The following is a 359,903-nucleotide window of genomic DNA, read 5'->3' as shown; positions in this document are numbered from 1 at the left end:
GCCTTCGAAGGCCAGCTGAAAGGCACCGACAGCCGTATCCTGGTCGCCCAGGTGCCGGGCGGCATGCTCACCAACCTCGAAGGCCAGCTGAAGCAGCAGAGCGCCGCCCACCGTCTGGATGAGGTACTGGCGGAAATCCCCCGCGTGCGCGAGGACCTCGGCTTCATCCCGCTGGTCACCCCGACTTCGCAGATTGTCGGCACCCAGGCGGTGCTCAACGTGCTGGGCGGCGAGCGCTACAAAACCATTGCGAAGGAGACCGCCGGTATTCTGAAAGGCGAATACGGCCACACCCCGGCGCCGGTTAACGCCGCCCTGCAGGCGCGGGTGCTCGACGGCGCCGACGCCGTCACCTGCCGCCCGGCCGACCTGCTGAAGCCGGAGCTGGCGGAGCTTGAAGCCGACGTCAAACGCCAGGCGCAGGAGAAGGGCATCACGCTTGCCGAAAACGCCATCGACGACGTGCTCACCGTGGCGCTGTTCCCGCAAATCGGCCTGAAGTTCCTCGAAAACCGCCACAACCCGGCGGCCTTTGAGCCGGTGCCGCAGGTGGAAGAAGCCACCTCTGCCGCGCCGGCAAAAGCCGCCGCCTCCGGTATCTACACCGTCGAAGTGGAAGGCAAAGCCTTCGTGGTCAAGGTCAGCGACGGCGGCGACGTCAGCCAGCTGACGGCGACCACCCCGTCTTCCGCACCGGTTCAGGCTGCCGCCCCGGCCGGCGCCGGCACCCCGGTGACCGCGCCGCTGGCGGGCACCATCTGGAAGGTGCTGGCCAGCGAAGGCCAGGCGGTGGCGGAAGGCGAGGTGCTGCTGATTCTGGAAGCCATGAAGATGGAAACCGAAATCCGCGCCGCGCAGGCCGGTACCGTACGCGGTATCGCAGTGAAATCCGGCGATGCGGTGGCGGTCGGCGACACCCTGCTGCAGCTGGCGTAAGGACGAGGAGCGCAAATGGAAAGTCTGAACGCCCTGATTCAGGGCATGGGGCTGATGCACCTGCAGGCCGGCCAGGCGGCGATGCTGCTGGTCAGCCTGCTGCTGCTGTGGCTGGCGATTGCTAAAAAGTTCGAGCCGTTACTGCTGCTGCCGATTGGCTTCGGCGGCCTGCTCTCCAATATCCCGGAGGCCGGGCTGGCGCTGAGCGCGCTGGAAAACCTGCTGGCCCATCACGACCCGCTCCAGCTGGCGGTGATTGCCGCGAAGCTCAACTGCGCACCGGACGTCCACGCCATCAAGGAAGCGCTGGCGCTGGCCCTGCCGTCGGTACAGGGGCAGATGGAGACGCTGGCGGTGGATATGGGCTACTCCTCCGGAGTGCTGGCCATCTTCTATAAGGTGGCGATTGGCTCGGGTATCGCGCCGCTGGTGATCTTTATGGGCGTCGGGGCGATGACCGATTTCGGCCCGCTGCTGGCCAACCCGCGCACCCTGCTGCTGGGGGCGGCGGCGCAGTTCGGGATCTTCGCCACCGTGCTCGGGGCGCTGACGCTGAACTACTTCGGCTTCATCCACTTCACCCTGCCGCAGGCGGCGGCCATCGGCATCATCGGCGGCGCCGACGGCCCGACGGCCATCTACCTGTCGAGCAAGCTGGCGCCGGAGCTGCTGGGGGCCATCGCGGTGGCCGCCTACTCCTATATGGCGCTGGTGCCGCTGATCCAGCCGCCGATCATGAAGGCGCTGACCAGCGACAAAGAGCGGAAGATCCGCATGGTGCAGCTGCGTACGGTGAGCAAACGCGAGAAGATCCTCTTCCCGGCGGTGCTGTTGCTGCTGGTGGCGCTGCTGCTGCCGGACGCCGCGCCGCTGCTGGGGATGTTCTGCTTCGGCAACCTGATGCGCGAAAGCGGAGTGGTGGATCGGCTGAGCGATACGGTGCAGAACGCGCTGATCAATATCGTCACCATCTTCCTCGGGCTGTCGGTGGGGGCCAAGCTGGTGGCGGACAAGTTCCTGCAGCCGCAGACACTGGGCATCCTGCTGCTGGGGGTGATCGCCTTCTGCGTGGGCACCGCGGCCGGGGTGATCATGGCGAAGCTGATGAATGTCTTCAGTAAACACAAGATCAACCCGCTGATTGGCTCGGCCGGGGTGTCGGCGGTGCCGATGGCAGCAAGGGTGTCCAACAAGGTGGGTCTGGAAGCGGACGGGCAGAACTTCCTGCTGATGCACGCGATGGGCCCGAATGTGGCCGGGGTGATCGGCTCGGCGATCGCCGCCGGGGTGATGCTCAAGTACGTGCTGGCGATGTAAGCCGGCATCCTTCCCGGGTTGCGGCTGGCGCCTTATCCGGGCTACCGGTCCGCTCCGGTTTGTAGCCCCGGTAAGCGCAGCGCCACCGGGGAGAGGTTCCCGGATGGCGGCTTGCGCCTTATCCGGGCTACCGGTCCGCTCCGGTTTGTAGCCCCGGTAAGCGCAGCGCCACCGGGGAGAGGTTCCCGGATGGCGGCTAGCGCCTTATCCGGGCGACCGGTGATCCCGTAGCCCGGCCGGGCGACGCGAGAACCGAGAATTTTCCCTGAGGAGGCTTTGATGAATGAAACGGTAGCATTACGTCCTGCCAGCCGGTCGTCGGCAAAAGAGGGGGTCGTGGATGACGCCCTGGCGTCGCTGGAGGAGCTTGAACAACTGCATCCGGCGCTGAATCTGCTGGCGCACCCGCCGGTCGGCCGTGGCAGCCATGATTTCTTTGTCTGTTGTTATGACGCCGGTGTACAGCATGCGCAGACCGGGGAGGCTGAAACGGTAGCGGCGTTGCTTGATTCGCTGACGCATGAGCGGCAAAGGAGCGGCCTGCTTTGCGCCGCCGCCGGGCATCTGGATGCGCTGCGCCAGCCGCTGACGCATAATCGTTTATGCGATCTCGCCGGGCAGATGTGCGCCAGCGTGGCGCAGGCTGATAGTGAATCACGCAGTGGTTTCTACAGCGTACGCAGTATCTCGCTGCCGGTGTATCGACGATTGTTGCGGGACAACCATTCGCACAGCGTTTGCTTACAACAGTCGCTGCTGCATTTGCTGGCCTGGAAGAGTGAATCGCCGTGGGCGCGGCAGCAGGCGCAACGGCTGCTGTGGCAGGGCGGGGTTCTCGGCGAGAGAGGGGAGTTCGCGTTACTGACGCTGGATGATGAACTGCGGGAGCGGCAGATCTGCTGGCCATCGTTGCGGTCGTTACTGGCGGTGACCGGGTTTCTGGCCAGATTCCCGGCCGGACCGCTGTTTGTTGATTAATCGCGCTCCGATAACGGAGCGCTAATCGTTAATTTGTCGCCGGATATTCTTGTACCGCCACGTGCAGGGTGATTTTCTTATCATCACGCATGATGACCACCGGGATTTCTGAACCCGGGCGAATTTCTGCGACCTGGTCCATGGTTTCCAGCGCCGAAACCGCTGGTTTATCGTTCACCGAGATGATCACATCATTGGCGCGGATCCCGGCCTGCGCCGCTGGGCCGTCAGGTGCGACGTCATTAACGACGATCCCCTGGATCTGATCCATGCCGCCGCTCTGCGCATGCATCGGCGCGATCTCGCGGCCGCTGATCCCGATGTAACCGCGGATCACCCGGCCGTCGCGGATCAGTTTATCCATGATTTTGGTCGCCAGCTGGAACGGGATGGCAAAGCCGATCCCTTCCGGCGTTTCGCCGTCATTGCTCTTATCAAACGACAGGGTGTTAATACCCATCAGTTCACCCAGCGAGTTGACCAGCGCGCCGCCGGAGTTGCCGTGGTTGATAGAGGCGTCGGTTTGCAGGAAATTCTGTCGCCCGGTGGGGTTCAGGCCGATACGACCGGTCGCGCTGATGATACCCTGGGTGATGGTTTGCCCAAGGTTATAAGGGTTGCCTATCGCCAGTACCACATCGCCGATATGTGGAACGCGTTTCGGGTTAATCGGGATAACCGGCAGGCCGCCGCTGGCGTTTATTTTGAGCACTGCCAGGTCAGTCAGGGTATCGGAACCGACCAACAGGGCTTCAAATACCCGTCCATCCTGCAAGGCGATGATTATCTGATCGGCATCGTTGATGACGTGCTTGTTGGTGAGGATATATCCGCGTTGGTCCATGATAACGCCGGAGCCGAGCGTCAGCTGGTTATGGCTGGTGCTGTTCAGCGCGCGGTTATAGACGTTGACCACCGCCGGCGCGGCGCGTCTTACCGCAGCATTATAGCTGGCGGGCGATTCGTCAGCGGTATCGCTCGGCGTCGCCGACGAGAGCTGCCACTGGCGCAGCGAAGGCATCGCCGCCAGCAGGATGCCGCCGACGATTAAACCGATAAGGACTGAACGTAAAAGCTTTCCTGGCATGATGCGAATATCGTTAATTAATGGGCAGGCGCAGCATAGCATGACTTATCCGGACATCGCACGACGCGCGATGTCCGGATGCAGCCGTTAGCGTAGCAGCAGATAAATGCTTTCGTTACCGCGCAGCACATTCAGCGCGATGACGGCCGGTTTGGTTTCCAGCACTTTACGTAGCTCGGCGATGGAACGCACGCGCTGGCGGTTGAGGCCGATAATGAGATCGTCTTTATGCAGGCCAACCTGAGCCGCCGCGCTGCCTTTATCGACGTTATCGATGCTCACGCCCTTAGTGCCGTCTTTTAACTGGCCATCGCTTAGCGCCGCTCCCTGCAGGGCCGGGATAATCAGCTCGGCGCTGGCGGTGGAGGAGGTGCTCTTATCCAGCGTGACCTCGACGTCCAACGGTTTGCCGTCGCGCAGTAGCCCCAGTTTTACTTTTGTGCCAGGGGCGGTAGTGGCGATACGCGAGCGCAGCTCGGCGAAGCTGCTTAGCGGCTTGCCGTTCATGCTGACGATAACATCACCGGATTTAATCCCAGCTTTTGCGGAGCCTGAATTGGCCAGGACTTCGCTTACAAAGGCGCCGCGCTGAGCGTTGATATTCATCGCTTTGGCGATATCCGCGCTCATTTCCATGCCTTTAATGCCCAGCAGGCCGCGTTTGATTTCGCCGTATTGAATAAGCTGATCGGCGAGGGTCTTCGCCATGTTGCTCGGGATGGCGAAGCCGATACCGATGCTGCCGCCGCCCGGCGCCAGAATGGCGGTATTGATGCCGATAAGCTCGCCGTTGAGATTCAGCAGCGCGCCGCCGGAGTTGCCGCGGTTAATTGAGGCATCGGTCTGAATAAAGTTTTCCAGCCCTTCGAGATTAAGGCCGCTACGACCCAGCGCGGAGATGATGCCGGAAGTAGCGGTTTGCCCGAGGCCGAAGGGGTTGCCAACGGCAACGGCGAAATCGCCGACGCGCAGCTTGTCGGAATCCGCGATGGCGATTTGCGTTAAATTGCTGGGTTTTAAAACCTGCAGCAGGGCGATATCGCTCTGTTCGTCGCTGCCGACTAGTTTGGCATCGAACTCGCGGCCATCGTTCAACTGAATGCTGATTTTCTGCGCCTGGCTTATTACGTGGTTGTTGGTCAGCACGTAGCCTTTGGCGGCGTCGATAATCACCCCTGATCCGAGGCCTTCAAACGGCTGCGCCTGCTCTTGCGGCGCGTTGTCGCCAAAGTATTTTTTCAGCTCTTCCGGCATATTCTGCACCGGCGAGGCGGTGCCTTCTACCTGCACGCTGACCACCGCAGGCAATACTTTTTCCAGCATCGGCGCGAGGCTCGGTAGCGCGCCCTGGCCTGGAACCTGGGTCGGCAGTGATGCCGCCGCCGGAGGCAGGACCGACAACGATAATCCAATGCTTAACGCTAACGCACTCAACAGCAAAGTCTGTTTCTTCATTAGATGCTGGCTCTCGTAACCTGAGGTGTATGGAAAAAACGTCCGAATGATTTGATGTTATTGAATTTTCGACCGGCTAACAATGCGGTCCGTGCTTAAATTGTAGCTGGGATGCAGGGGGAAGACGGGCGCGGAAGGCGCGCCCGGTAAATATTTTTACGCAGACAGCGGGATCAGTCGCGTTTCGCACCACCGCGCAGTAGGCCGGATGCGCCTTCAGAATAATCGCGCGGCATCTGTACCGGCGCCTGATCGTTGCTGGCTTCGGACTCCGCCAGGCGATTGCGGAACGGATTGGCGTCCGCCATCGCGTCCGGCAGCAGGCTGCTGGAGCTTTTTGCCATGTGCTGATACAGCTGACGGTAGTCATCCGCCATGTTGTCCAGCAGTTCTGCGCTGCGCGCAAAATGGCTGACCAGCTCTTCGCGATACTCTTCAAGCTCTGCTTTATTCTTTTCCAGTTCGAACTGCAGCGCTTGTTGCTGACGCAATTTGCGGTTACCAAAACGCATGGCGACGGCACCGATGATGATACCGACGACTAATCCAATTAGCGCGTATTCCCAGGTCATGAACATCTCCCGTTGTTTTGTGGTTCCGTAGGGTGGCTGTTAGGCTCTCCGCCTGCGCCCGATAGTGCCACTATAACCGCTAATTCCACAGAAGTGGAATCCTGGCGTATCATCGCGTACTGTAGAACCGCCTTTTTTTCGTCAATCGTGGGCCACGGCGCCACGGTTTTCAAGGAATAACAATAAGATCATGCAAAGCCTGTCCCCAACATCGCGTTACCTTTTAGCTCTCAAAGAGGGCAGCCATCAACCCGACGACGTGCAACAAGAAGCAGTCAGCCGCCTCGATACCATCTATCGTGAACTGCAGGAAAAACCTGTAGCTGCAGCGCCTGCGGGCGGCGGGCTGCGGGCGAAATTCAGCAAGCTGCTTGGCAAACGCGAACCGGCGGCGGAAGCGACCGCCGTACGCGGCCTGTATATGTGGGGCGGCGTTGGGCGCGGCAAAACCTGGCTGATGGATATGTTTTATCAAAGCCTGCCGGGCGAGCGTAAACAGCGCCTGCATTTCCATCGCTTTATGCTGCGCGTACACGAAGAGTTAACTACCTTGCAGGGGCATAGCGACCCGCTGGAAATCGTTGCCGATCGCTTTAAAGCGCAAACCGATGTGTTGTGCTTTGACGAGTTTTTTGTCTCCGACATCACCGATGCCATGCTGCTCGGCGGCTTAATGAAAGCGCTGTTCTCGCGTGGGATTACGCTGGTTGCTACCTCAAACATCCCGCCGGACGAGCTCTACCGCAATGGTCTGCAGCGCGCGCGTTTCCTGCCGGCGATAGACGCCATCAAACAGCATTGCGACATTATGAACGTCGATGCGGGGATTGATTACCGCCTGCGCACGTTAACCCAGGCGCATCTGTGGTTGTCGCCGCTCAATGTCGAGACCAGCCAGCAAATGGATAAACTCTGGCTGGCGCTGGCGGGAGCCAAACGCGAGCAGATGCCGACGCTGGAAATTAACCACCGGCCGCTGCCGACGTTAGGCGTGGAAAACCAGACTTTGGCGGCGTCGTTCGACACGCTGTGCGTGGATGCGCGCAGCCAGCATGATTACATCGCGCTGTCACGCCTGTTCCATACCGTGATGTTGTTCGATGTGCCGGTGATGACGACGCATCTTGAGAGCGAAGCGCGGCGCTTTATCGCGCTGGTGGATGAATTCTACGAACGTCACGTAAAACTGGTGGTTAGCGCGGCGGTGCCGCTGTATGAGATCTATCAGGGCGAACGCTTGAAGTTTGAGTTCCAGCGCTGTTTATCGCGCCTGCAGGAAATGCAAAGCGAAGAATATCTGAAACAACCGCACATGCCCTGAATCCAGCCTTCTTCTCACATTGAGAAAAACCTGCTGCAAATCACATAAAGGGGTCGATCTTTGGCCCCTACTTCTCTATAATCTTGCGACCCCACGTTACGAGAAGGTTTTTTTTCCCGAAATCTTCTATGTGCTGGCATAGGCTATTCGAAGGGGTAGGTTTGCCGGACTTTGTCGTGTGAACCTCAACTGACTAAACGTTTGGGTGTTCACCAACGTGTAACTTATTTATTTGGGTAAGCTTTTAATGAAAACTTTTACAGCTAAACCAGAAACCGTAAAACGCGACTGGTATGTTGTTGACGCGACCGGTAAAACTCTGGGCCGTCTGGCTACTGAACTGGCTCGTCGCCTGCGCGGTAAGCACAAAGCGGAATACACTCCGCACGTTGATACTGGTGATTACATCATCGTTCTGAACGCAGAAAAAGTTGCTGTAACCGGCAACAAGCGCGAAGACAAAATGTACTACCACCACACCGGCCACATCGGTGGTATCAAAGAAGCGACCTTTGAAGAGATGATTGCCCGCCGTCCTGAGCGTGTGATTGAAATCGCGGTTAAAGGCATGCTGCCAAAAGGCCCGCTGGGTCGTGCTATGTACCGTAAACTGAAAGTTTACGCTGGTAACGAGCACAACCACGCGGCACAGCAACCGCAAGTTCTTGACATCTAATCGGGATTATAGGCAATGGCTGAAAATCAATACTACGGCACTGGTCGCCGCAAAAGTTCCGCAGCTCGCGTTTTCATCAAACCGGGCAACGGCAAAATCGTAATCAACCAGCGTTCGCTGGAACAGTACTTCGGTCGTGAAACTGCCCGCATGGTAGTTCGTCAGCCGCTGGAACTGGTCGACATGGTTGAGAAACTGGATCTGTACATCACTGTTAAAGGTGGTGGTATCTCTGGTCAGGCTGGTGCGATCCGTCACGGTATCACCCGCGCTCTGATGGAGTACGACGAGTCCCTGCGTTCTGAACTGCGTAAAGCTGGCTTCGTTACTCGTGACGCTCGTCAGGTTGAACGTAAGAAAGTCGGTCTGCGTAAAGCACGTCGTCGTCCGCAGTTCTCCAAACGTTAATTGTTTTCTGCTCACGCAGAACAATTTGCGAAAAAACCCGCTTCGGCGGGTTTTTTTATGGATAAAACGGCTGTTATCCACAAAGGAATGGTCTGTTCTTACCACTTTTTCAGCATTTCCAGAATACCCTCACCACAACGTCCGCAAAATCTGGTAAACTATCATCCAATTTTCTGCCCAAATGCTGGTGGTTGTTCATTTTTTAGTTAATCAATGAACATATCGTCGCCGTGCGAATGGGGTTTATACATCTGGCTGGCCATGCGTGGTCGGCAGCAGTAAAAATTCTGAATATACCTGGAGGTTTTCATGGCTGTCGCTGCCAACAAACGTTCGGTAATGACGCTGTTTTCTGGTCCTACTGACATCTATAGCCATCAGGTCCGCATCGTGCTGGCCGAAAAAGGTGTCAGTTTTGAGATAGAGCACGTGGAGAAGGATAACCCGCCTCAGGATCTGATTGACCTCAACCCGAATCAAAGCGTCCCGACGCTGGTGGATCGTGAGCTCACTCTGTGGGAATCCCGCATCATTATGGAATACCTGGATGAGCGTTTCCCGCATCCGCCGCTAATGCCGGTTTACCCGGTGGCGCGTGGTGAAAGCCGTCTGTACATGCAACGTATCGAGAAAGACTGGTATTCGCTGATGAATACCATCCAGACCGGTACCGCGGCCCAGGCTGATGCCGCTCGTAAGCAGCTGCGTGAAGAACTGCAGGCGATTGCGCCGGTCTTTACTCAGAAGCCTTACTTCCTGAGCGACGAATTCAGCCTGGTCGATTGCTACCTGGCTCCGCTGCTGTGGCGTTTGCCGGTTCTCGGCGTAGAACTGGTGGGTGCTGGCGCGAAAGAGCTTAAGGGCTATATGACTCGCGTCTTCGAACGTGATTCTTTCCTCGCTTCTTTAACTGAAGCCGAGCGTGAAATGCGCCTCGGCCGGGGCTAAATAATGGATGTATCACAGCTGACGCCGCGTCGCCCGTACCTGCTGCGGGCGTTCTATGAGTGGCTGCTGGATAACCAGCTGACTCCGCACCTGGTCGTCGATGTGACGCTGCCAGGCGTTCTCGTGCCGATGGAGTACGCTCGCGACGGCCAAATCGTTCTGAACATTGCGCCGCGTGCGGTGGGCAATCTGGAACTGGCGAATGACGAAGTGCGCTTTAATGCTCGCTTCGGCGGCGTACCGCGCAACGTTTCCGTGCCGCTAGCTGCGGTACTCGCTATCTATGCCCGTGAGAACGGCGCAGGAACGATGTTTGAACCTGAAGCGGCCTATGACGAAGATGTCAGCAGCCTCAACGATGATGACGTCGTGTCTGAGAGCGAAAACGAAACGGTGATGTCGGTGATTGATGGCGATAAGCCGGATAATCACGATGACGATCCTGACGACACGCCGCCGCCGCCGCGCGGTGGTCGTCCGGCGCTGCGCGTTGTGAAGTAATGCCTGACAGGCCCTCCGGGGCCTGTTTTTTTTGCTCCTGCTTAACCACGATCAAGCATAAAAAAGCCCGATAGCGTTAACCATCGGGCTTTTCTGCGTTGAGACTCAGGGTCTAATCAGACTTCAAGATAGTTGAGGATCCCGTCCGCTGCTTTACGGCCTTCGGCAATCGCCGTTACCACCAGGTCTGAGCCGCGAACGATATCGCCGCCGGCAAAGATTTTCGGGTTGCTGGTCTGGAACGCGTTGTCGCTGCCTTCCGGGGCGATGATGCGGCCCTGAGAATCCAGCTCGACGCTATGTTTCGCCAGCCATTCCATGCTGTGTGGACGGAAACCAAACGCCATCACCACCGCGTCTGCCGGCACCACGTGCTCGGAACCGGCGACGATTTCCGCGCGACGGCGGCCTTTCGCATCCGGCTGGCCCATTTCGGTGCGAGCCATTTTCACGCCGCACACTTTGCCGTTGGCATTCACTTCCACGCCCAGCGGCTGGACGTTGAACTGGAATTCGACACCCTCTTCACGCGCGTTTTTCACTTCGCGTTTGGAACCCGGCATGTTTTCTTCGTCACGACGATAGGCGCAGATAACGTGCGCCGCCCCCTGACGAACCGAGGTCCGCACGCAGTCCATCGCGGTGTCGCCGCCGCCGAGAACCACCACGCGTTTGCCTTCCATACTGACGAACGGTTCGTGCGCCGTTTCGCCAAAGCCCATGATCTGTTTGGTGTTGGCGATAAGGAACGGCAGTGCGTCATACACGCCGTTGGCATCTTCGTTTTCCAGTCCGCCGCGCATGGACTGGTAGGTGCCCACGCCCAGAAATACGGCATCGTACTCTTTCAGCAGATCGTCGAGCTGGACGTCACGGCCCACTTCGGTATTGAGCCGGAACTCAATCCCCATGCCGGTGAAGATCTCACGGCGGCGGGTCATCACCTCTTTTTCCAGCTTAAACGCCGGGATGCCGAAGGTCAGCAGACCGCCGATTTCCGGATGACGATCGAAAACGATCGCCTTTACGCCGTTACGGGTCAGCACATCCGCGCAGGCCAGGCCTGCCGGACCGGCGCCGATAATGGCGACGGTTTTACCGGTTTGCTTCACGCCGGACAAGTCCGGACGCCAGCCCATCTCAAACGCCTTATCGTTGATATAGCGTTCAATGTTGCCGATGGTCACCGCGCCGAACTCATCGTTCAGGGTACAGGAACCTTCGCACAGGCGGTCCTGCGGGCAGACACGTCCGCAGACTTCCGGCAGGGTGTTGGTCTGATGTGACAGTTCGGCCGCTTCAAAAATACGCCCCTCGTTGGCCAGTTTCAGCCAGTTAGGGATGTAGTTGTGCACCGGACATTTCCATTCGCAGTACGGGTTGCCGCAGGAGAGGCAGCGATCTGCCTGCGCCTTGGCCTGGCCTTCTGAAAACGGCTCGTAAATTTCTACAAATTCAATTTTACGGATCTTCAGCGGTTTCTTTGGCGGATCAACGCGCTGCAGGTCGATAAATTGGTATACGTTCTGACTCATCTTAACCCCTTACTGCGCCTGCACCCGCAGCTCAGCTGCGGAACGACTACGGTGACCCAACAGTGCTTTAACATCGCTGGACTTCGGTTTAACCAGCGCAAACTTCGCCGCGAAGGCCGGCCAGTTGGCGAGGATCTCTTCGCCGCGCTGCGAACCGGTAAGCTGGACGTGTTCGGTAATTAAGCCACGCAGGTGCTCCTCATGGATAGCCAGCGTGTCCACGTCCAGAACTTCCACCAGTTCGGGGTTAACGCGTTTACGGAAGTCGCCATCTTCATCCAGGACGTAAGCAAAGCCGCCGGTCATACCTGCGCCGAAGTTCACGCCGGTTTTCCCCAGGATACAGACGATGCCGCCGGTCATGTATTCACAGCCGTTGTCGCCGATGCCTTCCACCACGGTGATGGCGCCGGAGTTACGTACCGCAAAGCGTTCGCCCGCGCGTCCTGCCGCGTACAGACGACCGCCGGTCGCGCCATACAGACAGGTGTTGCCAATGATGCTTGCTTCATGGCTACGGAAGGCGGAGCCGACCGGAGGACGAATCGACAGCAGACCGCCCGCCATGCCTTTACCCACGTAGTCGTTGGCGTCGCCGGTCAGGTGCAGCTCAACGCCGCCGGCGTTCCAGACGCCGAAGCTCTGGCCCGCGGTACCGCTAAAGTGGGCGGTAATCGGGTCGGCGGCCAGCCCCTGGTCGCCGTGAGTCTGGGCGATATAACCGGACAGCGACGCCCCAACGGAACGGTCAGTGTTGCGAATATCGAACCAGAACGTTTTGCTCTGTTTGTTATCCACATACGGCTTCGCCTGCTGCAGCAGCTGCGCGTTGAGCACGCCGTTATCGAACGGCGGGTTGCTCTCGGTGCAGTACAGCGCCTTGCCTGGCAGCGGCTCAGCGGTTTCCAGCAGTTTGCCGAGCTCCAGTTTCTGCTGTTTCGCCGTAAAGCCTTCCAGTTCTTTCAGCAGGTCGGTGCGGCCGATCAGGTCCACCAGACGCTTCACGCCCAGCTGCGCCATCAGCTCGCGGGTTTCGCGGGCGATGAATTCAAAGTAGTTGGTCACTTTGAATGGCAGGCCGTGGTAGTGGTTCTTACGCAGTTTGTCATCCTGGGTCGCCACGCCGGTGGCGCAGTTGTTCAGGTGACAGATACGCAGGTATTTACAGCCCAGCGCGACCATCGGGCCGGTGCCGAAGCCGAAGCTTTCCGCGCCAAGGATCGCCGCTTTGATGATATCGAGGCCGGTTTTCAGGCCGCCGTCTACCTGCAGGCGAATTTTATGACGCAAGCCGTTGGCGACCAGCGCCTGCTGGGTTTCCACCAGGCCAAGTTCCCACGGACAGCCGGCATATTTCACCGATGAAAGCGGGCTCGCCCCGGTACCGCCATCGTAGCCGGCGATAGTGATTAGGTCTGCGTAGGCTTTCGCCACGCCGGTGGCGATGGTGCCGACACCCGGCTCGGAAACCAGTTTGACGGAAATCATCGCCTTCGGATTGACCTGCTTGAGGTCGAAAATCAGCTGCGCCAGATCCTCGATAGAGTAAATATCGTGGTGCGGCGGCGGGGAGATCAGCGTCACGCCCGGTACCGAATAACGCAGTTTGGCGATATAAGGCGTCACTTTGTCACCCGGCAACTGTCCGCCTTCACCGGGTTTCGCGCCCTGGGCGACTTTAATCTGGATCACGTCGGCATTCACCAGGTAGGCTGGGGTAACGCCGAAACGACCTGAAGCCACCTGCTTAATACGCGAGACTTTGTTGGTGCCGTAGCGCGCCGGGTCTTCACCGCCTTCACCGGAGTTGGAGAAGCCGCCGATGCTGTTCATCGCTTCCGCCAGTGATTCGTGCGCTTCCGGGCTCAGCGCGCCGATCGACATGGCCGCGGTATCGAAGCGTTTAAACAGCTCTTTCGCTGATTCCACTTCATTGATGCTTATGGCTTCATCGCCTGGGTTGAGCGCCAGCAGATCGCGCAGCGTGGCTGCCGGACGTTCGTTAACCAGCTTCGCGTATTCCTGATAATCACGGTATTCGCCGCTCTGAACCGCCTGCTGCAGGGTGCGAACGACGTCCGGGTTGTAGGCGTGATATTCGCCGCCGTGGACATATTTCAGCAAACCGCCCTGAGCCAGCGGTTTACGCGCCAGCCATGCGCGTTTCGACAGATTCAGCAGGTCCTGCTGGAAGTCGTCGAAACCGGCGCCGCCAATGCGGCTCACTACGCCCTGGAAGCAGAGGTCGGCCACGTCGCGATGCAGACCGACCGCTTCGAACAGCTTCGAGCAGCGGTAGGAGGCGATGGTCGAGATCCCCATCTTCGACATGATTTTGTACAGGCCTTTGTTGATGCCGTTACGGTAGTTCAGCATCACCGTACGGTATTCTTTATCGATAGCTTTGCTATCCACCAGCTTCGCCAGGGTTTCATAGGCAAGATATGGATAGATAGCCGTCGCGCCAAAGCCCAGCAGCACCGCAAAGTGGTGCGGATCGCGGGCGCTGGCGGTTTCGACGATGATGTTAGCGTCGCAGCGCAGGCTCTTATCGACGAGGCGCGTCTGGATGGCGCCAACGGCCATCGGCGTCGGTACCGGCAGACGGTCTTTCGCGATGTTGCGGTCGGACAGCACCAGCAGTACGGTGCCGTTACGTACCATCTGTTCCGCTTTATCGCACAGCGCTTTTACCGTCTCGGCCAGCGTGGTTTCGTTGGCATCAAAGGTAATATCCAGGGTGTCGGCGCGATAATGCTCCTCTTCCATGGTGGTCAGCTGTTTAAAGTCGGAGTACAGCAGGATCGGCGATTTGAAGCTCAGGCGGTGCGCCTGGCCTTCCGCTTCGCAGAAGACGTTCATTTCACGGCCGATACTGGTAGCCAGCGACATCACGTGCGCTTCACGCAGCGGATCGATCGGCGGGTTTGTCACCTGGGCGAACTGCTGGCGGAAATAATCATAAATGATACGCGGCTGGCTGGAGAGCACGGCGAATGGGGTATCATCGCCCATCGAACCGACCGCTTCCTGGCCGTTTTCCCCAAGGACGCGCAGGACGGAGTCCAGCTCTTCGGCGCTGTAGTTAAACTGTTTCTGGTAGCTGGCGAGCGTGTCATCATCCAACTGACGGCTGCCGACTTCTTCTTCCGGCAGGTCTTCGAACGGCACCAGACGGCGGACGTTTTTCTCCATCCACTCTTTGTACGGATGGCGGCTTTTCAGATCGTTATCGGTTTCCGCCGAGTGCAGAATGCGCCCGCTGCGGGTATCGATGACCATCAGCTCGCCAGGCCCAACGCGGCCTTTTTCCATCACTTCATCCGGCTGATAGTCCCAGATACCGACTTCAGACGCGCAGGTGATGAGTTTGTCTTTGGTGATGACGTAGCGCGCCGGACGCAGACCGTTACGGTCGAGGTTACAGGCGGCGTAGCGACCGTCGGACATGACGATGCCCGCCGGGCCGTCCCACGGCTCCATATGCATGGAGTTAAAATCGAAGAACGCGCGCAATTCCGGATCCATGTCCGGGTTATTCTGCCAGGCTGGCGGTACCAGCAGGCGCATCGCGCGGACGATATCCATCCCGCCTGCCAGCAGCAGTTCCAGCATATTATCCATCGAGCTTGAATCAGAGCCGGTTTCGTTGACGAACGGCGCGGCGTCATGCAGATCGGGGATCAGCGGGGTCTGGAATTTATAGGTACGGGCGCGGGCCCACTGGCGGTTACCGGTGATGGTATTGATTTCACCATTGTGCGCCAGATAGCGGAAAGGCTGCGCCAGCGGCCAGCGCGGCACGGTATTGGTGGAGAAGCGCTGGTGGAACAGGCAGATGGCGGATTCCAGACGCAGGTCCGCGAGGTCCAGGTAGAAGCGCGGCAAATCCGCCGGCATACATAGACCTTTATAGATATTAACCAGGTTCGACAGGCTACAAACGTAGAAATCTTTGTCTTCCTGCAGGCGCTTTTCAATGCGGCGGCGCGCGATGAACAGACGGCGTTCCATATCGCGCGGACGCCAGCCTGCCGGCGCGTTAACAAAAATTTGTTCAATACGAGGCAGCGAGGAGAGGGCGATTTCACCGAGCACGCCTTCATTGGTTGGCACATCGCGCCAGCCAACGATAGACAATGTTTCGCGTTGCAGCTCTTCTTCAACGATACGGCGCGCAGCGCTTGCCAGCTCGGGGTCTTTATTCAGGAACAGCATCCCGACGGCGTAGTTTTTGGCTAAGCGCCAGCCGCGCTCTTCCGCCACAATCCGGAAGAAACGATCGGGTTTTTGTAACAGCAGGCCGCAACCGTCGCCGGTTTTACCATCGGCAAGGATCGCGCCGCGGTGCTGCATTCGGGCCAGTGCGTGTATAGCGGTGCGCACTACCTTGTGGCTAGGTTCGCCTTCTATGTGGGCGATCAGGCCGAAACCACAGTTATCCCGCTCAAGGGATTTGTCGTACAACATATCAGTGAACCTCCCCAGGCTCTACGGGACGCCCCCTTAATCGATTGCGCGCAAGGCACAGCAAGAGCATGGCGACGGGGTAAGGGCATCTTTGCCTACCTCGCATTCGCCCTCTTTAAATCCTTTTCGCATCGGTACACAAGTTTGAGGACTTGCTATTAAGAGGGAATCTCAATTACTGCATAAATATGATGAGCAGAGCGCTCATCCAGAAAGCTTCCAGCGGATTCCCAACTTAGCGAGAATCCACACTTACGTCAAATGGCAATCTTATTTATACAAAAGTGTGCTAAGAGGTGTTTAATTTTTTGATTTTAAAAAGAATTGTTGTTTTTTTAAAGGCATATAAACTCTCAGGGATGCGTAATCTAGTGTGATCTGTCTCACTATATCCGCAGCCTAAGATTACCTTTCTGTGCTGAATTGTATTTTTATGGCGGAATATTTGACTGCTGGTTATCTTAATGGCAGGAAATAAAACTGTTTTTTGCTGCGACAAAGATAATTGAAACTCAGCATTGAAGTATAAGTAAATGTTATTACCGCGAGTGTGAATGAAACCGCGTTTATTTTGATTTAATATGCAATGAGGTAAGCGGCCGCGCTGACGATTGATCCAGGTCATCGCCGTCGGAGGCTAAAAATGGCAGGCTTGGCCCCTTTCTTGAGGCCGGTCTATCAGATTATGCAGTTACAAAAATTAGTCAACATGTTTGGTGGGGATCTTACGCGCCGCTACGGCGAAAAGGTTCATAAACTGACGCTGCATGGTGGATTTAGTTGCCCGAACCGGGATGGCACAATTGGCCGCGGCGGCTGCACATTTTGTAATGTCGCCTCCTTCGCCGACGAGGCCCAGCAGTACCGTTCGATTGCCGATCAGCTGGCGCACCAGGCGCAGTTGGTCAACCGCGCGAAACGTTATCTCGCCTATTTTCAGGCTTATACCAGCACGTTTGCCGAAGTGCAGCTGCTGCGTTCAATGTATCAGCAGGCGGTGAGCCAGGCGAATATCGTGGGGCTGTGCGTCGGCACCCGCCCCGACTGCGTTCCCGATGGGGTGCTGGACCTGCTCAGCGAATATCGGGAGCAGGGCTATGAAATCTGGCTGGAGCTGGGATTGCAGACCGCGCATGATAAAACGCTGCATCGTATCAATCGCGGCCATGACTTTGCCTGCTACCAGCGCACCACCCGACTGGCGCGCGAACGCGGATTAAAAGTCTGCGCGCATCTTATCGTCGGCCTGCCGGGCGAAACCCAGCAGCAGTGCCTGCACACCCTGCAACGGGTGGTCGACACCGGCGTCGATGGTATTAAGCTGCACCCGCTGCATATTGTGACCGGCAGCATCATGGCGAAAGCCTGGCAGGCGGGTCGCCTGAACGGTATTGCGCTGGATGACTATACGGTCACCGCCGGTGAGATGATTCGCCATACCCCGCCGGAGGTGATTTACCATCGCATCTCGGCCAGCGCCCGTCGCCCAACGCTACTGGCACCGCTGTGGTGCGAAAACCGCTGGACCGGTATGGTCGAGCTGGACAAATACCTTAATGCCTATGGCGTTCAGGGGTCGGCATTGGGGACGCCGTGGATCCAGCCTGCCTGATGTTCCACTTCCTTAACGGCTGATTACCGCCGCATTTTTTGCACAACTTACAGCGTAATGTTCAGAATTGGGTATTATTGTGCGGAGTTGGCGATAAGGAATCCCTCATGAAGCAAATTCGTATGCTGGCGCAGTACTATGTCGACCTGATGATGAAGTTAGGTCTGGTGCGCTTTTCAATGCTGTTGGCTCTGGCGCTGGTGGTGCTGGCTATCGTGGTGCAGATGGCCGTCACGATGGTGCTGCATGGACAGGTGGAGAGTATTGATGTCATCCGCTCTATCTTCTTCGGGCTGCTGATTACCCCCTGGGCGGTCTATTTTCTGTCAGTGGTGGTCGAACAGCTGGAAGAGTCGCGTCAGCGCCTCTCGCGGCTGGTGGAAAAGCTGGAAGAGATGCGCGAGCGCGATCTTAAGCTTAACGTACAGCTCAAGGATAATATCGCCCAGTTGAACCAGGAAATTGGCGAACGTGAAAAAGCGGAAGCGGAGCGCGAAACCACGCTGGAACAGCTGAAAATAGAGATGAAAGAGCGCGAAGAGACGCAAATTCAGCTAGAGCAACAATCCTCTTTCCTGCGCTCTTTCCTTGATGCCTCACCGGATCTGGTTTTCTATCGTAACGAAGATAAAGAGTTCTCCGGCTGTAACCGGGCGATGGAATTGTTGACCGGTAAAAGCGAAAAGCAGCTGATTCACCTCAAGCCGCAGGATGTCTATAGCGAAGAAGCCGCGGTGAAAGTGCTGGAGACCGATGAGAAAGTCTTCCGCCATAATGTCTCACTGACCTACGAACAATGGCTCGATTATCCCGATGGGCGTAAAGCCTGCTTTGAGATCCGCAAGGTCCCCTACTATGACCGCGTGGGCAAGCGCCGTGGCCTGATGGGCTTTGGCCGCGATATTACCGAGCGTAAGCGCTATCAGGACGCGTTGGAGCGCGCCAGCCGGGACAAGACCACCTTTATCTCAACCATCAGCCACGAGCTGCGTACGCCGCTCAATGGCATCGTTGGGCTCAGCCGCATCCTGCTGGATACTGAATTGACCAACGAGCAGGAAAAATATCTGAAAACTATCCATGTTTCAGCGGTGACGCTGGGGAATATCTTCAACGATATTATCGATATGGATAAGATGGAGCGGCGCAAAGTTCAGCTTGATAATCAGGAGGTGGATTTTACCAGCTTCCTTGCCGATCTGGAGAACCTCTCAGGCCTGCAGGCGCAGCAGAAAGGTTTGCGCTTTGTGATGGAGCCAACCCAGCCGCTGCCGCATAAGGTGATAACCGATGGCACGCGTCTGCGGCAGATCCTGTGGAACCTGATCAGCAATGCGGTGAAGTTTACCCAACAGGGCAATGTCACCGTGCGCGTCCGCTATGACGAAGGCGATATGCTGCACTTCGAAGTCGAGGACTCCGGTATCGGTATCCCGCAGGCGGAGCAGGACAAAATTTTCGCCATGTATTATCAGGTGAAAGACAGCCACGGCGGTAAACCGGCAACCGGTACCGGTATCGGGCTGGCGGTATCGCGCCGGCTGGCGCGCAATATGGGTGGCGATATCAGCGTGACCAGCCAGCCGGGGCAGGGGGCGACGTTTACCTTGACCGTACACGCGCAGGCGGTAGCTGATGAAGTTGAAGATACGCTGGCCGAAGACGATATGCCGCTGCCGGCGCTGAATGTGCTGCTGGTGGAAGATATCGAACTGAACGTGATTGTCGCCCGTTCGGTGCTGGAAAAATTGGGCAACAGCGTGGACGTGGCGATGACAGGTAAAGCCGCGCTGGAGATGTTCGAACCCGGCGAATACGACCTGGTGCTGCTGGACATTCAGCTACCGGACATGACCGGCCTCGATATCTCGCGACAGCTAAAACAACGCTATGCCGCCGATGAGTTGCCGCCGCTGGTGGCGCTGACCGCCAACGTCCTGAAGGACAAAAAAGAGTACCTTGATGCCGGCATGGATGATGTACTGAGCAAGCCGCTGTCGGTACCGGCGTTAACCGCGATCATCAAGAAATTCTGGGATGCGCCGGAAGACGATGGCCATGAGGCGCCTGCGGTGGATGTGGCGAAATCGGCATCGGTACTGGATACCGACATGCTGGAACAATATATTGAGCTGGTGGGACCGAAGCTGATTACCGACGGGCTGGCGGTGTTCGAGAAGATGATGCCGGGCTACATGTCCGTGCTGGAATCGAATCTCACCGCGCGCGACCAGAAAGGTATCGTCGATGAAGGCCATAAAATTAAGGGCGCGGCGGGGTCGATAGGCTTGCGCCATATCCAGCAATTAGGGCAGCAGATCCAAACGCCAGATTTACCCGCCTGGGAAGACAACGTCGGCGAGTGGGTAGAAGAGATGAAATCCGAGTGGCAAAACGATGTTGCGGTACTGAAGGCCTGGATTGCGGCGGCGGATAAAAAATGACCCCGGATAAACCGGGGTGCGCGAATACTGCGCCAACACCAGGGAACTGGTTGTTGAGCCAGGATTGTTCGAGTGATTTTTTTACACGGCGCAACCTGAGGATTTGGCTTGCTCGCTCATTAAGATAGCAAACCATAAATATTTTGTTACGTGAATCGGTAAAATATGTGAAGCATAGCGAGTAAATCAAAATTATTTACTTGTTTCATAGAGTTGCGCTAAGGGGTTAGCAAGATGAAGAAGATTGGCGTGGTACTAAGCGGCTGTGGTGTTTACGACGGCGCAGAAATCCATGAAGCGGTCATTACCCTGTTGGCCATTGCGCGTCGCGGCGCGCAGGCGGTTTGCTTTGCGCCGGATAAGGCGCAAACCGACGTGATCAACCATCTGACCGGCGAAACGATGGCGGAAAGCCGCAATGTGCTGATTGAAGCGGCGCGCCTGGCGCGCGGCGCTATTCAGCCTTTGGCCAGCGCCCGCGCGGACGAGCTGGATGCGCTGGTTGTGCCAGGCGGCTTTGGCGCGGCGAAAAACCTGAGTAATTTTGCCGCCCAGGGAAGTGAATGCGTTGTTGATCGCGATCTGCAGGCATTAACGCTGGCGATGCACGAAGCGGGTAAGCCGCTGGGCTTTATGTGTATCGCGCCGGCGCTGTTGCCGAAGATTTTCCCGACGCCGCTGCGGATAACCATCGGTACCGATCCGGATACTGCCGAGGTGCTGGAAGAGATGGGCGCGGAGCACGTGCCGTGCCCGGTTGACGACATCGTGGTCGATGAAGACAACAAGGTGGTGACCACGCCTGCTTATATGCTGGCGCAGAATATTGCCGAGGCCGCCAGCGGTATTGAGAAACTGGTCGATCGCGTACTGGTTCTCGCTGAATGAGTAAGCGTGTTGCGCCGCTGGCGATGATTAAGCGCCTGCTGTTACGCCTGCTGCTGGTCTGTGTGGTGTTCTGGGGCGGCGGTATCGCCGTATTCAGCGTCCTGCCGGTGCCGTTCTCAGCGGTGATGCTGGAGCGCCAGGTTAGCGCCTGGTTCTCCGGTGATTTCCATTATGTCGCCCATTCTGATTGGGTTGGCATGGACGAGATTTCCCCCTGGATGGGGCTGGCGGTGATTGCTGCTGAAGATCAGAAATTCCCCGACCACTGGGGTTTTGACGTGCCGGCAATCGAAAAAGCGCTGGCGCACAACGAACGGAATGAAAATCGTATTCGCGGCGCGTCGACGCTCTCTCAGCAGACGGCGAAAAACCTGTTTTTATGGGATGGCCGCAGCTGGTTGCGCAAGGGGCTGGAAGTGGGCTTGACCGTCGGGATCGAAACGGTCTGGAGCAAGAAGCGCATTCTTACCGTGTACTTGAATATTGCCGAGTTTGGCGACGGTATTTTCGGCGTAGAAGCGGCGGCCCAGCGCTATTTTCATAAGCCGGCCAGCCGTTTGACCCCTGCAGAGGCCGCGCTGCTGGCGGCGGTATTACCGAACCCGATTCGTTTTCGCGCCGATGCGCCATCAGGCTATGTTCATAGCCGACAGGCGTGGATCCTGCGCCAGATGCGTCAGTTAGGCGGCGAAGGCTTTATGCAGGCCAATAAGCTGCATTAACCGCGATCCCGCCGGGAGATGATTAGTCTTCATCAAACCCGGCGTTGAACAGCGCAATCACCGCCGCCAGCGCTTCGACTTCCTGCGGGCCGCTGGCCTCAACCTCAATTTGGCGTCCTTTGGCGGAATCCAGCATCAGCAGGGCGATAACGCTGTTGGCTTCCGCTTCGGTGCCTTCGTCGTTGCGTAGCAACACTTCCGCATCGAAATTCTGCATCAGCTCGAAAAGCTTCATTGCCGGGCGCGCGTGCATGCCCAGCTTGTTGGTGATTTCAACGGTTTGCTTGACGGTCATGATTTACGTTTTTCCAGCGTCCGGTGACGAGATTGCACGTTCTTACCGCGCGAACGGAAGTAGTCAGCCAGCTGTTCGGCAATATAGACCGAGCGATGCTTACCGCCGGTACAACCAATGGCTACCGTCAGATAGCTGCGGTTATTGGTTTCCAGCATCGGCAACCATAGCTCCAGATAGCTACGCGTCTGGTAAATAAAGTTATGCACTTCCGTATGGCGATCGAGGAAGGCGGCAACCGGTTTATCGAGGCCGGTCATGGGGCGCAGCTTCGGATCCCAGTGCGGGTTTGGCAGGAAGCGGACGTCAAACACGTAATCGGCATCGATAGGGATACCGTGTTTGAAGCCGAATGATTCAAAGACCATCGTCAATTCACGCTCGCGTTTACCTAACAGGCGGGTACGCAGCATCTCGGCCAGTTCATGCACCGACATTTCGGAAGTATCGACGATCAGATCCGCACGGGAGCGCAGCGGCTCAAGCAGATCGCTCTCTTCGTCGATCGCGCTTTCAAGCGACAGATTCTTGCTGGAGAGCGGATGTAAGCGACGGGTATCGCTGTAGCGGCGGATCAGGGTGTTGCGGTCGGCATCAAGGAACAGCAGCTGCGGGGAGAAGGATTCCGGCAGATTCTGCATCGCTTGTTCAAAGATTTCCGGTGATTCCGGCATATTGCGCACGTCAATGCTGACGGCCGCAGAGATATCGCGGTCGGCCAGCGTTCGCGCCAGCTCAGGCAACAGCACTACCGGCAGGTTATCCACACAGTAGAAGCCCATATCTTCCAGCGCTCGCAGGGCGACGGATTTCCCCGAGCCAGAGCGGCCGCTGACGATCATCAGTACCATGTACCGTTTCTCCTCAGTACGATAAAGGTTAAGACGCGACTCACGTTAAGCGTCATCGCTGCTTCCTGCTTCGGTGATGATCTCATACAACTCTTCATCGCTCACCGCAGCGCGCAGGCGACGGCAGATGGTTTTGTCCGCCAGACGTTTGGCGACCAGCGAGAGCGTATGCAGATGGGTTTTGGTTTGATCGGCCGGCACCAGTAGCGCAAACAGCAGATCGACCGGCTGATTGTCGATCGCATCGAAGGCGATCGGCGTTTCCAACTGCACAAATACGCCAACGGCGCGCAGGGTATCCTCTTCAAGCTTGCCGTGAGGGATCGCAATGCCGTTGCCGATCCCGGTACTGCCCATTTTTTCACGGGTCAGGATCGCTTCAAAGACCACCTGCGGCGGTAAACCTAGCTGCTTCGCCGCCAGTTCGCTGATGATTTCCAGCGCGCGTTTCTTGCTCTGGCAGTGAACCTGGCTACGGGTACAATCCTGGTTAAGGACATTGCTCAGTTGTAGAGCGGAATCGTTGTTCATCATAATTTCACCTGAGCTGCCCTTATCCGCGGGCTGCGGATAAGGGCGATCGCCCGGACAATTAGTGTTGTTTCAGTTTATCTTTATGTTTTGTTAACTGTCTTGCCAGCTTATCGATAAGACCATCGATAGCGGCATACATATCCTGCCCTTCCGCACTGGCATGGATTTCGCCACCGTTGACATGCAAATTGGCGTCCGCGATTTGCGTCACCTTCTCTACTTTTAACACAATATAGACCTGGTTGATCCTATCGAAAAACTGCTCCAGTTTGCTGAACTTCGTAGTGACGAAGTCGCGCATGGCGGGAGTGATCTCGACGTTGTGTCCTGTAATGTTGAGCTGCATAGTGTCTTCCTTATCGGTTGTGTCAGACCAGTTGTTTGCGCTGGTTTGACGGCGGAATGGATAAAGACTCTCGGTACTTAGCAACAGTGCGCCGCGCCACCATAATACCCTGATCGGAGAGCATGGTGGTGAGCTTGCTGTCGCTCAACGGCTTCGCGGGGTTCTCCGCGGCGATTAACTTCTTCACCAGCGCACGAATGGCGGTAGACGAGGCTTCGCCGCCGCCTTCGGTATTGACGTGGCTGGAGAAGAAATACTTCAACTCAAAAATACCGCGTGGACTGTGCAGATATTTTTGCGTGGTAACGCGTGAAATGGTTGATTCATGCATCTCGACGGCCTGGGCGATATCCGCCAGCACCATCGGTTTCATAAATTCTTCACCCTGCTCAAAGAAGGCCTGCTGCTGTTCGACGATGCAGCGGCTGACGCGCAGCAGGGTATCGTTACGGCTCTCAAGGCTCTTAATCAGCCAGCGGGCTTCTTGCAGGTTGCTGCGGATAAACTGGCTGTCGGCGTCGTTGCGCGCATTATTGCCCATCGCCGCGTATTGCTGATTAATCTTCAGCCGCGGAATGCTGTCGGAATTGAGCTCGACGACCCAGCGGCCGTTAACCTTGCGCACCAGTACATCCGGGATCACGTATTCCGGCTCGCTGGTTTGAATGGACTGACCCGGGCGCGGATCCAGCGACTGGATCAGGCAAACCGCCTCTTTCAGAACGTCTTCTTTCAAGCGAGTGACGCGCATCAGGCTACGGAAATCGTGGTTGGCCAGGAGATCAAGATGCTCGCTGATAATCAACCTGGCTTCTTCCAGCCACGGTGTCTCTTTGGCAAATTGTGAAAGCTGGATCAGCAGGCAGTCACGGAGATCCCTGGCGGCGACGCCGACCGGATCGAAACGCTGTACGCGCTTGAGTACCGCTTCAACTTCCTCAAGACCAATTTCATCATCTTCGATACTGTCGACAATGTCCTGAATGGAAATAGTGAGGTAGCCGGTATCGTCAACGGCATCGACGATGGAGGTGGCTATCGCGCGGTCGGTATCGGTGAATGGCGTGAGCTCGACCTGCCACATCAGATAATCCTGCAGGCTTTGGGTGGTCTCACCCTGATAGATCGGCAGTTCATCGTCCTGGTAGTCGACGCCATTACCCGACGGCGTGCCGGCGGTGTAGATTTCATCCCAGCTGGCGTCCAGCGGGAGCTCGTCCGGCATCTCTTTTTGTTCGAGCGCGTCGACGGTATCCAGAGACTCGCGGTCCTCGGCTTCTGTGGTTTCAACCTCTTCGTGAAGATCGGTTTGCTCAAGCAACGGGTTACTCTCCAGCGCCTGCTGGAGTTCTTGCTGGAGTTCTAACGTGGACAGCTGCAACAAGCGGATGGCCTGCTGCAGTTGGGGCGTCATGGCAAGCTGTTGGCTTAGCCTTAATTGCAAACCTTGCTTCATGTTCAGGGTCAATATCTCCGGCTAAAACGTCTATAACCTCTACCCTATCAGAGTCTGAAGTCTTCCCCAAGGTACACGCGTTTAACCTGCTCGTCTTCAAGGATTTGCTGCGGGGTGCCGTGGGCGATGAGATGGCCCTGGCTCACGATATAAGCTCGTTCACAGACCGCCAGCGTCTCCCTGACGTTATGGTCAGTAATGAGTACGCCCAGCCCGCTGTCGCGCAGGTGTTCGATGATGCGTTTAATATCGATAACAGAGATAGGGTCAACCCCGGCGAACGGTTCATCCAGCAGGATGAATTTCGGGTTCGCCGCCAGCGCGCGGGCGATTTCGACGCGGCGGCGTTCACCGCCGGAGAGCGCCTGGCCCAGGCTATCGCGCAGGTGTTCAATGTGGAACTCTTCCATCAGCTCTTTAGCGCGATCTTCACGCTGCTCGCTGCTGAGATCGTCGCGGATCTGTAGCACCGCCATCAGATTATCGTAGACGCTCAGGCGGCGGAAAATAGAGGCTTCCTGCGGCAGGTAACCGATGCCGCGCCGCGCGCGGGCATGTAGCGGCAGCAGGCTGATATCTTCATCGTCAATGATGATGTTGCCGGCGTCGCGCGGCACGATGCCTACCACCATATAAAAGGTGGTGGTCTTACCGGCGCCGTTCGGGCCCAGCAGGCCGACGATTTCACCGGAGTTGACGGTCAGGCTGACGTCTTCCACCACGCGGCGGCCTTTGTAGGCTTTGGCGAGATTTTTTGCAGTTAATGTTGCCATAACGGATTACTTACCTTTCTTCTGCTGATCGCCGCTTTTGTCCTGCAACTGCGAAGGTACCAGCACCGTAGTCACGCGACCGCCTTTGTTGCTGAAGGCCTGCATTTTCTGCTCTTTCACCAGATAGGTGATTTTGTCGCCCTGAATATTGCTATCCAGCTGTTCCAGATGCGCGTTGCCGGTCAGCACCACGAAATCGTTCTGCAGTTCATAATGCATTTTCGACGCGCGGCCTTTCACCGGCTTGCCGTTGTCCTGCATCTGATAGAAGGTGGCCGGATTGCCGAAACCGTCGATCACCTCTTTGCCTTTTTCACCGCCAGGGCGGGTAACCACGACTTTGTCGGCATTGATTTTAATGGTCCCTTGGGTGACGACCACGTTGCCGGTGAAGGTCACGACGTTGCCCTGCATATCCAACGACTGCTGATCGGACTCGATGTGAATCGGCTGATCGGTATCGCCGGTTTTTGCCAGAGCCGGCAGGCTGGCGGCCAGAAGCGCGCTTGCGAGCGCAATGTTAAGGCTGAGTTTGTTTGTTCTGAATTTCATAAGAGGTTCTAACCTTTTCAATCAGCTCGGCATTTTTGCTGCGTAGGTTCCCGCGCATTTTCAGGCCGCTGGAATTAAATGTTGTTCCGTACAACGTCACCATATCGTCAGAGGTTACATCCTGGGTCACCAGGTTTACCTGCGCGTTATCGGTGGTAATTTTGCGCAGTTGAGAGTCGGGGCTCAACGCGTCGACCTCAACATGGCCGTAAAGATACAGCATACGGTCGTTGGTTAACTTGGCTTTATCCGCTCTGATTGACCAGGTCGGAACCTTATTGGTATCAAAGGTGGTCATCACCGGATTGGTGAACCACGATACTTCTTGTTCGGAAAAGTATTCGACATGCTCGGCTATCAGACGATAACTCAGCGCGCCTTCCGGGCTGTACACCACGGTATCGGTATGCTCGCTTTTATACGTCGGATCGTTAGGATTGACCGCGACGGTCGCGGTGTCGTCCGTACTCGCCAGGTTCAGGCCGATCAGGATCAACGCGACCAGCGATAGTAAGATGATAACCCAACGTCTGGTTTTACTCATATTGATTGCCCTTTGGCCTCATCAAGCTTGCCCTGCGCCAATAGTAACAAATCGCAGACTTCGCGTACCGCGCCGCGTCCGCCGTTAATTCGCGTGACGTAATTCGCCCGCGGGAGCAGCAGCGGATGCGCATCGGCGACGGCGACGCTTAAACCGACTTCCGCCATTACCGGCCAGTCGATCAGATCGTCGCCAATATAAGCGACTTCATCCGGGCGAACCGCCAGTTTGCTTAATAATTCACGAAACGCCAACAGCTTATCGGACTGACCTTGATACAGATGCGTAATGCCCAGCGTCTGGCAGCGGTCTTCTACCAGTTTAGCTTTTCGCCCGGTAATAATCGCGACTTCAATACCGGAAGTCAGCGCGCAGCGGATCCCGTAGCCATCGCGGACGTTAAACGCTTTCAGCTCTTCGCCGTTGTTGCCCATATAGATAAGACCATCGGAAAGCACGCCGTCGACGTCGAGGATCAGTAAACGGATCTTCGCCGCCCGGTCGATAAATTCCTGGCTTACCGGCCCGTAGCAGGTGTCGACCTGGGCATCAGCATTATTCATTATTTTATCCTTACTTACACTACGCCAGCGCGCAGCAGATCGTGCATATGTACCACACCTAGCAGCCGGTCGCCATCGGCAACCAGCACGCAGGTGATATGGCGGGACTGCATCAGGTTGAGCGCATCTACCGCCAGCATGCCTGGACGAATGCGGATCCCGCCTGGGGTCATGACTTCAGCGATGCTGGCGTTGCGCATATCGACGCCGGTATCGAAGACGCGGCGCAGGTCGCCATCGGTGAAGATGCCGATGATATTCATCTCGTCATCGCAGATGGCCGTCATGCCCAGATTTTTGCGGGTGATTTCCAGCAGCGCGTCGCGCAGGGTAGCCTGCAGGCCGACGTGGGGGATCTCGTCGCCAGTATGCATAATATCATTGACCCGCAGCAGCAGCTTACGACCGAGTGCGCCGCCGGGGTGCGACAGGGCGAAATCTTCGGCGGTAAAGCCGCGCGCTTCGAGCAGCGCCACGGCGAGGGCGTCACCCATCACCAGCGCGGCGGTGGTGCTGGAGGTCGGCGCCAGCCCTAGCGGACAGGCCTCTTTCGGCACTTTCACACACAGATGAATATCGGCGGCGCGCGCCATGCTGCTATCCGGACGGCTGGTGACGCAGATAAGCGGCACCTGCTGGCGTTTAAGCACCGGAATCAACGCCAGGATTTCATTAGATTCACCGGAATTAGATAACGCGATGACCACATCCTGCGGCGTCACCATCCCCAAATCGCCGTGAGCGGCTTCACCGGGATGGACAAAAAAAGCCGAGGTGCCGGTACTGGCGAAGGTCGCCGCCATTTTGCGCCCGATATGCCCGGATTTGCCCATACCCATCACTACGACCTTACCGCCGCAGCGGAAAATCGTCTCACAGGCGCGGGTGAAATCTTCATTAATATACTGATCGAGCTGGGCCAGACCTTCACGTTCAATTTCCAGAACCTGACGTCCTGCCTGTTGAAAGTCAAAATCCGTTGGCAAATCTATTTGCGACATGATGTTACCCCAATTCATTCAACGAAGTACGGCGCTGAACAGAACAGCACCGCCAACCAAACCATAAAGCCGCCGACCAGCAAGGCGCCCGCTACGCGCCCCGGCTGCCGTTTACGCCGCCAGCACAGCAGCGCGAAGATCGCGCTGACCAGCAGCATCACGCTGTAGTCGCGCGTAAAAGCTTCAGCAGGGAAGGCGCCAGGGGCGATTAACGCCGGCAGCCCGAGCACCAGCACGAGATTAAGGATATTGGCGCCAATGATATTCCCGATGGCGATATCGTCTTCCCCTTTTCGTGCGCCGGCGATAGCGGTAGCCAGTTCCGGCAGGCTGGTGCCGATAGCAATGACCGTTAAGCCCACCGTCAGTTCGCTAATGGCGAAATAGTTCGCCAACACCGTGGCGTTATCTACTACCATACGGGTGGCCATCGGCATGACGATCATCGCCACCCCAAGCCACAGCAGGGCGACGGGTAGCGAACCACCGCGCGGTAGCTCCGCCAGCTGTTCCCGGGTCAGGCTATCGCTACCCTGACGTTCCGCCAGGCGCGCTATTTTTAGGGTAAACACCAGCCACAGTATGGCCAGCGCCAGTAAAAACAGCCCGTCCAGACGCGAGAGCTGGCCATCGTAGAGCACAAATCCCGCCAGTAAACTGACCAGCAACATTAGCGGCAATTCGCGGCGCAGGATATCAGAATGCACGGTAAATGGATGGAGCAGGGCGGCAAGACCGAGAATTAATAGAATATTCGTAATATTGGATCCCAACGCCGTACCGATCGCCAGATCGGTTTGCCCGTGAAGGGAGGCGGCGGTGGAAACGATGATCTCCGGCAGGCTGGTACCGATGCTCACGACCGTCATGCCGATGATGAGCGGCGGGATCCCCATCATGCGACACAGTATTGAAGCGGCGTATACCAGACGATCGGCGCTGTAAACTACCAGCAGTAAACCAATTATTAACAGAGCCGTTGCTAAGAGCATCTAAAGTCCTTTCTTCAGGTATAATCGTCGCCTCGCTGGCCGTCCGTACGCAGCGTAACGAATTCTTAATTTTGACTTTATGTGTGGCAAAAGTAAAACAAATGCCAGCTTTCGCTAACCCGGGCAGGTAAGATTCTGTAAAAATGTTGGGTTTGTGGTGAAAGAAAGCGCCATGCTTAGCCCGAAGGTTTAGTAAGGATGATTTTATGAGCCAAACTCTGGCGAATTTAGTCGAGGTTCGCGGTATTCGTTTCTCTCGGGGCGACCGCGTCATCTTCGATGATATCTCGCTATCGGTGCCTCGCGGCAAGATTACCGCCATTATGGGGCCATCGGGGATCGGCAAGACGACCCTGCTGCGTTTGATCGGCGGCCAGATCCCGCCCGACAGCGGCGAGATCCTGTTTGACGGCGAAAACGTGCCGCAAATGACGCGCTCGCGGCTGTATACCGTGCGTAAACGCATGAGCATGCTGTTTCAGTCCGGCGCGCTATTCACCGATATGAACGTGTTTGATAACGTAGCTTACCCGCTGCGCGAACATACTCAGTTGCCGGATGCGCTACTGCACACCACCGTCATGATGAAGCTGGAGGCGGTTGGGCTACGCGGCGCGGCGAAACTGATGCCTTCGGAACTCTCCGGCGGGATGGCGCGGCGCGCGGCGTTGGCGCGGGCGATTGCCCTTGAGCCGGATCTGATCATGTTTGATGAACCTTTCGTCGGACAGGATCCCATCACCATGGGCGTATTGGTTAAACTTATCTCAGAGCTGAATAGTACCCTGGGAGTGACCTGCATTGTGGTATCGCACGACGTACCGGAAGTGTTGAGCATTGCGGATTACGCCTACATCGTGGCGGATAAGAAAATCGTTGCCCACGGCAGCGCGCAATCGCTGCGTGAAAATAGCGATCCGCGCGTGCGCCAGTTCATTGATGGCATCGCTGACGGCCCGGTGCCGTTCCGCTATCCTGCGGGCGATTACCACCATGATTTATTAGGCAAAGGGAGCTAAACGACTCATGCTATTCAATGCGTTGGCAGCGCTCGGACACCGCGGCATCAAAACCACCGCGACCTTCGGGCGCGCCGGATTAATGCTGTTTAATGCCGTGGTGGGCAAGCCGGAATTTCGCAAACATGCTCCGCTGCTGGTGCGCCAGCTGTATAACGTCGGCGTGTTATCGATGCTGATTATTATCGTCTCGGGGCTGTTCATCGGTATGGTACTGGGGCTGCAGGGCTATCTGGTATTAACGACCTATAGCGCAGAGACCAGCCTGGGTATGCTGGTGGCGCTGTCGCTGCTGCGCGAGCTGGGGCCGGTGGTAGCCGCACTGCTTTTCGCCGGGCGAGCCGGTTCGGCGTTAACCGCCGAGATTGGCCTGATGCGGGCGACCGAGCAGCTCTCCAGCATGGAAATGATGGCGGTGGATCCGCTGCGCCGGGTGATTTCGCCGCGCTTCTGGGCCGGGGTTATTTCGCTACCGCTGTTGACGATCATATTCGTCGCCGTGGGCGTCTGGGGCGGTTCGCTGGTTGGCGTCAGCTGGAAAGGCATCGACGCGGGGTTCTTCTGGACCGCGATGCAAAATGCCGTCGACTGGCGAATGGATCTGGTTAACTGCCTGATTAAAAGTCTGGTTTTTGCCGTTACGGTAACCTGGATTGCGTTATTCAATGGTTATGACGCTATCCCCACTTCCGCTGGAATTAGCCGGGCAACGACGCGCACCGTGGTGCATTCGTCGCTGGCGGTTCTGGGGCTGGATTTTGTGCTGACTGCGCTGATGTTTGGGAATTAAGTTCATGCAAACGAAAAAAAATGAGATCTGGGTAGGTGTGTTCTTACTGGCGGCGCTGCTGGCGGCGCTATTTGTCTGTCTGAAGGCGGCGAACGTCACCTCGTTGCGTACCGAACCGACTTATCGTCTTTATGCGACCTTCGATAACATCGGCGGCCTGAAAGCGCGTTCACCGGTGCGCATCGGCGGTGTGGTGGTCGGTCGCGTCGCGGATATCACCCTCGATCCAAAAACCTATCTGCCGCGCGTTGCCATCGATATCGACGAAAGCTACAACCACATTCCGGATACCAGCTCGCTGGCGATTCGTACTTCTGGTTTGCTCGGGGAGCAGTACCTGGCGCTGAACGTCGGTTTTGAAGACCCGGAACTGGGCACCGCGATTCTTAAAGACGGCGGTACGATTCAGGACACCAAGTCCGCCATGGTGTTGGAAGATCTGATAGGCCAGTTCCTCTATAACAGCAAGGGCAGCGATAATCAGAATTCTGACAATGATAAGGCGGCGGCTGAGGGTCATACTGACGCTACGCCGCAGGCCGGCATGACGCATTAATTTCAGGAGAGACAAGATATGTTTAAACGCTTACTCATGGTCGCCATGCTGGTGATTGCTCCACTAACAGCCGCGCATGCCGCGGATCAAACTAACCCGTATAAGTTGATGGACGAAGCGGCGCAGAAGACCTTCGATCGTCTGAAGAACGAACAGCCGAAGATCAAAGCCAACCCGAACTATCTGCGTGATATCGTCGATCAGGAACTGCTGCCTTACGTGCAGGTGAAATATGCCGGCGCGCTGGTGCTGGGCCGTTACTACAAAGAGGCGACGCCTGCACAACGTGAAGCCTATTTCGCCGCCTTCCGCGAGTATCTGAAACAGGCTTACGGTCAGGCGCTGGCGATGTATCACGGCCAGACTTACCAAATTGCGCCTGAGCAGCCGCTGGGCAGCGCAACCATCGTGCCGATTCGCGTCACCATCCTCGACCCGAATGGCCGTCCTCCGGTACGTCTGGACTTCCAATGGCGTAAAAATACCCAGACCGGCAACTGGCAGGCTTATGACATGATCGCCGAAGGCGTCAGCATGATCACCACCAAACAAAACGAGTGGAGCGACCTGCTGCGCACGAAAGGTGTTGATGGTCTGACCGCGCAGCTGAAAGCTATTTCTGCCCAGCCTATCACTCTGGATCAGAAGAAATAATGAGCGAACAACTGAGCTGGAACCGCGACGGTGAACGCCTGGCGTTGCGCGGCGAACTGGATCAGGAATTTATACTGCCGCTGTGGAATGCACGCGCGCAGGCGACCGACGGCGTATCCACTATCGACCTCAGCGACGTTTCACGGGTCGATAGCGCCGGGGTAGCGTTGCTGGTTCATTTTGTCGCGCTGGTACGTCGGCAGGGCAAAACGGCGCAAGTGGTAGGGAAAAGCGAAAACCTGCAAACGCTGGTTAGTCTTTACAACCTTCCGGCGGACATGATCCCGTAAATTTTTCAGTAGGTTAATGCTGAAGCTATTCTGAAAGCCCCATCAATCTGTTCGATGGGGCTTTTTGCTTGTTTAAGACAGCGCCACTTTCCTCTAAGATGTTGGGCTGTTTTCACACTCAGAAAAATGTGATCCCATGGAAAATCATGAAATTCAGACCGTGCTGATGAACGCACTCTCCCTTCAGGAAGTCCACGTCTCTGGCGATGGCAGCCACTTTCAGGTTATCGCTGTGGGTGAGATGTTTGACGGCATGAGCCGGGTAAAAAAACAGCAGGCAATCTACGCGCCGCTGATGGAATATATTGCCGACAATCGCATTCATGCGCTGTCGATCAAAGCGTTTACCCCGCAAGAATGGGCACGCGATCGCAAACTTAATGGCTTTTAAGCTGTAGGGATGTTCCCTACAGCGTTGATGAATTTTTAACCGAGAACAGAATCAATGGATAAATTCCGTGTTCAGGGGCCGACTCGCCTGCAGGGCGAGGTCACCATTTCCGGCGCTAAAAACGCTGCCCTGCCAATCCTCTTTGCCGCGCTGTTAGCCGAAGAGCCGATTGAAATCCAGAACGTACCGAAGCTGAAAGATATCGATACCACCATGAAGCTGCTGAGCCAGCTGGGCGCGAAGGTCGAGCGCAATGGTTCCGTATGGATCGATGCTGGCCCGGTAAATGTTTTCTGTGCTCCGTACGATTTAGTGAAAACCATGCGCGCTTCCATCTGGGCGCTGGGGCCGCTGGTGGCGCGTTTCGGCCAGGGCCAGGTTTCTCTGCCGGGCGGCTGCGCTATCGGCGCGCGTCCGGTCGACCTGCACATTACCGGCCTGGAACAGCTGGGCGCGGAAATCAAACTGGAAGAAGGCTATGTGAAGGCGTCGGTTAACGGGCGTCTGAAAGGCGCGCATATCGTGATGGATAAGGTCAGCGTAGGCGCGACCGTGACTATCATGAGCGCGGCGACGCTGGCTGAAGGCACGACCGTGATTGAAAACGCCGCGCGCGAGCCGGAAATCGTCGATACCGCTAACTTCCTTAACGCGCTGGGCGCGAAGATTACGGGTCAGGGTTCCGACCGTATCACCATTGAGGGCGTTGCGCGTCTGGGTGGCGGCGTTTATCGCGTGCTGCCGGACCGTATCGAAACCGGTACCTTCCTGGTCGCTGCGGCGATCTCCGGCGGTAAAATTATGTGCCGCCATGCGCAGCCTGATACCCTGGATGCGGTACTGGCTAAGCTGCGTGAAGCTGGCGCGGACATTGAAGTCGGTGAAGACTGGATTAGCCTCGATATGCACGGCAACCGTCCGAAAGCGGTCAACGTGCGTACCGCGCCGCACCCGGGTTTCCCAACCGACATGCAGGCGCAGTTCACCTTGCTGAACCTGGTGGCTGAAGGAACGGGCGTTATCACCGAAACCATCTTCGAGAACCGCTTCATGCACATTCCGGAACTGATCCGTATGGGCGCGCACGCGGAAATCGAAAGTAATACCGCGATTTGCCATGGTGTCGCGAAGCTGTCCGGCGCACAGGTCATGGCGACCGACCTGCGTGCATCTGCAAGCCTGGTGCTGGCGGGTTGTATTGCGGAAGGGACGACCATCGTCGACCGAATCTATCATATCGATCGCGGCTATGAGCGCATCGAAGATAAACTGCAGGCTCTGGGCGCGAATATCGAACGCGTCAAAGGCGAGTAATTCTGCTGCGGTAGCAGCCCTCTGACGTCCGTCCGGGGGCTGTTATCGATCTCTCCCTCACGTTAGGTCTTATGTCTCTTCTGACGCATCATCTGCGTTCTGTCGATGAACTGATGGGTAATGGGGTCGTGGTAACGCGATGGCCAGATAACCCACGGATCGGTTCCCAGCGCGTTCGCAATAATCAATTCGCCTTTAGGCCACGGACGGGTTAGCGCGTTGGCAAGCGTAGAAGAGCTTAATCCGTGACGTCGTGACTCAGCTGCGAGGGACGTCCCCTTTTTGCGAAGGCCGGCAATAATATCCGCTGAATGCCAGTCGATGAACTTATCCATAAATTCTCCCGGTGATAACTGTCTGCGCGTCAATACGGACGGCCGAAATACTATACCCTGGTTCTTATATGGTTTTAACAAGTTCCATTATCGTTCTTGTATATTCAGAATATATTAAGGTTTCTGGCATTATTTGAAGAATATTGGATTTTATTGGAACCCTCCCGCGCGGTGAGCACGGGAGAGAGGAGGGGATTAGTGGTCGCGCTGAACGGCGATATGCGCAAGGCCGATGAGGGCATCGCGCCATGGCGTATCCGGCAGAACCTGCAGTGCGGCGATAGCTTTATCGGCTTCTTCTTCCGCACGTTTCTGCGTCCACTCCAGCGAACCGCAGGCCGCCATGGTTTCAAGTACCGCGTCAAGCAGATGGCGCCCGTTACCCTGCTCGATAGCACCGCGAATCATCGCCGCCTGATCCGCGGTACCGTGATGCATAGCGTGTAGCAGAGGCAGCGTTGGTTTGCCTTCGTTCAGGTCATCACCGACGTTTTTGCCAAGGCGTTCGCCATCGGAACTGTAATCCAGCAGATCGTCAATCAGCTGAAACGCGGTGCCGAGGTAACGGCCATAATCCTGCAGCGCCTGTTCTTCTTCCGCGCTGCAACCAGCCAGGATACCGGAACACTGCGAAGCGGCTTCAAACAGACGGGCGGTCTTACTGTAGATGACCCGCATATAGTTCTCTTCCGTGATATCCGGGTCGTTGACGTTCATCAACTGCAGGACTTCGCCTTCGGCAATGACGTTTACGGCTTCCGACATCACCTCCAGCACCTTCAGCGAACCGAGACGAGTCATCATCTGGAAGGCGCGGGTGTAGATAAAGTCGCCCACCAGTACGCTGGCGGCGTTACCGAACGCGGCGTTGGCCGTCGCTTTGCCGCGGCGCATATCGGACTCGTCGACGACGTCGTCATGCAGTAGGGTCGCGGTATGAATAAATTCGATCAGTGCGGCGATGTTGACGTGCGCATTCCCCTGATAGCCGACCGCGCGAGCTGCAAGCACGGCGATCATCGGACGAATACGTTTTCCGCCTCCGCTGACGATGTAGTAGCCTAACTGATTGATAAGCTGAACATCTGAGTTGAGCTGCTCAAGGATTGCCGCATTGACACCCGCCATATCCTGCGCGGTTAACTCATTGATTTTTTCTAAATTCATCGCAAAAGCCGGGCCAAATGTCCTGTTACCGCGAATCCAGGTGGGATCACAGAAGGATTAAGATAGAATTAAAAGAAGATATGATTGTACTGAAAAATCAGCGCAGATAAACGTTAGCGTGAAAGTTGTGTTTTTTTTCTGCGTTGATCGATGATCGCTCTTGTCAAAGGGTCGCGTTTTGCGTAATATTCGCGCCCTATTGTGAATATTTATAGCGCACTCTGAATCACACGAAGAGGTGCGCGGAAGCGGAGTTTTATATGTACGCGGTTTTCCAAAGTGGTGGTAAACAACACCGAGTAAGCGAAGGTCAGACCGTTCGCCTGGAAAAGCTGGACATCGCAACTGGCGAAGCTGTTGAGTTCGCTGAAGTTCTGATGATCGCAAACGGTGAAGAAATCAAGATCGGCGTTCCTTTCGTTGAGGGCGGCGTAATCAAAGCTGAAGTTGTTGCTCACGGTCGTGGCGAGAAAGTTAAAATCGTTAAGTTTCGTCGTCGTAAACACTATCGTAAGCAAGCAGGCCACCGTCAGTGGTTCACTGATGTGAAAATCACTGGCATCAGCGCCTAAGACTTGAGGGAGTAGATTTAAATGGCACATAAAAAGGCTGGCGGCTCGACTCGTAACGGTCGCGATTCAGAAGCTAAACGTCTGGGCGTAAAACGTTTCGGCGGTGAAGCAGTTCTGGCAGGTAGCATCATCGTTCGTCAACGTGGTACTAAATTCCACGCTGGCACCAACGTTGGTTGCGGCCGTGACCACACTCTGTTCGCTTTGACTGACGGTAAAGTCAAGTTCGAAGTTAAAGGCCCGAAAAACCGTAAATTCATCAGCATCGTTGCTGAATAAGTTTTTCGCGTCCTGGTGACGGATGAAAGCCCCGCAACACGTTGCGGGGCTTTTTACATTAGAATCCCGGAAAAATTTCTGCAGGGAAAACGGGCATCATGAAGCAGCAGGCCGGCATTGGCATTCTTTTGGCGCTAACCACCGCGATGTGTTGGGGAGCACTGCCAATTGCAATGAAGCAGGTTCTTGAAGTGATGGAGCCGCCAACGGTGGTCTTTTATCGCTTTTTGATGGCCAGTATTGGTCTTGGCGCGATCCTTGCCATCAAAGGCAAATTGCCGCCGCTGCGAATTTTTCGCAAGCCGCGCTGGTTGGTTTTATTAGCGATTGCTACCGGCGGTCTGTTCGGTAACTTCATTCTGTTCAGCTCTTCCCTGCAATATCTCAGTCCAACGGCCTCCCAGGTCATCGGCCAGCTATCGCCGGTCGGCATGATGGTGGCAAGCGTTGTGATTCTGAAAGAGCGCATGCGCGGTACCCAGGTTGTGGGGGCGCTGATGTTGCTCAGCGGGCTAGTGATGTTTTTCAACACCAGCCTGATTGAAATCTTTACCCGTCTCACGGACTACACGTGGGGGGTAATTTTTGGTGTCGCAGCGGCAACGGTGTGGGTAAGCTACGGGGTCGCGCAAAAGGTGTTATTGCGGCGCCTGGCATCACAGCAGATACTATTTTTGCTGTACACTTTATGTACTATCGCATTACTGCCACTCGCTAAACCGGGGGTAATATCCCAACTGAGCGACTGGCAACTGGCTTGCCTGATTTTTTGCGGGCTGAATACCCTGGTCGGCTACGGGGCGCTGGCGGAAGCCATGGCGCGCTGGCAGGCGGCGCAGGTCAGCGCGTTAATTACCTTAACGCCACTGTTTACGCTACTGTTTTCTGATTTATTATCAATGGCCTGGCCCGATGTTTTCGCCAGACCGATGTTAAACCTGATTGGTTATCTCGGTGCGTTTGTCGTGGTTGCGGGCGCGATGTATTCCGCCATTGGCCATCGTCTTTGGGGACGCTGGCGCAAGCGAGAAGCGGTTGTACCGCTGCCCCGCTCAGGCGAATGATTTACGGAGAGTAAAATGAAGTTTGTAGATGAAGCAACGATCCTGGTCGTAGCAGGTGACGGCGGCAATGGTTGCGTTAGCTTCCGCCGCGAAAAATATATTCCGCGAGGCGGCCCGGACGGCGGCGATGGCGGTGACGGCGGCGACGTTTGGCTGGAAGCTGACGAGAACCTCAACACCCTGATCGACTATCGATTCGAAAAATCTTTCCGCGCAGAACGCGGACAGAACGGTCAGAGCCGCGACTGCACCGGTAAACGCGGTAAAGATGTCACGGTGAAAGTGCCTGTAGGGACCCGCGTCATCGACCAGGGAACCGGCGAGACCATGGGCGATATGACCAAGCACGGTCAGCGTTTAATGGTCGCGAAAGGCGGCTGGCACGGTCTTGGCAACACGCGCTTCAAATCATCCGTTAACCGTACCCCGCGTCAGAAAACTATGGGTACGCCGGGCGATAAGCGCGATCTGCAGCTCGAACTGATGCTGCTGGCCGACGTGGGGATGCTGGGGATGCCGAATGCCGGTAAATCCACCTTCATTCGCGCGGTCTCCGCGGCGAAGCCGAAAGTGGCCGACTATCCATTTACCACCCTGGTGCCGAGCCTGGGCGTGGTGCGTATGGATAACGAGAAGAGCTTTGTGGTCGCCGATATTCCGGGGCTGATTGAAGGCGCGGCGGAAGGCGCTGGCCTTGGTATTCGCTTCCTTAAGCACCTCGAGCGCTGCCGCGTGCTGCTGCACCTCATCGACATCGAGCCTATCGACGGTTCCGATCCGGTTGAGAATGCGCGCATTATCATCGGCGAACTGGAGAAATACAGCGAGAAGCTGGCCTCTAAACCGCGCTGGTTGGTCTTCAACAAGATTGACCTGATGGACAAAGCGGAGGCTGAAGCCAAAGCGAAGGCCATCGCCGAAGCGCTGGGTTGGGAAGACAAGTTCTACCTGATCTCCGCGGCCAGCCAGCAGGGCGTTAAAGAGCTGTGCTGGGACGTGATGACCTTTATCATCGAAAACCCAATCGTGCAGGCGGAAGAAGAGCAGAAGCCGGAGAAAGTCGAGTTCATGTGGGACGACTATCACCGTCAGCAGCTTGAAGAAGCCGAACTGGAAGAAGATGACGAAGACTGGGATGACGACTGGGACGAAGACGACGAAGAAGGCGTCGAATTCATCTACAAACGTTAATCCTGAGTAAAAAGGGCCGCATCATCCAATGCGGCCCTTTTGTTTTAGTTGTTCTGGTACAAATCTTTATACAGTCGACTTTCGAAGCGCACCAATGGTATGCGGCGGTTGCGCTGGTCGCCCGGCGGCACCGCATAGCCGGAGAGGTACTGTACGAAGGCCATCTTTTGGCCGCTGGCGGTGGTAATGAAACCTGCCAGGTTATATACCCCCTGCAGCGAACCGGTCTTCGCCGAAACCTTACCGTCAACGCCCGCCTGATGAAGACCGGCACGATACTGCAGCGAACCATCGTGCCCGGCAAGCGGCAACATCGAGATAAAGTTGAGTTCATTGTCGTGCTGAGCGATGTACTGCAATACCTGCATCATCGTTGCCGGCGCGATCAGGTTGTGCCGGGACAGGCCTGAGCCATCGGCGATAATCGTGTTACCGAGGTCAATACCCGCCTGCTGGCGCAGGATTTGCCGTACCGCGTCGGAGCCGGCGCGCCAGGTTCCCGGTACGCCCATTCGCGCGTGGCCGATAGTACGGAACACCGTATCAGCAATCATGTTGTCGGATTTCTTCAACATGATGCGCAGAAGATCGTGCAACGGCGCCGATTGAGTCGTCGCCAGCACGGTACCCGGATCGTTGGCCAGCGTCTGGCGCAGAAGAGTACCGCTGTAGGTGATCCCCGCATCGGCGAGCTCGGCTTTCAGGATCGCGCCTGCATAGCCTGCGCCATCCTGAATGGCGAACGCCAGCGGCAGCGGCTCGCTGCGCTGCGGCAGGCAGCCGGTGAGGGTATAGCGGTTGAGATCGCCCGGCACAACGTCCAGCTCGCAGTACTGCGCTTCTGCGGAGCCGCGCGCCAGCGTCCGCACCTGGCTGAACATGGTGACCGGATAGTAAGACGCCACGCGGATGAAGGCCAAATCGCCCGCTTTCTGTGCGCTATAGAGCGAGACGGAGAAACAGTTGCGATCAACGATCGCCGCCGCTGGCGGGGCGCTGAAGCACTGCGTCATATCGTTCCACGGCCAGCCGGGAGCCTTATCGTGGCTGGCGAAAACCGAGGTATCGATAAGCACATTGCCTTCAATACGCTGCACGCCGGCTTTTTTCAGCGACGCCACCATGTTGCGGATATCCTGACGCTTTAGCGTCGGATCGCCGCCGAAGCGGGCAATCAGGTCGCCTTTCAGCACACCGCCGTCAAGGGAGCCTTTGGTTTCCAGCGTCGTGGTGAAGCGGAAATCCGGCCCCAACTGCAGCAACGCGGCCAGCGCGGTGATCACCTTCTGGGTACTGGCAGGCAGCGCCATCTGCTGGCTGTGAAAGTCTATCTCCGGCGTCGGGGAGCCAACCTTCTGCGCCATAAAGGCAAGGTTCGCGCCGGCAGGAAGCTGGCTGATGTACTCGTCAATATTCGCGGCCTGAGCGCTAAGCGCTATACCGGCAGTCAATCCGATGATAAATCTGGGAAATCGCATAATCTCGCGCTAACAACCTGAAACCAAGCCGTCATACTACGGTGCATCACCCTGTAAAGTAAACGATGACCCATAGTGAACTTCAGGGTAAAATGCGTATCAAATTGAAAATTGCTGCTGACCTGGGGAGTGTTTCCCGGGTCGGTTTTCTTTTTGCTTCGGCCATGGCTAAGACGTGACCGATGGCGGAACGACTCCGTCCGTTCCATGAAGGAATGATAAAGAGGTATAACAAATGCAAGCTATTCCGATGACCTTACGTGGCGCAGAAAAACTGCGCGAAGAACTGGATTTCCTGAAGTCCGTACGTCGTCCAGAAATTATTGCTGCTATCGCTGAAGCGCGTGAGCACGGCGATCTGAAAGAGAACGCGGAATACCACGCGGCCCGCGAACAGCAGGGCTTCTGCGAAGGTCGTATCAAGGATATCGAAGCAAAACTGTCGAACGCGCAGGTTATCGATATCACTAAGATGCCGAATAATGGCCGCGTGATTTTTGGCGCCACGGTCAGCGTGCTGAACCTGGATAACGACGAAGAGCAGACTTACCGCATCGTGGGCGATGATGAAGCTGATTTTAAACAGAATCTCATCTCTGTGAATTCACCGATCGCCCGCGGCCTGATCGGCAAAGAGCAGGATGACGTCGTCACTATCCGTACCCCGGGTGGTGAAGTGGAATACGAAATTATCAAGGTTGAATACCTGTAAGGCGTATTTCCCGCTACGATGTTTATAGATTGTAAAGAAAGGAAAAAGGCCGCATAGCGGCCTTTTATCAACGTCAGGAGCATGGCATTTTGCTCGCCTGGCCACAGAAATCCCTCGTTTTCCACAATGTTGTGTCGGGATTCAGGATATTCTTAGCGTGGCAGCGAGATTTTACGCTCTGGCGTTGGGCGGTACAGAACCAGCGTTTTACCGATGACCTGTACGTTACAGGCACCGGTTTCACGCACGATGGCTTCCACGATCAAGGCTTTAGTTTCGCGATCTTCTGAGGCGATCTTCACCTTGATGAGCTCATGGTGCCCTAACGCTTGTTCGATCTCGGCCAGTACCCCTTCGGTCAAACCATTATTGCCAAGCATAACTACCGGCTTGAGCGGATGTGCCAGACCTTTCAGGTGCTGTTTTTGTTTAGTACTCAGATTCATCGTATTTTTTTGCTTACGTTGGGATTGAAAACGGGTCATTCTACCGCCATCTCCCATATATCGCCAAACTACCGCGTCGATTTTTACGCAGTAAAGTACGATGAACCCGAATGGGAATGTTAAATGACAGGTAAAAAGCGTTCTGCCAGCTCAAGCCGCTGGCTTCAGGAACACTTTAGCGATAAATATGTTCAACAGGCACAGAAAAAGGGGTTACGTTCCCGTGCCTGGTTTAAACTTGATGAAATACAGCAAAGTGACAAGATTTTTAAGCCGGGAATGACGATAGTCGATCTCGGCGCTGCTCCCGGTGGCTGGTCGCAGTACGCGGTTACGCAGATCGGAAACAGCGGCCGCATCATCGCTTGCGATCTTTTACCAATGGATCCAATCGTCGGTGTGGACTTCCTTCAGGGCGATTTTCGTGATGAATTAGTCCTGAAAGCGTTACTTGAGCGAGTAGGCGACAGTAAAGTACAAGTTGTCATGTCCGATATGGCGCCGAATATGTGCGGAACACCGGCGGTGGATATTCCCCGGGCCATGTATCTGGTAGAACTGGCGCTTGAAATGTCTCGTGATGTATTAGCGCCAGGTGGTAGTTTTGTAGTGAAGGTGTTCCAGGGCGAAGGCTTCGATGAGTATCTTAGAGAAATTCGCTCCCTGTTTACGAAGGTCAAAGTTCGTAAGCCGGACTCTTCCCGCGCTCGTTCGCGTGAAGTGTATATTGTAGCGACCGGGCGTAAACCATAACCGGTAGATTTCAAACGAAAGTTTGAAAGACGCTGGATATAGAGTATCCTGACGCTGTTTTTAACACAGTTGTAATAAGAGGTTAATCCCTTGAGTGACATGGCGAAAAACCTAATACTCTGGCTGGTCATTGCCGTTGTGCTGATGTCAGTATTCCAGAGCTTTGGGCCCAGCGAGTCGAATGGCCGCAAGGTGGATTATTCTACCTTCCTGCAAGAGGTCAATCAGGACCAGGTTCGCGAAGCGCGTATCAACGGACGTGAGATCAACGTTACCAAGAAAGATAGTAACCGTTACACGACTTACATTCCGGTTAACGATCCGAAGCTGCTCGACAACCTGTTGACTAAAAACGTCAAAGTGGTTGGCGAACCGCCGGAAGAACCGAGCCTGCTGGCTTCCATCTTCATTTCCTGGTTCCCGATGCTGCTACTGATCGGCGTCTGGATATTCTTTATGCGTCAGATGCAGGGCGGCGGCGGAAAGGGCGCGATGTCCTTCGGCAAGAGCAAGGCCCGAATGCTGACCGAAGACCAGATCAAAACCACCTTTGCTGACGTTGCCGGTTGCGACGAAGCGAAAGAGGAAGTGGGCGAGCTGGTTGAATATCTGCGCGAACCGAGCCGTTTCCAGAAGCTGGGCGGTAAAATCCCGAAAGGCGTCCTGATGGTCGGCCCTCCGGGTACCGGTAAAACGCTGCTGGCGAAAGCTATCGCCGGCGAAGCAAAAGTGCCGTTCTTTACTATTTCCGGTTCTGACTTCGTAGAAATGTTCGTCGGTGTCGGCGCGTCTCGTGTACGCGACATGTTCGAACAAGCTAAGAAAGCAGCGCCTTGCATCATCTTTATCGATGAAATCGACGCCGTCGGTCGCCAGCGTGGCGCCGGTCTTGGCGGCGGTCACGATGAGCGTGAGCAGACCCTGAACCAGATGCTGGTTGAGATGGATGGTTTCGAAGGTAACGAAGGTATCATCGTTATCGCCGCGACTAACCGTCCGGACGTTCTGGACCCGGCATTGCTGCGTCCAGGCCGCTTCGACCGTCAGGTTGTCGTTGGTCTGCCGGATGTTCGTGGTCGTGAGCAGATCCTGAAAGTTCATATGCGTCGCGTACCGCTGGCGCCGGATATCGATGCGGCAATCATTGCCCGTGGTACTCCTGGCTTCTCCGGTGCTGACCTCGCGAACCTGGTGAACGAAGCTGCCCTGTTTGCTGCCCGTGGTAACAAACGCGTCGTTTCGATGGTTGAGTTCGAAAAAGCGAAAGACAAAATCATGATGGGTGCGGAACGTCGCTCCATGGTGATGACGGAAGCGCAGAAAGAATCGACCGCGTACCACGAAGCGGGCCACGCGATTATCGGTCGTCTGGTTCCGGAACACGATCCGGTACACAAAGTGACGATTATCCCGCGCGGCCGTGCGCTGGGTGTGACCTTCTTCCTGCCGGAAGGCGATGCTATCAGCGCCAGCCGTCAGAAACTGGAAAGTCAGATCTCCACTCTGTACGGCGGTCGTCTGGCGGAAGAGATTATCTACGGTGCTGAACATGTTTCTACCGGCGCGTCCAACGATATTAAAGTTGCGACTAACCTGGCGCGTAACATGGTCACCCAGTGGGGCTTCTCCGACAAACTCGGCCCGCTGCTGTATGCCGAAGAAGAGGGCGAAGTGTTCCTCGGCCGTAGCGTCGCGAAAGCGAAGCATATGTCTGATGAAACTGCGCGTATTATCGACCAGGAAGTGAAATCACTGATTGAGCGTAACTACGGTCGTGCTCGCCAACTGCTGAACGACAACATGGATATTCTGCACGCGATGAAAGATGCGCTCATGAAATATGAGACCATCGATGCGCCGCAGATTGACGACCTGATGGCTCGTCGCGATGTTCGTCCGCCGGCGGGTTGGGAAGAACCAGGTTCTTCTAACAACTCAGGCAACAATGGCACCCCGACGGCGCCGCGTCCGGTTGATGAGCCGCGTACGCCTAACCCGGGCAATACCATGTCGGAACAGCTGGGCGACAAATAAGTCTCCACGCTTTGCTAAAGCGCTCTGACTAATAAGGGCCGCAGCCTAATCCGCTGCGGCCCTTTTGTTTTTATGCGTCCGTTTGCAGCGGTTGGCTATGAGATCCTCTTTCGGAACATAGCTATGACGATGGCGTGCTATCGTCCATCGCGTAAAATGTTTTCGGGATGGTGGCGGCTTCAACACGCGCGGATGCGCCGTCTGTCTGATAATATTCATTTTTTGAATATTTAAACGCCGGGGCTTCATTATCCTGTTGAGGAATTGAATGATGTCACCGCCAGAATCTCTAAGATGGTGCGGGCCGAGCCCTGTCCGTACTACAACTGTACAAAACCATAGCGGAAAGAAAACATGCAATTACACGCCCAGGGGTCAACGCTCGATCTCTCCCATCCGCATGTGATGGGGATCCTTAACGTCACGCCAGATTCCTTCTCCGATGGCGGCAGTCATAATTCGTTGATAGAGGCGGTTAAGCACGCCAATCTGATGATTAACGCCGGGGCGACTATTATTGATATCGGTGGTGAATCAACCCGTCCTGGGGCGGCGGATGTCAGCGTCGAGGAAGAGCTGGCGCGGGTGATCCCGGTGGTAGAAGCGATTGCACAGCGTTTTGAAGTTTGGATCTCGGTTGATACCTCGAAAGCCGAGGTAATCCGCGAATCCGCGCGCGCTGGCGCGCATATCATTAACGATATTCGCTCATTAACCGAGCCCGGCGCCCTGCAGGCCGCCGCGCAAACCGGGCTACCGGTGTGCCTGATGCATATGCAGGGGCAGCCGAAAACGATGCAGGAAGCGCCGAAGTACGACGATGTTTTTGCCGAGGTTGACCGTTTTTTTGCTGAACACATTGTGCGCTGCGAACAGGCGGGGATCGCAAAAGAAAAATTGTTGCTCGACCCGGGATTCGGATTCGGTAAAAATCTTTCCCATAACTATGAACTGCTTGCCCGACTTGGGGAGTTCCATCATTTTGGCCTCCCGCTGCTGGTGGGGATGTCGCGTAAGTCGATGGTGGGTCAGCTGTTGAACGTGGGGCCGTCGGAACGGCTGAGCGGCAGCTTGTCCTGCGCAGTCATTGCTGCAATGCAGGGCGCGCAGATAATTCGCGTCCATGATGTCAAAGAAACGGTAGAAGCGCTGCGCGTGGTGGAAGCCACCCTGGCCGCTAAGGAAAATAAACGTTATGAGTAACCGCAAATATTTTGGCACCGATGGTATTCGTGGCCGCGTTGGCGACGCACCTATTACGCCTGAGTTCGTGCTGAAACTGGGTTGGGCTGCAGGCAAAGTGCTGGCGCGCCATGGCTCACGTAAAATTATTATCGGTAAAGACACGCGAATTTCTGGCTATATGCTGGAATCCGCGCTGGAAGCTGGCCTGGCGGCTGCGGGCTTGTCCGCCTCGTTTACCGGCCCTATGCCGACGCCGGCAATCGCCTATCTGACCCGCGCCTTCCGCGCTGAAGCGGGAATCGTCATCTCTGCCTCTCATAACCCTTTCTATGACAACGGTATTAAATTCTTCTCTATCGAAGGCACTAAGCTTCCGGATGACGTCGAAGAAGCGATTGAAGCAGAGATGGAAAAAGAGCTGACCTGCGTTGATTCCGCTGAGCTTGGGAAAGCCAGCCGTATCGTCGACGCCGCCGGCCGTTATATTGAGTTTTGCAAAGGCACCTTCCCGAATGAGCTGAGCCTCGGCTCGCTGAAGGTGGTGGTGGATTGCGCCCACGGCGCGACTTACCACATTGCGCCAAATGTATTCCGCGAATTGGGCGCGCAGGTTATCGCGATGGGCTGTGAACCTGATGGGCTGAACATTAACGAAGAGGTCGGCGCAACCGACGTACGCGCGCTGCAGGCTCGCGTGCTGGCGGAAAAAGCCGATCTGGGTATTGCCTATGACGGTGATGGCGATCGCGTCATTATGGTTGACCATGAAGGCAACAAAGTCGATGGCGATCAGATCCTCTATATTATCGCCCGTGAAGGCCTGCGCCAGGGCCAGCTGCGCGGCGGCGCAGTCGGCACGCTGATGAGCAACATGGGGCTTGAGCTGGCGCTGAAGCAGCTTGGCATTCCGTTTACCCGCGCGAAAGTGGGTGACCGTTACGTGCTGGAAAAACTGCAGGAAAAAGGCTGGCGCATTGGCGCGGAAAACTCCGGCCATGTGATTCTGCTGGACAAAACCACCACCGGCGATGGCATTGTCGCCAGCCTGCAGGTCGTGGCGGCGATGGTGCGCAATCATATGAGCCTGCACGATCTGTGCAGCGGAATGAAAATGTTCCCGCAGATTCTGGTCAACGTGCGCTTTACCGAAGGCAGCGGCAATCCGCTGGAGCATGAAAGCGTGAAAGCAGTGACTGCCGAAGTAGAAGCTGCGCTGGGGAACCGTGGACGCGTGCTGCTGCGTAAATCCGGTACTGAACCGCTGATCCGCGTGATGGTTGAAGGCGAGCATGAAGCGCAGGTGAAGGAATTTGCCCACCGTATCGCCGATGCGGTTAAAAGCGTATAACTATCGCAGCTAAGTGATTAAAAAGGCGGCTCTTGCTGCCTTTTTAAGCATATAAAAACGCTTTTTGCTGTTTTTTTCCGCAGTTGATACAATACGCCAAAATTGCCCTTGCGAAGGTTATTCGCTTTGGTTAGTATTCACACCCGCTTCAGTGGGAAATATTAAAACGTCCCGCTTTATTGGTGAAGCACTTGGTATGCGGCGAATCCGCAAGGAACAGGTTGATTATGTACGAAGCTCTTTTAGTAATTTTCCTTATTGTAGCGATTGCCCTTGTTGGCCTGATCATGCTGCAGCAAGGTAAAGGCGCTGACATGGGAGCCTCCTTCGGAGCAGGCGCTTCCGGCACGTTGTTTGGTTCTAGCGGTTCTGGTAACTTCATGACCCGTATGACCGGCATTCTGGCCGCGCTGTTCTTCATCATCAGTCTGGCGCTGGGTAATATCAACAGCAACAAGACCAATAAAGGAAGCGAGTGGGATAATCTGAGTGCGCCGAAGTCTGAGCAGACTCAGCCAACCGCACCGGCTCAGCCGGCCAGCGATATCCCGCACTAAGTATTCTGTACCGAGGTGGTGGAATTGGTAGACACGCTACCTTGAGGTGGTAGTGCCCTAACGGGCTTGTGGGTTCGAGTCCCATCCTCGGTACCAATATTCCAGAGAAAAGACGCTGAAAAGCGTCTTTTTTTGTTTTTGTTCCCTCTATGCGTTGTTTATTTATAAACAACACTCCGCTGGTTTTGATCCCCGAGAAATCGCTAAAGTCGCCCTCATCAATTTTGACGAGGTTCAGTGACGCCATGCGTACTTTAAAAGTAGTTATCATTGCCGGTGTATTGGGCCTGGCCGGATGCAGCAGTCATTCGTCGCCAGAAACAGTAGACACGTTGAATACCCTGCAGGTGCCGGTTATAAATAATTCCGCGGCCGCGCCGGAATCATCAACGGTCGTTAACTATTTTCAGGATAACAGCCTGCTTATCAGCAAGTTAAGCCAGTCGCTCAAAAGCAACTATTTACAGGATGTAGATAAACGGGATGTCTTTGATAAAGATAGCGAGGCGTATCAGGTTTACGGGGCGTTAACCAAACTTGAACAAATGGCTTCGATGAACGACGTCTACCGTAAAGAGAACAATATTGCGGGCTTGCAGGAAATTAATAAACTGCTGAAAACCATACCATCTCTTGCATAAAAAGAGGGATTGCCGGCAGGCAATCCCGTTTGCCGCGCTTAGAAACGGAAATTGAAACCCGCATAGGCGCCATCCGCCAGAACGTTATCGCGGTGGTCATGTTTCCCCGCCATATCAATGTAGCGATACCCCGCTTCGATGCTCATGGATTTGATGATATTGACGCGTAAGCCGGCATTGGCTTCGAGATATTCATCAACGCCGCTGGACATGGAATCCGGGGAATAATAAGCCTCACCGAACAAGGTAAAGAAATCGCCAAGCGGTAGTTGAGCACCGCCGCCGAGGGCAATCGCATAGCCTTCATCGCCATCGTTCGGATTCAGATATACCGCTTTACCGCCGGCCGTCAGCAGGAACGGACCGAGATCAAAGTTATAGCCCATGCCCAAACCCACCGTATCGCCATCGTTATCGCTATGCGCCCAGTTACCGTTAAAGGTCATTCCGGGAGCCTGCGGGTTAAAGCTGGCTGATAAGTTGGTGAATTCTGAACCGGCCTCACCGTGAAGGCTAACGGAAGCGAAGGTGGCGCTGCTGGCGCTCAGGGCGGCGATAAGCAGGATGGATTTCAATCTGAACATGCTCATTATTCATATTCCTTCGGGTAAAAAAATGCCCGATACGAGCGCTCGGGCAAAATTAACGGGTTTCTGGTTTAATAGTTATGTGCAGAATAGAAGCATTTATCGCCCGCCGTTACCGTTTATATGTTTAATTTTAAACAATGGCCGAGGGCGATAAGTTGCTGGTCAAGCGGGGACTAAAACTTCTCAGGCAGGGTGGTGATACTCTGTAAATAACCACCGCGGGCAAACTCGATATAGCCGCCCTTTTTCAACGCTGATAACACATTCAGAATACTGCTGCGCGACAAGTGTGTGCGGTCCTGAATATATTCCAGCATGGATACCCGCGAGCGGGTCTCTTCAGGAAGCAGTAACATTTCCATTAAATGATTACGAATGACCGAATAAGTCCGCTGTTGTAATACTAAATCGTCGCGATACACCAAATAAGAGGTGTGGTAAGCCAGCAGCCGGGTGACCTCTTCCCACATGTTATGCTCACTGAAGAGTTGCATGGCTTTATCGCTGTCAATCCGCAGGATCTCCGTATCGACTTCCGCACGAAGGCCATGGCTACGGCTGGGCTGCAGCATTTCGGCTACGCCAAACAGGTGCGGCTCATAGACGGTAACCATAAGTAATCTGTCCGATGAGCGAAAAATGGAGAGCTCACCTTTCTTAAACAGATAGAGCTGGATTTTGCCTTTATATTCCCAGCTAAGCCTTTTCCTTGCGACCATATTTATTGGCGTGGCATGCGGTTCCAGCAACGACATCAGACGATTGATCGCGTCTTGCGGCCGAACGGGAGGTTTAATATTCATTGCGATCCTCTCGGTATAAGAGTACAGGTATTCGATAAATTATAGATGGTGATTATTAAAAATAGTGATGTCATAAACTATAACGATAAAGCAGAGTTGTTATTTAGGATTTATTGCGGAAATAAAAAAGCCGGCGGGTTAGCGCCGGCTGGAGAGTTTGGCTTCGCGGTTTATTTATCGCGATTTTCCAGGTTTTCAACCTGTGGCAGACCGGTGGCGGAAGACGCGCTGAGTAGCCCGGATTGGGCATAGCCGAATAGCTTCTCACGGGTATCGGTAATGTCCAGGTTGCGCATGGTCAGCTGGCCGATACGATCTTCAGCGGTAAACATGGAATCGCCTTTTTCCATAGTCAGACGCTCTGCTTTATAGGTCAGGTTGTCTGAAACGGTATTCAGGATTGAGTAGTCGTTGCCGCGACGCAGTTCCAGAGTCACTTCGCCGGTGATCTGACTGGCGACCCAACGCTGCAGCGAATCGCGCAGCATCAGCGCCTGGGAATCGAACCAGCGACCCTGATAGAGCAGGCGACCCAACTGGCGGCCATGAGCATGATATTGCTCAATGGTATCTTCGTTGTGGATACCAGTCAGCAGTCGCTCGTAGGCGATATGCAGCAGTGCCATCCCCGGAGCTTCATAGATGCCACGGCTTTTCGCTTCGATGATGCGGTTTTCAATCTGATCGCTCATGCCCAGACCGTGGCGACCGCCGATGCGGTTAGCTTCCAGCATCAGTTCGACGTCATCGCTGAACGTTTTGCCATTCAGCGCAACCGGATGACCCTGTTCAAAACGCACGGTCACTTCTTCAGCGGCGATTTTTACGCTTTCATCCCAGAACTTCACGCCCATAATCGGGTTGACGATTTTCACGCTGGAATTAAGGAATTCGAGATCTTTTGCTTCGTGCGTCGCGCCCAGCATGTTGGAATCGGTGGAATAGGCTTTCTCGACAGACATTTTGTAGTCGAAGCCGCAGGCTATCATAAACTCGGACATTTCATGACGGCCGCCCAGTTCATCAATGAAATCGCTATCCAGCCACGGCTTGTAGATCTGAAGTTCCGCATTGGTCAGCAGGCCGTAGCGATAAAAACGCTCGATATCGTTGCCTTTATAGGTGCTACCGTCGCCCCAGATGTTGACGCCATCTTCTTTCATTGCGGCAACCAGCATGGTGCCGGTCACGGCTCGGCCCAGCGGCGTGGTGTTGAAATAGGTTAAGCCGCCGGTGGTGTTATGGAATGCGCCGCACTGAATCGCCGCGATGCCTTCCGCCACCAGTTGTTTGCGGCAATCAATCAGACGGGCGCCTTCAGCGCCATACTCTTTCGCACGACGCGGAATGGTCTCGTAGTCGTCTTCGTCAGGCTGGCCCAGGTTCGCGGTATATGCATAAGGAACCGCGCCTTTTTTACGCATCCACAGCAGGGCGGCGCTGGTATCCAGCCCACCGGAGAAAGCAATACCAATACGTTGACCAACCGGGAGATGCTTAAGAATCGTCGTCATAAAATAAAACCCTGCTAGATAGACTGTGGTGAGTTCGACTCAACAACAAATTTGCATTTTTATGCACTAATTGTGAGTTTTCATTTAATCATCTTTTGCTGGCGACAGGAAGAGCCTGATGGTGATTTTGCTAAAAAAGCCTGAAATGCCAGCATAAACGGCAAGCGGGTGGTGTAAAATGGATGTTGACAAAATATATGATTTATCGATACAATTCACCACGATTTTATGTCCCGTCCTCGGTACCAAATCCCAGCAGTATTTGCGTCTTTTGCTCAGAAAGAGTAAAATATGCCACGTTTCAGGCGCGGGGTGGAGCAGCCTGGTAGCTCGTCGGGCTCATAACCCGAAGGTCGTCGGTTCAAATCCGGCCCCCGCAACCACTTTCCCATTAAGTACTTTTTCAAATATACTGTGAGGACTAGGTCCTTCGTAGCCGGATTTGAAAGAATTCTTCTGGAAGGTGTTCCAGATCGCAATTGCGGTCTCAGGGTTCAGTTATCTAAAGCCCCGATTTATCGGGGTTTTTTGTTATCTGACTTCAGAATAACTGGGCTATACGCCCTTTTTTTATGTCTTGGGGGTGGGTTTGTCCACATTAGAGCAAAAATTAACAGAGATGCTCACTGCGCCAGTTGAAGCGCTTGGCTTTGAGCTGGTCGGCATCGAATTTATTCGCGGTCGCACATCCACACTGCGCATCTATATTGATAGTGAAGATGGCATCAATGTTGATGATTGTGCTGATGTGAGCCACCAGGTCAGTGCTGTCATGGATGTCGAAGATCCAATCACCGTCGCTTACAACCTGGAAGTCTCTTCGCCTGGTCTCGACCGTCCGATGTTTACTGCTGAACACTATCAACGTTTCACCGGTGAAGAAGTTTCGCTGGTGCTGCGTATGGCGGTACAGAACCGTCGTAAATGGCAGGGCATTATCAAAGCGGTAGACGGTGAGATGATCACGGTAACCGTCGAAGGCAAAGATGAAGTGTTCGCGCTGAGTAACATCCAGAAGGCGAACCTGGTTCCCCACTTTTAACAGTCTGGATTGAGGTGAAAGGCCCCGATGAACAAAGAAATTTTGGCTGTTGTTGAAGCCGTTTCCAACGAAAAAGCGCTGCCGCGCGAGAAGATTTTCGAAGCGTTGGAAAGCGCTCTGGCAACGGCGACCAAGAAAAAATACGAACAAGAGATCGACGTTCGCGTAGAAATCGACCGTAAAAGCGGTGATTTCGACACCTTCCGTCGCTGGCTGGTGGTTGAAGAGGTCACTCAACCGACTCGCGAGATCACGCTGGAAGCCGCGCGTTACGAAGATGAAAGCATGAACGTCGGCGACTACGTTGAAGATCAGATTGAATCTGTCACCTTCGACCGTATCACCACGCAGACCGCTAAACAGGTTATCGTGCAGAAAGTACGTGAAGCTGAGCGCGCGATGGTTGTCGATCAGTTCCGCGAGCACGAAGGCGAGATCATCACCGGCGTGGTGAAAAAAGTAAACCGCGACAACATCACTCTGGATCTGGGCAGCAACGCTGAAGCCGTGATCCTGCGTGAAGATATGCTGCCGCGTGAAAACTTCCGTCCGGGCGACCGTATTCGCGGCGTACTGTACGCCGTTCGTCCGGAAGCGCGCGGCGCGCAGCTGTTCGTGACTCGCTCCAAACCGGAGATGCTGGTCGAACTGTTCCGCATTGAAGTGCCGGAAATTGGCGAAGAAGTGCTGGAAATCAAAGCCGCGGCCCGCGATCCGGGTTCTCGTGCGAAAATCGCCGTGAAAACCAATGACAAGCGTATCGACCCGGTTGGCGCTTGCGTAGGTATGCGCGGCGCGCGCGTTCAGGCGGTTTCTACCGAGCTTGGCGGCGAGCGCATCGATATCGTCCTGTGGGATGATAACCCGGCGCAGTTCGTGATTAACGCCATGGCGCCGGCTGACGTCGCGTCCATCGTGGTGGATGAAGATAAACACACCATGGACATCGCGGTAGAAGCGGGCAACCTGGCGCAGGCGATCGGCCGTAACGGTCAGAACGTCCGCCTGGCATCACAGCTCAGCGGCTGGGAACTCAACGTCATGACCGTTGATGACCTGCAGGCTAAGCACCAGGCTGAAGCCCATGCCGCTATCGATACCTTCACCAAATATCTCGATATTGATGAAGATTTCGCAACCGTACTGGTTGAAGAGGGCTTCTCCTCGCTGGAAGAACTGGCCTATGTGCCGATGAAAGAACTGCTGGAAATCGACGGCCTTGATGAAGCGACCGTTGAAGCACTTCGTGAGCGTGCGAAAAACGCACTGACTACACTGGCGCTGGCTCAGGAAGAAAGCCTGGGAGACAACAAACCTGCCGACGATTTACTGAATCTGGAAGGTTTGGACCGTGCTCTGGCATTTAAGCTGGCTGCCCGTGGTGTTTGTACGCTGGAAGATCTCGCCGAACAGGGCGTTGATGACCTGGCTGATATCGAAGGTATGACCGACGAGAAAGCTGGTGAACTCATCATGGCTGCTCGCAACATTTGTTGGTTCGGCGACGAAGCGTAATAAACTGTAGCAGGAAGGAACAGCATGACAGATGTGACTATTAAAGCGCTGGCCTCAGAAATTCAGACCTCTGTGGATCGCCTGATACAGCAATTTGCTGATGCAGGTATTCGCAAATCGGCTGATGATTCTGTGACCGCGCAAGAGAAGCAAACCTTGTTAACGCACCTGAACCGTGAACACGGCTCGGCGCCTGACAAGCTGACGTTGCAGCGTAAAACGCGCAGCACGTTGAATATTCCAGGTACCGGTGGAAAGAGTAAATCGGTACAAATCGAAGTCCGCAAGAAACGCACCTTTGTGAAACGCGATCCGCAAGAGGCTGAACGCCTGGCCGCGGAAGAGCAGGCGCAGCGTGAAGCGGAAGAGCAAGCCCGTCGTGAAGCTGAAGAAGCAGCTAAGCGCGAGGCGCAATTAAAAGCTGAACGTGAGGCCGCAGAACAAGCTAAACGTGAAGTCGCTGAAAAAGCGAAACGTGAAGCCGCGGAAAAAGACAAAGTGAGCAATCAACATACCGACGAAATGACCAAGACCGCCCAGGCTGAAAAGACCCGCCGTGAGAACGAAGCAGCGGAGCTGAAGCGCAAATCGGAAGAAGAAGCACGCCGCAAACTTGAAGAAGAAGCGCGCCGTGTAGCGGAAGAAGCACGCCGTATGGCTGAAGAAAATGAAAAAAACTGGAGTGAAACTCCGGAAACCCCAGAAGAAACGACCGACTATCACGTAACCACGTCTCAGCATGCGCGTCAGGCTGAAGATGATAACGATCGTGAAGTTGAAGGCGGTCGCGGCCGTGGCCGTAACAGCAAAGCTGCTCGCCCGGCGAAGAAAGGCAACAAACACGCTGAATCGAAAGCTGACCGTGAAGAAGCCCGTGCGGCCGTTCGCGGCGGTAAAGGCGGCAAACATCGCAAAGGTTCTTCTCTGCAGCAGGGCTTCCAGAAGCCGGCTCAGGCCGTTAACCGCGATGTTGTGATCGGCGAAACCATCACCGTTGGCGAGCTGGCCAACAAAATGGCGGTCAAAGGTTCTCAGGTCATCAAAGCGATGATGAAACTGGGCGCGATGGCGACCATCAACCAGGTCATCGACCAGGAAACCGCTCAGCTGGTTGCCGAAGAGATGGGCCATAAAGTTATCCTGCGTCGTGAAAACGAGCTGGAAGAAGCAGTAATGAGCGACCGTGACACCGGCGCTGCGGCTGAACCGCGCGCACCGGTAGTGACCATCATGGGTCACGTTGACCACGGTAAAACCTCTCTGCTGGACTACATTCGTTCTACTAAGGTTGCCTCCGGCGAAGCGGGTGGTATTACCCAGCACATCGGTGCGTACCACGTAGAAACCGACAACGGCATGATCACCTTCCTGGACACCCCGGGCCACGCCGCGTTTACCTCCATGCGTGCTCGTGGTGCGCAGGCGACGGATATCGTGGTTCTGGTAGTGGCGGCAGACGACGGCGTGATGCCGCAGACTGTGGAAGCTATCCAGCACGCCAAAGCGGCGCAGGTGCCGGTAGTGGTTGCAGTGAACAAGATCGATAAGCCGGAAGCGGATATGGATCGCGTGAAGAACGAACTCTCCCAGTACGGCGTGATGCCGGAAGAGTGGGGCGGCGAAGCGCAGTTCATCCCAGTATCGGCGAAAGTTGGTACCGGTATCGACGACCTGCTGAACGCTATCCTGCTGCAGGCTGAAGTTCTCGAACTGAAAGCGGTACGTAACGGTATGGCGAGCGGTGCGGTTATCGAATCCTTCCTGGATAAAGGTCGTGGTCCGGTAGCTACCGTTCTGGTTCGCGAAGGTACTCTGCACAAGGGCGATATCGTACTGTGTGGCTTTGAATATGGCCGCGTACGTGCGATGCGTGACGAACTGGGTCGCGAAGTGCTGGAAGCGGGTCCGTCCATTCCGGTGGAAATCCTCGGTCTGTCCGGCGTTCCGGCTGCGGGTGATGAAGTTACCGTTGTTCGTGACGAGAAAAAAGCGCGTGAAGTTGCGCTGTATCGTCAGGGTAAATTCCGTGAAGTTAAACTGGCTCGCCAGCAGAAATCTAAACTGGAAAACATGTTCGCTAACATGACCGAAGGCGAAGTTCACGAAGTGAACATCGTGCTGAAAGCGGACGTGCAGGGTTCTGTCGAAGCGATTTCCGATTCCTTGCTGAAACTGTCTACCGACGAAGTGAAAGTGAAGATCATCGGTTCCGGTGTAGGTGGTATCACCGAAACCGACGCGACCCTGGCTGCAGCTTCCAACGCGATTCTGGTTGGCTTCAACGTTCGTGCCGATGCTTCCGCACGTAAAGTTATCGAGTCAGAAAGCCTGGATCTGCGTTACTACTCCGTCATCTATAACCTGATCGACGAAGTGAAAGCGGCGATGAGCGGCATGCTGTCTCCGGAACTGAAACAGCAGATCATTGGTCTGGCTGAAGTGCGTGATGTCTTCAAATCGCCGAAATTCGGCGCCATCGCGGGCTGTATGGTTACCGAAGGTACGATTAAACGTCACAACCCAATTCGCGTACTGCGCGACAACGTGGTTATCTATGAAGGCGAGCTGGAATCCCTGCGCCGCTTCAAAGATGACGTTAACGAAGTTCGTAACGGTATGGAATGTGGTATCGGCGTGAAGAACTACAACGACGTTCGCGTTGGCGATATGATCGAAGTGTTCGAAATCATCGAAATCCAGCGTAGCATCGATTAATCGTCAGATAGCTAAGCATAGGCCGGGTAAGCGAAGCGCCACCCGGCAATAATTTTAAAAAGGGGCTTTTGGCCCCTTTTTTGTCTTTATTCTGGAGAATTTATTATGGCGAAAGAATTCGGTCGCCCGCAGCGCGTGGCCCAGGAGATGCAAAAAGAAATTGCCATCATCCTGCAGCGTGAAATCAAAGACCCGCGTCTGGGCATGATGACCACCGTTTCCGGCGTAGAAATGTCCCGTGACCTGGCCTATGCCAAAGTGTATGTCACTTTCCTTAACGACAAAGATGAAGCCGCGGTGAAAGCGGGCATCAAAGCGCTGCAGGAAGCGTCTGGTTTTATCCGCTCTCTGCTGGGCAAAGCGATGCGCCTGCGCATCGTGCCGGAACTGACTTTCTTCTACGACAACTCGCTGGTCGAAGGGATGCGCATGTCCAATCTGGTTACCAGCGTGGTGAAACACGACGATGAGCGTCGTGTGAACCCGGACGACAGCAAGGAGGACTAATGAGTCGTCCTCGTCGTCGCGGCCGCGACGTGCACGGCGTATTGCTGCTGGATAAGCCTCAGGGCGCCTCCAGCAACGATGTGCTGCAGAAAGTAAAACGTATTTATAATGCCAACCGCGCTGGCCATACCGGCGCGCTGGATCCGCTGGCGACCGGTATGCTGCCGGTCTGCCTTGGCGAAGCGACTAAGTTTTCCCAGTATCTGCTGGATTCTGATAAGCGTTATCGCGTGATCGCCAAACTTGGTCAGCGTACGGATACCTCCGACGCCGATGGCCAGGTGGTGGAGGAACGCCCGCTAACCTTTAACGAAGAACAGCTGGCGGCGGCGCTGGATAGCTTCCGCGGCGAGACTCAGCAGGTGCCGTCGATGTACTCGGCGCTGAAATATCAGGGTAAAAAGCTGTACGAATACGCTCGTCAGGGCATTGAGGTTCCGCGTGAAGCCCGGCCGATTACGGTCTATGAGCTGCTGTTTATTCGCCATGAAGGCGATGAACTGGAGCTTGAGATCCACTGTTCGAAAGGTACCTACATCCGTACGATTATCGATGATTTGGGCGAGAAGCTTGGCTGCGGCGCGCACGTGATTTTCCTGCGTCGCCTGGCGGTGAGCAAATACCCGGTCGAGCGGATGGTGACCCTGGAGCAACTGCAGGCGCTGGTCGAACAGGCGGCGGCAGAGGATATTCCCGCCGCTCAACTGCTTGACCCGCTGCTGATGCCGATGGATAGCCCGGCGTCGGATTACCCGCTGGTTCATATTCCGGAAACTTCCGCGGTCTACTTTAAAAACGGCAACCCGGTTCGTCAGTCAGGCGCGCCGCTGAACGGGCTGGTGCGAGTGATGGAAAGCGAGTCCGGTAAGTTCCTCGGTATGGGCGAAATCGACGATGAAGGCCGCGTCGCGCCTCGTCGTCTGGTGGTGGAATACCCACAGTAAGCGCTTTTGTTGCGATAAAAGCCTGCTACGAGTAGAATATCGCCGCTTAACGTCCGCTAAAGTGTTTTAACATTTTCGGGCGTTGCATCAGGGGTTGCTGAATTAGAGATCGGCACCCTTTCTTTACTTATAATTTTGGAGTTTGAAAATGTCTCTAAGCGTTGAAGCTAAAGCACAAATCGTTTCTGAGTTCGGTCGTGGCGCAAACGACAGCGGTTCTACTGAAGTTCAGGTTGCACTGCTGACTGCACAGATCAACCACCTGCAGGGTCACTTTGCAGAGCACAAAAAAGATCACCACAGCCGTCGTGGTCTGCTGCGCATGGTTTCTCAGCGTCGTAAACTGCTCGACTACCTGAAACGTAAAGATGTTGCACGTTACTCTTCGCTGATCGAGCGTCTGGGTCTGCGTCGCTAATTCTGCGAGTTTCAGAAAAAGGGGCCTCACGGCCCCTTTTTTCGACCAGGCGGCAGCAATTCATTAAAAACTCATGTATTGTTGCTATTAATGATCTTCATGCAGAGGTTCGCGCGGCTAATGAGAGGCTTCATCCGCAGGGGCGGGTAAAGGTTGTCATTAGTCGCGAGGATGCAGAGGATCGGGTCATCAGGCGCGATATCGTAGATATGGCGTCATTTTTAGATAAAAGGATAGAATTTTGCTTAATCCGATCGTTCGTAAATTCCAGTACGGCCAGCACACCGTAACCCTGGAAACCGGCATGATGGCGCGCCAGGCAACGGCCGCTGTGATGGTTAGCATGGATGACACCGCGGTATTCGTTACCGTTGTGGGTCAGAAAAAAGCGAAACCGGGCCAGGACTTCTTCCCGCTGACTGTTAACTACCAGGAGCGTACTTACGCTGCCGGTAAAATCCCGGGTGGCTTCTTCCGTCGTGAAGGCCGTCCAAGCGAAGGCGAAACCCTGATCGCGCGTCTGATTGACCGCCCGGTTCGTCCGCTGTTCCCGGAAGGCTTCGTTAACGAAGTTCAGGTTATCGCGACCGTTGTTTCCGTTAACCCGCAGGTTAACCCGGATATCGTCGCGATGATCGGCGCATCCGCCGCGCTGTCGCTGTCCGGTATTCCGTTCAATGGCCCAATCGGCGCCGCTCGCGTGGGTTACATCAACGACCAGTACGTACTGAACCCAACCCAGGAAGAGCTGAAATCCAGCAAACTGGATCTGGTGGTTGCCGGTACCGAAGCGGCCGTACTGATGGTTGAATCCGAAGCTGAACTGCTGAGCGAAGACCAGATGCTGGGCGCGGTGGTCTTTGGCCACGAGCAGCAGCAGGTTGTTATTCAGAACATCAACGACCTGGTGAAAGAAGCCGGTAAACCGCGTTGGGACTGGCAGCCGGAAGTGGTTGACGCCGCCCTGAACGCGCGCGTTGCTGCGCTGGCTGAATCCCGCCTGAGCGATGCTTACCGTATCACCGACAAACAAGAGCGTTACGCTCAGGTTGACGTGATCAAATCTGAAACCATCGCGACGCTGGTTGCCGAAGATGAAACCCTGGACGCCAACGAACTGGGTGAAATCCTGCACGCTATCGAGAAAAACGTCGTCCGTAGCCGCGTACTGGCAGGCGAGCCGCGTATCGATGGCCGCGAAAAAGACATGATCCGTGGTCTGGACGTTCGTACCGGCGTACTGCCGCGTACTCACGGTTCCGCACTGTTTACCCGTGGCGAAACTCAGGCGCTGGTTACCGCGACTCTGGGTACCGCACGCGACGCGCAGAACATCGACGAACTGATGGGCGAGCGCACGGACTCCTTCCTGTTCCACTACAACTTCCCTCCGTACTCCGTAGGCGAAACTGGCATGGTTGGTTCTCCGAAGCGTCGTGAAATCGGTCACGGTCGTCTGGCTAAGCGCGGCGTTCTGGCCGTAATGCCGACAATCGACGAATTCCCGTACACCGTTCGCGTGGTATCTGAAATCACCGAATCCAACGGTTCTTCTTCCATGGCTTCCGTCTGTGGCGCATCTCTGGCGCTGATGGACGCTGGCGTGCCGGTGAAAGCCGCCGTTGCGGGTATCGCAATGGGTCTGGTGAAAGAAGGCGATAACTTCGTCGTACTGTCCGACATTCTGGGTGACGAAGACCACCTTGGCGATATGGACTTCAAAGTTGCGGGTTCTCGCGACGGTATCTCTGCGCTGCAGATGGATATCAAAATTGAAGGTATCACCAAAGAAATCATGCAGGTTGCTCTGAACCAGGCTAAAGGTGCGCGTCTGCACATCCTGGGCGTGATGGAACAGGCGATTAACGCGCCGCGCGGCGATATCTCCGAATTCGCACCGCGTATCCACACCATCAAGATCAACCCGGACAAGATCAAAGACGTTATCGGTAAAGGCGGTTCTGTTATCCGTGCCCTGACCGAAGAAACCGGCACCACCATCGAAATCGAAGATGACGGTACCGTGAAGATCGCAGCGACCGACGGTGACAAAGCGCAGCACGCTATCCGCCGTATCGAAGAGATCACCGCTGAGATCGAAGTTGGCCGTATCTACAATGGTAAAGTGACCCGTATCGTTGACTTTGGCGCATTCGTTGCCATCGGCGGCGGTAAAGAAGGTCTGGTTCACATCTCTCAGATCGCTGACAAGCGCGTTGAGAAAGTGACTGATTACCTGCAGATGGGTCAGGAAGTACCGGTTAAGGTTCTGGAAGTTGACCGTCAGGGCCGCGTACGTCTGAGCATTAAAGAAGCAACTGAGCAGGCTCAGCCAGCTAACGCGCCGGAAGCTCCGGCCGCAGAGCAGGGCGAGTAAGGTTGCCGATTGCCCTCCGCTTCGGCGGAGGGTCTATTCCGGGCAGGATGCCTTTTTGCAGCCGGGGAACTGGACGTTCATCCAATCGTTGTCTTCGGGAGTGGGAAATGAAGCCTTTTCTGCGCTGGTGTTTCGTGGCGACAGCTCTCACGCTGGCAGGATGCAGCAACTCTGCCTGGCGTAAGGACGCCGTCCTCGCGGTACCATTGCAACCGACTTTGCAGCAAGAAGTGATTCTGGCGCGCATGGAACAAATTCTTGCCAGTCGGGCTTTAACCGATGACGAACGCGCACAGCTTTTATATGAGCGCGGAGTGTTGTATGATAGTCTCGGTCTGAGGGCATTAGCGCGAAATGATTTTTCACAAGCGCTGGCAATCCGACCCGATATGCCTGAAGTATTCAATTACTTAGGCATTTATTTAACGCAGGCAGGCAATTTTGATGCTGCCTATGAAGCGTTTGATTCTGTACTTGAGCTTGATCCAACTTACAACTACGCGCACTTAAACCGCGGCATCGCTCTGTATTACGGTGGCCGTGCTAAGTTAGCGCAAGATGATCTGCTGGCGTTTTATCAAGACGATCCCAATGATCCTTTCCGCAGTCTGTGGTTATACCTCGCCGAGCGTAAGCTTGATGAGAAGCAGGCGCTTGAAGCACTGAAACAGCGCTTCAACAAGTCGGACAAAGAGCAATGGGGATGGAACATTGTCGAGTTCTACCTTGGCGACATTAGCGAAAAAGAGCTGATGACCCGTCTGAAGGCAGACGCAACGGATAACACCTCGCTCGCTGAGCATCTCAGTGAAACCAACTTCTATTTAGGTAAGTACTACCTAAGTCTGGGGGACAAGGACAGCGCTACGGCACTGTTCAAACTGGCGGTCGCTAACAACGTTCATAACTACGTTGAGCACCGATACGCATTGTTGGAATTATCGCTCTTGGGCCAGGAGCAAGATGACCTGGCAGAATCGGACCAGCAATAGCTGACGAACACTCATCAGCCCTTTTTTTGATTGCCATCACCTTCGCGGGTGAGGGCGTTGTTGTTCGTTAATACACCTACTTTGAGCCGGTTCACACTTTTCAATGAAAATTACTCTAAATTTTCACGATGAGTTATGTAGACTGGCCGCCATTAATTTTGAGGCACACGTACTACATGGCTGAATTCGAAACCACTTTTGCAGATCTGGGCCTGAAGGCTCCTATCCTTGAAGCGCTTAACGATCTGGGTTACGAAAAACCATCTCCGATCCAGGCTGAGTGCATTCCGCATCTGCTGGACGGCCGCGACGTTCTGGGTATGGCCCAGACCGGTAGTGGTAAGACCGCAGCGTTCTCTTTACCGCTGCTGAACAACATCGATCCTGAGCTGAGAGCACCGCAGATTCTGGTGCTGGCGCCGACCCGCGAACTGGCGGTACAGGTTGCTGAAGCAATGACGGAATTCTCTAAACATATGCGCGGCGTAAACGTGGTTGCCCTGTACGGCGGCCAGCGTTATGACGTGCAGCTGCGCGCCCTGCGTCAGGGGCCGCAGATCGTTGTCGGTACCCCGGGTCGTCTGCTGGACCACCTGAAGCGCGGTACGCTGGATCTCTCTAAACTGAGCGGTCTGGTACTGGACGAAGCAGATGAAATGCTGCGCATGGGCTTTATCGAAGACGTAGAAACTATCATGGCGCAGATCCCGGAAGGTCATCAGACCGCTCTGTTCTCCGCCACGATGCCGGAAGCGATTCGTCGCATTACCCGCCGCTTCATGAAAGAGCCGCAGGAAGTGCGCATTCAGTCCAGCGTCACCACGCGCCCGGACATCAGCCAGAGCTACTGGACTGCTTACGGCATGCGTAAAAACGAAGCGCTGGTGCGTTTCCTGGAAGCGGAAGACTTTGATGCGGCGATTATCTTCGTGCGTACCAAAAACGCGACCCTGGAAGTGGCAGAAGCGCTGGAGCGTAGCGGCTATAACAGCGCCGCGCTGAACGGCGATATGAACCAGGCGCTGCGTGAGCAGACTCTGGAGCGCCTGAAAGACGGTCGTCTGGATATCTTGATCGCCACCGACGTTGCGGCCCGTGGCCTGGACGTTGAGCGTATCAGCCTGGTTGTTAACTATGACATCCCGATGGATTCCGAATCTTACGTTCACCGTATCGGCCGTACCGGTCGTGCGGGTCGTGCGGGTCGCGCGCTGCTGTTCGTTGAGAACCGTGAGCGTCGCCTGCTGCGTAACATCGAACGTACGATGAAGTTGACGATCCCTGAAGTAGAACTGCCGAACGCAGAACTGCTGGGCAAACGTCGTCTGGAGAAATTCGCCGCTAAGGTTCAGCAGCAGCTGGAAAGCAGCGATCTGGACCAGTACCGTGCGCTGCTGGCTAAAATCCAGCCGACCGCGGAAGGCGAAGAGCTGGACGTGGAAACGCTGGCCGCTGCGCTGCTGAAAATGGCCCAGGGCGAACGTTCTCTGATCGTTCCGCCGGATGCGCCGATGCGTCCGCGTCGTGAATTCCGCGATCGTGATGACCGTTTCGAACGTCGTGGCGACCGTAATGACCGCGGCCCGCGCGGCGATCGTGAAGATCGTCCGAAGCGTGAGCGTCGTGACGTGGGTGAAATGGAACTGTACCGCATTGAAGTGGGCCGTGATGACGGCGTTGAAGTTCGTCATATCGTTGGCGCGATCGCTAACGAAGGCGACATCAGCAGCCGCTACATCGGCAACATCAAGCTGTTCGGTTCTCACTCTACCATCGAACTGCCGAAAGGTATGCCGGGCGAAGTGCTGCAGCACTTTACTCGTACCCGCATCCTGAACAAGCCGATGAACATGCAGCTGCTGGGCGATGCGCAGCCGCGCACCGAACGTCGTGGCGGCGGCGAGCGTCGTGAAGGCGGTCGTGGCTTCGGCGGCGAGCGTCGTGAAGGCGGTCGTAGCTTCGGTGGCGAACGTCGTGAAGGCGGTCGTGGTGAAGGTCGTCGTTTCAGCGGCGAACGTCGTGAAGGCGGCCGCGCGCCGCGTCGTGACGATGCTTCCGCGCCGCGCCGTGATGATTCCGCGGGTCGTCGTCGTTTCGGTGGCGATGCGTAATAAGCGCAATCCGTTAGCGTAAAGTAAATAATACAGCCCCGATCGTCATGATTGGGGCTTTTTTTATTTCTTTTGTACTCGTGTACTGGTACAGTGCGTCATGCTCAACGTGAGCGAAGTATTTTCGACTGGAGATTTCGGCAAATGGCGACACTAACCACTACGGCCACCCGACCGTCTTTATTTGGCGGCGTGGTGATTATCGGCGGCACAATTATTGGCGCGGGCATGTTCTCGCTGCCGGTGGTCATGTCCGGCGCGTGGTTTTTCTGGTCGCTGGCGGCGTTGGTTTTTACCTGGTTCTGCATGCTGCACTCCGGTTTGATGATTCTGGAAGCCAACCTTAATTACCGGATTGGCTCCAGTTTCGACACCATTACCAAAGACCTGCTCGGCAAAGGCTGGAACCTGGTGAACGGCGTGTCGATCGCCTTTGTGCTGTATATCCTGACCTACGCCTATATTTCGGCGAGCGGTTCGATCCTGCACCACACCTTCAGTGAAATGTCGCTGAACGTACCGGCGCGCGCGGCGGGCTTCGGCTTTGCACTGCTGGTGGCCTTTATCGTCTGGATGAGCACGAAAGCGGTGAGCCGCATGACGGCTATCGTACTGGGCGCTAAGGTGATTACCTTCTTCCTGACCTTCGGCAGCCTGCTGGGGCACGTTGAGCCGACGACGCTGTTTAACGTCGTGGAGAAGAATGCCTCCTATGCGCCATACCTGCTGATGACGCTGCCGTTCTGCCTGGCCTCGTTTGGCTATCACGGTAACGTGCCGAGCCTGATGAAATATTATGGTAAGGATCCGCGCACCATTACCCGCTGTCTGATTTACGGTACGCTACTGGCGCTGGGTCTGTATGTGGTCTGGTTGCTGGTGACGATGGGGAATATCCCTCGTCCGCAGTTTATCGGTATCGCCCAGAAGGGCGGTAACATTGATGTGCTGGTGCAGGCGCTGAGCGGCGTGCTGAATAGCCGCGGTCTGGATCTGCTGCTGGTGGTGTTCTCCAACTTTGCCGTCGCCAGTTCCTTCCTCGGCGTGACGCTGGGGCTGTTCGATTATCTCGCTGATCTGTTTGGCTTTGACGATAGCGCGATGGGACGCTTTAAAACCGCGCTGTTGACCTTTATCCCGCCGATGATCGGTGGGCTGGTGAAACCAGATGGTTTCCTTTACGCCATCGGCTATGCCGGCCTGGCGGCTACGGTATGGGCGGCGATTGTGCCGGCGCTGCTGGCTCGCGCTTCGCGTAAACGCTTCGGCAGCCCACAGTTCCGCGTTTGGGGCGGAAAACCGATGATTGCGCTGATCCTGTTGTTCGGGCTTGGCAACGCGGTGGTGCATTTCCTGTCGAGCTTTAATCTGTTGCCGGTTTATCAATAACCGCATTGCCCGGTGGCGTGACGCGCACCGGGCTTACCACGTCGCTAACCTAACAATTCCTCTTTCACCTGCCTCGCTAAATCAAACGAATGCAGGCGTGCCTGGTGGTCGAAGATCTGGCCGTTAACCATGATTTCGTCCGCTTCCGTTTCGCGAAGAATCGACGCTAACCCATGGCGAACTTTGGTCTTATCGCCAACCAACGACATGCTCAATGCTTGCTGTACACCATACTGCTCGGACGCTGACCACAGTTGATGCATATTTTCCACCGGCGGCGGCAACTGCCCGGTTTCGCCGCGGCGCAGCTTAACGAAGGCCTGCTGCATCGAGGTAAAGAGGAACTCCGCATCGCGATTACTATCGGCGGCGATAATATTGATACATACCATCGCGTACGGTTTTTCGAGCCGCGCCGAAGGTTTGAAGTTGCTGCGGTACAGATGCAGCGCCTGGAATAGCATGTCCGGCGCGAAGTGAGAGGCGAAGGCAAACGGCAGACCAAGCTGCGCCGCCAGCTGCGCGCTGTATAGGCTTGAGCCCAGCAGCCACACCGGAATTCGTTCGCCATAGCCGGGAACCGGGCGCACCTGCGGATTAGCCTCGCGGGCGTCAAACCAGTCCACCAACTCCGCCACATCGCGCGGGAAATTATCGACATCGCCGCTCATATGGCGACGCAGCGCGCGCATGGTCGGCTGATCGCTGCCCGGCGCGCGGCCAAGGCCGAGATCGATACGTCCGGGATACAGCGTATTCAGGGTGCCGAACTGTTCGGCGATCACCAGCGGCGAGTGGTTTGGCAACATTACGCCTCCGGATCCCAGATGCAGGGTGGTGGTATTGGCGGCAAGATAGCCAATCAACACCGAGGTCGCCGCGCTGGCAATGCCCACCATATTATGATGCTCCGCCAGCCAGTAACGGTGGTAGCCGCGGGATTCCGCCAGTTGGGCGAGAGCAAGAGAATGGGAAAAGGCTTCTTTAGCAGAAGATCCCTGCGGGATCGGCGCCAGATCGAGCACCGAGAACGGAATGGTTTTATCAGTCATAACAGCTCACTTTGTCGACGGTGAATCTTTTAATAGTGCATTAAAAATTAATAACCGTTGTTAACAAAGTGAGCTTTTACGCTTCACCTTACGCCTGCAGCTCCAGCCCGGCCAGCCGTTTCCAGTAGCCGTTGCAATCGCTGTTAGCGGTGAGATCCAGCGGCGCAGCGCCATTTTCGTTGGCGCGGAAGGCGTCGAGCATGGCGAAGGTCTCGCTGCCCATCGGCGACAGGCGCACCATATCCACCAGACCGTGCATCGAGGTTAACTCGTTGCCAAGGTTATAGACGTAGCCGCTCATCGTCTGAATGCCGTTAAGCACAAACACCTGCTGGTTCTCCTGCGACAGCATGCTGCGCCCGGTTGGGTACTTGATGCAGCAGGTTTCGCATTCGTCTTTTGGCCGGTCTTCCGAGCGGGCGGTAAAGCAGCGCGCGGAATAGGCCAGCGGCAGATGGCCGTAGCTCAGCACTTCGACTTCAAACTGGTTGCGAATACCCAGCTCTTCGCACTGAGTCAGTAAATTAGCCAGCCAGTCGCGGGAAAGCTCCACCGGCATGCACCAGCGCACCATGCCCTGCTTCAGCAGCAGGCGCAGGGTGACGGCGTTGTAGCAGTTCAGCGCATGACCGGCGACGAAGGGCAGCTTGCGTTCGGCACAGAGATTGACCACGCCGAGGTCGCTGGCTTCAATCAGGAATTCGCCGTTCTCGACATAGCGCTTCAGCTCGCCCAGTTCGGATGAGGCCTGCACCAGCGCGAGGGTGGAGAGCACCACCTGCTTGCCGCTACCGGCCAACGCTTTCGCCATTTCGATCCAATCGCCGACTTTGGTCGCGCGGCGCTTGCTGCATACCGCTTCGCCCAGATAAATGGTGTCAGCGCTACAGTTTGCCGCCTGCTGGTAAAAATCTGCCAGCGTCTCTTTTGGCCAGTAGTACAGCACCGGCCCTAATGAATATTTCATGTTTCTCACTGCCATTTACGGTGATAGGCGCCAAGGGTGGTTTGCGTTCCTTCGGACATCGAACCAAGGGTTTCCATCCATGCAGATTGCGGCACGAAGTTCTGCGGATCGGCTTTACAGCGATCGATCGCCTGACGCCAGACTTTCGCTACCTGGGTGACGTATGCCGGGCTGCGCTGGCGGCCTTCAATTTTTACCGAAGCGATATTGGCGGCCATCAGTTCTGGCAACAGTTCCAGGGTGTTGAGGCTGGTGGGTTCTTCCAGCGCGTGGTAGCGCTCGCCGTCGACCAGGTAGCGGCCTTTGCACAGCGTCGGATAACCGGCATTCTCGCCATCCTGATAGCGATCGATCAGCACTTCGTTAAGGCGTGACTCCAGCCCCTGCGGCGTTTGCTGCCAGCGGACGAAGCGCGCGGGCGAACAGGCGCCGACGGTATTTGGCGATTCGCCGGTGAGATACGACGAGAGATAGCAGCGGCCTTCCGCCATGATGCATAAGCTACCGAAGGCGAAGACTTCCAGTGGAACCGGCGTGGCGCGCGCTAACTGTTTCACCTGGTGAATGGATAACACCCGCGGTAGTACGACGCGGGCGACGTCAAAGTTGCGGTGATAAAAACGTATCGCCTCTTCGTTAGTGGCGGACGCCTGCACTGAAACGTGACGTTCAATGTGCGGATAGCGTTCCGCAGCGTACTCCAGCATGGCGATATCGGCGAGGATGAGCGCGTCGGCGCCCAATTGCGCGGCCATATCCACAGCACGCTGCCAACGGGCATAACCGTCGGGATGGGCGAAGGTGTTAATCGCGATATGTAGCTTGCGGCGATGCTGGTGCACAAAGCTGACGGCTTCCTGTAATTTCTTTTCGGTGAAATTAAGGCCGGCAAAGTGGCGGGCATTGGTGTCATCTTTCAGCCCGATATAGACGGCATCGGCGCCGTTTTCGATGGCCGCCTTAAGTGCCGGGATGTTACCGGCGGGGCAGAGCAGCTCCATAATTTTTCCTGAAAAACGCGGCCGGTCAGGGACGCAAAATGGTTAACGAGCTGGGATTTTAGTTAACCTTCTGGTGACAATTTTTGATTTGAGGCAGTTAAAAGCGTATTGGTGGGCTCAATAGCTGGCGGCCATCATCGCGATTTTGTTGATTTACGCCGCTATGTCGTTTATTTGATATGGCACAATAGCGAAACTATTGCATGCATGGAGTGAAGCTTGTGTTGGATGAACTGCGTTCCCGGCTGGTCCGTTTTGGCCCGTCTTTAATGAGCGTGCCGGTTAAGCTGGCGCCTTTTGCCCTCAAGCGCCAGGTGCTGGAACAAGTATTGAGCTGGCAATTTCGCCAGGCGCTGGCGGATGGAGAACTGGAGTTTCTCGAAGGTCGCTGGTTAAGTATTAATGTGCGCGATATTGGCCTGCTGTGGTATACCTCGGTAGTCGACGGTCGCCTGGTGGTCAGCCAGCAGGCTGACGCCGACGTCAGCTTTAGCGCCGATGCCAGCGATCTGTTGATGATTGCCGCGCGTAAACAGGATCCGGATACGCTATTCTTCCAGCGTCGTCTGGTGATTGAAGGTGATACCGAGCTGGGTCTATACGTGAAGAACCTGATGGATGCCATCGAGCTGGAGCAGATGCCGAAAGCACTGCGCGTCATGCTGCTGCAGATGGCGGATTTTGTCGAAGCAGGCCTGAAGAGCCCGCAGAAACCTGAACAGACATCGGTAGGTGAGGCATGCTGATTCGAGTGGAAATTGGGATTGATGCGCCGGGTATCGACGCGCTGCTGCGCCGTACGTTCGGCAGCGACGCGGAAGCGAAGCTGGTGCACGATCTGCGTGAAGATGGTTTGATCACGCTGGGCTTAGTCGCCACTGACGATGAAGGCCAGGTAGTTGGCTACGTCGCCTTCAGCCCGGTCACCGTCGAAGGCGAAGAGCTGCAGTGGGTCGGTCTGGCGCCATTGGCGGTAGATGAAAGCTATCGCGGCCAGGGTATTGGCCGACAGCTGGTCTACGAAGGGCTGGATTCATTAAATGAGTTTGGCTACGCCGCGGTGGTCACGCTGGGCGAACCGGCGCTGTATGGCCGTTTGGGCTTTGAACCCGCCGCCGCGTTCGATTTACGCTGCCGTTGGCCGGACACCGCTGAAGCCTTCCAGGTACATCGCCTGGCGGATGACGCGCTGCAGGGCGTACACGGTCTGGTCGAGTACAGCGATCATTTCAATCGCTTCTGAGCCCCTCCAGCAGGGTCTCGAACGAACCATCCCCGGCAACGAGGCGCTCTTTCTGGCGCTTCGTTAGCTGCTTGATGCGATACTCCAGCCGCAGAGCGAGTGAGTGGTCACCAACTTTCTGACTAAACGCCAGCGCCAGTTCGCCTTTGCCGCGCAGCGCTTTCGCTCCTTTGCCTTCCTGATGCTGAAGAAAGCGGCGCGGAACATCGGTGGTAATGCCGGTATACAGGCGGTTATCAGCGGTTCGAATAAGATAGAGAAACCAGCACACGGTAATAACGTCAGTCTGTTAGGGTGTGTGCACCATAGCATAATGGAGAATAAAGATGGATACGCTTGCCGCGATTAGCCGCTGGCTGGGTAAACAGCACGTCATCACCTGGTGCGTCGCGCGTGATGACGAGCTGTGGTGCGCCAATGCGTTTTACGTTTACGACCCGGATAACGTCGCCTTTTATCTGCTGAGCGACGAAAAAACCCGCCACGGCCAGATGACCGGCGAACACGCGAAGGTTGCCGGGACGGTTAACGGCCAGCCAAAGACCGTTGCCTTGATCCGCGGCGTGCAGTTTAAGGGTGAGATCCGCCGCCTTCACGGTGACGAAGAGGCTGAAATGCGCAAGCGCTACGTCAAGCGCTTCCCGGTCGCCCGCATGCTGTCGGCGCCGGTGTGGGAGATCCGTCCCGACGAGCTTAAATTTACCGACAACACGCTGGGTTTTGGCAAAAAGCTATATTGGCTGCGCGACTCAAGCCCCGAGCAGGCGTAGCGCCTCGCGATTGAACGCCGGCAGATCGTCTGGGGTTCGGCTGGTGACTAACTGATCGTTATCAAGCACCACTTCCTGATCGTAAAACTCACCGCCGGCGTTTTTTACGTCGACCACGATAGGTTTAACCGCCGTGAGTTTACGCCCGCGAATGACATCTGCGCTGATGAGTAGCTGCGGGCCGTGGCAGATGGCAAAGACCGGCTTACCGCTATTCACGAAGTCGCGAGTAAAAGTGACGAAGCGCTCATCACCCCGCAACTGGTCCGGTGAATAGCCGCCAGGCAGCAACAACGCGTCAAACTGCGCCGGCGTCACGTCATCTATTGCTTTGTCGATCGCCACTTCAGCCTCGCCTTGTTTCCCTTTTACCGTTTTTCCTGCCTGTTTCTCAATCGTCACGACCTGATGCCCGGCAAGTTTAAAGGCCTCGGCAGGTGAGGTGAATTCAGAATCTTCGAAGTCGTCGGTGATTAGTACGGCAATCTTTTTACTCATTCTTCCTCCGATCTTTTGGCAGTGAATGAGGCATTTCCATGATGATGGTGGATACTTACCTCGTAAGCTATTAAGCCTGGAATATGTGGGGCAAAGTGCAAGGCAGACAATTCTGCAGTCAGGTATTACTAACCGGCGCGACTGGTTTGGTTGGTGGGCACTTACTTCGCCTGCTACAGAATGAGCCGGGCATTAGCGCGATTACTGCGCCAACGCGCCGTCCCCTTGCTGTGGCGGAGGGGGTATTCAATCCACACGATCCGCAGTTGACCGATGCACTGGCGCAGGTGGTTGATCCTGTCGATATCGTTTTCTGCTGCCTGGGCACCACGCGCCGGGAAGCGGGGAGTAAAGAAGCGTTTGTGCATGCTGACTATACGCTGGTGGTAGATACGGCGCTGGTCGGGAAGCGTCTCGGAGCGCAACATATGCTGGTGGTCAGCGCGATGGGCGCTAATGCGCATTCGCCCTTCTTCTATAACCGCGTGAAAGGAGAAATGGAAGAGGCGCTGATGGCGCAGGACTGGCCGCGGCTGACCATTGCCCGTCCTTCGATGTTGCTGGGGGATCGGGAGCATAAACGCGCCAATGAAACGCTCTTTGCACCGCTATTTCGTTTTCTGCCTGGAGACTGGAAAGCTATTCAGGCCCGCGATGTAGCGACTGCCCTGCTCGCGGAGGCGCTGGCGCCGAGCCATGAAGGCGTCCAAATCCTGACCTCGTCTCAGCTACGGGAGCGCGCTGCCCGGCAGGCGGATTAACCATTTTCAAATTTGGACGGCAGGCGTAGTATTCACCTCCTTATTTGTTATCACTTCTCCCTGGGGAATGCTATGGCTGGTCAGTCTTCATCTCAGGCGGCATCACCATTTCAATGGTGGAAACCCGCGCTGTTCTTTCTCGTCGTTATCGTTGGTCTGTGGTACGTCAAATGGCAGCCGTATTACGGTAAAGCCTTTACGGCCGCCGAAACCCACAGTATCGGTAAATCTATTCTCGCGCAGGCTGATGTAAACCCGTTGCAGGCGGCATGGGATTACGCGATGGTTTATTTCCTCGCGGTCTGGAAAGCGGCGGTGCTCGGCGTGCTGCTTGGTTCGCTTATTCAGGTGTTGATCCCACGCGACTGGCTGCAGAGGACGCTTGGGCAATCTCGTTTTCAGGGCACGTTGCTGGGAGCGATTTTTTCGCTGCCGGGGATGATGTGTACCTGCTGCGCCGCGCCGGTCGCCGCCGGTATGCGTAAACAGCAGGTGTCGATGGGCGGAGCGCTGGCGTTCTGGATGGGCAACCCGCTGCTGAACCCGGCAACGCTGGTCTTTATGGGTTTCGTGCTCGGCTGGCAGTTTGCTCTGATCCGGCTGGTGGCCGGGCTGGCGACGGTGCTGGTGGTGGCGACGCTGGTGCAAAAATGGGTAAAAGAGGCGGCGACGCAGCCGGTAGCGGCAGAAGACGTTAGCCAACTGCAGCGCGATGAGGGCAGTTTTATCAGCCGCTGGCTACGCGCGCTGTGGTCGCTGTTCTGGAGTACGATCCCGGTTTACATCCTCGCGGTGCTGGTACTGGGCGCGGCGCGGGTCTGGCTGTTCCCGCACGCCGAGGGCGCGGTCGATAACACGCTGTTCTGGGTGATCGCAATGGCGATAGCCGGTTGCCTGTTCGTTATCCCGACGGCGGCGGAAATCCCGATTGTGCAGACGATGATGCTGGCTGGGATGGGCACCGCGCCGGCGCTGGCGCTGCTGATTACGTTGCCGGCGGTGAGCGTGCCGTCGCTGGTTATGTTGCGTAAGGCGTTTCCGGCTAAAGCGCTGTGGCTAACCGGCGGGCTGGTGGCGTTGTGCGGGGCGATCGTCGGCGCGCTGGCGCTGGTGTAATTTATCCGGAGCGGGGCTGTGGCCCCGGCGCCGGATTTTGTGCCGGGTGGCGGCTACGCCTTACCCGGCCTACGGTCCGTGCGGACTGTCGTTAATTTATACTGCCGGTGTTGGTGGCCTCAAAATCCCCCCGGTGGCGCTGTCGCTTACCGGGGCTACAGCGCTTTGCGATTTGGTAGCCCGGAGAAGGCGCAACGCGCCGCGTCCGGGAAAACCCCTTAAAAAAGTTGCCAACCGATAACAGTATCTACAACGGATACAGGGCGTTTATTTAATATAGGTAAACGCGGTGGTGACGCGGCTCACGCCGCTAACCCGGCTGGCGATATCCGCCGCCGCGCGGCCTTCGCGGTCGGTGACAAGGCCCATCAGGAACACTTCGCTATTTTCGGTCGTCACTTTCACATTGGAAGACTTCACCTGATCGCTGCCCAGCAGTTGGGAACGAACTTTGGTGGTGATCCAGGTATCCGACGACGCGGTGCCTAAGCCAATCGGCTGGCCTTGACGCACTTCATTGAAGACTTCGGTAGTCCCTTCAACCCCCATCGCGATTTGTTTGGCGCGTGAGGAGAGATCGGCGGTCGGCGACTGGCCGGTCAGCAGGACCTTGCCCTGATAAGCGGTGACGTTAATACGCGCTTCTTTCTTAATCTGTTCATCTTTCCCTAAGGCGCTGTTAACGCGTAGCTCCAGGGTGCTGTCATCAACCTGCGTACCGACCGTACGTGGGTCCGTTGCCGCTTTGGTGCCGACGGCTGCCGTACCGACTACCGCTGCGGCGACGCAGCCCTGTAGCAGTAGCGCAGAAAGCAGGATGGCGAGGGGCGAGAGAGCCTTCATGTGTTCTCCTTATTCGTCCTGGTGTGGAAAAAGCGTGTTATCAATCAAATCGCACAGACAATTGACGGTGAGCATGTGCATTTCCTGGATCCGCGCGCTGCGGTGTGAAGGAATGCGGATTTCAACGTCCTGCTGACCTAACAGGCCAGCCAGCTCGCCGCCGTCGTAACCGGTTAACGCCACGATAGTCATATCGCGGGTGACCGCCGCTTCCACGGCTTTCACGATATCCCGGCTATTGCCGCGCGTAGAAATCGCCAGCAGTACGTCGCCGGCGTGTCCCAGCGCGCGCACCTGTTTAGCATAGATTTCATCATGCAGGCGATCGTTGGCGATTGCGGTTAAGACCACATTATCGGTATTTAGTGCAATGGCGGGTAAACCAGGGCGCTCTGTTTCGAAACGATTGATCATGCTGGCAGCAAAATGCTGTGCGTTGGCGGCGGAGGTGCCATTACCACAACAGAGGATTTTGTTGCCGTTAAGCAGCGACTGAACGAGCGTCATAGCCGCGCGCGAGATGGCGTCCGGGAGCGCTTCCGCGGCGGCGATTTGGGTTTGAATGCTTTCGGTAAAGCAGGCTTTAATTCTGTCGAGCACGGGATCCCTTAAATCTGATAATACGCTATTCGCCAAAGGCGTTTTTCAGCCATTGGATGTCGTTGCCGGTGAAGGCTACCACATCGAAACGGCAATCCACAGTATCAAAACTCCCATTCTGTCGGGAGAGCCACAGGCGAGCGGCCTTGAGAAGGCGTTGTTGCTTTTGCGGCGTGACGCTGGCGGCGGCATCGCCGTAGCTGGCGTTGCGCCGGTAGCGCACTTCGACGAACACGATAACCGCGCCGTCGCGCATAATAAGGTCGATCTCGCCGCCGCGCTCGCGGGCGTTGGCGGCGATAAAACGCAGTCCATGCCGTTCTAACCACCGACGCGCCTGGCTTTCCCAGGCGTCGCCGGTCTGTTTACTTAGTTGGCTGCGACGATTTGTCCCTGTTGGTACTTGAGCCATGATAACTTCCTGTTAATCACGCAGTCCGGCGTAGCCGTCAGATCGCCCGTATTGCCGTTCAGCTCGTAACCTGGGCTCTGGCGCATTTGCGCGAAATGATTCGCCAGCGACCAGGCGTCGGCGCCCATTGCGTACAGCCGCGCCAGCGAGTAGTCGTTACGCACCGCGGAGAGCGCCTGCTGCATCAGCGCCGGGTTACTGCCGGCCAGCATCGGGATTTCGCTATATTGCAGGCCTTCCATCTCCAGACGGAAATCCGGGCCGGAGGTGCCCTGGGCGCTACGGGAACTGGCGTACAGGGTGACGTTGCTCTGGCTGCCGTTGCGCATCGCGATCAGCGGCTTGATATAACCAATTTGTTCCGGGGTGGCGACGATATAGGCGGCATCGATGCTGCCGCCGCTGCTGACCGGAACGTCGCTTGGGCTGCCGAGCGAGCTATCTACAGATGAGGGCAGCGTCGATACCGGGCTGCCGGTCAGCGAGATGCCGCCGCCGTTGACGCCGGATTTCAGCTCCGCCGTCGATCCCAGACGTTGCTGCAGCACCGTACCGCCGCCCAGTTTCAGCCACTCGTCGGCGAAAGCGCTGACCACGCGGTCGCCAAGCGCGCCGCGCGGCACCAGTAGTAACGGCGTTTGCTTGCCCTGATCGTGAATATGACGCGCTGCGTCGCGGGCTTCATCTTCCGGGGAGAGCGCGAAGTAGCACAGGTTCGGACGGTTCTCGACTTTGCCCGGCTGGTTAAGGGCGAGCACGTTCAGCGAGGTGTTGCTTTTCATCACCTCTTCGACGTTTTCTTTCAACAGCGGGCCAACCACGATGGTGGCGCCGTCCTGCTGTACCTGCGCCAGAAGCTGGCTCATCGGCTGGCTGGTGGTATCGTAAATTTTCAGCTCAGCAGCAGGATTGGTGGTCGCTACCTCGGGCTGCGGCTGCACGGCTGGCGCGTTCACCGGTTGTGCTGCCGGTTGTGCTGCCGGCGTTGCGGCAACCGGGGCGGGTAGCGGAGCGGCTGCTGGTTTTGCGGCAGGCGCGGCCTGCGTTTCCGCTGGCGCCTGCACCGGATCGGCCTGGCTGCCGGTGGCGGCGAGATCGCCGACTTCCGCCTGCGAAGGGCTCACCACATCATTATTGCCGGCAACATTCGCCGCCTGGGCGACCTGCGCCGGCACTGCGCTGCCCTGGACCGCTGGGGCGCCATTCTTCGCCGCTTCAAAACCCTGCTGGATAGTGCGGCCGAAAATCGCCGCCTGGCCGTTCAGAGGCAGCAGCAGGGCGATTTTATTGGTCGAGGCCGGTTTATAGTTTTGCATATTCACCAGCGCAGTGGGCAGCATCTGCGCCCCCGGGTTCTGCGGATAACGGATTTGCCAGTCTTTGACGCCCGCTTTCAGCATTGCCGGATCGTTACGGTTGTCGAACCACATCCGCTGCAGATCCAACCAGCCCTGCAGCACGTTTTCGTCGGCATTAATCACCAGTGCGTTGGCCTGCTGCGGAGTCATCGCCGTCAGCGCTTTCCACGTGGCGTCGATATTTTGTTGTTTTTGCTTCGCCTGGCTTAGTAGGGGCTGCTGGGCAATCAGCGCGCGCAGCAGGGACAGAGAGGGCTGCCCCTGGCTGGCGTCAATTTGCGCCTGCCAGTAGCGCGGCTGCTGATTTTTTTCAAAACTGAGAGGATCGAGTTTGCTCAGCAATGCCTTCGCGCCCTGGTAATCGCCTTGCGCCAGTTTGACTTCCACCGCCAGCAGCGACTGTTCGCGGGCCTGCGTGCTGTTCAGGTTCGACGGCAGTTGGTTGTACAGGTCGATAGCCTGCTGCTTCTTACCTTCCTGCAGCAGTGCACGAATGGCGAGTAATTGCCAGTTGGTCTTGCTATCATTCGTGCTTTGCTGCATCTGCTGTAGGTAGAAACTGGAGTTGGCCTGCGACGTACCCTGCATAAACGCCGTGCTTTGATCCTGCGTGTGGGTGCCGCAGCCAGCAAAAAGAAGAGTCGCCAGCAATACGGGCAGACAGCGCGCGGGCTTAGAACGAAGAAATGTTGACGGTACCATATGTATCCAGTGATATTTTTTTGGCTCAATGCTCAATATTAAATCGGCAATACGGACGAGACAATGAAACAACACGAATCAGCGGATAATTCTCAGGGGCAACTGTATATTGTGCCCACTCCGATAGGGAATCTGTCTGATATCACGCAGCGCGCACTGGAAGTGTTGCAAGCTGTTGATTTAATTGCTGCTGAGGATACCCGTCATACCGGTTTGCTGCTGCAGCATTTTGCGATTAACGCCCGTTTATTTGCCCTTCACGACCATAACGAGCAGCAAAAGGCCGAAACACTTTTAGCGAAATTAAAAGAGGGGCAGAACATCGCGCTGGTGTCCGATGCCGGCACGCCGCTGATTAACGATCCCGGCTACCATCTGGTGCGCACCTGCCGTGAAGCCAATATCCGCGTCGTGCCGCTGCCGGGTCCTTGTGCAGCGATTGCCGCTCTGAGCGCCGCCGGTTTGCCGTCCGATCGTTTCTGCTATGAAGGTTTCCTGCCGGCGAAATCGAAAGGCCGCCGCGATACCCTGAAGGCGCTGGAAGAAGAACCGCGCACTCTCATCTTCTATGAGTCAACGCACCGCCTGGTGGAGAGCCTGGAAGATATCTGCGCGGTTCTGGGCGAATCCCGCTACGTGGTGTTGGCGCGCGAGCTGACCAAAACCTGGGAGTCTATCCACGGCGCGCCGATTAGCGAGTTGGTGGCATGGGTGAAGGAAGACGAAAATCGCCGCAAAGGCGAGATGGTGCTGATCGTCGAAGGTTTTAAGGCCCAGGAAGAGGCGCTGCCGGCAGCCGCGCTGCGGACTCTGGCGCTGCTGCAGGCGGAACTGCCGCTGAAGAAAGCCGCCGCGCTGGCCGCGGAAATCCACGGCGTGAAAAAGAATGCGCTGTATAAATACGCGCTGGAGCAGCAGGGATAATCACTGCGCCCGGGGGTAACCGGGCGCGGCTGGCTATTTTACCGGCGTCGCTTCGAAAACCAGCGTTTGTAAGGGTTGTAGCGTAACAATAGCCGCTTGCTGATAGTCAGCAGGGAATGTCGCGTTACTGCCGTAAACGCTTTTTAACGTAAAGCGAGACGTCTCTCCCTGCGGTATCTCGAAGGCTTTAGCGAGATCGAGATAAAATTGCTGTGGTTTATCTGATGGGTTACGCAGGCCTAATATCGCCTTATCTTTATTCCATGAGGCCCAGCCGTAAACTTCCAGTGCGGTAGGATCGCCGCCGACCCAATGGGTATCCACCAGCACGTCGGCATTTGCTCTCGACCATTTTGCCGCCTGCGCCAGGGTGTCCCACTTCACTTTGTTAAGTAGCGACGGCGTGATGTACAGCTCCTGTAATTGCGTACCTGTCGCGAAATAGCTCCAGACCTGATCGGCAAAATCGCTATCGGTTTGCGGTTTTTCCAGCCCGTAATAGGCATTTTCAGCACTGACAATACCATGATACATCAGTGAGTTAAGCGGGAAGAGCGGCCCTTTACGCACAATCGAACGATAAGTCTCGGCATCCCGATAGGTCATCCATTGCTGCACCGGCGTCCCCGGCCCGTAAAGATTGATATCGTCGCCCTGGCGCCATATCGCGTCGGCATAAAAAAGCCAGGAAGGACTGGCATTGGTCCCGGTAGTTAAATTAATAAATTGGTCGGGATTGGCGCTGCGCATGTTATGCAGTAAGGCAATCGATGCATCAAAATCGGAAGCAAACTGGCTACCCGGAATATGTGAATTCGCGTTGCCCATACCATCAAGCTTAAAAGAGGTAATATGTTCGTCTTTAATCAGCTTAATAATCTGTTGATTGAAGTTATTGAAATAGTGTCGCCCGGATAGGGCGAATTTGCCATCAACCGTTTCAAAACCATACTCTTTGGCGTGAGAGACGCGGATATCTCTGGGCTTATTATAACCACCCCATGGTGAAAGCCACAGCCCCACTGAACTTTGCATGCTGGCTGCTTTTTCCCGAACCTTACTGAACCCCTGGCTGAAAGCGGGGCCGAAGAGCCATCTGCCAGTACGATCGTCCCAACCATCATCCAGAAGAAAGGCATCTAATGTGACGCCGCGTCCGGTGATAAATTCCTTATTCCACTCATCCATCCGGCGTAGAACATCCTGCTCGCTATAGGTGGTGAAGAAGCCGATATCCATCCAGCTGTTATAGTGCAGATAGGGTTTATAGGGGCGGGGACGCACGGCATTAATAAAGAGGTTTACGCTGCGACGAAGCTGATTGGTTTCTGGAAAGGTGCCGAAGTAGGCCGTATAGCTGAGCGGTGTGGCAGGGTCGATAGCGGTTTTTAATTCTACATTCAGATTCGTGGTTGCCTCATAAGCCCAGGTATTTACGATAGGTTTATCGGGCAGTATAAAAAAGGAATCAGCAACGATCGGTGAACTATTAATAGCGCCATCGACATAGGGTGCCTGAGATTGTTTTTTAGTTGGGAAAAAGGTTATTTTCGCTACGTCTCTCGATTGGCCCACCGCCGCGATAGTGTAATCAATACTCGCGTAGTTTCCCTTTATCAAGTTCATCTTAACCGTGACATTAAAATCCGGGCGGGTGTAGTCGACGACAATAGAATCATTATGTTTCTCGACGTGCTTTATTTTAAAATCAGCGGTGTGGATGATGGTTTCATCAGGTAGTGTGAGAAAAAACAGTTCCTGCGGTGAAAGCTGATGGGCGGATTTTTCATCTTTTACCATCGTTGCTGAGTTCGCATCGTTAAATGAAAGCGCCATCGACGCGTTATTTAATGTGTATTCAGCGGCGGCGGCGCCTTGAGAAATCAGCAGGGCCAGTAACGAAACAGTGAGCGCTTTTTTCATAAGAGAGATCCTTGTTGTCGTTCTATCAGAGGTCAATAACGTTAGCCCTATCGGGCTAACGCGTTTTAATATCGTATGATGTTCAGGCTTCTGCGGCCTGTAATAGTCGGTTAGCGGAACCGCATACGTTAATTTTACTTTTCACGATTTCTTTCATCGCATCCATGCCAACACGCATGTAATAACGCGGATCGTTCCCTTGCGGGTTTTCAGCAAACCATGTTTTCACCGCGGCGGCGAACGCGATTTTGAGTTCTGTGGCGACATTGACCTTGCAAATTCCCAGTGTGATAGCGCGGCGGACATAGTCATCCGGTACATCGCTTGCGCCATGCAGCACCAGGGGGACATCAACCACTTCCCGAATTTCTGCCAGCCGTTGGAAATCGATTTTAGGCGTTTTTTGATATAGCCCATGAGCGGTACCGATCGCCACGGCGAGGCTGTCGATACCGGTCAATTCGACAAAGCGTTCCGCCTCTTGCGGGTCGGTGAGAAATGCGCTTTCCGCATCAACGTTAAGATCGTCTTCCATCCCGCCAAGCCGTCCCAGTTCTGCCTCAACGCTGCAATCCAGCGCGTGGCAATAATCGACGACCGATTTCACCAGCTTCACATTCTCTGCAAACGGAAAATGGCTGCCATCGATCATCGCGCTGCGGACCCCGGCATTAACCTTACGACGAATATCCGCCAGCGATTCATGATGGTCGAGATGTAGCGCAATTGGCATCGCGTAGGTGGCGGAGTAGGCATGGCAGAGCGCGTAAATTTCCTCCAGCGCGATATGCTTAAAGGTTCCCGGCGTGCCGGCAAGGATCACCGGCGATCGCATTTCACTGCATGTTTCAAGGATCGCCTGGATCGTCTCGGCGTTATGAATGTTAAATGCAGGAACCGCATAACCTTTACACTGGGCATCCTGCAGAAGATATTTGGTGGAAATAATGCTCATGGCGCGCTCCTTTTAAGCCTGCCAGGGATGAATAACAACACCTTGTACGACGCGATTAACGGTACCGCTGGCGGAAGGCGTATCCGGGGTGTTACCCACGGCGAGAGATTGGTTAAGCGCGAAGATCTGGGCATACATCAGGAAGCAGAAAGCCAGTTCGACATCGCTGAAACGGCGTGATGGCGGGATGATGATATGCGGGCCTGCCTCGATAACAGGATCGGTTCCTGCGGCGATGGCCACTATCCGCATGGCCTGGCGATCGCGACGCAACTCAGCGAGAAGATCCAGATCGTACTGGCGGGTATAAGGGTGGTTGGAGATAAACATCACCACCAATGTTTCGTTATTCACCAGTGATTTAGGGCCGTGACGGAAGCCGGTAGGCGAGTCATAAAACGCGGTTAGCTTACCTGCCGTGAGCTCAAGTACTTTCAGGGCGGATTCGCGCGCAGCGCCCTGTAGCCCGCCACTACCGAGGTAAACGATCCTTTTCCACGCTTCGTTGCCGAAAACCCCAGCGTTAACATCGAGCAGCGAGTTAAGAATCGTCTGGCAGCAGTCAGCGACATCGCTGAATGTATGGCTATTAATGAGGTTGGGTGCGAACACTGCAAGGCAGCTGGCCATCATGGTGGTAATACTGCTGGTCATCGCAAAGCCGCGATCGTGAGTTTCTGGCGGCATTAATAGCGGCAGAGCGTTGTCGCTATCCAGCGCGGTTTGATACAGGCTACCTGCTTCGTTGCAGGTAATGGGTAAGTGATAACACTCTGTAACAAACTGATTCGCCAATTTCACTGCGGCCACGCTCTCTGGGCTATTACCTGAACGGGCGAATGAGACCAGCAGCAGTGGATGAGCGGGATCCAGATAATCCATCGGATTGGTCACCAGATCGGTAGTTGGAACGGCGCTAAAATTTTTACCGCTATGACGGGATAACCATGGCGCAATGATGTCGCCAATAAATGCTGAAGTTCCAGCGCCGGTAAGGACGATACGGAGATCGTTTTTTCGTAGTAGCGGCGTGAGAAAGCCGTCAATCTCCGCTCGTAAACGATCGATATGCTTTAAAGATTGGATCCAGCTGCCTGGTTGCTGGCGGATCTCTTCTTCGGTCCAGGTACCAGTGGTTGATGGCGCAGGGGTGTATCTTTCTGACATAACGCAATCCTTATGGTGATGATTTCCGCTTTCGGTGTGGGCTAATGCAAGCCTTTCGTTTCGTTTCACTTTGACTTGCTTTTAATGTGTTAAAATTTACACGAAAGAAATCGAAAGCTCAATGATGTGATTAACAATAAAACGAAAATAGCGATGCTTTGGCGTTATTTTTTACGTAATAAATTGAAATTATATGGTTTTTATTTGGATGTGCCGTGAACTAAAAAGAAAGGAAAAGAAAGGTCTGCAGGTAAGCTGCAGACCAGAAGAGATAAGTGGACTTAAAGCGAAAACGCTTCGCCGCGGATCCAAATGTTTTCCACCCGCAGCTCGTTATCAACTGCAATCATGTCGGCCATTTTTCCCGGCTGTAACGATCCTAATTGCCGATCCAGCCCTAATAGACGCGCCGGGTGTAGAGAAGCCATATGTATAGCCCGTTCAGCCGTCATCCCGGGTAATGAACTGATGGTGCGCACGGCGGAATCCAGTGACAGGGTACTCCCCGCCAGGCTACCGCTGAGGGTACGAACGATCCCATCACGCATTTCTACCCTTTCGCCACATAAGGTGTAATTACCGTCAGGCATACCCGCCGCCTGCATAGCGTCGGTTATCAGCACGATACGATCTCCAGCGCAACGGCAACATAGCTGCATTGCCGCAGGATGTACGTGATGACCGTCGGCAATAAGTTCAAGCCAGACGCGGTTATCGGTTAATCCAGCGCCGACCATGCCAGGTTCGCGATGATGTAAACCGCTCATGCCGTTGTAACAATGCACCAGGCCATCTGCACCGGCATCGAAGGCGGAACAGGTTTGTTCCCAGGTTGCCGCACTATGCCCCAGCATCACCCGCACGCCTTGCCGTTTGAGATGACGGATCGCCTGCAGTGCCCCCTCTTTTTCCGGGGCAAGGGCGACGACGCGTAGCGTCTCGCGAGAAACCGCAATCAACCGATCGAATTCGGCAAGATCCAGTTCTCTGAACCATTGTGCCGGATGGGCGCCTTTATGCGGCGGCGTGAAGTAGGGGCCTTCAAGATAGCTGCCAAGAATTTGCGCTCCCGGACCGCCTGCGTGAACGCGTCGCGCAATACGTTCCAGCGCCGCATGGATTTCCGCTAAAGGCGCGGTGACGGTGGTCGGCAACCAGTTGGCGACCCCCTCACGCGCTTTATGTTTCGCAAGGAGGTCTAACGTATCCGGTGCGTCATCCATGACATCTACGCCTGCGCCGCCGTGGACATGAATATCGATATATGCGGGACACAGCAGCTCGGCGTCGCGAGTGAGAACACCCGCGGGGATCGGCTCCAGCGCCACGATAACGTCATTTTCAAACCGTAGCTGATGGTCATCAAGCCAGCCTTGCTCTGTGAGTAAGCGCCTGGCGCGCAGTATGCGGCTCATATACCTTCCTCAACAGCATGATCTTCCCGGCAGCGTCCCAGCTCATCGACCAGACATGTTAACCCGCGATGACCGCATTCCAGTGCCTGAAGACGAAAGGCTTCGCTGGTTAATCCTTCTCGTTCCAGCACCATCTCTAGCAGTAGCTGCAGGTTAGTGCCGGTAATGACTTCTCGTCCGCGTTTTTGCATCGCCAGCGTGGAGGCGACGCGAAATGGCGTGCCGCCAAGTAAATCAGTCAGAAAAACAATATCTTCTTCGCCATCCAGCTCGTTTACCGCCTGCTCCAGCTGTGCGGTCAGCAGGGCGGTCGTGGAGGATTCAGGAAAATCTATCGCAATGAATTGCGACTGTTCGCCAAGGATCTGTTTCATTGCCTTTTCCATGCCGCTGGCAAATCCGCCATGCCCGGTCAAAATGATTCCTAACATCGAAAACCTCTTAGCGTTACAGGAAGTGACAGAATTTACCTACAATGCCCAGCGCGACGGTGATGCCGATAAGGCGGAGCGGGCTCCAGCCGCGGCGCACCAGCCAGAACATCACCAGGGTATAAACCAGCGGTAAAAAGGCGGGCATCAGCTTATCGATGACATCCGTTTGCAGTTTAACCACGGCATCGCCGGCAGTGATTTCAAGCGTTGTGCTTAAACGAACATAAGTCGCTACCAGCGCGCCAATCACCGTCATCCCGACGATAGAGGCGGCATGGCCGACTTTTTTGGTATTGGCTTTAATGAGCGGAATCGCCGCTACCCCCATCCGGTAGGCATAGTGCGCCAGACCGAAGCGCAGGCCGAGATGGACCACATTGAACAGAACGATAAAAACAACCGCGCCGAGAATCGACCCTTGTAGCGCCAGGCTGGCGCCAATGCCGCCGCAAATCGGCAATAGCGTTAACCAGAACATAGCATCGCCGATACCGCCGAGCGGCGCGCCAACGGCGATTTTGGTGTTCTGGATACTGTTAACGTCCTGCTTCGAGCGCTCCATCGCCAGAATTATGCCGATGACAAAGGTCACGAGGAACGGATGGGTATTAAAGAAGCCCATATGTCCTTTCATTGCCCGTGCCAGATCGCGCGGATTAGTGTGGATTTTCTTTAATGCCGGCAATAGTCCGTACAGCCAGCCGGAAGCCTGCATACGTTCGTAGTTGAAGGACGCCTGTAATAGCATTGAACGCCAGGCCACCCGATTAATGTCTTTTCTTGTCAGGTCGGCCCCAATGCTTTGATCTTCATAAACGTTTTCATTAACGCCAGTGAGCAGCGTCGTTTCGCTTTCGGCCACGTTGGGCAGCGTGTGTTGATTAGATGCCATCTTCGAATTCCTCTTTAGGCGCAGCAGGTTGAGTCGGTTCGGGAGATTTGCGTAGCAGGTCGATAAGCGCCATGGCCAGCGCGGCGGCAGCAATGGCTAACACCGGGAGCTTGAGCCAGGCCGCCGCGACGAACCCGATGATGAAATAGGGGATATAGACGTTTTTCATCATGATTTTTAGCAGTACGGCAAAACCGATTGCCGGCATGATGCCGCCAGCGACGCCAAGGCCATCGATTAGGCGCTCAGGGAGCACATCTATTGCGGTTTTGGCGTGTTCTGCGCCGAAGTAGATAGGCAGAAAAGCACAGAGAAAATAAAAGGTACCTAATGCCAGCAACGCCAGGTAATTCACACGCTCAATACCGCGGGTATCGGCATTTGCCGCCATGCGATCGCAGCGCGACATAACCCCTGACATCACTGAGAAAAGGAACGTTATCCCCATCTGAACCGCGACGGCGAAGGGGACCGCAACGCCGACGGCGACGTCGGGTTTAACGCCGGTGGTAATAGCGAAGGTGGTGCCGACAATGGTCCCGATAATGACGTTCGGCGGTTGCGCGCCAGCCAGTGGCGCCAGACCCATCCACACCAGCTCCAGCGTGCCGCCGGTTAATATACCGGTATGAAGATCGCCGAGGATCAGGCCCACTAAGGGGCCAAGGACCACCGGACGATGCATATGGGTTAAACCGTTGAACATATCCAGACCGGCGATAAAGGCAAGGATACCCAATGCAATGGCTTGAAAAAGCGAAATTTCCATGGCGAGCCCCTTAGAGCAGTTTATAAAGATCCATTGCCGGTTCTGTCGGAACTCCTTGAATGAAGCACTCAACGCCGGCGGATTTCAGACCGTTAAAGGCGGCAATATCATTGCCGTCGACAGAGACGGTTTTGGCAATTTGTCGTTTCCCGTCGGCGTAGTGCATATTGCCGACGTTGATGCGCGATACCGGCACCCCGCCGGAAACCAGCGTCAGAAAATCGGCGGGCGATTTACATACCAGCAATATTTTTTGCCGATCGGCGGCGCGATGAATGTTGTCGATGACTTTTTGCAACGACCAGAAGCGCACGGCAATCCCCTCTGCCAGCACCATCTCCATCAGGTTCTGTTGTACGGGATCTTCAGCAACCTCGTCATTAGCAACCAGGACCAGATTCGCCCCCGCGAACCCGACCCACTGCACGCCAACCTGGCCGTGGATTAAACGTTCATCAATGCGACTTAACACAATATTTGGCATCGCCGTTTCCTCTTCGTTGTTATCCGTTATGAGATGTCATGCCCTGACAGGCGTCATGGTATTGCTGCAAGATGTCCTGGACGTGGCTAATGATGAGTTCATGCGGCGTAGCGCTGAGCGCCCCCTCGCGAACTTTTACGTACTGTAAAGGCAGATACTGGCTAATGAGCGGAAGCGGAATGGCTTCATCGGCCAGATTGCGCACCAGATGCGCTAAAGCGGTGTCTATCTGGCTGTCCGGCCAGTAGTAGCGAACGCGATCGGAATAGCTGTAGCCGCGTGCTAACCGCCGTGCGTGGCCATCGCCGTGGTAGTGGCTTTGCCAGTATTCCGGACGATCGAGCATGACGTTTTCCAGTACCATGCGTAATCCCGAACAGGATTTTGCCGGTACGATTTCTTCTTCAATCGCTGCTAAAGCGAAAAGCGCTTCACGCAGCGCGAAAGTCAACGCCGGGCCGACTTTCAAAATCGCGAAATGATCGACTACCAGTTGGCGTAGCGCATGCGGGGTCTGATAATCCGTGGAATGCGCTTCAAAGAGCAATGTGGCATAGTCTTCTACCATAGCGCTGAGGGATTTTGCTTTTTCAGATTCGTAATCAATGACTTGTGCATGATCGAATTCCACGCCAGGCTGTACCACGAGCGCGATAATTCGCGGCCAAATACCCTCAAGCCCCACACTGGTAAAGGCGACCCTGTGTGCATCGAGAGTGGCGCGAGCCGCATCCGGGGTGGTGACTTGTAGGGTGTTGAGGGTTTCGTGAGCGCCACCGGGCACGGGAACCTCAGTGCCGATAACGTAAACGAGATCCGATTTGCCTTTCAGGGCAATACAGGTTTCTTCCGCGATTTTCGCCAGCCTTGCGGCGCGTTCAGCGACAAGGTCATCGGTTAAGGGAATGGGATCGTCTTTGCATGACATACTGCAATCGAGGTGGATTTTTTTAAACCCGGCGGCGACATAGCTTTTAATCAGATCGTCGGCGTGGGCCATGGCTTGTGCGACCGGAAGATGTTGCCAGCGGTTTGGCCCCAGATGATCGCCGCCGAGGATGAGCCCGTCGCGGGGGAACCCCAGTGTATCGGTAAGATGATAGATAAAGCCGCAGAAATCAGCGGGGGTCATACCGGTATAACCGCCAAACTGATCAACCTGATTGGAGGTCGCTTCAACGAGCAGGGGCGTATGGTTTGCCTGGGCAAAACGAATGGCGGACTCCAGTACCAGTGGATGCGCGGAGCACACCGCGTAAATACCATTCGCTTCACCCTGTTTGTGTCGCACCACCAATTGTGTAAGATGTTTCACTTTCCTCTCCAGGTCAGAAATCAACGATTTAATCTTTCGTTTTGTTTCGCTTTATAGTGCTTCAGCGTGCTTTAAAAATAAAACGAAAGATAATAGTTTTCCGATCTGTTTCACAAAAGAAACATAATGAAAGCTTTCAGCACGGTGTGGTTCCTTTTTTGCCGTGCCAATAGCGCTTGCATTCTGCTAAAAGAAAGGCGTTAATAGTCAAAACGAAATGAAACGAAAGATACAGCCAAGGATATTGTTATGAACAGCAGCGAGTCATCTGCCGAAAAGCGCATTGCGGGAACAAGTGAAAGGCGTGAGCAGATCATCCAGCGGTTGCGACAGCAGGGAAGCGTCCAGGTTAATGACCTGGCGGAGGCGTATGGTGTATCGACGGTCACGATACGCAACGATCTGGCGTTTCTGGAAAAACAGGGCATTGCGGTGCGAGCATACGGCGGCGCGCTGATTTGCGATAGTCATACTCCAGGCGTTGAACCTTCAGTTGAAGATAAAAGCGCGCTTAATACGGCCATCAAACGCCAAATTGCCAGCGCCGCCGCTGAGCTGATAAAACCGGGACACCGAATTATTCTCGACTCAGGCACTACCACCTGTGAAATCGCGCGCCAGCTCCGACAGCATAGCGATGTTATCGCGATGACTAATGGAATGAATGTCGCCAACGCGTTGTTAGAAGCTGAAGGCGTAGAATTACTGATGACGGGGGGGCACCTGCGTCGCCAGTCGCAGTCATTCTATGGCGATCAGGCTGAGCAGTCCTTGCAGAACTACCACTTTGATATGCTTTTCCTCGGGGTGGATGCGATAGATCTGGAACGTGGGATCAGCACTCATAATGAGGATGAAGCCCGCCTGAACCGTAAAATGTGCGAAGTCGCGGAGTGTATCGTCGTTGTGACTGATTCCAGTAAATTCAATCGTTCCAGTTTACATAAAATCATCGATACGCAGCGCATTGATATCATTATTGTCGATGACGGGATTCCGCAAGAAAGTCTGGAGGGGTTACGTAAGGGCGGGATTGACGTTATTCTCGTCAAATCATAATTCGGTGTAAGTTGCCAGCCGGGGTATGCTCTATAACCCGACTGGCGATAGACGCTGACTTTTAGGGTCACGTCACCGGCGCCGGGTTAAACACCGCCAGCTGGTTATGCAGACCCCATTGATCGGAGAAGGTTTTCTTACGTCCGCTGGCGACGTCGAGAATGAACTCGAACAGTTTCTGCCCAACCTCCTCAATCGTCTCTTCGCCGGTCGCGATAGTACCGGCATTGATATCCATTAAGTCGTACCAGCGGTTGGCAAGCTCGGTACGGGTCGCCATTTTAATCACCGGTACCGCCATTAGGCCGTAAGGGGTGCCGCGTCCGGTGGTGAATACCTGCACGGTAATGCCGGAAGCCACCTGTTGAGTGCCGCAGACAAAATCGCTGGCCGGCGTCGCCGCATAGATAAGCCCGCGTTTCGTCGGGCGCTGACCCGGCGAAAGGACTTCGACGATGGCGCTTTTACCTGATTTGGCAATTGAACCCAGCGCTTTTTCCACTACGTTGGCCAGACCGCCTTTCTTATTACCCGGTGACGGGTTGGCGCTGCGGTCGGTTTTCCCCAGCTCCAGATAGTTATCGTACCAGGCCATCTCTTCCAGCAGGCGCTTGCCAACTTCTTCGTTGATGGCGCGCGGGGTTAACAGATGGATAGCATCGCGCACTTCGGTCACTTCCGAGAACATCACTGTCGCGCCGCAGCGTACCAGCAGATCTGAGGCATAGCCCACCGCCGGGTTGGCGGTCACGCCGGAGAAGGCGTCGCTGCCGCCGCACTGCATACCGACCACTAAGTCCGAAGCCGGGCAGGTCTCACGCTGACGAGCATTGAGTTTGGCCAGGTGGCGCTCGGCAACCTGCAGAATATCATCGACCATCGATTTAAAGCCGACATGCTGTTCGTCCTGCAAACGCACTACGCTTGCGCTATCGACGGCGATCGGCTGCACGTCTTCGGTTCCCTGCAGCAGACGTTCCGGCTGTAGCTTTTCACAGCCCAGACCAATCACCATCACCTCACCGCCAAAGTTGGGGTTCAGCGCGATATTGTGGATGGTGCGAATCGGTACGATCGCCGCCGGGGCGTTAATCGCCACGCCGCAGCCGTACAGATGGTTTAGACCGACCACTCCGTCGACGTTGGGGTATTTCGGCAGCAGGTCGCGTTCGATGATCTTGACCACATAATCCACTACACCGGCGACGCAGTGCACGCTGGTGCTGATCCCCAGCAAATTCTTAGTTCCCACGCTGCCATCGGCATTGCGATAGCCTTCAAAAGTGTATCCTTCCAGCGGCGGCAGCGGTTCCGGGACTTTGGTCGCCAGCGGTAAGGTGTTCAGCGGCGGCGCGGTCGGCAGCTCAACCAACGACTCATCAATCCAGCTTCCCTTTGGTATATCGCGAACGGCGAAGCCAATCACTTCGCCGTAGCGGATGATTTCACCATGGGCAGGAATATCGACAAGGGCGACTTTATGACCTTGCGGGATATGTTCAATGAGGGTCAGGCCATCCGGAAAACGCGTTCCGGCGGGTAAACCGCGATCGTTAACAATAATCGCCACATTATCGGTAGGGTGCACTTTTATATAAAACGCCGTCGGCGACTGTTGTCGAATCTCAATCTCAGCCATTGTCCAGTGTTCTCCAGAACGGTGCTAATAATAAAAATAAAACGTTAATTCAGCTTGTGCCTATCAGAATGATGAAATACAGAATGTCAGGAGTTATAGCAGCAAAATGTGATCTTGGTCACTGCTTGCGGTGACGGTTGCCAGCATTGAACGGCAATCCTAAGAACTGTGGATTAGCGCCCATAACCTATGGCATTTGCATAACTAAAATGATTATTAAAGCGCTTATATTGTGATTATGCATAGTGCCTGGTCACGGTGGGATGATTATACTGAGTCATGTTTTGCGGTGTTCAATATGAGAATAAATAGTCCGCTTAAAAAATAATAAAAGTATTCTTTTTCAGAAAAATATCTAAATGTTCAAGGGTAAAAGAAAATAGGCATCGGTTCGCTATTTAATTCTGCAAATTATATTTGTGGTTGGCGAGAGTAAACGTATAGAACAGCAGAAGTAAGCAACGATTAACCCAAGGTAAAATCATGGATAACGCAATTTTCCCGAACAAATTTAAGGCCACGCTGGCGGCCCACCAGGTACAAATCGGCTGCTGGTGCGCTCTGGCGAATCCGATTAGCACCGAGGTATTAGGGCTTGCTGGTTTCGACTGGCTGGTGCTTGACGCGGAGCATGCGCCGAATGATGTGACCACACTTATCCCGCAACTGATGGCGTTGAAGGGCAGCCACAGCGCGCCGGTGGTCCGCGTGCCGACCAATGAACCGATTATCATCAAGCGCATGCTGGACATCGGTTTCTACAACTTCCTCGTGCCGTTTGTCGAAACCGCTGAACAGGCGGCGCAGGCGGTAGCATCGACCCGCTATCCGCCGGAAGGCATCCGCGGGGTCTCCGTTTCTCATCGCGGCAATATGTTCGGCACCGTAGCGGACTACTTCACTGAGTCTAATAACAACATCGCCATTTTGGTGCAAATTGAGAGCCAGACCGGGGTGGACAACGTCGATGCGATCGCCGCGACCGAGGGCGTTGATGGCCTTTTCGTGGGGCCGAGCGACCTGGCCGCAGCATTAGGCCATCTGGGCAATGCCGCACATCCTGACGTCCAGCGCGCCATCCAGCATATCTTCGCCAGCGCGAAGAAACACGGTAAGCCGAGCGGCATTCTTGCACCGGTGGAAGCCGATGCGCGCCGCTATCTGGAGTGGGGCGCGACCTTCGTCGCCGTCGGTAGCGATTTAGGCGTCTTCCGTTCAGCAACCCAGAAACTTGCTGATTCTTTTAAAAAATAATCACCAGGATGAAGAGAGAGAACATTATGACAATCAAAGTGGGTTTTATTGGTCTTGGCATCATGGGCAAGCCGATGAGCAAAAATTTGCTGAAGGCGGGTTATTCGCTGGTGGTATCCGACCGTAACCCTGAAGCCATTGCTGACGTGATTGCCGCGGGCGCAGAGACTGCGAGCTCGGCTAAGGCCATTGCTGAGCAGTGCGATGTAATTATCACCATGCTGCCAAACTCTCCGCACGTGAAAGACGTTGCGTTGGGTGAAAACGGCATTATCGAAGGCGCGAAACCGGGCACCGTGGTGATTGATATGAGCTCCATTGCGCCGCTGGCAAGTCGCGAAATCAGCGAAGCGCTGAAGGCCAAAGGCATCGATATGCTGGATGCGCCGGTGAGCGGCGGCGAACCCAAAGCGATCGACGGCACCCTGTCGGTGATGGTTGGCGGCGACAAGGCGATTTTCGATAAATACTACGACCTGATGAAAGCGATGGCGGGATCCGTGGTGCATACCGGCGAGATTGGCGCAGGCAACGTCACCAAGTTGGCCAACCAGGTAATTGTGGCGCTGAACATCGCGGCAATGTCGGAGGCGTTAACTCTGGCCACCAAAGCCGGCGTTAACCCGGAGCTGGTTTATCAGGCGATCCGCGGCGGCCTGGCAGGTAGCACCGTGCTCGATGCTAAAGCGCCGATGGTGATGGATCGCAACTTCAAGCCGGGCTTCCGTATCGATCTGCATATTAAAGATCTGGCCAATGCGCTGGATACGTCTCACGGCGTCGGCGCCCAGCTACCGCTGACGGCGGCGGTGATGGAGATGATGCAGGCGCTGCGCGCGGATGGCCTGGGCACCGCTGACCATAGCGCTCTGGCGTGTTACTACGAAAAACTGGCGAAAGTGGAAGTGACTCGCTAACAAGAAGGGCGTGTTCCCGCGCCCTGTCATTCTTGCCTTGCGCGGCACAGTCAGGCGACATAACTATGAAAATCGTAATTGCCCCAGACTCTTATAAAGAAAGCCTTTCTGCCAGCGAGGTAGCTCAGGCGATAGAAAAAGGATTTCGGGAAATTTTCCCCGATGCGCAATATGTTTCTGTTCCGCTTGCCGATGGCGGCGAGGGAACGGTTGAAGCCATGATTGCCGCCACGCAGGGTACGGCGCATACGGCGCTGGTCACCGGGCCGCTGGGGGAAAAAGTGAATGCCCGCTGGGGCATGTCCGGGGACGGCAAAACCGCCTTTATTGAGATGGCTGCGGCCAGCGGGCTGGCACTGGTGCCGCCTGAAAAACGTAATCCTCTGATCACCACTTCACGCGGAACCGGCGAGCTAATTTTACAGGCGCTGGAGCACGGCGCGACCAGCATTATTATCGGTATTGGCGGCAGCGCGACCAACGACGGCGGCGCCGGAATGATGCAGGCGCTGGGCGCAAAGCTCTGTGATGCCAACGGCAGCGACATCGGTAATGGCGGTGGTTCCCTTAACTGCCTGAATTCAATTGATGTTTCGTCCATGGACCCACGTCTTAAACACTGTGCTATTCGCGTGGCTTGCGACGTGACAAATCCGTTGATTGGCGAACAGGGGGCATCGCGCATTTTTGGCCCGCAAAAAGGGGCGACCGAAGCGCTCATTGACGAGCTTGATAATAATCTTGCCCACTACGCCTCGGTTATCAAAAAATCGCTGCGCGTGGAGGTGAAAGATGTTCCCGGCGCCGGAGCGGCGGGGGGAATGGGGGCCGCGCTAATGGCTTTTCTGGGGGCTGAACTGCGCAGCGGGATTGAGATTGTGACGACGGCGCTTAACCTGGAAGAACATATTCACGACTGCACGCTGGTGGTAACCGGCGAAGGGCGACTCGATAGCCAGAGCATCAACGGCAAAGTACCGGTAGGCGTAGCCAATGTGGCGAAGAAATACCATAAACCGGTGATTGCTATTGCCGGCAGCCTCACCCGCGATGTCGGCGTGGTACATCAATATGGCATCGATGCGGTGTTCAGCGTACTGACCAGCATCGGCTCGCTGGAAGAGGCATTCCGCGGCGCATTCGACAATATTTATCGCGCTTCGCGAAATATTGCCGCGACGCTGGCGATCGGAATGCGTTGTGTGGGGTGACAAAGGCGCGCGAACCCTCTATACTTCGCGCCGAAGCTGACCAGACAGTCGCCGCTTCGTCGTCGTCCTCTTAGGGGGAGACGGGCGGAGGGGAGGAAAGTCCGGGCTCCATAGGGCAAGGTGCCAGGTAACGCCTGGGGGGTGTCACAGCCCACGACCAGTGCAACAGAGAGCAAACCGCCGATGGCCCGCGCAAGCGGGATCAGGTAAGGGTGAAAGGGTGCGGTAAGAGCGCACCGCGCGGCTGGTAACAGTCCGCGGCACGGTAAACTCCACCCGGAGCAAGGCCAAATAGGGGTTCATAAGGTACGGCCCGTACTGAACCCGGGTAGGCTGCTTGAGCCAGTGAGCGATTGCTGGCCTAGATGAATGACTGTCCACGACAGAACCCGGCTTATCGGTCAGCTTCACTCCTTAGAAAACCCCGCCTCGGCGGGGTTTTTGCTATCTGGAGGTTGGAACAAAGATGAATGACTGCCCACGACGCTATACCAGAAAGAAAGCGGCTTATCGGTCAGTTTCACCTCTTTAATGTAAAAACCCCGCTCCGGCGGGGTTTTTGCTATCTGGAGGTTGGAACAAAGATGAATGACTGTCCACGACGCTATACCAGAAAGAAAACGGCTTATCGGTCAGTTTCACCTATTAAATGTAAAAACCCCGCTCCGGCGGGGTTTTTACTATCTGGAACTCAATCTCATTCTTTTTTTGTTTTTCTATTTCAGCCCATTGCAAGTCTGTATTGCCGGATATCCACTTTTAAACAGCTTTCTGGCTGCATTGCAGGCCGCGCTCGTTGATACTGTCACGCTTTGAAAATGTATCTTCTATCCATTAATCTCAATCCCTCATTTGCAGCGGTCATCATTCAGCTTAATGGATAGCAGGTTTTACGTGTTATCCAGACAGGGGCGGTGGACGTGAAAAATGTAGTGTTATTCCCTCAACTCAAAACGGCAATAGCATGGCTGGTTGGTCATGGCGAGACGATTATGCAGTTTGCCTGGAATATCGTGGCGGCGCTGATTATTCTTTTTATCGGGAGAATGCTTGCAAAAGTCCTCGCCAAAACCTTCGAGAAAATTCTGCTGCGACGCAACGTAGATGCGACAATCGTCCACTTCTTCGCCGCGCTGGTGCGCTATATCACCATGGCTTTTGCGATTATCGCCGCGTTAGGCCGGGTAGGGATTGAAACTTCTTCCATCATCGCGGTTATTGGTGCGGCGGGTCTGGCCATTGGCCTGGCGCTGCAGGGCTCGCTGTCAAATTTTGCCGCTGGCGTACTGCTGGTGACTCTGCGTCCATTCAGGGCGGGTAATTTCGTGCAGGTTGGTTCGGTATCAGGGATGGTGCAATCGGTACATGTTTTTTCTACGACGCTGCTTACTGTAGATAATAAAGAAGTCATTATCCCGAACGGTAAAATTATTGCCGATAGCATCGTTAACTACTCCCGCCATCCCTATCGCCGCATCGATCTTACGCTCGGCGTAGCGTGTCATAGCCAAATATCGCACGTTAAACAGGTTATCCAGACGCTCATCGATAATGAAAAGCGCATCGATCATTCTCGCGGTACCACCGTTCGCCTGATTGAGCTGGCGCCCGGTTCGCTTAACTTTACCATTCGCGTATGGGTGAAAAATGCTGAGTATTGGGACACCTATTTCGATTTTCTGGAAAATATCAAAAATGCGCTCGATGAAAATAATATCTTGCTGGCCGCACCGCGCATGGATATTAATTTAACATCAGCGGATTTAGCACGTATTCAATAAGTAAGAAGAATTTTATATTTTATATAATTCATTTGGTGAATATATTATCTGGATATTTACACTGGTGAACATGCTTTTTTACACATCGTCATTATTGTTCAGGGAATAATAGGTCGTCTTATCACTACGTACTTATTCAGGATAACAAGATGAACAAACTTTCTCGGATGGTATTAATGATGGCTGTAGCCGCAGGGTTCTCCATGGCGGCACAGGCCGCTGAGGTTACCGCCGCGCCGGCGCCGGCTCAGGATCCTATCGTTCAGCATTTAAAATTGAGCCAGGATCAGGTCGCAAAAATTAAGAGCCTGCATCAGGAAATGGAAAAGAACGTCCAGCAGATTTCACAGAAAGATATTAAAGATGGCGTGTTATTTGACGTGATCGATTCTGGTAAGTGGAATGAAAAAGCGGTTAAAGATCAGCTGGCGGCCTTTAGCAAGGTTGAGCAACAGGTGCGCTATTATCGCGTGAAGTACTATTTCGGCGTAAATCAGGTACTGACACCGGAACAGCGTACTCAGGTGAAAAAAGATCTCTCTCAGGCATTGAGCGAGTAATAAAGTCGGCCCCGCTATGGGGCCGATTTCTTCAGGCGGCGTTATCTTCGTCCTGCAACCGCGTTTGCGCATCTTCCACGATGGCTTCCAGCTCACTCAGCATCTCTTCATAGCCAAAGCCGATTGGGCTCATGGTTTCCACAGCGACTGGCTGGTCTAACGATTTTGCCTTTTTGCTTTTTTTCTTGCTCACTCACAAACTCCCGGGCTTCCTTGTTACACCGGTAAATCTATCAGCAAAGCGCGCAGCGGCGTATCGGCGACGAGGGTAATGTTAGCTTCGTCACGAATAAACGCGCCATCGCCGCAGGTTAATGCCTGTTTCTCTTCCTTTTTTGCCACGGCATGTACCGTCCCGTGAATCGACTGCAGATAGGCGCGCGGGCCGTGCAGTTGAACGTTGATCTCTTCGCCCTTCGCCAGCTGCAGATGATGGATCCACACCTGCTGACGCAGCTGTAAACTGTCGCCGCTGCCGTCCGGTGAGGCTAATAGCTGAATCGGTGAATCACCAACCATCATTTTCTGTACCAGCGGGTTTTCGCGCTCCGGACAGGCATCGAGCCACAGCTGCATGCGCGTCAACGACTGCTCTTTACTGAGATTATGCTCGCTGTAGCTGACCCCCGGTTGGGTGGAGAGCAGCAGGGCTTCGCCAGCTTTTGCCTGTATGTGGTTGCCGTCGCTATCGCGGTATTCCGCTTCACCTTCCAGAATCAGATTCAGGATATCGACCTTTGGGTAGGTACGTGGCTGAAATGACGCGCCCGGCGCCAGCACTTCTTGATTGAGTACGCGCAATGAGGCGTAACCCAGCAATTTAGGGTCGAAGTAGTGGCCAAAGGAAAAGGTGTAGCGGGCCTGCAGCCAGCCGAAGTCTGCTTGACCGCATTGTTTGGCTGTTCGGGTTGTAATCATTTTCTTGACCTCTCTTTACACTAAATCAATGGTAAAGGTATGGACGCTGTATTGTTAGCCAGATATTCTGCCCGGTATGTTCAAAATTCCTGAATGAGAGCGAAATGGCGAAAGAGAGAGCATTAACGCTGGAAGCGTTACGCGTAATGGATGCAATAGACCGACGCGGGAGCTTTGCCGCTGCGGCTGACGAGCTGGGGCGTGTGCCTTCAGCCCTAAGCTACACCATGCAAAAACTGGAAGAAGAACTGGATGTGGTGTTGTTTGACCGTTCCGGCCATCGCACAAAATTTACGAACGTTGGCCGCATGCTGCTGGAACGCGGCCGCGTGCTGCTGGAAGCGGCGGACAAGCTGACCACCGATGCCGAAGCGCTGTCGCGCGGCTGGGAAACTCACCTGACCATCGTGACCGAAGCCTTGGTTCCGACCACCGATCTGTTTCCGCTGATTGAGAAACTGGCGACTAAATCCAATACCCAGCTGTCGATTATTACCGAAGTGCTGGCCGGTGCCTGGGAACGGCTGGAGCAGGGACGTGCTGATATTGTCGTCGCGCCGGATATGCATTTTCGTTCATCGTCAGAAATTAACTCGCGTAAGCTCTATTCGGTGTTAAGCGTTTATGTTGCCGCGCCGGACCACCCGATTCATCAGGAGCCAGAACCGCTTTCTGAGGTGACGCGGGTGAAATATCGCGGCGTCGCGGTGGCGGATACCGCGCGCGAGCGTCCTGTTCTGACGGTGCAGCTGCTTGATAAGCAGCCGCGTTTAACCGTCAGCACTATTGAAGATAAACGCCAGGCGCTGCTGGCGGGGCTTGGCGTGGCAACCATGCCGTATCCGTTGGTTGAGAAGGATATTGCCGAAGGGCGCTTGCGGGTCGTAAGCCCTGAATATACCAACGAAATCGATATCATTATGGCCTGGCGACGCGACAGCATGGGCGAAGCCAAATCCTGGTGTCTGCGGGAGATCCCGAAACTGTTTACCGGCAGATAACGGGAAGATGCGCTCCTCCGCCGCGAGGAGCGCGTAAATCAGTAGGAGTAGGGTTTTGGATTTGGCCCAAAGCGATTGTTGCCGGGCGTGCCGTTCTGACAATTGAAAATCAAAATCACCAGCCAGCCGATGACCGGGATCAGCAGCAGCAGTAGCCACCACGCCGAGCGGTCGGTGTCATGCAGGCGACGAAACTGCACCGCCCACCAGGGTAAAAAAACCAGCACGCCGTAAATGGTCGTCAGGATGCCTTCACCCCCAGCACGTTGCCAGCCGAGCATCTTATCAATGATGCTTAGCACTGCGGTGAGAATGATGTTGACCAGAATAAACATCCAGTACTCTTTGCGCCGGGCGCGACCGCCAAAGCCAATATAGTTTCGTAATACTTTTAGATACCAGTCCATTTTCTCACGCCTTAGTTAACCATTAATCACTTGTTTTTAAAGCGATCAAAATAATCATAGGCGTGAATATCAAACTGGTAAATATCCGTTATCTGAATAAAAGGCGCCTTTCGGCGCCTTATTGATCAGCGGGAAAAGCGATCCCGCCCGTGCGGTTCGTTGAGATCCTGCTGCGGGCCCACGGAGATGATCCCCGTCGGGTTGATGGTTTTGTGGCTGCGATAATAGTGATTGCGGATATGTGGGAAATTCACCGTTTCCGCAATCCCCGGCATCTGGTAGATATCGCGCAGGAAACCGTACAGGTTGAGATAGTCGCTGATACGGCGCTTATCGCATTTAAAGTGGGTAACATAGACCGGGTCGAAACGGACCAGCGTTGTCCACAGGCGGATATCCGCTTCCGTTAACTGGTTCCCGGTCAGGTAGCGGTGCTGACCGAGGATCTGCTCAAGGCGTTCGAGCGAGGTAAACAGCGCGTCAACGGCTTCGTCGTAGGCCTGCTGGCTGGTGGCGAAACCGGCTTTATATACCCCGTTGTTAACGTTGTCGTAGATCCAGCTATTCAGATCGTCGATCTTTTCTCGCAACGCCGGCGGATAATAGTCGCCCGCACGCGCCCCCAGGCCATCAAACGCGGTATTGAACATGCGGATAATTTCAGCCGACTCATTGCTGACGATGGTCTGTTGTTTTTTATCCCACAGCACCGGAACGGTCACCCGGCCGGTGTAATGCGGATCGGCCTGCAGATAAAGCTGATAGAGGAACTGATGATGATAGAGCTGGTCGCCGGTCGCATCCGGGAAATCGTCGGCGAAGGTCCAGCCGTTTTCCAGCATCAGTGGATTCACCACTGAGACAGATATAAAGGGCTCTAATCCTTTCAACTTGCGCAGAATCAGGGTGCGATGGGCCCACGGACAGGCCAGTGAAACGTACAGATGATAGCGGTCTTTCTCTGCGGCGAAGCCACCTTCGCCCGCAGGGCCTGGCGCGCCATCGGCGGTGAGCCAGTTGCGGAAGGCTGAAACGGAACGCTTGAACCGTCCTCCGGTGGATTTGGTGTCATACCAGGTATCTTGCCAGACGCCGTCGACTAATTGTCCCATTACTTCCTCCTTCAGATAGCAAAAGCGAGGAGATAGCCCCTCGCTTTTTTAGATTTTTACTCAGTATAGTGTGCTTACCACTTTTTATTCAGCACGCGGTCGATGCTGAATGCGCCCGGACCCGTCACGGCCAGCAGCAGATAACCACCAGCGATGGTCAGGTTTTTCATGAACATCAGCGAGTTCACGCCTTCAGCAAAGTTGCTGTGGAACAGGAATGCGGTCAGCAGGGTAAAGCCTGCGGTGAACAGCGCGGTAGTGCGAGTCAGGAAACCGAACAGAATTGCCAGACCGCCGCCAAACTCAAGCAGAATAGTCAGCGGCAGCAGCGCTCCCGGAACACCCATTGCTTCCATATACTGCTGCGTACCTGCATACCCGGTGATTTTTCCCCAACCAGCGGTAATGAACAGAATCGGCATCAGAATACGCGCTACCAGTACACCAACATCTTCTAATTTTTTCATTTCTTACTCCAGAAAACCCAAAGGGCGGCGATTTCGTTTTTTAGAGCAATCCTGCGTGGTTACGCGGGCTTGCTGTCGATGGAGAGGATATTAGCGAGCTTGAGAGGGGATTGTTAGCAAGGAAAACTGTAGTTCTTTTTCAAAGTTTCTGAGCAATTGGTGCGATCGGTGAAAATATTTTCCGAGGCGCCTCGCAGCGTGCGTGGCTATCGGTTGTTTTATCACCAGAGGCATCTTATCCTTGCCCGTTCCGGCCATTTGACCAGCCCTGGCAGATTTTTTCGTCAACTGGCGCAGGGAATGCCTGAACATAAGGAGCAACTGATGACATTAGCAGAATGGTTTGAAGAGCGTGGGCGCACAAAGGGAAGAAAACAGGGTCGTGAAGAAGGTAGAGAAGAAGGCGAACGTCAGGCGACGCGTAAAATAGCTCTTGCGATGCTTCGTAACGGCGTTGATAGCGCGCTGGTCAGTAAAACCACCGGTTTAAGCGAACAAGAGCTCAGCGCGCTGGCGCACTGAGCGAGCAATTAACGCGATGCGGACTGACGCAGAATCCCTTTGACCATCCGCCAGGTGCTCCAGATGCCGAGGCCGCGTTTGCCCCAGCGGATTAAAAAGCGCGGATGGCGTACTGACCAGATAGCCATTACCCCGCTGCCGACCATCGCCCATGAACGCAGGTGTTTCAGCGTTTGCCAGCCGCGATCGATAGGCGAGGTGGCTTCCAGCCAGTGACGATGGCTGGCGGCCAAATCCAGCCGCTGTTGCTGGATTTGGCGCAGCAGCAGCGCTTTTCGCTGGTCGCGTTCCTGTTGGCCGCTCATCGACGATCGTCCTCAAGCAGCGCGCGATCGTTCGCCAGCTCGTCGCGGGTATGACGTAAAAACGTGGAGCGGCGAGCTTTCCTGAGGGTCCAAATTCCCCCTATCAATGAGGCGAGCAACAGGACGCTGGTGGTCGCGATCATCACATGCAGGCGGTACTGCGGATCGACGGCCCAGATGATCAGTACCAGCAGGCTCATCAGCCCAAAAGCGGCGAATAGCAGCGTTAGCCCGAGCATCAGCAACAGCTGGAAGAGGTTCGCTTTCTCCTCTTCCAGCTCCACGACGACCAGGCGCAAACGCGTTTCCACCATTTCGACCAGCAGCGTAATGATCCGCTGGCCGATGCCGAATACGCTCTGTCCCGGGCCCTGCGTGTGTTGAGAGTTTGCCATAATTAACGGCGCGACAGCAGTACGCCGACCACCAGCCCGACAGCTGCGCCAATACCCACGCCGGTCCACGGATTCTCGCGAACGTACTCATCGGCGCGAGCAGCGGTTTCACGCGTCTGCTTAACGATGGCATCGCTGGTGTCGCTGAGACGCACACGGCTGTCTTTCAGCACGCTTTCCGCTTTGCTACGCAGTTTGCCGAGTTCTTCTTTTGATTTATCGGTTGAGGAGTTCAGAACTTCTTCCAGCGTATCAGCCAGATTTTTCAGCTCAGCGCGTAGATCTTCTGCAACGTTATCTTTAGCCATCTTGTTCTCCTGTAGCGTTTACCAATTAATAATCGCGTGACTCAAGCGCTTTCAGTTCCTGCTGCGCTTCATCCAGTTTGCGTTCCCGTTTGCTAATTTTGTCTGCATCGCCTTTCTGCTTCGCCTCGCTCAGATCGCGCTGACGTTCGGCAACTTCGGCCTTCTGTTTAGCGATTTTCTGCTGATGTTCAGCCCTGACCTTACTGTCGCTGCAGTTAGCACGAACTTCCTGCAGCGCTCTGTTCAGGCCGTCAATGCGATGCTGATTATGGTGTTTTTCGGCATAGCTGATCTCCCGTTGGATACTCTGTTCTTTTTCCTGACAAGGAGAGGCTGCGAAGGCGCTGGCGCTAAGTGAGGTCAGTGCCAGTAATAGTGCGATGCGGTATTTCATGGATTCTACCTTCCATTGTGTGAGGGGATATCGGTGATATACCCAATCCAGTCAACAATACGAGCCAGGCGGTTCCCGCAGTCTTAATAATAGACACGAAAGCGGGACATCACCAAACCGTACGAAAAGATTCGGAATTTTTGACGCGTTATCCAAAACGGCGCGGAGCATCGCGCAGGCGGGATAACCAGGCGGTGGCAGAATTTTCTTCATCCACCAGAGCAATAATATAACCGTGAGGCAGAGCCCGGCCCAATACTTCTTTTGCCGCGGCGCCCTGGGCGTTGGAATCGAATTTGATCAGCAGGCCGTCTTTTTGCGGGGTGATGCTCTTAAAACGGATGCCGTTGGCGTCAAGATGATGCCAGACGGAAAAACCGTCCGGCATGGCGACGCCCTGGCTGACGGGACGGATGGCCAGAGTGGACTCATGCTGACTGACGGTCAGCCACAGCCAGACGATGGCGCAAAGCAGCAGTGAGCCGCCCAGCATCCACCGCAGCTGGCGCCAGGAAGGACGTTTGATGACCATGCTCAGCTCCGACTGCTGTGTTTTTTCTTCCACAGTACAACCAGGGAGCCGATCAGACCGAAGACCAGCAGCGCAACCGGCAGCAGCATCAGGCACGACATCAGCTGATCTTCATACTTCAGGAATACCGGTGTTTTACCCAGCAGATAGCCGAGAGAGGTAAGAATCAACACCCACAGCAGACCGCTCATCCAGTTAAAGAACTGGAAACGCGCGTTATTCAGACCGGAGATACCGGCAATCGTTGGCAGTAGGGTACGTACGAAGGCGATAAAGCGGCCAATCAGCAGCGCCGATAATCCGTGCTTGTGGAACAGGTGATGGGCTCGCTGGTGATAATGCGACGGTAAATGCGATAGCCAGTTTTGCACGATCCGCGTATTGCCCAGCCAGCGTCCCTGGATGTAGCTCACCCAGCAGCCGAGGCTGGCCGCCGCCGTCAAAAGCAGTAGCGTTTCCGGGAAGCCCATCGCCCCTTTGGCGATCAAAACGCCGACCAGCACCAGCAGGCTATCACCCGGTAAAAACGCCGCCGGCAGTAAACCGTTCTCAAGGAACAAAATCATAAATAAGACAAAATAGAGCATGCCAATCATGGAGGGATTAGCGAGCGTTTCGTAATCCTGGGCCCATAAGGCATTCAGTAATTGGGTTAGTAGTTCCATTCACGATTCCTGGTACATCGGTTAACGGTACGTCTTATACATAGCGACTAGATTATTTTTTAGAGTATGGCCGCTGTTGAGACGTTCTGATCGGATCCTTGATTAAACAGTAAGTAAACACTTACATGCAGAACGACAAAATGCATCTAATTGTAACAAACTAGCTGAGTTTCCGTCAGAGAAATTGCAGTTTGTTGCTGATTGATTTTGCGGGTTGCGGGGACGAGTAGCGAGAGGATTTACACAGGCTGACACTATATATGCTTTGCTTACCCTGTCGGGTTTGCGGGCAGAAAAAGGGGTTCTGCCCGTGGAGGGGATAATACGTTATTTTGCCCCGTTCGCTGCGGTATCGAGATGAACCACCGGATTTTCGGCAAACAGGTAGCGATCGGCATTGAATTCAAAGTCATCGCTGGTTTCGTTAAACAGCATCAGCTTGGTATTTTCCAGATGCTGCCACATCGCCAGCTTCGCCGCGTGAGGGTCTTTACGAATTAACGCCTTGAGGATTTGGTCATGATCGTCGCACCAGTTGTCGACGGTGCGCAGGTCGATGTGGTCGTGCAGTTTTTTCCAGTACGGGTTGTGTACCCGCTGGGTCCACATTTTTTCAACGATGGCGGCAAGGGCGGTGTTCTGGGTAGCCAGCGCGACCTGGACATGGAACTGCAGGTCCCATTCGGAATCACGGAAGCACTTCTCGTTGCGGGCTTTCTCCTGAATTTCCATTAGCTTCATGATGTCCTGTTTGGTCACCTGAGTCGCGGCGAATTCAGCGATATTGCTCTCAATCAACTGACGGGCCTGGAGTAATTCAAACGGACCATAGTTGGCGAACTCCAGCGATTCATCCACCACCTGTTGGTATTTCGGGTGGTTGGAAATAACGTGGATGCCGGAGCCTTTGCGGACTTCAACATAGCCTTCGACTTCCAGCATGATGATGGCTTCGCGAACCACGGTGCGGCTGACGCTTTTTTCATCGGCGATGAAGCGCTCTGCGGGCAGCTTATCCCCTACAAGGTAGACGCCTTGTTCGATACGCGTCTTTAGCTCAGCGGCAAGCTGCTGATAGAGACGGCGCGGTTCACTGATTTCCATATTCGCTCCCGGAAGATGGCGACAATATTCGATTTGTTATACCACTTTTACGCGCTTTCCACCACTGGAAGGCACAAAAAAAGCCGCCTTAAAAGGCGGCTTAGTCGGTGCAAAATCATCTTGCAGTCTAGCTTTGCGTCACCGGTTTACTGGTATTGAGCGGCGTCGAGTCATCGTCGGCCGATTTGTTTTTCAGCACCGTCCAGATAACCAGCGCGCCCAGCAGGTCAAAGACCGCCAGCACCGCGAACAGCGGGCTGAAGCCGATGGTATCCGCCAGTGCGCCGACGACCAGCGCGAACATGGTGCTCGCCAGCCATGCCGCCATCCCGGTCAGACCGTTGGCGGTCGCCACTTCGTTACGGCCAAATACGTCGGAAGAGAGGGTGATCAGCGCACCGGACAAGGCCTGGTGAGCAAAACCGCCGACGCACAGCAGCGCAATCGCCACATACGGGCTGGTGAACAGGCCAATCATGCCAGGACCAATCATCAGCAGGGCGCCCATCGTCACGACCATTTTACGTGAGACGATAAGATTCACGCCAAACCAACGCTGGAACAGCGGTGGCAGGTAGCCGCCGACGATGCAGCCGAGGTCGGCGAACAGCATTGGCATCCAGGCGAACATAGCAATCTCTTTCAGGTTAAAGCCGTAAACCTTAAACATGAACAGCGGGATCCAGGCGTTGAAGGTACCCCAGGCCGGTTCTGCGAGGAAGCGCGGCAGCGCAATACCCCAGAACTGACGGTTACGCAGGATCTGCCACGGCGACATTTTCTTCGCGTTGTTAGTCTGATGCTGAGATTCCTGGCCGCCGATGATGTAGTCACGTTCTTCATCGGTGAGTTTTTTCTGATCGCGCGGGTGTTTGTAGAAAATCAGCCAGGCCATTGCCCAGGCGAAGCTCAGTACCCCGGAAATAATAAATGCCATCTGCCAGCTATGCATGACAATCGCCCATACCACCAGCGGCGGAGCTATCATCGCGCCGATAGAAGAGCCGACGTTGAAATAGCCGACGGCGATGGAACGCTCTTTCGCCGGGAACCATTCGGAGCTGGCTTTCAGACCGGCAGGGATCATCGCCGCTTCCGCTGCGCCGACCGCGCCTCGGGCCAGCGCCAGGCCGCCCCAGCTGCCTGCCAGCGCCGTTGAACCGCAGAATACCGCCCAGGCGATAGCAAAGAAGGCGTAGCCAATTTTGGTGCCAAGCACATCGAGCACATAGCCGGCAACCGGCTGCATAACGGTATATGCAGCGGAGTAGGCGGCGATGATATAAGAATATTGTTGGGTTGAAATGTGCAACTCTTCCATCAGCGTCGGCGCAGCCGCCGCTACGGTGTTACGAGTCAGATAACCCAGCACGGTGCCCAGCGTCACCAGTGCGATCATATACCAACGTAACCCTTTAATTTTACGCATGTAAAACCTCATCGTTGTTGTCTCTCCGCAGCGTCTGCGGCCATCTTTCGTCCCGCCAGGGAAGGAGGATGGGGAAACGGAGGGTTCAGGACGTGAACTGAACCTTGCCATCAGTGGTTAAAGTGAAACCGGCATCCCTACCGTTTAAGCCGATGTTATTCACACCGGTAATGCATTCCGTCGGTTTATATGTTGCGACGGCAGAAAGATAACTTGTCATACAACTTTAAAAGTTGAGTACTGTCACAAAAGTGGGAAAGTTTGTAGGGACATTAATCGCGTCAATTAAAGCCAGTACTGGCGCGGCTTGCAGCGATGTTTACTCCTTTGGTGGTGCTTTTTTTGTCGACGTTTATTGATCTAACTCACGAAAAATACTTCGGCCTGTAGAAATTGGTGTGATAACTTTGTCAGCATTAGAGTCAATCATCTGATGGGCTCCTTGATGGGGCGAAGAGGACACGACAATGACACCGTTTATGACCGAAGATTTTCTGCTTGATACCGAGTTTGCCCGCCGCCTGTACCACGATTACGCCAAAGATCAGCCGATTTTCGACTACCACTGCCACCTTCCGCCGCAGCAGGTTGCCGAAAATTATCGTTTTAAGAACCTGTATGACATCTGGCTGAAAGGCGACCATTACAAATGGCGCGCGATGCGTACCAACGGCGTGGCGGAGCGCCTGTGTACCGGCGATGCTGCCGATCGCGAGAAATTTGACGCCTGGGCGGCAACCGTTCCTCATACCATCGGTAACCCGCTATACCACTGGACGCATTTAGAGCTGCGCCGTCCTTTTGGTATTACAGGTAAGTTGTTGTCGCCAGCCACGGCGGATGAAATCTGGAACCAGTGTAATGAGTTGCTGGCTCAGGAGTCGTTCTCCGCCCGTGGAATCATGAAGCAGATGAATGTGAAGATGGTGGGGACGACCGACGATCCGATTGATTCACTGGAGCATCATGCGGCGGTCGCCAAAGATAGTACTTTTGATATCAAGGTATTGCCGAGCTGGCGCCCGGATAAAGCGTTCAACATCGAGCAGGCCACTTTTAACGATTACATGAGCAAGCTTGGCGAAGTCTCCGATACCGAAATTCGCCGTTTTGCCGATCTGCAAAGCGCGCTGACTAAGCGTCTGGATCACTTTGCCGCTCACGGCTGTAAAGTTTCCGACCACGCGCTGGATGTGGTGCTGTTCGCTGAAGCGAGCGATAACGAACTGGATAGCATCCTGGCGCGCCGTCTGGCGGGCGAAACGCTCAGCGAGCATGAAGTCGCGCAGTTCAAAACGGCGGTACTGGTGTTCCTCGGTGCGGAATACGCGCGCCGCGGCTGGGTACAGCAGTACCACATCGGCGCGCTGCGTAATAACAACCTGCGTCAGTTCAAACTGTTAGGGCCGGATGTTGGCTTCGACTCCATCAACGACCGTCCGATGGCCGAAGAGTTATCGAAGCTGCTGAGCAAGCAGAACGAAGAAAACCTGCTGCCGAAAACTATTCTGTACTGCCTGAACCCACGCGATAACGAAGTGCTGGGCACTATGATCGGTAACTTCCAGGGCGAAGGCATGCCGGGCAAGATGCAGTTCGGTTCCGGCTGGTGGTTCAACGATCAGAAAGACGGCATGGAACGTCAGATGACCCAACTGGCGCAGCTTGGCCTGTTGAGCCGCTTTGTCGGCATGCTGACCGACAGCCGCAGCTTCCTCTCCTACACCCGCCACGAATACTTCCGCCGTATTCTGTGCCAGATGATCGGCCGCTGGGTGGCTGCTGGCGAAGCGCCTGCGGATATCGCGCTGCTGGGCGAGATGGTGAAAAACATCTGCTTTAACAATGCGCGTGATTACTTCGCCATTGAATTGAACTAAGGCCAGAGGTCGGTTGATATGCAATACATCAAAATCCATTCGCAGGATAACGTCGCGGTGGCGCTGGCGGATATGACGTCAGGCAGCGTGGTGACGATTGATAACGATACCGTCACCCTTAGCCAGGATGTTGTCCGCGGTCATAAGTTCGCGCTGCGGGCCATTGCGAAAGGTGAAAACGTCATTAAGTACGGGTTGCCGATTGGTCATGCGCTGGCGGATATCGCGCCGGGCGAGCATGTTCATGCGCACAATACGCGTACCAATCTGAGCGATCTTGACGCGTATCGCTATCAACCAGACCGGGTTGAACAACCGGCGCAACCTGCGGATCGCGACGTCGAGATTTATCGTCGCGCCAGCGGTGAAGTCGGCGTGCGTAACGAATTATGGATCCTGCCGACCGTGGGCTGTGTTAACGGCATCGCCCGGCAGATCCAGAATCGTTTCCTGAAAGAGACCAACGACGCGGAAGGCACCGACGGCGTCTTCCTTTTCAGCCACACCTACGGCTGCTCGCAGTTGGGAGATGACCATATCAACACCCGTACCATGCTGCAAAACATGGTCCGCCACCCGAATGCCGGGGCGGTGTTGGTGATTGGTCTTGGCTGCGAGAACAACCAGGTTGATGCCTTCCGTGAAACGCTGGGGGATTTTGACCCGGAACGCGTGCACTTCATGATTTGCCAACATCAGGAAGATGAAGTGGAAGCGGGAATTGAGCATCTTCATCAGCTCTATGAAGTGATGCGCCATGATAAACGCGAAGCGGGTAAACTGAGCGAACTGAAGTTTGGCCTTGAGTGTGGCGGCTCGGACGGCCTGTCCGGCATTACCGCTAACCCAATGCTGGGGCGTTTTTCTGACTACCTGATTGCGAACGGCGGCACTACGGTGTTGACCGAAGTGCCGGAAATGTTCGGCGCTGAGCAACTACTGATGAGCCACTGTCGCGACGAAGAGACTTTCGGCAAACTGGTCATCATGGTCAATGATTTTAAACAGTATTTTATCGCCCACGACCAGCCTATCTACGAGAACCCGTCGCCGGGTAACAAAGCGGGCGGTATCACGACGCTGGAAGATAAGTCGCTTGGCTGCACGCAGAAAGCGGGTTCCAGCCAGGTGGTTGACGTTCTGCGCTACGGTGAACGTTTGAAAGTCCACGGGTTGAATCTGTTGAGCGCGCCGGGTAACGACGCGGTGGCGACCAGCGCGCTGGCGGGCGCCGGCTGCCATATGGTGCTGTTCAGTACCGGCCGCGGCACCCCTTATGGCGGTTTCGTTCCGACGGTAAAAATCGCTACCAACAGCGAGCTGGCGGCGAAGAAAAAGCACTGGATTGATTTCGATGCCGGGCAGTTAATTCACGGGAAAGCGATGCCGCAGGTGTTGGAGGAGTTTGTCGATCTGATCGTCGATATCGCCAACGGCAAGCAGACCTGCAACGAACGCAATGATTTCCGCGAACTGGCAATCTTTAAAAGCGGCGTCACGCTGTAACGACGGTGACTACCTCGGTGTTTGAAAGGTCGGATAAGCATAGCGCCATCCGACAACATTAAACTCCCCCCGGTCGCGCTTACGCTTACCGGGGCTACCAACTGAATAGGTCCGTAGATACTGTTATCGATTTGCAACTGTTTTGGTCCGGGAAAAACAGTTGTTTTTTATTATTTCAGAGCAGATTGCGCTCCCGATATTTCTTCTGCGTTATGTCCCTCATGGCGCAGGGAGCGCACAAAGGGCGGCCAGTCGCCGCCGCCCTCTGTACTCCCGGGCTCTGGCCGCCAAAATCGCCACTTCGTGGTACCTTCGACTTATCCCGGAAGGCTTCGGGTCGGGCCGAGGCAGCGTCCGTGCAAGTCACGGCCCTCAGCCCGCATCCATGCGGGCTGCCCCGGCCTTCCGGGAACGTCTCAGCGATTTTGAGGCCACCAACACTGGCAGTTTCAGCCAGCATGGTGAATAAATTAAAGGCAGGCCGCACGTACCGTAGGTCGGATAAGCGTAACGCCATCCGACAATACGCTAACTACGCAGGGCGTTCTTCGCCAGCTGTTCGTCTTCGGCCATACAGGCCGCGGCGGTGAACAGCGCATCGGTTGACGAGTTGAGCGCCGTTTCGCAGGAATCCTGCAGCACGCCGATAATAAAGCCGACGGCGACGACCTGCATGGCGACATCGTTCGGAATACCGAACATGTTACAGGCCAGCGGGATCAGCAGCAGCGAACCGCCTGCCACCCCGGAAGCGCCGCAGGCGCACAGCGAGGCCACTACGCTCAGCAGCAGCGCCGTCGGTAGATCCACCGGAATATTCAACGTATGCACCGCCGCCAGCGTCAGCACGGTGATAGTAATCGCCGCGCCCGCCATATTGATGGTCGCCCCCAGCGGAATAGATACCGAATAGGTATCGCGATCCAGATTCAGCTTCTCGCACAGCGCCATATTCACCGGAATGTTGGCGGCGGAGCTGCGGGTAAAGAAGGCGTAGACGCCGCTTTCACGCAGGCAGGTCAGCACCAGCGGATACGGGTTACGGCGGATTTTCCAGAATACCAGCAGCGGGTTAATCACCAGCGCCACCAGTAGCATGCAGCCGATCAGCACCAGCAGCAACTGGGCGTAGCCCCACAGGGTATCGAAACCGGTCGTCGCCAGCGTTGAGGAGACCAGGCCAAAAATACCCAGCGGCGCAAAGCGGATCACCAGCTTGACGATAAAGGTCACCGCGTGCGAAACGTCGTTAATCAGGTTTTTAGTGCTGTCGTTACCGTGGCGCAGCGCGAAGCCCAGCCCCACCGCCCACACCAGAATACCGATATAGTTGGCGTTCAGCAGCGCGTCGATAGGGTTTGCCACCATGCTCATCAGCAGCCCGCGTAGCACCTCTACAATCCCCGATGGCGGGGTGATGCTGTCCGCCGCGCTGGTCAGATGCAGCGTAGAAGGGAAAACAAAGCTAAACAGCACCGCGGTGAGCGCCGCGCTGAAGGTCCCCAGCAGATAGAGAAACAGAATCGGGCGGATACTGGTTTTTTGTCCGTGCTGATGGTTTGCGATCGACGCCATCACCAGCATTAATACCAGCACAGGCGCGACGGCTTTCAGCGCGCCGACGAACAGCGTTCCCAGCAGCCCGACCGCGATAGCGGCCGGTTTCGAGACCAGCGCCAGTACCACGCCAAGTACCAGTCCCAACAGGATTTGTTTCACCAGACTGCCCTGCGCCAGGCGCTGCAGCAGCCCCGACGGGCGGGTTTGTGTTGTCATAAATCATTCCTTCCAGTGATGTAGCAGTCCATCCCGGCGACGTATTATTTGTTACGTTTATGTCCGGATGTAAATGAATGTTTGCATGGTCGAGTATACGGAAAGAACGCGAGGTAGGAAGCGTATTCTACTGTTTCTTGCACGCCGATCTTATTTTTTAACTATATATTAACGTTTTTGTGACATGGATAAAAATTATGCGCGGGAAAGCTAACGCAGGGCGGCGTATCCCGGCCAGATACGCGATATCTGGCCGGGAACAGGGGGTTATTGCAGCTGTTTCTTCTTATCGTTCTGTTTGTTCACCCAGGCGTTAATCAGCAGCGTCGCCGCCAGGATACCGCCCACCACGCCGAGGGAAACGGCGATCGGAATGTGGTAGAAATCGACGATTAGCATCTTGATACCGATAAACACCAGGATCACCGACAGACCATATTTCAGCATCGAGAAGCGTTCGGCCACGCCCGCCAACAGGAAGTACATCGCACGCAGGCCGAGAATCGCAAACAGGTTAGAGGTCAGCACGATAAACGGGTCGGTGGTCACCGCGAAAATTGCCGGGATGCTATCAACGGCGAAAATCACGTCGCTCAGCTCAACCAGGATCAGCACCAGCAGCAGCGGCGTGGCGAACAGTACGCCATTTTTACGGGTGAAGAAGCGCTCGCTCTCGATTTTATCCGTCATCCGCAGATGGCTGCGGATCCAACGCACCAGCGGCTTATCGCCGATCCCGGAATCATCTTCTTTCGCCAGCGCCATTTTCACCCCGGTAAACAGCAGGAACGCGCCGAACACGTACAGTAGCCATTCGAACTGCGAAATCAGCCAGCTGCCGGTGAAGATCATAATGGTACGCAGGACAATCGCCCCGAGGACGCCATACACCAGTACCCGGCGCTGTAGCGCTGGCGGCACGGCAAAGTAGCTAAAGAGCATTAGCCAGACGAAGACGTTATCGACCGCCAGTGATTTTTCGATCAGATAACCGGTGAGGAAGGCTAACGCCTGCGGATCGGCGACGGCGCGGCCCTGCGTTTGCACCAAATACCACCAGAAAGCGGCGTTAAACAGCAGGGAGAGGGTGACCCACAGGATGGACCAACCGGCGGCCTGCTTCATGGTCATGGTATGCGCACCGCGCCTTCCTTGAAGCAGTAAATCGATCGCCAGCATGATGACCACGACTACAGCGAATCCGCCCCATAACAACGGCGTGCCGACACTATTCATTGCGTTATTCCTTACATAAAAACAAAACGGCTGTCGTCGAAAGACGGCAGCCGCTGCGCTTTTATGCATAGACCTCGCCTTCCGGCAAGGTCTCACTTACAACAAGAGCGGACATGGATCCTTGATCTTGTTGCCCGGCGACCGGATGCGGTTTTGCACGCATCGTAATGACGATCGACCGGCCAGGAAGTTACTCCCCTTTGCACGTAACAAAGTATTACAAGTTATAAAGGGCGTCAATGGAGGTCGAGGGCCCATTTACACTCCTTTACTCCACAGGCTGAGTATCCGCCGGGAAGACCACGCCGGTCTGGCGACGGATTTCGCTAAGCAGTTTTGCCGTAATGCGGCTGACTTCAAGCCCTGGATGAGCGACGTCGTTGGTTTCCACCAGCCGCGCGAACGCTTCCGCTTCATACAGCATAGTATTGATGTGCTGAGGCTGGGTGAGATCCTGCGCTTTTCCGCCGCGTGGAATAAAGGCCACCTTCTGGCATTCGGAGATTTTCTCAATCACCAACGCGCCCTCTTCACCCTGGATTTCGCTAGGGATAGTGGAGTCGCTGACCTTCGAGTGGTGCAGGGTGACATCGAAATCGCCGTAGCTCAGCACCACCGTACCCTGGCCATCAACGCCGCTCGCCAGCAGGCTGGCGCTGGCATGGACCGCTTGCGGTTCGCCCCACAGCGCGACCGCCGAGGCGAGGCAGTAAAAACCGATATCCATAATCGAGCCATTGGAAAAGGCTGGGTTGAAGGTATTTGGATTTTCGCCGTCGAGATAGCGCTGATAACGCGAAGAGTACTGACAGTAGTTGATGAAGGCTTTACGTAATTTGCCCACTTTATCGAGCGCTTCGCGCAGCAGCAGGAAGTTGGGCAGGCTGGCGGTTTTGAAGGCTTCAAACAGCACCACGTTGTTTTCTTTAGCCACGGCAATCGCCGCTTCGACTTCCTGGAGGTTCGATGCCAGCGGCTTTTCGCAAATCACGTGCTTTTTATGGCTCAGGAACAGGCGAGTTTGCGGGAAGTGCAGCGAGTTCGGGCTGGCAATATAGACCGCGTCAACGTCAGGGCTCTGCGCCAGTTCATCGAGCGAGGTAAACAGATGCTCGACCGGGTAGTCATTAGCGAAAGCTTGCGCCTGTTCAAGGCTGCGGGAATAAATCGCGGTGAGTTTAAATTTACCGGTTTCATGGGCGGCATCGACAAACTGCTTAGTAATCCAGTTTGTGCCAACAACTGCGAAACGTATCATAAACGTTGACGAACTCCGTTAAAGGGGACCTTTCGTCACTCTAGCACGCCATGATGACAAAACGAGTGCGCTATCACGCAGAACGGTTTAACGAAAGGTGCGTCAGCCACAGGCGGGTATCGAACTCTAACTGGTGATACTGCGGCTCCATATGACAGCACAGCTGATAGAAGGCTTTGTTGTGATCCTTCTCTTTTAAGTGCGCCAGTTCATGAACCACGATCATGCGCAGAAACGCTTCCGGCGCGTCGCGAAACACCGTCGCTACGCGGATTTCCGCTTTGGCTTTCAGTTTGCCTCCCTGAACGCGGGAAATGGCGGTATGCAGACCAAGCGCGTTCTTCAGCACGTGGATTTTACTGTCGTACATCACCTTATTGATTGGCGCCGCCCCGCGCAGATAGCGGGCCTTCAGATCCTGGGTGTATTGATATAACGCCTTATCACTGTTGACATCATGCCCCTGCGGATAGCGCTTTTGCAGCACCTCGCCGAGACGGTCTTGCTCGATTAAGGTGGTCACCTGCGACAGCAGCGATTCGGGGTAGCCCTGAAGGTAAGGTAGCGTGTTCATGGTGAAAAAAGTTTACTTCTCCGGAGAATTGAGCGATAACACGCGCGAATTTTAGCATTTCGGAGGGGCGATGAGCCAGGTAGAGTTAAACGGTGAGTTATTCACATTAGAGCGGTTCCCACCTAACGCTGAAGAAGAAGCGCTTCAGGCATGGGAAGCGGCGGATGAATATCTGCTGCAACAGGTGAATGACGTCGACGGCCTGACGCTCATCTTCAACGACGGCTTCGGCGCGCTCTCCTGCGCGCTGGCGGAGCGCAACCCGGTCAGCATCAACGATTCCTTTATTTCCGAGCTGGCGACCCGCCACAACCTGCGGATGAACGGTATCGATGAAGAGAGCGTGCGCTTTCAGGATAGCCTGAGCCCGCTGCCGGCCGCGCCGGCGCTGGTGCTGATTAAGGTGCCAAAACAGCTGGCGCTGCTGGAACAGCAACTGCGCGCGCTGCGCGAAGTGGTGACGCCGGAGACCCGCATTATCGCCGCGGCGAAAGCCCGAGATGTGCACAACTCGACGCTGGCGCTGTTTGAAAAAATCCTCGGCACTACCACCACCTCGCTGGCGTGGAAAAAAGCGCGTCTGATCCACTGCGTTTTCACGGCCCCCAAGCTTGCCGATGCGCCGCAAACCTACAGCTGGAAGCTGGACGGTACGCCGTGGACCATCCATAACCACGCCAACGTTTTTGCCCGCAGCGGCCTGGACATCGGCGCGCGTTTCTTCCTTCAGCACTTACCGTCTGATTTAGAAGGCGAGATCGCCGATCTCGGCTGCGGCAATGGGGTGATTGGCCTGCAGGCGCTGGCGCAAAATCCAAACGCCAGCGTGATGTTCACCGATGAGTCGCACATGGCGGTGGCTTCCAGCCGTTTGAACGTCGAGCGCAACCTGCCGGACGATATCGCACGCTGTGAATTCATGGTCAACAATTCGCTTTCCGGCATTGAGCCCGACCGCTTTACGGCGATTCTGTGTAATCCGCCGTTCCATCAGCAACACGCTATTACCGACCATATCGCCTGGCAGATGTTTAACGATGCCCGCCGCAGCCTGAAATATGGCGGCGAACTGTACGTCGTCGGCAACCGCCACCTCGATTACTTCCGTAAGCTGAAGCGCGCTTTTGGTAATTGCACGACGATTGCGACGAACAATAAGTTTGTCATTTTGAAAGCAACGAAGGTGCGTAAGCAGCGCTGATTCTTGTTGTTGTCTCCTGTAGATACTGTTATCGGTTTGCAACGGTTTTGGTCCGGGAAAAACAGTTGTTTTTTATTATTTCAGAGCAGATTGCGCTCCCGATATTTCTTCTGCGTTATGTCTCTCATGGCGCAGGGAGCGCACAGGGGGCGGCCAGTCGCCGCCGCCCCCTGTACCCCCGGGCTCTGGCCGCCAAAATCGCCACTTCGTGGTACCTTCGACTTATCCCTGCAGGCTCCGGGTCGGGCCGAGGCAGCGTCCGTGCAAAACACGGCCCTCAGCCCGCATCCATGCGGGCTGCCCCGGCCTTCCGGGAACGTCTCAGCGATTTTGAGGCCACCAGCACTGGTAGTTTCAGCCAGCGTGGTGAAGACATCAAAGGCAGGTCACAAGGACCGTAGGTCGGGTAAGGCGTTAGCCGCCACCCGACAAAAAAACGACACCGCGGGTAGCCCGGGGAAGGCGCATCGCGCCGCCCCCGGGACACGGCTAAATCGCCAGCGCCAGTTTTGTGCCCTGGGCAATCGCCCGACGCGCATCCAGCTCCGCCGCCACGTCGCAACCGCCGATGAGATGCACCGTTTTCCCCGCCGCGCGCAGCGGATCCGCCAGCTCGCGGCGTGGTTCCTGACCGGCGCAGATCACCACCTGATCGACCGCCAACAGTTGGCGCTCGCCGCCGATAGTGACGTGTAATCCTTCATCATCGATCTTTTCATAGCTGACCGCCGGGATCATTTTCACGCCGCGCGCCAGCAGCGTCGCGCGGTGGATCCAACCGGTGGTCTTGCCGAGCCCTTCGCCCGGTTTGCTGGCTTTGCGCTGTAGCATCACAATCTGTCGCGGGCTTTTACTCAGCTGTGGGCCTTCAGCACTCAGCCCTCCCGCCGTTTGCAGGCTGGTATCGATACCCCATTCGCGGCAGAACTCGCCGATATCCTGGCTGGTGGCCACGCCCGACTGGCTTAAATACATGGCGGTATCGAAGCCGATGCCGCCGCAGCCGATAATCGCCACCTTCGCGCCAACCGGCGCTTTATCACGCAAGACATTAAGGTAGCTCAGCACTTTGGGATGATCGATCCCGTCGATCGCCGGCAGGCGCGGGGCGATACCGGTGGCGAGGATCGTCTCATCGAACGCTAGCAGATCGTCTGTCGTGACGCGGGTGTTCAGGCGTAGATCGACACCATGAAGATCGAGCATGGTGCGGTAGTAACGCAACGTCTCGTGAAACTCCTCTTTGCCGGGGATCTGTTTGGCGATATTAAACTGGCCGCCGATCTCCGGGAGCGCATCGAACAACGTGACATGATGACCGCGGGCGGCGGCGTTAACGGAGAAGGCCAGACCGGCCGGCCCGGCGCCGACCACCGCCAGCCGTTTAGGCGCGTTGGCAGGCAGGACCGGCATCAGGGTTTCATGACAGGCGCGCGGGTTGACCAGACAAGAGGTGACTTTGCCGGCGAAGATCCGATCGAGACACGCCTGGTTGCAACCGATGCAGGTATTGATCTCCCTGGCGCGATCGCGCTGCGCTTTCGACATAAATTCGGCGTCGGCGAGGAACGGGCGGGCCATCGATACCATATCGGCATCGCCGCGGGCGAGAATATCCTCCGCGACCTGCGGATCGTTGATGCGGTTGGTGGTGATCAACGGGATCGACACCGCGCCTTTCAGCTTGCGGGTGACCCAGCTGAAAGCTCCGCGCGGTACCGGCGTGGCGATGGTCGGAATGCGCGCTTCGTGCCAGCCAATCCCGGTGTTGATAATTGTCGCCCCCGCCGCTTCAATCGCTTTGGCCAGTTCGGTGACTTCCGCCAGCGTGCTGCCGTCGTTGACCAGATCGAGCATCGACAGGCGGTAGATGATAATGAAATCGTGGCCGGCGCGCTGGCGTACCGCCTTAACCACCTCTACGGCGAAACGCATGCGCCTGACATAATCGCCGCCCCATTGGTCGTCGCGCTGGTTGGTGCGCGCGGCGAGAAATTCGTTAATCAGATAGCCCTCAGAGCCCATCACTTCGACGCCGTCATATCCCGCTTCACGCGCCAGTTGGGCGCAGTGGGCAAAATCATCGATCAGCGTCAGGATCTCATCGTGGCTCAGTTCATGGGGTGTAAAACGGTTAATCGGCGCCTGTAGCGCCGAAGGGGCCACTAGCGCGGGCTGGTAGCTGTAGCGCCCGGTGTGCAGGATCTGCAGGGCGATTTTGCCGCCTTCCTGATGTACCGCGTCGGTAATATGACGATGGTGCGCCAGATGGCTGGCATCGTTGAGTACCGCGCCGCCGGCCATGGTGACGCCAGAGGGCGCCGGAGCGATGCCGCCGGTGACGATCAGCGCCACGCCGTGACGGGCGCGTTCGGCGTAAAAGGCCGCCAGCCGCTGCGCGCCGTCCGGCAGCTCTTCCAGCCCGCTGTGCATTGAGCCCATCAACACGCGGTTTTTGAGCGTTGTGAAGCCCAGCTCAAGCGGGGCGAAAAGCGACGGATAGCGGCTCATAGTGGCTTCCAATGTAAAATTATTGTTATGTGGTCGGATGAGTTACTAATTTAGCCGTCGCGGAGAAAAAGGGAAAAGGGGAGTGCGGTGATTGTGATGGGATTCAAATAACGGAAATCGTTGTCCCTCACCCCGGCCCTCTCCCAGAGGGAGAGGGGGAAAGGCGGATCGGTACCGGTGGTTAGGGTGACGGGGAAGACGCTACGCGCTGGCGGCGCTCCAGGCCCGGTGCCTGCCACATCGATGTTGTCAGCCCGCTATCGACAAGGCCAAGCTGATCGGCGTACACCGTCTGCCACTTGCTCATCATTTCCTGATACAGCTCGCGATGCTGCGGATTTGGGGTGAACTCGCGGTGCCAGCTCACTAACCGTTCTCCTGTACTGGCCATATCGCCATACAGTCCGGCGCCGGTTCCGGCGGCGATGGCGCAGCCCAGAGCGGTGGCTTCGCGGACCACCGGCACCCGCACCGGCAGGCCGGTGACGTCGCTGAGGATTTGGCTCCACAGCGCGCCTTTAGAGCCGCCGCCGGCAAACACCAGGCTCTCGAATGTCACGCCGGAGAACAGCGAAATCTGCGCCAGGTTGCAGGCGGAGACAATCGCCGCGTTCTCCTCCAGCGCGCGGAACAGGGTCGCTTTGTTGCACTTCTCCGGATCGATGGAGAGGTTAATAAACGACGGCGCGGCGTGGTACCACTGCTTAAAGTGCATAGCGTCGGAAAAAATAGGCATCACGCCATGGGAACCGGCTGGCACGCGGCTGGCCATCTCTTCCAGTAGTGAATAGGCATCAACGCCGAGCCGCTCGGCAATCAGTTTTTCTTCAGCGCAGAAGGCGTCGCGAAACCAGCGCATGGTCAGGCCGGTAAAGAAGCTGATCGATTCCGCCTGCGCCATGCCGGGAATGACATGAGGATTAACACGAATATTCATCTGCGGATCGGTACGCACCTGCGGCAGGTTGACCACCTGCTGCCAGAAGGTGCCGCCGAGTACCGCAGTTTGCCCGGCGCGCACCACCCCAAGGCCCAGGCAGCCGAGCTGGACGTCGCCGCCGCCCATCACCACCGGTGTCCCGGCGCGCAGGCCGCTCTGCTGCGCCGCCGCTTCGGTGACGGCGCCCAGCAGGGTACCGGTCTCTTTGACCGGCGACAGCATATCGGCGCGCAGCCCGGCCATATCCAGCAGCGCCGGACGCCAGTCGCGGCTGAACAGGTCGAGCATGCCGGTGGTGCCGGCGTTTGACGGGTCGACCGCCAGCTCGCCGGATAGCTTCGCCGCCAGCCAGTCGCTGATCATGGTGATGGTTGCCGCTTTGCGGTAGATATCGGGGCGGTGGTGCGCCAGCCACAGCAGGCGCGGCATGGCGCTAAGCGCCAGGGTTTGTCCCGAGACCTCGTATACCTCGGATTCAAAACGATAGTCGTGGATCTCCTTAAGCTCCGCCACTTCGCGGCTGGCGCGGGCATCGACGTTGGCGCAGGCCCAGATGGCCTCGCCGTCGCGGTCATAGAGGACGATCCCTTCGCGCATCGAACAGCAGGCGACGGACTGAATATCGGCGGCAGAGAGCCGGGCGGCATCGAGCGCCTGGCGAATGCACTGGCAGGCCAGCTGCCAGTTGGTGGTAAGGTCGAACTCCATCGAGCCGGGGACGTTATCGACGCTCAGGTGTTTCCATTCGGCCTGGCCTACCGCCAACTGGCGGCCATTAAGATCGAAAATGACCGCCCGAATGCTGCCGGTCCCGGCATCTAACGCTAACAGGTAACTCATGACATGCGCCTCGCTGTTGTCGCGCGGCGCCAGGCCGTCAGGAGGCCAGTGCGAGCACCGCGCGTGCTGTTGTCTCTTCCGTTACCAGGCCATTAATGCGCTTGCCAATCAGAGCGGCATGAATCGCCTGCGCTTTTTGTTCTCCCCCGGCGACGCCGACGATGGTTGGCAGCTGCGCCAGCTCATCAAGGGTTACGCCGAGCAGTTCCCGATGGATCTCCAGTCCTTCTACCGGCCGGCCGTCGGCCTGCAGGAAATAACCTAAAATGTCGCCGACCGCGCCTTTGCGCGCGTACATCAGCTGTTCGCCCTCGCTGATATAGCCGGAGCGTAAAATGGTGGCGTCGCGCCGCTGATCGATGGCGCCAATGCCAACCACCGCCGCGTCCGCCGCCGTCGCCGCCAGCATCACGTCGCGCACGCTCGACTCGCGGCGCAGGATCTCGGCGACCTCCGCCGAAGAGACCCGCAGCGGCGCCGGAATAATGCTGACGCTGCAGGCGGCATCAAGCTGGCCGATGCCGGTCATATAGGGGCCGACGCCGCCGGAGAGGGTCACCAGCCGCACCTGCTGCGAGCCGATAAAGCCGCTGAGATGCTGCAGGCAGCTCATGGTGGCTTCGCCGAAACCGACTGCCAATAATTGCCCCGGTTGCAGAATGCCCATCAGCGACTGCGCCGCGCCGATACCCAGCCGGGTATTCATCGGCGGGGTGTTGAGCGCCGGCAGCACGCGGGCAATCTTGAGGCCAAAACGCTGCTGGAGTTCACTTTCCAGCGCCAGACAGCCCTCATAGCGCGAGTTGATCTGCACGCGGATCACCCCGGACTGGCGGCCTTTCTCCAGCAGGCGAGAAATCTTCAGCCGCGGCAGCCCCAAACGCTCGCCGATGTCATTTTGCGTCAGGCCGTCGTGGTAGTAGCACCACGCCACCCGCGCCACCAGCTCTTCCTCGGCTAACGCCAGCCCGGCGTAGCGGTTCTCTTCCGTAATGCGTTTTTCGCTCATAAATTGAACTCTTATAAAAATTTAGATCATATGTTCGCTATTGCGTGATCGGAAAGTGTGAGCCGACTGGCAAAACGGATCTTTCATCGCTGGCCCATTTTTTCCTGATGATCTAAAGCACCAAAGTGTGATCTTCGCACGGTTGTAAATATAGTTCACCGTCTACGCTTTTGAACATTATTAAATTTAAAAATCATTTGTTCAATCGAGGCGCGATGATGAAGCCACTGCTTGAAGCTCGCCAGATTTGCAAACAGTTCTCCGGCGTTGCGGTGCTCAAGGGCATTGATTTCACGCTAGGCGCGGGCCAGGTGCATGCGCTGATGGGCGGCAACGGCGCGGGTAAATCGACGCTGATGAAGATCATCGCCGGCGTCGAAACGCCGGATAGCGGTGAACTGACGATCGGCGAACGCGCGTTTGCGCGCCTCAATCCAGCGCTGGCTCATCAGTTAGGCATCTATTTGGTGCCGCAGGAGCCGATGCTGTTTCCCAACCTCAGCGTGCGCGAGAACATTCTTTTCCGCCTGCCGAAGCGGGCGGATACCGTCGCGCGGTTGCAGGACAAACTGCAGCAGTTGAACTGCCAGATCAACCTCGACGCCAGCGCCAGCACGCTCGAGGTAGCCGATCAACAGATGGTCGAGATCCTGCGCGGGCTGATGCGCGAGGCCAGGATCCTGATCCTGGATGAACCCACCGCCTCTTTAACGCCGGGTGAAACCGAGAGGCTCTTTAGCCAGATCCGCGCGTTACAGGCGCTGGACGTTGGGATCGTCTTTATCTCACACAAATTGCCCGAAATCCGCCAGCTTGCCAGCCATATTTCGGTGATGCGCGACGGCGCGGTGGTGCTGAGCGGCGAGACCTCGGCATACCGCGATGAGCAACTGATTAACGCGATGACGCCGGTCAGCCGCGATCATGCGCTGAGCGACACGCAAAAGCTGTGGCTCTCGCTACCGGGCAACCGCCGTACTCAACCGCAGGACTTTCCCGTGCTGCGGGTGGAAGATCTTACCGGCGAAGGCTTTATCGATCTCAATCTGGAGATCCGCGCCGGAGAGATCGTCGGTCTGGCCGGGTTGGTGGGATCCGGGCGCACCGAATTTGCTGAAACCTTATACGGCCTGCGTACACCGCGCGCCGGGCGAATCTGGCTGGAGAACCGCGAGATTAGCCGCGACAGCACCCGCGCCAGGTTGGCCAGCGGGCTGGTCTATCTGCCGGAAGACCGCCAGGTCTCGGGGCTGTTTCTCGATGCGCCGGTGCGCTGGAACACGGTGATGTTCAATCAGCCGTCGTGGTGGCAGCAGGGGAAACGGGAGGCGGCGGTGGTTGAACGCTATCACCGGGCACTGGGGATCAAGCTGGCCGATGGCGATCAGCCGGTGTGCACTCTCTCTGGCGGTAACCAGCAGAAGGTGCTGCTGGCGCGCTGTCTGGAAGCTAATCCGTTACTGCTGATTGTCGATGAGCCGACGCGCGGCGTGGATGTCTCCGCCCGCGCCGATATCTATCAACTGCTAAAAAGCGTTGCCGCGCAAAACGTGGCGGTGCTGATGATCTCTTCCGATGTGGATGAGTTCGTCGGCCTTGCCGACCGGGTGCTGGTGATGCATCAGGGCCGCTACAGCGGCGAGCTGGCGCGGCAGGCGGTGACCGTGGATCGCATGATGACCCTGGCCTTCGGAGGACAGGCATGAAAACGTTACTGAAGAATCGCGAACTGAGCGCCTTCTTTGCCATCGTGGCGCTCTTTGTCGTGCTGGTGGCGCTCAATCCAGCCTATTTCAGCCTGCAGACCCTGGCGATGATTTTCGCCAGCTCGCAGATCCTCTGCCTGCTGGCATTGGGCGCGACGCTGGTGATGCTGACCCGCAATATTGACGTGTCGGTAGGTTCGACCGTTGGGCTGTGCGCCATCGCCGTCGGCGTGGCGCTGAACAACGGTTACGGGCTGGCGACGGCTATCGCCTTCGCGCTGGCGATTGGCGCGCTGGCCGGAGCTTTTAACGGCCTGCTGGTAGTGGGACTGCGCATTCCGGCGATCGTCGCGACGCTCGGTACGCTGGGGTTGTATCGCGGGGTGATGTTGCTGTGGACCGGTGGTAAATGGATCGAAGGCTTGCCCGACAGCCTGAAATCGCTCTCGGAGCCCGCGTTTATCGGCGTGTCGCCGCTGGGCTGGCTGGTGCTGGCGCTGCTGCTGGCAGGCGGCTGGCTGCTGTCGCGCACCGCATTCGGTCGTGATTTTTACGCCGTTGGCGATAACCTCGCCGCCGCGCGCCAGCTGGGCGTGGCGGTCAACCGCACGCGGATGCTGGCCTTTACTCTCAACGGTATGCTGGCGGCCTGCGCCGGGATCGTCTTCGCCGCGCAGATTGGTTTTGTGCCTAATCAGACCGGCAGCGGCCTGGAGATGAAAGCCATCGCCGCCTGCGTGCTGGGCGGGATCTCGCTGCTCGGCGGCACCGGCACGCTGCTTGGCGCGTTTCTCGGCGCCTTTTTCCTCACCCAAATTGACACCGTACTGGTGCTGTTCCGCCTTCCCGCCTGGTGGAATGACTTTATCGCCGGCCTGGTGCTGCTCGGTGTGCTGGTGCTCGATGGCCGCCTGCGTCAGGCGCTGGCCCGCCATCAGCGGGCGCTGAAGTACAGCCGTTTTCAGCCAGGTAACAAAGGAAGCAAACAGGTTGCCCGCTTTCCCGAACGCAAAAGCAAAGAGGTGGCTTAAATGAAGCTGAAGCTTAACTGGGAAAGCGCGCTGCTGGCGTTGCTGATCGCGGAAATCCTGCTATTCGGCACCTTGAATCCGCGCATGCTGGATATCAATATGCTGCTCTTTAGCACCAGCGACTTTATCTGCATCGGCATCGTCGCGCTGCCGCTGACGCTGGTGATCATCAGCGGCGGGATCGATATTTCGTTGGGCTCGACCATCGGCCTGTGCGCCATCGCCCTCGGGGTGATGACCCAGGCGGGCTGGCCGCTGTGGCTCGCGGTATCGCTGACGTTGCTCTTGGGGCTGCTGTGCGGGTTATTCAACGCCGCGCTGATTCACTACACCGGCATCAGCCCGCTGGTGATCACGCTTGGTACGCTATATCTGTACGGCGGCGGCGCGCTGTTGCTTTCCGGGATGGCCGGCGCGACCGGTTACGAGGGGATTGGCGGTTTTCCCGATAGCTTCACCGCCTTCGCCAATTTAACCCTCGCCGGACTGCCGCTGCCGCTGGTGCTATTCGCGATTATCACCTTTTTCTTCTGGCTACTGGCCCATCGCGGGCGCTTTGGCCGCCACCTCTTTTTGCTCGGGCAAAACCCGCGCGCCGCGCGCTATGCCGCGCTGTCGGTGAACGGCATCCCGTACGTGCTGTATGGCCTGGTTGGCGTCGCCTCGGCGGTCGCGGCGCTGGTGATGGTCTCCTATTTCGGCTCGGCGCGTTCGGATTTAGGCCGCGACCTGCTGATGCCGGCGCTGACCGCGGCGGTGCTCGGCGGGGCCAATATTTACGGCGGCTCGGGATCGATACTAGGTACCGCGCTGGCGGCATTGCTGGTGGGGTATCTGCAACAGGGTTTACAGATGGTCGGCATCCCCAACCAGGTGTCGAGCGCGCTGTCAGGGGCGCTGTTGGTTGTGGTGGTGATGGGGCGTTCGCTGAGCCTGCACCGTGAATGGGTGCGCGCGACCTGGCGGCGTCTTTTCTCGCATAAAACAATCGGAGCATAAAATGAAATTAAAACTGATCGTGCTGGCGCTGGCGATGAGCGTAGTCACCGCACAGGCGGCGGACCGCATCGCCTTTATTCCTAAGCTGGTCGGCGTCGGCTTCTTTACCAGCGGCGGCAACGGCGCGAAAGAGGCGGGGAAAGCGCTGGGCGTGGATGTCACCTATGACGGTCCCACCGAGCCCAGCGTCTCCGGCCAGGTGCAGCTTATCAACAACTTCGTCAACCAGGGCTACAACGCGATTATCGTCTCCGCCGTCTCGCCGGACGGCCTGTGTCCGGCGCTGAAGCGGGCGATGCAGCGCGGGGTGAAAGTCCTGACCTGGGATTCCGATACCAAGCCGGAGTGCCGCAGCATCTATATCAACCAGGGCACGCCGCAGCAGCTCGGCGGCCTGCTGGTCGAGATGGCGGAAAAGCAGGTCAGCAAACCTGCCGCCAAAGTCGCGTTTTTCTACTCCAGCCCGACGGTGACCGACCAGAACCAGTGGGTGAAGGAAGCCAAAGCCAAAATCGAAAAAGAGCATCCGCAGTGGCAAATCGTCACCACCCAGTTTGGCTATAACGATGCCACCAAATCGCTGCAAACCGCCGAGGGGATCTTAAAAGCGTATCCGGATCTCGACGCCATTATCGCGCCGGATGCCAATGCGCTGCCGGCGGCGGCGCAGGCGGCGGAGAACCTCAAGCGTCAGGGCGTGGCGATCGTCGGCTTTAGTACACCGAACGTGATGCGCCCGTACGTTGAGCGCGGCACGGTGAAAGCGTTCGGCCTGTGGGATGTGGTTCAGCAGGGCAAAATTGCGGTTAACGTCGCCGATCGATTGTTGAAAAAGGGCGATCTTAACGTCGGCGACAGCGTTGAGGTGAAAGATATCGGCTCGCTGAAGGTCGAACCGAATAGCGTGCAGGGCTACCAATATGAAGCGAAGGGCAACGGTATCGTGCTGCTGCCGGAGCGCGTGGTGTTCAGCAAAGAGAATATCAACAACTACGACTTCTGACGGAGGATGAGATGGCTGATTTAGACGACATCAAAGAGGGTAAGGACTTCGGTATCGACCGCCCGCAGCAGAACACGCTGTATACCCTGAAAGGCTGCGGCTCGCTGGATTGGGGCATGCAGTCGCGGCTGGCGCGCATCTTTAATCCGCACAGCAACCGCACGGTGATGCTGGCCTTCGATCACGGCTACTTCCAGGGGCCAACGACCGGGCTTGAGCGTATCGACCTGTCGATTGCGCCGCTGTTTGCCGACACCGATGTGCTGATGTGCACCCGCGGCGTACTGCGCAGCCAGGTACCGGCGGCCACCAATAAGCCGGTGGTGCTGCGCGCCTCCGGCGGCAATTCGATTTTGAGCGAACTCTCTAACGAATGCGTGGCGGTGGCGATGGAAGACGCGCTTCGTCTCAACGTTTGCGCGGTGGCGGCGCAGGTCTATATCGGCAGCGAATACGAACATCAGTCGATCAATAACATCATCAAACTGGTGGATGCCGGCAATCGCTACGGTATGCCGGTACTGGCGGTTACCGGCGTCGGCAAAGAGATGACCCGCGACGCGCGCTACTTCTCGCTGGCCAGCCGGATTGCCGCCGAAATGGGGGCGCAGTTTGTGAAGACCTATTTCGTTGAGGAAGGCTTTGAAAAAGTGACCGCCAGCTGTCCGGTGCCGATCGTCATCGCCGGCGGTAAAAAACTGCCGGAGCATGAGGCGCTGGAGATGTGCTGGCGGGCGATCGACCAGGGGGCGTCCGGGGTGGATATGGGGCGCAATATCTTCCAGTCCAGCGCCCCGCGCGCGATGCTGAAGGCGGTGAAAAAGGTGGTGCATGAGAATCTGAACGCGCGCGAAGCGTATCAGTTCTGGCAGGAAGAGAAACAGGGAGAGCTGAAATGAATGTGACGCTGGTGGAGATCAATATTAAACCCGAGCGGGTGGATGAGTTTCTTGAGGTGTTTCGCGCCAACCACGAAGGCGCGCTGCAGGAGCCGGGCAACCTGCGCTTTGATGTCCTGCAGGATCCCGAGGTGAAAACCCGCTTTTTTATCTACGAAGCCTATAAAGACGATGAGGCGGTGCTGGCGCATAAGAAGACGCCGCACTATTTAGCCTGCGTCGAAAAGCTGGAGGAGATGATGTCGCAGCCGCGGCAGAAGCGCAGCTTTATCGGCCTGTTACCGCAGGTGTGAGGTTCCCTCTCCCCTGTGGGGAGAGGGTTAGGGGAAAACGCTACGGCTTACGGAAAAACTCGTTATACAACATATATAAATGCGCCGCGCTCCACGAGAAGTTGGGCGCCCCCTGCTGGGCGCCGGTCAGCGGATTGTAGTTCTCCTGAATAGGGCCATCGGCGGTTAAGCCTTTGGCGTGCTGGAAGAAGGCGTCCGCCAGCTTCAGCGCCTCATCGCGATGACCGTAGCGCTCCATTCCCTTCAGGCCGAACCAGAACTGATCCACCCACACCCGTCCGCGCCAGTAAATATCGGCGCCAAAGGCCGGGTTGGTCAGCGCGGCGGTACCCAGCGGCACAAAGGTGTTGAACTCTTTCGGGTCGAGCATCACCGAAACCACATCGTCAGCATGTTGCTGCGTCGCCGCACCGTTAAACAGCGGCGACCAGCCTTCCGGCCCTTTGCCGCGCTCGACGATCGGTTTACCGGCGCAGCCGTTGGCCTGCGGTTGTTCTTCGATACGAATGTCGTAATAGAAGCGAGTCTGTGGGTCGAACATGCAGGTATTGATATAATCCGCCAGCTTCGCCGCCAGCGCCTGATAGCGCTTTGCCTCTTCCGCTTTGCCAAGAATGGTCGCCATCTGCGCCAGATAGTGGTTATCGCTGTACATATAGCTGGCCTGATCGACCGATTCCTGGAGCAGCGAATACCCCAGCAGGTTGCCGTCACGGTCGCGGTTTTCGGCGAATTTCACCGTCCAGTCGCTGCGTTTGCCGCCGTTGGCGACGTATTTATCCAGCTGTTCTTTATCGATAAAACCAAATACCGCCGCATCGTCGCGCCCGGACTCCCACGACGCCGCTACCTGCGCCGGAATTTCGAGGCTGTCGTAATCGCCTTTGGCCGTCACCTGTTCGTAGGCGCGAAGGCCGGAAAGTGTCTGCTCGGTTTGCCCTTTTTTCACCGTGAACAGCATGGCACCGTCGGCGGTGTTGTGCGCCTTATCGCGGGTCGCGCCATATTCCGGCACGCCGTTACCGTTATGGTCGCGGTTGCGTAGCCACCAGTCGTGATAGGCCACCAGCTTCGGATACATCTCTTCCAGCCACGCTTTATCTTTGGTGACGTTATACACCTCCATCACCGACCAGGCCGCGAGGCTTGGCTTGGTGTTGCGTTCGTTCCAGTTGCCGCCGTCGCCGCCGCGCTCGGGGCTCAGGTTCCAGGCAATCAGGTCGGGCACAAATCCGGCATCCTGCGGGCGCACCTTATCATTGGCTTTAATCTGCCAGGAGAAGACGGCGCGGATATTCTCTTTGGCGATATCCGGGTTGAAGTGGGCCATGGCGTAGGCCTGTTTCCAGGTATCCCACGGCCAGGTCTGGTTGCCGGAGAACCAGCGGCCGGTCACGGATGGGGTGACGGTATGGTAATGCACCGCGCCGCCCGGCGCGCGCCAGTTGCCGTTGAGCGTCTCAATGGCTTTCACCGCCACGCGGGTTTGTTCTGCGGTAGCGTCGGGGTTGCTGAGCCCCTTTTGCAGATAGCCGTCCCAGCGCTGTTCGGAGGCGGTGAGATAGTAAGCCGGGCGCGCCAGAATATCGCGGATCTGCGCTTTTTCCCGCCGCGCTTGCTCCGCGGTGAGCAGGTGCGAATAGGTGGTGTAGAGGGTGGTGGAGCCGCGGATCTCCGCGCTGCTGGTGAAGCTGTGACCGTCGATACGGGTCTCGGTTGCCAGCGAACGGTGGATCTGATACTGCGATTCGCCGGAGGTCATCAGGTCGGAGGCGGCGCGAACCTTGCCAAAGCTGAGCGTCAGGCCGTCGGGTGTGGCGATCAGACGGCGCTGATAGTCCGGGAAGGCTTCATCAATGGTTTTGTCCGATAGCGCTTTACCCTCTTTGGCGGCCAGTTTTTCCAGCAGTTCGCCATCCCACACCAGCTTCAGCGGAGTGTTGCTGGTGATTTTGGTCTCCAGCAGTGAAGTGTGGGCGCTGGCGAAGCGCAGCGTCATCTCCACCTTCACGCCGGGGGCGGTCAGCGTTTGTTTCAGCGCGCCCGGCAGGCTCCAGGCCTGCAGGGTGAAATCGACCTTTTTGCCGTTCTGATACACCGTCAGGCGATCGAAGTTGGTGGCCATAAAGTTGATGTACTCTTCGGTCAGCAGCGCCGGGCCGGGGAAGCCGCCCATGGTCGCCGGGCCGTCGGGCAGCAGGTGGCCGTGCCACGCCCCGAGGTCGAAAAAGGGGTTGAAGCGCTGGTGGTCATCGGCGTCGAAATCCTGCATATACTGCGGCGCGCCGCTGCGGTCGATGACGTTTTTAAACGCCTGCGCGGTGACGGCATGGGCGGAAAAACTCAGCATCAGCGCGCAGGCCAGCGGCGTCAGCGTAGTGGTGAAGTTCATGGTATCTCGGCTCCTTGTTACCAGTAGAAGTATTGCATCAGGAAAATTTTGTCGCTCGGGTCGCCGCTGGCGTTGCTGGTATAGAAACGGCTGTCGGCGGCGGTGGCGAAACGCCCGCCGCCGTATTCGTACCAGATGCCAAATTGCATAAACGCGGTGGTTTCATCAGCGGCGTGGTCCGGGCGGTGTTTGGCGTAGCTGTATGCGGTGGAGAAGTAGAGCCCGCTTAAGGCTTCATACATGGCGCTGGCCATAAAGCCGGTTTCGCTGCCGGGGACATCCAGCCCTTTGGCGCGGCCGGTATGGTGCCAGGCGCGGAAGGCCAGATTGGGCGACAGAACGCCGGTCAGGAATAGCTGCCCGGTGCCGTCGGTCACTTCAAGGCCGTTCATCCAGGTGACATCTTTGACGATGTCGTACTGCACGTAGCCGTTGATCATCGCCGGATAGGTGTACTTATCGTCATAGCGATCGTATTTGCCGAAGTGCAGCCAGGCCTTGCTTTCATCGTGATGCCCGGCCGGCGTGGCGGTGACGCTATAGCGGAAATCGCCGCTGCGGTTTTGTACCTTCAGCGCGTACATGATGTCGCGGGTATTGGGGATCACGTAACCCAGATCGGGGGTAAAGTCGCCCCACCACTGCAGGTCGTCCAGCGACGAATCCTGGCGCAGGCTGAGCATGATCTCGGTGTTGTTATCGGTTTTATAGCCGCCATAGAGGCGGTTAAGGCCGCCTTCCACGCCGCCCCAGCTGTGGCCCGGCGTCCAGGCATTGCCCTGGCTATCGGCCTGTACCGTCCAGGCTTCGCCGTAGATCAGCCCGAACCAGTGGCCGTTTTTGACCTCCAGCCCGCCCTCGATATAGGTGCCATCGCTGTATTTATGTTTGTCCTCGCCTTCTAAATCCATGTATCCGCCAACCCCCAACTCGCCGTAAAAGCGATAGGAGGTGGTGGTTAATTCCGGCGTTTTGGTATCGTCGTGCTCGGCCGGATGGACAGTCTCAGCGGCCGCCGCAGGGGCGCAAAAAGCCAGGGCAACGAGTGCCCCGTATAAGTAAGAGTTAGTTTTCATTTTTTTAAGGTATTTAAGAGGTATGGGAAGCCGGAGCCGCTTCTATTTGTTGTTGTTCCTGGGTTAATCCTTTGACGTATCTGCTGTATTTCCACCACGCGAAGCCAAGGAAAATCACGATCCCGCCGACGTTGTAGAAAATGATGGTCAGGATGTTGCCACCGGTTGGGAAGGTTGAGGCGACGAAACCGATGGCGAAAATCACAATCAGCATGGATACCACCACGATGCCGGTAGTACGCGAGCCCATGCGGAAATCGCGCGGCAGATGGTCGAGCTTGCGGCGCAGGTTGAGGTAGGCCAGCATGATGAACAGCGGCGGCAGCATGGAAGCGGCGGCGGTCATGTTGATGATGGTGTTCATCAGATCCTGCACGGTGTTGGATCCCAGCGTCGGGATAATCATCAGCGGAATGACGATCAGATACTGGATCCAGGCCGCGCGCGCCGGGACGCCGTTCTCATTGAGCTCGACGGTTTTTTTACCAAAGATGCCGGAAGGGATTTCCGAGAAGAAAATTTTAACCGGGGTGGCGGTCCACATCAGCAGCGAGCCAAACATCGCGGTAAACGAAACGAGGCCGACGAAGCGGTTCATCAGAATTTCCGGCAGGCCAAAGTAAGCCGCCAGGCCGTGGAACACCTGCACCGATCCGCCGGTAAACTTCAGCTCTTTGCTGCTGACGAAGACGTTGATCAGCACGGAGGAGATCGAGTACAGCACGCCGATGAAGATCCCGGCGAGGATGATCACTTTGACGAAGGATTTCGAGCCGCCTTTCACATCGTTGACGTACACCGCCACCGATTCCGCGCCGCCCGCCGCCATAAAGATCCACGTGGTAATACCGAGGAACGCCCAGTTGAAGTTAGGGATCATCGCCTCGACGGTGATCGGATCCGCTGGCTGCACGCCGCCCACCAGCGCGGTACCGGCCAGCAGAATATAAGAGAGCGTCAGCAGCAGCATCAGCGATGAGGTGACGGAGGTGATAGGCCCCAGCATTTTCGCGCCGTTGGTGGAGATCCAGGTGGAGAAAGCGAACAGCGCCATGCTCAACACGGTGGTGGCGAACGGCGTCAGAATGTATTCGTAGCCGAGGAAGGCGTAAGAGGCATAGGCGATCACGCGCGGCAGCAGCGAGGTGAAGAAAAACAGGTTTACGAACCAGTAGGTATAGGCGGTGATAAACGCCCAACGGCCGCCAAGCGAACTCTTCACCCAGGCGTAAACCCCGGCCTCGGAGTTTTTATTCAGCGACACGAACTCGGCGATAATCAGGCAAAACGGAATGAAGTAGAACAGGGTAGCGAGGAAGAACATCGGCGCCGACGCCAGCCCCAGTTCGATATTGTTGTTGATGACGTTATTGAAACTGTAAACGGCGGCAAAGGTCAGCGATAACAGGCCGAACTTGCCGATGGTATTACGTTTAGTATCAGACATAACACATCTCCACACATTGTCCTTCAGAGGGTCGCTGAAGGGGGTTGTGTTGTTTGTAGGGTAGAGGTAGTTAAGAATTAATGTCGATTTTAGTAAAAGTTTTAGTAAATAGAAGTAAAGAAACCGAATAGCTTTAACTCGATCACGAAAAAGGTTGAGTAATACGTAATCAGGCGAGGGATAAAAAAATCCCGCCAGCCGCCGAGGGGCTGACGGGACGACAGGAACGTTATTTACCGGCGGCGGCAGCGTTAACCGGCGCCGCGGCGCGCAGACGTTGCTGCTTTTTTTCAAAGCGGGTGATCCACCACCACGCCAGGCCGGAGAAGACCGCGGTCATAAAGACGTTGATAAAGAAAGCGTTAACCAGATCGACACCCGGCGGGAAGGCGGAAGCGGTCATGCTAACCACGAAAATCACTATCAGCATCGATACCACGCTCATGCCCACTTTCCTCGAGCCCATACGGAAGTCGCGCGGCGTGTCATCGTGTTTCCAGCGGAAGACGAAGTAGGCGGCCATGATGAACAGCGGCGGCAGCATGGCGGTGCCGGCGGTGAGATTAATGGCGGTGTTCATCATCTGCTGCACGCTGGCGGAACCGAAGCCGTTAACAATCAACATCAGGAAGACGAACAGGAACTGCCACCAGGCGGCGCGTACCGGCACGCCGTGGGCGTTCAGCTCGGTGGTTTTCTGGCCGTAGATACCTTTCGGGATTTCCGAGAAGTGGATTTTGACCGGCGCGGCGGTCCACATCATCATGCTGCCGAAGATGGCGATAAACAGAATGATGCCGACGAAGCGGCCCATCAGCGCTTCAGAAATGTGGAAGTAGGCGCCGAGACCGGTAAAGATTTCCACCATTCCGCCGGCGTAGGTCAGGTTTTCACGGGCAACAAAGACGTTAACCAGCAGCGAACCTAAGGCATACATACCGCCAATCAGCACCCCCGCGGTGATGATGACTTTAATAAAGGATTTCTGCCCGCCCTTGGTGTCGTTGAGGTAGGCGGCAACGGTTTCCGCGCCGCCAGCGGCCTGGAAAATCCAGCACATGATACCGAGCGTCGCCCAGTTGATGGTCGGCTCCATCACCGCCAGGGTAATCGGCTGCGCCGGGACGTGACCGGAACCCAGTGCGGTCAGCGCGCCGACGACGTAAATCGCGAACAAAGCGAACACGCCGTAGGCCACGCATTCGGAAATTTTACCCAGCCAGGTCGCCCCCTTGGTGGATATATGGGTGGCCATGGCGAACAGCACGATGGAGCTAAGCGAGGTCACCATCGGCGAGAAGGGGATCGCGTACCCGGTGATCGCGTATGAGGCGTAGGCCACTACGTTCGGCAACAGCGAGAGGAAAAAGAACAGGTTCACAAACCAGTAGAGGAAGGAACCAAGATAGGCGGCGCGGGTACCCAGCGGCTGCTTCAGCCACGCGTACATCCCGGATTCGGAGTGTTTATTGGCCGAGACGAATTCGGCGATGATAAACACGAACGGGATAAAGTAAACGATAGTGGCGAATAAGAAGATAGGCGCGGAACTGAGACCTAACTCGATGTTATTATTGACGATATTTCGCACGTTAAAGACGGCGGTAAAGGCCATCGATAGCAGCGCGAACTTGCCGATTTTGGCACGTACAGACTCGGACATACGTCCTCCAATCATTCATCTACCCGTCTTAGCGGGCTGGAACCGAAAGGCCAACGGGCGTACCCGTTGACCTCCCTTGTCGCTTAACGCGGGTTTACTTATTGAGGAAGTATCCGTCTTCAACCGTGACTCGCAGCACCACTTTTTTTACCGGCGCATCGCAGATAAAGCGGTAGGCTTCGTCGATATCGCAAATCACCATCTGCCCTTCGTGAACCTTCACCGTTTCACCGATCCCTTTCAGGTATTCGCGATCGGTTTCGTCGCGGTAGCAGGCCACGGTTTGCAGATTTTCTTTGGCGGCAAACTCGATTTTCTGCTGACCTTGCAGGTAATAGTGAACCTCAAAGTAGCGGCGGTTGCCGACAAATAGCGCATCGGTCGTACTATCGGTTTCCACCCGATAGGAGAGCGAATCGCCAATGGAATGCGCCACGCCCGGGCGGATGTTGTTGATGTTATTGATGGCTTCCACGCAGCGCTGCCATTTGCGGCCGCTATGATAAACCTGCTTAAACTGTTCTAAATTATCGAGAATTCTCATTGTTCAGCCTCGCTGTGTGCAACGGGGGAAAAGAAACCGGCGCCGAAGCTATGGTTCGCCAGTACCTGCGAGGTGCCGCATCCGCCCTCCAGCGGCAGCAGCGTAAAGCCATAGTTAAAGGTGTTGAGCCAGACGCGCCAGCTATCCAGCACTTCGCTGCCCCAGGAGTTGGAGCCGAGGCCGAGCAGTTGTGCATCGATATTCAGGGTGATGTCATCGCTGCGCTGCAGTTCGTTGCAGTGCTGGGCGGCGTGCAGGTTTTCTGCCGTAAAGTGCCATGCGCTGACGTTGAGCGGATTGCGCGGAACGACCAGCAGACCGCTGCCGTGGCGGTCGCTGAACGATGCCCAGCGCACGTGCTGACGATTAGCGTTGTTCTGCGGGAATGGATAATTGACGAACATATCGTCGACGGTGGTATGCCAGATATCAATGATGTTGCTTTGCTGGCTGTCGGCGTAGTTCTCGCCCGGCCCGCGGCCATAGTAGTTCACCTGGTCGAACTCACCGTTAATGCCCAGCATAAAGCCGATGCACGGGACAATGTGTGGATAGTCGCCGTAGCGCTCGCCGGCCAACTCAACGTTGATGTGGCCCTGCGGGGTAATCTGCCAGCGATAGGTACAGCGCATACCGAAGTCGAACACCGGCGGCGCAATCACGCTGCGGGTGGTGATCACCACCGTTTCGCCCTCTATTTCAGCGCTGAATTCGCGCAGATGCTCCTGCATTATCTGCAGGTGGGCCGGCTGCCACAGTCCTTCGTATTCCTGTTTATGGTTATCAATCATGGGCTTGAAGAAGTTAATCTTCGGCTCGCGGGTTACCTGGTCGACGCCGTTGACCTGCCATTCGCTCAGTTTGCCGCTAACCTTGCTGAACACCACGCGGAAGTTATGGCCGCAGATGGTGTAGCTGAGGTGTTCATCGACAATCTGCAGCGGCGTGGCGCTGGCGTTTAACAGCGGGGTTCGCGCGGCGGTTCGCGCTTTAAGTGGGAACTGATAGACGGCGATATCGTGATTGGCTTCGCTATACGGAGTGCGCGAATCTTTGGTCACCATGATGTTGACGAAAGCTTCACGTTCGTCGAGCTGCGGCAGGACGATTTGCAGGTCGCGGCCGCTGTTCGGCGCCAGGTTTTTCACTTTCAGCAACTGACTCGAGAGCGTTTCGCCTTCGGCGCGCACTTCAACGCGCAGGGTGTAGTCATCGAGAGTGGAGAACCACAGTTTGTTTTCCACCCGCAGTTCGCCGCGGCAGATATCCCGTGCCTGTACTTTCACCGGGGCGATGACCTGCTTGTATTCGCGCAGGCCCGGCCCCGGCGTCTGGTCGGAGAAAATCAGACCATCGAGACAGAAGTTGTAGTTGTTCGGGTAGTCGCCATAATCGCCGCCGAATTTGTACCACACCGCGCCGTTATCGTCGCTGGCCTGAATCCCGTGGTCGCACCATTCCCACACGTAGTGGCCCTGGATGCAGTCATGCTGGTAGAAGACGTTCTGGTATTCGGTTAATCCGCCGGGACCGTTGCCCATCGCATGGGCGTACTCACAGATAATGCGTGGTTTTTCATGCGGATGCTCGCCAAATTCGTTCATCAGCGGCACGCGGGTGTACATGGTGGAGATGATATCCACCACCTCGGCGTCGCGATCCTCTTCGTAGTGCACCAGCCGGGTATCATCCAGCGCTTTGGTGGCGTGGTACATGGCGCGGATGTTGCAGCCATAGCCGGATTCGTTACCCAGCGACCAGATGACGATCGACGGATGGTTTTTCTGCGCGTGCACGTGGCGCACGATGCGCTCAACGTAGATGTGTTCCCAGGCCGGGTCGTCGGTGATGGCGCTGAGGTTGCCGACGTTGGCGAAACCGTGGGATTCCACATCGGTTTCCGCCATCACGAACAATCCGTAGATATCGCACATTTCATAGAAACGCGGGTCGTTCGGATAGTGAGCGGTGCGCACCGAGTTGATGTTGTGCTGCTTCATCAACAGCAGATCTTTTTCCACGCGATCCATGCCGACCGCGCGGCCTTTCAGATGGTCGTTATCGTGGCGGTTCACGCCGTGCAGCATCACGTAGCGGTTATTAATATAAAACAGGCCGTCACGCACTTTGATATCGCGGAAACCGACGCGCTGCGGGATGATTTCCAGCACCTCGCCGGCGGCGTTTTTTAACGTCAGCACCAGATGATAGAGATACGGGCTTTCCGCCGACCACTGCTGCGGCGCGCTCACATCAATTGTGAAGCCGGTGTTTAGCTGCTGGCTGACCTGCAGTTGACCGACGTTGCCCGAATAAAGCGCCTTTTCGCCGTCGAACAGGGTATATTCCAGCGTCGCCGCCGCCGTCTGCGGAGCCAGGTTTTCCAGCGTCAGCTGGCAGGAGAGGGTCGCGTCGATGTAGTCATCGTTAAAATCGGTGCGCACGGTGAAGTCCTGTACGTGCAGCGGATTTTTCCCCACCAGATAGACGTCGCGGAAAATGCCCGCTGACCACCACATGTCCTGATCTTCAATATAGGTGGAGTCCGCCCACTGCATCACGCGCACACACAGCAGGTTGTCGCCGGTTTTCACCGCCGCGCTGATATCGAACTCGGCGGTCAGGCGGCTGCCTTTGCTAAAGCCGATGTACTGGCCGTTAACGTAGACTTCGAAATAGGTTTCGACGCCATCGAATTTAATGATGGTTTGTTTGCCCTGCCAGCCGTCGCCGAGGGTGAACAGGCGCTGGTAGGCGCCGGTTGGGTTATCGGTCGGGACATAGGGCACGTCGATGGGGAAGGGGAAACCTTCGTCGGTGTACTGCAGCTGGCCGTGGCCTTCCATCTGCCACATGCCCGGTACGGTAATCGGCCCCCACTCGTACTGATAGCATGAGGTAAAGCTCTCCGGTACCAGCAACGGGTTGGTGAAGAAGCGAAAGTTCCACTGCCCGCTGAGGGACAGGAAGCGGCTGCTGGTTTCGCGGGCGAAGGTCCGCGCCTGGGCCAGTGAGTCGTAAGAGAAGAAATACGCCCGCGGCGGCAGCCTGTTTTCATGAGTGAGTTGAAGGTTTTCCCAGCGATTCATATCGCCTCCCTGAACGGCTTAATAAGATAAAACTCATTTTAGTAAAACTTTTACTAAATAAAATCGCCAGGGATGATTTACTTTAACTCGATCACAAAATGAACCGCTTTGTGTCGGGTAGCGGCTTCGCCTTACCCGACCTACAGAATGGCGTTCCGGGCAGGACCGGTAGCCCGGCCAAGCGCAGCGCCGCCGGGATGTGGTTGGATTAACGGGTGGTGCCGCGCAGCTTCAACACGCTAGGAACAAAAACGTTAAGCGGCAGGGCGCGGCCATCGCGGGCCTTCTCGATCAGCAGGTTCACCCCCTGGCTGCCCATCATTTCGGAGTGGATCCGCACCGTCGACAGCGGCGGGAAGGTAAAGCGCGCGGTGGGGATATCGTTGACGCTAATCAGCGAAATATCTTCCGGGATCGCCAGCCCGCGTTCGTGGATGGCGCGCAGCACGCCGATGGCGATGGAGTCCGAGGCGACAAACAGCGCCCGCGGAAACTCCGCTTGCGCCAGCATCTGCTTCGCCAGCTCGTAACCGGACGAGCTGGAAAAACCGCCGCGCCAGATATCATCGGCTGAAACTACGCCCTTCAACTGACCGTACTCCACAAACGCCACTTCGCGAATATCGGCCTTGCCGGGCTGGTCCTGGCCGCCGATAAATCCAATGCGCGACGCGCCCTGCTGGATAAAGAAGTCGACCACCTCTTTGGCGATACGTACCAGGTCGATATCCACCGCATCGTACGGACTGCCGGCTTCGTGAAAATCAATAAAGCAGATATTGTCGGTCAGCGCGCTGGCGGTCTCGCGCAGCTCGCGCGTCGGCTGGCCGATAATCAATACGCCGGTGACCTTTTTCAGCTCGGGCAGGGTGTTATTGAGATAGCAGTTGGTGAGCTCGATGGCGAGCTTTTCGCACTGGGTTTCAATACCGTGGCGAATGGCGAGATAGTAAGGGTCGTTAATTTCCAGCTCTTGCTGGTAGCTATACAGCGCCAGGATATGATGATGGCCGACGGGAAGGACCTGCGTTTTACGCGCGCTGCTGCTTTTATATTCAAGCTTCTCCGCAATTTCGAGAATGCGATGCTTGGTCTCTTCTTTCACGTTCAGGGTGGGATCGTCGTTTAACACCCGGGAAACCGTCGCCAGCGAAACACCCGCTTCGGTCGCAATGTCTTTTAGCGTTGCCATCTTTTTCCTTTATCGGACGTTGCCCATGTTTGCCCATCTATTGTAAAGCAAGCGTCGCGTCCTGCACCTTATTTCAGTAAAAAACGCCTGCGCGCGAGGGCTGTTTTCCCCGGTGATAGCGTGACAGAAGTAGCATTATTATCAGCATTATGCAGATGAACAGCAAAAACTTGCTATCTTTTAGTAAAAATTTACTGGAGGTGAGAGATGGATACCGTAGCTTACGCTGATTTTGCCAAACTGGAGATGCGCGTCGGCAAGATTGTCGAGGTGAAGCGCCATGACAATGCTGACAAACTGTACATCGCGCGAATTGATGTCGGCGACCGTACGCTGCAGACGGTCACTAGCCTGGTGCCCTACTACAGCGAAGAGGAGCTGCTGGGAAAAACGGTAGTGGTGCTGTGTAATCTGGCGAAAGCCAAAATGCGTGGTGAAACTTCTGAGTGCATGCTGTTATGCGCGGAAACCGAGGATGAAAGCGAAAGCGTGCTGTTGACGCCGGAGCGCGTCATGCCGGCAGGCGTGCGGGTGGTATAACGTGAAAAGACCCTCTCCCGACGGGAGAGGGTCGGGTGTGAATTATGTCTCTTCGACCGAAATGCGCAGTGCCGCCAGCGCTTTGCGCGCCGCCTTCAGCACCTGTTCGCACTGTTCGAGGGTGAGCGTCAGCGGCGGTTCAACGCGGATCGTCTTGGCGTTGTTTAACGTCCCGGCGACCAGCACCCGCTGTCTGAACATCTCGCTGGCAAAGTTGTAGCCAATCTCGTTATCGACAAACTCAATAGCCATCAACATGCCTTTCCCGCGGACTTCATTCACCAGATCCGGATATTCGCGCGCCAGTTGACGGAAGCCGTCCAGCAACAGATCGCCTTTCTGCTCAGCCTGCGCCGGCAGGTTCTGTGAGAGCAAGACGTTGATCGTCGCCAGCGCCGCCGCGCAGGCCAGCGGGTTGCCGCCGAAGGTGGTGGTGTGCAGGAATGGGTTATCGAACAGCACCGAGAAGACCTCTTCCGTCGCTACCGTTGCACCGATCGGCATTACGCCGCCGCCGAGCGCTTTAGCCAGACACAGAATATCCGGCTGCACGTTTTCATGCTCGCAGGCGAACATCTTGCCGGTGCGGCCCATGCCGGTCTGTACTTCGTCGAGGATCAGCAACGCGCCAAACTCGTCGCACAGTTTACGGACCGCCGGTAAGTAACCCGCCGGCGGCAGGATCACGCCGCCTTCGCCCTGGATAGGCTCAAGGATCACCGCCGCGACGTCATCGCCGGTTTTTTTGCACTCGCTCAGTATGGAACGCATGGCGTTGATATCACCGAACGGCACGTGGCGGAAGCCCGGCAGTAGCGGCATAAACGGTTTGCGGAAGGTCGATTTCGCGGTGGCCGACAGCGCGCCCAGCGATTTACCGTGAAACGCGCCGCTGGTGGCGACGAAGGTAAATTTGCCGCGCGGAGACTGATAGGCTTTTGCCAGCTTCAGCGCCGCTTCCACCGATTCCGTGCCGCTGTTGCAGAAGAAACTGTATTTGAGCTTGCCGGGCGTTAAGGCCGCCAGCGTTTTCGCCAGCATCGCCCGCAGCGGGTCCAGCAGCTCCTGGCTGTGAAGCGGTTGTTTCGCGAGTTGATTTTCGACGGCGGATACCACAACTGGATTACGGTGCCCTACATTGAAGATGCCAAACCCACCAAGGCAGTCGATAAACTCCTGTCCCTGGGTGTCGACAAGCGTATTTAACCCTCCCGCTTGCCACTCTACGGCTCCGTAATCCCCGCCGGCTGTGACCGATTTTCTATACTCCAGAAACCCCGGGTTCACATGTTCTTTAAAGTATTCTCTCACCTCCTGGTTCAGTGCTTTCATTTCGTCATGGGAGAGCGATTGCTTCTCAATGAGATTCAGTGCGTGCGCGCTGCAGGCCAGAGCCGATGCGCTGGAAGGTAACCTGTTCAAAATGTGCTCCTGGGGGGGCGTATCACATGATACTGAATTAAGTATTGCAGGGATTACGCCAGCCTGGCAGCGACGATGAAAATCGGGATAAACGCAAAGTTAAGGCGCAATTGTGCGAAATTTAATCTCATAACTTAAATATTGGCACGTTTTATTCCTGAGGCTGCAAGATAAACTGCCGTTGGGGTGTGAAGCGGTATGACGTGGGGTGGTGCAGGCCGCTGCGTGATGGAGCAGCCTGGGAACCATTGTGGTGCGAGAGGTTAATCGAGTTGGGAGATTTCCATCGCCGCGCGGTCAATCACGCCGATGATCTGTTTCAACTGCGCGTCGCTGATGCTCTGCTGGTTGACCTTCAGGTCCAGGACCGCTTTAAAGTTTTCCAGCGCGCGTTTCATCTGCGGATTTTTGCGCAATTCGCAGCCGATCATGCGTTCCTGCAGGCGCGTCTGAATTTGGCTTAACTGCTCGCCGCTTTCGGCGCACAGGCGGCGTCCCTCTTCAGTGATAGCGATTTTTTTACGCCCATTTTCCTCTTCTACGCTAATCAATCCCTGATCCTGCAGCAGGTCGAGCGTCGGGTAGATAACGCCTGGGCTGGGGCTGTAATTGCCTTGCGTCAGCGCCTCAATCTCTTTAATCAGCTCATAGCCGTGGCTGGCGTTGCGCGAAAGGATATCGAGGATCACCAGGCGCAATTCGCCGTGGCCAAAGAAACGCTGGCGGCGTCCGCCGCCGCGACGGCCCTGTTCGCCGTGGCCTTCTTCATGATGATGTCGCATCAGTTCTCCTGCATATTTTTGATATATCTAATTTATATCTAAATAGTAAAAAAAGACAATGTGTAATTTATAATTGATTGATATTAATTGTTTTATTGTTGTTTTTAGCTTTGATGAAGCTTTCCTGTAATTTATATCAAAAAAAACTTGCCATTTTCATTAATGGCAATCATTATCATTTGCACTGAGTTTAGATATATCTATTTACCCTTCACCAAGGCGATGACGGATGACAATAATCAATCAAACTAAATACCCGCAGCGCGTGCGTAACGAACTACGTTTTCGCGAATTAACCGTGCTGCGCGTTGAGCGTATCGGCCAGGCGTTCCAGCGGATCGTGCTGGGGGGCGAGGCGCTGGATGGCTTTGTTTCACAAGGTTTTGACGACCACACCAAACTGTTTTTCCCGCAGGTGGGCAGCGTATTTACACCGCCGGAAGTGACCGACGAAGGCATTAACTGGGGCGAGGGCGTGCGCCCGGCGACCCGCGACTACACGCCGCTGTACGATGCCGAACGCCACGAGCTGGCTTACGATTTTTATATCCACGATGGCGGTATTGCCAGCCGCTGGGCGCTGGAAGCCAACGTCGGCGATAAGCTGGTGATCGGCGGGCCGCGCGGTTCGCTGGTGGTGCCGGAAGATTACGCCTGGCAGCTTTATGTCTGTGACGAGTCGGGCATGCCGGCGCTACGCCGTCGCCTGCTGGGATTACGTCAGCTGCCGGTGACGCCGCAGGTGACGGCCATCGTCACCGTCGCGGATGCTTCGTATAAAGATTATCTGGCGGATCTCGACGGCTTTAATATCGAATGGGTGGTAGGCCACAACCCGGCGTTCGTCGCCGAGCGGCTGGCTCAGATTAAGGTACCGTCAGAAGATTATTTTATCTGGCTGACCGGAGAAGGCGGCGTGGTGAAATCGCTGCTGGCGCGCTTTGAGGTGCCGAGTATCGATCAGCAACTGGTGCGTTCGCAGGCGTACTGGCATAGCAAATAATCGGCAGTGTGGTAAACCCGGATGGCGGCGCGTTGCGCCTTCTCCGGGCTACCTTTCAATGGTGTTATGTCGCCCCGGTAAGCGCAGCGCCACCGGGTCAGGCTTAGCGTTCCGCCAGCGCCTTAAACACCATCGCCACCGCGTGGGCGCCGGGGTCCATATTGCCGAGCAGGCTCTCGCTATTGAGATAGGAGGCGCGTCCGGCGCCGGCTTTGCTCGACTGGCAGGTGCGATCCGCACCGGCCTGCGCCGCGGCGAAAGCGGCCTGCAGATTATCCGGTTCGGCCAGCAGCGCCGCCAGCGCCGGCTGTAGAGCATCAATCATCGTCCGGTCGCCCTCATCGGCGCCGCCGTAAAATTTCATCTGCCCCAGACCGGCGTTCAGCGCTTCCGCCATGCTGGCGCCTTGCTCCAGCTTCTGCCCGGCGGTGGTGAAGAAAATCGACATCAATACGCCGCTGGAGCCGCCCATCACCACCGTCAGGCGTTCGCCAATTAGCGCGAACAGCGTGGGTAAATCATTGAGCGGCAGTTGCTGGCGTTGCAATAGAGCGGCAATCTCACGCGCGCCGGCGGCGAAAGTGGAGCCGGTATCGCCGTCGCCCACTTTGGCGTCAAGCGCGTTGAGATGGGTTTCGAGGCCGGAGAGGGTGCTGGTCACCTGTGCCACGTAATCGCCCACCTGCGGGTTGGCCGATGGCGTAAAGGCGACGCGTGCGCTGGCGAGCGCGGACGGCATGATATTAACAGCCCTCGGCTGCACCGGCTTCTGCCAACTGGCGGTTTCGACATCCGACAGCAGCGCCTTTTCGATGCTCTCTTCCAGCACGATAGTGGTCAGCGAGAAGCCTTTCATATCCAGCGCCGTTACCAGCGAAGCCGGGCCAATCAACCAGTCAACGCGCGCATGGAGTGGGGTGTTGGCCAGCTCGCGGGTCAGAATCGCCATCTCGGCCACCGACACGCCGCCGAGATTATTGAGCATCACCGCCAGGCGGCCGGTTTCGGGTAGGGCGGCGGTCAGCTTCTCTACCATAATCTGCATGATTTCCGCGCTGTTATGGGTCGCGATCGTCGAAGCTCCCGGCTCGCCGTGGATGCCCATTCCCAGCTCGGCGTGGCCGGGCTGATGGCGCGGCGCGCTTTCCGCTTCCTGCGGCAGGTGACAGCTGGCCAGCGCCACCCCGATGCTGGCGGTATGGTTGGCGGCGTATTGCGCTTCACGCAGGACGGTGGCGAGGTTGAAGCCGCGCTCGGCGAAATAGCCCGCCACTTTATGCACCAGAATGGTCCCGGCGATGCCGCGCGGCTGTTTGTTATCCGGCAGCGAAATATCGTCGCCGACGATCAGCATCTCTACGTTATAGCCAAGACGGCGCGCTTTCTCCGCCGCGAGGCCGAAGTTAAGCCGATCGCCGGTGTAGTTTTTGACGATCAGCAGACAGCCCGCCTCGCCGGTCACCGCCTGAATCGCGGTGAGTACCGCATCGACGCTCGGCGAGGCGAACAGATCGCCGCAGACCGCGGCGGTCAGCATGCCTTTACCAATAAAGCCGACGTGCGCCGGTTCATGGCCGGAGCCGCCGCCGGAAATCACCGCCACGTTGTTTTTATTCAGATCGCGGCGCACCACTACACGGATCGCCGGGTCGCTCTCCAGGCGGGCGAGGTTGTTCCACGGGCTGGCAATAATGGTTCCCTCGATCACGTCGTTAACGAGGCTGGCGCGCTGGTTAAAAAAGAATTGAGACATAGTGGTTCCTGATCAGTAAGCGAAAACTCACCCTCCGGAGGCGGGCCTCCGGAGTGGTAACGGTCAAAGTGGATTTAGCGACGAATAAGACGTTGCTGACGCATATCGAGCATGATGGCTTCGCCAGGCTGAATATCATTCAGCGCTTCGCCCTGCTGGCATAGCCAGGCGATCCCCGCCGCGCGGGCGATAATCGCGCCGTGGGCCTGTTCGCTGCCGTCGCGCAGGCACAGGCCGGTGACCTGGCTGGCATCCAGTTGGAGTACGGTCGAGGGATAAATATTGTCGGCGATAATAATCGTCGGCTCACTGGCGAATGGCAGCGTCTCCTTTATACCCTGCAGATGGCGCAGCGTGCGCTGCAGAATATCGTCGACATCGATATAACGGGCCTGCAGATAGGCGTCATCCAGCTGACGATACTGCTGGCTGAGCTCCATCAGCACCTGATGCCACGCCCATTCCGCCGAGCACTGTTCGGTGAGCAGGCGATCGTTGGCGGCATCAAACAGATCTTCATCGTCGAGCAAGGTGTGATGACCGGCGAAGATCGCCGCGATATCGGCGTTAAATTTGTGTTCCGCCAGCTCGGTGAGCGCATTGAGATCGGCCAGCGTCTGGTCGATCGCCTGGCGCAGGCGCTGCTGCTCGCGAGCAACGTCGGCGGCGGCGGGGAGCGCCGGTTGGATCGGCGCCAGCGGATAAAGCAGCGCCGCGCCTTCAACACGCGCAGGTATGGCGGGTTCCACTGTCGGCTGCGCCTCCGGCGACTCGCCGAAGTTATCGGCGGCCAGCGCCTGAAACGCCGCCAGCGCGGCATCGGCGTCCGGACCGCGGGCCAGCAGGCGCAGCTTATCGTGGCGGCGCACCTGTAGCAGAGCGATTTGATTCAGACTGTCCGGGGTGACGCATTTGCCGTTTTTCTCCAGCACCAGGTCGGCGTTAAAACCCGCCAGCGCGGCGACCAGCTTCGATGCCGGACGCACGTGCAGGCCGTTGTGATTGTTAATAATGACTGAAACCGATTTAGCGTCGCCGTCGTCAGCAAGCGTTGGGGCGGCGGCGTCAGGCGTGTGCGAAGGTAAACCCAGCTGAACCCGCTTGGCTTCCAGGGCGTTCATGGCATCGGCGATAACTTTGTCGATTCCGGCGCCGGAGGCGGCGCTGACGGTGGCCGCCAGCGTCCCTTCGACCAGCGGCGCGGCGCACAGCCGCACTTTTGCCGCCATCGCCGGATCGAGCAGATCGAGTGCGGTTTCGGCGCTGAGCAGGGCGCTGCCGATATCCATCATCACCAGTACATGGTCGGTATCGGCGACGGATTCGATCGCCTCCATGACTTTAATCGGATCGGTGCCGATCGGGTTGTCGGGATCGTCGATCCCGGCGGCGATCGCCAGCTTACAGCCATCGTTCATTAACATCTGCCGGGCCAGTTCTCCGACACCTTCGCCCAGCCGGGCGCTATGAGAAACAATAACCAGGTTTACCATCGCGATTTCCTTACTCTTTGGCCGCGGCAGCCAGCATCTGAACCATAAACAGCACCGAGGTCGCGCCGGGATCCTGATGCCCGATGCTGCGCTCGCCGAGATAGCTGGCGCGGCCTTTACGGGCCTGCATGGTGATGGTGGCGTGGGCGGCGCGCTCGGCCACTTCGCAGGCGGCATCCAGCGCGGCAGGGATAGACAGATGTTGCTCGCTGGAATGACGCAGGGATTCCACCACCGGCAGCCAGACGTCGCACATCGTCTTATCGCCCGGCTCCGCTTTACCACGGTTGACGACGCCGTCCGCGCCTTCGCGGATCATCTGATAAAGCTCGTCGAGGGTCAGGCTCTGATGCGCCTGGGTGACCTGGGCGGCGCGGATAAAGAAGGTGCCGAACAGCGGGCCGCTGGCGCCGCCGACGTTGGAAAGCAGCGTCATCCCGGTATTCTTGAGAATAAAACCGATGTCTTTATCGGCGATCGACGGCAGCTTTTCGACGACTTTGCTGAAGCCGCGATGCATATTGAGGCCGTGGTCGGCGTCGCCGATCTCTTTATCAAGGCCGGTGAGAAAATCGCTCTGTTTGGTGAAAATGTCGCCGCAGCGGTACAGCCAGTCGACGATTTGCGTTCTGTTCAGTGACATGTCGTGCTCCTTATTTTCCCCAGTTCAGCGCCGGGGTATGGACCGGGGCGTCCCATAACGCCAGCGTGTCATCATCCGCTTTCAGCAGGGTGATGGAGAAACCCGCCATATCCAGCGAGGTGCAGTAGCTGCCGATGAGGTTGCGTTCAATCACAATGCCGGACGCTTCGCAGCGCTGGGCGAGGCGGTTATAAACGCCGTACAGTTCGGAAAGCGGCGTGGCGCCGAGGTTATTGACCAGCGCGATAACCCGATCGCCGTTTTGCAGCGCGGTTTTGCTCTGTTTCACTTCCTGCCACGCTCCCTTGACGTTATCCCACTGGCGCAGCGTGCGGCTGTATGCGCCGTTTTCCAGCAGGGTATCGAACATCTCATCGACGGTTTGGTCGAGCGAGCTGAAGCGGCGGCGGTCGATACCCGGCTCGCCATGGATGCCGACGCCGAACTCCATCTCATCATCTTTCAGGGTAAAGGAGGGCTGTCCGGCGGCCGGTACGGTGCAGGCGCCCAGCGCGATGCCAATCGAGTGACCAAGGTTATTTAAACGGCGGCCCAGTTCAGCGCAGGCTTCCAGCGAGTCGCCGCGTTCGGCGGCGGCGCCGACCAGTTTTTCAATCAGCACGGTATTGGCGACGCCGCGGCGTCCGGCGGTGTAGAGGCTGTCTTTTACCGCCACGTCGTCATCCACCACGACGGTGGTGACCTTAACGCCGCTTTCGTGCAGCAGCTCGGTGGCGGTCTCAAAATTCAGGATGTCGCCGGTATAGTTTTTGATAATCAGCAGGACGCCTTCGCCGCCGTCAATCTGCATCGCGCATTCGAACATTTTGTCCGGCGTCGGCGAGGTGAAAATTTCCCCCGGACAGGCGCCGGAGAGCATGCCCTGGCCGATGTAGCCGCAGTGCATCGGTTCGTGTCCGCTGCCGCCGCCGGAGAGCAGCGCCACTTTGCCGGCGACCGGCGCATCGGCGCGGGTGACATAGACCGGGTCCTGGTGCAGCGTCAGTTCAGGATGCGCCTTCGCCAGGCCGATAAGCTGTTCACTCAGTACATCTTCCACACGGTTAATCAGTTTTTTCATTGTTTATGCTCCGTAGGGTAGGGGGAGGTCGCCTGTCTATAAGGGTAGCCCGGCGATGTAGTGATTCTGGCTGAGCGGGCGCAAAATAAAATGCCGTCAAAATGGGTTCCATAACGGAACGTAGAAAAGAGTTTTTGTTCCTTTATGGAACATTAATTGCCGATAAACAGGAGAAATGCGAGCCAGCGCTAATAATTTGTCCGTTTTTTTCTGCTATCAGAAATGGGGCAAGGATGATTTTTTTCGCCATTGTGCCGCATTGAGGCGATTTTCTGCGTTAAAGAGGGGAGACGATAGCGGCTTTTTTGCCAAAATGAGCCGATCGCGATCGCAATCCCATCGCTTTCTCAGTCACATTGTTTCAATATGAAACGCATTATTTTTTTATCCGTTTCAGAACAGAACAAAAAAGGGAAAAATTTTTTTCGCCGCGGCTCGCCCTACAGTGGATGCATCGCTCCGGCAGCGTGGCTGTAAGCGCCATTGATATCAGGCGCCGCGGCATGACGGCCTGGGCTCACGTGTCAACATACGCACTTATTTGAGGGTGAAAGGAATGCTAAAAGTTATTCAATCTCCAGCCAAATATCTCCAGGGACCTGATGCCGCCATGCTGTTTGGCGAATACGCTAAAAACCTGGCCGACAGCTTTTTTGTTATCGCCGATGACTTCGTGATGAAGCTGGCGGGCGACAAAGTATTGAACGGCCTGCATAGCCACAATATTAGCTGCCATGCGGAACGGTTTAACGGCGAGTGCAGCCATGCGGAAATCAACCGCCTGATCGCCATTCTTAAGCAGCACGGCTGCCGCGGCGTGGTGGGAATCGGCGGTGGGAAAACCCTCGATACCGCGAAGGCGATCGGCTATTACCAGAAGCTGCCGGTGGTGGTGATCCCGACAATTGCTTCAACCGATGCGCCGACCAGCGCGCTGTCGGTTATCTACACCGAGGCGGGCGAGTTTGAAGAGTATCTGATCTACCCGAAAAACCCGGATATGGTGGTGATGGACACGGCGATTATCGCCAAAGCGCCGGTACGCTTGCTGGTGGCCGGGATGGGCGATGCGCTCTCCACCTGGTTTGAAGCCAAGGCCTGCTTCGATGCGCGAGCCACCAGCATGGCGGGCGGGCAGTCCACGGCGGCGGCCTTGAGCCTGGCGCGCCTGTGCTATGATACGCTGCTGGCGGAAGGCGAAAAAGCACGCCTGGCGGCTCAGGCTGGAGTGGTGACCGATGCGCTGGAGCGTATTGTCGAAGCCAACACCTATCTGAGCGGTATCGGTTTTGAGAGCAGCGGCCTGGCCGGCGCGCACGCGATTCACAACGGTTTCACCATCCTTGAAGAGTGCCACCATCTGTATCACGGCGAAAAAGTCGCTTTCGGCACCCTGGCGCAGCTGGTACTGCAAAATAGCCCGCTGGAAGAGATCGAAACCGTGATGGGCTTCTGTGAAAAAGTCGGCCTGCCGATCACCCTTGCCCAGATGGGCGTGAAAGAGGGTATCGAAAGCAAAATCCACGCGGTGGCGAAAGCCACCTGCGCGGAAGGCGAAACCATCCACAATATGCCGTTCCCGGTCACCGCGGATAGCGTCTACGCCGCCATCCTTACCGCGGACCTGCTTGGGCAGCAGTGGCTGGCGCGTTAAGTCTTTCACAAGGTTCTATGCCGCGGCGCATTGCGGCATCAACTCCTCCCTCCGGCAGCCGCTGCCGGAGGGTTTTGTCGTTTTAACTGTGTTAACTCCAGCGGAAAAGGGATATGACAGCTCAGACTCAGGGTGCGGAAAATGAAGTTTCAGCCGTTATCAGCCAGTCGTGGCATCGCTGCAGCAAATTTATGCAGCGTGAAACCTGGCAGGCGCCGCATCAGGCGCAGGGGCTGACCTTTGAATCGATCTGCCGTCGCAAAACCGCGCTGCTGACCATCGGCCAGGCGGCGCTGGAAGATGCGTGGGAGTTTATGGCCAACCGTTCCTGCGCGCTGTTCATCCTTGATGAGTCGGCCTGTATTCTGAGCCGCTGTGGTAATCCGCAGACCCTGGAACAGCTGGCGGAACTGGGATTTCGCGACGGCAGCTACTGCGCGGAGAGCATTATCGGCACCTGCGCGCTGTCGCTGGCCTCGATGCTCGGGCAGCCGGTCAACACCGCGGGCGACGAGCACTTTAAGCAGGCGCTGCGGCGCTGGTCGTTCAGTTCGACGCCGGTGTTCGATAACCATGGCCGCCTGTTTGGATCGATTTCGCTATGCTGCCTGCGCGAAGAGTGGGCTCCGGCGGATCTGTCGCTGACCTTGGCCATCGCCCGCGAAGTGGGTAACTCGCTGCTTACCGACAGCCTGCTGGCGGAATCTAACCGCCACCTTAATCAAATGTACGGCCTGCTGGAAAGTATGGACGACGGGGTGATGGCGTGGAACGAGCAGGGAGTGCTGCAGTTTCTCAACGTGCAGGCGGCCACGCTGCTGCATCTCGATACCCAGGCCAGCCAGGGGCGAAATATCAATGAGTTGCTGACCCTGCCGGCGTTGCTGCGCCGCGCGATTAAACAGGCCCGCGGCCTTAATCATGTGGAAGTGACCTTCGAGAGCCAGCATCAGTTTATCGACGCGGTGATTACCCTGAAGCCTATTGTGGAGGAGCAGGGCAATAGCTTCATTTTACTGCTCCACCCGGTGGAGCAGATGCGTCAATTAATGACCAGCCAATTGGGCAAAGTGAGCCATACCTTCGAACAGATGTCGGCGGATGACCCGGAAACCCGCAGGCTGATCCACTTTGGCCGCCAGGCGGCGCGCGGCGCTTTCCCGGTGCTGCTGTGCGGCGAGGAAGGGGTGGGTAAAGAATTACTGAGCCAGGCGATCCATAACGAAAGCGAGCGGGCGCCGGGCCCATATATTTCGGTTAACTGCCAGCTGTACGCCGACAGCGTACTGGGCCAGGATTTTATGGGCAGCGCGCCAACCGACGATGAAAATGGCCGCCTCAGCCGCCTTGAGCTGGCTAACGGCGGCACGCTGTTCCTGGAAAAAATAGAGTATCTGGCCCCCGAGCTGCAGTCAGCGCTGCTGCAGGTGATAAAACAGGGCGTGCTGACGCGTCTTGATGCCCGGCGGCTGATTCCGGTGGATGTGAAAGTGATCGCCACCACCACCGTTGACCTCGCCAACCTGGTGGAGCAGAACCGCTTTAGCCGCCAGCTGTACTATGCGCTACATTCGTTTGAAATAGTCATTCCACCGCTGCGGGCGCGGCGCGGCAGCATTCCTTCGCTGGTGCATAGCCGCCTGCGTCGGCTGGAAAAACGCTTTTCATCGCGGCTGAAGGTCGATGACGACGCGCTGGCGCAACTGACCGCCTACTCGTGGCCGGGCAACGATTTTGAACTCAATAGCATTATTGAGAATATCGCAATGAGTAGCGATAACGGTCATATTCGCCTGAGCAATCTTCCCGAACATCTCTTCTCAACCCGGCCGGGTAGCGAGGCGTCCTCATCGCTACTGCCATCAAGTCTCTCCTTCAGCGCCATCGAGAAAGAGGCGATTATCCAGGCGGCGCGAGTGACCAGCGGCCGGGTACAGGAGATGTCGCAGTTGCTGAATATTGGCCGTACCACGCTGTGGCGCAAGATGAAGCAGTACGATATCGACGCCGGGCAGTTTAAACGCCGGGGGCAGGATAAGAGTTAAGCCAACGGCGTTAATATTTTTCCGGCAGCTCGTTGACAATATCGACGAGCTCGCCGTTTTTCATCGTGATATAGCCGCCGTTTTTCAGATCGGAAAGTACCTGAAACAGATAGCTACGCGACATTTTTGTACGTCGCAGGATAAAGTTCGCCAGGCTCGGGTCGTGTAATACACCCTCATTTTTCTGCTTGAGATAGCGATAAATCATGGAGCGAATGACAAAATAGCGGGTGCCAATAGCTCTTTCGTCATGCGCATCGAGCAAAAACGCCAGCGTGATGGCCATCATGTTCATCAGGAAGGTGAATTTATCGGGCTGAGTAAAATGTTTTTCAAAGTATTCGAGATTACAGCTGAACACTTTGACATTTTTTTTGGCGGTATAGTGCAGCTGAATACCCGGGCCATAACTTTCGACAATACCAAAAAACATTCCTTTGATGCCTTTGCCGACCTGAAACAACTTTTTCGACTGGGTTTTCGCTTTTCCTGGGGCGAGAATAAAGTTGTGCTCCTGCATCTCAACGGCAATAACGCCCTCAAGAACAATAATAATCTCGCCTGTACTCAGGGTGAAAGACGTATCATCGGCAATCTGGCGTATATTACTGCTATGACTTAATGAGTCTATCGCCTTTATATTCTTTGAAATCATCTTATTATATTCATCGATGATGTGGGAATAGGGCGTTTGAATACGACTCATCTTCTCTCCGGGCTTAACTCTACCGCTTTATTACTCTTTGCTATTTTGCAGTGGCGATACTTTATATTTTAATGGCGCGGAATTACGCCTGATACAAAATATCTAAATTTAAAAGCTGGCGCCAGATAGCAGGCATCACTTTTAGAGTCCGTTAACGGACTGATCTATCGCTCTTTTTAAAACACTCACTTAGACTGTTTTAGTGGGTAGTTGGGCTTCTTTTTTTAGTAACTAAGAATCCACTTAAATATTGAATGATAATATTGCTTTTGCGGCGGGTTTCTTTAGCGAAACGGTGATAGTGATTCGCTTTGCATTAATTAAAAAATAAAACCAGAACCTGTGGATTTTTATTGCTTTCTCTACTTCACTTAAGCGGAATCGCCTCAGTAGCGACAACAACATTTGCCGATGTCGCTCATCTCATATTGAGACTTATCTAATCTGACAACGCCTGCCTGATATTAGCCAAATCGTAAGTTAAATCAGGCGCATGCTGAGCAATGAGGTTTGAAGATGAATAAAAAATACAAGGGTATCGGTGTGCTGGCTTTTGCCGCCGGTTCGTTATTACCCGGCGCGACGGCCAATGCCGCCGATCAAAATGCGGCTGGCCCCAGCGATGGTGCGGCAAAGAAGCCCAATATTATCCTGATCGTCTCTGACGATACCGGCTATGGCGACCTCGGCGTCTACGGCGGCGGCGAAGGCCGCGGTATGCCGACGCCAAACCTCGACAGAATGGCCGATGAGGGGATGACCTTTTTCGACTTCTACGGTCAACCGAGCAGTACGCCGGGCCGCGCGGCGATGCAGACCGGGCGCATTCCCAACCGCAGCGGTATGACCACCGTGGCTTTCCAGGGGCAGGGCGGCGGTTTACCGAAAGAAGAGTGGACGCTGGCCTCGGTACTGAAAACCGGCGGCTATAAAACCTTCTTTACCGGTAAGTGGCACCTCGGCGAAGCCGATTACGCGTTACCTAATGCTCAGGGCTACGACGAAATGAAATACGTCGGCCTCTACCACCTGAACGCCTATACCTATGCCGACCCAACCTGGTTCCCGGATATGGATCCGCAACTGCGTGAAATGTTTACCCGTGTCACCCGCGGCGCGCTCTCCGGCAAGGCGGGCGAAGCGCCGAAGGAAGAGTTCAAAATTAACGGCCAGTATGTGAATACCCCGGTCGTTGATGGCAAAGAGGGCGTGGTCGGGATCCCATTCTTCGACCGCTACGTCGAGAAGGCCTCGCTGGACTATCTCGAAGCAAACGCAAAATCTTCCGAACCGTTCTTCATGAGCATCAACTTTATGAAGAACCACCAGCCGAACATGCCGGATCCGGATTACGTCGGCAAGTCGATGTCGAAGAGCAAATACGCCGACTCGATGGTGGAAATGGATGCCCGCGTTGGCCATATCATGGATAAGCTGCGCGAGTTGGGGATCGATAAAAACACCCTTGTGGTATGGACCACCGATAACGGCGCCTGGCAGGACGTCTATCCGGATGCCGGCTATACGCCATTCCGCGGCACCAAAGGCACCGACCGCGAGGGCGGCAGCCGCGTTCCGGCTATCGCCTGGTGGCCGGGCAAGATTAAAGAGCACAGCCGTAACCACGATATCGTTGGCGGCCTCGATCTGATGGCGACCTTTGCTTCGGTGGCCGGGATTAAATTACCCACCAAAGACCGTGCCGGGCAGCCGATTATCTTCGATAGCTACGATATTTCACCGGTACTGTTTGGCACGGGTAAAGATCCGCGTACCTCCTGGTTCTACTTCACTGAAAACGAGTTGACCCCGGGGGCGGCGCGCGTCGGCCACTATAAGGCGGTGTTTAACCTGCGCGGCGATAACGGCGCGAAAACCGGCGGCCTGGCGGTGGATTCCAACCTCGGCTGGAAAGGACCGGAGTCGTATGTCGCAACGGTGCCGCAGATTTTCGACCTCTGGCAGGATCCGCAGGAACGCTACGATATCTTTATGAACAACTATACCGAGCATACCTGGACGCTGGTGACTTTCAATGAAGCCATCACTAAGTTGATGAAAACCTACGTCGAGTATCCGCCGCGTAAGCCGCAGAGCGAAGCCTACAGTGGGCCGATTACCCTGTCGCAGTATCAACGCTTTAGTAATATCCGCGAGCAGTTACAAAAAGAAGGGTTCCAGTTGGCGATGCCGACCGGTAATTAAAATGACGTTGGCCCGGGCGAGATGTCCGGGCCTTTTGCTGTTGTGAGCATTCTAGAGATAGGTTCTGGTCGATGAAAAAAAGCACCACCATTCCATTAACGCCATTACAGAACCAGGGGCGCTATCTGCCCGCCTATAAACGCCGCTATCACATGATGGCGAAACCCAGCGGCTCCACCTGCAACCTGGACTGTCAATACTGTTTTTATCTGCATAAAGAGCAGCTTTTACATCAGCCGCACGACAAAGGAATGAGCGACGAGGTACTGGAGAATTTCATTCGTCAGTACATCCAAAGCCAGGATGGCGAAGAGATTATTTTCTCCTGGCAGGGCGGCGAGCCAACCCTGATGGGACTGGAGTTTTTCGAAAAGGTCGTTGAGCTGCAAAAGAAATATCAGCCGAAGCACCAGCGCATTGAGAACGATCTGCAGACCAATGGCGTGCTGATTAACGATAAGTGGGCCGCCTTCTTGAAGGCGCATAACTTCCTGGTCGGGGTATCGATCGATGGCCCGCGCGAGATCCACGATCGCTTCCGCGTGACGCGCAGCGGCAAGCCGACCTTCGATAAGGTTATGGAAGGGGTCGCGGCGCTGAAGCGCCACGGCGTGCCGTTCAACGCGCTGGCGGTCGTTAACCGGGTGAATGCCCGTTTCCCGCGCGAGGTATACCGCTTTCTTACCCGCGAACTCGGCGCCACCTATATCCAGTTTACGCCCTGCGTAGAGGCCGCCGAGTTTAAAACTACCGCGCCGCAGTTCTGGCGCGAAGAGACGATCCCCATCACCGGCAGCCGCCGGGCGAAACCGGGCGATCTGGATTCGATCGTCACCGACTGGTCGGTGGATCCGGACGATTGGGGACATTTTCTGACTGAAGCTTTTGATGAGTGGGTGACCTACGATCTGGGCCGCGTGCAGGTAAATTTGTTCGAAACCGCCGTGGTACAGACTATGGGGCTTCCATCCCAGTTATGCATCACCGCGCCGTTTTGCGGCAAGGCGCTGGCGATTGAGAAAAACGGCGACGTCTACTCCTGCGATCACTACGTCTACCCGGAATATAAGCTTGGCAATATTAAGGCGCATAAGCTGGCGCATATGGTCTTTTCCGAGCGGCAGAAAGTGTTTGGGATGGGCAAGAAAGAGACGCTGCCCGCCTACTGCAAAAGCTGCCCGCATCTGAATTTATGCTGGGGCGAATGCCCGAAAAACCGCATCGTGCGCGCCCCGGACGGCGAAGAGGGGCTCAATTACTTGTGTCCTGGGTTTCGCCATTTTTACGCGACGGTTAAACCGACGCTTGAGAAGATTGCCGCCATGCTGAAGTAGGTCTGGTTTTTGGCGGTGGAATAAGAAGGAAAAACAATGAAAAAAACAGTACTGCTCAGCATGCTGCTATTGAGCTTCACCAGCGCGGCAGCCACCGATATGCTGCCGGCATGGAAAGATACCCCTGCTAAACAGGCGATTGAGCAATGGGTGCAGGGGGCGACGCGTGAAGGCGGGGCGGACTTTATTCCGTTAGATAAGCGCTACGTGGTTTTTGATAATGACGGCACCCTGTGGCCGGAAGCGCCGCTGACTTTCCAACTGCAGTTCGCGGTGGATGAAGTGAAACGGCTGGCGCCCGAACATCCGGAGTGGAAAAAGGATCCGCTGGTGGCGGCGGTACTGAACAACGATTTGAAAACGGTTGCGGCGGGCGGCGAAAAAGGGTTGCTCAAGCTGCTGGCGTTAACCCACAGCGGTATGACCACCGAGGAGTTCAGCCAGCGGGTCAGCGCATGGTTTGACAGCCATCAGGATAAACGTACCGGCTGTCGCTACGACCAGTTGGGATATCAGCCGATGCGCCAGTTGCTGGACTATCTGCGCGCCAATGGTTTTAAAACGTGGATCGTTTCAGGCGGCGGGATTGATTTTATGCGGGTGGTATCGGAAAAAATGTACGGTATCCCGCCGGAACAGGTTATCGGTTCGTTCGCGCTCAGCGAGTTTAGTCTGACGGACAATGGCACCCAGCTTCGCAAAACGATGAAAGGCGCATTCAATGATGACGCCGCGGCCAAACCGGTGGCGATCCACCTGTTTATGGGCCAGCGCCCGGTTGCGGCTTTCGGCAACAGCGACGGCGATTTGGCGATGCTGCAATACACCGCGGCCAACCCGAACTATAAAACCTTCGAGCTGCTGGTGCACCATACCGATGCGGCGCGGGAGTATGCCTACGGCAGCCATCCTTCCGCCAGCGGCAAGCTGGTGAAAGGATTGACCGAGGCGAAACAGAAGGGCTGGACGGTTGTCGATATGCAGCAGGACTGGAAGACGGTATACGACCCGACGCAGTGTCAGGTGAAATAAAAAAACGCCGCCGGGCAGTCTGGTAGCCCGGATAAGGCGCAACGCGCCGCCTCCGGGAAAATCCCTGGTGGCGACGGGCCGCCCTCTGTGCGCTCCCTGCGCCACGGAAAATTGCCTAAGGGGCCAGCGGCGGCAACGGCTGCGGCTGCCAGAAACGCCGCCAGCATCGACTAATGCCGAGAAGCGTTCGATAACACCAGCGGCGGCCAAACCATCCGCCTCCGACCGCGGCGGCGGCAATCACTATCCACATCAGGCTCCGCCGGGTGACCATTCCCGTGGTACCGCGCAGCGCTTGCTCCGCGCCGCCCTGTCGCGCCGCGGCGACGTTCAACGTTCCTCCCGCCAGCTTCGCCGTTCGCCATTGATGATTAACGGTATCCCACCAGCGCAAGCTAATCGGTGGTAGCGTCAGCGTGCCGCTATGGCTGGGCAGATAACGCAGCCGCTCCACCCGATGAGCGCCGATGACATCGCCGCGCTCGCTTTTTAATGCCTCACTGACCGGCGCCAGACGCTGGCTTTCGCTACCGCTAATGGCGTACAGCAGCGGTGGAATTTGCCCCGGCAGCGCATCCTGCGCCTCGACGGTCACGATACGGTCAACAACATCACCAACCCGCAGCGTGGCGTCTTTCCCCGCGTGGTACTGTTGAATTTGCTGGCTGAGCGTCAGCTGGCTGGCCGGTAAAAAATGGTCCGCCTGAGTGGTATTGGCCGGCCAGTTTACCGGGCGTTCCAGCGCCGGAAGATGCACCGTGACCGGCGCCTGATTGGCGGATGATGCAGTAATGTCGATCGCCGGCAGGCGTAGCACGCCCTGCTGCCAGGCGCTGACCTGACGTTCAAGGCGAATGCCGCTCCAGACGATCCCGTTCTTCTTGCGCGTCACCAGCTGTGAAGGCAACGCGGTATTCAGAAGTTCGCCGTTTTTGACGGCAAACTCGGGCCACTGCGGCGGCGGGTTAAACCAGCTATCGGTCCACCAGGTGATCGCCACCCTAACCGGCTGGCCGGGGACGATCTGCGCCGGCGCTTCCAGTTCACGGGTGATGTCCATCGCCGCATGCGCCGGCAGGGTGGCGGCCAGCAGAAAAAGTAGCGCTTTGTTCATGGCGTGGTATCTCCCGAGCCGTTGCGATACAGGCTTTTCAGTAGCCCCGTTGGCGAAACCTCCAGCGCATCAAACCATTGATTAACCTGCGGACTCTCCCCGGCAATAGCGCCGATTTGCCGCTGATTGATGCCCTGGTTTTTCTGCAGGTCGTGGACCAGCTTATCCGGACCGTCGTCCATCGCATCGCCCTGCGCTTGTTGGCGCTCGCGCTCTTGCTGGCGAATGCCCATCACAATCTGCGAGATTTTATCGCGATTTTGCAGCGCCATGGACCAGTCAGGATGTAGGTAGAGGGCGCGATCGTAGCTGTCGAGCGCCTGCTGCCACTGCTTTTGCTGAGCATAGCTGTTGCCCAGCCACAGCAAGGTTTCCGCGGTTGGCGGCGCGGCGCGAAACGCGCCGGTGGCGGCAGGAAAGTTGCCCGCCCGATACCAGGCGATACCTTGCCATAACGGATCGCGATAATGCCCGGCGGCAGCGGCGTAGTCGCCGCGGCGAAAGGCGTGCTGTCCCTGAATATCGGGGCGAACCCAGGCATCGAGCCAGGCGGCATCGCTGTGCGGCGACCACAGCAGCGCGGGAAATAGTAGCGCTACCATCAGTAACTGGCGTCGCCAGAACAGCAGCAGGAACAGCATCGGCACGATCAGCAGGTAGCCGCTGTTTTTCCAGTGCAGATCCTCGCGGGCGTTATTTTGCTGAGTCACCGATTGTTGAATGTGGCTGGCGATGATCGGCAGATCGTCGCCATCATTGCTGGCCAGCGTCACCGGGATCCCGGCGTCGCGCAGCTGACGGAAACGATCGACGTTTAGTCGGGTATCGATGCCGAGGCTAGCGTACTTATCCGGCAGCGTTCCACCCGTGGCGGTGCCGGGGACCCAAATTTGCAGCGGTAGATTTTGCCCTTTCAGCCAGGTGACATCGGCAGGCGACAGAGTATCGGCAACGAGGATTAGGCTACGCGGGCTGTCTTTGTCTGTAGGCAGATTTTTTAACGCCAGTGCGACGGCCTGCGGCAGGGCGGAACCGCTACCTTCCGGCAGCAAAGAGGGCGACTGAGCGTTGAGAAATAGCTGATAAAACTGCGGATCCTGCGTTAACGGCGTGGTGAGAAAGGCCTGGCTACTGTAGACCACCAGACCGAAATGCGAACCGGGCTGCCGTTGCATCAGCGCGGAGATTTTATGCTGCATGCGCTGATGACGCGAGGGGGGAAGATCCTGGGCATACATCGCCAGATCCTGCTGCAGAATCACCATCACGTTGCTTTGCGGCGTCAGCGCCGCCGGGAGTTCGCGCTGCCAGCTTGGGCCCGCCAGTGCGATGACACCGAGCGCCAGTAGCCACGGCAGCAGCCGGGTTAACCTGCGACGGCGTTGAATAATCAACGCGCGAAAAGGTTTATCCATTAGCGTTGACCATGCGGAAGCGCCATAGCCAGGAAGCCAGGCCACCAGCACACACAGCAGCAGCGCAGTTAAGCGCCACGGATAGAGGAAGTGAAAATCGCTCATGCCATTTTCTCCCTGAGGACACGGCCGCAGGCGGCCAGCAGTAACAGTAACAGCGCGGCGGCGAGCGGCCACGGATAGAGCGCCTGATGCCAGGACCAGCCGAGGCTTTTAACCTGCGCCGGAGTGAGGGCGTCGATTTGTTGCCAGACGCTATCCAGCGCGCTGCCGGAATGCGCGGCGGTCCAGCTCTGGCCGCCGGTGGTTTTCGCGATGCGCTGCAGTAGCGGCAAATCGACTTTGTCTTTACTGGTATCGCTGAGGTCGCCAAAGGCGATGGTATGAACCCGGACATTGTGGTCGGCAGCAAGCTTTGCCGCCAGTTCAGGCGACAGCTGCGAAGCGGTATCATTGCCGTCGGTGAGTAAAATCGCCAGCTTATCGGCCTGCTTATCGGGGCCATTATCCAGCACCTTAACCGCCACGCCCAGCGCATCGCCGATAGCGGTTTGCTGGCCAATCATGTCCGGCGCTAGCTGATTGATGCGCGTTTGCAGCGCCTGTTTATCTTCGCTTATCGGAGCGAAGGGCCAGGCTTTGCTGGCGAAGATGACCATGCCGATGCGGTCGGATTGGCGGGCGGCGACAAACTTGCGCACCGATTGCTGTACCGCCTGCAGGCGCGTATTACCGCCCTGGACGTCATTTTTCGCCATTGACCCGGAGACATCGAGGATCAGCACGATGTCGCGCATCGGCCTGGTAATATATTGTGGCGGCGTCAGGTATTCCGGCCGCGCCAGCGCGCAAACCAGCAGTGACCAGATAAGCCAGAACAGCACGGCGCTGGCCCCATTTCCGCGTTTTGGCCGGGTATCGAGCTGTAGCGCGTCAATGAGTGAGGGTAAAAACGGTACCCGCACGCGCTCGTCGGTGGTTTTTGCCGGTAGCGGGAGAAAACGAGTGAGCAGCGGCAGTGCCAGCAGTAGCGCGGCCCAGGGCCAGGCGAAATCAATGTGGGCGAGCCATTCAGACATGTGGAAGCTCCTTTAGCCACTGCGCCAGCTGAGCGCGAAGCCGCGCCGTCTGCTGGTCGTTCAGGGCGTTGTCGGCCCGGCAGTAGCGGGCGATGAGCTGGTCGCGCAGGTCAGCATCCAGCGTCAACGACACCAGCACGGCTTCCGGCACCAGCGTTTGGCTAACCGTCTGTCGCGGCTGGTGGACCAGCTGCACCTGTTTAATCAGCTGCATCCAGCTATCGACGGTATGCGGATGATTGAGCGCCAGCAGCGCTTCTCGTCGCCAGCGGTTGCGCCGCCAGCGGGCGTAGCGGATAAGCAGGAACAGCGCCGCCAGACCTACGGCAATCGCGAGCAGAATCAGCCAGCCGATTGGTAGCGGAAACCAGCTGGGGGCGGGGGGCAGCGCGGGCGTTAGTAGCTCCGGCACCGCATAGCCTTTCTCAAACATTTAAAGCCCTTTTTGTAACTGGCGCAGCAGGTCCTGAGTTACCGTCAGATGATTAACCTGAATACCCAACTGGTTGAGTTGCTGCTGCTGACGCGCCAGCCGACCGATGATGTGTTGACGAATATCGGCGCTGAGCGCGGAGGTGAGGGTGACGCTGGCGCTGCGCCCGCCGTAGCAGGCGGCCAGCGTGCCGGAGCGCGGCAGGCGAAGATGTAAGTCGTCGAACAGCACAAATGCGCTGACCTCGCAGCGACGGCGCAGATGCGCCAGCATGGCCTGAGCTGGGGCGTCGAGATCGTGAAAATCGCTGAGGATAGCGACCCAGGCGCCGCGTGGAATCGCGCTGGCGGCGCGTTGTAACGCCTGCGCTAGCATCTGCGTGCGCTCAGGTTCGTGAGGATATTGCTGCGCCAGTAGCTGGTTGTAATGCGTCAGATTATCCAGCAGCGCTGGCAGCGTGCGCCGTGGCGCGCTGCATGGTTGCAGCGCCAGCGTGGTATCGTTAAACACCAGGCTGCCGAGACGATCGCCATCATGATGGCTACGCCAGGCCAGTAGCGCGGCGGTTTTGGCCGCGGCGCTGGCTTTAGTTTGCCCGCGGGTGGCGAAATGCATATCTAATCGTTGGTCGACCAGCAAAAAGACCGGGCGCTCGCGCTCTTCATTGTACTGGCGCACCCACGGCGTACGTAGACGGGCGGTCGTCTGCCAGTCGATCATGCGTATGTCGTCGCCGGGTTGATAACGACGCAGGCTGTCGAAGTTGAGCCCACGGCCCTGCTGGCGGGAGGCGCGTTCGCCGGACAGCGCGCCCGGCGGGATCTGCCCCGGCGGGTTAGCCATCAACCGCGCCTGCGGCCCGAGGTCGAGCAGCATCTGGCGATTCACGTAGAGTTCGTTCATTAGATCACCACGGCGTTCAGCAGCATGGTAATCACATCGTCGGCGCTGCAACCATCGGCGCTGGCCTGATAGCTCAGCATCAAGCGGTGGCGCATCACCGCCGGCGCGATAAAGCGCACGTCTTCCGGGCGAACCGCGTCACGTCCCGCGAGCCAGGCCTGCGCGCGGGCGCAGCGCTCCAGCGCTAAGGTGCCGCGTGGGCTCAGGCCGTAAGCCAGATAGCTGGCTAACTGCTCGCTGATATGCTGCGGCTGGCGGGTGGCGTTGACCAGTTCGACTATCCAGGTTTCGATAATCGGCGCAACGTGGATCGCGCTTATCTCCTGCCAGCAGGAGGCGATCTCTTGTTGGCTGAACTGCAGTGATTCCGCTTCTGGCGCGGGGGCGGTTTTTGCCGCTACGCCATATTTCGCCTGTTGCTCGGTGCGAACCAGCTGCATAACCTGCTGCTCATGCTCTTTTGATGGATAGTCGACCTGTACTTTCATCAGAAAGCGGTCGAGCTGGGCTTCCGGTAGCGGCCAGGTGCCTTCCTGGTCGACGGGGTTCTGCGTCGCCAGCACCATAAACACGCCCGGCAGCGGCCAGCTTTTGCCCGCCACGGTGACGTGGCGCTCTTCCATCGCCTCCAGCAGCGCCGACTGCACGCGGGCCGAGGCGCGGTTGATTTCGTCCGCCAGAATCACGTTGCCGAATACCGGCCCTGGGCGAAAACGAAACTGCTCCTCTTCGCGGCTGGCATTTTGCTGATAAATCTCACTGCCGGTGATATCCGAGGGCAGCAGATCCGGAGTGAACTGGATACGGCGAAACTCGCCGGCGATATGTCGCGCCAGCTCGCGGACGGCGCGGGTCTTCGCCAGCCCCGGCAGCCCTTCGAGCAGGATATGCCCATCGCAGAGCAGGGCGATAAGCAGCATGCGAACGACGTTTTCCTGGCCGAGCACCTGCGCATTCATGCGCTGCTCCAGCTGTAGCATTTTCTCGCGAAGATTCATCGGCTAACTCCTTTAAAATCGCGTTTCACCAGCGTGACGATGCCCGCCAGAATCGGCTCGGCATAGTTGAAAAAGGCTTTAATGCCCGGGCAGAGATAGTTCAAACCGGCTTCGCCGTCGGTGGTGAGCACCAGACGGTTTTTCGGGCACTCGCCGTGGCAAAGCTTCAGGTAAGGGCACTGCTTGCACTGCTGGGGCAGCGTGTCGCATTTACCCATACCGAAAGCCTGCTGACGTTCGGAGAAGGCCATTCGCGCCAGGCTGTTATCGGCGATATTGCCGATTTGATACTCCGGATAGACGTAGTGGTCGCAGGAGAAAACATCGCCGTTTTTCTCAACCGCGAGCCCTTTGCCGCAAAACTCCGCGGTGGTGCAAATTTGCGCCGGCATGCCCATCATCTGGGCGACGGCGGTTTCGAACAGATTGACCTGGACGCGGCCAAGGTCGTTGTTCACCCACTCTTCGAAGGTGGCGATCAGGAAGCGTCCCCAATCGTCCGGGTCGACCGACCAGTCGGTGACGATGGAGTCTAAATCGCCGGGGCGCGCGCGGCGGCTGCCGATGGTGGGGATACTGTCATCACGCCAGAAATGAGGCGCGGTCTGGGTAAAGTCCACTGGTTCGACGCAGGGGTTAAACTGCACGTAGGTCGCCCCCAGTTCGCGGGTAACAAAGCGGTAAACCTCTAACGGGAAACGGGCGTTGGTGCGGTTGACGGTGACCAGCGCATTGAATGGAACGCTGTGGCGTTTCAGGGCGTCGACGCCGGCCATCACTTTATCAAATGTCGGTTTGCCGCTGCGGGTGATGCGATAGCGGTCGTGCAACTCTCGCGGGCCGTCAATCGACAGGCCGACAAGGAATTGATTCGCTTTGAGGAATTCAGCCCAGGCATCGTTAATCAGGATACCGTTGGTTTGCAGATCGTTTTCGATCCGCTGGCCGGGCTTTTTATATTGCTGTTGGAATTTCACCACTTTGTGGAAAAACTCCAGTCCCATCAGGGTCGGTTCGCCGCCCTGCCAGGAGAAGACCACCTGTTCGCCATCCTGTCCATCGATGTACTGGCGGATAAAGTTTTCCAGCGTTTCATCGCTCATGTAGCAGCGCTTGTCCTGCTGGAGTAAGTGTTCTTTGTGCAGGTAGAAGCAGTAGCTACAATCGAGATTACAGGCGGAGCCGGTGGGTTTCGCCATCACATGAAAGCGACGTTGGTAGGCGGGGCCGTTACCCGCGTACTTTTCTGCCGAAGGTAATGCGTTAACAGGCACGGTGGTGCTGTGTTTCATAAATAACTCCCGGATTAGTCAGGTCGAGGGTAAGGCGAGAAGAAAACAGGGCGGCGAACCGCCCTGGAGTTGATAACAGGGTTATTTGTGCGCGCCCTGGTCAAGCATCGCGCTGGCATCGGAGACGGTGAAGGAGCCCGGTTTCTGACGCGGCGGGAATTCTTTAAACGTCGCCAGCATTTCTTTTGCCGACTTCTGCGCGCCGCCCATCAGGAACATGCGATCGTAGAACCAGGATTGGTAGCCCATCCCCTGGTCGCCTTTCTCCAGTGGATCGACGGCAAGGTCAAAGATCATCGGCGCACGCAGTTTGGTGAACGGATAGCGCCACAGATCGAGACCGGTGTGTTCCTGGATCATAAAGTGGATCTTCCAGCGGCCCTGACGCATTGCCAGCAGATCGCCGTCATCGCTCCAGTAGAAGAATTCGTTACGCTGGTCTTTCCCTTTGCCCTGCAGGAAGTCGAGCTGGTTATAGCCATCAAGGTGAACCTTGTAGGTGATGGACGGCGTTTTATAACCTTTCAGCATTTCCTGTTTGATGTTGCTGTCGCCGGCAGCGGCAACCAGCGTCGGGAACCAGTCGTAGCTGGCGAACATGTCGCTCACCACGGTGCCCGGTTTGATGTGGCCCGGCCATTTGATCATTGCCGGAACGCGGAAGCCGCCCTCCCAGCCGGTGTTTTTCTCACCGCGGAATGGAGTTTCGCCTGCGTCCGGCCAGGTGGCGGTCATCGGGCCGTTGTCGGTGGTGTAGATAACGATGGTGTTATCTTCGATGCCGAGATCTTTAATTTTCTGCAGCACCTGGCCGACGATTTTATCGTGCTCAACCATGCCATCGGCATAGGTTCCCAGCCCGGTGACGCCAACGCTGTCGTCTTTGAGGTGGGTTTTGTTGTGCATACGAGTGGTGTTGAACCAGGTAAAGAATGGTTTACCGGCTTTCACCTGGCGCGCCATAAAGTCGTTGTTGGCGGCCAGTGTCTCTTCATCCACGGTGCCCATACGCTTCACGGTCAGCGGACCGGTATCTTCGATCTTGCCGTCAGCGGTACTCTTAATTACCCCGCGCGGGCCAAACTGTTTACGGAAGTTCGGATCTTTCGGGTAATCCGGGTTTTCCGGCTCTTCTTCAGCATTCAGGTGATACAGGTTGCCAAGGAATTCATCGAAACCGTGCGCGGTCGGCAGGAATTCATCACGATCGCCCAGGTGGTTTTTACCGAACTGGCCGGTGGCGTAACCCAGTTGTTTGAGGACGTTGGCGATGGTCGGATCTTCCTTCTGCAGACCCTGCGGCGCTCCCGGCATCCCGACTTTACTCATCCCGGTACGGAATGGCATCTGGCCGGTAATGAATGCGGAACGGCCGGCGGTGGAGCTCTGCTCGGCGTAGTAGGAGGTAAACTTCGCGCCCTGCGCGGCGATGCTGTCGATATTTGGCGTCTGGTAGCCCATCAGACCCTGATTGTAGGTGCTGAGGTTCAGGTAGCCGATATCATCGCCAAAGATAACTACGATGTTAGGCTTTTTAGCATCCTGCTTCGGCGCTGCGGCGTCGGCTGCGTGAGCAACGGTCACCGCGCCGGAAGCTAATGTCAGCATACTGGCCAACATTGTTCTCTTAAAGGGAATGTTTTTAAACATAGTTCGCTATCCTTTTATTTTTCCGGGTTTTTAAATGATCTGGAAAAATAGGTTGTTAACGAAGCGTCTAATTTATTTTTAAATTAGCAAGGGTGTTTTTTATTAAAAATAAATTAGACGCTTCAGTGGGCAAGAAAACGTTAAACGGTTCTCGTCGGTGTCGGCATTCTATTAAGCTGAAACTATCGATACGAGGGGGGAGTCTCTAAACGGACTGAAATAAATGGCAGGATGAACTAAAAATGCTACCTTTAATTGACAGGCTTAACTTTGGCAGACTATTTTTCGAGAGGCTTAAATAAATGATAATTAATGAGGCAACATGAAAACAACCTATTCCGACGTTATTGATCAATATAACCATGTTGTCGCCAGCGACCTTGAGTTGATTCAACCGCTGATCTCGGCAAATCAGCCACGAATCATCAAAGACAATGGCGTTTTCAGAATTGAGCCTGGCGAAGTCGTCATTGTAGTTGAAGGCATTATTGCGATAGAAGTGGAATACAATGTGGGTTTTGGCTCCGCGGGTAAACGCGGTGTCCTGAGCAAAACGCGAGATATGCTGCAGGTCGGCAAAGGGATCCGCGGTATGATTTTAGGTATTATTGAAAACTATGGCCCGGCGCTATCGCTAAAATATACGGCAAAGAAAAATGTCAAAATAGTGACCTGCGGTAAGGAAGCGTTTGAACACTATTTTATTCAACGCGATCGGTTTGCTTATCTGATGGAAATCATGGCATTTCAGCTATCGTTGATTATTGATGCACATCACGAAAAGAATTTACCTTCACGCTACGATACGATTAAATCAATGATTTACCGTTACAAAAAACAGCAGGATGCGGGAGTATTACATGATAGAAGCCTGGCTAGCTTTATTCTGAAAAGAACCAAAATGTCGCGCAGCTACCTTTTCAAAATTCTTGCTGAGCTTAAAGAAGGGGGATATATCAAAATGGAGAACGGTGAACTGATCGATATTGCGCACGAACTGCCGGAGAAATTTTAACCTCCTGTGACTGGGCGCGAACGTCATTTCAGTGGCGCAGAGGTCGTCTAACAGATCCTGGGATTACTTTACTCTTTATTACGCTTGCCCGCTGGGCGACGAATCATGTATGCCGAAGCCAGTTGCCGTGCGGAATCTAGCCCGTCGTGTTTCTCTTACCGCGATGAGAATGGGGAGATAGTTGCTCTACAATGACCGTTTGTAGGTTTGCTTTTATTTGTGGTTATATCTAGAATGCAGTTAATTATTCTGTCATAAATTCATCCTGCTAGTGAAATAAACCATTGTTTTTTCGTTTTAAGGGATACGATTTTGCTGAGAAGGGAGGCTTCTTTGTGTTCAATGGTGCAGTGCGCTCTGACGTAAACAATTTCGTTAATATAGAAAAGGGAAGGCGCGGTAGAAAGAGTCAGCCGTTTATCTCTTTCTCCAAAAATGGGGGGCATGTCAGGATCGCGGCTTTCATTGCTCGTCACGGAGAACATGTTGATATTCAAATAGATTATTCCACCAGAACCATCCGGGTTAAGAAGGTGGAACATCACGGCGTGCGTATTAACGTCGGCGGCGTCTTTACCCGTAAGGTACTGGTGAAGCAGTTTCTGTTTGGCGAGAAGAAGACCATCCGCGTCGATCTCACCCAACAGGACGATGGCTGGTTTTATGGCGACTTGCCGGTAGAGTTCACGGCCAATTGCGCATAGTGCGTTATTGCCTGAATTAGCCATTATCCAACTATGTTGATACGGAGATAGCGGATAATGGCTTTTTTATATCAATGAGATATAAATACGAGTCATTATAGTTTCGTATTAAAAATTTATTTTTAAGTAAATAAGTACCATTAAATCCTATTAAATAATAGTTATTTCCAATGATATCTTTGCAATAATTAAGGGAAAATAGAGACTCAAAAAAGGAAACGATAATTAATGGAACATTTACTCAGACATTGTGAACAGGTTGCCGTTGGCCCCTATAGCCGCGATGCCCGGGCGCTGGCGCATGAAGTGATCGATACCATTTCGGCGGGCGTTCCGCCGGAGCAGTTGATTCTCCCCTGGATGTCGGTTAAAGAGGGGCTGCCCGACGCCAATAGCGGGCGCTACGTGTGCGCTTATACACCCGCGAAATCTCAGGACCGCCGCTATCAGCTGGTCTCCGCTGCCATGTTCCGCACCGTTTGTCGGGACGCCACCCACTGGTTTTATATGTGGGAAGCGCTGTGATGGTGGGGGGGGATTTGTAGTGGTTTATGCTTCAATGCATAGATTATTTTGCTAGTACAGTGAATCAAACTTTAACAACGTCAATATAAAAATATTTGGTAGTTAAATCATTCGCACCGCTAAATCCTTATATAATAAATATACTATTGAGATAGTCGTTAGGGAGCAGGATTGGACTGTGGTTTTTTTTATACAAGTTGTTGAGGGGAAGCATGATCGAAATAATAAGTGATAAGAAAATATTAAGAATCTCCGCATTTGAAAGAGAAAATACACCTAATGCACCTGCTTATGATTGGATAAAAACCTACGTCGAATATCACCTCCCTGAATTGAATGTACAATATCAAGCTTCTTTCAACGTTGGTGAACTTTCCGAACTGAAAGATAAACTTATCGCGTTACATACCCACTTAATAAATGAAAATGCCCATACCGATGTTATTTTTGAAAGCACCGAAAATCAGCTAAATCTGGTATTTACACCATCATCTTTTGGCCATGGAGCACTTATGTCGTTAACGTTGAGGCCAGAAAACCCGGCTGAAAGCGTAGTGATCAGTGATTGTTTGGGGCTTGATGAAAGCTATTTTCCCGCGCTCATTGCTGGTCTGGAAGAGATCATCAATTTACAAAGATGATGCATTAGAGTATTGATAAGTCAGATATTTAATTAGAAGCCGCCAGGATGCTACTCTATGAAATCTGCTCTTGCTAATCTATGCCAATCCATCGGGATTCAGTCCGCGAGTCTGCTGGAAGCTATCACAACCTGCCTTTGTTCTGTCGCCGCGCTGGGTAGCCTTTTTGTGCTTGAAGGCTGGGGCATGAAGATGGCTGGTTTTGTCGGGTTTTTGGCGCTGGCTTACGTGGTTGCCTGGATAGTGGATATAGTAAAAGGCGAAAAGTAGAGCCAAACATTTTGATTCATTACTCAGATTCTTGAGATTTGGACGGATTGGACTTATCACTATCAGAGGATCTTTTTTGCCGGAGGGTGTGAGCACATGTAAGAGGGGCAGCCAGATAAAAAATCAGCCATTTGTGCATAGCTCACATTTGAACAATTAAATGGATAAACCTTTTGATACTTAAGCAAAATATAGTCCATATTATAGCCTTGTACCGAACGTGGATATTTTAAGGATAAAAATATGTCAGCAGTAATTGATAAAGCACTGGATTTTATTAATGGCATGAACACGTCATCTTCAGCACCGCACACCATGGATGAAAGTACGGCTAAAGGCATTTTCAAGTATCTTAACGAGTTAGGAGCTCCGGCCAGCGCAGCTGATGTATATGCCCGGGGCACTCAAGAGGGCTGGGATCCTGAATTTACTAAAACGTTAGCGGGATGGGCGGAACGAATTGAGTCCGGCGAGCGTATAGTTATTAAGAATCCTGAGTACTTTTCTTCATACATGCGCGAGGAGCTGCGGGCGCTGGTATAAGGCAGTTCTGCTCAATTTGAGCATCAGCTTTACAGGCGCGTTTGTACTCCGCAGTACTTGCATGCCGTTTCCTGTCGGTATCCTGGAAAAGACTAAGGGCTTACGAGTAATCGTAAGCCCTTGATATTTGGTGGCCCCTGTTGGGTTTGAACCAACGACCAAGCGATTATGAGTCGCCTGCTCTAACCACTGAGCTAAGGGGCCGTGGCGAGGGATTATAATGTAACTGCACGCTGCAATCCAGCGTAAAGCGCTCGGCTGCTGTTTTTATAAACAATGCATTTTCAATCCTTTATAATCAGCTTTTTAGTCATTCAGCCGGAGAAATTATGATTAGTGATATCCTGGCGCCGGGGCTGCGGGTGGTCTTTTGCGGGATCAATCCGGGGAAGTCCTCCGCGCATACGGGGTTCCATTTTGCCCATCCCGGCAATCGTTTCTGGAAGGTCATTCACCAGGCGGGGTTCACTGAGCGGCAGCTGAAGCCGGAAGAGGAGCAGCATCTACTGGATACCGGCTGCGGTATCACCATGCTGGTTGAGCGGCCGACGGTACAGGCCAGCGAGGTTGCCCTGCTGGAGCTGCGTAATGGCGCGCAGGAGCTAATAAGCAAAATCCAGGACTATCAGCCGCAGGTGCTGGCGGTACTCGGCAAGCAGGCCTATGAGCAGGCGTTCAGGGTGCGTGGCGCAAAGTGGGGAAAGCAGGAAGCGACCATCGGTGAAACCGAAATCTGGGTACTGCCCAATCCCAGCGGTTTAAACCGGGCGACGCTGGACAAGCTGGTTGAAGCCTATCGCGAACTGGATGAGGCGCTGGCGGGGCGAGGGCGGTGATGGCGCCCGATAGCAGGCATAAAAAAAGCTCCCCGCGGGGAGCTTTTTACTCTCTTTGCAGCGCGACGATTAATCGTCGAGGAAGCTACGCAGCACTTCAGAACGGCTTGGGTGGCGCAGTTTACGCAGCGCCTTGGCTTCGATCTGACGAATACGTTCGCGGGTAACGTCGAACTGTTTACCTACTTCTTCCAGCGTGTGGTCGGTGTTCATGTCGATACCGAAACGCATACGCAGCACTTTCGCTTCACGAGCGGTGAGGCCCGCCAGCACGTCGTGCGTTGCCGCACGCAGGCTCTCGGTGGTCGCAGAATCCAGCGGCAGCTCGAGGGTGGTATCCTCGATGAAGTCACCCAGATGCGAATCTTCATCGTCGCCGATCGGCGTTTCCATGGAGATAGGCTCTTTGGCGATTTTCAGCACCTTACGGATTTTGTCTTCCGGCATCAGCATGCGCTCAGCCAGTTCTTCCGGCGTCGGCTCGCGGCCCATTTCCTGCAGCATCTGGCGGGAGATACGGTTGAGCTTGTTGATAGTCTCAATCATATGCACCGGAATACGGATGGTGCGCGCCTGATCCGCGATGGAACGGGTGATAGCCTGACGGATCCACCAGGTCGCGTAGGTGGAGAACTTGTAGCCACGACGGTATTCAAACTTATCTACCGCTTTCATCAGGCCGATGTTGCCTTCCTGAATCAGGTCGAGGAACTGCAGACCGCGGTTGGTGTATTTCTTGGCGATAGAAATAACCAGACGTAAGTTCGCTTCAACCATCTCTTTCTTCGCACGACGGGCTTTCGCTTCGCCGATGGACATGCGACGGTTGATATCTTTAACCTGCTCGATGGTCAGACCGGTTTCTTCTTCAATCTGCTGCAGTTTCTGCAGGCCGCGCTGAACGTCTTCTTTAACGTCATGCAGCTTCTCGGACCACGGCTTGTTCATAGCCACGGCGGCGTTGAACCAGGTTTCGCTGGTTTCGTTGCCGGTGAACAGGGTGATGAAGTTTTTCTTCGGCATTTTGCACTGTTCAACGCACAGCTTCATGATGATACGTTCTTGAGTACGAACGCGATCCATCATGCTGCGCATGCTGTTGACCAGGTAATCGAACTGTTTCGGCACCAGGCGGAACTGTTTGAAGACCTCGGACAGCTTGAGGATCTCTTCCTGCGCGGCGGCGTGGCTGCGACCTTTCGCTTTGATGGTGTCGCGAGTCAGCTCGTACTGGGTGCGCAGCTCGGCGAATTTCTCGCGGGCCAGCTCCGGGTCGATGCTGTTATCGTCATCGCTGTTGTCGTCGTCATCATCTTCTTCTTCATCTTCGTCGTCGTCCATCTCTTCCTGAGACAGCTCGGAACCGACGTGAGTGGCGGTCGGCGCCATATCTTCTTCAGCGTTCGGATCGACGAAGCCGGTGATCAGGTCAGACAGGCGAGCTTCTTCAGCTTCGACGCGATCGTACTGTTCCAGCAGATAGGTGATGGCTTCCGGATATTCCGCAACGGAGCACTGGACCTGGTTGATCCCGTCTTCGATGCGTTTAGCGATGTCGATTTCGCCTTCGCGGGTCAGCAGTTCAACGGTACCCATTTCGCGCATGTACATGCGCACCGGGTCGGTCGTACGGCCAATTTCAGATTCAACGCTCGACAGCACCTGGGCCGCCGCTTCTTCTGCGTCTTCATCGGTATTATTGGAGGTTTCAGCAAGCAGCAGATCATCGGCATCCGGTGCTTCTTCCATCACCTGAATACCCATGTCGTTGATCATTTGGATGATGTCTTCGATCTGATCGGAGTCGACGATATCTTCCGGCAGATGGTCATTGACCTCGGCATAGGTCAGATAGCCTTGCTCCTTACCACGTTGGACAAGAAGCTTCAGCTGTGACTGCGGGTTTTGCTCCATAAGACGGTATCCACACTTAATTCGTTTGATTGGTGCAGGCAGACGAACTGCCAACATTTAAAGCGAGGGCGTACTTATATTATTGCCGCTGCGCCTCAGCGCGGCTGTCGGGGGCTTCCCGATCGATATTCGGCACTTAAGCCGTTAAATTCATTTTTTGGCCAGTTCCTGGCTGATAGTCCAGAGTTCCCGGCGCTCCTCACTGCTTAAACCGTGTGTGCGATCGCGAGCTATCAACTCTTCTTGTCGCAGTTCCAGCAGTGAGTCAAACATATGGTTGAGCGAGTCGGTGAAGGTTTGTTCAGCGATATCCTTATCTGCTATATCGTCCCACATCGACAGTTTTTCAAGGGTTGCTGCTTCATTTGTCCCGCGATACTGTTCTAAAAGTTGCCCGGTGGTCAGACCTGGCTGCGCCAGACACGTATTGACCAGTTCGCTGAATAAACCAAGTCCTGGCATCTTCTGCTGATCCAGACCCGTCAAGGGCGGAACCAGCGGCGCCAGATCGGGGTTCTGCACCAGTAACCCTATAAGTATACGCATGGTCGTGCGTTTTAGCTGCGGCGCCGGGCGTTGAGCGCTATTTTCCGCCTGTTTCGGCATTAAACGTTCAAGCTGGGCGTCATCCAGAATACCCAGCTTGTTACCCAGCTCCTGACGCAAATAGATGCGCAGCGTTTCACCCGGCACCTGGGTTATCAGCGGCAGCGCCAGCGTACTCAGCTGCGCGCGCCCATCCGGAGTGCTCAGGTCGACCTGCGGCATCAGGCTATTAAACAAAAACGTGGAGAGCGGCTGTGCCTGCTCCATCCGCGCTTCAAACGCCTCTTTGCCCTCTTTACGCACCAGCGTATCCGGGTCTTCGCCATCAGGTAAAAACATAAAACGCAGCTGGCGGCCATCGGTCATATACGGCAGCGCCGTTTCCAGCGCGCGCCATGCCGCGTCGCGGCCAGCCCGGTCGCCGTCGTAACAGCAGATGACCTGATTGGTCGCCCGGAACAACAGCTGAATGTGGTCGGCGGTCGTCGAGGTGCCCAGCGAGGCCACGGCATAATTAATGCCGTACTGCGCCAGCGCGACGACGTCCATATAGCCTTCGACCACCAGCAGACGCTGAGGTTCGGCGTTATCCTGCTGCGCTTCATACAGGCCGTACAGCTGGCGGCCTTTATGGAAAATATCGGTCTCCGGGGAGTTCAGGTATTTTGGCAGCGCATCGCCCAGCACGCGCCCGCCAAAACCAATCACCCGGCCTCGCTTATCGCGGATCGGGAACATTACCCGTTCGCGGAAGCGGTCGTAACTGCGCCCCTGATCGTTGGTGACCAGCATGCCTGCATCAATAAGCGACTGGCGGTTTTCCTGATTGCCGCCAAAACGTTTTAAAACGTTATCCCAGCCAGGGGGAGCGAAGCCTATTGCGAAGCGGGTAATCACCTCGCTGCTTAAGCCGCGTTTTGCCAGATACTGGCGCGCGGGTTCGGCGGCGGGTTGATTCAGAGACTGTTGGTAAAACGTGTTCAGACCGTCCAGCAGCTGATAGAGATTTTGCCGCTGATGCCGTTCTATCTGGCTCGGTCCATTACCTGCTTCATAGGGCACTTCAAGGTTGTGCATGGCGGCCAGCTCTTCGACGGTTTCGACGAACTCGAGCTTGTCGTAGTTCATCAGAAAGTCGATGGCGTTGCCGTGCGCACCGCAGCCGAAGCAATGGTAAAACTGTTTTTCACCGTTGACGGTGAAGGAGGGGGTTTTTTCGTTATGGAATGGACAACACGCGTGATAATTCTTGCCCTGCTTTTTCAGCTTCACCCGAGCATCGATCAGATCGATGATGTCGGTGCGCGCCAGCAGGTCATTGATAAATACGCGTGGGATTCGTCCAGCCATATGCCCCGTAATCTATACACTGCATCCTGCAAACGGCCTCGATGTATTGCCTGAAGACAGTTTGAACGATCTCGTGTATCTGCTAATGCATAAACGAAAATAAGCCGCGCATTCCTTTCGGAAGCACGGCCTTACAACTACAACTCGGTCTGAATTGAGAGCTTCGCTCTCAACAGATTAGTACAGACGAGTGCGGCGTGCGTTTTCGCGAGCCAGTTTCTTCGCGTGACGTTTCACTGCAGAAGCTTTAGCGCGCTTACGTTCGGTAGTCGGTTTTTCATAGAACTCACGACGACGAACTTCCGCCAGAACACCTGCTTTTTCGCAGGAACGCTTGAAGCGACGCAGAGCTACGTCGAACGGCTCGTTTTCACGTACTTTAATTACCGGCATGTGCCTCTCACCTTTGATTAATTCGGTTTGCCGCTGGCCGCAATGCCAGCTTATTTCAAAATGGTGCGGAATTTTACTGCAACTACTGCTGCTTTGTAAAGCACCGGCGCCTTTTTTGAAAGGGGACTTTTATAAGGGTGAGGAGTATACACGAAGAGAACACCAGGGGTGAGCAAAGTTTTACATCGCCGGTCATTGGTCCTACACTGCGCGGTATTGAAACGAGGTAAAACAACTCATGCGTGTACTGGGAATTGAAACATCCTGCGATGAAACCGGCATCGCTATTTACGACGATAAACAAGGTCTGTTAGCCAACCAACTGTATAGTCAGGTGAAATTACATGCTGACTACGGCGGCGTGGTGCCTGAGCTGGCGTCGCGCGACCACGTACGTAAAACCGTTCCGCTGATTCAGGCGGCGCTCAAAGAAGCGGGCCTGACGGCGAAAGATATTGATGCCGTTGCCTATACGGCAGGCCCTGGCCTGGTGGGCGCGCTGCTGGTCGGCGCGACCGTTGGCCGCTCCCTGGCGTTCGCCTGGAACGTGCCGGCGATCCCGGTACACCATATGGAAGGGCATCTGCTGGCGCCGATGCTGGAAGATAACCCGCCGGCGTTCCCGTTCGTCGCTCTGCTGGTTTCCGGCGGCCACACCCAGCTGATTAGCGTCACCGGCATTGGTCAGTATGAGCTGTTGGGCGAGTCAATCGACGATGCCGCTGGCGAAGCCTTTGATAAGACGGCGAAACTGCTGGGGCTGGATTATCCCGGCGGGCCGATGCTGTCGAAAATGGCGTCCCAGGGCACGGAAGGTCGCTTCGTCTTCCCGCGGCCGATGACCGATCGTCCAGGGCTTGATTTCAGCTTCTCCGGCCTGAAGACCTTCGCCGCCAATACCATTCGTAACAACGGCGACGATGAGCAAACCCGTGCCGATATCGCCCGCGCATTTGAAGACGCGGTTGTCGATACGCTGATGATTAAATGCCGCCGCGCGCTGGAGCAAACCGGCTTTAAGCGTCTGGTGATGGCGGGAGGCGTGAGCGCTAACCGTACGCTGCGCGCGAAGCTGGCGGAAATGATGAGCAAACGCGGCGGCGAAGTATTTTATGCCCGTCCTGAGTTCTGTACCGACAACGGCGCGATGATCGCTTACGCCGGGATGGTCCGCCTGCAGGGCGGTGCTAATGCCGGCCTCGGCGTCACCGTGCGTCCGCGCTGGCCGTTGGCAGAACTGCCGGCCGCCTGATAAGCCTGTTACAAACAAAAGCCGCCCATCGAGGCGGCTTTTTTACGCGTGGATTAAGGCTGCTGATAATCCTCGGCGTCGATGTCGTAGCCCGACGGCTCCCAGCGGATAGCCAACAGCGACAATAGCCCAATCAGCGGCGCCGCGGCGATGATCCAGAAGACGCGGGTATCCAGCGCGGCGACCAGCAGCGGGAAGAGGAATAAAGAAAGCGTTGAGCTGCCGCGCATGAGCGTCTGGTTGAGCCCGACGCCAACGCCGCGCAGCGATGTCGGATAGCTTAACGAGGCGAAGGTCATGGTGTGCGCGCCGGGGCCGAATCCCTGGCCGAAAAGGAACAGTGCCAGCATCGCCACGGCAGCGACGCCTTCACCTGCGCCATCAGGGCGGCCAATCAGCGCCAGGCCGAGCAGCGCCGTCAGCTGGCAGCCATAACCCGCCAGCGACATCCGCCACGCCCCGAAGCGCGGTACCAGGCGTACCGCCAGTATCCCTCCCACGAAAGCGAACAGCAGATTCAGCGCCAGCGAAATCAAAATCGTCGTCAGCATCGATTGCACGAAGAAGCTGGAGATGATCACCGGCAGACCGAACGCGACGGCGTTATAGGCAAATGAGGAAACCACCGATAGCAGGGTAGAGAGCGTCGTGCGGCGCAGGTAGACACCGCGGAACAGGCGCAGATAGTTACTCCATTGGGCGCTACGAACTTTTGGCGCCGGTTTTTCCAGCGCGTCCTGGGCAACGTGCGCATTGATGTTGTACGCCTGGCGTAGAATAGAAGCAGCTTCACGCAGGTTACCCTGGTTGGCGGCCCACACCGGCGATTCGCTCATGTAGCGGCTACGGATAGCGATAATCACCAGCGCCGGGATGGCGCCAAAACCAAGGATAATCCGCCATAGCCAGTCGCTATGGCTTTCCGGCAGGACGGCATAAAAAAAGAGTACCAGCAGATAGGAAATGCTGATCGCCGCGTACCACGTTGGGCACCACATCGCCACGCTGGCCGCCTTGTTGCCGGGACCTTTGAGCCTCGCGAATTCGCTGAGAAACGCCATCGCCACCGGCAGGTCGATCCCGACGCCCAGGCCCATCACGAAGCGTGCGCCGGTAAGGACGTATTCATTCGGCGCCAGCGCGCAGGCGATGGCCGCTACCACGAAGAACAGCATATCCGCCATAAACACACGGTAGCGGCCAATTTTGTCGGTCAGATAACCGCCGAGTAGCGCGCCAACGATAGCGCCGAAGGTGATGGCCGAGGCGACCATCCCGGTACCGGCAGGCGTCAGGTTGAATTCCCGGGTGATATCTTTCAGGCCGAAGGCCAGCGAGCCAAGATCGTAGGCATCAAGGAAAATACCGCCGAGGGCGATTCCCATGACGATACGCGCGTTATTGCGCCCGCTGCTGCCTTCGTTTATGAGGCGCGAGACGTCCGCCGCGCTGCCGATCCATTTTACTTCCCCGCCGGGCGACGCAGAGGTTGCCGCAGGCGTCGCGTTAATTACATCAGTCATGGTGTTGTGCTTTTTTCTCTTATAAAGAGTTTCAGAGTAAACAGCGACGCGGGGGGGAAAAAATCACTTTTGGTTATAACTCATAACTAAGTCATTGTAGTGAAAGGATTATCTTTGGTTTTCTCATTTGCCGCTATGATTGGCTAAAAAAGTGGGAAATAGAATGCGTTTGTGGCGGCAAAACGGCCCGGCCCAGGCGGCCGGGCGCGGAGATTATTTCTGCTCTGGCGTTTTTTTCTTCTTCTTAAAGCGTGACCAGATTTTCGTTTCCTGACGGCGCCACAGACGCTGGATATTGTCGTGATGGCGTAGCAGGATCAGGCAGGAGAGCATGGAGACCGGGAAAGTATACTGCGGTTTGAACCACCAGACGTAGAAAGGGGCTACCAACGCGCTGACGATAGCGCCCAGCGAGGAATACCCGCTGAGCAGAATAGTCAGCAGCCAGGTGCCGGCCATTACGCCGGTGAGATCCCAGCCGATGGGCGCGATAGCGCCAAATGCGGTCGCCACGCCTTTACCGCCGCGGAAATTAAAGAACACCGGCCAGATATGGCCTACGCAGGCGGCGATCGCCACCAGCCCGAGCCAGAACGGCGTCAGACCGAGCGCCCAGGCGCCCCAAACCGGCAGCATCCCTTTCAGGACATCAAAAATTAATACCGTTACGGCTGCTCCCTTGCCGCCAATTCGGAGTACGTTCGTCGCCCCGGGGTTGCCGGAACCGCTATCGCGAGGGTCGGGCAAACCAGCAAGACGGCACACCAGAATGGCGCTGGAAATTGAGCCGCAGAGGTAGGCGAGGATAACTAGTCCAGGCGCGATTGCACTCATCAGCTGTTCCATTTTGAAAACGTCGTTAGAACCCCACCCATTTTCGTGTTAACAGCTTGTTGGCTTTCTCTGCGCGATAGGTTACATAGTGATGCTGCTATGTTCCCGTAATCTTGCTGCGTCGCCGCTGTCAGGGCACGTGAATTCTTTAGGGGATGTCTTTGCATCTGTGGATAATACGCATAATTCGCCGGAAGTGGTATCCGGTTTAGCCAAAAAGCAGGCAGGTCGTGATGGATATTGTATTTATAGAGCAACTTTCGGTAATCACCACTATCGGTGTTTACGACTGGGAACAGACCATCGAACAGAAATTAGTGTTCGATATCGAAATGGCGTGGGATAACCGCAAAGCGGCCGCCAGCGACGATGTGAGCGATTGCCTGAGCTATGCTGATATCAGCGAACTGGTTATCAACCACGTTGAGGGCGGGCGTTTTGCGCTGGTCGAACGGGTGGCGGAAGAGATAGCCGATCTACTGCTGCAAAAATTCAATTCTCCGTGGGTGCGGATTAAAGTCAGCAAGCCTGGTGCGGTGGCCCGTGCGGCCAACGTTGGCGTGATCATTGAACGTGGCAGTAATCTGAAACAAAACGTTTCTCGTCATAATGTTTAAACAAATTTGTTTTATACCGGTCTTAGTGCCTGGATTTTAATTTTACTTTTTATTTTAAGGGTTTATTGAATGGGCGATTTACACTCGCTGCTGATAGCGGCAATTTTGGGTGTGGTTGAAGGGTTGACGGAGTTTTTACCGGTTTCCAGTACGGGACATATGATTATCGTTGGCCATCTCCTTGGTTTTGAAGGGGATACCGCTAATACTTTTGAAGTTGTGATTCAATTAGGATCTATTCTCGCCGTCGTCGTGGTGTTCTGGCGTCGACTGTTTGGCCTGATCGGTATTCATTTTGGCCGTCCTCTGCAGCATGAGGGCGTAAGCCAGGGGCGCTTGTCGCTGATTCATATCCTGTTAGGCATGATCCCGGCGGTGGCGCTGGGGCTGGTGTTCCATGACCTGATTAAATCGCTGTTTAACCCAGTTAACGTCATGTACGCGCTGATTGTCGGCGGCTTCCTGCTGATCGCTGCGGAACTGTTCAAACCGAAAGAGCCGCGCGCGGTGGGCATTGATGATATGACCTATCGTCAGGCGTTTGCCATCGGTTGCTTCCAGTGTCTGGCGCTGTGGCCGGGCTTCTCTCGCTCCGGGGCGACCATTTCCGGGGGCATGCTGATGGGCGTTAGCCGCTATGCGGCATCCGAGTTCTCATTCCTGCTGGCGGTGCCGATGATGATGGGCGCTACCGTGCTGGACGTCTACAAGAGCATCGGCTTCCTTAATACCGGGGATATTCCGATGTTCGCCGTCGGTTTTATCATGGCGTTCATCGTGGCGCTGATTGCGATTAAAACCTTCCTGCAGCTGATTAAACGTATTTCGTTTATTCCGTTTGCAATCTACCGCTTTATCGTCGCGGCAGCCGTCTACGTGGTCTTCTTCTAAGGCCCTGGCCCTCAGCCTTGCGGCTGGGGGCAACGTTGTTCTTTCCACTGCCCCACGGCCGCAATTCTGCGCCGCGTCAGCTCTTCGCGAATCTCCGGTCCTTTGAAACCTTCCGCTACCACCTCTTTAGTGGAGACCGACTGCGCCACTTCCCAGGCCTCAAGCAGCAGGCGCCCCTGCGGATAATCGCAGGATTCAAAACCGGTACGCCCGCGCACGTCGGCCTCGCTGGTGAGGGCGATTTGCTGTACACGCTGCGGCTTGCGCCAGGCATCGATGCTATCAAACAACTTCACGATGGTTTTTGGCTGCAGAATCGGCAGGGTGTGGATCAGATCGTGGAATTCGGCGACCAGTCTGGCCAGATCGCGAATATCTTTCGGCACCCGCAGGCGCTGGCAAATCTGTTCCACCAGCTTCACCCCCGCCGGGCCGTGGCCATGGTGGCGCGGCCAGAACTCTTTGGGCGTTAAGCCCTTGCCAAGATCGTGGCACAGGGTGGCGAAACGGACGTCGATGGCCGGCGATAGCATCGCCGCCATGGTGAGCGTCATCAGGGTGTGAACGCCGGTGTCGATTTCCGGATGCCATTTGGCCGGCGCGGGGACACCGTACAGGGCGTCGATTTCCGGGAACAGAACCTTCAGCGCGTGACAGTCGCGCAGGGTCTGGAAAAAGACCTGCGGATTACGCGTGCCAAGCGCGTTTTCCGTCTCTTTCCATACCCGCTCCGCGGTCAAATGCGCCAGTTCGCCGGCGTCCGCCATCGCGCGCATCAGCGCCATGGTTTCATCGGCAATGCGAAAACCGAGATGGGCATAACGTGCGGCAAAACGCGCGACGCGCAGAACGCGTAGCGGATCCTCGCTAAAGGCCGGGGAGACGTGGCGCAGCAGGCGCTGGCGTAAATCGGCCTGGCCGCCATAGGGATCGTAAATCTGACCGTCAGTGTCCTGAGCCAGCGCGTTAATGGTGAGATCGCGGCGCAGTAGATCTTGCTCAAGGGTGACGTCAGCGGCGGCATAACAGGTGAAACCGGTATAGCCGGAACCGGATTTACGTTCGGTACGCGCGAGGGCGTACTCTTCACGGCTTTGCGGGTGAAGAAACACGGGAAAATCGCGGCCTACCTGCTGGTAGCCCGCGTCGAGCAACTGCTGTGGCGTGGCGCCAACCACCACCCAGTCTCTGTCTTTGACCGGTAGTCCTAATAACGCATCTCGTACCGCACCACCGACCAAATAAATCTTCACGCCTGTTTCTCCCGCATCGACTTTTCGCAAGATGATACGTAAGTCTGGCAGAGAAGACGAATTAGTTCATCCACCGGTCTTTACGCTTGCGGCTCGGTACCAGATGCGGCAGCACCAGACCAAGGATCAGACCGACGCCAAGCACGCCGCCGCCGTACATAAACCACTGCATGATAATGGTGCGCTGTTTATCATCAAGCTGCAGATTCGCCGCGTTCACCTTTTTCTGAGCGACAACCAGCTCGTTTTTCAGCTTTTGGTTCTCTTCTTTCAGGGCATTGATCGCGCCATCGCTACCGGCGACTTTTTTCTGCATGTCGGCGGTACGCTGGTTCCAGGTGGCGTCAATATTGTTCAGCTTGTCGGTCAGCGTTTTGACCTGATTTTCCAGATCCGGCACGCGAATGCGCAGGCTGGGCTCGTTGCTCAGCTCTTTCAGCGGGATCCAGGCGGTACGGCCGTTGCTATCGCGTACCTGCGCGTAATTCGTGCTGTCGTTGGTTTGCAGAACGTCGACGGCTTCGCCGGCGTTAATGGTGCCGACCAGACGATAGTTATCGCCAGGACCGCTGCGAACCCAGGTGCTCAGCTCATCGGAAACGTAGCGCTTTTCTTCTGCGTGAACCGCCGTAGCGGCGCTAAGCGCTAGCAATGTAAAGGTAATAAGGCGTAATTTTGGCATCAGGTCATCGTTTGGTCATAAAAAGTTGAACGATAGTAGTGGCATCGCCAGAGCGACGCAAAGTTTTCCGCCACAATCGGAATCATCCAAATGCAGCTGGCAAATGCGCATTGCATGGCGATTCGCCGCAAAATACTATTTACTGACAAAAAATATCGTCATTAGTTCGCCGCATTTTCCCGGCGACGCTTATCAGGTGGAAGAATTCAGCCATGGCTCAAGAAATCGAACTGAAGTTTATCGTTGCCCACGACGGCGTTGAGGCGCTGCGCCAGCATCTCAATTCGCTGGATGCGCAGCACACGCCGGCAGGCCAACTGCTGAATATTTACTACGAAACCGCCGATAACTGGCTGCGTCGGCACGACATGGGGCTGCGGATCCGCGGCGATCGGGAGCGTTATGAAATGACGCTGAAAATTGCCGGTCGGGTGGTGGGCGGCCTGCATCAGCGTCCGGAATACAATATTCCGCTGGAAAAAGCAGAGCTGGCGCTGGATAAACTGCCGGCAGAAGTCTGGCCGCAGGGGCAGTTGCCGGCAGAACTGGCGCAAAATGTGCAGCCGTTGTTTAGCACTGATTTCCTCCGCGAGAAATGGGTGATGAAAGAGGGCAGCAGCCAGATTGAGATAGCTCTTGACCTTGGCGAAGTGAAAGCCGGTGAGCATCAGGAAGCCATTTGCGAACTGGAGCTTGAGCTGTTGAGCGGCGATACCGCCGACATTCTGGCGCTGGCGCGACGTTTACTGGCAACCGGCGTATTGCGCCAGGGCAGCCTGAGTAAAGCGGCGCGCGGCTATCAGCTGGCGCAGGGCAATGAAGCGCGTCCGGTTAAACCGTTAACGGTAGTGGGCGTGGCGGCGAAAGCCAGCGTCGAGCAGGGGCTGGAAGCGGCGCTGGAAAGCGCGCTGGCGCACTGGCTCTATCATGATGAAGTCTGGAACCGGGGCAACGCGGCAGCTAAACGTGAAATCCAGCAGGCGATGGCTCGCGTTCGCCATGCGCTGGTGCTATTTGGCGGCATTGTGCCGCGAAAAGCCACCGTACAGTTGCGTGAATCGCTCACTGAGGCCGAAGCGGCGCTGGACGGCGCGGAGAAAGCCGAAGCGGCGTTGTTCAACCGCGCCACGGTTGGCGCCAAACTGCTGCTGACCGAATGGCTGGTTACCCGCGGTTGGCGTTCGTTCCTCAACGAGGCGGGGCAAAAGAAAATCGCCGGTTCGTTCAAACGCTTTGCCGATATCCAGCTGTCGCGAGCGGCGGCGGAGCTGAAAAGCAACTTCCAGCAAACGCAGGACGACTACAGCGATCGGCTCACGCGTCTGGCGCGCGAGATCGACAGCATTCAATTGCTTTCCAGCGCCTATGCCGGGGTAGCCGAGGCCTGGCTGGAAAACTGGCAAGAGGTGCGCCGCGCTATCGAGAACAATGACCGCAGCGTCATCGAATATTTCCGTCGTCAGGCGCTGGCCGCGGAACCATTCTGGCTGCATAGTGGAAAACGATAATTTCAGGCCAGGGAGACCCCTATAATGGCGCTTTCTTCGCAGTTACAGCAGCACTGGCAGACGGTTGTTAACCGGCTTCCGGCAGATTTTCCCCTGCAAACGTTAAGTTCGCAGGCGCAGTCGGTGATGACGTTCAGCGAGTTCGTTGAACAGAATCTGGTCGCTCAGCCGCAGTGGCTGGCTGAACTGGAAAGCGCGCCGCCGCAGGCCGACGAATGGCGCCATTACGGCGACTGGCTGGCGGAACAGCTACAAGACGTGACTGACGAGGCCGCGCTGATGCGCGAGCTACGCCAGTTCCGCCGCCGGATGATGGTGCGTATCGCCTGGGCGCAGGCGCTGCTGCTGGTGAGCGAAGAGAGCAGTTTGCAGCAGCTCAGCGCCCTGGCGGAGACCTTAATCGTCGCCGCCCGCGACTGGCTGTACGCCGCCTGCTGCCGGGAGTGGGGGACGCCGTGCAATGCGCAGGGCGAAGCGCAGCCGCTAATGATCCTGGGCATGGGGAAACTGGGCGGCGGAGAGCTTAACTTCTCTTCCGATATCGATCTCATTTTTGCCTGGCCGGAACACGGCGCCACCCAGGGCGGACGCCGCGAGCTGGATAACGGCCAGTTCTTTACCCGTCTGGGCCAGCGATTAATCAAAGTACTCGATCAGCCGACGCAGGATGGCTTCGTCTACCGCGTGGATATGCGTCTGCGACCATTTGGCGACAGCGGCCCGCTGGTGTTGAGCTTTGCGGCGCTGGAAGATTATTACCAGGAGCAGGGGCGCGACTGGGAGCGCTACGCGATGGTAAAGGCGCGGATCATGGGCGATAACGACGGCGTGTACGCCAACGAACTGCGCGCCATGCTGCGCCCGTTCGTCTTCCGCCGCTACATTGATTTCAGCGTCATTCAGTCTCTGCGTAACATGAAAGGGATGATTGCCCGTGAAGTGCGCCGCCGCGGCCTGACAGACAACATCAAGCTCGGCGCGGGCGGCATCCGCGAAATCGAATTTATCGTTCAGGTTTTCCAGCTGATCCGCGGCGGTCGCGAACCGGCCTTGCAGCAGCGCGCGCTGTTGCCGACGCTCACGGCGATTGACGAGCTGCATTTGTTGCCGGAAGGCGATGCCGCCCAGCTGCGCGAAGCCTATCTGTTCCTGCGCCGTCTCGAAAACCTGCTGCAGAGCATTAACGACGAGCAAACCCAAACCCTGCCGCAGGATGAGCTCAACCGCGCGCGTCTGGCGTGGGGGATGCGCGTCGCCGACTGGCAGACGCTAAGCGCACAGCTGGAAGAGCAGATGCGCCGCGTGCGTCGCGTCTTTAACGAACTGATTGGCGACGATGAAGCGCAATCGCCGGATGAACAGCTGGAAGAGTACTGGCGCGAATTGTGGCAGGACGCGCTGGAAGAAGACGACACTACGCCGGCGCTGGCGCACCTTGATGACAACGATCGGCGCAGCGTGCTGGCGCTGATCGCTGATTTTCGCAAAGAGCTCGACCGGCGCACCATTGGCCCGCGCGGGCGGCAGGTACTCGACCAGCTGATGCCGCATCTGCTCAGCGAGGTCTGCTCACGGGCGGATGCGCCGCTGCCGCTGGCGCGAATCACCCCGTTGCTGACCGGAATCGTCACCCGTACCACCTATCTGGAGCTGCTCAGCGAATTCCCCGGCGCGTTAAAACACCTGATTAGCCTGTGCGCCGCTTCGCCGATGGTTGCCAGCCAGCTGGCGCGCCACCCGCTGCTGCTGGACGAACTGCTGGATCCGCACACGCTTTATCAACCGACGGCGACCGATGCGTACCGCGATGAACTGCGCCAGTATTTGCTGCGCGTGCCGGAAGAAGATGAAGAACAGCAGCTGGAAGCGCTGCGTCAGTTTAAACAGGCGCAATTGCTGCATATTGCCGCCGCCGATATTGCCGGCACGCTACCGGTGATGAAAGTGAGCGATCACTTAACCTGGCTGGCGGAGGCGATGATCGACGCGGTGGTGCAGCAGGCGTGGCTTCAGATGATCGCCCGCTACGGTCAGCCGACTCATCTTCGCGACCGCCAGGGGCGCGGTTTTGCGGTAGTGGGTTACGGTAAACTTGGCGGTTGGGAACTGGGTTATAGTTCCGATCTCGATCTGGTCTTCCTCCACGACTGTCCGATGGAGGTGATGACCGACGGCGAGCGGGAAATCGATGGTCGCCAGTTCTATCTGCGCCTTGCCCAGCGAATCATGCATCTTTTCAGCACCCGCACCTCGTCGGGCATCCTGTATGAAGTGGACGCTCGCTTACGTCCATCCGGCGCGGCGGGCATGCTGGTGACCACCGCCGATGCCTTCGCCGATTATCAGCGCAATGAAGCCTGGACCTGGGAGCATCAGGCGCTGGTTCGCGCCCGGGTGGTGTATGGCGACCCGGCGCTGCAGGCGCGCTTTGATGCGATCCGCCGCGATATCCTGACCACGCCGCGTGAAGGCGCAACGCTGCAGACCGAAGTACGTGAGATGCGGGAAAAGATGCGCGCTCATCTCGGCAATAAGCAGCGCGATCGCTTTGATATCAAAGCCGATGCCGGCGGGATCACCGATATTGAATTTATTACCCAATATCTGGTGCTGCGCTACGCGCATGAAAAGCCAAAGCTGACGCGCTGGTCCGATAATGTGCGTATTCTGGAACTGCTGGCGCAGAACGACATCATGGATGAGGACGAGGCGCGGGCGCTTACCCATGCCTACACTACGCTACGCGATGCGTTGCACCATCTGGCGCTGCAGGAGCTGCCGGGCAACGTTGCGCCGGATGCTTTCGACGGTGAACGTCAGCAGGTGAGCGCTAGCTGGCGGAAGTGGTTGATGGCTTAACTAACAAATCGGGTGTGCTATTATCGCGCGCAAAGTTTGCATCTCGCAGGAGAGAGTAATGAAAGTAACGCTGCCAGAGTTTGAACGTGCAGGAGTGTTGGTGGTAGGCGATGTGATGCTGGACCGCTACTGGTACGGCCCCACCAGCCGTATTTCCCCGGAAGCCCCGGTGCCGGTGGTGAAGGTGGAAAATATCGAAGAACGTCCTGGCGGCGCGGCTAACGTGGCGATGAACATTGCGTCGCTCGGCGCGACTTCTCGTCTGGTCGGCCTGACCGGTATCGACGATGCCGCGCGCGCGCTTAGCAAAGCGCTGGCTGACGTAAAAGTGAAGTGTGATTTCGTGTCGGTACCGACGCATCCGACCATCACCAAGTTGCGCGTGCTGTCGCGCAACCAGCAGCTGATCCGCCTCGATTTTGAAGAGGGTTTCTCCGGGGTTGATCCACAGCCGATGCATGAACGTATTCAGCAGGCGCTGGGTTCGATCGGCGCGCTGGTGCTGTCAGACTACGCGAAAGGCGCGCTGGCCAGCGTGCAGACCATGATTAAGCTGGCGCGGGATGCCGGCGTTCCGGTGCTGATTGATCCGAAAGGCACTGAATTTGAACGCTACCGCGGGGCAACGCTGCTGACGCCGAACCTGTCTGAATTCGAAGCGGTCGCCGGAAAGTGTAAAGATGAAGCGGAAATCGTCGAACGCGGGATGAAAATCATCGCCGACTTCGAGCTTTCCGCACTGCTGGTAACGCGCTCCGAGCAGGGTATGACGCTGCTGCAGCCGGGTCGTCCGCCGCTGCATATGCCGACCCAGGCGCAGGAAGTGTATGACGTCACCGGGGCAGGCGACACGGTTATCGGTGTGCTGGCGGCGACGCTGGCGGCGGGTAACACCCTGGAAGAGGCCTGCTATTTCGCTAACGCCGCGGCCGGTGTGGTGGTCGGCAAGCTGGGGACTTCCACCGTTTCGCCAATCGAGCTGGAAAACGCGGTGCGCGGGCGTGCCGATACCGGTTTTGGCGTGATGAGCGAAGAAGAGCTGAAACAGGCGGTCGCCGCGGCGCGTAAGCGTGGCGAAAAAGTGGTGATGACCAATGGCGTCTTCGACATTCTGCACGCGGGTCACGTTTCGTATCTGGCCAATGCGCGCAAGCTGGGCGATCGTCTGATCGTCGCCGTCAACAGCGATGCCTCAACCAAACGTCTGAAAGGCGAAACCCGCCCGGTGAATCCGCTTGAACAGCGGATGATCGTGCTGGGAGCGCTGGAAGCCGTCGATTGGGTCGTGTCGTTTGAAGAAGATACGCCGCAGCGGCTGATTGCCGGGATCCTGCCGGATCTGTTGGTGAAAGGCGGTGATTACAAGCCGGAGCAGATCGCCGGCAGCGAAGAGGTATGGGCCAACGGCGGCGAAGTGCTGGTGCTCAACTTTGAAGATGGCTGCTCGACTACCAATATTATCAAGAAGATTCAGAAAGATAGCGACAAGTAATTAATACGCTTTACCGCTCTGAACGGAGCGGTCTACAACGGCCTGCGGGGATACCTTCGCGGGCCGTTTTTATTTAATCATGCGGAAAATGATTTAGCGCAATAAATAACCCGGTTAAGCGCATTTTTCGTACAAAATACGTTAAGGTAAGCGTAAATACTGAAGTGAGTAAAAGGCATATGACCAATCAGAACGCCAACGGCTGAAGGAGTATGCGGATGAACCATAACGATATGTATTCTATGAAGAACTTCGATTTTCTGGCACGTAGTTTCGCCAGGATGCACGCGCAAGGCCATTCGGTTGATCTTCAGGCTATTGTCGGCAATATGGATGAGGAACATCGTGAATGGTTTTGCCAACGCTATGAGCTTTATTGTCGTCAGGTGAATAGCCCGGCCGAGTTAGAGCACTAAGCCAAATGAAAACGGGCCATTCAGGCCCGTCAGACTACTGACAAAGAAGGAAAAAGCGTGGTTTTTCCTTCTTTGTGGTTATCAGCCGAAAATCAATAAATTGATTTTCCATATTTTTTATCGGTGCAATCTGTAAGTGCAAAGATTGCATGAGGTTTATCATCAATCTCAAACGGGCCATTCAGGCCCGTTTTTTTATTGCTGTTCTTCGCTCTTCGGCGCAGCTGAACGGCTTTCCAGATCGCTAATGCGCTGCTCCAGTAAAGCCAGCTTTTCGCGGGTGCGCAGCAGAACCTGAGTTTGCACATCGAACTCTTCGCGGCTGACCAAATCCAGACGAGTTAACTGCGATTGCAGTACCTGGCGGATTTTCTTTTCTACGTCATCTCCAAGATCGCGAAGGCCTTTCGGCATCGATTCATGGACCTGGCGGGCGATTTGTTCAATTTTTTTCGGGTCAATCATGGCGGATTCCTGCACTGGTCTAGTTAGCGTTCATTGTAGTGCGAACGGGAGCGCCTATAAACCACAAATGTAAGATGTCGAGTGAGTAGCCATTGATGAAGATAGTTAATGGCGTTATAGTTATCTCGCTTATTCTCAGGGCGGGGCGAAATTCCCCACCGGCGGTAAATCAACCTGCGCGTTGAAAGCCCGCGAGCGCTTCCAGTGAAAACGGGAAGGTCAGCAGATCCGGTGTAATTCCGGGGCCGACGGTTAAAGTCCGGATGGGAGAGAGTAACGGCTCAGTCGGGTTACGATCCGCTTGCGTTGACTTTTGCCGCTAAACCGGCACTCCTAAGACTGCCCTGATTCTGGTAACCATAATTTTAATGAGGTTTTTTTACCATGAATCAGACGCTCCTTTCTTCTTTTGGTACCGCTTTTGAACGTGTGGAACACGCTTTAGACGCACTGCGCGAAGGCCGCGGTGTGATGGTGCTTGATGATGAAGACCGTGAAAACGAAGGCGATATGATTTTCGCCGCCGAAACCATGACCGTTGAGCAAATGGCGCTGACCATTCGTCACGGCAGCGGCATTGTCTGCCTGTGCCTGACCGAAGATCGCCGCAAGCAGCTTGACCTGCCGATGATGGTGGAGAACAACACCAGCGCCTACGGCACCGGCTTTACCGTGACCATCGAAGCGGCAGAAGGCGTAACCACCGGCGTATCCGCCGCTGACCGCATCACGACCGTGCGCGCCGCCATTGCCGATGGCGCGAAACCTTCCGATCTCAACCGTCCGGGCCACGTCTTCCCGCTGCGTGCGCAGCCAGGCGGCGTAATGACCCGCGGCGGCCACACTGAAGCGACCATCGACCTGGTGACCCTTGCGGGCTTTAAACCGGCAGGCGTTCTCTGTGAACTGACTAACGACGATGGCACCATGGCGCGCGCGCCGGAGTGCATCAAGTTCGCTCAGCAGCACAACATGGCCGTTGTCACCATTGAAGACCTGGTGGCTTACCGCCGCGAGCACGATCGCAAAGCCAGCTAAGTTACCGCTGTTCTGATGACAAGCCCACTTTACGGTGGGCTTTGTTGTTTCTGGGTCGAGCTAATATGCTTTCTCTGCGGGTACATGGGAGAGATTTTTCACCTTCAAATTTTCTGATGATGATCATCACGCTTATCTGAGTTTATCTGCGGCTAAAAGCGCGTAATGTGAAGGAATCAAATACTCCCTACTGAAGGATACCATCATGTCCCGTACCCGTATGCCAGCGTTGTTTTTAGGCCATGGTAGCCCGATGAACGTGCTGGAAGATAATATCTATACCCGCGCCTGGCGTCATCTCGGCGAAACGCTGCCGCGGCCGAAAGCTATCGTGGTTATTTCCGCGCACTGGTTTACTCGCGGGACGGGCGTGACGGCGATGGAAGCGCCGAAAACCATTCATGATTTTGGCGGTTTCCCGCAGGCCTTATACGATACGCACTACCCTGCGCCGGGATCGCCGGAGCTGGCGCAGCATCTGGTTGAACTGCTGGCGCCGGTGCCCGTCGCCCTCGATAAAGAGGCGTGGGGGTTTGACCACGGTTCGTGGGGAGTGCTGATAAAAATGTACCCTGATGCCGATATTCCCATGGTTCAGTTAAGTATCGATAGCACTAAGCCCGCGGCATGGCATCTGGAGATGGGGCGTAAGCTGGCGTCGCTGCGTGATGAAGGCATTATGCTGGTGGCGAGCGGCAACGTGGTGCATAACCTGCGTACCGCGCGCTGGCATGGCGAAAGCACGCCGTATCCGTGGGCCCAGTCGTTTAACGACTATGTCAAAGCGAATCTGAACTGGAAAGGGCCGGTCGAAGCGCATCCGCTGGTGAATTATTTAAGCCATGAAGGTGGTTCGCTCTCTAACCCAACGGCTGAGCACTTCCTGCCGCTGCTCTATATTCTGGGGGCGTGGGATGGTGAAGAGCCGATAACGATCCCGGTCGAAGGGATGGAAATGGGGTCGCTGAGCATGCTATCGGTGGTGGTAGGCGAGGCGTAACATCACACATGAAAAAACCCCGGCCACTCAGGTTGCCGGGGTTTGCCGTTATTCGACGAAAATGTGCGGATAGAAACGCGAAAGATCCTGGGTGATCAGCGCCCGATCTTCACGGATGCCGATCCCGGCAGGCTGGTCGTTAATAAGCCAGCTGCCAATCAGCGTATAGCTATCGCCAAATTTCGGCAGCGGATAAAACTCCTGCACGATGGTGCCTTCTTCCCCGTAGGGACCTTCCACCGCCTCCACCACTTTGCCATTTTCAACGATCGACACGTTGGCGCCTTCGCGGGAGAAGATCGGCTTAATGACGTACTTCTCAAGCTGCGGATGGTTATCTTCGCTGAAGTAAGCCGCCAACAGGTTAGGGTGGTTGGGGAACATTTCCCACAGCATCGGCAGCAGCGCCTTGTTGGAGATAATGCTCTTCCACGCCGGCTCCAGCCAGCGTACGCCGGCGTCTTCCAGCTTGGTGGAGAACATCTCGCGCAGCATAAATTCCCACGGATAGAGCTTAAAGAGATTGCCGATGACCTGATCCTGTAAATCAGTAAACTGACCTTTCTCGCCAAGACCGATATCTTCGATATACAGGAACTCGGTGGCGATGCCCGCTTCTGCCGCACAGTCCTGCAGATACTGCACGGTGCCGCGGTCTTCAACGGTATCGCGGCAGCAGGCCATATGCAGCAGCTGGAAGCCAAACTGTTCACGCAGCTCGCCGAAGCGTTCAATCAGCTTTTCCTGCAGGCTGTTGAACTGATCGCTGTCGGCAGGCAGATTACCGGCGTTAAGCTGATCTTCCAGCCAGATCCATTGAAAGAACGCTGCTTCATATAGCGAGGTTGGCGTATCCGCGTTGTTTTCCAGCAGCTTCGGTTCGCCCACGCCATCCCAGGCCAGATCCAGACGCGAGTACAGCGACGGCTGGTTGGTTTTCCACGACTGACGCACAAAGCCCCAGGTGTGCTTAGGGATGCGGAATTTGGTCATCAGCTCGTCGCTGGCGATCACTTTCTCAACGACCTGTAGACACATTTGATGCAGCTCGGCGGTGACCGCTTCGAGCTTTTCAACCTGCGCCAGCGTCAGCTTGTAGTAGGCCTCTTCGCTCCAGTACGGCTCGCCGTACATGGTGTGAAAGTTGAAGCCATACTCGGTCGCTTTCTCGCGCCAGTCCGGGCGCTCGGTAATGCTGATTCTTTCCATGCCGCTTAACCGCCCATCGAGCGTGAAGAGGAGCTGGAGCCCGCGGCGCTACGCTGCATCGTCGATTGCTTAGCGACGGATTCGCCGAAACCGCCGCGGGTGACGGTCGTGGTGGTGGCCGGTTTCGGCGCCATCGCGGTTTTCGGCACGTTCATGGTACGGCCCGGTTGCGCCGCGCCATAGCTCTTACCGCTGGCATCGGTGTACTGGCCGTAGGCCGGGCTGGCCGGGTTCTTCGAGCTAAACAGCGGCTGCTGCGCGGCCATGCCGCCGCCCATCAGGCGACCCATCATGTAGCCGGCCATCAGTGGCATCCAGAAGCTGCCGCTGCTTTGCGCCTGCGCCTGGTTTTCCGGGGCGACGCCCGCCTGAGCCGGCGCCTGCTGGCATTGGCCTTCGCCGAACTCGGCGACGCAGTCTTCACGGCTGGCGTATTTCGGCGCGGTGCGCGCGGCTTCTTTCACCGCGTTATTGTAGGCGGTGGTGCACTCTGCGGCTTTGCTTGGGTTAGCCGCGGAGCAGTCATCGGCGTTCTGATACAGAGAAACCGTCTCGTCAGTTTTTTCACAACCGGCGAGCATAAAGACGGCGGTGACGGCAAGGGCGACCGGCGTCAGGTGGCGAGCGCTCCAGCTTTTGCGGAACGACGCATGATTAATATTTTTTGTCCGTTTCATATTTGTCTTCCAGGACCCAGTGGTAGTGCGTTTGTCAACGCTCAGGATAGAGTATGAGTGGTGGAAAATGAAGCGAAAGAGGGGAAAAGCGGGGGTCTTTACGTTGTCTTACGTTTTACGCCCCGCCTGACCCGAAGGCCAGACGAGGCGTCATCGCGTTCAACGATTAGTGGCTAAACGGATTGGAACCGCTGGTCTTCGTCGTACGGGCGGCAGCCGGCTGTGCGGAAGCGGTGTTCGCATAACCGTCAGCGGCGGCGTCCTGCTGCGGATTTTCCGGCGCGACGCTGTCCGGTGAAGTCGGAATCGCTTTACCCAGCGTGTTGTTCAGCGCGATCAGATCCTGCTCGTTCAGCGTGCCGAGAGCGGACTTGATGTTCAGCTCGTTGATCAGGTAGTTATAACGGGCGTTGGAGAGCTGCTGCTTGGCGTTGTACAGCGTGGTGGTCGCATCCAACACGTCAACGATGGTACGCGTACCCACCGAATAACCCGCTTCCATCGCATCCAGGGAGCTCTGCGCAGAGACAACGGCCTGTTTGTAGGCATTGATGCTGCTGATGGAGGCATTCACGTTGTTAAACGACGAACGCACGGTCTGCACGACGCTGCGGTGCGCGCTTTCCAGCTGCTCGCTGGCGCCGACAAAGTTGTATTGCGCCTGTTTCACCTGTGAGTTAACCATCCCGCCCTGATACAGCGGCAGGGTGAAGTTCAGGCCGACTGTGTTTTGCCCGATATCAGCGTCCGGGGAGATGTTTTTGGAACCGCTGTAACGGTTATTAGAGACACTGGTGGAAGCGTTCAAATCAAGAGTAGGTAAATGACCATCCTGCGCCTGGCGAATCTGCTCACGCGCCAGATCCTGATTCAGACGCGCCTGCAGCAGCGACAGGTTACGGTTTTCCGCTTCCTTCAGCAGCGCGTTCACCGCCTGCGGTTTGCTGGTTTTGAAGCCGTTAACGTTCAGCGACGCCAGCTCCGGATAGTAGTTGCCGGTGACCTGACGAAGCTCTTCAACGGCGTTGTCGAGGTCGTTACGCGCGGTCACTTCATTTGCCAGCACGGCGTCGTATTGCGAGCGGGCGTTTTGTACGTCGGTGATGGCAACCAGGCCCACGTTAAAGCGCTGGGTGGTTTGGTCCAACTGACGATAGATAGCCTGTTTCTGGGCTTCGGTATAGGAGAGCGTATCGATAGCGGCCAGAACTTTAAAGTAAGCCGTCGCGGTATTCAGAATCAGCTTTTGCTGGTCGGTCTGATAGGTGACATCCTGAATGCCCGCCGTTTTTTCCTGCAGGGTTAGCGCGCGCCATTTCGACATATCGAACAGGGTTTGCGTTAATTGCAGTGAACCGCTGGTGACGTTGGAGTTCCGGTCTTTGTAATCACGGAATCCGCTGGTATAGGTATAATCCGCGCCCAGACCGAGTTGCGGCAGTAATGGGCTTCGCGCTTCGTTGATCTTTTCGAATGCAGCATCGCGATCGGCTGCCGATTTACGCAGGTCAGGGTTGCTAATACGCGCCTGCTGATAAACCTGCAACAGGTTCTCTGCCTGGCTCATGGCGCTGAAGCCAGTCAGGCCCAGGCCGATAAGGATGGGAAAAAGTTTCTTCATTTGCATTCCTTGTTGTGAAGCATTTAGCGCTACTCAAATTCTAAAAATAATCGCTGATTGTATCGACTCTGTCGCCGTAAAAAGTTGGCGTTACGTGCCATAGGGCGGTAATTTGCACCAATCTAACATACAGGCTGTAAAACGGTAGCCAAACGGCCTATAAATCCCTACTTTCGGATGAGCAGGACACAGACAATGAGCAAACCTAATCAGCAGGGAATTACCTTCTCTAAAAACGATGTAGAAATTATTGCACGGGAAACGCTCTATCGCGGTTTTTTTTCGCTCGATTTATATCGTTTTCGCCATCGCCTGTTTAACGGCGGGATGAGCGGCGAGGTTACCCGCGAAATTTTTGAGCGCGGGCACGCCGCGGTCTTGCTACCCTTTGACCCGGTGCGTGATGAAGTTGTGCTGGTCGAGCAGATCCGTATCGCCGCCTATGATACCAGCGAGAGCCCGTGGCTGCTGGAAATGGTCGCCGGGATGATAGAAGAAGGCGAAACGGTAGAGGATGTCGCCCGCCGCGAAGCGCTGGAAGAGGCCGGGCTTGAAGTTGGGCGCACCAAACCAATATTAAGCTATCTGTCAAGCCCAGGCGGCACCAGCGAGCGGTTATCGATCCTGGTGGGCGAAGTTGATGCATCGACGGCAAAAGGCATTCACGGCCTGGCCGAAGAAAACGAGGATATTCGGGTGCATGTGGTGAGCCGGGAACAGGCTTACCAGTGGGTAGAAGAGGGGAAAATCGACAACGCGGCTTCTGTCATCGCCCTGCAATGGCTGCAGCTGCATTATCACAGCTTACGAAACGAGTGGAAATAATATGAAGCGTTATACACCTGACTTCCCGGAAATGATGCGCCTGTGCGAAACCAATTTCGCCCAGCTGCGCCGCCTGTTGCCTCGCACTGAGGCGGTCGGCGATATGGCGAACTATCAGGTGGGGGCGGCGCAATACCGATTAACGGTGGTCGAATCGACCCGCTACACTACATTAGTGACAATAGAACAGACTATGCCTGCGGTGAGCTACTGGAGCCTGCCGTCAATGACGGTGCGCCTGTATCACGACGCCATGGTGGCTGAAGTGTGTTCAAGTCAGCAGATTTTTCGCTTCAAAGCGAGATATGATTACCCTAATAAAAAGTTGCATCAACGCGACGAAAAGCATCAAATTAATCAGTTTCTGGCCGACTGGCTGCGTTACTGTTTAGCACATGGAGCGATGGCGATTCCGGTTTGTTAGCGTCGTGAAACCTAAGGACACCATTTGGAAAGCCTGTTAAACCTACCTCTGGCTGGTGAGACCAGAGTCAGGATATTACAAATTACTGATACTCACCTGTTTGCTGAAAAACATGAAACGCTGTTGGGTATCAATACCTGGGAAAGTTATCAGGCTGTATTGGATGCGATACATGCCTCACAGCGTGAATGCGACCTGATTGTAGCAACAGGCGATCTGGCGCAAGACCACTCTGCCGCGGCCTATCAGCATTTCGCTGAAGGCATCGCGAGCTTTGCCGCACCCTGCGTCTGGCTGCCGGGAAACCATGATTTCCAACCGGCGATGTACAGCACGCTGCACGATGCCGGCATCTCCCCCGCAAAACGCGTCCTGTTGGGCGATCATTGGCAAATCCTGCTGCTGGACAGCCAGGTCTTTGGCGTGCCTCACGGCGAGCTGAGCGATTTCCAACTGGAGTGGCTTGAGCATCAATTGAATGCGGAACCTGAGCGCTACACGCTGCTGTTACTGCATCATCATCCGCTGCCGGCGGGCTGCAGCTGGCTCGATCAGCATAGCCTGCGCAACGCCGGGGCGTTAGACCACATCCTGAGCAACTATCCGCGGGTTAAGCACCTGCTATGCGGCCATATTCACCAGGAGCTGGATCTCGACTGGAACGGGCGGCGGATGATGGCGACGCCATCGACCTGCGTGCAGTTTAAGCCGCACTGCGCTAATTTCACCCTCGATACCGTCTCTCCTGGCTGGCGCTGGCTTGAACTGCATCCTGATGGCGTGTTGACGACTGAAGTCTGTCGTCTCAGCGGCGCCGAGTTTCACCCGGATATCGCTTCAGAAGGATACTGATGTCTACTCTTCTTTATCTGCACGGATTTAACAGCTCGCCGCGCTCGGCAAAAGCGACGGCGCTGAAAACGTGGCTGGCGCAGTACCACCCGGAAATTAACATGGTGGTGCCGGAACTGCCTGCTTTCCCGGCGCAGGCGGCAGAGATGCTGGAAGCCATCGTGCTGGAGCACGGCGGCGAGCCGTTAGGCGTGGTGGGGTCGTCGTTGGGCGGCTACTACGCCACCTGGCTGTCGCAATGTTTTATGTTGCCGGCGGTGGTGATTAACCCGGCGGTGCGGCCATTTGAACTGCTGAACAATTTTCTTGGCCCCAATGAGAATCCGTACACCGGGCAGCAATATGTGCTAGAGTCTCGCCATATTTACGATCTTAAAGTCATGCATATCGACCCGCTGGAAGCGCCTGACCTTATCTGGTTATTGCAGCAAACGGGCGATGAAGTGCTTGATTACCGCCAGGCTGTTGACTACTTCGCCTCCTGCCGTCAAACGGTCGAGGAGGGCGGTAATCACGCATTTGTTGGCTTTGAAGATCATTTCACCCAGATTATCGATTTTCTGGGCCTGCGCTAAGCGGTTCAGAACGACCTACGAATACACACCATGACGCAATCTTCATATAACGCTGATGCCATTGAGGTACTCACCGGGCTTGAGCCGGTTCGCCGCCGCCCGGGAATGTACACCGACACAACCCGTCCTAACCATCTTGGTCAGGAAGTTATTGATAACAGTGTGGATGAAGCACTGGCCGGCCACGCCAAACGCGTGGAGGTCATCCTCCATGCCGATCAATCGTTGGAGGTTATCGACGACGGGCGCGGGATGCCGGTTGATATCCACCCGGAAGAAGGGGTTCCGGCGGTTGAGCTGATTCTTTGTCGGCTGCACGCGGGCGGGAAGTTTTCTAATAAAAACTACCAGTTCTCCGGCGGCCTGCATGGGGTGGGGATTTCTGTCGTCAACGCCTTGTCTAAGCGCGTGGAAGTCAACGTGCGCCGCGATGGTCAGGTCTACAGCATCGCCTTTGAAAATGGGGAAAAAGTTGAAGACCTGCGCGTCACCGGCACCTGCGGTAAACGCAACACCGGGACCAGCGTCCATTTCTGGCCGGATGAAAGCTTCTTCGATAGCCCGCGTTTCTCCGTCTCGCGGCTAACTCACCTGTTAAAAGCGAAAGCGGTGCTGTGCCCGGGCGTGGAAATTGTTTTCCGCGACCAGGTGAACAACAGCGAGCAGCGCTGGTGCTATGCGGACGGCCTAAATGATTATCTGTGCGAGGCGGTCAACGGCCTGCCGCTGCTGCCGGAAAAACCGTTTGTCGGCAACTTCTCCGGCGAAACGGAAGCGGTGGATTGGGCGCTGCTGTGGCTGCCGGAAGGCGGTGAACTGCTGACCGAAAGCTACGTCAACCTGATCCCGACTATGCAGGGCGGTACGCACGTTAACGGTCTGCGTCAGGGGTTGCTCGACGCGATGCGCGAGTTTTGCGAATACCGCAATATTCTGCCGCGCGGCGTTAAGCTGTCGGCGGAAGATATCTGGGATCGCTGCGCGTACGTACTGTCGGTGAAGATGCAGGATCCGCAGTTCGCCGGGCAGACGAAAGAACGTCTGTCGTCGCGCCAGTGCGCGGCATTCGTCTCCGGGGTGGTTAAAGACGCCTTCAGCCTGTGGCTGAATCAGAACGTACAGGCGGCGGAGCTGCTGGCGGAAATGGCCATTTCCAGCGCCCAGCGTCGCCTGCGCGCCGCCAAGAAAGTGGTGCGCAAAAAGCTCACCAGCGGCCCGGCGCTGCCGGGTAAGCTGGCGGACTGCACCGCGCAGGATCTGAACCGCACCGAACTGTTCCTTGTCGAAGGGGATTCTGCGGGCGGTTCGGCGAAACAGGCGCGCGACCGTGAATATCAGGCGATCATGCCGCTGAAAGGCAAGATCCTGAATACCTGGGAAGTCTCTTCCGATGAAGTGCTGGCTTCGCAAGAGGTGCACGACATTTCGGTGGCGATTGGTATCGACCCGGATAGCGATGATTTAAGCCAGCTGCGTTACGGTAAGATCTGTATTCTCGCCGATGCCGACTCGGATGGTCTGCACATCGCTACCCTGCTGTGCGCGCTGTTCGTGAAGCATTTCCGTACCCTGGTGAAAGAGGGTCACGTGTACGTCGCGCTGCCGCCGCTGTATCGTATCGACCTCGGTAAAGAGGTTTACTACGCGCTGACGGAAGAAGAAAAAGCCGGCGTGCTGGAGCAGTTGAAACGTAAGAAGGGCAAGCCGAACGTACAGCGCTTTAAAGGGCTGGGTGAGATGAACCCGATGCAGCTACGTGAAACCACGCTCGACCCGAACACCCGCCGCCTGGTGCAGCTCATCATCACCGATGAAGACGAGCAGCAAACGACCGCGGTGATGGATATGCTGTTGGCCAAGAAGCGTTCTGAAGACCGCCGCAACTGGCTGCAGGAAAAAGGCGATATGGCGGATCTCGAAGCCTAAGCCGACGTCAGCCGCCAGATGCGAAAAAGGGAGCCTCAGGCTCCCTTTTTACTTCTTACTTCTGTCGGGCTTATACGCCAGCCTGCAAAATGCGGATGCTGGTTTCCAGCACGTCGCCTTTTACCGCTTCGGCGTAAGCCTTCATGTGCGGCGTTTGCAGATGCGCTTCGAGATGCGCGACGCTTTCCCACTGCTCGACCATTACGATCGAATCCGGGGCGGAGGTCTGGAAACTCACGCCGGCGGCGTGGTCAACCAGCGGCGCGTAGCCGTGGCAACCTTCTTCCTGCAGTACCACAGGGACAATTTTAGCGAACTGATCCAGTACCGCCTGACGGTGGTGCTGGCCCGGACGAGTACGAATTTCGGCAATCACTGTTAACATGGTTAACTCAACTCCTTCTGTATGTAGGCTTCTAGTTAACCAAAAATCGCTGCCAGATGCTTGCGATATTCTGCGATGACGTGTGGAACGTCAGGCATTTTAATCACGTCGTTGGCGATAAAGGTCGGCATCGCGCTCATGCCAAGGAACTGATTGGCTTTGTGGAACGGCAGGTAAACGCCATCAACGCCGACGCCGTGGAAGAACTGATCTTTATCGGTGAATGCTTCCATCGGCGCATTCCAGGTTAGCGACAGCATATACTGTTTGCCCTGAATCAACCCGCCGGAGCCATATTTTTTGCTGTCATCGGAGCGGGTACGGCCATCGCTGGCGTACAGAGAACCATGGCCTTCGGTGAAGACGTCATCCATGTACTTTTTCACGGTCCACGGCGCGCCCATCCACCAGCCCGGCATCTGCCAGATAACCACGTCGGCCCACAGGAAATTCTGCACTTCTTCTTTTACATCGTACTCGCTCTCCGCGCGGACGATTTTAACATCATGCCCGACGTCGCGCAGATAACCATCCGCGACCTCGGTCAGGGTGTCGTTCAATTGGCCATTAGAGTGAGCGAATTTTTTCGCCCCGTTGATAATCAGGATGTTGCTCATTTTTTGCCCTCAATCTATTAAATTTGTCGGCAATTTTACCCCGCGAAGCGGGGCAGTAAAATGAGCAAAATGTGCAAAGTCTTTTGCATTTTTGGCAATAATGTTGCTACCAGTAAACGCGCGCCTCGAAGCCGCCGTCGCGCGCGTTAGCAAAATCAACCCGCATGCCGTGCAGCGCGGCGATGCGACGAACGATCGATAAGCCTAATCCGCTGCCGGGGGCATCCTGGCCCGGCGGGCGATAAAAACGCTCGCCAATGCGTGCCAGCGCTTGCGGGCTAATGCCTGGACCATTGTCGCGGACCCGGAATTCGCGGGCGGAAAGGGTGATATCCACCTGGCTACCGCGCGGGCTGTAACGTATGGCATTATCCAGCAGATTGCGTACCAGCAGGCTGAGCAGCAGCGGCTGGCCGGTGCGGACGATATTGCTGGCGTTCAGATGCAGGCGTAACTCAATGGCGGACTGCTGCGCGTGGTGATACATCTCCATTACAGCCGACTGCAACAGGTCGTCGATGGCGACCGGCTGCACGTCATCCAGTTGCGCAAGGGAATCCAGCCGCGACAGCGTAAGTAATTGATCGACCAGCCGAGTGGCGCGGTCGATGCCCTGATGTAGTTGCGCCAACGCTTTATCCCGACCTTCGGGATCGTCCATTGAAAGCTGGGCGACTTCGGTTTGCACCTTCAGCGCCGCCAGCGGGCTGCGCAACTCATGGGCGGCATCAGAGGTAAAGCGACGCTCGCGTAGCATGGTTTCGTGGGTACGGCTGAATAGCTGATTCAGGGCATCGACCAGCGGGCGAACTTCTGAAGGGATTTTGTCGTCCGGCAGACGTTCCGCCGAGTCCGGCGCGCGCTGGCGCAGGGTTCTAGCCAGTTTCTTCAATGGCGCCAGCTCGCGGCTTAATAGCACGATGAGCAGCACGAACATCAGCGGTAGCGCGACCAGCCACGGCGTGAGCTGCGAGGTGACGATATCCATCGCCATTTCTCGGCGATAATCCCACTCCTGGCCGACGGCGATACGATGACGGCCGTCAGCGGTGGTCAGCCACAGAAAACGCCATTCGTCGTCATCGCCACGCAGGTAGCCATCGCTGAAGCCTTCGCGCTGCGAACCCCATTGAATATCTTCGCCGTTTTCGCCATCGTTAAGCACCATTTTTCCGTCGCGGGTGAAAATAGCGAAGGCTAGCGCGTCATCATCAAGATGGCCGTGTTTAACTTTTTTCTTTTCGCGGATCTGCGTCGGTCGCGCCTGCAGCTCATCGACATTCATGGCGCTCAGGCGGCGGGCGAAGAGCAGTTGTTGGGTATCAAACAGCTTATCCAGCTTTTCGCTGGTCTGCTGCCAGGCGATCACGCTGGCAATCCCCCAGGCGGCGCTGGTGAGCAGGACAAACAGCAGCGTCAGGCGCAGGCGCAGGCTCAGACGGGCTAGTCGTTTCATGCGTCACCCAGGGTATAGCCGATGCCGTGCACGGTGCGGATAAAACCGCTGCCGAGTTTGCGACGCAGATGGTGAACGTGAACTTCCACGGCGTTGCTGGAGACCTCGTCGTCCCAGTTATAAAGCTTTTCCTCGATAAGCTTACGCGGCAATACGCGCCCCGCGTTGCGCATAAGCAGTTCCAGCAGGGCGAACTCCTTCGGCTTCAGCGCCAGGCTTTCGCCATCAAGGCTGGCGGTTAAGCGGTTCGGGTCGAGGCTCACCTTGCCGTGGCGCAGCTCGCTGCTGCTCTGGCCGTGAGCGCGGCGGATCAGCGCTTCGAGACGTGCCGCCACCTCAATGAGGGCGAAGGGTTTACACAGATAGTCATCGGCGCCGAGCTGAAGCCCTTCAACCCGCTGGCTAAGCGCGTCGCGGGCGGTGAGGATCAGCACGGGTTCATTACGGCCTTTATCGCGCCATTCGCGCAGAATATCGAGGCCGTCAATGCCGGGGAGAGTCAGGTCAAGTATCGCGGCGTCATAAGGGGCGCTATATAAGGCGTTTTTGCCCTCCTGGCCTGCGGTAAACCAGTCGATGCTGAAGCCCATTTTGCTCAGCCCGGCTTTGATGCCGTCGCCGATCAGTTTGTCATCTTCCACCAATAATATGCGCATGTTTCCCTCCGACGATCCCGTTTCTTTGCGCAGTAAACCGCGTTGATGCAGGGGATGTACAGCATTAAAATTTCTTTTTTCCGCTTAAGAAGTCGTTAAGTTTTGTCAGGCGTAATAGGAGCCATACCAACACATAAGGGAGATTATAAAATGAAAAAAATTGCTGCGATGACCGCGATTATTGCTTTGGTTTCCATGCCGGTACTGGCCGCCGGGCAGGGTGGATTCACCGGACCGTCTACTACCACTACCTCGCAGGCCGGCGGCTTCACCGGGCCGAGCGGCGCGGTGACCACCGTGGCGAACGCCAAGTCGCTGCGCGATGACACCTGGGTGACCCTGCGCGGTAAAATCGTCGAGCGCATCTCTGATGATCTGTATAAATTCCAGGATGCCTCCGGCGTGGTGAACGTCGATATCGACCACAAGCGCTGGAATGGCGTGACCGTCGGCCCGCAGGATACGGTAGAAATTCAGGGTGAAGTCGATAAAGACTGGAACTCGGTAGAGATCGACGTGAAGCAGATCCGTAAAATCACGCCATAATGCCCGCGCCGGAGAGTGCGCAAGATCGGTCAGGAATCGCTATCCTCGCTCTGGCAGAGTGTGTCGCGTGGAGGAGACGATGAACGATATTAAGGCCAGCCCGGCGTACGTCGGGCGTTTTCAGCGAGTCTGTTTGTACATTGAGAACCATCTTGATGAGCCGCTAACGCTGGAGGCGCTGAGCGCGATTGCGTATAGCTCGCCTTACCATTTTCACCGGCAATTTAGTGCGTATACCGGCGTTCCGCTGTACCGGTATATTCAGTGGTTACGCCTGCGGCGCGCCTGTTGGCGCCTGGCCTTCAACCCGCACGAAAAAATCATCGATATTGCCCTTGATGCCGGATTTCAAAATTCGGAGTCGTTCAGTCGCGCCTTCCGTACCGCGTTTGATCAAAGCCCGACTCAGTTCCGTCAGCGACCGGATTGGGCCGAGTGGCATCGACGCGTACCGAAACATACGCTACAGGAGCAAACTTCGATGGACGTCAACATTATTCAATTTCCAGCCACAAGGATCGCCGTATTGCAACATCGCGGGAGCCCGGACCTGGTCAACGCCACCGCCGCGCGTTTTATCGCATGGCGCAAAACGAGCGGGCTGTCGCCAGTCGCCACCAGCGAAACCTGGGGCATTGCCTGGGACGATCCGCAAACAACGCCAGGCGACGCGTTTCGTTTTGATATCTGCGGCACCGTTGAGCGACCGATTCGCGAAAACGCGTTTGGCGTGATTAACGGCGAGATCCCGGCAGGCCGTTGCGCAGTGGCCCGCCATCACGGTTCGCTGGACACGCTGGCGCAAAGCGTTTGGTTTCTCTATCGCGACTGGCTGCCCGCCTCCGGGGAGACGCTAAGGGATTTTCCGGTGTACTTCCGCTACCTCAATTTTGTGCATGAAGTTGGCGAGCATGAACTCCGCACCGATATTTATTTACCGTTAGCCTGATTGATATCCTCATCCTCTTTAACCGATCTCACTTCCTGTGACTCAGGGCGTGAGATCGGGTATTATCGCGGGTAGTTTTGCCGCCGCAATGGCCGCGTCCCAGATTGAGGATCCACGATTAATGAGCGATATGGCAGAGCGCCTCGCGCTACATGAATTCACGGAAAATGCCTACCTGAACTACTCCATGTACGTCATCATGGACAGGGCATTACCGTTTATTGGCGATGGCTTAAAGCCGGTTCAGCGCCGCATTGTCTATGCAATGTCCGAGTTGGGCCTGAACGCCAGCGCCAAGTTCAAAAAATCCGCCCGCACCGTCGGCGACGTGTTGGGTAAATATCACCCGCACGGCGACAGCGCCTGCTATGAAGCGATGGTGCTGATGGCGCAGCCGTTCTCTTACCGCTACCCGCTGGTAGATGGGCAGGGGAACTGGGGCGCGCCGGACGATCCGAAATCCTTCGCGGCGATGCGTTACACCGAATCCCGCCTGTCGAAATACGCCGAACTGCTGCTCAGCGAACTGGGTCAGGGCACCGTCGATTGGGTGCCGAACTTTGACGGTACGCTGCAGGAGCCAAAAATGCTGCCGGCGCGTCTGCCGAACATCCTGCTGAACGGCACCACCGGCATTGCGGTCGGTATGGCTACCGATATTCCGCCGCACAACCTGCGTGAAGTGGCGCAGGCGGCGATTACGCTGCTGGAAAAACCGAAAACCACGCTCGATGAGCTGCTGGATATCGTGCAGGGGCCGGACTACCCGACCGAAGCGGAAATCATTACCCCGCGCGCGGAAATTCGCAAAATCTACCAGAACGGCCGCGGTTCGGTGCGCATGCGCGCCGTGTGGACGAAAGAAGACGGCGCGGTGGTGATTAGCGCGCTGCCGCATCAGGTGTCCGGCGCGCGCGTGCTGGAACAGATCGCCGCGCAGATGCGTAACAAAAAGCTGCCGATGGTTGATGATCTACGTGATGAATCGGATCATGAAAACCCGACCCGTCTGGTGATCGTGCCGCGTTCCAACCGCGTGGATATGGAGCAGGTGATGAACCACCTGTTCGCCACTACCGATCTGGAAAAGAGCTACCGTATCAACCTCAACATGATCGGCCTGGACAATCGTCCGGCGGTGAAAAACCTGCTTGAAATCCTGACGGAGTGGTTGACCTTCCGTCGTGATACCGTGCGTAACCGCCTGAACTACCGTCTGGAAAAAGTCCTCAAGCGCCTGCACATCCTCGAAGGTTTGCTGGTCGCGTTCCTCAACATTGATGAAGTGATTGAGATAATCCGCCACGAAGATGAACCGAAGCCGGCGCTGATTGCCCGCTTCGGCATCAGCGAAACTCAGGCGGAAGCGATTCTGGAATTAAAACTGCGTCATCTCGCCAGGCTGGAAGAGATGAAGATCCGCGGCGAGCAGAGCGAGCTGGAAAAAGAGCGCGATCAGCTGCAGGCGATTCTGGCCTCCGAACGCAAGATGAATAACCTGCTGAAGAAAGAGCTGCAGGCCGATGCCGATACCTTTGGCGACGATCGCCGTTCGCCGCTGCGCGAGCGCGAAGAAGCGAAGGCCATGAGCGAGCACGATATGCTGCCGTCCGAGCCGGTCACTATCGTTCTGTCGCAGATGGGTTGGGTGCGTAGCGCCAAAGGCCACGATATCGATGCGCAGGGACTGAGCTACAAAGCCGGCGATAGCTGGAAAGCGTCGGTGAAAGGCAAGAGCAACCAGCCGGTGGTGTTTATTGATACCACCGGGCGCAGCTACGCCATCGACCCGATTACGCTGCCTTCCGCCCGCGGCCAGGGCGAGCCGGTCACCGGTAAAGTGACGCTGCCGCCGGGCGCCAGCGTAGAACATATGCTGATGGAGTCAGACGATCAGAGGCTGCTGATGGCCTCCGATGCCGGCTACGGTTTCGTCTGTACCTTCAACGACCTGGTGGCGCGCAACCGCGCCGGTAAGGCGCTGATTACGTTGCCGGAGAACGCGCATGTGATGCCGCCGCTGGTCATTGAAGACGATGCCGATATGCTGTTGGCGATTACCCATGCCGGGCGCATGCTGATGTTCCCGGTGAGCGATCTGCCGCAGCTGTCGAAAGGCAAAGGCAACAAGATTATCAACATTCCGTCGGCGGAAGCTGCCTCCGGCCAGGATGGTCTGGCGCACCTGTTTGTCCTGCCGCCGCAGAGCACGTTAACTATCCACGTCGGCAAGCGTAAGATCAAACTGCGTCCGGAAGAGCTGCAAAAAGTCACCGGCGAGCGCGGCCGTCGCGGTTCGCTGATGCGCGGCCTGCAGAAAATCGACCGCGTGGAGATCGACTCCCCGCGCCGCGCCTCAGCTGGCGACAGCGAAGAGTAAGATCCGCATCCTTCACCCGGCTGGAGGATGCGAAAATTTGCCGCAAAATCGTTGTTTATTCAGGCATTGCGATTAACATGTCCTCCAGGGGCGGAGATTTTCCGCCCCGCGTTGAGAGGGCAGCGGTGTCCTGAGCCTGTGATTCAACGGGTATAACGCTAAGCGGTTTGGGTTTCAGAGGAAGCTATGTTATTTATTTTTCGACTAATTTTTGTTGTCATTTATTGCATCGTCGTGTGCATATTTGGCAGTCTTTACTGCTTGTTCAGCCCGCGCAACCCTAAGCACGTCGCGACGTTTGGTCATCTGTTTGGCCGCCTGTCCCCGGTATTTGGCCTGAAAGTCGAACTGCGTAAGCCTGCGGACGCGGAAAGCTACGGCAATGCGATCTACATCGCTAACCACCAGAACAACTATGATATGGTGACAGCGTCGAACATCGTGCAGCCGCCGACGGTTACCGTGGGTAAAAAAAGCCTGTTATGGATACCGTTCTTTGGCCAGCTTTACTGGCTGACGGGCAACCTGCTGATTGACCGCAATAACCGAACCAAAGCGCACGGCACTATTGCCGAAGTGGTGAATGCGTTTAAAAAGCGTAAAATTTCGTTCTGGATGTTCCCGGAAGGGACCCGCAGCCGCGGCCGCGGTCTGCTGCCCTTTAAAACCGGCGCGTTCCACGCGGCCATCGCCGCTGGCGTACCGATTATTCCAGTATGCGTGTCGAATACATCGAACAAAATTAAACTCAATCGCTGGAACAATGGTCTGGTGATTGTCGAGATGCTGCCGCCGGTCGATACCAGCCAGTTTGGTAAAGATAACGTGCGCGCGCTGGCGACACACTGCCGCGAGATGATGTCCGCTAAAATCGCCGAGCTGGATAAAGAAGTGGCCGAGCGCGAAGCGGCTGGAAAGAAATAATACAGGAAACGCCGCGAACGCGAGCGTATTGCTGGCGGGAAACGAATTCCCTTTTTGCATTGTCAGTATTTCATGGAGTTAATATGTCACTCAGTCGGCGTCAGTTTATTAAGGCTTCAGGTGTAGCGCTGTGCGCGGGCGCCGCGCCGCTGAAGGCTCATGCCGCCGGCCAGCAGCCGGTGCTCCCCATTCCGCCTCTGCTGGAATCCCGTCGCGGTCAACCGCTGTTTATGACCCTGCAACGTTCTCACTGGTCATTCACCCAGGGAACGCGCGCGCCGGTATGGGGCATCAATGGCCGCTACCTGGGGCCGACCATCCGCGTCTGGAATGGTGATGACGTCAAACTTATCTACAGTAACCGCCTGACCGAAAATGTCGCCATGACGATTCGCGGCCTGCAGGTGCCGGGGCCGCTGATTGGCGGCGCGGCGCGCATGATGTCGCCGAATGCGGATTGGGCGCCGGTATTGCCGATTCGCCAGAGTGCGGCCACTTTGTGGTATCAGGCGAATACCCCGAACCGGATGGCGAAACAGGTTTACAACGGCCTGGCGGGAATGTGGCTGGTAGAAGACGAGGTCAGCAAAAACCTGCCGATCCCGAACCACTACGGCGTTGATGATTTCCCGGTGATTATTCAGGATAAGCGGCTGGATAACTTCGGCACTCCGGAATATAGCGAACCGGGCAGCGGTGGTTTCGTGGGTGATACCCTGTTGGTCAACGGCGCGCAGGGGCCCTATGTCGAAGTCTCTCGCGGCTGGGTACGACTGCGTCTGCTGAACGCATCTAACTCGCGCCGCTATCAGTTGCAGATGAGCGATGGTCGTCTGCTGCACGTTATCTCAGGCGATCAGGGCTTCCTGCCGGCGCCGGTCTCACTTAAGCAATTGTCGCTGGCCCCCGGCGAGCGGCGTGAAATTCTGGTGGATATGACCAACGGCGATGAAGTGTCGATTACCTGCGGTGAAGCGGCGAGCATTGTCGACCGTATCCGCGGTTTCTTCGAGCCGTCGAGCATTTTGATCTCCACGCTGGTGCTGACGCTGCGTCCGACCGGGCTGCTGCCGCTGGTTACCGACAGCCTGCCGGTGCGCCTGCTGCCGACCGAGCTGCTCTCCGGTACGCCGCTGCGCAGCCGTGATATTACTCTTGGCGACGACCCAGGCATCAATGGCCAACTGTGGGATCCGCAGCGCATTGATATCACCGCTCAGCAGGGAACGTGGGAGCGCTGGACCGTGCGCGCCGACCGCCCACAGTCGTTCCATATTGAAGGCGTGATGTTCCAGATCCGTAACGTCAACGGGACCATGCCGTTCCCGGAAGATCGGGGCTGGAAAGATACGGTGTGGATTGATGGGCAGGTGGAACTGCTGGTGTATTATAACCAGCCTTCCTGGCCGCACTTCCCGTTCCAGTACCTGAGCCAGACGCTGGAGCTCGCCGACCGCGGCTCGATTGGCCAGATCCTGGTGAATCCGGCGCCGTAATATCCGCAACCCTGGCCGCAACCCGGTCAGGGTTTGAGAAAATCCTCCTTCATTTCCACTATCATTCCGGCTTATAATCCACGCCCTTTTGGTTATTTTTTTATCATTTTCCCCGGAAGCAATATGAGCGCAATATCCCTGATCCAGCCGGATCGTGACCTATTTTCCTGGCCGCAATACTGGGCTGCCTGTTTTGGCCCTGCGCCATTTTTACCAATGTCGCGTGAAGAGATGGATCAACTTGGCTGGGATAGCTGCGACATTATTCTGGTGACCGGCGACGCCTACGTCGACCATCCAAGTTTCGGCATGGCTATCTGCGGCCGTATGCTGGAAGCGCAGGGATTCCGCGTAGGGATCATCTCCCAGCCGGACTGGAACAGCAAAGAAGACTTCATGCGCCTGGGTAAGCCGAATCTGTTCTTCGGCGTCACTGCGGGCAATATGGACTCAATGATCAACCGCTATACCGCCGACCGTAAGCTGCGCCATGACGACGCCTATACCGCCGGCAACGTCGCGGGTAAGCGCCCGGACCGCGCGACGCTGGTTTATACCCAGCGCTGTAAAGAGGCGTGGAAAGACGTGCCGGTGATCCTCGGCGGTATTGAAGCCAGCCTGCGCCGTACCGCGCACTACGATTATTGGTCCGATACCGTACGCCGCTCAGTGCTGGTGGATTCGAAAGCCGATATGCTGATGTTCGGCAATGGCGAGCGCCCGCTGGTAGAAGTGGCGCATCGTCTGGCGATGGGCGAGGCCATCGGTGATATTCGCGATGTGCGTAATACCGCGATCATGGTAAAAGAAGCGCTGCCGGGCTGGAGCGGCGTTGACTCCACGCGTCTGGATACGCCGGGCAAAATCGACCCGATTCCGCATCCGTACGGTGAAGACCTACCGTGCGCCGATAACAAACCCGTGCCCCCGAAAAAAGCCGAGGCCAAAGCCGTTGTCGTGCAGCCGCCGCGGCCAAAACCGTGGGAAAAAACCTACGTGTTGCTGCCATCCTTCGAGAAGGTCAAAGGCGACAAAGTGCTCTATGCCCACGCGTCGCGCATTCTGCACCATGAAACCAACCCCGGCTGCGCCCGTGCGCTAATGCAAAAGCACGGCGAGCGTTATATCTGGGTTAACCCGCCGGCGATCCCGCTGTCGACTGAAGAGATGGACAGCGTCTTTGCGTTACCGTACAAGCGTGTGCCGCATCCTTCTTATGGCGATGCGCGTATCCCGGCCTACGAGATGATTCGCTTCTCCATTAACATTATGCGCGGCTGTTTCGGCGGCTGTTCTTTCTGCTCGATCACCGAACACGAAGGGCGCATCATCCAGAGCCGCTCCGAAGATTCGATCATTAATGAAATCGAAGCGATTCGCGACACGGTTCCCGGCTTTACCGGCATTATTTCCGATCTTGGCGGCCCAACCGCCAATATGTATATGCTGCGCTGCAAATCCCCGCGCGCCGAGCAGACCTGCCGCCGTCTCTCCTGCGTCTACCCGGATATCTGCCCGCACATGGACACCAACCATGAGCCGACGATTAATCTGTACCGCCGCGCTCGTGACCTGAAAGGCATTAAGAAAATCCTTATCGCATCGGGTGTGCGTTACGACATCGCCGTAGAGGATCCACGCTATATCAAAGAACTGGCGACCCACCACGTCGGTGGCTATCTGAAGATCGCGCCTGAGCATACCGAAGAGGGGCCGCTGTCGAAGATGATGAAGCCGGGCATGGGCAGCTATGACCGCTTTAAAGAATTGTTTGATACCTATTCGAAGCAGGCGGGTAAAGAACAGTACCTGATCCCGTACTTTATTTCCGCTCACCCAGGGACGCGCGATGAAGATATGGTGAACCTGGCACTGTGGCTGAAGCGTCATCGCTTCCGTCTAGACCAGGTACAGAATTTCTACCCGTCGCCGCTGGCGAACTCAACCACCATGTATTACACCGGCAAGAACCCGCTGGGTAAAATCGGCTATAAGAGTGAAGATGTGGTGGTGCCGAAGGGCGACAAACAGCGCCGTCTGCATAAAGCGCTGCTGCGCTATCACGATCCGGCAAACTGGCCGCTGATCCGTCAGGCGCTGGAAGCGATGGGTAAAAAGCATCTGATTGGTTCACGCCGTGACTGCCTGGTGCCGGCGCCGACGCTGGACGAGATGCGTGAAGCGCGTCGCCAGAACCGTCATACCCGTCCGGCGCTGACGAAGCATACGCCGATTGCGCATCAGCGCCAGACGCCAGCCGCCTCGGGGGCGAAAAAGCGTATCAAGCCGAAGACGGCGTCCCGCTAAGCCGCTTCCCCGGCGGTTCCGATCGCCGGGGGAAAGCCTGTCACATAAGGAGAGAGAACGATAATGACGCCGGTAATCCTGTCACGACAGCAGCTGGATAGGTTGTGGGAGATAGACCGCAGCGAAATTATCGACACCCTTTATAAGCTCGATGATGGCCGGCTTCAGGCGTACCCGCAGTACTATGACGTCCGTGGCTGGGATCCTCACGATCGACAGATTTATACGCCTATTCACGAGGCCTGCTACGATCGCGGCGGTATATTTTTCGCCTTTTTCGAGCAGAATAAAATCATTGCCGCGGCGGCGATGGATACCTTGCCAAGGGGTGAAAAGGGCGATCTGCGCCAACTGTTATTCTTTTATGTGGGCGCGGCGCAGCGCGGCCAGGGATGGGGGCGACGTCTGTTTGACTATGCGCTGCAGCAGCTTCCTGCTCTGGGCGCATCAGGCCTGTATATTTCGTCCATCCCCAACAAAAGCACCGTTGATTTTTATCTCTCACAGGGCTGTCGTTTAATTGATAAGCCCGACCCGGAGCTGTTTGCTCTGGAGCCTGAGGATATTCATTTAATTTGCGAAAGCCTTTAGCGCCGCGCGGCGCTAAAGGCAAAAGTTAAGGGGATTAACCGCCGAACTGATCCGGGTCGGGGCCGAGACGTTTGCCCTGGTCCAGCTTAGCGATTTCACTGAGTTCGTCTTTGTCGAGACGGAAGTCCCAGACGTCAAAGTTTTCCGCGATACGCGATGGCGTGACGGATTTCGGGATCACCACCAGTCCGCTGTCGAGATGCCAGCGAATGACGATTTGCGCTGGCGTTTTGCCGTATTTATCCGCCAGATGGTGAATAATTTTCTGATCGAAGACCCCTTTGCCGCCCTGCGCTAATGGGCTCCAGGATTCGGTCTGGATTTTGTGGGTGGCGTTCCATGCATGCAGTTGACGCTGCTGCATTAACGGGTGCAGCTCAATCTGGTTGATCACCGGAGCGACGCCGGTTTCATCAATCAGCTTTTGCAGATGTGGCACCTGGAAATTACATACCCCAATGCTTTTTGCCAGCCCTTGCTGCTGCAATTCGATCAGCGCCTGCCAGGCTTCGACGTAATGGCCTATCGCTGGCACCGGCCAGTGAATTAAATAGAGATCCACATAGTCCAGTTTCAGCTTGCTCAGGCTCTCTTTTAGCGCTTCATGCGGCCGTTTTTGATCGTCGTTCCACAGTTTGGTAGTGATGAAGAGCTCATCGCGATTGACGCCCGCGCTGCTTAACGCGTTGCCGACGCCAGCCTCATTTTGGTACGCGGCGGCGGTGTCAAAAGAACGATAACCGACTTCCAGCGCCTTATGAATGGCGGAGACGACTTCCTCGTTGCCTGCTTTCCACACGCCGAGACCCAACTGCGGCATCAGGTTGCCGTCGTGTAGTTTTATAACGGTTGGATGTGTCATGCCTTCCTCCTGTTAATGAACTCAGCGTGAAAAATCCGCCGAGGGGTAGCATTAAGTCTGGACGAAATAGCTAAAAACGGTAGTAAAAACACCTCTCCCCGGCGTTTGTTTAACGTAAGGAGAGGTGAATCAGGTGGGGAGAACTTAGCGGGCAGCCTCGTAAATACGACGGCTGACGTCCAGAGTGATATCCTGATTTTCGCCAAGCTTAGTCATGCCGTGCTCTTCCAGTTTCGCCAGCAGTGCCGGGATGGAGCTACCGTCGAGACCGTAATCGGAAAGGCGAGTCGGCACGCCCATCTGCTCGAAGAAACTCCGGGTTGCGGCGATAGCGGCATCGATACGTTGCTCTTCGGAACCTTCGGTAATATTCCACACGCGCTCGGCGTACTGCAGCAGCTTAGCGCGCTTGGTATCGCGTTTCTCATTCCACAGCGCCGGCAGCACGATAGCCAGCGTCTGCGCGTGATCCAGGCCGTGCATCGCCGTCAGTTCGTGGCCGAGCATATGCGTCGCCCAGTCCTGAGGGACGCCTGCGCCAATGAGGCCGTTCAATGCCTGCGTCGCCGCCCACATAATGTTGGCGCGCACGTTGTAGTTCTCCGGCTCCTGCAGCGCTTTCGGGCCATCTTCCACCAGCGTTAGCAGAATGCCCTCGGCGAAACGGTCCTGAATTTTACCATCAACCGGGTAGGTCACGTACTGCTCAACGGTATGGACGAAAGCGTCAACGACGCCGTTAGCGACCTGGCGTGGCGGCAGGGTGTAGGTATAAACAGGATCGAGGATCGCAAAGACCGGCTGAACGTGTTCGGACATAAACGCGCGTTTATCGCCGGTGGTTTTACGCGAGATAACCGCGCCTTTATTTGATTCGGAACCGGTCGCCGGCAGGGTCAATACTGAGCCCATCGGAATAGCGCGGGTAATCTTGCTGCCGTAGGTTTCCAGAATTTCCCACGGATCGATATTCGCGTCATAGTGCGCGGCCGCGGCGATAAACTTGGTGCCGTCGAGCACCGAACCGCCGCCAACCGCCAGCAGGAAAGTCACGTTCTCTTCACGAGCGATTTTCACCGCGTTCATCAGCGTTTCGTAAGACGGGTTTGGCTCAATTCCGCCGAACTCCAGCACGTCAAAGCCAGCCAGCGCGCTCAGTACCTGGTCCAGTACGCCGGTTTTCTTCACGCTACCGCCGCCGTAAGTCACCAGCACGCGAGCGCCGGCTGGGATTTGTTCGCGCAGGTCGGCGATGGCGCCTTTGCCGAACAGAATGCGGGTTGGGGTATGTAAATTGAAGTTATTCATGGCTGGTGCCCTCATAAAGATGAAACTCCCGGCAGAAAGGACGACTCTCTACCCGATGGCGGCTATTGTGTTCCTGCGACCGTTTCCTCTCAATGCACATTCCTGCCATTGTCTTGCCCATTTCTCCATTGGGCTGGAGAAAAAGAAGGAAACTACGCACAATAAGCTTGTAGAAAAGTCGTCGGAGAAGCAGCGAAAATGAACCGTGCCGAGATATGCCAGCTATTAACAGAAAAGGTTAACAAGCTGAAAGATAAGCAAGAAATGCTAAGTGAACTGCTGCCGGATATCCGTCTGCTGTACGGGACGCAGCCGGGCACCCGTACGCCGGTGATGTACCAGCCGGGGATCGTTTTTCTCTTTTCCGGCCATAAAATTGGCTATATCAATGAACGAACCTTCCGTTATGACACCAACGAATACTTACTGTTAACCGTCCCGCTGCCGTTCGAATGCGAAACCTTCGCGACCCCGGAAGTGCCGCTGGCGGGAATGCGGCTGAATGTCGATATTTTGCAGTTGCAGGAGCTGCTGATGGATATCGGCGAAGATGAGCTTTTTCAGCCGTCGGTCGCCTCCAGCGGGATCAACTCGGCGGTGTTATCAGAAGAGATCCTCTGCGCGGCGGAGCGCCTGTTAGACGTGATGGAGCGGCCGCTGGACGCGCGCATTCTCGGCAAACAGATTATCCGCGAGATCCTTTATCACGTCCTGATTGGCCCCTGCGGCGGCGCGCTGCTGGCGCTGGTCAGCCGACAGACGCACTTTAGTCTGATTAGCCGCGTTCTGAAGCGTATTGAAAGCCAGTACACCGAAAACCTTAGCGTTGACCAACTGGCAGCGGAAGCGAATATGAGCGTCTCGGCGTTTCACCATAATTTTAAATCGGTCACCAGCACCTCGCCGCTGCAATATTTGAAGACCTATCGTCTGCATAAGGCCAGAATGCTGATGATCCATGACGGCATGAAAGCCAGCGCGGCGGCGATGCGCGTCGGCTACGAAAGCGCCTCGCAGTTTAGCCGCGAGTTTAAACGCTATTTCGGTATTACGCCGGGTGAAGATGCCGCGCGTATTCGCACGATGCAGGGGATTTGATAAGGATGCGGCGCCTGTAGCCCCGGTAAGCGGTAGCGCTACCGGGGATATTGAGGCCATCCGGGGCGAGTGAATCAGGCGCTGCAGTATTTCTTCTTGATAACCACAATAACCGTACCAACGAGGCCAGTCACCAGCAGGGCGATCGGCAGCACCATCAGGCAGGTCATGACCTGGTCTTCGTGGTTTTTCACGAACGGGATCATGCTCAGCGCATAGCCAAGACCGGTGACGACGCCAACCCACAGCAGGCCGCTTAGCCAGTTAAAGAACTGGAAACGACGATTCGGCAGGCCGGAAATGCCCGCCATGGTTGGCAGCAAAGTGCGGACAAACGCCAAAAAGCGCCCGGCCAGCAGCGCCAGCAGGCCGTGTTTATCAAACATGTTGGTGGCGCGCTGGTGATATTTGTGCGGCAGATGCGACAGCCAGCCTTTCACCATATTGGTATTACCCAGCCAGCGCCCCTGTAAATAGCTCAGCCAGCAGCCGAGGCTGGCGGCAGCGGTTAGGATGGCGAGAGTGGGGACAAAATCCATGACGCCTTTAGCGATTAGCGCGCCAGCGAGCAGCAACAGGCTATCGCCCGGTAAAAACGAAGCCGGCAGCAGCCCGTTTTCCAGAAACAGGGTCGCGAACATGACCAGATATACAAAACCCACAACGTGAGGGTTTGCCAATGCGGCAAAATCATGTTGCCACAGCGCGGCGACAATCTCTTGAATGACAACCATGGACTTTCCTAAGTGGTACCGTTTTTCGACTAGTGTACTCCTGAAGCGGCCCGAGCACCTTGATCTCGGGCGCAACAAAAGCGGCCGCTTTTCTGAAAGCGTCCGCTTTTGTTGCCACTTCCTGTCACTTTACACGATACGCGCGAAGCCTGCCGCTAAATCCGCCAGCAGATCGTCAACATTTTCTAAACCTATGTGCAGTCGAATAAGGGTACCGCTGAAATCCACTTCCGCCTCGGGGCGGATGGCCGCGATATGTTCCGGCTGGTTGGCGAGGATCAGCGATTCGAACCCGCCCCAAGAGTAGGCCATGCTGAACAGACTGAAGTTGTCCAGATAGGCTGCCAGCTCGGCGTCGGTGAGGCGCTTATTGAGAACAAAAGAGAACAGTCCGCTGCTGCCGCTGAAGTCGCGCTTCCAGAATTCATGGCCCTTGCTGCCCGGCAGCGCCGGATGATTGACTCGCGCCACCTGCGGGTGCTGCGCCAGCCATTCGGCGACGCGCAGACTGCTTTCGTGATGTTGGCGCAGGCGGACGCCAAGCGTGCGTAAACCGCGGCTGGTCATATAGGCGGTGTCGGCATCGACCATCTGGCCCATTAGATAGGCGTTTTCACACAGTTGCTCCCAACAGCGGGCGTTGGCCACCGCAGTGCCGATCATTCCGTCGGAGTGGCCAATTAAATATTTCGTTGCCGCCTGGATAGAAATATCGATACCAAAATCGAGCGCTTTAAACAGCACCCCTGCCGCCCAGGTGTTATCGATCATGATAATAGCTTCCGGCGCGACGCGACGCACGGCGGCGACGATGGCCGGCACATCATGCACTTCCATGGTGATCGAGCCGGGGGATTCGAGGAACACCACTTTGGTATTGGGTTGAATCAGGTTGGCGATATCCGCGCCGATGAGCGGATCGAACCAGCCGGTCGTCACCCCGAGCTTCGCAAGGATCTTAGTGCAGAAGTCCTGGCTGGGTTCATAGGCGGTGTTGGTCATTAACACGTGGTTGCCCTGTTCGACGAAGGCCAGAATCGTGTTGGCGACCGCGGCCGCGCCGCAGGGGAAGAGGGCGCAGCCGGCGCCGCTTTCCAGTTCGCACATGGCTTCCTGCAGCGAAAAGTGGGTCAGCGTGCCGCGGCGGCCATAAAACAGCTCGCCTTTGGCGCGGTTACGGGTGGCGTGTTTTTTAGCCTCGACGGTATCGAACACCAGCGATGAGGCGCGCTGGATGACGCTATTCACCGAACCCTGAGTATATTTTTTGCGGCGCCCGGCGTTGACCAGCGCGGTATCAAGATGTTTATCAGCCATGTTCTGCAAACCTGTTTTTATACGTCTGGACGTCTAAACTACCATGAATCCCGGTTTGTGTACCGGGTCGTAAACGATACAGGCAAAAATTTTCCCGAAACCGGCGTCAGCCGCTTTTTTACTGCGTAAGCGCAAAGAAAATAAACGTGATTTGCTGCACAGTGTAAATACTAATGAGAACCACTATCAATTCGATGCCGTTTTGATATTATTATGCTCAGTTTTTGTGATTGATGTCCTGGAGAAACAGTGTGGGTAATAATTTGATGCAGGCGGATCTCTCCGTTTGGGGTATGTATCATCACGCCGATATTGTCGTTAAGGTTGTGATGATTGGCTTGATTCTGGCTTCGGTAGTCACCTGGGCTATCTTCTTCGGCAAGGGCGCCGAAATGTTGTCCAGCAAGCGTCGCCTCAAGCGTGAGCAGCAGCAGCTCAGCGAAGCGCGTTCTCTCGATCAGGCTAACACTATCGCGAATGGATTCCATGCTAAAAGCCTGACCACTCAGCTGATTAACGAAGCCAATAATGAGCTGGAACTGTCGGCAGGCGTGGATGATAACGAAGGTATTAAAGAACGTACCGGTTTCCGCCTTGAGCGTCGTGTGGCGCAGGTTGGCCGCTATATGGGCCGCGGTAACGGTTATCTGGCGACTATCGGCGCTATTTCCCCGTTCGTCGGCCTGTTCGGTACCGTCTGGGGCATCATGAACAGCTTTATCGGTATCGCGCAAACGCAGACGACTAACCTCGCGGTTGTCGCGCCGGGTATCGCGGAAGCGCTGCTGGCAACGGCGATTGGCCTGTTTGCCGCGATTCCGGCGGTGGTTATCTATAACGTCTTCGCCCGCATGATTGCCAGTTACAAAGCGTCTCTTGGCGACGTGGCCGCGCAGATTATGCTGCTGCAAAGCCGCGATCTCGACCTGAACGCCAGTGGTTCTCAGCCGCTGCGTCCGGCGCAGAAATTACGGGTAGGTTGATCCGCTATGGCGATGCATTTTAACGAAAACCTCGATGATAACGGCGAAATGCACGACATTAACGTGACGCCATTTATCGACGTCATGTTGGTGCTGTTGATTATCTTCATGGTGGCGGCGCCGCTGGCTACCGTGGACGTCAAAGTCAATCTGCCTGCTTCATCCAGCCAGCCGCAGCCGCGTCCGGAAAAACCGATTTATCTGTCGGTGAAAGCCGACAAATCGATGTTCCTCGGCAACGATCCGGTGACTGAAGAGAGCGTGATTGCCTCGCTGGATGCGCTGACTCAGGGCAAGAAAGACACCACCGTCTTCTTCCGCGCCGACAAAACCGTCGACTACGAGACGATGATGAAAGTGATGGATACGCTGCATCAGGCCGGTTACCTGAAAATTGGTCTGGTGGGCGAAGAGACCGTCAAAGCGAAGTAATTTTCCCCAGGATATCTCCCGAAAGGCCAACACTGCGTTGGCCTTTTTTATTTCCCCGGCGCCTGCGCATCGTTTTGATATGAGCCAGCTGCGATATAATGGCGGCCATTTTTACAAACTGACAGGACCTTATGGAACGCTTTCTGGAAAACGCTATTTATGCTTCGCGCTGGCTGCTGGCGCCGGTTTATTTCGGCCTCTCGCTGGGCCTTATCGCGCTATCGATAAAATTTTTTCAGGAGATATTCCACATCCTGCCGCATATCTTCAGCGTCAGCGAGTCGGATCTGATTCTGACGCTGCTTTCGCTGGTCGATATGACGCTGGTGGGCGGGCTGCTGGTGATGGTGATGTTTTCCGGTTATGAAAACTTCGTCTCGACGCTGGATATTAACGAAGGCAAAGAGAAGCTCAACTGGCTTGGCAAAATGGATGCGACATCGCTGAAAAACAAGGTGGCGGCGTCGATTGTGGCTATCTCTTCCATTCACCTGCTGCGGGTGTTTATGGATGCGAAGAACGTGCCGGATAATAAGCTGATGTGGTACGTCATTATCCATCTCACCTTTGTGCTGTCCGCCTTTGTGATGGGCTATCTCGATCGCCTGACCAAGGTAAAGCACTGATGTGACAACTTACCCGGCAGCTTCGCGCCGCCGGGTAAAGGCATTACGCCTGACGTTTGTCTTCGGTCTGCGTGTCGAAATCGCGGGCGTCATGGCGCTCGTGCAACTGCTCGTCGAGCGGGCCATTGGTACGGTTAACCATCCGTCCGCGCTTCACAGCCGGGCGATTGCCCACGTCCTGCGCCCAGCGCAGCACGTTAACGTAGCTGCCGGCATCGAGGAATTCTGCGGCGTTATAGACGTTGCCCAGCACCACGTTGCCGTACCACGGCCAGATCGCCATATCGGCAATGGTGTACTCTTCCCCCGCCACAAAGCGGCCGCGCGCCAGTTGCTTATCCAGCACGTCGAGCTGACGTTTCGCTTCCATGGTAAAGCGGTCGATGGCGTACTCGATTTTTACCGGCGCATAGTTATAGAAGTGGCCAAAGCCGCCGCCGAGGAACGGCGCTGCGCCCTGTAGCCAGAACAGCCAGTTTAGCGTTTCGGTGCGTCCGGCCGGGTCTTTCGGCAGGAAGAAACCAAATTTTTCCGCCAGATAGAGCAGGATACTGCCGGATTCAAATACCCGGGTCGGCGGAGTGGTGGAGTGGTCGCTCAGCGCCGGGATCTTCGAGTTCGGGTTAACTTCCACAAAGCCGCTGGAGAACTGGTCGCCTTCGCCGATACGAATCAGCCAGGCGTCATACTCAGCGCCTGCTACACCCAGCGCCAGCAGCTCTTCCAGCATGATCGTCACTTTCTGCCCATTCGGCGTGCCCAGCGAGTAGAGCTGGAGTGGGTGATTGCCAACGGGCAGCACTTTTTCATGCGTGGCGCCGGAAACCGGACGGTTGATATTGGCGAATGCGCCGCCGTTATTCTGTTTCCATTCCCATACTTTCGGTGGTTGGTAGTGATTGTCGGACATACTGACCTGCCTCTTTAGTAAGGTGTACAAAAATAGTGAAGTGTACAAAAAGTCTAGCAGCTAATCTCAGGCCATAATCCGCGCGGCCCACACGCTGACGTCATCGCCGCTGCCGAGATCGGGCTGCACCAGGCCGTTGACCATAAACGTCGGCGACACATGAATGCCGTTCTGGCGGGCGTATTTACTGTGCCATTTGATCTCGTTTTGCAGCTCCGGACGGGCAAACGCCGCCGCCAGCGACACGTGGCTGTAGCGTTCAAGGCGTTCGATAATTTGCTGCGGGGTGGTATTCATGTTCGGCCCGCTGCAGTGGTCGGTGAATTCAAACTCTTCACGATGATCGGCGACCGCCTGCAGGACTTTGTGCGCCTGCTCTCTGCCGTGCGGCAGGGTGGAGGCGGCCAGCACGCAGCGCACTATCACCCCGGAAAACAGATGCCACGGCTGGGACTGCAGGCGAATTTTAATCGTGACGTTCTCGGCGCCCACTTCATCCAGCAATTCATCGAGTTTATTGAAGGCGCGAACGGAAAACGGACAGGTTGGTTCGAGGAATACTTCAAAAGTCCGCGGTCCGTGTCCCCAGACCAGCGGCTGGGCATTGAGATGCGAAGGTGAGCTCATTGTCGACTCCTGATGTAGTGATGTTTTTTGTTATGTGTTGGCTAACAATATCACTTCTGCCAATGGACGCTGGGTTATTTTCTATAAGGGCACGTTTAGCGAATCGAATGAGTGGTATCATCATTTCACCTCTGTCTGGTAAGTGCCTGCGGCAGGATAAGAAGAGGGAGTTTTGTTCCGCCAACTGCCCGGGCTGCATTAATTTGAGGTCAGGCTAAATGAGTAAAGGATCGACCAGTATTGACGCCCCTTTCGGCACGCTTTTAGGCTACGCGCCGGGCGGCGTGGCAATTTATTCTTCGAATTACAGTAGCTTAAATCCACAAGATTACCCGGATGACGCCGCTTTCCGCAGCTATATCGGCAATGAGTATATGGGGCATAAATGGCAATGCGTAGAGTTCGCGCGGCGCTTTTTATTCCTCACCTACGGTTTTGTTTTTACCGATGTCGGTATGGCTTATGAAATCTTCTCGCTGCGCTTTCTGCGCGAAGTGGTGAATGACAACATTCTTCCCCTGCAGGCCTTCGCCAACGGCTCGCGTCGTCCGCCGATCGCCGGTTCGCTGCTAATCTGGCAGAAGGGCGGCGAGTTTAAACATACCGGCCACGTGGCGGTGATTACGCAACTGGTGGGGAATAAGGTCCGTATCGCCGAGCAGAACGTCATCCACGCGCCGCTGCCGCAGGGCCAGCAGTGGACCCGCGAGCTGACGCTGGAAGTGAAAGACGGCGTCTACACCATCAAAGATACCTTTGCCGATACCGAAATTTTAGGCTGGATGATCCAGACCGCCGATACCGAGCACAGCCTGCCGCAGCCGGTGCTGCCCGGCGAGGAGATGAAAATCAGCGGTGCGCGGCTGCCGAATAAAGGCCAGTTCCGCGGTAACTGGCTCAATGAGAAAGACGCGCTGCAAAAGGCCTATGTTGAAGCCAACGGTCATTTCATCAATCAGGATCCTTACCAGTACTTCACCATCAGCGAGAGCGCCGAACAGGAGCTGATTAAAGCGACCAACGAACTGCACCTGATGTATCTGCACGCCACTGATAAGGTGATGAAGGATGACAACCTGCTGGCGCTGTTCGATATTCCGAAAATTCTCTGGCCTCGTCTGCGCCTCTCGTGGCAGCGCCGCCGTCATCATATGATTACCGGGCGCATGGATTTCTGCATGGATGAGCGCGGGCTGAAGGTGTACGAATACAACGCCGACTCTGCCTCTTGCCATACAGAAGGCGGATTGATCCTCGAACAGTGGCTGAAACAGGGCTATCGCGGTACCGGCCATAACCCGGCGGAAAATCTGCTTGAGGAGCTGGCGGGGGCGTGGAAGCACAGCCGCGCGCGGCCGTTTGTGCACATCATGCAGGATAAGGATCTTGAAGAGAACTACCATGCCCAGTTTATTCAGCGTTCGCTAACCGAGGCGGGCTTTGAGAGCAAAATTCTCTTTGGCCTTGATGAGCTGCGCTGGGATGCCGCCGGACAGCTTATCGACGGCGATGGCCGCCTGGTTAACTGCGTGTGGAAGACCTGGGCGTGGGAAACCGCCATCGAGCAGGTGCGGGAAGTCAGCGCCGATGAGTATGCGGCGGTGCCGATTCGTACCGGTCATCCGCAAAATGAGGTGCGCCTGATTGACGTCCTGCTGCGCCCTGAAGTATTGGTATTCGAACCGCTGTGGACGGTTATCCCTGGCAACAAGGCGATTCTGCCGGTGCTGTGGTCGCTGTTCCCGCATCATCGCTATCTGCTGGATACCGATTTTGTGGTCAATGACGAGCTGGCGAAAACCGGTTATGCGGTCAAACCGATCTCCGGGCGCTGCGGTAATAACATCGATCTGATAAGCCCGCACGATGAGGTATTGGATCAGACCAGCGGGCAATTTGTCGATCGCAAAAATATTTACCAGCAGCTGTGGTGTCTGCCGAAGGTTGACGGCAAGTACATCCAGGTGTGCACTTTCACGGTGGGCGGTAACTATGGCGGAACCTGCCTGCGCGGCGATGATTCGCTGGTGGTGAAGAAAGAGAGCGATATTGAGCCGTTAGTCGTGCTAAAAGACGACGAGTAGCGGCCGCAACCGGGCAGCGGCTAGCATCGCAGCCCGGCACCTGCAAAGCTTCAACGTACAACTAACACAACAACAAGACAGAAAAGGAAAAGCATATGCACGATCGGCGCCTCGCCGCCCGCGCGGGTGAACTTAAGCCCTCCGCCGTCCGCGAACTTCTCAAACACAGTAAACTGCCCGGCGTTATTTCGCTTGGCGGTGGTATTCCGGCTCCGGAACTGTTTGATACCGAAGGTCTCAACCTCGCGGTGCAAAAGGTGATGAGCGAACGTTTTAATGATGCGTTCCAGTACGGCCTTACCGAAGGTTATCCGCCGCTGCGTCAGGCGGTGAGCGAAATCTGCCAGTCGCGCGGCGTGGCCTGCTCGGCAAGCCAGGTGTACATCACCTCCGGCTCGCAGCAATCGCTGGATATTGTCGCCCGCACGCTGCTCGATCCGGGCGATGCGGTCGTCGTTGAACGCCCGACCTACCTTGCCGCGCTGCAGGTATTCCAGCTGGCGCAGGCGAACATCCTGAGCGTCGATACCGACAATAACGGCATGCTGGTTGAACAACTGGCCGATCTGCTGGAGACCACTAAGGTTAAAGCGGTCTACCTGGTGCCGACATTTGGCAATCCCGGCGGTAAAACCCTCAGCGACGATCGTCGCCAGCGGCTGGTAGCCTTAGCGAAGCAACATGATTTTGTGATCATCGAAGACGATCCCTACGGCGAAATCAGTTTCACCGATAAAGTGCGTCGTCCGCTGTATCAACATGCGATCGAACAAGGCTGTGAAGATCGGGTGGTGTACACCTCCACGTTCTCCAAGATCCTCGCGCCGGGAATGCGTATTGGCTGGATCGTGATGCCGGAATGGCTGGCGCACCAGGCGGTGATCGTGAAGCAGGCGGCGGATCTGCATACCAATATGCTCTCTCAGGTTATCACCGCTGAGTATCTGGGAATGAATCGCCTGAACGATCAGATCGCCCTGATCCGCGAAGACTACCGTAAGAAGTGCGTGGCGCTGGCCGAGGCGCTGGAAAGCCGTCTTGGCGAGCATCTTGAGTTTAGCCGCCCGGAAGGGGGAATGTTCCTGTGGGCCCGTTTCCGCTATCCGTTCGATACCATGGCGTGGCTGAAAAAGACGCTGGAAAACGGCGTGGTTTACGTACCTGGTGAAGCGTTCTACAACGATAATCCGGATACCCGCACCCTGCGTCTTTCCTATTCGACGGTTTCTGAAGCCGGTCTGCTGACCGCCGTCGAACGTCTGGCGAAATCGCTGTAATCTTTTGTCTCCGCACCGATGACCGGTGCGGAGAGCTTTAAATCGGGGGAGGGGTTACTCCTGCTCGGCGATGCGATCGTCAAGCCAGATAAGCATCAGGGAAGAGAGAAAAGCGACAGCAATAGTGCCAATAAACAACAACATAAAAATTTCCTCAGGGGTTTTATTATTTTTCTAATGTAACCGGTGAGTGGCTATTTTTGTTTGCAATGGTGATTTTAGTGTCACGCTGAGCCGTTGCAAGGGTAAAAAAATCATCAGCGTCAACATCGAAATTCAGGACGATTTCCCGGTATTTTCTGGCGTTAACGAGTTCTTTAGCTTCTTTCATACTACTGGCGATAATAGTAGGCATCAGTTTCATCTCAGTTTGAAAACTAGCAGGCAAAATAAAAGCTTGTTCGTATCAGATCAACATTTTTTTGCTACTTTACACATCACCAGAAAGTCTGTCTTCGCGCAATCGTAACCAGAGTGGGAGCGTATGCAGAAGCGGAGGCCAGATGACCCCGCTCACCGTCTTAAAGCTGATACTGCCAGGAGAACAGGAAGCGCTTTTCGGCTTCATCGAGATAGGTGTTGTTATCCTGAACGTAGGTCATAAATTTCACCGCGTTATGCTCGGTCAGGTTATATCCCACGCCGACCCCGGCGAAATAACCTTTATAGTTATCGCCATCGTCGTTTTTTGAGCCATACGATCCACCGGCGAAACCTAACAGGCGTAGATCGGCGCTCAAAGGTTTCAGAACAAAGGCGCCGAGATAACCGCTGCTGCCGGAGATATTCGTCGATTCAAAACCGTTCTCCGGCGACGGCATGCCGTTAAAACCCGACTGCGAACAGGCGCTATGTTGATCCTTATTACAGGTCATATGGTCGCCGGTATTATAGGTATAACCGGCCATCGGGAATATTTGGAAACCTGCTGGTTCAAAGCCAAAATAACTGAGCGGCAGGAACGTACCGATAGAATAGTTGGTTTGTGAGGAGTCATCGGGATAAACATTTTTCCCAAAGTTAAAGTTAAAAATACCAATGGGAAATAGCCATGAACCGCCGACGCGCCATTCCGTGGCGTCGCTATTAATACGCACATTGAGTTTCCGCGCTTCGTCAAAGGCCAGCGAGCCGGAAAATGCGAGATTGCTGTCGTTCAGATCGTAGTTATCTGACCACGTCACGCCAAATTTGGTGGTCACTTTAGTCGGGTCATCCGCCGATTTCTCGGCGTTGGTTTTAACTTCCCCCGTCTGGGCAAAGAGCGCGCCTGGCAGCAGGCCGATACACAGCGCGCATACCGGGAGATATTTAATAAGCATAAAAAATTCACAAGTTAATAATAAAATCCAACTCATTACTGTACACGACGATATTCATCGCTAATATCGTCGATATATTTAATTTTGCATTTCACCGCCGGCACTAGTTAATTATTCGAAACTTAATAAATAACCCGCACATAGCGGGTTATTTATGAAAGAGGGTACGTAATAATATTTATAGCAGGCCAATCTCTTTCGCGGTGCGGTCCACGGCGCGTTTGGTTTTTTCAACCAGTTCATCGAGTTCGCTATGTCCAGCTATCAGCGCCGGCGCCATGATCATGCGCCCCAGCGTCGAGCGGATAATCACGCCTTCCTCAAAACCGATGGTGCGGCAGCGCCAGGCCAGTTCGTTCTCGTTGGCAAAGCGTTTGCGAGTGGCTTTATCTTCAGCAAACTGCAGGGCGGCCACCAGCCCGGCTCCCTGCACCTCGCCAATAAGCGGATGGTTTTCGAACACCTCGCGCAGCGTTTTTTGCAGATAGGGGCCGCTATCGGTGCGAACTCGGGTGACGTGGTTTTCATCGCGTAAGGCTTTCAGGTTGGCAATCGCCACCGCGGCCGCCACCGGGTGGCCGGAATAGGTCAGGCCGTGTGGGAAAACGCCGCCTTTTTCCACCAGCACGTCGGCCATGCGCTTGCTCAGCACCAGGCCGCCCATCGGTACGTAACCGGAGGTTAGCCCCTTGGCAATCGACAGCGTATCCGGTTCAAAGCCAAAGTACTGATGCGCAAACCATTCACCGGTACGGCCAAAGCCGCCAATCACCTCATCGGCGCACAGCAGCACGTCATATTGCCGGCAGATACGTTGGATCTCCGGCCAGTAGCTTTCCGGCGGGAAGATCATACCGCCCGCGCCCTGGAACGGCTCGGCGATAAAACCGGCGACGTTTTCCGCGCCCAGCTCAAGGATTTTCTCTTCCAGTTGGCGGGCGCAGCGCAGGCCGAACTCCTGCGGCGTCAGGTCGCCGCCGTGCATAAACCAGTAGGGTTCATCGATGTGGGCCACGTCCGGGATCACCCCGCCCATTTCATGCATGAACTTCATGCCGCCGAGCCCGCTTGCCGCCAGCGTGGAGCCGTGATAGCCGTTCCAGCGGCCAATCATCACCTTTTTCTCCGGCTTACCGAGGATCTGCCAGTAACGGCGAACGGTGCGAATCAGCACTTCATTCGATTCCGAACCGGAGTTGGTGTAGATAGCGTGGCTGTAGTGCGGCGGCAGTAGGCTGAACAGTAGCTCGGAAAGCTCAATCACCGCCGGGTGGGTCGTGTGGAAGAACATATTGTAATAGGGCAGTTTGGCAAACTGCGCCGCGGCGGCGTCCGCCAGATCCTGGCGGCTGTAGCCCAACTGGGTACACCACAGGCCGGACATTCCATCGAGGTATTTATTCCCGTCGTTGTCCCACAGGTAAAGTCCTTCGCCGCGTACCATGACGCGCGCCCCTTCGGCGTTCAGCGCTTTTTGATCCAGGAAGGCATGAATATGGTGAGCCGCATCTGAATGTTGGTAATCGGACGTCGAACGGTTCTGATTGCTTGGATTAGTCATTTCGTCTCTCCTGTCTGCTGAAACTGAAACCAGGTGGTTTTGAGGCTGGTGAATTTATCAAAGGCGTGCAGCGACAGATCGCGGCCAAAGCCCGACTGTTTGTTGCCGCCAAAGGGAACGGTGACGTCCAGCGCATCGACGGTATTTACCGAGATCGTTCCGGCGGTCAGCTGCGCGGCGACGCGATGGGCGCGGTGCAGATTGTCGGTCCACAGCGAGGCGGCCAGCGCATAGATATGGTTATTCGCCAGATGGACCGCCTCCTGCTCGCTATCGAAGGCGCAAACCGCCAGCACCGGGCCAAAAATTTCCTCTTTCCACAGCGCCATCTCTTCGTTCACGTCGGTCAGTAGCGTCGGCTGAACGTAGTTGGCGACGCCGTCTATTTCCACCGTACGGCCGCCGGTAAGCAGCGTTGCTCCCTCGTCTTGCGCGCGGCGGATAGCCGCCATCACTTTTTCGGCATGGGCGGCGCTGACCATAGCCCCCATGCGGCTTTGCGGTTCGAGCGGATGCGCCGGAGCCCAGGCCTGCATTTTTTCCTGTAGTTTGGCAATGAAGGCCGCGTAAATCGGGCGCTCAACCAACAGGCGGGAGTTTGCCGAGCAGACTTCGCCCTGATTAAAACAGATACCAAAAGCTGCTTTTTCAGCGGCCAGGTCGAGATCCTGGCAGTCGGCGAAGATGATATTGGCGCTCTTGCCGCCGCACTCCAGCCATACCTGTTTCAGGTTGGACTGGGCCGAATAGGCCATAAAGGCTTTGCCGACGGCGGTTGAGCCGGTGAAGGCGATGACATCGATATCGTGATGCAGTCCCAGCGCGCTTCCGGTTTCGGTTCCCAGTCCGGTCACCACGTTAAGCACGCCTGGCGGAATACCGGCCTCCAGCGCCAGTTCGCCCAGACGCAGGGCGCTAAACGGCGAGTTTTCCGAGGGCTTGAGGATTACGCTATTGCCGGCGGCCAGCGCCGGACCCAACTTCCAGGAGGCGAGGTCGAGCGGGAAGTTCCACGGCACGATGGCGGCAACCACGCCGATGGGCTGGCGGGTAATGGTCGCCAGCGCGCCGGGCCTGGCGGGAGCCACTTCATCGTAGAGTTTATCTACGCTTTCGGCATACCAGCTGAGGATGTGCGCGGCGCCGGGGACATCAATATTCAGCGCATCGTTGACCGGTTTCCCCATGCTGACGCTCTCCAGCAGTGCCAGCTCTTCGCGATGCTGAAGGATCAGCGCCGAGAGGCGCAGCAGCGCGCGTTTACGCTCCTGCGGCGCCAGCCCCGACCAGACGCCGGAAGTAAACGCGCGGCGCGCGGAGGCGACGGCAATATCGATATCTTCCGTCTGCAGCGAGGTGACTTCCGCCAGCAGCGTATTGCTGGCTGGGTTAATGGCGGGACAGGTTTTACGGCTTTTCGCGACGTACGGTTGACCATCGATAATGGCGTGGCTGATAAAGCGCTGCTCCTGCAGCTTGCGCTGCCAAAAGTTTCTATCAGACATGAACCTTCTCCTTCGCATGTTGCGTAATTGTTATTTATTTGTTTCTTTGAGTTCATGATGCAGTAGGCCAATGCGGCGAGAAAGGACTAAAAATCTAGGCAACCTCTATAAAAATCGTTGTTAGCCAGGATTAGCGATTTTCTGTGATCCAGGGCGGGAGGTCGTGCGTTGTGATGGCGTTCAAATATCGGGGAGGTGCAATTTTTCAATAGGCTGTAATGCAAAGAGTTTTTATTTGCGGTCAGTTTTCTGCAACCCCGGAGCCTGCGTGCTTTTGGCGATATTAAATATTCTCAAATTATGGCATTGAGAATATAAATACTAATTAAGGGGAAATGAATAACGGTGAAACGATCGAGTTCATCAGCCTGTTTTCATGAGCGGAAGCACGATTAATACGTTGTAATATAAGGTAGTTATATGCCTTGTTTTTTCTCATCCTGCTTATACTGGCCGAAGTACTATCCTCCGGCGCTCGCAATTTTTTCGCCAGGCATCTGTTAATTTTCTGTAAAAATCTGATCGCTGTCGGATTGTTGATCTTTTTCACGGCAGAGGGTTGCAGGCCAAGGTGTTCATCGTTTAAAGCTAACCAGCCTGCCTCCTTGATGATAAAAAAATAAGGTATCACATGCCCCATTTCACCCTGAAACAGCTCAAATACTTTGTTGCCGTCGTCGAGGCGGAAAGTATTGCTGAAGCCTCACGCCAGCTGCATATCGCGCAGCCGTCAATTTCCATTGCCGTGAAGACGCTGGAAGATATGTTTGAGCAGCAGTTTTTTATTCGCCACCATGCCCAGGGGGTATCAATGACCCCGAGCGGGCAGCGTTTTTATGAAAAAGCCAAAGAACTGCTGCGGCTCTCTTATCAATTTGAACAAAACTCGAAGGCCGATAATGAGCTGGTCTCCGGGATTATTTCCATCGGTTGTTTTGAGACCGCCGCGCCGCTGTATATGCCGTCATTGATGGCCGGGTTTAAGAAAATTTATCCCGAAATCACCATTAAAATTTACGACGGCGAGCAGCACGAGATTGCACACGGTCTGCACCGCGGGCGTTTTGACCTGGCTTTTCTCTACGACCTCGAACTGGATACCTCGATTTATACCGAGAGCCTCAACGCGCCGCAGAAACCCTATGCGTTGTTACCGGCGGACCATCCACTGGCGCAGCGGCACGCCGTACGGCTGTCCGAGCTGAGCAATCTGCCAATGATCCTGTTGGATGTGGTGCCAAGCAAAAACTACTTCATCAGCATTTTCAAAGATAAGGGCTACAACCCGCAGGTGGCCTACAGTTCGCCGTCGATTGAGATGGTGCGCTGCATGGTCGGCCAGGGGCTGGGCTTCTCGGTGCTGGTGACGCGTCCGGTGAATGACATGACCTATGACGGCCAGCAGGTACGCTGTGTGGAAATTCAGGATGAGATGGCGAATTCGGCGCTGGTGATGGCGCACCTGCGCAGTAGTGAACCGACTAAACCGACCAAACTGTTTATGGAATATTGCCGCAATGCGGTGTTGAGCCCGCCGCAGCAAGAAGTGAAAGTCGCCTGAATGAGTAAATTTACCCGCGATTAGCGCGGGTAAACATATTCATGCGGTATTTTCTGCATTTTATTGCCTATAAAAAAACGAGGTTCTGACGATATTTTCATGAGCCTCGAAAGTCATGGTTATTTTTCCTTTCAAAATCTCGTGCCTGAAAAATAAATACTGCGTATTCGCGTGGCGGAAATGGCCTGGCGGCGGGGCGAATCCGCTGCATCATTATTTTATTCTCAGGTACTAAATTTATAATAATTTACCTGTGCATAACGGTTTATTAACCTCGGTGATGAGCAGAACATCATCCGAAGGACACATATATGACCGTAGAAAAAATACAAATTGAGACGCTGGTTGTTGGCGGGGGGCAGGCCGGTATCGCCATGAGCGAGCACCTGAGTAAACAGGGTATTTCGCATCTGGTCGTGGAAAAGAATCGCATTGCCGAAGCCTGGCGTACCGGCCGCTGGGATTCGCTGGTGGCGAACGGCCCGGCATGGCATGACCGTTTTCCGGGCATGGAGTTTAAAGGCGGCGACCCCGATGCCTTTATTGCCAAGGATGATGTTGCGCAATACTTTGTCGATTATGTGCGCGAGTTTAATCTTCCGGTGCGTACCGGCGTGGAAGTCAAAAGTGCGGTGCGTAACCACGGGCGTCCGGGGTTTACCATTGAAACTACCGACGGCGTGATTGAAGCGCTGAATATTGTCGCGGCGACCGGGCCGTTCCAGAAGCCGGTTATCCCGCCGATCGCCCCGCGCGACAGCGCCATCCATCAAATTCATTCGGCGAAATATTACAACCCGCAACAACTGCCGGAAGGCGCGGTGCTGGTGGTGGGCGCGGGCTCGTCCGGTGTGCAAATCGCCGATGAACTGCAGCGCGCGGGCCGCAAGGTTTATCTGTCGGTCGGCGCCCATGACCGCCCGCCGCGCGCCTATCGTAACCGGGATTTCTGCTGGTGGCTGGGGGTGTTAGGCCTGTGGGATGCCCCGGCCAGCGAACCCGGTAAAGAGCACGTTACCATCGCGGTTAGCGGCGCGCACGGCGGCCACACGGTTGATTTCCGTGAGCTGGCGCATCGCGGTATCACGCTGGTTGGTCTCACCGAATCCTTCGCTGGGGGAACCGTCTTCTTTAAAAATAATCTCGTCGAAAACATTCGCCTCGGCGATGAAAACTACCTGGCGCTGCTGGATGCCGCCGATGCTTACATCGCCGCCAATGGCCTGGATTTACCGGAAGAGCCCGCCGCACGGCAATTCTTAGCGGACCCGGACTGCATGACGTCGCCGATCCTGTCGCTCGATCTGGCGCAGGCGGGGATTAACACCATTATCTGGGCCACCGGCTATGCGGTGGACTACAGCTGGCTCAACGTCAACGCTTTCAACGAACAGGGCCGTCCTCAGCATCAGCGCGGCGTCTCCAGCGAACCGGGTGTCTACTTCCTCGGCCTGCCGTGGTTATCGCGCCGGGGATCAACCTTTATCTGGGGCGTCTGGCACGACGCGAAGCATATCGCCGACCATATCGCCACCCGCCGTAAATATAGCCAGTACAAAGACGCCAGCCAGCGTTAATCATGACTTACTGAACAGGATAACCATTATGCCGACCCATACTCGTATTCGGATGTTCAATACCAAAGAGACTTACCCTAATCAGACGCTGGACAATGATTTATGTCAGGCGGTGCGCGCCGGTAATACCGTCTACGTTCGCGGCCAGGTAGGGACGGATTTTGCAGGCAATCTGGTGGGTCTTGGCGACCCGCGGGCGCAGGCGGAACAGGCGATGAAAAACGTCAAACAGCTTCTGGAAGAGGCGGGGAGCGACCTGTCGCATATCGTCAAAACCACCACTTATATTATCGATCCGCGCTATCGCGAACCGGTCTATCAGGAGGTAGGCAAGTGGCTAAAAGGCGTGTTCCCGATCTCCACCGGGCTGGTAATTTCCGCGCTGGCGCAACCGCAGTGGCTAATGGAAATTGATGTAATCGCCGTCATCCCTGATGACGCGGCGAAATAAGGAGGCAGAATGACATTTTCGATTGCCGCACGCTGCCCGGAAAGCGGGCAGTTTGGTATCGCGATCAGCTCTTCAAGCATTGCCGTCGGCGCCCGCTGCCCGTGGCTGCAGGCGGGGGTAGGGGCGGTATCGAGCCAGAACATTACCTTACCGGCGCTGGGGCAACTCACTCTGGCGCAGATGGAGCAGGGGCTGACGGCGGAGAAAGCGATGCGTCGGGCGCTGGCGGAAGACGACTTTAGCCGCTATCGGCAGATTATCGCCATCGACGCCAGCGGCCAGACCGCGTGGTTCAGCGGCGATAAAACGCTGGGGACCTGGCATGTTGTGCAGGGCGATAACTGTATCGCCGGCGGTAATATGCTGGCATCTGAGGCTGTTATTGCCGCGATGGCGGCAACGTTTTCGCAAACCGAAGGCGAGCTGGCGACGCGGCTGGTTGCCGCGCTGCAGGCCGGTGTAGCCGAGGGCGGCGAGGCCGGGCCGGTCCATTCGGCGGCGGTGAAGGTGGTGGATGATTACTCCTGGCCGCTGGTGGATCTGCGCGTCGACTGGAGTGAAATGGACCCGATTGGCGAGCTGGCGGCGCTGTGGCAGGCCTATGAACCGCAAATGCAGGCTTACGTGACGCGCGCGCTCGACCCGCGGGAGGCTCCCAGTTACGGAGTACCCGGCGATGAATAGTCGATTACAGGATATTCTGGCGCGGCTGCTGGCGTTTGACACCACCAGCCGCGAATCGAACCTGGCGATGATCGACGATATTGCCGATTATCTCCACGGCTTCGCAATCGAAACGCAGCTTTTTTATGATGCGGAAGGGCGAAAAGCTAATCTCTATGCACGACTGGGCCCTGCGGGGCCCGGCGGCGTTATGCTCTCCGGCCACACCGACGTGGTGCCGGTTGACAGCCAGCCATGGACGGTTCCCCCTTTTGCCCTCACGCAACGCGATGGCCGCTGCTACGGCCGCGGTAGCGCCGATATGAAAGGCTTCCTCGCCTGCGTACTGGCCGCCATTCCTGATTTTCTCGCCCAACCGCTACGCATGCCGCTGCACCTGGCTTTTTCCTACGATGAAGAGGTGGGATGTCTTGGCGTACGCAGCCTGGTCGCCCATCTGCAGGCGTCGGCAGAGAAACCGGCGATGTGCATCATCGGCGAGCCGACGGAGATGCGCCCGGTCTATGGTCACAAGGGGAAGCTGGCGATGCGCTGCGATGTTCACGGCCACGCTTGCCACTCCGCTTACGCGCCTGATGGCGTGAATGCGATTGCCTGGGCGGCAAAACTGATTGGCCGCCTGGACGAGCTGGGCGAGCAGCTGGCGCTTCGCCAGGATACGCGTTTTGATCCGCCTTGCAGCACCCTACAGGTGGGGGTGATTAAGGGTGGCGCGGCGTTGAATATTGTACCGCAGCACTGTCAGTTCGATTTTGAAATTCGCCATTTACCGGATGTGTCGCTCGATGACACCCTGGCCTCGCTGCAGGCGTATGCCGAAGGCGAACTGCTGCCAAAAATGCGCGCGACGGCGGCGGGATCGGCTATTACCTTTCAACCGCTCAGCCAGTATCCCGGCCTGTTGAGCGACCCGCAGTCGGCGTTCGCCGGCTGGCTGGCTCAGTGGGCCGAATGCGAGGATTTTTCAACGGTCGCTTTTGGCACCGAAGGCGGATTGTTTGATGAGGCCGGCGTGGCCACGCTTGTTTGTGGTCCGGGGAGTATGGAGCAGGGGCATAAGGCGGATGAGTTTGTTAGCGAGGTGCAGTTGGAAAAATGCGCGCAGATGTTGAAAAACCTCTGTCGCTGGATGTCAGCTTAAACGCCGGCGCGCCGCAAAGGCGGCGCGCTTTCTTGTAGGCCTTAAACCTTCTCTTTTGCAAAAGCCATGCTTTTAACACTCTTCGCTTTCGAGAAATAATAATAGACCGGTGAGACCACCAATAAACCTATAATCCAGGAGAGATCCGCGCCGCCGAAGGTGAGGGCGATTGGCCCGGTATAAATTGAGGTCGACATAAACGGTACTTCGACCAGAATACCGAGGATATAGCAGGATATCGCCGTTGCATTAAAGTAGCCGTAAATACCGCCATCGCGTTTAAAGAAGGACTCAACGTGATATTCGCCATGGGCCACTAAATAATAATCGACCAGATTAATCGCCGTCCACGGCACCAGCACATACAGCAGCACGGTAATAAAGTTAGTGTAGATTAACAGGAAATTTTCCTGGCCATAGATGGCGAGGAATATCTCCAGCAGCATGGTCAAAATAGCGGTGATAATGCGTGCCCGCGCCATCGGCGACCAGCCGTCGATAAAGGTCTGGCCGAGCGTCAGGGTACAGAGTACGCCGCAGTACAGCATCATCGAATTGGTGGCGGCGATCCCCAGCGCCAGCACGATAATCACTATCGCCCCCATGCTGCCGGTCAGATCCATAATCCCTTGAATAATATCGTCATTACCGATACAAATCGCCACCAGTACCCCGAGCACCATCGGCAAATAGGAGCCGAGAATGCAGCCAAAATAGCTGGCGTAAAAGACGCTTTTATCGTTGGTGCTGTAGGGCATATAGCGGGAATAATCAGAGACATAGGGCGCATAGGCCAGTTGCCAGAGCGCGGCGATAGACACGGCGCCGAGAAAACCGACGATGTTGAAGCCACCGCGGTCGGCAAAATCGCCCGGCAGGCCATGGATGAAGACTATCCACACGAAGGTTGCCGCCAGTACGATACCGGAAATCCACGACATGATCCGCGCGTAGGAGTGGATGATCTTATAGCCAAAGATGGTGGCGAACAGGCTTAGCGCGCCAACCACGATAATCCCAATGTCCGAGTTCATCGGCTGATAAATCGCGTGCATCGACTGCCCGCCGAGCACCAGACTGGAGGCGGTAAAGCCGATATACATCAGTACGACAATCGAGACCACCAGTACCGAACCATAGGAGCCAAATTGCCCTTTGGTCTGGACCATTTGCGGTACCCCGAGTTTTGGCCCCTGCGCCGAATGCAGCGCCATAAAGAGCCCGCCGACCAGGCTGCCGATAAATAGCGCAATCACTGACCATAAAAAGGAAAGGTGGAAAATCGTCACCGACATCGCGCCGGTGATGACCGTTAACAACATAATGTTGGAGCCAAACCAAATGGTAAAGAGATCGCCTGGTTTGCCGTGACGCATATTTAAGGGGATAGGTCTGATGGTATTACTTTCAAGATTCTCGACATTAACAGATTGATGTTTTGTCATGGTGCTCTCTCATTATTTTGGTCTTCATCAGCGTAAGAGTGATATTTCAATGAGGAGTACAGCTAATCTACTCATCACAACATTTCATTCACCATTTTTACAACTCTGTATCATTTGCGAAATGACAAAAAATATCGGTGCTGGATATAAAAAAACTGCTTTATCTGGCGCTGGAAAAACGCCGCATTTGTGCGTTGCGCGTTTTTTAGAGCTTTATGCTTCGTGCTTAATTTTTTACTGGCAAACCCGCTGATGGTTTTTTATCGGGCAGATAAAACTCTGCCATATTGCGAGGGGATTAGAATGATGAACCGTAGAGAGAAATAACAATTCCCTGTTTTTATTGCGGTCTAATGAGATAGATGTTTGACCCCATAAAATAATGGGGAAATAAAATAATTAGCTGATACATCATGACATTAGAATTGTCGTATTGAGTAACCTAAAGTCATACAGATAATGGGGATAAGGGCGTTATGCGAGGCGCTTCACAATAACCAACAGATAATCAATATAAGGGCAGGAATGCGACATCCTGCCCGAAAATAATTAATAACCGACTTTATAAACCCGTCCGCTTTGGATCCCTTCGACGCTGCGGCGGTAGGCCTGCGCCACCGCTGCGGCCGGTACGCTGGAGAAACCGGGGAAAAAGCCGTCATAGGCTTCGACGGATTCACTGAGCACGGTGGGGCTTATCAGGTTAATGCGGATCCCGCGCGGTAATTCACAGGCGGCGGCGCGAACGAAGCCGGCCAGTCCGGCGTTAACGGTGGTGGCATTCACCCCTTGAGCGATGGGTTCATCGGCGACGATGCCGCTGATCAGGGTGATGGAACCGCCATCGTTAAGATAATGCTGGCCGGTGAGGGCGAGGCGAATCTGCCCCAATAATTTATCCTGCAGTCCCTGGTCAAAATCGCGGTCGGTCATCGTGCTTAGCGGGCCAAAGTATAAGCTGCCGGCTGCTGAGACGATGGCATCGACCGGGCCAATTTTCTCGAACAGCGCCTGCACGCTGTGCTGCGAGGTGATATCAACCTGCTCGTCGCCGTGGGTGCGGCCAACGCGGATAACCTCATGTTGGCGGCTCAGTTCTTCCGCAACCACGCGGCCAACGGTACCGCTGGCGCCAATAACGATAATTTTCATCGCAAACTCCTCAGTGAAGTGAGCCTCTATTCTTTAATTAATCGATTGTCGGATAAACTGGCTAAAAGTTAGATGATTGCTAACCAGGGGTTTGTAATATGGACAAGCTGCGTGGAATGGAGACGTTTGTCGCGGTGGTGGAGTGCGGCAGTTTTACCGGCGCGGCGGCGCGTCTTGAGATGTCGGCGGTGATGGTCGGCAAATATATCGCCTTACTTGAAGGCCAGCTCGGCACCCGCCTGCTGGAGCGAAATACCCGCCGGCAAAGCCTGACCGATGCCGGGCGAGTCTATTTTGACGAGGCGCGGCGTGTGCTCGAGCAGGTGGCGAATGCCGAGCGTTCGGTTGAAAGGCTACGGCTGGCCCCTGCCGGTACGCTACGGGTGAGCGCGCCGGTTTCTTTCGGCGCCAGCATTATCGCGCCGCTGACCGCCTCCTTTCTGCAGGCCTGGCCAGAGGTTCGCGTCGAGCTTGATTTGACGAACCGCATGGTGGACCTGGTGGATGAGGGAATCGATCTGGCGATTCGCATCGGCGATATCCAGCGTACCGACCTGGTGGCGAAGTATCTCGCCCCTTATCGCATGGCGATCTGCGCGGCGCCGGATTATCTGGCGCGCCACGGCACGCCGCAGACGCCCTCTGATTTAGCCGGGCATCAGTGTCTTTCGCATACGGTGTGGACCGCGCGCAACGAGTGGCGGCTACCTGGCGCTGCGGAAGAGGTACGCTGGAAGCGCGATGCGGTGCTGCGCTGCAATGATGGCTACGCGCTGCGTATGGCGGCGGTGGCCGGCGCCGGGCTGTTATTGCAGCCGGAAGTGCTGCTGGCGGAAGATTTAGCCAATGGCCGACTGGTGCGTATTTTACAAAATTACACCCCGGAACCGAGGCCGATACACCTGCTGTGGCGCCAGGATCTGCGCCCGTTACCGAAACTTACCCGCTTCGTCGAACATTTGTTAAAGGAAGTGAACGGTATTTATAAGCTATGATTATCGTGTCTGATGAAAGCATTCATCGTGAAACAGTAATGGAGGTATGGATAGATGGGATTATTAAGTTTTGTGAAAGAAGCGGGCGAGAAGATCTGGGATGCCGTCTCCGGCTCCAGCAAGGAAGATCAGGCTGACAAGCTGAAAAAACATATTGATAGTCTTAACCTGCCTGGTGCCGAAAAGGTCAATATTGCCGTAGCGGACGATGGTACCGCGACGGTAACGGGCGACGTCGGTTCACAGGAAGATAAGGAAAAAATTCTGGTCGCGGTAGGTAACGTAACCGGGATTGGCCAGGTCAACGATAGCGTTACTGTGACGCAGAGCGGAGCGGAAAGTCGTTACTATACGGTTAAATCCGGTGATACCCTCAGCGCCATCTCGAAAGCGATGTATGGCTCCGCCAATGACTATCAGCGTATTTTTGAAGCCAATAAACCGATGCTGAAGCATCCCGATAAGATCTATCCGGGGCAGGTACTGATTATCCCGGCGAAGTAAGCCGTGAATCAGGGATCAATAGCAACGTTTTGATGGAGACTGTAATGGGATTATTAGATCAAATCGGCGGCGTGCTTGGCGGGCAGGCTGGCAAAGCTGAACAACTTCAGGCGATCATGACCTGGATTGAACAGCAGGGCGGTATCCAGGGAATCCTGGAAAAATTCCGCAACGGCGGCTTAGGTGAAATCGTCGAGTCGTGGCTTAGTCAGCAGAGTAATATGTCGGTGAACAGCGATCAGATTACCTCGGTGTTCGGCTCGCCTGCGCTGCAGGATCTCGGCGCCAAACTGGGCGTTGATTCGCAAACCGCCTCATCGCTGATTGCGGAATACCTGCCAAAAATCGTCGATGGCCTGTCGCCGCAGGGCGAAGCGCCGGCCCAGGGCGACCTGGTCTCCGCAGGGCTTAATCTACTGAAAGGTAAGTTATTTAGTTAAACGCTTGCCGTTTGAGTTTTAACTTATCACATAATACGGGCCTGAATAACGGCCCGTATTTTATTATCCGCCATAAATTCACCGCCTCGTGATTATTTATTCTGTATTACTAATTGACAACTTACCGCTGCGTTGAAAATATCATTATTTAATCTTACCGGAACGGTTATGATAAATTTTTATGATATTTATCGGCGTCCTGCCGGGCTAATTAGTTTTTTTATTTTCTGTAGCCATAAACAAAGTAATTTACCCTTTCGCAAAATAATGCGCATTATCTCCAAAACATAAAAACACCTGCACATCACAACCATTATTAATGGTTCCTGACTTTGGAGAATGCTATGCCGACCAAAGAATCATCGCCGCCGCTTATTGAGAAGCACACCATTGGCTATATTCCGCCAGAAGATCGCCACGGTAAAACCCGCGATCTCTTTACCCTGTGGTTTGGCGGCAATATCGCGCCGCTGCCGATCGTTACAGGCGCCCTGGGGGTACAGATCTTTCATCTGAATCTGCTGTGGGGGATCGTTGCGATTTTAGTCGGCCATCTGGTTGGCGGGGCGCTGATGGCGCTGCACTCGGCGCAGGGGCCGCAGATGGGGATCCCGCAGATGATCCAGAGCCGCGCGCAGTTTGGATCTTTTGGTTCGCTGCTGGTGGTGGCGATCGCCGGGGTGATGTACGTCGGTTTCTTTGCCTCGAACATCGTGCTGGCCGGGCAGTCGCTGCACGGCATCGCCCCTGCCGTCCCACTGCCGGTGGGGATCGTGATCGGCGCGGTGGGATCCTGCGTGATTGGCATTATCGGCTACCGATGTATTCACATTCTCAACCGAATCGGCACCTGGGTGCTGGGCATCGGCATTATGGTCGGCTTTGGCTACATCTTCACGCATCTGCATACCGCCGATTTCTTAACCCGCGGCGGCTTTTCCTTCTCGGGCTGGCTGGCCACCGTGTCGCTGGCGGCGTTGTGGCAGATCGCCTTCGCCCCGTATGTTTCTGATTATTCGCGCTACCTGCCGGCGGATGTGCCCGTCGCCGCGACGTTCTGGACCACCTATCTTGGCTCGACGCTCGGTTCCAGTCTGTCGTTTATTTTCGGCGCGGTAGCGGTGCTGGCGACGCCGGTGGGGCTGGAAACCATGGATGCGGTAAAGCTGGCGACCGGCGCGATCGGCCCGTTGATGCTGGTACTCTTCCTGCTGAGCGTCATCAGCCATAACGCGCTTAATCTTTATGGCGCGGTGATGTCGGTGATAACCCTGGTGCAAACCTTCCTGTGGCGCTGGATCCCCGGCAGCCGCAGCCGGGCGCTGCTGTCGGTTATCGTGCTTATTTGCTGTGTGGTGGCGGCGATCTTCGCCTCGGCGGACTTTATCAGCCACTTTATCGATCTCGTTCTGGCTCTGCTGGTGGTGCTGGTGCCGTGGACCGCGATTAACCTGATCGATTTCTACGCCATTCACAAGGGCAACTACGATATTAACTCGATATTTCAGGTGGATGGCGGCATCTATGGCCGTTACAACCCGCACGCGCTGCTGGCCTACGCCATCGGCATCCTGGTGCAGATCCCGTTTATGAATACCCCGCTATACGTTGGCCCGGTCTCGGCGTGGTTTAACGGCGCCGATCTCTCCTGGCTGGTCGGCCTGCTGGTGACCTCGCCGCTGTACTATTGGCTGGCAAGCCGCGATAGCGCCTGGCGTCGCCGTCAGGTTGGCCTCAAGCAGGCGATGGATTAAGTTATAAAGCGGAGCGCCGCTGGCTGGCCTTACGGTACTGCAGCGGCGTCTGGCGCATCATCTTTTTAAAACAGGTAATGAAGTAGGTCACCTCGCCAAATCCCACCGCCAATGCGATGGCATCAATGCTCTCATCGCTATTACGTAGCAGATCGCAACTGCGTTTTATTCGCCGGGTGAGCAAATATTCATGGATATTGCCGCCGGTCTGCTGACGAAAAACCCGCGAGGTATAGCTGCGTGAAAGTCCTAGGTCGCAAGCCAGCTGATCGAGAGAAAACTTGCTGGCATAGTGGGCTTCGATCCAGTTCATAATCCGCGAGGCGACGGTCTGCTGGCGCGGCGGGTAGCGTTGCGGCTGCTCGGGTAGAAACGTCATTAGTTGCATCATCAAAAACGCCACCTCGCAGGCGGTGGTCTGCTCGTTATCCTCCAGACGCTGAAACTGTTCAAGGATCCTTTCGATAAATGCCGCGTGCTCGCTGAGGTCGTAAATTTGCGCCGGCAGATTACTGGCGGCCAGCGCCGCGAACTGGGCCTGATGGCGCGGGAAAGCGCTGAGCGCGCTCTCGACGACCGACTGCTCAATGTGCATGGTGGTGCGGTGATAAGGATTTTTATCGCTATGATCGACCTGCACTTTGTGCAAACGGAAGGGCGGAAAGATAAATAATCGCCCCGGACGGGCGGTGTAGTGCTGGTTATCCACCACCACGATGCCGTAGCCGCTGGATATATAAAGCAATTCGACGCATTGATGCCAGTGGTAGTAAAGCACGCTGGTGGTATACATGCGATTAAACGAAATGGCCTGCCGATCGAGCGTAATACGTTCCAGCAGTTGCGCTTCGCCCATTTTGCCTCCAGGACAATAGATTTAAATTTTTACGCCATCATTTGCAATTTATCCTCCGCGCGGCCGACAAAATCCAGCAAAAATGAAATGGCGGTTTAATTTTGTGAGTCCGCTCACTCAGCGCCGGGAATAAAAGCGGTTACTCTTCATCCAGACGTCGCACACGTGGCTTGATAAAAGCCTAATAACAATAACTTACCTCTATCCTCGTGTTATACGGGAGGACCCTGTGCAACCTGAAAACATTCATCTGGATAACCCACTGACAAGCCGGGAAGAGGTGCTACGGCTGGTCAATGAAATGTTGAACGCGGTGGCGCCTTATTTTAAAAACGACGCCAGCCGCATTGATTTAGCGAACTTCACCGCTCACTACGGCCAGCAGGTCGCGAGCATGGAAACCTTTTCCCGGCTGCTGTGGGGTGTGACGCCGCTGTTGGCTGGCGGCAGCGAGCCGCAGCATTTCTCTTTCTATTTACAGGCGATAAAAAACGGCACCAATCCGCAGCATGCCGATTACTGGGGCGAAGTCGCGCCTTACGATCAACGCATTGTCGAGATGGCGGCTTACGGATTATTGCTGGCGCTGGCGGGCGAAACCGTACTGGCGCACTTCACTGCTGCGGAAAAAGAGAACTTATGGCGCTGGTTAAAGCAGTGCGAGACCCAGGATATCCCGGATAATAACTGGCACTTCTTTCCGATTCTGGTGCAGGTTGGCTTTCATTATTGCGGTATGCCGACCAATCCGCAGGCGCGGGAAGATCATTTCGCCGCCATGGAACGTTACTACCTCGGCGATGGCTGGTACTCGGATGGTCCGGGCCGCCCGCGCGACTATTACATTTCGATGGGCTTCCATTTCTATGGCCTGATTTACGCGAAGCTGATGGCTGATGTCGATCCGCTGCGCTGTGCGGAACTGCGTCAGCGGGCCGCGCGTTTCTCCTCTGACTTCATCCATTTCTTTGCCGATGACGGCGCGGCGATACCGTTCGGCCGTAGTCTGACCTATCGCTTTGCCGAAGCGGCGTTCTGGAGCGCGGCGGCCTTCGCCGGGCTGGAAGTCTTTTCGCCGGGCGTGATGAAAGGCATCGTGTTACGCCACCTGCGCTGGTGGCTGAAGCAGCCGATGTTCGACCGCGACGGCGTACTGAGCGTTGGCTACAGCTACCCAAACCTGGCGATGGCGGAAGATTACAACGCGCCGGGTTCACCGTACTGGGGGCTGAAAACCATGCTGGTGCTGGCGTTAGGCGAGGGCGACGCCTTCTGGCAGGCGGCTGAGTTGCCGCTGCCGCCGCTGCCCGCGCAGCACACAATAGCCCATGCGGATCAGGTGCTGGTACATCAGGCCGATCACCTGTGGATGTTGACTTCCGGCCAGTTGGAGCTGAACAACTTCGTTAATACCGAAGCGAAATACTGCAAATTTGCCTACTCCACCCGCTTTGGTTTCACCATTGAGCGGGGGCGCTACGGGTTGAACCATGCCGCCCCCGATTCGATGCTGCTGCTGGCCGAAAAGGATAATTACTGGCGCGGCCGCCGCGAATGCCAGCAGGTGGTCACCGCTGACGGCATCATTTACAGCCGCTGGCTGCCATGGCGTGACGTGGTGATTGATAGCTGGCTACTGGCGCTGGGCGACTGGCAGCTGCGCGTCCATCGTATAACTACCCACCGCGCGCTGGATTGCGCGGAAGGCGGCTTTAGCCTGGCGAACCGTCCGCTGCCGCAGGCGCAAGAGCGTGACGGCGCCTGCTGCTTACGCAACGCCCGCGATATCTCGGCAATTTTCTGTTTACATCCGCACACCCGCCGTGGCGAGACGGTACTGACGCCGCCGAACAGCAATCTGTTGTTCGCCGAACGCGCGGCGGTGCCGGTGCTGCGCGGCGAGCTTGATGCGGGGACGCATTGCCTGCTAAGCGCGGTATGGGCGGGGAATGCCGCCGACTTCGAACCGCAACACTGCCCACAGGCCTTCATTAGCGATGACGCGGTACGCTTCGTGACGGCACGACAAGAAACGACGCTCGTTCTGGCCCCGGAGGCATCGCTATGAGCACATCATCGTCCGTACGCGCCGCGCAGTACAAAATGAGTACCTTTATTTTTCTCTACTTTTTCACCTGGTCATCCAGCTTTGGCCTGTACGCGCTGTGGCTGAGCCAGAAGGTAGGTCTCGATAGCATTACCATCGGCAGCGTGTTCGCCATTAATGGCGTTTTTGCGGTGGTTCTGAAACCGGTGTACGGCTACATCATGGACAAAATCGGCATGAGCAAGTGGCTGCTCTATTTTGTCTGCGCCATTTCCGCGCTGATGGCGCCGTTCTTCGCGCTGGTGTACCAGCCGCTGCTGCAAAGCCACGCGACGCTGGGGATTATCATCGGCGCGCTGTATTTGAGCCTTGGCTGGTACGCCGGGGTGGCGGCTTCCGAATCTTATGCCGACCGCTTTAGCCGTCTGTACGGGCTGGAGTTTGGCCGTATCAGAATGTGGGGTTCGCTGGGCTGGGCGATGGCGGCTTCGGTCTCCGGACTGCTGTTTAACTTCACGCCGCTGGCTAACTTTTTGCTCAGCAGCGGCACCTCGGTACTGATGCTGCTGGTGCTGATTAGCCTTAAAATCGGTGATGAACAGCTGCGCAATAACAACGTTATTTCCGCGAATAAGATCGTCTTTGCCGATGTGTTGATGCTGCTGAAAAATCGCAAATTCTGGATGTTCAGCCTCTACGTCGCCGGAGTCGCGTGGATGATGTTCATCGCCGAGCAGCAGTTCCCGCGCTATTTCGTCTCGTTCTTTGCCACCAAAGAGCAGGGCAACGCCTGGTACGGCTATCTCAGTACCGTACAGTCGGGGATGGAGTTCGTGATGATGATGTTTATCCCGTGGCTGGTGAACCATTATGGTGCCAAGCGCGGCCTGCTGTTCTGCGGCTGCGTGGTGGGGGCGCGGCTGATTGCCTCCGGCTTGACCAACGACCCGATTGTCATCTCCATCATCAAACCGTTTTACGGCGTCGAGATCGCGCTGCTGCTGATTTCAGTTTTCAAATACATCGCCGAACACTTCCATCGTCGGGTTAACGCCACGATGTACCTGCTGGGTTACCAGGCAATGATTTACGTCGGATCGATTGTGGTCGCGCCGCCGGCGGGTTACCTGTACGACAAAATCGGCTTTGAGCATACCTATCTGCTGATGGGCTGCTGCGCCCTGACGTTTACGCTGATTTCCGCTTTTACGCTATCGCGCTGCCAGTCGAAGCGCGATGCCTCACGACCCTTTACTCCGGCTTTAGATACCGCCTCGGTTGAACCGGCCAAACATTAATTCAGGAGTTGTTATGACCAAATCTGTTATCACCGAAGCGCTGCGGCCGATAGAACTGCATCAGGTCGACCGCCTGGCGTTGAGCCAGAAGCTGGAAGACGCGCTGGCTCGCGTGACGCGCAAGCTGGACAAAAATATCGTTGCCTTCGGCGATAAGTTCCCCGGCGAAGCCTGTGAAAACGGCATCTGGCCGCGTACCGATAACGTAGAGTGGACCACCAGTTTTTGGCCGGGCCAGCTGTGGCTGGCGTGGGAGATGACCGGCAAAGCGCACTACCGCGAAGCCGCCGAGCGCTATTTATCGTCGTTCGCCCGGCGTATTGAGCAGCGTATCGACACCGCGACCCACGACCTCGGCTTCCTTTATTCGCTCTCCTGCATCAGCGCCTGGCGGCTCACCGGCAATGAAGCCGCTCGCCAGTCGGCGCTGCTGGCTGCAGAGCGCCTGATGGAGCGTTTTAACCCGACGGCCAAAATTATCCAGGCGTGGGGCGACTTAAACGATCCGGAGCAGCAGGGGCGAATGATCATCGACTGCAATATGAACCTGCCGCTGCTGTACTGGGCCAGCGAGCAGACCGGCGACCCGCGCTACGCGCAGGCGGCAACGGCGCACGCCGGGCAGGCGGCAAACTATATCGTGCGTGAAGACGCTTCGACTTATCACACCTACTATATGGATGTGCAGACCGGCGAGCCGCGCTTTGGTAACACTCATCAGGGCTACAGCGATACTTCATGCTGGTCGCGCGGCCAGGCGTGGGGCATTTACGGTTTCCTGCTGAGCTATCAGCACACCGGCGATAAGCAGATGGTTGAACTGTCGCGCAGCCTGGCGCACTACTTCCTCAACCGCCTGCCGGAAGATGATGTTTGCCATTGGGATCTGGCGCTGCTCGGCACCGATGCCGTGCGCGACAGTTCGGCCGCGGCGATTGCCGCCTGCGGCCTGCTGGAGCTGGTCAAAGCGCTGCCAACGCTCGACGCCAACCGCGCGTATTACGAAGAGATGGCGCTACGCATTGCGCTATCGCTGACCGACAACTACCTGGCCCACGACGATGACCCTACCGAAGGGTTGCTGCAGCACTCGGTATATCACATGGGCAGCGGCAAGGGCGTCGATCAATGCTGTAGCTGGGGTGACTATTTCTATCTTGAGCTGCTGGCGCGGCTGCGACAGATTTGGTACCCGTACTGGTAACCCTCAAGGAATGGAGAGCGAGATGAAAAGCGTAGCCGTGTTATTAGCCCCCGGATTTGAAGAGGGGGAAGCGATAGTCACTATCGATATCCTGCGCCGTCTGAATATTGCGGTGCAGACAATTGCCTGCGGCGAGAGTCGCGAAGTGGTGAGCTACCACGCTATCCCGATGATAGCGGATAGCACCCTGAAGGCCAGCTTCGATCAAACCTTTGATGCCGTGGTGTTGCCGGGAGGCCCGGAAGGCAGTGTTAATCTGGCGAAAAGCGCGGAGGTCATTGCCTTCGTTCGCCGCCACGATGAAGCGGGTAAATATATCTGCCCGATTTGCTCCGCCGCCGCCCGCGTGCTGGGCGGCAATGGGCTGCTGAAGGGGCGTCGCTATGTCTGTTCCGGCGATCTTTGGCAGCAGGTGAGCGATGGCGTGTACGTGGATGCCGACGTCGTGGAAGACGGCAATCTGCTCAGCGGCCGGGGGTTGGGCAAGGTATTTGATTTTGCTTTCACCCTGGCGGCGCGGTTACAGGGCGATGAAGCGCCGGCGCGCGAACAGGCGGAACATATTTATTATCCGTGGTAGAGGAAAATAGCCAGTGACTGCTAAAGGCGCCTTAGTGGCGCCTTTTACTTTTGTAGCGCCCTCTCATGTCGCCTGGTTATTAGCGCGTCAAGGATTGCCTTAATCTCACTTAAATGATATTAATTATCATTCTCATAATAAAAACATAATAACAATATTAATACCTGGCAAGGATGTGAGCTTAACGAACAACCACTTTAAGTTAGGCATGAATTAGGGAATAGGTATGAGAATTAACAAGATCCTCTGGCCGCTCACCGCGCTTGTGGTAGGGCTGAATAGCCCGCTATCCGCCGCCAAATCTTCCGACGATAGCGATGAAACGCTGGTCGTTGAAGCCACCGCAGAACAAGTACTTAAGCAGCAGCCGGGCGTTTCAATTATTACCAGCGAAGATATTAAAAAGGACCCTCCGGTCAACGACCTCTCCGATATTATTCGCAAAATGCCGGGGGTGAACCTCACCGGCAACAGCGCGTCAGGCACCCGCGGTAATAACCGCCAAATCGATATTCGCGGTATGGGGCCGGAAAACACCTTAATCCTCATTGATGGCGTCCCGGTGACCTCGCGTAACTCCGTACGCTATAGCTGGCGCGGCGAGCGTGATACCCGCGGCGATACTAACTGGGTACCGCCGGAACAGGTTGAACGTATCGAAGTCATTCGCGGCCCGGCGGCGGCGCGCTATGGCTCCGGCGCGGCGGGCGGGGTGGTGAATATCATTACTAAACGCCCAACCAATGACTGGCATGGCTCGCTCTCGTTATACACCAACCAACCTGAAAGCAGCGATGAAGGGGCCACCCGACGCGCCAACTTTAGCCTGAGCGGGCCGCTGGCCGGCGATGCGTTGACGATGCGTTTGTACGGCAACCTGAATAAAACCGATGCCGACAGCTGGGATATTAACTCTTCCGCGGGGACGAAAAACGCCGCCGGCCACGAAGGGGTACGCAACAAAGATATTAACGGTGTCGTCTCCTGGAAAGTGAATCCGCAGCAAATTCTCGATTTTGAAGCCGGATATAGCCGTCAGGGTAATATCTACGCTGGCGATACGCAAAATAGCTCTTCCAGCGCGGTGACCGAAAGCCTGGCGAAATCTGGCGCAGAGACTAACCGCCTGTATCGGCAGAATTACGGTATTACCCATAATGGGGTCTGGGATTGGGGGCAAAGCCGCTTTGGAGTCTATTACGAAAAAACCAATAACACCCGTATGGATGAAGGTTTATCCGGCGGCGGCGAAGGGCGTATTTCGGCGGATGAGAAATTCACCACTAACCGCCTGACCTCCTGGCGCACCAGCGGCGAACTCAATATTCCGCTGGATCTATGGGTCGATCAGACTCTGACCGTTGGCGCGGAGTGGAACCGCGATGAGCTTGACGATCCCTCTTCCACTGGTTTATCGGTAAATGATAATAACATTGGCGGTATTCCCGGTTCAGCGGCGGATCGCAGCAGTAAAAATCATTCACAAATTAGCGCCATCTATTTTGAAGATAATATTGAACCGACGCCCGGAACCAATATTATTCCCGGCCTGCGTTTTGATTATCTTAATGAGTCCGGCGGCAACTTTAGCCCCAGCCTGAACCTGTCGCAGGAATTAGGTGATTACTTCAAAATTAAAGCCGGGATTGCCAGAACCTTTAAAGCGCCAAACCTCTATCAATCCAGCGAAGGCTATCTGCTCTATTCGAAAGGCAACGGTTGCCCTAAAGATATTACTTCAGGTGGCTGCTACCTGATTGGTAATAAAGATCTCGATCCGGAAATCAGCGTGAATAAAGAGATCGGCCTGGAGTTTGCCCTCGACGATTATCATGCCAGCGTGACTTATTTCCGTAACGATTATCAGAATAAGATTGTGGCCGGCGATGATATTATCGGGCAAACCGCTTCCGGCGCTTATATCCTCCAGTGGCAGAACGGCGGTAAAGCGTTAGTGGACGGCATTGAAGCCAGTATGGCGTTCCCGCTGGTGAAGGATCGTCTGAAATGGAATACCAACGCCACTTACATGATTACCTCGGAACAAAAAGATACCGGCAACCCGCTCTCGGTTATTCCAAAATACACCATCAACAACTCCCTGGACTGGACGATTACCCAGGCATTTTCCGCCAGCGTCAACTGGACGCTGTATGGTAGACAAAAACCGCGTACCCATGCGGAGTCGCGCAGCGAAGATACCGGCGGCCTGTCGGGTAAAGAGCTGGGGGCTTATTCGCTGGTTGGTACCAACTTTAATTACGATATTAATAAAAATCTGCGTCTGAACGTGGGGGTCAGCAATATCTTCGATAAACAGATTTATCGTTCATCCGAAGGGGCGAATACCTATAACGAACCCGGCCGGGCCTATTATGCCGGAGTGACGGCGACATTCTGATCGCATCTTCATCAGTATACTGCCCGCAACCGCGCGGGCAGTATCAACGCTGGGTTAAGGACAACTATGCTGGTTGGACGCTTTTTCGCGACTCATATCCAGCAGCGCGCTGTGGAATGAGGCGTTAAACATCGGCCCGTGCCCCAGGCCAGGGAAATCCCAAAAGGCGGCATTAACCCCTTTCTCTTTCAGCGTGGCGAGGGTGGCATGTACTTTAGTTAGCACTTCAGCGGCGTGCGTTGCCCGGTTATCACCCGGCGTCGCCGAACCCTCCATAATGGCCAGGCTTTTGGCGCAATATGATGCAGGCTCGACCGCCGTGATTCGGTTCAGCAGGGCAAAGTTGTCCCGGCCAAGCGAAGGACTGGCGCTGTAATATGAATGGAAGAACGAGGACGAAAGCCAGGAGTCGAGCGTGAACAGGCCGCCGTATGAGTGGCCCCACAGGCCGCGGCGCTGTGGGTTGATTTTCAGCCCTTGCTCCGCCTTAGCGGCTATACGCGTTTCCAGTAATTGACGGAAGTCTTCACTGCCGCCGCTTTTGCGGCCAGCATATGTTTCATTATTCTTTCTGACTGCCGGCGTATAGTCGTAGGCCCGGCCGTTAAGATCGAATGGCAGGTTGGTCTGATAACCGACCGCGACGATCACCGGCGGCGATTGCGCCGCCAGCTGCTTGAGTAGTTCGTCAGACAGGCGATCCATTACCGCATTACCATCAAGCATATATAGCACGGGATAGCCCGTTGGTGGCGCGGCTTTATTCGGTATGGCCGTCCATACCCGATAGTGGCGAGCGCCGTCGGCGGAATCGAACTGATTGACGCTGAAGTGGTAAAACGCTGAACCCTTATCGGCGATATTGGGCCCCAACGGCTGCATATCCGGTTTTGCTAAGCCTGAAGCGCTATAGCTGAGGGTGAGGCAAGAAAGAACGGCAAAAAGCGCCTTGCGCGGGCGCGTAGAGCGAGACTCGCGGGCATACATCTGATGATTATTCCTTTTCCGCAGGTGAAATTTTCGTTATTCAGAAAGCACATACAGTTGCCTGAAAGCGCTTGCTGGTCAAGTCAACCCTGCAGTAAGCCGAGCCCATCAAGCAAGGCGCCGCGCCACCAGGCGTAATCGTGCCCGCCGGTGTAAATGGCGCAATGACTATCAACGCCGGACGCCTGTAGCTGCTGATGAAGCCGCTGGACGTGAGGCACCGTCGAACCTTCCAGTGAGCCCACACACAGGCGGATACGTACAGTACGCGGCGGCGCAGACAACACATGTTCGCTGACCCAAGAAGTATCGGTTGCGCTAAATAAATGGGGGCGACTGCCGCCATCTGGCGTCCACCACATGGAAGGCGAATGGCTGAGCACCAGACCGAAAGTTTCCGGCGCATGGCGGGCGGCCATCAGCGCGCTGACGCCGCCGAGGCTCTGCCCGGCCAGGACAGTGCGTGAGCGATCCGCCCATTTTTGTCGCGGCTGTTCGCGGCGAATGGTCGGCAGGAGATGTTCCGCGACGTCCCGTATCAGTTCGCTGCGCCCGCCGAGTATCGTGGTGCGCTCGCGCTCATCGATATTGTCGATGCCCAGCAGCGCCACGGGAACAATGCGGCGGCTATCGATCGCGGCGTCGATGGCTGCGCACACCCCAAGATGATCGAACCAGGTTTCGCCATCGGGTAGCACCACCAGCCCCAACGGCTGCGACTTATCAACCGCGGGCAGGTACAGGCGCACCTGCCGTGATTGCCCGGCAACGATCCGTTCTGAGGTCAGCAAGGTGCCGGCGTGGCGGCCTCCGCGCCATTCGGATTGAGCGGGGGCGTTATCAAGCGCCAGCACCGACTCCCGCACGCCGTCGCGAATAGCGATCCCCGGCGTCTTATTGAGCGGATCGGCCTGTCCGGCGAGAGCGGCAAAGCGGCTCCCAAGCTGGTTAACAACCTCTTCCGGCGTGCCTGGTGGGATCTCCACCAGTGAATAAGAGCCGCAATAGCTGGCCGGCAGGCGCAGCGTCAGGGTCCAGATATCCGTTGCGGGAACCGGCATCATCAATCCCTGTGACACCTTTTCTTTGTCGGTTACCCGGTTTAATCGCAGATAAACGCCTCTGAGCGGATGGCGGGCGCGCCACAAAAAAGTGACTTCACGTTCATCGGCTGCGCCGTCCACCGTTGTTACTAGCGGTACCGGCAGCGATGCGGCCTGCTGCCAGAAATGAGAAAGATCGGTAATGTTGCCGGTAGCCAACTGGCGGCGCAGGCCGGCGATAGCCGCTGAAACCGGCGGATGTGGATTGATATTGAACATTCTATCTCTTTGAAAAATCATGCTACCAGTAAAAATAGCTAAAGCGGCTGTTCAGCGAACAGCCGCTTTAGGCGTGTTGATTAAGGTCTAACGCTTACCATCACTATCCCACGATTTCTCCCGTTATGTCGTGTTGGTTGCGTGCATCTGCCGGGCCGACGCTATCGCGCCATAAGCGGGCGTAGAGGCCGTTCGCCGCAAGTAATTGCTCGTGTGTACCGTATTCTGCGAGCCGCCCTTTATCGACAACGGCGATCAGATCGCAGCGCTGGGCAGTGGTCAGGCGGTGCGCCACGATTAGCGCCAGGCGTTTTCTGGCACGGGCGACTTCGGTTAACGAAGACATGAGGCGCTCTTCCGCGCGGCGATCCAGGCGCGATGTGGCTTCATCGAGCAGCAGGACGTGGGCATTCGCCAACTGGGCGCGAGCCAGCGCAATCAACTGACGTTGTCCGGCGGATAAATCCGCGCCGCCGTTATTGACTGGCGTGCGGAAACCTTGCGGGAGCTGACGTACCAGCTCAAACAGGCCTGCCTGCCGTGAAGCGATCTCAACTTCGGCATTGCTGCTGGATGGCCGCGAATAACGTATATTCTCCGCAATATCGCCGCTAAAGAGCGCAACATCTTGATCGACCAGCCCGATCTGACGGCGGTAATCGGCAAGGGTTGCCTCCGTCATCTGTCGTTCTCCAATGCCGATGGTCCCGCTGGTGGGCGAATAGAGTCCGGCGATAAGTTTAATCAATGTCGACTTCCCGGCGCCGCTGCGGCCAACGACCGCCACGACATTGCCCGCGGGGATGGTTAGGGTGAGCTTGTCCAGCGCTGGCTCAGCGCTGCCGGGATAACGGTAGGTAACTTCATCAAGCTGTAATGCACCCGTGGCCGGCTGGGTGGAGGAAGGGGTGACGTTTTCCGTCTCTTCGGTCGCCAACAGTTCATCAATATGTTTACCGCTGGCCGTCGCCTGCTGGAAGGAATCCACAATCCCGGATAATTGCTGTACCGGGCCATAAAACTGCCCCAGCAACAGGAAGAATGCCGCCAGCACCCCGGCGGTCATTTCGCCTTCGGCCACCCTCGATGCGCCAACCAGAAGCACGGCGGCATAGGAGGCCTCGGTACAGAAGGTCAGGAAGGGGAAGTAGACCGCAAGATATTTCTGCGCGCGTACACGGGTGGCGCGGAAGCGATCCGATAATGCGCGCAGCCGGGCGGCCTCTTGCTCCTGTTGACCATGGGATTGCACGACGCGCAGGCCGGAGACTTTCTCCTGCAGAGTGCTATTCACCTTGCCGATTTCAAGGCGCGCCTGGGCATAGGCTGGAGAGCTCAGGCGACGATAAACCCAGGTCGCCAGCGCGACTATCGGTACTGCGCTTAAGGCCGTCAGCGCCAGAATGGGGTCGAGCCAGAACATAGCCGCGGCGATGGCGAACATCGTGACCAGGCTGGTGGCCGCGCCGGCAAGGCCGTTTTGCAGAAAGCGGGCGAGGGAGTCGACATCGACGGTCATCCGGGTCAGGCGTGAATCAACGTGCTTTTCATGCCAGGGGAGGGCAAGACGCAGCATATGGCCGAAGCTGCGCAAGCGTACCGTATGTTGAACCGACTCCGCCGCTCTGGCGGCGAAGATGGTTTGTAGTGAATAACAACACCAGCTTATGACCACCAGGCACAGGGCGAGCAGGGCGCAGACGCCGATAGTCGCCATATCGCCTGCGGCAACCCCCGAGTCAATACCGCGCTGCAGCAGTATTAACACGCCGACGCCAGCGGCAGAATCCAGCGCGATCAGCAGGGCGGCGATGATGAACATCCACGCCACCGGCCGCAGCAGCGAGGTCAATCTCCGTCCCTCTCCGGCCAGCGCCTGTTGAACCGCCTGTTCCGGCACGCGGGTCATGCGGGCGACAAAACCGTTGCCGTCAACTTCCGGCAACGCTTGCGGCTCCTCGTTCTGCATCGCTGGCGTTGTTGGCCAAAGATCGCGGCAGCCGCCGGCGCCAGGTTCGAGGAAATCCCCGTTGCCGGTCATCAGCGCGCGGAACGCCGGGCAGCGAGACTCAAGCTCAGCCTGGCTGCCGATGTCCACCACTTGCCCTTTATCCAACACCACAATTCGACTGGCCAACCGCAGCGTTGCCCGGCGGCGGGCAATCACCAGCAGCATGTGCTGGTCATCGGCGTAACGACCCAGCGCGGCATTGATCTCCGCTTCGGTACCGGCATCTACCGCCGATGTGGTGTCATCGAGAATCAACAGTTCCGGTGCGGTAATCAGCGCCCGCGCCAGCGCGATGCGTTGCCGCTGTCCACCGGAGAGGTTAGTGCCGCGCTCGGTTAGGCGGGTATCGAAGCCTTTCGGTAAGGCATTGATAAACTCGCTGGCGCCTGCCGCCGCCGCCGCGCGGCGAATATCTTCCATCGTCGCCTGCGGGTGGCCGTAGGCGATATTTTCCGCGACCGTTCCGGCAAACAGAAAGGCGTCTTCAAATACCACCCCCACCTGACGGCGCAACGCCTCAAGCTTGAGATCGCGAAGGTTCTGCCGACCGGTGCTGGTGTTTAGCCAAATATCGCCAGCGCTGGGATCGTAAAAGCGCGCCAGCAGCATTAGCAGCGTCGATTTACCGGATCCCGACGCGCCGACTACCGCCAGCGTTTCACCCGCCTGTAGGGAGAAGGAAACGTCGCTCAGGATACGGCTGCCGCCGCCATAACCGAAGTTCACTTTTTCTAGCTGCAGGCCAATAACGCGACCATTGAGCGCTTCGCTACCGTCAACCATTTGCGAACGGGTGTCGATCAGAGCGAATACCCGTTCTACGGATGCCTGGGTACGTTGGGCGATCACCAGGAACGACGCCAGCACGCGGGTAGGTCCGGTCAACATGGCGAGGAAACTGGCAAAGGCCACGAAGGTCCCGAGGTCAATTCGCCCGTGCATCACTGACCAGCCGCCGTAGCACAGTAGAACGATTTGCCCGAGTACCGGTAGCGCCAGCATGGTAGCGCCAGGCATCGCCTGCGAAATGGCCGCGCCGATGCGCACGCGCACCATCTGCCGCGACTGACGATCCAGCCAGCGCGTTTCGCGCAGTTCCGCCACGCAGGATTTCACCACCGAGATCTGCGCCAGAACTTCGCGCATGTGCTCGGTCAGATTCGCCAGCCGGTCTGAAGCCAGCCCCGTCTGAGCGAATACCCGACGACGGGCGCGCAGCGCGGTAATGGCAAGACACGCCAGCACGCAGACCACGATTAGCGTCATGGCCGGCGACATCCACAGCATCACGGCAATACCGGCGATGTAGTAGGTAAATACCGCCAGCGGTACCGGAGCCATCTGCAATAGGGTATGCATTTGCTGCAGATCGCTATTGGTCCGTGAAATCACCTGTCCGGTACGCAGCGCATCCTGGCCTGCGCCATCGAGCTTTTGAATACTGTCGAACGCTCGTCCTCGCAGGGTGTGCTGCACCCACAGCGATAGCTCGCCAGCATAGCCGCGTCGTACATAGTTACCGATGAAATCAAAAAAGGCGATCAGTAGCAGCCCGCAGGCCAGCCACGGCAGGCGGGTAGGATTTCCCGCCAGCGCATCATTTACCGCCTGCCGCGTCAGTAGCGGCGTCAGCGCGGCCAGCAGAATGGTCGACACCGACGCCACCACCACGATAGCGCTAAGTTTCTTACGTTCCCAGCACACGCGCGCAAGGCGGATTATCCAGGACCGCGCGGGTGTGGGAGAGTGAGTCGCAGGCATTAAGCCTCCTCCGTCAATTTAAAGATGAAATCCGCCACGGCGGCCATTACCCTTTTTGCGCCATGGCGGCCAGTTCTTTCGCCACCTCGGTTGGGCAGGCCTGCGCCGCCATTTCCGCCGCCACCTCTTCAGAGGCCGTACGTAATGCGCGATCGTCGAGGAAAGCATTGATCATGCTGCTCGACAGACCTCCGTCGCCGGGGATGATCCCGCAGCCGCGATCGACTACCGCGCGGGCGTTTACTGGGCGATCGGCCCCCTGGCCGAAAACGATCTGTGGAATACCCGCGTGCAGCGCCGTCAGGGTGTTGCCAGCGCCGCCGTGATGGATAAAACCATCGGCGCCGTTGAGGAAGGCGCCCATCGGGATCCAGTCAACCAGGCGAACGTTTGACGGCAACGCGCGTAGATCGGAGCGCGCATTGGCTGAGAGATGCAGAATGATCTCGGCATCGACTTCACTGGCGGAATCCATCACCCAGGAGATCAGATCGAGGCCATCGACCATCGGTTTGACGGTGCCCAGGCTGACCAGTAGCCGTTTGCGATCGGGCGTGCGTTCCCACCATTCTTCCCAAACCGCACCGCCGTTATACGGCACGTATTGCATGGGAATGATCGGTTCGCCATCGTTTTGCAGGATGCTCATACTCGGCGGCGTCACGTCGATCCACGCCATATCCTGCGGCGGACCTTCGACGCCGTGGCGGCGGTAGGCGTCAGCGAGCGAGCGCGTCACACCTTTGATATGCCAGGGGGTGTGGCCGAAGCCGACAGTTTGCATGACCACCGGGATATCGTATTTGGCGGCGATCAGCGGCCCGACGACGCCGAGGGGAGGATAGACGATAAGGTCGGGCCGCCAGTGTCCGGCAAACTCCACCAGTTGGTCGGCCATCTCTTCGCTGAAGAACGAGAAGTTGCCCATTTTGGTGCCGATGTTACTTTCCTTCCGCTGCGCCTCGCGGCGGCGATAATCGGCCTCCGAATCGAAGCCGGGCGCGGCATCAAACACCACCAGCCCTGCCTCGGCCGCCTTTTGGGCGAATTTACCGCTACTGGCGATCAGCACTTCGTGACCGTTAACGCGAAATGCCTGCGCCAAAGACAGCACCGGGTATAGCAGCCCATAGAGTGGTGGGCCAACAAACAGAATGCGCATGAGAAAATCCCTCTCCGCTTGACGAACTAATTCAGGAAGTCGACGCAGTCAATATGCCGGCCAGCGCGACGTTAACTATCGTTAACCCGGCTGTGCCTGGCGCTGCGCCATTTTTTAGTTTCGCCAGCGCGACGCACGGCAACGCCGGCGACCCTATCGCAGGCGGTGAATCCGTAGCGCACGCTGACGAATCGGGAATTCCCTGTCCCGACTTCCATTAACGCTTGCGCGTCATTGTCCTGATGAACGGCCTGACGCGCCGCCGCACTGCCACGGCGGCTTGTGAGACCGCATTTGCCGGGTGAGAGGCTGGTCAACGCGCTGGGCGATGTCCGTAATTCCTGAAGACACCGTGTCGCATCATCCTGATAGCGTCGCCTTCGCGGGTCGGTAAGGGACAAAGCGCCGTTGTTCAGGCGATGCTCGTTCCCATACGGCCTCGGTATACCTTGCCAAAGAAATCACCAATGCAAATGCTAATGAGAATAATTACCAATATCATTTGCAAATTGCAATGATAAGTAAAAACTTAATGGAACGGGTAAACGTTTATAGGACAAATCGCAGGTGAGCTTTTCAGGAGGGGCGATGGGTTCCGGTAAGTGATGTTGTTCTGCAGGAACAAAGGCCAATCGGTTATTTTTTTATTGCGGAAAGCGGCTGCTTACCGCTGTTCATTACCCGCGTATGATTTGTGATATGATGAAAAAGCGAAACTTTTTCTCTTTTTTCCAGGTTAAACGATACTTATGAGCGCGTTCGATCACTCGTCAGATGACACCCAGGAAACTATCGGCAACAGCCTGCGCCGACGCCCACTGGCGCGCAAAAAGTTGTCTGAAATGGTGGAAGAAGAGTTGGAGCAGATGATTCGTCGCGGCGAGTTTGGCGAAGGTGGACAGCTTCCTTCGGAACGTGAGCTGATGGCGTTTTTTAACGTCGGGCGCCCGTCGGTACGTGAAGCGCTGGCTGCGCTCAAGCGTAAGGGCCTGGTGCAAATCAACAATGGCGAACGTGCGCGAGTCTCGAGACCGTCGGCGGACACCATCATTTCCGAGCTTTCCGGGCTGGCGAAGGATTTTCTCTCCGCGCCTGGCGGTATCGCGCATTTCGAGCAGTTACGTCTTTTTTTCGAATCAAGCCTGGTGCGCTATGCGGCTGAGAACGCCACGGATGAGCAGATTTCCCTGTTAAGCAAGGCGCTGGAGATTAACGGCCAGTCGCTGGATGATAACGCGCAATTTATTCGCTCAGACGTCGATTTCCACCGCGTGCTGGCGGAGATCCCCGGCAACCCTATCTTTATGGCGACGCATGTTGCTTTGCTTGACTGGCTAATCGCTGCGCGGCCGAAAGTGTCGGAGCAAGAGCTTCATCATCACAATAACGTCAGTTTTCAAGAGCATATCGCCATATTTAACGCCATACGCGATCGCGATCCGGACGAAGCCGATCGTGCGTTGCAAACCCACCTCAAAAGTGTTTCCGCCACCTGGCGTGCCTTAGGTAAATCCAAAAAATCCGCTAAATGATCCCTGCTTCGCGATCGGTTTAGTGAACTCGATCGCACAATAAGCTTTCCCTATTGTACTGCTTTAAAAATGATCTGGTATAACAGGTATAAAGGTACATAGTTAATCCAGTCAAATATCATTACGAGGTATATATGGTTAGCCATTTACGTGGCGTGATGCCCGCGCTTCTGACCCCATTCGACGCACAGCAGAACATCGATCGGGCGAGCCTGCGTCGGTTAGTACGTTTCAATATTGAGCAGGGCGTTGATGGGGTTTACGTCGGCGGATCGACCGGGGAGGCTTTCGTTCAGAGCCTGTCCGAGCGCGAAGAAGTCCTTGAAATCGTAGCGGAAGAGGCGAAAGGGAAAATTACCTTAATTGCGCATGTTGGTTGCGTCAGTACGGCGGAAAGCCAGCAGCTGGCGGCGGCGGCTAAGCGCTATGGTTTTGATGCGGTTTCCGCGGTAACGCCGTTCTACTACCCGTTCAGCTTTGAAGAGCACTGCGATCATTATCGCGCAATCATTGATTCTGCTGATGGGATACCGATGGTGGTCTACAACATTCCGGCGCTGAGTGGGGTAAAACTGACCTTAGAGCAGATTAACCAACTGGTGACATTACCGGGGGTGGGCGCGTTAAAACAAACGTCTGGCGATCTCTATCAAATGGAGCAAATCCGTCGCGCGCATCCGGAACTGGTGCTCTACAACGGCTATGACGAAATTTTCGCTTCCGGCTTGCTGGCGGGCGCTGACGGCGGGATCGGTAGTACCTATAACATTATGGCCTGGCGCTATCTGGGGATCGTGCAGGCGCTGAAAGAGGGCGACACCGCGAAGGCGCAGCAGCTGCAGCATGAGTGTAATAAGGTCATCGATCTGTTAGTCAAAGTGGGCGTATTTCGTGGACTGAAAACGGTGCTGCACTATATGGATGTGCTCTCCGTACCACTTTGCCGTAAACCGTTTGCGCCGGTAGAGGATAAATTCCAGGCCGAATTGAAAGCGCTGGCGCAGCAGCTAATGCAGGAGCGCGGCTGATTTCTCGCCGGAGACGCTCATAAATTGCGCTTTCGATGAGAGATTTAATCAGACATCTGAAGCGGGCGTCATCCGGCAACAACGATATTCAATTCATACCAAAGCGAGTGGGCGCAGCCCATCGCGGGAGACTCACCATGAGTACAACAACCCAGAATATCCCGTGGTATCGTCATCTTAACCGGGCGCAGTGGCGGGCATTTTCCGCTGCCTGGTTAGGGTATTTGCTTGATGGTTTTGATTTTGTCTTAATCGCCCTGGTGCTCACTGAGGTTCAGGGGGAATTCGGTTTAACGACGGTGCAGGCGGCAAGCCTGATTTCCGCCGCTTTTATCTCTCGCTGGTTTGGCGGCTTGATGCTCGGGGCAATGGGGGATCGCTACGGTCGCCGCCTGGCGATGGTGACCAGCATTGTTCTTTTTTCGTTGGGTACGCTGGCCTGTGGTTTTGCCCCTGGTTACACCTCTCTCTTTATTGCCCGGCTGGTTATTGGGATGGGCATGGCGGGAGAATATGGCTCCAGCGCCACCTATGTTATTGAAAGTTGGCCGAAACATTTGCGGAACAAGGCGAGTGGATTTCTGATCTCTGGCTTCTCGGTTGGCGCCGTCGTCGCCGCGCAGGTTTATAGTCTGGTGGTGCCCGTTTGGGGCTGGCGTGCGCTCTTTTTCATCGGTATTGTCCCCATCGTTTTTGCCCTCTGGCTGCGTAAAAACATTCCGGAAGCGGAAGACTGGAAAGAGAAGCACGAAGGTAAAGCGCCGGTACGTACGATGGTCGATATTCTCTATCGCGGCCAGCATCGGGTGCTAAACATCATCATGACCTTTGTGGCAGGCGCGTCGTTATGGTACTGCTTTGCCGGCGAGGCGCGTATCGCCGGGTTGGTTGCGCTGCTGGGCCTGGTATGCGCCATTATCTTCATCAGTTTCATGGTGCAAAGCAGCGGTAAACGCTGGCCGACCGGCGTGATGTTGATGGTGGTGGTGCTCTTCGCTTTCCTCTACTCCTGGCCGATTCAGGCGCTGCTACCTACTTATCTGAAAACTGAACTGGCCTATGATCCACATACTGTTGCTAACGTATTGTTCTTTAGCGGTTTTGGTGCAGCTGTCGGCTGCTGCGTCGGCGGTTTCCTCGGCGACTGGCTGGGGACCCGTAAAGCTTACGTTTGCAGTTTACTGGCTTCGCAACTGCTGATCGTTCCGGTATTTGCGATAGGCGGCACCAATGTCTGGGTACTCGGTTTGTTACTGTTCTTCCAGCAAATGCTGGGTCAAGGAATTTCAGGGATCTTACCGAAGCTGATCGGCGGTTATTTCGAAACCGATCAGCGTGCTGCGGGTCTGGGATTTACTTACAACGTCGGTGCTTTGGGCGGCGCGTTAGCGCCGATTCTCGGGGCGTTAATTGCTCAACGCCTGGATTTAGGCACCGCGCTGGGTTCGCTCTCCTTTAGCCTGACGTTCGTGGTGATCTTACTCATCGGGCTTGATATGCCAACCCGCGTCCAGCGGTGGATCCGCCCGGAAGCCATGCGTACCCATGATGCGATCGATGGCAAACCGTTCAGCGGCGCAGTGCCGTTTGGTCGCGGCAAAAGCACATTAGCGAAAAGTAAAAATTAACCATGGCGCCCGGCCAATCACGAATGTTTGCCTAAGGATATGATGATGTCTCTACTTGAACAGCTTAATCAAAACATTGCGCAATCTGGTGGTTTGATAGTTTCCTGCCAGCCTGTGCCAAATAGCCCGCTGGATAAGCCTGAAATTGTCACTGCGATGGCCCTGGCGGCGGAGCAGGCAGGGGCGGTCGCGCTGCGTATTGAAGGTATTGATAATTTACGCGCCACCCGCGCCGTCGTTTCTATTCCTATCATCGGGATTATGAAACGCGATCTCGACGATTCGCCAGTCCGGATCACCCCGTTCCTTGAAGATGTTGATGCGCTGGCGAAAGGCGGGGCGGATATTATCGCCGTGGATGGTACCGATCGCCTGCGTCCGGTTACCGTTGCGGCACTGCTGGCGCGAATTCATCAGCATGCTTTGCTGGCGATGGCCGACTGTTCAACTTTTGAAGATGGGATGGCTTGCCAGCAGCAGGGGGCCGACATTATCGGGACGACGCTTTCTGGCTACACGACGGTGAAAACGCCGGAAGAACCCGATTTCGCTCTGGTGAAAACACTCAGCGAGGCTGGATGCCGGGTGATTGCGGAGGGGCGCTACAATACCCCGGCGCAGGCGGCAACTGCGATGCGCCAGGGGGCATGGGCCGTGACCGTTGGCTCTGCCATCACTCGTCTTGAGCATATCTGCCAGTGGTATAACTCGGCGTTAAAAAAGGCGGTGTCATGACTACGCTTGCTATTGATATCGGCGGAACCAAACTCGCCGCCGCGCTGGTGGATGATGACCTGAACCTCCTTAAACGCCGTGAGTTGCCGACACCCGCCAGCAAAATGCCGGAAGCGCTATGTTCGGCGCTGCAAGAGCTGATCGTGCCGTTGTTTGCTCGCGCCCAGCGAGTGGCAATTGCCTCTACCGGAATAATTAGCGGCGGCGTGCTGTCGGCCATCAATCCCTATAATCTGGGCGGTTTGCAGCATTTTCCGCTGACGCAGACGCTGGAAAAAATCACCGGCCTACCCACACTGGCGGTTAACGATGCGCAAGCTGCGGCATGGGCGGAATACCATGTTCTGGGGGATGAATGTCGCGACATGGTTTTCATCACGGTATCCACAGGTGTAGGGGGCGGCGTAGTGAGTAATGGTCGGCTAATCACCGGGAATGGCGGTCTCGCCGGCCATCTGGGCCATACGTTAGCGGACCCGAATGGACCGCTATGCGGTTGTGGTCGGCGCGGCTGCGTAGAGGCTGTTGCTTCCGGACGTGGAATGGCGGCCGCCGCTCAGGGAGAACTCAGCGGATGTGATGCGAAAACGATTTTCATCCGTGCCGGGCAGGATGATGAGCAGGCTATTGGGCTTATTCACCGTTCGGCACAGACCTTAGCGAGATTGATCGCTGATGTAAAAGCGACAACGGATTGCCAGCGCGTGGTGGTCGGTGGCAGCATCGGCCTGGCGGAAGGTTATCTGGAGATGGTGAGAGCTTACCTTGCGCAGGAACCATCGGTATATCACGTAATGTTACAACCCGCGCATTACCGACATGACGCGGGATTGCTGGGAGCGGTGTTACTGGCTCGGGAGAATAACTCATGATAGCAGGTGATATTGGAACGCTAACCGCCTCCGGGATACATCCCGTTTTAGCCGAAGCGTTGATGCTGGCGGTAGCCGCTTGTCCACAGGAGAAATCTCCTGGACGTTTCAATCTACGCGGTGACGATATTTTTATGAACGTCATGGTATTTACTACCCAGCCAGCGGAAAGTAAAAAATCGGAACAGCATGCGCAATATATCGATATTCAACTGTTGCTAAGCGGTGAAGAACGTATTCTGTGGGGAATGGTAAATTGTGCACAGCAGTGCGAAGCGATACACGTTGAAGAGGATTATCAGTTGTGTAATGCGATTGAAAATCAGCAGGCCATTACACTACGGCCTGGTAATTTCGTGATATTTATGCCTGGTGAGCCGCATAAACCTGGATGTATTACGACACTGCCGCAGGAGATTAAAAAGGTAGTCGTTAAGGTTAATGTTAGCCTTTTGCAAAACGAATACTGATGCTGAGATTATTCCTGGTTTTGTTTGTGTAATGTGTTCTTCATTTAAATCTGCAAAATTTAAACTAGCTTATTAGGGGGCTCCTTTTCTTAAAACATGCAATATAGGGACTGTTATGGCTATTGATATGTATCTGAAGGTTGATGGGGTAACCGGTGAATCTAACGACTCAAATCATAAAAATTGGATAGATGTTTTGTCATTTAGCTGGGCGGCTGAGCAACCTGGGAATATGAGCGTTGGCGGCGGTGGTGGGGCGGGTAAAGTTAATTTTCAGGACCTTTCGGTACAAGCATTGATAGATAAAGCAACGCCGGCAGTTCTCAAGTTTTGCGCTAGCGGTAAACATGTCGCTAAAGTCGAACTATCAATTTGCAAAGCCGGCGGCTCGCAAATTGAGTATTCGCGTGTTGTCCTTGAAGATGTTCTGGTGACGAAAACCAGTTTTAGCGGTGTGGGTCATACCGACACTATTATGGTGAATTACCTGTTTCAGGCATCTAAAGTTAATCTGCATTATTGGGAGCAGTCTTCTCAAGGGACCAAAGGCGCAGAAACTAAATCGGGTTGGGATATCAAACAGAATAAAGAAATTTAATCGACGCTGGAGCGCCTGCAATGCCAGATATTACCTCCGAGATAAATGCGGTTCTCTCCGATCATTCCCGGTTTGACGCAAAGCAGCTGGATATTATTATTTCATTCGTCAATGAACTGGATAAAGGAACGTTGAGTCAGTTTGAGAACGCTTCGGATCGCACGATTATGGATACCTATGAGCGCTTGCTTGCTGCCAGTAAAGAGCCTGCCAGAAGACAACGTGACGAAGAATACGAACTGGAATCTCTGACGGGGGCCAGTCGTCGTACTGCCACCATGAGCAATCATGCTGCGTTTTTTGATCGCTTCAGAACAACGCCCGCGCATATGTATGGTTACGGCGGCAACGTCTACCGGGATCAGACAAAAAGCTATTACGATGTGGCCGGTAAAATACTGGCAGGCATTGGCGGTCTCGCTTCTTTTGGCGCAGGTACCGCCGCCATCGCCGCCTCGCAGGCGGGTTCGTCGCTTTCGGGTATAGCGGCGCGTTATGCGTTATCTTCTGTCGGCGCGACCGGCCTGGCCGCTGGCGCGATGGCGTTGCTCCGTAATAATTTTTCCGATGTTCAGGTGGCGACGAATAAAGATTTCCTCGAAACCATCAAGTCTATCGCCAAGCTAAGAAACAAACTGAATGATTTCTTCCAGGGCCTCAACAACAAGGTCTATTCGGATAAGACAAAAGCAGAAACGGCGCTCAACAATGAAATGAAGTCACATCCGTTACGTTTTGGCGTCGGTTCAGGAAGTCAGGTAGTACATGCAAACCTGGCCCCGATTCAACGTTTGGTCACTCAGGACTTTGTTACCGTAAACCACGAGATCAGAGCCAAAATTTTGCCGAAGGGTACAAATTCAGCCTGGAGTGTTGCGGTTTCGAGCTCAGAAATGGGTTGGGATGAACGGGTATTGGACCAGGCTAACATGGGTATTCTGCAGCAGGTCGTTCATCAGCTTTAACGCGGTTGTGCTGGCGGCGAATAATCGAACGCAGTTCGATGGAGAGTCCGGCTGCAGAAAAGCAAAAACCCGCCTTTTGGGCGGGTTCTTTAAATAGTGGTGCCCGGACTCGGACTAACGCCGCAGGCGTTGAACAGCGCGCTTGTCGCGCTGGCCCCGAAGGGGTGAGCCGCGTTGCGGCGAATAATCGAACGCAGTTCGATGGAGAGTCCGGCCCGCAGAAAAGCAAAAACCCGCCTTTGGGGCGGGTTCTTTAAATAGTGGTGCCCGGACTCGGAATCGAACCAAGGACACGGGGATTTTCAATCCCCTGCTCTACCGACTGAGCTATCCGGGCAACGGGGCGCATTAAACCTGATTCACCGCGCCTCGTCAACGAAATTTATAAATTTCGCAGCAGACTGCACAATCTATCACCACTTTGCCGTAAAAGCACGCGTCGTCAGGCAAAAAAGGCCGTCCACGCGACCGAAATCGGCATTGCCAGCAGCAGGGCGGGGAGCATATTGACCACCGCGAACATCTTAATCCCACAGATACGCAGGCCGGTCGCCACCAGCAGCATACCGCCGACGGCGCTGAAGTCGGCCATCATCATCGGCGTGGTCAGCGGCATGATAAGCGAGGCGCAAGCCGCCAGACTCAACTGAATCAGCAGCATTGGCACCGAGATTGCCGACACCGCCAGCCCCAGCGTGCAGGCGAAAATCGTGGCGGTGAAAAAGTCGAGAAACGCTTTGGCGATAAGGATACTGGCGTCGCCGGTCATTCCTTCGCGCATGGCGCCAAAAACGCCGGTACCGCTGGCGCAAAACAGCACGATGATCGCCACGTAGCTCTGAATATAAGACTCGTGGGCCGAGGCCTTTTTCCTGCCCTTTGGCGACAATAGCTGCTGGAGTTTGCTTACCAGGGTATTGATGCCTTTCTCCATATTACACACTTCGCCGAGCAGCGCGCCGACCAGCGTCGCCAGCACCATCACCGGCAGGTTGGCGCACTTGATGACCAGTAAAATACCAATCCCCAGTGATGCCAGCCCAAAAATCGAGGTCATCGAGGTGCGGATCCGTTCCGGCAATCGTTGGCTCAGCAGCGCGCCCAGTACGCCGCCGACAAGCACCGCGCTGGCGTTAATAAATGGCCCTATAACCAAAGTAAACTCCTGTTAATTATTCCTGATGTCCGCATTATTATGACGTTGTTTCGCCGCTAAGGCTTGCGGATACGTGGGGATAATGCATATGGATTTCATCTTGCGCCACTTTCGGAAAGGTGCCATGATTGCGCGGATTTTCACCTCTTTACCCTGAGGCCGCCGGGATGACGACATCGCCATTACATCGCCGTTGCCGCTGCGTACTGCTGCGCGGTTTGCCTCGTTCCTTACTCTCCCTGTTCACCATGCGGTGAAGGCCACGTATGCTCACTGTAGGACAACAGTAAGATCGGACGCGTCTGCTTTTACTGATGTCCGGCGGTCGGAGCTGAATTCCGTCAGACCCGGACACCTCGTTGGGCAAGGCTCCACCTTTGCCTGAGATTTTTACACTCCCGATACGGGCATTTGCGCTTATGAAATCTATGCACATTGCCGCCAGCTGCGAGCTGGTCTCCCGTCTGTCCACCCATCGTCAGGTTGTGGCGCTGGACAGCACTGATTTTACCGATGCGGCAGCGGTCGTCATCACCGCGGCGGATAGCCGCAGCGGTATCCTGGCCCTGCTCAAGCGCAGCGGATTCAATCTGCCGGTCTATCTATTTAGCGAAACGCAAACGGATAAACCGGAAGGAGTCGTCGCGGTGATTAGCGGCAAAGAGCAGGAGTGGCTGGAGCTGGAAGCGGCCGCCTGCGGCTATGAAGAGAAACTGCTGCCGCCATTTTTCAATACGCTTAGCCAGTACGTTGAGATGGACAACAGCACTTTCGCCTGTCCCGGCCATCAGCATGGCGCGTTCTTTAAAAAGCATCCCGCGGGCCGCCAGTTCTACAGGTTTTTCGGCGAGAACGTTTTTCGCGCTGACATGTGCAACGCCGACGTCAAGCTCGGCGATCTGCTGATCCATGAAGGTTCGGCGAAGCACGCGCAGAAATTTGCGGCAAAAGTCTTCAATGCCGATAAAACCTACTTCGTGCTTAACGGCACTTCCGCGGCGAACAAGGTCGTGACCAATGCGCTGCTGACCCGCGGCGATCTGGTACTGTTCGATCGCAACAACCATAAATCAAACCACCATGGCGCGCTGATCCAGGCCGGGGCAACGCCGGTCTATCTGGAAGCCGCGCGCAACCCGTTCGGCTTTATCGGCGGCATCGACGACCACTGCTTTGATGAAACCTACCTGCGCGAGCTGATCCGCGAAGCGGCGCCGGAAAAAGCCGACGCGGCGCGCCCGTTCCGCCTGGCGGTGATCCAACTGGGCACCTATGACGGCACGGTGTATAACGCGCGCCAGGTGGTCGATAAAATCGGCCATCTCTGCGATTACATCCTGTTTGACTCGGCGTGGGTCGGTTACGAGCAGTTTATCCCGATGATGGCTGACTGCTCGCCGCTGCTGTTGGATCTCAATGAAAACGATCCGGGCATTTTTGTGACGCAATCGGTGCATAAGCAACAGGCCGGTTTTTCGCAGACCTCGCAAATTCACAAGAAGGATAACCATCTGCGCGGCCAGGCGCGTTTCTGCCCGCATAAGCGGCTGAATAACGCCTTTATGTTGCATGCTTCCACCAGTCCGTTTTATCCGCTGTTCGCCTCGCTCGATGTGAATGCCAAAATCCATGAAGGAGAGAGCGGTCGGCGGCTATGGGCGGAGTGCGTGGAGCTGGGTATCGAAGCGCGTAAAGCGATACTAGCGCAGTGTAAATTATTGCGGCCATTTGTGCCGCCGCTGGTCGGCGGGAAACCGTGGCAGGAGCATTCGACGGCGACTATCGCCAGCGAACGTCGCTTCTTTAGCTTCGAGCCGGGCGCGAACTGGCACGGCTTTAGCGGTTATGCTGACAATCAATACTTTGTCGATCCGTGTAAGCTGCTGCTGACCACGCCGGGCATCGATGCCGATAGCGGCGACTATACCGAGTTTGGCATCCCGGCGACCATCCTGGCGCACTACCTGCGCGAAAACGGCATCGTGCCGGAGAAGTGCGATCTCAACTCGATTTTGTTCCTGCTGACGCCGGCGGAAAGCGCGGAAAAACTGGCGCGACTGGTGGCGATGCTGGCCCAGTTCGAACAGCATATCGAAGCGGATTCGCCGCTCGCCGAGGTACTGCCGACTATTTACAACAAATACCCGGTTCGCTACCGCGATTACACCATTCGCCAGCTGTGTCAGGAAATGCACGATCTGTACGTCAGTTTTGATGTTAAAGACCTGCAAAAGGCGATGTTCCGCAAGCAGAGTTTCCCGCCGGTGGTGATGAGCCCGCAGGACGCCAACCGTGAATTTATCCGCGGTAACGTTGAGTTAGTGCGCCTGAGCGAGGCCGAAGGCCGCATCGCGGCGGAAGGGGCGCTACCGTATCCGCCGGGCGTGCTGTGCGTGGTGCCGGGCGAACTCTGGGGCGGCGCGGTACTACGCTACTTCCTCGCGCTGGAAGAGGGGGGCAATATGCTGCCGGGTTTTTCGCCGGAGCTGCAGGGGGTTTATAGCGAAACGGATGCTGATGGTATTAAGCGGCTGTATGGGTATGTGTTGAAGAAATAAAAAAACGCCCCGCCGAACAGGCGGGGCGTTTTGCTTTTGCCAATCAGGCGTTCTGGCGCGCGGCGGCAGGCTGTCTGACGTGTTGATACTTGAACAGCGCCACGAAAGCGACGGCCAGCACCAGCGAGTAGGCGGCGAAAATCAGCCACACGCTTTGCCAGTTAGTGATCCCCTCAACGGTAAAGTGCTCGACAACTTTGCCGCTCACCATCCCACCAAGGATGCAGCCGAAGCCGTTGGTCATCATCAGGAACATACCCTGGGCGCTGGCGCGGATTTCCGGACGCACCTCTTTCTCAACGAACACTGAACCGGAGATGTTGAAGAAGTCGAAGGCGCAGCCGTAGACGATCATCGACAGCACCAGCAGGACGGTACCGAACGGCGTCGGGTCGCCGAAGGCGAACAGGCCGAAGCGCAGCATCCACGCCACGATACTAATCAGCATCACGTTCTTAATGCCGTAGCGGCTAAGGAAGAACGGGATAGTCAGAATAAACAACGTTTCGGAGATCTGCGAAATCGACATCAATACCGATGCGTGCTCGACGATAAAGCTACCGGAGAACAGCGGGTCTTTATCGAAGCTGTGCAGGAAGGTGTTGCCAAACATATTGGTGATCTGCAGTTCGGCGCCGAGCATCATGGAGAAGATAAAGAAGATTGCCATACGCTTGTTTTTAAACAGCGCAAAGGCGTTCAGGCCGAGCATCTCGGTCCAGCTCTGGTTGCGCTGGGCGTTGGCGACCGGAATATGCGGCAGCGTCAGGGTGAACAGCGCCAGCAAGACCGACAGCGTCGCGCCGATATAAAGCTGCATATGGCTAAGCTCGAAGCCCGAGAAGCTAACGCCCCACATGGCGAGGATAAAGCCGATGGTGCCCCAGATACGAATTGGCGGGAAATCGGTCACGATATCCAGCCCCGCCGACTGCAGGCGGTAGTAGGAGATGGTGTTGATCAAGCCAAGCGTCGGCATATAGGCCAACGAGTTAAGCAAGATCACGAGGAACATCTCGCCTGGCGTAGTGACCTGCGCCGCGAGGTACAGCGTTAACGCGCCGACCAGGTGGCAGATGGCATACACCCATTTGGCGCTGATCCATTTATCGGCGACGATCCCGAGCAGCGTAGGCATCAGAACGGCGGCGATACCGAGCGAGCTATACACCGCGCCGATGGCCGCGCCGTCAAACTTCAGGGTGACGAACATGTACGAGCCGAGCGTGGTTAGCCAACTCCCCCAAAGGCAGAACTGCAGGAACGACAGTATTTTTAACTGCAGCTTAAGATTCATGTATTTATCCTCACGAATGTGGGCTGGTTATGTTTTTTAAATAACATAACCACCGTTATTTTGATGCGATTCTATCATTCAGCGATTGCAAGCTTCTGTTAACTGCCGCAGAAAATCGAAAGATATTACCAAGTATGTCATAAAAAAAGAGAGGCCCGGTGCGATGCCCGGGCCTGTGGGGGAGAAGCGTTACTTACGGCGATAGCTTTTCTGCGCGGTATTCACTTTATACAGATACCGGCGCGATTCTGCCGACGGATGGCGGGTGGTGAGCGTCTGGTAGACGTCGCCTGGCGCCATACTGTTAATGATGTTCGCCGCCTGGACTTTATCGCTGGAGAAGACGCGCAGTACGCTGCCGGCGCCGCCGTTATAGGCGGTGATCACCGCGTAGCGACGCGAGGTGGGGTTATCGATGCCGGCGAGATAAACGTTGTTCAGCATCGCCAGATAGGCGGTACCGGTATCGATGTTATTCGCCGGGTCAAACAGATAGCTGCGGCTCGGCAGGCCGGATTTGCCCTGCGAGCGGAAGACGTCTTTCCCCGCGCTGTGCTGAACGACCTGCATCAGCCCCATGGCATCCGCGTGGCTTACCGCATAGGGGTTAAACGACGACTCTGTCTGCATTATCGCAAGGATCAGCGACTCATCAACGCCGTATTTACGCGAGGCCTGGCGCACCATGCCGAGATATTTATGCGCACGTTTATCGAGGTGGTTAGGCACCAGGTTGATGGTGATGCTATAGACCACGCGCAGGCCATTGCTGCGGCTCTTCAGGCGGGTTTGCAGCAGATAATCGGCATAGCGCGCGGCGCGCCACTCCCAGCGGATGGATTCGCCGGTGTTATCGACGACCTGGCCGTAGAGGAACGGTTCTTTGGAAATCTGAATATCATCGACATCGGAATAGAGGTCGATAGAGTTGGGGTCATCGCCCATCAACAGGGTTTTGATAATCGCCTGGCGTAACCGTCCTTGCGGATCGGTTCCGGCGATGGTCTCGACGGTAATCGTACCGGCATCAAAGTTGATGTGGCTGCGGGTTTGATATTGATCGGTATATTTTACGTAGTCCTTCGGCCCGGCGAGCAGAACTTCGTTATACCCCCAAATGTTCTCGATGTTATGGGCAAACTGGCCCATCAGGATATCGAATCCGTTAGTGTCCTTGACCCAGGCCTCGTTATATTCGGCGCCTTTTTTATTGGAACTGGAACAGGACACGAGCAATGGCGCAATCAGCGCGAGCGCTAAGTATTTTTTCATCATTCCGGGAGTGCGTGTTGTGTTTGTTTGGTAAAGGCCGTGAGGCCCTTACTGTTTTTCCGGCGGCGTGTAGCCTTCGATGTGAACGTCTTTCCCTTCAAACAGGAACTGCACCATCTCCTGTTCCAGCAGCTTGCGGTGCTCCGGGTTCATCATGCTGAGTTTTTTCTCGTTGATCAGCATGGTCTGCTTATGCTGCCACTGCGCCCAGGCCTCTTTGGAAATTTCGTTGTAAATGCGCTTACCGAGCTCGCCCGGATAGAGCTGGAAATCCTGGCCGTCCGCTTCACGCTGCAGGAAAGTACAAAAAATCGTTCTGCTCATAATCAATCCTCTTTTATAGCCGAAAAAACTAGACCGGCGTTCCGGCTTTCAACTGTTGCAACAAGCGCTCCACGGGGGCCGCCAGTCCGACCGATGGCGGCTGCGCTAAGTTATACCAGAGTGCGTTACCTTCATCCATGCATGCGCCAGATGAGTGCACTGTAAGCCACATCGGCACAATATCCAGGTGGAAATGGCTGAAAGTGTGGCGGAAGGCGGTTAATTGCGTCAGATTATCGGCCTTTATCTGACGTTGCGCCAGCCACTCACGCAGCCCGGCTTCATCCTCAAACTGCGGAAAACAGAACAACCCGCCCCATAAACCCACCGGCGGACGTTGGGAAAGAAATACCTCGTCGCCGTGCTGCATCAGCAGGAAGTAGCCGGTGCGTTCCGGGATGGTCTGCTTCGGTTTTTTCCCCGGATATTCCGCCCATGAATGGTTAGCGTAGGCCACGCAGCCGTTACTCAGCGGGCACAGTTCGCACTTCGGCTTCGAGCGGGTACAAACCATGGCGCCGAGATCCATCATCGCCTGGTTGAAGCGTTCTACGCCCTGCGCCGGCGTCACCTCTTCGCTTATTTCCCACAGCCGTTTTTCCACCTCTTTTTTCCCCGGCCAGCCGCTGACAGCATAGCAGCGGGCGAGTACCCGCTTCACGTTGCCGTCGAGAATCGGATAATGCTGACCGAGCGAAAGGGATAAAATAGCCCCCGCCGTCGAGCGCCCGACGCCGGGAAGCGCGGCCACCTCTTCAAAGGTTTGCGGGAACTCGCCGCCGTGTTGCGTGGCGACCTGCTGCGCGGCTTTATGTAAGTTGCGCGCCCGCGCGTAGTAGCCAAGGCCGGTCCACAGATGCAGCACTTCATCCAGCGGCGCGTTGGCTAAATCAACAACCGTTGGGAAACGCGCCATAAAGCGTTCAAAATAGGGAATAACCGTGGTGACCTGGGTTTGTTGCAACATCACTTCGGAGAGCCATACTTTGTAGGGCGTCTTGGCGATTTGCCAGGGCAGGGTTTTACGGCCGTATTTGTCGTACCAGTCCAGGACCTGGGCTGAAAATTGCGCGGCGAGAAAAGTCAAAGCTACGGCTCCGGAATCGCGATTACAGGGTGGCAGATTGCAGCACAAGGGCGAGTGGCTGTAAACCCTTGCATCCGCCGGGTAACTTTGGATAATGCCCGTTTTCCGAACACATTCACAAGCAGACTTAACTTTTATGAAAAACGACGTCATTTCTCCGGAATTCGATGAAAACGGTCGCCCGCTGCGCCGTATTCGTAGCTTCGTCCGTCGCCAGGGCCGCCTGACGAAAGGGCAGCAGCATGCGCTGGATAACATTTGGCCGGTGATGGGCGTTGAATTCAACGATGCGCCGCTCGATTTCGCCGCCCTGTTTGGCCGCGAAGCGCCGGTCACCTTAGAAATTGGTTTCGGCATGGGCGCTTCGCTGGTGGCGATGGCGAAAGCTAAACCGGAGCAAAACTTCCTCGGTATTGAAGTGCACTCGCCGGGCGTCGGCGCATGCCTGGCTTCCGCGGAAGAAGAAGGCGTACAAAACCTGCGCGTAATGTGTCACGATGCGGTCGAAGTGCTGCACACTATGATCCCGGATAACTCGCTGAATATGGTGCAGCTGTTTTTCCCTGACCCGTGGCATAAAGCGCGTCATAATAAACGTCGTATCGTGCAGCCGCCTTTCGCCGAGCTGGTAAAAAGCAAACTGAAGCTGGGCGGCGTCTTCCATATGGCGACCGACTGGGAAGCCTATGCCGAGCATATGCTGGAAGTGATGTCTTCGCTGGAAGGCTATCGTAACCGGTCGGAAAGTAACGATTACGTACCGCGCCCGGAATCGCGCCCGGTAACCAAATTTGAACAACGTGGCCATCGTCTTGGCCACGGCGTATGGGACTTAATGTTCGAGAGGGTGAAATAATGGCCAAGAATCGTAGCCGTCGTCTGCGTAAAAAAATGCATATCGACGAGTTTCAGGAGTTAGGTTTCTCCGTAGCCTGGCGTTTCCCGGAAGGGACCAGCGAAGAGCAGATCGACCAGACGGTCAACGATCTGATCGAAGAGGTCATTGAGCCGAATAAACTGGCCTTTGACGGCAGCGGCTATCTCTCGTGGGAAGGGCTCATCTGCATGCAGGAAATCGGTAAATGTACCGAAGAGCATCAGGCCATCGTTCGTAAGTGGCTGGAAGATCGTAAATTAGCGGATGTGCGCACCAGCGAACTTTTTGACGTCTGGTGGGACTAAGTTTGACAAGGGTCGGCAATTGCCGGCCCGATTTGTCTTAAGGGAGTAAAATGATGCGCAAAACGCTGCTGGCGGTGGCGCTTTCCGTCACCGCTTTGTCTGCCCACGCGGACTACCAGTGTAGCGTCACGCCGCGTGACGATGTGATCCTCAGCCCGCAGCAGGTGCAGGTGAAGGGTGAAAACGGCGATCTGGTGATTAAGCCGGACGGTAATCTGACCTTTAACGGTAAAGCCTATGCCCTTAGCGCCGCCCAGCGCGAACAGGCGCAAGATTATCAGGCCGGTCTGCGCAGCAGTCTGCCGTGGATTGATGATGGCGCGCGTTCGCGGGTCGAAAAGGGCCGCAAGGCGCTGGATAAAATCATCACCGAACAGGTCGGCGCCAGCAGCAGTATGCATAGCCGCCTGACCAAGCTGGACGCGCAGCTGAAAGAACAGATGAACCGCATTATCGAACGTCGCAGCGATGGCCTGACTTTCCACTATAAAGCCATCGACCAGGTTCGCGCCGATGGCCAACAACTGGTGAATCAGGCGATGGGCGGCATTCTGCAGGACAGCATTAACGAGATGGGCGCCAAAGCGGTGCTTAAAGGCGGCGGCAATCCGCTGCAGGGCATTCTCGGCAGTCTTGGCGGCCTGCAAACCGCAATCCAGGATGAGTGGAAAAACCAGGAAGCGGATTTCCAGCAGTTCGGCAAAGATGTTTGCAGCCGGGTGGTCTCGCTGGAAGAGAGCCGCAAAGCGCTGGTTGGTTCGTTAAAGTAAGCAAGATTTCGCGGCCCGCATTTCTTTGGGCCGCGCACTTATCCACTCAGGCGCGGCCGTGCGACACGCGTGAACGGCGAGCCAGAGAATCAATGATTACCGCAATCGCCAGTACCGCGCCGGTAATGATATAGCGCAGCGAAGACGGCAGGTTCAACAGCGTCAGCCCATTTGAAATCGACTGAATCACGATGATCCCCAATAGCGCGGACCAGGCGCTGCCGCGTCCGCCGAACAGGCTGGTGCCGCCGATCACCGCCGCGGCGATGGCGTTGAGGTTGACGTCGCCGGTGCCGGCCTGCTGGCTGGCGGAAGCCAGTCGCGACGCCGCGAGAATGCCGCCGAAGGTCGCAAGCGTGGTACACAGAACAAAAGCGCTCACATAAATCGCCCGCACGTTAATTCCCGAACGGCGCGCCGCTTCACGGTTGCCGCCGACCGCGAACATCGAGCGACCCCATTTTGTCCGTTTCAGCGCGTAGTTGAGGATCATCACGCAGGCGACAAAGAGACCGAAAATCCACGGAATACCGCGCCCCTGATTGAGGTAAAGCACCGTGGCCTCGAAGATAATCGTCAGCGCGATCGCGCGCGCCAGTAGCGAGCTGACTCCCTCGGCGGAAAGATTGGCCGCCAGCCGCCGCGAGCGTTTTTTCAGACCAAAGACAATAATCGCCAGTCCTGGCAGCAATGCCATCAGGTGTGAGAACCAGCCGGGCATCACCAGCAGTTGGCCAAAGCGCACCAGCGGCGAAGTATAGGGCAGGTTGATGCTGCCGCTTGGCCCGAGGATATACAGTTGCATGCCCAGCAGCGCCAGCAGGCCGGCGAGAGTGGCGACGAAACTTGGCATTCCGACGCGGGTATACAGTAGCGCGTAGACCAGCCCGACGGCCACGCCGCAGGCCAGCGCCACGGCGATGGCTCCCGCCAGCGGCCATCCTGCGTTCACCCACAGCACGCCGACGATAGCCGATGCCAGGCCGCTCATGGAGCCGACCGACAGGTCTATCTCGCCAAGCATCAGCACGCAGATGATGCCGAGCGAGATAAACCCGACCGTCGCGCAGTCAAACAGCAGGTTCACCAGGTTATTCGGCGCGATATAGACCGGGTTGAGAAAGGTGAAAACCAGGGAAATCACAATCAGCCCGGCTATCACCGGCGCGGTGCCGAGATCGCCGGTTTTGATGCGGGTTATCTGCGCGCGCAGGGCGCCAAACAGCCCCTCGTCGTGACGAACGCGCTCATCGCTGCGATCCAGCGCGGTGTGGGATGCGGTCTTACTGTTCATAAAATTACATCGCTCCGGAAGTTGTTGGCTGTGATTTACGTTCAACCCGGCGTGAAACGGCGTTTTCCGTCGCGCCGGTGATCGCGGCGACCAGATCCTGATTGGAAGCATCGGGCGTGAAGATCCCTTTGTTGCGCCCGAGACGCAGCACCACGATACGGTCGGCGACGGCGCGAACGTCTTCCATGTTGTGACTGATGATGATGACGCCAAGCCCGCGCTCGCGAACGCGCTCAATCAGGTTGAGCACTTCCGCGGTCTGCGCGACGCCCAGCGCCGCTGTGGGTTCATCGAGCATAATGATTTTAGGGTTCAGCAGCAGCGAACGGGCGATGGCGACGGTCTGCCGCTGGCCGCCGGAAAGCGATGCCACCGGTTCGCGTACCGACGGAATTCGTGCCGCCAGCTCCTGCAGCAGCGTCCAGGCTTTCACTTCCATCGCCACTTCATCGAGCTGGAACGGCGAAATTTCATGACCCAGAAACAGGTTTGCCACCACATCAAGGTTTTCACACAGCGCCAGATCCTGAAACACCGTGGCAATACCGTATTCCAGCGCCTTGCCGGGGCTATCGAGGGTGACGGGGTTGCCGTCAAACTCAATGGTGCCGGAGGTCGGCTGGTGGACGCCGGCGAGGATCTTCACCAGCGTGGATTTGCCCGCGCCGTTGTCGCCGACCAGCGCGACTACCTCGCCGGCGTGGACTTCTAATTCGATATCCGTCAGCGCGGACACCGCGCCAAAATGTTTAGAGACGTTGCGCAGTTGCAGTATTGGCCGCCCGGCGGCGGAGTTGTGTTGTTGTTGCGGCATACAAAACGACCTCAATCATGGCGAAATCGCGCCCGCCGCGGCGGGCGCAGGGGCAAAGGTTACTTGCTGATGCCTAACTTCTGGCAGGCGGCGGCGTACTCGCCGCTACACACCTGATCCCAGGTCTGGATTTTTTTATCGAAGATTTCCGCTTTGATGTTTTTGGCCGTCACCACTTCCGGGGTAAATAGCTGGGAAGGGGTGTTGTACAGGGTGGTGCTGGCCTGCGGTTTTTTGCCCTGAATAAAATCAACCGCCACTTTGGCCGCCGCCGCGGCGACGATCTCCGATGGCTTGGAGATGGTGTTGTACTGGTCGCCGGCGATGATCAGCTGCAGCGCGGCGATAGTGGCGTCATTGCCGGTGACCGGCGGCAGCGGCTGGACCCCGGCAGCCTTAAAGGCGGCAATTGCGCCGCCGCCGGTACCGTCGTTTGCCGCGACCACGCCCTTAATTTTGTCGCCAAAGCGGGTAACCTGCCCGGCGGTCCACTCCTGGGCTTTCGGCGGCGCCCACTCCGGGGTGTCGAATTCGGCCAGCGTTTTGTAACCGGACTCTTTCAATCCGCGATGGATACCGTCGCGGATCAGCCCTGCGGCGGCATCGGTTGGCGAACCGTTAATTTGCAGCACGCCGGCATCCTGCGGCACGCCGCTCGCTTTCAGGTGGTCGGTGAGGGATTTCGCGATGGCGTAGCCAATGCCCTCGTTATCAAACGAAACATAAAAATCGGCCGGTTTGTTTGGCACCGGGCGGTCATAGGCGATGACCTTGACCCCCTGCGCCTGGGCGTTTTCGACCAGCGCGGCGGCGGCGGAAGAATCAACCGGATCCAGGACGATCACTTTCGCTCCCTGGGCGATTACTGAGTTGAACTGCTGCTGCTGGAGCGACGCGTTGGCGTTGGCATTCTGATAGATGACCTTACATTCCGCGCAAAGCTTGCTCATTTCCGCCTTAAAACCGGGGAAGTCGTGCTGCTCATAGCGGGTAGAGGCCTGATCGGGCATTAAAAAGGCCACGGTGGCGGACTCTGCAGACCAGGCTGAAGCCGTGACGGTGCCGGATAGTGCGGCGAGTGTGATAAAAATATTACGGTAATTCATTGTGTTACCCTCTTTTTTATAGGCTTAAGCCCGCCGGGTTGCGCCGACGTTACAGAGACTTTTTTTAATCAGAGTTACCAATAATTCACATGTAGGATACGTCGGTTTTACATTTGCTCAACCGATGAAGCAGGATTACCACTGCGCAAAAAATGAGTCAAGAAAAGGAAAAAAGTCGATCGGATTTTGTGATTCGCTGCAAATAAGTGAACAAAAAAACGCCAGTCTATTTGACCGTGGCGGGAGAGGATGTAAGGGGAAAGATACGGGCGACGACGTGCCGCCCGCAGGGATTACTCTTCGCTGAGGAACAGCTCCAGCAGCGAATTTAAAAACAGTTTACCGTGCTCGGTAATTTGCCAGTTTTGCGCATCTTCCAGCAGATAGCCTTCGGCGATAGCGGCATCGATTTGCGGACGGATAACCTGCTCATTAAGGCCGGTATACAAGCTGAACTCCGCGCGCGGCGCGGCCTCCAGCAGGCGGAAGCGGTTCATAAAGAACTCGAACGGTTTATCCGCCGCGTCCACGTCGTGCTGGCGCTCCAGGTAACGGCCTTCCATGTAGCCGCGCGGGTGACGGGTTTTCGCCGTACGCAGAATTCGGCCATCAGGGAGGGTCACTTTGCCGTGCGCGCCGCAGCCAATACCCAGATAATCGCCAAAGCGCCAGTAGTTGAGATTGTGCTGGCACTGATAGCCTGGTTTGGCGTAAGCGGAGGTCTCGTACTGCTGATAACCTGCGGCGCTCAGCAATTGATGCCCCTGCTCGAAAATATCCCACAGCGCATCGTCATCCGGTAATACCGGCGGGCGCGAACCAAAGAGCGTGTTCGGCTCAATAGTCAACTGATACCACGACAGATGCGGCGGATTGAGCGCGATCGCCTGGCGTAAGTCATCCAGCGCTTCTTCCAGCGACTGGTCCGGCAGGCCATGCATTAAATCGAGGTTAAAGCTACGCAGCCCCAGGCCGCTCGCCAGCCGCGCCGCGCGCTTTGCCTCTTCCGGACCGTGAATACGCCCCAGACGCTGCAATTTGGGCTCGCTAAAGCTCTGTACGCCGATGGAGATACGGTTGACCCCGGCACGCTGATACTCAACAAAGCGATCGGCCTCCACGGTCCCCGGATTGGCTTCCATGGTGATCTCCGCATCTGCCGCCAGCGGCAGGCAGGCGCGCACGCCATCCAGCAGGGTTTGCATCGCCGGGCCGGAAAGCAGGCTTGGCGTACCGCCGCCGATAAAAATAGTCTTAATTTCACGTCCTTGTGCGTATGGCGCATCGTGGCGCAGATCGGCAAGCAGGTGCTGGACGTAGTCGTCGTGCGGCACTTCGCCCTTTAACGCATGCGAATTGAAATCGCAGTACGGGCACTTCTGCACGCACCACGGGATATGAATATAAAGACTCAGAGGCGGCAAATTAGCCATTACGTAATGCTTCCAGTAACAGTTTCAGCGCCTGCCCACGGTGGGAAATGGCGCTTTTCTCTTCACGGCTCAGTTCCGCTGCGGTTTTACCCTCGGACGGAACAAAGAAAATCGGGTCATAGCCAAAGCCGCCGCTACCCGCCGCCTGGCGAGTAATCACGCCCGGCCAGCTGCCGTGGCACACCAGCGGTGTCGGGTCTTCGGCATGGCGCAGATACACCAGCACGCAGTGGAACTGGGCCTGGCGTTGCTCATCGGGCACGTCCTGCAGGGCATCCAGCAGCTTTTCCAGATTCTGCTGGTCGCTGGCGTTTTCACCCGAGTAGCGAGCGGAGTAAATGCCCGGCGCGCCGCCCAGCGCATCCACCGCCAGACCCGAGTCGTCGGCGATGGCCGGCAGGCCGGTGATCTGCGCGGCGTGACGCGCTTTGAGGATCGCGTTTTCGATAAAGGTCAGGCCGGTTTCTTCGGCGGAATCGACGCCAAGCTCGGTCTGGGCGACGACGTCGAGCCCAAAATCTTCCAGCAGTGAGGCCAGCTCGCGAACTTTACCGGCGTTGCCGGTAGCGAGTACAACTTTTTGCATATTCAATCCTGTTTAGTCAGTCAGCGCCGCGACGGCGGGCGGGATCTGCTGCGGGTGAATGATTTTTACCTGTTTGTGACGGCCCAGTTCGCCTTTTTCGATAAGCACCTGGCTTTTCGCGACGCGGAACTGTTTAGCGAGATATTTAACCAGATGGGCATTTGCCTGGCCGTCGACGGGTGGGGCGGTGATGGCGACTTTGAGCTCGTCGCCATGCAGACCAACAAGGCTGTCGCGGCTGGCCTTTGGCTGAATATACAGCCTGAGCACCAGCCCGTCAGCGCAGACTTCAACGGCACTCATAGCGCCATCCACAGCCCCGGAAGCAGGACATTGCCAGTAGCTTGCAGCAGCTCGGCGATACCCATGTTAATCACGTACAGCAGCAGGACCAGCACCATCGGCGAAAAGTCGATGCCGCCCATGGATGGCAGCAGGTTGCGGATCGGGCGCAGCAGCGGGTCGGCCAACTGCATCAGCACGTATTCCACCGGGCTGCGGCCCTGGCTTACCCAGCTCATGATCGCCATCAATAGCAGCACCCAGAAAATCAGCGAACCGATGGTTTTCAGCAGGATCAGCACCGCGGCAATCCAGATAATCGGCTGGAAGGTGACCACCATAAACAGCACGATAGCCTTGATAACGCAGAGCACGAAGGCGACCAGCAGGGAGGCGCTATCCAGCGGCCCCATTGCCGGGATAATCCGGCGCAGCGGCCCGACGATTGGCTGGGTCGCTTTCACGACGAACTGTGAAAACGGATTGTAAAAGTCGCAGCGCGCCCACTGCATCCAGACGCGTAACAACATGACCATTGTGTAGAGCTCAATGACCGTTGAGAGCAGGAAGGTCAACGTCTTCATGGCGTTCCTCAGATTCCTTATTTTTTGCTGTAGTCGCGCGCGCCGAAGATTGCGGTCCCGATGCGCACCATAGTGCTTCCCGCCGCGATAGCGGCTTCCATGTCATCCGACATGCCCAGAGAGAGCGTATCAACCGAAGGGTAGAGCGTTTTCAGTTGCGCGAATGCTACCGCCATTTGTTGGGCGACGGCAAACTGCCTTTCATATTCTGACTCTGGCGCCGGAATGGCCATTAACCCGCGAAGCTGGAGGTTCGGTAAGGCGGCGACACCGGCTGCTAAAGCGTCAAGCTCCGCCAGCGGGATCCCGGATTTACTCTGTTCATCGCTGATGTTGATTTGAATCAGCACGTTCAGCGGCGGTAAATCCGCCGGACGTTGCTCGCTCAGGCGGGTGGCGATTTTCAACCGGTCGACGGTGTGGCACCAGTCAAAATGTTCGGCCACCAGCCGGCTTTTGTTGGACTGCAGCGGGCCGATGAAGTGCCACTGCAGACCGCTGGCGCCCGCCTGCTGGAAATAGCGGATTTTATCCACCCCTTCCTGGACGTAGTTTTCGCCGAATGCCCGCTGTCCTGCGGCCATCGCTTCTTCGATAGCGCTCGCAGGTTTGGTTTTACTCACTGCAAGCAACGTAACTTCTTCTGAAGCGCGGCCGCAGCGGGCGGCGGCGCCTGAGATTTTATCCCGGACCTGTGCCAGGTTATGCGCAATATCGTTCATATTCCGAGGATCAGTTATGGAGCTGGAAGAAATCGTGGCCCTTAGTGTAAAGCATAACGTCTCCGATCTACACCTGTGCAGCGCGTATCCGCCGCGCTGGCGTCGTTTGGGAAAGCTTGAGCCTGCACCGTTTACTTCGCCGGATGTTGAGGAAATCCTCACTCGCTGGCTTAACGACCCACAGTTGGCGCAGTGGCGTGCCGATGGCCAGGTGGACTTTGCCCTGGCCCTCTCAGATGGGCCGCGGCTGCGTGCCAGCGCTTTTGCCCACGCGCGCGGCTTGTCGTTGGCGCTGCGTCTTTTGCCGCAGCGATGCCCGCAGTTGGGTGATTTGGGCGCGCCCGCCGCGCTTAGCGAACTGTTAAATGAAGAGAGTGGTTTGATCCTGGTTACCGGCGCTACCGGTAGCGGCAAGTCGACCACCCTGGCGGCGATGGTGGACTACCTCAATCAACATCGCCATGGTCATATTTTAACCCTTGAGGATCCCGTGGAGTTTATTCACGCCAGCAGGAACTGCCTGATCCAGCAGCGCGAAATCGGCCGCCATTGCTCCTCCTTCGCGGCGGCGCTACGCGTGGCGCTGCGTCAGGACCCGGACGTGATCTTATTAGGTGAGCTACGCGATAGCGAAACCATCCGCCTGGCGCTGACCGCGGCCGAAACCGGGCACCTGGTGATGGCGACGCTGCATACCCGCAGCGCGGCGCAGGCCGTCGAGCGGCTGGTGGATGTGTTTCCGGCGGAAGAAAAAGAGCCGGTTCGCAGTCAGCTGGCGGGGAGTTTATGCGCCGTGGCGGCGCAAAAATTGTTGCCAAATGCTTCCGGCGGCCGGGTTGCGCTATACGAACTTTTAGTGAACACGCCAGCGGTGGCAAATTTGATCCGCGAAGGAAAAACGCATCAGCTACCCGGCGTGATGCAAACCAGTCAACAGGCAGGAATGCAAACCTTTGCGCAGAGTTTTCAACAACGTGCGTTAGCAGGTGAGTTATAGCCCATGCCGTGATGAAACAAAGGTGGTATTCATTAAATTGTTAATTCAGTGTTCAATTAATGTTTTGATTAATGATTTCATAATACAAATAAGTGGTACGACCTAAGCCGAAATAATGAATGTTATGACAGCGGGCTTACATTTACCCCGCTTAACCAGGAAAAAAATGGGATTACCTTTTGACACTTTTGCGGGGTTCGATTTATGCTGTTTACGGGAATAGGAAGATTCTCATGAAATGATGTTTCAATATCCAAACTGTATTTGAAAATATAAATACATTATTGAACGTTTAATTTTCAGTTAATTTAACCGCTAAGATGGCGGGGTACTGCTAAGGAGAGTTTCAAGTGATTAATTTATCGGAGAATTTACTGCATTCGCGTCAGGTGACTTTCATTACTCATCCGTCCATTCAGAGTAATGCATTTGCGACGTGGTTGACTGAGAAGCTATCCGTAAACGTAACTCTGCATAATATCAACAAACCGCTAACTCAACGTCTGGCAAAAGACTCTGTAATATTGTTTGATATTGCCGTCTCTAATAAGAAATTGAATGGCGTGTGGCGAGATATTATTCGCGTACAGGCAGATAATCCGCGTCTGTTGATTATCAATAGCGCGCAAAAGTATGAGCTTTACGAAATGGCGCAATGGCCTGCGTTATATGGCGTATTCCGCCATGACGATGACCAATCGCGCTTAATTGAGGGCGTCAAAGCCGTATTAAATGGCGAGCAGACGGCTGAATTGAGCGTGATGCACCCGGCGCTGTATTCTGCGGATCAGGTCACGGCGCCGACGGAGAACTCACCGTTGACCGAGCGTGAATGTGAGATCCTCAACGAGCTGCGCTGCGGCGCAACGAATATGGATATTGCCCGCGCGCTGTTCATCAGCGAAAACACGGTACGTACTCATCTGTACAATGTGTTCCGCAAGCTGAGCGTGAAGAACCGTACCCAGGCGGTAAGCTGGGCGAATGAACATCTGCGTCACTGATTGCCCGGCGGCGCTACGCTTGCGCGGGCCTACGGGTTATGCCAGCGAGGGGGTTGTAGGCCGGGTAAGGCGAAGCCGCCACCCGGCGCAAAAGCGGCTCCGCATCCGCTGCCATGATTGCCCGGCGGCGCTATGCTTGCGCGGGCCTACGGGTTACTCCAGCGGGGGGTTGTAGGCCGGGTAAGGCGAAGCCGCCACCCGGCGCAAACGCGAATCTATGCTTCGCTTTCATCCCAGAGCTACCGATCAGTATCCCTGTTCGAAATAGCTTTCGAGGATAACCACGGCAGAGGCGGAATCAACGCTGCCTTTATTGAGCGCGCGAAAACCTCCGTGTTCGAACAGCCCTGCGCGGGCTTCGACGGTGCTTAAACGCTCGTCGTGGAGGGTGATTTTCACGCCGAAGCGGCCATGAATTTTATTGGCGAAGTTACGTGCGCGCGCGGTTAGCGGCTGTTCGGTGCCGTCCATGTTCAGCGGCAGGCCGACAATCACCGCTTCCGGCTGCCACTCTTTCAACAGCTTTTCGATGATGTTCCAGTCCGGTTTGCCGTCCTGCGCTTTCAGCGCCGGGAGCGGACGCGCCGTGCCGGTAATGCGCTGCCCAACGGCGACGCCAATGCTTTTAGTGCCAAAATCAAAACTCAGAAAGGTACCGCTCATTATGCATGCCCCGCGTCGGCAGGCATCGTCACGATATCGATACCGATAAGTTTGGCCGCTTCGCGCCAGCGGTCGGCAATCGGCGTTTTAAACAAAATATTCTGATCGGCCGGTGCGGTAAGCCAGGCGTTATCGAGAATTTCCTGTTCCAGTTGCCCTTTTTCCCACGACGCGTAGCCCAACGCCACCAGCACGTTGCTCGGTTGTTTATCGGTACCGAGAGTTTCCAGCACGTCGCGTGAGGTGGTAATCACCGTGTTGTCGGAGATACGGATGCTGGAGGAAAAATCAGACGGCGGCGTGTGCAGAATAAAACCGCGATCCTCCGCCAGCGGGCCGCCGACCATCACCGGCTTATCCAGGCGGATATCCGGGTTGCGCGGTTGCGGCGCGATTTTCAATTTTTCCAGGATCCCTTCCACCTGCAAATTTTCCAGCGGCTTATTGATGATAATGCCCATGGCGCCATCGTCGTTGTACTCGCAGATATAGACGACGGAGCGACGGAAAAGAGGGTCCTGTAGCGCAGGCATGGCAATCAGAAAGTGATGCTGTAAATTCATTGTCAGAGGTTCTGTTCCTGGTTTAAAAAAACAACACCCAGTATGCGGGTAAAGTAGAAACGTGTCGATGCACTTTGTTTTTACTGGCGCCAGAGGGGCGCCTTGCGGGCGGGCGTTTGCCCGCCCCAGTGCTTATTTGTTGATACGTTTTTCGATGGCGTCCATCAGCATGCCGGTAATCGACACATCCGGGAAAGCGGCTTCGATTTCGCGCACGCAGGTCGGGCTGGTAACGTTAATCTCGGTCAGGCGATCGCCGATGATGTCCAGGCCGACGAAGATAAGGCCTTTAGCTTTCAGCGTTGGGCCAACGCGGCGGGCGATTTCCCAGTCGCTTTCGGTCAGCGGACGCGCTTCGCCACGACCGCCGGCAGCCAGGTTGCCGCGCGTTTCACCGCCCTGCGGGATACGCGCCAGGCAGTATGGTACCGGCTCGCCGTCTACCACCAGCACGCGTTTGTCGCCGTCTTTGATGGCCGGCAGATAATTCTGCGCCATGCAGTAGCGGCTACCCAATTCAGTCAGGGTTTCAGAAATGACGCCGAGGTTCGGGTCGCCCGCTTTCACGCGGAAGATTGAGGCGCCGCCCATGCCGTCCAGCGGTTTGAGAATAATATCGCCGTGTTTTTCCCAAAACGCTTTCAACTGGGCTTTATTACGGGTGACCAGCGTTTCCGGGGTTAGATCGGAGAACCAGGCGGTAAACAGCTTCTCGTTACAGTCGCGCAGGCTCTGCGGCTTGTTGACGATAAGCGTACCTTTCTCTTCCGCGCGTTCGAGAATGTAGGTGGCGTAGATAAACTCGGTATCGAACGGCGGGTCCTTACGCATCAGGATAACGTCGAGATCCGCCAGCGGCAGGTCCTGTTCGCCGGTGAACGCGTACCATTTGTCGTAATTCTGCTCGACGCTCAGCGTGCGCGTACGGGCGCGGGATTCGCCGTTGATGAGATACAGGTCGTTCATCTCCATGTAATGGAGTTCATAGCCGCGACGCTGCGCTTCCAGCAACATAGCGAAGCTGGTGTCTTTTTTGATGTTGATGGATGCGATAGGGTCCATCACGATGCCGAGCTTGATCATTCTTTTCTCCATTAGCGCTGTCGTGTTTGCGGAACGTTGCGCCAGATTTTAGCCCAGATCGCCAAAACGCACCTGCAGCGCGGTGATGGCGGTGAGCGCGGTGGTCTCAGTACGCAGAACGCGCGGTCCCAACAGGATATCAGTAAACTGATAGCGAGCGGTCATCGCTATCTCTTCCGCCGACAGACCGCCTTCCGGGCCAATCAGCAGGCGAACACGTTCAACCGGCAGCGGCAGCGTATTGATGCTGGCGCTGGCGCGCGGGTGCAGGTTGAGCTTGAGGCCATTTTCTTCCTCGGCGCACCAGGCTTCCAGCTGCATCGCCGGGCGAATCTCCGGCACGATGTTACGGCCGCTCTGTTCGCAGGCGGCAATAGCGATTTTCTGCCACTGCTGAATCTTCTTCTGCAAGCGTTCGGCATCCAGTTTAACGCCGCAGCGCTCGGAAAACAGTGGCGTTATGAGGCTTACGCCAAGTTCGATCGATTTCTGGATGGTGAATTCCATTTTTTCGCCGCGTGACATCACCTGGCCGAGATGGATGTGCAGCGGTGATTCACGATCGTCGATCTGGCCACGGATAACCTCGACCATGACGTTTTTCTTACCCGCTTCGGTGATGACCGCGTCAAAAACCTGATTGCTGCCGTCAAACAGCTGGATTTCCTGACCTTTGCTCATGCGCAGGACGCGGCCAACGTGGTTTGCCGCGTCTTCGCTGAGGGCAATGTGGCTGCCGGGGGTAATGCGTTCCGGGTGGTGGATGCGAGGAATGCGCATGCTTGATATTCCGTTCTTCGCGCAGATAGCGTCTTCCCCATAGCGGGGAAGACGGCGGCTGCAAATTAACAATTGCCGCTAGTGTAGGTTAGCTCTTTTGCGCCTGGCAAGCCTGCTGGACGTAAGGATTATGGTTGCCCTGTACTTTGGCGATTCGCTCATCGCGCTCGCACTCCCAGGAGGTCACCGGATACTGCTTATCCCAGGCGGTAAATAGCTGGGTTTGCTGGCGGGAAAGAGTCAGCTGATAGCGGTCGCGCATATAGAAGTAGGTGCGAGCGATCGAGCCGCGGGCGCGTACCGGCGGTTCGGCGACTTTATCTTTGAAATCGACCTTCATGGCGCATTGACCATACTGCCCGTCGCCGCCATTCCACTGGCTGTACATAAAGTTGCCGCGATCGCCATTGACCTCGCCGACCGCAGGCTGCAGGTTATGCATATCGCTTTCCATCTTGCGATATTCCGGATCTTTGGCGCAGTTTTTACGTCCACCATCCTGCCAGCATTGGCGCTGGTGGCCGAACTGCCACGCCGGAACCACATGTTCCCATTCGACCCGGCTGGCGCGGTTCTCGTTTTTACGCACTTTGTAGCCGCAAGATTCCAGATCGATAACGCCTTTTTTACCCTGCCAGTCGATTTTACAACCGCAATAAAAGTCGCCGGGAACGTCGGCATTCACTTTTACGCCTGCGGCTTTCGCCTGGGAAAAACTATGAATACCAGCTGCCGCAAGCGGGCCGCTGGCTGCCACGCTGAACAACGCGACGGCAAAAACATACATACGGGACATCGTAAACTCCGTGTCAAAACGAGCCCGCAACGTAGCGAATGAGGGTGTCAGATGCAATCAGTCAGATCAGAAAGTTTCTAATTAATTCCGGTGGTTACTTTTCCGCCACCAGCAGAGCGCCGCAGCGAACGCAGCGGTAGGTGGCTTCACCGCGCACCACGCGGTTATGACGACGAACGGTGAGCTGATGCTGCTGGCACTGGCAGCGATAGGGGAAGGTGTTCTGGCGTACCGAATCAAGCTCAAAGCGATGGGTGCGGCGGGCGGGGACGCCCAGCACGGCCTCCATCATCCATTTCCACTCTTTACCGTGCGGCGCGACGCGGCCAAAGTGTTTCCACACCAGCAGATGCGCCAGTTCGTGCGGCACCACTTCATCGATAAACGCCTGCTGATTTTCCAGCAATAGCACTGGATTAAGGCGGATCTCGTTTTTCTCAAGCCACGCGGTGCCTGCGGAGGTGCCGCGCTGCTGATAAACCAGCGTCGGTTCCGCATAGCGGCGTTCCAGCTTGAGATTGGCGGTGGCAAGGTGCTCCCGCAGGCTACGCATGACGGCCTGCTGGATAGCGATGGGAATACGGGGTGTTTTCATAGCGCCAGAGGATAGTGCGCCGCGCGGGGGAGAGCAAGAAGAAGCTTCCTCCCGAAGGGGAGGAAGCACAGAGGGGATTAATCGCGAGCGCCGATTTCGCGCAGCGGACGTCCCTGCATCAGGTTGCGTTCAATATGTTCCAGCGAGACGTTTTTGGTTTCCGGAATCAGCCAGATAGTCAGCAGGATAAACAGCACGTTTAGACCGCCGTAGACCCAGAAGGTGTTGGCGCTGCCGAGAGAGTTCAGCATGGTCAGGAAGGTGGCGCCGACGATCATATTGGCAATCCAGTTGGTCGCGGTGGAGCAGGTGATACCGAAATCGCGGCCTTTCAGCGGCTGGATTTCCGAACACAGTACCCAAATCAGCGGACCGGCGCTCATCGCGAAGCCGACGATAAACATCAGCAGCATCAGTACCGCGAAGTACTGTGCGGTAGCAGAATGAATACCGATATGCATCATGCTGCCCAGTACGCCCATACCGGCGGCCATCACGATAAAGCCGAGGATCAGCGTCGGTTTGCGGCCCCAGCGGTCGACCAGGCCGATAGCGATAAAGGTGGCCAGTACGTTGGTCAGGCCGACGATCACGGTGCCCCACATTTGCTCAGTGGTATTGGCATAGCCCGCCAGTTCAAAAATCTTCGGCGCATAGTACATGATGACGTTCATCCCGGTGAACTGTTGCATGATCTGCAGCAGGACGCCGAGGAACACCGCGCGGCGGAAGTTGCTGTTCTCTTTGAACAGCGCCCAGCCGGACTGTTTGACTTTCAGGCTTTCGCGGATTTCATCGAGCTCGCGTTTGGCTTCGGCGCTGGTATCTCGCAGGCGCAGCAGGACGCGCTCGGCATCGACGAAACGGCGTTTAGCGGCAAACCAGCGCGGGCTATCCGGCAGGAAGATAACGCCGATCAGCAGCAGGACTGCCGGGATGATAATCACGCCGAGCATCCAGCGCCACGCGCCGCTATAGCTGAAGGCGGTATCGGAAAGATAGGCGCCGAGAATACCGATGGTAATCATCAACTGGTACATCGAAATCATACTGCCGCGGATTTTCTCCGGCGCGATTTCCGACAAGTATAGCGGCGCGGTGTAAGAGGCGACGCCAACCGCCAGCCCCAGCAATACGCGGGAAATCAGCAGGATTTCGACGTTCGGCGCGGCGGCGGAAAATAGTGAACCAGCCACAAACAGGATCGCGCCGATCATCAGGCTTTTTTTACGCCCAAGTTTGAAAGAGAGCCAGCCGCTGCCCACTGCGCCGACGGCGGCGCCGAACATCATGGAGCTGACCACCCACTCCTGGGTGTGTGCGCTGATTTGGAATTCATTGGCAATGAACGGTAAGGCGCCGGCAATAACGCCGATATCAAGGCCGAACAGTAAGCCGGCCAGCGCGGCGAGGAAACAGACAAAGAACGTCATCGTCTTGTTTGAACGCCCTTGTTTTTTATTGTCAGGCATAACGCCCTCCAGTTGAGTTATTGATTCTGTCGATGCTTAGAGTAGGGGAGTGCAGGACAAAAAAACGTGATTACAATCACGACTGTGTAATCGGTTACACTAAGGTAAAGATATGTAATCAGCAAAAACATATTCAAATCATAGATATAAAAGGCAATTATCGCCAATAAGATTGCGCTGAAACGGTGAGATTCGACATGGTATGTAACATTGTGAAAAGAATTGGCGTCAACAGAAAGCTCAGTTACGCCAGGCTCTATAACAGATATGTAATCGCTTCCATTATCTATGGCCTGCATGACAAAAAAAGGGCAGGAAGCGTTAGATGTGGGGAATGAGGGGCAACAAAAAGGCCAGCGCGGGGCTGGCCTTAAGTCGTCAAGCGGGGTGGCTTATTTCAGGCCAGCCGCTTCGCGCAGCAGGGCTGCTTTGTCGGTTTTTTCCCATGGGAAATGTTCGCGACCAAAGTGACCGTAAGCCGCGGTCTCTTTGTAGATCGGGTGCAGCAGATCCAGCATCTGAATCAGGCCGTATGGACGCAGGTCGAAGAACTCGCGTACCAGCAGGGTCAGCTGTTCAGAAGGCACTTTTTCGGTGCCGAAAGTTTCTACCATGATCGAAGTCGGTTCAGCGACGCCGATGGCGTAGGAAACCTGAATCTCACAACGATCGGCAAGGCCTGCGGCAACGATGTTTTTCGCTACATAGCGCGCCGCGTAGGCTGCGGAACGGTCAACTTTAGATGGATCTTTACCGGAGAACGCGCCGCCGCCGTGGCGAGCCATGCCGCCGTAGGTATCAACGATGATCTTACGACCGGTCAGACCGCAGTCACCCATCGGGCCGCCGATAACGAAACGGCCGGTCGGGTTGATGAAGAACTTGGTCGAAGCGTTCAGCCATTCGGTCGGCAGAATCGGCTTGATGATCTCTTCCATCACTGCTTCCTGCAGGGATTTCTGATCGATATCTTCAGCGTGCTGAGTAGACAGAACTACCGCATCGATGCCGACGATTTTGCCGTCGTCATACTGGAAAGTGACCTGGCTTTTCGCGTCCGGACGCAGCCACGGCAGGGTGCCGTTTTTGCGGACTTCAGCCTGGCGCTGTACCAGACGGTGAGCATAGGTCACCGGAGCCGGCATCAGCACGTCAGTTTCGTTAGTGGCATAACCAAACATCAGGCCCTGGTCGCCCGCGCCCTGTTCCAGCGGGTCGGCACGGTCAACACCCTGGTTGATGTCCGGGGACTGTTTACCAATGGCGCTCAGGACGGCGCAAGAGTTGGCGTCAAAGCCCATATCGGAATGCACGTAGCCAATTTCACGCACCGTGTTACGGGTGATCTCTTCGATATCAACCCATGCGCTAGTGGTGATTTCACCGCCAACCAGAACCATGCCGGTTTTAACGTAGGTTTCGCAGGCTACGCGCGCTTTCGGATCCTGTTCGAGGATCGCGTCCAGCACGGCATCGGAGATTTGGTCAGCAATTTTGTCTGGATGCCCTTCTGATACAGACTCGGACGTAAAGAGGTGTTTTGCCATGTTTTATTTTACCTGTGAGTATTCGTGTAGCTCATACTGTTGTGTAGAGAGGCTTTGATAGATGACCCTACCAAGGCTTGCAGGTAGTGACACGAGCAGTCTGAGTGTTAATCAGTATAGATGGATTAACTTCTGGATGGCTATTTTAGGTCAGAACTTCATCGCATTTCCACATTTTTTTGACATCACCCGCATTAATGGAAAAAGCGTGGTGGAAATTTTTCCTGACAACCCCGGCAAGGCGCGTATTTTTATTTTGCATTTTACCCCGCTTCTCGGTATAAAACGCCGCGCGCGGCTCATTAAAAAAGCGCACGAAGCCCCATCTCGTGACGCCACTTCCAGCCGGGTTAAGCACTCTGTTACACAGCGGCGGTTTCGCCGGCTGTTCGATATGTATAGCTTTGGCTTGTCGCTGGCCTGTTTCGGGGCAGTGTGGAGGTGATACCAGATAATGAACCAACGTTTTTCGCCTGATTCGTCGCGTCGTTCTGTCGCGCAATTCTATCCCGCAATCTGCATCTCTTTCGTGCAAACCTGCCGATGTTCTACCCATCTCGGCGCTTCTCAGGATTCCAGGGCCTCCAGGCTTTTTGAAAACTGAACAAGGGCGCTCTTGCGTGAGCAAGGGTTTTCTCGTGGTTTCTCCGGGCTGTCACACCAGCTTCGGGTACGTGTTTTACTATATATGAATAAGAAACCGGTCGCGCAGCTGCAGTGCCAGCACTATCTGCTGGGATTAAAGGCTGTTCATGGGTTGTTATCGCGTCTGTCGACTGCGATAGTAGTTAATATTACAAGTTGAGGTTCGCTATGTCTGACGACATGTCTTTGGGTTCGCTTTCGTCAGCAGGCGAACACGGTGTACTACGTTCCATGCAGGAGGTTGCGATGAGCTCCCAGGAAGCCAGCAAAATGCTACGTACCTACAATATTGCCTGGTGGGGTAATAACTATTACGACGTTAACGAACTGGGCCATATCAGCGTTTGCCCGGATCCTGACGTCCCGGAAGCGCGCGTCGACCTGGCCGAGCTGGTCAAAGCGCGCGAAGCCCAGGGACAACGCCTGCCGGCGCTGTTCTGCTTCCCGCAGATCCTGCAACATCGTCTGCGCTCGATTAACGCCGCCTTCAAGCGCGCGCGTGAATCCTACGGTTATAACGGCGACTATTTCCTTGTCTACCCGATCAAGGTTAACCAGCACCGTCGCGTGATTGAATCCTTGATCCACTCCGGCGAACCGCTGGGGCTGGAGGCCGGTTCGAAGGCTGAGCTGATGGCGGTGCTGGCGCACGCGGGGATGACCCGTAGCGTGATCGTCTGCAACGGTTATAAAGATCGCGAATACATCCGTCTGGCGCTGGTGGGTGAAAAGATGGGCCATAAGGTCTATCTGGTCATCGAGAAGATGTCGGAAATCGCCATCGTGCTGGAAGAGGCCGCCCGTCTGAACGTAGTGCCGCGCCTTGGCGTGCGTGCGCGTCTGGCTTCGCAGGGCTCCGGTAAATGGCAGTCCTCCGGCGGTGAGAAATCCAAATTTGGCCTCGCGGCGACGCAGGTGCTGCAACTGGTCGAAATTCTGCGCGAGGCAGGCCATCTAGAGAGCCTGCAACTGCTGCACTTCCACCTCGGCTCGCAGATGGCCAACATTCGCGATATCGCCACCGGCGTGCGCGAATCGGCGCGTTTCTACGTCGAGCTGCATAAGCTGGGCGTTAATATTCAGTGTTTCGATGTCGGCGGCGGTCTGGGCGTGGACTATGAAGGGACCCGCTCGCAGTCCGACTGTTCGGTGAACTACGGCCTGAATGAGTACGCCAACAATATCATCTGGGCGATCGGCGATGCCTGTGAAGAGAACGGCCTGCCGCACCCGACGGTGATTACTGAGTCCGGCCGCGCGGTGACCGCGCACCACACCGTACTGGTTTCCAACATTATCGGCGTCGAGCGCAACGAATACACCGAGGCGACCCCGCCGGCGGAAGACGCCGCGCGTCCGCTGCAGAGCATGTGGGAAACCTGGCTGGAGATGCACGAAACCGGCAACCGCCGCTCGCTGCGTGAATGGCTGCATGACAGCCAAATGGATCTGCACGATATCCACATCGGCTACTCCTCTGGCACCTTCAACCTGCAGGAGCGCGCGTGGGCGGAACAGCTGTATCTGAACATGTGCCATGAGGTGCAAAAACAGCTCGATCCAAGCAACCGCGCCCATCGCCCGATTATCGATGAGCTGCAGGAACGTATGGCGGATAAAATCTACGTCAACTTCTCGCTGTTCCAGTCGATGCCGGATGCCTGGGGTATCGATCAGCTGTTCCCGGTGATGCCGCTGGAAGGGCTGAACAAGTCGCCGGAACGCCGCGCGGTGCTGCTGGATATAACCTGCGACTCCGATGGCGCCATCGATCACTATGTTGACGGCGACGGGATCGCCACTACCATGCCGATGCCGGAATACGACCCGGAGAACCCGCCAATGCTGGGCTTCTTTATGGTTGGCGCTTATCAGGAGATCCTCGGCAACATGCACAACCTGTTCGGCGACACCGAAGCGGTAGACGTCTTCGTCTTCCCGGACGGTAGCGTTGAGGTTGAGCTCTCCGATGAGGGCGATACGGTGGCGGATATGCTGCAGTATGTTCAACTGGATCCGAATACGTTGCTGACCCAGTTCCGCGATCAGGTGAAAAATACCGGACTCGACGCCGAGCTGCAGCAGCAGTTCCTCGAAGAGTTCGAAGCGGGGCTGTACGGGTATACTTATCTTGAAGATGAGTAACTAAGAGTTATCCGCTGGCGGGCCGGTTTATATTCCTGAACCGGCCCTTTTTTATAAATGAAATCTGAAACATCATGGTAGCTGCTTTTTAAAATGACAAAGGTCCGTACACTGCCGCAGGGAATTAACATTCAGTGAAACAGGGACGGAATATGAAAAGCATACCGCGTTACGGTCTTATTATCGGTTTATTATTTTTAAGCGGCTGCGCAAAACAGCCGGAGTACAATACCCGCACGGCACTCTCCACTGAGGTTGCCACCCGCTGGGGCAGCGACGTTCATTCAACGGTTAAAGGCGTGTCTGCAGAACGCGTAGATTCCCATCCTGATGAGATCGTACTAATTAATTATTCCGGTCAATATCAAACCGGGTTTGACCAGCGCTATAGCATTCGTAATAGCGATCTGGAATATGCGGTGCGCGATGCTAATTTTAACTCTCTCCCTATTACTCGCAGCTATAATAATTCCACGGGAAAATGGCAATACGCCATTGCGGCCCGCGTTGGTACTCAGTATCAATTATATGTCCGTAATTATAGCCACAGCGTGGATTATGAAATTGTCGCCACGGTGGATGGTCTCGATGTCCTGAGCGGTAAGGCCGGTTCGCTTAACAACAATGGCTACATTGTGCCTGCTGGTGGCTCGTTAGCGATCAAAGGCTTTCGTAAAAACAGCCGTATCGAGGCGGCATTCGAATTTTCAAACGTCGCGCAATCTTATGCCGCCCATTCCGTACAGGGCGACACGCGTAACGTTGGAGTCATTGGTTTTGCGGCCTTCGCTTTACGTGGAAAAGAGCAAGCGTCGCTACCGCCGTGCGCGAGCCAGGCCTTCCCGGCGGACGGTTTCGCCCCGGCGCCTTGTCAAAAATAAACGTCCCGCTTGCTGCCGGGCGTTTTTCGGGCGATAATTTATGCCCATAAGCAGTAACCCAATTCAAACCCTTCCTCGTCGGGCCTAACGACGCGGAGGGGTTTTTTTATACTTATTTTTTACGTACCACGACTGCGAAAAGAGGTCATATCCATGAGCACTTTAGGTCATCAATACGATAACTCCCTGGTATCCAACGCCTTTGGTTTCCTGCGTCTGCCGATGAACTTTATGCCGTATGAAAGCGATGCGGATTGGGTCATCACCGGCGTGCCGTTTGATATGGCGACCTCCGGGCGCGCGGGCGGCCGTCATGGCCCGGCGGCGATCCGTCAGGTGTCAACCAACCTTGCCTGGGAGCACAACCGTTTCCCATGGAACTTCGACATGCGCGAACGCCTGAACGTCGTGGACTGCGGCGATCTGGTCTACGCCTTCGGCGACGCCCGCGAAATGAGCGAGAAACTGCAGGCGCACGCGGAGAAACTGCTGGCGGCCGGTAAACGCATGCTCTCCTTCGGCGGCGACCATTTCGTCACCCTGCCGCTGCTGCGCGCCCACGCCAAGCATTTCGGTAAAATGGCGCTGGTACACTTCGATGCCCACACCGATACCTACGCCAACGGCTGTGAATTCGACCACGGCACCATGTTCTACACCGCGCCGAACGAAGGGCTTATCGATCCGAACCACTCCGTGCAGATCGGTATTCGTACCGAATTCGATAAAGATAACGGTTTTACCGTGCTTGATGCGGGCCAGGTTAACGACCGCAGCGTCGATGACATCATCGCTCAGGTGAAGCAGATCGTCGGCGATATGCCGGTGTACCTGACCTTCGATATCGACTGCCTGGATCCGGCATTTGCGCCAGGTACCGGTACGCCGGTGATCGGTGGACTCACCTCCGACCGTGCGATCAAACTGGTGCGCGGCCTGAAGGATCTGAACATCGTCGGGATGGACGTGGTTGAAGTCGCCCCGGCCTATGACCAGTCCGAAATCACCGCCCTGGCGGCGGCGACTCTGGCGCTGGAGATGCTTTATATTCAGGCGGCGAAGAAAGGCGACTAAGCCTATCCCCGTCATACTTCAAGTTGCATGTGCGTTGGCTTTCCTCGCTCACCCCAGTCACTTACTTGAGTAAGCTCCTGGGGATTCTCTGCGTCGCCGCCTTCCTGCAACTCGAATTATTTAGGGGATAGAGGTATTTACTGCTGCTGCGCGACGCATGCGCAGCAGCAGTACGCCGCCGGCGCACAGCGTGATCAGCTGCGATGCCACCAGAACGGAAAAACCTGAACTGACCGATCCCACCGATTTCATCACCACTCCCATCAGCAGCGGAATAAACGCCGCGCAAATATTGCCAATGCCGTTAATGATCCCATAGGCGCTGCCCACCGCTTCGCGCGGGGCGTGATGCTGAACCACCGCGGGGATCGCCGCCCCCTGTAATCCCCAGAAAACGTTCGCCGCCAGCATAAACAATGCCAGCATCGCCGGCTGCTGGCTGAGCATCAGCGCCAGCACAGAACCGGCGGTGAGTAGGCCGCCGATAATAAACAGCAGCGGCGCCTGCTCCGGGCGCATTTTGTCGAGGAGCACGCCGCCAAGAAACTTTGAGCCGAGGCTTAACAGAAAGGGGACAGCCGCCAGCAGGCCTGTAGCCTGTAGCGAGAAGTGGTGCTCGTCTCGCAGCCAGGCGGGCAACCAGGCGCTACTCCCCCACAGATAGCTGAGTGTGGCGATTTCTACCAGCAGGATCCAGCCAAGCAGCGGCGTACGCCAGGCGAGGGCGAAAGTCTGCCTGAAACCCGGCTTCGCGCGCTGTGAGGTTACTTGTGGCGCGGGGAGAAACCGCCAGATTAATCCGCCGCCGAGTAGCAGGTTAAGCAGCGCCAGCGCGTAGAAGGAGCCGATCCAGCCAACGTGCGCCATCAGCCAGGTGACCAGCGGGAAGCCTACCGCCAGCCCCAACGATACGCCAAGGGCGGTCAGCGCATTCGGCTTGCCTATTTCATCGGCGGCGAAGTTGTCGTTGATAAAGCGCGTTTTCAGTGAGAACAGCGGCCCCTCCGCCACGCCAAGAACAATGCGCGCGATTAACATTCCCATTAGTGAACCGAGTAACGGGGAAATGGCGCACACCAGCGCCCATATCGCAATGCTGCTTAACAGTCCCTGACGATAATGCCATCTACTTTCTATAACTGGTGTTAATAATAATGCCGAAAACCCATAACCCAGAAGAAAGCATGTCATTAGCATGCCTTGTAACATTCTGTTTTCATTTAACTGAAAATGGGCAGCGAATTCCGGGTTAAGGATCATCACCGAGATATTTACCCGATCGACGTAGGAAATAATTATTAACAAAAGTAATGCTATTACCCCTTGCCATCTTGCCGCCATTCGTTGTCTCCACGCTTAATTTAATGATTGCCAGTTATTATTTTTTAACGCCAGAAATAGTTACATGAGTAAAATGGTTCACCTGTGAAACTCATTGTTTTTAAATGATTAAATAAAGAGTTGTTTCATGGGTGAAACACCATGGTTTCCGCTATTGCCCATTTTTAATGATCGATTTGAAAAGAAGTCAATAGTCGTATGTGAAATTTAAATCGGCATTTTTATTTATAATGGATCACCGCTTTAAATATCATCATTTCATCTGAATGCAGTTTTTCGTGATCAATTGCACACTTAGCTAATTTAAAAGCCATTCATTAACAAGTTCGTCACATTAATGCTTGACGAAACATTCACCGCTTTTATATTGACCGTATTAAATAAGAAACAGAGTTTCATATATGAAACAAAAGCCTGGAGGATTGCGATGAGCTGGATAGGCGTATGTGACGCGGAGCAAGTACAGGAAGATTTCCCATATAGCGGCAATATCGACGGTAAGGAAATCGGTATTTATCTGATTGATGGCGAATATTACGCGCTGGAAGACGTTTGCCCTCATGCCTATGCGCTCCTGAGCCAGGGCTTTGTCGAAGATGGCAAGGTGGAATGCCCGCTGCATGAGGCGGTATTCGACGTCAAAACCGGCCAGTGCCTGCATGGCCCCGGCGGTCGCAACCTTAATCGTTACCCGGTGCGGGTATACGACAATCAGATCCAGATTACCTTTATCGAGGAGAACGTGGCATGAGCGAATCCCTGGACTTCAACCCGGCGCTACCGGAAAGCCGCCAGTTTACGCCACCGGCGGAAGGCGGAAACGGCAATATCCATAAGCCTGGCGACTATCACAATCTGATTTGGCAAACCCGCAGCCGGGTGCCGGAAAACTGGGAACTGCAGCTTATCGCCACCCTGGAAACGTTGTTCGAGCAGGGCGCGGAAAGTCTCGGTGAACTGGTGAACGGCCTCAATGGCGTCAGGATGCATGACCAACAGGGCGAACCGTGGAGCGAAAGCAGCTTCCAGGCATTTTTACAGGTTAACGGCTACTGAGGACACAGCGATGACGACAACGGTACAAAACTATCTTGATAAAGGACTGCGCGGCCTGTGGTATCCGGTGCTGGCGAGCTGGGAAGTGCAGTCTGCGCCGGTAGGCATTACCCGTCTCGGCGAGCAGATCGTGGTCTGGCGGAATAAAGACGGTCAGGTGCAGGCGCTGGAAGACCGCTGCCCGCATCGCGGCGCGCGTCTGTCGATGGGCTGGAACTTAGGCGATCGTATCGCCTGCTGGTATCACGGCGTGGAAGTCGCCGGCAACGGCGAAGTTAAAGACGTCCCGGCGGTTGACCGCTGCCCGCTGGTCGGCCAGCAGTGCGTGCGCAGCTACAACGTGCAGGAAGCGCACGGGGCAATCTTCCTGTGGTTCGGCGTCACCGCCGACCAGCAGCCTGATGAACTGAGCTTCCCGGAGGAACTGGCCGACCACGAAAAATACAGTAACTTCCTGTGCACCGCGGCGTGGAAATGCAACTACCAGTACGCGCTGGAAAACGTGATGGACCCGATGCACGGTACCTATCTGCACTCGTCATCGCATTCGATGGCGGAAGGCGATCGCAAAGCCGATATGGTGCTGCAGCCGACGAAAACCGGCTTTATCTTCGAGAAAAAAGGGCAGAGCGGCGTCAACTTTGACTGGGTTGAACTGGGCAACAGCGGCGCCTACTGGATGCGCCTGTCTATTCCGTACAAAAAGCGTTTCGGGCCGGGCGGCCACTTCTGGATCGTCGGCATGGTGGTTCCGGAAGATAACGACAACTGCCGCGTCTTCTTCTGGCGCATCCGCGGCGTTCAAGGCTGGCAGCGCGATCTGTGGCGCTTTATGTACCGCAACCGTCTGGAAAAACTGCACTGGGAGGTACTGGAACAGGATCGCGTGGTGCTGGAAAGCCTGGCGCCGAACGCCCGCGATCATGAATATCTCTATCAACATGACGTCGGTTTGTCCCGCCTGCGCCGCATGATGCAGAAAGCGGCGAAAGAGCAGTTAGCGCTTCGCGAAGCGCAGCAGGGTGCCGCCTGATGAACGGCCTGCTGAACGGTAAACGTATTGTCGTCACCGGCGCGGCGCGCGGCCTCGGTTACCACTTTGCCGAAGCCTGCGCCGCGCAGGGCGCGACGGTGGTGATGTGCGACATCCTGCAGGGGGAGCTGGCGGAAAGCGCTCATCGCCTGCAGCAGAAGGGCTATCAGATCGAATCCCACGCCATCGATCTTGCCAGCCAAGCGTCGATCGAGCAGGTCTTCAGCGCCATCGGCGCGCAGGGGCCTATCGATGGCTTAGTCAATAACGCGGCGATGGCCACCGGCGTCGGCGGTAAAAATATGATCGATTACGATCCGGACCTGTGGGATCGGGTGATGACGGTCAATGTCAAAGGCACCTGGCTGGTGACCCGCGAGGCGGTACCGCTGCTGCGCGCAGGGTCGGCGATCGTCAACGTCGCTTCGGATACCGCGCTGTGGGGCGCGCCGCGGCTGATGGCCTATGTCGCCAGTAAGGGCGCGGTGATTGCGATGACCCGCTCCATGGCCCGCGAGTTGGGTGAAAAGCGGATCCGTATCAACGCCATCGCGCCGGGACTGACCCGCGTTGAGGCCACGGAATACGTTCCCGCCGAGCGTCATCATCTGTATGAGAACGGCCGCGCGCTCAGCGGCGCGCAGCAGCCGGAAGATGTCACCGGCAGCGTGGTCTGGCTGCTGAGCGATCTTTCGCGCTTTATCACCGGCCAACTGATCCCGGTCAACGGCGGTTTTGTCTTTAACTAACAAGTGAGGCGGTATGGCGAACGATCAGGAAGTGAAGTACCTGGTACCGGGTCTGGAGCGCGGTTTACAACTGCTGCTGGCGTTTGGCGAACAGCATCGCGATCTGACCTTTGCCGAGCTGCATCGGCTGGTGGATATGCCGAAAGCGACCGCCTATCGCGTGGTGCAGACGCTGGAATATATGGGCTTTCTCGAGCGCAATGCCCGCACCAATACCTTTTCGCTGGGCATGAACGTTCTGCGTCTGGGCTTTGAATATATCGCCTCACTGGATGTCGCTCAGGTGGGTCAGCCGGTCATCGAGCAACTACGCGATATCAGCCAGTGCAGCAGCCATCTGGCGATCCGCGACGGCCGCGACATTATCTACATCGCCCGCGTCAGCGCCGCCGGTTCGCGTATCAATCAGGTCAGCGTCGGAACGCGGCTACCGGTGCACTGCACCTCGCTTGGCCGCATGCTGCTGACCGATGTTTCCCGCAGCGAGTTTGAACAATTGTTCCCGAATGAACGTCTGCCGGGCAATACGCCGGGCCAGCTGTACGACCGCGAAGCGCTGTGGCAGATGGTGCAGCAGGATAAAGCCCGCGGCTACGTGATTGGCGAATCGTTCTATCGCCACGGCATCTCATCGATTGTCTATCCGGTCTTTGACCGCAGCGGCCGGGTGGCGGCGGTCGTCAGCATTCTGGTGCCGTCGGACGAGATCCCGCAAAGCGATCGCGAACGGTTGCAGAACGACGTCAGTATGGCAGCGGACAAAATTTCCGGCTTCCTCGGATATTTGTCACAGGCAAGTTAAATCAACAACTTAACAGCAGGCGCTTGATTGCGTCGGGCATGTTTTACGCCCAAATTCGGGCGACTGAACGGTAAAGAGGCGACGAATAATGAGTATTACCGGAATTGAAAAGCTGGAATTTGGCGTAGACGACCTGAACCACAGCGCCAAATTTATGCGCGATTTTGGCCTGACCGGCGACGCCAGCGGCCGCGCGTTTACCACCCTCAGCGGCGCGCGGGTCGAACTTAACCCGACCGATGCCGCCGACCTGCCGCCAGCCTTTGAGGCCGGCAACACCCTGCGTCGCATGACCTGGGGCGTGGCGGATCGGGCGGCGCTGGATGCGCTGCGCCCGAAGATGGAACGTCAGCCCGCTTTCCGTGAAATCGACGGCGCGCTGGAGTGCCGCGACCCTAACGGTATGACGCTGCGGGTGCAGGTTAGCCAGCAAACGGCGGTTGAACTGAACGTTGAACCGATCAACCAGTGGGGCGATGTGCGTCGCATCGACACCCCGAGCCCGGTGTACGACCGCGCGCAGCCGATTAATGTCGGCCACGTGGTGTTCTTCGTGGAAGAACTGGCGGCGGTGGAAAGTTTCTATCGCGAAGTACTCGGCTTTCAGGTGTCAGACCGCTACATCAATCGCGCGGTGTTCCTGCGCTGCGGCGTGCGCGGCGGACACCATAACCTCTTCTTATTGCAGTTGCCCAACCGCAAGCGCGGGCTAAACCACGTCGCGTTTACCGTACGGGATATTCATGAAGTGATCGGCGGCGGCATTGCGATGAATAAAAACGCGTGGAGCACGTTTATCGGTCCCGGCCGCCATCCGGTCTCCTCGGCCTACTTCTGGTATGTCAACAGCCCGACCGGCGGCGCTTTTGAGTACTACACCAACGATGACTATCTGACGGAAAACTGGCAGCCGCGCGAGCTGGAGCATTCACTCGTGTCCTTTACCGAATGGGCGGTGGAAGGCGGTATCGATCACGATACCCGTCGCCAGCAGAAAAAACCGGAGGCGGTATGACGGCGCGGATAGTCATTATCGGCGGCGGCCAGGCTGGCGGCTGGGCAGCGAAAACGCTGCGTGATGAAGGGTTTAGCGGCGAGATTTGCGTGGTTGCCGAAGAGCAATGGGATTTTTACGAGCGCCCGCCGCTGTCGAAAGCGGCATTGCTGGAGGCCGAACCGGCGCTGCCGCGGTTATTCAGCGCCGAGGCGCAACAGGCGCTGGATCTGCGCTGGTACCGCCCGCTGCGCGCGGAATCGATCGACCGGCAAAATAAAACCCTGGCGCTGAGCAACGGCGAAACGCTGGCGTACGACCAACTGCTGATCGCCACCGGCGGCCGCGCGCGGCTGCCGTCCGAGGCCTGGGCGCAGCATCCGCAGGTCTATACCCTGCGCCACTGGCAGGACGCGCAGCGTCTGAAGCAGCGGCTGGCATCGGCAACGCGGCTGGCGATCGTCGGGGGCGGCTGGATTGGCCTCGAAATCGCCGCCTCGGCGCGCAAAAGCGGCGTAGCCGTGACCCTTTATGAACAGCAGCCGGCGCTGTGCATGCGCTCGGTCAGTATGGAGGTCTCGCAGGCGCTGGATGAGTTGCATCGCGGGCAGGGCGTTGATATTCGCCGCGGCTGCGGCGCGCTGGAGCTGGAAGATGATAACGGCCTGCCGACGCTGCACTGCGATGGCCAGCGGGAAACCTTCGACGCGGTGGTGGTGGGGATCGGCGTCGATCTGAATCTCGAACTGGCGCGCGATGCCGGGCTCACTGTCGAGCGCGGAATTGTCGTCGATGCCCAGGGGCGCAGCAGCGATCCGGCGATTTTCGCCGCCGGCGATGTCGCCCAGCACCATCAGTACGGCCTGTGCATTCAGTCGTGGGCCTTTGCGCAAAATCAGGCGATCGCTACGGCGAAAGCGATGCTCGATCCGCAGGCCAGCGGCTACGACGAGGCGCCGTGGCTGTGGTCGGATCAATACGATCGCAATATCCAGATCCTGGGGATCCCGCAGGCTGGCAGCCGCACCATCGTGCGTGACGAGCCGCAGGGCGCGCTCTACTTCTCGCTGAATGCCGATGGACGTTTAACGCAACTGGTGGCCTTCAATAATGCACGTACCGTGAAGCTGGCGAAGCGCTGGATGGCGGCGGGGAGGGATCTCTCTGACGTCCCGCTCGCTGACCCGACTTTCTCGCTGATGTCATTGCGATAATTAACGCGAACCCTTAAGGGGGAGAAATGACCACATTAGAGACTAACGCCGCGCCTGCTGAGGCGAGCGGCGAGGGCGTCCGCACGCCTGAAAAGGCGGTTCGTTGGGCCATTCCGCTGTCGCTGCTGGCCTGCGTACTGTTGGCGTTTTTCGACAAAATCAGCATCGCCGCGCTGTTTTCCGATAGCCATTTCCAGCAGGCGATGGGGATCGATTTCGATACCACCCGGCTGGGCATTTTGATGAGCGCCTTTCTGTTGAGCTACGGCTTCTCGTCAGTGTTGTTAAGCGGTCTTGGCGACAGGATTGCGCCGCTGCGCTTGCTAACTGGAATGATGGTGGTGTGGTGCATCCTGATGGTGATCATGGGCTTCACCCACAACTACGCGCTGATGGTGACGCTGCGCATCCTGTTGGGTATTGCTGAAGGGCCGCTGTTCCCGTTGGCGTTCGCCGTGGTGCGCCACACTTTCCCGCAGCGGCTACAGGCTCGCGCCACCATGCTGTGGCTGCTTGGCACGCCGGTTGGCGCGGCGCTGGGTTTCCCGCTGTCAATTTGGCTACTCAATACCTTCGGCTGGCAGAGCACCTTTTTCGTGATGGCGATGCTGACGGTACCGGTGCTGATTTTTGTGCGCATCGGGCTGCGCGGCGTGCAGCTGGAGGCGAAAGTCGGCAGCGATAAAACGTCGCAGGAAGCACGCCGCAGCGCGCGTCGCGAGCTCTTCGTGAGTCCGCATTTCTGGATGATCTGCATTTTCAACATCGCCTTTCTCGCCTATCTGTGGGGGATCAACGGCTGGCTGCCGGGCTACCTGATTAAAGGCAAAGGCATTCATCTGGAACACGCCGGCTGGCTGTCGTCGATGCCGTTTATCGCCATGCTGCTGGGCGAAATTATCGGCGCCTGGCTGTCCGACCGCGTCGATAAGCGCGCCGCCGCCTGCTTTATTTCCCTGGCGGGCGCCGGAATCGGGCTGGCGGCGGTGATGCATTTTAGCGCGCCGTTGCCGGTGATCGCGGCGATGAGTTTTAGCACCTTTATGTGGGGCACCGGCGCGCCAAACATTTTCGCGCTGCTGGCTAAAGCGACCCATCCACGGGTCAGCGCCACGGCGGGTGGAATTTTCAACGGGCTGGGAAACTTTGCCGGGGCGCTATCGCCGGCGGTGATGGGCGCGCTTATCGCCTTCACCCATAGCATGGATTCCGGGCTGATTTTTCTGGCGGTGATGGCGGCGGTGGGCTGCGCCCTGTTACTGCCGCTGCTGAGACGTTACTGAGGATAAAACGATGACTGATTCAACCGTAACTGCAAAACAGAGTTTGAAACCTGACCATCTGACGATGGAAGAGTGGGTGGAGTCGCGTATCGCGCGCTTTGAAGGCCGTAAATACGACTGGAATGCGCTGAAATTCCAGGCCGATTTCGATCCGAAATATCGCCGCGCGCAGATGCGCTACATCGGCACCGGCGCCACCGGCGTCGCCAGTGATACCAACACCGTTCCGGCCGAGCACTTCACCTTCTCCACCATGGTGTTGCCGTCCAAATGTGAAGGCCCGCTGCACCTGCATGATGACGTAGAAGAGGTGTTCTTCATGCTCAAAGGGCAGATCACCCTGATGATTCAGGACGGCGACAACTATACCGAAACCGTGCTGCGCGAACGCGATCTGATCTCGGTGCCGCCTGGAATTTACCGCGGTTTGTTTAACCACGGCGAAGAAGAGGCGCTGATGTGCGTGATGCTTGGCACCCATAAGCCGCATATTCCGACCTACCCGGAAGATCACCCGCTGGCAAAAGTAAAACGTAACTAAGGGGCAATGATGACGGGTTTTCGTGAACAAGGAAGCGGTATTCCGCTGACGCTGTTGCACGGCATCAGTTCCGGCGCGGCCTCCTGGCATAAACAGATGACGCTGCCCGGCTACCGCGTGCTGGCCTGGGATATGCCCGGTTATGGCGAGAGCCCGATGCTGGCGGCAACGCCGGCGGTTGCCGGTGATTACGCCGACGCCCTGGCGCGAATGCTGGACCGCGCTGGAGTAGAGCAAACCATACTGGTCGGCCATTCGCTGGGCGCGCTGGTGGCGGCCGCCTTCGCCGCGAAATACCCGCAGCGGGTGCTTTACCTGGTGCTCGCCGACGTCGCGCAGGGCTACGGCCAGGCGGAAGCCGCACAGCGGGAAAAAGTCTGGCAGGGACGTCAACAGCAGATGGCGCTGGGCGGTGAGGCGATGGCGCAGGGGCGGGCGGCAAAACTGCTGCGCCCCGGCGCGCGCGAAGCCGATGTGGCGACGGTGGCGGCAGGTATGCGCAGGCTGCGTAGCGAAGGCTATCTCGCCGCCGCCTGGATGCTGGCGCATGACGACATCCACCGCTGGCTTGCCGACTATCGCGGTCGTCTCTCGGTGTGGTGCGGCGAGCAGGATGCCATTACCCAACCGGAGCTGGTGCAGGGAGTGGCGCTGCGTTACGGCGCTCCTTACATCGCCATCCCGCAGGCTGGACATGCCAGCTATCTCGATAACGAAACCTTTTTTAATCAACTGCTTTTACGCATAGGGGAAGAGGTGCGCGATGAATGCACAAATTGAAGGACGCGTCGCGGTAGTCACCGGCGGCTCGTCAGGGATCGGCTTTGAAACGCTGCGCCTGCTGCTGGGCGAAGGGGCGAAGGTCGCGTTTTGTGGCCGCAACCCGGATCGGCTGGCCAGCGCCCATGCGGCGTTGCAAAACGAATATCCAGAAGGCGAGGTGTTCTCCTGGCGCTGCGACGTACTGAATGAAGCGGAAGTTCAGGCCTTCGCTGATGCGGTCGCCGCGCGTTTCGGCGGCGCCGACATGCTGATTAATAACGCCGGGCAGGGCTATGTCGCCCACTTCGCCGATACGCCGCGCGAGGCCTGGCTGCACGAAGCCGAACTGAAACTGTTCGGCGTGATTAACCCGGTAAAGGCCTTCCAGCCGCAGCTTGAACAGTCGGATATCGCCTCGATTACCTGTGTGAACTCGCTGCTGGCTCTGCAGCCGGAAGAGCACATGATTGCCACCTCTGCTGCCCGCGCCGCGCTGCTCAATATGACGCTGACCCTGTCGAAAGAGCTGGTGGAGAAAGGCATCCGCGTGAATTCCATCCTGCTGGGAATGGTCGAATCCGGGCAGTGGCAGCGCCGTTTCGAAAACCGCAGCGATAAGAGCCAGAGCTGGCCGCAGTGGACCGCTGATATCGCCCGCAAACGCGGGATCCCGATGGCGCGCCTCGGCAAACCGCAGGAACCGGCACAGGCGTTGCTATTCCTCGCTTCGCCGCTGGCCTCCTTTACCACCGGCGCGGCGCTGGACGTTTCCGGCGGTTTCTGCCGCCATCTGTAAGGAAAGATGATGAAAAAGGTCATGTTAATCGGCTATGGCGCGATGGCGCAGGCGGTGATTGAACGCCTGCCGCCGCAGGTGACGTTGGGTTGGATCGTCGCCCGCGAATCGCATCATGCGGCGATCCGCCAGCAGTTCGGCCACACGGTGACGCCGCTTACCGATCCGCTGCAGTGCGAAGAGACGCCGGATCTGGTGCTGGAATGCGCCAGCCAGCAGGCGGTCGCGCAGTACGGCGAAGCGGTGCTGGCGCGCGGCTGGCATCTGGCGGTGATCTCGACCGGCGCGCTGGCGGACAGCGAACTGGAACAGCGTTTACGTCAGGCGGGCGGCAAGTTGACGCTGCTGGCTGGCGCAGTAGCCGGGATTGACGGCCTGGCGGCGGCCAAAGAGGGGGGGCTTGAACGAGTGACCTATCAGTCGCGTAAAAGCCCGGCCAGCTGGCGCGGCAGCTATGCCGAACAGCTTATCGACCTCAGCGCGGTCAATGAAGCGCAAATTTTCTTCGAAGGCAGCGCCCGCGAGGCGGCGCGGCTATTCCCGGCAAATGCCAACGTGGCGGCAACCATCGCGCTGGGCGGTATCGGCCTTGACGCGACCCGAGTACAGCTGATGGTCGATCCGGCGACGCAACGCAACACCCATACGCTACACGCCGAAGGATTGTTCGGCGAGTTTCACCTGGAGCTGAGCGGCCTGCCGCTCGCCAGCAATCCGAAAACATCGACCCTCGCGGCACTGAGCGCGGTACGCGCCTGCCGTGAACTGGCATAACGCAGAGAGGCTGAGATGGACGAATTAGACATTTTTATCGGCGGCCAGTGGCGTCGCGGCGGCGGCAATTTGATGCACAGCCAGTTTCCGGCGGATGGCGCTATTAACGCGGCGCTGTATGCGGCAAGCCTCGATGATTTACAGGAGGCGATCGACTGCGCCGATCGCGCCTGGCGGGAGCCAACGTGGCGGGCGATGCTGCCGCATCAGCGGGCGAAGATCCTGCATAAAGTCGCCGATCTGATTGAAGCACAGCTTGATGCGCTCACCCAAAAGCAGAGCCGCGATAACGGTAAACCGCTGGCGGAAGCGCGAGGGCTGGTGATGAGCGCGGCGGGGACGGCGCGCTATTTTGCCGCCGCCTGCGAACTACTGGAAGGGGAATTGCCGACGCCGCGGCAGACGGATCTATTGACTCTGAGCCGCTATGAGCCGTTGGGCGTGGTGGCGGCGATCACCCCGTGGAACTCGCCGATCGCCAGCGAAATGCAGAAGGTGGCCCCGGCGATCGCCGCCGGAAATGCGGTGATCCTCAAACCGGCGGAAGCCACGCCGCTCATGGCGCTGGAGCTGGCGAAGATCTTTGAGCAGGCCGGTTTACCCGCCGGACTGCTGAGCGTGCTGCCGGGTAAAGGATCGATTATCGGCGATGCGCTGGCCCGCCATCCTAAGGTGCGCAAAATTTCCTTTACCGGCGGCACCACCACCGGACGTCACCTGGCGCACGTGGCGGCGGAAAAGCTGATCCCGGCGTCGCTGGAGCTGGGCGGCAAATCGCCGACCATCGTGCTGGAAGATGCCGATATCGAACAGGCGGCGCGGGGCATCTGCTACGGCATTTTCAGCTCCGGCGGTCAGGCCTGCATTGCCGGCTCGCGGCTGTTTGTCCATGACAAAGTGTATCCGCAATTAATGGCCCGCCTGCTGGAGTTAACCCAAGGGCTGCGGGTTGGTCATCCGTTCAGCGCTGGCACCCACGTCGGGCCGCTGATCAACGATAAACACCGCCAGAGCGTGCTGGAGTACGTCGAGCTGGCGAAACGCGAAGGCGGCAGCGTGCTATGCGGCGGCGAGATCCCGGCGGATCCGGCGCTGGCGGCGGGGAGCTACTTCCTGCCGACCATCATTGAAGGGTTGAACAATCAGGCCCGCGTTTGCCAGGAAGAGATCTTCGGGCCGGTGCTGGTGGCAATGCGTTTTCACGATGAAGCGGCGTTGATCCGCGAGGCCAATGATTCGGTCTTCGGACTGGCGGCGGGGATCTGGACGCGCGATACCGGCCGCGCGCTGCGTCTGAGCGAGCAACTGGAAGCCGGTACGGTGTGGATCAACACCTACAAAGTTTTCTCCATTTCGACCCCGTTTGGGGGCTTTAAAGAGAGCGGTCTGGGCCGCGAAAAAGGGATCCAGGGGCTGAAAGCCTGGATGCAACAAAAGAGCATTTATCTGGCGACGGGTAATAGCGTCAACCACTGGTGCGACTGAGAAAGGGTGAGCAATGAGCGAAATGATAACCGTCGGCGATGCCATCGCCAGAACGCTGGAGCAGTATCACGTTGAAGCCATTTATGGCGTCATTTCTATCCATAACCTGCCGATCGCCGACGCCGTCGGCCAGCGGGAAAAAATCCGCTTTGTTCCGGCGCGCGGTGAAGCGGGCTCGGTGACCATGGCTGACGCCCACGGCCGTTTTTCCGGGCTCGGCGTGGCGCTGACCAGTACCGGCGCGGGCGCGGGTAATGCGGTTGGCGCGCTGGTTGAGGCGATGAACGCCGGTACGCCGCTGCTGCACCTGACCGGACAGGTCGAAAAAGCCTGGCTGGACGCCGACACCGGTTTTATTCATGAAACCCGCGATCAGTTGACCTTCCTTAAAGCCAGTTCGAAGCGCGCTTACCGCATTAGCAACGCCAACCAGGCGGTGGCTATCCTGCATAAGGCGATTCAGGAGGCGCAGACGCCGCCGTGCGGCCCGGTCTCGGTGGAAATTCCCATCGATATTCAGAGCGCCAAAATTCCGCTTTCACTGCTGACCGCGCCGTTGAAACGCGCTCCGGCGGTTGAGCCAGAAGCGTCGCTGGTCGATGCGCTGTGGGCGCAGCTTAAGCAGGCGAAGCAGCCGCTGCTGTGGCTTGGCGGCGGCGCGTTAGAGAGCGGCGAGGCGGTGAAGACGCTGGCGGATGCCGGGGTGACGGTGATTTCCAGTACCCACGGCCGCGGCATTCTGGCGGACAGCCATCGCGCCAGCCTACGCGCGTTTCATAATTCTCCCTCGGTTGAAGCGCTGATTTCACAATGTGATTTCACACTTGTGGCCGGTTCCCGGCTACGCAGTAACGAAACGCGCTCGTGGACGTTGGAACTGCCCACGCCGCGGGTGCAGATTGATATCGACCCGGCGGCGGCCAGCCGTAACTACCTGATGGACAACACGCTGGTGGCGGACTGCCGCGCTTTATTAGACGCGCTGGCGACGCGAGTACAGGGCCGGATGTGGGGCGATGCGCGTTGGGATAGCCAGCTTAAAGCGGCGGTAGAGGCGGCGGAGCAGGGGCTGCGCGACCAGTGCGGCGCTTACGCTAAATTGAATGACGCGATTGCGCAGGCGCTGCCCGATGACGGCATCCTGGTGCGCGATATTACCGTTTCCGGCAGCCTGTGGGGCAGCCGCCTGTTCCGCGCTCACGGCCCGTTGATGAATATCCATTCTCTGGCCGGCGCCATCGGTATGGGGCTACCGATGGCGGTGGGTACCGCGATTGCCAATCCGCAACGGAAAGTGGTCGGCCTGGTCGGCGACGGCGGCCTGAGCCTCAACCTTGGCGAACTGGCGACTCTGGCGCAGGAGAAGGCCAACGTGACGCTGTTGATTATGAACGATGGCGGCTACGGCGTGATGCGCGGTATTCAGGATAAGTACTTTGGCGGCCGCCAGTATTACAACGAGCTGCACACGCCGGACTTTACCCTGTTGGCGCAGGCGATTGGCCTGCAGGCGTGGAGCGTGGAACGCGCTGAGGATTTCCAGGCGGTGATGACCGAGGCGCTGGCGATGCCGGGGCCATCGGTGGTGGAAGTGAAAATGGGCCAGATTGGCGCACTGCGCTTTGCCGGCCCGCCGCAGAAGACGCTGTATTAATGATAACCCAGTGACCCCAACCCTCTCCCTTCCGGGGAGAGGGTACCGCACGGCACAGGGGGTTAATCAAGGCGCCGGACGGTTGCTCCTGCGAGCCGGGAGAGGGCCGGCTCACAGGAGAGGGTTCATGACACGGTTAAAACACGTTAAACGGATATTCGACGTAGAACCGCACTTCATTACCGCTGACGTTATAGTCGCTGGCGTTGCTGGAAACGCGCAGCACCGAATAGCGGAGTCTCAATTTCAAATCTTTCGCCATGCCGTTTTGCACCTGGTACTGCACCTGGTTGAACCATTCGTGTTCTTTGCCGTTGCTGGTCTCGGCGGTTTTAATGTTATCGCCGCGAACGTAGGCGGTGGTCCAGCTCAGGCCCGGTACGCCCAGTCCGGCAAAATCCAGGCCATAGGAGGCCTGCCAGGAGCGTTCATCCTCGCCGTTAAAATCGGACCAGTAGGAGTTAGCCAGCCAGATGGTGTTGCCGCCATCGCCAACGCCGCCCTGATTCTGATACCCGCCGTAGTGGTAGCCGGTGCTGCCGCTGCTTTGCTGGTAAGCGACTTTAAAGGTATGAATATCCCAGATGTAGCTGGCGGCCAGGCTCCAGATGCTGTTGCTGCGCCCGGTGTCATTGGCGTCGGCATATTCTTGATCTAAGCGCGAGTTATAGCCATTGAAGTCAACAATCAGCTGCTGGTCGGCGGCGAACGGCTGCTTGTAGTTCAGGCCGAGATACTGCTTATTCAGCACGTCCTCGACGTGCGAAGCGTAAAGCGCGCCGCTAAGTTGGTCGTTGAATTGATAGCTGGCGCCGCCAAAGGTCAGGCTCTTCAGGCCGCTATTGTGGCTGTCGTCGCTTTTGCGCTGCTGATCGGTGAGATAACCGGCGTTAATTTCCAGACCGTCGATTTCTCTTGAGGTCAGCATGGTACCGGTATAGCTCTCGTACAGCAGCCGCGAGTCATCGGCGTAGACGATGGGCAGCATCGGGCGCTGGCTGCCGTAGCTGAGTACGGTATTCGAGAAGCGCATTTTAGCGGTAGCGCCAAATTTTGCTAAATCGGACTTCGCGCGGCCATCGTCATCCTGGGCGAAAAAGTCGATACCGCCCGCGCCGCTGCGGCCGCGGCCGCCGTCGAGGCGCACGGCGTACTGCGCAATGCCGTCAACGCCGAAGCCGACCGGCCCTTGAGTAAAGCCGGACTCGAAGGTAGCGATGATACCCTGACCCCATTCGGCTTTATCCGGCAAACCATCGCGATAATCGCGTTTGATATAAGCGTTACGTAAAAAGAGATCGAGGTGGCTGTCTTCAATAAAGCCCTGACTGATAGATTGTTGGCTGGCGAAAGCCGGCGCGGCGGCAATAATGCCAAGTGCGAGTAATGGTAATTCTTTTTTCACTGAGGGCACTTCTCTGTCTGTCGATATATTCAAGGGAATCACTGCCAGTCAGATATTCTCCTGAAATAATGTCGAAAGCAATCATTGTGTGAGCAGTTATTGCAGCCGGAAACAGGCTGTATGGCGCATGAGCCGTGCGCCAGGTAGTAAGGGGTGGACTATTTATTATTCGGCTAAAGACGATTCTGGAAGCCAGATAGTGTGCGGCCTTTTTAATTTACCAAATAATATATTTCTGAATCGCCGGGCATAAAATAATTGGCTGTGATGCGCTGTGATAATAATTAACGGTTTGTGCGCTTAAATTATCAATTGATGCGGCTAAATATTTTTACGGGTATATAAAAAAGGGAGGCAATAATGCCTCCCGCTGTCGCTTATTTAATACCGTCGGCCTTCATGCGATCTCGAATATGCTGCGCGCGGGCTTCCGATGCCGGGTGATCGTCAAACATGGAGCTCTGACGGCCGGCTTCCAGCTTGGCCAGTTTTTCGAAGCTGGTGGCCAGTCCCGATGGATTGATGCCGCGTTTACGCATCAGGTCGTAAGAGTAGTCGTCCGCTTCCGACTCCTGGCGCTGGGAGAACTGCGAGTTCACCAGTTTTTCGCCGAGATCGCCCAGCTGCGACTGAGACAGGCTGCCGACGATGCCGCCAGCGGAGGCCGCCGCCGCGCGCACGGCGTTGGTGCCCAGCGCGACCTGCATGCCTTTCTTCACGTGGCCCAACGCAACGTGGCCCATTTCGTGGCCGATAACCGCTTCCACTTCATTATCGTTCATCAGGTCCATCAGGCCGCTATAAACGCGGATGCAGCCGTTGGCCATCGCGAAGGCGTTGACGTCTTTTGTTTCATAAACCTTATAGTTGACCGGCTGACCGTTGATGTTATCGCCCAGCGCCGCGGCAATCTTGCTCAGGCGTTTGCTGTACTCGCTGCTGGCCGGAGAAATAGTGGCTTTGGCGTCCATCTCTTTACACGCCTGGTCGCTTAAGGTTTTTACCTGTTCGTCGCTAAGAGAGTAGGCCTGGAATGCTTCCGCGCCCGAGCTCAGCAGGGCGTTGGAGTCCATGTTCTGACATCCGGTTAACGTTGCTGCGATCCCGAAGGCAAGAAGGGTTGAGCGAATTTTCATTTTTATCTTCCACAATCTTATGGTTTTTTATCTGAATAATGGGCGACGACGGACCCGCCTCGTCCTGTGCAAAGTATAAATAGTATCTCATGATCCGGGCGAGTGGATTCCGCGGCAGCACAACGTGTTCCAGAGATTTCTTAATGGGCAAAAGGATGCTCCATGTACATGCTTTGTCGCTTGGGTTACATTGTTCACACTTTTTTCCGGCGTAGCCCAAAACGCGCTCTCGTCAAGTCGTTAAGGGCATGGCCTTATAACATCCGAACTGGAGTCAAAATGTCCTCACGTAAAGAGCTTGCCAACGCTATTCGTGCGCTGAGCATGGACGCTGTACAGAAAGCCAAATCCGGCCACCCTGGCGCCCCGATGGGCATGGCTGACATTGCCGAAGTCCTGTGGCGTGATTTCCTGAACCATAACCCGCAGAACCCGTCCTGGGCCGATCGCGACCGCTTCGTGCTGTCCAACGGTCACGGCTCCATGCTGATTTACAGCCTGCTGCACCTCACCGGTTATGATCTGCCGATTGAAGAACTGAAAAACTTCCGTCAGCTGCACTCCAAGACTCCGGGCCACCCGGAAGTCGGCTACACCGCAGGCGTGGAAACCACCACCGGCCCGCTGGGCCAGGGGATCGCTAACGCAGTCGGTATGGCTATCGCGGAAAAAACGCTGGCGGCGCAGTTTAACCGTCCAGGGCACGACATCGTTGATCACTTCACCTACGCCTTCATGGGCGACGGCTGCATGATGGAAGGCATTTCTCACGAAGTGTGCTCCCTGGCCGGTACCCTGAAACTGGGTAAACTGGTGGCGTTCTATGATGACAACGGCATCTCCATCGATGGTCACGTTGAAGGCTGGTTCACCGACGATACCGCGAAACGCTTTGAAGCCTACGGCTGGCACGTGGTGCGCGGCGTTGACGGTCACGACGCTGACGCCATCAAACGCGCGGTAGAAGAAGCGCGCGCGGTCACCGACAAACCGTCCCTGCTGATGTGCAAAACCATCATCGGCTTCGGTTCGCCGAACAAAGCAGGCACCCATGATTCCCACGGCGCGCCGCTGGGCGACGCGGAAATCGCGCTGACCCGCGAAGCGCTGGGCTGGAAATACGGCCCGTTTGAAATCCCGTCTGACATCTATGCGCAGTGGGATGCGAAAGAAGCCGGCCAGGCGAAAGAAGCCGCGTGGAACGACAAGTTTGCCGCCTACGCGAAAGCCTTCCCGCAGGAAGCAGCCGAATTCACCCGCCGTATGAAAGGCGAAATGCCGTCTGACTTCGACGCCAAAGCTAACGAGTTCATCGCTAAGCTGCAGGCCAATCCGGCGAAGATCGCCAGCCGCAAAGCATCGCAGAACGCCATCGAAGCGTTTGGCCCGCTGCTGCCGGAATTCCTCGGCGGTTCTGCCGACCTGGCGCCGTCCAACCTGACCCTGTGGTCCGGCTCTAAGCCGATCAACGAAGACACCGCCGGTAACTACATCCATTACGGCGTACGTGAATTCGGTATGACCGCGATTGCCAACGGTATCTCGCTGCACGGCGGTTTCCTGCCGTACACCTCTACCTTCCTGATGTTCGTGGAATATGCGCGTAACGCGGTACGTATGGCGGCGCTGATGAAACAGCGTCAGGTGATGGTCTACACCCACGACTCCATCGGTTTGGGCGAAGATGGCCCGACTCACCAGCCGGTTGAGCAGGTGGCCTCCCTGCGCGTCACGCCGAACATGTCCACCTGGCGTCCGTGTGACCAGGTTGAATCCGCGATTGCGTGGAAATATGGCGTAGAGCGTCAGGACGGCCCGACCGCGCTGATCCTCTCCCGTCAGAACCTGGCGCAGCAGGAGCGTACCGAAGAGCAACTGGCAAACGTGGCCCGCGGCGGTTATGTGCTGAAAGATTGCGCCGGCCAGCCGGAACTGATCTTCATCGCCACCGGTTCAGAAGTGGAACTGGCGGTTGCCGCGTGGGACAAACTGACCGCTGAAGGCGTGAAGGCGCGCGTGGTCTCCATGCCGTCCACCGACGCGTTCGACAAGCAGGATGCGGCCTATCGTGAATCCGTACTGCCGAAAGCCGTTTCTGCCCGCGTAGCGGTAGAAGCCGGTATCGCGGACTACTGGTTCAAATACGTTGGCCTGAACGGCGCCATCGTTGGCATGACCACCTTCGGTGAGTCTGCGCCGGCAGAGCAGCTGTTTGAAGAGTTCGGCTTCACCGTTGACAACGTTGTCGCCAAAGCGAAAGCACTGCTGTAATCGCTGGTACGGTGCGGGCTGATGCCCGCACCTCAACCCTCTCCTGTGGGAGAGGGTGCGAACACCAAAAACGGTAACCCCTGGGTTACCGTTTTGCTTTTATCTCGCCACCTGGCTTTTTGTAGGCGCTATTCCTCGAACATGTAACTATCCTGTAAATTATTCCAAAGAAAATGTGACGCAAGTCATATAGCTGGTTTATTGCTCTGGACAAAGATTCCTTTTATTCCGACTTTGGCTTATTCTAGCTGAAGCGTTTCAGTCGTATAAATGTTCGACAATTAATCAATCAGTCGCAGTTTGCGACAGGTAAGGTTCCCCTAAAGGCGTTGCTGGATTACTCTGTCAGCCACCTCAAATCAGGGATAACCTTGCAGGAGACCTATGACCATACGCATCGCGATTAATGGCTTCGGTCGCATAGGACGCAACGTGGTTCGCGCTTTGTATGAATCCGGGCGTCGTGCGGAAATCACCGTGGTGGCGATCAATGAACTGGCGGATGCCGCAGGCATCGCGCATTTATTGAAGTACGACACCAGCCATGGCCGTTTTTCCTGGGATGTTCGCCAGGAGCGGGAACAGCTGTATGTCGGCGATGACGTCATTCGTCTACTGCATGAGCCTTCTATCGCCGCGCTGCCCTGGCAGGAGCTGGCGGTAGATGTGGTGCTGGACTGTACCGGCGTATACGGTAGCCGTGAACATGGCGAAGCCCATCTTCAGGCTGGCGCGAAGAAAGTGCTCTTTTCACATCCTGGCGGCAACGATCTCGACGCAACGGTAGTCTTCGGCGTCAACCATGATGAACTGCGCGCGGAGCACCGCATTGTCTCCAACGCCTCCTGCACTACCAACTGCATTATTCCGGTCATTAAACTGCTAGATGATGCCTACGGCATTGAGTCAGGAACGGTCACGACAATCCACTCCGCGATGCACGACCAGCAGGTGATCGATGCCTATCACCCGGATCTGCGGCGCACCCGTGCGGCCAGCCAGTCAATTATTCCGGTTGATACTAAACTTGCGGCGGGGATCACCCGTATTTTCCCGCAGTTTAACGACCGTTTTGAGGCGATCGCGGTACGCGTACCGACGATTAACGTCACCGCAATAGACCTGAGCGTGACGGTGAAAAAACCGGTAAAGGCCTGTGAAGTCAACCAGTTGCTGCAAAAAGCAGCACAGGGAGCATTTCATGGTATAGTTGACTATACGGAATTACCGTTGGTCTCGACAGATTTTAACCACGACCCGCACAGCGCCATCGTCGATGGCACGCAAACCAGGGTCAGTGGCGCGCATCTGATCAAAACGTTGGTCTGGTGCGATAACGAATGGGGCTTTGCTAACCGGATGCTCGACACGACGTTAGCGATGGCCGCGCAAGGTTTCAGGTAAGGCGCTGCGGCGCTTGCAAAACTTTATCAAGAATCAACGAGAGGATTCACCATGTCTGTAATTAAGATGACCGATTTGGATCTGGCTGGTAAACGCGTTTTCATCCGTGCTGATCTGAACGTACCGGTTAAAGATGGCAAAGTGACCAGCGACGCGCGTATCCGCGCCTCCCTGCCGACCATCGAACTGGCGCTGAAACAGGGTGCTAAAGTAATGGTTACTTCTCACCTGGGTCGTCCGACCGAAGGCGAGTACAACGAAGAATTCTCTCTGTTGCCGGTTGTTAATTACCTGAAAGACAAACTGTCTAACCCGGTTCGTCTGGTTAAAGATTACCTGGATGGCGTTGACGTTGCTGCCGGTGAACTGGTGGTTCTGGAAAACGTTCGCTTCAACAAAGGCGAGAAAAAAGACGACGAAGAACTGTCTAAGAAATACGCTGCGCTGTGCGACGTATTCGTCATGGACGCTTTCGGTACCGCGCACCGCGCGCAGGCTTCCACCCACGGTATCGGTAAATTCGCCGATGTCGCTTGTGCAGGCCCGCTGCTGGCCGCTGAACTCGACGCGCTGGGTAAAGCGCTGAAAGAGCCGGCTCGTCCGATGGTTGCTATCGTTGGCGGTTCTAAAGTTTCCACCAAACTGACCGTTCTCGACTCTCTGTCCAAAATCGCTGACCAGCTGATCGTCGGCGGCGGTATCGCTAACACCTTCGTTGCCGCTCAAGGCCACAACGTCGGTAAATCCCTGTACGAAGCGGACCTGGTTGACGAAGCTAAGCGCCTGCTGAGCACTTGCGATATCCCGGTTCCGACTGACGTTCGCGTCGCTACCGAGTTCTCTGAAACCGCCACTGCGACCCTGAAATCCGTTAACGACATCAAAGATGACGAGCAGATTCTGGACCTCGGCGACGTTTCCGCACAGAAACTGGCTGAAATCCTGAAAAACGCCAAAACCATTCTGTGGAATGGCCCGGTTGGCGTATTCGAATTCCCGAACTTCCGTAAAGGTACTGAAATCGTCGCTAATGCTATCGCAGACAGCGAAGGCTTCTCTATCGCAGGCGGCGGTGACACCCTGGCGGCGATCGACCTGTTCGGCATCGCTGACAAAATCTCCTACATCTCCACTGGCGGCGGCGCATTCCTCGAATTCGTGGAAGGCAAAGTTCTGCCGGCAGTAGCAATGCTCGAAGAGCGCGCTAAGCAGTAATTTAGTTCAGGCGGGGAAACCCGCCTGTTTTTCAGCGCGCTAACGTACAATTTTGTACAGCTCGCGAACCTTCTTCAACGGTCGAAGATACAGATACAGGACTAAGTAACATGTCTAAAATTTTTGATTTCGTAAAACCGGGCGTCATCACTGGCGACGACGTTCAGAAAGTGTTCCAGGTAGCTAAAGAAAACAACTTTGCTCTGCCAGCGGTAAACTGCGTGGGTACTGATTCCATCAACGCCGTTCTGGAAGCTGCTGCGAAAGTTCGTTCTCCGGTTATCGTACAGTTCTCTAACGGCGGCGCTGCGTTCATCGCGGGCAAAGGCGTGAAAACTGACGTTCCGCAGGGCGCTGCTATCCTCGGCGCTATCTCTGGCGCGCATCACGTTCACCAGATGGCTGAACACTACGGTGTGCCGGTTATCCTGCACACTGACCACTGCGCGAAGAAACTGCTGCCGTGGATCGACGGTCTGCTGGACGCGGGTGAAAAACACTTCGCTGCCACCGGCAAACCGCTGTTCTCTTCCCACATGATCGACCTGTCTGAAGAATCCCTGCACGAAAACATCGAGATCTGCTCTAAGTACCTGGCTCGCATGGCTAAAATGGGCATGACTCTGGAAATCGAACTGGGCTGCACCGGCGGTGAAGAAGACGGCGTGGACAACAGCCACATGGACGCTTCCGCACTGTACACCCAGCCGGAAGACGTTGATTACGCGTACACCGAGCTGAGCAAAATCAGCCCGCGCTTCACCATCGCCGCTTCCTTCGGTAACGTACACGGCGTTTACAAGCCGGGTAACGTGGTTCTGACTCCGACTATCCTGCGCGACTCTCAGGAATATGTTTCTAAGAAACACAACCTGCCGCACAACAGCCTGAACTTCGTCTTCCACGGCGGTTCCGGTTCTTCCGCTCAGGAAATCAAAGACTCCGTCAGCTACGGCGTTGTGAAAATGAACATCGATACCGACACCCAATGGGCGACCTGGGACGGTATCCTGCAGTACTACAAAGCGAACGAAGCTTACCTGCAGGGCCAGCTGGGCAACCCGAAAGGCGAAGACCAGCCGAACAAGAAATACTACGATCCGCGCGTATGGCTGCGTGCCGCTCAGACCTCTATGGTGACCCGTCTGGAGCAGGCATTCAAAGAGCTGAACGCGATCGACGTTCTGTAAGAAAATTCTCTTTCTTACCTGAAAGCCCGCATAATGCGGGCTTTTTTATTTATCTTCCCAGACTAAATCTCGTCAACAAACTGTGATCGGTTTGGCAAAATCCGCACTTATTGTTTACCCTATAACCTGATTGTCATTTTTCTGGTTTGGTTTTTTTATTACCCGTATGGGGATTCATAAGGAATGTTAAATGGAAGATTTGAACGTTGTCGATAGCATCAACCATGCCGGGACCTGGCTGGCGCGCAACCAGGAGTTGCTGCTGAGCTATGCCGTCAACATCGTTGCCGCTATCGTTATCCTGATCATCGGGATGATCGTGGCGCGCATCGTTTCTAACACCGTCAACCGCCTGATGCTGGCGCGTAAGATCGACGCGACTGTCGCCGATTTTCTCTCCGCGCTGGTGCGCTATGCGATTATCGCCTTTACGCTGATTGCTGCCCTGGGCCGCGTTGGCGTACAGACCGCCTCAGTGATCGCCGTGTTGGGCGCCGCCGGCTTGGCCGTGGGTCTGGCGCTGCAGGGGTCGTTGTCGAACCTTGCCGCAGGCGTGCTGCTGGTGATGTTCCGCCCGTTCCGCGCCGGTGAATATGTCGATCTCGGCGGTATCGCGGGCACCGTGCAGAACGTGCAGATTTTCTCCACTACTCTGCGTACCGTCGATGGCAAAATCGTGGTGGTGCCGAACGGCAAAATCATCGCTGGCAATATCATTAACTTCTCCCGTGAGCCGGCGCGCCGTAATGAGTTTATTATCGGCGTCTCCTACGATGCCGATATCGATAAGGTGAAACAACTGCTGACCGCGATTATTGAATCCGATGACCGCATTCTGCGCGATCGCGAAATGACCGTTCGCCTTAACGAACTGGGCGCCTCTTCGGTGAACTTCGTGGTTCGCGTATGGAGCAAAAGCAGCGACCTGCAAAACGTCTACTGGGACGTGCTGGAGCGCATTAAGCGTGATTTCGACGCCAACGGCATCAGCTTCCCGTATCCGCAGATGGACGTACACATGGTGAATCAGCAGGAAAAAGCGCAGTAATTTCTACCTGCAATGACACAAGACCGGCACCGCCGGTCTTTTTTTGTCTGTGGGTATTAGCTTTGCTTATTAATGATTAAAATTATCAATTTCCGCTAATGTTGGCGGCGCGCTATATTCTCCGGCATTAACGATGAAACCGGAAAATTAAACGATGCTATCTTATTACTTTCAAGGACTTGCGCTGGGAGCGGCGATGATCCTGCCGCTCGGGCCGCAAAACGCTTTCGTGATGAATCAGGGGATCCGCCGCCAGTATCATTTAATGATTGCGCTGTTGTGCGCGCTTAGCGATCTGGCGTTGATCTGCGCCGGTATTTTCGGCGGTAGCGCGCTGCTGATGCAGTCGCCGTGGCTGCTGGCGCTGGTCACCTGGGGCGGCGTCGCCTTCTTGTTATGGTACGGCTTCGGCGCGCTGAAGACGGCGATGAGCAATAATCTCGAGCTGGCCAGCGCCGAGGTGATGAAACAGGGACGCTGGAAAATCATCGTCACCATGCTGGCGGTGACCTGGCTTAACCCTCATGTGTATCTCGATACTTTCGTGGTGCTGGGCAGTCTTGGCGGCCAGCTGGCGGTCGAGCCCAAACGCTGGTTCGCACTGGGGACGATTAGCGCGTCATTCTTATGGTTCTTCGGCCTGGCGCTGCTGGCCGCGTGGCTGGCGCCGCGTTTACGTACCGCGCGGGCGCAGCGAATCATCAACGTGCTTGTCGGGCTGGTGATGTGGTTTATCGCCCTGCAGTTGGCAAAAGATGGCCTGCAACATATACAGATGCTCATCAACCAGGCTTAGTCCGATGGACTTTCCGCGCGTAAGCGCTAAGCTAGCTGGCATGCGTCCTTAAAATGGGCGACCTAAGCAAGATGGAGAAACGACAGTGAAGTTAAAAGTCTTAGCCCTGGCGGCAGCACTCGGATTCAGCACTATGGCGGCGCAGGCAAGTGAATTGCCGGATGGCCCGCACATTGTGACTTCAGGCACAGCAAGCGTTGCAGCGGTTCCGGATATCGCCACTCTGGCGATTGAAGTTAACGTCGCGGCAAAAGATGCGGCATCGGCAAAAAAACAGGCTGACGATCGCGTTGCGCAATATCTCTCTTTCCTCGAAAAGAGCGGCATTGCCAAAAAGGATATCAGCTCGGCGAACCTGCGTACCCAACCTGATTACGACTATCAGAACGGCAAAAGCATCCTCAAGGGCTATCGCGCGGTGCGTACCGTCGAAGTTACCCTGCGTCAGCTCGATAAGCTGAATGGCCTGCTGGACGGCGCGCTGAAAGCGGGGCTGAACGAAATTCGTTCCGTATCGCTGGGCGTTGCGCAACCTGATGCCTATAAAGATAAAGCGCGTAAAGCGGCTATCGATGATGCGGTACATCAGGCGCAGGAACTGGCTGCTGGCTTCCACAGCAAGCTGGGTCCGGTCTATAGCGTGCGTTACCATGTTTCCAACTATCAGCCGAGCCCGATGGTTCGCATGATGAAGGCAGCTGACGCCGCGCCGGTCTCCGCGCAGGAAACCTACGAGCAGGCGACCATCCAGTTTGATGATCAGGTTGACGTGGTCTTTGAACTGCAGCCAGCACAGGCCGCCGCGCCTGCCGCGCCGGCGAAACCAGCTGAAGCGCCGAAACCGGCTCAGTAAGCCGCAGCGACAAAAAAGCCACTTCACTGAAGTGGCTTTTTTTATGCCCGCCGTTTAATCCTGGCGCAACACCTTGTGGCCGTAATCAATAAGCGCATCGGTCACCCGGCGCATCATGCGGCTTTCCGGCGCAAAACGGTGCCAGTAAAGCATCCGGCGCTGGAACAGCCCCGGCGTCAGGTCGATAAGCTCGCCGCTCTTCAGCTCTTTCTCGATCTGTAGATGCGGGATCATACAGCAGGTGGTGCCCTGGCGCGCCAGCTGCACGAAGGCCTCCGACGAGTTGACGATATGGCAGGGCACGCTGCCCGGCGGCAGGTCGAAGTTTTGCTGCAGGAACGCCTGGTGCATATCGTCGAGATGATCGAAGGCGACCACCGGCGCTTTCAGCAGCGCAGAACGCGTTACCCCGTTAGGGAAATAGCGTTGCGCAAATTCCTTCGAGGCGACGAACAGGTAATCGAGCGCGCCGAGTTGATCGACCAGGCAGCTTGGCAGCGCCTGCGGCTGAATACTCACCGCGCCGACCACTTCCCCACGGCGCAAGCGCTCCTGGGTGCGGGTTTCATCTTCAACCTGCAGATTGAGGCGAATAGGGGAGTCGGATAGCACGTTGGCCAGCGCCGGCAGCAGCCAGGTCGCCAGACTGTCGGCGTTGACCGCCAACGACAGCAGCAGCGGCGTGGAGCCGGTCTGCTCATCGCCCAGCCACTCTTCTTCCAGCAGCTCAACCTGGCGCAGCAGAGCCAACAGTTTTTGCCCCTGCTCGGTCGGGCGCGGCGGTACGGTACGCACCAGCAGCGGTTGGCCAAACATGTTTTCCAGCTGTTTGATACGCTGTGAGACGGCGGACTGTGTAATGCATAGCTTCTGCGCGGCGCGCTCAAACCCACGTTCCCTAATCACCGCATCCAGCGCTTGTAATGTTCTGTAGTCCGGTCGTTTCATTATTCTGGCGTACCCCCATAACTTTTCGTTAACCCGCACTATGACATAAATTTGTTTTTGATAAAGACGAAAATGGTCTGCTCAGATGTGTGATCGCCATCGCAGGGACATTTCATCCGTCGATGTTCTATAATGCGCGGTAAGTATTCACATCTCGGACGATAATCATGACGCAGGATGAACTGAAAAAAGCAGTCGGCTGGGCAGCGCTGCAATATGTACAACCGGGCACCATTGTCGGTGTCGGCACCGGCTCCACGGCGGCGCATTTTATTGATGCGCTGGGGACCATGAAAGGGCAGATCGAAGGCGCGGTCTCCAGCTCCGACGCCTCCACCGAGAAGCTGAAAAGCCTCGGTATCCCGGTATTCGACCTTAACTCCGTTGACCGCCTCGGCATCTACGTTGACGGCGCGGATGAAATTAACGGCCACATGCAGATGATCAAAGGCGGCGGCGCGGCGCTGACCCGCGAAAAGATCATCGCCTCGGTTGCCGATAAGTTTATCTGTATCGCCGACGCCTCTAAGCAGGTTGATATTCTCGGCAACTTCCCGCTGCCGGTGGAAGTGATCCCGATGGCGCGCAGCGCCGTCGCGCGTCAACTGGTGAAGCTGGGCGGCCGCCCGGAATATCGTCAGGGCGTGGTGACGGATAACGGCAACGTGATCCTCGATGTACACGGCCTGGAAATTCTTGACGCTATCGCGCTGGAAAACGCCATTAACGGTATTCCGGGCGTGGTGACCGTCGGCTTGTTCGCCAACCGCGGCGCCGACGTGGCGCTGATCGGTACCGCCGACGGCGTGAAGACCATCGTCAACAAATAAGACGATCGGGGGGAAGTTTCGCGCTTCCCCCTAAATTTTTTTTTCTATGGCCTTAATTTGGTGACTTGTGTCACATTTACGTAACCTTTCTGAGTAACAATCTGCCATCTATTCTCTTTCTGGTGTTTTGTCCTGTCTTTTGCTTCAACGTGATATTTCTTCAGGTCGGCGAGGCAAACGTTCATATTGCCGCGATAGTTTTTTTTGATATGTTGCTGGAAGAGTTTTTGTTCAGCACGACATCAGTACCAATAAAAACAGGACGGGGAAATGGCTAAGGTATCACTGGAAAAAGACAAGATTAAATTTCTGCTCGTTGAAGGCGTGCATCAGAAAGCAATCGATAACCTTCGTGCGGCAGGTTACACCAACATCGAATTTCACAAAGGCGCGCTCGATACTGAAGAGCTGAAAGCGTCGATCCGTGATGCCCATTTTATCGGCCTGCGTTCCCGTACTCATCTGACTGAAGAGATCTTCGCCGCGGCGGAAAAACTGGTGGCGGTGGGCTGCTTCTGTATCGGCACCAATCAGGTCGATCTGGATGCGGCGGCAAAGCGCGGTATCCCGGTATTTAACGCCCCGTTCTCGAACACCCGTTCGGTGGCTGAGCTGGTCATCGGCGAGCTGCTGCTGATGCTGCGCGGCGTGCCGGAAGCTAACGCCAAGGCGCATCGCGGCGTGTGGAATAAGCAGGCGGTAGGCAGCTTTGAAGCGCGCGGCAAAAAACTGGGGATTATCGGTTACGGCCATATCGGCACCCAGCTCGGCATTCTGGCGGAATCGCTGGGGATGCACGTCTATTTTTATGATATCGAAAACAAACTGCCGCTGGGCAACGCCACGCAGGTTCAGCATCTCTCCGACCTGCTGAACATGAGCGATGTCGTTAGCCTGCACGTGCCGGAAAACGCCTCCACCAAAAACATGATGGGGCCGGAAGAGCTGGCGCTGATGAAACCGGGCGCGCTGCTGATCAACGCCTCTCGCGGCACGGTGGTCGATATCCCGGCGCTGTGCGATGCGCTGTCGCGTAAACACCTGGCCGGCGCGGCCATTGACGTCTTCCCGACGGAGCCGGCGACCAACAGCGATCCGTTTAACTCTCCGCTATGCGAATTCGATAACGTGATCCTGACGCCGCATATCGGCGGTTCAACTCAGGAAGCGCAAGAGAACATTGGTCTGGAAGTGGCTGGCAAGCTGGCGAAGTATTCCGATAACGGTTCTACGCTGTCGGCGGTGAACTTCCCGGAGGTTTCTCTGCCGCTGCACGGCGGTCGCCGTCTGCTGCATATTCATGAAAACCGCCCGGGCATCCTGACGGCGCTTAACCAGATTTTCGCCGCGCAGAACATCAACATCGCCGCCCAGTATCTGCAAACGACTCCGCAGATGGGCTATGTGGTAATTGATATCGAAGCCGATGGCGACGTCGCGCAGCAGGCGCTGCTGGCGATGAAAGCGATCCCGGGCACCATCCGCGCCCGTCTGCTGTACTAATTTGTTGTTGCCTCACGGGCAGGTCGCATACCTGCCCGTATTTTTTAATGTCTTCCGGGCGCAATTCTCGAACCCGCATCACTTTCTACCAGCGCCAGGTTTTACCTGGCGTAATCACCGCCGGCAGCGGTATATCCCACTGTTCGCTCGGCAGCGTATCCACCTGCTGGCAGTCGTGGGCGTAGCCTACCGGCTGCAGGCGATACTGCCGCCAGTTCTGTAAAGTACGATCATAGAAACCGCCGCCCATCCCCAGGCGTTGACCGCTGGCATCGAAGGCGACCAGTGGGGTAATCAGCACATCGAGCTCGGCCAGCGGCAGGACGTCGCGCACGTCGAGCCTGGGTTCGTAAATCTTCAGGCGATTGAAAATCAGCTGGCTTTGCGGATGGTAATGCAAAAACAGCAGATTACCGGGGCTAAACGGATGCAGTACCGGCAGATAAACCCGCTTGCCCGCCCGCCACAATTGCTCGATCAGCGGTTGGGTGTCCAGCTCGCCGTCGAAGGAGAGGTACAGCGCCACGGTATGAGCGAGAACGACGGGCGGATACGCCATCATTCGTTCAGCGGCCTGCAGGGCGAAGCGCTGCTGCTGTTCGGCGCTAAGCGCGCGTCTACGCTCGCGGATCTGCTGGCGAATTTGCTGTCTGGAGAGCGGGATATCGGGCTGTATAGTCATGCTGGTCTCATTACGAGCAGGCGAAACGATACGGGAAAGTGTAATACAGGGCGGCACAGGCCGAAAACAACGTTGAGGGGATAATGCGAACTTAAGAAGGGAATCTCCGAGATGCCGCCGCAGGCTGTAACCCTTGAACCCTTGGTTCAAGGTGAATGCGTCGTCACAGTTTTAAGGCTTCTCGGGCGAACCGAGCATGCTCACCAACCGTGGAGCGCCACATTCTTGTGGTATGAAATATCGGCTCAGGGGACTGGCCCGCTTGCAAACATCTCAGAGAAATTTTGTTCTTGCGATTACTCTAACACAGTTAACGACAAAGTGTTATTCAAACTTCGACCCCGGTCTTTCGCTTATGCGACCTTGCTCAAGCAATGCCTGTTCGATGGTCTGCTGAAGCATGCGAATGCGCTGTTCCATACTGGAGGCGTAGTCGCGGGTCTTCGCTTTTTCCTGAGTCAACTCATAGCTGATGTTCAACGCGGCGATGAAGACCAGCTGCTCAGTATTTGTGACTCTAGTGCGTTCTTTTAAATCTTGCAACCGCTGATTAAGGTCTTCAGCTGCCTGATTCAGGGCATCCCTTTGTTCAGGCGGGCAATTCACTCGCAGTGAACGGCCAAAAATTTGGAGATCTACGGGTTGTGCAGACATGCCACCTTCCTGCTGATTGACTGCGCTGCCTTCACGTCCGAGCCCGGCTCTGCGAAGGGGCGACACTATAGCTACCCTGGTGCGGGGATACAAGCCCTTTTCTGGTTCACCAGGGTCCAAAGTGGTAGCATATCATGAATATTCCTCCCAACGATGACGAATGCGCATGTCTATACAGAACGAAATGCCTGGTTACAACGATGTAGACCAGTTACTGAACCAACAAGGGGTGGGATTAACCCCGGCCGAAATGCACGGTTTGATAAGCGGCATCCTTTGCGGCGGCAACACCGACAGCAGCTGGCAGCCGCTGGTGCATGACCTGACCAACGAAGGCCTTGCCTTTGGTCATGAACTGGCCCAGGCGCTGCGTAGCATGCATTCCGCCACCAGCGATTCGCTGGAAGATGATGGTTTCCTGTTCCAGCTGTATATGCCGGAAGGCGACAACGTCAGCGTTTTCGACCGCGCCGACGCGCTGGCGGGTTGGGTAAACCATTTCCTGCTCGGCCTTGGCGTGACCCAGCCGAAGCTGGATAAAGTGAAGGATGAGACCGGCGAAGCCATCGATGATCTGCGTAACATTGCGCAACTCGGCTACGACGAAGATGAAGACCAGGAAGAGCTGGAAATGTCTCTCGAAGAGATTATTGAGTACGTACGCGTCGCCGCGTTACTGTGCCACGATACCTTCGCGCGCCAGCAGCCAACCGCACCGGAAGTACGCAAGCCAACGTTACACTAAATAAAAACGACATTCAGGGGGCGTCATGACACAGCAGGAGTTTCTTTCTCGTCGCCAGGCATTATTGGCGCAGATGCAGCCGGGCAGCGCGGCGCTGATTTTTGCCGCGCCGGAAGCGGTACGCAGCGCAGATTCGGAATATCCCTACCGGCAGAACAGCGATTTTTGGTACTTCACCGGCTTCAACGAACCGGAAGCGCTGCTGGTGCTGATCAAAAGCGATGAAACGCACAATCATAGCGTGCTGTTTAACCGCGTTCGCGATCTGACGGCGGAAATCTGGTTTGGCCGCCGTCTGGGCCAGGATGCCGCGCCGGGTAAACTCGGCGTCGATCGCGCGCTGGCGTTTAGCGAAATCAACCAGCAGCTGTATCAACTGCTCAACGGCCTGGACGCTATCTATTTTGCCCAGGGCGAATATGCCTATGCCGATGAAATTGTGTTTAACGCCCTCGAAAAACTGCGTAAAGGTTCACGTCAGAACCTGCAGGCGCCGAACTCCGTCATCGACTGGCGGCCTGTGGTGCATGAAATGCGCCTGTTCAAATCCGCGGAAGAGCTGGAAGTGATGCGCCGCGCCGGTGAAATTTCCGCCCTTGCCCATACCCGGGCGATGGAAAAATGCCGCCCGGGCATGTTCGAATATCAGCTGGAAGGCGAAATTCTCCACGAATTCAACCGCCACGGCGCGCGTTTCCCGTCTTATAACACCATCGTTGGCGGCGGCGAAAACGCCTGCATCCTGCACTACACCGAAAACGAATCCGAACTGCGTGATGGCGATTTAGTGCTGATTGACGCCGGCTGTGAATACCGCGGCTATGCGGGCGATATCACCCGCACCTTCCCGGTTAACGGTAAATTCACTAAACCGCAGCGTGAAATCTACGACATCGTGCTGGAATCGCTGGAAACCGCGCTGGAGCTGTATCGTCCGGGTACCTCCATTTATGAGGTTAATCAGGAAGTGGTGCGCATTATGATTACCGGCCTGGTGCGGCTGGGGATCCTGAAAGGCGAGATTGACGAGCTTATCGCCAACAACGCCCACCGTCCTTACTTCATGCATGGCCTGAGCCACTGGTTGGGTCTGGATGTGCACGATGTCGGTAATTACGACACCGACCGTTCGCGCGTGCTGGAACCGGGAATGGTGTTGACCGTCGAGCCGGGGCTGTATATCGCCACCGACGCCGACGTACCGGCGCAATATCGCGGCATCGGCATTCGTATTGAAGATGACATCGTGATTACCGAAGATGGCAACGAAAATCTCACCGCCAGCGTGGTGAAGAAGGCGGATGAGATCGAGGCGCTGATGGCGGCGGCGCGCCAGTCATGAGCGTGCTGATTGTCGGCGGCGGGATGACCGGCGCGACGCTCGCGCTGGCCATCTCCCGTTTGACCGGCGGCGCGCTGCCGGTCCATCTGATTGAAGCGAAGGATCCGGCGTCGTCACGCCACCCAGGTTTTGACGATCGGGCGATCGCCCTGGCTGCGGGCACCTGCCAGCAGCTGGCGCGCATCGGTATCTGGCAGAACCTTGCTAAACGAGCGACGCCTATCCAGCGGGTACACGTCAGCGACCGCGGCCATGCCGGGTTTGTAAACCTGGCGGCGGCCGATTACGGCCTGTCGGCGCTGGGGCAGGTGGTTGAACTCCACGATGTCGGCCAGCGGCTGTTTAGCCTGCTGCGCGAGGCGCCGGGCGTCACCCTGCACTGTCCGGCGAAAGTGGAAGCGGTCAACCGCAGCCAGGACAGCGTCAGCCTCACCCTCGATAGCGGCGAAACGATCAACGGTAAGCTGCTGGTGGCGGCAGATGGTTCGCGTTCGTCGCTGGGCGCCCGCTGCGGCATTAGCTGGCAGCAGCAGCCCTATGAGCAACTGGCGATTATCGCCAACGTTAGCACCGCGTTGCCGCACGAAGGCCGCGCCTTCGAGCGCTTTACCGAGCACGGTCCGCTGGCGATGCTGCCGATGTCGCAAGGGCGCTGTTCGCTGGTGTGGTGCCATCCGCAGTCGCGGCGCGACGAGGTGCTGAGCTGGTCTGACGAACGTTTTTGCCAACAATTACAGCAGGCGTTCGGCTGGCGGCTTGGGCGCATTACCCATGCCGGTAAGCGTAGTGTTTATCCGCTGGCGTTAACCACCGCTATCCGTTCGGTGTCGCACCGTCTGGCGCTGGTCGGCAACGCGGCGCAGACATTACACCCGATCGCCGGGCAGGGCTTTAATCTCGGTCTGCGCGACGTGATGAGCCTGGCTGAAATGCTTGCCGACGCCCATGCGCTCGGCGAGGATGTGGGCAATTATTCTCTGCTGTGCCGCTACCAGGCGCGGCGAGCGGATGATAAAGCCGCCACCATCGGTGTGACCGATGGGCTGGTGCATCTCTTTGCCAACCGTTGGGCGCCGCTGGTGGCGGGGCGCAACGTCGGTCTGATGGCGATGGAATTATTTACCCCGGCGCGCGATGCGCTGGCGCAGCGTACCCTCGGTTGGGTTCCCCGTTAAGGAGTAGAACGTGCAAAGTGTTGATGTTGCCATTGTTGGCGGCGGAATGGTGGGACTGGCGGTAGCCTGTGGTTTACAGGGCAGCGGCCTGCGCGTCGCGGTGCTGGAACAAGCGGCGCCGCAGCCTCTTGACGCCGATGCGCCGCCGGCGCTGCGCGTTTCGGCTATTAATGCCGCCAGCGAAAAGTTACTGGATAAGCTGGGCGTCTGGAGCGAAATCATCGCCCAGCGCGCCAGCTGCTATCACGGCATGGAAGTGTGGGACAAAGATAGCTTTGGCCGCATTAGCTTCGATGACCAGAGCATGGGCTTTAGCCATCTGGGCCATATTATTGAAAATGCCGTGGTGCATCACGCGCTGTGGCAGAAGGCGCAGCGCTGTGCTGACGTTACCCTGCTGGCGCCTGCGCAACTGCAGCAGGTAGCGTGGGGCGAAAACGAAGCTTTTCTGAGCCTGCAGGACGGTAGCATGCTGACCGCGCGGCTGGTGGTCGGCGCCGATGGCGCCAATTCGTGGCTGCGTAATAAAGCCGATATTCCGCTGACCTTCTGGGACTATCGCCATCATGCGCTGGTGGCGACGATACGTACCACCGAGCCGCATCAGGCCGTGGCGCGTCAGGCGTTCCACGGTGAAGGCATTCTGGCCTTCCTGCCGCTTAGCGATCCGCATCTGTGCTCGATCGTCTGGTCGCTGTCGCCGGAGGAGGCGCAGCGAATGCAGCAGGCCGATGCAGCCGCGTTTAACCAGGCGCTGAATATCGCTTTTGATAATCGCCTTGGTCTTTGCCAGCTTGAGAGCGATCGGCAGGTTTTCCCGCTGACCGGACGCTACGCGCGTCAGTTCGCCGCCCATCGTCTGGCGCTGGTTGGCGATGCCGCCCACACTATTCATCCGCTGGCCGGGCAGGGGGTGAACCTTGGCTTTATGGACGCCGCCGAGCTTATCGACGAGCTGAAGCGCCTGCATGCGCAGGGTAAAGATATCGGTCAGCATTTGTACCTGCGCCGCTATGAGCGCAGCCGCAAGCACAGTGCCGCGCTGATGCTGGCGGGTATGCAGGGGTTCCGCGAAATGTTTTCCGGCAGCCATCCGGCTAAGAAATTCCTGCGCGATATGGGGCTCAAACTGGCCGATTCGCTGCCTGGCGTAAAACCACAGTTGATTCGCCAGGCGATGGGCCTCAACGATCTCCCCGCCTGGTTACGTTAACCCCGTCACACTTCTTTTACCCGGCCTGCGTGCCGGGTTTTCTCTCTCATTTGAAATATTCTAATTTCACCTCTTTTTTCGCATTAGTTTTATTAATGCGCTCTTTTTTTTGTTAAAGAAATTAGGCCCGTAAAATCGCATAAAACACCATCATCACCTGACTGGATTGCTCATTATGTTAATTTTATGTGGCACAAATCGCTTTTTTCCAGTCAATAACTCTGTAGGCTTTTCGGCGCGCTTTGGTCATAAGCTAATGTGATGTCCTGATTTACCTTATGGTTTAGCACCGGGTTCGGTGGTAAGTTCAGGCAAAAGAGAACGTTTGCGTCGGTGTCCGTAAGCGGTGCCGTCGCCGGATTTCGTGGCGCAAAATCGCCGACAATATCGTGGCTGGTTCCGTTTTATTCGATGAGGAAAAGATGGCTCAACAGACTCCGTTGTATGAACAACACACGCTGTGCGGTGCTCGCATGGTGGATTTCCATGGCTGGATGATGCCGCTGCATTACGGGTCCCAGATTGATGAGCACCACGCGGTGCGCGGCGATGCAGGGATGTTCGATGTGTCGCATATGACCATCGTCGATTTCCACGGCAGCCGGATCAGAGAGTTCTTGCGCTATTTGCTGGCAAACGATGTGGCGAAGCTTACCACCCCAGGCAAAGCGCTCTACACCGGCATGCTAACCGCTTCCGCCGGCGTCATCGATGACCTGATTGTTTATTTCCTTTCTGAAGATTATTTCCGCCTCGTTGTTAACTCCGCCACTCGTGAAAAAGACCTCGCCTGGATTTCCGAACAAGCCGAACCTTACGGTCTTGAAATCACCGTTCGCGACGATCTGTCGCTGATCGCGGTGCAGGGTCCGCAGGCGAAAGCGAAGGCGGCGACGCTGTTCACCGACGCTCAGCGCCAGGCCGTGGAAGGCATGAAGCCGTTCTTCGGCGTACAGGCCGGCGACCTGTTTATCGCCACCACCGGTTATACCGGCGAAGCGGGTTATGAAATCGCTATGCCGAACGAGCAGGCGGCGGATTTCTGGCGCGGTCTGCTGGACGCCGGCGTTAAGCCTTGCGGTCTTGGCGCGCGCGACACCCTGCGCCTGGAAGCCGGGATGAATCTGTACGGCCAGGAGATGGACGAAGGCGTCTCGCCGTTGGCGGCGAACATGGGCTGGACTATCGCCTGGGAGCCCGCCGATCGTAACTTCATCGGCCGCGAAGCGCTGGAAATGCAGCGCGAAAAAGGCACCGAGCAGCTGGTTGGCCTGGTGATGACCGAGAAAGGCGTCCTGCGCGGCGGCCTGCCGGTACGTTTTACCGATAGCGACGGTAATCAAAAAGAAGGCATTATCACCAGCGGCACCTTCTCGCCGACGCTGGGCTACAGCATCGCGCTGGCTCGCGTACCGGCCGGGATTGGCGAAACCGCGGTGGTGCAGATTCGTAACCGTGAAATGCCGGTAAAAGTGACTAAACCTGGTTTTGTACGCAATGGCAAAGCCATTGTGTGATTTCCCTTTTTTGGAGATGAATTGATGAGCAACGTACCAGCAGAACTGAAATACAGCAAAGAACACGAGTGGCTGCGTAAAGAAGCGGACGGCACCTATACCGTCGGGATCACCGAGCACGCGCAGGAGCTGCTTGGCGACATGGTTTTCGTTGACCTGCCGGAAGTGGGCGCCACCGTTGAAGCGGGCGCCGATTGCGCCGTTGCCGAATCCGTGAAAGCGGCTTCCGATATCTACGCGCCGATTAGCGGTGAAATCGTTGCCGTCAACGAAGAGCTGAACGACTCTCCGGAACTGGTCAACAGCGACCCGTATAGCGACGGTTGGATCTTCAAAATCAAAGCCAGCGACGAAGCGCAGGTTGCCGCGCTGCTGGATGCCGCCGCGTATGAAGCTCTGTTAGAAGACGAATAAATGTGTGCCGGATGGCGCTGCGCTTATCCGGCCTACGAACTTTGTAGGCCCGGTAAGCGCTAGCGCCACCGGGCAATTCAGGTAAGTAGAGACAATCACGATTCACCGCACGTTTCAGGAACCATCGCTCATGACTCAGACTTTAAGTCAGCTTGAAAACCGCGACGCCTTTATTGAACGTCACATTGGCTCGGACGCTCAGCAGCAGCAAGAGATGCTGAAGACCGTCGGCGCGGATTCGCTTAACGCCCTGATCGGCCAGATTGTGCCGCAGGATATCCAGCTGGCGACCCCACCACAGGTGGGCGACGCGACTACCGAATTCGCCGCGCTGGCGGAGCTGAAGGCGATCGCCGGTCGCAACAAGCGCTTCAAGTCTTACATCGGCATGGGCTACACCGCCGTGCAACTGCCGCCGGTCATTCAGCGCAACATGCTGGAAAACCCGGGCTGGTACACCGCCTATACCCCTTACCAACCGGAAGTATCCCAGGGCCGTCTGGAATCGCTGCTCAACTTCCAGCAGGTCACTCTGGATCTGACCGGGTTGGATATCGCTTCCGCTTCGCTGCTTGATGAAGCCACCGCCGCCGCCGAAGCGATGGCGATGGCCAAACGCGTGAGCAAACTGAAGAACGCCAACCGCTTCTTCGTTGCCGCTGACGTCCATCCGCAAACCCTGGACGTGGTTCGCACCCGCGCGGAAACTTTCGGCTTCGACGTGATTGTCGATGACGCCGACAAAGTGCTCGATCACCAGGATGTCTTTGGCGTGCTGCTGCAGCAGGTCGGCACCACCGGTGAAATCCACGATTACAGTAAACTTATCGCCGAGCTGAAAGCGCGCAAAGTGATTGTCAGCGTCGCCGCTGACTTTATGGCGCTGGTGCTGCTGACGGCGCCGGGCAAGCAGGGCGCCGATATTGTCTTCGGTTCCGCTCAACGTTTCGGCGTGCCGATGGGCTATGGCGGCCCGCACGCGGCCTTCTTCGCGGCGAAAGATGAATTCAAACGCTCCATGCCGGGCCGTATTATCGGCGTATCGAAAGATGCGGCGGGTAATACCGCGCTGCGCATGGCGATGCAGACTCGCGAGCAGCATATCCGCCGCGAGAAAGCGAACTCCAACATTTGTACCTCGCAGGTCCTGCTGGCCAACATCGCCAGCCTGTACGCGGTATTCCACGGCCCGGCGGGCCTGAAACGTATCGCTGGCCGCATTCATCGCCTGACCGACATTCTGGCCGACGGCCTGCAGAAGAAAGGGCTGAAGCTGCGCCATGCTCACTACTTCGACACCCTTTGCGTCGAAGTGGCGGATAAAGCTGCGGTGCTGGCGCGTGCCGAAGCGCTGCAGATTAACCTGCGTAGCGATATTCACGGCGCGGTTGGCATTACGCTCGATGAAGCGACCACCCGCGAAGATGTGCTGAACCTGTTCCGCGCCATCGTTGGCGACGATCACGGTCTGGATATCGATACCCTGGATAAAGACGTGGCGCTGGATAGCCGTTCGATCCCGGCGGCGATGCTGCGCGACGATGCGATTCTCACCCATCCGGTGTTTAACCGCTACCATAGCGAAACCGAGATGATGCGCTACATGCACGCGCTGGAGCGTAAAGATCTGGCGCTGAACCAGGCGATGATCCCGCTGGGCTCCTGCACCATGAAACTGAACGCCGCGGCGGAGATGATCCCGATCACCTGGCCGGAATTTGCCGAGCTGCACCCGTTCTGCCCGGTCGAGCAGGCGGAAGGTTATCATCAGATGATCGCCCAGCTTTCAGACTGGCTGGTGAAACTGACCGGCTATGACGCCGTCTGTATGCAGCCGAACTCCGGCGCGCAGGGCGAGTATGCTGGCCTGCTGGCGATTCGCCACTATCACGAGAGCCGCAACGAAGGCCATCGCGATATCTGCCTGATCCCAAGCTCCGCGCACGGCACTAACCCGGCTTCCGCGCAGATGGCGGGTATGCAGGTAGTGGTCGTTGCCTGCGATAAAAACGGCAACATCGATCTTGCCGATCTGCGTGAAAAAGCAGAGCAGGCAGGGGCGAATCTCTCCTGCATCATGGTCACCTATCCGTCGACCCACGGCGTGTATGAAGAGACCATCCGTGAAGTGTGCGAGATAGTGCATCAATTCGGCGGCCAGGTTTACCTCGATGGCGCCAACATGAACGCCCAGGTCGGGATCACTTCTCCGGGCTTTATCGGCGCTGACGTTTCGCACCTCAACCTGCATAAAACCTTCTGCATTCCGCACGGCGGCGGCGGTCCGGGTATGGGCCCTATCGGCGTGAAAGCGCACCTGGCGCCGTTTGTACCGGGCCACAGCGTGGTACAGATTGAAGGCATGCTGACCCGTCAGGGCGCGGTTTCCGCCGCGCCGTTCGGCAGCGCCTCTATCCTACCGATCAGCTGGATGTATATCCGCATGATGGGCGCGGAAGGGCTGAAACAGGCGAGCCAGAACGCGATTCTCAACGCCAACTATATCGCTACTCGTCTGAAAGATGCTTATCCGGTGCTGTATACCGGCCGCGACGGTCGCGTGGCGCACGAATGTATTCTCGATATTCGTCCGCTGAAAGAAGAGACCGGCATTAGCGAGCTGGATATTGCTAAGCGCCTGATCGACTTTGGTTTCCATGCGCCGACCATGTCCTTCCCGGTTGCCGGGACGCTGATGGTTGAGCCGACGGAATCGGAAAGCAAGGTAGAGCTGGACCGCTTTATTGACGCCATGCTGGCGATCCGCGCGGAAATCAATCGCGTTAAAGCCGGTGAATGGCCGCTGGAAGATAACCCGCTGGTGAACGCGCCGCACACTCAGGGCGAGCTGGTGAGCGAGTGGAACCATCCGTACAGCCGCGAGCTGGCGGTATTCCCGGCTGGGTTGCATAACAAGTACTGGCCAACGGTGAAACGCCTGGATGACGTGTATGGCGACCGTAACCTGTTCTGCTCCTGCGTACCGATGAGCGAATACCAGTAAGTGGCGAATTAGCTAAACTTTTAAAGGCGCTGCGGCGCCTTTATTTTTTGGAGGGAAGGTATGGCGATAGCTCTGATTAGCGGCGCGAGCCGCGGCATAGGCCGGGCGACGGCGCTGCTGTTGGCGCAGGAAGGGTATACCGTCGCGGTCAATTACCATCACAACATTAAAGCCGCAACCGAAGTGGTCAATACCATAGTTGAATCTGGCGGCAAAGCCACGGCGCTGCGGGCGGATATCAGCGATGAAGCGCAGGTGATGGCGATGTTTGAGGCGATTGACCGTATGGGCGAACCGCTGATGGCGTTGGTCAACAACGCCGGGATCCTGTTTACCCAATGTACGGTGGAGAGCCTGAGCGCCGAGCGTATTAACCGCGTGCTGGCCACCAACGTCACCGGCTACTTCCTCTGTTGCCGTGAGGCGGTAAAACGGATGTCGCATCGGCATGGCGGCAAGGGCGGGGCGATAGTTAACGTTTCGTCGGCGGCCTCGCGCCTTGGCGCGCCGGGAGAGTACGTTGACTATGCCGCGTCGAAAGGGGCGGTAGATACCCTGACGACCGGGCTGGCGCTGGAAGTGGCGGCGCAGGGGATTCGAGTAAACGGCGTGCGTCCGGGTCTGATTTATACCGAGATGCATGCTTCCGGCGGCGAACCGGGACGCGTGGACCGGGTAAAAAATTCGCTACCGATGCAGCGCGGCGGCCAGCCGGAAGAGGTCGCTGAGGCCATTGCCTGGCTGCTGAGCGACAAAGCGTCGTATGTGACAGGTAGCTTCCTCGAACTGGCGGGCGGTAAATAACCCGTAGATGTCTATTGCCCGGCGGCGCTGCGCTTGCCGGGTAACCTTCCCGGATAGCGGCTACGCCTTATCCGGGCTACCCAACGATGCGAGCCGGGTAACCCGACGGTCTACCAGGAGGCCAGCCACAGCCGCAGGCGCATTCCCCAACTGCTGGTCCAGCCGGTGGTAACCGACTTCACCTCACCTTGAGAAATGATCACCAGCGTTGGCGTTACCTGGATATCCCACTGCCGCGCCAACTGGCCGCTCGGATCATTTACTGTCGGCAGCGTCATTTTCTTCCTGGTCAGCCACTTCTCCAGCGCGGCGTTATCGCCGGAACGCAGGGCTACCGTCAGCACATTGCCGCCGTCGGCGGCAAGCGATGCCACCGACGGCGTGGTATAGCGACAGACTCCGCACCAGGTCGCCCAGACGTACAGCAGCAGCGGCTTTTGCTGGCTCATGGCGTTCAGATCCAGCGTCCTGCCGTCGAGTGTCTGCAGCGATGTGGCGCTGAAGTTTTGCGGCAGCGCGGGCTGGCGAAAATAATCCACCGCCAGGCTCACCGCCGCGCCAATCAGCAGCCACACCGCCAGCTCGCGTAGCCAGCGCCTGAGTTTACTGGCCACGGGCTTTCGCCAGCTGCTCTTTCACCAGCCCCTCCAGGTCTTCAGCAGGGATCGCGCCGGCCACCATCTGATCGCCGATGATGGTCGCCGGGGTGCCCTGAATATTCAGCACCTGCGACAAAATCAGGTTCATTTTCAGCGAATCCATGGTCTTGTCATCGATATTCACGCTATCGGTGGCGGTTTTCTTCTGCGCGGCGGCGATGCTGGCGTCATCGTGATAGCCTTTTTTCGCCATCAGCCGCTGATGCAGCGCCCAGAACTTATCGGGCTGCTGACGCCAGGTGGAGAGCGCGGCTTTAGCGGCATTCACCGAACTCTGCCCTTTAAACGGCAGCAGCTTAACGATGAGCTGAATATCCGGATTATCGTGGACGATTTTTTCCAGCATCGGATCAAACTGTTTGCAGTAAGGACAGTTGTAATCGGTAAACGAGACGATTGTGAGTTTTGGCTCTTTCGCGCCGGTACGCGGGCTGTTCGGATCGTTAAACAGCAGCTGGGCTAACTGGTCATTACCGTTCGATTGTGGTTCTTCCGCCGGTGCGGCGAAGCTGAAGGCCGATACGCACAGCAGTAATAAGGCGGTGATAGCTCTCATGTTATTTTCCTTTAGCGGCGGAGAGGGTGGCGAGAAGTTGTTCGCGGTCTAACAGCGCAGGCAGAATTTGTCCCTGCGGCAATCCCGGTCCGTAAATCTGGTTAAACGGCACCGCGGCGCTGCCGCGTGCGGTTAAAAACTGACTAATGTCAGCGGAGGGGCGGCTCCAGTCGCCGCGTAAAGCGATCACATCTGGCGCTGATAGCGCCTGCTGGACGTCATCCCGCAGCAGCACGTTGTATTTATTGGCTTTACAGGTCACGCACCAGTCGGCGGTGACATCAATAAATACCCGTTTATGCTCCGCAAGGGCGTTAGCGATAGCCTGCTCGCTGAGCGGCTGCCAGTTAACCCGGTCTCGGCGCGGGCCCTGGCCGTCCTGTTGTGCGACAAAGGCGACGGCGCCCGCCACCACGATGGCCAGAGCGCCCGCGCGCAGCGCCGTACGCCAGCGGTAGCGCCAGGCGGTGGCCAGGAGCAGGAAGATGGCCAGAATCACCAGCAGGGTAAGCACCGGCGTACGGCCGATGTGGATCGTCAGCAGGCTAACCAGCCATAGCGCTGAACCAAGCATCATTAGCCCCAACACCACGCGCAGATGATTCATCCAGCGGCCTGGACGTGGAAGTCGTTGCGCCAGACCCGGCCAGGCGACGATAAGCAGCCACGGCAGGCTCATACCGATCCCCATGGCGAAGAAAATCCCCCACAGCAGCGGCAGCGGCGCCACCAGCGCTACCGAAACGGCGGTACCGAGGAACGGCGCGGTACAAGGCGTCGCCAGCAGGGTGGCGAAGGCGCCCTGCCAGAAATGGCCCATTAAGCCGTTGCCGCCGCGGGTGGCGAGGAAGGTACTGGCGTTGGAGGAGAGACGGATTTCGAACAGCCCTAATAAACTGGCGCTGAACAGCACCATCACCAGCGCCATCGCGCCGATAAACCACGGGTTCTGGAACTGGATCCCCCAGCCGAGCGCCTGATTACCTAAACGTAGCGCGGTCATCATCAGCGCCAGCGCCAGGAAGGAGACGACGATTCCGCATACCGAGGCGAGGAACTGCCGCCGCACCGCGCCGCGTTCACGACGTTCGGTTTGCACCAATGAGCCGAGTTTCATCGCCAGCACCGGCAGCACGCAAGGCATGACGTTGAGGATAAGCCCGCCGGCCAGCGCCATCAGCAGCACCCAGCCTAACGCCAGCCCCGGCGCGGCACTGCCGGCGGTGATGGCGATATGGCTTTCCTGCGCCTGGCCGTTATCGGCCAGCACCAGCGACAGCGTTTTGCCGCTCAGATCCGGCGCCGCTTCGCCCCAGCTATCGGTGACCGGTACGGTGGCAGTCAACGTATCGCCGTGGCTGGTAAAGCTCGGCTTGCCGAAATCGACATCCTCCATGCTGTCGATAAACAGCGCTGGCTGCTGCCAGCCGGCATCGCGGCGGGCGGTTACCGTCAGCTTTCCGCTGACGTAGCTGGCGCTAAGCGCCGAGGTGAGACCGTCGCGCAGGGGCAGCGTGCCCATCGCGCGGGTGAAATCGTAATTAAATTGCTCCCCCGCCGGAGCCGTCATATCCAGCGAAAAGGGGTAGTCAGTGAGAATGCAGACATTGCTGCAGGTAGAGAGCGTCAGTACGCCGCTTAGCGTCGGCGGTATTTTCCCGCGCAGGGTCATCGGGAAGCTGACGTCGCCGTGATACCCCTGAGTGGAAATGCCCGCGACGTCAAAGCGTTGCGGCGTCGGCCAGCGCCAGTTAACCTCCAGCGGCGTGTGCCAGGCGATAGCTGGCGCGATGCCGCCTTCGCCCGGCGAACGCCAGTAGGTTTTCCAGCCCTTTTCCAGCGCTACGTCTAAAAGCAGGCGGGTGTCGCCATTGCTTTCGCTTTGCGCCCGCAGGCGCACGCTGGCGTGTTGATTGTCGGCGGCGCGCAGCCAGCCGCTATCGGCGGCCTGGCTGACGGGCAGCCATAGCCAAAGCAGGCAGACCAGCAGTCGCCTGAATACCATAAACATAAATTTTCTCCGTAAGTAATAAATTAACCTGAGCTGTCAGGAGAATTAATCACTCACGGAAGACGCATAATCGTAGATGCACCCGCAATCGGGGAGGAGAAATGACGCGGGGAGGCCAGATTCGCTCGATGCGCGGCGGGATGGCCGCCAGCACCGCCAGCAGCAGGGCGATCGCTAATAGCGCCCCTTCAAACAGCATCGGCGGAACGGCCATCAGCGACTTGGCGCTGAGTTCGCAGGGGGAGACCGGCGCCTCGGCATTATCCGGGCCCGGTTGGGCGGATTGGCTGGCGGCCGTGACGTTCATCACCAACGCATGCATCCCCGCCATTCTCTGGGCGGTGCAGATCAGCACCACCAGGCAGGCAAGAAGTACAAGAAGAATGGCTTTGCGTTGTCGCTTAATCATGGTCGCCTCAAATATTCACGAGGGCTATCTTATCGGGCGAACGCGTTTTAGCAATGGTAAAGCTGTAAAGAAGTGTCTGGCGGATAAGTGATTTGCCCCCTCCCGGCCGGGAGAGGGCGGTTAATTACAGATTCTCGCCGTTGCTGGCAATGACTTCTTTGTACCAGTTAAAGCTCTTCTTGCGCGAGCGGGACATATCGCCGGTGCCGTCGTCGTGTTTATTAACGTAGATGAAGCCGTAGCGTTTGCTGTACTGGCCAGTGGTGAAGGAGACGCAGTCGATGCAGCCCCATGGGGTATAACCCATCAGATCAACGCCGTCATAAGTCACCGCTTTAATCATCTCTTCGACGTGGGCGCGGAGATAATCGATGCGGTAGTCATCATTGATGCTGCCGTCGGCTTCTACTTTGTCGTAGGCGCCAAAGCCGTTTTCCACGATAAACAGCGGCTTCTGGTAGCGCTCATACAATTCGCACAGGGCGTAGCGCAGGCCAACCGGGTCAATCTGCCAGCCCCAGTCGGAGGCTTTCACATGCGGGTTCGGCACGCTGCCTTCGAAGCCGGAAATGGCATCGCCGGTGCCGCCTTCGGCTTTCACCGCGTTGGTCATGTAGTAGCTGAAGCCGAGATAGGCGCAGGTGCCTTCACGCAGGATCTGCGCGTCGCCGTCTTCCATCTTGATGTTGAAGCCGCGGCGTTCCCATTCATTCAACACATAGCTCGGGTAGTAGCCGCGCAGCTGGACATCGGTAAAGACATAGCGTTCGCGCATCGACTCCTGGGCAAACATGACATCTTCCGGTTTGCAGGAGTAAGGGTAGAGGGCGACCATCGCCAGCATGCAGCCGACCTGCATTTCCGGGTTGATGCGCTGCGCCGCTTTCACCGCCAGCGCGCTGGCGACGAACTGGTGATGCAGCACCTGGTACATGGTCTCTTCCGGGTTTTCATGCTCGGTATAGACCACGCCGGAACAGCAGTAGCCGAACAGCGGCGCGCGCCAGTTACGCTGGTTATTGATCTCGTTAAAGGTCATCCAGTATTTCACTTTGTGCTTATAGCGCTCAAAGACAACTTCGGCGAAGCGCACAAAGAAATCGACCACTTTGCGGTTGGTCCAACCGCCGTACTGCTGTACCAGATGCAGCGGCATTTCAAAGTGGGAAAGGGTGATCACCGGCTCGATGTTGTACTTCAGCAGTTCATCAAACATGTCATCGTAGAATTTCAGTCCTTCTTCATTCGGCTGGGTTTCGTCGCCCTGCGGGAAGATGCGGGTCCAGGCAATAGAGGTGCGGAAGCATTTGAAACCCATCTCGGCGAACAGCTTGATGTCTTCTTTGTAGTGGCCGTAAAAATCAACCGCTTCATGGTTAGGGTAATACTTACCCGCCTCGACCTGTTGGGTGATTTCGCGCGGCACACCGTGCGCTCCGCCGGTCAACACATCGCAGATGCTGGGGCCTTTGCCGCCTTTATTCCAGCCGCCTTCAACCTGATGCGCGGCGACCGCGCCGCCCCACAAAAAGTCTTTTGGAAGAGTCAATTTTTTCATCTTTACTAATCTCTATGAATCACTATTGCGATTGAGTCTAGCAAAGCGAAATTGAATGTCACGATATAACAAATCCCGCTAAAGGTAATATGTTACATCGAAAAAACAGGCTGTTATTTTTAGCCGATTTTGCGCGCTAATTTACGCCCCAGGGATTCGAGAATATATATCACCGGAATCTGTGTTGTAATATCGTAAACGCCGCCGATGCGCGTTTGCGGCACGTGCCAGGAGAGATTGAAATCAGCCAGTTTTGCCAGCCGCGAATGTTCATGGCTGGTAATCGACATCACCTTACAGTGATGCAGGCTGAACTGGCTGGCAAAGCGCAGGATCTCTTCGGTTTCACCGGAGACGGAAAGCACAATCGCCAGCGCGTTGCGAGCCATATCATTGGTGACCGGGAAATAAGGATCGTCAATATGGTTGCTGAATTTCCCGACGTTGGAAAAGAAGCGCGCGCCATATTTCGCCAGCGCGCCGGAGGTGCCGGCGCCGACGAAAATAATACGCTCGGAGGAGAGAATAATATCGACGGCTTGTTCGAGCAATTGATCGAACTCGTCATTATTGACGCTTTTAAAAAAGCTCATTATTTCGCTGGCGCCGATATTTGCCTGTTGAGGCTCATTCTGCTCAAGATATAATTTAAAACGTACGCGAAATTCAGAGTAGCCCTCGCACTGCAGTTTGCGGCAGAAGCGCAACACGGTAGTGGTGGAGACCCCGGCGGCCTCGGCCAGTTCGCGAATAGTCATGTACATCACTTTGTCACGATTCTTAATGACGTAGTGGTAGACCATCATCTCAAGATTATTGAGACTGGCGACAGCGGCGTGGGAGAACATACTCACAGTGGCGAACTCACAATTCATAAAGACCAGGACGGAATTATATCATGCAGGCTAATGACATTACCTTTTTTCAGCGTTTTCAGGACGACATCCTCGCCGGGCGCAAAACGATCACCATTCGCGATGCGGCGGAGTCGCACTTTAAGGCCGGTGATGTGCTGCGCGTCGGACGCTATGAAGATGACGGCTACTTCTGCACTATCGCCGTTACCGCGACCTCAACGGTGACCCTCGACACGCTAACTGAACAGCATGCTCAACAGGAGAATATGACCCTCGAACAACTGCGGCAGGTCATCAGTGAAATCTATCCTGCGGAAGATCGGTTTTATGTTATTGAATTCAAACGTCTTTAAATAAAACCAGCACAACTGTTAGTTGAAATATTGTTGTAACACTATGATTTTAATGTATTTACAAATATACATCGTTTTATTTTAGCTAACAGGTGTTCACTGGAATCATTCTCAGTTAACCTAAGTGGGCAATGAAAGCGTTCTTGTTTTCACGGAGTCAAAATATGGTTCGCAAACCATTAATCACTCAGGGATATTCTCTGGCAGAGGAAGTTGCCAACAGCATCAGTCACGGGATCGGGCTGGTGTTCGGTATTGTCGGCCTCGTGTTGCTGTTGGTGCAGGCGGTAGACACGAACGCCAGCGCGACGGCGATCACCAGCTACAGCCTGTACGGCGGCAGTATGATTATGCTGTTCCTCGCTTCCACGCTCTATCACGCTATCCCGCATCAGCGGGCGAAACAGTGGCTGAAGAAATTTGACCACTGCGCCATCTACTTGCTGATTGCCGGAACCTACACGCCATTTTTGCTGGTGGGATTGAATTCGCCGCTGGCAAAGGGGTTGATGATTGTCATCTGGAGCCTGGCGCTACTGGGGATCCTGTTTAAGCTGACTATCGCGCACCGCTTTAAAATTTTGTCGCTGGTGACCTATCTGACGATGGGCTGGCTGTCGCTTATCGTGGTCTATCAACTGGCGGTGAAGCTGGCGGTAGGCGGGGTAACGCTGCTGGCGGTTGGCGGGGTGGTGTACTCGCTGGGGGTCATCTTCTACGTCTGCAAACGTATTCCTTATAACCACGCTATCTGGCACGGCTTCGTGCTCGGCGGCAGCGTGTGTCACTTCCTGGCGATTTATCTTTACGTCGGCCAGTCCTGATCAAACGTCCACGGTGGCGCTGTGCTTACCGTGGCTACGATATTCTGCGGCCTGGTAGCCCGGCTGAGGCGCAAGCGCCGTAAGCCGGGAACTGTTCCTTAATCTTCTTCCAGCGAATACGGCAATGGCTTGATGCTCAGGCTGCCGGCATCATCACGCACGCGGAACACGCTGTCCGGTTCCATATCGTTATTCATCACCACCTGGACCATCAGGCTTCCGTCATCCAACTGTACGGCTGCCAGCACCGTACCAGTGCGGCGCCAGTTGTCGCCCATTTTCAGCTCCAGATCTTCCCCGGCTTCCGGCACCCTGCTGGCGGTGCCCGCCAGCGTCCACAGCGCGCGTTTATTGGCGCCGCGGAATTTCGCCCGGGCGACCATTTCCTGGCCGGTGTAGCAGCCTTTCTTGAAGCTGATACCGCCCAACGCCTGCAGGTTGGTCGCCTGCGGAATGAACTGCGCGCTGTTTACGCTGTCGATAACCGGCAGACCGGCCTCGATGTTCAGCGCCAGCCACTGCTGGCTGTTGTTAAGCTGCGCTTCGCCGCGCAGCGCGTCTGTCACCCGGTTGGCGGTGTCGGCATCGGTCACCAGCAGGAAGCGTTCGGCAGGGTGTTCAAACCACAGCAGGCTGGTCACGCCTTCGGTGACCACCGGTTTACCGGCATCCGGCAGCGCGGCGAACAGCGGTGCCAGCGCGGCGCGCGCCTGGAAACCGGCAACGCCCAGCAGGACCAGATCGTCGTTTGCGGCGATGGTGACTTTGGAGAAGACGGCATATTTTTTCAGTTCGGTCAGCTGCGCTTCGCGCAGGCTGCGGCGCTCAATCCACGCGAAACCGCCGTCGCGGTGGAAGACGCGCAGGTTGCTCCACATTTTGCCTTTGGCATCACAGTGCGCGGCAAGCAGATGCTGATCGGCGGTTAAATGGCTGACATCGGCGGTGATCTGCCCCTGCAGATACTTCTCGCCATCCGGACCGGTAATCGTCGCCAGCGCCCAATCATCCAGCGTCATCAGCGTTAACGGCAGACGAGCGGAAGAAGAGGGCTGACGCGGAGGAAAAGGTGTAAAAGCCATAGTCATATCCTGAATAGCTTAACGCAGAGTGAATGACTAATGGTAAAAGAGCTATGGTGCAATGCAAGCGCTTTCGGCAAGCCATTTGTGCCCTCCGGACGCGGTGAATAGCCAACCGGATTTTGGGCTTTTATGGAATGCTGCTCGCACAAGGCGATATTACTGTAAAGTAAGTGCCTAAAAAGGGTTAAACTAAGCTATATCTTGATGCTGGAAGGACAACATGGACATTAACAACAAAGCTCGCATCCACTGGGCATGCCGCCGCGGTATGCGCGAACTCGATATCTCCATCATGCCGTTTTTCGAGTATGAGTACGACACGCTCAGCGATGACGACAAGCGCCTGTTCATCCGTTTGCTGGAGAACGATGATCCGGATCTGTTTAACTGGCTGATGAATCACGGCAAGCCGGCAGATGCGCAACTTCAACGGATGATTAATTTAATCCAGACTCGGAATCGGGAACGTGGTCCTGTGGCAATCTGATTTACGTATTTCCTGGCGTTCGCAGTGGTTCTCGCTGCTGCTGCACGGGGTGGTGGCGGCGATAGTGCTGCTCATGCCCTGGCCGTTAAGCTACACCCCGATTTGGCTCCTGTTGCTATCGCTGGTGGTGTTTGACTGCGTGCGCAGCCAGCGGCGGATCCACGCCTGCCAGGGAGAAATTAAGCTGTTGATCGATTCCCGTTTACGGTGGCAAAAAACGGAATGGGATATCGTCGGGACGCCATGGGTTATCAGCAGCGGTATGCTGCTGCGCCTGAAGCATGCGGAAACCGGCCGTAGCCAGCATTTGTGGGTGGCGGCGGATAGCATGGATGCGGGGGAATGGCGGGATTTGCGCCGGCTGGTGCTGCAAAAACCGGCGCACGACTAACTCAGGATCAGGCGAAGTGCTCCGCCATTTCGCCGAGGATCTGCTCGCACCAGTTCTGGATGCGCTCATCGCTCAGGTCGTACTGATTGGTTTCATCCAGCGCCAGGCCGACAAACAATTGGCCATCGGCGATAACCGGTTTCGGGCTGGTGAACTCATAGCCATCGGTTGGCCAGTAGCCGACAAACTTCACGCCTTTGGTCGCCAGCTTATCGTGCAGCATCCCCAGCGCGTCAAGGAACCATTCGCCGTAACCAAGCTGATCGCCCATGCCGTACAGCGCGACGATTTTGCCATTCAGATCTAAGGCGTCGAGCTGTTCCCAGACCGCTTCCCAGTCTTCCTGAATTTCGCCGAAATCCCAGGTCGGGATGCCGAGAATCAGCACGTCGTACTGGCTCATCAGCGCGGGGGAGTCATCTTTCAGATTATGCAGCGTCACCAGCTCGGGGCCGATGATATCGCGGATTTTTTCCGCGGCCATTTCGGTGTAGCAGGTACTGGAGCCGTAAAAAAGACCTATATTCATCGCGTAAACGTCTCAATTCTTGCCGTGAATTGCGCCCAGTGTACCAGAAAGGCGGCCTCTTAAGGCATAATGAGGGCGTATAACGAACAAAGAGGCCGATGTGAAACAGGATCTGGCACAAATTGAACAGTTTCTCGATGCCCTTTGGCTGGAGCGTAATCTGGCGGAGAACACGCTCAGCGCCTATCGCCGCGATTTGACGATGCTCGTGGAGTGGCTGCATCATCGCGGGCTGTCGCTGACGAGCGTCGGCAGCGACGATCTACAGGCGCTGCTTGCCGAGCGGCAAACCGGCGGCTACAAAGCGACCAGTACCGCACGGATGCTTAGCGCCGTGCGCCGCTTCTTCCAGCATTTGTACCGTGAGAAAATCCGCCCGGACGATCCCAGCGCGCTGCTGGCTTCGCCGAAGCTGCCGCAGCGGCTGCCGAAAGATCTCAGCGAGGCGCAGGTTGAGCGTCTGCTGCAGGCGCCGCTGGTGGAGCAGCCGCTGGAGTTGCGCGATAAGGCGATGCTGGAAGTGCTGTATGCCACCGGCCTGCGCGTCTCCGAACTGGTTGGCCTGACGATGAGCGATATCAGCCTGCGACAGGGCGTACTGCGGGTTATTGGTAAAGGCAACAAAGAGCGGCTGGTGCCGCTGGGCGAAGAGGCGGTGTCATGGGTTGAAAATTACCTTGAATACGGCCGCCCGTGGCTGCTGAACGGCGTGGCTTCGGACGTGCTTTTCCCCAGCCAGCGCGCGCAGCAGATGACGCGCCAGACCTTCTGGCACCGCATTAAACACTATGCCGTACTGGCGGGGATCGACAGCGCGAAGCTCTCCCCGCACGTGTTGCGTCATGCGTTTGCCACGCATTTGCTCAATCACGGCGCCGATTTACGCGTGGTGCAGATGCTGTTAGGACACAGCGATCTCTCCACCACCCAGATCTACACCCACGTGGCGACCGAACGGTTACGACAACTTCATCAACAGCATCACCCGCGGGCGTGAGTGCTGAATAAAAGGACTGAGTATGAAAAAAGGTTTATTGATGTTCACCCTGCTGGCGGCTTCACTCTCCGGCGCGGCGCATGCCGATAGCGCGGCGATCAAACAGTCGCTGGCGAAACTGGGTGTGCAGAGCACCGATATCCAACCGTCGCCGGTTTCCGGGATGAGCACGGTGCTCACCGACAGCGGCGTGCTGTACGTCACTGACGATGGCAAACACATTATTCAGGGACCGATGTATGACGTTAGCGGCGCGCAGCCGGTTAACGTCACCAACCAGTTGCTGGTCGGCAAGCTGAACGCCTTAACCAAAGAGATGATTGTCTATAAAGCGCCGAAGGAGCAGCATGTCATTACCGTCTTTACCGACATCACCTGCGGCTACTGCCACAAGCTGCACGAGCAGATGAGCGACTATAACGCGCTGGGGATCACCGTGCGTTATCTGGCCTTCCCGCGCCAGGGGCTGCAAAGCCAGGCCGAGCAGGACATGAAAGCGATCTGGTGTGCGAATGATCGCAACAAAGCGCTGGATGACGCCATGAATGGTAAAGGCGTGCAGCCGGCGAGCTGCAGCGTAGATATCGCCAAACATTATACCCTCGGGGTGCAAATGGGCGTCAACGGCACCCCGGCGATGGTTCTCAGCAACGGCATGGTGCTGCCGGGCTATCAGGGGCCGAAAGAGCTTAAAGCTTTCCTCGACGAGCATCAAAAACAGACAAGCGGTAACTGATTCGCGTGAAACAACAAATACAACTACGCCGCCGCGAGGCGGTTGATGGCGTCGACCTTCCCGCCGACCTGCCGCCGCTGCTGCAGCGGCTGTATGCTAGCCGTGGCGTGCGCAGCGCGCAGGAGCTGGAACGCGGCGTCAAAGGTATGCTGCCATGGACGCAACTCACCGGCGTTGAAAAAGCCGTTGAAATGCTGCATGACGCTTTCCAGAAAGGGTTACATATTGTGGTGGTCGGCGATTTTGACGCCGATGGCGCCACCAGTACCGCCCTTAGCGTGCTGGCGCTGCGCGCGCTGGGCTACGGCAACGTCTCTTATCTGGTGCCGAACCGTTTTGAAGACGGCTATGGTTTAAGCCCGGAAGTGGTCGATCAGGCGCACGCGCGCGGCGCGCAGATGATCATGACCGTCGATAACGGCATTTCATCACATGCCGGCGTCGATCACGCCCATAAGCTCGGTATCCCGGTGCTGGTGACCGATCACCACCTGCCGGGCGATACGCTACCGGCGGCGGAGGCCATCGTTAACCCTAACCTGCGCGATTGCGACTTCCCGTCAAAATCACTGGCCGGGGTCGGGGTGGCGTTTTATCTGATGCTGGCGCTGCGCACCTTCCTGCGTGATCACGGCTGGTTCGAGGCCCGCGGTATCGCCGCACCAAACCTTGCCGAGCTGCTGGATTTAGTGGCGCTGGGCACCGTTGCGGACGTGGTGCCGTTAGATGCCAACAACCGCATCCTGACCTGGCAGGGGTTAAGTCGCATTCGCGCCGGAAAATGTCGGCCAGGCATTAAAGCGCTGCTGGAAATTTCCAACCGCGATCCGCAAAAGCTTGCCGCCAGCGATCTCGGTTTCGCCCTCGGGCCGCGCCTGAATGCTGCGGGGCGGCTGGATGATATGTCCGTCGGCGTTGCACTGCTGCTGTGCGATAACATCGGCGAAGCGCGGGTGCTGGCCAGTGAGCTCGATGCGCTTAACCAGACGCGCAAAGAGATTGAGCAGGGGATGCAGGCCGAAGCGCTGACTCTGTGCCAGCAGCTGGAACGCAGCAGCGACACCCTGCCCGGCGGGCTGGCGATGTACCATCCGCAATGGCATCAGGGGGTGGTCGGCATCCTGGCATCCCGGATTAAAGAGCGCTTCCATCGCCCGGTTATCGCTTTTGCGCCTACCGGCGACGGCACGCTCAAAGGTTCTGGCCGCTCCATTCAGGGGCTGCACATGCGCGATGCGCTGGAGCGCCTTGATACGCTTTATCCTGGGCTAATCCTCAAATTCGGCGGCCACGCGATGGCGGCGGGCTTATCGCTGGAAGAGGCGCGTTTTGAGGAGTTTCAACAGCGTTTCGGCGAGCTGGTGACCGAGTGGCTGGATCCCGCATTATTGCAGGGCGAGGTGATTTCCGATGGCCCGCTGGTGGCCGCGGAGATGAGCATGGAAGTGGCGCAGATGCTGCGCGATGCCGGGCCATGGGGGCAGATGTTCCCGGAACCGCTGTTTGATGGCCGTTTCCGCCTGCTGCAGCAGCGGCTGGTGGGCGAGCGTCACCTGAAAGTGATGGTCGAGCCGGTTGACGGCGGGCCGCTGCTGGACGGTATTGCCTTCAACATCGATACTTCCATTTGGCCGGATAACGGCGTGCGTGAAGTACAGTTAGCCTACAAGCTCGACATCAACGAGTTCCGCGGCAACCGCAGCCTGCAGCTGATCATCGATCACCTCTGGCCAAATTGACAACAGTGTATTAATAAGGGCGCGAATCCGGTAGAATTCCGCTCTTATCACCGCATTTTGACAAATCCATTAAAAGAAACCGACCATGTTTGAAATAAATCCGGTAAAAAACCGCATTCAGGACCTCACGGAGCGCTCCGACGTTCTTAGGGGGTATCTTTGACTACGATGCGAAGAAAGAGCGTCTCGAAGAAGTAAACGCCGAGCTGGAACAGCCGGACGTCTGGAACGAACCTGAGCGCGCACAGGCGCTGGGCAAAGAACGTTCTTCTCTGGAAGCTATCGTCGAAACGCTGGATCAGATGACCCAGGGTCTGGAAGATGTCGCCGGACTGCTGGAGCTGGCGGTAGAAGCCGAAGACGAAGAGACCTTCAACGAAGCGGTTGCCGAGCTGGACGGGCTGGAAGAGAAGCTGGCGCAGCTTGAGTTCCGCCGCATGTTCTCCGGCGAATATGACAGCGCCGATTGCTATCTTGATATTCAGGCCGGTTCCGGCGGCACCGAAGCCCAGGACTGGGCCAGCATGCTGATGCGCATGTACCTGCGTTGGGCGGAAGCGCGCGGCTTTAAGACCGAAATTATCGAAGAATCCGAAGGTGAAGTCGCGGGCATTAAATCCGTGACCATCAAAATCATTGGCGATTACGCCTACGGCTGGCTGCGTACTGAAACCGGCGTTCACCGCCTGGTACGTAAGAGCCCGTTCGACTCCGGCGGCCGCCGTCATACCTCCTTTAGTTCGGCGTTCGTATATCCGGAAGTTGATGACGATATCGATATCGAAATTAACCCAGCCGACCTGCGTATCGACGTATACCGCGCCTCCGGCGCCGGTGGTCAGCACGTTAACCGTACGGAATCCGCGGTGCGTATTACCCATATCCCGACCGGGTTAGTGACGCAGTGCCAGAACGACCGTTCGCAGCACAAGAACAAAGACCAGGCCATGAAGCAGATGAAAGCGAAGCTTTATGAGCTGGAAATGCAGAAGAAAAATGCCGAGAAGCAGGTGATGGAAGATAACAAATCCGACATCGGCTGGGGCAGCCAGATCCGCTCTTACGTGCTGGACGACTCGCGTATTAAAGATCTGCGCACCGGGGTGGAAACCCGCAACACTCAGGCGGTGCTCGATGGCAGCCTGGACCAATTTATCGAAGCAAGTTTGAAAGCAGGGTTATGAGGAACCAACATGTCTGAACAACAAGCACAGGGCGCTGACGCGGCAATTGACCTTAATAATGAACTGAAAACCCGTCGTGAGAAGCTGGCTGCGCTGCGTGAGCAGGGCGTCGCATTCCCGAACGATTTCCGTCGTGACCATACCTCTGACCAACTGCACGCTGACTTCGATGCCAAAGAAAACGAAGAGCTGGAAGCGCTGAATGTCGAAGTGGCCGTTGCTGGGCGCATGATGACCCGTCGTATCATGGGTAAAGCGTCTTTCGTTACCCTGCAGGACGTCGGCGGCCGCATTCAGCTGTACGTCGCGCGCGATGATCTGGCGGAAGGCGTCTACAACGATCAGTTCAAAAAATGGGATCTCGGCGACATCATCGCCGCCCGCGGTAAGCTGTTCAAAACCAAAACCGGCGAGCTGTCCATCCACTGCACCGAACTGCGTCTGCTGACCAAAGCCCTGCGCCCGCTGCCGGACAAATTCCACGGCCTGCAGGATCAGGAAGCGCGCTACCGTCAGCGTTACCTTGATCTGATCTCCAACGACGAATCCCGTAACACTTTCAAAGTACGTTCGCAGATCCTGGCTGGCATCCGTCAGTTCATGGTTGGCCGCGGCTTTATGGAAGTGGAAACCCCGATGATGCAGGTGATCCCAGGCGGCGCTTCCGCGCGTCCTTTCATCACCCATCATAACGCGCTGGATCTGGACATGTACCTGCGTATCGCGCCGGAACTGTACCTCAAGCGTCTGGTGGTTGGCGGCTTCGAACGCGTCTTCGAAATCAACCGTAACTTCCGTAACGAAGGGATCTCCGTTCGCCACAACCCAGAGTTCACCATGATGGAACTCTATATGGCGTATGCGGATTATAAAGATCTGATTGAGCTGACCGAATCCCTGTTCCGCACCCTGGCGCAGGACATCCTCGGTAATACCGCGGTGCCTTATGGCGATCAGACTTTCGATTTCGGCAAGCCGTTTGAAAAACTGACCATGCGTGAAGCCATCAAGAAATACCGTCCGGAAACCGAGATGGCGGATCTGGATAACTTCGATTCCGCGAAAGCGATCGCTGAGTCTATCGGCATCAAAGTTGAAAAGAGCTGGGGTCTGGGCCGTATCGTGACCGAGATCTTCGAAGAAGTGGCGGAAGCGCATCTGATCCAGCCGACCTTCATCACCGAATACCCGGCAGAAGTTTCTCCGCTGGCCCGTCGTAACGACGTGAACCCGGAAATCACCGACCGCTTTGAATTCTTCATCGGCGGCCGCGAAATCGGTAACGGCTTTAGCGAGCTGAACGATGCCGAAGACCAGGCGCAGCGCTTCCAGGATCAGGTTGACGCGAAGGCCGCAGGCGACGACGAAGCGATGTTCTATGACGAAGACTACGTCACCGCGCTGGAACACGGCCTGCCGCCGACCGCCGGTCTGGGTATCGGTATCGACCGTATGGTGATGCTGTTCACTAACAGCCACACCATCCGCGACGTTATTCTGTTCCCGGCGATGCGTCCGCAGAAATAATCGCTTTTCGCGAAAAGCAAAAACCCGGCTTGCCGGGTTTTTTTATATTTGATGTCAAGGTTCGTCGCTGGCGTAGCCCGGCTCTTTAATGCTCGTCACTCGCGGTTACGCGCGTAAACGCGCGACAAAGTCTATCAACGCCTGACGCGCGTTTTTGTTTTTGGCTTCCAGCACCATCCACGGGCTAAAGGCCCACGGGGTAGCGGCCAGCGCGCTTAACATTTCCGGCAGCTCAACCCACTGATAATCCATCACTTCATCATCATTCGGTTGCAGCTCGCTGACCATGCGTGCGGCAAAAACCGGGCAGACTTCGTTTTCGACGATGCCATTCGGTGCGACGGCGCGGTAGCGGAAGGCCGGGTGGACGGGGGCAATATCAGCGATCTCGACGCCCAGTTCGAAGTGGCAGCGCCGGGTGACGGCCTGCTCGAAGGTTTCGCCCTGTTGCGGATGTCCGCACACTGAGTTAGTCCACACGCCAGGCCAGGCTTTTTTGCTAAGCGAGCGGCGCGTGACCAGGAACTGGCCTTGCTCATTGAACAACCAGCAGGAAAACGCGAGATGCAAAGGGGTATCGAGCGTGTGGGCGGCATACTTCTCCAGCATACCTGTGGGTTTATCTTGCTCATCCAGCAAAATGACGTGTTCCCCGGCCATGACGACTCCTGAAAAAAATAAATGACCCGGCACAAACCCGCCGGGTCATGTACTCAGGCCACTAGGGTAGCCCATAAATGGGAGAAAGGCATTACCAAAACAAGCCCTGCAGGTATTCGTCGGGCGAGAACAATAGTAGAAAAAGCCCAGAACATTGGGGATCGTCCATCGGGCTGGTATGATATTCGCCCATGATGCCGAGATGAGAAACCGTTGAGTGCAGGACGCCTGATGAAAACACGCTTTTATATCGCGATAATGCTGCTTGCTAGCCTGACTTTAGCCGGCTGTTCCAGTACTTCCGATTCTGGGTCCACCTATACCGTGAAACGCGGCGATACGCTGTATGCGATCTCCCGTAGTACCGGCACCAGCGTACGCGATCTGGCGCGCCTGAATAACATCTCTCCGCCATATACTATTGAAGTCGGACAGAAGCTGAAACTTAACGGCGGTTCGAAAGCAAAAAGCAGCACCGCCGGGAAAAAATACTCCAGCACCCGTACTGCCGCCGTAACGCCATCATCGGCGGTGCCGCAGTCCTCATGGCCGCCGGTGGGGCAGCGCTGCTGGCGCTGGCCGACCAGCGGTAAAGTGGTGATGCCGTACTCCACCCGCGATGGCGGCAATAAAGGTATCGATATTGCCGGTACCCGCGGCCAGCCGGTTTACGCCGCCGGCGCCGGTAAGGTGGTCTACGTCGGCAACCAGCTGCGCGGTTACGGCAACCTGATCATGATTAAGCATAACGAGGATTACATCACCGCGTATGCGCATAACGATAAGATGATGGTTAATAACGGCCAGAGCGTGAAGATTGGCCAGCAGATTGCGACCATGGGCAGTACGGACGCCGATTCCGTACGGCTGCATTTCCAGATTCGCTATCGCGCCACGGCTATCGACCCGCTGCGTTATCTACCGCCGCAAGGCAGTAAACCTAAGTGCTAAAAGGTTATTTTATCAGCAGTTAGCCCAATCCGGGCTTGCCACAGGGTGCGTAAGGTCTATAATGCTTTTCGCACCTCTTCGCGGGCGTAGTTCAATGGTAGAACGAGAGCTTCCCAAGCTCTATACGAGGGTTCGATTCCCTTCGCCCGCTCCAAACTCAAGTCTCCTGAAGCCTACCAAACTCAATTTTCCCTTTATAAATCAGCAGTTATAGCATTCTGTTAGTCTATTGAACTCAATTGTACTCCCCCAGGGTCAAGCTCAATGTGGGGGTATGGATGGGGGTATAATTGTACCCCCTGCTGAGAGGTACCCTCAATGAAGCTGACAGCTCGTTAGGTTGAAACTGCAAAACCTAAAGAGAAGCCCTACAAACTGGCTGATGGTGGTGGTTTGAATCGCCACGGGTTTAACAGACACCTTAGAGTCATTTAAGATGGCTTAAAGAGAGGTGCCCATGAGCGGTAAGCGTTATCCCGAAGAGTTAAAAATTGAAGCAGTCAAACAGGTTGTTGATCGTGGTTATTCTGTTTCCAGCGTTGCAACACGTCTCGATATCACCACCCACAGCCTTTACGCCTGGATAAAGAAATACGGTCCGGATTCTTCCACTAATAAAGAACAGTCAGATGCTCAGGCCGAGATCCGCCGTCTCCAGAAAGAGCTGAAGCGGGTTACTGACGAACGGGATATATTAAAAAAAGCCGCGGCGTACTTCGCAAAGCTGTCCGACTGAGGTACGCCTTCATCCGTGACAACATCTGTTGCTGGCCTGTTCGCCTGCTCTGTCGGGTGCTGGATGTTCATCCCAGTGGTTTTTACGCCTGGCTTCAGCAGCCGCATTCACAACGTCATCAGACAGACCTGAGACTGACAGGACAGATTAAACAGTTCTGGCTGGAGTCGGGATGCGTCTATGGTTATCGCAAGATCCATCTGGATCTGCGGGATACCGGACAACAGTGCGGAGTTAACAGAGTCTGGCGACTGATGAAATGTGCCGGAATAAAGGCCTAGGTTGGATACCGAAGCCCGCGGCCACGTAAAGGCGAGGCCAGTATAGTGTCGCCCAACAGGCTCCAGCGACAGTTCAATCCGGATACTCCGGATGAGCGTTGGGTAACGGATATAACCTACATCAGAACCCACGAAGGCTGGCTGTATCTTGCCGTGGTTGTCGATCTGTTCTCACGTAAAATTATCGGGTGGTCAATGCAACCCCGGATGACAAAGGACATTGTCCTGAATACATTGCTGATGGCCGTATGGCGGCGTAATCCCCAAAAACAGGTGCTGGTTCACTCGGATCAGGGCAGTCAGTACACAAGCCATGAGTGGCAGTCTTTCCTGAAATCACACGGCCTAGAGGGCAGTATGAGCCGTCGCGGTAACTGCCATGATAATGCGGTTGCAGAAAGCTTTTTCCAGTTGCTGAAGCGTGAGCGGATAAAGAAAAAGATCTACGGAACGCGGGAAGAAGCCCGCAGCGATATTTTTGATTACATCGAGATGTTTTATAACAGTAAGCGTCGGCATGGTTCTAGCGATCAAATGTCACCGGCAGAATATGAAAACCAGTATTATCAACGGCTCGGAAGTGTCTAGATTATCCGTGGCGATTCAATCTGCTGAGTTTCAGATTCTCCGGCACTCACTGTTGAATCGTAAGAAAGTCCGGGTTCCCGGTGGACGTGGCCTTATGGCTTACGGGCGAATCGACGTTCAAGGTATTCCAGATTATAGCAAATGCGTGGTATCACGATGAGAAAGAGCTTATGTGTTTTTGCCTTTATCGTGCTGACAATCCTATTCGTGTGTATCCTTCCTGACGGTTTCATCTATCATTATGTAGAGAAAAACGTGGAGATTAGTGGTGACGGTGAGGCAGCGGTGGATAACTTTGAATCTGTTATTCTGCTAATCAAGCTGGGTGCATCCGCAGTGCTCTCCTTGCTCATAGTTTGGGTAGCTAACCGTCGATACAAATAGCCAAGAAAATCCCTAATCAGTACTAAACGTCTTCATACTCGGGCAGCGGTACCATTTTGGGACCTCTGCCTCTTCTGTCCTTTGACTGTCTGCATAGATACAGATTTTCCCATCACTGCTACCAGGCCTGCCTGGCCTTGCTGGAAAACAGCAGGAAACCGCCTCATAAAATCCTACCTAATCAGATGCCGGAATAGCATTGCTGTCGGCAGAAACGTTGAAAACTTCAAAAAGCCATGAAAATAAAACAGATGCGCTTACATTGAAAGACCCCTTATCTTTTGTGATGTTATCATTCAAACATAAAATGTGATGATAGTGACTTTTAAGACCGGTAATTTTGTGTTCTTGTGACATTTGTCACTTTAAAGATGTTCATCATTGTTATAGTTCTAACATTGATTATGCTAATGATTCAGATAAATCTTATTGACGCATTCTTTGGTTTGTCAGCTAAGGATGAAGATTGTTAGGGGAAAAGATGAAGTATCTTATTGGTATCATGAGTTTTTTAGTAATTTTCATTCTTGCAATCCTTGCCAGTAACAACCGGGGGGCTATCCGCTATCGGCCATTGGTCGTGATGTTATTCTGTCAATTTACGTTTGCCGGTTTGTTGTTGAAAACAAGCGTGGGTAACCAGGTGATAGCCGTTATTGCTGGCGCGTTTGCCCATTTAATGGCCTATGCGAGTGAAGGGGTTAACTTTGTCTTTGGTGGTTTGCAAAACCATGGCGAGCTCTCTTTCTTTATTAGCGTCCTCTTGCCTATAGTTTTTGTGTCCGCTCTTATTGGTATTCTTCAACATCTGAAGATACTAGGCTTCCTTATCCGTTACATCGGATTGGGACTCAGTAAGATTAATGGTATGGGGCGGCTTGAGTCGTATAATGCGGTTGCTTCTGCAGTATTAGGTCAATCAGAAGTATTTATTTCAGTTAAGCAACAACTGGGTCTTCTACCTCAACATCGTCTTTATACGCTGTGCACATCTGCAATGTCGACTGTGTCAATGGCCATAGTTGGTGCTTATATGGCGATGTTAGAACCACGCTATGTAGTCACCGCTCTGGTGCTGAACCTGTTTGGCGGGTTTATAATTGCATCGCTACTTAACCCTTATCAGGTCGAACCACAAGAGGATATTCTTACCGTATCTGAAGGCCATCAAAGTTTCTTTGAAATGTTAAGTGAGTATATTTTAGATGGTTTTAAGGTTGCGCTCATTGTTGGGGCAATGTTGATTGGATTTATTGCGTTAATCACTATGATGAACGCCATATTTACCGCAATATTTGGCATCTCATTTCAGGCGCTTCTGGGATATTTGTTTGCTCCTATGGCCTACCTGGTTGGTGTTCCATGGCATGAAACGGTGGATGCAGGGAGTCTGATGGCCACCAAAATTGTAAGTAATGAATTTGTCGCGATGCTGAGCCTGAAAAGTATGGCTGCTGAATTCTCAGTACGCACTATGGCTGTACTTTCGGTATTCCTGGTATCGTTTGCTAACTTCTCATCTATTGGCATCATCGTAGGTGCTATTAAGGCGCTGAATAATGAACAGGGTAACAGCGCAGCTCGTTTTGGCTTGAAATTATTATATGGTGCTACGTTGGTAAGTTTCCTTAATGCGACCATTGTTGGCCTGTTTTTCTAAATTCACAAAGTAATAATCTAATAGTATGTAATCATTATGCCTCAACGTTTTTAAATGTTGGGCCCTTACTCAGCTTTAATAATAAAGAAGCAATATAAGGGATTATTGATATGTTAAATTGCTGTTTTTTAAATAAACCTCTGGCTACGATTTTATTAATGTCTGCATCAATGTCACCGATATATGCAGCTGAAGAATCGAAGAGTAGACCACCAAATGGTGTAACTAACTTTATCACAGACAGTAGCGCTGATATTTCCTTGAGAAACCAATTCAAAAACCTTAACTCCTCTGACTATGGTGAAAGGTCAGTGCAAACAGCCTGGGGGCAAGGGGTAACATTAGATTTCCGTTCGGGTTATATTGCCGATATTATTGGTTTTGATACATCGTATTATCAAGTATTTAAGTTGGCCGCAAGTGATGATTTCGCTGGGCGCAGCGTCTTATACAATGATAATGGGAAAGCAAAGGGATTTCATAAATTTGGCCAGTTATATGCTAAATTGAAACTTGACGGTGAAGATAGCTATTTCAGACTGTATTCTGGTTGGCAGATTATCAATAAATGGGGAGCGTTGACGAATTCGAGTCGTGCGATACCAAGTACCTATCAAGGATGGAAGATGGATAGTGAGTTTGGCCGACTCGCTTTTCGCGGTGCATGGGTTGACCGATACAGCGATCGTGATTCTCCTGAGCAGGTTCATTTCCAGACTGCCGATCGTAAGAAAAATATAAGTTACCTGGCTACAGGAGAGCTCAGCTATAAACAAAAGGATTATAGTGTGCTTTATTTTTATGGCGAAAGTCATAACTATATGCAGCGGCATGGCGTGGAAGTCGGTTGGCAGCCTCAGTCTTTAGCTAAGAATCAGGGCCGAGTACTTACCATGTTATATATGAACCATGGTCTCAAAGATTTCAAAGCGATGAGTGCTGATTATCGTCCATTCAATAATGATGCATGGCATGCTGCATTTTACCTGGAATGGAAACAGCATAAGTGGAAAAATAAGTTTGGTGCATCCTGGACCAGGGCTAATTCTTCAGACGATCACCTTGGGTATTTTGAACGACACATGGCAAAGAATAGTCGCGGAAGATTCAATTCTATGGCGGATGCATGGGGTAATGACTACGTCGGTAATAACGAAAGATCGGTGGCATGGACGACGGAATATAACTTAACGCCAGAAGTGAATATCGGGTTACAAAGCGCTATTGGATGGGGGATGAAATACCACTCCCGAACAATTGAGCGTGGTGAGACTATTTTGTTCTCGAGGTGGAAACCATCGTGGGAAAAGAATTTAAGTTTCCAGTTGTCCGGTGGCCCTTCCTGGAATTACCAAAGTAAAAAAAATCGGCCAATTCTAACCGACGATGGTAGACCAAAGCGTGCAGTTAACCATTCTATCGAATTCCAGATTGATTATGCATTTAATCTATTCTAATTGTTAACCTGTTTAAGGATAAATAACCATGTATAAATATAAAATGATTCGTTCGGCGGCTTTCGTTAGCGCTCTTATTTTCAGTGTGCCAGCTTTTTGCGCCAATCCGGTGTCATCCGATACCGGTATCGGCGCAACATTGCAGCAGATTACCGAGCAATATCCTATTCATTTCATTTCTATAGAACAAATTGTTAAAGAGTTAAAGAATAAGCCGCCGATGGATGTCGGTTTTGATATTGATGATACTATTTATTATTCTACTCCTGCATTTATCCATGGTCAGAGAGAATTGTCACCTAAAAGCAATGAATTCCTGAAGAAAAGTGAGTTTTGGGATCGACTTAGTAACGGTTGGGATAGTTTTTCCGTCCCCAAAAAATCTGCATCTGAATTAATTAAACTGCATCTGGAACGTGGAGATCGTATTTGGTTTGTCACCGGTCGACCAAAACCCACTAACGGAAAAGAGACGGTGACTGAACTGTTGGGGAGAGACTTTTCCATCCCGCATGAAAAACTTAATAAAGTTATTTTTGCCGGAGAAGATAAAGGGGCAAAAGTACAATATATCCGTGACCGAAATATCAAGTTATATTATGGAGATTCAGATGGCGACATTAAGGATGCTCGTGAAGCTGGCGCAGAACCTATTCGCGTGATGCGTGCACTGAACTCCTCTAATCAGCCTATGCCTCGCAACGGCGCGTTAGAAGAAAAAGTATTGGTTAACTCTGACTACTGATTGTTTCATTTTCGCCCCCCACCAGTCAGGGTGGGGGTAGCGAAAACTGAGGAATATATGGCACAGTGAGTTTGGGCATCTGATTAAAGGTAATATACTTACCTCAACACAAAGCAGGTGATTTCATGAACAACAAAACTAAGCATACTTTCCCCCTGAGTTCAGGCTGGAATGTGCATAGCTGATTGGTATAAGAGTTACTCTTATCGACAGGCCAATGGGGCAATGAATGTCGGTTTTATCCCTTTCGAAACCTGGATTAGTCAGCTCAGGCGGAAGCGGCAGGATATTTTCTTTGAGGTATAAATTAAGGTTTAACTTACAAAATGGTCCGTGCTACAACGGGGCATATCTTATCGGCCACATCCGTGCTACCGGGCGAACAATACATCAGGTCATCCTTAACCCGACGCATATCCAGAAGGTGATTAATCTGCGAAGTGATTCATCACGCAGGCGAAGCGGGGTGAAAAGTTATCGCCAATAAGAACCGTTTCCTCATTCAGCCGCTTTAACATATACAGCTTGTCGGCATGTTCGTAAGCGTCGAAGAAGAGGTAATCGACAGCGTCCGTTGCATTATCATCGGGGGATTTTTCGCGTCCCTCGGGGGTGAGCATGAAAACGCCGGCAGTATGTCCAAGCGGACGAGCATACCGAAAGAACAATTTTCGGTTTACAGCAAACTCGCCGTCATCGCTTTTGAGCTTTCCTTGCACTGATAATGAAAGATGCCCGGAGTTGTAGCTGGTAATCAACATGATTCCGTGGAGTTCCTTTTTGGTATTCTGGATGTCGATTATCGACGTGAATTCCGAGGAGCAGGAAAAACTGATTTCTTGTTTTTTAGCATTCCCAGTGATAATCAAATAGGCGATAGCTGCCAGCCCAATAATGACTATTACGACTGACCAGAGTAAAAAAGAGTGATCGCTTTCCTGCTTCATATCATTCCTCATGATGGCGATACTGGCTGATGCAATGGTAATAGCCGAGGTTGAGGCCGCATTCAGCGGCAAACGACCACTCAACCAGGTTATGGTTGCTCGCCCAGGTATTAAGATACAGGTCTTTAGGATGCGAGCAGTTGGGGCTAATCCCCACGGACTTGAAAATATCCAGCGCTTTCTTTTCGGTTATCGTGTCTGTGAGGGCATTTCCTAATATATGTACACGGCATTGCTCGTAGTCGATGGTTCGCAAGATAGCTGCGTCCGTCATGGCTATATGATTGGGTATCCATGTTAACCACGCTGTTGCCAGTACGGCGATGCAGGTAATTAACGCTGTGATAGCGACAGGCCACCGGTTTGGTTTCTTTCTCCTCGGCGTCGGTGCAACATAGGCAACTCTGGCGGCCGTTTGCGCTTCTTCCTGTAGCTGAATATTGATATTGACGTCGCCCATCCGAAATCCAATACGAGGAATGGTAACGATGAGTTCTGCAGGATGACCTGTCGACGTAATGGCTTTGCGCAAAAATGAAATGTGCTGGTTAAGATTCGCATCCGTCGCTCTGGCGCCATTATGCTGGAAAACATTCAGCAGAATTTCATCGCGCGAGGATATCTCTTTACCATTTTGCAACAAATAGAGCAGTAATTGTGTAGCCACGTTATTCAATGTGGCTATTTCACCAGATGCCACGTCTTTTAGGGTATTTTTAAGTGGTCTGAAAACTAAACCATCACCAATAATTACGGATTTAATTTTGTTTATTGGTATATGAGAAATCACTGATGTCTCCTTTAAAGCAGGATATCTCGCATTCGAGTGGGGGAAGCAACAGCATAACATAATTCATTTATAAAAAGAGGTTGTGCCATAGATCGCTTTATTATCATTTACATAACAATATTTTAATATTCTTTATGTAATCATTCATTCTCCTTCCTTTCTTTCACTATCTTATTGTCAGCACTCACTTTTGGTATCCCTTTCAATTTTTAAAAATATTTTATAAATATATTTTGCCAGTTATCTGTTCTAAATTAAAAAATAGTTGATAGTTAAAAACTCTATAAAAACTATAAATAATAGACATTAACACTGTAGGTTGCGTGTTTTTTGGCTGGTTTTTAGGTAAATGATCGATCTGCAGGCGGGAAAGCAACACGATTTCCTGAGTTTGATTGATTCCGTATTTTGGCATTGTGTCAATTTTTCGTCGACTTAATATAAGCCCCGAAACAGCGTAAACGACTGTGGACGGTATTTCTGATGGAATACCAATGAAGTTCAAAATACGGTGCGGTTCGAGATGGATTGTTTGCAAGGATATGCGTTGCCGCCACCGCGAGATCGGGTTTTCCCGGACAGGAATTGTCTGCGGAAATAGATCGTCGGAATAACCCAAAAACAGATATAAGGTTAAGTAGTAATATGAAAATGAAAAACGTGGCTGTGGCCTGTGCGCTGATGGCGGGAATGACTTTTACTGCATCTTCTGCTTTCGCTGCAAAAAATGTTGAACCGACTAACGGTAAAATCCACTTCACCGGCTCTCTCGTTAATTCCGCATGTGGTCTGGCGCCAGAATCCAGCCCGGTGCAGGTGAATTTCGGCGAGATCCCAACTTCTCAGTTAAAAGACAACCAACGTGCTGGCGTTAAACATGCCAAAATTGTTCTGCAGGGTTGCGATACGACTGTCGCAAAAACCGCTACCGTGACTTATACCCCGGCAACGATTGATGCAGACAACAATGCGCTAGCCGCCTTCACCTCTGGTACCGCCAAGGGCGCAGGCATCGGTATGGTTGACAGCGGCAACCAGGATGTTGAGTGGGGTAAAGCGGCCTCTCAGGTCAACATTACCGATGGCGAAACCGACATTGATTTCGTCGCTTACCTGCAGGCAAACAACGCATCTGCAGCGGTAACTCCGGGTGATTTCGAATCTACCGTTAATTTCCAGATCGATTATCAGTAACGATCTGCAGCGGGCGCATTATCGCGCCTGCTTAACCCTTCCTGCGAATAACTGAAAGGAAATGCGGTTATGCCTGGATGGCGTATTTTACTGCTTTTTATCTTCATATCGCCTGCATGGGTTTCGGCTGACACTCTCCGTCTTGTCAGTACGCCCGGAAAAATGCGTATGCGGGGAAATATTATTGAGGCTGCTTGTTATGTCGATCCGCGCGACCGGTCGCTACTGGTTGAATTCGATGATCTCTCAGCCAGAGATATTTCCGGTAAACCTGAAAAAGTATCTGCGCATAATTTCAGCATTCATTTGCTGGGATGCTCACTAGGGGATTCTCAACACCCCGGTAATGTGTTTCAACGCGCCAATATTACTTTTTCCGGTGCCCCCGATAGGGACAATCCAGATTATCTGAGCGTGCAATCGGAAACTGAAAATTTAGCGATAGAAATATACGACAGCAAAGGACAGCAAATTCATCTGGGCGAACCATCACCGGACTATGTACTTAACCCAGGAAAAAATACGCTCAAATTTACGGCTTATTTGATCTCCCGCGACGGAAGAATGACATCTGGCGAATTTACTGCGGTCACGCATTTTGTTGTGAATTATCTCTGAGCTGCACTGCATTTCGGGTATCTGAAGGTTGCGAACGAAAATGATCACGCTGAAAACAGATAAAAAACGTCTGGCGCTATTTATTGCTCTGGTCTGCGCCGCTTCATGGGCTGAAGCGGATGAGGCTATTGAATTTAATACCGACGTACTGGATGCCAGCGACAGGCATAATGTCGATTTACAGCGTTTTTCCGAAGGCAACTTTGTGGCTCCCGGAGAATATCTGCTGGATGTTCGAATTAACAGCCAGGAGATTCCTCAGCAGACAATCCGTTATATCGCCGATCCTGCTAACTCACATAAATCTATGGCGTGTCTGACGGCGCAACAACTTGAGTTACTGGCGCTCAAAGAAGAGGCGCTGACCCATATTCATGCCATTAGCGCAACCTGCTATGACATTTCCCACCTGCCGGGTGTGGCGCTGAATAATAGCGCAGGCGTACTGGACATTACCGTGCCTCAGGCATGGATGAAATATACCGACCCAGACTGGACGCCGCCTGAGCGTTGGGATAACGGCGTCGCCGGGCTGATTTTTGACTACAGCATTTCAGGGCAGGCCACGCATTACGAACAGGGTGGCGATCACTATCGCTCTCTGTCCGGCTATGGGCAGACAGGTTTTAACCTCGGCGCATGGCGTTTTCGTGGCCAGTATCAGGCCAATTACACTTCAGATGATAATCATGGGCGTATCGACTGGGATCAGATCTATGCATATCGCCCGTTACCGATGCAGGCTGCAAAACTGACGGTCGGCGAAATCTATTTGAATTCTCAGGTTTTTGATTCGGTGCGCTTCACCGGGGTCAACCTCGCCAGCGATGAGCGTATGCTGCCGCCAAATTTGCAGGGCTACGCGCCTGAAGTGCACGGCATCGCCCGCAGTAATGCGAAGGTCACCGTCAGTCAGCAGGGGCGTGTTATCTATCAAACCACCGTCCCTGCGGGGCCGTTTAATATTCAGGATCTGCACGGTTCGGTACGCGGTACGTTGGATGTGCGCGTCGAAGAGCAGGATGGCAGCGTACAAACTTTCCAGGTCAATACGGCTGATATCCCTTATCTGACGCGTCCGGGCTATGTTCGCTACAACGCCGCGGTTGGTAAGCCGTCGCGTTATAACCACGACGTTCAGGGCCCTGCTTTTTATAGCGGC

Annotated in this window: 341 protein-coding genes, 5 tRNA genes, 2 other RNA genes, 5 pseudogenes and 1 riboswitch (1 of these 354 only partly in view); of the genes and pseudogenes, 194 read left to right on the top strand and 159 right to left on the bottom strand. The window is 55.9% G+C overall.

Annotation, left to right across the window (positions count from 1 at the left end; all coding sequences use genetic code 11):
- The 3 genes from AC2CGP_RS14180 to AC2CGP_RS14170 form a co-directional block, all read left to right on the top strand.
- Positions 1-936, top strand: a 936-nt coding sequence (locus AC2CGP_RS14180; RefSeq protein WP_411303403.1) for a biotin/lipoyl-containing protein, incomplete at its 5' end; no start/stop codon positions are given.
- Positions 937-951: 15 nt separating this feature from the next.
- Positions 952-2,253 (top strand): oxaloacetate decarboxylase subunit beta, encoded by a 1,302-nt coding sequence (locus tag AC2CGP_RS14175; RefSeq protein WP_015368312.1) that lies wholly within the window; start codon positions 952-954, stop codon positions 2,251-2,253.
- A gap of 279 nt (positions 2,254-2,532) precedes the next feature.
- Positions 2,533-3,231 (top strand): hypothetical protein, encoded by a 699-nt coding sequence (locus tag AC2CGP_RS14170; protein WP_171829608.1) that lies wholly within the window; start codon positions 2,533-2,535, stop codon positions 3,229-3,231.
- 28 nt (positions 3,232-3,259) lie between these two features.
- On the opposite strand, the gene degS is transcribed toward AC2CGP_RS14170, so the two are convergent.
- The 3 genes from degS to zapG all read right to left on the bottom strand — a co-directional run bounded on the left by degS (position 3,260) and on the right by zapG (position 6,345).
- Positions 3,260-4,318: an outer membrane-stress sensor serine endopeptidase DegS gene (degS, locus tag AC2CGP_RS14165; protein ID WP_015703614.1), complete on the bottom strand. Its 1,059-nt coding sequence runs from the start codon at positions 4,316-4,318 to the stop codon at positions 3,260-3,262.
- An 87-nt stretch (positions 4,319-4,405) separates the two neighbouring features.
- Positions 4,406-5,773, bottom strand: coding sequence for a serine endoprotease DegQ (degQ, locus tag AC2CGP_RS14160; RefSeq protein ID WP_015369479.1), 1,368 nt, complete (start codon positions 5,771-5,773; stop codon positions 4,406-4,408).
- A gap of 173 nt (positions 5,774-5,946) precedes the next feature.
- Positions 5,947-6,345 (bottom strand): Z-ring associated protein ZapG, encoded by a 399-nt coding sequence (gene zapG / locus AC2CGP_RS14155; protein ID WP_015369480.1) that lies wholly within the window; start codon positions 6,343-6,345, stop codon positions 5,947-5,949.
- 190 nt (positions 6,346-6,535) lie between these two features.
- On the opposite strand from zapG, the gene zapE reads away from it, so the two are divergent.
- From zapE to sspB, 5 genes are all read left to right on the top strand, one after another.
- Entirely contained in the window at positions 6,536-7,666 is a 1,131-nt protein-coding gene (gene zapE / locus AC2CGP_RS14150) for a cell division protein ZapE (RefSeq protein WP_047046837.1), read from the top strand.
- Positions 7,667-7,913: 247 nt separating this feature from the next.
- Entirely contained in the window at positions 7,914-8,342 is a 429-nt protein-coding gene (rplM, locus tag AC2CGP_RS14145; RefSeq protein ID WP_002918559.1) for a 50S ribosomal protein L13, read from the top strand.
- Between the two features lie 15 nt (positions 8,343-8,357).
- Positions 8,358-8,750, top strand: coding sequence for a 30S ribosomal protein S9 (gene rpsI / locus AC2CGP_RS14140; RefSeq protein ID WP_000829818.1), 393 nt, complete (start codon positions 8,358-8,360; stop codon positions 8,748-8,750).
- Between the two features lie 309 nt (positions 8,751-9,059).
- Positions 9,060-9,698 carry a stringent starvation protein SspA gene (sspA, locus tag AC2CGP_RS14135; protein ID WP_015369483.1) on the top strand — a complete coding sequence of 213 codons (639 nt, stop codon included), beginning with the start codon at positions 9,060-9,062 and terminating at the stop codon, positions 9,696-9,698.
- A 3-nt stretch (positions 9,699-9,701) separates the two neighbouring features.
- A complete protein-coding gene (gene sspB / locus AC2CGP_RS14130) occupies positions 9,702-10,199 on the top strand; it encodes a ClpXP protease specificity-enhancing factor (RefSeq protein WP_015369484.1) in 498 nt (165 codons plus the stop codon).
- A gap of 116 nt (positions 10,200-10,315) precedes the next feature.
- Here sspB and gltD read toward each other — a convergent pair whose 3' ends face one another.
- Complete coding sequence (gltD, locus tag AC2CGP_RS14125) at positions 10,316-11,734, bottom strand: glutamate synthase subunit GltD (RefSeq protein WP_015369485.1); 1,419 nt, start codon at positions 11,732-11,734, stop codon at positions 10,316-10,318.
- Positions 11,735-11,743: 9 nt separating this feature from the next.
- Positions 11,744-16,204 carry a glutamate synthase large subunit gene (gltB, locus tag AC2CGP_RS14120; RefSeq protein ID WP_484502363.1) on the bottom strand — a complete coding sequence of 1,487 codons (4,461 nt, stop codon included), beginning with the start codon at positions 16,202-16,204 and terminating at the stop codon, positions 11,744-11,746.
- Positions 16,205-16,889: 685 nt separating this feature from the next.
- Between gltB and mnmL the strand changes: the two genes are divergently transcribed.
- The 4 genes from mnmL (at position 16,890) to mtgA (ending at position 21,870) form a co-directional block, all read left to right on the top strand.
- Entirely contained in the window at positions 16,890-17,816 is a 927-nt protein-coding gene (gene mnmL / locus AC2CGP_RS14115) for a tRNA modification radical SAM protein MnmL/YtqA (RefSeq protein ID WP_032710614.1), read from the top strand.
- 107 nt (positions 17,817-17,923) lie between these two features.
- Positions 17,924-20,260: an aerobic respiration two-component sensor histidine kinase ArcB gene (gene arcB / locus AC2CGP_RS14110; protein WP_015369488.1), complete on the top strand. Its 2,337-nt coding sequence runs from the start codon at positions 17,924-17,926 to the stop codon at positions 20,258-20,260.
- 234 nt (positions 20,261-20,494) lie between these two features.
- Positions 20,495-21,148 carry an isoprenoid biosynthesis glyoxalase ElbB gene (gene elbB, locus AC2CGP_RS14105; RefSeq protein ID WP_020077831.1) on the top strand — a complete coding sequence of 218 codons (654 nt, stop codon included), beginning with the start codon at positions 20,495-20,497 and terminating at the stop codon, positions 21,146-21,148.
- Complete coding sequence (mtgA, locus tag AC2CGP_RS14100) at positions 21,145-21,870, top strand: monofunctional biosynthetic peptidoglycan transglycosylase (protein ID WP_015369490.1); 726 nt, start codon at positions 21,145-21,147, stop codon at positions 21,868-21,870. The genes elbB and mtgA overlap by 4 nt, the downstream gene beginning before the upstream one ends.
- Positions 21,871-21,892: 22 nt before the next feature.
- On the opposite strand, the gene npr is transcribed toward mtgA, so the two are convergent.
- The 11 genes from npr to AC2CGP_RS14045 are packed head-to-tail and all read right to left on the bottom strand — an operon-like array spanning position 21,893 to position 29,777.
- Positions 21,893-22,165: a PTS phosphocarrier protein NPr gene (gene npr, locus AC2CGP_RS14095; protein WP_002918431.1), complete on the bottom strand. Its 273-nt coding sequence runs from the start codon at positions 22,163-22,165 to the stop codon at positions 21,893-21,895.
- A complete protein-coding gene (gene rapZ / locus AC2CGP_RS14090) occupies positions 22,162-23,016 on the bottom strand; it encodes an RNase adapter RapZ (RefSeq protein WP_015369491.1) in 855 nt (284 codons plus the stop codon). The genes npr and rapZ overlap by 4 nt, the downstream gene beginning before the upstream one ends.
- 45 nt (positions 23,017-23,061) lie before the next feature.
- The gene (gene ptsN, locus AC2CGP_RS14085; RefSeq protein WP_015369492.1) at positions 23,062-23,550 is read right to left on the bottom strand and encodes a PTS IIA-like nitrogen regulatory protein PtsN; all 489 of its coding nucleotides are present in this window, start codon (positions 23,548-23,550) and stop codon (positions 23,062-23,064) included.
- A gap of 58 nt (positions 23,551-23,608) precedes the next feature.
- Positions 23,609-23,896 carry a ribosome hibernation promoting factor gene (gene hpf, locus AC2CGP_RS14080; protein WP_004125711.1) on the bottom strand — a complete coding sequence of 96 codons (288 nt, stop codon included), beginning with the start codon at positions 23,894-23,896 and terminating at the stop codon, positions 23,609-23,611.
- A 22-nt stretch (positions 23,897-23,918) separates the two neighbouring features.
- The gene (rpoN, locus tag AC2CGP_RS14075) at positions 23,919-25,352 is read right to left on the bottom strand and encodes an RNA polymerase factor sigma-54 (RefSeq protein ID WP_015703606.1); all 1,434 of its coding nucleotides are present in this window, start codon (positions 25,350-25,352) and stop codon (positions 23,919-23,921) included.
- 47 nt (positions 25,353-25,399) lie between these two features.
- Positions 25,400-26,125, bottom strand: coding sequence for an LPS export ABC transporter ATP-binding protein (gene lptB / locus AC2CGP_RS14070; RefSeq protein ID WP_004206203.1), 726 nt, complete (start codon positions 26,123-26,125; stop codon positions 25,400-25,402).
- Between the two features lie 6 nt (positions 26,126-26,131).
- A complete protein-coding gene (gene lptA / locus AC2CGP_RS14065; RefSeq protein WP_015369494.1) occupies positions 26,132-26,677 on the bottom strand; it encodes a lipopolysaccharide ABC transporter substrate-binding protein LptA in 546 nt (181 codons plus the stop codon).
- Positions 26,646-27,221 (bottom strand): LPS export ABC transporter periplasmic protein LptC, encoded by a 576-nt coding sequence (gene lptC / locus AC2CGP_RS14060; RefSeq protein ID WP_015369495.1) that lies wholly within the window; start codon positions 27,219-27,221, stop codon positions 26,646-26,648. Before lptC ends, lptA begins: the two co-directional genes overlap by 32 nt.
- Entirely contained in the window at positions 27,218-27,784 is a 567-nt protein-coding gene (gene kdsC, locus AC2CGP_RS14055) for a 3-deoxy-manno-octulosonate-8-phosphatase KdsC (protein WP_015369496.1), read from the bottom strand. Before kdsC ends, lptC begins: the two co-directional genes overlap by 4 nt.
- 14 nt (positions 27,785-27,798) lie before the next feature.
- Positions 27,799-28,785: an arabinose-5-phosphate isomerase KdsD gene (gene kdsD, locus AC2CGP_RS14050; RefSeq protein ID WP_015369497.1), complete on the bottom strand. Its 987-nt coding sequence runs from the start codon at positions 28,783-28,785 to the stop codon at positions 27,799-27,801.
- A 14-nt stretch (positions 28,786-28,799) separates the two neighbouring features.
- Entirely contained in the window at positions 28,800-29,777 is a 978-nt protein-coding gene (locus tag AC2CGP_RS14045) for a calcium/sodium antiporter (RefSeq protein WP_015369498.1), read from the bottom strand.
- A 206-nt stretch (positions 29,778-29,983) separates the two neighbouring features.
- Between AC2CGP_RS14045 and mlaF the strand changes: the two genes are divergently transcribed.
- The 7 genes from mlaF (at position 29,984) to murA (ending at position 34,791) form a co-directional block, all read left to right on the top strand.
- A complete protein-coding gene (gene mlaF / locus AC2CGP_RS14040; protein WP_015369499.1) occupies positions 29,984-30,796 on the top strand; it encodes a phospholipid ABC transporter ATP-binding protein MlaF in 813 nt (270 codons plus the stop codon).
- A gap of 7 nt (positions 30,797-30,803) precedes the next feature.
- Positions 30,804-31,586 (top strand): lipid asymmetry maintenance ABC transporter permease subunit MlaE, encoded by a 783-nt coding sequence (gene mlaE / locus AC2CGP_RS14035; RefSeq protein ID WP_015369500.1) that lies wholly within the window; start codon positions 30,804-30,806, stop codon positions 31,584-31,586.
- Between the two features lie 4 nt (positions 31,587-31,590).
- A complete protein-coding gene (gene mlaD / locus AC2CGP_RS14030) occupies positions 31,591-32,142 on the top strand; it encodes an outer membrane lipid asymmetry maintenance protein MlaD (protein ID WP_015369501.1) in 552 nt (183 codons plus the stop codon).
- 18 nt (positions 32,143-32,160) lie between these two features.
- Positions 32,161-32,796, top strand: a complete 636-nt coding sequence (mlaC, locus tag AC2CGP_RS14025; RefSeq protein ID WP_015369502.1) for a phospholipid-binding protein MlaC — start codon at positions 32,161-32,163, stop codon at positions 32,794-32,796.
- Complete coding sequence (mlaB, locus tag AC2CGP_RS14020) at positions 32,796-33,086, top strand: lipid asymmetry maintenance protein MlaB (protein WP_015369503.1); 291 nt, start codon at positions 32,796-32,798, stop codon at positions 33,084-33,086. The genes mlaC and mlaB overlap by 1 nt, the downstream gene beginning before the upstream one ends.
- A gap of 136 nt (positions 33,087-33,222) precedes the next feature.
- Entirely contained in the window at positions 33,223-33,477 is a 255-nt protein-coding gene (gene ibaG, locus AC2CGP_RS14015; RefSeq protein ID WP_015369504.1) for a BolA family iron metabolism protein IbaG, read from the top strand.
- Positions 33,478-33,531: 54 nt separating this feature from the next.
- On the top strand, positions 33,532-34,791 hold the full coding sequence (gene murA, locus AC2CGP_RS14010; protein WP_015369505.1) for a UDP-N-acetylglucosamine 1-carboxyvinyltransferase: 1,260 nt from the start codon (positions 33,532-33,534) through the stop codon (positions 34,789-34,791).
- Positions 34,792-34,853: 62 nt separating this feature from the next.
- On the opposite strand, the gene sfsB is transcribed toward murA, so the two are convergent.
- Both sfsB and ispB read right to left on the bottom strand, forming a co-directional pair.
- Complete coding sequence (sfsB, locus tag AC2CGP_RS14005; RefSeq protein ID WP_015703605.1) at positions 34,854-35,126, bottom strand: DNA-binding transcriptional regulator SfsB; 273 nt, start codon at positions 35,124-35,126, stop codon at positions 34,854-34,856.
- 195 nt (positions 35,127-35,321) lie between these two features.
- The gene (gene ispB, locus AC2CGP_RS14000; RefSeq protein WP_484502362.1) at positions 35,322-36,293 is read right to left on the bottom strand and encodes an octaprenyl diphosphate synthase; all 972 of its coding nucleotides are present in this window, start codon (positions 36,291-36,293) and stop codon (positions 35,322-35,324) included.
- Positions 36,294-36,553: 260 nt separating this feature from the next.
- On the opposite strand from ispB, the gene rplU reads away from it, so the two are divergent.
- From rplU to cgtA, 4 genes are all read left to right on the top strand, one after another.
- On the top strand, positions 36,554-36,865 hold the full coding sequence (gene rplU / locus AC2CGP_RS13995; protein WP_015703604.1) for a 50S ribosomal protein L21: 312 nt from the start codon (positions 36,554-36,556) through the stop codon (positions 36,863-36,865).
- Positions 36,866-36,886: 21 nt separating this feature from the next.
- Positions 36,887-37,144: a 50S ribosomal protein L27 gene (gene rpmA, locus AC2CGP_RS13990; protein ID WP_002434222.1), complete on the top strand. Its 258-nt coding sequence runs from the start codon at positions 36,887-36,889 to the stop codon at positions 37,142-37,144.
- A gap of 98 nt (positions 37,145-37,242) precedes the next feature.
- Positions 37,243-38,208, top strand: coding sequence for a DMT family transporter (locus tag AC2CGP_RS13985; protein ID WP_015369509.1), 966 nt, complete (start codon positions 37,243-37,245; stop codon positions 38,206-38,208).
- A gap of 15 nt (positions 38,209-38,223) precedes the next feature.
- Positions 38,224-39,399 carry an Obg family GTPase CgtA gene (gene cgtA / locus AC2CGP_RS13980; protein WP_015369510.1) on the top strand — a complete coding sequence of 392 codons (1,176 nt, stop codon included), beginning with the start codon at positions 38,224-38,226 and terminating at the stop codon, positions 39,397-39,399.
- A 44-nt stretch (positions 39,400-39,443) separates the two neighbouring features.
- Here cgtA and dacB read toward each other — a convergent pair whose 3' ends face one another.
- Positions 39,444-40,877: a serine-type D-Ala-D-Ala carboxypeptidase gene (dacB, locus tag AC2CGP_RS13975; RefSeq protein WP_015369511.1), complete on the bottom strand. Its 1,434-nt coding sequence runs from the start codon at positions 40,875-40,877 to the stop codon at positions 39,444-39,446.
- Positions 40,878-41,112: 235 nt separating this feature from the next.
- Between dacB and greA the strand changes: the two genes are divergently transcribed.
- Entirely contained in the window at positions 41,113-41,589 is a 477-nt protein-coding gene (gene greA, locus AC2CGP_RS13970) for a transcription elongation factor GreA (protein WP_015369513.1), read from the top strand.
- A gap of 152 nt (positions 41,590-41,741) precedes the next feature.
- Here the strand turns inward: greA and yhbY are convergent, their stop codons facing one another.
- Positions 41,742-42,035, bottom strand: a complete 294-nt coding sequence (gene yhbY / locus AC2CGP_RS13965; RefSeq protein WP_002918374.1) for a ribosome assembly RNA-binding protein YhbY — start codon at positions 42,033-42,035, stop codon at positions 41,742-41,744.
- 123 nt (positions 42,036-42,158) lie between these two features.
- On the opposite strand from yhbY, the gene rlmE reads away from it, so the two are divergent.
- From rlmE to AC2CGP_RS13930, 7 genes are all read left to right on the top strand, one after another.
- Entirely contained in the window at positions 42,159-42,788 is a 630-nt protein-coding gene (rlmE, locus tag AC2CGP_RS13960) for a 23S rRNA (uridine(2552)-2'-O)-methyltransferase RlmE (RefSeq protein ID WP_008806638.1), read from the top strand.
- 99 nt (positions 42,789-42,887) lie between these two features.
- Positions 42,888-44,822, top strand: a complete 1,935-nt coding sequence (ftsH, locus tag AC2CGP_RS13955; RefSeq protein ID WP_015369514.1) for an ATP-dependent zinc metalloprotease FtsH — start codon at positions 42,888-42,890, stop codon at positions 44,820-44,822.
- Between the two features lie 354 nt (positions 44,823-45,176).
- A complete protein-coding gene (gene folP, locus AC2CGP_RS13950; RefSeq protein ID WP_015703603.1) occupies positions 45,177-46,025 on the top strand; it encodes a dihydropteroate synthase in 849 nt (282 codons plus the stop codon).
- Complete coding sequence (gene glmM, locus AC2CGP_RS13945; protein WP_032712585.1) at positions 46,018-47,355, top strand: phosphoglucosamine mutase; 1,338 nt, start codon at positions 46,018-46,020, stop codon at positions 47,353-47,355. The genes folP and glmM overlap by 8 nt, the downstream gene beginning before the upstream one ends.
- A gap of 227 nt (positions 47,356-47,582) precedes the next feature.
- Positions 47,583-47,912 (top strand): preprotein translocase subunit SecG, encoded by a 330-nt coding sequence (gene secG, locus AC2CGP_RS13940; protein WP_015369517.1) that lies wholly within the window; start codon positions 47,583-47,585, stop codon positions 47,910-47,912.
- Positions 47,913-47,921: 9 nt separating this feature from the next.
- A tRNA-Leu gene (locus AC2CGP_RS13935) sits at positions 47,922-48,008 on the top strand.
- A gap of 260 nt (positions 48,009-48,268) precedes the next feature.
- The gene (locus AC2CGP_RS13930) at positions 48,269-48,553 is read left to right on the top strand and encodes a hypothetical protein (RefSeq protein WP_370429547.1); all 285 of its coding nucleotides are present in this window, start codon (positions 48,269-48,271) and stop codon (positions 48,551-48,553) included.
- Between the two features lie 38 nt (positions 48,554-48,591).
- On the opposite strand, the gene AC2CGP_RS13925 is transcribed toward AC2CGP_RS13930, so the two are convergent.
- From AC2CGP_RS13925 to argG, 3 genes are all read right to left on the bottom strand, one after another.
- Positions 48,592-49,143, bottom strand: coding sequence for a YfaZ family outer membrane protein (locus AC2CGP_RS13925; RefSeq protein WP_020077837.1), 552 nt, complete (start codon positions 49,141-49,143; stop codon positions 48,592-48,594).
- Between the two features lie 173 nt (positions 49,144-49,316).
- The gene (locus tag AC2CGP_RS13920) at positions 49,317-49,946 is read right to left on the bottom strand and encodes a winged helix-turn-helix transcriptional regulator (RefSeq protein WP_020077838.1); all 630 of its coding nucleotides are present in this window, start codon (positions 49,944-49,946) and stop codon (positions 49,317-49,319) included.
- Positions 49,947-50,116: 170 nt separating this feature from the next.
- Complete coding sequence (argG, locus tag AC2CGP_RS13915) at positions 50,117-51,460, bottom strand: argininosuccinate synthase (RefSeq protein WP_484502361.1); 1,344 nt, start codon at positions 51,458-51,460, stop codon at positions 50,117-50,119.
- A 306-nt stretch (positions 51,461-51,766) separates the two neighbouring features.
- On the opposite strand from argG, the gene AC2CGP_RS13910 reads away from it, so the two are divergent.
- From AC2CGP_RS13910 to mtr, 12 genes are all read left to right on the top strand, one after another.
- Positions 51,767-51,843, top strand: a tRNA-Met gene (locus AC2CGP_RS13910).
- Positions 51,844-52,049: 206 nt separating this feature from the next.
- Positions 52,050-52,502, top strand: coding sequence for a ribosome maturation factor RimP (gene rimP, locus AC2CGP_RS13905; RefSeq protein WP_015703598.1), 453 nt, complete (start codon positions 52,050-52,052; stop codon positions 52,500-52,502).
- A 27-nt stretch (positions 52,503-52,529) separates the two neighbouring features.
- The gene (gene nusA, locus AC2CGP_RS13900; protein WP_015369524.1) at positions 52,530-54,017 is read left to right on the top strand and encodes a transcription termination factor NusA; all 1,488 of its coding nucleotides are present in this window, start codon (positions 52,530-52,532) and stop codon (positions 54,015-54,017) included.
- 24 nt (positions 54,018-54,041) lie between these two features.
- The gene (gene infB / locus AC2CGP_RS13895) at positions 54,042-56,732 is read left to right on the top strand and encodes a translation initiation factor IF-2 (RefSeq protein WP_015369525.1); all 2,691 of its coding nucleotides are present in this window, start codon (positions 54,042-54,044) and stop codon (positions 56,730-56,732) included.
- A 105-nt stretch (positions 56,733-56,837) separates the two neighbouring features.
- Positions 56,838-57,239, top strand: a complete 402-nt coding sequence (gene rbfA / locus AC2CGP_RS13890) for a 30S ribosome-binding factor RbfA (RefSeq protein ID WP_002918248.1) — start codon at positions 56,838-56,840, stop codon at positions 57,237-57,239.
- Entirely contained in the window at positions 57,239-58,183 is a 945-nt protein-coding gene (truB, locus tag AC2CGP_RS13885) for a tRNA pseudouridine(55) synthase TruB (RefSeq protein ID WP_015369526.1), read from the top strand. Before rbfA ends, truB begins: the two co-directional genes overlap by 1 nt.
- Before the next feature lie 148 nt (positions 58,184-58,331).
- Complete coding sequence (gene rpsO, locus AC2CGP_RS13880; protein ID WP_015369527.1) at positions 58,332-58,601, top strand: 30S ribosomal protein S15; 270 nt, start codon at positions 58,332-58,334, stop codon at positions 58,599-58,601.
- A 241-nt stretch (positions 58,602-58,842) separates the two neighbouring features.
- Positions 58,843-60,978 carry a polyribonucleotide nucleotidyltransferase gene (pnp, locus tag AC2CGP_RS13875; protein WP_015369529.1) on the top strand — a complete coding sequence of 712 codons (2,136 nt, stop codon included), beginning with the start codon at positions 58,843-58,845 and terminating at the stop codon, positions 60,976-60,978.
- Positions 60,979-61,085: 107 nt separating this feature from the next.
- Positions 61,086-61,970, top strand: a complete 885-nt coding sequence (nlpI, locus tag AC2CGP_RS13870) for a lipoprotein NlpI (RefSeq protein WP_020077841.1) — start codon at positions 61,086-61,088, stop codon at positions 61,968-61,970.
- A 103-nt stretch (positions 61,971-62,073) separates the two neighbouring features.
- The gene (yrbN, locus tag AC2CGP_RS13865) at positions 62,074-62,154 is read left to right on the top strand and encodes a protein YrbN (protein WP_086538083.1); all 81 of its coding nucleotides are present in this window, start codon (positions 62,074-62,076) and stop codon (positions 62,152-62,154) included.
- Entirely contained in the window at positions 62,147-64,081 is a 1,935-nt protein-coding gene (locus AC2CGP_RS13860) for a DEAD/DEAH family ATP-dependent RNA helicase (protein ID WP_015369531.1), read from the top strand. Before yrbN ends, AC2CGP_RS13860 begins: the two co-directional genes overlap by 8 nt.
- Positions 64,082-64,225: 144 nt before the next feature.
- A complete protein-coding gene (mtr, locus tag AC2CGP_RS13855; protein WP_015369532.1) occupies positions 64,226-65,470 on the top strand; it encodes a tryptophan permease in 1,245 nt (414 codons plus the stop codon).
- A gap of 44 nt (positions 65,471-65,514) precedes the next feature.
- Here mtr and AC2CGP_RS13850 read toward each other — a convergent pair whose 3' ends face one another.
- From AC2CGP_RS13850 to ubiU, 3 genes are all read right to left on the bottom strand, one after another.
- Positions 65,515-66,522 (bottom strand): luciferase-like monooxygenase, encoded by a 1,008-nt coding sequence (locus tag AC2CGP_RS13850; RefSeq protein WP_475702435.1) that lies wholly within the window; start codon positions 66,520-66,522, stop codon positions 65,515-65,517.
- 88 nt (positions 66,523-66,610) lie between these two features.
- The gene (locus tag AC2CGP_RS13845; protein ID WP_015369534.1) at positions 66,611-67,489 is read right to left on the bottom strand and encodes a U32 family peptidase; all 879 of its coding nucleotides are present in this window, start codon (positions 67,487-67,489) and stop codon (positions 66,611-66,613) included.
- Positions 67,490-67,494: 5 nt separating this feature from the next.
- Positions 67,495-68,490 carry a ubiquinone anaerobic biosynthesis protein UbiU gene (ubiU, locus tag AC2CGP_RS13840; RefSeq protein ID WP_126027636.1) on the bottom strand — a complete coding sequence of 332 codons (996 nt, stop codon included), beginning with the start codon at positions 68,488-68,490 and terminating at the stop codon, positions 67,495-67,497.
- A gap of 221 nt (positions 68,491-68,711) precedes the next feature.
- On the opposite strand from ubiU, the gene ubiT reads away from it, so the two are divergent.
- On the top strand, positions 68,712-69,236 hold the full coding sequence (ubiT, locus tag AC2CGP_RS13835) for a ubiquinone anaerobic biosynthesis accessory factor UbiT (RefSeq protein ID WP_015369536.1): 525 nt from the start codon (positions 68,712-68,714) through the stop codon (positions 69,234-69,236).
- Positions 69,230-69,733 (top strand): GNAT family N-acetyltransferase, encoded by a 504-nt coding sequence (locus tag AC2CGP_RS13830; protein WP_015703593.1) that lies wholly within the window; start codon positions 69,230-69,232, stop codon positions 69,731-69,733. Before ubiT ends, AC2CGP_RS13830 begins: the two co-directional genes overlap by 7 nt.
- On the opposite strand, the gene AC2CGP_RS13825 is transcribed toward AC2CGP_RS13830, so the two are convergent.
- Entirely contained in the window at positions 69,720-70,010 is a 291-nt protein-coding gene (locus AC2CGP_RS13825; RefSeq protein WP_026612209.1) for a GIY-YIG nuclease family protein, read from the bottom strand. The genes AC2CGP_RS13830 and AC2CGP_RS13825 overlap by 14 nt on opposite strands.
- Before the next feature lie 49 nt (positions 70,011-70,059).
- Between AC2CGP_RS13825 and AC2CGP_RS13820 the strand changes: the two genes are divergently transcribed.
- Positions 70,060-70,503 (top strand): YhbP family protein, encoded by a 444-nt coding sequence (locus AC2CGP_RS13820; protein WP_015369539.1) that lies wholly within the window; start codon positions 70,060-70,062, stop codon positions 70,501-70,503.
- Here the strand turns inward: AC2CGP_RS13820 and AC2CGP_RS13815 are convergent.
- On the bottom strand, positions 70,483-71,001 hold the full coding sequence (locus AC2CGP_RS13815) for a type 1 glutamine amidotransferase domain-containing protein (RefSeq protein WP_015703592.1): 519 nt from the start codon (positions 70,999-71,001) through the stop codon (positions 70,483-70,485). The two genes, AC2CGP_RS13820 and AC2CGP_RS13815, sit on opposite strands and share 21 nt — an antisense overlap.
- A 95-nt stretch (positions 71,002-71,096) precedes the next feature.
- Between AC2CGP_RS13815 and AC2CGP_RS13810 the strand changes: the two genes are divergently transcribed.
- Positions 71,097-71,762, top strand: coding sequence for an NAD(P)H-binding protein (locus AC2CGP_RS13810; RefSeq protein WP_475702436.1), 666 nt, complete (start codon positions 71,097-71,099; stop codon positions 71,760-71,762).
- Positions 71,763-71,834: 72 nt separating this feature from the next.
- Positions 71,835-72,878, top strand: coding sequence for a permease (locus AC2CGP_RS13805; protein ID WP_126027635.1), 1,044 nt, complete (start codon positions 71,835-71,837; stop codon positions 72,876-72,878).
- A 267-nt stretch (positions 72,879-73,145) separates the two neighbouring features.
- On the opposite strand, the gene dolP is transcribed toward AC2CGP_RS13805, so the two are convergent.
- Genes dolP through AC2CGP_RS13785 form a run of 4 tightly spaced genes read right to left on the bottom strand, consistent with a single transcriptional unit; the run spans position 73,146 to position 76,793 of the window.
- On the bottom strand, positions 73,146-73,721 hold the full coding sequence (dolP, locus tag AC2CGP_RS13800; RefSeq protein WP_015369543.1) for a division/outer membrane stress-associated lipid-binding lipoprotein: 576 nt from the start codon (positions 73,719-73,721) through the stop codon (positions 73,146-73,148).
- 9 nt (positions 73,722-73,730) lie between these two features.
- Positions 73,731-74,321 carry a DnaA initiator-associating protein DiaA gene (gene diaA, locus AC2CGP_RS13795; protein ID WP_015369544.1) on the bottom strand — a complete coding sequence of 197 codons (591 nt, stop codon included), beginning with the start codon at positions 74,319-74,321 and terminating at the stop codon, positions 73,731-73,733.
- A gap of 25 nt (positions 74,322-74,346) precedes the next feature.
- Positions 74,347-74,733 carry a YraN family protein gene (locus tag AC2CGP_RS13790; protein ID WP_015703589.1) on the bottom strand — a complete coding sequence of 129 codons (387 nt, stop codon included), beginning with the start codon at positions 74,731-74,733 and terminating at the stop codon, positions 74,347-74,349.
- On the bottom strand, positions 74,691-76,793 hold the full coding sequence (locus AC2CGP_RS13785; RefSeq protein ID WP_126027634.1) for a penicillin-binding protein activator: 2,103 nt from the start codon (positions 76,791-76,793) through the stop codon (positions 74,691-74,693). The genes AC2CGP_RS13790 and AC2CGP_RS13785 overlap by 43 nt, the downstream gene beginning before the upstream one ends.
- Before the next feature lie 63 nt (positions 76,794-76,856).
- Between AC2CGP_RS13785 and rsmI the strand changes: the two genes are divergently transcribed.
- Positions 76,857-77,717: a 16S rRNA (cytidine(1402)-2'-O)-methyltransferase gene (rsmI, locus tag AC2CGP_RS13780; RefSeq protein ID WP_042897916.1), complete on the top strand. Its 861-nt coding sequence runs from the start codon at positions 76,857-76,859 to the stop codon at positions 77,715-77,717.
- Positions 77,718-77,750: 33 nt separating this feature from the next.
- On the opposite strand, the gene AC2CGP_RS13775 is transcribed toward rsmI, so the two are convergent.
- The 9 genes from AC2CGP_RS13775 to kbaZ all read right to left on the bottom strand — a co-directional run bounded on the left by AC2CGP_RS13775 (position 77,751) and on the right by kbaZ (position 87,071).
- On the bottom strand, positions 77,751-79,640 hold the full coding sequence (locus tag AC2CGP_RS13775) for an alpha-galactosidase (protein ID WP_047053672.1): 1,890 nt from the start codon (positions 79,638-79,640) through the stop codon (positions 77,751-77,753).
- An 82-nt stretch (positions 79,641-79,722) separates the two neighbouring features.
- Positions 79,723-80,595 (bottom strand): tagatose-bisphosphate aldolase subunit KbaY, encoded by an 873-nt coding sequence (gene kbaY, locus AC2CGP_RS13770; RefSeq protein WP_042897913.1) that lies wholly within the window; start codon positions 80,593-80,595, stop codon positions 79,723-79,725.
- Between the two features lie 12 nt (positions 80,596-80,607).
- Positions 80,608-81,762 carry an SIS domain-containing protein gene (locus AC2CGP_RS13765; RefSeq protein WP_015369550.1) on the bottom strand — a complete coding sequence of 385 codons (1,155 nt, stop codon included), beginning with the start codon at positions 81,760-81,762 and terminating at the stop codon, positions 80,608-80,610.
- 281 nt (positions 81,763-82,043) lie between these two features.
- Positions 82,044-83,177 (bottom strand): N-acetylglucosamine-6-phosphate deacetylase, encoded by a 1,134-nt coding sequence (nagA, locus tag AC2CGP_RS13760; protein WP_046883740.1) that lies wholly within the window; start codon positions 83,175-83,177, stop codon positions 82,044-82,046.
- Complete coding sequence (agaF, locus tag AC2CGP_RS13755; protein WP_015369552.1) at positions 83,174-83,608, bottom strand: PTS galactosamine/N-acetylgalactosamine transporter subunit IIA; 435 nt, start codon at positions 83,606-83,608, stop codon at positions 83,174-83,176. Before agaF ends, nagA begins: the two co-directional genes overlap by 4 nt.
- A 16-nt stretch (positions 83,609-83,624) precedes the next feature.
- On the bottom strand, positions 83,625-84,503 hold the full coding sequence (gene agaE / locus AC2CGP_RS13750; RefSeq protein ID WP_015369553.1) for a PTS N-acetylgalactosamine transporter subunit IID: 879 nt from the start codon (positions 84,501-84,503) through the stop codon (positions 83,625-83,627).
- Positions 84,493-85,272, bottom strand: a complete 780-nt coding sequence (gene agaW / locus AC2CGP_RS13745) for a PTS N-acetylgalactosamine transporter subunit IIC (protein WP_015369554.1) — start codon at positions 85,270-85,272, stop codon at positions 84,493-84,495. The genes agaE and agaW overlap by 11 nt, the downstream gene beginning before the upstream one ends.
- Positions 85,273-85,282: 10 nt before the next feature.
- A complete protein-coding gene (gene agaV / locus AC2CGP_RS13740; protein WP_015369555.1) occupies positions 85,283-85,756 on the bottom strand; it encodes a PTS N-acetylgalactosamine transporter subunit IIB in 474 nt (157 codons plus the stop codon).
- 19 nt (positions 85,757-85,775) lie between these two features.
- On the bottom strand, positions 85,776-87,071 hold the full coding sequence (gene kbaZ / locus AC2CGP_RS13735; RefSeq protein ID WP_042897907.1) for a tagatose-bisphosphate aldolase subunit KbaZ: 1,296 nt from the start codon (positions 87,069-87,071) through the stop codon (positions 85,776-85,778).
- Between the two features lie 249 nt (positions 87,072-87,320).
- On the opposite strand from kbaZ, the gene AC2CGP_RS13730 reads away from it, so the two are divergent.
- Positions 87,321-88,130, top strand: coding sequence for a DeoR family transcriptional regulator (locus tag AC2CGP_RS13730; RefSeq protein ID WP_015703580.1), 810 nt, complete (start codon positions 87,321-87,323; stop codon positions 88,128-88,130).
- A gap of 67 nt (positions 88,131-88,197) precedes the next feature.
- Here AC2CGP_RS13730 and garD read toward each other — a convergent pair whose 3' ends face one another.
- On the bottom strand, positions 88,198-89,769 hold the full coding sequence (garD, locus tag AC2CGP_RS13725; RefSeq protein WP_032712574.1) for a galactarate dehydratase: 1,572 nt from the start codon (positions 89,767-89,769) through the stop codon (positions 88,198-88,200).
- Between the two features lie 483 nt (positions 89,770-90,252).
- On the opposite strand from garD, the gene garL reads away from it, so the two are divergent.
- The 6 genes from garL to AC2CGP_RS13695 all read left to right on the top strand — a co-directional run bounded on the left by garL (position 90,253) and on the right by AC2CGP_RS13695 (position 95,492).
- Entirely contained in the window at positions 90,253-91,023 is a 771-nt protein-coding gene (gene garL / locus AC2CGP_RS13720; RefSeq protein WP_154105387.1) for a 2-dehydro-3-deoxyglucarate aldolase, read from the top strand.
- Positions 91,024-91,049: 26 nt separating this feature from the next.
- Positions 91,050-91,940, top strand: coding sequence for a 2-hydroxy-3-oxopropionate reductase (gene garR, locus AC2CGP_RS13715; RefSeq protein WP_154105388.1), 891 nt, complete (start codon positions 91,050-91,052; stop codon positions 91,938-91,940).
- Between the two features lie 65 nt (positions 91,941-92,005).
- Positions 92,006-93,151, top strand: a complete 1,146-nt coding sequence (gene garK / locus AC2CGP_RS13710) for a glycerate 2-kinase (RefSeq protein WP_015369561.1) — start codon at positions 92,006-92,008, stop codon at positions 93,149-93,151.
- A 32-nt stretch (positions 93,152-93,183) separates the two neighbouring features.
- Positions 93,184-93,564: RNase P RNA component class A (gene rnpB, locus AC2CGP_RS13705), an RNA gene on the top strand.
- A gap of 507 nt (positions 93,565-94,071) precedes the next feature.
- Positions 94,072-94,932, top strand: a complete 861-nt coding sequence (locus tag AC2CGP_RS13700; protein ID WP_015369562.1) for a mechanosensitive ion channel domain-containing protein — start codon at positions 94,072-94,074, stop codon at positions 94,930-94,932.
- Positions 94,933-95,081: 149 nt separating this feature from the next.
- Positions 95,082-95,492, top strand: coding sequence for a Spy/CpxP family protein refolding chaperone (locus AC2CGP_RS13695; RefSeq protein WP_045359734.1), 411 nt, complete (start codon positions 95,082-95,084; stop codon positions 95,490-95,492).
- Between the two features lie 31 nt (positions 95,493-95,523).
- On the opposite strand, the gene AC2CGP_RS13690 is transcribed toward AC2CGP_RS13695, so the two are convergent.
- Together AC2CGP_RS13690 and AC2CGP_RS13685 are read right to left on the bottom strand one after the other, a co-directional pair.
- Positions 95,524-95,685: a hypothetical protein gene (locus AC2CGP_RS13690; protein WP_015703574.1), complete on the bottom strand. Its 162-nt coding sequence runs from the start codon at positions 95,683-95,685 to the stop codon at positions 95,524-95,526.
- A 23-nt stretch (positions 95,686-95,708) separates the two neighbouring features.
- Entirely contained in the window at positions 95,709-96,410 is a 702-nt protein-coding gene (locus tag AC2CGP_RS13685; protein WP_213759543.1) for a pirin family protein, read from the bottom strand.
- A gap of 104 nt (positions 96,411-96,514) precedes the next feature.
- Between AC2CGP_RS13685 and AC2CGP_RS13680 the strand changes: the two genes are divergently transcribed.
- A complete protein-coding gene (locus AC2CGP_RS13680) occupies positions 96,515-97,411 on the top strand; it encodes a LysR family transcriptional regulator (RefSeq protein ID WP_015369566.1) in 897 nt (298 codons plus the stop codon).
- Between the two features lie 38 nt (positions 97,412-97,449).
- Here the strand turns inward: AC2CGP_RS13680 and AC2CGP_RS13675 are convergent, their stop codons facing one another.
- From AC2CGP_RS13675 to AC2CGP_RS13665, 3 genes are all read right to left on the bottom strand, one after another.
- Positions 97,450-97,818 carry a DUF805 domain-containing protein gene (locus AC2CGP_RS13675; RefSeq protein ID WP_015369567.1) on the bottom strand — a complete coding sequence of 123 codons (369 nt, stop codon included), beginning with the start codon at positions 97,816-97,818 and terminating at the stop codon, positions 97,450-97,452.
- A 125-nt stretch (positions 97,819-97,943) separates the two neighbouring features.
- A complete protein-coding gene (locus tag AC2CGP_RS13670; RefSeq protein ID WP_020077868.1) occupies positions 97,944-98,930 on the bottom strand; it encodes a glutathione S-transferase family protein in 987 nt (328 codons plus the stop codon).
- A gap of 74 nt (positions 98,931-99,004) precedes the next feature.
- Positions 99,005-99,397: a DoxX family protein gene (locus AC2CGP_RS13665; RefSeq protein WP_015703571.1), complete on the bottom strand. Its 393-nt coding sequence runs from the start codon at positions 99,395-99,397 to the stop codon at positions 99,005-99,007.
- Between the two features lie 324 nt (positions 99,398-99,721).
- Between AC2CGP_RS13665 and AC2CGP_RS13660 the strand changes: the two genes are divergently transcribed.
- A complete protein-coding gene (locus tag AC2CGP_RS13660) occupies positions 99,722-99,919 on the top strand; it encodes an RpnC/YadD family protein (RefSeq protein ID WP_015369570.1) in 198 nt (65 codons plus the stop codon).
- Positions 99,920-99,927: 8 nt separating this feature from the next.
- On the opposite strand, the gene AC2CGP_RS13655 is transcribed toward AC2CGP_RS13660, so the two are convergent.
- The 8 genes from AC2CGP_RS13655 to AC2CGP_RS13620 all read right to left on the bottom strand — a co-directional run bounded on the left by AC2CGP_RS13655 (position 99,928) and on the right by AC2CGP_RS13620 (position 105,051).
- Positions 99,928-100,224 (bottom strand): YqjK-like family protein, encoded by a 297-nt coding sequence (locus AC2CGP_RS13655; protein WP_015703570.1) that lies wholly within the window; start codon positions 100,222-100,224, stop codon positions 99,928-99,930.
- Positions 100,221-100,619, bottom strand: a complete 399-nt coding sequence (locus tag AC2CGP_RS13650) for a phage holin family protein (RefSeq protein ID WP_015369572.1) — start codon at positions 100,617-100,619, stop codon at positions 100,221-100,223. The genes AC2CGP_RS13655 and AC2CGP_RS13650 overlap by 4 nt, the downstream gene beginning before the upstream one ends.
- A gap of 2 nt (positions 100,620-100,621) precedes the next feature.
- Positions 100,622-100,927, bottom strand: coding sequence for an ElaB/YgaM/YqjD family protein (locus AC2CGP_RS13645; RefSeq protein ID WP_015369573.1), 306 nt, complete (start codon positions 100,925-100,927; stop codon positions 100,622-100,624).
- Positions 100,928-100,952: 25 nt separating this feature from the next.
- A complete protein-coding gene (locus AC2CGP_RS13640) occupies positions 100,953-101,321 on the bottom strand; it encodes a DUF1090 domain-containing protein (protein ID WP_032712569.1) in 369 nt (122 codons plus the stop codon).
- A gap of 148 nt (positions 101,322-101,469) precedes the next feature.
- Positions 101,470-101,847 carry an EnvZ/OmpR regulon moderator MzrA gene (gene mzrA, locus AC2CGP_RS13635; protein WP_161799831.1) on the bottom strand — a complete coding sequence of 126 codons (378 nt, stop codon included), beginning with the start codon at positions 101,845-101,847 and terminating at the stop codon, positions 101,470-101,472.
- 8 nt (positions 101,848-101,855) lie between these two features.
- Positions 101,856-102,518 carry a DedA family general envelope maintenance protein YqjA gene (gene yqjA, locus AC2CGP_RS13630; RefSeq protein WP_015369576.1) on the bottom strand — a complete coding sequence of 221 codons (663 nt, stop codon included), beginning with the start codon at positions 102,516-102,518 and terminating at the stop codon, positions 101,856-101,858.
- 327 nt (positions 102,519-102,845) lie between these two features.
- On the bottom strand, positions 102,846-103,622 hold the full coding sequence (exuR, locus tag AC2CGP_RS13625) for a transcriptional regulator ExuR (RefSeq protein WP_015369577.1): 777 nt from the start codon (positions 103,620-103,622) through the stop codon (positions 102,846-102,848).
- Positions 103,623-103,749: 127 nt separating this feature from the next.
- The gene (locus AC2CGP_RS13620) at positions 103,750-105,051 is read right to left on the bottom strand and encodes an MFS transporter (protein ID WP_015369578.1); all 1,302 of its coding nucleotides are present in this window, start codon (positions 105,049-105,051) and stop codon (positions 103,750-103,752) included.
- 467 nt (positions 105,052-105,518) lie between these two features.
- Here AC2CGP_RS13620 and uxaC point away from each other — a divergent pair, with 467 nt between their 5' ends.
- Both uxaC and AC2CGP_RS13610 read left to right on the top strand, forming a co-directional pair.
- On the top strand, positions 105,519-106,931 hold the full coding sequence (gene uxaC, locus AC2CGP_RS13615; protein ID WP_015369579.1) for a glucuronate isomerase: 1,413 nt from the start codon (positions 105,519-105,521) through the stop codon (positions 106,929-106,931).
- Between the two features lie 18 nt (positions 106,932-106,949).
- Entirely contained in the window at positions 106,950-108,437 is a 1,488-nt protein-coding gene (locus AC2CGP_RS13610) for a UxaA family hydrolase (protein WP_213759544.1), read from the top strand.
- A gap of 528 nt (positions 108,438-108,965) precedes the next feature.
- Here the strand turns inward: AC2CGP_RS13610 and sstT are convergent.
- The 4 genes from sstT to AC2CGP_RS13590 all read right to left on the bottom strand — a co-directional run bounded on the left by sstT (position 108,966) and on the right by AC2CGP_RS13590 (position 113,281).
- A complete protein-coding gene (sstT, locus tag AC2CGP_RS13605) occupies positions 108,966-110,213 on the bottom strand; it encodes a serine/threonine transporter SstT (protein WP_015703565.1) in 1,248 nt (415 codons plus the stop codon).
- Between the two features lie 267 nt (positions 110,214-110,480).
- Entirely contained in the window at positions 110,481-111,449 is a 969-nt protein-coding gene (locus AC2CGP_RS13600) for a TerC family protein (RefSeq protein WP_020077873.1), read from the bottom strand.
- Between the two features lie 268 nt (positions 111,450-111,717).
- Positions 111,718-112,707, bottom strand: coding sequence for a Gfo/Idh/MocA family protein (locus AC2CGP_RS13595; protein ID WP_047740283.1), 990 nt, complete (start codon positions 112,705-112,707; stop codon positions 111,718-111,720).
- Positions 112,708-112,780: 73 nt separating this feature from the next.
- Positions 112,781-113,281 (bottom strand): M48 metallopeptidase family protein, encoded by a 501-nt coding sequence (locus tag AC2CGP_RS13590; protein WP_015369584.1) that lies wholly within the window; start codon positions 113,279-113,281, stop codon positions 112,781-112,783.
- 70 nt (positions 113,282-113,351) lie between these two features.
- Here AC2CGP_RS13590 and rlmG point away from each other — a divergent pair, with 70 nt between their 5' ends.
- Positions 113,352-114,482, top strand: a complete 1,131-nt coding sequence (rlmG, locus tag AC2CGP_RS13585; RefSeq protein WP_015369585.1) for a 23S rRNA (guanine(1835)-N(2))-methyltransferase RlmG — start codon at positions 113,352-113,354, stop codon at positions 114,480-114,482.
- A gap of 489 nt (positions 114,483-114,971) precedes the next feature.
- On the opposite strand, the gene AC2CGP_RS13580 is transcribed toward rlmG, so the two are convergent.
- From AC2CGP_RS13580 to lsrR, 3 genes are all read right to left on the bottom strand, one after another.
- Positions 114,972-116,993, bottom strand: coding sequence for an NADPH-dependent 2,4-dienoyl-CoA reductase (locus AC2CGP_RS13580; RefSeq protein WP_213759545.1), 2,022 nt, complete (start codon positions 116,991-116,993; stop codon positions 114,972-114,974).
- 181 nt (positions 116,994-117,174) lie between these two features.
- Positions 117,175-118,773, bottom strand: a complete 1,599-nt coding sequence (gene lsrK / locus AC2CGP_RS13575; protein WP_049032869.1) for an autoinducer-2 kinase — start codon at positions 118,771-118,773, stop codon at positions 117,175-117,177.
- 37 nt (positions 118,774-118,810) lie between these two features.
- Positions 118,811-119,782 (bottom strand): transcriptional regulator LsrR, encoded by a 972-nt coding sequence (gene lsrR / locus AC2CGP_RS13570; RefSeq protein ID WP_004174223.1) that lies wholly within the window; start codon positions 119,780-119,782, stop codon positions 118,811-118,813.
- Between the two features lie 218 nt (positions 119,783-120,000).
- Between lsrR and lsrA the strand changes: the two genes are divergently transcribed.
- Genes lsrA through lsrG form a run of 6 tightly spaced genes read left to right on the top strand, consistent with a single transcriptional unit; the run spans position 120,001 to position 125,713 of the window.
- Positions 120,001-121,488, top strand: coding sequence for an autoinducer 2 ABC transporter ATP-binding protein LsrA (gene lsrA, locus AC2CGP_RS13565; RefSeq protein WP_484502360.1), 1,488 nt, complete (start codon positions 120,001-120,003; stop codon positions 121,486-121,488).
- Entirely contained in the window at positions 121,485-122,519 is a 1,035-nt protein-coding gene (gene lsrC / locus AC2CGP_RS13560) for an autoinducer 2 ABC transporter permease LsrC (RefSeq protein WP_012967197.1), read from the top strand. Before lsrA ends, lsrC begins: the two co-directional genes overlap by 4 nt.
- Positions 122,520-123,518, top strand: a complete 999-nt coding sequence (gene lsrD / locus AC2CGP_RS13555) for an autoinducer 2 ABC transporter permease LsrD (RefSeq protein WP_015703557.1) — start codon at positions 122,520-122,522, stop codon at positions 123,516-123,518.
- Position 123,519: 1 nt separating this feature from the next.
- Positions 123,520-124,521 carry an autoinducer 2 ABC transporter substrate-binding protein LsrB gene (gene lsrB, locus AC2CGP_RS13550; protein WP_004144833.1) on the top strand — a complete coding sequence of 334 codons (1,002 nt, stop codon included), beginning with the start codon at positions 123,520-123,522 and terminating at the stop codon, positions 124,519-124,521.
- 11 nt (positions 124,522-124,532) lie between these two features.
- Positions 124,533-125,420 carry a 3-hydroxy-5-phosphonooxypentane-2,4-dione thiolase gene (gene lsrF / locus AC2CGP_RS13545; protein WP_002917724.1) on the top strand — a complete coding sequence of 296 codons (888 nt, stop codon included), beginning with the start codon at positions 124,533-124,535 and terminating at the stop codon, positions 125,418-125,420.
- Positions 125,417-125,713: a (4S)-4-hydroxy-5-phosphonooxypentane-2,3-dione isomerase gene (lsrG, locus tag AC2CGP_RS13540; protein WP_002917723.1), complete on the top strand. Its 297-nt coding sequence runs from the start codon at positions 125,417-125,419 to the stop codon at positions 125,711-125,713. Before lsrF ends, lsrG begins: the two co-directional genes overlap by 4 nt.
- A 40-nt stretch (positions 125,714-125,753) precedes the next feature.
- On the opposite strand, the gene ygjK is transcribed toward lsrG, so the two are convergent.
- From ygjK to ebgR, 7 genes are all read right to left on the bottom strand, one after another.
- Positions 125,754-128,105, bottom strand: a complete 2,352-nt coding sequence (ygjK, locus tag AC2CGP_RS13535; RefSeq protein ID WP_213759546.1) for an alpha-glucosidase — start codon at positions 128,103-128,105, stop codon at positions 125,754-125,756.
- 17 nt (positions 128,106-128,122) lie between these two features.
- Positions 128,123-129,181, bottom strand: coding sequence for a protein YgjJ (gene ygjJ / locus AC2CGP_RS13530; RefSeq protein WP_020317097.1), 1,059 nt, complete (start codon positions 129,179-129,181; stop codon positions 128,123-128,125).
- A gap of 13 nt (positions 129,182-129,194) precedes the next feature.
- A complete protein-coding gene (locus AC2CGP_RS13525; protein ID WP_015369594.1) occupies positions 129,195-130,628 on the bottom strand; it encodes an amino acid permease in 1,434 nt (477 codons plus the stop codon).
- 229 nt (positions 130,629-130,857) lie between these two features.
- Positions 130,858-132,291: an amino acid permease gene (locus tag AC2CGP_RS13520; RefSeq protein ID WP_484502359.1), complete on the bottom strand. Its 1,434-nt coding sequence runs from the start codon at positions 132,289-132,291 to the stop codon at positions 130,858-130,860.
- Between the two features lie 94 nt (positions 132,292-132,385).
- Entirely contained in the window at positions 132,386-132,835 is a 450-nt protein-coding gene (locus AC2CGP_RS13515) for a beta-galactosidase subunit beta (protein ID WP_047079807.1), read from the bottom strand.
- Positions 132,832-135,924 carry a beta-galactosidase subunit alpha gene (gene ebgA, locus AC2CGP_RS13510; protein WP_047069260.1) on the bottom strand — a complete coding sequence of 1,031 codons (3,093 nt, stop codon included), beginning with the start codon at positions 135,922-135,924 and terminating at the stop codon, positions 132,832-132,834. The genes AC2CGP_RS13515 and ebgA overlap by 4 nt, the downstream gene beginning before the upstream one ends.
- Positions 135,925-136,132: 208 nt before the next feature.
- Entirely contained in the window at positions 136,133-137,116 is a 984-nt protein-coding gene (gene ebgR / locus AC2CGP_RS13505) for a transcriptional regulator EbgR (RefSeq protein ID WP_009485173.1), read from the bottom strand.
- Positions 137,117-137,323: 207 nt separating this feature from the next.
- Between ebgR and AC2CGP_RS13500 the strand changes: the two genes are divergently transcribed.
- Entirely contained in the window at positions 137,324-137,656 is a 333-nt protein-coding gene (locus tag AC2CGP_RS13500; RefSeq protein WP_015369597.1) for a tRNA-binding protein, read from the top strand.
- A gap of 42 nt (positions 137,657-137,698) precedes the next feature.
- On the opposite strand, the gene ygjG is transcribed toward AC2CGP_RS13500, so the two are convergent.
- Entirely contained in the window at positions 137,699-139,078 is a 1,380-nt protein-coding gene (gene ygjG, locus AC2CGP_RS13495) for a putrescine aminotransferase (protein WP_020077886.1), read from the bottom strand.
- A gap of 263 nt (positions 139,079-139,341) precedes the next feature.
- Positions 139,342-139,860 carry a PadR family transcriptional regulator gene (locus tag AC2CGP_RS13490; RefSeq protein ID WP_020077887.1) on the bottom strand — a complete coding sequence of 173 codons (519 nt, stop codon included), beginning with the start codon at positions 139,858-139,860 and terminating at the stop codon, positions 139,342-139,344.
- Between the two features lie 229 nt (positions 139,861-140,089).
- Between AC2CGP_RS13490 and AC2CGP_RS13485 the strand changes: the two genes are divergently transcribed.
- Positions 140,090-140,863: a siderophore-interacting protein gene (locus tag AC2CGP_RS13485; RefSeq protein ID WP_484502358.1), complete on the top strand. Its 774-nt coding sequence runs from the start codon at positions 140,090-140,092 to the stop codon at positions 140,861-140,863.
- Positions 140,864-140,966: 103 nt separating this feature from the next.
- On the opposite strand, the gene AC2CGP_RS13480 is transcribed toward AC2CGP_RS13485, so the two are convergent.
- From AC2CGP_RS13480 to dhaK, 4 genes are all read right to left on the bottom strand, one after another.
- A complete protein-coding gene (locus tag AC2CGP_RS13480; protein WP_411303193.1) occupies positions 140,967-142,616 on the bottom strand; it encodes a glycerone kinase in 1,650 nt (549 codons plus the stop codon).
- A 74-nt stretch (positions 142,617-142,690) separates the two neighbouring features.
- On the bottom strand, positions 142,691-144,109 hold the full coding sequence (gene dhaM / locus AC2CGP_RS13475) for a dihydroxyacetone kinase phosphoryl donor subunit DhaM (RefSeq protein ID WP_171829618.1): 1,419 nt from the start codon (positions 144,107-144,109) through the stop codon (positions 142,691-142,693).
- Between the two features lie 10 nt (positions 144,110-144,119).
- Positions 144,120-144,752, bottom strand: coding sequence for a dihydroxyacetone kinase subunit DhaL (gene dhaL, locus AC2CGP_RS13470; RefSeq protein ID WP_007372179.1), 633 nt, complete (start codon positions 144,750-144,752; stop codon positions 144,120-144,122).
- 10 nt (positions 144,753-144,762) lie between these two features.
- Positions 144,763-145,833 (bottom strand): dihydroxyacetone kinase subunit DhaK, encoded by a 1,071-nt coding sequence (gene dhaK, locus AC2CGP_RS13465; protein WP_020077889.1) that lies wholly within the window; start codon positions 145,831-145,833, stop codon positions 144,763-144,765.
- Positions 145,834-146,389: 556 nt separating this feature from the next.
- Here dhaK and AC2CGP_RS13460 point away from each other — a divergent pair.
- Positions 146,390-147,487: a glycerol dehydrogenase gene (locus AC2CGP_RS13460; protein WP_007372182.1), complete on the top strand. Its 1,098-nt coding sequence runs from the start codon at positions 146,390-146,392 to the stop codon at positions 147,485-147,487.
- Positions 147,488-147,600: 113 nt separating this feature from the next.
- Positions 147,601-149,532: a dihydroxyacetone kinase operon transcriptional regulator DhaR gene (dhaR, locus tag AC2CGP_RS13455; protein WP_032715858.1), complete on the top strand. Its 1,932-nt coding sequence runs from the start codon at positions 147,601-147,603 to the stop codon at positions 149,530-149,532.
- A 10-nt stretch (positions 149,533-149,542) separates the two neighbouring features.
- Here the strand turns inward: dhaR and AC2CGP_RS13450 are convergent, their stop codons facing one another.
- On the bottom strand, positions 149,543-150,238 hold the full coding sequence (locus tag AC2CGP_RS13450) for a helix-turn-helix domain-containing protein (protein ID WP_015703545.1): 696 nt from the start codon (positions 150,236-150,238) through the stop codon (positions 149,543-149,545).
- A gap of 516 nt (positions 150,239-150,754) precedes the next feature.
- Here AC2CGP_RS13450 and AC2CGP_RS13445 point away from each other — a divergent pair.
- From AC2CGP_RS13445 to AC2CGP_RS13435, 3 genes are all read left to right on the top strand, one after another.
- On the top strand, positions 150,755-152,443 hold the full coding sequence (locus AC2CGP_RS13445) for an arylsulfatase (protein ID WP_015369607.1): 1,689 nt from the start codon (positions 150,755-150,757) through the stop codon (positions 152,441-152,443).
- A 71-nt stretch (positions 152,444-152,514) separates the two neighbouring features.
- Positions 152,515-153,777: an anaerobic sulfatase maturase gene (locus tag AC2CGP_RS13440; RefSeq protein ID WP_113373101.1), complete on the top strand. Its 1,263-nt coding sequence runs from the start codon at positions 152,515-152,517 to the stop codon at positions 153,775-153,777.
- Positions 153,778-153,813: 36 nt separating this feature from the next.
- Positions 153,814-154,809, top strand: a complete 996-nt coding sequence (locus AC2CGP_RS13435; RefSeq protein WP_475702443.1) for a haloacid dehalogenase-like hydrolase — start codon at positions 153,814-153,816, stop codon at positions 154,807-154,809.
- A 115-nt stretch (positions 154,810-154,924) separates the two neighbouring features.
- On the opposite strand, the gene AC2CGP_RS13430 is transcribed toward AC2CGP_RS13435, so the two are convergent.
- From AC2CGP_RS13430 to AC2CGP_RS13395, 8 genes are all read right to left on the bottom strand, one after another.
- Positions 154,925-155,923, bottom strand: coding sequence for a BatD family protein (locus AC2CGP_RS13430; protein ID WP_020077893.1), 999 nt, complete (start codon positions 155,921-155,923; stop codon positions 154,925-154,927).
- Positions 155,920-157,443, bottom strand: a complete 1,524-nt coding sequence (locus tag AC2CGP_RS13425; protein ID WP_213759554.1) for a VWA domain-containing protein — start codon at positions 157,441-157,443, stop codon at positions 155,920-155,922. Before AC2CGP_RS13425 ends, AC2CGP_RS13430 begins: the two co-directional genes overlap by 4 nt.
- The gene (locus AC2CGP_RS13420) at positions 157,440-158,417 is read right to left on the bottom strand and encodes a VWA domain-containing protein (RefSeq protein WP_213759555.1); all 978 of its coding nucleotides are present in this window, start codon (positions 158,415-158,417) and stop codon (positions 157,440-157,442) included. Before AC2CGP_RS13420 ends, AC2CGP_RS13425 begins: the two co-directional genes overlap by 4 nt.
- Complete coding sequence (locus AC2CGP_RS13415; protein WP_020077896.1) at positions 158,410-158,850, bottom strand: DUF4381 family protein; 441 nt, start codon at positions 158,848-158,850, stop codon at positions 158,410-158,412. Before AC2CGP_RS13415 ends, AC2CGP_RS13420 begins: the two co-directional genes overlap by 8 nt.
- Complete coding sequence (locus AC2CGP_RS13410; protein WP_213759556.1) at positions 158,851-159,753, bottom strand: DUF58 domain-containing protein; 903 nt, start codon at positions 159,751-159,753, stop codon at positions 158,851-158,853.
- Entirely contained in the window at positions 159,753-160,751 is a 999-nt protein-coding gene (locus AC2CGP_RS13405) for an AAA family ATPase (protein WP_213759557.1), read from the bottom strand. The genes AC2CGP_RS13410 and AC2CGP_RS13405 overlap by 1 nt, the downstream gene beginning before the upstream one ends.
- Positions 160,748-162,043: an anaerobic sulfatase maturase gene (locus tag AC2CGP_RS13400; RefSeq protein WP_213759558.1), complete on the bottom strand. Its 1,296-nt coding sequence runs from the start codon at positions 162,041-162,043 to the stop codon at positions 160,748-160,750. The genes AC2CGP_RS13405 and AC2CGP_RS13400 overlap by 4 nt, the downstream gene beginning before the upstream one ends.
- Positions 162,044-162,124: 81 nt before the next feature.
- Positions 162,125-163,693: an arylsulfatase gene (locus tag AC2CGP_RS13395; protein WP_213759559.1), complete on the bottom strand. Its 1,569-nt coding sequence runs from the start codon at positions 163,691-163,693 to the stop codon at positions 162,125-162,127.
- 322 nt (positions 163,694-164,015) lie between these two features.
- On the opposite strand from AC2CGP_RS13395, the gene AC2CGP_RS13390 reads away from it, so the two are divergent.
- Positions 164,016-164,708: a helix-turn-helix domain-containing protein gene (locus AC2CGP_RS13390; protein WP_048229503.1), complete on the top strand. Its 693-nt coding sequence runs from the start codon at positions 164,016-164,018 to the stop codon at positions 164,706-164,708.
- A 260-nt stretch (positions 164,709-164,968) separates the two neighbouring features.
- Here AC2CGP_RS13390 and AC2CGP_RS13385 read toward each other — a convergent pair whose 3' ends face one another.
- Entirely contained in the window at positions 164,969-165,205 is a 237-nt protein-coding gene (locus AC2CGP_RS13385) for a hypothetical protein (RefSeq protein ID WP_223575780.1), read from the bottom strand.
- A gap of 36 nt (positions 165,206-165,241) precedes the next feature.
- Between AC2CGP_RS13385 and AC2CGP_RS13380 the strand changes: the two genes are divergently transcribed.
- From AC2CGP_RS13380 to AC2CGP_RS13360, 5 genes are all read left to right on the top strand, one after another.
- Positions 165,242-165,412 carry a hypothetical protein gene (locus AC2CGP_RS13380; RefSeq protein WP_015369621.1) on the top strand — a complete coding sequence of 57 codons (171 nt, stop codon included), beginning with the start codon at positions 165,242-165,244 and terminating at the stop codon, positions 165,410-165,412.
- A gap of 228 nt (positions 165,413-165,640) precedes the next feature.
- Positions 165,641-165,937: a hypothetical protein gene (locus AC2CGP_RS13375; protein ID WP_015703534.1), complete on the top strand. Its 297-nt coding sequence runs from the start codon at positions 165,641-165,643 to the stop codon at positions 165,935-165,937.
- A 212-nt stretch (positions 165,938-166,149) separates the two neighbouring features.
- Positions 166,150-166,578, top strand: coding sequence for a WapI family immunity protein (locus tag AC2CGP_RS13370; RefSeq protein ID WP_015703533.1), 429 nt, complete (start codon positions 166,150-166,152; stop codon positions 166,576-166,578).
- A gap of 57 nt (positions 166,579-166,635) precedes the next feature.
- Positions 166,636-166,848, top strand: a complete 213-nt coding sequence (locus AC2CGP_RS13365) for a hypothetical protein (protein WP_484502357.1) — start codon at positions 166,636-166,638, stop codon at positions 166,846-166,848.
- Between the two features lie 243 nt (positions 166,849-167,091).
- The gene (locus AC2CGP_RS13360) at positions 167,092-167,391 is read left to right on the top strand and encodes a DUF1889 family protein (protein ID WP_015369626.1); all 300 of its coding nucleotides are present in this window, start codon (positions 167,092-167,094) and stop codon (positions 167,389-167,391) included.
- Positions 167,392-167,519: 128 nt separating this feature from the next.
- Here AC2CGP_RS13360 and AC2CGP_RS13355 read toward each other — a convergent pair.
- A tRNA-Ile gene (locus AC2CGP_RS13355) sits at positions 167,520-167,595 on the bottom strand.
- 125 nt (positions 167,596-167,720) lie between these two features.
- Here AC2CGP_RS13355 and mug point away from each other — a divergent pair.
- A complete protein-coding gene (gene mug, locus AC2CGP_RS13350; RefSeq protein WP_045359807.1) occupies positions 167,721-168,227 on the top strand; it encodes a G/U mismatch-specific DNA glycosylase in 507 nt (168 codons plus the stop codon).
- A gap of 69 nt (positions 168,228-168,296) precedes the next feature.
- Here mug and rpoD read toward each other — a convergent pair whose 3' ends face one another.
- The 3 genes from rpoD to rpsU form a co-directional block, all read right to left on the bottom strand.
- The gene (gene rpoD / locus AC2CGP_RS13345) at positions 168,297-170,141 is read right to left on the bottom strand and encodes an RNA polymerase sigma factor RpoD (RefSeq protein ID WP_015369628.1); all 1,845 of its coding nucleotides are present in this window, start codon (positions 170,139-170,141) and stop codon (positions 168,297-168,299) included.
- Positions 170,142-170,291: 150 nt separating this feature from the next.
- A complete protein-coding gene (gene dnaG / locus AC2CGP_RS13340) occupies positions 170,292-172,037 on the bottom strand; it encodes a DNA primase (RefSeq protein ID WP_015369629.1) in 1,746 nt (581 codons plus the stop codon).
- A 177-nt stretch (positions 172,038-172,214) separates the two neighbouring features.
- The gene (gene rpsU, locus AC2CGP_RS13335) at positions 172,215-172,430 is read right to left on the bottom strand and encodes a 30S ribosomal protein S21 (RefSeq protein ID WP_001144069.1); all 216 of its coding nucleotides are present in this window, start codon (positions 172,428-172,430) and stop codon (positions 172,215-172,217) included.
- A 238-nt stretch (positions 172,431-172,668) separates the two neighbouring features.
- Between rpsU and tsaD the strand changes: the two genes are divergently transcribed.
- Positions 172,669-173,682, top strand: a complete 1,014-nt coding sequence (tsaD, locus tag AC2CGP_RS13330; RefSeq protein ID WP_032712539.1) for a tRNA (adenosine(37)-N6)-threonylcarbamoyltransferase complex transferase subunit TsaD — start codon at positions 172,669-172,671, stop codon at positions 173,680-173,682.
- A gap of 53 nt (positions 173,683-173,735) precedes the next feature.
- On the opposite strand, the gene AC2CGP_RS13325 is transcribed toward tsaD, so the two are convergent.
- Entirely contained in the window at positions 173,736-175,205 is a 1,470-nt protein-coding gene (locus AC2CGP_RS13325; RefSeq protein ID WP_020077904.1) for an MFS transporter, read from the bottom strand.
- A 213-nt stretch (positions 175,206-175,418) separates the two neighbouring features.
- Entirely contained in the window at positions 175,419-176,039 is a 621-nt protein-coding gene (gene plsY / locus AC2CGP_RS13320; RefSeq protein ID WP_015703522.1) for a glycerol-3-phosphate 1-O-acyltransferase PlsY, read from the bottom strand.
- Positions 176,040-176,272: 233 nt separating this feature from the next.
- On the opposite strand from plsY, the gene folB reads away from it, so the two are divergent.
- Together folB and bacA are read left to right on the top strand one after the other, a co-directional pair.
- Positions 176,273-176,656 (top strand): bifunctional dihydroneopterin aldolase/7,8-dihydroneopterin epimerase, encoded by a 384-nt coding sequence (gene folB / locus AC2CGP_RS13315; RefSeq protein WP_020077905.1) that lies wholly within the window; start codon positions 176,273-176,275, stop codon positions 176,654-176,656.
- 69 nt (positions 176,657-176,725) lie between these two features.
- Positions 176,726-177,547, top strand: coding sequence for an undecaprenyl-diphosphate phosphatase (gene bacA / locus AC2CGP_RS13310; RefSeq protein ID WP_020077906.1), 822 nt, complete (start codon positions 176,726-176,728; stop codon positions 177,545-177,547).
- 11 nt (positions 177,548-177,558) lie between these two features.
- Here bacA and AC2CGP_RS13305 read toward each other — a convergent pair whose 3' ends face one another.
- Positions 177,559-178,800 (bottom strand): multifunctional CCA addition/repair protein, encoded by a 1,242-nt coding sequence (locus AC2CGP_RS13305; RefSeq protein WP_046883113.1) that lies wholly within the window; start codon positions 178,798-178,800, stop codon positions 177,559-177,561.
- Positions 178,801-178,861: 61 nt separating this feature from the next.
- A complete protein-coding gene (locus tag AC2CGP_RS13300; protein WP_015369636.1) occupies positions 178,862-179,482 on the bottom strand; it encodes a TIGR04211 family SH3 domain-containing protein in 621 nt (206 codons plus the stop codon).
- 212 nt (positions 179,483-179,694) lie between these two features.
- Here AC2CGP_RS13300 and AC2CGP_RS13295 point away from each other — a divergent pair, with 212 nt between their 5' ends.
- The 3 genes from AC2CGP_RS13295 to hldE are packed head-to-tail and all read left to right on the top strand — an operon-like array spanning position 179,695 to position 185,341.
- Positions 179,695-180,990 (top strand): CYTH domain-containing protein, encoded by a 1,296-nt coding sequence (locus AC2CGP_RS13295; RefSeq protein WP_015369637.1) that lies wholly within the window; start codon positions 179,695-179,697, stop codon positions 180,988-180,990.
- A 21-nt stretch (positions 180,991-181,011) separates the two neighbouring features.
- Positions 181,012-183,849, top strand: a complete 2,838-nt coding sequence (gene glnE, locus AC2CGP_RS13290; RefSeq protein ID WP_411303196.1) for a bifunctional [glutamate--ammonia ligase]-adenylyl-L-tyrosine phosphorylase/[glutamate--ammonia-ligase] adenylyltransferase — start codon at positions 181,012-181,014, stop codon at positions 183,847-183,849.
- Positions 183,850-183,907: 58 nt separating this feature from the next.
- On the top strand, positions 183,908-185,341 hold the full coding sequence (hldE, locus tag AC2CGP_RS13285; RefSeq protein ID WP_015369639.1) for a bifunctional D-glycero-beta-D-manno-heptose-7-phosphate kinase/D-glycero-beta-D-manno-heptose 1-phosphate adenylyltransferase HldE: 1,434 nt from the start codon (positions 183,908-183,910) through the stop codon (positions 185,339-185,341).
- A gap of 77 nt (positions 185,342-185,418) precedes the next feature.
- On the opposite strand, the gene AC2CGP_RS13280 is transcribed toward hldE, so the two are convergent.
- Positions 185,419-185,568, bottom strand: coding sequence for a hypothetical protein (locus AC2CGP_RS13280; RefSeq protein ID WP_015369640.1), 150 nt, complete (start codon positions 185,566-185,568; stop codon positions 185,419-185,421).
- Between AC2CGP_RS13280 and glgS the strand changes: the two genes are divergently transcribed.
- A complete protein-coding gene (gene glgS / locus AC2CGP_RS13275; protein WP_015369641.1) occupies positions 185,560-185,757 on the top strand; it encodes a cell surface composition regulator GlgS in 198 nt (65 codons plus the stop codon). The genes AC2CGP_RS13280 and glgS overlap by 9 nt on opposite strands.
- Before the next feature lie 195 nt (positions 185,758-185,952).
- Here glgS and ubiK read toward each other — a convergent pair whose 3' ends face one another.
- A complete protein-coding gene (gene ubiK / locus AC2CGP_RS13270) occupies positions 185,953-186,222 on the bottom strand; it encodes a ubiquinone biosynthesis accessory factor UbiK (protein WP_015369643.1) in 270 nt (89 codons plus the stop codon).
- 127 nt (positions 186,223-186,349) lie between these two features.
- A riboswitch (FMN riboswitch) is annotated at positions 186,350-186,501 on the top strand.
- Between the two features lie 105 nt (positions 186,502-186,606).
- Between ubiK and ribB the strand changes: the two genes are divergently transcribed.
- Both ribB and ygiD read left to right on the top strand, forming a co-directional pair.
- On the top strand, positions 186,607-187,260 hold the full coding sequence (ribB, locus tag AC2CGP_RS13265; protein ID WP_015703517.1) for a 3,4-dihydroxy-2-butanone-4-phosphate synthase: 654 nt from the start codon (positions 186,607-186,609) through the stop codon (positions 187,258-187,260).
- A gap of 205 nt (positions 187,261-187,465) precedes the next feature.
- Complete coding sequence (ygiD, locus tag AC2CGP_RS13260) at positions 187,466-188,260, top strand: 4,5-DOPA-extradiol-dioxygenase (protein ID WP_015369645.1); 795 nt, start codon at positions 187,466-187,468, stop codon at positions 188,258-188,260.
- 48 nt (positions 188,261-188,308) lie between these two features.
- On the opposite strand, the gene AC2CGP_RS13255 is transcribed toward ygiD, so the two are convergent.
- From AC2CGP_RS13255 to tolC, 3 genes are all read right to left on the bottom strand, one after another.
- On the bottom strand, positions 188,309-189,469 hold the full coding sequence (locus tag AC2CGP_RS13255) for a glutathionylspermidine synthase family protein (RefSeq protein ID WP_015369646.1): 1,161 nt from the start codon (positions 189,467-189,469) through the stop codon (positions 188,309-188,311).
- Between the two features lie 5 nt (positions 189,470-189,474).
- The gene (locus tag AC2CGP_RS13250) at positions 189,475-190,146 is read right to left on the bottom strand and encodes a DUF1190 family protein (protein ID WP_015369647.1); all 672 of its coding nucleotides are present in this window, start codon (positions 190,144-190,146) and stop codon (positions 189,475-189,477) included.
- A gap of 166 nt (positions 190,147-190,312) precedes the next feature.
- The gene (gene tolC / locus AC2CGP_RS13245; protein WP_015369648.1) at positions 190,313-191,767 is read right to left on the bottom strand and encodes an outer membrane channel protein TolC; all 1,455 of its coding nucleotides are present in this window, start codon (positions 191,765-191,767) and stop codon (positions 190,313-190,315) included.
- Positions 191,768-191,962: 195 nt separating this feature from the next.
- On the opposite strand from tolC, the gene nudF reads away from it, so the two are divergent.
- Genes nudF through parE form a run of 5 tightly spaced genes read left to right on the top strand, consistent with a single transcriptional unit; the run spans position 191,963 to position 196,369 of the window.
- On the top strand, positions 191,963-192,592 hold the full coding sequence (nudF, locus tag AC2CGP_RS13240; RefSeq protein WP_411303191.1) for an ADP-ribose diphosphatase: 630 nt from the start codon (positions 191,963-191,965) through the stop codon (positions 192,590-192,592).
- A 1-nt stretch (position 192,593) separates the two neighbouring features.
- On the top strand, positions 192,594-193,016 hold the full coding sequence (locus tag AC2CGP_RS13235) for a DUF1249 family protein (RefSeq protein WP_015703512.1): 423 nt from the start codon (positions 192,594-192,596) through the stop codon (positions 193,014-193,016).
- 24 nt (positions 193,017-193,040) lie between these two features.
- Positions 193,041-193,868 (top strand): 3',5'-cyclic-AMP phosphodiesterase, encoded by an 828-nt coding sequence (gene cpdA, locus AC2CGP_RS13230; protein ID WP_015369651.1) that lies wholly within the window; start codon positions 193,041-193,043, stop codon positions 193,866-193,868.
- A complete protein-coding gene (gene yqiA, locus AC2CGP_RS13225) occupies positions 193,868-194,443 on the top strand; it encodes an esterase YqiA (protein ID WP_015369652.1) in 576 nt (191 codons plus the stop codon). Before cpdA ends, yqiA begins: the two co-directional genes overlap by 1 nt.
- A gap of 30 nt (positions 194,444-194,473) precedes the next feature.
- On the top strand, positions 194,474-196,369 hold the full coding sequence (gene parE / locus AC2CGP_RS13220) for a DNA topoisomerase IV subunit B (protein WP_015369653.1): 1,896 nt from the start codon (positions 194,474-194,476) through the stop codon (positions 196,367-196,369).
- Positions 196,370-196,439: 70 nt separating this feature from the next.
- On the opposite strand, the gene AC2CGP_RS13215 is transcribed toward parE, so the two are convergent.
- The 4 genes from AC2CGP_RS13215 to qseB all read right to left on the bottom strand — a co-directional run bounded on the left by AC2CGP_RS13215 (position 196,440) and on the right by qseB (position 199,483).
- Complete coding sequence (locus AC2CGP_RS13215; RefSeq protein ID WP_015369654.1) at positions 196,440-196,754, bottom strand: putative quinol monooxygenase; 315 nt, start codon at positions 196,752-196,754, stop codon at positions 196,440-196,442.
- Between the two features lie 35 nt (positions 196,755-196,789).
- On the bottom strand, positions 196,790-197,371 hold the full coding sequence (locus AC2CGP_RS13210; RefSeq protein WP_032709174.1) for an NAD(P)H-dependent oxidoreductase: 582 nt from the start codon (positions 197,369-197,371) through the stop codon (positions 196,790-196,792).
- A gap of 106 nt (positions 197,372-197,477) precedes the next feature.
- A complete protein-coding gene (qseC, locus tag AC2CGP_RS13205; RefSeq protein WP_047053687.1) occupies positions 197,478-198,827 on the bottom strand; it encodes a quorum sensing histidine kinase QseC in 1,350 nt (449 codons plus the stop codon).
- Entirely contained in the window at positions 198,824-199,483 is a 660-nt protein-coding gene (gene qseB, locus AC2CGP_RS13200; RefSeq protein ID WP_032712534.1) for a quorum sensing response regulator transcription factor QseB, read from the bottom strand. Before qseB ends, qseC begins: the two co-directional genes overlap by 4 nt.
- A 150-nt stretch (positions 199,484-199,633) precedes the next feature.
- Between qseB and AC2CGP_RS13195 the strand changes: the two genes are divergently transcribed.
- The 7 genes and pseudogenes from AC2CGP_RS13195 to AC2CGP_RS13165 all read left to right on the top strand — a co-directional run bounded on the left by AC2CGP_RS13195 (position 199,634) and on the right by AC2CGP_RS13165 (position 208,676).
- Positions 199,634-200,029 carry a YgiW/YdeI family stress tolerance OB fold protein gene (locus AC2CGP_RS13195; RefSeq protein WP_015369658.1) on the top strand — a complete coding sequence of 132 codons (396 nt, stop codon included), beginning with the start codon at positions 199,634-199,636 and terminating at the stop codon, positions 200,027-200,029.
- Positions 200,030-200,108: 79 nt separating this feature from the next.
- Positions 200,109-200,978: an AraC family transcriptional regulator gene (locus tag AC2CGP_RS13190; RefSeq protein ID WP_213759561.1), complete on the top strand. Its 870-nt coding sequence runs from the start codon at positions 200,109-200,111 to the stop codon at positions 200,976-200,978.
- A 121-nt stretch (positions 200,979-201,099) separates the two neighbouring features.
- Positions 201,100-203,358 carry a DNA topoisomerase IV subunit A gene (parC, locus tag AC2CGP_RS13185; RefSeq protein ID WP_032712532.1) on the top strand — a complete coding sequence of 753 codons (2,259 nt, stop codon included), beginning with the start codon at positions 201,100-201,102 and terminating at the stop codon, positions 203,356-203,358.
- A 186-nt stretch (positions 203,359-203,544) separates the two neighbouring features.
- Positions 203,545-204,282 carry a 1-acylglycerol-3-phosphate O-acyltransferase gene (plsC, locus tag AC2CGP_RS13180; RefSeq protein ID WP_015369660.1) on the top strand — a complete coding sequence of 246 codons (738 nt, stop codon included), beginning with the start codon at positions 203,545-203,547 and terminating at the stop codon, positions 204,280-204,282.
- An 83-nt stretch (positions 204,283-204,365) separates the two neighbouring features.
- Positions 204,366-205,778, top strand: a complete 1,413-nt coding sequence (gene ftsP, locus AC2CGP_RS13175) for a cell division protein FtsP (protein WP_015369661.1) — start codon at positions 204,366-204,368, stop codon at positions 205,776-205,778.
- Positions 205,779-205,811: 33 nt separating this feature from the next.
- A pseudogene (locus tag AC2CGP_RS13170) lies at positions 205,812-208,149 on the top strand (YgiQ family radical SAM protein).
- Entirely contained in the window at positions 208,149-208,676 is a 528-nt protein-coding gene (locus AC2CGP_RS13165) for a GNAT family N-acetyltransferase (RefSeq protein ID WP_059444222.1), read from the top strand. The pseudogene AC2CGP_RS13170 and the gene AC2CGP_RS13165 overlap by 1 nt, the downstream one beginning before the upstream one ends.
- Positions 208,677-208,710: 34 nt before the next feature.
- On the opposite strand, the gene dkgA is transcribed toward AC2CGP_RS13165, so the two are convergent.
- Positions 208,711-209,538, bottom strand: a complete 828-nt coding sequence (dkgA, locus tag AC2CGP_RS13160) for a 2,5-didehydrogluconate reductase DkgA (RefSeq protein WP_015369664.1) — start codon at positions 209,536-209,538, stop codon at positions 208,711-208,713.
- 144 nt (positions 209,539-209,682) lie between these two features.
- Positions 209,683-210,846: an alcohol dehydrogenase gene (yqhD, locus tag AC2CGP_RS13155; RefSeq protein ID WP_015703503.1), complete on the bottom strand. Its 1,164-nt coding sequence runs from the start codon at positions 210,844-210,846 to the stop codon at positions 209,683-209,685.
- 198 nt (positions 210,847-211,044) lie between these two features.
- Between yqhD and AC2CGP_RS13150 the strand changes: the two genes are divergently transcribed.
- The gene (locus tag AC2CGP_RS13150; RefSeq protein ID WP_020077917.1) at positions 211,045-211,944 is read left to right on the top strand and encodes an AraC family transcriptional regulator; all 900 of its coding nucleotides are present in this window, start codon (positions 211,045-211,047) and stop codon (positions 211,942-211,944) included.
- A gap of 74 nt (positions 211,945-212,018) precedes the next feature.
- On the opposite strand, the gene yghB is transcribed toward AC2CGP_RS13150, so the two are convergent.
- Both yghB and metC read right to left on the bottom strand, forming a co-directional pair.
- The gene (gene yghB / locus AC2CGP_RS13145) at positions 212,019-212,678 is read right to left on the bottom strand and encodes a DedA family general envelope maintenance protein YghB (RefSeq protein WP_015369667.1); all 660 of its coding nucleotides are present in this window, start codon (positions 212,676-212,678) and stop codon (positions 212,019-212,021) included.
- A gap of 129 nt (positions 212,679-212,807) precedes the next feature.
- Entirely contained in the window at positions 212,808-213,995 is a 1,188-nt protein-coding gene (gene metC, locus AC2CGP_RS13140) for a cystathionine beta-lyase (protein WP_484502356.1), read from the bottom strand.
- A 251-nt stretch (positions 213,996-214,246) separates the two neighbouring features.
- On the opposite strand from metC, the gene exbB reads away from it, so the two are divergent.
- From exbB to AC2CGP_RS13125, 3 genes are all read left to right on the top strand, one after another.
- The gene (gene exbB, locus AC2CGP_RS13135) at positions 214,247-214,978 is read left to right on the top strand and encodes a tol-pal system-associated acyl-CoA thioesterase (RefSeq protein WP_015369670.1); all 732 of its coding nucleotides are present in this window, start codon (positions 214,247-214,249) and stop codon (positions 214,976-214,978) included.
- Positions 214,979-214,984: 6 nt separating this feature from the next.
- Positions 214,985-215,410, top strand: a complete 426-nt coding sequence (gene exbD / locus AC2CGP_RS13130; protein WP_015369671.1) for a TonB system transport protein ExbD — start codon at positions 214,985-214,987, stop codon at positions 215,408-215,410.
- Positions 215,411-215,541: 131 nt separating this feature from the next.
- Positions 215,542-216,036, top strand: a complete 495-nt coding sequence (locus tag AC2CGP_RS13125; protein ID WP_015369672.1) for a TIGR00645 family protein — start codon at positions 215,542-215,544, stop codon at positions 216,034-216,036.
- 43 nt (positions 216,037-216,079) lie between these two features.
- Here the strand turns inward: AC2CGP_RS13125 and yghU are convergent, their stop codons facing one another.
- Positions 216,080-216,946: a glutathione-dependent disulfide-bond oxidoreductase gene (yghU, locus tag AC2CGP_RS13120; protein WP_020077919.1), complete on the bottom strand. Its 867-nt coding sequence runs from the start codon at positions 216,944-216,946 to the stop codon at positions 216,080-216,082.
- Between the two features lie 66 nt (positions 216,947-217,012).
- Entirely contained in the window at positions 217,013-217,573 is a 561-nt protein-coding gene (locus AC2CGP_RS13115) for a DsbA family protein (protein ID WP_015369674.1), read from the bottom strand.
- 20 nt (positions 217,574-217,593) lie between these two features.
- Here AC2CGP_RS13115 and AC2CGP_RS13110 point away from each other — a divergent pair.
- The 3 genes and pseudogenes from AC2CGP_RS13110 to AC2CGP_RS13100 all read left to right on the top strand — a co-directional run bounded on the left by AC2CGP_RS13110 (position 217,594) and on the right by AC2CGP_RS13100 (position 220,934).
- Positions 217,594-217,715 (top strand): annotated as a pseudogene (locus tag AC2CGP_RS13110) (hypothetical protein).
- Between the two features lie 76 nt (positions 217,716-217,791).
- A complete protein-coding gene (gss, locus tag AC2CGP_RS13105) occupies positions 217,792-219,657 on the top strand; it encodes a bifunctional glutathionylspermidine amidase/synthase (RefSeq protein ID WP_032712528.1) in 1,866 nt (621 codons plus the stop codon).
- A gap of 95 nt (positions 219,658-219,752) precedes the next feature.
- Complete coding sequence (locus AC2CGP_RS13100; RefSeq protein WP_475702447.1) at positions 219,753-220,934, top strand: aminotransferase class I/II-fold pyridoxal phosphate-dependent enzyme; 1,182 nt, start codon at positions 219,753-219,755, stop codon at positions 220,932-220,934.
- A gap of 166 nt (positions 220,935-221,100) precedes the next feature.
- On the opposite strand, the gene AC2CGP_RS13095 is transcribed toward AC2CGP_RS13100, so the two are convergent.
- The 4 genes from AC2CGP_RS13095 to AC2CGP_RS13080 form a co-directional block, all read right to left on the bottom strand.
- Entirely contained in the window at positions 221,101-221,289 is a 189-nt protein-coding gene (locus AC2CGP_RS13095) for a hypothetical protein (RefSeq protein WP_015369678.1), read from the bottom strand.
- A 166-nt stretch (positions 221,290-221,455) separates the two neighbouring features.
- Positions 221,456-222,256: a hypothetical protein gene (locus AC2CGP_RS13090; RefSeq protein WP_045359829.1), complete on the bottom strand. Its 801-nt coding sequence runs from the start codon at positions 222,254-222,256 to the stop codon at positions 221,456-221,458.
- A 178-nt stretch (positions 222,257-222,434) separates the two neighbouring features.
- Entirely contained in the window at positions 222,435-223,817 is a 1,383-nt protein-coding gene (locus AC2CGP_RS13085; protein WP_015369680.1) for an aspartate aminotransferase family protein, read from the bottom strand.
- Complete coding sequence (locus AC2CGP_RS13080) at positions 223,814-225,322, bottom strand: aldehyde dehydrogenase (RefSeq protein ID WP_015369681.1); 1,509 nt, start codon at positions 225,320-225,322, stop codon at positions 223,814-223,816. The genes AC2CGP_RS13085 and AC2CGP_RS13080 overlap by 4 nt, the downstream gene beginning before the upstream one ends.
- A 631-nt stretch (positions 225,323-225,953) precedes the next feature.
- On the opposite strand from AC2CGP_RS13080, the gene AC2CGP_RS13075 reads away from it, so the two are divergent.
- From AC2CGP_RS13075 to argE, 5 genes are all read left to right on the top strand, one after another.
- Complete coding sequence (locus AC2CGP_RS13075) at positions 225,954-226,883, top strand: LysR substrate-binding domain-containing protein (RefSeq protein WP_015703484.1); 930 nt, start codon at positions 225,954-225,956, stop codon at positions 226,881-226,883.
- A 311-nt stretch (positions 226,884-227,194) separates the two neighbouring features.
- Entirely contained in the window at positions 227,195-228,460 is a 1,266-nt protein-coding gene (locus AC2CGP_RS13070; protein WP_032722596.1) for a flavin-containing monooxygenase, read from the top strand.
- Between the two features lie 28 nt (positions 228,461-228,488).
- On the top strand, positions 228,489-228,911 hold the full coding sequence (locus tag AC2CGP_RS13065) for a RidA family protein (protein ID WP_015369686.1): 423 nt from the start codon (positions 228,489-228,491) through the stop codon (positions 228,909-228,911).
- Between the two features lie 9 nt (positions 228,912-228,920).
- The gene (locus AC2CGP_RS13060; protein WP_045359831.1) at positions 228,921-229,595 is read left to right on the top strand and encodes a DUF1028 domain-containing protein; all 675 of its coding nucleotides are present in this window, start codon (positions 228,921-228,923) and stop codon (positions 229,593-229,595) included.
- On the top strand, positions 229,588-230,736 hold the full coding sequence (argE, locus tag AC2CGP_RS13055; protein WP_484502355.1) for an acetylornithine deacetylase: 1,149 nt from the start codon (positions 229,588-229,590) through the stop codon (positions 230,734-230,736). Before AC2CGP_RS13060 ends, argE begins: the two co-directional genes overlap by 8 nt.
- A gap of 41 nt (positions 230,737-230,777) precedes the next feature.
- On the opposite strand, the gene AC2CGP_RS13050 is transcribed toward argE, so the two are convergent.
- Together AC2CGP_RS13050 and AC2CGP_RS13045 are read right to left on the bottom strand one after the other, a co-directional pair.
- Positions 230,778-232,181, bottom strand: a complete 1,404-nt coding sequence (locus AC2CGP_RS13050; protein ID WP_015703479.1) for a purine-cytosine permease family protein — start codon at positions 232,179-232,181, stop codon at positions 230,778-230,780.
- A gap of 549 nt (positions 232,182-232,730) precedes the next feature.
- Positions 232,731-233,333, bottom strand: a complete 603-nt coding sequence (locus AC2CGP_RS13045; protein WP_015369690.1) for a short chain dehydrogenase — start codon at positions 233,331-233,333, stop codon at positions 232,731-232,733.
- Between the two features lie 98 nt (positions 233,334-233,431).
- Between AC2CGP_RS13045 and AC2CGP_RS13040 the strand changes: the two genes are divergently transcribed.
- From AC2CGP_RS13040 to AC2CGP_RS13025, 4 genes are all read left to right on the top strand, one after another.
- Positions 233,432-234,328 carry a LysR family transcriptional regulator gene (locus tag AC2CGP_RS13040; RefSeq protein WP_032715832.1) on the top strand — a complete coding sequence of 299 codons (897 nt, stop codon included), beginning with the start codon at positions 233,432-233,434 and terminating at the stop codon, positions 234,326-234,328.
- Positions 234,329-234,382: 54 nt separating this feature from the next.
- Positions 234,383-234,832, top strand: coding sequence for a peptidoglycan-binding protein LysM (gene lysM, locus AC2CGP_RS13035; protein ID WP_015369692.1), 450 nt, complete (start codon positions 234,383-234,385; stop codon positions 234,830-234,832).
- 32 nt (positions 234,833-234,864) lie between these two features.
- Positions 234,865-235,272 (top strand): YidB family protein, encoded by a 408-nt coding sequence (locus AC2CGP_RS13030; protein WP_075208698.1) that lies wholly within the window; start codon positions 234,865-234,867, stop codon positions 235,270-235,272.
- A 344-nt stretch (positions 235,273-235,616) separates the two neighbouring features.
- Positions 235,617-237,026, top strand: a complete 1,410-nt coding sequence (locus AC2CGP_RS13025; protein ID WP_015369695.1) for a purine-cytosine permease family protein — start codon at positions 235,617-235,619, stop codon at positions 237,024-237,026.
- Position 237,027: 1 nt separating this feature from the next.
- Here AC2CGP_RS13025 and AC2CGP_RS13020 read toward each other — a convergent pair whose 3' ends face one another.
- Positions 237,028-237,882, bottom strand: a complete 855-nt coding sequence (locus tag AC2CGP_RS13020) for an AraC family transcriptional regulator (protein ID WP_015369696.1) — start codon at positions 237,880-237,882, stop codon at positions 237,028-237,030.
- A 229-nt stretch (positions 237,883-238,111) separates the two neighbouring features.
- On the opposite strand from AC2CGP_RS13020, the gene AC2CGP_RS13015 reads away from it, so the two are divergent.
- The 5 genes from AC2CGP_RS13015 to iroN all read left to right on the top strand — a co-directional run bounded on the left by AC2CGP_RS13015 (position 238,112) and on the right by iroN (position 245,412).
- Positions 238,112-239,950, top strand: coding sequence for a DUF2264 domain-containing protein (locus AC2CGP_RS13015; RefSeq protein ID WP_046883101.1), 1,839 nt, complete (start codon positions 238,112-238,114; stop codon positions 239,948-239,950).
- Positions 239,947-241,227, top strand: a complete 1,281-nt coding sequence (locus tag AC2CGP_RS13010; RefSeq protein WP_015369698.1) for an oligosaccharide MFS transporter — start codon at positions 239,947-239,949, stop codon at positions 241,225-241,227. Before AC2CGP_RS13015 ends, AC2CGP_RS13010 begins: the two co-directional genes overlap by 4 nt.
- A 13-nt stretch (positions 241,228-241,240) precedes the next feature.
- Positions 241,241-242,431: a glycoside hydrolase family 88 protein gene (locus AC2CGP_RS13005; protein ID WP_047076542.1), complete on the top strand. Its 1,191-nt coding sequence runs from the start codon at positions 241,241-241,243 to the stop codon at positions 242,429-242,431.
- 22 nt (positions 242,432-242,453) lie between these two features.
- A complete protein-coding gene (locus AC2CGP_RS13000; protein ID WP_015369700.1) occupies positions 242,454-243,011 on the top strand; it encodes a DJ-1/PfpI family protein in 558 nt (185 codons plus the stop codon).
- Positions 243,012-243,237: 226 nt separating this feature from the next.
- Positions 243,238-245,412 carry a siderophore salmochelin receptor IroN gene (gene iroN / locus AC2CGP_RS12995; protein WP_015703473.1) on the top strand — a complete coding sequence of 725 codons (2,175 nt, stop codon included), beginning with the start codon at positions 243,238-243,240 and terminating at the stop codon, positions 245,410-245,412.
- 54 nt (positions 245,413-245,466) lie between these two features.
- Here iroN and AC2CGP_RS12990 read toward each other — a convergent pair whose 3' ends face one another.
- The 4 genes from AC2CGP_RS12990 to iroB form a co-directional block, all read right to left on the bottom strand.
- Positions 245,467-246,399 carry an alpha/beta hydrolase gene (locus AC2CGP_RS12990; protein ID WP_047055796.1) on the bottom strand — a complete coding sequence of 311 codons (933 nt, stop codon included), beginning with the start codon at positions 246,397-246,399 and terminating at the stop codon, positions 245,467-245,469.
- 83 nt (positions 246,400-246,482) lie between these two features.
- On the bottom strand, positions 246,483-247,721 hold the full coding sequence (locus AC2CGP_RS12985) for an alpha/beta hydrolase-fold protein (protein ID WP_047055798.1): 1,239 nt from the start codon (positions 247,719-247,721) through the stop codon (positions 246,483-246,485).
- Positions 247,722-247,824: 103 nt separating this feature from the next.
- Positions 247,825-251,493, bottom strand: a complete 3,669-nt coding sequence (iroC, locus tag AC2CGP_RS12980; RefSeq protein WP_213759567.1) for a salmochelin/enterobactin export ABC transporter IroC — start codon at positions 251,491-251,493, stop codon at positions 247,825-247,827.
- 46 nt (positions 251,494-251,539) lie between these two features.
- Positions 251,540-252,655, bottom strand: coding sequence for a salmochelin biosynthesis C-glycosyltransferase IroB (gene iroB / locus AC2CGP_RS12975; protein ID WP_045364215.1), 1,116 nt, complete (start codon positions 252,653-252,655; stop codon positions 251,540-251,542).
- Between the two features lie 749 nt (positions 252,656-253,404).
- On the opposite strand from iroB, the gene nanR reads away from it, so the two are divergent.
- The 8 genes from nanR (at position 253,405) to AC2CGP_RS12935 (ending at position 260,483) form a co-directional block, all read left to right on the top strand.
- Positions 253,405-254,187: a transcriptional regulator NanR gene (gene nanR / locus AC2CGP_RS12970; RefSeq protein WP_015369707.1), complete on the top strand. Its 783-nt coding sequence runs from the start codon at positions 253,405-253,407 to the stop codon at positions 254,185-254,187.
- A 134-nt stretch (positions 254,188-254,321) separates the two neighbouring features.
- Positions 254,322-255,215: an N-acetylneuraminate lyase gene (nanA, locus tag AC2CGP_RS12965; protein WP_032706375.1), complete on the top strand. Its 894-nt coding sequence runs from the start codon at positions 254,322-254,324 to the stop codon at positions 255,213-255,215.
- A 137-nt stretch (positions 255,216-255,352) separates the two neighbouring features.
- Positions 255,353-256,843: an MFS transporter gene (locus AC2CGP_RS12960; protein WP_015703467.1), complete on the top strand. Its 1,491-nt coding sequence runs from the start codon at positions 255,353-255,355 to the stop codon at positions 256,841-256,843.
- A gap of 45 nt (positions 256,844-256,888) precedes the next feature.
- Entirely contained in the window at positions 256,889-257,578 is a 690-nt protein-coding gene (locus tag AC2CGP_RS12955; protein ID WP_213759568.1) for an N-acetylmannosamine-6-phosphate 2-epimerase, read from the top strand.
- Positions 257,575-258,450 (top strand): N-acetylmannosamine kinase, encoded by an 876-nt coding sequence (nanK, locus tag AC2CGP_RS12950; protein ID WP_213759569.1) that lies wholly within the window; start codon positions 257,575-257,577, stop codon positions 258,448-258,450. Before AC2CGP_RS12955 ends, nanK begins: the two co-directional genes overlap by 4 nt.
- Positions 258,447-258,920, top strand: coding sequence for an N-acetylneuraminate anomerase (gene nanQ, locus AC2CGP_RS12945; RefSeq protein WP_015703464.1), 474 nt, complete (start codon positions 258,447-258,449; stop codon positions 258,918-258,920). Before nanK ends, nanQ begins: the two co-directional genes overlap by 4 nt.
- A 115-nt stretch (positions 258,921-259,035) precedes the next feature.
- Entirely contained in the window at positions 259,036-259,518 is a 483-nt protein-coding gene (locus tag AC2CGP_RS12940) for an Hcp family type VI secretion system effector (protein WP_015369713.1), read from the top strand.
- A 20-nt stretch (positions 259,519-259,538) separates the two neighbouring features.
- Positions 259,539-260,483 (top strand): MFS transporter, encoded by a 945-nt coding sequence (locus AC2CGP_RS12935; RefSeq protein WP_154105401.1) that lies wholly within the window; start codon positions 259,539-259,541, stop codon positions 260,481-260,483.
- 261 nt (positions 260,484-260,744) lie between these two features.
- On the opposite strand, the gene AC2CGP_RS12930 is transcribed toward AC2CGP_RS12935, so the two are convergent.
- Together AC2CGP_RS12930 and AC2CGP_RS12925 are read right to left on the bottom strand one after the other, a co-directional pair.
- A tRNA-Phe gene (locus AC2CGP_RS12930) sits at positions 260,745-260,820 on the bottom strand.
- Positions 260,821-260,925: 105 nt separating this feature from the next.
- Positions 260,926-261,639 carry a DUF554 domain-containing protein gene (locus AC2CGP_RS12925; RefSeq protein ID WP_045379610.1) on the bottom strand — a complete coding sequence of 238 codons (714 nt, stop codon included), beginning with the start codon at positions 261,637-261,639 and terminating at the stop codon, positions 260,926-260,928.
- A gap of 419 nt (positions 261,640-262,058) precedes the next feature.
- Between AC2CGP_RS12925 and AC2CGP_RS12920 the strand changes: the two genes are divergently transcribed.
- Positions 262,059-264,197, top strand: a complete 2,139-nt coding sequence (locus AC2CGP_RS12920) for an ornithine decarboxylase (RefSeq protein ID WP_213760116.1) — start codon at positions 262,059-262,061, stop codon at positions 264,195-264,197.
- A 43-nt stretch (positions 264,198-264,240) separates the two neighbouring features.
- On the opposite strand, the gene AC2CGP_RS12915 is transcribed toward AC2CGP_RS12920, so the two are convergent.
- From AC2CGP_RS12915 to mutY, 4 genes are all read right to left on the bottom strand, one after another.
- Entirely contained in the window at positions 264,241-265,494 is a 1,254-nt protein-coding gene (locus AC2CGP_RS12915; RefSeq protein ID WP_045379606.1) for a nucleoside permease, read from the bottom strand.
- A gap of 189 nt (positions 265,495-265,683) precedes the next feature.
- Complete coding sequence (gene mltC, locus AC2CGP_RS12910) at positions 265,684-266,766, bottom strand: membrane-bound lytic murein transglycosylase MltC (RefSeq protein WP_015369719.1); 1,083 nt, start codon at positions 266,764-266,766, stop codon at positions 265,684-265,686.
- 48 nt (positions 266,767-266,814) lie between these two features.
- The gene (locus AC2CGP_RS12905) at positions 266,815-267,090 is read right to left on the bottom strand and encodes an oxidative damage protection protein (RefSeq protein ID WP_004105744.1); all 276 of its coding nucleotides are present in this window, start codon (positions 267,088-267,090) and stop codon (positions 266,815-266,817) included.
- 28 nt (positions 267,091-267,118) lie between these two features.
- Positions 267,119-268,177, bottom strand: a complete 1,059-nt coding sequence (gene mutY / locus AC2CGP_RS12900; protein WP_020077946.1) for an A/G-specific adenine glycosylase — start codon at positions 268,175-268,177, stop codon at positions 267,119-267,121.
- A gap of 136 nt (positions 268,178-268,313) precedes the next feature.
- Between mutY and trmB the strand changes: the two genes are divergently transcribed.
- Genes trmB through AC2CGP_RS12885 form a run of 3 tightly spaced genes read left to right on the top strand, consistent with a single transcriptional unit; the run spans position 268,314 to position 270,129 of the window.
- On the top strand, positions 268,314-269,033 hold the full coding sequence (gene trmB / locus AC2CGP_RS12895; RefSeq protein ID WP_015369721.1) for a tRNA (guanosine(46)-N7)-methyltransferase TrmB: 720 nt from the start codon (positions 268,314-268,316) through the stop codon (positions 269,031-269,033).
- Entirely contained in the window at positions 269,033-269,359 is a 327-nt protein-coding gene (locus tag AC2CGP_RS12890) for a YggL family protein (protein WP_015369722.1), read from the top strand. The genes trmB and AC2CGP_RS12890 overlap by 1 nt, the downstream gene beginning before the upstream one ends.
- A 50-nt stretch (positions 269,360-269,409) precedes the next feature.
- Positions 269,410-270,129 (top strand): YggN family protein, encoded by a 720-nt coding sequence (locus AC2CGP_RS12885; protein ID WP_032709145.1) that lies wholly within the window; start codon positions 269,410-269,412, stop codon positions 270,127-270,129.
- A gap of 46 nt (positions 270,130-270,175) precedes the next feature.
- Here the strand turns inward: AC2CGP_RS12885 and AC2CGP_RS12880 are convergent, their stop codons facing one another.
- The 8 genes from AC2CGP_RS12880 to AC2CGP_RS12845 all read right to left on the bottom strand — a co-directional run bounded on the left by AC2CGP_RS12880 (position 270,176) and on the right by AC2CGP_RS12845 (position 276,950).
- On the bottom strand, positions 270,176-271,423 hold the full coding sequence (locus AC2CGP_RS12880; protein ID WP_213760118.1) for a sugar ABC transporter permease: 1,248 nt from the start codon (positions 271,421-271,423) through the stop codon (positions 270,176-270,178).
- Positions 271,424-271,427: 4 nt separating this feature from the next.
- On the bottom strand, positions 271,428-272,237 hold the full coding sequence (locus AC2CGP_RS12875; protein ID WP_004181271.1) for an ATP-binding cassette domain-containing protein: 810 nt from the start codon (positions 272,235-272,237) through the stop codon (positions 271,428-271,430).
- A 59-nt stretch (positions 272,238-272,296) separates the two neighbouring features.
- Complete coding sequence (locus tag AC2CGP_RS12870) at positions 272,297-273,343, bottom strand: ABC transporter substrate-binding protein (protein WP_015369725.1); 1,047 nt, start codon at positions 273,341-273,343, stop codon at positions 272,297-272,299.
- A gap of 293 nt (positions 273,344-273,636) precedes the next feature.
- A complete protein-coding gene (gene hemW / locus AC2CGP_RS12865; protein WP_213760119.1) occupies positions 273,637-274,776 on the bottom strand; it encodes a radical SAM family heme chaperone HemW in 1,140 nt (379 codons plus the stop codon).
- On the bottom strand, positions 274,769-275,362 hold the full coding sequence (locus AC2CGP_RS12860; protein ID WP_032715812.1) for an XTP/dITP diphosphatase: 594 nt from the start codon (positions 275,360-275,362) through the stop codon (positions 274,769-274,771). Before AC2CGP_RS12860 ends, hemW begins: the two co-directional genes overlap by 8 nt.
- A gap of 12 nt (positions 275,363-275,374) precedes the next feature.
- Positions 275,375-275,665 (bottom strand): DUF167 family protein YggU, encoded by a 291-nt coding sequence (gene yggU, locus AC2CGP_RS12855; RefSeq protein ID WP_015369728.1) that lies wholly within the window; start codon positions 275,663-275,665, stop codon positions 275,375-275,377.
- On the bottom strand, positions 275,662-276,228 hold the full coding sequence (locus tag AC2CGP_RS12850) for a YggT family protein (RefSeq protein WP_015369729.1): 567 nt from the start codon (positions 276,226-276,228) through the stop codon (positions 275,662-275,664). Before AC2CGP_RS12850 ends, yggU begins: the two co-directional genes overlap by 4 nt.
- Positions 276,229-276,245: 17 nt before the next feature.
- On the bottom strand, positions 276,246-276,950 hold the full coding sequence (locus AC2CGP_RS12845) for a YggS family pyridoxal phosphate-dependent enzyme (RefSeq protein ID WP_015369730.1): 705 nt from the start codon (positions 276,948-276,950) through the stop codon (positions 276,246-276,248).
- A 16-nt stretch (positions 276,951-276,966) separates the two neighbouring features.
- On the opposite strand from AC2CGP_RS12845, the gene AC2CGP_RS12840 reads away from it, so the two are divergent.
- Positions 276,967-277,947, top strand: a complete 981-nt coding sequence (locus tag AC2CGP_RS12840) for a type IV pilus twitching motility protein PilT (RefSeq protein ID WP_015369731.1) — start codon at positions 276,967-276,969, stop codon at positions 277,945-277,947.
- Positions 277,948-278,297: 350 nt separating this feature from the next.
- The gene (locus AC2CGP_RS12835; protein ID WP_015369732.1) at positions 278,298-278,951 is read left to right on the top strand and encodes a LuxR C-terminal-related transcriptional regulator; all 654 of its coding nucleotides are present in this window, start codon (positions 278,298-278,300) and stop codon (positions 278,949-278,951) included.
- Positions 278,952-279,197: 246 nt separating this feature from the next.
- On the opposite strand, the gene ruvX is transcribed toward AC2CGP_RS12835, so the two are convergent.
- The 8 genes from ruvX to metK all read right to left on the bottom strand — a co-directional run bounded on the left by ruvX (position 279,198) and on the right by metK (position 286,450).
- Positions 279,198-279,614: a Holliday junction resolvase RuvX gene (ruvX, locus tag AC2CGP_RS12830; RefSeq protein ID WP_015369733.1), complete on the bottom strand. Its 417-nt coding sequence runs from the start codon at positions 279,612-279,614 to the stop codon at positions 279,198-279,200.
- Positions 279,614-280,177, bottom strand: coding sequence for a YqgE/AlgH family protein (locus AC2CGP_RS12825; RefSeq protein ID WP_015369734.1), 564 nt, complete (start codon positions 280,175-280,177; stop codon positions 279,614-279,616). The genes ruvX and AC2CGP_RS12825 overlap by 1 nt, the downstream gene beginning before the upstream one ends.
- A 132-nt stretch (positions 280,178-280,309) precedes the next feature.
- The gene (gshB, locus tag AC2CGP_RS12820) at positions 280,310-281,260 is read right to left on the bottom strand and encodes a glutathione synthase (RefSeq protein WP_015369735.1); all 951 of its coding nucleotides are present in this window, start codon (positions 281,258-281,260) and stop codon (positions 280,310-280,312) included.
- A gap of 48 nt (positions 281,261-281,308) precedes the next feature.
- The gene (rsmE, locus tag AC2CGP_RS12815) at positions 281,309-282,040 is read right to left on the bottom strand and encodes a 16S rRNA (uracil(1498)-N(3))-methyltransferase (protein ID WP_015369736.1); all 732 of its coding nucleotides are present in this window, start codon (positions 282,038-282,040) and stop codon (positions 281,309-281,311) included.
- Positions 282,041-282,128: 88 nt separating this feature from the next.
- Positions 282,129-282,836 (bottom strand): deoxyribonuclease I, encoded by a 708-nt coding sequence (gene endA / locus AC2CGP_RS12810; RefSeq protein ID WP_015369737.1) that lies wholly within the window; start codon positions 282,834-282,836, stop codon positions 282,129-282,131.
- A gap of 94 nt (positions 282,837-282,930) precedes the next feature.
- Entirely contained in the window at positions 282,931-283,431 is a 501-nt protein-coding gene (locus tag AC2CGP_RS12805; protein WP_213760121.1) for a SprT family zinc-dependent metalloprotease, read from the bottom strand.
- Between the two features lie 77 nt (positions 283,432-283,508).
- Positions 283,509-284,903, bottom strand: coding sequence for a sugar porter family MFS transporter (locus AC2CGP_RS12800; protein WP_015369739.1), 1,395 nt, complete (start codon positions 284,901-284,903; stop codon positions 283,509-283,511).
- 392 nt (positions 284,904-285,295) lie between these two features.
- A complete protein-coding gene (gene metK / locus AC2CGP_RS12795) occupies positions 285,296-286,450 on the bottom strand; it encodes a methionine adenosyltransferase (protein ID WP_004149807.1) in 1,155 nt (384 codons plus the stop codon).
- Between the two features lie 136 nt (positions 286,451-286,586).
- Between metK and AC2CGP_RS12790 the strand changes: the two genes are divergently transcribed.
- The 6 genes from AC2CGP_RS12790 to speB all read left to right on the top strand — a co-directional run bounded on the left by AC2CGP_RS12790 (position 286,587) and on the right by speB (position 291,195).
- Positions 286,587-286,895: a hypothetical protein gene (locus AC2CGP_RS12790; protein WP_139340791.1), complete on the top strand. Its 309-nt coding sequence runs from the start codon at positions 286,587-286,589 to the stop codon at positions 286,893-286,895.
- Positions 286,896-286,904: 9 nt separating this feature from the next.
- On the top strand, positions 286,905-287,054 hold the full coding sequence (locus AC2CGP_RS12785; protein ID WP_418269008.1) for a hypothetical protein: 150 nt from the start codon (positions 286,905-286,907) through the stop codon (positions 287,052-287,054).
- Between the two features lie 84 nt (positions 287,055-287,138).
- Positions 287,139-287,255, top strand: a complete 117-nt coding sequence (gene yqgB, locus AC2CGP_RS12780) for an acid stress response protein YqgB (RefSeq protein ID WP_015369741.1) — start codon at positions 287,139-287,141, stop codon at positions 287,253-287,255.
- 8 nt (positions 287,256-287,263) lie between these two features.
- Entirely contained in the window at positions 287,264-289,240 is a 1,977-nt protein-coding gene (speA, locus tag AC2CGP_RS12775; protein ID WP_020077953.1) for a biosynthetic arginine decarboxylase, read from the top strand.
- 152 nt (positions 289,241-289,392) lie between these two features.
- Positions 289,393-290,121, top strand: a complete 729-nt coding sequence (locus AC2CGP_RS12770) for a membrane protein (RefSeq protein WP_042897774.1) — start codon at positions 289,393-289,395, stop codon at positions 290,119-290,121.
- Between the two features lie 153 nt (positions 290,122-290,274).
- A complete protein-coding gene (gene speB / locus AC2CGP_RS12765; RefSeq protein ID WP_015369744.1) occupies positions 290,275-291,195 on the top strand; it encodes an agmatinase in 921 nt (306 codons plus the stop codon).
- A gap of 120 nt (positions 291,196-291,315) precedes the next feature.
- Here the strand turns inward: speB and AC2CGP_RS12760 are convergent, their stop codons facing one another.
- Positions 291,316-292,536 (bottom strand): MFS transporter, encoded by a 1,221-nt coding sequence (locus AC2CGP_RS12760; protein WP_213760123.1) that lies wholly within the window; start codon positions 292,534-292,536, stop codon positions 291,316-291,318.
- Between the two features lie 427 nt (positions 292,537-292,963).
- Between AC2CGP_RS12760 and AC2CGP_RS12755 the strand changes: the two genes are divergently transcribed.
- From AC2CGP_RS12755 to AC2CGP_RS12690, 14 genes are all read left to right on the top strand, one after another.
- Positions 292,964-293,287 carry a Rieske (2Fe-2S) protein gene (locus tag AC2CGP_RS12755; protein ID WP_004151769.1) on the top strand — a complete coding sequence of 108 codons (324 nt, stop codon included), beginning with the start codon at positions 292,964-292,966 and terminating at the stop codon, positions 293,285-293,287.
- Positions 293,284-293,592 carry a recombinase-like helix-turn-helix domain-containing protein gene (locus AC2CGP_RS12750; RefSeq protein WP_004144765.1) on the top strand — a complete coding sequence of 103 codons (309 nt, stop codon included), beginning with the start codon at positions 293,284-293,286 and terminating at the stop codon, positions 293,590-293,592. The genes AC2CGP_RS12755 and AC2CGP_RS12750 overlap by 4 nt, the downstream gene beginning before the upstream one ends.
- 10 nt (positions 293,593-293,602) lie before the next feature.
- A complete protein-coding gene (locus AC2CGP_RS12745) occupies positions 293,603-294,625 on the top strand; it encodes an aromatic ring-hydroxylating oxygenase subunit alpha (RefSeq protein WP_032413044.1) in 1,023 nt (340 codons plus the stop codon).
- A complete protein-coding gene (locus tag AC2CGP_RS12740) occupies positions 294,625-295,374 on the top strand; it encodes an SDR family oxidoreductase (protein ID WP_475702449.1) in 750 nt (249 codons plus the stop codon). The genes AC2CGP_RS12745 and AC2CGP_RS12740 overlap by 1 nt, the downstream gene beginning before the upstream one ends.
- Before the next feature lie 13 nt (positions 295,375-295,387).
- The gene (locus tag AC2CGP_RS12735) at positions 295,388-296,176 is read left to right on the top strand and encodes an IclR family transcriptional regulator (protein WP_015703447.1); all 789 of its coding nucleotides are present in this window, start codon (positions 295,388-295,390) and stop codon (positions 296,174-296,176) included.
- A gap of 88 nt (positions 296,177-296,264) precedes the next feature.
- On the top strand, positions 296,265-297,191 hold the full coding sequence (locus AC2CGP_RS12730) for a VOC family protein (protein WP_004211386.1): 927 nt from the start codon (positions 296,265-296,267) through the stop codon (positions 297,189-297,191).
- Positions 297,188-298,384: an NAD(P)/FAD-dependent oxidoreductase gene (locus tag AC2CGP_RS12725; RefSeq protein WP_015703445.1), complete on the top strand. Its 1,197-nt coding sequence runs from the start codon at positions 297,188-297,190 to the stop codon at positions 298,382-298,384. Before AC2CGP_RS12730 ends, AC2CGP_RS12725 begins: the two co-directional genes overlap by 4 nt.
- Before the next feature lie 26 nt (positions 298,385-298,410).
- Complete coding sequence (locus AC2CGP_RS12720; RefSeq protein WP_015703444.1) at positions 298,411-299,667, top strand: MFS transporter; 1,257 nt, start codon at positions 298,411-298,413, stop codon at positions 299,665-299,667.
- 10 nt (positions 299,668-299,677) lie between these two features.
- Positions 299,678-300,208, top strand: a complete 531-nt coding sequence (locus tag AC2CGP_RS12715) for a cupin domain-containing protein (RefSeq protein WP_004152888.1) — start codon at positions 299,678-299,680, stop codon at positions 300,206-300,208.
- A 9-nt stretch (positions 300,209-300,217) separates the two neighbouring features.
- Complete coding sequence (locus AC2CGP_RS12710; RefSeq protein WP_484502354.1) at positions 300,218-300,988, top strand: alpha/beta fold hydrolase; 771 nt, start codon at positions 300,218-300,220, stop codon at positions 300,986-300,988.
- Positions 300,972-301,766, top strand: coding sequence for an SDR family oxidoreductase (locus AC2CGP_RS12705; RefSeq protein ID WP_015703442.1), 795 nt, complete (start codon positions 300,972-300,974; stop codon positions 301,764-301,766). The genes AC2CGP_RS12710 and AC2CGP_RS12705 overlap by 17 nt, the downstream gene beginning before the upstream one ends.
- A 9-nt stretch (positions 301,767-301,775) precedes the next feature.
- Entirely contained in the window at positions 301,776-302,540 is a 765-nt protein-coding gene (locus AC2CGP_RS12700) for an aspartate dehydrogenase (RefSeq protein ID WP_015703441.1), read from the top strand.
- A gap of 15 nt (positions 302,541-302,555) precedes the next feature.
- A complete protein-coding gene (locus tag AC2CGP_RS12695) occupies positions 302,556-304,025 on the top strand; it encodes an aldehyde dehydrogenase (protein WP_015703440.1) in 1,470 nt (489 codons plus the stop codon).
- Positions 304,026-304,038: 13 nt separating this feature from the next.
- The gene (locus tag AC2CGP_RS12690; RefSeq protein WP_046883090.1) at positions 304,039-305,679 is read left to right on the top strand and encodes a thiamine pyrophosphate-binding protein; all 1,641 of its coding nucleotides are present in this window, start codon (positions 304,039-304,041) and stop codon (positions 305,677-305,679) included.
- A gap of 136 nt (positions 305,680-305,815) precedes the next feature.
- On the opposite strand, the gene AC2CGP_RS12685 is transcribed toward AC2CGP_RS12690, so the two are convergent.
- Entirely contained in the window at positions 305,816-307,084 is a 1,269-nt protein-coding gene (locus AC2CGP_RS12685) for an OprD family outer membrane porin (protein WP_154105404.1), read from the bottom strand.
- Between the two features lie 377 nt (positions 307,085-307,461).
- On the bottom strand, positions 307,462-308,220 hold the full coding sequence (gene loiP / locus AC2CGP_RS12680; protein WP_484502353.1) for a metalloprotease LoiP: 759 nt from the start codon (positions 308,218-308,220) through the stop codon (positions 307,462-307,464).
- Positions 308,221-308,499: 279 nt separating this feature from the next.
- Between loiP and tkt the strand changes: the two genes are divergently transcribed.
- From tkt to AC2CGP_RS12645, 7 genes are all read left to right on the top strand, one after another.
- Positions 308,500-310,491, top strand: coding sequence for a transketolase (gene tkt / locus AC2CGP_RS12675; protein ID WP_042897755.1), 1,992 nt, complete (start codon positions 308,500-308,502; stop codon positions 310,489-310,491).
- Positions 310,492-310,875: 384 nt separating this feature from the next.
- On the top strand, positions 310,876-311,895 hold the full coding sequence (gene epd / locus AC2CGP_RS12670; RefSeq protein ID WP_015369761.1) for an erythrose-4-phosphate dehydrogenase: 1,020 nt from the start codon (positions 310,876-310,878) through the stop codon (positions 311,893-311,895).
- Between the two features lie 51 nt (positions 311,896-311,946).
- Positions 311,947-313,110: a phosphoglycerate kinase gene (gene pgk / locus AC2CGP_RS12665; protein ID WP_015369762.1), complete on the top strand. Its 1,164-nt coding sequence runs from the start codon at positions 311,947-311,949 to the stop codon at positions 313,108-313,110.
- A 110-nt stretch (positions 313,111-313,220) separates the two neighbouring features.
- A complete protein-coding gene (gene fbaA / locus AC2CGP_RS12660) occupies positions 313,221-314,300 on the top strand; it encodes a class II fructose-bisphosphate aldolase (RefSeq protein ID WP_004144748.1) in 1,080 nt (359 codons plus the stop codon).
- Positions 314,301-314,490: 190 nt separating this feature from the next.
- Complete coding sequence (locus tag AC2CGP_RS12655) at positions 314,491-315,348, top strand: small-conductance mechanosensitive channel MscS (protein ID WP_015369769.1); 858 nt, start codon at positions 314,491-314,493, stop codon at positions 315,346-315,348.
- A gap of 154 nt (positions 315,349-315,502) precedes the next feature.
- Positions 315,503-316,144 carry an arginine exporter ArgO gene (gene argO, locus AC2CGP_RS12650; RefSeq protein WP_015703435.1) on the top strand — a complete coding sequence of 214 codons (642 nt, stop codon included), beginning with the start codon at positions 315,503-315,505 and terminating at the stop codon, positions 316,142-316,144.
- A gap of 85 nt (positions 316,145-316,229) precedes the next feature.
- Positions 316,230-316,997 carry an oxidative stress defense protein gene (locus AC2CGP_RS12645; RefSeq protein WP_015369771.1) on the top strand — a complete coding sequence of 256 codons (768 nt, stop codon included), beginning with the start codon at positions 316,230-316,232 and terminating at the stop codon, positions 316,995-316,997.
- A 54-nt stretch (positions 316,998-317,051) separates the two neighbouring features.
- Here the strand turns inward: AC2CGP_RS12645 and argP are convergent, their stop codons facing one another.
- Complete coding sequence (argP, locus tag AC2CGP_RS12640) at positions 317,052-317,945, bottom strand: DNA-binding transcriptional regulator ArgP (RefSeq protein WP_008806448.1); 894 nt, start codon at positions 317,943-317,945, stop codon at positions 317,052-317,054.
- 167 nt (positions 317,946-318,112) lie between these two features.
- On the opposite strand from argP, the gene rpiA reads away from it, so the two are divergent.
- Together rpiA and serA are read left to right on the top strand one after the other, a co-directional pair.
- Positions 318,113-318,775 carry a ribose-5-phosphate isomerase RpiA gene (gene rpiA / locus AC2CGP_RS12635; RefSeq protein ID WP_015369772.1) on the top strand — a complete coding sequence of 221 codons (663 nt, stop codon included), beginning with the start codon at positions 318,113-318,115 and terminating at the stop codon, positions 318,773-318,775.
- A gap of 270 nt (positions 318,776-319,045) precedes the next feature.
- The gene (serA, locus tag AC2CGP_RS12630) at positions 319,046-320,278 is read left to right on the top strand and encodes a phosphoglycerate dehydrogenase (RefSeq protein ID WP_015369774.1); all 1,233 of its coding nucleotides are present in this window, start codon (positions 319,046-319,048) and stop codon (positions 320,276-320,278) included.
- 85 nt (positions 320,279-320,363) lie between these two features.
- Here serA and AC2CGP_RS12625 read toward each other — a convergent pair whose 3' ends face one another.
- The 3 genes from AC2CGP_RS12625 to zapA all read right to left on the bottom strand — a co-directional run bounded on the left by AC2CGP_RS12625 (position 320,364) and on the right by zapA (position 321,614).
- The gene (locus AC2CGP_RS12625) at positions 320,364-320,960 is read right to left on the bottom strand and encodes a 5-formyltetrahydrofolate cyclo-ligase (RefSeq protein ID WP_047057433.1); all 597 of its coding nucleotides are present in this window, start codon (positions 320,958-320,960) and stop codon (positions 320,364-320,366) included.
- A 99-nt stretch (positions 320,961-321,059) separates the two neighbouring features.
- A non-coding RNA gene (ssrS, locus tag AC2CGP_RS12620) (6S RNA) lies at positions 321,060-321,243 on the bottom strand.
- A 41-nt stretch (positions 321,244-321,284) separates the two neighbouring features.
- Positions 321,285-321,614, bottom strand: a complete 330-nt coding sequence (gene zapA / locus AC2CGP_RS12615) for a cell division protein ZapA (protein WP_004205298.1) — start codon at positions 321,612-321,614, stop codon at positions 321,285-321,287.
- A 166-nt stretch (positions 321,615-321,780) separates the two neighbouring features.
- Here zapA and AC2CGP_RS12610 point away from each other — a divergent pair, with 166 nt between their 5' ends.
- The 8 genes from AC2CGP_RS12610 to AC2CGP_RS12575 all read left to right on the top strand — a co-directional run bounded on the left by AC2CGP_RS12610 (position 321,781) and on the right by AC2CGP_RS12575 (position 331,828).
- The gene (locus AC2CGP_RS12610; protein WP_015703432.1) at positions 321,781-322,359 is read left to right on the top strand and encodes a YecA/YgfB family protein; all 579 of its coding nucleotides are present in this window, start codon (positions 321,781-321,783) and stop codon (positions 322,357-322,359) included.
- A 25-nt stretch (positions 322,360-322,384) separates the two neighbouring features.
- Positions 322,385-323,701 carry a Xaa-Pro aminopeptidase gene (pepP, locus tag AC2CGP_RS12605; RefSeq protein ID WP_020077969.1) on the top strand — a complete coding sequence of 439 codons (1,317 nt, stop codon included), beginning with the start codon at positions 322,385-322,387 and terminating at the stop codon, positions 323,699-323,701.
- Entirely contained in the window at positions 323,698-324,876 is a 1,179-nt protein-coding gene (gene ubiH, locus AC2CGP_RS12600; protein ID WP_154105405.1) for a 2-octaprenyl-6-methoxyphenyl hydroxylase, read from the top strand. Before pepP ends, ubiH begins: the two co-directional genes overlap by 4 nt.
- 10 nt (positions 324,877-324,886) lie before the next feature.
- Positions 324,887-326,089 carry an FAD-dependent 2-octaprenylphenol hydroxylase gene (gene ubiI / locus AC2CGP_RS12595; RefSeq protein WP_015703429.1) on the top strand — a complete coding sequence of 401 codons (1,203 nt, stop codon included), beginning with the start codon at positions 324,887-324,889 and terminating at the stop codon, positions 326,087-326,089.
- 422 nt (positions 326,090-326,511) lie between these two features.
- Positions 326,512-327,606, top strand: coding sequence for a glycine cleavage system aminomethyltransferase GcvT (gene gcvT, locus AC2CGP_RS12590; protein WP_020077972.1), 1,095 nt, complete (start codon positions 326,512-326,514; stop codon positions 327,604-327,606).
- Between the two features lie 24 nt (positions 327,607-327,630).
- Positions 327,631-328,020, top strand: a complete 390-nt coding sequence (gcvH, locus tag AC2CGP_RS12585) for a glycine cleavage system protein GcvH (RefSeq protein WP_020077973.1) — start codon at positions 327,631-327,633, stop codon at positions 328,018-328,020.
- A 130-nt stretch (positions 328,021-328,150) separates the two neighbouring features.
- A complete protein-coding gene (gene gcvP, locus AC2CGP_RS12580; protein ID WP_108684060.1) occupies positions 328,151-331,024 on the top strand; it encodes an aminomethyl-transferring glycine dehydrogenase in 2,874 nt (957 codons plus the stop codon).
- A 60-nt stretch (positions 331,025-331,084) separates the two neighbouring features.
- Entirely contained in the window at positions 331,085-331,828 is a 744-nt protein-coding gene (locus tag AC2CGP_RS12575) for an SDR family oxidoreductase (protein WP_484502352.1), read from the top strand.
- Between the two features lie 110 nt (positions 331,829-331,938).
- On the opposite strand, the gene AC2CGP_RS12570 is transcribed toward AC2CGP_RS12575, so the two are convergent.
- The 6 genes from AC2CGP_RS12570 to AC2CGP_RS12545 all read right to left on the bottom strand — a co-directional run bounded on the left by AC2CGP_RS12570 (position 331,939) and on the right by AC2CGP_RS12545 (position 337,869).
- A complete protein-coding gene (locus tag AC2CGP_RS12570) occupies positions 331,939-332,442 on the bottom strand; it encodes a protein disulfide oxidoreductase (protein WP_108684061.1) in 504 nt (167 codons plus the stop codon).
- Positions 332,432-333,043: a DsbA family protein gene (locus AC2CGP_RS12565; protein ID WP_042897738.1), complete on the bottom strand. Its 612-nt coding sequence runs from the start codon at positions 333,041-333,043 to the stop codon at positions 332,432-332,434. The genes AC2CGP_RS12570 and AC2CGP_RS12565 overlap by 11 nt, the downstream gene beginning before the upstream one ends.
- A 1-nt stretch (position 333,044) precedes the next feature.
- Positions 333,045-335,054: a protein-disulfide reductase DsbD family protein gene (locus tag AC2CGP_RS12560; protein WP_015369785.1), complete on the bottom strand. Its 2,010-nt coding sequence runs from the start codon at positions 335,052-335,054 to the stop codon at positions 333,045-333,047.
- Between the two features lie 49 nt (positions 335,055-335,103).
- The gene (locus AC2CGP_RS12555; RefSeq protein WP_015369786.1) at positions 335,104-335,463 is read right to left on the bottom strand and encodes a copper resistance protein; all 360 of its coding nucleotides are present in this window, start codon (positions 335,461-335,463) and stop codon (positions 335,104-335,106) included.
- A 124-nt stretch (positions 335,464-335,587) separates the two neighbouring features.
- Positions 335,588-337,021, bottom strand: coding sequence for a 6-phospho-beta-glucosidase BglA (gene bglA, locus AC2CGP_RS12550; protein ID WP_015369787.1), 1,434 nt, complete (start codon positions 337,019-337,021; stop codon positions 335,588-335,590).
- A gap of 119 nt (positions 337,022-337,140) precedes the next feature.
- Positions 337,141-337,869, bottom strand: a complete 729-nt coding sequence (locus AC2CGP_RS12545) for a MurR/RpiR family transcriptional regulator (protein ID WP_020077980.1) — start codon at positions 337,867-337,869, stop codon at positions 337,141-337,143.
- 50 nt (positions 337,870-337,919) lie between these two features.
- On the opposite strand from AC2CGP_RS12545, the gene yqfB reads away from it, so the two are divergent.
- Together yqfB and trhA are read left to right on the top strand one after the other, a co-directional pair.
- Positions 337,920-338,231 carry a N(4)-acetylcytidine aminohydrolase gene (gene yqfB, locus AC2CGP_RS12540; protein ID WP_015703422.1) on the top strand — a complete coding sequence of 104 codons (312 nt, stop codon included), beginning with the start codon at positions 337,920-337,922 and terminating at the stop codon, positions 338,229-338,231.
- A 164-nt stretch (positions 338,232-338,395) separates the two neighbouring features.
- Positions 338,396-339,055 (top strand): PAQR family membrane homeostasis protein TrhA, encoded by a 660-nt coding sequence (trhA, locus tag AC2CGP_RS12535; RefSeq protein WP_008806429.1) that lies wholly within the window; start codon positions 338,396-338,398, stop codon positions 339,053-339,055.
- 98 nt (positions 339,056-339,153) lie between these two features.
- Here trhA and ygfZ read toward each other — a convergent pair whose 3' ends face one another.
- The gene (ygfZ, locus tag AC2CGP_RS12530) at positions 339,154-340,137 is read right to left on the bottom strand and encodes a tRNA-modifying protein YgfZ (RefSeq protein WP_015369790.1); all 984 of its coding nucleotides are present in this window, start codon (positions 340,135-340,137) and stop codon (positions 339,154-339,156) included.
- Between the two features lie 223 nt (positions 340,138-340,360).
- Here ygfZ and sdhE point away from each other — a divergent pair, with 223 nt between their 5' ends.
- Entirely contained in the window at positions 340,361-340,627 is a 267-nt protein-coding gene (gene sdhE / locus AC2CGP_RS12525) for an FAD assembly factor SdhE (protein ID WP_015369791.1), read from the top strand.
- On the top strand, positions 340,608-341,018 hold the full coding sequence (locus AC2CGP_RS12520) for a protein YgfX (RefSeq protein ID WP_015369792.1): 411 nt from the start codon (positions 340,608-340,610) through the stop codon (positions 341,016-341,018). The genes sdhE and AC2CGP_RS12520 overlap by 20 nt, the downstream gene beginning before the upstream one ends.
- Positions 341,019-341,025: 7 nt before the next feature.
- Here AC2CGP_RS12520 and fldB read toward each other — a convergent pair whose 3' ends face one another.
- Complete coding sequence (fldB, locus tag AC2CGP_RS12515; RefSeq protein WP_045387211.1) at positions 341,026-341,547, bottom strand: flavodoxin FldB; 522 nt, start codon at positions 341,545-341,547, stop codon at positions 341,026-341,028.
- Positions 341,548-341,647: 100 nt separating this feature from the next.
- On the opposite strand from fldB, the gene xerD reads away from it, so the two are divergent.
- The 5 genes from xerD to lysS all read left to right on the top strand — a co-directional run bounded on the left by xerD (position 341,648) and on the right by lysS (position 347,730).
- The gene (gene xerD, locus AC2CGP_RS12510) at positions 341,648-342,544 is read left to right on the top strand and encodes a site-specific tyrosine recombinase XerD (RefSeq protein ID WP_045414365.1); all 897 of its coding nucleotides are present in this window, start codon (positions 341,648-341,650) and stop codon (positions 342,542-342,544) included.
- Positions 342,545-342,566: 22 nt separating this feature from the next.
- Entirely contained in the window at positions 342,567-343,280 is a 714-nt protein-coding gene (dsbC, locus tag AC2CGP_RS12505; RefSeq protein WP_047045700.1) for a bifunctional protein-disulfide isomerase/oxidoreductase DsbC, read from the top strand.
- A 5-nt stretch (positions 343,281-343,285) separates the two neighbouring features.
- Positions 343,286-345,019, top strand: a complete 1,734-nt coding sequence (gene recJ, locus AC2CGP_RS12500) for a single-stranded-DNA-specific exonuclease RecJ (protein ID WP_484502351.1) — start codon at positions 343,286-343,288, stop codon at positions 345,017-345,019.
- An 85-nt stretch (positions 345,020-345,104) separates the two neighbouring features.
- Positions 345,105-346,203 (top strand): peptide chain release factor 2 gene (gene prfB, locus AC2CGP_RS12495; protein WP_096335406.1). Its coding sequence is split into 2 segments (ribosomal slippage): positions 345,105-345,179 and positions 345,181-346,203, totalling 1,098 coding nucleotides; the frame shifts between segments, so codons are not numbered across the junction.
- 9 nt (positions 346,204-346,212) lie between these two features.
- Complete coding sequence (gene lysS / locus AC2CGP_RS12490) at positions 346,213-347,730, top strand: lysine--tRNA ligase (protein WP_015369798.1); 1,518 nt, start codon at positions 346,213-346,215, stop codon at positions 347,728-347,730.
- Between the two features lie 105 nt (positions 347,731-347,835).
- Here lysS and idi read toward each other — a convergent pair whose 3' ends face one another.
- Entirely contained in the window at positions 347,836-348,390 is a 555-nt protein-coding gene (gene idi / locus AC2CGP_RS12485) for an isopentenyl-diphosphate Delta-isomerase (RefSeq protein WP_047045696.1), read from the bottom strand.
- Positions 348,391-348,621: 231 nt separating this feature from the next.
- On the opposite strand from idi, the gene actS reads away from it, so the two are divergent.
- From actS to AC2CGP_RS12445, 8 genes and pseudogenes are all read left to right on the top strand, one after another.
- Entirely contained in the window at positions 348,622-349,341 is a 720-nt protein-coding gene (actS, locus tag AC2CGP_RS12480) for an amidase activator ActS (protein ID WP_047045693.1), read from the top strand.
- 80 nt (positions 349,342-349,421) lie between these two features.
- Positions 349,422-349,495 (top strand) — tRNA-Gly (locus AC2CGP_RS12475).
- A gap of 164 nt (positions 349,496-349,659) precedes the next feature.
- Positions 349,660-349,737 (top strand): annotated as a pseudogene (locus AC2CGP_RS12470) (Arm DNA-binding domain-containing protein); the annotation flags it as partial.
- A gap of 61 nt (positions 349,738-349,798) precedes the next feature.
- Positions 349,799-350,946: pseudogene (locus AC2CGP_RS12465) on the top strand (IS3 family transposase).
- 865 nt (positions 350,947-351,811) lie between these two features.
- Positions 351,812-352,990: a NupC/NupG family nucleoside CNT transporter gene (locus AC2CGP_RS12460; RefSeq protein ID WP_032706453.1), complete on the top strand. Its 1,179-nt coding sequence runs from the start codon at positions 351,812-351,814 to the stop codon at positions 352,988-352,990.
- 110 nt (positions 352,991-353,100) lie between these two features.
- Positions 353,101-354,447: an OprD family outer membrane porin gene (locus AC2CGP_RS12455; protein WP_226938473.1), complete on the top strand. Its 1,347-nt coding sequence runs from the start codon at positions 353,101-353,103 to the stop codon at positions 354,445-354,447.
- 28 nt (positions 354,448-354,475) lie between these two features.
- Positions 354,476-355,192 carry an acid phosphatase AphA gene (gene aphA / locus AC2CGP_RS12450; RefSeq protein WP_046883070.1) on the top strand — a complete coding sequence of 239 codons (717 nt, stop codon included), beginning with the start codon at positions 354,476-354,478 and terminating at the stop codon, positions 355,190-355,192.
- Between the two features lie 125 nt (positions 355,193-355,317).
- A pseudogene (locus tag AC2CGP_RS12445) lies at positions 355,318-355,483 on the top strand (IS3 family transposase); the annotation flags it as partial.
- A gap of 137 nt (positions 355,484-355,620) precedes the next feature.
- Here the strand turns inward: AC2CGP_RS12445 and AC2CGP_RS12440 are convergent.
- Together AC2CGP_RS12440 and AC2CGP_RS12435 are read right to left on the bottom strand one after the other, a co-directional pair.
- Positions 355,621-356,139 (bottom strand): hypothetical protein, encoded by a 519-nt coding sequence (locus AC2CGP_RS12440; RefSeq protein WP_015703385.1) that lies wholly within the window; start codon positions 356,137-356,139, stop codon positions 355,621-355,623.
- A gap of 1 nt (position 356,140) precedes the next feature.
- On the bottom strand, positions 356,141-356,929 hold the full coding sequence (locus AC2CGP_RS12435; protein WP_032712485.1) for a winged helix-turn-helix domain-containing protein: 789 nt from the start codon (positions 356,927-356,929) through the stop codon (positions 356,141-356,143).
- A gap of 645 nt (positions 356,930-357,574) precedes the next feature.
- Between AC2CGP_RS12435 and AC2CGP_RS12430 the strand changes: the two genes are divergently transcribed.
- The 3 genes from AC2CGP_RS12430 to AC2CGP_RS12420 form a co-directional block, all read left to right on the top strand.
- The gene (locus AC2CGP_RS12430) at positions 357,575-358,123 is read left to right on the top strand and encodes a fimbrial protein (protein ID WP_015369827.1); all 549 of its coding nucleotides are present in this window, start codon (positions 357,575-357,577) and stop codon (positions 358,121-358,123) included.
- Positions 358,124-358,192: 69 nt separating this feature from the next.
- Positions 358,193-358,741, top strand: coding sequence for a fimbrial protein (locus AC2CGP_RS12425; RefSeq protein WP_032712484.1), 549 nt, complete (start codon positions 358,193-358,195; stop codon positions 358,739-358,741).
- 40 nt (positions 358,742-358,781) lie between these two features.
- A protein-coding gene (locus tag AC2CGP_RS12420; RefSeq protein ID WP_484502350.1) for a fimbria/pilus outer membrane usher protein crosses the window boundary here: on the top strand, positions 358,782-359,903 show its start. The gene runs 1,350 nt beyond the window's last position; the window shows 1,122 of its 2,472 coding nt (coding positions 1-1,122); it begins with the start codon at positions 358,782-358,784; the stop codon falls past the right edge of the window.

The organism is Klebsiella sp. SYXHC3 (genome assembly GCF_057196925.1).
The sequence above is the reverse complement of the archived record's forward strand: the minus strand, read 5'-3'. Positions and strand labels throughout refer to the sequence as shown.

Coding starts and splice junctions, on each gene's coding strand:
- AC2CGP_RS14175 (WP_015368312.1), top strand. CDS start 952: ATGGAAAGTCTGAACGCCCTGATTCAGGGCATGGGGCTGATGCACCTG.
- AC2CGP_RS14170 (WP_171829608.1), top strand. CDS start 2,533: ATGAATGAAACGGTAGCATTACGTCCTGCCAGCCGGTCGTCGGCAAAA.
- degS (WP_015703614.1), bottom strand. CDS start 4,318: ATGCCAGGAAAGCTTTTACGTTCAGTCCTTATCGGTTTAATCGTCGGC.
- degQ (WP_015369479.1), bottom strand. CDS start 5,773: ATGAAGAAACAGACTTTGCTGTTGAGTGCGTTAGCGTTAAGCATTGGA.
- zapG (WP_015369480.1), bottom strand. CDS start 6,345: ATGACCTGGGAATACGCGCTAATTGGATTAGTCGTCGGTATCATCATC.
- zapE (WP_047046837.1), top strand. CDS start 6,536: ATGCAAAGCCTGTCCCCAACATCGCGTTACCTTTTAGCTCTCAAAGAG.
- rplM (WP_002918559.1), top strand. CDS start 7,914: ATGAAAACTTTTACAGCTAAACCAGAAACCGTAAAACGCGACTGGTAT.
- rpsI (WP_000829818.1), top strand. CDS start 8,358: ATGGCTGAAAATCAATACTACGGCACTGGTCGCCGCAAAAGTTCCGCA.
- sspA (WP_015369483.1), top strand. CDS start 9,060: ATGGCTGTCGCTGCCAACAAACGTTCGGTAATGACGCTGTTTTCTGGT.
- sspB (WP_015369484.1), top strand. CDS start 9,702: ATGGATGTATCACAGCTGACGCCGCGTCGCCCGTACCTGCTGCGGGCG.
- gltD (WP_015369485.1), bottom strand. CDS start 11,734: ATGAGTCAGAACGTATACCAATTTATCGACCTGCAGCGCGTTGATCCG.
- gltB (WP_484502363.1), bottom strand. CDS start 16,204: ATGTTGTACGACAAATCCCTTGAGCGGGATAACTGTGGTTTCGGCCTG.
- mnmL (WP_032710614.1), top strand. CDS start 16,890: ATGCAGTTACAAAAATTAGTCAACATGTTTGGTGGGGATCTTACGCGC.
- arcB (WP_015369488.1), top strand. CDS start 17,924: ATGAAGCAAATTCGTATGCTGGCGCAGTACTATGTCGACCTGATGATG.
- elbB (WP_020077831.1), top strand. CDS start 20,495: ATGAAGAAGATTGGCGTGGTACTAAGCGGCTGTGGTGTTTACGACGGC.
- mtgA (WP_015369490.1), top strand. CDS start 21,145: ATGAGTAAGCGTGTTGCGCCGCTGGCGATGATTAAGCGCCTGCTGTTA.
- npr (WP_002918431.1), bottom strand. CDS start 22,165: ATGACCGTCAAGCAAACCGTTGAAATCACCAACAAGCTGGGCATGCAC.
- rapZ (WP_015369491.1), bottom strand. CDS start 23,016: ATGGTACTGATGATCGTCAGCGGCCGCTCTGGCTCGGGGAAATCCGTC.
- ptsN (WP_015369492.1), bottom strand. CDS start 23,550: ATGATGAACAACGATTCCGCTCTACAACTGAGCAATGTCCTTAACCAG.
- hpf (WP_004125711.1), bottom strand. CDS start 23,896: ATGCAGCTCAACATTACAGGACACAACGTCGAGATCACTCCCGCCATG.
- rpoN (WP_015703606.1), bottom strand. CDS start 25,352: ATGAAGCAAGGTTTGCAATTAAGGCTAAGCCAACAGCTTGCCATGACG.
- lptB (WP_004206203.1), bottom strand. CDS start 26,125: ATGGCAACATTAACTGCAAAAAATCTCGCCAAAGCCTACAAAGGCCGC.
- lptA (WP_015369494.1), bottom strand. CDS start 26,677: ATGAAATTCAGAACAAACAAACTCAGCCTTAACATTGCGCTCGCAAGC.
- lptC (WP_015369495.1), bottom strand. CDS start 27,221: ATGAGTAAAACCAGACGTTGGGTTATCATCTTACTATCGCTGGTCGCG.
- kdsC (WP_015369496.1), bottom strand. CDS start 27,784: ATGAATAATGCTGATGCCCAGGTCGACACCTGCTACGGGCCGGTAAGC.
- kdsD (WP_015369497.1), bottom strand. CDS start 28,785: ATGTCGCAAATAGATTTGCCAACGGATTTTGACTTTCAACAGGCAGGA.
- AC2CGP_RS14045 (WP_015369498.1), bottom strand. CDS start 29,777: ATGCTCTTAGCAACGGCTCTGTTAATAATTGGTTTACTGCTGGTAGTT.
- mlaF (WP_015369499.1), top strand. CDS start 29,984: ATGAGCCAAACTCTGGCGAATTTAGTCGAGGTTCGCGGTATTCGTTTC.
- mlaE (WP_015369500.1), top strand. CDS start 30,804: ATGCTATTCAATGCGTTGGCAGCGCTCGGACACCGCGGCATCAAAACC.
- mlaD (WP_015369501.1), top strand. CDS start 31,591: ATGCAAACGAAAAAAAATGAGATCTGGGTAGGTGTGTTCTTACTGGCG.
- mlaC (WP_015369502.1), top strand. CDS start 32,161: ATGTTTAAACGCTTACTCATGGTCGCCATGCTGGTGATTGCTCCACTA.
- mlaB (WP_015369503.1), top strand. CDS start 32,796: ATGAGCGAACAACTGAGCTGGAACCGCGACGGTGAACGCCTGGCGTTG.
- ibaG (WP_015369504.1), top strand. CDS start 33,223: ATGGAAAATCATGAAATTCAGACCGTGCTGATGAACGCACTCTCCCTT.
- murA (WP_015369505.1), top strand. CDS start 33,532: ATGGATAAATTCCGTGTTCAGGGGCCGACTCGCCTGCAGGGCGAGGTC.
- sfsB (WP_015703605.1), bottom strand. CDS start 35,126: ATGGATAAGTTCATCGACTGGCATTCAGCGGATATTATTGCCGGCCTT.
- ispB (WP_484502362.1), bottom strand. CDS start 36,293: ATGAATTTAGAAAAAATCAATGAGTTAACCGCGCAGGATATGGCGGGT.
- rplU (WP_015703604.1), top strand. CDS start 36,554: ATGTACGCGGTTTTCCAAAGTGGTGGTAAACAACACCGAGTAAGCGAA.
- rpmA (WP_002434222.1), top strand. CDS start 36,887: ATGGCACATAAAAAGGCTGGCGGCTCGACTCGTAACGGTCGCGATTCA.
- AC2CGP_RS13985 (WP_015369509.1), top strand. CDS start 37,243: ATGAAGCAGCAGGCCGGCATTGGCATTCTTTTGGCGCTAACCACCGCG.
- cgtA (WP_015369510.1), top strand. CDS start 38,224: ATGAAGTTTGTAGATGAAGCAACGATCCTGGTCGTAGCAGGTGACGGC.
- dacB (WP_015369511.1), bottom strand. CDS start 40,877: ATGCGATTTCCCAGATTTATCATCGGATTGACTGCCGGTATAGCGCTT.
- greA (WP_015369513.1), top strand. CDS start 41,113: ATGCAAGCTATTCCGATGACCTTACGTGGCGCAGAAAAACTGCGCGAA.
- yhbY (WP_002918374.1), bottom strand. CDS start 42,035: ATGAATCTGAGTACTAAACAAAAACAGCACCTGAAAGGTCTGGCACAT.
- rlmE (WP_008806638.1), top strand. CDS start 42,159: ATGACAGGTAAAAAGCGTTCTGCCAGCTCAAGCCGCTGGCTTCAGGAA.
- ftsH (WP_015369514.1), top strand. CDS start 42,888: ATGGCGAAAAACCTAATACTCTGGCTGGTCATTGCCGTTGTGCTGATG.
- folP (WP_015703603.1), top strand. CDS start 45,177: ATGCAATTACACGCCCAGGGGTCAACGCTCGATCTCTCCCATCCGCAT.
- glmM (WP_032712585.1), top strand. CDS start 46,018: ATGAGTAACCGCAAATATTTTGGCACCGATGGTATTCGTGGCCGCGTT.
- secG (WP_015369517.1), top strand. CDS start 47,583: ATGTACGAAGCTCTTTTAGTAATTTTCCTTATTGTAGCGATTGCCCTT.
- AC2CGP_RS13925 (WP_020077837.1), bottom strand. CDS start 49,143: ATGAGCATGTTCAGATTGAAATCCATCCTGCTTATCGCCGCCCTGAGC.
- AC2CGP_RS13920 (WP_020077838.1), bottom strand. CDS start 49,946: ATGAATATTAAACCTCCCGTTCGGCCGCAAGACGCGATCAATCGTCTG.
- argG (WP_484502361.1), bottom strand. CDS start 51,460: ATGACGACGATTCTTAAGCATCTCCCGGTTGGTCAACGTATTGGTATT.
- nusA (WP_015369524.1), top strand. CDS start 52,530: ATGAACAAAGAAATTTTGGCTGTTGTTGAAGCCGTTTCCAACGAAAAA.
- infB (WP_015369525.1), top strand. CDS start 54,042: ATGACAGATGTGACTATTAAAGCGCTGGCCTCAGAAATTCAGACCTCT.
- rbfA (WP_002918248.1), top strand. CDS start 56,838: ATGGCGAAAGAATTCGGTCGCCCGCAGCGCGTGGCCCAGGAGATGCAA.
- truB (WP_015369526.1), top strand. CDS start 57,239: ATGAGTCGTCCTCGTCGTCGCGGCCGCGACGTGCACGGCGTATTGCTG.
- rpsO (WP_015369527.1), top strand. CDS start 58,332: ATGTCTCTAAGCGTTGAAGCTAAAGCACAAATCGTTTCTGAGTTCGGT.
- nlpI (WP_020077841.1), top strand. CDS start 61,086: ATGAAGCCTTTTCTGCGCTGGTGTTTCGTGGCGACAGCTCTCACGCTG.
- yrbN (WP_086538083.1), top strand. CDS start 62,074: ATGAAAATTACTCTAAATTTTCACGATGAGTTATGTAGACTGGCCGCC.
- AC2CGP_RS13860 (WP_015369531.1), top strand. CDS start 62,147: ATGGCTGAATTCGAAACCACTTTTGCAGATCTGGGCCTGAAGGCTCCT.
- mtr (WP_015369532.1), top strand. CDS start 64,226: ATGGCGACACTAACCACTACGGCCACCCGACCGTCTTTATTTGGCGGC.
- AC2CGP_RS13850 (WP_475702435.1), bottom strand. CDS start 66,522: ATGACTGATAAAACCATTCCGTTCTCGGTGCTCGATCTGGCGCCGATC.
- AC2CGP_RS13845 (WP_015369534.1), bottom strand. CDS start 67,489: ATGAAATATTCATTAGGGCCGGTGCTGTACTACTGGCCAAAAGAGACG.
- ubiU (WP_126027636.1), bottom strand. CDS start 68,490: ATGGAGCTGCTCTGCCCCGCCGGTAACATCCCGGCACTTAAGGCGGCC.
- AC2CGP_RS13830 (WP_015703593.1), top strand. CDS start 69,230: ATGCTGATTCGAGTGGAAATTGGGATTGATGCGCCGGGTATCGACGCG.
- AC2CGP_RS13820 (WP_015369539.1), top strand. CDS start 70,060: ATGGATACGCTTGCCGCGATTAGCCGCTGGCTGGGTAAACAGCACGTC.
- AC2CGP_RS13815 (WP_015703592.1), bottom strand. CDS start 71,001: ATGAGTAAAAAGATTGCCGTACTAATCACCGACGACTTCGAAGATTCT.
- AC2CGP_RS13805 (WP_126027635.1), top strand. CDS start 71,835: ATGGCTGGTCAGTCTTCATCTCAGGCGGCATCACCATTTCAATGGTGG.
- dolP (WP_015369543.1), bottom strand. CDS start 73,721: ATGAAGGCTCTCTCGCCCCTCGCCATCCTGCTTTCTGCGCTACTGCTA.
- AC2CGP_RS13790 (WP_015703589.1), bottom strand. CDS start 74,733: ATGGCTCAAGTACCAACAGGGACAAATCGTCGCAGCCAACTAAGTAAA.
- AC2CGP_RS13785 (WP_126027634.1), bottom strand. CDS start 76,793: ATGGTACCGTCAACATTTCTTCGTTCTAAGCCCGCGCGCTGTCTGCCC.
- rsmI (WP_042897916.1), top strand. CDS start 76,857: ATGAAACAACACGAATCAGCGGATAATTCTCAGGGGCAACTGTATATT.
- AC2CGP_RS13775 (WP_047053672.1), bottom strand. CDS start 79,640: ATGAAAAAAGCGCTCACTGTTTCGTTACTGGCCCTGCTGATTTCTCAA.
- kbaY (WP_042897913.1), bottom strand. CDS start 80,595: ATGAGCATTATTTCCACCAAATATCTTCTGCAGGATGCCCAGTGTAAA.
- AC2CGP_RS13765 (WP_015369550.1), bottom strand. CDS start 81,762: ATGTCAGAAAGATACACCCCTGCGCCATCAACCACTGGTACCTGGACC.
- nagA (WP_046883740.1), bottom strand. CDS start 83,177: ATGAGCCGCATACTGCGCGCCAGGCGCTTACTCACAGAGCAAGGCTGG.
- agaF (WP_015369552.1), bottom strand. CDS start 83,608: ATGTTAGGAATCATTTTGACCGGGCATGGCGGATTTGCCAGCGGCATG.
- agaE (WP_015369553.1), bottom strand. CDS start 84,503: ATGGCATCTAATCAACACACGCTGCCCAACGTGGCCGAAAGCGAAACG.
- agaW (WP_015369554.1), bottom strand. CDS start 85,272: ATGGAAATTTCGCTTTTTCAAGCCATTGCATTGGGTATCCTTGCCTTT.
- agaV (WP_015369555.1), bottom strand. CDS start 85,756: ATGCCAAATATTGTGTTAAGTCGCATTGATGAACGTTTAATCCACGGC.
- AC2CGP_RS13730 (WP_015703580.1), top strand. CDS start 87,321: ATGAACAGCAGCGAGTCATCTGCCGAAAAGCGCATTGCGGGAACAAGT.
- garD (WP_032712574.1), bottom strand. CDS start 89,769: ATGGCTGAGATTGAGATTCGACAACAGTCGCCGACGGCGTTTTATATA.
- garL (WP_154105387.1), top strand. CDS start 90,253: ATGGATAACGCAATTTTCCCGAACAAATTTAAGGCCACGCTGGCGGCC.
- garR (WP_154105388.1), top strand. CDS start 91,050: ATGACAATCAAAGTGGGTTTTATTGGTCTTGGCATCATGGGCAAGCCG.
- garK (WP_015369561.1), top strand. CDS start 92,006: ATGAAAATCGTAATTGCCCCAGACTCTTATAAAGAAAGCCTTTCTGCC.
- AC2CGP_RS13695 (WP_045359734.1), top strand. CDS start 95,082: ATGAACAAACTTTCTCGGATGGTATTAATGATGGCTGTAGCCGCAGGG.
- AC2CGP_RS13685 (WP_213759543.1), bottom strand. CDS start 96,410: ATGATTACAACCCGAACAGCCAAACAATGCGGTCAAGCAGACTTCGGC.
- AC2CGP_RS13680 (WP_015369566.1), top strand. CDS start 96,515: ATGGCGAAAGAGAGAGCATTAACGCTGGAAGCGTTACGCGTAATGGAT.
- AC2CGP_RS13675 (WP_015369567.1), bottom strand. CDS start 97,818: ATGGACTGGTATCTAAAAGTATTACGAAACTATATTGGCTTTGGCGGT.
- AC2CGP_RS13670 (WP_020077868.1), bottom strand. CDS start 98,930: ATGGGACAATTAGTCGACGGCGTCTGGCAAGATACCTGGTATGACACC.
- AC2CGP_RS13665 (WP_015703571.1), bottom strand. CDS start 99,397: ATGAAAAAATTAGAAGATGTTGGTGTACTGGTAGCGCGTATTCTGATG.
- AC2CGP_RS13660 (WP_015369570.1), top strand. CDS start 99,722: ATGACATTAGCAGAATGGTTTGAAGAGCGTGGGCGCACAAAGGGAAGA.
- AC2CGP_RS13655 (WP_015703570.1), bottom strand. CDS start 100,224: ATGAGCGGCCAACAGGAACGCGACCAGCGAAAAGCGCTGCTGCTGCGC.
- AC2CGP_RS13650 (WP_015369572.1), bottom strand. CDS start 100,619: ATGGCAAACTCTCAACACACGCAGGGCCCGGGACAGAGCGTATTCGGC.
- AC2CGP_RS13645 (WP_015369573.1), bottom strand. CDS start 100,927: ATGGCTAAAGATAACGTTGCAGAAGATCTACGCGCTGAGCTGAAAAAT.
- AC2CGP_RS13640 (WP_032712569.1), bottom strand. CDS start 101,321: ATGAAATACCGCATCGCACTATTACTGGCACTGACCTCACTTAGCGCC.
- yqjA (WP_015369576.1), bottom strand. CDS start 102,518: ATGGAACTACTAACCCAATTACTGAATGCCTTATGGGCCCAGGATTAC.
- exuR (WP_015369577.1), bottom strand. CDS start 103,622: ATGGAAATCAGTGAACCGCGCCGTCTCTATCAGCAGCTTGCCGCTGAG.
- AC2CGP_RS13620 (WP_015369578.1), bottom strand. CDS start 105,051: ATGCGTAAAATTAAAGGGTTACGTTGGTATATGATCGCACTGGTGACG.
- uxaC (WP_015369579.1), top strand. CDS start 105,519: ATGACACCGTTTATGACCGAAGATTTTCTGCTTGATACCGAGTTTGCC.
- AC2CGP_RS13610 (WP_213759544.1), top strand. CDS start 106,950: ATGCAATACATCAAAATCCATTCGCAGGATAACGTCGCGGTGGCGCTG.
- sstT (WP_015703565.1), bottom strand. CDS start 110,213: ATGACAACACAAACCCGCCCGTCGGGGCTGCTGCAGCGCCTGGCGCAG.
- AC2CGP_RS13600 (WP_020077873.1), bottom strand. CDS start 111,449: ATGAATAGTGTCGGCACGCCGTTGTTATGGGGCGGATTCGCTGTAGTC.
- AC2CGP_RS13595 (WP_047740283.1), bottom strand. CDS start 112,707: ATGATACGTTTCGCAGTTGTTGGCACAAACTGGATTACTAAGCAGTTT.
- AC2CGP_RS13590 (WP_015369584.1), bottom strand. CDS start 113,281: ATGAACACGCTACCTTACCTTCAGGGCTACCCCGAATCGCTGCTGTCG.
- rlmG (WP_015369585.1), top strand. CDS start 113,352: ATGAGCCAGGTAGAGTTAAACGGTGAGTTATTCACATTAGAGCGGTTC.
- AC2CGP_RS13580 (WP_213759545.1), bottom strand. CDS start 116,993: ATGAGCCGCTATCCGTCGCTTTTCGCCCCGCTTGAGCTGGGCTTCACA.
- lsrK (WP_049032869.1), bottom strand. CDS start 118,773: ATGAGTTACCTGTTAGCGTTAGATGCCGGGACCGGCAGCATTCGGGCG.
- lsrR (WP_004174223.1), bottom strand. CDS start 119,782: ATGAGCGAAAAACGCATTACGGAAGAGAACCGCTACGCCGGGCTGGCG.
- lsrA (WP_484502360.1), top strand. CDS start 120,001: ATGAAGCCACTGCTTGAAGCTCGCCAGATTTGCAAACAGTTCTCCGGC.
- lsrC (WP_012967197.1), top strand. CDS start 121,485: ATGAAAACGTTACTGAAGAATCGCGAACTGAGCGCCTTCTTTGCCATC.
- lsrD (WP_015703557.1), top strand. CDS start 122,520: ATGAAGCTGAAGCTTAACTGGGAAAGCGCGCTGCTGGCGTTGCTGATC.
- lsrB (WP_004144833.1), top strand. CDS start 123,520: ATGAAATTAAAACTGATCGTGCTGGCGCTGGCGATGAGCGTAGTCACC.
- lsrF (WP_002917724.1), top strand. CDS start 124,533: ATGGCTGATTTAGACGACATCAAAGAGGGTAAGGACTTCGGTATCGAC.
- lsrG (WP_002917723.1), top strand. CDS start 125,417: ATGAATGTGACGCTGGTGGAGATCAATATTAAACCCGAGCGGGTGGAT.
- ygjK (WP_213759546.1), bottom strand. CDS start 128,105: ATGAACTTCACCACTACGCTGACGCCGCTGGCCTGCGCGCTGATGCTG.
- ygjJ (WP_020317097.1), bottom strand. CDS start 129,181: ATGAAAACTAACTCTTACTTATACGGGGCACTCGTTGCCCTGGCTTTT.
- AC2CGP_RS13525 (WP_015369594.1), bottom strand. CDS start 130,628: ATGTCTGATACTAAACGTAATACCATCGGCAAGTTCGGCCTGTTATCG.
- AC2CGP_RS13520 (WP_484502359.1), bottom strand. CDS start 132,291: ATGTCCGAGTCTGTACGTGCCAAAATCGGCAAGTTCGCGCTGCTATCG.
- AC2CGP_RS13515 (WP_047079807.1), bottom strand. CDS start 132,835: ATGAGAATTCTCGATAATTTAGAACAGTTTAAGCAGGTTTATCATAGC.
- ebgA (WP_047069260.1), bottom strand. CDS start 135,924: ATGAATCGCTGGGAAAACCTTCAACTCACTCATGAAAACAGGCTGCCG.
- ebgR (WP_009485173.1), bottom strand. CDS start 137,116: ATGGCAACGCTAAAAGACATTGCGACCGAAGCGGGTGTTTCGCTGGCG.
- AC2CGP_RS13500 (WP_015369597.1), top strand. CDS start 137,324: ATGGATACCGTAGCTTACGCTGATTTTGCCAAACTGGAGATGCGCGTC.
- AC2CGP_RS13490 (WP_020077887.1), bottom strand. CDS start 139,860: ATGCGACATCATCATGAAGAAGGCCACGGCGAACAGGGCCGTCGCGGC.
- AC2CGP_RS13485 (WP_484502358.1), top strand. CDS start 140,090: ATGACAATAATCAATCAAACTAAATACCCGCAGCGCGTGCGTAACGAA.
- AC2CGP_RS13480 (WP_411303193.1), bottom strand. CDS start 142,616: ATGTCTCAATTCTTTTTTAACCAGCGCGCCAGCCTCGTTAACGACGTG.
- dhaM (WP_171829618.1), bottom strand. CDS start 144,109: ATGGTAAACCTGGTTATTGTTTCTCATAGCGCCCGGCTGGGCGAAGGT.
- dhaL (WP_007372179.1), bottom strand. CDS start 144,752: ATGTCACTGAACAGAACGCAAATCGTCGACTGGCTGTACCGCTGCGGC.
- dhaK (WP_020077889.1), bottom strand. CDS start 145,833: ATGAAAAAACTGATTAACCGTGTGGAAGATGTACTGAGTGAACAGCTT.
- AC2CGP_RS13460 (WP_007372182.1), top strand. CDS start 146,390: ATGCTAAAAGTTATTCAATCTCCAGCCAAATATCTCCAGGGACCTGAT.
- dhaR (WP_032715858.1), top strand. CDS start 147,601: ATGACAGCTCAGACTCAGGGTGCGGAAAATGAAGTTTCAGCCGTTATC.
- AC2CGP_RS13450 (WP_015703545.1), bottom strand. CDS start 150,238: ATGAGTCGTATTCAAACGCCCTATTCCCACATCATCGATGAATATAAT.
- AC2CGP_RS13445 (WP_015369607.1), top strand. CDS start 150,755: ATGAATAAAAAATACAAGGGTATCGGTGTGCTGGCTTTTGCCGCCGGT.
- AC2CGP_RS13440 (WP_113373101.1), top strand. CDS start 152,515: ATGAAAAAAAGCACCACCATTCCATTAACGCCATTACAGAACCAGGGG.
- AC2CGP_RS13435 (WP_475702443.1), top strand. CDS start 153,814: ATGAAAAAAACAGTACTGCTCAGCATGCTGCTATTGAGCTTCACCAGC.
- AC2CGP_RS13430 (WP_020077893.1), bottom strand. CDS start 155,923: ATGAACAAAGCGCTACTTTTTCTGCTGGCCGCCACCCTGCCGGCGCAT.
- AC2CGP_RS13425 (WP_213759554.1), bottom strand. CDS start 157,443: ATGAGCGATTTTCACTTCCTCTATCCGTGGCGCTTAACTGCGCTGCTG.
- AC2CGP_RS13420 (WP_213759555.1), bottom strand. CDS start 158,417: ATGTCTGAATGGCTCGCCCACATTGATTTCGCCTGGCCCTGGGCCGCG.
- AC2CGP_RS13415 (WP_020077896.1), bottom strand. CDS start 158,850: ATGTTTGAGAAAGGCTATGCGGTGCCGGAGCTACTAACGCCCGCGCTG.
- AC2CGP_RS13410 (WP_213759556.1), bottom strand. CDS start 159,753: ATGAACGAACTCTACGTGAATCGCCAGATGCTGCTCGACCTCGGGCCG.
- AC2CGP_RS13405 (WP_213759557.1), bottom strand. CDS start 160,751: ATGAATCTTCGCGAGAAAATGCTACAGCTGGAGCAGCGCATGAATGCG.
- AC2CGP_RS13400 (WP_213759558.1), bottom strand. CDS start 162,043: ATGAAACACAGCACCACCGTGCCTGTTAACGCATTACCTTCGGCAGAA.
- AC2CGP_RS13395 (WP_213759559.1), bottom strand. CDS start 163,693: ATGTTTAAAAACATTCCCTTTAAGAGAACAATGTTGGCCAGTATGCTG.
- AC2CGP_RS13390 (WP_048229503.1), top strand. CDS start 164,016: ATGAAAACAACCTATTCCGACGTTATTGATCAATATAACCATGTTGTC.
- AC2CGP_RS13375 (WP_015703534.1), top strand. CDS start 165,641: ATGGAACATTTACTCAGACATTGTGAACAGGTTGCCGTTGGCCCCTAT.
- AC2CGP_RS13370 (WP_015703533.1), top strand. CDS start 166,150: ATGATCGAAATAATAAGTGATAAGAAAATATTAAGAATCTCCGCATTT.
- AC2CGP_RS13365 (WP_484502357.1), top strand. CDS start 166,636: ATGAAATCTGCTCTTGCTAATCTATGCCAATCCATCGGGATTCAGTCC.
- AC2CGP_RS13360 (WP_015369626.1), top strand. CDS start 167,092: ATGTCAGCAGTAATTGATAAAGCACTGGATTTTATTAATGGCATGAAC.
- mug (WP_045359807.1), top strand. CDS start 167,721: ATGATTAGTGATATCCTGGCGCCGGGGCTGCGGGTGGTCTTTTGCGGG.
- rpoD (WP_015369628.1), bottom strand. CDS start 170,141: ATGGAGCAAAACCCGCAGTCACAGCTGAAGCTTCTTGTCCAACGTGGT.
- dnaG (WP_015369629.1), bottom strand. CDS start 172,037: ATGGCTGGACGAATCCCACGCGTATTTATCAATGACCTGCTGGCGCGC.
- rpsU (WP_001144069.1), bottom strand. CDS start 172,430: ATGCCGGTAATTAAAGTACGTGAAAACGAGCCGTTCGACGTAGCTCTG.
- tsaD (WP_032712539.1), top strand. CDS start 172,669: ATGCGTGTACTGGGAATTGAAACATCCTGCGATGAAACCGGCATCGCT.
- AC2CGP_RS13325 (WP_020077904.1), bottom strand. CDS start 175,205: ATGACTGATGTAATTAACGCGACGCCTGCGGCAACCTCTGCGTCGCCC.
- plsY (WP_015703522.1), bottom strand. CDS start 176,039: ATGAGTGCAATCGCGCCTGGACTAGTTATCCTCGCCTACCTCTGCGGC.
- folB (WP_020077905.1), top strand. CDS start 176,273: ATGGATATTGTATTTATAGAGCAACTTTCGGTAATCACCACTATCGGT.
- bacA (WP_020077906.1), top strand. CDS start 176,726: ATGGGCGATTTACACTCGCTGCTGATAGCGGCAATTTTGGGTGTGGTT.
- AC2CGP_RS13300 (WP_015369636.1), bottom strand. CDS start 179,482: ATGCCAAAATTACGCCTTATTACCTTTACATTGCTAGCGCTTAGCGCC.
- AC2CGP_RS13295 (WP_015369637.1), top strand. CDS start 179,695: ATGGCTCAAGAAATCGAACTGAAGTTTATCGTTGCCCACGACGGCGTT.
- hldE (WP_015369639.1), top strand. CDS start 183,908: ATGAAAGTAACGCTGCCAGAGTTTGAACGTGCAGGAGTGTTGGTGGTA.
- glgS (WP_015369641.1), top strand. CDS start 185,560: ATGAACCATAACGATATGTATTCTATGAAGAACTTCGATTTTCTGGCA.
- AC2CGP_RS13280 (WP_015369640.1), bottom strand. CDS start 185,568: ATGGTTCATCCGCATACTCCTTCAGCCGTTGGCGTTCTGATTGGTCAT.
- ubiK (WP_015369643.1), bottom strand. CDS start 186,222: ATGATTGACCCGAAAAAAATTGAACAAATCGCCCGCCAGGTCCATGAA.
- ribB (WP_015703517.1), top strand. CDS start 186,607: ATGAATCAGACGCTCCTTTCTTCTTTTGGTACCGCTTTTGAACGTGTG.
- ygiD (WP_015369645.1), top strand. CDS start 187,466: ATGTCCCGTACCCGTATGCCAGCGTTGTTTTTAGGCCATGGTAGCCCG.
- AC2CGP_RS13255 (WP_015369646.1), bottom strand. CDS start 189,469: ATGGAAAGAATCAGCATTACCGAGCGCCCGGACTGGCGCGAGAAAGCG.
- AC2CGP_RS13250 (WP_015369647.1), bottom strand. CDS start 190,146: ATGAAACGGACAAAAAATATTAATCATGCGTCGTTCCGCAAAAGCTGG.
- tolC (WP_015369648.1), bottom strand. CDS start 191,767: ATGAAGAAACTTTTTCCCATCCTTATCGGCCTGGGCCTGACTGGCTTC.
- nudF (WP_411303191.1), top strand. CDS start 191,963: ATGAGCAAACCTAATCAGCAGGGAATTACCTTCTCTAAAAACGATGTA.
- AC2CGP_RS13235 (WP_015703512.1), top strand. CDS start 192,594: ATGAAGCGTTATACACCTGACTTCCCGGAAATGATGCGCCTGTGCGAA.
- yqiA (WP_015369652.1), top strand. CDS start 193,868: ATGTCTACTCTTCTTTATCTGCACGGATTTAACAGCTCGCCGCGCTCG.
- parE (WP_015369653.1), top strand. CDS start 194,474: ATGACGCAATCTTCATATAACGCTGATGCCATTGAGGTACTCACCGGG.
- AC2CGP_RS13215 (WP_015369654.1), bottom strand. CDS start 196,754: ATGTTAACAGTGATTGCCGAAATTCGTACTCGTCCGGGCCAGCACCAC.
- AC2CGP_RS13210 (WP_032709174.1), bottom strand. CDS start 197,371: ATGAGCAACATCCTGATTATCAACGGGGCGAAAAAATTCGCTCACTCT.
- qseC (WP_047053687.1), bottom strand. CDS start 198,827: ATGAAACGACTAGCCCGTCTGAGCCTGCGCCTGCGCCTGACGCTGCTG.
- qseB (WP_032712534.1), bottom strand. CDS start 199,483: ATGCGCATATTATTGGTGGAAGATGACAAACTGATCGGCGACGGCATC.
- AC2CGP_RS13195 (WP_015369658.1), top strand. CDS start 199,634: ATGAAAAAAATTGCTGCGATGACCGCGATTATTGCTTTGGTTTCCATG.
- AC2CGP_RS13190 (WP_213759561.1), top strand. CDS start 200,109: ATGAACGATATTAAGGCCAGCCCGGCGTACGTCGGGCGTTTTCAGCGA.
- parC (WP_032712532.1), top strand. CDS start 201,100: ATGAGCGATATGGCAGAGCGCCTCGCGCTACATGAATTCACGGAAAAT.
- plsC (WP_015369660.1), top strand. CDS start 203,545: ATGTTATTTATTTTTCGACTAATTTTTGTTGTCATTTATTGCATCGTC.
- ftsP (WP_015369661.1), top strand. CDS start 204,366: ATGTCACTCAGTCGGCGTCAGTTTATTAAGGCTTCAGGTGTAGCGCTG.
- AC2CGP_RS13165 (WP_059444222.1), top strand. CDS start 208,149: ATGACGCCGGTAATCCTGTCACGACAGCAGCTGGATAGGTTGTGGGAG.
- dkgA (WP_015369664.1), bottom strand. CDS start 209,538: ATGACACATCCAACCGTTATAAAACTACACGACGGCAACCTGATGCCG.
- yqhD (WP_015703503.1), bottom strand. CDS start 210,846: ATGAATAACTTCAATTTACATACCCCAACCCGCATTCTGTTCGGCAAA.
- AC2CGP_RS13150 (WP_020077917.1), top strand. CDS start 211,045: ATGAACCGTGCCGAGATATGCCAGCTATTAACAGAAAAGGTTAACAAG.
- yghB (WP_015369667.1), bottom strand. CDS start 212,678: ATGGTTGTCATTCAAGAGATTGTCGCCGCGCTGTGGCAACATGATTTT.
- metC (WP_484502356.1), bottom strand. CDS start 213,995: ATGGCTGATAAACATCTTGATACCGCGCTGGTCAACGCCGGGCGCCGC.
- exbD (WP_015369671.1), top strand. CDS start 214,985: ATGGCGATGCATTTTAACGAAAACCTCGATGATAACGGCGAAATGCAC.
- AC2CGP_RS13125 (WP_015369672.1), top strand. CDS start 215,542: ATGGAACGCTTTCTGGAAAACGCTATTTATGCTTCGCGCTGGCTGCTG.
- yghU (WP_020077919.1), bottom strand. CDS start 216,946: ATGTCCGACAATCACTACCAACCACCGAAAGTATGGGAATGGAAACAG.
- AC2CGP_RS13115 (WP_015369674.1), bottom strand. CDS start 217,573: ATGAGCTCACCTTCGCATCTCAATGCCCAGCCGCTGGTCTGGGGACAC.
- gss (WP_032712528.1), top strand. CDS start 217,792: ATGAGTAAAGGATCGACCAGTATTGACGCCCCTTTCGGCACGCTTTTA.
- AC2CGP_RS13100 (WP_475702447.1), top strand. CDS start 219,753: ATGCACGATCGGCGCCTCGCCGCCCGCGCGGGTGAACTTAAGCCCTCC.
- AC2CGP_RS13095 (WP_015369678.1), bottom strand. CDS start 221,289: ATGCCTACTATTATCGCCAGTAGTATGAAAGAAGCTAAAGAACTCGTT.
- AC2CGP_RS13090 (WP_045359829.1), bottom strand. CDS start 222,256: ATGCTTATTAAATATCTCCCGGTATGCGCGCTGTGTATCGGCCTGCTG.
- AC2CGP_RS13085 (WP_015369680.1), bottom strand. CDS start 223,817: ATGACTAATCCAAGCAATCAGAACCGTTCGACGTCCGATTACCAACAT.
- AC2CGP_RS13080 (WP_015369681.1), bottom strand. CDS start 225,322: ATGTCTGATAGAAACTTTTGGCAGCGCAAGCTGCAGGAGCAGCGCTTT.
- AC2CGP_RS13075 (WP_015703484.1), top strand. CDS start 225,954: ATGCCCCATTTCACCCTGAAACAGCTCAAATACTTTGTTGCCGTCGTC.
- AC2CGP_RS13070 (WP_032722596.1), top strand. CDS start 227,195: ATGACCGTAGAAAAAATACAAATTGAGACGCTGGTTGTTGGCGGGGGG.
- AC2CGP_RS13065 (WP_015369686.1), top strand. CDS start 228,489: ATGCCGACCCATACTCGTATTCGGATGTTCAATACCAAAGAGACTTAC.
- AC2CGP_RS13060 (WP_045359831.1), top strand. CDS start 228,921: ATGACATTTTCGATTGCCGCACGCTGCCCGGAAAGCGGGCAGTTTGGT.
- argE (WP_484502355.1), top strand. CDS start 229,588: ATGAATAGTCGATTACAGGATATTCTGGCGCGGCTGCTGGCGTTTGAC.
- AC2CGP_RS13050 (WP_015703479.1), bottom strand. CDS start 232,181: ATGACAAAACATCAATCTGTTAATGTCGAGAATCTTGAAAGTAATACC.
- AC2CGP_RS13045 (WP_015369690.1), bottom strand. CDS start 233,333: ATGAAAATTATCGTTATTGGCGCCAGCGGTACCGTTGGCCGCGTGGTT.
- AC2CGP_RS13040 (WP_032715832.1), top strand. CDS start 233,432: ATGGACAAGCTGCGTGGAATGGAGACGTTTGTCGCGGTGGTGGAGTGC.
- lysM (WP_015369692.1), top strand. CDS start 234,383: ATGGGATTATTAAGTTTTGTGAAAGAAGCGGGCGAGAAGATCTGGGAT.
- AC2CGP_RS13030 (WP_075208698.1), top strand. CDS start 234,865: ATGGAGACTGTAATGGGATTATTAGATCAAATCGGCGGCGTGCTTGGC.
- AC2CGP_RS13025 (WP_015369695.1), top strand. CDS start 235,617: ATGCCGACCAAAGAATCATCGCCGCCGCTTATTGAGAAGCACACCATT.
- AC2CGP_RS13020 (WP_015369696.1), bottom strand. CDS start 237,882: ATGGGCGAAGCGCAACTGCTGGAACGTATTACGCTCGATCGGCAGGCC.
- AC2CGP_RS13010 (WP_015369698.1), top strand. CDS start 239,947: ATGAGCACATCATCGTCCGTACGCGCCGCGCAGTACAAAATGAGTACC.
- AC2CGP_RS13005 (WP_047076542.1), top strand. CDS start 241,241: ATGACCAAATCTGTTATCACCGAAGCGCTGCGGCCGATAGAACTGCAT.
- AC2CGP_RS13000 (WP_015369700.1), top strand. CDS start 242,454: ATGAAAAGCGTAGCCGTGTTATTAGCCCCCGGATTTGAAGAGGGGGAA.
- iroN (WP_015703473.1), top strand. CDS start 243,238: ATGAGAATTAACAAGATCCTCTGGCCGCTCACCGCGCTTGTGGTAGGG.
- AC2CGP_RS12990 (WP_047055796.1), bottom strand. CDS start 246,399: ATGTATGCCCGCGAGTCTCGCTCTACGCGCCCGCGCAAGGCGCTTTTT.
- AC2CGP_RS12985 (WP_047055798.1), bottom strand. CDS start 247,721: ATGTTCAATATCAATCCACATCCGCCGGTTTCAGCGGCTATCGCCGGC.
- iroC (WP_213759567.1), bottom strand. CDS start 251,493: ATGCCTGCGACTCACTCTCCCACACCCGCGCGGTCCTGGATAATCCGC.
- iroB (WP_045364215.1), bottom strand. CDS start 252,655: ATGCGCATTCTGTTTGTTGGCCCACCACTCTATGGGCTGCTATACCCG.
- nanR (WP_015369707.1), top strand. CDS start 253,405: ATGAGCGCGTTCGATCACTCGTCAGATGACACCCAGGAAACTATCGGC.
- nanA (WP_032706375.1), top strand. CDS start 254,322: ATGGTTAGCCATTTACGTGGCGTGATGCCCGCGCTTCTGACCCCATTC.
- AC2CGP_RS12960 (WP_015703467.1), top strand. CDS start 255,353: ATGAGTACAACAACCCAGAATATCCCGTGGTATCGTCATCTTAACCGG.
- AC2CGP_RS12955 (WP_213759568.1), top strand. CDS start 256,889: ATGTCTCTACTTGAACAGCTTAATCAAAACATTGCGCAATCTGGTGGT.
- nanK (WP_213759569.1), top strand. CDS start 257,575: ATGACTACGCTTGCTATTGATATCGGCGGAACCAAACTCGCCGCCGCG.
- nanQ (WP_015703464.1), top strand. CDS start 258,447: ATGATAGCAGGTGATATTGGAACGCTAACCGCCTCCGGGATACATCCC.
- AC2CGP_RS12940 (WP_015369713.1), top strand. CDS start 259,036: ATGGCTATTGATATGTATCTGAAGGTTGATGGGGTAACCGGTGAATCT.
- AC2CGP_RS12935 (WP_154105401.1), top strand. CDS start 259,539: ATGCCAGATATTACCTCCGAGATAAATGCGGTTCTCTCCGATCATTCC.
- AC2CGP_RS12920 (WP_213760116.1), top strand. CDS start 262,059: ATGAAATCTATGCACATTGCCGCCAGCTGCGAGCTGGTCTCCCGTCTG.
- AC2CGP_RS12915 (WP_045379606.1), bottom strand. CDS start 265,494: ATGAATCTTAAGCTGCAGTTAAAAATACTGTCGTTCCTGCAGTTCTGC.
- mltC (WP_015369719.1), bottom strand. CDS start 266,766: ATGAAAAAATACTTAGCGCTCGCGCTGATTGCGCCATTGCTCGTGTCC.
- AC2CGP_RS12905 (WP_004105744.1), bottom strand. CDS start 267,090: ATGAGCAGAACGATTTTTTGTACTTTCCTGCAGCGTGAAGCGGACGGC.
- trmB (WP_015369721.1), top strand. CDS start 268,314: ATGAAAAACGACGTCATTTCTCCGGAATTCGATGAAAACGGTCGCCCG.
- AC2CGP_RS12890 (WP_015369722.1), top strand. CDS start 269,033: ATGGCCAAGAATCGTAGCCGTCGTCTGCGTAAAAAAATGCATATCGAC.
- AC2CGP_RS12885 (WP_032709145.1), top strand. CDS start 269,410: ATGATGCGCAAAACGCTGCTGGCGGTGGCGCTTTCCGTCACCGCTTTG.
- AC2CGP_RS12880 (WP_213760118.1), bottom strand. CDS start 271,423: ATGAACAGTAAGACCGCATCCCACACCGCGCTGGATCGCAGCGATGAG.
- AC2CGP_RS12875 (WP_004181271.1), bottom strand. CDS start 272,237: ATGCCGCAACAACAACACAACTCCGCCGCCGGGCGGCCAATACTGCAA.
- AC2CGP_RS12870 (WP_015369725.1), bottom strand. CDS start 273,343: ATGAATTACCGTAATATTTTTATCACACTCGCCGCACTATCCGGCACC.
- hemW (WP_213760119.1), bottom strand. CDS start 274,776: ATGGCTAATTTGCCGCCTCTGAGTCTTTATATTCATATCCCGTGGTGC.
- AC2CGP_RS12860 (WP_032715812.1), bottom strand. CDS start 275,362: ATGCAAAAAGTTGTACTCGCTACCGGCAACGCCGGTAAAGTTCGCGAG.
- yggU (WP_015369728.1), bottom strand. CDS start 275,665: ATGAGTGCCGTTGAAGTCTGCGCTGACGGGCTGGTGCTCAGGCTGTAT.
- AC2CGP_RS12850 (WP_015369729.1), bottom strand. CDS start 276,228: ATGAAGACGTTGACCTTCCTGCTCTCAACGGTCATTGAGCTCTACACA.
- AC2CGP_RS12845 (WP_015369730.1), bottom strand. CDS start 276,950: ATGAACGATATTGCGCATAACCTGGCACAGGTCCGGGATAAAATCTCA.
- AC2CGP_RS12840 (WP_015369731.1), top strand. CDS start 276,967: ATGGAGCTGGAAGAAATCGTGGCCCTTAGTGTAAAGCATAACGTCTCC.
- ruvX (WP_015369733.1), bottom strand. CDS start 279,614: ATGAGCGGTACCTTTCTGAGTTTTGATTTTGGCACTAAAAGCATTGGC.
- AC2CGP_RS12825 (WP_015369734.1), bottom strand. CDS start 280,177: ATGAATTTACAGCATCACTTTCTGATTGCCATGCCTGCGCTACAGGAC.
- gshB (WP_015369735.1), bottom strand. CDS start 281,260: ATGATCAAGCTCGGCATCGTGATGGACCCTATCGCATCCATCAACATC.
- rsmE (WP_015369736.1), bottom strand. CDS start 282,040: ATGCGCATTCCTCGCATCCACCACCCGGAACGCATTACCCCCGGCAGC.
- endA (WP_015369737.1), bottom strand. CDS start 282,836: ATGTCCCGTATGTATGTTTTTGCCGTCGCGTTGTTCAGCGTGGCAGCC.
- AC2CGP_RS12805 (WP_213760121.1), bottom strand. CDS start 283,431: ATGAAAACACCCCGTATTCCCATCGCTATCCAGCAGGCCGTCATGCGT.
- AC2CGP_RS12800 (WP_015369739.1), bottom strand. CDS start 284,903: ATGCCTGACAATAAAAAACAAGGGCGTTCAAACAAGACGATGACGTTC.
- metK (WP_004149807.1), bottom strand. CDS start 286,450: ATGGCAAAACACCTCTTTACGTCCGAGTCTGTATCAGAAGGGCATCCA.
- AC2CGP_RS12790 (WP_139340791.1), top strand. CDS start 286,587: ATGGCTATTTTAGGTCAGAACTTCATCGCATTTCCACATTTTTTTGAC.
- AC2CGP_RS12785 (WP_418269008.1), top strand. CDS start 286,905: ATGAACCAACGTTTTTCGCCTGATTCGTCGCGTCGTTCTGTCGCGCAA.
- yqgB (WP_015369741.1), top strand. CDS start 287,139: ATGAATAAGAAACCGGTCGCGCAGCTGCAGTGCCAGCACTATCTGCTG.
- speA (WP_020077953.1), top strand. CDS start 287,264: ATGTCTGACGACATGTCTTTGGGTTCGCTTTCGTCAGCAGGCGAACAC.
- AC2CGP_RS12770 (WP_042897774.1), top strand. CDS start 289,393: ATGAAAAGCATACCGCGTTACGGTCTTATTATCGGTTTATTATTTTTA.
- speB (WP_015369744.1), top strand. CDS start 290,275: ATGAGCACTTTAGGTCATCAATACGATAACTCCCTGGTATCCAACGCC.
- AC2CGP_RS12760 (WP_213760123.1), bottom strand. CDS start 292,536: ATGGCGGCAAGATGGCAAGGGGTAATAGCATTACTTTTGTTAATAATT.
- AC2CGP_RS12755 (WP_004151769.1), top strand. CDS start 292,964: ATGAGCTGGATAGGCGTATGTGACGCGGAGCAAGTACAGGAAGATTTC.
- AC2CGP_RS12750 (WP_004144765.1), top strand. CDS start 293,284: ATGAGCGAATCCCTGGACTTCAACCCGGCGCTACCGGAAAGCCGCCAG.
- AC2CGP_RS12745 (WP_032413044.1), top strand. CDS start 293,603: ATGACGACAACGGTACAAAACTATCTTGATAAAGGACTGCGCGGCCTG.
- AC2CGP_RS12740 (WP_475702449.1), top strand. CDS start 294,625: ATGAACGGCCTGCTGAACGGTAAACGTATTGTCGTCACCGGCGCGGCG.
- AC2CGP_RS12735 (WP_015703447.1), top strand. CDS start 295,388: ATGGCGAACGATCAGGAAGTGAAGTACCTGGTACCGGGTCTGGAGCGC.
- AC2CGP_RS12730 (WP_004211386.1), top strand. CDS start 296,265: ATGAGTATTACCGGAATTGAAAAGCTGGAATTTGGCGTAGACGACCTG.
- AC2CGP_RS12725 (WP_015703445.1), top strand. CDS start 297,188: ATGACGGCGCGGATAGTCATTATCGGCGGCGGCCAGGCTGGCGGCTGG.
- AC2CGP_RS12720 (WP_015703444.1), top strand. CDS start 298,411: ATGACCACATTAGAGACTAACGCCGCGCCTGCTGAGGCGAGCGGCGAG.
- AC2CGP_RS12715 (WP_004152888.1), top strand. CDS start 299,678: ATGACTGATTCAACCGTAACTGCAAAACAGAGTTTGAAACCTGACCAT.
- AC2CGP_RS12710 (WP_484502354.1), top strand. CDS start 300,218: ATGACGGGTTTTCGTGAACAAGGAAGCGGTATTCCGCTGACGCTGTTG.
- AC2CGP_RS12705 (WP_015703442.1), top strand. CDS start 300,972: ATGAATGCACAAATTGAAGGACGCGTCGCGGTAGTCACCGGCGGCTCG.
- AC2CGP_RS12700 (WP_015703441.1), top strand. CDS start 301,776: ATGAAAAAGGTCATGTTAATCGGCTATGGCGCGATGGCGCAGGCGGTG.
- AC2CGP_RS12695 (WP_015703440.1), top strand. CDS start 302,556: ATGGACGAATTAGACATTTTTATCGGCGGCCAGTGGCGTCGCGGCGGC.
- AC2CGP_RS12690 (WP_046883090.1), top strand. CDS start 304,039: ATGAGCGAAATGATAACCGTCGGCGATGCCATCGCCAGAACGCTGGAG.
- loiP (WP_484502353.1), bottom strand. CDS start 308,220: ATGAAAATTCGCTCAACCCTTCTTGCCTTCGGGATCGCAGCAACGTTA.
- tkt (WP_042897755.1), top strand. CDS start 308,500: ATGTCCTCACGTAAAGAGCTTGCCAACGCTATTCGTGCGCTGAGCATG.
- epd (WP_015369761.1), top strand. CDS start 310,876: ATGACCATACGCATCGCGATTAATGGCTTCGGTCGCATAGGACGCAAC.
- pgk (WP_015369762.1), top strand. CDS start 311,947: ATGTCTGTAATTAAGATGACCGATTTGGATCTGGCTGGTAAACGCGTT.
- fbaA (WP_004144748.1), top strand. CDS start 313,221: ATGTCTAAAATTTTTGATTTCGTAAAACCGGGCGTCATCACTGGCGAC.
- AC2CGP_RS12655 (WP_015369769.1), top strand. CDS start 314,491: ATGGAAGATTTGAACGTTGTCGATAGCATCAACCATGCCGGGACCTGG.
- argO (WP_015703435.1), top strand. CDS start 315,503: ATGCTATCTTATTACTTTCAAGGACTTGCGCTGGGAGCGGCGATGATC.
- argP (WP_008806448.1), bottom strand. CDS start 317,945: ATGAAACGACCGGACTACAGAACATTACAAGCGCTGGATGCGGTGATT.
- rpiA (WP_015369772.1), top strand. CDS start 318,113: ATGACGCAGGATGAACTGAAAAAAGCAGTCGGCTGGGCAGCGCTGCAA.
- serA (WP_015369774.1), top strand. CDS start 319,046: ATGGCTAAGGTATCACTGGAAAAAGACAAGATTAAATTTCTGCTCGTT.
- AC2CGP_RS12625 (WP_047057433.1), bottom strand. CDS start 320,960: ATGACTATACAGCCCGATATCCCGCTCTCCAGACAGCAAATTCGCCAG.
- zapA (WP_004205298.1), bottom strand. CDS start 321,614: ATGTCTGCACAACCCGTAGATCTCCAAATTTTTGGCCGTTCACTGCGA.
- AC2CGP_RS12610 (WP_015703432.1), top strand. CDS start 321,781: ATGTCTATACAGAACGAAATGCCTGGTTACAACGATGTAGACCAGTTA.
- pepP (WP_020077969.1), top strand. CDS start 322,385: ATGACACAGCAGGAGTTTCTTTCTCGTCGCCAGGCATTATTGGCGCAG.
- ubiH (WP_154105405.1), top strand. CDS start 323,698: ATGAGCGTGCTGATTGTCGGCGGCGGGATGACCGGCGCGACGCTCGCG.
- gcvT (WP_020077972.1), top strand. CDS start 326,512: ATGGCTCAACAGACTCCGTTGTATGAACAACACACGCTGTGCGGTGCT.
- gcvH (WP_020077973.1), top strand. CDS start 327,631: ATGAGCAACGTACCAGCAGAACTGAAATACAGCAAAGAACACGAGTGG.
- gcvP (WP_108684060.1), top strand. CDS start 328,151: ATGACTCAGACTTTAAGTCAGCTTGAAAACCGCGACGCCTTTATTGAA.
- AC2CGP_RS12575 (WP_484502352.1), top strand. CDS start 331,085: ATGGCGATAGCTCTGATTAGCGGCGCGAGCCGCGGCATAGGCCGGGCG.
- AC2CGP_RS12565 (WP_042897738.1), bottom strand. CDS start 333,043: ATGAGAGCTATCACCGCCTTATTACTGCTGTGCGTATCGGCCTTCAGC.
- AC2CGP_RS12560 (WP_015369785.1), bottom strand. CDS start 335,054: ATGTTTATGGTATTCAGGCGACTGCTGGTCTGCCTGCTTTGGCTATGG.
- AC2CGP_RS12555 (WP_015369786.1), bottom strand. CDS start 335,463: ATGATTAAGCGACAACGCAAAGCCATTCTTCTTGTACTTCTTGCCTGC.
- bglA (WP_015369787.1), bottom strand. CDS start 337,021: ATGAAAAAATTGACTCTTCCAAAAGACTTTTTGTGGGGCGGCGCGGTC.
- AC2CGP_RS12545 (WP_020077980.1), bottom strand. CDS start 337,869: ATGTTCTCCCACGCCGCTGTCGCCAGTCTCAATAATCTTGAGATGATG.
- yqfB (WP_015703422.1), top strand. CDS start 337,920: ATGCAGGCTAATGACATTACCTTTTTTCAGCGTTTTCAGGACGACATC.
- trhA (WP_008806429.1), top strand. CDS start 338,396: ATGGTTCGCAAACCATTAATCACTCAGGGATATTCTCTGGCAGAGGAA.
- ygfZ (WP_015369790.1), bottom strand. CDS start 340,137: ATGGCTTTTACACCTTTTCCTCCGCGTCAGCCCTCTTCTTCCGCTCGT.
- sdhE (WP_015369791.1), top strand. CDS start 340,361: ATGGACATTAACAACAAAGCTCGCATCCACTGGGCATGCCGCCGCGGT.
- fldB (WP_045387211.1), bottom strand. CDS start 341,547: ATGAATATAGGTCTTTTTTACGGCTCCAGTACCTGCTACACCGAAATG.
- dsbC (WP_047045700.1), top strand. CDS start 342,567: ATGAAAAAAGGTTTATTGATGTTCACCCTGCTGGCGGCTTCACTCTCC.
- lysS (WP_015369798.1), top strand. CDS start 346,213: ATGTCTGAACAACAAGCACAGGGCGCTGACGCGGCAATTGACCTTAAT.
- idi (WP_047045696.1), bottom strand. CDS start 348,390: ATGGCCGGGGAACACGTCATTTTGCTGGATGAGCAAGATAAACCCACA.
- actS (WP_047045693.1), top strand. CDS start 348,622: ATGAAAACACGCTTTTATATCGCGATAATGCTGCTTGCTAGCCTGACT.
- AC2CGP_RS12460 (WP_032706453.1), top strand. CDS start 351,812: ATGAAGTATCTTATTGGTATCATGAGTTTTTTAGTAATTTTCATTCTT.
- AC2CGP_RS12455 (WP_226938473.1), top strand. CDS start 353,101: ATGTTAAATTGCTGTTTTTTAAATAAACCTCTGGCTACGATTTTATTA.
- aphA (WP_046883070.1), top strand. CDS start 354,476: ATGTATAAATATAAAATGATTCGTTCGGCGGCTTTCGTTAGCGCTCTT.
- AC2CGP_RS12440 (WP_015703385.1), bottom strand. CDS start 356,139: ATGAAGCAGGAAAGCGATCACTCTTTTTTACTCTGGTCAGTCGTAATA.
- AC2CGP_RS12430 (WP_015369827.1), top strand. CDS start 357,575: ATGAAAATGAAAAACGTGGCTGTGGCCTGTGCGCTGATGGCGGGAATG.
- AC2CGP_RS12425 (WP_032712484.1), top strand. CDS start 358,193: ATGCCTGGATGGCGTATTTTACTGCTTTTTATCTTCATATCGCCTGCA.